354 protein-coding genes, 7 tRNA genes, 2 rRNA genes, 1 pseudogene and 1 riboswitch (2 of these 365 only partly in view) are annotated in these 414,774 nt (G+C 48.0%); of the genes and pseudogenes, 140 read left to right on the forward strand and 224 right to left on the reverse strand.

All coding sequences use genetic code 11. From position 1 onward, the window contains the following. Nucleotides 1-617: the 3' portion of an NAD(P)H-binding protein gene (locus ACG1BZ_RS15305; protein WP_413662572.1), read on the forward strand. 31 nt of this gene lie to the left of the window's left edge; the window shows 617 of its 648 coding nt (coding positions 32-648); the start codon falls outside the window, past its left edge; its stop codon occupies nt 615-617. Between the two features lie 109 nt (nt 618-726). On the opposite strand, the gene ACG1BZ_RS15310 is transcribed toward ACG1BZ_RS15305, so the two are convergent. Continuing rightward, the gene (locus ACG1BZ_RS15310) at nt 727-1,326 is read right to left on the reverse strand and encodes a CPBP family intramembrane glutamic endopeptidase (protein WP_413662573.1); all 600 of its coding nucleotides are present in this window, start codon (nt 1,324-1,326) and stop codon (nt 727-729) included. A 382-nt stretch (nt 1,327-1,708) separates the two neighbouring features. On the opposite strand from ACG1BZ_RS15310, the gene ACG1BZ_RS15315 reads away from it, so the two are divergent. Further along, nucleotides 1,709-2,293 (forward strand): exopolysaccharide biosynthesis protein, encoded by a 585-nt coding sequence (locus ACG1BZ_RS15315; protein WP_282932146.1) that lies wholly within the window; start codon nt 1,709-1,711, stop codon nt 2,291-2,293. Between the two features lie 56 nt (nt 2,294-2,349). Here ACG1BZ_RS15315 and ACG1BZ_RS15320 read toward each other — a convergent pair whose 3' ends face one another. Genes ACG1BZ_RS15320 through ACG1BZ_RS15330 form a run of 3 tightly spaced genes read right to left on the reverse strand, consistent with a single transcriptional unit; the run spans nt 2,350 to nt 4,821 of the window. Further along, a complete protein-coding gene (locus ACG1BZ_RS15320) occupies nt 2,350-2,961 on the reverse strand; it encodes a CPBP family intramembrane glutamic endopeptidase (RefSeq protein ID WP_413662574.1) in 612 nt (203 codons plus the stop codon). A gap of 19 nt (nt 2,962-2,980) precedes the next feature. After that, nucleotides 2,981-3,508 (reverse strand): GDYXXLXY domain-containing protein, encoded by a 528-nt coding sequence (locus ACG1BZ_RS15325; RefSeq protein ID WP_413662575.1) that lies wholly within the window; start codon nt 3,506-3,508, stop codon nt 2,981-2,983. After that, nucleotides 3,505-4,821, reverse strand: a complete 1,317-nt coding sequence (locus ACG1BZ_RS15330; protein ID WP_413662576.1) for a DUF2157 domain-containing protein — start codon at nt 4,819-4,821, stop codon at nt 3,505-3,507. The genes ACG1BZ_RS15325 and ACG1BZ_RS15330 overlap by 4 nt, the downstream gene beginning before the upstream one ends. 243 nt (nt 4,822-5,064) lie before the next feature. Between ACG1BZ_RS15330 and ahpC (ACG1BZ_RS15335) the strand changes: the two genes are divergently transcribed. Further along, on the forward strand, nt 5,065-5,631 hold the full coding sequence (gene ahpC / locus ACG1BZ_RS15335; RefSeq protein ID WP_413662577.1) for an alkyl hydroperoxide reductase subunit C: 567 nt from the start codon (nt 5,065-5,067) through the stop codon (nt 5,629-5,631). An 86-nt stretch (nt 5,632-5,717) separates the two neighbouring features. Here the strand turns inward: ahpC (ACG1BZ_RS15335) and ACG1BZ_RS15340 are convergent, their stop codons facing one another. Next, nucleotides 5,718-6,761, reverse strand: a complete 1,044-nt coding sequence (locus ACG1BZ_RS15340) for an MFS transporter (RefSeq protein WP_413665879.1) — start codon at nt 6,759-6,761, stop codon at nt 5,718-5,720. Between the two features lie 145 nt (nt 6,762-6,906). Next, nucleotides 6,907-10,191, reverse strand: coding sequence for an iron-containing alcohol dehydrogenase (locus ACG1BZ_RS15345; protein ID WP_413662578.1), 3,285 nt, complete (start codon nt 10,189-10,191; stop codon nt 6,907-6,909). A 461-nt stretch (nt 10,192-10,652) separates the two neighbouring features. Between ACG1BZ_RS15345 and ahpC (ACG1BZ_RS15350) the strand changes: the two genes are divergently transcribed. The 11 genes from ahpC (ACG1BZ_RS15350) to ACG1BZ_RS15400 all read left to right on the forward strand — a co-directional run bounded on the left by ahpC (ACG1BZ_RS15350) (nt 10,653) and on the right by ACG1BZ_RS15400 (nt 23,782). Next, on the forward strand, nt 10,653-11,219 hold the full coding sequence (gene ahpC, locus ACG1BZ_RS15350) for an alkyl hydroperoxide reductase subunit C (protein ID WP_413662579.1): 567 nt from the start codon (nt 10,653-10,655) through the stop codon (nt 11,217-11,219). A 76-nt stretch (nt 11,220-11,295) separates the two neighbouring features. Further along, nucleotides 11,296-12,846, forward strand: coding sequence for an alkyl hydroperoxide reductase subunit F (ahpF, locus tag ACG1BZ_RS15355; protein ID WP_413662580.1), 1,551 nt, complete (start codon nt 11,296-11,298; stop codon nt 12,844-12,846). 368 nt (nt 12,847-13,214) lie between these two features. Continuing rightward, on the forward strand, nt 13,215-13,880 hold the full coding sequence (locus ACG1BZ_RS15360; RefSeq protein WP_413662581.1) for a hypothetical protein: 666 nt from the start codon (nt 13,215-13,217) through the stop codon (nt 13,878-13,880). A 296-nt stretch (nt 13,881-14,176) separates the two neighbouring features. Then, nucleotides 14,177-15,154 (forward strand): right-handed parallel beta-helix repeat-containing protein, encoded by a 978-nt coding sequence (locus tag ACG1BZ_RS15365; protein WP_413662582.1) that lies wholly within the window; start codon nt 14,177-14,179, stop codon nt 15,152-15,154. 500 nt (nt 15,155-15,654) lie between these two features. Continuing rightward, nucleotides 15,655-16,608: a NosD domain-containing protein gene (locus ACG1BZ_RS15370; RefSeq protein WP_413662583.1), complete on the forward strand. Its 954-nt coding sequence runs from the start codon at nt 15,655-15,657 to the stop codon at nt 16,606-16,608. Between the two features lie 402 nt (nt 16,609-17,010). Then, the gene (locus tag ACG1BZ_RS15375; RefSeq protein ID WP_413662584.1) at nt 17,011-17,895 is read left to right on the forward strand and encodes a hypothetical protein; all 885 of its coding nucleotides are present in this window, start codon (nt 17,011-17,013) and stop codon (nt 17,893-17,895) included. A 350-nt stretch (nt 17,896-18,245) separates the two neighbouring features. Next, nucleotides 18,246-19,703, forward strand: coding sequence for an alpha/beta hydrolase family protein (locus ACG1BZ_RS15380; RefSeq protein WP_413662585.1), 1,458 nt, complete (start codon nt 18,246-18,248; stop codon nt 19,701-19,703). Between the two features lie 65 nt (nt 19,704-19,768). After that, nucleotides 19,769-20,875 carry a sensor histidine kinase gene (locus ACG1BZ_RS15385; protein WP_413662586.1) on the forward strand — a complete coding sequence of 369 codons (1,107 nt, stop codon included), beginning with the start codon at nt 19,769-19,771 and terminating at the stop codon, nt 20,873-20,875. A 3-nt stretch (nt 20,876-20,878) separates the two neighbouring features. Further along, the gene (locus ACG1BZ_RS15390) at nt 20,879-21,595 is read left to right on the forward strand and encodes a LytR/AlgR family response regulator transcription factor (RefSeq protein WP_413662587.1); all 717 of its coding nucleotides are present in this window, start codon (nt 20,879-20,881) and stop codon (nt 21,593-21,595) included. A gap of 282 nt (nt 21,596-21,877) precedes the next feature. Further along, nucleotides 21,878-22,381 (forward strand): ester cyclase, encoded by a 504-nt coding sequence (locus ACG1BZ_RS15395; protein ID WP_413662588.1) that lies wholly within the window; start codon nt 21,878-21,880, stop codon nt 22,379-22,381. A gap of 117 nt (nt 22,382-22,498) precedes the next feature. Continuing rightward, nucleotides 22,499-23,782 (forward strand): hypothetical protein, encoded by a 1,284-nt coding sequence (locus ACG1BZ_RS15400; protein ID WP_413662589.1) that lies wholly within the window; start codon nt 22,499-22,501, stop codon nt 23,780-23,782. A gap of 158 nt (nt 23,783-23,940) precedes the next feature. On the opposite strand, the gene ACG1BZ_RS15405 is transcribed toward ACG1BZ_RS15400, so the two are convergent. Further along, nucleotides 23,941-24,249, reverse strand: coding sequence for an SDR family NAD(P)-dependent oxidoreductase (locus tag ACG1BZ_RS15405; RefSeq protein WP_413662590.1), 309 nt, complete (start codon nt 24,247-24,249; stop codon nt 23,941-23,943). A gap of 341 nt (nt 24,250-24,590) precedes the next feature. Between ACG1BZ_RS15405 and ACG1BZ_RS15410 the strand changes: the two genes are divergently transcribed. Continuing rightward, the gene (locus ACG1BZ_RS15410) at nt 24,591-25,817 is read left to right on the forward strand and encodes a patatin-like phospholipase family protein (protein WP_413662591.1); all 1,227 of its coding nucleotides are present in this window, start codon (nt 24,591-24,593) and stop codon (nt 25,815-25,817) included. 84 nt (nt 25,818-25,901) lie between these two features. Here the strand turns inward: ACG1BZ_RS15410 and tnpA (ACG1BZ_RS15415) are convergent, their stop codons facing one another. The 3 genes from tnpA (ACG1BZ_RS15415) to ACG1BZ_RS15425 all read right to left on the reverse strand — a co-directional run bounded on the left by tnpA (ACG1BZ_RS15415) (nt 25,902) and on the right by ACG1BZ_RS15425 (nt 27,903). After that, the gene (gene tnpA / locus ACG1BZ_RS15415) at nt 25,902-26,336 is read right to left on the reverse strand and encodes an IS200/IS605 family transposase (protein WP_413662175.1); all 435 of its coding nucleotides are present in this window, start codon (nt 26,334-26,336) and stop codon (nt 25,902-25,904) included. A gap of 301 nt (nt 26,337-26,637) precedes the next feature. Next, nucleotides 26,638-26,949: a hypothetical protein gene (locus tag ACG1BZ_RS15420; protein ID WP_413662592.1), complete on the reverse strand. Its 312-nt coding sequence runs from the start codon at nt 26,947-26,949 to the stop codon at nt 26,638-26,640. 6 nt (nt 26,950-26,955) lie between these two features. Continuing rightward, nucleotides 26,956-27,903: an RHS repeat-associated core domain-containing protein gene (locus tag ACG1BZ_RS15425; RefSeq protein WP_413662593.1), complete on the reverse strand. Its 948-nt coding sequence runs from the start codon at nt 27,901-27,903 to the stop codon at nt 26,956-26,958. 73 nt (nt 27,904-27,976) lie between these two features. Here ACG1BZ_RS15425 and ACG1BZ_RS15430 point away from each other — a divergent pair, with 73 nt between their 5' ends. Further along, nucleotides 27,977-28,366, forward strand: a complete 390-nt coding sequence (locus tag ACG1BZ_RS15430) for a helix-turn-helix domain-containing protein (RefSeq protein ID WP_413662594.1) — start codon at nt 27,977-27,979, stop codon at nt 28,364-28,366. Between the two features lie 67 nt (nt 28,367-28,433). Here the strand turns inward: ACG1BZ_RS15430 and ACG1BZ_RS15435 are convergent, their stop codons facing one another. From ACG1BZ_RS15435 to ACG1BZ_RS15455, 5 genes are all read right to left on the reverse strand, one after another. Next, nucleotides 28,434-28,874 (reverse strand): hypothetical protein, encoded by a 441-nt coding sequence (locus ACG1BZ_RS15435; RefSeq protein WP_413662595.1) that lies wholly within the window; start codon nt 28,872-28,874, stop codon nt 28,434-28,436. Beyond that, nucleotides 28,871-29,422 carry a hypothetical protein gene (locus ACG1BZ_RS15440; RefSeq protein ID WP_413662596.1) on the reverse strand — a complete coding sequence of 184 codons (552 nt, stop codon included), beginning with the start codon at nt 29,420-29,422 and terminating at the stop codon, nt 28,871-28,873. The genes ACG1BZ_RS15435 and ACG1BZ_RS15440 overlap by 4 nt, the downstream gene beginning before the upstream one ends. A 64-nt stretch (nt 29,423-29,486) precedes the next feature. Continuing rightward, nucleotides 29,487-29,954 carry a hypothetical protein gene (locus ACG1BZ_RS15445; RefSeq protein ID WP_413662597.1) on the reverse strand — a complete coding sequence of 156 codons (468 nt, stop codon included), beginning with the start codon at nt 29,952-29,954 and terminating at the stop codon, nt 29,487-29,489. Beyond that, entirely contained in the window at nt 29,954-30,466 is a 513-nt protein-coding gene (locus tag ACG1BZ_RS15450) for a hypothetical protein (protein WP_413662598.1), read from the reverse strand. The genes ACG1BZ_RS15445 and ACG1BZ_RS15450 overlap by 1 nt, the downstream gene beginning before the upstream one ends. A 29-nt stretch (nt 30,467-30,495) precedes the next feature. Further along, complete coding sequence (locus ACG1BZ_RS15455; protein WP_413662599.1) at nt 30,496-31,008, reverse strand: RHS repeat-associated core domain-containing protein; 513 nt, start codon at nt 31,006-31,008, stop codon at nt 30,496-30,498. Between ACG1BZ_RS15455 and ACG1BZ_RS15460 the strand changes: the two genes are divergently transcribed. Further along, nucleotides 31,001-31,390, forward strand: coding sequence for a helix-turn-helix domain-containing protein (locus ACG1BZ_RS15460; RefSeq protein ID WP_413662600.1), 390 nt, complete (start codon nt 31,001-31,003; stop codon nt 31,388-31,390). The two genes, ACG1BZ_RS15455 and ACG1BZ_RS15460, sit on opposite strands and share 8 nt — an antisense overlap. A gap of 176 nt (nt 31,391-31,566) precedes the next feature. Here the strand turns inward: ACG1BZ_RS15460 and ACG1BZ_RS15465 are convergent, their stop codons facing one another. From ACG1BZ_RS15465 to ACG1BZ_RS15525, 13 genes are all read right to left on the reverse strand, one after another. Next, nucleotides 31,567-32,241: a hypothetical protein gene (locus tag ACG1BZ_RS15465; protein ID WP_413662601.1), complete on the reverse strand. Its 675-nt coding sequence runs from the start codon at nt 32,239-32,241 to the stop codon at nt 31,567-31,569. A gap of 104 nt (nt 32,242-32,345) precedes the next feature. Continuing rightward, nucleotides 32,346-32,816 carry a hypothetical protein gene (locus ACG1BZ_RS15470; RefSeq protein WP_413662602.1) on the reverse strand — a complete coding sequence of 157 codons (471 nt, stop codon included), beginning with the start codon at nt 32,814-32,816 and terminating at the stop codon, nt 32,346-32,348. Next, on the reverse strand, nt 32,813-33,241 hold the full coding sequence (locus ACG1BZ_RS15475; protein ID WP_413662603.1) for a hypothetical protein: 429 nt from the start codon (nt 33,239-33,241) through the stop codon (nt 32,813-32,815). The genes ACG1BZ_RS15470 and ACG1BZ_RS15475 overlap by 4 nt, the downstream gene beginning before the upstream one ends. Before the next feature lie 59 nt (nt 33,242-33,300). Next, nucleotides 33,301-33,735 carry an IS200/IS605 family transposase gene (gene tnpA, locus ACG1BZ_RS15480; protein WP_413662175.1) on the reverse strand — a complete coding sequence of 145 codons (435 nt, stop codon included), beginning with the start codon at nt 33,733-33,735 and terminating at the stop codon, nt 33,301-33,303. Nucleotides 33,736-33,963: 228 nt separating this feature from the next. After that, entirely contained in the window at nt 33,964-34,506 is a 543-nt protein-coding gene (locus tag ACG1BZ_RS15485; protein WP_413662604.1) for a hypothetical protein, read from the reverse strand. Nucleotides 34,507-34,863: 357 nt separating this feature from the next. Beyond that, nucleotides 34,864-35,352 carry a hypothetical protein gene (locus ACG1BZ_RS15490; protein ID WP_413662605.1) on the reverse strand — a complete coding sequence of 163 codons (489 nt, stop codon included), beginning with the start codon at nt 35,350-35,352 and terminating at the stop codon, nt 34,864-34,866. Between the two features lie 558 nt (nt 35,353-35,910). After that, nucleotides 35,911-36,537 carry a hypothetical protein gene (locus ACG1BZ_RS15495; RefSeq protein WP_413662606.1) on the reverse strand — a complete coding sequence of 209 codons (627 nt, stop codon included), beginning with the start codon at nt 36,535-36,537 and terminating at the stop codon, nt 35,911-35,913. A 174-nt stretch (nt 36,538-36,711) separates the two neighbouring features. Continuing rightward, nucleotides 36,712-37,125, reverse strand: coding sequence for a hypothetical protein (locus tag ACG1BZ_RS15500; RefSeq protein WP_413662607.1), 414 nt, complete (start codon nt 37,123-37,125; stop codon nt 36,712-36,714). Between the two features lie 526 nt (nt 37,126-37,651). Next, nucleotides 37,652-38,047, reverse strand: coding sequence for a DUF6210 family protein (locus ACG1BZ_RS15505; protein ID WP_413662608.1), 396 nt, complete (start codon nt 38,045-38,047; stop codon nt 37,652-37,654). 62 nt (nt 38,048-38,109) lie between these two features. Next, entirely contained in the window at nt 38,110-38,682 is a 573-nt protein-coding gene (locus ACG1BZ_RS15510; protein ID WP_413662609.1) for a DUF1308 domain-containing protein, read from the reverse strand. 62 nt (nt 38,683-38,744) lie between these two features. Then, nucleotides 38,745-39,116 (reverse strand): carboxypeptidase-like regulatory domain-containing protein, encoded by a 372-nt coding sequence (locus ACG1BZ_RS15515; protein ID WP_413662610.1) that lies wholly within the window; start codon nt 39,114-39,116, stop codon nt 38,745-38,747. Between the two features lie 396 nt (nt 39,117-39,512). Next, nucleotides 39,513-39,890: a hypothetical protein gene (locus tag ACG1BZ_RS15520; protein ID WP_413662611.1), complete on the reverse strand. Its 378-nt coding sequence runs from the start codon at nt 39,888-39,890 to the stop codon at nt 39,513-39,515. 519 nt (nt 39,891-40,409) lie between these two features. Further along, on the reverse strand, nt 40,410-48,965 hold the full coding sequence (locus tag ACG1BZ_RS15525; RefSeq protein ID WP_413662612.1) for an RHS repeat-associated core domain-containing protein: 8,556 nt from the start codon (nt 48,963-48,965) through the stop codon (nt 40,410-40,412). A 291-nt stretch (nt 48,966-49,256) separates the two neighbouring features. Here ACG1BZ_RS15525 and ACG1BZ_RS15530 point away from each other — a divergent pair, with 291 nt between their 5' ends. Further along, a complete protein-coding gene (locus tag ACG1BZ_RS15530; protein WP_413662613.1) occupies nt 49,257-50,207 on the forward strand; it encodes an IS630 family transposase in 951 nt (316 codons plus the stop codon). Nucleotides 50,208-50,355: 148 nt separating this feature from the next. On the opposite strand, the gene ACG1BZ_RS15535 is transcribed toward ACG1BZ_RS15530, so the two are convergent. From ACG1BZ_RS15535 to ACG1BZ_RS15545, 3 genes are all read right to left on the reverse strand, one after another. Next, nucleotides 50,356-52,095 (reverse strand): SulP family inorganic anion transporter, encoded by a 1,740-nt coding sequence (locus tag ACG1BZ_RS15535; RefSeq protein ID WP_413662614.1) that lies wholly within the window; start codon nt 52,093-52,095, stop codon nt 50,356-50,358. Nucleotides 52,096-52,186: 91 nt separating this feature from the next. Then, a complete protein-coding gene (locus tag ACG1BZ_RS15540; protein ID WP_413662615.1) occupies nt 52,187-52,600 on the reverse strand; it encodes a TIGR01244 family sulfur transferase in 414 nt (137 codons plus the stop codon). Between the two features lie 55 nt (nt 52,601-52,655). Beyond that, nucleotides 52,656-53,534, reverse strand: coding sequence for an MBL fold metallo-hydrolase (locus ACG1BZ_RS15545; protein ID WP_413662616.1), 879 nt, complete (start codon nt 53,532-53,534; stop codon nt 52,656-52,658). Nucleotides 53,535-53,626: 92 nt separating this feature from the next. Between ACG1BZ_RS15545 and ACG1BZ_RS15550 the strand changes: the two genes are divergently transcribed. The 16 genes from ACG1BZ_RS15550 (at nt 53,627) to ACG1BZ_RS15625 (ending at nt 68,404) form a co-directional block, all read left to right on the forward strand. Beyond that, the gene (locus tag ACG1BZ_RS15550; protein ID WP_282932131.1) at nt 53,627-53,941 is read left to right on the forward strand and encodes an ArsR/SmtB family transcription factor; all 315 of its coding nucleotides are present in this window, start codon (nt 53,627-53,629) and stop codon (nt 53,939-53,941) included. 4 nt (nt 53,942-53,945) lie between these two features. Further along, a complete protein-coding gene (locus ACG1BZ_RS15555) occupies nt 53,946-54,389 on the forward strand; it encodes a YeeE/YedE family protein (RefSeq protein ID WP_413662617.1) in 444 nt (147 codons plus the stop codon). Continuing rightward, the gene (locus ACG1BZ_RS15560; RefSeq protein WP_413662618.1) at nt 54,389-54,823 is read left to right on the forward strand and encodes a DUF6691 family protein; all 435 of its coding nucleotides are present in this window, start codon (nt 54,389-54,391) and stop codon (nt 54,821-54,823) included. Before ACG1BZ_RS15555 ends, ACG1BZ_RS15560 begins: the two co-directional genes overlap by 1 nt. 95 nt (nt 54,824-54,918) lie before the next feature. After that, on the forward strand, nt 54,919-56,649 hold the full coding sequence (locus ACG1BZ_RS15565; RefSeq protein ID WP_413662619.1) for a SulP family inorganic anion transporter: 1,731 nt from the start codon (nt 54,919-54,921) through the stop codon (nt 56,647-56,649). 57 nt (nt 56,650-56,706) lie between these two features. Next, on the forward strand, nt 56,707-58,935 hold the full coding sequence (locus tag ACG1BZ_RS15570; protein ID WP_413662620.1) for an ATP-dependent helicase: 2,229 nt from the start codon (nt 56,707-56,709) through the stop codon (nt 58,933-58,935). Nucleotides 58,936-58,995: 60 nt separating this feature from the next. Next, complete coding sequence (locus ACG1BZ_RS15575; protein ID WP_413662621.1) at nt 58,996-59,484, forward strand: DUF1993 family protein; 489 nt, start codon at nt 58,996-58,998, stop codon at nt 59,482-59,484. A gap of 250 nt (nt 59,485-59,734) precedes the next feature. Then, complete coding sequence (locus tag ACG1BZ_RS15580) at nt 59,735-60,376, forward strand: outer membrane beta-barrel protein (RefSeq protein WP_413662622.1); 642 nt, start codon at nt 59,735-59,737, stop codon at nt 60,374-60,376. Nucleotides 60,377-60,627: 251 nt separating this feature from the next. Then, a tRNA-Arg gene (locus tag ACG1BZ_RS15585) sits at nt 60,628-60,704 on the forward strand. 806 nt (nt 60,705-61,510) lie between these two features. After that, on the forward strand, nt 61,511-62,308 hold the full coding sequence (locus ACG1BZ_RS15590) for a potassium channel family protein (RefSeq protein ID WP_413662623.1): 798 nt from the start codon (nt 61,511-61,513) through the stop codon (nt 62,306-62,308). A 192-nt stretch (nt 62,309-62,500) separates the two neighbouring features. Further along, nucleotides 62,501-63,004, forward strand: a complete 504-nt coding sequence (locus ACG1BZ_RS15595) for a hypothetical protein (RefSeq protein WP_413662624.1) — start codon at nt 62,501-62,503, stop codon at nt 63,002-63,004. 190 nt (nt 63,005-63,194) lie between these two features. Beyond that, nucleotides 63,195-63,271 (forward strand) — tRNA-Arg (locus ACG1BZ_RS15600). Between the two features lie 119 nt (nt 63,272-63,390). After that, nucleotides 63,391-64,374 carry a right-handed parallel beta-helix repeat-containing protein gene (locus ACG1BZ_RS15605; protein ID WP_413662625.1) on the forward strand — a complete coding sequence of 328 codons (984 nt, stop codon included), beginning with the start codon at nt 63,391-63,393 and terminating at the stop codon, nt 64,372-64,374. Between the two features lie 157 nt (nt 64,375-64,531). Further along, on the forward strand, nt 64,532-64,846 hold the full coding sequence (locus tag ACG1BZ_RS15610; protein ID WP_413662626.1) for a hypothetical protein: 315 nt from the start codon (nt 64,532-64,534) through the stop codon (nt 64,844-64,846). Then, complete coding sequence (locus ACG1BZ_RS15615; RefSeq protein ID WP_413662627.1) at nt 64,846-65,388, forward strand: hypothetical protein; 543 nt, start codon at nt 64,846-64,848, stop codon at nt 65,386-65,388. Before ACG1BZ_RS15610 ends, ACG1BZ_RS15615 begins: the two co-directional genes overlap by 1 nt. Nucleotides 65,389-66,009: 621 nt before the next feature. Then, a complete protein-coding gene (locus ACG1BZ_RS15620; protein WP_413662628.1) occupies nt 66,010-67,170 on the forward strand; it encodes a patatin-like phospholipase family protein in 1,161 nt (386 codons plus the stop codon). 586 nt (nt 67,171-67,756) lie between these two features. After that, nucleotides 67,757-68,404 carry an MOSC domain-containing protein gene (locus tag ACG1BZ_RS15625; protein ID WP_413662629.1) on the forward strand — a complete coding sequence of 216 codons (648 nt, stop codon included), beginning with the start codon at nt 67,757-67,759 and terminating at the stop codon, nt 68,402-68,404. Between the two features lie 401 nt (nt 68,405-68,805). On the opposite strand, the gene ACG1BZ_RS15630 is transcribed toward ACG1BZ_RS15625, so the two are convergent. Continuing rightward, nucleotides 68,806-70,290: an APC family permease gene (locus ACG1BZ_RS15630; RefSeq protein WP_413662630.1), complete on the reverse strand. Its 1,485-nt coding sequence runs from the start codon at nt 70,288-70,290 to the stop codon at nt 68,806-68,808. Nucleotides 70,291-71,020: 730 nt separating this feature from the next. After that, nucleotides 71,021-71,728 (reverse strand): alpha/beta fold hydrolase, encoded by a 708-nt coding sequence (locus ACG1BZ_RS15635; protein ID WP_413662631.1) that lies wholly within the window; start codon nt 71,726-71,728, stop codon nt 71,021-71,023. 174 nt (nt 71,729-71,902) lie between these two features. On the opposite strand from ACG1BZ_RS15635, the gene ACG1BZ_RS15640 reads away from it, so the two are divergent. The 4 genes from ACG1BZ_RS15640 to ACG1BZ_RS15655 are packed head-to-tail and all read left to right on the forward strand — an operon-like array spanning nt 71,903 to nt 74,518. Next, on the forward strand, nt 71,903-72,988 hold the full coding sequence (locus tag ACG1BZ_RS15640) for an alkene reductase (RefSeq protein WP_413662632.1): 1,086 nt from the start codon (nt 71,903-71,905) through the stop codon (nt 72,986-72,988). A gap of 10 nt (nt 72,989-72,998) precedes the next feature. Further along, nucleotides 72,999-73,571: a TetR/AcrR family transcriptional regulator gene (locus ACG1BZ_RS15645; RefSeq protein ID WP_413662633.1), complete on the forward strand. Its 573-nt coding sequence runs from the start codon at nt 72,999-73,001 to the stop codon at nt 73,569-73,571. A gap of 26 nt (nt 73,572-73,597) precedes the next feature. Further along, a complete protein-coding gene (locus tag ACG1BZ_RS15650; RefSeq protein WP_413662634.1) occupies nt 73,598-73,900 on the forward strand; it encodes a YciI family protein in 303 nt (100 codons plus the stop codon). A 9-nt stretch (nt 73,901-73,909) separates the two neighbouring features. Continuing rightward, nucleotides 73,910-74,518 (forward strand): DNA-3-methyladenine glycosylase I, encoded by a 609-nt coding sequence (locus ACG1BZ_RS15655; protein ID WP_413662635.1) that lies wholly within the window; start codon nt 73,910-73,912, stop codon nt 74,516-74,518. A 108-nt stretch (nt 74,519-74,626) separates the two neighbouring features. On the opposite strand, the gene ACG1BZ_RS15660 is transcribed toward ACG1BZ_RS15655, so the two are convergent. Beyond that, complete coding sequence (locus ACG1BZ_RS15660; protein ID WP_413662636.1) at nt 74,627-75,523, reverse strand: LysR family transcriptional regulator; 897 nt, start codon at nt 75,521-75,523, stop codon at nt 74,627-74,629. 100 nt (nt 75,524-75,623) lie between these two features. On the opposite strand from ACG1BZ_RS15660, the gene ACG1BZ_RS15665 reads away from it, so the two are divergent. Beyond that, entirely contained in the window at nt 75,624-76,733 is a 1,110-nt protein-coding gene (locus ACG1BZ_RS15665) for an NADH:flavin oxidoreductase (RefSeq protein WP_413662637.1), read from the forward strand. Between the two features lie 127 nt (nt 76,734-76,860). Here the strand turns inward: ACG1BZ_RS15665 and ACG1BZ_RS15670 are convergent, their stop codons facing one another. Further along, the gene (locus ACG1BZ_RS15670) at nt 76,861-77,997 is read right to left on the reverse strand and encodes a serine hydrolase domain-containing protein (protein ID WP_413662638.1); all 1,137 of its coding nucleotides are present in this window, start codon (nt 77,995-77,997) and stop codon (nt 76,861-76,863) included. Between the two features lie 573 nt (nt 77,998-78,570). On the opposite strand from ACG1BZ_RS15670, the gene ACG1BZ_RS15675 reads away from it, so the two are divergent. From ACG1BZ_RS15675 to ACG1BZ_RS15685, 3 genes are all read left to right on the forward strand, one after another. Continuing rightward, nucleotides 78,571-80,148 carry a phytoene desaturase family protein gene (locus tag ACG1BZ_RS15675; protein ID WP_413662639.1) on the forward strand — a complete coding sequence of 526 codons (1,578 nt, stop codon included), beginning with the start codon at nt 78,571-78,573 and terminating at the stop codon, nt 80,146-80,148. Between the two features lie 771 nt (nt 80,149-80,919). Then, a complete protein-coding gene (locus tag ACG1BZ_RS15680) occupies nt 80,920-81,897 on the forward strand; it encodes a trypsin-like serine peptidase (RefSeq protein WP_413662640.1) in 978 nt (325 codons plus the stop codon). 104 nt (nt 81,898-82,001) lie between these two features. After that, on the forward strand, nt 82,002-82,223 hold the full coding sequence (locus tag ACG1BZ_RS15685; protein ID WP_413662641.1) for a hypothetical protein: 222 nt from the start codon (nt 82,002-82,004) through the stop codon (nt 82,221-82,223). A 105-nt stretch (nt 82,224-82,328) separates the two neighbouring features. On the opposite strand, the gene ACG1BZ_RS15690 is transcribed toward ACG1BZ_RS15685, so the two are convergent. Then, nucleotides 82,329-83,444 (reverse strand): manganese-dependent inorganic pyrophosphatase, encoded by a 1,116-nt coding sequence (locus tag ACG1BZ_RS15690; RefSeq protein ID WP_413662642.1) that lies wholly within the window; start codon nt 83,442-83,444, stop codon nt 82,329-82,331. 1,025 nt (nt 83,445-84,469) lie between these two features. Between ACG1BZ_RS15690 and ACG1BZ_RS15695 the strand changes: the two genes are divergently transcribed. Beyond that, complete coding sequence (locus ACG1BZ_RS15695; RefSeq protein ID WP_413662643.1) at nt 84,470-85,057, forward strand: hypothetical protein; 588 nt, start codon at nt 84,470-84,472, stop codon at nt 85,055-85,057. A 539-nt stretch (nt 85,058-85,596) separates the two neighbouring features. Here the strand turns inward: ACG1BZ_RS15695 and ACG1BZ_RS15700 are convergent. From ACG1BZ_RS15700 to ACG1BZ_RS15715, 4 genes are all read right to left on the reverse strand, one after another. Further along, on the reverse strand, nt 85,597-86,466 hold the full coding sequence (locus tag ACG1BZ_RS15700) for a hypothetical protein (RefSeq protein ID WP_413662644.1): 870 nt from the start codon (nt 86,464-86,466) through the stop codon (nt 85,597-85,599). 258 nt (nt 86,467-86,724) lie between these two features. Next, a complete protein-coding gene (locus tag ACG1BZ_RS15705) occupies nt 86,725-88,047 on the reverse strand; it encodes a phenylacetate--CoA ligase family protein (protein ID WP_413662645.1) in 1,323 nt (440 codons plus the stop codon). Nucleotides 88,048-88,066: 19 nt separating this feature from the next. Then, complete coding sequence (locus tag ACG1BZ_RS15710; RefSeq protein ID WP_413662646.1) at nt 88,067-88,924, reverse strand: TauD/TfdA dioxygenase family protein; 858 nt, start codon at nt 88,922-88,924, stop codon at nt 88,067-88,069. After that, nucleotides 88,921-90,342 (reverse strand): aromatic amino acid lyase, encoded by a 1,422-nt coding sequence (locus tag ACG1BZ_RS15715; protein WP_413662647.1) that lies wholly within the window; start codon nt 90,340-90,342, stop codon nt 88,921-88,923. The genes ACG1BZ_RS15710 and ACG1BZ_RS15715 overlap by 4 nt, the downstream gene beginning before the upstream one ends. A 175-nt stretch (nt 90,343-90,517) precedes the next feature. Here ACG1BZ_RS15715 and ACG1BZ_RS15720 point away from each other — a divergent pair, with 175 nt between their 5' ends. Next, on the forward strand, nt 90,518-91,381 hold the full coding sequence (locus tag ACG1BZ_RS15720; RefSeq protein WP_413662648.1) for a LysR family transcriptional regulator: 864 nt from the start codon (nt 90,518-90,520) through the stop codon (nt 91,379-91,381). A 685-nt stretch (nt 91,382-92,066) separates the two neighbouring features. Here ACG1BZ_RS15720 and ACG1BZ_RS15725 read toward each other — a convergent pair. The 8 genes from ACG1BZ_RS15725 to ACG1BZ_RS15760 form a co-directional block, all read right to left on the reverse strand. Continuing rightward, nucleotides 92,067-92,597: a DUF6882 domain-containing protein gene (locus ACG1BZ_RS15725; protein ID WP_413662649.1), complete on the reverse strand. Its 531-nt coding sequence runs from the start codon at nt 92,595-92,597 to the stop codon at nt 92,067-92,069. A gap of 975 nt (nt 92,598-93,572) precedes the next feature. Continuing rightward, entirely contained in the window at nt 93,573-94,064 is a 492-nt protein-coding gene (locus ACG1BZ_RS15730) for a hypothetical protein (RefSeq protein ID WP_413662650.1), read from the reverse strand. Between the two features lie 42 nt (nt 94,065-94,106). Continuing rightward, complete coding sequence (locus ACG1BZ_RS15735; protein WP_413662651.1) at nt 94,107-94,397, reverse strand: hypothetical protein; 291 nt, start codon at nt 94,395-94,397, stop codon at nt 94,107-94,109. A gap of 161 nt (nt 94,398-94,558) precedes the next feature. Further along, nucleotides 94,559-95,077: a hypothetical protein gene (locus tag ACG1BZ_RS15740; RefSeq protein ID WP_413662652.1), complete on the reverse strand. Its 519-nt coding sequence runs from the start codon at nt 95,075-95,077 to the stop codon at nt 94,559-94,561. Nucleotides 95,078-95,192: 115 nt separating this feature from the next. Then, entirely contained in the window at nt 95,193-95,600 is a 408-nt protein-coding gene (locus tag ACG1BZ_RS15745) for a hypothetical protein (RefSeq protein ID WP_413662653.1), read from the reverse strand. Between the two features lie 90 nt (nt 95,601-95,690). After that, nucleotides 95,691-96,005, reverse strand: a complete 315-nt coding sequence (locus ACG1BZ_RS15750) for a hypothetical protein (protein ID WP_413662654.1) — start codon at nt 96,003-96,005, stop codon at nt 95,691-95,693. Between the two features lie 1,215 nt (nt 96,006-97,220). Beyond that, on the reverse strand, nt 97,221-97,400 hold the full coding sequence (gene csrA / locus ACG1BZ_RS15755) for a carbon storage regulator CsrA (RefSeq protein WP_413662655.1): 180 nt from the start codon (nt 97,398-97,400) through the stop codon (nt 97,221-97,223). A gap of 1,357 nt (nt 97,401-98,757) precedes the next feature. Beyond that, nucleotides 98,758-99,381 carry a hypothetical protein gene (locus ACG1BZ_RS15760; protein WP_413662656.1) on the reverse strand — a complete coding sequence of 208 codons (624 nt, stop codon included), beginning with the start codon at nt 99,379-99,381 and terminating at the stop codon, nt 98,758-98,760. 217 nt (nt 99,382-99,598) lie between these two features. On the opposite strand from ACG1BZ_RS15760, the gene ACG1BZ_RS15765 reads away from it, so the two are divergent. The 6 genes from ACG1BZ_RS15765 to ACG1BZ_RS15790 all read left to right on the forward strand — a co-directional run bounded on the left by ACG1BZ_RS15765 (nt 99,599) and on the right by ACG1BZ_RS15790 (nt 106,931). Beyond that, nucleotides 99,599-99,733 (forward strand): hypothetical protein, encoded by a 135-nt coding sequence (locus ACG1BZ_RS15765; protein WP_413662657.1) that lies wholly within the window; start codon nt 99,599-99,601, stop codon nt 99,731-99,733. Between the two features lie 136 nt (nt 99,734-99,869). Continuing rightward, nucleotides 99,870-100,193, forward strand: coding sequence for a hypothetical protein (locus ACG1BZ_RS15770; protein ID WP_413662658.1), 324 nt, complete (start codon nt 99,870-99,872; stop codon nt 100,191-100,193). Nucleotides 100,194-100,385: 192 nt separating this feature from the next. Further along, nucleotides 100,386-101,378 (forward strand): transposase, encoded by a 993-nt coding sequence (locus tag ACG1BZ_RS15775; protein WP_413662659.1) that lies wholly within the window; start codon nt 100,386-100,388, stop codon nt 101,376-101,378. A 913-nt stretch (nt 101,379-102,291) separates the two neighbouring features. After that, nucleotides 102,292-103,272 (forward strand): LysR family transcriptional regulator, encoded by a 981-nt coding sequence (locus tag ACG1BZ_RS15780; protein ID WP_413662660.1) that lies wholly within the window; start codon nt 102,292-102,294, stop codon nt 103,270-103,272. Nucleotides 103,273-103,763: 491 nt separating this feature from the next. Further along, complete coding sequence (locus ACG1BZ_RS15785) at nt 103,764-104,006, forward strand: hypothetical protein (protein ID WP_413662661.1); 243 nt, start codon at nt 103,764-103,766, stop codon at nt 104,004-104,006. Nucleotides 104,007-106,775: 2,769 nt separating this feature from the next. Next, entirely contained in the window at nt 106,776-106,931 is a 156-nt protein-coding gene (locus ACG1BZ_RS15790; RefSeq protein ID WP_413662662.1) for a hypothetical protein, read from the forward strand. Nucleotides 106,932-107,228: 297 nt separating this feature from the next. Here the strand turns inward: ACG1BZ_RS15790 and ACG1BZ_RS15795 are convergent. The 11 genes from ACG1BZ_RS15795 to uvrB form a co-directional block, all read right to left on the reverse strand. After that, nucleotides 107,229-107,305, reverse strand: a tRNA-Pro gene (locus ACG1BZ_RS15795). Nucleotides 107,306-107,419: 114 nt separating this feature from the next. Then, nucleotides 107,420-107,788, reverse strand: a complete 369-nt coding sequence (locus ACG1BZ_RS15800) for a MerR family transcriptional regulator (protein WP_108733836.1) — start codon at nt 107,786-107,788, stop codon at nt 107,420-107,422. After that, nucleotides 107,769-108,074: an integration host factor subunit alpha gene (gene ihfA / locus ACG1BZ_RS15805; RefSeq protein ID WP_108733837.1), complete on the reverse strand. Its 306-nt coding sequence runs from the start codon at nt 108,072-108,074 to the stop codon at nt 107,769-107,771. Before ihfA ends, ACG1BZ_RS15800 begins: the two co-directional genes overlap by 20 nt. A gap of 129 nt (nt 108,075-108,203) precedes the next feature. Beyond that, the gene (pheT, locus tag ACG1BZ_RS15810; RefSeq protein WP_413662663.1) at nt 108,204-110,579 is read right to left on the reverse strand and encodes a phenylalanine--tRNA ligase subunit beta; all 2,376 of its coding nucleotides are present in this window, start codon (nt 110,577-110,579) and stop codon (nt 108,204-108,206) included. Between the two features lie 129 nt (nt 110,580-110,708). Continuing rightward, nucleotides 110,709-111,722: a phenylalanine--tRNA ligase subunit alpha gene (pheS, locus tag ACG1BZ_RS15815; protein ID WP_282932052.1), complete on the reverse strand. Its 1,014-nt coding sequence runs from the start codon at nt 111,720-111,722 to the stop codon at nt 110,709-110,711. Between the two features lie 193 nt (nt 111,723-111,915). After that, nucleotides 111,916-112,275, reverse strand: a complete 360-nt coding sequence (gene rplT / locus ACG1BZ_RS15820) for a 50S ribosomal protein L20 (RefSeq protein ID WP_108733840.1) — start codon at nt 112,273-112,275, stop codon at nt 111,916-111,918. Between the two features lie 36 nt (nt 112,276-112,311). Next, nucleotides 112,312-112,506, reverse strand: a complete 195-nt coding sequence (rpmI, locus tag ACG1BZ_RS15825; RefSeq protein WP_020413351.1) for a 50S ribosomal protein L35 — start codon at nt 112,504-112,506, stop codon at nt 112,312-112,314. A gap of 146 nt (nt 112,507-112,652) precedes the next feature. Then, nucleotides 112,653-113,192 (reverse strand): translation initiation factor IF-3, encoded by a 540-nt coding sequence (gene infC / locus ACG1BZ_RS15830; RefSeq protein WP_108733841.1) that lies wholly within the window; start codon nt 113,190-113,192, stop codon nt 112,653-112,655. A gap of 27 nt (nt 113,193-113,219) precedes the next feature. Further along, nucleotides 113,220-115,148, reverse strand: a complete 1,929-nt coding sequence (gene thrS, locus ACG1BZ_RS15835; protein ID WP_108733842.1) for a threonine--tRNA ligase — start codon at nt 115,146-115,148, stop codon at nt 113,220-113,222. 110 nt (nt 115,149-115,258) lie between these two features. After that, nucleotides 115,259-115,335: transfer RNA gene (locus ACG1BZ_RS15840), tRNA-Val, on the reverse strand. Between the two features lie 176 nt (nt 115,336-115,511). After that, nucleotides 115,512-117,521, reverse strand: a complete 2,010-nt coding sequence (gene uvrB, locus ACG1BZ_RS15845; protein ID WP_413662664.1) for an excinuclease ABC subunit UvrB — start codon at nt 117,519-117,521, stop codon at nt 115,512-115,514. Nucleotides 117,522-117,762: 241 nt separating this feature from the next. On the opposite strand from uvrB, the gene ACG1BZ_RS15850 reads away from it, so the two are divergent. Further along, a tRNA-Asn gene (locus tag ACG1BZ_RS15850) sits at nt 117,763-117,838 on the forward strand. Nucleotides 117,839-117,884: 46 nt separating this feature from the next. Then, nucleotides 117,885-117,960: transfer RNA gene (locus tag ACG1BZ_RS15855), tRNA-Asn, on the forward strand. A 121-nt stretch (nt 117,961-118,081) separates the two neighbouring features. Here the strand turns inward: ACG1BZ_RS15855 and ACG1BZ_RS15860 are convergent. The 13 genes from ACG1BZ_RS15860 to gyrA form a co-directional block, all read right to left on the reverse strand. Beyond that, entirely contained in the window at nt 118,082-120,034 is a 1,953-nt protein-coding gene (locus ACG1BZ_RS15860; RefSeq protein ID WP_413662665.1) for a polysaccharide biosynthesis protein, read from the reverse strand. Between the two features lie 53 nt (nt 120,035-120,087). Next, nucleotides 120,088-120,969, reverse strand: a complete 882-nt coding sequence (locus ACG1BZ_RS15865) for an MraY family glycosyltransferase (RefSeq protein ID WP_413665880.1) — start codon at nt 120,967-120,969, stop codon at nt 120,088-120,090. 356 nt (nt 120,970-121,325) lie between these two features. Beyond that, complete coding sequence (locus tag ACG1BZ_RS15870; RefSeq protein WP_413662666.1) at nt 121,326-121,634, reverse strand: ComEA family DNA-binding protein; 309 nt, start codon at nt 121,632-121,634, stop codon at nt 121,326-121,328. A gap of 141 nt (nt 121,635-121,775) precedes the next feature. Further along, on the reverse strand, nt 121,776-122,495 hold the full coding sequence (pyrF, locus tag ACG1BZ_RS15875; protein ID WP_413662667.1) for an orotidine-5'-phosphate decarboxylase: 720 nt from the start codon (nt 122,493-122,495) through the stop codon (nt 121,776-121,778). Between the two features lie 58 nt (nt 122,496-122,553). Beyond that, complete coding sequence (gene lapB, locus ACG1BZ_RS15880; RefSeq protein WP_413662668.1) at nt 122,554-123,747, reverse strand: lipopolysaccharide assembly protein LapB; 1,194 nt, start codon at nt 123,745-123,747, stop codon at nt 122,554-122,556. Nucleotide 123,748: 1 nt separating this feature from the next. Then, a complete protein-coding gene (locus ACG1BZ_RS15885) occupies nt 123,749-124,057 on the reverse strand; it encodes a lipopolysaccharide assembly protein LapA domain-containing protein (protein WP_413662669.1) in 309 nt (102 codons plus the stop codon). Nucleotides 124,058-124,150: 93 nt separating this feature from the next. Further along, a complete protein-coding gene (gene ihfB / locus ACG1BZ_RS15890) occupies nt 124,151-124,459 on the reverse strand; it encodes an integration host factor subunit beta (protein WP_282932044.1) in 309 nt (102 codons plus the stop codon). Between the two features lie 141 nt (nt 124,460-124,600). Then, on the reverse strand, nt 124,601-126,280 hold the full coding sequence (rpsA, locus tag ACG1BZ_RS15895) for a 30S ribosomal protein S1 (protein WP_413662670.1): 1,680 nt from the start codon (nt 126,278-126,280) through the stop codon (nt 124,601-124,603). 168 nt (nt 126,281-126,448) lie between these two features. Beyond that, a complete protein-coding gene (cmk, locus tag ACG1BZ_RS15900) occupies nt 126,449-127,138 on the reverse strand; it encodes a (d)CMP kinase (protein WP_413662671.1) in 690 nt (229 codons plus the stop codon). Between the two features lie 74 nt (nt 127,139-127,212). After that, nucleotides 127,213-129,444, reverse strand: a complete 2,232-nt coding sequence (locus ACG1BZ_RS15905; protein WP_413662672.1) for a bifunctional prephenate dehydrogenase/3-phosphoshikimate 1-carboxyvinyltransferase — start codon at nt 129,442-129,444, stop codon at nt 127,213-127,215. Then, nucleotides 129,444-130,547: a prephenate dehydratase gene (pheA, locus tag ACG1BZ_RS15910; RefSeq protein ID WP_282932042.1), complete on the reverse strand. Its 1,104-nt coding sequence runs from the start codon at nt 130,545-130,547 to the stop codon at nt 129,444-129,446. Before pheA ends, ACG1BZ_RS15905 begins: the two co-directional genes overlap by 1 nt. A 46-nt stretch (nt 130,548-130,593) precedes the next feature. Beyond that, nucleotides 130,594-131,673, reverse strand: a complete 1,080-nt coding sequence (serC, locus tag ACG1BZ_RS15915) for a 3-phosphoserine/phosphohydroxythreonine transaminase (protein WP_413662673.1) — start codon at nt 131,671-131,673, stop codon at nt 130,594-130,596. Between the two features lie 167 nt (nt 131,674-131,840). Then, nucleotides 131,841-134,402, reverse strand: a complete 2,562-nt coding sequence (gene gyrA / locus ACG1BZ_RS15920; RefSeq protein WP_108733855.1) for a DNA gyrase subunit A — start codon at nt 134,400-134,402, stop codon at nt 131,841-131,843. Between the two features lie 192 nt (nt 134,403-134,594). Here gyrA and ACG1BZ_RS15925 point away from each other — a divergent pair, with 192 nt between their 5' ends. The 4 genes from ACG1BZ_RS15925 (at nt 134,595) to ACG1BZ_RS15940 (ending at nt 138,171) form a co-directional block, all read left to right on the forward strand. Next, the gene (locus ACG1BZ_RS15925; protein WP_413662674.1) at nt 134,595-135,920 is read left to right on the forward strand and encodes a TRZ/ATZ family hydrolase; all 1,326 of its coding nucleotides are present in this window, start codon (nt 134,595-134,597) and stop codon (nt 135,918-135,920) included. A 66-nt stretch (nt 135,921-135,986) separates the two neighbouring features. Continuing rightward, nucleotides 135,987-136,688: a bifunctional 2-polyprenyl-6-hydroxyphenol methylase/3-demethylubiquinol 3-O-methyltransferase UbiG gene (gene ubiG / locus ACG1BZ_RS15930; protein WP_413662675.1), complete on the forward strand. Its 702-nt coding sequence runs from the start codon at nt 135,987-135,989 to the stop codon at nt 136,686-136,688. 12 nt (nt 136,689-136,700) lie between these two features. Beyond that, nucleotides 136,701-137,360 (forward strand): HAD family hydrolase, encoded by a 660-nt coding sequence (locus ACG1BZ_RS15935; protein ID WP_413662676.1) that lies wholly within the window; start codon nt 136,701-136,703, stop codon nt 137,358-137,360. Nucleotides 137,361-137,412: 52 nt separating this feature from the next. Continuing rightward, nucleotides 137,413-138,171 (forward strand): YciK family oxidoreductase, encoded by a 759-nt coding sequence (locus ACG1BZ_RS15940; protein WP_413662677.1) that lies wholly within the window; start codon nt 137,413-137,415, stop codon nt 138,169-138,171. Nucleotides 138,172-138,253: 82 nt separating this feature from the next. Here ACG1BZ_RS15940 and ACG1BZ_RS15945 read toward each other — a convergent pair whose 3' ends face one another. Further along, entirely contained in the window at nt 138,254-138,562 is a 309-nt protein-coding gene (locus ACG1BZ_RS15945; RefSeq protein WP_413662678.1) for a hypothetical protein, read from the reverse strand. Nucleotides 138,563-139,317: 755 nt separating this feature from the next. Between ACG1BZ_RS15945 and ACG1BZ_RS15950 the strand changes: the two genes are divergently transcribed. Both ACG1BZ_RS15950 and ACG1BZ_RS15955 read left to right on the forward strand, forming a co-directional pair. Next, a complete protein-coding gene (locus ACG1BZ_RS15950; protein ID WP_413662679.1) occupies nt 139,318-140,466 on the forward strand; it encodes an RNA polymerase sigma factor RpoD/SigA in 1,149 nt (382 codons plus the stop codon). A 99-nt stretch (nt 140,467-140,565) separates the two neighbouring features. Beyond that, entirely contained in the window at nt 140,566-141,150 is a 585-nt protein-coding gene (locus tag ACG1BZ_RS15955; protein WP_413662680.1) for an acyloxyacyl hydrolase, read from the forward strand. Between the two features lie 54 nt (nt 141,151-141,204). Here ACG1BZ_RS15955 and ACG1BZ_RS15960 read toward each other — a convergent pair whose 3' ends face one another. Further along, the gene (locus ACG1BZ_RS15960) at nt 141,205-142,302 is read right to left on the reverse strand and encodes a glycosyltransferase (protein ID WP_413662681.1); all 1,098 of its coding nucleotides are present in this window, start codon (nt 142,300-142,302) and stop codon (nt 141,205-141,207) included. Nucleotides 142,303-142,472: 170 nt separating this feature from the next. Between ACG1BZ_RS15960 and ACG1BZ_RS15965 the strand changes: the two genes are divergently transcribed. Beyond that, nucleotides 142,473-143,363, forward strand: a complete 891-nt coding sequence (locus ACG1BZ_RS15965; protein WP_413662682.1) for a TraB/GumN family protein — start codon at nt 142,473-142,475, stop codon at nt 143,361-143,363. 135 nt (nt 143,364-143,498) lie between these two features. After that, nucleotides 143,499-144,773, forward strand: a complete 1,275-nt coding sequence (locus ACG1BZ_RS15970; protein ID WP_413662683.1) for an OprO/OprP family phosphate-selective porin — start codon at nt 143,499-143,501, stop codon at nt 144,771-144,773. A gap of 53 nt (nt 144,774-144,826) precedes the next feature. Here the strand turns inward: ACG1BZ_RS15970 and ACG1BZ_RS15975 are convergent, their stop codons facing one another. Further along, nucleotides 144,827-148,384 carry an indolepyruvate ferredoxin oxidoreductase family protein gene (locus tag ACG1BZ_RS15975; RefSeq protein ID WP_413662684.1) on the reverse strand — a complete coding sequence of 1,186 codons (3,558 nt, stop codon included), beginning with the start codon at nt 148,382-148,384 and terminating at the stop codon, nt 144,827-144,829. A 277-nt stretch (nt 148,385-148,661) separates the two neighbouring features. Here ACG1BZ_RS15975 and ACG1BZ_RS15980 point away from each other — a divergent pair, with 277 nt between their 5' ends. Beyond that, a complete protein-coding gene (locus tag ACG1BZ_RS15980) occupies nt 148,662-149,132 on the forward strand; it encodes an Lrp/AsnC family transcriptional regulator (protein ID WP_020413378.1) in 471 nt (156 codons plus the stop codon). A 63-nt stretch (nt 149,133-149,195) separates the two neighbouring features. Here ACG1BZ_RS15980 and ACG1BZ_RS15985 read toward each other — a convergent pair whose 3' ends face one another. After that, nucleotides 149,196-149,711 (reverse strand): shikimate kinase, encoded by a 516-nt coding sequence (locus tag ACG1BZ_RS15985; protein WP_413662685.1) that lies wholly within the window; start codon nt 149,709-149,711, stop codon nt 149,196-149,198. A 19-nt stretch (nt 149,712-149,730) separates the two neighbouring features. Beyond that, entirely contained in the window at nt 149,731-150,453 is a 723-nt protein-coding gene (locus ACG1BZ_RS15990) for an acyltransferase (RefSeq protein ID WP_413662686.1), read from the reverse strand. A gap of 116 nt (nt 150,454-150,569) precedes the next feature. Here ACG1BZ_RS15990 and ACG1BZ_RS15995 point away from each other — a divergent pair, with 116 nt between their 5' ends. Continuing rightward, the gene (locus ACG1BZ_RS15995; protein WP_282932028.1) at nt 150,570-151,187 is read left to right on the forward strand and encodes a class I SAM-dependent methyltransferase; all 618 of its coding nucleotides are present in this window, start codon (nt 150,570-150,572) and stop codon (nt 151,185-151,187) included. On the opposite strand, the gene ACG1BZ_RS16000 is transcribed toward ACG1BZ_RS15995, so the two are convergent. The 8 genes from ACG1BZ_RS16000 to ACG1BZ_RS16035 form a co-directional block, all read right to left on the reverse strand. Next, entirely contained in the window at nt 151,116-152,228 is a 1,113-nt protein-coding gene (locus ACG1BZ_RS16000) for a prenyltransferase/squalene oxidase repeat-containing protein (RefSeq protein WP_413662687.1), read from the reverse strand. The two genes, ACG1BZ_RS15995 and ACG1BZ_RS16000, sit on opposite strands and share 72 nt — an antisense overlap. Then, complete coding sequence (locus ACG1BZ_RS16005) at nt 152,225-152,986, reverse strand: methyltransferase domain-containing protein (RefSeq protein WP_413662688.1); 762 nt, start codon at nt 152,984-152,986, stop codon at nt 152,225-152,227. Before ACG1BZ_RS16005 ends, ACG1BZ_RS16000 begins: the two co-directional genes overlap by 4 nt. Continuing rightward, on the reverse strand, nt 152,986-154,362 hold the full coding sequence (locus ACG1BZ_RS16010; RefSeq protein ID WP_413662689.1) for a glycosyltransferase family 4 protein: 1,377 nt from the start codon (nt 154,360-154,362) through the stop codon (nt 152,986-152,988). The genes ACG1BZ_RS16005 and ACG1BZ_RS16010 overlap by 1 nt, the downstream gene beginning before the upstream one ends. 462 nt (nt 154,363-154,824) lie before the next feature. Next, nucleotides 154,825-156,210 (reverse strand): glutamine synthetase family protein, encoded by a 1,386-nt coding sequence (locus tag ACG1BZ_RS16015; protein WP_413662690.1) that lies wholly within the window; start codon nt 156,208-156,210, stop codon nt 154,825-154,827. Nucleotides 156,211-156,326: 116 nt separating this feature from the next. Next, on the reverse strand, nt 156,327-157,676 hold the full coding sequence (locus ACG1BZ_RS16020; protein ID WP_282932024.1) for an aspartate aminotransferase family protein: 1,350 nt from the start codon (nt 157,674-157,676) through the stop codon (nt 156,327-156,329). A 211-nt stretch (nt 157,677-157,887) separates the two neighbouring features. Then, nucleotides 157,888-158,553, reverse strand: coding sequence for a GntR family transcriptional regulator (locus ACG1BZ_RS16025; protein ID WP_413662691.1), 666 nt, complete (start codon nt 158,551-158,553; stop codon nt 157,888-157,890). A 2-nt stretch (nt 158,554-158,555) separates the two neighbouring features. Continuing rightward, the gene (locus tag ACG1BZ_RS16030) at nt 158,556-159,659 is read right to left on the reverse strand and encodes a hypothetical protein (protein WP_413662692.1); all 1,104 of its coding nucleotides are present in this window, start codon (nt 159,657-159,659) and stop codon (nt 158,556-158,558) included. A 56-nt stretch (nt 159,660-159,715) separates the two neighbouring features. Continuing rightward, a complete protein-coding gene (locus ACG1BZ_RS16035) occupies nt 159,716-160,156 on the reverse strand; it encodes a VOC family protein (protein WP_413662693.1) in 441 nt (146 codons plus the stop codon). Between the two features lie 75 nt (nt 160,157-160,231). On the opposite strand from ACG1BZ_RS16035, the gene ACG1BZ_RS16040 reads away from it, so the two are divergent. Further along, nucleotides 160,232-161,398, forward strand: a complete 1,167-nt coding sequence (locus ACG1BZ_RS16040) for an aminotransferase class V-fold PLP-dependent enzyme (protein WP_413662694.1) — start codon at nt 160,232-160,234, stop codon at nt 161,396-161,398. Between the two features lie 161 nt (nt 161,399-161,559). Beyond that, nucleotides 161,560-162,294, forward strand: coding sequence for an SIMPL domain-containing protein (locus ACG1BZ_RS16045; RefSeq protein ID WP_413662695.1), 735 nt, complete (start codon nt 161,560-161,562; stop codon nt 162,292-162,294). 184 nt (nt 162,295-162,478) lie between these two features. On the opposite strand, the gene ACG1BZ_RS16050 is transcribed toward ACG1BZ_RS16045, so the two are convergent. Continuing rightward, nucleotides 162,479-163,843: an amidohydrolase family protein gene (locus ACG1BZ_RS16050; RefSeq protein ID WP_413662696.1), complete on the reverse strand. Its 1,365-nt coding sequence runs from the start codon at nt 163,841-163,843 to the stop codon at nt 162,479-162,481. Between the two features lie 90 nt (nt 163,844-163,933). On the opposite strand from ACG1BZ_RS16050, the gene ACG1BZ_RS16055 reads away from it, so the two are divergent. Next, entirely contained in the window at nt 163,934-164,545 is a 612-nt protein-coding gene (locus ACG1BZ_RS16055; protein WP_413662697.1) for a glutathione S-transferase family protein, read from the forward strand. Between the two features lie 42 nt (nt 164,546-164,587). On the opposite strand, the gene ACG1BZ_RS16060 is transcribed toward ACG1BZ_RS16055, so the two are convergent. Together ACG1BZ_RS16060 and ACG1BZ_RS16065 are read right to left on the reverse strand one after the other, a co-directional pair. Then, nucleotides 164,588-167,404: a M16 family metallopeptidase gene (locus ACG1BZ_RS16060; RefSeq protein WP_413662698.1), complete on the reverse strand. Its 2,817-nt coding sequence runs from the start codon at nt 167,402-167,404 to the stop codon at nt 164,588-164,590. A 218-nt stretch (nt 167,405-167,622) separates the two neighbouring features. Continuing rightward, entirely contained in the window at nt 167,623-168,711 is a 1,089-nt protein-coding gene (locus tag ACG1BZ_RS16065) for a Glu/Leu/Phe/Val dehydrogenase dimerization domain-containing protein (RefSeq protein WP_413662699.1), read from the reverse strand. Between the two features lie 519 nt (nt 168,712-169,230). Here ACG1BZ_RS16065 and ACG1BZ_RS16070 point away from each other — a divergent pair. Both ACG1BZ_RS16070 and ACG1BZ_RS16075 read left to right on the forward strand, forming a co-directional pair. Then, nucleotides 169,231-171,198: a VacB/RNase II family 3'-5' exoribonuclease gene (locus ACG1BZ_RS16070; RefSeq protein WP_413662700.1), complete on the forward strand. Its 1,968-nt coding sequence runs from the start codon at nt 169,231-169,233 to the stop codon at nt 171,196-171,198. 124 nt (nt 171,199-171,322) lie between these two features. Next, on the forward strand, nt 171,323-172,795 hold the full coding sequence (locus tag ACG1BZ_RS16075; RefSeq protein WP_413662701.1) for an aminoacyl-histidine dipeptidase: 1,473 nt from the start codon (nt 171,323-171,325) through the stop codon (nt 172,793-172,795). A 269-nt stretch (nt 172,796-173,064) separates the two neighbouring features. On the opposite strand, the gene ACG1BZ_RS16080 is transcribed toward ACG1BZ_RS16075, so the two are convergent. The 3 genes from ACG1BZ_RS16080 to ACG1BZ_RS16090 are packed head-to-tail and all read right to left on the reverse strand — an operon-like array spanning nt 173,065 to nt 175,902. Further along, nucleotides 173,065-173,964, reverse strand: coding sequence for a polysaccharide deacetylase family protein (locus ACG1BZ_RS16080; protein WP_413662702.1), 900 nt, complete (start codon nt 173,962-173,964; stop codon nt 173,065-173,067). Further along, nucleotides 173,964-174,836, reverse strand: coding sequence for a GNAT family N-acetyltransferase (locus ACG1BZ_RS16085; RefSeq protein ID WP_413662703.1), 873 nt, complete (start codon nt 174,834-174,836; stop codon nt 173,964-173,966). Before ACG1BZ_RS16085 ends, ACG1BZ_RS16080 begins: the two co-directional genes overlap by 1 nt. A 31-nt stretch (nt 174,837-174,867) precedes the next feature. Further along, a complete protein-coding gene (locus tag ACG1BZ_RS16090) occupies nt 174,868-175,902 on the reverse strand; it encodes a linear amide C-N hydrolase (RefSeq protein ID WP_413662704.1) in 1,035 nt (344 codons plus the stop codon). 404 nt (nt 175,903-176,306) lie between these two features. Between ACG1BZ_RS16090 and ACG1BZ_RS16095 the strand changes: the two genes are divergently transcribed. The 7 genes from ACG1BZ_RS16095 (at nt 176,307) to rdgC (ending at nt 184,312) form a co-directional block, all read left to right on the forward strand. Continuing rightward, on the forward strand, nt 176,307-176,705 hold the full coding sequence (locus ACG1BZ_RS16095) for a VOC family protein (protein WP_413662705.1): 399 nt from the start codon (nt 176,307-176,309) through the stop codon (nt 176,703-176,705). A gap of 434 nt (nt 176,706-177,139) precedes the next feature. Beyond that, nucleotides 177,140-178,234, forward strand: a complete 1,095-nt coding sequence (locus tag ACG1BZ_RS16100) for a hypothetical protein (RefSeq protein WP_413662706.1) — start codon at nt 177,140-177,142, stop codon at nt 178,232-178,234. 89 nt (nt 178,235-178,323) lie between these two features. Continuing rightward, nucleotides 178,324-178,845, forward strand: coding sequence for a hypothetical protein (locus tag ACG1BZ_RS16105; protein WP_413662707.1), 522 nt, complete (start codon nt 178,324-178,326; stop codon nt 178,843-178,845). Between the two features lie 10 nt (nt 178,846-178,855). Continuing rightward, on the forward strand, nt 178,856-179,194 hold the full coding sequence (locus tag ACG1BZ_RS16110) for a hypothetical protein (RefSeq protein ID WP_413662708.1): 339 nt from the start codon (nt 178,856-178,858) through the stop codon (nt 179,192-179,194). Nucleotides 179,195-179,477: 283 nt separating this feature from the next. After that, complete coding sequence (locus ACG1BZ_RS16115) at nt 179,478-181,835, forward strand: TonB-dependent receptor domain-containing protein (protein ID WP_413662709.1); 2,358 nt, start codon at nt 179,478-179,480, stop codon at nt 181,833-181,835. A gap of 172 nt (nt 181,836-182,007) precedes the next feature. Further along, the gene (locus tag ACG1BZ_RS16120; RefSeq protein WP_413662710.1) at nt 182,008-183,132 is read left to right on the forward strand and encodes an alkaline phosphatase family protein; all 1,125 of its coding nucleotides are present in this window, start codon (nt 182,008-182,010) and stop codon (nt 183,130-183,132) included. Between the two features lie 187 nt (nt 183,133-183,319). After that, the gene (gene rdgC, locus ACG1BZ_RS16125) at nt 183,320-184,312 is read left to right on the forward strand and encodes a recombination-associated protein RdgC (protein WP_413662711.1); all 993 of its coding nucleotides are present in this window, start codon (nt 183,320-183,322) and stop codon (nt 184,310-184,312) included. Nucleotides 184,313-184,372: 60 nt separating this feature from the next. On the opposite strand, the gene gndA is transcribed toward rdgC, so the two are convergent. From gndA to ACG1BZ_RS16140, 3 genes are all read right to left on the reverse strand, one after another. Further along, the gene (gndA, locus tag ACG1BZ_RS16130; RefSeq protein ID WP_413662712.1) at nt 184,373-185,893 is read right to left on the reverse strand and encodes an NADP-dependent phosphogluconate dehydrogenase; all 1,521 of its coding nucleotides are present in this window, start codon (nt 185,891-185,893) and stop codon (nt 184,373-184,375) included. Between the two features lie 1,273 nt (nt 185,894-187,166). Then, on the reverse strand, nt 187,167-190,154 hold the full coding sequence (locus tag ACG1BZ_RS16135; RefSeq protein WP_413662713.1) for a TonB-dependent receptor: 2,988 nt from the start codon (nt 190,152-190,154) through the stop codon (nt 187,167-187,169). Nucleotides 190,155-190,472: 318 nt separating this feature from the next. Next, a complete protein-coding gene (locus tag ACG1BZ_RS16140; protein WP_413662714.1) occupies nt 190,473-190,988 on the reverse strand; it encodes an RNA polymerase sigma factor in 516 nt (171 codons plus the stop codon). Between the two features lie 2,317 nt (nt 190,989-193,305). Between ACG1BZ_RS16140 and ACG1BZ_RS16145 the strand changes: the two genes are divergently transcribed. The 5 genes from ACG1BZ_RS16145 (at nt 193,306) to ACG1BZ_RS16165 (ending at nt 197,817) form a co-directional block, all read left to right on the forward strand. Beyond that, a complete protein-coding gene (locus tag ACG1BZ_RS16145) occupies nt 193,306-194,775 on the forward strand; it encodes an alpha/beta fold hydrolase (protein WP_413662715.1) in 1,470 nt (489 codons plus the stop codon). A 123-nt stretch (nt 194,776-194,898) separates the two neighbouring features. Continuing rightward, complete coding sequence (locus ACG1BZ_RS16150) at nt 194,899-195,993, forward strand: PaaI family thioesterase (protein WP_413662716.1); 1,095 nt, start codon at nt 194,899-194,901, stop codon at nt 195,991-195,993. A 134-nt stretch (nt 195,994-196,127) separates the two neighbouring features. Then, the gene (locus ACG1BZ_RS16155) at nt 196,128-196,661 is read left to right on the forward strand and encodes a DUF2058 domain-containing protein (protein ID WP_413662717.1); all 534 of its coding nucleotides are present in this window, start codon (nt 196,128-196,130) and stop codon (nt 196,659-196,661) included. Between the two features lie 8 nt (nt 196,662-196,669). Further along, nucleotides 196,670-197,230, forward strand: a complete 561-nt coding sequence (locus ACG1BZ_RS16160) for a DUF1415 domain-containing protein (RefSeq protein ID WP_413662718.1) — start codon at nt 196,670-196,672, stop codon at nt 197,228-197,230. After that, nucleotides 197,230-197,817, forward strand: coding sequence for a DUF99 family protein (locus ACG1BZ_RS16165; protein WP_413662719.1), 588 nt, complete (start codon nt 197,230-197,232; stop codon nt 197,815-197,817). The genes ACG1BZ_RS16160 and ACG1BZ_RS16165 overlap by 1 nt, the downstream gene beginning before the upstream one ends. 68 nt (nt 197,818-197,885) lie before the next feature. Here ACG1BZ_RS16165 and ACG1BZ_RS16170 read toward each other — a convergent pair whose 3' ends face one another. The 10 genes from ACG1BZ_RS16170 to ACG1BZ_RS16215 form a co-directional block, all read right to left on the reverse strand. Beyond that, nucleotides 197,886-198,755: an alpha/beta hydrolase gene (locus ACG1BZ_RS16170; RefSeq protein ID WP_413662720.1), complete on the reverse strand. Its 870-nt coding sequence runs from the start codon at nt 198,753-198,755 to the stop codon at nt 197,886-197,888. 129 nt (nt 198,756-198,884) lie between these two features. Then, on the reverse strand, nt 198,885-200,264 hold the full coding sequence (locus ACG1BZ_RS16175; RefSeq protein ID WP_413662721.1) for a peptidoglycan DD-metalloendopeptidase family protein: 1,380 nt from the start codon (nt 200,262-200,264) through the stop codon (nt 198,885-198,887). Between the two features lie 9 nt (nt 200,265-200,273). Then, complete coding sequence (locus ACG1BZ_RS16180; RefSeq protein ID WP_413662722.1) at nt 200,274-201,761, reverse strand: M23/M56 family metallopeptidase; 1,488 nt, start codon at nt 201,759-201,761, stop codon at nt 200,274-200,276. 3 nt (nt 201,762-201,764) lie between these two features. Next, nucleotides 201,765-202,163 (reverse strand): BlaI/MecI/CopY family transcriptional regulator, encoded by a 399-nt coding sequence (locus tag ACG1BZ_RS16185; RefSeq protein ID WP_413662723.1) that lies wholly within the window; start codon nt 202,161-202,163, stop codon nt 201,765-201,767. Between the two features lie 215 nt (nt 202,164-202,378). Further along, nucleotides 202,379-202,777 carry an MAPEG family protein gene (locus ACG1BZ_RS16190; protein WP_413662724.1) on the reverse strand — a complete coding sequence of 133 codons (399 nt, stop codon included), beginning with the start codon at nt 202,775-202,777 and terminating at the stop codon, nt 202,379-202,381. Between the two features lie 103 nt (nt 202,778-202,880). Further along, a complete protein-coding gene (locus tag ACG1BZ_RS16195) occupies nt 202,881-203,348 on the reverse strand; it encodes a hypothetical protein (protein ID WP_413662725.1) in 468 nt (155 codons plus the stop codon). Between the two features lie 167 nt (nt 203,349-203,515). Then, a complete protein-coding gene (locus ACG1BZ_RS16200; protein ID WP_413662726.1) occupies nt 203,516-204,001 on the reverse strand; it encodes a hotdog fold domain-containing protein in 486 nt (161 codons plus the stop codon). A 1,087-nt stretch (nt 204,002-205,088) separates the two neighbouring features. Beyond that, the gene (locus ACG1BZ_RS16205) at nt 205,089-206,060 is read right to left on the reverse strand and encodes a GlxA family transcriptional regulator (RefSeq protein ID WP_413662727.1); all 972 of its coding nucleotides are present in this window, start codon (nt 206,058-206,060) and stop codon (nt 205,089-205,091) included. Nucleotides 206,061-207,356: 1,296 nt separating this feature from the next. Further along, complete coding sequence (locus ACG1BZ_RS16210) at nt 207,357-211,349, reverse strand: DUF6531 domain-containing protein (protein WP_413662728.1); 3,993 nt, start codon at nt 211,347-211,349, stop codon at nt 207,357-207,359. An 857-nt stretch (nt 211,350-212,206) separates the two neighbouring features. After that, nucleotides 212,207-214,288 carry a neutral/alkaline non-lysosomal ceramidase N-terminal domain-containing protein gene (locus tag ACG1BZ_RS16215; protein ID WP_413662729.1) on the reverse strand — a complete coding sequence of 694 codons (2,082 nt, stop codon included), beginning with the start codon at nt 214,286-214,288 and terminating at the stop codon, nt 212,207-212,209. Nucleotides 214,289-215,045: 757 nt separating this feature from the next. Here ACG1BZ_RS16215 and ACG1BZ_RS16220 point away from each other — a divergent pair. Continuing rightward, nucleotides 215,046-218,069, forward strand: a complete 3,024-nt coding sequence (locus ACG1BZ_RS16220; RefSeq protein WP_413662730.1) for a cellulose binding domain-containing protein — start codon at nt 215,046-215,048, stop codon at nt 218,067-218,069. 105 nt (nt 218,070-218,174) lie between these two features. Here ACG1BZ_RS16220 and ACG1BZ_RS16225 read toward each other — a convergent pair whose 3' ends face one another. The 10 genes from ACG1BZ_RS16225 to cysM form a co-directional block, all read right to left on the reverse strand. Beyond that, entirely contained in the window at nt 218,175-219,305 is a 1,131-nt protein-coding gene (locus ACG1BZ_RS16225; protein WP_413662731.1) for a tRNA-queuosine alpha-mannosyltransferase domain-containing protein, read from the reverse strand. 66 nt (nt 219,306-219,371) lie between these two features. Then, nucleotides 219,372-220,253, reverse strand: coding sequence for an NAD(P)-dependent oxidoreductase (locus ACG1BZ_RS16230; protein WP_413662732.1), 882 nt, complete (start codon nt 220,251-220,253; stop codon nt 219,372-219,374). A 5-nt stretch (nt 220,254-220,258) separates the two neighbouring features. Beyond that, a complete protein-coding gene (locus ACG1BZ_RS16235; RefSeq protein WP_413662733.1) occupies nt 220,259-221,056 on the reverse strand; it encodes an undecaprenyl-diphosphate phosphatase in 798 nt (265 codons plus the stop codon). Between the two features lie 6 nt (nt 221,057-221,062). Further along, complete coding sequence (tsaB, locus tag ACG1BZ_RS16240; RefSeq protein ID WP_413662734.1) at nt 221,063-221,761, reverse strand: tRNA (adenosine(37)-N6)-threonylcarbamoyltransferase complex dimerization subunit type 1 TsaB; 699 nt, start codon at nt 221,759-221,761, stop codon at nt 221,063-221,065. Between the two features lie 159 nt (nt 221,762-221,920). After that, nucleotides 221,921-222,718: a hypothetical protein gene (locus ACG1BZ_RS16245; protein ID WP_413662735.1), complete on the reverse strand. Its 798-nt coding sequence runs from the start codon at nt 222,716-222,718 to the stop codon at nt 221,921-221,923. A 266-nt stretch (nt 222,719-222,984) separates the two neighbouring features. After that, nucleotides 222,985-223,983, reverse strand: coding sequence for a ferrochelatase (gene hemH, locus ACG1BZ_RS16250; RefSeq protein ID WP_413662736.1), 999 nt, complete (start codon nt 223,981-223,983; stop codon nt 222,985-222,987). A gap of 169 nt (nt 223,984-224,152) precedes the next feature. Beyond that, nucleotides 224,153-224,806 carry an adenylate kinase gene (gene adk, locus ACG1BZ_RS16255; protein WP_282931972.1) on the reverse strand — a complete coding sequence of 218 codons (654 nt, stop codon included), beginning with the start codon at nt 224,804-224,806 and terminating at the stop codon, nt 224,153-224,155. A gap of 176 nt (nt 224,807-224,982) precedes the next feature. Beyond that, nucleotides 224,983-225,810: a nucleoside triphosphate pyrophosphohydrolase gene (mazG, locus tag ACG1BZ_RS16260; RefSeq protein WP_413662737.1), complete on the reverse strand. Its 828-nt coding sequence runs from the start codon at nt 225,808-225,810 to the stop codon at nt 224,983-224,985. Nucleotides 225,811-225,829: 19 nt separating this feature from the next. Next, the gene (gene relA, locus ACG1BZ_RS16265; RefSeq protein WP_413662738.1) at nt 225,830-228,076 is read right to left on the reverse strand and encodes a GTP diphosphokinase; all 2,247 of its coding nucleotides are present in this window, start codon (nt 228,074-228,076) and stop codon (nt 225,830-225,832) included. Nucleotides 228,077-228,715: 639 nt separating this feature from the next. Continuing rightward, entirely contained in the window at nt 228,716-229,612 is an 897-nt protein-coding gene (cysM, locus tag ACG1BZ_RS16270; RefSeq protein ID WP_413662739.1) for a cysteine synthase CysM, read from the reverse strand. Between the two features lie 298 nt (nt 229,613-229,910). On the opposite strand from cysM, the gene ACG1BZ_RS16275 reads away from it, so the two are divergent. Beyond that, a complete protein-coding gene (locus ACG1BZ_RS16275) occupies nt 229,911-232,742 on the forward strand; it encodes a response regulator (RefSeq protein ID WP_413662740.1) in 2,832 nt (943 codons plus the stop codon). Here the strand turns inward: ACG1BZ_RS16275 and acpS are convergent. The 8 genes from acpS to ACG1BZ_RS16315 form a co-directional block, all read right to left on the reverse strand. After that, entirely contained in the window at nt 232,739-233,125 is a 387-nt protein-coding gene (gene acpS, locus ACG1BZ_RS16280) for a holo-ACP synthase (protein WP_413662741.1), read from the reverse strand. The two genes, ACG1BZ_RS16275 and acpS, sit on opposite strands and share 4 nt — an antisense overlap. Next, nucleotides 233,122-233,808: a DNA repair protein RecO gene (recO, locus tag ACG1BZ_RS16285; protein ID WP_413662742.1), complete on the reverse strand. Its 687-nt coding sequence runs from the start codon at nt 233,806-233,808 to the stop codon at nt 233,122-233,124. Before recO ends, acpS begins: the two co-directional genes overlap by 4 nt. A gap of 92 nt (nt 233,809-233,900) precedes the next feature. After that, nucleotides 233,901-234,800: a GTPase Era gene (era, locus tag ACG1BZ_RS16290; RefSeq protein WP_282931965.1), complete on the reverse strand. Its 900-nt coding sequence runs from the start codon at nt 234,798-234,800 to the stop codon at nt 233,901-233,903. A gap of 123 nt (nt 234,801-234,923) precedes the next feature. Further along, entirely contained in the window at nt 234,924-235,604 is a 681-nt protein-coding gene (gene rnc / locus ACG1BZ_RS16295; RefSeq protein ID WP_413662743.1) for a ribonuclease III, read from the reverse strand. Next, complete coding sequence (locus ACG1BZ_RS16300; RefSeq protein ID WP_413662744.1) at nt 235,597-236,037, reverse strand: DUF4845 domain-containing protein; 441 nt, start codon at nt 236,035-236,037, stop codon at nt 235,597-235,599. Before ACG1BZ_RS16300 ends, rnc begins: the two co-directional genes overlap by 8 nt. Before the next feature lie 53 nt (nt 236,038-236,090). After that, on the reverse strand, nt 236,091-236,858 hold the full coding sequence (gene lepB, locus ACG1BZ_RS16305; protein ID WP_413662745.1) for a signal peptidase I: 768 nt from the start codon (nt 236,856-236,858) through the stop codon (nt 236,091-236,093). A gap of 50 nt (nt 236,859-236,908) precedes the next feature. Then, entirely contained in the window at nt 236,909-238,714 is a 1,806-nt protein-coding gene (gene lepA, locus ACG1BZ_RS16310) for a translation elongation factor 4 (RefSeq protein WP_413662746.1), read from the reverse strand. Nucleotides 238,715-238,848: 134 nt separating this feature from the next. Then, the gene (locus tag ACG1BZ_RS16315) at nt 238,849-240,243 is read right to left on the reverse strand and encodes a Do family serine endopeptidase (RefSeq protein ID WP_413662747.1); all 1,395 of its coding nucleotides are present in this window, start codon (nt 240,241-240,243) and stop codon (nt 238,849-238,851) included. A gap of 171 nt (nt 240,244-240,414) precedes the next feature. Here ACG1BZ_RS16315 and mpaA point away from each other — a divergent pair, with 171 nt between their 5' ends. Beyond that, nucleotides 240,415-241,119, forward strand: coding sequence for a murein tripeptide amidase MpaA (gene mpaA / locus ACG1BZ_RS16320; RefSeq protein WP_413662748.1), 705 nt, complete (start codon nt 240,415-240,417; stop codon nt 241,117-241,119). Here mpaA and ycjG read toward each other — a convergent pair. From ycjG to rpoE, 5 genes are all read right to left on the reverse strand, one after another. Further along, on the reverse strand, nt 241,107-242,054 hold the full coding sequence (gene ycjG / locus ACG1BZ_RS16325) for an L-Ala-D/L-Glu epimerase (RefSeq protein WP_413662749.1): 948 nt from the start codon (nt 242,052-242,054) through the stop codon (nt 241,107-241,109). The two genes, mpaA and ycjG, sit on opposite strands and share 13 nt — an antisense overlap. 83 nt (nt 242,055-242,137) lie before the next feature. Continuing rightward, nucleotides 242,138-242,587, reverse strand: a complete 450-nt coding sequence (locus ACG1BZ_RS16330; RefSeq protein ID WP_413662750.1) for a SoxR reducing system RseC family protein — start codon at nt 242,585-242,587, stop codon at nt 242,138-242,140. A 12-nt stretch (nt 242,588-242,599) separates the two neighbouring features. Then, nucleotides 242,600-243,823, reverse strand: a complete 1,224-nt coding sequence (locus ACG1BZ_RS16335; RefSeq protein WP_413662751.1) for a MucB/RseB C-terminal domain-containing protein — start codon at nt 243,821-243,823, stop codon at nt 242,600-242,602. A gap of 1 nt (nt 243,824) precedes the next feature. After that, nucleotides 243,825-244,529, reverse strand: a complete 705-nt coding sequence (locus ACG1BZ_RS16340) for a sigma-E factor negative regulatory protein (protein ID WP_413662752.1) — start codon at nt 244,527-244,529, stop codon at nt 243,825-243,827. Between the two features lie 118 nt (nt 244,530-244,647). Beyond that, entirely contained in the window at nt 244,648-245,262 is a 615-nt protein-coding gene (gene rpoE / locus ACG1BZ_RS16345; RefSeq protein ID WP_282931954.1) for an RNA polymerase sigma factor RpoE, read from the reverse strand. A gap of 178 nt (nt 245,263-245,440) precedes the next feature. Here rpoE and nadB point away from each other — a divergent pair, with 178 nt between their 5' ends. Continuing rightward, the gene (gene nadB / locus ACG1BZ_RS16350) at nt 245,441-247,048 is read left to right on the forward strand and encodes an L-aspartate oxidase (RefSeq protein ID WP_413662753.1); all 1,608 of its coding nucleotides are present in this window, start codon (nt 245,441-245,443) and stop codon (nt 247,046-247,048) included. A gap of 46 nt (nt 247,049-247,094) precedes the next feature. On the opposite strand, the gene ACG1BZ_RS16355 is transcribed toward nadB, so the two are convergent. Further along, entirely contained in the window at nt 247,095-247,547 is a 453-nt protein-coding gene (locus ACG1BZ_RS16355) for a protein YgfX (RefSeq protein WP_413662754.1), read from the reverse strand. Then, nucleotides 247,522-247,767 carry a succinate dehydrogenase assembly factor 2 gene (locus ACG1BZ_RS16360; RefSeq protein WP_282931952.1) on the reverse strand — a complete coding sequence of 82 codons (246 nt, stop codon included), beginning with the start codon at nt 247,765-247,767 and terminating at the stop codon, nt 247,522-247,524. Before ACG1BZ_RS16360 ends, ACG1BZ_RS16355 begins: the two co-directional genes overlap by 26 nt. Nucleotides 247,768-247,879: 112 nt before the next feature. On the opposite strand from ACG1BZ_RS16360, the gene ACG1BZ_RS16365 reads away from it, so the two are divergent. The 3 genes from ACG1BZ_RS16365 to ACG1BZ_RS16375 all read left to right on the forward strand — a co-directional run bounded on the left by ACG1BZ_RS16365 (nt 247,880) and on the right by ACG1BZ_RS16375 (nt 250,405). Then, on the forward strand, nt 247,880-248,920 hold the full coding sequence (locus tag ACG1BZ_RS16365) for a YgfZ/GcvT domain-containing protein (RefSeq protein WP_413662755.1): 1,041 nt from the start codon (nt 247,880-247,882) through the stop codon (nt 248,918-248,920). 195 nt (nt 248,921-249,115) lie between these two features. Continuing rightward, on the forward strand, nt 249,116-249,667 hold the full coding sequence (locus ACG1BZ_RS16370) for a hypothetical protein (protein WP_413662756.1): 552 nt from the start codon (nt 249,116-249,118) through the stop codon (nt 249,665-249,667). 186 nt (nt 249,668-249,853) lie between these two features. After that, complete coding sequence (locus ACG1BZ_RS16375; protein ID WP_413662757.1) at nt 249,854-250,405, forward strand: hypothetical protein; 552 nt, start codon at nt 249,854-249,856, stop codon at nt 250,403-250,405. Nucleotides 250,406-250,458: 53 nt separating this feature from the next. On the opposite strand, the gene ACG1BZ_RS16380 is transcribed toward ACG1BZ_RS16375, so the two are convergent. The 12 genes from ACG1BZ_RS16380 to ACG1BZ_RS16435 form a co-directional block, all read right to left on the reverse strand. After that, nucleotides 250,459-250,698 (reverse strand): DUF1059 domain-containing protein, encoded by a 240-nt coding sequence (locus tag ACG1BZ_RS16380; RefSeq protein WP_413662758.1) that lies wholly within the window; start codon nt 250,696-250,698, stop codon nt 250,459-250,461. A 345-nt stretch (nt 250,699-251,043) separates the two neighbouring features. Next, nucleotides 251,044-253,656 carry a hypothetical protein gene (locus tag ACG1BZ_RS16385; RefSeq protein ID WP_413662759.1) on the reverse strand — a complete coding sequence of 871 codons (2,613 nt, stop codon included), beginning with the start codon at nt 253,654-253,656 and terminating at the stop codon, nt 251,044-251,046. Between the two features lie 852 nt (nt 253,657-254,508). Next, complete coding sequence (locus ACG1BZ_RS16390; RefSeq protein WP_413662760.1) at nt 254,509-254,868, reverse strand: hypothetical protein; 360 nt, start codon at nt 254,866-254,868, stop codon at nt 254,509-254,511. Between the two features lie 162 nt (nt 254,869-255,030). Beyond that, nucleotides 255,031-256,437 (reverse strand): HlyD family type I secretion periplasmic adaptor subunit, encoded by a 1,407-nt coding sequence (locus tag ACG1BZ_RS16395; protein ID WP_413662761.1) that lies wholly within the window; start codon nt 256,435-256,437, stop codon nt 255,031-255,033. After that, the gene (locus tag ACG1BZ_RS16400; protein ID WP_413662762.1) at nt 256,434-258,569 is read right to left on the reverse strand and encodes a type I secretion system permease/ATPase; all 2,136 of its coding nucleotides are present in this window, start codon (nt 258,567-258,569) and stop codon (nt 256,434-256,436) included. The genes ACG1BZ_RS16395 and ACG1BZ_RS16400 overlap by 4 nt, the downstream gene beginning before the upstream one ends. 1,043 nt (nt 258,570-259,612) lie before the next feature. After that, complete coding sequence (gene ung / locus ACG1BZ_RS16405) at nt 259,613-260,335, reverse strand: uracil-DNA glycosylase (protein ID WP_413662763.1); 723 nt, start codon at nt 260,333-260,335, stop codon at nt 259,613-259,615. A 2-nt stretch (nt 260,336-260,337) separates the two neighbouring features. Further along, nucleotides 260,338-260,928, reverse strand: coding sequence for a uracil-DNA glycosylase family protein (locus ACG1BZ_RS16410; protein WP_413662764.1), 591 nt, complete (start codon nt 260,926-260,928; stop codon nt 260,338-260,340). Between the two features lie 13 nt (nt 260,929-260,941). Then, entirely contained in the window at nt 260,942-261,877 is a 936-nt protein-coding gene (locus tag ACG1BZ_RS16415; RefSeq protein WP_413662765.1) for a hypothetical protein, read from the reverse strand. Nucleotides 261,878-261,941: 64 nt separating this feature from the next. After that, the gene (locus ACG1BZ_RS16420) at nt 261,942-262,880 is read right to left on the reverse strand and encodes a hypothetical protein (protein ID WP_413662766.1); all 939 of its coding nucleotides are present in this window, start codon (nt 262,878-262,880) and stop codon (nt 261,942-261,944) included. Between the two features lie 246 nt (nt 262,881-263,126). Then, nucleotides 263,127-264,071, reverse strand: a complete 945-nt coding sequence (locus ACG1BZ_RS16425) for an SdiA-regulated domain-containing protein (RefSeq protein ID WP_413662767.1) — start codon at nt 264,069-264,071, stop codon at nt 263,127-263,129. An 11-nt stretch (nt 264,072-264,082) separates the two neighbouring features. Continuing rightward, complete coding sequence (locus ACG1BZ_RS16430) at nt 264,083-264,565, reverse strand: YajQ family cyclic di-GMP-binding protein (protein WP_108733959.1); 483 nt, start codon at nt 264,563-264,565, stop codon at nt 264,083-264,085. 14 nt (nt 264,566-264,579) lie between these two features. Continuing rightward, the gene (locus tag ACG1BZ_RS16435) at nt 264,580-265,116 is read right to left on the reverse strand and encodes a YaeQ family protein (RefSeq protein ID WP_282931942.1); all 537 of its coding nucleotides are present in this window, start codon (nt 265,114-265,116) and stop codon (nt 264,580-264,582) included. An 86-nt stretch (nt 265,117-265,202) separates the two neighbouring features. Here ACG1BZ_RS16435 and ACG1BZ_RS16440 point away from each other — a divergent pair, with 86 nt between their 5' ends. The 6 genes from ACG1BZ_RS16440 to ACG1BZ_RS16465 all read left to right on the forward strand — a co-directional run bounded on the left by ACG1BZ_RS16440 (nt 265,203) and on the right by ACG1BZ_RS16465 (nt 271,002). Further along, nucleotides 265,203-265,817: a LemA family protein gene (locus ACG1BZ_RS16440; RefSeq protein ID WP_413662768.1), complete on the forward strand. Its 615-nt coding sequence runs from the start codon at nt 265,203-265,205 to the stop codon at nt 265,815-265,817. Between the two features lie 21 nt (nt 265,818-265,838). Further along, nucleotides 265,839-266,585, forward strand: coding sequence for a TPM domain-containing protein (locus ACG1BZ_RS16445; RefSeq protein WP_413662769.1), 747 nt, complete (start codon nt 265,839-265,841; stop codon nt 266,583-266,585). Beyond that, entirely contained in the window at nt 266,585-267,196 is a 612-nt protein-coding gene (locus tag ACG1BZ_RS16450) for a TPM domain-containing protein (RefSeq protein WP_413662770.1), read from the forward strand. The genes ACG1BZ_RS16445 and ACG1BZ_RS16450 overlap by 1 nt, the downstream gene beginning before the upstream one ends. A 151-nt stretch (nt 267,197-267,347) precedes the next feature. After that, a complete protein-coding gene (locus tag ACG1BZ_RS16455) occupies nt 267,348-267,833 on the forward strand; it encodes a hypothetical protein (protein WP_413662771.1) in 486 nt (161 codons plus the stop codon). Nucleotides 267,834-267,891: 58 nt separating this feature from the next. Beyond that, the gene (locus ACG1BZ_RS16460; RefSeq protein ID WP_413662772.1) at nt 267,892-269,676 is read left to right on the forward strand and encodes a hypothetical protein; all 1,785 of its coding nucleotides are present in this window, start codon (nt 267,892-267,894) and stop codon (nt 269,674-269,676) included. A 27-nt stretch (nt 269,677-269,703) separates the two neighbouring features. After that, nucleotides 269,704-271,002, forward strand: a complete 1,299-nt coding sequence (locus tag ACG1BZ_RS16465; protein ID WP_413662773.1) for a HupE/UreJ family protein — start codon at nt 269,704-269,706, stop codon at nt 271,000-271,002. Between the two features lie 171 nt (nt 271,003-271,173). Here the strand turns inward: ACG1BZ_RS16465 and ACG1BZ_RS16470 are convergent, their stop codons facing one another. Together ACG1BZ_RS16470 and ACG1BZ_RS16475 are read right to left on the reverse strand one after the other, a co-directional pair. Then, nucleotides 271,174-271,575 (reverse strand): GFA family protein, encoded by a 402-nt coding sequence (locus ACG1BZ_RS16470; protein ID WP_413662774.1) that lies wholly within the window; start codon nt 271,573-271,575, stop codon nt 271,174-271,176. 534 nt (nt 271,576-272,109) lie between these two features. After that, on the reverse strand, nt 272,110-272,958 hold the full coding sequence (locus tag ACG1BZ_RS16475) for a hypothetical protein (RefSeq protein ID WP_413662775.1): 849 nt from the start codon (nt 272,956-272,958) through the stop codon (nt 272,110-272,112). Between the two features lie 919 nt (nt 272,959-273,877). On the opposite strand from ACG1BZ_RS16475, the gene ACG1BZ_RS16480 reads away from it, so the two are divergent. From ACG1BZ_RS16480 to ACG1BZ_RS16490, 3 genes are read left to right on the forward strand one after another with little or no spacing between them, the layout of a single operon-like run. Beyond that, the gene (locus ACG1BZ_RS16480) at nt 273,878-275,287 is read left to right on the forward strand and encodes a S41 family peptidase (protein ID WP_413662776.1); all 1,410 of its coding nucleotides are present in this window, start codon (nt 273,878-273,880) and stop codon (nt 275,285-275,287) included. Nucleotides 275,288-275,296: 9 nt separating this feature from the next. Next, complete coding sequence (locus ACG1BZ_RS16485) at nt 275,297-275,980, forward strand: response regulator transcription factor (RefSeq protein ID WP_413662777.1); 684 nt, start codon at nt 275,297-275,299, stop codon at nt 275,978-275,980. After that, nucleotides 275,973-277,235 (forward strand): sensor histidine kinase, encoded by a 1,263-nt coding sequence (locus ACG1BZ_RS16490; RefSeq protein ID WP_413662778.1) that lies wholly within the window; start codon nt 275,973-275,975, stop codon nt 277,233-277,235. The genes ACG1BZ_RS16485 and ACG1BZ_RS16490 overlap by 8 nt, the downstream gene beginning before the upstream one ends. A gap of 403 nt (nt 277,236-277,638) precedes the next feature. Here ACG1BZ_RS16490 and ACG1BZ_RS16495 read toward each other — a convergent pair whose 3' ends face one another. From ACG1BZ_RS16495 to ACG1BZ_RS16510, 4 genes are all read right to left on the reverse strand, one after another. After that, nucleotides 277,639-277,902, reverse strand: a complete 264-nt coding sequence (locus tag ACG1BZ_RS16495) for an MOSC domain-containing protein (RefSeq protein ID WP_413665881.1) — start codon at nt 277,900-277,902, stop codon at nt 277,639-277,641. Between the two features lie 97 nt (nt 277,903-277,999). After that, nucleotides 278,000-278,572, reverse strand: a complete 573-nt coding sequence (locus tag ACG1BZ_RS16500; protein ID WP_413662779.1) for an NAD(P)H-dependent oxidoreductase — start codon at nt 278,570-278,572, stop codon at nt 278,000-278,002. A 36-nt stretch (nt 278,573-278,608) separates the two neighbouring features. Further along, nucleotides 278,609-278,986: a MerR family transcriptional regulator gene (locus ACG1BZ_RS16505; protein ID WP_413662780.1), complete on the reverse strand. Its 378-nt coding sequence runs from the start codon at nt 278,984-278,986 to the stop codon at nt 278,609-278,611. A 451-nt stretch (nt 278,987-279,437) separates the two neighbouring features. Next, the gene (locus ACG1BZ_RS16510) at nt 279,438-280,520 is read right to left on the reverse strand and encodes an NAD(P)/FAD-dependent oxidoreductase (RefSeq protein WP_413662781.1); all 1,083 of its coding nucleotides are present in this window, start codon (nt 280,518-280,520) and stop codon (nt 279,438-279,440) included. A 283-nt stretch (nt 280,521-280,803) separates the two neighbouring features. Between ACG1BZ_RS16510 and ACG1BZ_RS16515 the strand changes: the two genes are divergently transcribed. Continuing rightward, nucleotides 280,804-281,877 carry a LysR family transcriptional regulator gene (locus ACG1BZ_RS16515; RefSeq protein ID WP_413662782.1) on the forward strand — a complete coding sequence of 358 codons (1,074 nt, stop codon included), beginning with the start codon at nt 280,804-280,806 and terminating at the stop codon, nt 281,875-281,877. Nucleotides 281,878-282,376: 499 nt separating this feature from the next. Here ACG1BZ_RS16515 and ltrA read toward each other — a convergent pair whose 3' ends face one another. Next, the gene (ltrA, locus tag ACG1BZ_RS16520) at nt 282,377-283,675 is read right to left on the reverse strand and encodes a group II intron reverse transcriptase/maturase (RefSeq protein ID WP_413662121.1); all 1,299 of its coding nucleotides are present in this window, start codon (nt 283,673-283,675) and stop codon (nt 282,377-282,379) included. 722 nt (nt 283,676-284,397) lie between these two features. Between ltrA and csrA (ACG1BZ_RS16525) the strand changes: the two genes are divergently transcribed. After that, complete coding sequence (gene csrA / locus ACG1BZ_RS16525; protein ID WP_413662783.1) at nt 284,398-284,562, forward strand: carbon storage regulator CsrA; 165 nt, start codon at nt 284,398-284,400, stop codon at nt 284,560-284,562. 166 nt (nt 284,563-284,728) lie between these two features. Here the strand turns inward: csrA (ACG1BZ_RS16525) and ACG1BZ_RS16530 are convergent, their stop codons facing one another. From ACG1BZ_RS16530 to ACG1BZ_RS16620, 19 genes are all read right to left on the reverse strand, one after another. Further along, nucleotides 284,729-285,307, reverse strand: coding sequence for a dienelactone hydrolase family protein (locus tag ACG1BZ_RS16530; protein ID WP_413662784.1), 579 nt, complete (start codon nt 285,305-285,307; stop codon nt 284,729-284,731). 57 nt (nt 285,308-285,364) lie between these two features. Continuing rightward, nucleotides 285,365-285,802, reverse strand: a complete 438-nt coding sequence (locus ACG1BZ_RS16535; protein ID WP_413662785.1) for an N-acetyltransferase — start codon at nt 285,800-285,802, stop codon at nt 285,365-285,367. A 234-nt stretch (nt 285,803-286,036) separates the two neighbouring features. Next, a complete protein-coding gene (locus ACG1BZ_RS16540) occupies nt 286,037-286,657 on the reverse strand; it encodes a TrmH family RNA methyltransferase (RefSeq protein ID WP_413662786.1) in 621 nt (206 codons plus the stop codon). Nucleotides 286,658-286,725: 68 nt separating this feature from the next. Continuing rightward, complete coding sequence (locus tag ACG1BZ_RS16545) at nt 286,726-287,163, reverse strand: hypothetical protein (RefSeq protein ID WP_413662787.1); 438 nt, start codon at nt 287,161-287,163, stop codon at nt 286,726-286,728. A gap of 314 nt (nt 287,164-287,477) precedes the next feature. After that, a complete protein-coding gene (locus ACG1BZ_RS16550; RefSeq protein ID WP_413662788.1) occupies nt 287,478-287,666 on the reverse strand; it encodes a hypothetical protein in 189 nt (62 codons plus the stop codon). 90 nt (nt 287,667-287,756) lie between these two features. Beyond that, nucleotides 287,757-288,080, reverse strand: a complete 324-nt coding sequence (locus tag ACG1BZ_RS16555; protein ID WP_413662789.1) for a hypothetical protein — start codon at nt 288,078-288,080, stop codon at nt 287,757-287,759. Between the two features lie 56 nt (nt 288,081-288,136). Next, nucleotides 288,137-288,625 (reverse strand): hypothetical protein, encoded by a 489-nt coding sequence (locus tag ACG1BZ_RS16560; protein WP_413662790.1) that lies wholly within the window; start codon nt 288,623-288,625, stop codon nt 288,137-288,139. An 83-nt stretch (nt 288,626-288,708) separates the two neighbouring features. Then, nucleotides 288,709-289,047, reverse strand: coding sequence for a DUF6547 family protein (locus ACG1BZ_RS16565; protein WP_413662791.1), 339 nt, complete (start codon nt 289,045-289,047; stop codon nt 288,709-288,711). An 80-nt stretch (nt 289,048-289,127) separates the two neighbouring features. After that, a complete protein-coding gene (locus tag ACG1BZ_RS16570) occupies nt 289,128-289,472 on the reverse strand; it encodes a hypothetical protein (protein WP_413662792.1) in 345 nt (114 codons plus the stop codon). Nucleotides 289,473-289,775: 303 nt separating this feature from the next. Further along, complete coding sequence (locus ACG1BZ_RS16575; protein ID WP_413662793.1) at nt 289,776-290,666, reverse strand: hypothetical protein; 891 nt, start codon at nt 290,664-290,666, stop codon at nt 289,776-289,778. A 151-nt stretch (nt 290,667-290,817) separates the two neighbouring features. Then, nucleotides 290,818-292,302, reverse strand: a complete 1,485-nt coding sequence (gene lysS, locus ACG1BZ_RS16580; RefSeq protein ID WP_413662794.1) for a lysine--tRNA ligase — start codon at nt 292,300-292,302, stop codon at nt 290,818-290,820. 72 nt (nt 292,303-292,374) lie between these two features. Next, nucleotides 292,375-293,470, reverse strand: a protein-coding gene (gene prfB, locus ACG1BZ_RS16585) for a peptide chain release factor 2 (protein ID WP_413662795.1) whose coding sequence is annotated in 2 segments (ribosomal slippage) — nt 292,375-293,397 and nt 293,399-293,470 — 1,095 coding nt in all. Because the reading frame shifts where the segments join, the coding sequence is not laid out codon by codon here. A 103-nt stretch (nt 293,471-293,573) separates the two neighbouring features. Next, nucleotides 293,574-293,966 (reverse strand): MerR family transcriptional regulator, encoded by a 393-nt coding sequence (locus ACG1BZ_RS16590; RefSeq protein WP_413662796.1) that lies wholly within the window; start codon nt 293,964-293,966, stop codon nt 293,574-293,576. A 24-nt stretch (nt 293,967-293,990) separates the two neighbouring features. Continuing rightward, a complete protein-coding gene (locus tag ACG1BZ_RS16595) occupies nt 293,991-294,449 on the reverse strand; it encodes a hypothetical protein (protein WP_413662797.1) in 459 nt (152 codons plus the stop codon). Nucleotides 294,450-294,664: 215 nt separating this feature from the next. After that, on the reverse strand, nt 294,665-295,411 hold the full coding sequence (locus ACG1BZ_RS16600; RefSeq protein ID WP_413662798.1) for a hypothetical protein: 747 nt from the start codon (nt 295,409-295,411) through the stop codon (nt 294,665-294,667). Between the two features lie 127 nt (nt 295,412-295,538). Next, nucleotides 295,539-296,450, reverse strand: coding sequence for a DMT family transporter (locus tag ACG1BZ_RS16605; protein ID WP_413662799.1), 912 nt, complete (start codon nt 296,448-296,450; stop codon nt 295,539-295,541). A gap of 78 nt (nt 296,451-296,528) precedes the next feature. Beyond that, the gene (gene recJ / locus ACG1BZ_RS16610) at nt 296,529-298,256 is read right to left on the reverse strand and encodes a single-stranded-DNA-specific exonuclease RecJ (protein ID WP_413662800.1); all 1,728 of its coding nucleotides are present in this window, start codon (nt 298,254-298,256) and stop codon (nt 296,529-296,531) included. A gap of 60 nt (nt 298,257-298,316) precedes the next feature. Continuing rightward, nucleotides 298,317-299,717: a threonine synthase gene (thrC, locus tag ACG1BZ_RS16615; RefSeq protein WP_413662801.1), complete on the reverse strand. Its 1,401-nt coding sequence runs from the start codon at nt 299,715-299,717 to the stop codon at nt 298,317-298,319. 86 nt (nt 299,718-299,803) lie between these two features. Next, a complete protein-coding gene (locus ACG1BZ_RS16620) occupies nt 299,804-301,126 on the reverse strand; it encodes a homoserine dehydrogenase (protein WP_413665882.1) in 1,323 nt (440 codons plus the stop codon). A 404-nt stretch (nt 301,127-301,530) separates the two neighbouring features. Here ACG1BZ_RS16620 and ACG1BZ_RS16625 point away from each other — a divergent pair, with 404 nt between their 5' ends. From ACG1BZ_RS16625 to aspA, 3 genes are all read left to right on the forward strand, one after another. Beyond that, nucleotides 301,531-302,544 carry an asparaginase gene (locus ACG1BZ_RS16625; RefSeq protein ID WP_413662802.1) on the forward strand — a complete coding sequence of 338 codons (1,014 nt, stop codon included), beginning with the start codon at nt 301,531-301,533 and terminating at the stop codon, nt 302,542-302,544. A gap of 105 nt (nt 302,545-302,649) precedes the next feature. After that, entirely contained in the window at nt 302,650-303,465 is an 816-nt protein-coding gene (locus tag ACG1BZ_RS16630; RefSeq protein WP_413662803.1) for a helix-turn-helix domain-containing protein, read from the forward strand. A 106-nt stretch (nt 303,466-303,571) separates the two neighbouring features. Beyond that, on the forward strand, nt 303,572-305,038 hold the full coding sequence (gene aspA, locus ACG1BZ_RS16635) for an aspartate ammonia-lyase (RefSeq protein ID WP_413662804.1): 1,467 nt from the start codon (nt 303,572-303,574) through the stop codon (nt 305,036-305,038). Between the two features lie 52 nt (nt 305,039-305,090). Here aspA and ACG1BZ_RS16640 read toward each other — a convergent pair whose 3' ends face one another. From ACG1BZ_RS16640 to ffh, 6 genes are all read right to left on the reverse strand, one after another. Next, complete coding sequence (locus ACG1BZ_RS16640; RefSeq protein WP_413662805.1) at nt 305,091-305,840, reverse strand: DsbC family protein; 750 nt, start codon at nt 305,838-305,840, stop codon at nt 305,091-305,093. Between the two features lie 319 nt (nt 305,841-306,159). Next, nucleotides 306,160-306,510 carry a 50S ribosomal protein L19 gene (gene rplS / locus ACG1BZ_RS16645; RefSeq protein ID WP_353057051.1) on the reverse strand — a complete coding sequence of 117 codons (351 nt, stop codon included), beginning with the start codon at nt 306,508-306,510 and terminating at the stop codon, nt 306,160-306,162. Nucleotides 306,511-306,589: 79 nt separating this feature from the next. Continuing rightward, nucleotides 306,590-307,354: a tRNA (guanosine(37)-N1)-methyltransferase TrmD gene (gene trmD / locus ACG1BZ_RS16650; RefSeq protein ID WP_413662806.1), complete on the reverse strand. Its 765-nt coding sequence runs from the start codon at nt 307,352-307,354 to the stop codon at nt 306,590-306,592. Nucleotides 307,355-307,366: 12 nt separating this feature from the next. Continuing rightward, entirely contained in the window at nt 307,367-307,906 is a 540-nt protein-coding gene (rimM, locus tag ACG1BZ_RS16655) for a ribosome maturation factor RimM (protein WP_108735295.1), read from the reverse strand. 22 nt (nt 307,907-307,928) lie between these two features. Next, a complete protein-coding gene (rpsP, locus tag ACG1BZ_RS16660; protein WP_108733998.1) occupies nt 307,929-308,168 on the reverse strand; it encodes a 30S ribosomal protein S16 in 240 nt (79 codons plus the stop codon). A 155-nt stretch (nt 308,169-308,323) separates the two neighbouring features. After that, nucleotides 308,324-309,745 carry a signal recognition particle protein gene (ffh, locus tag ACG1BZ_RS16665; RefSeq protein WP_413662807.1) on the reverse strand — a complete coding sequence of 474 codons (1,422 nt, stop codon included), beginning with the start codon at nt 309,743-309,745 and terminating at the stop codon, nt 308,324-308,326. A 205-nt stretch (nt 309,746-309,950) separates the two neighbouring features. Here ffh and ACG1BZ_RS16670 point away from each other — a divergent pair, with 205 nt between their 5' ends. Beyond that, nucleotides 309,951-310,751, forward strand: coding sequence for an inner membrane protein YpjD (locus tag ACG1BZ_RS16670; RefSeq protein ID WP_413662808.1), 801 nt, complete (start codon nt 309,951-309,953; stop codon nt 310,749-310,751). Between the two features lie 79 nt (nt 310,752-310,830). After that, nucleotides 310,831-312,093: an HlyC/CorC family transporter gene (locus ACG1BZ_RS16675; protein WP_413662809.1), complete on the forward strand. Its 1,263-nt coding sequence runs from the start codon at nt 310,831-310,833 to the stop codon at nt 312,091-312,093. Between the two features lie 15 nt (nt 312,094-312,108). Here the strand turns inward: ACG1BZ_RS16675 and rnhB are convergent, their stop codons facing one another. The 16 genes and pseudogenes from rnhB to rpsB form a co-directional block, all read right to left on the reverse strand. Beyond that, nucleotides 312,109-312,726 (reverse strand): ribonuclease HII, encoded by a 618-nt coding sequence (gene rnhB, locus ACG1BZ_RS16680; protein WP_282933664.1) that lies wholly within the window; start codon nt 312,724-312,726, stop codon nt 312,109-312,111. Nucleotides 312,727-312,734: 8 nt separating this feature from the next. After that, entirely contained in the window at nt 312,735-313,904 is a 1,170-nt protein-coding gene (gene lpxB, locus ACG1BZ_RS16685) for a lipid-A-disaccharide synthase (protein WP_413662810.1), read from the reverse strand. A gap of 101 nt (nt 313,905-314,005) precedes the next feature. Beyond that, nucleotides 314,006-314,785: an acyl-ACP--UDP-N-acetylglucosamine O-acyltransferase gene (gene lpxA, locus ACG1BZ_RS16690; protein WP_413662811.1), complete on the reverse strand. Its 780-nt coding sequence runs from the start codon at nt 314,783-314,785 to the stop codon at nt 314,006-314,008. A gap of 106 nt (nt 314,786-314,891) precedes the next feature. Then, nucleotides 314,892-315,332 (reverse strand): 3-hydroxyacyl-ACP dehydratase FabZ, encoded by a 441-nt coding sequence (gene fabZ / locus ACG1BZ_RS16695; RefSeq protein WP_108734005.1) that lies wholly within the window; start codon nt 315,330-315,332, stop codon nt 314,892-314,894. A 78-nt stretch (nt 315,333-315,410) separates the two neighbouring features. Then, the gene (lpxD, locus tag ACG1BZ_RS16700; protein ID WP_413662812.1) at nt 315,411-316,472 is read right to left on the reverse strand and encodes a UDP-3-O-(3-hydroxymyristoyl)glucosamine N-acyltransferase; all 1,062 of its coding nucleotides are present in this window, start codon (nt 316,470-316,472) and stop codon (nt 315,411-315,413) included. Between the two features lie 14 nt (nt 316,473-316,486). Beyond that, nucleotides 316,487-317,002: an OmpH family outer membrane protein gene (locus ACG1BZ_RS16705; protein WP_413662813.1), complete on the reverse strand. Its 516-nt coding sequence runs from the start codon at nt 317,000-317,002 to the stop codon at nt 316,487-316,489. 68 nt (nt 317,003-317,070) lie between these two features. Beyond that, on the reverse strand, nt 317,071-319,623 hold the full coding sequence (gene bamA, locus ACG1BZ_RS16710) for an outer membrane protein assembly factor BamA (protein ID WP_413662814.1): 2,553 nt from the start codon (nt 319,621-319,623) through the stop codon (nt 317,071-317,073). 61 nt (nt 319,624-319,684) lie between these two features. Further along, a pseudogene (bamA, locus tag ACG1BZ_RS16715) lies at nt 319,685-320,962 on the reverse strand (outer membrane protein assembly factor BamA); the annotation flags it as partial. 111 nt (nt 320,963-321,073) lie between these two features. Next, entirely contained in the window at nt 321,074-322,429 is a 1,356-nt protein-coding gene (rseP, locus tag ACG1BZ_RS16720; RefSeq protein WP_282933671.1) for an RIP metalloprotease RseP, read from the reverse strand. Nucleotides 322,430-322,489: 60 nt separating this feature from the next. Beyond that, complete coding sequence (gene ispC, locus ACG1BZ_RS16725; protein WP_413662815.1) at nt 322,490-323,674, reverse strand: 1-deoxy-D-xylulose-5-phosphate reductoisomerase; 1,185 nt, start codon at nt 323,672-323,674, stop codon at nt 322,490-322,492. 109 nt (nt 323,675-323,783) lie between these two features. Further along, a complete protein-coding gene (locus ACG1BZ_RS16730; RefSeq protein ID WP_413662816.1) occupies nt 323,784-324,629 on the reverse strand; it encodes a phosphatidate cytidylyltransferase in 846 nt (281 codons plus the stop codon). 122 nt (nt 324,630-324,751) lie between these two features. Then, nucleotides 324,752-325,507 carry a polyprenyl diphosphate synthase gene (gene uppS, locus ACG1BZ_RS16735; protein WP_413662817.1) on the reverse strand — a complete coding sequence of 252 codons (756 nt, stop codon included), beginning with the start codon at nt 325,505-325,507 and terminating at the stop codon, nt 324,752-324,754. Next, a complete protein-coding gene (gene frr, locus ACG1BZ_RS16740; protein ID WP_282933674.1) occupies nt 325,507-326,064 on the reverse strand; it encodes a ribosome recycling factor in 558 nt (185 codons plus the stop codon). The genes uppS and frr overlap by 1 nt, the downstream gene beginning before the upstream one ends. After that, on the reverse strand, nt 326,061-326,798 hold the full coding sequence (pyrH, locus tag ACG1BZ_RS16745) for a UMP kinase (RefSeq protein ID WP_413662818.1): 738 nt from the start codon (nt 326,796-326,798) through the stop codon (nt 326,061-326,063). The genes frr and pyrH overlap by 4 nt, the downstream gene beginning before the upstream one ends. Before the next feature lie 162 nt (nt 326,799-326,960). Further along, nucleotides 326,961-327,824: a translation elongation factor Ts gene (gene tsf / locus ACG1BZ_RS16750; protein ID WP_282933676.1), complete on the reverse strand. Its 864-nt coding sequence runs from the start codon at nt 327,822-327,824 to the stop codon at nt 326,961-326,963. 113 nt (nt 327,825-327,937) lie between these two features. Continuing rightward, a complete protein-coding gene (gene rpsB / locus ACG1BZ_RS16755) occupies nt 327,938-328,684 on the reverse strand; it encodes a 30S ribosomal protein S2 (RefSeq protein ID WP_282933677.1) in 747 nt (248 codons plus the stop codon). 325 nt (nt 328,685-329,009) lie between these two features. Here rpsB and map point away from each other — a divergent pair, with 325 nt between their 5' ends. From map to dapE, 7 genes are all read left to right on the forward strand, one after another. Then, the gene (gene map, locus ACG1BZ_RS16760) at nt 329,010-329,780 is read left to right on the forward strand and encodes a type I methionyl aminopeptidase (RefSeq protein ID WP_282933678.1); all 771 of its coding nucleotides are present in this window, start codon (nt 329,010-329,012) and stop codon (nt 329,778-329,780) included. Between the two features lie 121 nt (nt 329,781-329,901). Continuing rightward, complete coding sequence (locus ACG1BZ_RS16765; protein WP_413662819.1) at nt 329,902-332,607, forward strand: [protein-PII] uridylyltransferase; 2,706 nt, start codon at nt 329,902-329,904, stop codon at nt 332,605-332,607. A gap of 31 nt (nt 332,608-332,638) precedes the next feature. After that, nucleotides 332,639-333,811, forward strand: a complete 1,173-nt coding sequence (gene dapC, locus ACG1BZ_RS16770; RefSeq protein WP_413662820.1) for a succinyldiaminopimelate transaminase — start codon at nt 332,639-332,641, stop codon at nt 333,809-333,811. 74 nt (nt 333,812-333,885) lie between these two features. Then, entirely contained in the window at nt 333,886-334,554 is a 669-nt protein-coding gene (gene nth / locus ACG1BZ_RS16775) for an endonuclease III (protein WP_413662821.1), read from the forward strand. A 2-nt stretch (nt 334,555-334,556) separates the two neighbouring features. Further along, nucleotides 334,557-334,901, forward strand: coding sequence for an ArsC family reductase (locus tag ACG1BZ_RS16780; protein ID WP_413662822.1), 345 nt, complete (start codon nt 334,557-334,559; stop codon nt 334,899-334,901). Nucleotides 334,902-334,922: 21 nt separating this feature from the next. Beyond that, a complete protein-coding gene (gene dapD, locus ACG1BZ_RS16785) occupies nt 334,923-335,954 on the forward strand; it encodes a 2,3,4,5-tetrahydropyridine-2,6-dicarboxylate N-succinyltransferase (RefSeq protein WP_413662823.1) in 1,032 nt (343 codons plus the stop codon). Nucleotides 335,955-336,048: 94 nt separating this feature from the next. Further along, entirely contained in the window at nt 336,049-337,182 is a 1,134-nt protein-coding gene (gene dapE, locus ACG1BZ_RS16790) for a succinyl-diaminopimelate desuccinylase (protein WP_413662824.1), read from the forward strand. A gap of 70 nt (nt 337,183-337,252) precedes the next feature. Here the strand turns inward: dapE and ACG1BZ_RS16795 are convergent, their stop codons facing one another. Beyond that, a complete protein-coding gene (locus tag ACG1BZ_RS16795; RefSeq protein WP_413662825.1) occupies nt 337,253-337,396 on the reverse strand; it encodes a hypothetical protein in 144 nt (47 codons plus the stop codon). Nucleotides 337,397-337,553: 157 nt separating this feature from the next. On the opposite strand from ACG1BZ_RS16795, the gene ACG1BZ_RS16800 reads away from it, so the two are divergent. The 5 genes from ACG1BZ_RS16800 (at nt 337,554) to ACG1BZ_RS16820 (ending at nt 345,917) form a co-directional block, all read left to right on the forward strand. Further along, the gene (locus ACG1BZ_RS16800) at nt 337,554-338,285 is read left to right on the forward strand and encodes a cupin domain-containing protein (protein ID WP_413662826.1); all 732 of its coding nucleotides are present in this window, start codon (nt 337,554-337,556) and stop codon (nt 338,283-338,285) included. Nucleotides 338,286-338,304: 19 nt separating this feature from the next. After that, nucleotides 338,305-339,171 carry an SDR family oxidoreductase gene (locus ACG1BZ_RS16805; protein ID WP_413662827.1) on the forward strand — a complete coding sequence of 289 codons (867 nt, stop codon included), beginning with the start codon at nt 338,305-338,307 and terminating at the stop codon, nt 339,169-339,171. A 463-nt stretch (nt 339,172-339,634) separates the two neighbouring features. Next, nucleotides 339,635-341,710 carry a S9 family peptidase gene (locus ACG1BZ_RS16810; protein ID WP_413662828.1) on the forward strand — a complete coding sequence of 692 codons (2,076 nt, stop codon included), beginning with the start codon at nt 339,635-339,637 and terminating at the stop codon, nt 341,708-341,710. A 168-nt stretch (nt 341,711-341,878) separates the two neighbouring features. After that, nucleotides 341,879-343,933: a prolyl oligopeptidase family serine peptidase gene (locus ACG1BZ_RS16815; protein ID WP_413662829.1), complete on the forward strand. Its 2,055-nt coding sequence runs from the start codon at nt 341,879-341,881 to the stop codon at nt 343,931-343,933. Nucleotides 343,934-344,234: 301 nt separating this feature from the next. Next, nucleotides 344,235-345,917: a histidine kinase gene (locus ACG1BZ_RS16820; protein WP_413662830.1), complete on the forward strand. Its 1,683-nt coding sequence runs from the start codon at nt 344,235-344,237 to the stop codon at nt 345,915-345,917. A gap of 303 nt (nt 345,918-346,220) precedes the next feature. On the opposite strand, the gene ACG1BZ_RS16825 is transcribed toward ACG1BZ_RS16820, so the two are convergent. The 4 genes from ACG1BZ_RS16825 to ACG1BZ_RS16840 form a co-directional block, all read right to left on the reverse strand. Beyond that, nucleotides 346,221-346,682, reverse strand: coding sequence for a Spy/CpxP family protein refolding chaperone (locus ACG1BZ_RS16825; RefSeq protein ID WP_413662831.1), 462 nt, complete (start codon nt 346,680-346,682; stop codon nt 346,221-346,223). Between the two features lie 266 nt (nt 346,683-346,948). Continuing rightward, entirely contained in the window at nt 346,949-347,317 is a 369-nt protein-coding gene (locus ACG1BZ_RS16830) for a hypothetical protein (protein ID WP_413662832.1), read from the reverse strand. Between the two features lie 6 nt (nt 347,318-347,323). Beyond that, nucleotides 347,324-347,866: a flavodoxin gene (locus ACG1BZ_RS16835; RefSeq protein WP_413662833.1), complete on the reverse strand. Its 543-nt coding sequence runs from the start codon at nt 347,864-347,866 to the stop codon at nt 347,324-347,326. 221 nt (nt 347,867-348,087) lie between these two features. After that, entirely contained in the window at nt 348,088-348,552 is a 465-nt protein-coding gene (locus tag ACG1BZ_RS16840; RefSeq protein WP_413662834.1) for a Spy/CpxP family protein refolding chaperone, read from the reverse strand. A gap of 168 nt (nt 348,553-348,720) precedes the next feature. Between ACG1BZ_RS16840 and ACG1BZ_RS16845 the strand changes: the two genes are divergently transcribed. The 3 genes from ACG1BZ_RS16845 (at nt 348,721) to ACG1BZ_RS16855 (ending at nt 351,578) form a co-directional block, all read left to right on the forward strand. Beyond that, nucleotides 348,721-349,425, forward strand: coding sequence for a response regulator (locus ACG1BZ_RS16845; RefSeq protein ID WP_413662835.1), 705 nt, complete (start codon nt 348,721-348,723; stop codon nt 349,423-349,425). A 10-nt stretch (nt 349,426-349,435) separates the two neighbouring features. Next, nucleotides 349,436-350,812, forward strand: a complete 1,377-nt coding sequence (locus ACG1BZ_RS16850) for an ATP-binding protein (protein WP_413662836.1) — start codon at nt 349,436-349,438, stop codon at nt 350,810-350,812. Nucleotides 350,813-350,900: 88 nt separating this feature from the next. Then, nucleotides 350,901-351,578 (forward strand): SRPBCC family protein, encoded by a 678-nt coding sequence (locus tag ACG1BZ_RS16855; protein WP_413662837.1) that lies wholly within the window; start codon nt 350,901-350,903, stop codon nt 351,576-351,578. 67 nt (nt 351,579-351,645) lie between these two features. Here ACG1BZ_RS16855 and rluB read toward each other — a convergent pair whose 3' ends face one another. The 6 genes from rluB to ACG1BZ_RS16885 form a co-directional block, all read right to left on the reverse strand. Further along, complete coding sequence (gene rluB, locus ACG1BZ_RS16860) at nt 351,646-352,512, reverse strand: 23S rRNA pseudouridine(2605) synthase RluB (protein WP_413662838.1); 867 nt, start codon at nt 352,510-352,512, stop codon at nt 351,646-351,648. Then, nucleotides 352,509-353,630, reverse strand: a complete 1,122-nt coding sequence (gene scpB / locus ACG1BZ_RS16865) for an SMC-Scp complex subunit ScpB (protein WP_413662839.1) — start codon at nt 353,628-353,630, stop codon at nt 352,509-352,511. Before scpB ends, rluB begins: the two co-directional genes overlap by 4 nt. Nucleotides 353,631-353,640: 10 nt before the next feature. Further along, complete coding sequence (locus ACG1BZ_RS16870; protein ID WP_413662840.1) at nt 353,641-354,663, reverse strand: segregation and condensation protein A; 1,023 nt, start codon at nt 354,661-354,663, stop codon at nt 353,641-353,643. 53 nt (nt 354,664-354,716) lie between these two features. Beyond that, nucleotides 354,717-355,340, reverse strand: coding sequence for an L-threonylcarbamoyladenylate synthase (locus ACG1BZ_RS16875; protein WP_282933701.1), 624 nt, complete (start codon nt 355,338-355,340; stop codon nt 354,717-354,719). Nucleotides 355,341-355,432: 92 nt separating this feature from the next. Further along, nucleotides 355,433-356,389: a PHP domain-containing protein gene (locus tag ACG1BZ_RS16880; protein WP_413662841.1), complete on the reverse strand. Its 957-nt coding sequence runs from the start codon at nt 356,387-356,389 to the stop codon at nt 355,433-355,435. A gap of 75 nt (nt 356,390-356,464) precedes the next feature. Continuing rightward, a complete protein-coding gene (locus ACG1BZ_RS16885; protein WP_413662842.1) occupies nt 356,465-356,608 on the reverse strand; it encodes a hypothetical protein in 144 nt (47 codons plus the stop codon). Here ACG1BZ_RS16885 and ACG1BZ_RS16890 point away from each other — a divergent pair. The 7 genes from ACG1BZ_RS16890 to rlmB all read left to right on the forward strand — a co-directional run bounded on the left by ACG1BZ_RS16890 (nt 356,586) and on the right by rlmB (nt 361,507). Next, on the forward strand, nt 356,586-357,305 hold the full coding sequence (locus ACG1BZ_RS16890; RefSeq protein WP_282933704.1) for a VC0807 family protein: 720 nt from the start codon (nt 356,586-356,588) through the stop codon (nt 357,303-357,305). The two genes, ACG1BZ_RS16885 and ACG1BZ_RS16890, sit on opposite strands and share 23 nt — an antisense overlap. Nucleotides 357,306-357,339: 34 nt before the next feature. Beyond that, nucleotides 357,340-357,639, forward strand: a complete 300-nt coding sequence (locus tag ACG1BZ_RS16895; protein WP_108734042.1) for a YciI family protein — start codon at nt 357,340-357,342, stop codon at nt 357,637-357,639. Nucleotides 357,640-357,669: 30 nt separating this feature from the next. Further along, a complete protein-coding gene (locus ACG1BZ_RS16900; RefSeq protein WP_413662843.1) occupies nt 357,670-358,350 on the forward strand; it encodes a TIGR04211 family SH3 domain-containing protein in 681 nt (226 codons plus the stop codon). Nucleotides 358,351-358,503: 153 nt separating this feature from the next. Next, on the forward strand, nt 358,504-359,097 hold the full coding sequence (locus ACG1BZ_RS16905; RefSeq protein WP_413662844.1) for a peptidylprolyl isomerase: 594 nt from the start codon (nt 358,504-358,506) through the stop codon (nt 359,095-359,097). Between the two features lie 3 nt (nt 359,098-359,100). Then, nucleotides 359,101-359,859, forward strand: a complete 759-nt coding sequence (locus ACG1BZ_RS16910; RefSeq protein ID WP_413662845.1) for a pyridoxine 5'-phosphate synthase — start codon at nt 359,101-359,103, stop codon at nt 359,857-359,859. Then, a complete protein-coding gene (locus ACG1BZ_RS16915) occupies nt 359,859-360,728 on the forward strand; it encodes a Rossmann-like and DUF2520 domain-containing protein (RefSeq protein WP_413662846.1) in 870 nt (289 codons plus the stop codon). Before ACG1BZ_RS16910 ends, ACG1BZ_RS16915 begins: the two co-directional genes overlap by 1 nt. After that, a complete protein-coding gene (rlmB, locus tag ACG1BZ_RS16920) occupies nt 360,725-361,507 on the forward strand; it encodes a 23S rRNA (guanosine(2251)-2'-O)-methyltransferase RlmB (RefSeq protein WP_413662847.1) in 783 nt (260 codons plus the stop codon). The genes ACG1BZ_RS16915 and rlmB overlap by 4 nt, the downstream gene beginning before the upstream one ends. Before the next feature lie 356 nt (nt 361,508-361,863). Here the strand turns inward: rlmB and guaA are convergent, their stop codons facing one another. Continuing rightward, nucleotides 361,864-363,441, reverse strand: a complete 1,578-nt coding sequence (gene guaA, locus ACG1BZ_RS16925) for a glutamine-hydrolyzing GMP synthase (RefSeq protein WP_413662848.1) — start codon at nt 363,439-363,441, stop codon at nt 361,864-361,866. Between the two features lie 100 nt (nt 363,442-363,541). Further along, the gene (gene guaB, locus ACG1BZ_RS16930) at nt 363,542-365,029 is read right to left on the reverse strand and encodes an IMP dehydrogenase (protein ID WP_282933710.1); all 1,488 of its coding nucleotides are present in this window, start codon (nt 365,027-365,029) and stop codon (nt 363,542-363,544) included. A gap of 174 nt (nt 365,030-365,203) precedes the next feature. Between guaB and xseA the strand changes: the two genes are divergently transcribed. Together xseA and ACG1BZ_RS16940 are read left to right on the forward strand one after the other, a co-directional pair. After that, nucleotides 365,204-366,556, forward strand: a complete 1,353-nt coding sequence (gene xseA, locus ACG1BZ_RS16935) for an exodeoxyribonuclease VII large subunit (RefSeq protein WP_413662849.1) — start codon at nt 365,204-365,206, stop codon at nt 366,554-366,556. Between the two features lie 73 nt (nt 366,557-366,629). After that, nucleotides 366,630-368,930, forward strand: a complete 2,301-nt coding sequence (locus ACG1BZ_RS16940) for a transporter substrate-binding domain-containing protein (protein ID WP_413662850.1) — start codon at nt 366,630-366,632, stop codon at nt 368,928-368,930. A gap of 14 nt (nt 368,931-368,944) precedes the next feature. Here the strand turns inward: ACG1BZ_RS16940 and ACG1BZ_RS16945 are convergent, their stop codons facing one another. The 3 genes from ACG1BZ_RS16945 to ftsH form a co-directional block, all read right to left on the reverse strand. Further along, nucleotides 368,945-369,922 carry an NAD(P)H-quinone oxidoreductase gene (locus ACG1BZ_RS16945; RefSeq protein WP_413662851.1) on the reverse strand — a complete coding sequence of 326 codons (978 nt, stop codon included), beginning with the start codon at nt 369,920-369,922 and terminating at the stop codon, nt 368,945-368,947. A gap of 203 nt (nt 369,923-370,125) precedes the next feature. Continuing rightward, nucleotides 370,126-372,405: a TonB-dependent receptor gene (locus tag ACG1BZ_RS16950; protein WP_413662852.1), complete on the reverse strand. Its 2,280-nt coding sequence runs from the start codon at nt 372,403-372,405 to the stop codon at nt 370,126-370,128. A 588-nt stretch (nt 372,406-372,993) separates the two neighbouring features. Then, a complete protein-coding gene (gene ftsH, locus ACG1BZ_RS16955) occupies nt 372,994-374,967 on the reverse strand; it encodes an ATP-dependent zinc metalloprotease FtsH (protein WP_413662853.1) in 1,974 nt (657 codons plus the stop codon). 366 nt (nt 374,968-375,333) lie between these two features. Between ftsH and ACG1BZ_RS16960 the strand changes: the two genes are divergently transcribed. Next, nucleotides 375,334-375,410 (forward strand) — tRNA-Arg (locus tag ACG1BZ_RS16960). A 445-nt stretch (nt 375,411-375,855) separates the two neighbouring features. Here the strand turns inward: ACG1BZ_RS16960 and ACG1BZ_RS16965 are convergent. The 4 genes from ACG1BZ_RS16965 to ACG1BZ_RS16980 form a co-directional block, all read right to left on the reverse strand. Beyond that, complete coding sequence (locus ACG1BZ_RS16965) at nt 375,856-376,638, reverse strand: sulfite exporter TauE/SafE family protein (protein WP_413662854.1); 783 nt, start codon at nt 376,636-376,638, stop codon at nt 375,856-375,858. Nucleotides 376,639-376,720: 82 nt separating this feature from the next. Beyond that, a complete protein-coding gene (locus tag ACG1BZ_RS16970; RefSeq protein WP_413662855.1) occupies nt 376,721-377,233 on the reverse strand; it encodes a flavin reductase family protein in 513 nt (170 codons plus the stop codon). A 25-nt stretch (nt 377,234-377,258) separates the two neighbouring features. Then, the gene (locus ACG1BZ_RS16975; RefSeq protein ID WP_413662856.1) at nt 377,259-378,287 is read right to left on the reverse strand and encodes a methionine synthase; all 1,029 of its coding nucleotides are present in this window, start codon (nt 378,285-378,287) and stop codon (nt 377,259-377,261) included. Between the two features lie 28 nt (nt 378,288-378,315). Continuing rightward, entirely contained in the window at nt 378,316-379,293 is a 978-nt protein-coding gene (locus tag ACG1BZ_RS16980; protein ID WP_413662857.1) for a DUF1852 domain-containing protein, read from the reverse strand. 152 nt (nt 379,294-379,445) lie between these two features. Here ACG1BZ_RS16980 and ACG1BZ_RS16985 point away from each other — a divergent pair, with 152 nt between their 5' ends. Then, nucleotides 379,446-380,348: a LysR family transcriptional regulator gene (locus tag ACG1BZ_RS16985; RefSeq protein WP_413662858.1), complete on the forward strand. Its 903-nt coding sequence runs from the start codon at nt 379,446-379,448 to the stop codon at nt 380,346-380,348. Nucleotides 380,349-380,527: 179 nt separating this feature from the next. Here the strand turns inward: ACG1BZ_RS16985 and ACG1BZ_RS16990 are convergent, their stop codons facing one another. After that, nucleotides 380,528-381,286 carry a substrate-binding periplasmic protein gene (locus ACG1BZ_RS16990; protein ID WP_413662859.1) on the reverse strand — a complete coding sequence of 253 codons (759 nt, stop codon included), beginning with the start codon at nt 381,284-381,286 and terminating at the stop codon, nt 380,528-380,530. Between the two features lie 184 nt (nt 381,287-381,470). Here ACG1BZ_RS16990 and ACG1BZ_RS16995 point away from each other — a divergent pair, with 184 nt between their 5' ends. The 8 genes from ACG1BZ_RS16995 (at nt 381,471) to ACG1BZ_RS17030 (ending at nt 387,893) form a co-directional block, all read left to right on the forward strand. After that, the gene (locus ACG1BZ_RS16995) at nt 381,471-381,893 is read left to right on the forward strand and encodes a DUF4440 domain-containing protein (RefSeq protein ID WP_413662860.1); all 423 of its coding nucleotides are present in this window, start codon (nt 381,471-381,473) and stop codon (nt 381,891-381,893) included. Beyond that, nucleotides 381,890-382,738 carry a zinc-dependent peptidase gene (locus tag ACG1BZ_RS17000; RefSeq protein WP_413662861.1) on the forward strand — a complete coding sequence of 283 codons (849 nt, stop codon included), beginning with the start codon at nt 381,890-381,892 and terminating at the stop codon, nt 382,736-382,738. The genes ACG1BZ_RS16995 and ACG1BZ_RS17000 overlap by 4 nt, the downstream gene beginning before the upstream one ends. Nucleotides 382,739-382,840: 102 nt before the next feature. After that, a complete protein-coding gene (locus tag ACG1BZ_RS17005; protein ID WP_413662862.1) occupies nt 382,841-383,569 on the forward strand; it encodes a hypothetical protein in 729 nt (242 codons plus the stop codon). Nucleotides 383,570-383,710: 141 nt separating this feature from the next. Next, entirely contained in the window at nt 383,711-384,196 is a 486-nt protein-coding gene (locus ACG1BZ_RS17010) for a DUF6892 domain-containing protein (RefSeq protein ID WP_413662863.1), read from the forward strand. 260 nt (nt 384,197-384,456) lie between these two features. Continuing rightward, entirely contained in the window at nt 384,457-384,786 is a 330-nt protein-coding gene (locus tag ACG1BZ_RS17015) for a YceK/YidQ family lipoprotein (protein ID WP_413662864.1), read from the forward strand. Nucleotides 384,787-385,311: 525 nt separating this feature from the next. Next, on the forward strand, nt 385,312-386,391 hold the full coding sequence (locus ACG1BZ_RS17020; protein WP_413662865.1) for a DUF1624 domain-containing protein: 1,080 nt from the start codon (nt 385,312-385,314) through the stop codon (nt 386,389-386,391). 88 nt (nt 386,392-386,479) lie between these two features. Continuing rightward, nucleotides 386,480-386,953 carry a hypothetical protein gene (locus ACG1BZ_RS17025; RefSeq protein WP_413662866.1) on the forward strand — a complete coding sequence of 158 codons (474 nt, stop codon included), beginning with the start codon at nt 386,480-386,482 and terminating at the stop codon, nt 386,951-386,953. 178 nt (nt 386,954-387,131) lie between these two features. Further along, nucleotides 387,132-387,893, forward strand: coding sequence for a hypothetical protein (locus ACG1BZ_RS17030; protein ID WP_413662867.1), 762 nt, complete (start codon nt 387,132-387,134; stop codon nt 387,891-387,893). Nucleotides 387,894-387,933: 40 nt separating this feature from the next. Here the strand turns inward: ACG1BZ_RS17030 and ACG1BZ_RS17035 are convergent, their stop codons facing one another. The 4 genes from ACG1BZ_RS17035 to ACG1BZ_RS17050 all read right to left on the reverse strand — a co-directional run bounded on the left by ACG1BZ_RS17035 (nt 387,934) and on the right by ACG1BZ_RS17050 (nt 396,613). Continuing rightward, the gene (locus ACG1BZ_RS17035) at nt 387,934-391,941 is read right to left on the reverse strand and encodes a translocation/assembly module TamB domain-containing protein (protein ID WP_413662868.1); all 4,008 of its coding nucleotides are present in this window, start codon (nt 391,939-391,941) and stop codon (nt 387,934-387,936) included. Then, nucleotides 391,941-393,740 (reverse strand): autotransporter assembly complex protein TamA, encoded by a 1,800-nt coding sequence (locus tag ACG1BZ_RS17040; protein ID WP_413662869.1) that lies wholly within the window; start codon nt 393,738-393,740, stop codon nt 391,941-391,943. Before ACG1BZ_RS17040 ends, ACG1BZ_RS17035 begins: the two co-directional genes overlap by 1 nt. Nucleotides 393,741-393,890: 150 nt before the next feature. Continuing rightward, a complete protein-coding gene (locus ACG1BZ_RS17045) occupies nt 393,891-394,265 on the reverse strand; it encodes a hypothetical protein (protein ID WP_108734070.1) in 375 nt (124 codons plus the stop codon). Between the two features lie 368 nt (nt 394,266-394,633). After that, a complete protein-coding gene (locus tag ACG1BZ_RS17050; RefSeq protein WP_413662870.1) occupies nt 394,634-396,613 on the reverse strand; it encodes an acetoacetate--CoA ligase in 1,980 nt (659 codons plus the stop codon). A gap of 166 nt (nt 396,614-396,779) precedes the next feature. On the opposite strand from ACG1BZ_RS17050, the gene ACG1BZ_RS17055 reads away from it, so the two are divergent. Beyond that, nucleotides 396,780-397,658, forward strand: coding sequence for a LysR substrate-binding domain-containing protein (locus tag ACG1BZ_RS17055; RefSeq protein WP_413662871.1), 879 nt, complete (start codon nt 396,780-396,782; stop codon nt 397,656-397,658). Between the two features lie 33 nt (nt 397,659-397,691). Here ACG1BZ_RS17055 and ACG1BZ_RS17060 read toward each other — a convergent pair whose 3' ends face one another. The 7 genes from ACG1BZ_RS17060 to thiC all read right to left on the reverse strand — a co-directional run bounded on the left by ACG1BZ_RS17060 (nt 397,692) and on the right by thiC (nt 404,825). Next, on the reverse strand, nt 397,692-398,165 hold the full coding sequence (locus tag ACG1BZ_RS17060) for a Dps family protein (protein WP_108734073.1): 474 nt from the start codon (nt 398,163-398,165) through the stop codon (nt 397,692-397,694). A 248-nt stretch (nt 398,166-398,413) separates the two neighbouring features. Then, nucleotides 398,414-399,163, reverse strand: a complete 750-nt coding sequence (locus ACG1BZ_RS17065) for a HesA/MoeB/ThiF family protein (protein WP_413662872.1) — start codon at nt 399,161-399,163, stop codon at nt 398,414-398,416. After that, on the reverse strand, nt 399,157-400,710 hold the full coding sequence (gene thiE / locus ACG1BZ_RS17070; protein WP_413662873.1) for a thiamine phosphate synthase: 1,554 nt from the start codon (nt 400,708-400,710) through the stop codon (nt 399,157-399,159). The genes ACG1BZ_RS17065 and thiE overlap by 7 nt, the downstream gene beginning before the upstream one ends. Nucleotides 400,711-400,717: 7 nt before the next feature. Further along, nucleotides 400,718-401,524 (reverse strand): thiazole synthase, encoded by an 807-nt coding sequence (locus ACG1BZ_RS17075; protein WP_108734076.1) that lies wholly within the window; start codon nt 401,522-401,524, stop codon nt 400,718-400,720. 2 nt (nt 401,525-401,526) lie between these two features. Further along, nucleotides 401,527-401,727: a sulfur carrier protein ThiS gene (thiS, locus tag ACG1BZ_RS17080; protein WP_108734077.1), complete on the reverse strand. Its 201-nt coding sequence runs from the start codon at nt 401,725-401,727 to the stop codon at nt 401,527-401,529. Further along, a complete protein-coding gene (gene thiO, locus ACG1BZ_RS17085) occupies nt 401,727-402,803 on the reverse strand; it encodes a glycine oxidase ThiO (RefSeq protein ID WP_413662874.1) in 1,077 nt (358 codons plus the stop codon). Before thiO ends, thiS begins: the two co-directional genes overlap by 1 nt. A gap of 111 nt (nt 402,804-402,914) precedes the next feature. Continuing rightward, on the reverse strand, nt 402,915-404,825 hold the full coding sequence (gene thiC, locus ACG1BZ_RS17090; RefSeq protein WP_413662875.1) for a phosphomethylpyrimidine synthase ThiC: 1,911 nt from the start codon (nt 404,823-404,825) through the stop codon (nt 402,915-402,917). Between the two features lie 85 nt (nt 404,826-404,910). Continuing rightward, nucleotides 404,911-405,009: riboswitch (TPP riboswitch) on the reverse strand. A gap of 262 nt (nt 405,010-405,271) precedes the next feature. Between thiC and ACG1BZ_RS17095 the strand changes: the two genes are divergently transcribed. Beyond that, nucleotides 405,272-406,198: an SGNH/GDSL hydrolase family protein gene (locus tag ACG1BZ_RS17095; RefSeq protein WP_413662876.1), complete on the forward strand. Its 927-nt coding sequence runs from the start codon at nt 405,272-405,274 to the stop codon at nt 406,196-406,198. Nucleotides 406,199-406,259: 61 nt separating this feature from the next. Here the strand turns inward: ACG1BZ_RS17095 and ACG1BZ_RS17100 are convergent, their stop codons facing one another. Then, nucleotides 406,260-407,804, reverse strand: a complete 1,545-nt coding sequence (locus ACG1BZ_RS17100) for a thioredoxin domain-containing protein (RefSeq protein ID WP_413662877.1) — start codon at nt 407,802-407,804, stop codon at nt 406,260-406,262. Between the two features lie 775 nt (nt 407,805-408,579). Here ACG1BZ_RS17100 and ACG1BZ_RS17105 point away from each other — a divergent pair. Together ACG1BZ_RS17105 and ACG1BZ_RS17110 are read left to right on the forward strand one after the other, a co-directional pair. Continuing rightward, nucleotides 408,580-409,722 (forward strand): SDR family oxidoreductase, encoded by a 1,143-nt coding sequence (locus ACG1BZ_RS17105; protein WP_413662878.1) that lies wholly within the window; start codon nt 408,580-408,582, stop codon nt 409,720-409,722. A gap of 26 nt (nt 409,723-409,748) precedes the next feature. Further along, nucleotides 409,749-410,864: a DUF3419 family protein gene (locus tag ACG1BZ_RS17110; RefSeq protein ID WP_413662879.1), complete on the forward strand. Its 1,116-nt coding sequence runs from the start codon at nt 409,749-409,751 to the stop codon at nt 410,862-410,864. A 906-nt stretch (nt 410,865-411,770) separates the two neighbouring features. Here ACG1BZ_RS17110 and rrf read toward each other — a convergent pair. Both rrf and ACG1BZ_RS17120 read right to left on the reverse strand, forming a co-directional pair. Then, nucleotides 411,771-411,886 (reverse strand): 5S ribosomal RNA (gene rrf, locus ACG1BZ_RS17115). A gap of 203 nt (nt 411,887-412,089) precedes the next feature. Then, nucleotides 412,090-414,774, reverse strand: a 23S ribosomal RNA gene (locus tag ACG1BZ_RS17120); it runs 197 nt beyond the window's last position.

A 414,774-nucleotide genomic window follows, 5' to 3' on the forward strand; every position in this document is an offset into this window, starting at 1 on the left:
CGGGCCTTATCGGTGGCCATCTCACAGAGCAACTGGCTGGTGAAGAAGTCTTTGATGAAGTACTTATCCTCACTCGACGCCCCAAAGCCACTGCAAGTCAAAAAATACATAATCATATTATCGATTTTGATCGGTTGGATGAGGCTGCACCTCTTTTTCAGGGAAATACTCTATTTTCCTGCCTGGGAACCACTCGGAAGCAAGCCGGCAGCCTGGCCGCACAGCACAAGGTTGACGTTGAATATCAATACCAAGCAGCCCAATTGGCAGCGGAGGCAGGAGTAAGCCATTACTTACTGGTTTCATCCAGCGGAGCCAATGCCAGTAGCGCCAGTGCTTACTTACGTATGAAGGGGGAGCTGGAAGAGAAAATCAAGAAACTTCCATTTAAGCGCATCAGTATACTGCAACCCTCCCTACTCCTCGGAGATCGTGCAAATGCCCGACCCGGTGAGAAAATCGGAGGCACCCTCCTACCGTTAATTTGTATGCTGCCGGGGCTGAGACGTTATAGACCCATTGAGGGGCGTGAAGTAGCCAAAAAAATGGTTTATTTAAGTCGACAAGAACGAACAGGGATTGAGACCCTGCGTTTGGATGAGCTATTCAATGCTTAAGGAGCCTCCGAGTAATTCTACAATGTCCCTGCGGGTCTGGGAGGCTCCTTAAACCCCAAAGGTTAAATTCGGGAGCTTAAAACAAGTAAATCGCTCCCGAAAATTGCGGTTATTCTTTTATCTTAATCCCTAACCAGTGCGGGTATTGAGTCAAAACAATAAGGACAATTGCATCGTAGACTGCGTGCCAAATTATTACTCCCAATAAACTTCCGGACACTTGGTAAACCACTCCTAAAACCACACCAATTCCCAAAGTCAGAAAGAAATTGGTCCACGATGAGAAATGAAGTAGCGCAAATGCAATTGCGGAAATTAGTAACCCCAACAATGGCGAACTAAGTTCTGACAACCAGGACTGTAAAAAACCCCGAAACAAAAGCTCTTCACAAATTCCGACTACAATAGAAATCAACAGCAGTTGAAAGAAAGACAATCGCGAAAATAGCGGAATCAGGGCGATCGATTGACGCCGCATTGACTTGCCAAGGGTCGTTTCTGAGCGAGTTAACGACAACATCACACCGTAGGTAGCCATAGCACCAATGATGCCAATTATTACTTGCAACCCTACACTTTCACCAATGATCACTACCTTGAGTGAAGTCAGATAAAAGCCCAGAAGGGCCAGCAACAAGCAAACAACCTGAGTGCCAATTAATAAAAGAAAAACTGGTGGATTCCCTTTTGTTTGGTCAACAGCATCCATTTGTGACCGTCCTTTTTATTAGTAGTTTATCGAGGTAGTCGAGTGGCTCAGTACCTAAATAGACTGCCTTAGGGTTCCGTTCCAACTAGAAACCACATCGAAATTCAATCAGCCGAAATAAGCAAACCCGCCATCGGCAATAATCTAACAGAAAATGATGACAGGCATAATCCTCCGCCAACAGCTTATCTCTATCCGTTTAGTTTGACGCCAGACAGCTTATCCCCTTTGAAAAACTGCCTGACTTTAGCCGAAAAGCCAGTCACAGTGCTATGCTCGACAATATCTCTGGAACCGGATAGCTCGTAGAGACTACCCGGTTTCCAGCCCTCTTATCAGTAGATTGTCTTGCAAAGAAACTACACAGCAACTAATTCCAACCATGACACAAGAAATCATAGGACTGGGCCAGCTGCTGAAGGATATTGAGGAGAAAAGTCAGGGGCAGGAGAAAATCTCCATCCAGCATGTTATTGAGGCTGTGGGGCTTCGATCCTTTGCCCCATTCCTTATCCTTATCGGGTTGATCCTGTTTTCCCCTCTGAGCGGTATTCCCGGAATGTCTACCGCGATGGGCGTATTGCTACTACTGTTTGCCCTACAACTGCTGATGAAGCGCAACTATATCTGGCTTCCACAGTGGTTAATCAACCGCTCCATATCAAGCGAGAAGCTGATGGATGCCCTGCACTGGATGGAAAAGCCCGCCCGATTTGCCGACCGCTGGATTCAGCCACGGATGGATTTTATCGTGCGCCGATATGGCACCTACGCTATTGCTGGAACCTGCATTTTTATTGCATTGACCCTGCCAATAATGGAAGTAATCCCCTTCTCTGCCTCAACTGCTGGTCTCGCTCTCACCATTTTTGGGCTATCGCTGGCAGCTCGAGACGGACTCTTAGCGCTTATTGCTTTTATCCTAACGGCCTCCCTGGTACTAGTGGTGATCGTTGCCGTGATCTAGGAGCCCGCGAGTAACTCCGTAATATCTCTGCAGGTCTCCAGACCAAAGCTGGCTACTTACCCTCGCTTTAAGACTTGATTTTTTAATCCGAGCAAATGGGGAAAGTGCACTATGGCGAAAATTGCCAAAAGGTCGTATACCGCATGCCAAACAATCGCCCCCACCAAGCCCCCGGACATTTGGTAGAAAATGCCTAAAATAAGCCCAATCATAAAGGTAAGGAAGAAGTACACCCAGGAAACACAGTGCAGTAATGCGAATATCAGTGATGCACCCAATAAACCGAGGAATGGCGTACTGAGCTGGGAGAGCCAAGACTGTAGAAAACCGCGAAACAACAGCTCCTCACAAACACCCGCAGCTAAAGCAACCCATACCATCTGTGGTGGGGACAACTTGGAAAATAGCGGAGTCAATTGAGTACAGTGGAGCCGCAGCATTTTCCCAAATAGCGTCTCAGAACGAGCCAATGTCAGTACTACCGCAAATGTGACAATAGCGCCTAACAATCCCAACAGCAGTTGCAGCCAAACCGTATCACCAATAAATGAAACTTCCATTGGCACAAGGTAGAGACCCAGAGCCGCAAGCAATAGACAGCCCAGTTGAATATCCATTAAAAAAAAGAAAACCGGCAGGCTGCGCCGTGCCGGACCAATCGCTTCCATTCCTGATTTTTCCCTTTGCCTATTGATTTCCTGAGCCTCTGACAACCTTCAAGCTCGCTCGCCCATCCGCAGAAATCATCAATTCAGCCACTCCTCCGTCCCACAGTTGTTTTTCCAGGTCCAGGGCTTTTTCCTTCGGAGCAAAGTAGGCTTCAATACCGTAGCGAATCCGGTAGCTATCTGATGAATTCCAAAAATTCTGGCCTGCTACCCGCCCTCGAACAAAGACTCCGCCCTGTGGTTTTTCAAGGCTGACAGAGGCGCGTTCATACAATCCGGATGGCCCTTTTTCTAAGCCCACATAAACCACCTCTCCCTGACGCAACCGTCCCTGCCCTTTAAACAAGGCTTTATCTAAAGTGGAAAAGGGGTAACTCAACTGGGCATAGTTACCCCGAAATAATGAGCGCGGGTCTACAGGAACAGTTTTCACTGAGACAGGCTGGCCCGTCCACAGCGGCATTTGAGCCTTAATATACATTCCTAACAGTATAAAAAACTGCACGCCAATGGCGGCAACCAGGCCAATCACAACTCTACGTTTCATCGCAAACTTCCCCCCGCCTGGTGATATTTCCAATACTTGGCTGCTGCCAGCAATAAAACTGCGAAGAGAATAAACAGGAGAGCAGCACCTATATAGTCGCCAATCAAGTCAATATAGCGCAGCAGAGCCGTCAACAGGACCGCCATAACTCCGAGGAAGAAGTAGTGTGAGATACCATCGTGAATACCCCTGAAGATCAACCAGATTCCACAGGCAATCAGGGCGAAGTTTGTAAAAATTTGTAACCAAACTGCGTAGTCACTGGAGCTGGCATTTGTTACGAACGCAAGTACTGCCGCAAAAACACCGCACAACCCCAGCCCGAATAGCAACCTCTGAGACAGCAGCGCCAACACTATCGACACAGCAGACATAGTCCCCACTACCGCCCACATAGAAGGTAGGTGACTCCAGGGGGCTTCTATCATCTCCTCCCAGGGATATTCAAAGCTAAAAATCAGTAAGCCAATTAAAGTAAACCGAAGGCACCAAATAGAGATTACTGCTGCGTAGTCCTTGGCTACCGCCGACGGGCGAGTTGCCAACCAATGGGCAAAGCAATACATCAGGATAAAGAGCGAGACTGCAACAGCAAGGTTCTCCGGATAAATATCCGCACTAAATTTCCCATCCTGCAAACGCCAAAATTCTGACAGGGAAAATTCCAGCCAAAAACCTAAGCCAAAGATAAAGGTCAGCAAGAGAATCACGCTCGCACGACCACTTAACAGGATATAGAGGGCCCCCAGCAAGAAAATTGGGAACAGGGCGGGGTAAAAGCCTAAACTCGACTCCAGGAAGAACCAAAGCAAAGCTAGGAGCAAGGACTGCTCTGCAATCCACGGGCTGCGGGTAATTAAAGCAAATGGCAAACTACCCAGTGCCCACCAGAAAATACCATCTGGCATATGCTCGCCCAAATGGTATACCTGCGCGATCAAGATAATCGCCGCACCAAAAAACAGGTTGCCCAACAAGAACAAGCCCTCTCCGGCTTTTCTGTCTCCAGATAGGTAAACCTTAAACGCCACTCCCTGGGTCACCAAGGTCAAAGTGATCAGTCCCCCCATTCGCAGCGCTCTGGGGATTTCCTCCCAATTGGCCCCAATCAGCGTAATCACCGCCAGCCCGATAAAGAGATAGGCCAGCCCGATCAAAATGCGATATCCAAGTGTTCTTTCTTGCGCCCGGTGGTAATCCACTTCATAGCGGGCACAGATCTGCTCAGCCTGAGCTTCACTGATCACACCGTCTTCAACCCAATCTCCAGCCTCGCGGGCCAGGTCATGCTTAAGCAACCGAATCAATCGCATAGATGCGCCTTGTGAAAAATTACCCATACCCGATGAATGGGTATTAATACTTTGGTCCCGAGTATCCCCGATGTAACCAGCGACCTCAAATTGGTACGGATTGCAGACTAAATTATCGCCAAGCTACCTAGATAGCAGAAAACTATCTCAGATATTTAAATTGTTAATTTCTATTATTGATGATCAGCCAATAGCATAAGCAGCATCAAAGTTAAGAGCCAGGCACCCAATAAGGAGCTAACCATGTCCCGCTATATCGAATCCGAACTCAAGCCGTTTAACGCCAAAGCCTACCAAAATGGCGAATTTCACGATGTAAGTGACTCTGACGTCAAAGGTAAATGGGCCGTATTCTTCTTTTACCCCGCCGACTTCACCTTTGTATGCCCCACTGAATTAGGCGATCTGGCAGACAACTATGAGGAGTTTAAGAAGCTGGGTGTAGAGATCTACTCAGTCTCCACAGACACTCACTTCACCCACAAGGCCTGGCACGATTCCTCTGACACCATCGGTAAGATCCAGTACCCGATGATCGGTGATCCTACCGGTACCATCACCCGCAACTTCGGTGTAATGATTGAGGAAGAAGGCATTGCCGACCGCGGTACTTTCGTAATCGACCCGGAAGGTCGTGTTCAAATTGTGGAAATTACTGCTGGCGGTATCGGCCGCGATGCCAGTGAGCTGCTGCGCAAGATCAAAGCTGCCCAGTACATCGCTGCTCACCCCGGTGAAGTTTGCCCAGCAAAATGGAAGGAAGGTGAGGAAACCCTGGCCCCCTCTCTTGATCTGGTAGGCAAAATTTAAGTCTTCCCAAGCCCTCACAGGATTGGAACTGGCCTTGCCCGCCCTTTTGGCGGGCATTGTCGTTAATCAAATATTGCTAATCCGTGTTAATGGCTTCTTTGCTTCGCAATAAGTGACAAAAGCAAGCAACATACAACTCCTCCCAAGAGGAACACAGGAACTACAAAGATTGCGGTTTGTATTCCATAACTTTCGTCTAACCATCCCACCAAAGCATGGGCCAGAATCAAGAAAATTCCCCCCATACCTAAGGAGAATGAAACTGTAAAAGGGGGATTCTTACTACAATCTGTCAACCATTCCATGGCATAAGGAAACAAGTAGGATAGTGTCAATCCACACACTGGGAACCATAGTGGGCTCACCCAGTAGCCCAGAGAAAATACGGCTGCTGTCGATAAAAAGGAGACTACCAACCAAAAAAAAGCACTTCCCTTCAGCAGGATAAAAGTGAAGGCCACTCTCCCTAAACAAAGCAATCCGAAAAAGATTGAAAGCAAAATATCCGCCTCAACGGCCCAGTGCCCTCCCCTAGCTTCAAGAAACAGCACCATCCTACTCGCCAATATATGTTCAGCTCCGTTGTAGGCAGAAACAATAAACCCACCACCAATTGCGATCCACCACTCTTTCGGTTCTTTATCTCGTTGGCTCGCCTCTTTAAAGGCGCCAGGGTTAAAAGAACTCCCATTTTTCCTTAGTTTTCCTTTTCTTCTTATTAATCCAGACAAGATAAAAAATAATATGCTTGCAGCTATCCCCCCAAACAAATAGAAACCGCCCTCCCACCCAAAGTGAAATTTATATAACAACCCAGGTAACAAAGGAGACAATATGGAGGCAACCCCATAGGTACTATGTAATCCACAATAACCTTGACGAGTTAAGTTTTCAGGCACAAAAAGGGGGATTGCCACATTAATCAAAACCATGCTCCCTCCGGCACCCAAACCAAAGAGGAAGCTGCCCAGAATAAGCAGGGTAAACGAGTACAAATATCCAGAAATACCTGAAAGTACCGACCCTACCCCCATAAACACTACGAATAATGCTAACCCAGAGATCACTCTGATTTTTTTCACCCAGAGAGCCCCTGACAAAGTCATAAGTAAGGCAGAAAAAGTGGACAGGAAGAAAAAGGTGGAGCCTTTTGTTGGGGAAACAGAAAAAAATCTAAAATTTTTGGATAAATTGGAGCTTTATAGACCTCCACAAAGCCCAGTAAAAATAGAGCCCCATAGCATGACAGCAATCCAAACCAATAGATGTTGCGTTTCACGCAGCCCTTCTTTTGATATATTGATCACACTCTTCAATCATTCGGATTGCTTGTATAGAGTCGGCAAGAGGAAGATCCGGTGATTCAATTAAGTTTTTCTCAATGCATAACTGAACAGCCTGTGCCTCATAATAAAGCCCTTCAGAATTTGGATAATTAAACCTGCCTCTTATTCTCGGTAATGGGAATTCGTACAACTTAGTCTCATTATCTGTCCTTCGATCACCAGTGATCCGCGTCACTGACACCCTAGTTGGACAATGTGCCGGGGCAAACACTTTTATCCGCCCTTCTGTGCCATAGATTTCCAACTCTTCCGCACCCTCAACCAGATGACTCCAGGAAACTACAGCTGTTGATCCACTATCGAAGTGCGCATAAATGAGTCCGGCGCCATCCTCCTGGAAACCGTAGTTATCCAGCACCCCAGAGAACTCCAGGTCTGATATCCCCCTACCCAATACCATCAGCGCCGTGTGGACAGGATACACACCGGCATCCATACCAGCTCCCACCTTCCATTTTGGAGACTGCAACCCTTCATCCTTACGCAGGTCAAAGCTCAAATCTGCACGAAGCTGGCTTACCTTACCTATATTTCCAAGACTAATAATATCTCTACAGTATTTAATAGCAGGGAAGAACCTCATCCACATCCCTTCCATGCAAAACAGCTGTTTTTTATTGGCAAGCTCTTTAATCCTTACAGCATCCTCAACTGTTAACGCCAGAGGTTTTTCAATAAGAACAGGCTTACCTGCCATTAATGCTAATTCAGCATGTTGTCGGTGTAACTCGGGGATAGTTGCAATATAGACAATGTCAATATCAGGATCAGAAACAAGTTCCAGGTAACTGCCATAAGCCCTACTTGCTCCATAACTATTCGCAAACTCTCTCGCTCTATTAAAATCCCTGGAAGCTACAGCAAACACTTCTGAGGAATCCAGGTAGTTGAGGACTAATGCAAAATCATTTGCTATTCTTCCACAGCCTATAAATCCCCAGCGCAGCCTTCCCAAAGGTAGTTTTTTAGCGCTTTGATGACTGGTCAAGTCTAATTGCTTAGGTAAATACTCCTCCTCTGCTATTTCATCAGGATCCAATATGAGCTCTGGATGACGAGTAAGCCTTTCTTGCAGGTCATACCAAGCGCTTTCCAGATAGTTCGCCTCTATCTTATTGACCCAAATACAGTTTCCTAGCGGGGCTGGGAGAGGCGCTCGCAAAGTACCGGAGCGATGAATCGAGATCTGTTTTATTGCCGTCTTGTATACATCCAGGCTCAGCCCTTTGACACTAGCTGCAAGTCCCAGCTGCACGTAAATTCCAAACAGTAACTCAATGTCTGCCTTGGATATCAATCCCATTTTTTCAGCTACCAGCGAAGTAAACAGGCAATCAATGCCCACAGCTTCACCATGCATCAACCTAAAAGCCTCATCACGCTCCAACCAGCGGGATAACGTATGTCCAAAGTCCATTGGTCTGGATAAGTTCTCTTCTTTTAAGTCTCCCGCAATACTATCCAGCATGGCATCAATACAATTTATCAGCAGTTTATAGGATGCATCTCCCGGCAGGCCATCAGGTTCTAAAAAACTATTTTCCAACAGAGTGGCACCCTGAGCTGACAAGGTATCGAGCACATCCTTATTGAATACCACTCCAACCTTAATCATTTCACCAATCGCACTTTTTAATACCCGCTGTGGATTAGTTTTCAAGAAAGAGGGATCAATAATGGTATGCAAGGGACAATGAAAAGCACCAATCCCATTCTTAATATTGTGGTTCACACTGACTTTAATGCCGATAGAGGAGTCAATCATTCCCATTAGAGTCGTTGGAATACGTATCCAAGGGGTATTGCGTCGCCACACCGCACTGACAAACCCAATCGTATCGGTTACCGCCCCTCCGCCCATAGCTAAGATTGGCTCCCTGTAGCGAAGAGGATTTACCTTCCATATCTCATCAATCATACTGATAAGACTATTAATATTTTTTGACGGTTCGCCACCCTTCATAACTATCGGGATGAACTCAACCCCCATGGACTCTTGCCACTCGGTAATACCCTTCCCATAGAGCTCCCATACCTTGTCGTCAACACAACAAATAATTCTGTTCTGCGGCGGCCTTAGGAGTTCTATAAGGAATTTATTACCAGGATTAAAGAGTCCATGGTGGTACCAGATTCTTTGGTTTGTTGGTGCCTGACAAATAGTATCTGAAATTTGTACGATAGAATGATGGCTTTCATCTTCTCTTAATTGAGCCTTAATAGAGGGCTCTATCGCTGCGGCCAATTCAAGAACACCACATGCATGAAGCAGTCGCGGCAGGCTCAAGTATTTCTCATCATCGCTATCTAGAATGGATTCAATAAACAGCCGCTTCAGATTGTAATAATCTCGCTCAAACAAGTAGCAATACCACATCCCTCCCTTTTCTTTTCTAGTAAGCTCAAGTGCCCGATCAAGCACATCTTCCATGGCCTGCCGAATAAAAACAGGGTCGCCTCGAAGGCCTTTTCGCATCGCTATGCAATTTTCTACGCCTTCACAACGGGTAGCCAGAAAAGAGAAGCTTACTCCTAGATTAGTTTTTAGCGTGAAAGACAGCTTTTTGAAGTCCTCGATATCACCGAAGCGCTTCTGCACGGTTTCATCTCGATTCACTACTACATCAGTAATGTTGTGAGGAGCAAGATTCCACTTTGCTATACAGAGTTCAAGTTCATGGCAACACTGGTTGAGCAGCATACCTTCGGAATTTTGCCTAAAGATGCTTTCCAGGTTGGCTTCCGGATGCGGGTTGTGATGAATGAATCCGACACTCCTGGACTTCAACTTCCATTGCTCGTTAAGCCTCTCGGCTCTATCCACGTAATTTGCGATATGCTTTTGATAGCCAACAACAACATTTACATTGTTTCTGTCGGCGATCCTTTCCATTTCACGCAGCTTTTCCAGCGAGTCTGCACCAGGTTTTTCTAGGTATATATTCCTATATCCTTTACTAATTACCGATTCAAAAACCCCCTTCGCGTGTGGAGTCCTCACCGAGATAACAACCAAATTTTTTAAGGAGGGATGCGCATCAGGTATTTGCTCCACCGAGGAACAAGTTTTGAAATCGCCATACTGAGCTTTTAGCCTTGCCATCTCATTTCGGAAAACCATCCCTTTTTTAGATGACTCGGCATCCCTGGAAAGCCAATACTCTTCAACAATCGCATCTACCACTACATTTCGCATATTCATTAGCTGAGACAAATGCAGCCATCCGATTGACTCCCCAGGCAGACCGACACCAACCACCGTGACATGCACCACATTCTGATTCATAGCGGCAACATTTAACCTCACATCCGCTGGCACTACCCAGATCGTCAGAACCGGGCTCGCACTTCTAACTTATTGCTAATGTGCGCTGATTTACGACTCAACTCTTTTTTGATGCCTGAGGGTATAGACCGCGATCAACACTTCTATATGTCGTCTTTGCGGCTCAATAGACATCAGGATGCGCCGATAAGGTTTCACCTAACGGCTGTCGCTTTGCCAAAGCCATTAAATAGCGGCTAAACACCCAATCAATCAAATAGCCAACAACGATTGCCAAAAGCTATCACACGCATTTACATTAATAATTTTTATCAAAGAGCATCGACCGATAGTATAGATCCCACTTCCAAACAACGACCAACAAGACAGTGATAAATAAGGAGCTATCCATGTCACGTTACATCGAATCCCAGCTGAAACCCTTTAGCGCCAAGGCTTATCAAAACGGCGACTTCTTCGATATCAGCGACGCCGACGTTAAAGGCAAGTGGGCCGTATTCTTCTTCTACCCCGCAGACTTCACCTTCGTCTGCCCCACTGAGCTGGGCGATCTGGCGGACAACTATGAAGAGTTCAAGAAGTTGGGCGTTGAGATCTACTCCGTATCTACCGATACCCACTTCACCCACAAAGCCTGGCACGACTCTTCCGACACCATCGGCAAAATCCAATACCCGATGATCGGCGACCCCACCGGCACCATCACCCGCAACTTCGGTGTGATGATCGAGGAAGAAGGCATCGCCGATCGCGGCACCTTTGTAATCGACCCCGAAGGCCGTATCCAAATTGTCGAGATCACTGCCGGCGGAATCGGCCGCGATGCCAGCGAGCTGTTGCGCAAGATCAAAGCTGCCCAGTACATCGCCGCTCACCCCGGTGAAGTCTGCCCGGCCAAGTGGAAAGAAGGCGAAGAGACCTTAGCCCCCTCCCTAGATCTGGTAGGAAAGATTTAACCCAAATACCTCTGACCCGGCCCATCAAAAGGTGGGCCACAACCCAGCCTTAAATTGTTAGAGAAAGGACACACCGATGTTGGACGCAAACCTGAAAAAACAACTGGACACTTACCTGCAGAATATCGTCAAGCCGATCGAGATTCGTGTGTCCACAGATAACAGTGAAAAATCCAAAGAGCTGGAAGCGCTGGTAGATGAAATCTCCGGACTCTCCAACAAAATTACTGCACAGCAGAGTCAAGCCAAGCGCACGCCGAGTATGGCCATTGCCCCTGCCGGAGAGGAACCCCGGGTTAGCTTTGCCGGTATTCCCCTGGGACATGAATTTACCTCACTCGTACTGGCACTATTGCAAGCGGGGGGCCATCCCTCAAAAGCAGACCCGGAGCTACTGGAGCAGGTACGAAACCTGAAGGGTGAATTCCACTTTGAAACCTATATCTCCCTCTCTTGCCAAAACTGCCCGGATGTCGTCCAAGCACTGAACCTGATGACAACCCTCAACCCAAACATCACCCACGAAATGATCGACGGTGGCCTGTTCCAGAAGGAAGTTGAAAAGCGCAATGTTATGGCTGTACCTGCGGTTTACCTCAATGGTGAACACTTCGGCCAAGGCAGGATGTCCCTCGAAGAGATTGTTGGAAAACTGGATACCGACGCAGCCGAGCGTAAAGCTGAAGAACTGAATGAAAAAGCACCCTACGATCTTTTAGTGGTAGGGGGTGGCCCAGCGGGCGCAGCAGCTGCTATTTATGCCGCTCGCAAAGGCATTCGCACTGGCATAGTGGCAGAACGCTTCGGCGGTCAGGTGATGGATACCGTAGGCATCGAGAACTTTATCTCTGTACCCTACACCGAAGGCCCCAAGCTCGCAGCCAGCCTTGAGCAACATGTTAAAGAGTATGGTGTTGATATCATTACCGATCAACGCGCAGCCAACTTGCGACGCAACGAAATGGTAGATATCAAACTACAAAGCGGTGCGACCCTATCCAGCCGCTCAGTAGTATTGGCTACCGGTGCCCGCTGGAGGGAACTGGGGGTTCCCGGCGAAGCCGAATACCGCACCAAGGGCGTAGCCTACTGCCCCCATTGCGACGGCCCCTTCTTTAAAGGTAAGCGTGTAGCCGTTATTGGCGGCGGCAACTCGGGCATCGAAGCAGCGATCGACCTCGCCGGAATCGTCGAGCACGTCACCGTGCTGGAGTTCGCGGACAAACTGCGTGCAGACGAGGTACTGGTGCGCAAGGCTCAGTTGATGGACAACATCGATATTATCGTCAATGCCCAAACCACCGAAGTCCTCGGCGATGGTAACAAAGTGAACGGCCTGGCCTATACCGATCGAGAGAGTGGTGAAAATAAGCAGGTCGAACTGGCTGGTGTTTTCGTACAGATTGGCCTGGTACCCAATACGGAATTCCTTAAGGAAACCGACGTAGTGATGAATCGCATGGGCGAAATTGTGATCGACGAGCGCGGCGCAACTTCAGTCCCTGGCGTTTACGCCGCCGGCGATGCGACTACTGTCCCTTACAAACAGATAGTGATCTCTATGGGTGCAGGTGCAACTGCAGCACTGGGCGCATTTGACTACTTGATTCGATCTTCGATTGACTAGCCCTTAAACGAACACAGGCCGGCACTTTGCCGACCTGTGCTTAAACAATTAAGTGCACAATAAACTTTCACTGGCCCCAATTTAAGATTTAGGATACTTCCAAAAGTAACTTAGTGTTTAAACACTGACTCTAACCCTCCCCATTAACTTCAGGATAGGCCCTCCAACACCTGAATTGCCCTATACTTTGATTTTCACCTACTTTTCAAAGGTATCCCGAGTATTTGGCGGCGACTAATCCCACTCATTAAAGAAAGCCACCTAAGTAAAGTAGGTAAAGCTGGCAGGTTAACTTCCATACAGATCATGTAGATGCCCAACTTAAATAGCTGTTACACCTTTCTAAAAGAGTCTTGAAGAATTAGGCGATGATTAACAGTTTCACCGTCATCTTTGGTTTTTCCGCATTCATCATCACTTTTTTTCTCATTCATAAATCTCTTCACATTGTTATTAAGAGCAGCTCAAAGGACAACATCGATAAAGCATGTCAGCTAATTTTGTACACTATTTTAGTCATATTTGGCGCTATCGCACTATATCAAGAATACGAAAGTATCGGCAAAATTGGCGCAACCAGATTTTTCCGACTTGCATTGCTTTATGGCGTATCAATGTATGCGTTTGAGATAATCTTCTTACAGATAAGTCGATTTAATCAAATACATCATATCTACTACATTATCCTTGGGATGATATTCATATACCAAGATTATTATCTTGCAATATTTCCTGCTATCTATTTTGTCGAGCTAACCGTTATTTTTGATCTAATCAGCTTTCTCACACGGAAAAGCAAAACTATAGGCTTTAAATTTTACGCTTTTTCGCTAATGGTTCACGGCTTTGTCTGGTCAATACCTTTATTTCTTTTTTACCTGATTCTTCAAGATGGATTCCCCAACGATACCTTTTTAGATTCCATTCTTCTCATTGCACTTTCTATAACCTTTCTTGCGTCAATCGGGCTCGCCAACAAAGCACCTACACTTATTACCAAGTTTGTTAAGTACCAAAGGGACAAATCTCCCTAGAAATAAAGAAAATTGTACTCGCATCAAACCGATCCGCTTCCAAAATTCTGGCCAGCACCTATATAAGACGCCCAACTTCGCATACAGAAACAGCAATGGAAGGTGTGATTTCACATGCCACTTTAGCCCCATATTTACAACAGAAACTAAACCTCTTCCTTTGATTTATATATATTATTAACAAACAGAAAACAAAGCCGATAAATTCGATAGAATATCAACCGGAATAACTCACTTATTCCCCCCCGAACATATGCCATCTATAAAAATTTAGTTTATCGACCTGGGAGTACCCCATGAAGAAGCCCAATTTAACGCTATTTCTCAGTCTATTATCTACCCTTGGATTACCTTTAGCCTCAAACAGTTTTGCTGTGAGCTGTGGCGACACGATTACTACCCAGGAATCCCTCACAGAAGATCTCTCTTGCGAAACCAATCCAGCCCTCACAATCGACGGCCCCGGTGGCGGGCTGAACTTAAATGGGTTTACTGTTACCTGTATAGAACCATTACATGAGGGCATATATCTAACAGGCCTAGCTGCAAGCCTGTTTAATGGTGTAATAGACAATTGCAATGACTCAATAGCACTTACGGAAGATGGTGTTCATTTTGTCAGTGATATTGAGATTAACAATCTTGTAGGTGTGGGCGTACGTATTGAAAGTAACAGTAATTTTGTTACCGGCATCGTGATACCTTTTAATGGTACGCAATATGCAATAGGCATAGAAACAGCTAATCCCGCAAGCCTCAATCAGATCACTGGAAATTTTCTAGAGTTCCCGGGATTTTCAGGAATATATATAGAGGGGCGAAGCAATACAGTCACCGGAAATGAAATTCTTAACCCTGGTGATTTTGGCATAGCTCTTGATTCCGATGGAGGGAGCAACTTAATCCTACTTAACACTATAATCAGTGACAGTAAAGCGAGAATACTCAACACCCTAAATGGCGATGGAGATGTGGGAATATCTGTAAGTTCAGATTCAAATCTCATTTCTCAAAATAGTATATCGAACAGCACCACTGGAATCAGAATCAACAATAGTGACAGCAATACCGTAAGCAGCAATGAAGCCGACAATAACATTGACTATGGCATAGTGATCGAGGGAACTAGCGCTGAATTCAATAACATTTTATCTAATACAGCCAATGACAATGGTATATTCGACCTTTACTCCCCTGATGATCCGAACTGCACATCTTCGAACAATTGGATTGGCAACATCTCTACAACCAACGATCCCAACTGTCTGGACTAAATATTCACTCGATTACATTCACACTCCCTAATGTACAAGCAATAGCTGAGTAGTATATCGCTGGCTGACAAATAGCATAAATAATCAGGGAGCCTCTGAATAGCTCCGTGATGCCTCTTGCCATGCAGAGCGGTCAACAATCAAGGCGTTGTTGCGTAGGGATGTCTAGACCTTTCAAGAAGTCGCAACGCGAAGTGTGAATCGCTTTGTATGTCAAGAGATAAAAACTTCAACCATCCTGCCTGTCTATACCTAAACAACCCCAACAATAAATAGCGCCCTAGAACAGACAAACATCCCACTTAAAGGCGTAGTAATAGATTCATTATTAGAAATAGCCCTTAAGCCCTCCTCTATCATTTAAATTAAGTATTATTAAAAATCATTAAAACAACTAAATATTGCAAGGGGAACACTGATATATCCTCACGAAATTCACCCAGACTAAAAAACTGCCTATCTAAGGTATCCGCAATAATTACTGACATGGTACAAACCCTATGAAAAAACTAACAATAGCCCTTTGTTACATCCTTTTAACAACCGCCGCAATATCAACCTCTATTAATAGCTATGCCGTTACCTGTGGAGGCAGTATCACTACAGCGGAGACGCTAACTGAAGATTTAAATTGCACTACAAATTTTGCATTCAGCATTGTGGGTCCATCAGGCAGCCTTAATATGAATGGCTTTACCGTTACATGCCCTCTCACAGCAAATAATGGTATAGTTCTTGGTGGGTTTTTTGCGAGAATATCCTCAGGGACTGTCGAAAACTGTAATAATAGCATTACATTAACAGGAGACGGCTCCCACCAGGTTGTAGATGTTGATATTGTTAACCCTACCTCTACTGCATTATTTGTTAGAAGCGATCACAACTTTATCTCCGGTGTTCAGATACAGTCGAACGTCCCTGACTCTAACTTTGGTATACGAATTGAAGACAATGATTTCAACCAGGTTTTCGGAAATACTGTTGATGGTATGGATAACGTTGGCGTGCAAATAGAGGGGTCTTCAAATAGTGTTTCTGGCAATATAATCACCAACACCTCTGACACTAATGGCTCTGGTGTTGGTATATCTATTGAACCCCCTGGCAGCTCCAACATAGTTACATCAAACATTATCGATCAGAGTGCAGGTGAAGGCATTTTAACATTTGAATCAGATTCAAACCTTATATCTCAAAATGTAGTAACAAACAGTCTAACCGGCATCGCAATTGATAATGCAGATAGCAATACAGTCACTATCAATAGCGTTAGCGATAATACGGATTACGGAATATATATTGAGGATGCAAATGCTAGTGGCAATAACATTTTATCCAACTCATCGCTAAACAATGGGAGTTTTGATCTTTACTCCCCCGATGATCCAAGCTGCACCGCCAATACTTGGTTAGGTAATACTTTTGTTACCAGCGACCCTTCATGCCTGAATTAAGCGAAAAGATTACTCAATCGAAGGTTTAGTTTGAAGACGATAATAAAGCTCCATATCGTCTTCTTACATAATTACCAACGCAACTTTAGGATTTACATTGAATTGGAATGCTACGCCTTTATCAACAGCACCACTATTTATTTATCAGTTGTTTAACAAAAATAAGTAAAACCTCCCATTAAACTAATGTCCCACTAAATCAGCACTTACCTCTCATAGCGTCTATCTAGGCCATCTATCAAACTCATACTTGTATCAACCCCATTCACAAGGAGTACGTGCCAGGTTGTCGGCCAAATTCCGATGATCAGGCTAGTGAACGGTGATTGATACGACCTCAACCTTGAAAATGCAATGGAAAACGACATTGGTCGTACAGTCTCATCACTAAAGGAGTTACTGATGAAGAATATTGCACCTCTAGCCGCCAGTATTGCCCTGGCAATCATTAGTCAGGGCGCTATCGCCGACACCAATACCGCTACGGTATACCAGGAAGGTCTTGGGAACACTGCGACAGCTGATCAAAGTGATCCAACCGCCACAAACAATACCATCGATCAAACTCAGATCGGTGATAACAACACCAGCTATGCGGAGCAATCCGCTAACAGTGATGGTGGCACGATTATTCATAATCAAACTGGCGATATGAATACAGCCGAGTCCTATCAGGATAACTCTGTAGGCGCCTATATCGAAATCAATCAGGGAGACAACAATCAATACGTCTTCACTCTCCAGTCATTTGTTGACGGTAGCACCATGTCCATTACCCAAGATGGAGATGGTCACAGTGCAACCTTAAATCAAACTAATAGTACCGATGATGTTATTGTGGTGACTCAAGCTGGAGTAAACCAAACCGCAGTTGTAACCCAGTCACTGACGTCAAACAGTGAAGTCTATGTAGATCAGCTCGGCGACTCCAACCTGGCGACCCACAATCAAGTCAATGGAGACTCCAACTACTCCTCCTCATATCAGGACGGTACTACCAACACCCTAAATGTGATTCAAACCAACGATGATCACGAGAGCAACCTCTGGCAAATTGGCGACAACAATGTGGCCATTCATAACCAGACGGGTTCAGATCACTACGCACTGACCGAGCAGCTTGGGACTTCCAACTTTGCCAATATTACGGCAACAGGTATTGGTTCTTCCGCTCAAACTTACCAAAATGGTGTGGGTAACGCCCAAACAACAACACAAATTGGCGATGCGCAATCTGCTTTTGCCAATCAAACCGGAAACGCAAACGTAGGTGTGATTCTACAGTAAACGCTTCATCTCGCAGTGCTGCCCATAAATGGGCAGCACCCATGGACTCATTGGCACCGAAAGACCATCTTCCAAAGAGTTATTTCCGAACTAACTCTTCCCTTACATCCACATACCTAGGAATAACCCAAGTTCTTTACCAACTTATATAGGCGATTTCGTGTTCGTCATAGATACAATCCGCACCGTTAGTTAGTCTCTCCGTCCCATCTATCAGGATAAGTCGCCTCTATCTGATAACGTACCCCCACGCCTAACTAGACAAAGGATAGCCAAGACTTCCTCGCCGTTCAGCAGCCCTATTCGCCACTTATCCTAATTTTTATCCAGAAGAAAAATATAGCTCTAAGATGGCAAGCATTCAGCAGGTGAACACAGAGAGAATAGTTATGCGATATATTCAAACTAGATATTCAAAGACCAACGCAAAGTTAAAGGCGCTCTTCGTAGCCGCCGGCCTGTTTTCTACTACAGCAAGTGCTAGTGGCATCGATGGGGAATGGAAGGCCACTATTCAAACAGAGAGTGACAAGGTGCTTCCGATTGTCCTCCATATTGATCAGGACAACGGCAAATGGACGGGGGTACTGGATAGCCCCTCACAAAAGACCTATGGAATAGAGATGTCATCACTGGAAGTTATCGGCAACAATATATCCTTCGAAATTGAGGACTTAGGACTCAGTTACGAGGGGGCGTACAACCCAGTAGTTGAACTTATGTTCGGTTCATTTACTCAAGGGAAGTCACTGTCTCTTAACTTCAGAAAGATAAATACTGTTCAGCCGGAGAATCGTCCACAGACACCAACAGGCCCCTACCCCTATACTATTGAAGAGGTAAGTTTTAAAAGTACAATCACAAATAATATAATCTCTGGGACACTAACCAAACCAAACTCAAGGATAAAAGCCACCGCGATCCTGATTAGTGGTTCGGGGCCGCAAGACCGGGATGAAACCGCATTTGGCCATAAAGCATTTGCGGTAATTGCCGACTATTTAACTCGGCAAGGGTACGCGGTATTGCGTTATGATGAACGAGGAATTGGTGACTCTACCGGGAGTTTCTCCACGGCAACTACCGAAGATTTTGCCAATGATACCAGTGCAATTGTGGATTATCTGAACAGTCGTAACGATCTCCCCAAAGGTAAAACGGGCTTGATTGGGCACAGCGAGGGGGGGATGATTGCCCCCATGGTAGCCAGCAATCGTGATGATATTGCGTTTACAATTCTTCTCGGCGGTCCAGGGGTTAAACTACAAGAGCTCTTTTTCGACCAGTGGCACAGGGATAGAAAGCACAGCGGTGTGACTGAGAAAAACCTACAAGAGTTACGCAAGCTTGATAAAATTATTTTTGAACAATTTGCTCATCTTCCCATTGGGGGAACTATCAGTGATGAGTTGCACCAATATCTCTATAAGACTGTTGAACTCGAAGGCTTGGAAGGAGGCAAACTGGAAGCTCAAGTTGAGGTACTTAAAAAACAGTATTCCACCCCTTGGTTTCGTTATGCATTGAGCTTCAACCCTGAGCCCTATTTAGAGGGTACAAAATGTCCTATTTTGGCTCTTAACGGCTCACTGGATTTTCAAGTTGATGCGGAAATGAACTTAGGCAATATAGAAAAGGTGTTGGGTAAATCCAATCATAAGGATTATGAAATTATTGAACTCGATAAAATGAATCATCTCTTTCAAACAGCCGAAACAGGTAGCTATGCTGAGTATGCGGAAATAGAGGAAACCTTTTCCCCTATTGCACTTGAGACGATGTCAATCTGGCTGAACGAGAGATTCTGATTTTATTTTCAACTAAACTCTGTGGCCCCAGAACAAGGGGCCACTTTATTAACATGTATTAATTTATGAAGTTACTGAAGTCCCCCGCACCTACGCCAAAATTCTTAGTGTACCATTTTGGCGGCTGGCTAATATTCGCCCTAGTGAACTCCATTTCTCGCGGGTTACTTACCGATGAAAATTTTGAGCAACTCGCCATACATGCACTCACCCTGATATTAACCTGCGGAGCTTTAACACTAATCATCAGAGAAATGATTTATCGCTTTGACCTCTTAGATAAAAACTGGAGGCAACAGTGGCCCTACTTCTTTCTATCCTCAATCTCACTCGCATTTACCTGTGCTTATATTTCAGTTATCTTTCTATTCTCATATTATAATTTAATGGGGTATGCCATTCCCGAATCAATTTGGCATAACGTACTTGGCAACTGGCTTATCATGACTATTTTATTGGTAAGCTGGACCCTAATTTATGTTACAGCAGTTAATCAAGACCGTTTACTCAAGGCTGAACAGGAAGCCATTCAACTTAACCTACAGCTCAATGAGGTTAAAATGGCAGCACTTATGGGGCAGCTTAACCCACATTTCCTTTTCAATGGACTAAACAATATCCGGGCCTTAATTCTCGAGGATGCTACTAAATCAAGAACGATGCTGACAAACCTCTCTGATCTACTGAGATATACATTGATGGCACATAAACAGAAAACCGTGCCACTCAGAGATGAGCTGGAAATTGTTTGTCAATATATCGACCTCCTCAAAATACAATATGAAGATCGTTTGACTTTCAAGTTGATAACTGATCCAGAATTGATGGGAGAACGAATCCCTCCTCTTATTATCCAACTGCTTACAGAAAATGCGATACGCCACGGAATTGAAAAGTCCAAGCATGGCGGTGAAGTAACCATCAAAGTATCCCACGAAGAGGAACACCTAGTCATCACGGTAGCTAACCCAGGGACCTTAGAACTAAACGCACCTATAGAAACAAAGCCCAGCAAAAAGAAAAATGAAAATACCGGATTGGGGCTAGCAAATATACAAAAACGATTGACTCTTCAATATGGCAACAACACATCCTTCCAGATAAAGCAACAAGGGCAGCAAGTTATTGCCCAATGCCATATTCCTACTTCATCTCTACAGTTGGCGGTATAATAAGTGAAAGCCATTATTATTGAAGATTCCAGACTCGCTCGCAATGAATTGAGAGAGCTGTTAAAGCCTCACAATAATATAAATTTAGTTGCAGAGGCAAAAGATTGTGAGCAGGCAGTTTCTCTGATTCTAAAAGAACAACCAGACTTACTTTTTTTAGACATTAATCTACCGGACGGGACTGGCTTCGATATACTAGAACAGCTTGAAGCTGCACCCCAGGTTATTTTCACAACGGCTTATGACGAATACGCCATACAAGCATTCGAAGTCAACGCATTAGACTACCTCCTCAAACCAATCAACCCGGAAAAATTAAAGCGAGCGCTTAACAAAACACTAAGTGATTCTCCTTTACAGGATGATAATCACTTATCGAACTACCTAGACACCAACAACAAGATCTTTATCAAGGACGGAGAGCGCTGCTGGCTAATAGAAATCGGAAATATCCGTTATTTTGAAAACTGTGGAAATCATGCCCAAGTATTCTTTGATAACAACAAGCCGTTTATTTATAAATCATTATCTAAAATTGAACAGCGTTTAAATCCTGAGGTTTTCTTTCGCGCCAACCGCCAGCAAATCATAAACTTGAATTTTATTCAGGATATTCAACCATGGGTCAATAGTGGGCTACTAATAACAATGACCGATGGAAAAGAAATAGAGGCTGCAAGACGCCCCGCTACTCGCTTACGGGAGATGCTAAGTTTGTAGGTCGGCCGTATAACCTGCTGCCAGGTACCATGCTGGCAGCAGCATCTCTATTACTCACCTCGTATAAATACTCTGCTGCTAATCTGAAACATCAACTTTAGCGGCGGAATTTTAATCCAGCAAAGTCTAAAGATGGACAGCTTGCCAAACTACCTGAATATCGATTCACCTTATTGAATATGTGTCCATAATAGGAGATGACACAATTCTTTACTCATTTTCAATGTCGTTTACAAGACGTCCTGAAACACACCCTAATTTATGTAGAAAGGAATCTATCAAATGTTCAAACGAGCTTCCTGTTTGGTTTTAACAGCCCTTTTATTCAGTATCACCAATTTGGTGGCGGCACAGCCAAATAATTTAGAAGAGAATAAAAAACTCGCAATGCAAGCTGTAGGGTTGTGGCTAAGCGGAAATAAGATAGATCCTAAGACAATTTTATCTCCTAACTATATAAACAACCTGGATTCTTCGACAACGGATAGCGCAGGCCCACAAAAGCGTAACCTCAAACAATTTGAAGAAGAGGTGGCTAAGTTTCACAAAGCTTTCAAAGACATCAAGGCGGTCAGTACCAAGCAAGTAGCTGAAGGAGATTTAGTCGCAACCCATGTTACAGTCAGCGCTAATCATGTCGGCTCGTTTATGGGGGAAACTCCAACCAAAAAAACAATCACCTGGGATGCCGTGGAATTCTCCAAGATTCAGGACGGCAAAATAGTCGAGACTTGGGTCACTTGGGACAAATATGGATTCCTAAAGCAGCTTGGTGCACTGAAGTAGTCAATTGCGGAGTAATACTATCCTTGACAGCAAGTCAGGATACATTCCCGAATACGGCACTCATGCTGCTCTGACCCCAAATAATCAAGATCGTCGATATTTTGATCGGTGTCTTTTATGAGTTTAGAAACTCCATCTCGAGAACTTGGCCCACAGGAGGCCTTATTTATAGAGATGACAAGACTCTCTTATGGTGGCTTACAATTTGTCTCCTTCATTAGAGTCTGTAAATCGTTAAGTGTTGACACTTTACGTACAGGATTAGAGTATCTACACAAACGCCACCCTCTTCTACGCGCTCGTATCCAAAGAGGGGAAAAACTTCGCTGGATTTGCGACGTTGACTTCAATGATATTCCATTAAATATATGCCAAGTTGATGATACTCTCAATTTAGAGGATGAGTTTAGAGATCACGGCATAAACTGCCTGGACAGTGAAAAATATGTATACAGTATAAAGCTCTACCTCAATAAAGAAGGTCTCGTAGAGTGGATTTCCGTCATCAATATACATGCGGCATTTGATGGCAGATCAGTAATGACTATATTTTCAGACTTAGACAAATTCCTGCAATCTAACGAAACACTTGAACAGGCCAAGTCACTACCTCTACAAGAGAGTATTGCGAGCCAGCTAGAGTCAGCTGGATACTTTGGAGAAAAGGGAGTTGAACATAAGAACACTGACGATTTCATCTGGCCGGTAGAAAAGCAAGCCGCTCCCAGTGAGCGCAAGTCCTGTGCAATTTCATATCTTATGTCGCCAGAAAGAACTAAAAAACTCGCTAATTGGGGCAAGAGTAACGGCATAAAAATTACTGCAATCTACTGTGCCATTGCATCTATTGCTGCACGAGCAGTACCTATTGACAAAAAATTAACAGAAGTAATTTTATCGATGGATGCCAGAGGGCTATGCTCCCCGAACATTCCCATAGGGCATATTGGAGCCTTTTCCGAAACCGCTAGCTTGAAGCTCCCCCCAAATATAGAATCTGCCAATGTTATTGATGTTGCCAAAATGCTACAAAAGCAAATCTTTTCGGTACTGCTCAAGCAGAGGCCTATGACAAAAAATCTCAGCTCAGACTATACGATGAGCGATATAACTCATATGGCTTCAGAGATAACAGCCCAACAAAAGTCCTTTCCAGCAGGGATTATTGTATCCAACGCAGGCAGCATACCTCTTTTAGCCGATGAAATGGAGTATTTTGAAATTCAGATGCCGATGATCACTCTAACTAACGGTATTAACCCATTAATGGCTGCTACCTTTACCACTTACCGTAATTCGGTCTTTGTTTTTGGGTATTGTGAACCATTGATTAGCAGACATAGTATTGATTTATTTGTTAATGAATATATGCGTATATTAAATGGCCTTATTTCGGAATAGCATTCCATGCAAGCAAACACTTTAAGCAAACAACCCTAAAATGGAAACCCTGAAAGCAGCCATTAAAAAATTAACTCTTATACAAATAAGCACCTCACAAACCCGCTAAAAATCAACTTGCTCTTTGAAGTGCCAAGCAATTATTTATATTAGCAAAGCTACTTAATCTGGAACATATTGCTCATCCCATAAGCTGAATAAATTTCTTGCATCGTCTCTTCTGTGGCCTTGTTAATTTTCCCAATGGTGGAATTTAATCCTGTACCATCAACAGTTGTTCCAAATGAATGCTTACCAGGCTGAACAATCAGAGGCTGAATGCCAAATTGAGCCAGCTCCACGCGGTAGTTTTCTCCGATTCCCTCTATTGCGTGCTTGGTAGTATTATATGAGCCAAGAAAAGGTAATACGAATTCCCCCAAAATACTTGATATCTGGACAATAGCTCCACTACCACGCTGTTTCATTTGCTGCGAGACCGCATGAATTAATTGTTACAATCCAAACACATTATTTTCAAAAACCAAGATACATAATCTAGCTGCATTACTTCCGCTAGATATCATTGCATATGCTATATCAATAGAAAGGCGGAGCTTACCAGCGTCGGATTTCGAGACAAGTCACCACCACTTAGAACAATTACACTTTCTACTTAAGCTCCGCGTAAACTCCTTACTATATTGCTTATAGATTTTGTTTTATTACCATTCAGTCTTTGAAGATATAAAATAATAGTTAATATACCCTTGGGAGTTTGTCTTTAAAAAGGCAAAACCCATAAGGAATAGATGGTTTTGGGTACAACATGGCAAGTAAGTTCAACGCCTCTTTCAAAAAGACTATTATTGCACTTGTGTATATTGCTGTTGGTTATGCTTTTTTCGCCTACGTTTATAACAATTTTTTTACGCAAACAACCACATTCCCCCGAGAGTCGGTCACGTATGATCTTACTCACAATACCGATTATCTCCAGCAAAAAGACACGATTAATATCCTCGTCGTAGCAGGCGGAGGAGTCAGAGGCTTAATTCCTCTACATGTACTGCAGTATATTGAAGACAAATTAGGGAAGCCCCTTGATCACGTGTTCGACGTTTTTTCAGGGGTTTCCACTGGAGCCATTATCGCAACAGGCCTCAATATTCCTGATGAAGCTATTCCCAGCAGAAACGGGCAAAAGCTATCCCATCTCGACTATCTGGTTGATATCTATGAGAACGAAGTAAATTACCTTTTCTCTCCCCCTTGGTATCACAAGTTCCTAACCGCAGGCGGTCTGTTTTCACCCTCTTACTTTGGCAGCCGATTACATGAGGTAATGGAAAAACATTATACTAAAGACCTTAATTTTACTGAACTTGAGAACTACGTAATCATTCCTTCTTTAAACTTAAAGGATGGAGAGATACATCTTTTCAAGAACAAAGGTGAGACGGTTAATTATCTCCCCACCGATCGGCTTTATCAATTAATGACAGCCGCAGTAAGTGCTGAAACTGCTTTTCCGCCTGTCGTATTCAATTATTTGGAAGATGAAGGTATCCAGTATTGCGAGCCTGAATCTGCAGAATCGGAAAACGAATCCCAATGTGTGTTTGCAGATGCAGCTATAGCTATGAACAACCCGGCCAGTATGATTCTTCGAGATGTTATCAACGAATTTCCCGATAAAAATTATTACATCCTGGTATTAGGTGCTGGAAGCCCTCGACTCCTTAGTTCAACAACAAACTACGACACGCTAAAAAACTGGGGACAAATAAACTGGTTTCGAGATGCATTAACAAATATGCAGCGCTCAATGGATACACACCAGCTCCATACACTGGAAATTGCAAAGTCTTTATCTGAAGAAGGGAGGATAGAATACGACTATCTAAATATCGAAATTCGAGAGCCTTTTATCGGCATATTTGAGCATAAGAAGCTCCCAAAGTTAAAGGACTATTCGGACCAACTAATCAAAGACAATCAGGCCCAAATCGATCTAATTGTCGATCATTTAAAAAGTGAAAGCATTAAAAAATAAAGCGAAAAATCTTGACAGAAAATTCCTAAATCAGCAACCACCCGCATAGCGGGTGGTATGGTGAAAGCCCCCAGAGGGGGCTTGTTACAATCCCGCCAATTGCATCTGCTCTTGCCGGCGTTCTTCAACCTCTTGATTCTTGATGTACTCTCGAATCATCTGCTCATCAAGCCCTACTGTACTCACGCAGTAGCCCCGAGCCCAAAAACGTCTTCCTGTGAAATTTCTCTGTACATGCTTGTACTTCCGAAATATCCGGATCGCAGATTTCCCTTTCAGAAACCCAACCGTATTGGAAACACTTAACCTGGGAGGAATCATTAACAACATATGAATGTGATCCCTCATTGCGTACCCCTCGACCAACTCAATGCCTTTTTGACGACACAAGTCTCGGAATATTGCTCCAATCTCACGTCTCAATGCCCCAACTAACGCTTTCTTTCGATACTTGGGCACAAATACCACATGGTACCTGCAATAATGTTTCACGTGAGCTTGGCACTGCCAATCTCGCATATGGCCTCCTTAAAGAACTTGCCGGTTCATGGAGGCCATATTTTTACTCTGCACGCCGGAACGGCAGAGCCTTGTCAAGTCTCACCGCCAGAGGCGGTGGTTTACCCATGTATTAATTACATTTATCCATGTCTCTGCCGCATCTGTTTGGGAGTCGAAGCCTCTCGATAACTCATTGTTATTCCATCCATTAATTAAATCTATATTAAAGGCTAATCGTTTTCCCTTAGAAAGCTCCGAGTAATTTGTTGTTGTTGAAATGCTTGGATCATTGTGACTTTCAGCACTCTGCCCAAAACCATTAAAAATCTGGCTCAACTCCCCTCAAGCTTGACTTAACATCAATAATTTTTCCACCCCTAAACCTACAACCTGTATACTTATCAGTTACGCCAAGATCTATCACTTGAATTAATAAAATCTCACCCTTTTCGAAAACCTCTACACTCGGGTATTTGTATGAAGAAATGTCAATTTTCTTAAAACACTTGAAAAGTGAAGATGCATATTCCCCTGAAACAGAAAATTTAGGAAAATCAATTAAACTCTCCATGTTATCAGCCAGAGAAAAGGCTGGCATGAGGAGGAATATAAAAACTGAAATTAATTTCATAAAGCATTATCCACAAGGCTGCATATTGTATAGATTAAATCCACCGCTCACTCGACATATCGACCCATAACTCCCCCCTGAAACCCTAAAAATATGTTTTGACTTAGATTCAATCATATACATAATATGGTGTTTTGAATTTCCTACGTCCGGATCCGAAAAACCAAAAAATGATCCCTTCCTTTGAGGGTGCGTATGATAGTGAGCCCCTCTTATTGCTTCTTCAGGTATTCGATCTAACATAAATGGGTTTCGACGAAGATGTATTAGCCCTCTCCCGCCAACTATAGGTTTTGTATATCCCCACCCATCTTTATCCTTAAAAATTGCTCCTCCAAGCTCAATATGAAGCTCGTGGGAAATATCTGCAATCGCACTTAAGATTGCAACAGCAGCTTTCTTTCTAGTTTTAAACCTAGCGGCCTTACTCAATACTTTCTCGTCGTATAAATTATTTATTCGAGTAGATGCTTCAAATCTATCTTTTTGTATAAGTGAAAACTCTTCATCAGTTAATTCCCCCTGTATTGCGGGGTAAACATTATTTTCTTTACTCTGCCCACTTACACCACCAGCAGAAGATACACCTGTATTCCCCCGACTAGCCAACCCCATCAAATCCGAGGTCACGCTCGCAGCTGCCGCACTTGATGCGCCTCCCAGAGCAGTCGAGCCCATCTGAACCGTATAACCATTTGAAGTCTGTGTAACTTTCGCTGTTCGGGTCAGCCGGCTGCCGGTCTGTTGATACTCAACCTCTACCGCTTGCGCCTCAATGCTTTCCTCTTCGTCAACCTCATCAGCCATCTCATAACCCGAAGGATCGGTCCCTGCCAGCGGGTTATTCATAATATAACTGCCGGGATTCAAGCTCTGGCTATTGCCAGGACTCTGGATCACCGGATCAACACTCAAGAAACGTCCTAGGTTATAATCATAGGCCCGTCCATTCATATGGATCAACTCCACATCGTCCAGATGCTCGTGATCCGTAAAGCCCCGGGTGAAGCTACCCCGGGAGTACAGTATGGGCACCACAATCTTTTGGTTGCTCACCATGGAATTTGTCAAACACCTAACCACCCTGCGTAAAGAGCGCGGTCTGACTCAGCAAGCCCTGGCCAACGCCATCGACTTGCACGTCAATCAGATTAAACGGTACGAGGCAGGGACAGCCCAGCCTACCCTGGACACCTTGGTCAGGCTCGCCAAGGAACTGCACACCACCCTTGATGACCTAGTGTTTGGTGAGGATCACCGCAGCCCGAGCGACGACCTGCGCTTGCAGTTCGAGGCGCTGAGCCAGTTTGATGAAGAGGAACGGAAGATCGCCAAGGCATTATTGGAAAGCTTGATTCTCAAGCACAATGCCCGGCGTGCCTTTGCGGATGATTTGAAGCCGACCGGAAGGCAATAAAAACAAAAGCCCAGCGCTTAGCTGGGCTTTGAGGCAATTCAGAACAATTGGGGCTGTCCCCATCGATTCATTTTAGGGCATTAATCATTTCCTCATATACATACCCAGCACTGTTATTCTCTAAATAAAAAATGAAGGCTTGAATAAAGCTATCGAGATACCTATCTAACTTACCGATATCGACCTCAAGCTCTTTCCACTCAAGGTCCATCCCAGCCTTACTAAACACATCAGACAAATAACTTGATTTACCGATAAAACACCGCTCTGGCTGGCACCGTCTATCATTTATAGTTATCAACAATGTTCCCGTTCTTTCCAACTCCCTAGACACTAAGCAAAATAACAAGTCATCCGTTATCACTATTATTTTTTTGCTAACACCGGAAGAAGTAAAATCTTGAAAAACTGAAAACTGCTCTGTGATACCTTCAGATTTAAAAACCCAAAAAAGGTTAGCAAATTTTTCATGCAGCAAGCTGCCAATCTCAGGAACATAGCTACTCATTTGAATTTTACTCTATACGTTGGATATTCTCTTATTGCAATCGCTTCCCTTTCTGCCAGATACCAAGGGCTAGTAGGAATACCCCCTCTCGCTGGGTGCGCACCAATATCATGAATTTCTAGGCCTGCATTCATAACCCCATATATCCACCCTTTGTTAAAGGTTACAGATATTCTTTCTTTAAATGCATCATCAAAACCCTGCATATAGGCCGACTCATATTTATATCTTTCCGATATTGAAAAGGAGATGCTATTTACAGCTCGAGCATAAGGTATAACCCTATCCTCTTGACCCTCGCCAATAACTGCCACTGGATTTTTATTCCTGAGATTTTTCGCTTGAGTTTCGGCGCGGGACATACTGGCACTATAGGCATCACTAAGGATATGATCCTCCTCAGTTAGCTCTCCATTTCCCATCTGGGTTGGAAATATCGCTGCTACTACTCCAGCGCCAACAGGAGTTCCAAAAAGCGCTTGGCCAATGCGCCCTAAAATTCCCCTAGCTGCTGCACCCGCTGCACTATCAGTCGCAGTTAGTGCCAAACCAGCAGAAGCAACCCCACCAATACTTGCTTGATTGGTTGCTCCTTTACCACTCTGCCCAAATTTAATTCAGTGAGGAGCATTTAGAACCATCGTATCTTTCAAATGCACCAAAACTTCTTTCTAAATCCTTATCAATCGTCAAACCAACAGGGATACAAATAACCTTTTGTGGCACTCCCCAATAAAGCACTTTCCAAGAGTTATCATCTAACTGCTGAACAGCAACAAAAATTTCTTTTTGTCCAGTAACACTTTCTAAATGACTTGCTGAAAGCTTAACTGTAACCTCGTCAGCAATTTTTGCCTTGCCCTTTACAAGGGCTACAGATTCAAGCACCACATTATACTGATTAGAAATTAGAATCGAAGATTCTCTTAACTCTCCAGAATCCTCTGATAACAGCGAAGCTGACTTTGGCACTCCCGTAATTACAAATACTTCGGGAGTGCTCTCAGCTGACAAGCAAAAAGCCGAATCGAACAACAGCAGAAAACTGACCAACAACGTAAATCTATTTCCATATTTCACTATTTGGCCCCTCTCAAGGTTCTCCAGCGCCCAGGCTCCTCTGTATCAACTCGCCGATATTTATACTTTTGAGATATTCGCCCAACTTCCCAAATTTTACTCCCTCTCGCTCCAATTACGAAGCTAGGTTTAGCATAGGCTTTAACAGAGCTGTGATCACCAGGCCCTGGTTTTTGCTCCAAGCCTAGGTAATGTACATGTGCGATCGCTGAAGCACCAGCTGTTCGGATTACCCCTCCTTGAGCCGGTAAGATACCAATATCCGTAACAACGACTTGTCCTTTAGAGTTTTGTGTCATCATCAGGAACTTTTCTCCTGTCACATTAATATTTGCTAATGCTGTTGCCTTAGAAACATTTCGAAGGAATTCAATATAAGCATCAGGGGATACAACGTCATCAACACTAGATGCTTGACGAGCATTAACTCTTGCTGCGGCCTTTTTAACTTCAGAATTGTTTTTAAACCCCTTATCCATAACGGGAGCAGTTTCCCAAATACCATCTTCCACAGCCTGCAGATACTCTTCTTGAGTATGATTCAAACCATAAGTATTTTTTCGGGCTCGTTACTCTGCCCACTTACACCACCAGCAGAAGATACACCTGTATTCCCCCGACTAGCCAACCCCATCAAATCCGAGGTCACGCTCGCAGCTGCCGCACTTGATGCGCCTCCCAGAGCAGTCGAGCCCATCTGAACCGTATAACCATTTGAAGTCTGTGTAACTTTCGCTGTTCGGGTCAGCCGGCTGCCGGTCTGTTGATACTCAACCTCTACCGCTTGCGCCTCAATGCTTTCCTCTTCATCAACCTCATCAGCCATCTCATAACCCGAAGGATCGGTCCCTGCCAGCGGGTTATTCATAATATAACTGTAGGGATTCAAGCTCTGGCTATTGCCAGGACTCTGGATCACCGGATCAACACTCAAGAAACGTCCAAGGTTATAATCATAGGCCCGTCCATTCATATGGATCAACTCCACATCGTCCAGATGCTCGTGATCCGTAAAGCCCCGGGTGAAGCTACCCCGGGAGTACAGTATGGGCACCACAATCTTTTGGTTGCTCACCATGGAATTTGTCAAACGCCTAACCACCCTGCGTAAAGAGCGCGGTCTGACTCAGCAAGCCCTGGCCAACGCCATCGACTTGCACGTCAATCAGATTAAACGGTACGAGGCAGGGACAGCCCAGCCTACCCTGGACACCTTGGTCAGGCTCGCCAAGGAACTGCACACCACCCTTGATGACCTAGTGTTTGGTGAGGATCACCGCAGCCCGAGCGACGACCTGCGCTTACAGTTCGAGGCGCTGAGCCAGTTTGATGAAGAGGAACGGAAGATCGCCAAGGCATTATTGGAAAGCTTGATTCTCAAGCACAATGCCCGGCGCGCCTTTGCGGATGATTTGAAGCCGACGGGAAGGCAGTAAAGAAGCTGGACCCCACCACCAAGCGACAGGTCATTCAGGTGATCGATACGTTTATCGAGAATGCCAAGCTGAAGAAACAGGCTTGATAGTCCATAACGATAAAGCCCCGACAGATTACTCTGCCGGGGCTTTATATGACCTAAGGTTCAAGGCTAAGCATTCCCCTCACCTCGCTATCATCGACTAGTTCTATAACTCACGCTCATCAGGATATATTTCTTGTCGTCTGTTACAGATACAAACGCTGTACCTCCCTGCAAGTCAAATACTATCCCATCGCCAAAAACTTGAGCATAGCTCCCCTTCGTCGGACTCATAATTGACGAAGATAATATTTCTTCCACATATACCTTTGACCAAGACTGTGAAAGATTTGAACCACAATTAGTTTCATCTCTCAATCCAGTAAGATAGGAGTCAAGCTGCTCTCTAAACGTTTTTGTTTTAATAAACCCTCTAAATTTAACCCCATCCTTTTCAGATATGTTAGATATTTCACTCGCAATAAGATCAAAATGGGAATTATCAAGGGGAGCAATCAGAATTTCTGTCGTGCTTTCTGAAAAATAAAGCTTCACCTTGTCGAATTTGGATTTTGCTAAGTCATCAACTGAGATCAATTGATTATCAAGTACCGGAACCAAAGAGGAGCGATATTTAACAGTCTTTAGGTTAGAGTAACGGCCAAATGAACCTTCAGGCTTAAGCCAATCGCCACCACCAATTGATTCAGAACTGAGCTCTGACAAAACCTTACACATCCTATTCAACTTGGCATCATCAGATGACCAACTCAGAGAGCACAGAGAAATCAAAGCTAGAACAAGAGCGCCTAAATATCTCTTTTTCATAACTTAGTTACTCCTGTCTCAACAACATCATAAACAGCTTCATAGACCTTTATTTTCCCCTCTGAAGTGTTTGTCCTATCATAAACAATATCTCGCATCTGCTGTTAAAGCTGTTTTCCAGGGTCAAACTTCCCTCCACCAGGGAAATATTTCCACTGTAAATCACCATATTGTTTTGCAACAGTTTTAAGATGTTTCGTTGCCCAAGAAGACCTTAACCCTCTCATTGCCTCTTGGGTCATTGCTCCCAGCTCCAAATTGTTAGATGGGTTATTTTCTAATAAGAAGCGGTAAGAGTCTATATTCTTCCTGTCTATGTACCCTATCGAAACAAGCACCGCAAGGAGAGGGGCATTATCTTTATGATCCTCATTTTTACGAATCCACTTACTTAGAAGCTTTGCGTCTCGAGCAAAATCATCATCTAGTTCGTTAGCCAAATTTGCCAAGCCTGCGACCTCACCAACACCAATCGAAAAGTTGGCTTTTTGAAAACCAGACTGATCTAGTGATGCATCACCACTCTGCCCAATCCATGAACACCTTAAACTATTGCTCTTCAGGTTCTCTTTCAATCTACGAAGTTTTTGATCGACTCTATAATTTCATAACATCTAATCCCTTCAAGCTTATAAGCTTTATCTGTACAGACAACCTCGGAAATTAAATTCTGCTCAATAGACAAAAGCCAACCAGGTGAATCAACATAAATTACATTTTTATCTTTATGAATTATCGAACTAGATTTTTTCAACCATAACCCATCTAATTGCTTCTCGAGCTTCACCAAGTAAATGGAAGGCCTCAATAAAATTTCCTTATGAGAAACGCAAAATTCATCCAAAAATGCATTAATCTTCACATTTTTAAGCTGCTCTCCGCCAGCTATCACTGTAGAAAAATACACCTCTTGCCCACACAGTAATGGTGACAGTGCTTCGTTAACCCAACTAGGAATAGAGCGATCCCCCTCAAATCTAAACTGTGAAATAGAATTCACCTTAATCAGCAACCACCCGCATAGCGGGTGGTATGGTGAAAGCCCCCAGAGGGGGCTTGTTACAATCCCGCCAATTGCATCTGCTCTTGCCGGCGTTCTTCAACCTCTTGATTCTTGATGTACTCTCGAATCATCTGCTCATCAAGCCCTACTGTACTCACGCAGTAGCCCCGAGCCCAAAAACGTCTTCCTGTGAAATTTCTCTGTACATGCTTGTACTTCCGAAATATCCGGATCGCAGATTTCCCTTTCAGAAACCCAACCGTATTGGAAACACTTAACCTGGGAGGAATCATTAACAACATATGAATGTGATCCCTCATTGCGTACCCCTCGACCAACTCAATGCCTTTTTGACGACACAAGTCTCGGAATATTGCTCCAATCTCACGTCTCAATGCCCCAACTAACGCTTTCTTTCGATACTTGGGCACAAATACCACATGGTACCTGCAATAATGTTTCACGTGAGCTTGGCACTGCCAATCTCGCATATGGCCTCCTTAAAGAACTTGCCGGTTCATGGACGCCATATTTTTACTCTGCACGCCGGAACGGCAGAGCCTTGTCAAGTCTCACCGCCAGAGGCGGTGGTTTACCCATGTATTAATTAATAATATTCGATCATCTGGAGATCTGGCACGCATTTCCTGCGAAAAAAACTAACTGAGACTAAGGATAAAAATGATATTAAATAAAAAATTTTCATTCTCTGCCTCGCCCTACTGATCTCTGCGCCTAACCCAAAGTTCAATATTACCTGCTTCATCACCAGTAAGTGTTCTCACAGTTATTCTCCCAGATCTTGCTTCCAATACTTTTATAATACCCGACGGGGTCCGTAAATAATTTGGCTTTTGATTGCTAATAATGTTGTGGTGATCTCCCGGACCGAGATTTTCATTCAACCTATTTTGAGTTCTATATGAACGACCTATATCTCTTCGTGAATATAAGGGATGGGTATGAGCAATTGCTATCATCGGGTCTGAGCTAGAGACATTTCCGTCGACCTGATCACCATCAGAGCTGAGCACTGTTGATATATATGGCTCTCCATCTGAATCTAGTCTATAAACCAGTAATTCCTCACCACTCCGATACGGCAAGCTGCGTAAATCATTTATAGCTTTTAAGTCAGCAATCCCATCAGAAACTACATCTTCACCAAAATATGCAACATGGTGGCCGTCTATTTCTGTCCAACCGTACCCACTCTTTTGTTTCGCCAGTGGAGTTCTTGAATTTTTCGCTCCGACAGACAAACTATCGCCACTCTGGCCAGAAGAGTTGTTCCGACGCGAACCCGTCGCTATCTCCGCTACAACCCCAATGCAATCAAAGAGTTAAAGAGCACTCGCACCAAGGCGAACACCAGATTATCAGGTCACAACCCCCAAGGCACTTCTTCGCTTGATTATCCGCGAGCTGCTGGAAGGCAGATTGTGAAGTATGAGGCCCGGCGCTAGACACGTACCGGATAATAATAAAAGCCCCGGCAGATTGCTCTACCGGGGCTTTCTTTCGGTTCAGTAAGATTACTATTTGAAGAAAGCCCAAGTCTTTCCTTTTTTCCGGTATATCTCTGTGCACCGGATATCCCGAGTGTGTTTCATATCTCCCTATCTGCGTGTATCTTGAATAGCACTCACAGAATTAATATACAAAACCGAGTTATATACATAGATATACCAATGAGTATATCTCGTTAGATAAAGCTGTTCACCACAAGAGACACTATCGGCAACTCCCTCAATAACTTCAAATTTTCCACTATTTATTAACTGCCGACTTATCGTCTCTGGCATCCCATCCGCAACTATCTCTAACTGCGGTCCACTGACAACCAAGTATTTTAGCTCACCTTTATCTATTGCATTATTCGCTTCTACAACAGGGTCTTTCAAAAGATATTTACGCAGTATCTCAGCTTCTTTACACGAAGAATTTTTGTCGTACGTCTTTGATTGAGACAAACTATACAACCTATCCATATCCTCATTTAAGTGAGAAATAAACTCTTTTTTATCAAATTGATTTACCACTTCGTCACTCTGAGCAAAAACAGAACTTAAGACCAAGATTACACTAAAAAAAATTTTATTAATCATTGTTTATTGCTTATATGCATTAGCTAGTCGCGATAAGTCACTTGCTTTAACGTGGCGACCTTCGCTGTAACTCATTATGGAATTTGTGGGGTTCGGCTGATGTCTGAACCCTAGGTAGTGCCCAAATTCATGTGCTGGGGTTGTCGGGTAGCGCCAAAACTTATCCTTTGAGTACCTAATCACAAATACACCATCAGGTGCACCAGTAGCTATGCCAGGCGGCCCCTGAAATCTCATTCCTTGAGTAACATAATATACGGCACCACCTTCTTTGAAATCTAGCTTCATTGTATATTGATGACCACTCTCATCCACCCTAGTAACATTCCACCCTTTAGATATCCGCTCCAAAGTTTCAACAAAAACTGATTCAGGCTCATTTGGATTCAAAAGGCTTACTGGGTCGACATTTAATTCGATTAGGGTACGATTTTCTTTTGTCTCAACCCGTATATGTTCCGCAACTATACTGTTCCACTCTACCTCATTGGAGATTTCAGGTGGCTCGGAAAATGTATCACCTTCAGAAGATTTACCACTCTACCCATTACCGTTTTATCAATCGTTTTTGACTACCACCATTGATGAAGCTATATCTACCAGCATTTTTTGTGCTTTGTTAAGCCACTTTGGGTTAATTTCTTTACTGTTGGTAATAAAATCAGCCTGCACTTGAATATAGATATTCTCAGTTAATGGGAATACGTAATCAGTAGAATTCAGGTTACCCGTAAGCTTATATGAGATCCATTTGGCACCGTTAATGGTTTCGTAGACACATTGAGATGGAAGGTCAACCCCCGAATTACTTATCCTTTCCATCAATAACATCTCTAAGTCTGCATCATTGAAGATGCTGCCTTCAAAACTTGATGGAACCTTCCTCACTCTCACCTTTATATTCAATGCCCCCTGAACCCCTTGTAATAGTCCGCCACTAAAATCCCAATACTTCTTAATGGCAGTTATTGATTGGGCACCAACATCCAGCCTTTCATCAGTCAAGTTTACAAACTGTAGCGATTCTGTGGTAGGAAAGTCTTTACTTTCATTTGGTGGCAGCTTGATATGAAAGCTCTGCCTTCCAATTTTTACATTGGATTCATTCCAATTAGAGCTTTCGGCCATCACGGCTCCGCTAACTAAAGTTAAATACGCCATAAATAATTTTAAAATATTGGACACTCTGATGCTCCTTTCACTATTTTCATATTTATCCTTAGTGTAAGGTAACGTATGCGGGCTATTTTGTGATCCACCATAAGCTACATTATCTAGTTGCCCTAGTGAACCAAGAATCCTTATTGGATTCAGCTTGTTTAATCCACCGATACTTGGCACTGGGTCGTAAGGGCGGTCTTAATAACCTAAGTTTGTAACGCCAGTGTTTCTCAATATCCCACTGGTTGGCCACCTATTATTACCACCTGAGTGGAAAGCAACTCTCAGGTTAGAAAGGTTACCACCGTTATATCTCACCGCTTCAGAGAAAATTATCCCGCCTTGACTGTGGGCGACCCAGCTAACCCCCTTACCCCTAGATTGGATATTGCCTAAGACAGCTGAAAACTGTTTAGCTACATCAGTTGTCCAGCCAATTTTATCTCTGAAAGATTCCCATCCGTCTGCGAGCAGATCTCCAGTCGGATTGTGAAACAGTGTAAATTCAGTCACCCCTTTACCAAAAGCGTGTTGAACATGAGCACCCATTAATTCTGTCGCATAATCAAGCTCGTTAAGCATCCCATTGATAGCAGCGTATTCAGTATCCACTTGGCTTACCTGTCCAGTGCGTTCCCAAGACTCACGCTCTGAGTTCCATTGAACATGATACAAGCCGGGAGCCTCCCCCATTGCACTACCACTCTGCCCAGAAGAGTTGTTCCGACGCGAACCCGCCGCTATTTTCGCTACAACCCCAATGCAATCAAAGACTTAAAGAGCACTCGCGCCAAGGCGAACCCCAGATTAACAGGTCACAACCCCCAAGGCACTTTTTCGCTTAACTTTGCCGCACCGCCGACGATACCGGCCGCTGCAAGCAGCTAAAGCGAAGGGGCGCTTGCCCCCCTCCTGGTTGCCAGCTAAAACGGCGGTGCGGATTCGCCGAAGCTGCTACGGCAGGTTGAACAGGTAGCCCTACTGCCCAAGGCCAAGCAGAAGTTTGTCAGTGAGATGCTAGAGACTGTGATTCAGCAGGCTAGTCACTGACACACTCCGCCAGATATGACAAAGCCCCGGCAGATTACTCTGCCGGGGCTTTGTGGGATAAAAATACAAGATGGGATCAAACCAACAGCTAATCGCTATTAGGCCAAGTCAAGATAGCATTAACGCTATTCACTCCAGAAAGAAGGTCGCTTAAGCCAGGGGTGATATTCACATACAACCACGACTCACATGATTTTCCGAGCACCTTTTTATCAAGACTAATAAACGATGTTTCAGCATGTTTCTTAAACTCTTCATCCACAACATCAGGGTCAATCTTATTGACATTGGAAAACAGCTTAGTTAAACAGCTCTCTAACGAACCATCCTCGCGATTAACAGGGCACAAAAACCCTTCAGCCTCCTCTGACAAGCAGGCAGTACCACCAACCTGATTAAAATAGACAACGCCAGTTTTTTCCAAAATTATCAGAGCGCAACCGGCCATATCCCATAGAGATACCCTCCTAGTTACATCGCCCATAGACTGTGACTCCTATTCTAAAATGATGCAGGAGGATGCAAAAACACATCAAGAGCAATCCCTTAAGATGCTGCCCCTCTTACAAATTTTGCATCTGATGAAAAAGTTGCAACTCGCAACGCATCCCCAGTTCCAAAGATAAGCTTATCCATTGCCCCAACACTTCTGGTTGTTTGCATAGACATTACTCGGGCAGATGGAAGGTTTGGAATGAGGGAGGTTTGAGACAAGACTGCTGCCGCAGCCAAAATCGTAGATTCATTTCCATCCCTGGCAACAGAAGAAACAAGCTCGCTAAAAGCCGCCTGAGTCACCAACATATGTTTATCGCCAATTGCAGCATAAATAGCTACGGCAACTTCAGCGTTTCCTGACGAAAGTGCCCTCAGTGTCCCTGTATCTAAATTGACAGCTCCTCTAGCGCTTCGAATTGCTTCAAGTGCTCCAGCCTCCTCTAGCACGCCCCCCGCATCTAATCTCCCTTGAAGAGGTCTTGTTCCATCACCCATCTGGGTTGGAAATATCGCTGCTACTACGTCAGCGCCAACAGGGGTTCCAAAAAGCGCTTGGCCAATGCGCCCTAAAATTCCCCTAGCTGCTGCACCCGCTGCACTATCAGTCGCAGTTAGTGCCAAACCAGCAGAAGCAACCCCACCAATACTTGCTTGATTGGTTTCTCCTTTACCACTCTGCCCAGTTAATCTAGTCGCTCTTCATCAACTTGTAGAGATAATTTGACTGTTTCTTCGTGATCTATGGTAACAGTTCTTCCAGAAACGACTACGTACTTTCTTGGATGCCATACCTCGACTAGATATTCTCCGCGACGTTCAACAGTAAATAAAAAACGACCCTTATTATCAGACACAGCTTTCTCAATCTCCTTGAAGGATGGATATGAAAGATCATTTTTTTTAGATAATGAAACTCTCAATCCGTTCAGCGGGCTCCCACTGGTTGAAGAAACCTGCCCTTCGATGACATATGATTTCGCATTTACCGAGGCACAGGACGCAATAAGCCATAAAGTAAAAAAGGATAATTCTATCTTAAGTACACAATTAATCATTGATCGCATTTCTAAAAATGCTATTCCTTAGATAACTCAAAATAGATATATAATCTTTCCCCTTTGTAGCTATTCGTCCCGACAGATGGAGTATTAAATTTATATTTCATCAATGTCTTCAGTGCGACTCGATCCATGACCTTTGCAGGATAAGATTCTTCTACCTGCCATTCACTAGCTCTTCCTGCGTCATTAACCTTGAAAGAAAGGACCGTGCAAGCACGCCGAAGGCTCCCCTTTAGTACATCATAATTAGGAACTATTGGTGGTGCATATTCGACAAACTTTTGAGTTTTAGCAAACTCGCTCTTTAACTGAGAGTACCTACATGGATCACTCAATACACAGCTACTTGATAGAAATAAAAAACACCAAAAAAATATTTTTATACAGTAATTATTCAATGATATCATTTTCTTTCCAATACGAGCGGCGTGCAGGTAAATCATAATATAATCTATACGGGTTTTCGAAGTTTCTTACTGTCCAAATCTCGCTACTACCATTAGCCCCTATGACATGGCCGATCTCATGAGAAAGAAGGCTTCCTAAAGTCGCACTACTATTGCCATCTCCATTGAGGTGATATTTCTTCATCACATTCAAATGACCTTTCACATCAGTGTGGTAATAGATAACATTTTCAACCACTTCAAAAATGTTATCCACTCCTAAGGTCAAAGCTAATTTTATCCTAGTGCCCGAAGTCCTAATTTTATCCCCAACTGGAGAATCCAATATCGACTGTAAAGCAGCTCTGGTTTCAGCAGGCATTGGGGAAGGAATCTCATTTGATAGAGAAATCTCTTTGCTATGCTCAAAATAAAGGTCGACTTCGTCAAGCTTTTGTGCATATGCTATTAGGTGTCATGCTTAGCGCTATTTTTTATGGATTGAAATGACCATTGAAAAATAACGAACACACAAGCAGAGCTAAACCCAACAAAATCCCAACTTAAATTGAAACTACTATGGGTAAAATTGTTCCTATATAAGATCACACAGCTTGCTGCCAAAATATAAACACAAGTATGGAATATAAATTTCTCAAACACCAACTCCCAAAATATTCTTTTAGAGCTGTAAGTAAACCACATGCCATATAAAAATATCGATATCAGAAGAGGCAATAAAATAACATAAAGGGTTTGGACTATTTTAGTTATCTCATCAGGACTCATTATTGGACTATCAAATAAAAACGCATGAATCTCCAAAGAAATTGGAACCACTGACCAAACAAAAAGTACCCCCAATATGATACTAATAAAAATCAAACGAAAATGATAAAACTTAGCGATAAGTATCATATGCAGGGAATCCAGCTGAATTAGGGATATAATTTGAAACTCGTGTTGCAGAGATAGTGTCGGGACTGGAGGTATACAATACTTGAGAGCCTGACATAACACGATACTGTCTAGTTATTTCTAATACCATTGGAGTTGTATTAGAAAGCCCCTGAAAATCAATAGCTTTAACACCTCCAAGCAGCCCGAAATACACTTGACCATGCCAATTTGATACATTAGCTGTGTATGTCGTAGTTTGCACTTGAAGAAATAAATTCTCCGTGGCGCCACTAGTAGCCGCTGTACCACCGGCACCACCTGATAAGGCTTTACTAAGCCCAAGCAATTGGCCACCTCGCATAACAGCAAGTCCCTTAAACGAACCCCAAATAAAATTTTCAACAATATCTAAGCTCTTCCACTCTGATACAGAAACTGTTAGAGAGTTTGGGTCAACGTAGGATACTGTTCCTCCTTTTCCAGGAAACGTAGCAACCCTGTACGGAGGTGAAGGTTTAATAAACCCCTTTTGTGCACCATCATCTGAACTAGTAACAGCACCTCCTTCAGGCCGAGACTGATTAGTAGTGGTATTCCCTGCATCGCCACTCTGCCCACTTACACCACCAGTAGAAGATACACCTGTATTCCCCCGACTAGCCAATCCCATCAAATCCGAGGTCACGCTCGCAGCCGCCGCACTTGAAGCACCCCCCAGTGCAGTCGAGCCCATCTGAACCGTATAACCATTTGAGGTCTGTGTAACTTTCGCTGTTCGGGTCAGCCGGCTGCCGGTCTGTTGATACTCAACCTCTACCGCTTGCGCCTCAATGCTTTCCTCTTCGTCAACCTCATCAGCCATCTCATAACCCGAAGGATCGGTCCCTGCCAGCGGGTTATTCATAATATAACTGTAGGGATTCAAGCTCTGGCTATTGCCAGGACTCTGGATCACCGGATCAACACTCAAGAAACGCCCAAGGTTATAATCATAGGCCCGTCCATTCATATGGATCAATGCCACATCGTCCAGATGCTCGTGATCCGTAAAGCCCCGGGTACTGTAGACACTTTCCAGGATCGCAGCATCTTTATCGAGGATATTGCCCTGTCGCGGCTTTCCAAAGGGATCGAAGCTGTGGCTTTCTTTTAGGTTGCCGGTTTCATCGCCCACGGCAACAGCGGAGCCCAGCCGATCACGATGGCTGAAGCCAATCTTGTGGATGATCTCACTACCTTTCTCAGTAGTAGTGAGTACGGCAATATCACCGATAAAGTGGCGGTACTGGGTTTCACCGCCTCCTGTAATTTTTTCGAACAGCTTGCCGATATACAGGGTGGTCTTGCCGCTGGTTTGATTTACCTGCTTGTAGCGCATCTGGTCAGCGCCGTAGTAGAAGTACAGGTTGGCGCCGTTGCGGTTGATGCGGGTGGGCTTGTTAAAGGCGTTGTACCAGATCTGCTGCGCACCATTTTCATGGGTGCGGTTGCCGTTCTGGTCGTAGCCGTAGGTCTTGGTGCCGCCGTTGATCAGGCTCACGCTCTTCACTGCACTGGGGCCGCCATTGCTGCCGCCGGTGTAGCTGTAGCTGCTGGCAAAGTCGTCTTTTTTCAGCAGGTTGCCGATAGCATCGTAGTCGTAATCGATACTGGGGCCATCGGTGCGGGTGCTGTAGTCCAGGCGGTTTAAGGCATCGTAGTAGTGATTCTCTACATTGAGTGCCGGAGTTTTTGAGGGCAGCTGCACTACCTGCTCGGACAAGTTGCCGAAGCTGTCGTAGCGGTAGGCAATACCCTGGTGGTTTTGTACCAAGTTATCAAAAGTAGTGCCGGCCATCTGCCCGGTTTCTGCATGGAAGCTGCGGCCGATGGTGTAATTGCCGGCGGCGACATTGGCAAACTCCCATTCGCCCCAGGCATCCATCTGGGTGATTTCCCGGTAAGTATAACCACTGGCGGCATTGCTGGTGCGGAATTGGTAGCCGGCATTGTTATAGCCGTATTGGAGGGTGAGCCCGGAGGGATAGCTGAGCCCTTTTAGGCGGCCATAGTTGCTGTCGAAGTGATTGACCGTCACAAAGTCTTCACCATCGATGGCAGTAGTGACTTTGTAGGGGCGGCTCAGGGCGTCGTAGCTATAGCTGCGCGCATAGTTGGCATCGCTGCGGCTCTCCTGCGCGGGCAGGCCTTTGCCGTTGGCGGCGCTGTCGTAAGTCCAGCTGGCTTCCTCGGTGCCGTTGACACTGCGGCTGTCCATGCGGCCGAGGCGGTCGTAGGTAAAGCTGGTGATATCCAGGTTGCCGTCTATCTCGGTTTCCACTTCACCAAAGCCGGTATAGGTAAACGATTTGGAACCCATATTGGGATCGTCCACCCATTCCTTCTGGCCAAGGGCGTTGTACTTGGCAGTGATGCGATTGCCGCTGGCATCCTGCAATACGATGGGATTGCCGGCACCGTCGTAGGCATAGCGGGTAGTGCCGCTTAGGGCATCAATGGTTTCAGTCAGTTGCTGCAGGCCGTTGTAGGTGCGACTCATCAGGCGGCCATTCACCTGAATACTGGTAGTAAATCCACTGGCCTGTTCGTGGGTGTAGGTCACATCCAGTTGTTGGCCGTTGGTCTGGTTTACCGTCTTGCGCAAGGCGCGTCCGAAGGTGTCGTAATCCGGGTAGCGAGTGCCATAACTTGTGCCGCTGCTGGCGTAGTGCGGTACCGATTCGAAGGTGGTCTGGCCCAGTGCGTTATAGGTAACGGTTCGTGCAATCCAGTCGCTACCGTCGAAGGCTTGAATTTCTGTACGGATTACACGGCCGAGCTGATCGTAATAGGTAATTCGTTCCGGCATACCAGCCTGCTGCTGGACGGTTTTAAATAACGCATCCGACGCACGACTACAGCCGGAATTACACCACTGTAAAGCGGTAAAGAGATCCGGTGCGGCCTTAAGTCCAAGTACAGAGGGCGCCGTCACCTTAATAGCACGGCCAAAGGCGTCGTAACTGTAACCAGTAGTCAAACCATTGGCATCAGTGACCGAATCCGGCTGACCGAACTTGGCATTGGTCTCGGTGGTGACCGTGTGACCCAGGGCATTTTTAACCGTTTTGGGGAAGTATCCATCGGCGCTAAAGGCGGTGGTCTCCACTACCCGGGTTTGCGCCTCCCCTTCTGCTGACGTGGTGACCTTGGTGAGCAGACCGTGACTGTTGTAAACGGTATCCACCTGAGTCCATTTACCATTAGACGGTGTGGTTTTTACCTGCTTGGGTTTACGGACGTTGCTATCCCACTGCAGGAAGTCCACCACTACGGATTGCTGCTCATCCGTATTTGCAGCGATAGAAACTCCATTGCGGCTTTGAATGGATTTTTTGGTGACTGTCTGCTTCGAAGGTTTATTGATCCACCAGTTGGTCTCATCCGCAGCCGTATACTGGGTATCCGTGGTGGATACGACAATATGAGAACTATTGGCTTCCTCATAGCGGTTTTCCGCTGATAGTACATTGCCCCAGGCATCAAAGCTGGTGGTTTGGTTCTGGGTGTACAAATGTGTACGGCTATTGCCAGATTTTTCTAGCGTGCGGTAAGTCGAACTCTGTTCTTTAGGGCCAACAAAATAGGGGTCATTGGCGGAGACGCTCCACGAATCCGTGAGGGCGTCCACCTCTACGGGGGATGAGTGGCCGCCCTTAGGCCAGAACTGCCATTCAAAACTGGACTCCTTAAAGGCATTGACGCTGCTGCTATCGGCAGTACGATCTCCCAGCGCCCATTGACGCTGCTTATGCAGTTTGCCCGACAGGGGGAATATCTGGTGGAAGTCAGACTGGGATTCTATATCCGCAGCCAGGTCTTCCTCAATAATGGTGTGGAAGCCCTGGAAACCACGGCCATTGTTGTTAAATACAGCCCCCTTGTAACGATACTGCTTTTTATTCAAGCCACCAACACCATTGGACTGACGATGCTCTGCCACCACATACATGCTGGAGGTAAACTCGAAGTGATCTTCCTGTACTGAGGATGGCAGGTTATCCAAGTAGCCACCGCGCTCATAGAAGGGTTTTGTACTGGAATGGTAGCGGTCATCACGGGAAGACAAGGGGCGATAGTGCCATTCATCCCTAAACCCAAGTCCGTTTTCTATAGAAGCCAGCATATCCAGTGGCTCATAGCGCTCAGAGCCCGTTGCAGCGCCTTTATTCCGATTGATATACAACCCCGCAGATTTTCCAGACATCGCACCCGTAACATTACGGATAGTGCAATCGGTCATCGTAGTTCTACAACCGTAAGCAAATACTAAGTCGCTAAGTCCGTTGCCAAAACCGTCTACTACCACCGTTTCCACAGCAGATCCCACCAATGGGGTATTCAGCATTTGCACTGAGAAGTTGCCGCTCGCATCCTCCACAAACTTCATAGCTTTATATTGGAAAACACTATCATCGAAGAATTCAGTATTCAGCGATGCCCAGGAAAAAGCCCCATCTGGCTGCTGGTCGACCGGGTCATACAACTCTGTGCCACAACGCTCCTCTTGGTCACCATCATCAATAATTGTATGACAGGCCTCAGCAAGATAATTTCCTGGCACCAAGATTTCAGCGCGTCCATCCGCATCATAATCGAACTGCCTAAAACTGTGAGAATAGCGGGGATATTGCAAGAATGTGATGTCCCCCTTAAACTCTCCAAGCGGTAATTGACGAGTTTCAATATCTGCCCCTGCCACAGGCTGCCAATCTGTAAAGGTGCCATCTCCCCTGTTCACAGCAACCATAAAAAGTGAGGATTGCCAGCTGAGCCAGTCAGTAAGTCCATCACCATTTACATCCATAAAGTAATGAAAGTGACTCTGCTGGAAGGGAGCATCGCCACCATTAGATAACAGCGCTTTTTGTTCAAAGGCCAAACTTCCTACAGAGCTCGGCTTGGCTAAAAAAACTATTTTGGGAGTTGGTTGATCTGTAGCGAGTTGACTTTCAGCATCAATATAAAGATCAACCTCAATAAAGTCCTCGGAGCCGTTTCCATCGACATCACCAATAAATTGCACTTCACTGGTTCTAAATTCACCTATCGGCGCGCCAGCATTGAAAGTTTCAAAATCGTAAACTCTGACAGGCGCGGTAGAAAATGGCCTGCTGACTTCTCCAGAATGTAAGTACAATTGCAAGTATCCCGAACCATCGAGGCTACCGCGCTCTACAATAACATCTGGCCAGTTATCTCCATTAAAATCCCCAAAACTGCGGATTAACTCTACATCGGTTAAATCGAAGGAGATATCTGTGCTCAGCCAAGACCTGTTGCCATTACTATTTTCATAACTGATTTGTAGTTTTCCAGAATTTATTTGCCACATATCAGTTTTGCCATCCCGATCGAAATCTGAAATCAGGCAATACATCCTATGAGTCAGTGGGTTACTGCTACAAAAATCACCCGCATACTCTTCAGAGCTTCTAAATACACCTTCAGCATCATGTCGCCAAAGTGGCCAATCAACAACACCATCTCCATCGACATCACCTCTTGAGTTTAAGGACAATACTCGATTTAAGTGCTGTAATTGTGGCGACAAACTACCACTACTATTCAAATACCCCACTTTTTCAAGGGTAAAAGTGGGAGAATTCTCATTCCAGCCTAAAGTGCTGGCGGGAAAGCACTCTCCACTTGAATTACACTCTTCAATTTTATTTAGCAGGCTGCGAGCAGAGGCATCACTTAGATGATAAGAAAAGTGATAACTTCTAATAACACTACTGGAAATACGGGTATCAATACTTATTAGACGCTGAGTTGAACGCGTAAGTCCACCTGCGAGATACATCGAAGATATATCAGGGCGAGCTTCATATTCAAAATGAACCCTTCTATCTCCCTGTGAATCCCCCTCCCCAGAGTAATAGATATCCGTTAATAGGTGCTCACCATGAGAAAAATTAGAATATTCATAGTGAATTGAATTAGAAATAATAGTACGGTCTTCTACCTTGGCTAAAGCCCAGCTGTAAATCTGGCTTTTACCACCGTGAGAGTGACGAGAATCTGAGGTTGAGCCGTAATAGGCTATCCGGCCATTCTTATACTCCACCTTAAAGTAAGTTGAAGCACCATTGATATCACCGGTTTGTGTAATTCTGGCAAAAGTATCTATCAACGACCGATAGGTAGCTCCAGACTGGCCATAAACTCCGGATACTGCGATTAAACGTTCACCATCCAAACACAGCTTATCACTATCTGAATCGTAATTTACAACCCCCTTTACCCCGTCAATTGCCAGAGATTCAGGGCACCTAGAAATTTTTGAGGTCGCATTAATAGACCACCCAACCCCAAGAAGGTTGTTGCCTGCTCGGCTGCTAAAGTTAACGCTCACACTTGGCTGTATTTCATTACGACCAGGTGGGAGTTGAATTGGAATATTGTATGACGCAGCTCCTCCGGAAACAGAGCCACTACCCTCCATTGTGCCAACCCCAGCATTATGAGTCTTGGGGCTTGCTTCAATATAGGCGCTATCAAGTGGTGTAATACCTTCAACCAAGCCTTGAGCCCATTCTGGATCACTTGGATTAGTACTGCCAATAACCTCTACTCCATTAGAAGTAGTCCAAGCTCCCTGACTATTTGCCAATGTTGCACGTACTCGATATTGATAAGTCCCGCCAAGAGAGACGGAAATAAATTGAGTAAGGTTCGACCCTTTGTAAATTGTTGCCCAGCTGCCAGACTCAAACCGCTCCTCAAGTTCATAGCTATCAGCACCATCAACTGCACTCCAGTCAATTGAAAAGCTATTACCAGAAACCTCTGAGGGAACCAAAAGCTGCTCTACACCACGAATAACAACAACGGTGGATGTTCTAAAGCCACTCAGCAAGCCACCCTTTATACCGGCTACCCGATATGAATATTCCCCAGTAAGTAAACCGGAGAGATCACAAGCTGTCCCAACGATCCTGCAAGTCTCTACCCAAGCACCATTTCCCTTGCTTTGCTCTAGTATATATTCATCAGCTCCAGGCACTTCTCCCCAGGAAATTTTCAATTTCCCCGCAGACTTATCTACCTCTGTGATAGTGATACTTGCGGGGATAATGGAGACCACAGCACTTGCAGAGGTTCTCCAAGCTCCAACACTTCCACCTAGCTTGGCTCGAACCCGGTACTTATAGCTACCCGAAGTACTTAATGTCAGCTCTCTTGAGGTTTCTTGTAAATTCGCGAGGGTCGACCAACTACCGCCATTAACCTGCTGTTGAAGCTCATAATCACTGGCTGCAGCTACTGCCGCCCACTCCACTGCGAATTTTCCATCATTATCTTCTGACGGCACAGTAATTGATTCAGGAGTTAGAATAACGACTTTACTACCCGAGTTGCGGTATTCACTATGTATGCCTTCAATAACAGTTGCTACTCGATATGCATAAGTAGCTGTTTGCAACCCTGATACGGTATGGGAGTTATCAGAACCTGTATCCAGACTCACCCAGCTACCGCCATTTTTTTGCTGCTCGAGAATATAGTTGTTAGCTCCGGAGACATTATCCCAGCTAATCGAGAAACTACCATCGGTATCAACTCCCGAGGGAAATGTTATGGATCCCGGCCGCACACTGACATAAAAGCCCCCGGAATATCGCCAGGCACTATACTTACCTGCAAGCTTTGCCCTTACGGCATATTGGTATTTTCCGGTAACTTTTCCAGAGAGGGTGATTTCTGTAGCACTCCCCGTGTATATTGTTTTATAACTATCGTTATTGAGCTTTTCTCGCAGCTCATACTCTTCAACACCACTAACAGATTGCCAGCTGATGCTATAGACTCCATTGTTATCGCTTGCAGGTGTTGCGATTGATGATGGCCGGAAAATAACAGTAACGGTCTTTATACCTGTCCAACTACCACAAGAAATTGCACTAGAAAATGCACTGTCATTACAAGCTCTGGCCCGATACTGGTAAATACCATTATCACGCCCACTGATGTTTACTGATTTACTTGATGAGTTGCTGACACGGGCCCAACCACCATTATTCTTTTTCTCTTGTAACTCGTACCTGTCTACAGAACCAGAAGCGTTGCTCCACGAAATTTGGTAGGAACCCTCTTGTACCGAGGTAGGTGCAGTAAAACCACCGGGCACACCCGGTGAAAGTAAAACTTCTGTAGTGGTGGTCCCCAGGGTAACAATTCCCGTAGAGGAGGAATCAGGCTGGCCTGGCTCCGGTAAAGGCTGAGGAAGCCCTCCATCGCCAATAGTGCTATGCGCAGCAATCGAGTATTTCCAAATTCCATCAGATCGACCCGAAACAGTTACGGAGGTTTGGGTCGGCCCTACCGGCCCTACTGACGTTGTTCCCAGAAATACACCATTCTTGTACTCTCGTACAACTGGATCCTCATGACCAAGCGGCAAAATCCAACTGACAGTAAATTGCCCATCCTTATCAATTGATGGCGATGTAACTGCATTTGCATTAACCGAAAAAAATGAAATGGCTAAAAGGACTCCCACTAGAAGCTTCATAACTCCGCCAAGACCCAATATAAATAAAATTATTTAATCGGCATTCTAAGGAAATATTCACTTGGAGCAACTTAAAATAAATAACGAACCATCTAAAAACCTGCCTATTGTGCATTTCATATATAAGCTAGATTTAAACTTTTGCAAGATATAAAGATGAGCCTAACCACAGAAATCAATTAAAATACATATCATCAGAAAACATGAATAACTGGTACAGATAAAACAATTAAGGAGATCAACTTACTAGCGGGGCAGAAATAATCAGTACACTCTGGTAATATAAACTGCATGAAATACGATGCAAGAAAACTTAGTACTGAGGAGCAGCACCTCATACGTAAAATTGCTGTTCAGCGAGTATTTGATGGAGAATCTGCGGCGGAGGTTAGTCGTAGCTTAGGGTTGGGGAGCAGAACTATTTTCCCATGGTTAAGGACTGCTCGGGAGAAAGGTATTGAAGCGCTATCTCCAAAAATTAGACCTGGACGCGGTAGAAAACTGTCAGCTATTGAAGGAGAGGAAGTCAAGAGATGGATTATTAGTAGCGATCCAAGGCAATATGGCTTTGACTTCGGGTTGCGGACACGTCAGCTCGTATCGGATTTGATTTTTGAGAGATTCAAGATTGAACTTAGCGTTTCTAGTGTCGGCACACTTCTATATCGACTGGGCCTGACGCCACAAAAGCCTCTACGAAGAGCTTACGAGAGAGATGAGAAGGTGGTGAATAAATGGGTAAAGGAAGTCTACCCAAAGATTAAATCTTATGCGAAAAAAACTGGGGCAGAAATATTTTGGCTGGACGAGGCTAGTATCAGATCAGACGATCCACTCCAAAGGACATGGGAAGAAAAAGGAAAAACTCCAGTGGTAAAAACGAGTGGTCAAAGACAGTCAATCAATGCGATCTCAGCTTTATCGAACAGAGGTGGCTTCTGGTATCATATTTATAGTGAAAAGTTCACGGCAGAAAAGTGCGTAGAATGCTTCAAAAATTTCCAGAGAAGTCAGAAAAGACCAGTGATTCTCATTGTTGATGGGCACCCAGTACACAAATCGAAAAAGGTATTGGAGTATGTCGGTTCACAGGATGGCAAGCTTGAAATGGTATTCTTACCGCCATATGCACCAGACCTAAATCCAGATGAGTTGGTCTGGAATCGTATGAGAAATATAGGGACCTCAAAGAAGCCGCTGAAAAAAGGTGAGACACTAATGAGTCGTGCAAATGCAGATTAGCAGAGTATCAAGAAAAATAGAAAACTTGTAAAATCATTTTTTCAAGAGTCGACTGTATTCTTTGCTGCTGTCTAGGTAGTAACCTCCATCCAAACATTTAAAACAATCCCAAAGAAGCTCGGATCAGATATTTTTTTAAAAAAAATATTTAGGTCGATTCAGCACTATCATTAACAATTGAAACCGAAGAAAAAGCTTGATACTGGGTCAAAAAAACCTGACCAGACAGCACCTGCAGAAAACTACTCCTCTCCAAACGATCCATCACCGGACCTTTAACTTCAGAAAGATGAAGTCGAACACCTCTATTAAGTAAGATACTGTTTATACTTTCCAGTACTTCCAAGGCACTCCAATCAATTTCATTAACGGCACTACACATCAATATAATATTCTTGACCTTGGAATTACCTGCTAGACGGGTATAAATACGCTCTTCCAATGTACTTATATTAGAGAACATCAGACGGCCATCTACTCTAAAAGTAAGAATCTCAGAAGCAGTTTTAACTGGGTGTCGATCTATATTGCGGAAATGCTCAGTGCCTTCGATTAATCCTACCTCTGCAATATGAGGCTTTGATGCGCGCCAAATAAATAATAATAGCGATGCACCCACTCCACAGAGCACGCCCGACTCAACGCCAAATAATAGAGTAACGAAGATTGTCACCGCTACAGCAAGAAAATCTGCCTTGGAAAATTGCCAAGTTTTGCGCAAGATAGAAAAATCTACCAGTGAAAGTACTGCAACAATAATAGTGGCAGCGAGAGTAGCTTTCGGAAGAAAATATAGTGGTGACGTTAGAAAAAGAGCCGTGAATCCAATGCCTATTGCGGCAAATAGGCTGGCAAACTGTGTTTGTGCTCCCGCGTCAGCATTTACAACTGAGCGTGAGAAGCCACCACTTACCGGAAATCCACCAGAAAAACCTGCCCCAACATTCGCAAACCCTAAAGCCACCAGTTCTTGGTTGGAATCAATTCTTTGTCTACGTTTTGCGGCTAAAGTCTTTGCCACGGATATCGATTCTACATAGCCGATGATAGCAATCATTAGCGCAGGTAACGCAAGTGTCTCAAATAGGGAAACCGACAGCTTTGGCAAGCTAAATTGAGGCAGCCCCGAAGGAACACTGCCAACAAGGGCTACTCCCCATGCTTCTAGGTTAAAAGTATATGAGAAGTACACGGTTATCAGCACTGCTACTGCGGGGGCTGACTTAGACAGAAGATTAGCGGTATCAGCTGTGATTCCTAATCTTTGCAATAGTTTTGCCGCACAAGCTCTAGATAGGTATAGAAATAGCACCACCCCCAAACCGACTAACAAGGCCAACTGATTATAGCCACCCAAGTTTTCGAACAAGCTAGGCAACAGCTCTAATATTGTATCTCCATGTACCGATAGCCCCAGCAATTGGGTAACCTGATTAAGTGCAATTAATAACGCAGAAGCAGTTATAAAGCCGGAGATTACCGGGTGTGATAAAAAGTTAGCGAGAAAACCTAACTTTAATATACCTAATACGATGAGAATTCCCCCGGACAAGAGCGCCAATACCGCTGCTGCAGTGAGGTAGTCTACCTCACCGCTCGCTGTTACCTTTCCAAGAGTAGCGGCGCTCATTAAGGAGATTACCGCTACAGGTCCTACGGATAGTGTTCGACTGCTGCCTAACAAGCCATAGACTAGCAGCGGAACAATACTCGCATAGAGGCCCACCTCAGGTGGCAATCCGGCAAGCAAAGCGTAAGCAAGGGACTGGGGAATAAGGAGCACGGTAACAATTGAGGCCGCCAGTAGGTCCTGGGTTAGCAGCTGCCGATTATAGGAGTGAATAGTAGCCAGAATGGGAAACCATCTGGTGAGATGCTGCATCGCCATGATCTGTTTTCCGCTCTGGCCTTACGGCCTGAGTTCTATCGCCTTAGAAGAAGGGTTTGAATTGCAGCACCGAAAGTGCTGCACTTTAGAGCTAGGGTTCAATCGATATCAGCACAGCGCCAATATCAAATCCTGCGGCCTGGGCCTGGGAATTGAGCTGCTTTTTATCTGCCCCCATCAGGATCTTGGCACCGGCCCATACCTGGCTGGAACGATTTCCCGTCCGGCAAAACGCGTGCACTTTGTCTCCGTCCTGCAAAACATCACGAAATGCCTCGCAGTGATTTCGCATCATATGTCCGCGAGTAAAAGGTATAGCCACAAATTTAATGCCCACCGCTAATGCGGCCTGCTCCATTTCCACATAGGAAGGGTGAGTCTCACTCTCACCTTCCGGGCAATTGCATACCACAACTTGCACCCCACTCTGAGCCAATGGGACCATACTTTCACAGGCTATATGCTCAGAAACGCTCACCTGTTCATCTAATTGTTTAATATTCATTGTCACCTCAGTTCTATGCATTCAACTGAATAAATATATCGATCAATAATTTCGTCTAAAGCTGATTAAGCGGTACTTTCAAATAAACCGTACCATTCGATTCTGCCGGGGGCATTTGCCCCGCACGAATATTCACCTGCACAGACGGTACTATCAGCCGCGGCACAGATAAAGTGGCATCGCGCTTGCGGCGCACCACGACAAAATCCTCCTCGGCAACCCCATCGCGCAAATGAATATTCTCCCTGCGTTGCTCTCCCACGCTGGTCTCACACTGATAGCCCCGCTTACCTTTAGGCGGGTAGTCGTGACACATAAACATGCGGGTTTGGTCGGGAAGGGACAAGATCTTACGCACTGAGCGATACAGCTCTGACGCATCGCCGCCGGGGAAGTCACATCGCGCACTGCCAACATCCGGCATAAATAAGGTATCGCCAACAAAAAGCGCATCGCCGATTAGCCAGGCCATATCTGCGGGGGTGTGGCCGGGACTGTAAATCACTTTCGCTGTCAGCTTACCGACCTGGAAAGTTTCACCATCCTTAAAGAGATGATCAAACTGACTACCATCTGCCAGGAATTCCCGCTCAAGGTTAAATACATCGCGGAAGATTTTCTGCACCTGGCAAATGTGTTCACCGATCCCGATACGTCCACCCAATTGCTGGCGTAAAAACGGTGCCGCTGATAAGTGGTCAGCATGGGCATGAGTCTCCAGTATCCACTCCAGAGTCAGGTCTTTCTCTTGAATAAATGACACCAGCTCCTCAGCACCTCGGCTACTGGTGCGACCCGAGGCTGAATCAAAATTCAGCACAGAGTCCACAATAGCAGCGGAACCCCCTTCCCTGTCGTACACCACATAGCTCCAGGTTTCTGTATCCCGATCCAGGAACGGCTGTACTCGGGCACAGTGTTCTTCATGAGCCATCTTCTGCTCTCCCGTATTCACTACACCAACAATATACAATGTGATATTATATAAAACAATATATTGTAATTGTGTAAATTGATTTAGTTCCTATGCCTGATACTGAACATCTCGATCTCAACAAAATGCGCGATTCCGCTGGCCAGGCGGCAGCGATGCTGCGCTCCCTGGCCAATCAGGACCGCTTGCTACTTCTATGTCAGCTCAGCCAGGAAGAGTTAAATGTAGGCGAATTGGAAGAGCGCCTGGGTATTCATCAGCCAAGCCTGTCCCAACAACTGGGGGTCCTCCGTCGCGAAGGCCTGGTCGAAACACGCCGCGAGGGAAAAAACGTCTTCTACCGGGTTGCAGACCCGCGAGTACTCGCCCTGCTGCAAACCCTTTACCAGCTCTACTGTGCGGAGTAATCCCATGACCATCGATTGGACCGCTTTCACCCCGGGCACTGCACTCGCCGGGGGGCTGCTGATTGGCCTCGCCAGTGCCGCTTTACTCGCCTTTAACGGTCGTATCGCAGGTATCTCCGGCATCATTGGCGGACTGCTTGACCAAATCCAGGGCTCCCTATGGCGCCTGGCCTTTATCGGGGGACTATTGATAAGCCCTCTTGCCTGGAAAATCTTTGCAACAGTGCCCGACATTGATATCCAGGCAGGTTATCCCACCTTAATTGCAGCGGGATTACTGGTGGGCCTGGGCACGCGGATGGCTTCCGGTTGTACCAGTGGCCATGGTGTTTGCGGCTTGTCCCGACTCTCCACTCGCTCGCTAACCGCCACCCTGATATTTATGGCCGCGGGCTTCGCAACCGTATTTCTAATGCGACACCTCCTGATCGGCCAGCTGGGGCAATGATGATGAAAACCAATATCAGCGCACTTTTGGCCGGGCTCACTTTCGGCCTGGGTTTATTGCTCTCCGGTATGGCCAACCCGGAGAAAGTCATCGGCTTCCTCGATTTAGCCGGCGCCTGGGACCCCTCTCTGGGACTGGTGATGTTTGGCGCTATCGTTGTGGGTCTGCCACTATTCCATTTCATCAGACGGCGGGGACAGTCTATCTGGAAGCAACCGCTTCACCTGCCGGCAAGTAACCAGGTTGATCGCCGATTGGTATTGGGCAGCCTTCTATTTGGCGCCGGCTGGGGACTGGCGGGTTTTTGCCCCGGACCGGCGATTGTCGCTACTGGGGCAGGACAACTTAAAGCGGTAATTTTTATGCTCGCCATGCTCACGGGTATGGGGATATTCCAACTCTTCGGAATCAAGCGCACTGCCGCAGTGGAGTAACTTGCGCCCAAGCACTACGGTGAGGCAGCCGCCGTCTATCTTGTTTGAGCAGTCCACACAATTGCGGCAGGAAGAGAGCAGAAACAAGCGTAAGGATGCGGCTACTCCACCTAATCCCTCCATGGCTTCGACGCTACCAGCCCAAGTGGCTGGTGGGAGATAGTGTTGCCGCCCTACTGGCCAGCATGATGCTGATCCCACAGGCCCTCGCCTATGCCGCACTTGCCGGCTTGCCCCCTTATCTAGGGCTCTACGCTGGGCTGCTCCCATTAGTAGGATACGCACTGTTTGGCTCCAGCTCAGTGCTGTCCGTCGGCCCGGTGGCCGTGCTCGCCCTGATGACCGCTTCAGCTCTCACCCCCACAGCCTCACCGGGAAGTCCCGAGTACATTTCCGGAGCCATATTATTAGCACTCTTGAGTGGAGCAATCCTGCTACTAATGGGGTTTCTTGGCCTCGGCAGCCTCGCCAACCTCTTGAGTCTTCCGGTTGTTGACGGTTTTGTCTCCGGCGCCGCGCTGCTGATTATTGCCGGGCAGATTGCCCCCTTGCTGGGAATATCAAGCAATGGGGATACGGTTCTCGAGATATTGATCAACACCTTTAACCACCTGCCCGAAACCGATCGGGAAGCAGCTCTGCTGGGGCTCATTGCACTGGCCAGCTTAATTGCCGCCCGTCTAGGTTTGCCCTTCCTGCTCAGGAAAATCGGGGTCGGCCCGGCACGATCCAAATTGCTTTCGCGGTTGGCGCCCATGCTTATCGTGGTGGTTGCCATTGTGCTCACCGCTATTTTTCACTGGGAGAAGGAATTACCTGTTGTGGGAGTTATTCCCGCTGGCCTACCGCAGCTAAGTATCCCCTCTATTAACCCGGGGCTGATTTACAAACTGCTTTTGCCCGCCCTGATTATTGCCCTGCTCGGTTTTGTCGAGAGCTTATCTATTGCTCACTCTATCGCCCAGCGACGCGGCGAGAAGCTCAACACTAATGCGGAACTGCGGGGGCTGGGCGCCTCCAACCTTCTCAGCGCATTTTCAGGAGGGTTTGCGGTAACCGGCAGCTTTGCACGGACAGCCGTTAATGATGAGAGTGGAGCAAAAACCCCCCTCAGCGGCGTGATAGCCGCAGTGCTAATCGCCCTGCTACTTCTGTATGCCACCAAAGTCTTTACCGAACTGCCAATCTGCGTGCTAGCTGCCACCATCATTGTTGCAGCCGCAAACCTGATCAACTTCCAGGGTATGGCCCACCACTGGCGCTACGACCGCACCGATGGACTGGCTATGGCCGGCACATTTCTCGGGGTAGTGTTTTTTGGCGTGGAGACCGGGATTGCCCTGGGCGTCGGGCTCTCATTCGCCACATTGATCTGGCGAGCCAGCCGGCCACATATCGCTGTTGTGGGGCGTGTACCGGGTACTGAGCAATTCCGCAATGTACTTCGCCATACGGTGAAAACCGACTCTGAGATTTTGTTCCTGCGTATTGATGAGAACCTGTTTTTTAGCAACATCAATGCGATTGAGGAGCGACTTTTTGTAGAGATAAAGCGACATCGCAATACCCGCCATATGGTGCTGATCTTATCGTCTGTTAACCGGATCGACAGCACAGCGATAGAGCGTCTGTTACAAGTAAACCGGGATTTACAGAATCGGAATGTCCAGCTGCATCTGGCTGAGGTAAAGGGGGCTGTACTGGATCGCCTGGGCCACTCCAAGTTACTGCAGGAATTGAGCGGCCGCGTGTTCCTCTCCCCCTACATCGCAGAGCTTGCTCTGCGCCACCATCAAATCTCCGATAGCGACAAACCATCCGAATAAGGTTGCGCGACTTGTAAGACAGCATCAAACACTGGCAAAATATCCAGTATTTGAGCAATGAGCGCGATGGGCGGAAACAACCTTACCTCTGAACAGCAGGCAATTGCAGATCATGCCGGTGGTCACGCCAAGATCATTGCCGTTGCCGGCTCTGGCAAAACCACTGCTCTGTTGCACTACATAAAGAACCGCCTTGATGCAGGTATCGCCCCCGAACGACTGCTGGTATTAATGTACAACCGCAGTGCTCGGGAGGACTTCGACCGCCGCTTACGGCAGCTGACTGAAGGCTCGACACCAGCGGTACATACCTTTCACAGTGTTGGATATCGTTTATACCAACGCATGATCGCCAATGATCATATCGCTGCTGCCAACCTATCCCCCCTGCCCCAATCCACAATCCAATTACAAATCTGGAAGGCCATTGAAGAGTGCGCGCCCACTCACGAACTCGAAGAGATTAGAGCACGGAAGCAATCTGAGATTGAGGCCGCTGAATTTTTTATTGACTACACCAAAACGATTCTGTCGGGAGATCTCAGCGCATTTCAGGAACTGAAGCTCGGCGATGAATACATGTATTTTCTGCAAGTATTTCGCACTTTTGAAGCTTGGCGCCGCAGCCAAAATGCGGTTACCTACGCCGATCTGATTTATGACCCAGCCATGCTGCTCAGCATGGATGAGGAGATGGCCGAGGAGTACGGTAGTTATTACGAAGATATCCTGGTGGATGAATACCAGGATATCAATGAGATACAGCACTTTTTATTGCGAGTTCTCTACGGAAAATCTGGCAACGTCATCGCGATTGGCGACCCAGACCAAACAATTTACGAATGGCGAGGCTCCAAACCGGATTTCCTGCTCACATTTTTCGATGGGGATTTTCCCCCCTCGAATATTTATCACCTGAGCCGCACTTTCCGTTACGGCCATCAGCTATCCCTGGCCGCCAACCACTTTATTGAGAACAATCGCGATCGCGCCGATATATTCTGTGTTTCAGCCAATGAAGATCAGCAAACAGAAATCGAGTTGGTAAAAACCGATAAGGAGGGGCGCTGGCTTGTAGAGCACCTGCGTCGATGTCAAAAGCAAGGTCAGTCACTCAGGGATGTCGCCGTACTGGTGCGGCTGTGGTCTATCGCCGCTCCTATTGAACTGGCACTGCTGGCCAATAATATTCCCTACCGTTCAGCAAGCCGCAACACCGTCCTTTCGCGCCGGGAGCTGCGCCCCTTATTTTGGAGTTTAAATATTGCCTCCGGTCGATTCACTGAACTTCCACCCAAGCGTCGCCAGCAGGGACTTTACGAATGGCTGACCTCTCCCCATGTGCGTATTCCGCGCAAAGTCCTGGAGCCCATCTGCTCCTCACTGGCAGCGCTGGACAAAGGCTGGGGCAAGAAGCTAATTGCCCTACTACCTGAAAACCTGAGCAAACCCCAGACCAAGCGTTTGCGCCAACGGGCAGACCTGCTTACCCAGATCGAGAGCTGGCGCGGTCACGCTGGAGAGCTACTGCGTCGTCATATCGGTGAACTGGAACTTCTCAGCGGAATCGCTGACGACGCCTTCACCCGCCAACAAGGGGAGGAAAGGCAGCAAACCATCCTCGCTTTCTGCAAATACCTGGACACACTGAAGCAGCCGCCCGCTGAAGCCCTGGCACATCTACAAGAGCTGCAACGCCAACACCGGGAGGGTGAACAAACTGAAGCGGATGCCATACAAATAACGACCATGCACCAGGCTAAAGGTTTGGAGTGGGAACAAGTGATTATCCCCACCCTCACCCAGCACAATATGCCCTATCAGCCCCAACGGGACTTCAGCACACCCGCGTCACTGGAGAGCGAACGCCGCTTGATGTACGTGGCGATGACCCGAGCCAAGTCAAAACTCTTCTTGTTGACCCCTGCAGAAGACTCCAAAAAGAATAATCCCGAGGCTTCGCAGCCTTCATTATTTATTAAAGAAATGCAGCTTCCTTTAAGTAAATTGATGGCAGACTCCCTAAAGGAGCGCCCGGAAAAAATCGACACTGATGTGCCGGTTTCACGCCAAGCGCTCCACTATTTAGAAGCTTGCGATTACAACCCCAGTATCAGCGCACCCAGGGCACTAATGCGAAAACCAGAACCCGGAGAGGGGTTGCGGCATCGAAAACTTGGCTATGGAAGGGTTTTGGGATGGGAGGACAAGCGTATCGAGGTTTTATTTAGCGATGGAAAAGCTCGACGGTTTGATTGGGAAATTTTGTCACAATACCTGATGTAGCAATACCTAGGAACGTGCGTACCAAAAAAATAATTCGCTCCGCTATTATCAGGTTACCTAATGCAAATATCTATCAAGAGCCTTCTTCATAATCATCTTTCCCAACTGCTTTCAATTGTGACCAAAATTCCGCAGGAAATATTTCACAAGCAACTGGCACCAGATATGTTCAGCTTAGCCGAGAATGCAAAAATTGCGGCCAATTTTTCTCTTCGTGGGTACTGCCCGCTCGTTGACCAAAAAACTGTGGCATTTGAAGAAGATGGCAGTACAAAGGAGGGTATTCTGAGAACCATCCAGAAAACACTAAGCTATTTAGATTCTTTACCCGAAGTAACCGATCTGGACAGCAGTAGAAGAATCAATGATAAAGCGGGTTTTACAACAGTGGATCTCCCACAACCACAATATATCCATCAATACATACTTCCAAACTTACTATTCCATATGAGTATGGTTTATGCAATCGCACGCCGCTATAGTGTACCCCTTAACAAAGGCGATTTTGATGGGTTCCACAGTTACCCAGCTGAATTTAGTTTTATATAAAAATCACCAAAACACTTCAGCGCCAAATTCTTCCAGCTCTTTATCATCAAAAATAATTCGCCAAATATACCCCCTCACGGTATTAACCAGAACATCACCACGAGCCGCAACTATTACTATAGTGCTAAAAATTCAGACTCAGAAAATTTCACCTCATTTAAAATAACTTGACCAAGTTCATAAAAAAAAATATAAACGCGATACAATTCGACATCTACACCAAACTTTTCATGGAATAGAAGTAACCGGTATGAAAATCTCTAAACTATTATTAGTCCCCTTAGCTCTAACAATCTCTAATGTCTCTATAGCCGAAGAGAACCCGTTCTATATCGGGTTTGGCCTAGGCTACCATGACCTCGATGGTCAGAAAGCCCGATCCGGCCACTACCTTGAGGGGCAGCGCTTCGGCGATCAAACAAATTCTTTAAATATTTATCTCGGATATAAATTTAACCCGTACTTCTCTGTAGAAGCTGGATACAGCAATTTTGGCAGCGCCCAGGATGAGTATCTCTCCCCCGTCACTTATTATGACGAGTGGAAAGAAGAGTACATAAACACCTACGTCGAGGATGACGAAACACTTGAAGTCAGCAGTTTTCAGTTGAGCGGTGTCGCTCACTACCCGGTTCTCGAAAAACTGACCTTGAGTGCGAATCTTGGTATTTCCTACACCAGGGTCGACAGTGAGTTCAGACCTGTATCCACTTGGTGGTCACTCATATCTCCAATTGAGAGGTACAGTGAAAAAGATGTGGATCTAACATACGGCCTTGGTGCTACCTATGACTTTACCGATAAGTTCTCAGGAAAGCTTCAGTGGAAGACAATCGATAACGACATTGTAGCCGTTAACGGGTTTGACCTATCACTGGAAGCCCGCTTCTAATCCACCTTACAAACAGGAGGGGCTACAGAGAAAGCAGCTGCAGCTCCCTTCGCTCACTAAAGTTAAAAACAATCAAATGCCTCTGGGCCACCTAGAGGTAGCCGGGAGCCAATCGGCAACCAAGAAAATCTCGGCTTGCACTAAATACCCCCAAAATGCCTAATCTTTAGCCAACATAATGATTTTTAAGGATTTTTTCATTCTTTAGGTTGACTTGCACCAGGGGCATCTATAATATCCGCATCCGTAACGCGCTCGTAGCTCAGCTGGATAGAGTACCTGGCTACGAACCAGGCGGTCGGAGGTTCGAATCCTCCCGAGCGCGCCATACAAACAAAGGGCTTATGCTTAACGGCGTAAGCCCTTTTTTGTTATAGCGCGGTAAAACCCGCATGCATATATCACCGCCAGCACTACCTTTATGCCTGAGTCGGCCCCACCACTATCAACTCCCCCAGAACTCCACCATAAGGCATCCGTCACCGGGCCGTAATACAAGAACTTCTAGGAAGTATTCCTCACCTTGAACCCATTGCTGGGAGCTAGTGATGGAATTGGCCGTTCACTGCCAGAAACATAAATTGCCAGTGATATAGATAAATTTATATAAGCAGGGGCTGAGCCAGCTCCTCTTTCCCAAGAAGAAAACCAGCGATTGGGCAAGCACTAGATTTTAACTGAGCTCCACCGGCAACAATTAAGTGGGTGAACCCCAGTCGACAAACTGTCAACGGAAAGCCATTATCAGGTGTAATAGAATTACGCATCAGTACTCTCTGCTGAAGAGCAATAATCATACCCCCTCGCGTACAGACCATTTTCGGTGTTAGATAAATTGAGGGGCGAGCTTCTCGATGATATAACCTACCTCCTCCACATCAACTCATGAATGCAAATGATGCTCTCAACATCACCACCAACCCATAAGCAATACACCTTATAGTATCGACTCAATAATTCACAACTTAGCTAACGTTACTATGCTAATAGAAACGTAAGATCAAAACAGTCACCATAATTCAGATTGACTGATTGCAAGCAGCCCTCTTTTACACTTGCTGGCGCGATCGTAATTATCCCAAAAGGAATGACGCAGGCATAAATTATATCGCTTATAGTTAATGAGCACAGAACATGACACGTTTCCTATCTTTTCTGACATGGAAAAAAATACTTGTCGGTTATTTTTCAGTAATCTTCATCTTTGCTGCCATATATAGTGAATGTGACTCCTGTATAAATGAAAAGCTCGATTTCACAAAAAGTATCTACTTCAGCATTGTAACAATTACAACTTTGGGCTACGGAGAAATTTACCCTGTCAATGAGCTCGGTTATCTACTAACCTCCATTGAAACACTGACGGGAATTGCAACATTTGGGCTACTATTGAATGAATTTACAAAATACCAATCAAACCGACAAGAAAAATTAAGACAAGAAAAAAGAGTCGAACAATTAAAAAATGCATACCACTATTTTCGAGTTCATATGGCCGACTTTTGTGCCGCGGCTATCAGCACTATAACCCACAAAGAACAAGCCCCAGCATCCTATGACATGATGGGTTTTAGAGAATATTTGGAGAACAACAATAATAGAAATGCAAATATCCTTAAGGAAGCCCTCCCTCGTAACTACAAGTTCAGGGCAATGATCATGACGGAATACAAAATATACGCACGACAAATAGAATTGGCTTGCTCAACGATAAATCTCCACGATACAAGGCTATTGGACTTCTTCTATACCCATATAAGCCAGTCTGTCCGACTTGAAGCTGTAAGTGAAGCATCAGAGACTTTATCGGAAACTCTATTCAATCTAATCAATGACATTATGGCAGGAATAGATGCAAATGGAGACAGGCGTGACCGAGACATATATATGGGTTATATCAATTCACTAGAGTCGCACGTTAGCCAAGGCTAACAAACCGCCAAGAGGTTAAGGACAAACTAGATCCGAGCCTTAAGATTTATCCCAACCATAAGCTGTCCTATTCGGGCAATACAATAATCCCACCTAAATAATAAATACTGCCGGAGATACTACCCCTAATCCCCAAAACTCCAATTCAAGTATTATTTATCAGTAGCAAGTAGCAATTTTTCTAGCTGTACTTTGATTAATGTCGGAGTATCTATACAGATTGAAAGCTCACTGGGTACCGTTCAAATTTTACAAATCGGGGATCAAAATGAGAGTGGAATATCTCACAGCTTAAGCATTTCTGATTTTGCCAGCTCTACACAATTTGGCACTGGAAATATATCCAGCCTTGGTCAGAGTGCAGGCGGTAATAATTTTGCTATTGGAGATCAAGTTGGTGAGCTAAATACCGTGTCAGCCAATCAATCCAACAGTTCCTTTAATCAATTAAATATAAGCCAGCAAGGCATGCAAAATTCACAAACACTGTTTCAGACAGGCTCACAAATTAGCTCATGGACCACCCAAAGCGGCATGGAGAACTCTGTAATGTCGAATCAAAGCGGAATGAACCACACTTTAACATCCCTTCAAAACGGGACTCTGAACAGCCTCACAGCTAGCCAAGGTGGAACCTCACAACTTGCCAATGTGACCCAGCTGGGAACAAGCAATAGCGGAACGATCAGTCAGTAGTCGCCGTAGAGCCTAAAAAGCCTCTTATAACCTCTAGAAAGCCCTACCCACGGCTCCTGAGCCAAATCCCTTTGTGAGAAAACAGAAACAGACAAACAGGTTTTACGGCCACCAAACACCAAAAAAGTGCTTCATATGAAAAAAATGCTTGACTCTACCTACACCAATCTATATTGTGCGCCTCCTCGACGCGCTCGTAGCTCAGCTGGATAGAGTACCTGGCTACGAACCAGGCGGTCGGAGGTTCGAATCCTCCCGAGCGCGCCATTTTCAAGGGGCTTACGTTTTTTGACGTAAGCCCCTTTTTTATTGCGACAACCTCAACACCAAAACACAGCTAGGCTTTGGATTATGGAAACAAGGAGAAGTTTTCAGGGGGTAGCGCCATGGATATCACGACTCTGAATGTACTTAAGCAGCTAGGTTTGTTAGCCGCAGTCTTTACCCTATCTACGGCCGCACTGGCCATTGAATGCGGCGACACTATATCTGAGCCCACCACTCTATCTCAGGACCTGAATTGCGAGTTGAGTATCGCCAATCCTGTAGCACTCACCATTGTAGGCCCATCAGGGAGCCTGAATATGGCGGAGTTTGAGCTTAGCTGCGTATCGCTGGACCCAACCCAAACAGATTTCTACGCAATAGACCTACAGGGCACCGCAGCATATCTCAGCAACGGCCAACTAACCAACTGCACCAATGGTGTCATCACCTCCAGCTCAGGCTTCCACTCCATCTCCAATATGGAAATAAATAGCGCTGTAAGAAATGCAATTTTGCTATTCGGCAACGGCAATACCATCACCAACGTCGATATTACAGGTCCTGCTACTTCAACCATCTCTGATGGTATTGAGGTTTTTGGCGATTACAACACCATTAGTCGCAGTACGGTACTAGGAGGCGGAGACGAAGGCATTGAAATCCTGGGAGACTATAACAATATCTCCTTTACTACCGTTTCTGGGTTTAGCGAGGACGGCTTCGAGATTGACGGCAACTTCACATTTGTATCTAACAGCATCATTGAGAATAACGGTGAAGCTGGAATCCTGATAAACGGTAATTTCAACAACATAGCAAGTAACAATGTGGCGGATAATGGGCAGGTGGGCATTAATCTAAGTGGCGGCTCAAGCAATTCGATTGCAAGCAACACGGTATCCAATAATGGGCTATCGATACTATCAAGCAATGGCGGTATTATCGTTACTGACTCGAATAGCTTAAACAACCGGATTACCGGGAATACCCTAAACGGCAATCAGCAATTTGACCTCGCAGATCCCTTTGACCCCGACTGCAATGAAAGAAATCTTTGGAGTGGAAACCAGTTCACTACTTCAGACCCCACATGCTTAGACTAACTACCCAAACTAGAGAAGTGGCTTGCGCTGCAAGGCCGGACACCTCCAGTCTCACGAAGGCTATATCCGGGGTTTAAACAGAAGCAAATAAGACTCAAGTACCAAAATTACTGTTCAAAGTTAAACCAAGTTGAATCAAGAGTCTCAATAGTTAAAAATGCATGAGGAGCTGTCAAAATCAGAAGTAAGGGACTACATGACTGATATCCTCAAAGATATACTTCAGTTCGTACAGAATGTGGGGCTTAAGAATGGCCTCTTTGTCATATTTTTCATCTTTGCGCATTACCTCCTCTTCTGGATGTACAGTGGGCGCCTGAAGGACCGACAAGTTGAAATTGACCGGCTTGCAGCAGATAATAAAGAATATAGGGACAGGTTTTTAAAGTTGATGGACAACGCCTTCTCTTATTCACCTCCCACTAGGAAAAACGCGCCCAAGAAGCCAATTAATGAAAAGGAGTTTGAGTAGTGCTCTATCTATTGCCGGCAATTGCTCTTGTCTTCATTTTCGCGAAAATATATCAGCTTCTGGAAGTAAAGAAGCATGATCAACACTTATTTGAGTTTTGTCAGCTACGGAGAGATACGATCGGCTATCTCTCCGATTCTTATACCGACCTATCAAGAAATGATTACATAGCCTTACGCAAGATCAATGATGCACTCAGCACCATCATTGCCGGATATAAAGAGCACAGAACGGTTGTGTTTAATCTCAGGTTATTTTCAGAGTATGTCAATCAGCTAAAAGCCTTTGAGAAAAAGGCCGAGAAGATATCAACTAGCAATCCAGATATACAAGAGTTACTAAACAGAGTTCATCAGTCTATATTTAATGCCTTTCTGGCATTTACCCCCTACCTAAAATCAGAACTCGCGTTCAATGTAGTGATGAAATTGATCTCTCTGGGAGTAAATGCCGGGGCCAATTCATTCAGGGCACATTTGCTAAGCCTTAAAGAAGCCAAAACCCTGCTCAATACATTTAAAAAGCATTCCTCCCCTTGCTGAGCCCCTCTTATTCAGCCACCGAGAGCTTTTCAGCTATTTGCATGGCAAGCGCTATCAAGGGCAAATTTGATACCAGCCAGTACGCCAAGCGCTGATATCAATTCTGCTGGGAGTCAGCCAATAAGGCTGGACTCTGTGGACACTCAAGATTCTATGCGTGAAAAGTAACTAAAGGCGGAATTTTCAGTCAAGCAAAAAGCACTGAAAAATTAATGGGTTAATACAGAAATACACTTATTTTTTGGAAAGTTTAATATCCCAAATTAGGACAGCACTCCATCCAGCATCAAACTATTGATATTTAACTAAATAGTCATCTTCAGCTCATATTAAACCATTCGGTCACCGTCAATATATCGATAATTTCGAAAAAATCGATATACGAAATAATCATTACCAGAAAACTGAAAATAAGACGCACAGATCTATAAATCGCACTTTTTTCTCACCGAAAGCCCTTAAAACCGAGAAAAAACTACGGACCGTTCAACCCATAAAAAGTAATATCATACGTTTTTTCCGCCCCCCTTCTTACCCGACAAAACCCGCTCTCTCCATTTAGTCAATATCAAAGATTCGGTGTCTATATCCTTGCGACGTAAATACCTTATAGGTGCAGAAATGGAACTCAGTTATATCCTTATTATATGTACAGTGATCATCGTGATTTTCACTGCCTGCGCCTATCTGTACAACTACATCCTTACAGCAAGCGCAACATTTTATCACTCACCAGTGCAAGAGGATGAGACTGCGATACGCAATCACCTCAATGATAAAGATACGATCAACATACTTGTCATTGACGGTGGCGGTATTCGTGGACTCATACCGCTATATGTCATTAAGCACTTGGAAAAAGCACTGGGGCAACCAGTTGACGAGCTTTTCGATGTGTTTAGTGGTGTCTCGACGGGCGCTGTCATTGTTACCGGGTTGAATGTCCGCTCATCTCACCTGGCTAAAAACTATGCCAATGTCGATTCAAAAACAGACTTGCTTATTAACTTATACAAGTCGAAAAGTAATTATCTGTTTTCAACCCCTTGGTATCATAAACTGCTTACGGCATCCGGTCTTTTTTCTCCAAAATATTTGGGTCGCCGCCTTCACAAAGTGATGGAGAAGCACTATACACCAGAGCTTAACTTCACCGATTTGAAAAATTATGTGATTATCCCCTCACTCAGTGTAAATACTGGTGAACTTCACCTCTTCAAAAACCGAGGAGGAGATACCAGTGAGCTTCCTACCAACAGCCTATATCAACTGGTCACAGCTGCAGTTAGTGGGGTTTCACTGTTTCCCCCAGTTGGCTTTATGGCTGACAGCAAAGAAGTGGGCCATAAATACTTTGCCGACGCAGGTATTTCTGCCAACAACCCTGCAAGTGTTGCACTCCTGGATATCATCAAAGAGTTCCCTCACAAGAACTACTATGTGCTGATTCTTGGGTCCGGCACCTCCCCGCTAACCAGTTCGCAGGTGAAATATAAAGACCTGAAAAACTGGGGCATACTACAGTGGGCACGAGATGCTATCTCAAGTGTTCAAAGATCAATGGATGAGCAGCAATTGCACGCCCTGGAAATTGCTTCATTACTCTCCAACAATGTAAAGATCAAATATGACTATCTCAATGTAGAGGTAACTGAACCCCATGTCGGTCTATTTGAATATGACAATATCGATTCACTCAAGATTCACTCAGATCGACTCATTAAAAACAATAAACAGAAAATACAACAGGTAATTGACCAATTGGCCACTGCCAGCGGATAAAAATCTCATCACGATGTAAGGCGGCAACTCAACAAAACGGTTGCCGCCTAATCTAAGGACAGTAGCATTCACTCTATCAGAAAATACACGCTTAGCACCCAACACCCTCTCACCCGCCTGCCAGCAAACCAACCAACAAATATTTTACTGATTTATCGCTAGTGACATTACTCTTCAGGAGCAAAATCAAACGGCGTTTAACCATGCCAAAGCTTCGCTATCTAATCACAATTCTAATTACACTGACTTCCTGCCTCTTTGTGAATGTAAGAGCTGGAGAACTTCATGATCGTGAGGCTCGAAATAGGTGTATAAAAACCTGTAAGAATAGCTACTATGACTGCATTAGAGATAATGAAAATCAAGACTGGTGCGTAGAGAAGAAGATCCACTGCGATAATATATGCTATGAGTACGAAGAAGATCGCTGGCGCTGGTATCGAGATAAATCTTCCAACCATTAACCAATAAACAGATATATGTAAGCCGTCCTATAGGACATCAAAGCAAAATAGGATAGCTGTGCATTAAACGTATATTTTGCTAAGATCCAGGTTCTGCATAAATTATCTACCAATAAGAAAATATGAAACTCCTCTCTATAAACGTATCCAAAAAAGTAGATTGCGAATACAAGGGTAAAACTGTAACAACGGGGATCTTCAAGAAGCCAGTCCAAGGAAAAGTTTTTGTTGGAAAGAATAATTTGGAAGGAGATGAGCAGGCAGACTTAAAAAATCATGGCGGCAAAGATATGGCCATATATGCGTTTTCTAATGACCACTACCCTTACTGGGAAGACCTGTTAGGCAGAAAGAGCCTCAAGTATGGCGCATTTGGTGAGAATTTAACGGTAGAAGGGCTTCGAGAACAAAATATCTTTGTTGGAGACCAATTCCGCATAGGCAGTTGTATCCTTGAGGTAAGTCAACCCAGAATACCCTGCTTTAAGCTAAGCATGGCCCTAGATAATGACGCTGCAGCCAAGATTCTCACTAATAGCTTTAATTGCGGTGTATATTTTAGGGTTGTTAAGGAGGGACATATTAAAGAAGGGGTTTCGATTTGTAAGATAGCTGAAGCTCCAAATTCAATCGACATACGATCTATGTTCAGAGCTTTTTTTGATAAGCAATTTCCCAATACCAAGCAAGTACTCCAGGCTGCAAGTCAGCTACAACCCTTGTCCAAAGAGTGGAGAGAGAAAGCTGTAAGGCGGCTCTCTAAGCTCTGACAATTGAGTAATTTATCACATCAGCCTACTAACTATATTCCCTCCGAAAGTGAGCCTCCAGGAGGGCTATGTAGTAAAAGTTAAAACCCGGCACTACCCCGGACTTAAATGTGTTAACCGTATTTTTTTGGAGAAAATTACTAACTTATTAAACAAACAAGAATTAATAGGCTTCCTCAAGTTGATATTACTGCGCGAGCTATGCTCGAACACCCCCTATTGTCATCTACCAATATATTTGCGGATAAAATGATAGCTATTATCAGGCATTCAATAACTTAAACTGACCCTGTCAGAATTGGCCTTGGCAAAAGGGTTCACTCATGTACTTGGATCCACCCAACACCCTGGAATCTTTTACTAATATCACAGACACCAACCATTTAAAACCATACATCAAGCTACAGCTTATTATATACCCTGCAAAACTTAACATAGGGCTTCGAAGATATTAACAAATAAAAAGCAACTGAAAAAACAATTACCGCCCAAGTATACTGAATAAAATATAAAATCCATAAATATATAATAAACGGCAGAACTAACACAGATAATTTCTTAACCCCAATACTGGCAATATGCAATGATGCATAAATACAGATAAGTACTGACAAAGAGGCGCACACCAACAAAAGGGATGATGAAGTTATGGTAATCATGAGCACCCCCAGTACAGCAAAAACAGCCGCCCCAAAGTATCTCGTACCAGGTTCAAGTGCTCCCATGCTAATGGGGGCAGCCATATATCCAACTATATGATAGCCAGATACGATCACCATAAGTGCTGCCCAACTATCAGCATGAGCAAGTACAACTGCTGCTATCAACCAATTAGTAAGCATCGAGCGCCTTGATAAATTATGTACAGGATCTAAAACAGCTAACCATCGCGGCATTTGCCCTACAGAGGCCATTGCAAATAGAATTCTTGACGAGGCCCCCAAATAAGTATATCCAGATGCCGAGGGACTTATCACACTGTCTGCGAGTAGTATCATTGCAAGAAAGTGCAAGCCAAGCAGTGTCGCCAAGTCCAAAAGCGGCGAGTCAAAATTAATCCCTTGCCAACCACCATTTTCCACCAGAAGATCGTTCGGCACTGAGGCCATAAAAGCATATTGTAATGCAAGATAAACAAGCGTCATTATTGTAATTGATAAAGTAACGGCCAAAGGAATATTACGCTTGGGATGTTTTATCTCACTGGCAAAGGCAACACTGATCTGAAAGCCATTAAACGAATATATTAGACCTGCCCCAATAACAGCGGAAAAAGCGCTTCCAAACCCAAACTCCTGATTAGAGTCAATTGAAAAATTTGACCCACTTGTATCACTACTAAATACAACTATAAGCAATACAACTATTGCAAAGGTGGGAGTAAATATCTTTAGAACAGTGACAACATTATTGATCTTGGCAAGAAACCGTATTCCATAATAGTTAATCAGCAAATATACAAAAAGAATACTTAACGCGAGAACCTTCCCCCACGGAGTCAAGGTATGATTGTCAATTAACAAAGAGGAATCTATAGCAGATGAGAGGTATTGAGTAGTTGCCTGCGCCTCGGTCGCAACAACCATTAATGTGCCAAACCAGTTAGCAAACGCAAATGGCATTCCAAAAATACTATTGTGCGACAATGCACTGGATTGAGCGAGGGCACCACGGACTGGGTAGAATGCAACGACACGGCTTAGGCACAAGCCAACCATCAAGACCAAAAGTGCTGCTAATATCCAAGCTCCAAAAGCCCAATTACCTGCATAGTTTGCCGTAAGCTGCGCACTAAACAACCAGCCCGAACCTATCATACAGGTGGCACTAAGCAGCGTAGCACTCAACAGAGAAACGCGTTTTTTTCCGCCTTTGGCACAACCCATATCGACCGTTTTCTAGAGTATTATGCAGGCGTCTTCTCTATTTAATCTGATAGCTCCTGCTACTAGTATCTTTAGTTTAGCCAGCCCAGTTCATTTCAACCAAAAACAGTAAGTTATCTCTTTCTACTTCAGGTATAAGTCAAAATTAAAAATGGAGATATTGTATAGAAGCCTTTAAAGGCCTTATAGAAATTTGACATGAGCATCAACTCGCCTTTCCAAAAGCTTAGGGCTGCCTGCCGGGAAGCACGTTCAACATATGCAGCAATGAAAGTTAACGCAACTATACAGAGGACTGAAGGAAATCCCAGCGGTTGCATCTTTCAACACCAAGGTATTCTTTCAAGATTGACGCCATACGCCCCCGCATCCGCCAGAATTTTTCTGGCACATAGTTAGTCGCAAAAGCTATAGAGGCCTTACATTCAGGAACAACTAAAAGGTAAGCCGTAGCCGCATCATCAGTCACGCCACTGTGATGTAGTACCAACCATGGCTTATCTTGCTCCCCTAGATTTATGCCACCCACCCGCAACCGAGGAAATGTTTTTTCTCTTTGATTTCTTCACTATGTAATTAGGCGTAGTCAACACAAAACTTGGATTCAATAGATCAATTATTTTTTATATCGACACGCACTTTAATTATACAGAGACATACTTGACCCATCTCTCATTGGAGCATCCATAAGGGGTGCCCCATATAAGTTGCTAAAGTAGCGCGGCTATCGCTATATCGAGGCTATCAAAATTTGGGTAAGTTCTTTGGGCATATCTAGCATCACATCATGACCACAGGGAAGGTTTATCGTCTCCCAACCAAGTTCTTTCTGAGCTCTCTCAAAGAACGGCCTACCAATTCCTGGTGCCCAGCCCGATGCATAGATGTACCGGTGCCGAGCAACTTGCTTCCATAAGCCCTGTAGTTGAATCGGTTGCTCAAATGATCCCAGTGGATGGTCGACACAGCGCCGATCCACCCACGCCTGATCTTGAATGTTAACCCCGAAATCTATTGCAGGACTTGGCGCTACGCGAAATCCATCACCCTGAGTTCTGGCAATATCCTGAAAACTCAACCCGACCTCTACAGGCAAAAGATCTAAGACGTTTTGCCCATCCTCTGGAACTAAGGCATCAAGATAGACAAGGGATCGTATATGCTGGTGAACCTTATCAGCCACACCGGTTATTACCACTCCACCATAACTGTGGCCACACAAGACAATATCCGTTAACTCTTCACATGCGATAACACCCAGAATGTCTTGTATATGCGTATCCAGGTTGATTGTGCCATCTAAAAGGTGCGCCCTTTCTCCGAGCCCCGTCAGAGTTGGGCTATAAACCTCATGGCCGTACCGCCTAAGAAACGCTGATACCCGCTTCCAACACCAGCCTCCCTGCCAAGCACCGTGTACCAGAACAAATGTTGCCATAAAGACTTAACCCCACGACCAGGCACTCCACCTGTATGAATTATCGCCACTTTTAGCTTCCACCCCCATCCCAAATGATAAACGGTTGACAGGTATAGGACGCCTGACCTAGCATTATTGATTCTAGGTCAAGCGTCCTAGACCCTGTAATGCTAGTTAAAGAGGAAGTACAGCATGGCAAATCTATTTCAATCCTTCGATTTATCAGGTCTTCGACTTACAAACCGCATGGTTATGGCGCCGATGACGCGAAATCGAGCGGACAAAAATGGAGTCGTAACACCCATGATGGTTACGCACTACCAACAGCGGGCAAGCGCTGGCCTAATTATCGCTGAATCATCTCCTATCTCTACGCAAGGTGTGGGATACCCTTACACGCCAGGTATATACACCGCTGATCAAGTTGATGGTTGGAGGAAGTTAACCCATGCAGTACATCAAGCTGGTGGGAAAATTTTTATACAGCTGCAACATTGCGGGCGCATTTCCCATCCCGACCTACAACCAGATAAAAAGGCTCCCGTGAGCGCATCTGCAATTAAACCAATTGGGCAAGCGGTTACCTACGAGGGGCATAAGGACTTTGCTCTTCCTCGTGCACTAAAAACTAGTGAGATTCCAAAAATCGTGGAGCAATTTGGCTTTGCTGCACAAATGGCTAAAGAGGCCGGCTTTGATGGAGTTGAAGTTCACGGCGCTAACGGGTATCTGATTGATCAATTTCTGCGTGACGGGACTAATCATCGCAACGACCTCTATGGTGGAAATATAGAGAATCGCATGCGTCTTTTAAACGAAATAATTGATTCCGTGATGGAAACTTGGCCTTCAAACCGTATAGGCGTGCGTCTAACACCAGAGAATAGTTTTAACTCAATGTCTGACTCTAACCCACAAGAAAATTTCGAGTATGTTTTAGAGCAGCTAAGTAACCGGAATATTGCCTACGTTCATATTCTGGAAGGCGATATGATGAAAAAAGAGAGAACCGTAAATTATCCAGCTTTACGCGAATGCTTTAAGGGTGTGTATATCGCGAATAATGGCTATAATCTCGAACTGGCCCAAAAATCCCTGAAAAGCAATAATGCCGATCTAATTGCATTTGGAACACCATTTTTAGCCAACCCTGATTTAGTTTACCGACTAAAACAAGGCATATCACTCAATCAAGCCGATCACTCAACTTTTTACGGTGGAGATGAAAAAGGCTACACTGACTACCCATTTGCCTCAACCCAAGTAGAAAATCAGTAAAGTAATCGATATGGAAAAACTAGACACCCGCGAGCGAATCATCGCAATAGCAGATGACTTATTTTATCAACAGGGTTTTGAGCATACCTCATTCAAGGATATCGCTAATCTTTTAAATATTTCTCGCGGAAACTTCTACCACCATTTCAAGACTAAAGATCAAATTCTATCTGGTGTCATAGAGAGAAGATTGCAAAAAACCCAAGCAATGCTTGAAGAATGGGAAGCACAAGGGAATACATCTGAGCAACGGTTAAAATGTTATATCCGTATTGTCATTACCAACTGGGATAAGATCAGAGATTTCGGCTGTCCCGTAGGTACTCTCTCCAATGAACTTGCCAAGTTGAACCATGTAGGGCGAGAGGATGCCAATAAAATTTTCAGTCTGTTTCGGGAGTGGCTAAAAACACAATTTACACAACTAAATCCCAATACTGATGCCGATAAACTAGCTCTACAGGTTCTCTCTTGGAGCCAGGGTGTTGCAACCTTAGCAAATGCTTTTCAGGACAAGGACTATGTTGAGTACGAAGTCAATAAAATGTGCTCTTGGGTTGACACATACAAGACGAAAGCTTAGCGCTATTTACAAGGAACTGTGAGTATATGTTTATTATTTTGTTAAAATTTTCAGAAAGAAAATCACAAGCAGCAAAATATATGACTGGCCATAAGGAGTGGTTACAGAAAGGCTTCGATGATGGAGTTTTTATACTGTCTGGAAGTATAAAACCTGGAATTGGTGGAGGTATCCTAGCATTTAACACCACTTATGAAGAATTGCTAATACGCATCGAACAAGACCCTTTCGTATCTGAAAAAGTGGTTAGTGCCGATGTCATAGAAATTGATTCATCCAAGGCTAGTCCGCAGCTTGAATTTTTATTAGACCCAGAGACAAACGGTTAGGTAATTAGTATGGCCGCGCAACTTATTCAAAGTCATGATGGTAAATACCGTTGCAACTGGTGCGCTTCTGCACCAGATTTCCTGGAGTACCATGACAGAGAATGGGGCTTTCCAGTTAGTGACGATTTTCGCCTATTTGAAAAGCTATGCCTGGAAGGTTTTCAGTCTGGTTTAAGCTGGCGTACAATTCTTGCCAAAAGAGAAAACTTTCGGGAAGCTTTTTATGGATTTAACTTTAATAAAGTAGCCCGTTTTACCAATACAAATGTGGAAAAACTGCTATCAAATGAGGGAATAGTCCGACACCGAGGTAAAATCGAAGCCGTTATTAATAATGCCAAATGTGCCAAGGAAATCGTAAAGAAAGAAGGATCTCTTGCATCATTTCTCTGGAGATACGAACCTAAAAAAGAGATGCTTGGCAAGCCTCAGTCCATGTCTACCTCAAATGAATCGATCATATTATCGAAAGATTTGAAAAAGTTAGGCTGGAAATTTGTAGGGCCTACAACTGTCTATGCCTTTATGCAAGCAATGGGATTAATTAATGACCATCTAGAGGGATGTGTCACGCGATCTAAGATAGAGAGTGCAAGAAATAAGTTTGTAAAACCCTAATGCTTAACTAGAACTAATCCGCACGATCATAGGTAATCTATAAAAGGGTAGAGCTTGATAGGGGATGCACCCAAGGTAAAAGATATTACCTCTGATACATCCCCAATCTTACTCACCAAGCTGCTCACATATAAAATTGTATAGTAATTTTAATCGATAGGAGGACATACGGTCCCCAGGCCTAAGAGAATAGAGGTTTAATTCAGCAGTTTGAAAGCTTGTCAAAATCGGGACTAATCGCCCCTCTCTAAGATCATCTTCAATGATAAAATGGGGAATCAGTGCAATGCCCTTCCCCTCTAACAAAGCACAATGGAGTAATTTACTGTTATTAGAAGTCAACCTAGGTTCCAGATAAATATCGAGCCATTTACCTTTATCTTTAAACTGCCACACGCTGGGTTTACCCGGTAGGGTATATACCAAACAGTGATGGTCACTTAACTCACGGGGGTGGCCTGGCTCCCCATATTGTTTAAGGTACTCAGGCGCCGCACAGGCAACTCGATGATAACTGGTAATTTTTCGGCATAACAAGGCGCTATCAGCTAGCTCATTAGTTAGCCGTAGCACAAGATCAAACTTCTCTTCTAGCACATTCACATAATGATCTCCCATTTGAATATCTAGAAGGATTTCCGGGTACCGATCCATAAACATATTCAAAATAGAACCGAACTTGGATAACCCCCAAGACATCGGGACGCCAATCCGTAACTTTCCTCTAGGGCTTTCATTGGATTCACACAAGTCATCCTCTAAAGCATCCCACTTGCTGAGCACTTCAAGTGCCCGCATGTAACACCGTTCCCCGGAGCTAGTCACCTGCATATGCCGAGTACTGCGGCGCAAAAGCGTGGTTCCCAGGCGAGATTCCAATCGCTCTACCGACTTAGAAACCCAAGCTGCAGACACACCCAAACGTTTTGCAGCGCTGGTAAAGCTTCCACACTCCACGACCGTACTGAAAACCCTCAAGCTCTCTAATTGATTAATTCCTGCCATATTCAATAAATAGTTGAAACTGTAATTACCTAATGTCTGATTTACACAACAATTCGTTAATTGTCAAAATATGAAAAATCTTAATGGGTAAGAAATATTTATGGCTATCAAATATCAAAATCTATTCAACACCGTTGAAATCGGTAACTTACGTATGCCCAACAGGCTCGCAGTCGCACCGATGACACGGGTCAGCGCCGGGCTGGATGGTCGCGTTGGTCCATTGATGGAGGAGTACTATGAGGGATTTGCCCATGGAGGGTTTGGGCTGATTATTACCGAGGGATTATATACTGACAGACTTTATAGTCAGGGTTACAAGTATCAACCTGGTATGACCTGCCACGATCATGCACAGAGCTGGAAGCCGATTATCACAAGGGTTCATAAGCAAGGAGCCCGGATATATGCCCAATTGATGCATGCCGGCGCCCTTTCGCAATATAACCCTTATGCCAATCAAAATGCTGGCCCCTCTATGGTTCGTCCCCAGGGAAGGCAAATGCCCTTCTACTATGGACAAGGCCCCTATCCCATGCCGGAAGCCATGACACAGCGAGATATTGCAATGGTTGTTGAGGGCTTCGCTCAGGCTGCCCGCCTGGCACAAATTGCCGGCTTTGACGGTGTTGAGATACACGGTGCCAATGGCTACCTGTTAGACCAATTTTTAACCACCTATACCAACAAACGAAAAGACTGTTATGGAGGAGTACTCACTAACCGTTTACGTATTTACAAGGAAACACTTGAATCAGTAAGGGCAGCGGTCGGAAAGGACTTTGTAGTGGGCGTTCGTTTCTCTCAGAAAAAAGTGAATGATACCAACTATATTTGGCCTGAAGGTGAAGCTGGAGCTGCCGAAGTTTTCGAGCTAATGAAGCAATGTGGTGCCGACTATATTCATACCACCGAACCAAAAATAGACACTCCCGCCTTTGAAAACAGTAACTCATTAGCATGTCTGGCAAGGAAATATAGTACTCTACCGGTTATTGCCAACGGCGGAATTACAGACCCAAAACTCGCAGCTCAGGTCCTAGAAAACAATGAAGCAGATATTATCTCGCTTGGTAAAACGGCCCTGGCCAATCAGGACTGGCCAAATACCATAAAACAAAATCGGACTCCAAAGAACTTTACTTTTGATATGCTTTCACCCCATGCGACACTGGAATGTGCTCGCGATTATTTTCGAAGAAACAGTTAAATAGTCACCTGAGGACGGCGGAGGAATTTAATTACCCTTCCCCTCCTTGTAGACCAGAAAATGGCTCTAAGCGAGTGAAGGGTAATCTTAAAATTAGCAACTTTAGCTTTCTGACACCTTAAATTAATTAGTTTTTATTATGGAAAATATCTAATGTTTTCAGAGATAGCTCTATCAAGTCAGCCGTTTGATCACTATCTACATTCTTGACAACGCTTATAGAGCGGGCATGATCAGGGCAAAGCATTAGCATGGTACTTCCGCCAACTCCTTCACCGCTCATCAATTTAATGTTTGGATGCTCCTCGATAACTCTAATCAGCTCCGCATCCTCCTCCGGATCATACCAATCGCTTAAACTGATAAAGTCAACAATCCAACCAATTCCGTAGCTTACTTCCTCACCACTTGTTAGAGTTCCTGGGCTAAAAAGCTCAGAAAGCGATTCATCACTCAGATAGCCACTATCAAGATGTGACATAGCAAACCTAACCAGGTCACTTGGTGTAGAGAGCATACCTCCGCCAGCATATTTATAGCTACTATTTACTTCTGGAGAGTTGATTAGACTTCCTCCCCAGTAAGAATAAGCTCTTTGCCTGTGGGGAATTATGGGAGAGTTTTCATCAAAAATACTATTTTTGAGGCTCAAAGGATCAAATACTTCCTCTTGAACTAACTTTTTAAATTCAGTTCCTGATGCAGATTCCATTGCGGCAGCGAGCAATGTCCAAGCATAGGTCGAGTAATTAGAGTCTGTCCCAGGATAGAAAAGTAAATCGTCACCCTTAAAAAGATCTAACGCATCTATTGTGGAACTATACTCCACATTGTAAAGAAATTCCCCCAAAGATTGGTAGTGGCGAATCCCTGAAGTATGATTTGTTATCTGTCTTAAGCTAATATCAGCGTGTGAATCAGGCCAAGCCTCTACCAGCGAAGAGACATAGGTGTCCAACTCAATAATCCCCTGTTCTTTCAACCTCATGAGAGCAGCTGCTGTGATAACTTTCGAAACACTGGCGATTCTCAATTTGGTTCTTCTAGTCATTGGAACATGAGATTCGAGGTCAGCAAAACCATAACCTCTTGCCCATCGAACATGCCCATTTTCCCCTACAGCCACGCTAATCCCAGGCACAGACTCCTCAGAAACCGCATTTATAAAAAGACTATCCAAGTCACTCGTATGCGCTACTGAATTTTCAGCGAGAAATACCGAACATAAAGAAAGTACAGTACTTAAACTTATACGTTTGTACATATTATTAAATCCTTTTAACCTTCACATACTAAATAAAGACATTTACTAATTGACTTTATCACTCAAACATAACCCAGACAATTAAAAAATAACCATCAACTGAACTACATCTCTTTCATAACTCAACTCAATTATTGATATATTGCAGGATTGATAAGAACATACATGAACAGTTTTGAATTTAAGGAACATTATTCTCCATCCGTATATAGGTAGTCGTTGGCGAAAATCAAAAGCACCAAATGACTGCAACCTGCGATATTGTCTTTATCTGATCAAGATTAGATAAACCTCAACATCTGGCGCCCTACCAATACTCAGAAGCATGTTGTATTTTAATTTACATCTAAATAACTTCAGCAGTTATTTTTTCTTCAGCTCTAGTTACTTTAGACTTACTTAAACCACATTATCTGGAGTTAGGGCATTTGAATTCCGCTTCCCCAATACCCTAAAACAGATAAGTAATGACTAAAGTTATCGCTCCAAAACTGAAACCCAAAAAACACTCTTTATCTTTTGATAGTTTTCTGTAAATATTCATACTAGTCCTTATCCATATAGAGAATAATAATGAAGGATTATGTGATTATTGGTGGTGGTCATAACGGCTTGGTCTGCGCTTGTTATTTAGCAAAAGCAGGGAAAAAAGTAACGATCCTTGAACGCCGATCTATAGTCGGAGGGGCAGCAGTAACTGAAGAGTTCTACCCGGGATTTAGAAATTCTGTAGCAAGCTACACAGTAAGTTTACTCAACCCGAAAATCATCGAAGATCTCAATCTCCGTGAACATGGCTTGGAAATCAAGTTACGGCCACAAGCTAACTTCTTTCCACTTTCAAATAGTGAAAGTCTCTCTTTCCATAAAAATATCTTGGATACACAAGCTGAGATTGCACGTTTCTCAGAAAAGGACGCAGCTACCTTACCTAACTTTTATGCCATGCTGGAAACCGTAGCAGATATTTTGCGCGAGGAATTACTCCGCTCTCCCCCTAATGTGGGCGGTGGCTTTGTGGATTTAGTTCGTGCTGGGGGCTTTGGCTTAAGAGCGAAAAAGTTGAGTATGTCATCTCGTCGCGATGCACTTGACCTGTTCACCAAGAGTGCTTCAAGTGTATTGGATGCCTGGTTTGAAAATGACCATGTCAAAGCTGCATTTGCTTTCGACTCTATAGTCGGAAATTATGCAGCTCCCAGCACTCCTGGCTCTGCCTACGTGCTGTTACACCATGTATTTGGCGAGGCTAACGGTGAGAAAGGCGCTTGGGGACATGCTATGGGCGGTATGGGCGCTATCACTCAAGCCATGCGAAAAGAAGCTGAGCGCCTTGGGGTCAATATTCGTACAGATGCGGAAGTCAAAGAAGTTCTGGTAGACCGTAGTCGTGCCAACGGCGTACGACTTAGCAGTGGAAAAACTATTACGGCTGACAAAGTAATCGCCAATGTCGGTCCCAAGCTGCTTTACTCCCGGATGATTGACGAACAACACCTAGAGCCAGAGTTCCGCCGCCGCGTACGTGGATTCAGGGTAGGTTCCGGTACTTTCCGTATGAATGTAGCACTGTCTGAACTCCCAGACTTCATCTGTAAGCCTGGAACTCACCTACAACAGCATCATCAATCTGGGATAGTCATTGGTCCAACAATGACCTACTTGGAGCAGGCCTTTGTCGATGCAACTCAATACGGCTGGTCAACACACCCCATTGTAGAAATATTGATCCCCTCCACCATCGATCCTACTCTTGCTCCAGAAGGCAAACATGTCGCCAGCCTATTTTGCCAGCAATTCGCTCCAGAACTTCCGCAAGGAAAAAGCTGGGACGACTATCGTGACCAAGCTGCAAAAACAATTATCGATACTGTCACAAACTATGCTCCCAATTTTCGTGATGCGGTAATCGCCCAACAAATTCACTCACCGCTAGATTTAGAGCGCAAATTTGGCCTCATGGGAGGTGATATATTCCATGGTGCCCTAGGACTGGACCAACTATGGAGTAATCGCCCCTTTATGGGCTTTGCAGATTACCGCACACCGATACAGGATCTGTATCTCTGTGGCTCGGGTAGCCACCCGGGAGGCGGAGTTACTGGAGTACCTGGGCATAATGCTGCTATGGAGATTCTCAGAGATAGATAAGAGTGGCCTGCAGTATGCGGGCCCTTTACCGCTTTACTACCAATTAGTCTTGATTCCAACTAGTAGCTCTAAAGAATCTGCTATTTTAAATAGTTGGAGTACCTATTTCGAACACTTCACAGATCCCTCTGGCGCTTCAAAATATATGAGTGCCAAACATTTATTTCCTTTGAGGATGATTGAATATCTAGTGCCCAGCGCCACAAAAACCTTTATTTTGATTATAGCCCTCTTCCATTTATAGCCATCAAGGTTCTTCACGACTTTAATGAGTATCTGTCGCCGCAGCTGATTTAGAAAATAGCACTTCTATAACAGTTTATTTATCTTGCTGATTCCTACACTTCCGAGCTCTATATCTCTTACATAAACACTTCCTATTTAAATAATAACCAAGATAATATGCAACCATAAGCTGAGCAAGTGATAATCTTCAGCTGCGAGAAACATTGGACAAATGACATAGACCTCACTATGAACCAATTAATTTAATGTTCGCATACTAAAAAATCTTAGCTTATCCACTCAATACTTTAACAAATATTAGCAACCACAAAACCCTCAACACCTAAAGCAATTAATATAATCTTTTAGGCAAATATTTTCTGCTTTCTCTCACATAAAAACTGGCGCCGGTTATTTTCTAATTAACTATCATCGAGTTGTAAACATGTACGGCGGTACTATATTATGCGCCCGCACATAAATTAAGTGCGAAAACAAAAATGGCTGTACCACTACTTAAAACCTATTAATTTAGAGGGATCAGATATGAACAGAAGTCATATTTTTCTTTCATTGGTAGTGCTCTCAGGGGCATCCCATGCAGCCCCCCTTTACAACTTTGTTGAGATAGACCAAACCGCAAGTTTTATAAGCGGTCATAATGTTGCAAAACAACCGGTAGTCAATGATGCCGCGGTAAGAAAAGAATATACGTTAATGGAACGCACCGCTTCTTTAAGTGCTGTTTCGGTTACTCCAGACGGTAGGCAATATACTGCAGAAGTAGATCAAGAATCCTTATCGCTATTGGAGCAAGCGATCGCAATTATTGAATCTCATGGTTTGGATTCAAGGATTTTTTCATCAAAAGGACAGGCGCCCACCATGTTTCGTGGTGAGGAACAACTGCTCCCCACAGTTGTAATTGGTACTGACGATAGAGTTCAAATTACTAATACCGTGCAAAATCCTCACTGGTACAATGGCCGCATTGATGTAGGCTGTACCGGTACATTGATTACCGCAAAGCATGTGCTAACGGCAGGACATTGTGTTTCTGATGGCTCCGGCAACTGGTATAGTTCTCTTGATTTTACAGTGGCTCAATCTGGTAATTATGAGCCCTGGGGGAGTGAATCCTGGACAAATGCTGTGACTACCAGTGCTTGGCATAATAATTCAGATACGAACTATGACTATGCAATTATTGTGTTAGCGGAACCACCACACAATGGATATTCCGGATGGGGTGTCTATTCTGGCGGCACTCATAGTGTTACTGGATACCCAGGAGATAAGCCATTTGCTACTATGTGGACAGATTCCGGTAGCACGTCTTCAAGTACATACAGAGTGTGTTACACATTAGATACAGCTGGCGGTCAGAGTGGCAGTGGGATTAAAGACACGTCCAATAGTGTTCGCGGAGTCCACACAACTGGATCATCCTCGCAAAACTGTGGAACGCGTATAACCAGCTCCGTCTATAACACTTTGCAGGATTGGATTGAGAATTACCCATAAAGTAAAATTACTTCACCCAAGCTTAGGATAAGGCGCCCTTGGGCGCCTTTTTTAGAATTATGAGAACGCTAATTTCTTTAATATTTTTTCTAAGTGCATGTGGAATGATGGCAGATGATGAACCCGAATGGCAGCGTATAATGGTGAGAGGCAGTCTAAATACACCTGATCCAGTTTTACAGGAAGTACAGCGTCTGGAAGAATTAGGAAAGGTAAAAGATGTGGTTATTCTTGAGTCCTATCCATTACAGATATGGTTTAGTTCCGATTTTGAGACAGCCGAGAAGCTGAAGTCCCTGTCAAATAAATATAGTTCATCTCGCTAGTTTTCTCTTTACCTGCGCGCGAATGATAATTTTTTATAGGAGGGATAGTAGTGAAGCCGCGCAACTGACACAGGCCCAGCCACTCTCATTTCCCTTATCTCCCTTTTACTTCTCTAGGACTCGTTGAATCGCAGGACCAATTTGGCGCTTCCGTGAGATCATCCCCTCAGCAACAACCATGTCATCGACTACATGATCTCCAAATGCCGAGATAACAACAGCCTTATCTTGGTCATCACTCCAAAGCATGTAAGATCGATTTTCACGAGTGTCAACGATTGCGAAGATCAAATGATCGATGCCTTTCTCTTTCTTTATCTCGCCCATAGCAGACTTCAGTTCGTATCTCCTATTAATCAACGGCTGGGCCATCAGCGTTTCAGCAACACCGATACCAACTTCTTTTCCCCCAAATTCAAAATCCTTATAGTCAAGTAAAATAATATCCCTGGCCGAAAAACCACCCAAATCAGATTTTGCCATCAACATACGCTCTGCGAATTTATCGATATCATCTATGCCAGCTCTCTTGGCCAGCATTTGAACATAAGCTCTGTCGTATTCAGTTGTGGTAGGTGATGTCAGGTTAACCGTATCCGAAAGAACTGCGGCCAACCCCATACAAGCCAGATATGTCGGCAATTCAATGTCAAACATGCGTGCATGGTCAGTCAAAATCGTGGCGGTCGATCCCCAGGGCCTTATCTCTATACTAATTACATTCGGAATATTAATTGGTGATCCACCAATCGCATGATGGTCGATTATTGCTACAATCGAGTCTGGGTCAATTCCACTTGGCAATTGTGTGCTTTGATTAAAATCAACTAAGCCAACAGTCTTTCCAGAGAAATCTTCGATTATTTTTGGCTCATCAGCACCACATTGATCAATTGCAAAACGAGTTTCAGGATTAACTTTACTGGGTGTCCCAGGCTTACCACCATAAATAAAGGCTGCTAGTAAGCTCCCGCTAACAGAATCAGTATCGGGGACTGTATGCCCGATCCAAACTAAATTCTGGCTGCTTTTTAACTCCTTCCTCAAGTAGTCAACAGTAGATAACTTATCGCCCTCCAGTTCTGAAGAACTGGATTCCTGCGCATTTGATGTGACACCCACAGCTAAGCTAAGTGAAAATATGACTCTCAAAAACTGATTGGGAAAACCCTTTGGTCCGTACTTACCTAATGTCGCCAGACATAAAATCAAAAATCTCATTGGCACCCTCCACAGTAATCTAGCGGCAGTGAAATAGAAACTTTGATAGATAGCCGGTGTTGCAACCAGCCATACCATTTCCTCACCCGGCTACATATTAAGTGGATCGTAAAATTATTAATCCTTTCTAAATAAACAGGTAGGCAGTTCGTAATATAGACAAGGTGCAAGTATTTAACGGACGGGCCAGCTATATGCCTGCTATACCGATGCAATTTGTCGCATGCGGCTACAACTAAGCATATTCCTTCGCAAGCTTTGCCTAATAATTCAACTCTACTTTTAACTAAATACGCGCTAAGGACATCAGTTACCTATGAATATAAAGTATAAGCCGTCAGTCCTATTGACAAAGGATCAGAATCTTGCTGAACGTTAGGTAATTATGCAAATAAATATAATTGACGAAAAACCTACCATGAAACGCCCAGACATCTCTTGATGCAACATCTCTGAATGACCTTCTGATCAGCAAAAGATTACATATCTCGCTAACGCGCCGCCTCTATCTAAAGTCATCTATTTTAAAAGGGCAAAAATACTCTTGTTTAAAATCTGACTTATTACTACCGAAGCTCAGAGTTGTTGCGCTCTCTCAGCACATTAAGACTTTCTCTTTCGGTGACTTTTGACTCATGTATAAGGTTCTACACCATGAATTGGGTACGCTTAAACTTATCATAACTTGGCTCTCCTTAACCCTCAGCATTGCGGATGAGACTTCAGTACCACTTCTCAAGTTTTCTCCTGCCCATCACTTTAAAACCAACATGCTCGCTTTCTTAAATGATCAAAATTTGAACACCATTGGTGCTGGTAGCTTGGACCTTAAAGTTTGAAACGAATGTGGAGCCGCTTACCGGTATTTCATGGCCCTAACAACCAAATCGGAGATGGATAGCCTTCATGATTTATACCTGTCCAGTGCTAATACCTCACTCAAATCTTTGGATGTCCTTAATAATTCTTTCTGAAAGGCGCTTAGTGTTATAATTTTCGTATTGTGATAATAACAAGGTGTAAAAATGGCAAAGTATATTTACCTCCCCGTAAACAGTGAAGAAATGCTAGAGTTTGCGGAGAATATGGCGAGCGCATGGAGTATTCCGAAGAATCATATTCTTGCCAACAAGGTGACATCCGGTATTGGTAAGTCTATGTACCGCTGGATAGATAAGTGTCTTAGTAGCCTCAAATCTGGTGATACTCTTTATATTGTTTCTCATGGTACTGGCGCTGGTGATGGTGAGCAAATTGGTGCTCAACGCAATAACGGTAAGAATAAACAAACCAAAGTTTTCGAGAGAGGCGTAGAGTCGTGGCAGGGTGGAGAATGGAAAACCTATACCCCGACACAACTAGCAGCTACTTTGGTTAAAGAAGGTTTGCCTGGTAGTTTTGTGGACTTGCATCTCTGTGCTTGCGGGTCAGGTTATGACGGTGAGAGGCTAAGACCCTGGGCACAGCGTTTGCGTGAGGCGATGGCCACTACCCATAAAAGCCTAGAGGTTACTGGGTACCTTGGTTGGTTTGACGCTACTGGCAGCTCTGTCAAGATTAAGGTTAATACCAAGTATTATGATTTGAATGAGCGTGCAGTGACCTTTTCTTAAGAGTTATCAGCTAAAGGTTACTGTAGACATCTGCAAGGGTGTTCAAAGCTCTGTATCAGCCTAACACCTATAGGCTTTTGTATTTCTCCAGGCGATCTGGAACGCGGATCGCCTGCTGCCATAGTGCTAGATTCTAATTTTGAGTTGGGCTCGTCCAGCATCCGAGACTTTTAGTTCATAGACGTAAAGGAGCCTCTGTAAACTATAGTCTTGGCGAAACACTTTCGGTCTTAGCAAGCTCCAAATCAATATATTTTGGGTGTACAGCAAAGGCGACTTTCGGCGCTTCCTCTCACTAATCTAGCCCTACTCCAAGCACTTCACGCCACAATCGCCTTATTTCCATCCAACAACAAAGTTTTCCAGAATCTGAGCACAAACTCCGATTATTTTACACTCCTTGATTCCAAATTAGAGTAAAGATTCAACAGAAGTGATTCTTGTCGCATAACTAACCTCTCCCTTCAGTCTTTGGCTGTTCTGAATCATCTCTGCATCTGTATTTAATAAAGAGCAGGAACTGCTTAATTAAATATCCTTTATAAAAAGTTTTCTGCCCAATAGTTATTACTTGAATATTTTACGTTATCAAGAATGTGTACAAGGGCCTTAGTAGTATTTTGAGGCAAATGTGAATCGCGATGGTAGATAAAGGCTTTGTATACCCATTTTTGATTACTTTGCCGTACACCAATCACTGTAGCTCTATTTCTTTCATAACCAAAGTAAGCGTAACCATATGAATTGTTATCATCTCCTCCTATAGATAATCTGCGTATTTTCAATTTTTTATCACTATTATTTGTTAACACAGAATTCTCTGCAACATCTCGCGTGCTAGAGGTTGGAGTTTGATACATTGACGTTCCTGCATCGAAAGCAACATGGCATACAGATTGATCAGTCATAGTGAATCGGCACCCGGAAAGCTCCATGGTTAAAAAGAAGTTGACATCCGGTAAAGACTCATAAACTCTGCGATTTGTATGCGTGACTTTATTAGCTTCGTAAGGAAGCCAGTACACCCCAATTCGGTATTCATCGCACTGGTCATCTTTTCCTTCTAAAGTAAATCTTTTTCCGTCATTTGTTGTTGCTTTAAAATATTTCACACCGGCTACTCGATAAGAGAACCCAGAGGTTGAGATACGAATATTTTTTATCTCACTGTTGTCTGTTTGTTTAGCTTCATTAACCCTATCCCAAAATACATCTCCAATATTGAAGAAATATCTTATTGCCTCTAGACCAGCCTTAGAATAACCTCCATATATCTCTAAGAAAGAGGAAATTCTGTCAAGATCATAACGTGTTATATGTTTTTCCCTATTTATCCCCAAGCGAAGCGCTGCATAGTCAAGTGTGCCCTCTGGGAGTTTAAGTTGGCTGCAAATCGCATCAAGTTTCATAATCATCCTTTTTAATTTAACTTATACTTCTTTCACAGTGACTTTTAATGCTTTTAAAATCTCCCATTTAATTCTACTCAAATATCATTCAGGGAAATGCTAACTTTTATATCTGCATAGTGGGACACGAATTCCTTTCACCTCCCAATAGGCCAGCTATAAAAATCTAGACATTAATACAACTCCCACAAGCACAATTAGTTAAACTAACAGGAGTCGCCATAACCACCTACAAGCCTCGCTCAGTAGTCGGAATACCTATCTGCGATCAATAATTTTTTTTACTTTACCAGATTTGTTACTTATTTCCCCAGGTTGCAAAATTTCTATAGTGATTCTTGAGGCCGCTTCGAGTCCAAGGAAAATCATACGAAGGGTTACATCTGAACTGGTGAGATTCTTATAACACTTTCGTGATAAATGATCTTTATCTCGATTATCGACAGATTCTCTCGCTTCAATTTCAAATGCCAAATGATCGTGTCCATCAACTTTTTCGATGATACAGTGGTAAAATGAGCTAAGACCCGTGACGGTAGTGATAGCTTTTTCTAGCGCAATTGGATAGACATTTCCACCATTGATTGTGAACATATTATCAATACGCCCCTTGATGGGGCCCAAATAGGTCCCGGGATGGCCGCATTCGCAAGGGCCTTTGTGCATCTCCACCAGATCATGAGTGTTATAGCGAATCAGTGGAAGGGCTTCACGTTGCAGAGCGGTTATAACTAATTCTCCAGTAGCTCCATCTTCACATGGTTCTCCTGTATCAGGGTCAATAACTTCTGCATGAAAGAAGTCTTCCCACACATGTAAATTATGATGTTGGCATTCACTTGCTATCAGCCCAAGCTCAGTGTTTGCATACATGTTAATCAGCCTGGCGTTGAATAGCATCTCATAGTGGCTCCGAAATTCTTCAGAGAATAGTTCACCCACCATAAATATATTGCGTATATTTAAGGACGCTAGAGATATATCCTTCTCCAGACAGTGGCGTTCGAGCCTAGGTAATAAGGAAGGAAGGCAGACCATATAATCCAGCTGATACCTTTGAAGGCTCTGGAGCTGATGGTCTACCCCAAGAAATGAATCTGCAGGAATAGTGAGGCCAAATATTTCTGCGGCAGCATGACAAATCATACCACTGGGCCAGGGACCATAAGTCATTGCGCACAAACACTTATGGGACGGCTCGACACCTGTAAATAGGAAACTGCGTGCTTGTGAGATTATTGCATTATTAATATCTTTGCGGGTATAAGGTACATGTTTGGGAGTACCAGTGCTACCCGATGTGTGGCAGTAGCGTATGATATCGTCAAAAGCCATACTCACTGTCGGCATAGGCTTTAAAAATATTTCTGAGCTTATAATCGGCAGTTGTTGTAAATCTTTATAGCTTTGAATTGCCTCTATATCAACTTTGTTTTGTTCAAGTAATTCACGATAGTAGTTAGACTTTGCAAAAGCCTCATTGAGCAGCCACCTGAGTTGATTATTTTTAAATGCCTGCTGTTCAGTTCTAGACTGACTATTTTGGTGCAAAAAATCTGCCAGTAGTTCACTATAGTTCATAAATACACTAGTAATCTATTTATAGATATTTAATTGGTCGTTCTGCAGAAAAATGCACACGGTGTAATTCCCGTCGTTGATTGTAGTCATTTACTGCATAGTGTAAGACTTGGTGATTATTCCAAAGCACTAGGGTGCCGGGACGCCATTGCACTCGGCAATTAAACTCAGGTTTTTCGATGTGTTTAAATAGATAATTTAGCAGCCCCGAACTTTCATCAAGTGTCATACCATCAAAATGCGAGGTGGTAGTCCGATTCAAGTAGAGAAAAGGCTTACCAGTTACAGGGTTTCTACAAACTGCCGGGTGTACTGCAGATTCCAGTGGCATTAATTTTAGTGCCCGCTCTATACCAGAGCTACTCTCACCTGAACTTTCCATTAACTTTGATAATGGTTGTTTCTTGAGCATTAGCTCTGTGGTATGTATCACATTGAGGGATTTAACTACTTGCTGCATTGCAGTTGAAAGGCTCTCGTAAGCAAGTGTTGAACTTGTAAAAAGGGTATCGCCTCCTCTGTTGGGAATATCAATACCATACAAAGCTATACCTTTTACCGGCTTCGAATAATATCCCTGATCATGATGCCAGATCCCACCAGTATTTTTCTTTTCACCGATCTCTTTGATAATTCTAGCAACTTGTGGGTACTCCTCAGAGTGACCTTGAAAAAAGAAATAATTTTTTTGAAGTTCTCCAAATAAGCTGCAGAAGTTGACAAATGCTTGTGTATCCAGGTCCATATCCCTGATAACCAATAGCTCATGCTCATGCCATAGGTTTTGCAATGTTAGTCCTGTACCTTGATCCACATCCGCTAGCTCTTTTGCTTGAATCTCAATACCGAAATTACCAGTTAAATAGTTAAAATTCATAAAATGCTCTCGATCTCGGTTGTTGTAAATTGTGACCAGTTCGACAATTTTAATGCTTCGGGTAAACCACCCGTTGAGCGCATCATTGCGGCTCTAGCTGAACAAAAAGTTGCTGCGCGAACAATTTCTTTTAACGTATCCAGCTGATCGTTAACATTGTTAAGAGCGGCCATTCCGCAGGGCACGAGGTCCTGATTATTACCTTCACATGAGAAACTCATCTGACGCACCGGTGTCGACCTGGCCTTTATTTCCTGGAACAAAGCCGACGTTAACTGGTGAATTCCTTTACAGTGATTGAAAGATTCAACACTTAAATTATCCGGCAAACCTCCGTTAAGGCGATGATCCATTAAAATCAATATTTGTCGATCAAGCATTTCAGATAGACGATGGATGATTTCCAGCATAAATTCAGCGGAAGCTGCCAGCCCAATCGCATAAAAGAGTCCGCCATGCCAGGGACCAGACTCAAGAATTAGGGGGTTGTCAGCGACGGCTAGAGCTTCGGAACGAATTTTAGCTTCGGAGTAATCCAATAAATCAAGGCAGTGCCCAAGTATCTGAGGAGCACAGCGAACAGAATAACGAGCTTGTAACAAAGTTTTCTTGCCTTCGGCAATCTTCGGCGATTTTAAATAGTCACGTCGTAGTTGTGTCAGTAGGTTACCTGCCCGAGCGTAGCTGGTGTGTACCTCCCCATAATGCAAACCTTCCGAGAAATGTTCATCTCCGGTGCCTATCGCCAGGGACATAAGCGCAACAGATTTAAAACAGTCCCTTAATACCTTTCTTAATTGATAATCATGTTCGATAGCCCATGAAGCCATCATGGCATTGGTATTTACCAGACCAATTACGTCGCGAGGGCCCTTTGGTCCATCCTCGAATAGAGGAGATATGGCATGGGCCATAGAAATTAAGTCACCACTGGCTCCCAAGCTACCTTTTCGGGGAACTCTGGGAAGAGTTTCACTGTTTGCCAGGTTAAGAAGTGCTTGATAAGTAGAAGGATGGATGCCAGATAAGCCATGGGCCGTTTTCCGAGCTTGTAGTTTCAACGCGCGCCTGACGACCGACTTCGGCAGAGGAGTACCGATACCAACTTGTAAATATTCCAATAGGTTGACTTGGGTATTTTTCCACTGATTTGGATCTAGGGCATTTCGCTCATTCTCACCATAGCTAGTGTGTAGGCCATAAATGGGGTTATCAGTATCATCGATCTGATCTTGAAGTAATGCATAGGAGCGTTTAACTCTGGAAATGTCTTTGTCACTCGCGAGAACTGGGTTGTGTAGATATCCCCACTCATACCAAGTCTGCAAAGGAAAAGTTAAAGCTAAACTAAAATTAGCTTCAGTGGATACTGCATTACTATTCGCTGCTACGGGATAGCTGAGAGATGGCGTAGACACTCTAACTCCAAAACTTTTTGAATAAATAGGGAGTAAAGAAATTAACATGAGTATAAAAACATGAAAAATAGAAGTCGGCGCTGGTTGCCATAGGCAATATCTATGGCAACCAAGAGTATGTCGATGTAGACTCGATAGCTGCTTTTAAATTAAGTCGCTAAATAAGTTAGGCTCTATGTTCCCACACGCTGATGAACTTAATTACTTTATTGAAGTTGCAAAAACAAAAAACATATCCAGGGCAGCAGAAAGATTGGGGATTAGGCAGCCGAGTCTGAGTGCTGCTATCAAGAGGCTAGAAAGACAGCTAGGTACTGAAATAATAATACGAGAAAAAACTGGTGTTCAGCTTTCACGTGCCGGTCTTAGGCTGTTAAAGAGCGCTCAGCAGCTATTAGATGATTGGGATGAGGTTAAGTATTCTGCTCTGCGAGAAAATAAAGAGGCCGTTGGCCATTTCACCATTGGATGTCATAGCTCGATTTCACTACATATGCTACCTGATAGCCTTCCTGCTTTTATCGCACAAAATCCAGGTATTGAATTGAGCTTCCAACATGCACTTTCTCGCGAAATTGTAGAGGCCGTGATCAGCTGGAAAATCGATATCGGTATTGTCGTAAATCCTGTATCTCATCCTGATTTAGTAATCAAGCACCTTTGTCACGATGTGGTTAGTTTTTGGCATAATCCTAAGAAAATTCAATCTAGAGACGTACTAATATATGATCCAGCACTGATGCAGACGAACTGGCTGTTGAAAACCATATCTGAAAGCAATAGATATAAACAATATATAAGGTCTTCAAGTCACGAGCTAATCACAAAAATGACATTAGAGGGGTTTGGGGTTGGTATTATTCCTGGTCGAGTTGCACAGACACATGGAAGAAATCAGCTCGAATGGGTAAGTAAAGACCAACCAGGCTTTAAAGATGAAATATGTCTGGTGTATCGGCGCGAGATAACTCATAGCATGGGTGCAAAGAAATTAATTGAAGAATTTAAACTTACCAACTATGAAAAAAATTTCTATTAGATACAATTAAAATAAAACTCAAAAACCACAAAATTATCAATAATATTTTGAGCTGCAGAGCACTACTGGTTAATATCTATGCAACTTAAGCAGCCTTTCAATTGTGAAAATATAAAGGGCTTTATCCATTTAATACAAGAATAGTTTACGCTCACGAGTGAGATATTCCCGAGATGATATTAATCATCCCAAGCCACAACCTCAGTCAAACATTAGCTCCGCAGCATAAATACCACAATCAATCTTGCCTTTTTTACTCAGCTAAACATTACACATTTGTAGATACCCATAAATTTTCAGAAGAGCTATAAAATCAAGTCTGTGGAAAGATAAAATTAGAAAAAACACTCTTCAAAAACCAAAACAACAAACTCTAAACAGTATCCAGTAATGGTATACCATACCCTAAACGCAAATTCGGGGCCTATCAGGCATGGTGAACTTCAATGAAGTTAATCGATCAGCAAAGATATTAGTTCTACATTATGCTAATCAGCTAAGTTATGAAAATGCTCATTACTCTTTTACAACACATAGCGCAGGTTCGAAGGCCACGACAAGCGAAGCTTGACGGGGTCCGCTGGAGGCCAAAGGCCAAAAAATTGTGCAAAATGTTCGGCTCTGCGTTAACCAAAAGCGGAGGCCGCTTTTGGCTGAAACTTTTACACCTGACAGCATCCGATTGTTAGGGCCGCTGCTTTCTTAGCTCAATTTCACCAAATGTCATATAAACAAGAGGTCCACCCGCATCAGCCCTGTAAGCTCCATTTGCTTCAGCCAAACGGCTGGCAACGGCTGAAAATTCCCATGCTTGATCTTCGGAAACATGGACCTTTCTTGAGGTAAAGAGCTTTACTCCGTGCTTTTCACCATACTCTTTAACTAAACGTGAATGTTGCTGAAGAGGTTTTAGCACTGAAGGGTGATCCCACCCCCATAGAAAGCTTCTATCTTTCGGATTGTAAGTACCTATTATTTGAACAGGAGCTACAGCGATCCGACCATCCTCAAGCGACCAAAATATAATGCCTTTGTCTTGGTCGACATTCCATGTTTTAGCAGAGCCCAGCCCCCATGTCTTATCGTAAGCATCAGCTTGAATTCTTAAACCTGCAATGCTCCCTTCAATAAACTTTTCGACCTCCACAGAGTAATCTCCAGCATGCGTGTTAATTGATATGAATAGTACAAATATAACTGATACTAAACTTTTCATAACTCTCTGATACTTGATTGCCTTAACGACTGGTTTTGGGGCTGAATTGGGCAGCGAAAAGGTTGTGATTGTCAAGCACAGAGCTAAGCAAGAACCCCAGAACTGAAAACCCAATAGTAAATTGGACCGCAGACAGCCCACCCTGCGACTGCAAATTTGAAAAAACTATCCCGCCTTGGCGACCCTATACTTGCAAGGCCCGTAAGCTCTTTCTCTTGAATTGGTTTTATAAGTCTGTAGGTTTTTACCAGCAGCCATCCAACCAGAAGTGGAAGTAATGTCAACAGAATGATAGTGCCTATTGTAAATAAAGCTTCAGGTGATGATTTTCTCATTTATCTTATCAACTATTTAGAGTATTGGGGTATATGTACCGAGGGCACGCCAGTGCGTCCGGTGCTTTTACTAGTTAGGCATAGTACCGAATCGTCCAGCAAAAGACGGCAGTAGCTACCATACCTACATAACATATGAAAACAGCATGCCCTATGACATGTATATAGCTGGACAAACTTGTCCGGCATGATTATGTGCAGCTTTGTCATCCATGATTTCTAGACTTCAACATAGATTCAAATAAAAGTATGAAAAAAGCGCCACTTATAACTGGTAAAATTATTCCGAAAATGAAAAAAATAGCAGCCCATAAGCGACCACCTGCCTTATAACGTCTATAGCCCTCTATAAACGGATACAATAGGAATCCTATCAGTACGCTATATATGATGAACTCCGGGATCCTCAGTAACGTTCCACCTCCTAACCTTTCCAGGCCGAGGAGGTAGATTACCGGATAAAGAAGACCGGCCAGTACAAAAATAACTAAAAGATAAAGCCACTTACTCAAAATTCATATCTCTCCGCTGAAGAATACTACGCTACATTTAGCCGCAACCAAAGCTGGGTGACTTTTTTGGTATTGGCATAGCGATCACAAAAGACCCTCTACTTTAGACAAAGTACTGTAACGCTTTGTTATGAGCTGCGATAGCACGGGATATACGAACCAATAAAATGAATGTAATTGGATTCACTTGTTACCTCAATTGGTGAGCCGGGTTTGATATCAATCAATACTGTATCGAAAGCCCGTTTACCATCAACTCCCTCTGCTCCCTTACATTCGATATATTTTGAGTCTCCTACAGACATCCTAATATAAATTCGATCTCCAATATCCGGAAAAACATGCCCGAACATACCATACTCTATTCTTAAGCTACCCAGGTTTACGTCCTTAAGTTTCTTCATCTCAGCAGCGGGCATCTTAATTTGTTCGTCGCCGACTCTAAGATTAAAAATTCTGACATTATCCGTATTTTCATCAAGCTCTATTTCGAGAAAAAACTCCTTATAAGGCTCAGGAAGAATGCCCTTCAATTTTAGCTCGTGAACGTGTAATAAATTTGTATCATAGCCAAAAGCTGAGACACACAAAAAATATGTTAATATTGCTAGTCGATTCATATCATAATCTCGTAATACAGATGCCTAAACTTGTTAAGTTTTTTATGACCAATGCAACCCAACTAAACTTAAAAATGTTTTATTAGTTACTGGCATACCTGATGAGGCCCCAACAACAACGCTGCCTAACCCACATTTTGGACAACAAGCTGTTTGCTCATTGTCAGTCCAGCGAACAATCTCACTTGGTGAAAAATTCTCCTCGTACATAAAACACCCACAAATTACACTTCGTAGAATTTCTTCCCGGTGATTTACTGCATGATCAGAGACTTGATATTGATCATACCCAAAATCCGAAGGCAAATATTGTTCAATACTTTGATATTTCATTCTGATGGATACTGGTCTTAACCTTAATGCCTTGCGAAAATGTCTTGCTCACCGGGACATACTGCAGGGAGCATTTTTGTGTGAAAATGGTGCACAGTGACAGATATAAAAATGAGCGTAGCAGTATGTGCCTGAATACAGTAACTTGTTAGTCTTTGGAACTAGAAGAAACATTCCCACTTACAGTTGAACTCTTTAGTTTTTATATTAAAGCTATATTCACAGCCCTCAGCTGTAAGATCGTTGACTCTTCCATACACAGTAGAACCCACTTGCTTTTCGATAGAAATACCATCTGCGGATACTCGATTACCTGACCAGACCATGTTAATTCCCTCGATAACAGCTAAACACAATCCATCTGTGGCAACAAAGCAATTTGTTTCGCCATTGTACGCGACTGCTTCAATCATATCCCAATCTGTTTTTGCCATTACTTTTCTAGAATCTGGATCTACAAGATAGCCTTGACCACCAGCAACAATTAAAAATAGGTGTTTATCTTGTAACGGGAGCACTAAATTTGTTGATTTGCAATCGCCTTGGCTAAAGACGCCAACCCATTCCAAGTATTCCGAATCCAAAAATTTAACCCAAAGAGTATTATTTCCTGACTCTATGAATGAATGCTCTTCAAATTCTCCAGACAATGGAGGTCTATCTAAAATACTTGCTTCCATTCCTTGAACTCATGTAGAGGCTAACTCGCCAATAAACTGTCCAGTGAGGCCCCTACAATAGTGACGGCCTCGTGCCGACCCAGTGGCGCTTACTGAGTCAGACTTCATTGGATTGTTAGGCAGGTTTAAACCAGCGTTCTGGTGCTCTTTTGTTTAGCAGATAGTATACCGCTAGAAAACATGAAGCTTCGCCGATCCCCGTATATAGTGAGTAAGCACCCAGAGGTGTGAGAATACTCATGCCGGCAACTACGATAGCCAAGATCAGGAAGGTACTTTTAGGATTCTCGGTCCTTTTTCTGATCATGCCAGAGACCCATAGCAAAATGGCACCCCATATAGGGATGAATATGTAATTAAAAGGGTCGAATATTCCTGTTTCAGAGCTAAGCACGTAGATAAACTCTTCAATCAAGAAGATTAGAAAGCTTAGGGCTATGAGGAGGTACACCATCTTGATACTTGTAGGAGTAGCTAGTTTCTCTAGCTCAATATCTGATTCAGGTGCTTTGTACGGATTCATGAATGATATACCTAACGTTCACATAACCGGCCAACGGCGCGGCAGTTTGTTGTGGTTCAGCCAGCTCTGCTGGCGAGATTGATGTACTTGTTAACTGTTGATTACTGGATAGATTGCATAGAAAAACAGCCCTATCCCTGTGACGGTAAGCGCTGAGGCAACGACTTTACGTTTAGTGCTAGATAATGTTATGCCCGGATAGTTGCGAATAATATCACCCGACAACCAAAACAATGGGAAAAGACAAGCTACCCACGCGGCTTGCCTTAATAAAGTTATCGTACCGTCTCGGCCGGGAATAACTATTCCATTTGATAGTGCTCCGACAACAAAGTAGGCCAACATCAAAAATAGAATTAGCCACAAAGCCAGTGCTTTCCCCCTAGGTTGTGCGACTTCGCTCATGACTACCCCAGACAGCTAACTGTTAATTCAAAAGAAGCTTCTTTATATCAGCCCGCTTTATATTTCTATGTCCCACCTCCCCTAAAAGCTAAAAAACCAATAAAATCAATAACTTATATTGATCCTGTGCAAGTGCGCAAGAATATATACAAAACAGCGTTTTTATAATTCTGTATTTTCTCTGCTTTACATCACCTTTGGAACCCTTAAAGAATCAATGAGTTACTGAGTTTCAACTAGAAGTAGGAGCAGCTTCTGCTGGCTTTTGTTATTGAAAGTACAACTGTACACTTTTCGATAAGCGCCAACCAATTTACATAGCCCAAAACTGATAATCTGAGGGTTATGGCTTGCTAGCCACTTGTGCCGTCTAAGCAACCCCATCACTGATATGTGTTTGCACGCGGTGTGCTCCATATCATCAGGCATAGCCTCCCATCCAAGCTGTAAATCTATGCTTCACTGTCTTGTAAACACAAGTCGATATACAGCACCTTCAGTCACCTCACTCCCCCAACCTTATTGATCTCCTGATTTTTTATCACCTGGCGTCAACAGTGCTTCCGTTACTACTACCTTGTAAGTAGCGATAACGAATCTAGGGGGCTGGTTATACAGGTTCGAAAAAGCGTGACGGATTGAAATCTAGCGATGTGGAGGGGCACTTTGCAGGGTCGGCGAGCTGCTTGAGACTCCATCCAAGAAAGGATAAGTTGCTAGGAGCAGAAAAACCAAAGCACAGATTCCATCAAAAGTGGAACCTCATCTGCTGGAGCTGGATTAATCACTGACTCAGCACACAAGAGCTAGGGAGCATTGTTGGGAATATTCCTCCTTCATCAAAAGGCTAGGCATCTTCACTTAGCGTAGGCTCTGTCTTTAGCCCAATCCTGAAGGCTGCTTGAAGCAGCTGGTGGGCTCGGCGACATTCATCTGGAGGATCTGTGTATAGCAAGCCAAGCATTAAGTACACCTCTTGTGGCGCTGGCAAGGCTTGCTTACCCTCTCTTCCTGTCGGATAAGAAGGTCTGCTTGTTAAACACCTCCAAGACATCAGCACGGCCACTCCGAGTTCGCTAGCTAGTCACCTTTGGCATCCAAAAGGCATTCGAATCAGAGCGCGTATATCGCCTACCGAACAGAGGCGCAATGATTCTTCTTGGAATCCCTCTTTCAATTATTGGGTGCCTCAAGTTGCCCTACCTTCAAGCATATTCAGGCCTTCACTTTCTGCTGCTTTTTGATCCGCAGATAGATTTCTTCACGGTGGATGGGGAGTGACTTAGGTGCGCTTATGCCTATCTTCACTTGATTGCCTTTCACCTCCAGCACTGTGACTGAGACATTTGCTCCAATCCTTAGAAGTTCACCTGTCCGTCGCTTTAAGATCAACATACTTATTTCCTTCGATGGTCAAAGTTTGGGCGCTTCCAGGGTGGGGAAGCTTGGGCTTAACGTTTGGAGGAAATGTGGGGTGGCGCTCGGGGGCGGTAGGCAGAGAAGAGGAAAAGGCGGGCGCTAGGCTTCCAGAGCTTGGGAACAGGCCCCAAGCCGCTGAATGTACTCCACTTTATTGAAGACGAGCGGGTTTCTAGCGTATTATCCATATAGCCATTTTGATACTTAGGTTATCAATTTGGTCAGCTGGCCCCGGGTGTTCCTAGCACCTTGGGTCAGCGCCTTTTACTTACTCTTATGTCACGCTACCGTTCTCCTTTGAAGGGATGGGTCTTTTAGAAAATTCTCGGCTCTCTCGAAGCCTTTAAAATTCTTCAGACTTCTGAAGCCTTTTTAATCGGCTCGCTCAATTACGACCAAAATACCAAAAATATCTATCGATTTTACGCAGCTTTGAGATTTAAACAAACTGAATAAATTCCAATAAGATTATTTTCGCGCCTATATTTTTTGTTGTTTTCGGTTGAGGAAATCTCAATCAACCATTGGAAAATTCAATTCACATTGAAATGCACTCCATGCTTTTCTTAAAAGATTAAAGAGCAACATTCTCAATCACATGGCCGACTAAAGGCTAAACCGGGGAATGTGAAAGTCCACTAATGATTTAATTGGCTCATTAGTTTTATACTCGTATCTGCACTCCCTTGTTAAATACTGGAAGAGCGGGATTCCATTGTAGGGATAAATACTGAGTTCAGCGTGGAGTTACCATCTTGCAAGTCACCTCTCCAAATCAGTGCTATTGCTTGGTTATTTTGAGTTAAAACCAACCGTACAAGTAGCCGCTGGTGAGGTCATTTAAAATTCCAGGCTTAGCTCTATCCTTACCAGTATTGCCAAGATATTGAAGACTCTGATTACACTTGTACTCAACAGCGCATTCGCACAGTCGTATCTAGTGAGCAACCCAAAGCTCTACTTTATTTATTGGTGGTGAGCGCTTTAAGGAAGCTATAGCACTCCCCTTTCAGTTGGAATACTATTTCGAGCCAGTGACTGGAGTGGCCGGTATTTAGATTCTTAAAAGCGAGGTAGTATTTACGGAATCACCCCTCCTATCCAAGAGACTTGATATCTCACCTCTCCAGTGGCTAGGTAGCAACCGAATCTTGAAAGCAGATTTAAAGTCTGTAGGTGACTGCCGGCAGCTTCCTCTCAGCGTTCCTTATAATCTGGCCTACCCCCAAAATCAGCCTTCCCCAAAACCTGAACGTCAATTTCTGGTACTCCACTTCCCCTGCCTCTATGTCAGAGATGGAGAGTCTGCAGAAAGCTTTTATGGCTATTTACATCAGAGCCACTGCCATCTGGGGCCATCAGGATAAAGCCTTAACCTTTGCCCTTGAATATGTGTACGGCCGGTATAAGTATCCTCGCTCCCATCGACAGTCTCTCTAACAACAGTACCGCGAAAACGTTGATACCATTTGCCTCTATAATTATGATCTTGAAAATTTTTTAAGCGCAACTTACAGGTTTTTGACGAAATCCCAAAATCCATTTCAGTTTCACTTAAGTCAACATTATTTTTTTCCAGTTCTTCTTTAAACTGCTCCATATAATCGCTAGTGGGCTGATAGTGGCCACTGAAATTATTAATATGCTCTATTATTCCACCTACCACCGAGATATGCCCAGCCGCAGCAACTGGTCGCCCCGAAAAAAATGCTGAATGGTGCTGAATGTCACCATTTTTGTTACCACAAAAGATACGCCCATTCTTATCCATAACGAATGCCCAAGATCCGCCAGGATTGGTATTAAGTCTCTCTCCGCGCCAAAACAGAAGCCCATCTTGTATCGTAACCTGATATTCTTCTCGTTCAGCTTCACTCATATAGGGCACAACAACTCCACTATAAGTATCTTTACTTAAACCGCTATCTTTTAGCATTCCAAGTTCTTTGTATGGCATGGCAGTTATCTCCTTTATAAATGCGCTTAATAGGTAGCCATCAATAATAGCTAGTCATATTGATAACTATTTCAAGAGTATTTCTATCTCCATTCGTAAGTTTGACTCCAATGTAAATCATTGCGCTTCTGGTTACATACGCAGGGCTTTTCTTTGTGGGAAAGATGCCCAACCCGAGAGAGATTATGAGCATCGGCGTCAGTGTATTGAGGGTAGAATGCAAAAGCTAGTCGCCATCTTTGCGCTCGATATTGAAGCCTATGCTGTAATAAGAAACCACTACTGTATTCTGCTCTATATCGACACAGAAGCCGCCAAAACTTGGTCCGATACCGAGATCCTTACTCCCTGATGAGGGCTTTTAAGAACTTCCGTACTAATTCAGCGCTATCTTCAAGGGAACACTCTCGATTCTAGCGAAATAGAAAAGCTCCATGAGCTTAAAGAGTGGCCATAATGAATGACTTGCCACTAGAGACCTATAAAGCATGATAAATTTCAATGAATATAATCAACCAGCAAAGACATTGGTTCTGTATTATGCGAAACAACTAAACTCTGAAATCGCTCGATCGGTTGTTTCTGGAAACTCCAATTTAGATAGTAAAGAGGAGGCAGAGTCTTTGGCTTACTTTTTCTGGAAAATGACGGATCAAGCGGTTGATGACGAAAAAGATTGCAAGATGATTGAGGGTATTTCAGATATTCAGTCTTGGCTAGAAAAAGCACTTCATATATTTAGAGGTTACTTCAAAAAGCAAGGCTATCAGCAAGAGTGGTCAGAGGGCTATGGCAAATACCATAGTGAGTAGAGTTTTATAACAAACTTCCGCCTAACTGCTATGAGGAGAGGTAGGGTCGCCACTTTTGGGAGGGGCATTCAGGTCTCAAGGGTATTTCTGGACACCCACCAAATAGAAAGTATAAACCGCCAGCCCTATTGACAAAAGGATGAAACCCTTCAGGATACTGTATATTCATACAATACAATACACGTGCCGCCGATGACTCTACCCCGAAGCACCCAGATATCTCTGGATTCAACACCTTATTATCACTGCGTTTCCCGCTGTGTACGCCGTGCATTTCTCTGTGGCAGAGATAGTAAATCCGGAAAAGATTACGAATATCGGCGCGAGTGGATTGAAAGCCGTATGTATAAATTGGCCGAGGTGTTTGCGTTAGATATTGCCGCCTATGCAGTAATGAGTAATCACTACCATATAGTGCTCTATATCGACAGAGAAGCTGCTAGCAAGTGGTCTCTCAAAGAGGTAATTACTCGCTGGCAAAAACTGTTCAAAGCTTCCAGCTTGGCTCAGCGCTATCTTCAGGGCGATACCCTCGATCACTGTGAGGTAACTAGGCTAAAAGAAGTCGATTCTCTATGGCGGGAGCGTCTAATGGATATCAGCTGGTTTATGCGCTGCTTAAACGAATCTATCGCTCGCCAGGCCAACGCTGAGGACAACTGTACAGGCCGCTTTTGGGAGGGCCGTTTTAAGTCCCAAGCCTTACTAGATGAAAGAGCCCTTGCTGCCTGCATGGCCTATGTAGACCTCAACCCGATCCGTGCCAATATTGCCAAGACCCCTGAAGACTCCGATTACACTTCGATTCAACAGCGTATTCGTGCCGCAGTCTCAGGCAAGCAGCCCAAAAGTCTACTTCCGTTTGTCGGCGGTGAGCGTTTGAGTATGCCGAAAGGGCTACCTTTTCAGCTGGATCACTATTTGGAGCTAGTAGACTGGAGTGGCCGACATTTAGATCCCAGAAAACGAGGCTGTATTGCCGAAAACACACCTCCCATCCTGGAGCGGCTTGGTATCTCACCCAAGCACTGGCTCTATCTCAACCGAAATTTTGAAAGTCGCTTTAAAGGCTTGGTAGGATCAGTGAAGGTGGTACAGCAAGCCTGTAGCCAGCTCAATAAACGCTGGGTACACGGTATTGGTGACTGCCGGCGCTTCCTCTCAGCTACCCCCCCACTAATCTAGCCCTACTCCAGACATTCGATAGCACGATTGCCGGTTTTATATCCAAAAATTGCGCTACCTACAGACTGAACACAACCCCCCCTGTATTCCACCCCCCTTACCCCTAAATCAGAGAGGAAGAACCACCAAAGCTGGTGCTTGCCATGTAACGGACACTTCTCCCCCAATCTTTGGGTGTCCTGGATTTGTCATCCCATTCGAGGGTACTGAGCATTTGAATTCGCGCTATATAAGCCAACTTCGATCTTGCTCACCATTCCCCCTCCCACCCATATTTGTAAATATCATCGCTGGTCATGAAATTTACATCTCCTTTTACTCTTAAACCAGAGAAAAATGCTTGTTATAGCGGATATTAATAGCATTATTTTTAATCCTTCAAACTATGGCCATCCTAGATCGTTGGGTACACGGCATAGGCGACTGCTGACGCCTCCTCTCAACCCCTGCTAGTCTGGCCCCGCTCTAACCTTTAAGTGTCCTAAATTTTTGAGGACAAAACCCTATCAAATTTGAGAAATATACTTAAAGAGATATTCGATTAGAATTGACCACAATATCCAATACCTCTCCTCAACACAAAAGCAACCTACTCAATATCATCACATTAATTCAGCATTTAACAGCCATGAACTTCACAAACTTGTATCCATTCTTAATAAATCAAAATTTTCGAATAAATCACCTCCATGCTAAACAACAAATACCTCTCATATCGACTCTTCAACTTGGCGCCTATATATGGCATCGTAAGCTAGTGTTAGCTAAGGACGGCCTCCAAATTCATGCAATCTATAAGCAAAAAAACTATACAAAGATATCAGTATTGAATCGGCAATTTTTATGCTTAATCGTTGCACAAGAAACCATATCGCACCGATTAAAGGGATATTTCATTAAACGGAATTTAAGAATGAAACGGAACCTCAGATCTATCGATCTCAATTTACTACCGGTATTCGAAGCCATAATGGAGCATGGTCAGCTGGGTAAAGCGGGGGAATGTATCGGTATGAGCCCACCGGCAATGAGTGCCGCACTTCAGCGATTGCGACATACTGTGGGCGATGAACTTTTTATTCGCAGGCGTATTGGCTTTTTGCCAACCCCAAGGGCTGAACGCTTACATGCAACGGTGAGTGAGGCACTCAGGCAAATACGTGAGGAGATTGAAGAGAAGGTTGATTTTGATCCCTTCGTAGAAAAGCGTAATTTTAATATTATCGGCGGCGACTATGCCGATATTATCTTTTTGGGGAGCCTGCTTAACCACCTGGAATCTATCTCTCCCAATATAACTGTTGAGATTTCTCCGCTTGAGGTTGGCGGCTTGGAATCCAAGATGAAACACGGTGCAGTAGATTTTGCACTCTATTATCAGCCCGTAGATTCCAAAGAATTACAGGCAGAGCATATTGCCTCTGATCGCCTGGTTGTTGTAACCAAAAATAATCACCCCAGGATCCGCAGAGAAATTAGTTTGGAGCAATTCAATGCCGAAAGGCATGTCACTCTACACCAGAATACCTCAGGTTTGACCCACCTCGAGAATCATGTGGGGGAGTGGGGAGATAACAGCTCGCAACGGGTTGGGGCTCAAGTAGACCAATTAGGTAGGAAAGTAGCGGTTCGAGTCTCTCATTTCCAAAATATGATTCCGGTCGTTTTGAATACCAACTACTTGTGCACTATGCCGGAGGGCATGGCACAGCAATTTGCCGCACATAACCCCATACAAATACTGCCCTTCCCTGTGCCAATTGCACCCCTGGAGATTTACCTTGTATGGCCCCGGATTTGCAATAGCGATATTGTGCACCGCTGGTTGCGGCAACAACTGAAGATTGCTAGCAACACAAGTAAAGAACCCATTAGCGCAGATCTCGCCAGCTAATCAATAGCTGATGCCAGCAAAGGTCCTCGCTAACTTATAAAATTTAAACCATTTTTGGAAAAGTAGCTACTAGAGATACCTCCTATCCTTTGAATACGTATGAGCCATATCATTACCCAGAACAATTTCTATTCATGCAGGACATTCTAAGTCAATGTTCTCAGCAACCCGACTCTTGACTCTCTTTATTTCAGCCAACTGGTAGCCGGTAGTTTCTAGCTACCACCCCTCCCTAGGCTGCCCTATATAAAACCGTTAACAAAGTTATGTCTGGACACCCAGCAAATAGGAAACTTGAGACGCCACACTCATTGACACAATATAGGGGATACAATAATAATACTGGATATTAAAACAGTTAAATCCCTATCTCATGGCCCAGCCTCGGCATTCGCAGATATCCCTCGATGCAACCCCTTACTATCACTGCGTCTCCCGTTGTGTGCGCAGAGCTTTTCTTTGTGGGAAAGATATCCAATCCGGGAGAGGTTATGAGCATCGGCGTCAGTAGATTGAGGGCAGAATGCAAAAGCTGGTCGGCATCTATGCGCTTGATATTGCTAAGGCTGGGCATTTCACCCAAACAGTGGCTTTATCTGAATTGCAACTTTGAAAGCCGCTTCAAGCGTCTAGTCGGCGCAACTGAAAAAGCCAAAGAAGTCTGTACCCCGCAACATAAACGCTGGGTGCATGGCCTGCATGACTGTGAAATCTATCTCTCTAGCAGCACCTAAAGCAATTACAAACCACTAATAATCGAGCTAACCATACCGCTATCGCCCCGCATGATCAAATTATAATCAACCAGGAAAATGTGCGACTAACTAATCTGATACCTACTTCTTGACTACCAGCAAGCCCAGAGAAGATGAAATACACGATTTGAAAGCAATTCTTTCAATTTATGGGTGTCCTGGATCGTACTGGTCCTGGAGCGCACGGGGTGTCCTAGATTGTTTTTGTTAGATGAACACTAGTATTCACCCTTAAATTTATCAAACTTGGACCCTTCGAGCTTTCCCCACGGATCCGTAGGCAATTGAATATCGACTCTGTCCACTCCCTTGCATGAATACTTTAGCTGCCGCAATTTCGTGTTTGTGTTCGTCGTTACTCCCAACACTCCCTTCTTGACCGCTCTTATCAGAAGGTGCTCCGCATTAAACCTTCCGGAAATCGCCCCATTAATCTCCTTCCAAGAGCCTGTGCTGTTTTCGACTGGGACGCATGCGGCACACAAGACAGTCTGTGCATACGTCTGCGTTATGCCAAGGCAAAAAAACGCCTCTGTGCGCGTACTCCATCTGTGATTTGCGTCGGCTGCGTATCCCACGTATGTATGGTTAGTTGTCGAATTGTGAATGATATATATACACCTGTTTGTTTTGGGCGCAGGGTTATGAGAAGGGGACGCGCATGCAGGCCCCATATTCCAACTACATTGTTGAAAGTCGAAACCGATCGATGCCATCTTTACTACTCCTTTTTGAAGAGTTGATTCTTGCCCGCCAACGCCTTACCTGTGTTTTTTACACATATTTGAGTCCTATTCAAAGCCTCAAACAGAGAAATAGTCATCCCCCAATCGCGGTATATAAAATTTAGCCACTTATAAGACTGAAACCATTTGAGCTTTACAGCATATCTAGAGCCTTATGAAGTAAGGCGTATATTGATTAGGTAATCCCCTCCCTATTTAGTTAGCTGATCTTGCCTGTAGTAGGTTGATGATGATGTCTGGGTGTCCTAAATCGTGCCCTCATTGCGCCATGAAATACACCCCCCCTATTATTCCTATCATTAAAAATGATGCTAAGGGAAAAATTCACACGAAGGTCATATTTTGAATTACCATTCCTTCAAATCACATCGTCAGTTTCAGAAAAGATTTGAGGACGAATAGTATCGACCACCTTTTGATATGGCCACGGCGACGCTATTATCCCACACTTATTTTGAAGCATCGCCTCTACCGCTCTTTTGAATTCATCCCACTTTTCCGAATAATTCCCTTTCTGATAACACCTCGAACAGAAATGTCCCACTAAATTTTTTTCGTCTACCCCTACTGCGACAACAACTATACAATCTGAAATTTCGTCTATTACAAAATACTCATTATCACCATTCATGGTAAAGGCTGTATATTCACACTAACCATCATTTATACCTGACATATTTTGGAACTATAAAGTTAGTATATTGATGCTTAACGACTAGCCAACGACCCCTGAGTTTTTAGCAGGGAATCGTCCCGCGCCTTGTTAGATTTTAGCCAAGTAGAACGGTAAATCATAACCAGCTTCTCCAGACTTTTTTGTCTCTACTTAAGCAGAGCCTATTAAACTGTTTGGGCGTTAAGTTGCGACTGAAAGGGATAGTAGATGCGATAAAATTCCTTACCATCAAATGAGACTTTCGACCGCAACCACCCGTGCTTGCGAGCAGAAACAATGCTTCGCAGTAACACAAAAAATACTAGACCATCATCTTCGTTTTAGAAAAAATTTCACAGACCTCTATAATTTTTTATTTCTATTCTGTATATATACATTTAAGACTCTGTATAATTCAAAAGCCATGCACTCCACTGCTGACAAAATCTAACACTCAATTAAATGAAGCGTCTTTATAATTTTGTATTTTTTCTTTTTTATATCACTCTTGAAATTCTTTAAGCATCAATGAGCTACTAAGTTTCATCCAGAAATAGAAGCAGCAACTGCTGATCTTTGTTATAGAGCGTACAGCTGTATATTTTTCACCCAACATCCATCTATCCACACAACAAAAACCAAGTGCCGTGACGGAGAATTGATAAAGATCTCGATTGCAAATTACGATCGCTAAGATACAGCGTTATGCAATACTATAATCTATTATTAGTTCCCGCCTTTAGATCCACAGCGTATCATTCTGTTAAATAAATAATTTTTACACCCCAAAAAACTCGTAAATACCCTAAAACTCCCCAACCTCTAACAAAAATATAGCTCACCCCAATTTATTGCGTCAATTTGGAATTTAATAACTATAACTTCCAAAAAACTGAACTTAGCACTAAGGCAAAAGCCCTAGGATAGAGCACTTGTACAGCAAGCCACACAAAAATCCCATACCTCCACTTCAACTCAGTGCCTAAATACCACCTCGCAAAATACTATTAATTGAGCAAAGCCTCCTAATTTCACACCATCAATAGGGAAGAACACCTAAAAATATCAACACTAAATCTACATCTTCTATATCTAATCGTTACACAAGAAACCATATCGCACCGACCAAAGGGAAATTCCAATAAAGCGAATTTAACAAACAGAGGAACCTCGGTTCTATTGAGCTCAACTTGCTAGCCGCCGGCAATAAGTGCTTGGCCTCAACAACTGCAACGCAGTGAAGACAACAAACTATTTATGCGCGGATATGGTGACTTTTTATTTTGCCGTCTCCACAGAGGGGCGCAATCTAAACAATATCGAGGGTGCCCATACTGATATCATTTTTTGGAGTACTTCAATAGTGAGAGACATATCACCCTGCACCAGAAGAAATTAGATATCGCACAACTGAATAACGCTGCAGAGGAGGATAACAACCCTAACAAAGTGGGAAGCCGAGTCGAGCAACTGGAGGAGAGCCATGCCGCTCGCTGTGAATAGCAACAAGCTGTGCACTATACCCAAGGACATAACACCGCAATCTAGCCCATACACCGCTATCCCGATTGGCACCAGGAGACTTGCCTAGCGCGCTCAAAAATCTGCGCTGCGATATTGTGCCGCTGGTGTCGCCCAAGATCCTTGATTATTGAAGACTCCCAGCAATACAACAGCTAAGTAACCCCAGAATAGGTGCGGGCCAGTAAGGAGACCCATCTATTAATTGACTTTATTTTGGACACAAAAAAAACCCGCTAAAAAGCGGGTTTCTTGGCCGTTGCAATGCAACTATATATATGGTCGGAGCGGCCGGATTTGAACCGACGACCACCACACCCCCAGTGTGGTGCGCTACCAGGCTGCGCTACGCTCCGATTTTGAAAAATCGCTCACTTCGCTAAGTGATTGATTTTTAAAGACATCGTGTCTCGATGTGGCGTGAATCATACCTGAGTGCGGCTGGATTGCAAGCCCAGGTTTATAGTTTTTTATAAATTATTTTTCCCCTCCAGCAGGGCCACCACGTCCTTTAGTTCTGCGATCACTTCGGGTAGTACTTGCTGTAGCTGTACCACCTCTGCCCGCTCGCTGCCGGTTTCGATCTGCTGGCGGGCTCCACCAATGGTATAGCCCTCTTCGTACAGGAGCGCACGGATCTGGCGGATCATGATGACATCTTGGTGCTGGTAGTAACGGCGGTTGCCGCGACGTTTGACGGGTTTCAGCTGGGGGAATTCCTGCTCCCAGTAACGCAGGACATGGGGTTTAACGGCGCACAGTTCACTCACTTCACCAATGGTGAAATAGCGCTTACCGGGGATTGCAGGCAGCTGAGCGTTATTGCTCGGTTCCAGCATGCTCTTCTACTCGTGTCTTGAGTTTTTGCCCGGGTTTAAAAGTGACTACCCTGCGGGCCGAGATGGGGATTTCCTCGCCGGTCTTGGGATTGCGACCGGGACGCTGGCTTTTATCGCGCAGGTCGAAATTGCCAAAGCCGGAGAGCTTGACCTGCTCGTTACTTTCCAACGCATTGCGGATCTCCTCGAAGAAATATTCGACGATCTCTTTCGCTTCGCGCTTGTTAAAGCCCAGCTCTTCGTACAGTTTCTCGGCGAGCCCGGCCTTGGTCAGTGCCTCTGTCATTGGATCCTACCAATTGATTCAGAGGCGTCGACTCCAGATCGGAAGCGGCCCAAACCGCGGCGGCTTTCAACCCGGTAGCAGACGCTCTCGGGGTGCAATTCAGCCTGCACCCGAGAGCATCATGCTCTACTAGCGCAGACTAGCGTTATATTTTTCTTCTAGTTTTCCGACCACCGCATCTACAGCGGCATTGATTTCGTCGTCATTAAGGGTGCGTGACGAATGCTGAAACGTCAACCCCAAAGCGACACTTTTTCTATTTAAATCAATACCTTTGCCCTGGTAGACATCAAATATCTTGAGGTCCGTCAAGGTTTCACCTGCAACTTCGACAGCAGTTTCCACCAGGCTGGCGGCAGGAACCTCTGCATCAATCAACAGGGCCAGATCGCGGCGCACTTCCGGGAACTTGGACAGCGGACGGAAAGCGGGGGTTTTGCCCTCGCCGATCGCTTCCAGGCTCAGTTCAAATACGAACGCGGGCTTGGACAGGTCCAACTTCTTCTGCAGCTGCGGGTGCAGGGCTCCGATAACCCCTACTTCGCGGTCGCCGCGCATAATCTTGGCGGTTTGGCCGGGGTGCAGCGCGGGGTGCTGGCCAGCAACAAAGCGGAACTCATCGGCTACACCGGTGCGAGCCAACAGAGCTTCTACATCGGCTTTCACGTCGAAGAAATCCACTGCGTCTTTGCTGCCAGTCCAGTTTTCTGCGTAACGGCTGCCGTAGGCGAGACCGGCAATCATTTGCTCCTGGTGCAATTCGGCACCCGGTACAAAGCGCAGGCCGGTTTCAAACAGGCGCACGCGGTTTTGCTGGCGATTCAGGTTGTACTGCAACGCTTTGCACAGGCCCGGCAATAAGGTGGTGCGCATAACCGCCAGCTCGGCGCTGATCGGGTTTTGCAGGGCCACCGGATCGGCTTCCGGATCAAACAGCGCGGCGCTGTCGCTATCGATAAAGCTGAAGGTAATCGCTTCGTAGTAACCGCGGCTCAGCAGGGTTTGCTCCAGGTTGTCCTGGGCAATGGTACTCTCCGGGCGCGGGGCGATTTCCAGTTCGGCAGTAAAGCTTTCACTGGGAATACGGTTGTAGCCGTATACACGGGCCAGCTCTTCCAGCAAGTCTGCTTCGATGGCGATATCGAAACGGAAGCTGGGGGCGAGGAAGGTCCAGCCTTCGTCGTTCTGGTCGATTTTTTCCAGGCCCAGGCGGGTGAGGATATCAACGATTTCGTCATCGGCCAGTTTGATACCCAGGCCTAACTCTACCTTGGCACGGCGCAGGGTAATGTGGCGCTCGGCGGGCATAATTTCGGTCAACTCGCGCACGTGTACCGGGCCGGGTTCACCGCCGACGATATCCAGCAGCAACTGGGTAGCGCGCTCTACCGCTTTCTCTTGCAGGTGGTAGTCCACGCCGCGTTCGAAACGGTGGGAGGAGTCGGTGTGGAGGCCATAAGAGCGAGCCTTGCCGGCAATGGCCAGCGGGCTAAAGAAGGCGCTCTCCAGGAAGATATGCTGTGTGCCTGCGGTCACGGAGGAATCCAGGCCACCCATAATGCCGGCCATCGCCAGAGGTTTTTCCTCATCGGCAATTACCAGGGTGCCCTCTTTCAGTTTGACTTCCTGGCCGTCCAGCAGGGTCAGCTCTTCACCGGCTTCCGCCATACGCACTTTGATGCCGCCGGAGAGTTTCTCCAGGTCGAAGGCGTGCATGGGTTGGCCCAGTTCCAGCAGAACGTAGTTGGTTACGTCCACTACCGGGTCGATACTGCGCAGGCCGCTGCGACGCAGGCGCTCTTGCATCCACAGAGGTGTTACCGCTTTGATATCGATATTGCGAATCACACGACCTACGTAGCGCGGGCAGGCGGCTTCGGCCAGCAGGGATACGGGCATGCTCTCGTCGATCTGCTGGGGTACCGGAGCAACTTCCGGGCCCTGAACGGCGCAGCGATTCAGTACACCCACTTCGCGAGCGATACCGGCAACACCGAGGCAGTCGGAACGGTTCGGGGTGAGATCCACTTCGATGGTCTCGTCGTCCAGCTGCAAGTATTCGCGCAGATCGGTACCGGTGGGTGCGTCTTCTGGCAGTTCCCAGATACCGTCATTGTCTTCGCCCAGTTCCAGTTCGGTCTGTGCGCAGAGCATACCGAAGCTCTCTACACCACGGAGCTTGGCTTTCTTGATTTTAAAATCGCCCGGCAGCTTGGCGCCTACCAGGGCAAAAGGAATTTTGATTCCGGTGCGCGCATTGGGAGCACCGCACACAACCTGCATTTCACCGTCGGGGTGCCCTGCCACTTTACACACGCGCAGCTTGTCCGCATCCGGGTGCTGTTCACAGGCGACAATCTCACCGACAACCACTCCGGAGAAATCGCCCGCAACTTTTTCTATACCGTCCACTTCCAGGCCGGCCATGGTGATTTGATCGGCCAGTTCCTGCGTGGTGAGTTCCGGGTTTACCCATTCCCGCAACCAGGAGTTGCTGATTTTCATAGTTGATCTCTTTCTGTATTCCGTCAGCGCAACTTGGTGCGCATTTCGCCTGGGGCTATTTCGCCTCCCAGGCCTCCACAATTCGACTGCTGTTGCGAAGGGCCATTGCCATTCGCGCTGCCACTTGGCTTAGAACTGTTTCAAGAAGCGCAGATCGTTATCGAAGAACAAGCGCAGGTCGTTTACGCCGTAGCGCAGCATGGCGAGGCGCTCGATACCGATACCGAAGGCAAAGCCGGAGTATTTTTCGCTGTCGATATCGCAGGCGGCGAAGACGTTCGGGTGCACCATGCCGCAGCCGAGAATTTCCAGCCAGCCGGTGCCGGAACATACGCGGCAGCCTTCACCGGAACAGGCGGTACACTGGATGTCCGCTTCTGCGGAGGGCTCGGTGAACGGGAAGTAAGACGGACGGAAACGCACCGGTACTTCCGCTTCGAAGAAGGCACGCAGGAATTGGTCGATGGTGCCTTTCAGGTGGGCGAAGCTGATGTTCTCGCCGATTACCAGGCCTTCTACCTGGTGGAACATGGGCGAGTGGGTGACATCGGAGTCGCAGCGGTATACGCGGCCCGGGCAGATAATGCGCAGCGGTGGAGATTTTTTCTCCATGGTGCGGATCTGCACTGAGGAGGTGTGGGTTCTCAGTACGGTAGTGGGGTCCACGTAGAAGGTGTCGTGCATCGCGCGCGCGGGGTGGTGCGCGGGAATATTCAACGCTTCGAAGTTGTAGTAGTCCTGTTCGACTTCCGGGCCGTTCTCAACAGAGAAGCCAATGCTCGCAAAGAATTCTTCCACGCGCTTTAAGGTGCGCGTAATGGGGTGGGCATTGCCCTGCTCTTCGCCGCGCCCCGGCAAAGTGACATCTATGGTCTCTTCGGCCAACTTCGCATTGATGGCGGCCTGCTCCAGCATAGTGCGGCGCGCGTTAATTTTTTCCTGAACCTGCTGCTTGGCTTCGTTGATCTTGGCACCCGCCGCCGGACGCTCCTCAGCCGACAGCTTGCCCAGGCCTTTCAGCAGCGCCGTCAGCTGGCCCTTTTTACCCAGGTAATCAACACGCACCTGATCCAGTGCGGCGAGGCCATCGGCCTTTTCCACCAGCTCCATAGCCTGCTCGGTGAGGGACTGCAAATCTTGCATCGAACTGTTCCCGTTTGAATCCAACTTCGATTAATTTTTTCTGCTTTGTTCGGCCGGTACTTTCTGTACCGGAGGGAATTTCCCCAGGCACCGCCACCGGTAAAAAATAGCGGAAACTCCATAAAAAAATAGGGAAGGGCCACTACAGCCCTTCCCTATTTTGAGTATTCAGTTTTACAACTGAAGTGACAGCTTACGCTGCCAGGGCTGCCTTAGCTTTTTCAACTACGGCAGCAAAAGCGACTTTATCGTAAACAGCCAGATCAGCCAGTACACGGCGATCCAGTGCGATGTCCGCTTTTTTCAGACCTGCGATCAGGCGGCTGTAGCTCAGGCCTTCAGCACGGGACTGGGCGTTAATACGAGTAATCCACAGAGCGCGGAAGTTACGCTTTTTAACGCGACGGTCACGGTATGCGTACTGACCAGCTTTAATTACTGCCTGCTTGGCAACGCGGAATACGCGTGAACGCGCACCGTAGTAACCTTTAGCCTGCTTCAGAATCTTCTTGTGACGACGACGCGCCTCTACACCACGTTTTACACGGGCCATACTTCTATCCTCTTAAACCTTTGCGATTTGGGCCAATTACTTGGCGCGCAGCATACGATCGACCAGTCCAGCATCAGACTTGTTCATAGTCTGGGTGCCACGCAGCTGACGCTTGCGCTTGGTGGTCATCTTGGTGAGGATGTGGCTCTTGTTAGCGTGCTTGTGCTTGTAGCCCGCAGCCGTCTTCTTGAAGCGCTTGGCAGCGCCACTGTGAGTCTTTGCTTTCGGCATTTTGTACTCCAAAGTTAATATTCGCCTGTAAAACAGGCACCTTTAGTAACTGCCGACAACCGAAGTTACCGGCACTGCGAGAGTGGGGAGGCAGCCGTCGCCCAACCACTTCTCAAAGGAGATCCCGGGAATGACTTCCCCAAACCTCACTTTTTCTTTTTGAGCGGAGCAATCACCATCAGCATTTGACGACCTTCCATTTTCGGTCGCTGCTCTACGGTGCCCAGCTCTTCAAGGTCCTTTTCGATGCGCTGCATCATTTCCATGCCCAGCTCTTGGTGAGCCATTTCGCGGCCACGGAAACGCAGGGATACTTTGGCCTTGTCACCCGCTTCCAGGAAGCGGGCCAGGTTGCGCAGCTTGATCTGATAGTCACCGACATCGGTGCCCGGGCGGAATTTCATTTCCTTGATCTGCTGCTGCTTCTGCTTCTTCTTGGCGGCATTCTTAGCTTTTTTAGCTTCGAATACGTGCTTGCCGTAGTCCATGATCTTACAGACTATCGGCGTGGAGTCCGAGGCAATTTCAACGAGATCCAAGCTAGCTTTCTGTGCAGCTTCCAGCGCTTCATCCAGGGAGACAATGCCTACCTGTTCGCCATCAGCGCCTATCAGGCGGATTTCTGACGCTTCAATCTGATCGTTTATGCGGGCCTTTTTGGACCGTCCCTTAGTGTCTCGTTTAATAGCTATGGTCTCCCAGTTGCCAAGTTGTTATGCATTATCTTCTGTCAAACGACCGCGACGATTCACGTCTTGCTCGAGGATCTCGAGGAATGACTCATACGTCATTGTACCAAGATCCTCACCGCTACGGGTACGTACTGCCACGGTTTGACTTTCTACTTCCTTATCGCCAATTACCAATAGATAAGGAACACGCTGAAGCGTGTGCTCGCGGATTTTAAAGCCGATCTTCTCGTTTCTCAAGTCAGCTGTGGCGCGGTATTGCAGCTCACCCAAACGATCTTGCAAATTGCGACAATATTCGGCCTGGCGATCGGTGATATTCATGATCGCCACCTGCTGCGGCGCGAGCCAGGTGGGGAACGCGCCTTCGTAGTGCTCAATCAGGATTCCGATAAAGCGCTCGAAGGAACCCAGGGCTGCGCGGTGCAGCATTACCGGGGACTGGCGCGAGCCATCTTCCGCTACAAACTGGGCATCCAGGCGGCCCGGCATGGAGAAGTCCACCTGAATAGTACCGCACTGCCATACACGGCCGAGACAGTCTTTCAGGGAGAATTCGATCTTCGGTCCGTAGAAGGCGCCTTCACCCGGCAGCTCTTCCCACGGCAGGCCAGCGGCATCCAGTGCGTCGGCCAGGGCTTTCTCAGCCTTATCCCAGCTCTCATCGGAACCTACGCGCTTCTCCGGGCGAGTGGAGAGACGGTAGATAACATCCTGGAAACCGAAATCCTTATAAACGGAGTGCAGCAGATCCATAAAGTCAGAAACTTCTGACTGGATCTGATCTTCGCTACAGAAGATATGGCCATCATCCTGTACAAAGCCGCGCACGCGCATCAGGCCGTGCAGGGAACCGGAGGGTTCGCTGCGGTGACAGGAGCCAAACTCCGCCAGACGCAACGGCAGGTCGCGGTAGCTGCGCAGGCCCTGATTGAATACCTGTACGTGACAAGGACAGTTCATCGGTTTAATGGCGAACTGACGCTCTTCACTGGTCAGGGTGAACATGTCATCGCCAAACTTATCGGCGTGACCGGATTTGCGCCACAGGCTGAAATCTACCAGCTGTGGAGTCTTGATTTCTTTGTAGCCGAATTCGCGCTGGCGGCGACGCATGTACTGCTCGATAGTGCTGTAAATGGTCCAGCCGTTCGGGTGCCAGAACACCATACCGGGCGCCTCTTCCTGGATATGGAAAAGGTCAAATTTCTTCGCCAGCTTGCGGTGATCGCGCTTTTCTGCCTCTTCGATACGACGCAGGTAAGCTTTCAATTCTTTTTTGTTGGCCCAGGCAGTGCCGTAAACACGGGTCAACATTTCATTGTTGGAATCGCCACGCCAGTAGGCACCGGCCACTTTGGTCAGTTTGAACGCTTTCAACCTGCCAGTGGAAGGTACGTGGGGACCGCGACACAAGTCTTCAAAGTCGCCCTGGCGGTAGAGAGAAATATCTTCATCACTGGGGATGCTGTCGATAATCTCAGCCTTGTACTCTTCGCCCATTTCGCGGAAATATTTCACCGCTTCTTTGCGCGGCATCAGGCGGCGGCTGACAGTGATGTCTTCTTTGGCCAGCACTTCCATACGCTCTTCGATCTTCTCGAGATCTTCTGGCGTAAACTGACGCTCGTAGGCAAAGTCGTAATAGAAGCCGTTTTCGATAACCGGGCCAATGGTGACCTGGGCTGTGGGGTACAGCTGTTTAACCGCTTGTGCCAGCAAGTGCGCTGTGGAGTGACGGATCACCTCCAAGCCTTCGGGCTGACGATCAGTAATAATTGCCAGATTTACGTCGGTATCAATAACGTAACTGGTATCGACTTCCTTGCCGTCTACAACGCCAGCAAGTGCGGCTTTTGCCAAACCTGGGCCGATATCAGCGGCTACATCGTGTACGGAAACCGGAGCAGAAAATTCTCGACGGGAACCATCGGGGAGAGTAACAACGGGCATTGTTTATCCTTTGTTCTCAGTGGCGATCCCTACCAAAGACCGCATGAAACTATCCATGAATTTTTTCATGGAACTCTTGATCGGGATGGGCAATCCATCCTTTTGAAAGGTGGTAGACCCGGGCGGATTTGAACCGCCGACCTCTGCCATGTCAAGGCAGCGCTCTAACCAACTGAGCTACGGGTCTAAAGCTCTACAGCGGGGGAACCCTGTGCTGTGAAGAGCGCGAACTTTAGCACCGCTTTTCAGTGTTTTCAACAACTTACTGAACTTTTGTGTGAATTTTTTTAAGAGCGACCAAGCACCAACAAGGCAGTGCGGGACTATCAAAATGTAGATCCAAGTCCCGCCCTTCAGCAAGGATTATTCCACACCTTTTAAGTGGGTAATCTCATCGCGCAATTTTGCTGCCGCTTCAAATTCCAGGTTCTTCGCATGCTGGTACATTTGCTCTTCCAGCTCGGCAATTCGGGCCCAGCGCTGCTTATCGGTAAGGGCCTCGACATCCACCTTGTACTCACCTTTACCCTCGGCAACTTTGCGGCGCCCTTTCTTGGGCACACCGGGGGCCACCGCCCCCTCCAGAATATCCGCCACACTCTTGCGAATACCCTTGGGGGTAATGCCGTGCTCCTCGTTAAAGGCCAGCTGCTTCTCGCGGCGGCGACGAGTCTCTTCGAGTGCTCGCTCCATAGAGCCGGTGACTTTGTCCGCGTAGAGAATCGCCCTCCCCTCCAGGTTTCGCGCAGCCCGCCCAATGGTCTGGATCAGCGAGCGATCGGAACGGAGGAAGCCCTCCTTATCTGCATCGAAAATTGCCACCAGGGCAACTTCTGGCATATCCAGGCCTTCTCGCAGCAAGTTAATGCCAACTAGCACGTCAAACTCACCGATACGCAGGTCCCGGATAATCTCCACCCTCTCGACAGTATCAATATCGGAGTGTAAGTAGCGGACACGAACACCACTTTCGGAGAGATATTCAGTCAGGTCTTCCGCCATCCGCTTGGTCAATACGGTAATCAGTACTCGCTGATCGGCATCCACACAACGGTGAATTTCAGACAGGGCATCATCTACCTGGGTCAATGCTGGGCGAACTTCGACTTCCGGGTCCACCAACCCTGTCGGGCGAACCACCTGCTCGACCACTTGCCCCGCATTCTCTTGCTCATAGGCCCCTGGGGTTGCGGACACAAAAACCGTCTGGGGTGCCAACCCCTCCCACTCTTCAAACTTGAGAGGACGATTGTCCAGGGCCGATGGCAGACGAAAGCCATACTCCACCAAAGTTTCCTTGCGCGACCGGTCTCCACGATACATACCGCCGATTTGCGGCACTGTCACGTGACTCTCATCGATAAATAACAGTGCATCATTGGGCAGGTAATCAAAAAGCGTGGGCGGCGGCTGACCAATACCGCGACCGGAGAGGTAGCGGGAATAGTTCTCTACGCCATTGCAGTAGCCAAGCTCCTGCATCATCTCCACATCGTAGCGGGTACGCTGATCTAGCCGCTGCGCTTCGACCAGCTTGTTGTTTCCACGCAGTTGCTCGAGGCGCCCTCGCAGCTCATCTTTGATTTCATCGATAGCACTGACGATGGTCTCTCGCGGCGTCACATAGTGACTCTTGGGGAAGATAGTGACCCGGGGCACCTTCCTGATCTGCTCTCCAGTGAGAGGGTCAAATATGGTGATCTCTTCGATCTCTTCATCAAAAAGAGACAGGCGCACCGCTTCCAAATCGGAGTCTGCCGGGTAGATATCGATAATATCGCCGCGCACCCGGTAAGTAGCGCGACGGAAATCTGCATCATTGCGGGTGTATTGCAGTTCAGCCAGGCGCCTGAGGATAGTGCGTTGGTCAACGAGATCGCCGCGATCCAGATGCAGGACCATCTTCAAATATTTGTCGGGGTCACCCAAACCGTAAATTGCCGAAACTGTGGCGACCACAACCACATCGCGCCGCTCAATAAGTGCCTTGGTGGCCGAGAGGCGCATCTGCTCGATATGCTCGTTTACGGATGCATCCTTTTCGATAAAGGTGTCCGAAGAGGGAACGTAAGCCTCCGGCTGGTAGTAGTCGTAGTAAGAGACAAAATACTCCACGGCATTCTTGGGGAAAAACTCTTTAAACTCCCCGTAGAGCTGAGCCGCCAGCGTTTTATTGTGAGCCATCACAATGGCCGGCCGCTGCAGGCGCTCAATAATATTCGCCATAGTGAAGGTCTTACCCGAACCGGTAACACCTAGCAGCGTTTGATGGCTCAAACCATCATCAATTCCTTCTGACAACTGCTCTATCGCCAGAGGCTGATCGCCCGCTGGCTGATACTTGGATTCCACCTTAAAAGGTCGCGACTCCATACACTTCCCCCAACCGCTTAATCATTCATGCAACACAGGATTGTAGGCTGTCGTCATACGACCCACAATTACAAGAGAATAGCGTCCTACCCTTCCCAACTCTGACCTGCGGCATTTTGCGCATGACCCCAAAAAATAATTTCCTGACAAATCAATTAGTTAAAGATGAAAAAAGGGGTTGACCTGTTCGGAAGTGCTCTATAATATACGCGCCATCTCAACGGCACAGCCGAAAAGATATTCCGCCTTAGCTCAGTTGGTAGAGCAAATGACTGTTAATCATTGGGTCGCTGGTTCGAGCCCAGCAGGCGGAGCCAAATTTCAAAGCGCAGCTTAATTTGCGCTCTATAAATTAGATTAAATTCCGCCTTAGCTCAGTTGGTAGAGCAAATGACTGTTAATCATTGGGTCGCTGGTTCGAGCCCAGCAGGCGGAGCCAAACAAAAGCCCGGATAGATTCCATCTATCCGGGCTTTTTCTTTTCTGCTCAAATATTTTTAATCTATATGGAGATTGTGAGATAGCGGCCAACCGTATTAGTTAGCCGCCCAAAATATACACTAGCGGGAGCCAACCTCCCCAGCTAAAGGCAACCTCTCCACAGTCGCCCCTCCACTCGCCTTACGTACCTGCCCCTGCCTCGACCAAACAACATCGACCAGCCCCTGCTTGGGTGAATAGCCTTTTACTGCCCGACATAGAATCCTGCGGACCTGCTCGCAATCATGAGAGCCGCACGCATCCCTGAGCTCTGAAACCAGAAGCTGCAAAGCCTCGCTATCCAGACGCTCCTCTTCGGCGCGCATAATCATTGGGTGGTCCGTGCCCAGCACGTTATCCCCCAACAACAATTCTTCGTACAACTTCTCCCCAGGACGCAACCCTGTGAGCTGAATCTCAATATCACCATCAGGGTTTTCTTCATCCCTTACCGTGTGCCCCATCAAACGAATCAAGCGCTCAGCCAGATCGTAGATGCGAACCGGTTCACCCATATCGAGAACAAATACATCCCCATTGCGCCCCATACTCCCAGCCTGCAATACCAGCTGAGCCGCCTCGGGAATCGTCATAAAGTAACGGGTTACTTTTGAGTGGGTCACAGTTACCGGACCGCCGGCATTGATCTGATCCGTGAACAAGGGAATTACCGAGCCGGAAGAGCCGATAACATTACCAAACCTAACCATGCACACACGCATCTTGTTGAAGCGGCGACCAAAATCCTGACAAATCAGCTCAGCAAATCTTTTAGTGGCCCCCATAACATTAGTTGGCCGGACAGCCTTATCAGTAGAGATAAGCACAAACTGCTCAACCCCACACTGCTCCGCAGCCTCAAGCACAGAGAGGGTGCCCAGAACATTATTGTCGGCACCAATAACAACGTTCTGCTCAACTAATGGCACATGCTTGTATGCGGCCGCATGGTAAATTGTATGCACGGAGAAGCCCTGAATAATTTCCGCCATACGCTCAGTGTTACGCACATCGCCAAGCAGCGCGGTTACTTCAAACTGGACCCCGTCATCCTGATGCTGCTGTCTCAACTCGCGCTCTATCTGATAGAGGGCATATTCAGAGGACTCGACAACAACCAGCCTGGCAGGCTTCCATTGCGATATCTGCCTGCACAACTCTGACCCAATAGACCCGCCAGCACCAGTGACCAAAACCACCTTGCCGCTGATGGAGCCAGAAACGAGCTCCTTCTGAGGCTCAACAGAAGCACGCCCCAGAATATTCTCATAAGTCTGCGAAACATCCTCTGCCCGTCCCACACCGTCAAGCAGCTCCTCCACTCCGGGAATCGCCTTTACCACCAGGCCTCGCTCTCTAAGCGCCTTGGTTATCTCTCTACGGCGCCGCCGGGGCACTCCCGGCATAGCCAAAATAACTTCTGCAATATCTTTACCTGCAACCACTTCAAGAATGTCTGCAGGGTTATACACAAGCAGCCCATCAATAAATGTCTTTTGTTTGGAGGCGTTATCATCAAAAAAAGCAACGGGCTTATATAGCTGCCCGTGGACCAACGCCTTATACATTTGCAGGCCCGCAGTACCAGCACCATAAATGGCCACCCGGGTTTTATGAATCTCAAGTGCTGCCTGATAGTAAAGGCGGACCAACCAGCGGGACCCACCCACGGCAATAAACGCAAAGCACCAGTAGATCACAGGGACAGAGCGAGGAACCCCTGCCGTAGTCAAGTATGAAAAAAGTGCCAACATCACTGCAGACAGGGTCACCCCCTGCAGAACCGCAATAATAGCTTTTTGCCCCATGTACCGGATAATTGTCCGGTACAAACCCAACCGAAGAAAAATAAAACTCGTAGCGACCAGTGTTAACGCCAGGCAGGCAAACATCCGCCACTCAAGAAATTGTGCGACGCCATTGAGACGGATAGCCATAGCAAGAAAAAAGGCCAAACTTAACATCAGCATATCAAACGCCAACATCAATACCGGCTTGTGGATTCTCTTTACGCTTCGCCAAACTCTTATCACATGACTCCCCGGAATCTACCTACAAACAAAAAACCATCCTCTGTAGAGGCTACTCAGACCTTCTGAAATACAGCAACTGCTAATACCACCGAAGAGCAGAGCGCCATCACACCCAACTGCACAACAAGTGCTTTTTTTACTCCGACTCGAATTGCATATCTTTGATAAAAGTGCTCACGATGAGCCTCCCACCAACGCTGACCACTCAACATTCGCTTTAATAACGTGCAAGTAGCATCCAGCCAAAAAGGTGCAAATATAATCACCGGCACCCAAAGCTCAAACGCCCCCCGCTGCCAACCATATAAACTGACAGCAACCACCGCCAAACCTATACCTGTTGAGCCGGCATCACCTAAAAAAATCTTCGCCGAAGGCCAATTGAAGATCAAAAAAACAGACGCGCATACAGCCAGTAGTGCACAGAGCCAAGCTAGCTCAGCATCTCCATTTAAAGCGCAAACCAACCCCAGAGAAGAAAAGCCGACGAGAGTCATTGACCCAGCCAAGCCATCCATCCCATCCATAAAGTTGTAAAGATTGACGGTCCAGGCTCCAGCCAAAACAAATATCGGGTAAAGCCACCAGTCCAACCTTTCCGGTAACGCAAATAACAGCAAGGCTACCGCCAGAAGATGGGCTGAAAAGCGAAAATGTATCGCCACACTCCTCAAGTCATCTAGCGCGGACACAGCTAACAGTAACGCGAATGCACTCAACACCAATGGAGACAAATCAAGCGGGCCAGCAACTACCGCGACCAAGCAACCAAGCAGGAAAGCCCACCCACCAGTACGAGGAACCGGCACCGAGTGCATAGAGCGATTATTTGGCATATCGAGCGCAAAATTGCGCATTCGCACAATAAACACCGATGTAGCACCATAGCTTGTCACCACAGCAAGCAATAGTGGGATTACCCACTCCCAAGCCACACTACTCAACTAACCAACCCCTTATCACTTTCACGCAAGCCAATCCCTCCAGCCACTCTTAACACAGACAAATATTTGCACCGCAATCAATTACAATTTCTATACACCCCTAAAGAAAAACCCTAGAGGTCGCCCAAGCAGAGAACATTCATGAATGATTAAAGGAAGATCGGAGCGGGGGGTAGAACACAATAAATTACGAGGTTTTGTGACTGATGCAATCCAAGCATTACATCTTACCGGGGAAAGCAGTTGAACGGCACCAAGGGGGCTCATCTATCGCGACTCTCTTGTCTATCAACTTAAAACCCCGACAGGAGGCCACTATGGACCTACCAGTCGGGACCCGTAAATCTTTAGAGCCGAATTATACCCCTGTTCTTATCCAGGGTTGTCGCACCTATACCTTTGATATTCAACAACTGCTCTACAGATGTGAACGGGCCGTGCTCTTCACGATACTCAACTATCAGTTGCGCTCGCGCCTCGCCAATGCCATCCAGCTTATCAGCAAGCTCAATGGCTGAAGCACTATTAACATTAACTGACAGCACAACTTCCTTGGCATCAACACTCTCTAGCTCCCCTGCATATGTAGAGGGGTTCAGAAAGAGCAAAACAGCTAGTGCAAAAACAACAGAAAACAATCGGTAGGTCAATTTCATGGTCAACTCCCAGTGAATTATCAGTTTCACTTTGGGACTACAATTACCTCCCCCAAGCAACACCATAATATCAACCGGCGACTCTCTGTCGGCTCAGGCCTAATTACACATCATTACAAGTTGCGAAGCAAGGCAACCACCCTAATCTGCCAGTTCAGCCAGTACTGACTTTAGGGCCGCTAGAGGTTCAGGAGCCGCAGTGATGGGGCGACCCACAACCAAGTAATCAGAACCTTGCGCCAAAGCTTCAGCGGGCGTCAAAGTGCGTCGCTGATCCCCAGCATCAGAACCTGCGGGGCGAATTCCCGGCGTCACCAGGGAGAAATCGGCTCCGCATTCACTGCGCAGCAGTTGGGCCTCCCGCGCGGAGCAGACTACACCGTCGAGACCGCAGGATTTAGCTTGAGAAGCCAGGTGCAACACCTGCTTTTCCAACGGAGTAGCCACACCAACCGCAGCCAGCTCCTCTGCAGTTGTGCTGGTAAGTACGGTAACCGCAATTAATAAAGGCTTATCTTCACCAAATTCCCGCAGGGCCTCGGCGGCAGCCGACATCATCCGCTCACCGCCACTTGCATGAACGTTAACCATCCATACCCCCAATTTCGCAGCAGCTTTAACGGCCTTCGCAACAGTATTGGGGATATCGTGAAATTTAAGATCCAGAAATACCTGGAAGCCCCGGTCAACCAGAGTTTTCACCAAGTCTGGACCAGCGGCAGTAAACAGCTCCTTACCAACCTTGACCCGACACAGCGACGGATCGAGCTGATCTGCCATTGCCAGTGCAGACTCAGCATTGTCGTAATCCAGAGCAACGATAACCGGAGAAGAAACTTTAGACTGCAAGAAAAACCTCATTTATTTCAAAAGCCGTCCCGACCAGGCCGTCAGCCCAATGTACAGGACAGTCATTACTTTACTCGCCCTCAATCCCCTTAACGGAGCGTACTGAATCCCAGTGCTTGCAGCTCGGACACAACCAGTGCAACTGATTGCCCGAAAACCCGCAATTGCTACACCGGTAGTGAGGGCGGCTCGCTATAAGCTGGTCGATTAATGTCTTGAGTAGGGAGAGATTCTCTCTCGCCCTACCCTCTGTACTATCTATATGCAGATCGAGAAAGCGTCCCAATCCCCTCAAAGACGGACGCAGCGCCAGCTGCTTCCCCATAAATGCAGCCGCTGCAGCCTCACTATCCTGCTGCTGAATACGCTCAGTCAGGGCAATCAATACGCTATTAGAGGGGTGCTCTTTCAAAAGGGATTCAAGATAGCGATCCAACCCCTTGCCATCCCCTAAATCCCCATAACAAGTAATCAACAACTCAAGGATTTCTGGAATATAGTCCGGACTCTGCTTGGGGATCCGCTGTAAAACCTTAATGGCCTCTCTCGGCTTGCCAAGCAGATATTCGAGGCGACCCCACAGCAAATTTGCCCGCACTGAGCTGCGCTCATAACTCAAGGCAGAATCGATATGCTTCCTCGCACTTAGGTAATCCTTTGCCGCTATTGACTCCTCTGCCAATTCGCAGCAAAAATGAGCCTGAACCGGGGCCCAGTCAGCCGAGAGGCGCTTGAACCGTCGACCATGCAACAGGTTTACAGCATGGATCGCTTTAGCCCATTCCCTTTCATCCCGGTAGACTTCAATCAGACGCTCCAGGCTAACAGCCTTTAACTCCTGAGAGGTCTCAACCAGCTCTTGTAGCAGACGTTCAGCTCTATCCAGCCAGCCAGCAGAAATATAGTCACAGGCAAGTTCAAGTTGAGCTTTGTTTTGACTAACCCTGGACAAGCTCGGGCGCCCGAGTAAATTTTGATGGACTCGAATCGCCTGATCGTACTCTCCTCTTCGGCGTAACAGACTTCCAAGAGCCAGGTGGGTGTCAAAAGTAGCCTGACTTACTTCCAGAGAGTCAATAAATTTATCGATGGTATCGTCGTGGCGCTCACTCAATAAATAATTTAAGCCCTGGGCGTAAGACCTCACCAGCGCATGCTCTTGCTCACTATAATCCGCCACTTTCTTTTTGGCGCTGCCTCGCCCCAGCACCCAGCCGATCGCGATTGCCGCAAGCAGGAAAAAGAAATAGGTAAAATCGAGCAAATCAGTCTCCAGAAGCCTTGCGGTGGGCGGTGTGTAATTCCCGCTCCATTTTCTTCAATTGCTTCTCGAGCGACCGCACTTGACGACGCTTGGCATAAACAGGCTGCAGACTAACGACAAAACCCAGCAATAACCCCAGCAACAAGAAACCAATCAACCAAAAGCCTACACTTCCCGCCGGCAGTTGATAGCCCACAATATTTGGCTTGATAGTCTCCGGATTGGCAACTGCGAAATAAATCCCCAAAGCGATGCAAAGCAGGGCGACGACCCCATAGACGATGCGTGTCAGCCAACGCAAAAATGACAAGGGAACCTCCACGTTCCACAAAAAACTTTATCGATTAACGACGAAGCTCACCCCGATTAATGGCAGTATTCACACTGCTGCCAGGGAGTCTAATCATACTTCGATACTCGCCTCATCGTGCATACTTCGATTCACTCTGTCGCGCAACTCTTTGCCAGGCTTGAAATGCGGGACATATTTCCCGGCGAGATCAACCGCGTCCCCAGTTTTGGGATTCCGGCCCGTACGCGGGGCTCGATAGTGAAGAGAAAAGCTACCAAAGCCGCGTATCTCTATACGCTCACCCTGGGACAGGGCATCTGACATGGTGTCGAGCACCACTTTTACCGCCAGCTCTACATCCTTAACTGGCAGCTGATCCAACCTCAACGCAATCCTTTCGATCAGTTCGGACTTGGTCATGCGCTCCGCAACCTTTGTAAGTCATTGATTATTCTGGAGTAGAGCACCAATCATCTAATAGAAAGCCGGACTGGGCAACCCCAGTCCGGCTTTCGGGTCGCTCCAAATGATCCATTTGGAGCTATGAACACTCAAAGACGATTAGTCTTTGTTATTCATTTGAGCCTTGATCAGGTCACCGATAGTAGCGGGCTGAACTTGTTCAGACTGCTTCTTGCTGTGATCCTTGATAGCTTGCTTCTCGTCGTCCTGGTCTTTGGCTTTGATAGACAGGCTGATCACGCGGTTCTTGCGATCCACGCTGGTGATCTTAGCTTCTACTTCTTCGCCTTCTTTCAGGACGTTGCGAGCATCTTCAACCTTGTCGCGGCTGATTTCAGAAGCGCGCAGCACGCCTTCTACTTCGTCCGCCAGGGTGATTACTGCTTGCTTAGCGTCAACTTCCTTAACAGTACCTACAACGATGCTGCCGCGATCGCTGGTGGTAACGTAGTCGGAGAACGGATCGGACTCCAACTGCTTGATACCCAGGGAGATACGCTCACGCTCGGAATCGATGCCCAGGATAACAGTCTCGATTTCGTCGCCTTTCTTGAACTTGCGAACAGCTTCTTCGCCAGCTTCGTTCCAGGAGATGTCGGACAGGTGAACCAGACCGTCGATGCTGCCGTCGAGACCAATGAAGATACCGAAGTCAGTGATGGACTTGATCTTACCGGAAATCTTGTCGCCCTTAGCGAATTTACGCGCGAAGGCATCCCACGGATTTTCCTGGCACTGCTTGATACCCAGGGAGATACGACGACGCTCTTCGTCGATATCCAGGATCATCACCTCTACCTCGTCGCCAACCTGGACAACTTTGGACGGGTGAATGTTCTTGTTGGTCCAATCCATTTCGGAAACGTGTACCAGACCTTCCACACCTTCTTCCAGCTCGGCAAAGCAGCCGTAGTCGGTCAGGTTGGTTACAACCGCCTTCACGCGGCTGTTCTCTGGGTAACGCTGCTTGATGGATACCCAAGGATCTTCGCCCAACTGCTTCAGGCCAAGGGATACACGGCTGCGCTCGCGGTCGAACTTCAGTACTTTTACTTCGATCTCGTCGCCAACGTTCACGATCTCGCTCGGGTGCTTGATGCGCTTCCAAGCCATATCGGTGATGTGCAGCAGGCCGTCGATACCGCCCAGGTCTACGAAAGCACCGTAGTCGGTCAGGTTCTTCACGATACCCTTGACGCTCATGCCTTCCTGCAGGCTTTCCAGCAGAGCTTCACGCTCTTCGGAGGTGGCAGCTTCCATAACGGCGCGGCGGGAAACAACTACGTTGTTGCGCTTGGAGTCCAGCTTGATAACTTTGAACTCGAGCTCTTTACCTTCCAGGTGCGCAGTGTCGCGAACCGGACGAACGTCAACCAGAGAGCCGGGCAGGAACGCACGGATATTGGCAACATCAACAGTAAAGCCACCTTTAACCTTACCGCTGATAACACCTTTAACCACTTCGTCAGCTGCGTGAGCTGCGTCGAGGATTTTCCAGGCTTCAGCGCGCTTGGCTTTTTCGCGGGACAGACGGGTTTCACCGAAACCGTCTTCTACAGCTTCCAGGGCAACCTGTACTTCGTCGCCCACCTGCAGCTCAACTTCACCTTTATCGTTGGCGAATTGTGCAGCAGGGATAACGCCTTCAGACTTCAGGCCCGCGTGAACGGTAACCCAGTCTTTATCTACGTCGATTACAACACCAGTAACAATTGCGCCCGGTGCCATTTCAACGCTTTTCAGGCTCTCTTCAAATAGATCAGCAAAGCTCTCGCTCATTACATTACCTATAGTGCTGGGTCCAGCCGTTGGTAACTGTTAAGTCTAGTCAACCGCCAGCCGCGACCCCAACCGCGCTGCCAGCACGCGGGTCGGATTACGATAACGGCCGGGCGATTCTGGCTGATCCCGGCCGCTGTCGTTAGAAAACTATTTACTGCCCGAACTTCAGGGTGAAATACGGTCCTGAACCAAATCGAGCACTTTTCGGAGGACTTCATCGATACCCACCCCCGTACTATCCAGCTCAACCGCATCCTCAGCGGGAGCCAGGGGGGAGGCTTTTCTGTTCATATCCTGTGCATCTCGGGCACGGATGTCCTCCAGCAGGTCGCGGAGGCTAACAGAAACCCCCTTCTCCTGCAACTGAGCGAAACGCCTGTTAGCGCGCTCCTCGGCGCTGGCGGTTAGGTAAACCTTGACCGGCGCGTCGGGAAACACGGTAGTGCCCATATCCCGACCATCGGCAACCAAGCCGGGGGCTTGACGGAAGTCCCGCTGGCGCTGCAGCAGCGCTGCCCGCACTCCGGGAATTGCCGCGACCTTGGAAGCGGCCATGCTTACCCGCTCCATACGGATATCTGCGGTGACGTCACTCTCTTCCAGCCACACCTGCAACTGACCAGCACTCACGGTAAAGCGCACATCGAGATCTTTCGCCAATTCGGTCAGCAACTTGTCATTGGAGAGGTCAACTTCCTTATTAAGTGCGGCCAAAGCTGCAGCCCGATAAAGGGCCCCGGAGTCCAACAAGGAAAATTTCAGGCGATCAGCCAAAAGCTTTGCAATGGTCCCCTTGCCCGAACCACTGGGACCATCAATGGTAACTACTGGTGGCAACCCGTTTGTATCACTCATATTATCTATACAACTCAACATCTCTGGCGGATGCGCTCAAACGAATCACAACCGCCCAAACCTGAATGTCCGTGTCACGCCAACTGCAACTTGAGACCCGCGCCCGTTGCCAGTTCGGCAAAGTTCGGGAATGAGGTCGCCACATTGGCGCAGTGAAGGATGCGGATTGTATCCTTTGCGCGCAGCGATGACACTGCAAACGCCATAGCAATACGGTGATCCCCCAAGCTATCGACGGTGCCTCCAGAAAATACCGCACCCTCTTTGCAGCCCTGGATCACGATACCGTCCGGTGTTGGCTCAGCTTTTACCCCAAGTGCAATCAAGCCATTTGCCATCGCCTGAATCCGGTCACTCTCTTTGACCCGCAACTCCTCCGCACCAGTCAGGACGGTCTCACCTTCTGCACAAGCTGCCGCAACAAACAATGCAGGAAACTCATCAATCGCCAGGGGTACCTGATCCTCAGGGATGCGAATTCCCTTCAAGGGCGCATAGCGAACACGAATATCCGCCACCGGCTCACCGCCCACTTCGCGCATATTCAGCAATTCGATATTGCCGCCCATTGCACGGAGGATATTGATAACCCCATCGCGGGTGGGATTGATCCCCACATGCTCCAGCACAACATCGGAACCGGGAGAGATAGCGGCAGCAACCATAAAGAATGCGGCTGAAGAAATATCGGCAGGCACATCGATGCGACAGGATTTCAGTGAGCCACCGCCCACCAACTTAGCCTGAGCACCATCCCGCTCCACCTTATAACCAAAGCCCTGCAACATGCGCTCGGTATGATCTCTAGTGGGCGCCGGCTCAACGGTAGACGTTTGACCCTCACTATAGAGCCCAGCCAGCAATACCGCTGATTTCACCTGGGCACTGGCCATCGGCAGCGGGTAATCGATCCCTTTCAACGCACTACTACCCTTAATCAAAAGCGGCGGACGACCTTCCGGGCCAGTCTCAATATTTGCACCCATCTCACGCAGGGGGTTAGCCACGCGATTCATCGGGCGCTTTGACAGGGACTCATCGCCAGTGAGTGTTACGTCGAAATCCTGCCCGGCAAGCAATCCAGCCAACAGGCGCATGGAGGTCCCGGAGTTACCGAGATATAGCGGTCCGGGCGGTGCCTGCAAGCCATTAAGACCCACGCCATGAATTACAACCCGACCGTTGTCCGGCCCCTCAATTACGACCCCCATATCGCGGAAAGCCTGCAGGGTTGCCAGTGCATCCTCACCCTCCAGAAAGCCCTCAACTTCTGTAACTCCCTCGGCCAGGGAGCCCAGCATAATTGAGCGGTGCGACATGGATTTGTCCCCCGGCACCCTGAGCTTGCCATTTACAGCCTCACCCGGCTGCACGATAAAAGTAATCTCTTGTTCTTGCATAGGTTCCGAATACGCTTGTTTTGCCAACATTTTGGTAAAGTGATCCCGTGCCGCTTTGGCGCGGGTAAAAACCCCCATCAGGGCAGCGCTATCACCGGAGGCAATAGCGTCGCGCAGGGAAGAAAGGTTGAGGCTGTATAGGTCGATAGCCTTTAAGATGGCATCCCGATTGGCGAGCATAATATCTCGCCACATCACCGGATCACTAGAAGCGATACGAGTAAAGTCACGGAAGCCTCCCGCCGCATAGCGGAAGATATTTTCGTTTTCCGCATCGTGGGCCAAAGTGTCCACAAGGCTAAAAGCGATGACATGGGGAAGATGGCTCGTAGCAGCCAGAACCTCGTCGTGCTCCTCCACTGACATTGTCAGGGGCTCTGCTCCCACGGCCTGCCATGCTCGCTCCACAAGCTGCAAATGAGCAGCCCCTGTATTCGCAAGCGGCGTCAGGATAATGCGGTGATCCCTATAGAGGTCATCTCTCACCGCGGTAACACCACTTTTTTCAGAACCAGCAATTGGGTGTCCTGGCACCAGAAAATCTGGAGCACTCCCCCACACTTTTTCTGCCGCTGCCACCACGCTACCTTTTACGCTGGCACCATCTGTCACGGTGACTCCCGCCGGCAGGTGTTCTTTCAGCTGCGCGAATACAGACTCAATCGCCAGTGTCGGCACAGCCACAAACACCAAATCGCCCGGCTCCAGCTGCGGCAATACCAGCTCGAGACTGGTGCTGGCCCGATCAACAATACCGAGCGCCCTGGCTTCATCGCAGACACTCTCTTCCAGAGCGACCCCGATAACCTCTCGGCAAGCCCTGGCAGCTTTCACTGCAAGGGCAAAACTCCCCCCAATTAAACCGATCCCAACAACCAGCAGTCGGCCAATTTGAGCTTGCGCCATCACAGCACTCCGCGAGGGTAGGAACCCAGCACTTTCAGATCTGAGGCACAGCCTCCAACCTCTTTTAGCGCCTCGGCAATTCCCTGGGTATCGCGGTGGCCGCTAAAATCGATAAAGAACACATAGGTCCAATTGCCAGACTGCGATGGCCGGGTCTCTACCCGGGTCAAATCGACACTGTAGCGACGAAACGGCTCCAGAAGATCGTGCAGAGCACCTGGCTCATTGCGCATTGATACCATCAATGAGGTCTTATCATCCCCACTCGCAGGCACTTGCTGGGTACCAATAATCAAGAAGCGGGTGGAATTATCCGGGCGATCTTCTATTTTCTCCGACAGCACCTTCAGTCCGTAGAGTTCCGCTGCCATATCGCCAGCTATCGCCGCAGCATTCCACTCACCCTTAACGCGCTTGGCCGCATCCGCATTGCTGGCAACTGCAACACGTTCCACATTGGGATAATGGGCATCAAGCCACTTGCGGCACTGCGCCAGGCTCTGCGCATGGGAATAAATACGAGTGATTGACTCTGGGCGCGTTACATCTGAGATCATCAAGTGATGATGGATACGCAGCTCCACCTCACCGCAGATACTCAGGTTGGAGTGCATAAAGTTGTCCAGGGTGTGGTTGATCACCCCTTCGGTAGAGTTTTCTACCGGCACAACACCGTAACTGACGGCACCTGCTTCTACTTCACGGAAAACTTCATCAATTGCCGCCAGCGGCCGGCTCTGGGCAGAGTTGCCGAAGTGCTTTAATGCCGCCTGCTGGGTAAAGGTACCCTCAGGGCCCAGGTAGGCCACTTTGACAGGCTCTTCCAAGGCCAGGCAGGCCGACATAATTTCGCGAAACAGTCGCGCCATTTCTTCATCAGTCAGCGGACCATTATTGCGCTCCATAGCCTTGCGCAGCACTTGTGCTTCACGCTCCGGCCGATAATAGAGAGCATCCTCGCCAGTAGCTTTCTTAACCTCTGCAACCTCCAGGGCGCAGCGAGCCCGCTCACTAATTAAGCGAGCAATCTCTCCATCAATACTGTCGATCTGGTTGCGCAGCTCCAGCAGTCGCTGGTCACCACTCACAGTTTCCTCTGCCATTCGTTTATCTACTTTCTCTAGAAATCATCAAGATTGAATTAACCACCTAAGCCTTGCGCACTTCAAAATCCGCCATAAATGCCACAAGCGCTTCCACTGCCTCCATGGGAACGGCGTTATATAGCGACGCGCGCATACCACCCACAGAGCGGTGCCCCTTTAAGCTCAACAAACCCGCTTCTTCTGACTCAATCAAAAACTGCTTATCCAGGCGGTCGTCAGCCAACACAAAGGGCACATTCATGCGGGAGCGACTTCCCTCCTCAACCGGACTGGAGAAAAAGTCACTGCTGTCGAGGAAGTCGTACAGCATTTTGGATTTAACATCGGCCTGCTTAGCCATCGCATCAACACCCCCCTGATCTTTCAACCACTGAAAGACAAGACCAGATAAGTACCAAGCGAAAGTAGGTGGCGTGTTATCCATAGAGCCCGCCTCTGCCGCCACCTTCCAACTCAAACTGCGAGGAATATTTTCCAGTGAGCGATCGAGTAAATCATCCCGAATCAAGGCTACAGCGATACCTGAGGGGCCAATGTTTTTCTGCGCGCCGGCATAGATAACGCCGAACTTTTCCACCTCAATCGGTTGAGACAAAATAGTTGAGGACATATCCGCCACTAGCGGGCACTCCACTTCCGGCACATAGCCAAACTCAACACCGCCAATCGTCTCGTTGGGGGTATAGTGGAAATAAGCCGCATCACCACTCGACTGCCAGCTGTCTGCCGCAGGTGCATAGCTGAAGTTGCGATCCTCACTGGATGCAACCACATTTACCTCACCATAGCGACGAGCCTCTTTGATCGCTTTGGCCGCCCAACTACCAGAGTGTATAAATTCAGCTTTGGATGAGCCGGCACCGAGAAGATTCCAGGGCACGGCACTGAATTGCCCAGTTGCCCCGCCCTGAAGAAACAACACTTTGTAGTTGCTCGGCACACTGAGCAGATCGCGGAGGTCCTGTTCGGCCCGCTCAGCTACCTCAACAAACTCTGGAGAGCGGTGGCTGACCTCCATTACAGAGCAACCGAGCCCTTGCCAATCGAGCAACTCCCTTTGCGCCCGCTCCAGTACGGGCTGCGGTAAAGCGGCAGGGCCTGCACAGAAATTAAACTTCCTCATGAGCTGATTTCCACAATACAAAAAAGGTTTCAAATACAACTAGATGTGTCTACGCACAAATTGCCATTCAGAGGGATAGATATCGCGCCTTTAGCGTTTTTCGTGGGAGCCAAAGGCAAGAAAGGCCGCGATAAACGCAGCCTTTCTTAGTGGTCTAGAGCGGTGGGTCACTCTTCCCCACCGTTTTCTTCACCGTCATCTTCGGTCTCTTCAATGCGACCGAGACCAACCAGCTTCTCGCCAGTCTTCAGGCGAATCACTCGCACCCCCTGCGTGTTGCGCCCAAGTACAGACACTTCATCAACACGGGTGCGCACCAGAGTGCCCTGGTCGGAGATCAACATCATCTCCTCACCTGGGTGCACCTGACAGGCCCCAACCAAGGCACCGTTACGTTCACTTTCCGCGATCGCAATAACACCCTGGGTACCGCGTCCCTTGGTGGGGAATTCGCTGATAGCTGTGCGCTTACCGTAACCATTCTCAGTAGCCATCATCACAGAGCCACCCTCTTCAGGGATAACCATAGCGATAACCTGCTGACCTTCCTGCATACGAATACCGCGAACACCACGGGAAACACGGCCCATTGAGCGCACATTGGACTCGGAGAAGCGCGCTGCCTTACCGGCGCTGGTAAACAGCGCTACATCGCGCTCACCATCGGTAATCGCAGTGGCTACCAGGCGATCGCCCTCCTCCAGCTCAATTGCACGCAAACCAACACTGCGGGGGCGGGCAAAAGCGGTGAGGGGGGTTTTCTTCACGGTGCCATTGGCAGTGGTGAAGAAGATAAAGTGATTTTCGTCGTACTCAGACACCGGCATCATGCTACTGATACGCTCGCCCTCTTCCAGGGGCAGCATATTAACCATTGGGCGACCACGGGAGGCTCGGCCAGCGGTAGGCACTTCGTAGACTTTCAACCAGTACACCTTGCCCTTATTGGAGAAGCACAAAAGGGTGTCATGGGAGTTAGCGATCAATAGATGCTCAACGAAGTCCTCGTCTTTTACCTGGGTCGCGGATTTACCCATACCGCCACGGCGCTGGGCCTGGTAATCGGTCAGAGGCTGGCTCTTGGCGTAACCACCGTGGGAGATAGTTACTACCTTGTCTTCCGGGGTAATCAGGTCTTCAACAGTCAGATCCTGGCGAGACGCAACGATATCGGTACGACGCTCATCGTTAAAGTCCTTTGACAGCTGCTCTAACTCTTCGCGGATCACTTCCATCAGACGCTCGAAGCTACCGAGGATATGCAGATATTCAGCAATCTGCTCCAGTCGATCCTGGTATTCTGCCAGCAGCTTATCGTGCTCCATACCCGTCAAGCGGTGCAGGCGCAATTCAAGAATTGCCTGAGCCTGGGCCGGGGACAAGTAGTAAGAATCGTCGCGCAAACCAAATTCTTGCGGCAGATCATCTGGACGGCAGGCATCAGCACCAGCCCGCTCCAGGAACTGCTGTACATTGCCCACAGGCCAGCCTTTAGCCAGCAACGCCTCGCGGGCATCTGCCGGTGTGGCGGAAGATTTGATCAGCTCGATTACCGGATCGATATTGGCGATGGCAATCGCCAGACCTTCCAGAATATGACCGCGCTCGCGGGCTTTGCGCAACAGGTAGACCGTACGGCGGGTAACGACTTCCTGGCGGTGGCGAATAAAGTGCTCGAGCAGCTCTTTGAGGTTCAATACCTTGGGCTGGCCATCGACCAGGGCCACCATATTGATACCGAAGACGCTTTCCAGCTGGGTCTGGGAATAGAGGTTATTCAGAACCACATCACCCAGCTCTCCCCGCTTAAGCTCAATCACTACGCGCAAGCCGTCTTTGTCGGACTCGTCGCGCAGCTCAGAGATACCCTCGATCTTTTTCTCTTTCACCAGCTCAGCAATACGCTCGATCAAGCGCGCCTTATTCAGCTGGAAGGGGATCTCAGTAATAATGATGGTTTCGCGATTGGTCTTGTCATCGCGGATCACATCTGCTTTGGCACGCACATAAATGCGCCCACGGCCAGTGCGGTAAGCAAGGAGAATACCGGCGCGGCCATTGATGATGGCGCCCGTGGGGAAGTCCGGCCCGGGGATGTACTCCATCAGGTCGTCGACGGTCAACTCGGAATTATTGATCAGAGCCAGGCAAGCCTTGATCACCTCACCCAGGTTATGGGGAGGAATATTGGTGGCCATACCTACCGCAATACCGGAGGAACCATTGACCAAGAGGTTCGGCACACGCGAAGGCAATACCTCCGGCATTTGCTCGGAGCCATCGTAGTTATCGACAAAATTAACAGTTTCTTTATCGAGGTCGGACAGCAGTTCGTGGGCCAACTTATCCATACGAATCTCGGTGTATCGCATGGCAGCTGGACTGTCACCATCGATAGAACCGAAGTTACCCTGGCCATCTACCAGGGTGTAACGCATAGAAAACGGCTGCGCCATACGTACAATAGTGTCGTAGACCGCAGTGTCTCCGTGCGGGTGATATTTACCGATTACATCACCAACGACACGCGCTGATTTCTTGTAAGGTTTATTCCAGTCGTTTTTAAGCTCGCTCATCGCGTAGAGCACGCGGCGGTGTACCGGCTTGAGGCCATCGCGTACATCCGGCAGTGCGCGCCCGACAATCACGCTCATGGCATAGTCGAGATAAGACTGCTTGAGTTCTTCTTCGATATTAATCGGAGAGATTTCTTTGGCTAATTCGCCCATGGCTTACGGCGTTCCTTTTATAGCGCGGGCGTACGTACTGTGCCCGGGATAAGCGGGCGATTCTACCATAGTTTGAGATGTTTGGAGCCGCAGGACTCGGAGATATCCAACTGCGGCACAAACCACAGTTGTCGCCCTCATTGACTGCGGCTACAGTAAAACACCCCCACAGCAGCCACCAGATAACTCCTCATGCAACAAGCTGTCGATACCCTGATCCACGCACGCTGGATCATACCCGTCGTACCCGAGAAAAAAGTGTACGAAAATTGTTCGCTCGCAATAGAAAAGGGCAAAATCTCTGCCCTGGTACCCACAGCTGAGGCCTCAATTCGTTTTAGGGCAACAAATGAGATCGACCTGGGGCAACACGCACTAATTCCAGGGTTAATTAATACTCACAACCATGCGCCCATGACGCTATTGCGCGGCTACGCTGATGACCGCCCCCTTAAAGAGTGGCTGGAGCAGCACATCTGGCCGACAGAGCAACGCTGGGTCGGTCCGCAATTTGTAGCTGACGGCAGCCGGCAAGCGATTGCCGAGATGCTGCGCTCTGGTACTACTACTTTTTCTGATCAGTACTTCTTCCCGGAAGCCGTCGCCATTGCTGCGCGGGAGAGCGGAATCAGGGCCCATATCGCCTTCCCCGTGCTGGATGCCCCAACCCCCTGGAGCCGCAATAGCGATGAGGCCTTGCACAAAGGATTGGCGTTACGCGATGATTACCGTGCGCACGATCGAATTGAGGTGGTATTTGCACCCCACGCCCCCTACACCGTGGGGGATAAAACACTGGAAAAAATTGCAGTCTGCTCTGCCGAAGCGCAGATCCCCATGCAAATGCACCTCCACGAGACCCACGCTGAAGTTGAAAGCGCCCTGAACGCTACTGGAGAGCGACCCACCGAGCGGCTATTCCGCCTTGGGTTGCTGGGACCGCAGACACTTTGTGTACATATGGTGGCCACCAACCAGCGAGATATTGAGCTAGTGAGTTCAAGTGGCGCCCATGTTTCTCACTGCCCATCATCCAACCTCAAGCTCGCCTCAGGCTTTTGCCCGACCTATGACATGCTGGAAGCCGGCATCAACGTTTCCCTGGGCACCGATGGCGCCGCGAGCAATAACACCCAAGACCTGTTCTCCGAAGCCAACACAGCCGCACTACTGGCAAAAGCTGTTAGCGGGAACGCAACAGCCCTACCCGCGCATCAGACACTGAGCATGGCGACCATCAACGGAGCCAAAGCACTGGGAATTGAAGATATAACCGGAAGCCTGGAGGTAGGTAAAAGCGCAGACATTGCTGCTATCAATCTCGGCGGTCTAGAACAGCAGCCTTTGCATGACCCAGTGTCCCAGTTGATTTATGCCAACGGAGGACACAATGTCAGCGATGTCTGGGTCGCCGGGCGACAACTTTTAAAGGAGCGCCAGCTACAAACCTTAAACGAAACTGAGGTTATCCAGCGGGCGCAAATATGGCGTGATAGAATCAGCGGAAATTTACGCTAGCTAACTGATTCCGGCCCAATCACTGAAAAATGCCGGTTACGAGCGACGGAGTTTGCAGAGAAGTTCATGAGCAATGTAGATCCCTCAGAAATCGCCAAATTTGAGCAACTTGCCAGCCGCTGGTGGGACAAGGAAGGCGAGTTCAAACCACTACACGAAATCAATCCACTGCGTGCAAATTACATTGACGGGTATGCTCCGGTTGCCGGTAAGAAGCTCCTCGATGTGGGCTGCGGTGGCGGTATCCTGGCTGAAGCCATGGCACAGAGGGGAGCCGATGTTACTGGTATCGATCTAGGGGAAGCCCCACTCAATGTCGCCAAACTCCACGCCCTCGAAAGTGGCGTCAGCGTCAACTATCGCAAAGTGGCAGTAGAGGAACTGGCAGAAGAAGCGCCCGAGAGCTTTGATATTGTTACCTGCCTGGAGATGCTTGAGCATGTACCAGACCCGTCCTCTGTCATTCGCGCCTGCGCGAAACTTGTAAAACCTGGCGGCAAGCTATTTTTCTCTACGATCAACCGCACCCCCAAAGGGTGGCTGTTTGCCGTAGTCGGAGCAGAATATGTCCTACGCTTACTGCCCAAGGGCACTCATGAATACAGTAAGTTTATCCGCCCCTCAGAAATGGGCGCCTGGCTGCGCGATGAGTCCCTGGAAGCGCACGATATAACCGGTATGACTTATAACCCGGTTACCCGAAGCTACAAATTGAACCCCCAGGATGTCGACGTCAATTATTTGATGTATGCCAGCAAACCAGAATAAGTGAACTGCAAAATGAAAGCCGTTTTATTTGACCTGGATGGTACCCTGCTTGATACAGCGCCAGATTTTATTGTTGTATTAAATCAACTGCGCCAACAGGAACAGTTACCTCCACTGCCTGACGAGACGATCCGGGGAACTGTATCCAATGGTTCCAGGGCGCTGGTGACATTGGGGTTTAACAAAGAAGAAGGTGACCCCGCCTTCCCAGGATTACTGCAAAGGTTGCTAGACCTCTACCTGGCACATCTTGCAGAGAAGACGACCACTTTCCCCGGTATCGACAACCTGCTCGACAACCTGGTTGAAAAAAACCTTCCCTGGGGGATTGTCACCAATAAACCGGAGGCCTACACCACTCCGCTGATGGAAGCCTTTACCCATCTACCGCCAGCCTCTGCAATTGTTTGCCCTGACCACGTCAGCAAATCCAAGCCGGACCCCGAGCCCCTATTTTTAGCCTGCAGCCAGATTGGTTGCGCGCCCGCTGAAGCAATTTATATCGGCGACCACAAGCGCGATATCATCGCCGGACAAAAGGCTGGTATGCCGACTATCGCTTGCGGGTATGGTTATATTGACTCTACAGACAACCCCGCCAATTGGGGGGCAGACCACCTGGTAAATTCCGCCAATGAAATTTGGCCCCTTCTAGAACAACACTATTTTTGAAACTTGAAGTAATACCGGGCACCCAAGCCCGGTGACAGTATCGGGATATTTCATGTCAGACTTTGTTGGCGACTATCAAGCGCCCTCCGACCTATTAAAGAGCAAAATTATTCTTATCACCGGTGCCGGAGATGGCATAGGTAAAACTGCAGCAAAGACTTTTGCCGCTCACGGGGCGACAGTAATTTTGCTAGGCCGTACAACCCCCAAGCTAGAAGCGGTCTATGACGAAATCGAGACTGCCGGCGGACCACAGCCGGCTATTTTCCCCATGGACCTGGGTGCGGCAAAAATAGAGGGTTTCGAGAGCCTCGCAGAAGCTATTCGCAACGAGTTTGGCCGCCTGGATGGACTCCTGCACAATGCCGGCCTACTCGGGCAACGCACCCCTATAGGCAATTACAATTTCAACACTTGGCAACAAGTAATGCAGGTGAATGTTAATGCAGCGTTTGGACTAACAAAGGCAATGCTGCCTCTGCTAGAGGAATCAGAAGCAGGCTCTGTTGTGTTTACAAGCTCCAGCGTTGGGGTTAAAGGGAGAGCCTATTGGGGGGCCTATTCAGTATCGAAGTTTGCCACTGAAGGACTGATGCAGGTACTCGCCGATGAACTGGAAGGGGTTTCCAATACCCGGGTCAACTCCCTAAACCCAGGGGCAACCCGTACAACAATGCGAGCAACTGCCTACCCAGCAGAAAACCCACAGTCGGTAACCTCTGCAGAAGATATTATGCCCACCTACCTCTATTTAATGGGTAGAGACAGTAACGGCGTAAGCGGGAAGCATTTTAGCGCCCAGAAGAAATAGAGACCCCGTCTCCTGGACAAGAATCCGGGCTTCGGTCTCGGGTACTTGTCCATGTAAGCCTTATTGGCATTGCACTTGATAGCTACTCACCGAAGCCCTTGTCATCACTGTCTTTTGAGTCCGCCCCCTCTCCAATTGGAGGCATATGCTCGGGAGCATCGGCAAATACATCGCCTTCAAACTCCATCATATTGGAGCCATCAAACAGCTCTATATCTTGAGCATCTCCCGAGTACTGGTTGTAGTCAACGGACTGATCATCCCGCTCACTAAGCGCGACCCCGACAGCATAAGCTGCAGATCGATCAGATACCGCAAGGCTTATCCCCTCGCAAGACACGTACCCAACCACAACAGCAAACAGTGCTGCAGGTGTTAGCAACCCCTTCATAGTTCCGCCCCTGGATAGTTTAGTTTTATAAAAAATCGCTCAATCGATAGAATTTTCTGCAACTTATTAAGTAGTCATACCCTCCAAACAACAACTACTAAAAACGACAATATTTCACAAACCGAACTCGAGCCCCATATTTTGTGGGCAATCAGCATGTATGGCTCTTCAAATTCTTTCATGCTGACAGCCAAAAAAGTGTGAACTCATCTGCATTTCTATTTGTTTGAGAAGATCTTGTGGGATAGAAGCTGACATGAAACGACTAACTTACTCTGGCAAGTTAACCCACCCGCGGAATAGCGGGCAAAAAATGACTTAGGAAAGAAAAAAAGAGTCCAACAACTAAAATGCCTAATTTCATCGGAATTAGAATTGTTTCAATCACCAAAGGCACTTATCAGAAGCCCCTATTCAAACTGGATAATAGCCGGTTCTGGCGCCAAAATGACAATGAAAGGATCTACTGGAAGGCTGGAATCTCGGTCGCCGCAGAAAAAGCAATGCTTGGCTAATTCTTTATGCCGCCAAAAGATAGTGGCCGAAAAGTAAGAGCAAGCGCGCCCAGTAAAAGCTAGTTTCTAGAGGCGCACATAAAACTCTCCCCCTTTTTCAGACCGGCAAAACCTTCGAGTCTCATTTTTCCCTTCTTAAGCTTACTGATACATCTATAGTAAGTAGAAATAGGCGTCAATCGACACCTTAATAGACTGATCAACAAGTTTCGTTCACACAGCCAACAAAGGTTTAAGCACTTGTCCCGAGAACATTTTTACTCAAGGGATGAAGAATGGCTGAAGGATACAGGCGAACCACTCTCTGACTCCTGCCAGGGTGCCAGCGAGCCCGACCCTCAAGTCGAGCGAGACCCTGACTCGGAAGAGATTCATGCCGCGGGTGATACCCTCTCCGAGAGCGGCACCACCCCAATGCAGAGCTATCTCAAGCATCTCTACAGGCTTGAGCTATTAACTCCGGAGGAAGAGCACAGTACCACCTGTCTATTGCGCGACCTGGAAGAAAAGCTCATTTCCAATCTTCAGGAAAGCGGCACCGAGTTGGTTCAGCTTCGCAGCGAAGGAGTGGAGCAGCGCGGAAGCACAGGCGCCTACGACCATGGACTTATAATTGCCCACACTGAAATCCTACTTGCCAGCAAGTTCCTGGATAGGCGCGGCCGCAGCAGGCTAACCGGACTCCTACAGCGCTTTCAACAACAGCGGAAAAAACTGATCCAATGTAATCTGCGCCTGGTTATTGCCATCGCAAAACGCTTTCGCAACCCATCAGTTCCCTTTATCGATTTAATTCAAGAAGGCAATGTTGGATTAATGAAAGCCATTGAGCGATTCAAACCACAAATGGGATACCGCTTTTCGACCTATGCCTACTGGTGGATTCAGCAAGAAATTCAATTGGCTTTAAGGCGCAATGAAGATCTTGTCCGACAACCAGCCAATGTCCAGGATGATTTAAGAGCGATTTACAGAGCCATTGGTGAAGTACGTGCTCAGGGGCAACCCGCATCCGATGACAATCTGGCCCGCCACACAGGACTAGATATTGAGAGAATCCAGAGCTTATTAAAACTCCCAGGACCAACAGGGTCCCTTGATGACCCAGTCGCAGACGACCAGAGCAGTACCCGACTGGACTATGCACCTGCTGATGAACTTTACAATACGGATGAGCTTGTAACCAACCAGGAGCTAGCTCAACGCCTCCGTGAAGCTGTTGCCCGCCTCCCCGCACGACAAAGGACAGTCCTCAACTTGCGGTATGGATTAATTTCTGACAAGGACTGCTCTTTTCGAGTTATTGGCGAGCAATTGGGGCTTAGCCAGGAGCGCGCGCGACAACTTCATTCTGACGCACTTCGACAACTGAAGCGGCAGTGGCGCTAGAAAAGGAGGAAGTCGATGGCAAGCCCCTCCTGAGAGCTTGCCATCGAACCCTTTCCCACTAGTCTTTAAAACAGTTCTATCAGTTAGTATTGCGAAGTTATGCGTAAGTTAGCGGTCTTCAACGAAAAATACTATGCCTTTAAATGCTGTACCTATTTTTTTGCCGGCGGACTACTTCTAGCCCAACCGACGCAAGCAGAATCCGAGCTCATTGCAAGCGCAGGTAAAGGGTTAGGAAATGAGTTAATGCAGTATCGCTCTATCTCAGCTTCAGAAATGGCTGGATTCAGCTACTCCTATCTACTGTCTTCATTTAGCCTTGGCGACAATTCACTTCAATGGTGGGGACAAGGCAGCTACTCCCATATGCGAATTGAACACCACAGCGAGAAACAGCAACAAAATATTCTCGAAATTAAACCTATTTTGCGCTGGTACCCCCGAGGTGAATTACGGGGTGGCTTTGCTGAAGCAGGCGCAGGAGCATCCTACTTAAGCCAAAAAAACTTTGGTGATATTGGATTGAGCACCAAACTAAATTTTGCCCTGCACTTTGCTTTCGGGTACCGTTTTTCCAGAGGCCACGTCCTTTCTTTAAGATACAGTCATTTTTCAAACGCCAGAACCAATACACCCAATCCCGGTTTTGATTTCGCCTCTTTGAACGGGCACCTTAACTTTTAGAAATTCAACCTTTTAATACTTTCCAGATTGTTAACGACTAAAATTGCTTTTAATTTAATTAAGTAAGCCCTGAAAAAAGTCTATGGTTTTTCCAGCCGAAGCTGCATAGCTAAACTCTTGAGGATTTAGATTATTTGGCTTGCTTACCAAATTCAAACTCGCTTCCATTAAAGATTTCAGATCACCTTTCTCCACCAGTCCTTCAGGAAAGTGTTTCTGTAAAACCTCCCCCGTACAACCTTCGGAATAAGCGACTACCGGGCGCCCCATCGCCAGCGCTTCCTTCGAATGTTTTGCGTTCCCATCTTTCTCGCTGGCGAGTTGAAAAACCAACTGAGAAGTTGCGTACAGCTCACGCATATCACGGCGTTCACCAAGGAATGTAACCTTACCACCAAGGTCCAAATCTTGTGCGAGCCCTTCAAGTTTTTTCAGATAACGCAAATTATCTTCAGCCAAAGCTCCTATAATCACTCCGTGAAAATCATCGCTTTGTGCCGCAGCCTGGGCCAACAGGTGTAAAAACTCCTCCTGGCCCCCACTTGCAGAGATCTCTCCCGGCATTAACCACCAGTTTTTCCCTTCCAGCTGGGGATAGCTATTCAAAAGCTTCAGTTGCCACTGGCTCGCTACCGGTTTTTCACGATCAAACTCGCGAATATTGATACCGTGATAAATAACCTCTATCGAGTCTTCTGTAATTTTGGGGGAGAACTTCTTCAGGTTCTCTGCAACCCCTCGGGAGCTTGCGATAATTCCATCTCCTGACAGCATACCTTTATTAAAATAACTGTCGGGGAAATCTTGATCCACGAGGGGCACCAGCTTAGGGCGACTTGTAGCTGACTCACTCTTTAAGGCGCGCCAAGCTAGAAAAGCCGTTGAGCGACCATAGGTATGGACAATATCCGGTTGCAACCTTGCGAGAATCTTACGCAGGCGGGATTTGTGCCGCAAAGACCAAATTGACTCACTGATTTTTGGAAAGCTAATAAAGTCACTACCGTGCAAACGAAACCGCGCCTCCAATGGTCCACCAGTAGAAATTACCAGGGACTCGTGGCCTTTTTTGACCAGTTCATTTGCAAACTCAAGCGCAAGAGTTGCTGTGATCCCAGGCTCTAGACTGGGCAAAAACTGTACAACTTTCAATTTGACTTCCGTGAAACAGACCAAAAGGTCTATTTTGACTTCCAATAAGATAATTTCCCAGTAAATCATCACTAATTTACAAGTCAGTGACTTGATGCCTAAAAGCCCCTCTGGTACCTGAAGGTGTTAGTGATAGTATTTGCAAAGGCAAATTACTCAGGGACCCGACAATGCTTCAGCGACAAATAAGTTACTTTCTCGCCTTTACACTGCTTCTACTAACAATAGGAGCTTCAGCCGCTGAGAGCGATAAAGGCATCTTCTGGAAAGCAACTAAAGATGATAAAACCGTTTACTTATTAGGCTCGGTTCACTTGGCAACTGAGGACTTTTACCCTCTTAGACCAAAAATTGAACAGGCCTACTCCAATAGTGATGCCATTGCCGTCGAGGCTGACATTCTCGCTGCAGAAGGCGACAGCCTGTTACAGCAGCGAATCATGATGGAGTCTATCTACCAAGGTGAACGAACTTTAAAAGACGAACTTCCACCCGCGATATACAGCCAACTGAAGTCGTGGATGCGAAAACGTAGTATGCCCGAGGCTATGTTTATCCGGCAGCGTCCCGCCATAGCCATGATCTCTATGAGTATGATTGAGATGCAGGCCCACGGCCTCAACCCAGAACTAGGCATTGATAGGCACTTTTTACAAAAAGCAAAAAAGGATGGGAAATCCGTTCTGGAGCTAGAAGGTGTCTTGCAACAATTCAAGATGTTAAATGACCTGGACAACCCTGCGCTCCTCTTCCAGCAAACCCTTGAGCAAATTGGGGATATTTCAACCTTTTTACCCAAACTTACCAGCGCATGGAAGCGAGGAGATGAAGAAGCTTTGAATCGCCTTATTATCCTCGACGGCCTAACTGAAAACCCTGAATATAAGCCGCTCTATGACACACTTTTTTTTAATCGCAATGAAAGGATGGCTGAGAAAATTGCCCTTAAGGGGCCAAACTACCAGTCTCTGTTTGTCATAGTCGGCGCTGGCCACTTGGTGGGCGAACGCAGTGTTATCGAGTTTCTAGGCGACACTGGTTACAAATTAGAACGCATTTAATCAACTGTCCAGTAACCCTCGGCGCAGATTTTCTGCGCCGTCCCATTCCCCCTCCCCGTCCAAAGTCTTTTCTATTGCTAAACTCGAATAGCACTTTTCCCGTGACCAATGACAACTCTCAACTAGAGGCGTCCGATGAAATGCTGGGGAGCATACTGTGCCATATCAATTCTTTTATTTAGCTTCCCGGCTATTGCTGATGAAGCCGAGACAAAAGGCGGACTGAAAATTGTCTCTGACGATGGGGATTTCTCCGCACAACTCGGCGGAAGGATTCACTTCGATACATACATTTTTGACAAAGACCTAGAAGATCCGGTCAATACAACCGACTTCCGTCGGGTTAGATTGACAATGAGGGGCAAAATCTGGGAGTGGGAATACAAACTTCAGAGAGACTTTGCCACCAGTGGAACCGCAGGGTTGCGTGACGTTTATTTAAGTACAAAGTTCTATACAGGAAAGTTGACTATTGGCAATTTCAAACCCAGTCGATCAATGAGTCAACTAACCAGCTCAAACGACCTCGTACTTATGGAGCGAGCACTTACCAGCTCTGCAGGTATTTACGACGGACGAGGCTACTTACAGGGGATCAAATGGGATAAACAATGGTGCTGCCATACCTTCGGTTTTACCCTGTTCAACTTGCGAAACCCCGGTGACCCACGCAATTCGGGGTTTGGCGCCGCAACTCGATTAACCTGGGCTCCAATCAGCGACTCCATATCAACCGTTCACCTCGGCGTATCCCGTAGTTACGAAAAAGCTAACCAAGATACACCTGATATTATTGCTGAGGTCGCCTATGCGGGCCGGCGGGGGCCAGAGCAACTTATAGCCATCTCACCTGGTGGATCAATTAATTTTTTTGGCGATTTTGGTGACGATGAATTTTTTCTCGGCGACGGTGGGGGGCGGGTCAATATTACCGGTTTCGAGCTGGCTGCAACCTACGGTCCCTTATTTGGTCAGGCGGAATACGCCTACGGGCACTTTTCAGGAAAAATATATCTCTCAGAATTGGTCTATGAAGAGTTTTTCGGTTTGCCTCCGAATTTTTTCTGTGATCCTATCACCGGGTGCTTTATTGGCGGACAGGATGTCCACTCCTGGTACATTTTGGGAAGCTGGGCAATTACCGGGCAGCACAAGCCATATGACGACAAGAAAGGGGTTTTTAAGTCAATTAAACCATCCCCCCCAGAAGGCGCATGGGAAGTTGCCGCAAGATACCAAACCATCGAAAATCGCGATTTCCACCAGCTTCGAGCAAGTAACCTTACGTTAGGGGTAAACTATTACTTCAACCCCAAAGTTCGGGTAATGATGAACATCACCCTAGGCGACAACGATTTTACTGGAGACAAAACCAACCAATTCGCCATACGACTACAAGGGGTTTGGTAGGGGATTATAAAGTGGCTCAAGACAGTCCTTGAGCCACTTTATCAAACGGGCAATTAACCTACTTGCTGTGCCTTAGCTGGGTCAAAAACCTCAACCTCAGCTGATAGTTTTATATCCCGAACCGGGTTTTCAAATCGATTTAATGCGATATTTCGCTGTTCTTTCGCTTTCTCAATATTGGCCTCCTTCACCGGGCCGTAGCCCCGGATGATATCCGGGTATTGAAGTAGCTCAACAGCAGCAGCGTGATTCTGCGAATTTAATTGGCCCAGAACTTTCTTAACCAATTCTTCATATTCGCTAATCAGTGCCCTCTCCATTTTTCGCTCAGCTGTATAGCCAAAAATATCAAGCGCCGATCCGCGCAAGAACTTCAGCTTCGCCAAAACACCAAATGCCTTGTACATCCAACCGCCAAATTTCATTTTGCGGGGACGCCCCAAGCCTTTATCGAAGCGCGCCAATAACGGGGGAGCCAAATTGAACTCCAGGGTAAAGTCACCACTGAAGTTCTCTTTTAGCGATTCGATAAAGCGGCTATCGGTGTATAGGCGGGCCACCTCGTACTCATCCTTATAGGCAAGCAACTTTGCATAATTGCGCGCAACCACCTCAGCCAACTGCACGTTCCCGGGCACTTTTAAGATCTCAGCAGATTTCACCGTATCGACCAAACTGCGGTAACGCTCGGCAAGGTCCGCATTTTGATAACCGGTGAGGTGCCCCACCCGGTGAGCCACGATCGCTTCAAGAGTTTGTGGTACTTCTACTGCAACTTTTTCGTGGGTTAACAGTTTGTCCAGAGCGTTGCGATTTTCTGCCGCCAACCGCCCTGCAGCAAATCCCTGCAGATTACCTTCCACAGCGACACCGTTTAAGCGGATCGCTTCCAGTAGGGAGGCTTCAGTTAGCGGAATCAACCCTTTCTGCCAGGCGTAGCCGAGCATAAAAATGTTGGCGGCGAGCGTATCACCCAGAGCTGCTTTGGTCAGGCGATGCGCTTCTACAGAGCTGAGCTCATTAACCGCGCCACTCACCGTATCCAATACCGCTTGCGGTGAATGGACATCCTCACGCCCGAGAACCGTTGCCGCCGTTGGGCTCAAGTGGGTATTCACTACCGCGCGACTGTGCGATTTATCCAGTTTAACCAAACAAGCTGCTACATTGCCGGCTGCAATCAGGTCGCAGGCCATTAGGGCATCGGCACGACCGTCGGAAATACGTACCGCCTGCAAAGCCTCGGGCGCAGCCGCAAAGCGAATATGGGAGTAAACCGCACCGCCCTTCTGAGCCAATCCGGTCTGATCAAGGGTACTGCACGCCTTGTCTTCGATATGTGCCGCCATCGCTAACAAGGCACCAATAGTCACCACACCCGTACCACCAACGCCGGTAACCAGGAAGTTATACGGCTGCTGTAAGCCCGGAAGCTGCGGCGAGGGCAACTTGGCCGCTTCAGTTCGCAAAACGTCGCCTACCCCGGCGCCCTTGGCAATATTGCCTCCTTTCACCGTGACAAATGAGGGGCAGAAGCCGTTAACGCAGGACATATCCTGGTTACAGCCGGTTTGGTTTACCCTGCGTTTGTCGCCCAGCGCCGTTTCCACTTTCTCAACAGCGATGCAGCTCGACTGCTGGACGCAGTCTCCACAGCCTTCACACACCAGCTCGTTGATAAAGGGGCGCCCCTCGGCTTTAGGCAGTAGCCCGCGCTTGCGCTTGCGGCGCAGTTCGGTGGCACAGGTCTGGTCGTAAATAATAACGGTACAACCTTCAACCTCACGCAGCTCATCCATTACAACGGGCAAGTAATCCCGGTGATGAATTTCAACTTCACTGGGGAAGGACAGCGCACCCTTGTATTTATCCGGGTTATCCATCACCAGGACAACTTTCTGAACCCCTTCTGCCAAAACTTGGCGACAGATCATATCCGGAGCCAACTCACCATCGTGGGGCTGGCCGCCTGTCATGGCGACCGCATCATTAAACAGGATCTTGTAAGTGATATTGACCTTGGCAGCCACGGAAGCACGAATAGCTAAAATACCGGAGTGGAAATAGGTACCATCACCCAGGTTTACAAAGACATGCTTTTCAGTTGTAAACGGCGCCTGCCCTACCCAGTTAACTCCTTCGGCACCCATTTGGGTGAAGGTATAAGTCTCCCTATCCAACCACTGAGCCATATAGTGACAACCAATACCTGCTAAGGCTCGGCTTCCTTCTGGCACCTTGGTGGAACGGTTGTGGGGGCAGCCGGCACAGAACATAGGCAAGCGAGACACGCTTGAGCCCGTCTGCTGGGAAATACGTTCAGCCAGGGCATTGAGGCGCATCAAGCGGTGCTTGCCGCCTTCATCCAACTTGTCCTCACCCAAAACAAAACCCAATACCTGGGCAATAATCGCTGGCGACAGCTCGCCATAAGCGGGCATCAGCGGCTGATCACTATCGTCCACTTTACCGAGAATACGCGGGAAATTTGGGTCCTTCACGTGGACGTTGTACAGCTCTTCTTTCAGCTGTACTTCCATCAAACTGCGTTTTTCCTCAAGCACCAGCAGCGTATCCAAGCCACGGGCAAACTCCTGGATACCCGGCACATCCAACGGGTAGGTCATACCCACTTTAAGGATTCGGATACCGAGCTGCTTGGCCTTCTGCTCATCGATACCCATGTCTTCGAAGGCCTGCATCAAGTCCAGATGGGCCTTACCGGTGGTTACGATACCGAGGCTCGCCTCAGGGTTTTCCAGTACAACCTTGTTGAGTTTATTGGCGCGGGCAAAAGCCAGCGCAGCAGGGCGCTTGTAACGCCACAGGCGCTCTTCCTGCTCGAGAGGGTTGTCCTGCTTGCGAATATTCAGGCCGCCCTCGGGACGCTCAATATCCGGGTAGTGGAATTTAACCCGCTCAGGGTCCACTTCCACGGTCGCAGAGCTATCCATATTTTCTGCCAGGGTGATCATTGCCACCCAGCAGCCGCTAAAGCGAGACAGCTCCAGCCCATAGTGACCATAATCCAACACTTCCTGCACGGTGGCGGGGTTAAGTACTGGAATATGCATATCTACAAAGGCAAACTCAGATTGCCCGGGATAGGAGGATGATTTACAGCCGTGGTCATCGCCGGCAACGATCAGTGCACCACCTTTGGGAGAGGAGCCAGCGGCGTTGGCATGGCGAAATGCATCGCAGGAGCGATCGACACCCGGTGTCTTGCCATACCAAATCCCGCAGACGCCATCCACTTCTGCGCCCTGGAACAAGCCCACCTGCTGGGAACCCCAAACTGCTGTAGCCGCCAACTCTTCATTGACGCCAGGCTGGAAACGGATGTTGTACTCTCCCAGCAGCTTTTTCGCCCTGGATAACTGCAGGTCGTAGCCACCCAAGGGCGACCCCCGATAACCGGAGATAAAAGTCGCGGTATTGAGGCCGCGATCCCGGTCCATTCGCATCTGGTCTATGGGTAAGCGCACAAGGGCCTGGATACCTGAAAGGAGCACACGGCCCTTGAGCATGGTGTAGCGGTCGTCCAATGAAACCTGTTTTTTTACTTGGGAATCCGCCGTACTTTGAGGACTGGTTACTTTTTCAGTCATACACCTACTTCCGGTTAATTATTCTTCTCGAAACCCGGTTCGAGTTATTAGTCATTATTCTTCCGAATAGTCCGTTTTCCGTGGTCAGATACGCCTGTTTTTATATTTGCCGCAAAGTCCCAGAGCGGCTAAGGGCACACTGCACCTATCCCGAAACGGTTTAGTCAGGTCATACTAGTTCGTTAAGCGCAATAGAGCATTGCTTTATTCACGCAAATATGCGTAAATTTGTGATAGAAGTTTCGATATAGATAATTTTTATAGGATAGGAGTCTTTATGAAGCGTTCGACAGACCTGGATGATTTTGACCGTAAGATTCTGCGAGCGCTGCAGGAGAACGCAGATTACTCCATGGCAGAGCTGGGCGATAAAGTCGGTCTTTCGCACACTCCCTGCTGGCGCAGAATCAAGCGATTGGAAGCCGAAGGTATTATCCGTGGCCGTGTTACCTTGCTGGATCCACGCAAATTGGATCTGGGTGTCACCGTATACTGCTACGTTACCATCCACAATCACGATGAGGAATCCCTGAACAACTTTGAATCAGCAGTTCAGGATGTCCAGGAGGTGGTAGAGTGCTATTCCACCAGCGGAGACAAAGACTATGTCCTGCGCGTGGTAGTGGATAGCGTGGAGCACTATGAGCAATTACTGAAGCGCTCCCTGGTACACCTGCCAAACGTGGCCTCAGTCAACTCCACCTTTGCCCTCAAGCAGGTGAAGTACACCACCCAGCTGCCACTTTAAGCCAAAAGTGTGAAAAGTAAAGCCCCTTGCTTTAACGCATGGGGCTTACTGAGAGAATTTCGGTTACTCTGCAAGCTCCCGCAGCGCATTAAGTAAATGATCAAGCGTTTCCTGCAGTGATTTACTGTCACAATCCACCGTTATTTCTGCATATTGCCGGTAAAGGGCCTGTCGCTCTTCAAATAAGTCCGCAAAAGACTGCCCGGGCGCCTTCGCAATGCCACGGCTTTCATAATTATGGATACGCCGACGCAATTCCTCCGCTGAACACTGAAGAAACACTACCACACCCTGACTGCGTAGATTCGCCATGCCCTCTTCGCTATAGACTGCGCTTCCTCCAGTGGCAATAACATCACTGGGGAGGGTGGCCTCAGCTAATACCTCCCCTTCAATGGCGCGGAGATTAAGATAGTCACTTTCAGCCATAATTTGCTGCAAAGTCTTGCCCTCTCTGGACTGGATCAGAACATCAGTATCTGTAAACCCCAGTGCCAGCTCCTTTGCCAACAACACCCCCAGCGTACTTTTACCGGCGCCGGGCATTCCAATCAGGACAATACTTTTTCTTTTTTTCATTTTATTAATACTTACACATTCAATCGCTACGGCGGGGAAAGAATACCGAGCGCAACCAACCCAATAAGGTGTTCCCACCCAACATCATCTTATCCAATTCATCCAGATTATGCGCTTGGCGAAAGGCATCGGCAAATAATGCCTCCCGGGTAATCATTCGCCGCTTGGGATTAATTGATTTAATGGGTTTTGCCGGATTACCGGCGACAACCGTATTTGCGGGGACATCCTTGGTGACGATACTGCCGGCTCCCACTACAGAATTATCACCGATAGTGACACCTTTGCAGATGGTTGCACTATCTCCAATCCAAACATTGTTACCCAGGCGCACCGGGGAGGTACAACGGAAGGGCCGCGTGCGATTGTAGAGCCCATGCCAATCAGAATCGGAAATATACACATTGGCTGCGATCATACAGGCGTCGCCAATCTCAATAGATTGAGCCGCAGAAATACGTACCCCTGGAGAGATCAATACGAAATCCCCAATAGTAATAAATGCCTCTCCCCCCTTGTGCCCAAAAGTGGTAAAGCGAATACACTTCTCGTTGTTGGAGATTAAGTGAGGATAATTTCCGAGCCGAACATTTCCGCCAAAAACATGGACAGAACCCGGGTCCATTACTTCCGGCTCAACCCCAACCGCATCGAATTGTGGCAGAAGGAAATACTCTGTTCGCCATTTTCGCCAACGCAGCTGCAGTCGCTTGAGCCAATAGGGCCTGTGATCCTTACGCATATTTTAATTTCTACTTATATTTTATGGGATTTACGGAGCCCTGAGTAAAAACCCAATTGCTTTTGTATTAGTGGCAGTTTAGTGTTTCGGCCACGAAAAATAGCAAGCGTTTACCCATGTCCCTAAATCTACCTATTGATATTCGAGCAATTAAAGGTTTCCTCGCCGCCCATGAAGGGGAAGCTCTCTACCACCTGGCAGCTGAAGCCAGCTCACTGGGTCCCTGTCTTGAAGTGGGCAGCTACTGCGGCAAATCATCAATTTACCTGGCCAGTGCCTGTAAGCTGACCGATAACGTCCTGTTCGCCGTGGACCACCATCGAGGTTCTGAAGAGCACCAGCCCGGAGAGGAGTATCACGATCCCGAACTGTTTGATGGCCAGGCCAATTTAATGGACAGTTTTCGCACTTTCCGCGCGAATATTCGCGCGGCTGAATTGGATGACTGGGTTGTTCCCGTCGTCGCCCCCTCCGCAACAGCTGCACGCTGCTGGAATACCCCTTTGGGTCTCGTATTTATTGACGGCGGCCACTCCCTGGAAGCGGCCATGACCGATTATCGCAGCTGGTCCCGCCATATCGTGCCCGGTGGCTACCTGGCGATCCACGACATTTTCCCGGACCCCGCCGATGGCGGCCAGGCGCCCTACGATATTTACAAACTAGCCCTGGCTTCCGCTCAATTCGAGCTCGTCGAAACTGTCGACACCCTGGGAATCCTGCGCCGCATTTAGGGGCAGGCGCACCGATGTAAACAGCTCGCTCGCTGGCGTTAATCCGGCGAGCGCATCGGCAGCCAGAAGCATGGCCCCTACAGTCCAGGTGGTTTTTTCCTCCGGCCAGATGGCCTCATCCCGGTAGACATAACCGGTCCAGTAGCCCCCATCTTTATCCTGCCAGCGGTGCAAGCCGCGATACAAAATTTCCGCCCGCGAACGCTGGCCAGCAGCGATTAGGGACATAGTGAGTTCGCAGGATTCAGCCACCGTCACCCAGGGCTCATCACTGACGCAACGACATCCCAAACCAGCCACGACAAACTCATCCCAGCGCTGCTGAAGACGCAACTGCGCTGCCTCACCAGAAAAGGCACCGGTTAATACGGGATAAAACCAATCCATTGAAAAGCGCGCCTTGCTTTCCCAGGTGCGATCAAAGCGCTCCGGTTTATTGCGCAGCGCATCGCCCAAAGCTTCCCGGGCAAGTATCCATTGAGGGCGAGCAACCCCTAGCTGGTGGGCAATATTAATTGCGCATTCCAGACTTTTATAAATGGAAGAACAACCGGTGATCAGGGCATCTTTCATAGGGGCGCCCTCTGAATCTACCGCCCAATGAATTTCGCCAAATTCCGTTTGCAAGCGCAATACAAACTCGATTGCACGCTCCACCATCGGCCAATAGCGCTGTAAAAACAGTGTGTCTCTACTAACCAGAAAGTACTGCCAAATTCCTGTTGCCACATAGGCAACAAAATTGGTTTCACGGCGCTCCCGGTTGTCTATATCGCCATCTTTATAAGCGGCCCACCAGCTGCCGTCTTCCAGCTGAATCTCAGCCAACCAGCAATAAGCGTTTTCAGCAGCACTGAACTCTCCGGCAATGGCGAGCCCCATAGCGGCCTCAACATGATCCCAGGGGTCGGCATAGCCCCCTTTAAACCAGGGAATTGAACCATCGGGGAGCTGCTGGGAGAGAATATAGGCGGCGCTATCCTGGATAAATCCTTCAGGGAAAAGACCAGAAGCTGTTGCCGGCACAGAAATTTTACTCATGCTTCAACTCCCTCAGGCAGGGAGAGGGCCGCATCCACTCGTTGTGTCGACCCGGCAGGTTTCACAAAATAGAGAGCGATACTTTTTCCCAACAGCGGGTTCAATAGTTTTTCGAGAACCCGGGTAAAGGCTGGTTTCTTCATCAGATCCCACACCAACAGGCGGTGATAGGCAGAGACCAAACGGGAATCGGGCTTGTCCCAAAACAAACACTTTAACCACCAGTAAGGTGCATGTAACGCATGGGCCTTATGCCGGGCAAAATAGTGGTGTCCCAGCCTTTCAATATCCTCTCGCAGCTCGCGCTCGCGGAATATTCGGATATGACCACCCTCAACCTGATGGTATTCATCGCTGAGTTTCCAGCACACCCACTCGGGAAAAAATGCCGGTACTGTCGCGGCAAAAATACCGGAGGGTTTTAATACCCGGTTAATCTCAGCCAGGACAGACTTGTAATCGGGGATATGCTCAAGTACCTCTGAGCAGATAACCACATCAAAACTCCCATCGGCAAATGGTAGTTGCAAGCCATTGGCAACTCCGAACTGCAAGCGACCTTTTGAGTGCTCGGGAGAGCGGAAAGGTTCCGCTCGCTCACTGGCAGTGCGCACATCATCAAAACACAGGTCAATGCCGTAAACATCGACATCATCGGTGATCATCAAGTGGATGGAATGGCGCCCTTCACCGCACCCCAAGTCGAGGACTTTTTGGCCAGGGCGAAGATTTAAGTGCTGGGGATCTACAGTAATCATTAAGCCGCCTCCGCACTGCGCATATTCGGAGTTTCTATTTCATGACTACTGGGTTGTTCCGCCAATGTATGTCCGAGAATTTCCCGGTAATATTTCACCAAACTCTCTGCAGCGATTTTCCAGGAAAATTTATTTTCAATGCGCTGGCGACCTTTCTCACTGAGTTCTTTTCGCAGCGCTTCGCTGGATAAAACCTGGCGCAGGGCATTGGCCAAAGCTTCGTGATTTCCTGCAGGGACCACGATTCCGGCATCCCCAACCACCTCAGGCAAGGCACCCCCGTCACTGGATACTACCGGAGCACCACATGCCATTGCCTCCCCGGCAGGTAAACCAAACCCCTCATAGAGCGATGGGCAAACTACCGCTGTAGCCTTGCGGTAATTATCGACCAGTTCTTCGTTAGAAATACCGGAGACAAACTGAACCCTATCCTGAAGATCCAGATCGTGAAGCAAGCGTTCCGTAGCGCCACCTTCGCGTAATTTGCCAACCACCAACAACTCTATGTTTTCATATTCCTGGCGCAGTTCCGCCAACGCCTGTAATAAAAAGCGCAGACCTTTGAGGGGCTGATCTGCCGATGCGGTGGTCATAATTCGCAGAGACAAGCGCTTATTTTCTGCCCCTGGGTTAAATAATTCGGTATCAATACCGTTGTAAATCAGGTGAATCTGCTCGGGAGCTACGCCAAACTGCTCGATAATATCCCGCTCAGATTGCTTGGAAACTGTCACGATATGGCGAAGCTTCCGCGATACCTTAATCTGCATATTCAAAAAATTATGCCAGCGACGTACCAGCAAACGAAAACGCCAATCGGGGGCGGCATCTAATGCCAGTTGACGATCCCGGGTAATGGGGTGATGAATTGTCGCGACAACAGGCAATCCATTTTTCTCGATATCCAGCAAGCCGTAACACAGTGATTGGTTATCGTGAACAATGTCGTATTGTTTGCCGTGCTTGCGCAGGTATTTATTTACCCGACGGCCAAAGGTATAAGGCTCAGCAAAACCGCCGGTAAGCTTACTCCACCATTCAAAAAAATCCGCCCACGAGAGCAGGTGGCGAGGTTTCAAGGCCCGCGCTGGACGCTCAACTTCATAGAGGTTCAACCCTGGCATTTTGATGAGTTTTACGCGCTCATCGAGTTCTGGGTAGGGCTGGCCAGAAATAACATCCACGGAGTGACCAGCATCAACCAGTGCTTTACTCAGGTAGCGCAGGTAGATGCCCTGACCACCACTGTGTGGATTGCTGCGATACCCCAAAAGGCATATTTTTAGTGGCTGCGTCTCGCCAGCCGTTGGACCGTCTGCACAATTTCCCAAGGCGGTCATAGTTTCCCCATCTGCAATATTCTTATACCCCATAACATTATCCGCTCTCGCACAGACATTCTGCGAATGCCAACGTCTAAGAGCCGACCGTCTGGGGTGTCTCGCTGGTAAAGCGGAAGAATACACTGGCGGAGAAATGACTGCTAGGCGGAAGCGGTCCACCCTCTTGGTATCCTGGCCCAAGGATGTGTGCTCGCAAGCCAAAATAGCAACAAAAGCCCAGCAACCGCACACCGTGTCATTCGATACACTCAAGCCATGGCGACTTTAAAAGAAGGGATTAATACGAACAGGAAGTGGAAATAAGTCAATCGAAAATAAAAAAATGCCCGCCAAAAGGCGGGCCAGATTTCTCGAACACACTTTCAGGAGGAGAGTTTCAAGCACATTACGCACTTAAATTTAGGTATAGCAGAGGAAATACCCCCACTGACTCTCCTGTCGTGAAAGCCGTTCACTAAAACGGCAATCGGCGCTAAAGCACACCGCCAATCTTTATACCCGATGCAGATAACTCTGGTATTCAACATCGGTAACGCGGGCAGCTATCTCTGCTTGCTCCTGTCTTTTCAACAGAGAGAACAATTCCACAAAGCGCGGATCAAGATACTCGCGCCACAAAGGGCTCTGCTCAAAGCGCTCCAGTGCACCACTCCAGGTATTGATCAGCTTCTCACTCTCCACCTGATAAGCATCGCCTTCCACAGGTGCAGGCGCTTCCATCTGGTTCTCAATGCCATGACACACACCAGTGAGAATCGCAGCTAACACCAGATAGGGGTTTACATCCGCCCCGGCAATGCGGTGCTCGATACGCCGTGCCACAGGATCACTGGCGGGCACACGCAAAGTTGTAGTGCGATTATCGTAGCCCCAGCAGAGATTCAGCGGTGCGTGAGAGCTCTCCTGGAAGCGGCGATAGGAATTGCTGTGAGGTGCGAAAAACGCCATCGCATCGTTGGCAGTCGCCAGCATTCCTGCTGCGGCATAACGCAGTAAATCGGAGCCAGTGTCAGAACCGTCATCAAAAACGTTCTTTCCATTGGCGTCGATCAAACTCATATGCACGTGCATTCCGTTACCCGCCTGATCCCCGAAAGGCTTGGCCATGGTACTCACGCGGAAGCCGTGACTGCGCGCCACCCCTTTTAACAAGCGCTTAAACAGTAATGTTTGGTCTGCTACTTTAACGGGATCGGCACTGTGCAACAGGTTGATTTCAAACTGTCCCGGCGCACACTCCGACAATACTGAATCTGCGGGAATACCCTGGGCCTCGCAAGCAGCTCGCACATCGGCAAAGAAGTGTCGCTGTGCATTGAGCTCGGACAGATCGTAAACGTCGGTGGAAGGCACCAGCTCGGCGTCGTTATCGCTAACCGGGCGCGGACGCGCCAGATGATCCACCTCATCGCGGAGCAGATAGAATTCCAGCTCGGTCGCACACACGGCGGTATAACCCAGTTTGCCGAGACGCTCTACCACGCGTTGCAACTGGCTGCGGGGATCGGCATAGAGAGAGGAGCCATCTGCCTCATGCAACTGCATATGCAGCTGGGCAGTGGACTCGCGATGCCAGGGCGCCAGGCTAATAGGCGAAACCGGCAGACAAACGCCGTCGCTGTCTCCACTGGCAAATACCAGCGGGCTGTCTTCGATATCCCGCCCCCAAATATCGAGACTGACCGCGCTACGCGGCATTTGCAGACTGCCCTTGAGCAATTTCTCCGCAGCTTCTGCCGGCAACCACTTCCCTCGCGGCACGCCATTGATATCGAACATAAAGCCTTCGATCCACTTTAGGTCCGAGTGCTCTGCCAGGAATTTTTGCGACTGCTCCAGCAGATCGGGCTGGGCAGTGAATTCTTTTTCTTGAGACATAAGGTGCCTGGGGTGATCCAATCTAAACGCAGAGACGACCCGCCATCCCTTTTCCATTCAAATCATGGAAAACGGAGTACCTGATCGCCTCTGCAACAGAGTATCTTGCCGCTATGTTACGCCAGTGCTTTAGCAGTGTCGTCCAGGGCGCGGTGCGCTTTTTCTACCAGCTCATCGACCTGTTCAGTGGTCATAATCAGCGGTGGTGCGATAACCATGGCATCGCCAACGGCGCGCATCACCAAACCGTGCTTGATACTCAGGTCACGACATACCGCACCAGCGGTGCAGTCATCATCAAAACGAGCGCGGCTGGCCTTATCTTTTACCAGCTCCAAGGCGCCGACCATACCCAAACTGCGGGTTTCGCCAACGATCGGATGCTCCGCCAGTTCAGCCCAGCGCTTGGACAGGTAGGGGCCGGTTACATCGCGGACATTCTCGATAATCTTCTCGTTGCGCAGAATATTGATAGTTGCCAGACCGGCCATACAGGCAGCCGGATGCGCGGAGTAGGTGTAACCGTGGGTAAACTCGCCACCTTTGGTTTTGATCACTTCAGCGACACGATCACTCACCATGGTACCGCCCAGGGGGAAGTAGCCATTGGTTACTGCTTTGGCGAAAGTCATCAGGTCGGGCTTCATGCCGTAATAGTCGGCACCGAACCACTCACCGGTACGACCGAAACCAAAAATCACTTCATCCATCACCAGCAGGATGTCGTACTGGTCCAGCACCTTCTTGACTTCCGGCCAGTAGGTTTCCGGCGGGATAATTACGCCGCCAGCACCCTGAATTGGCTCAGCGATAAACGCCGCAACATTATCCGGGCCCAGCTCCTGGATTTTCTCATCCAGGCTGCGAGCCGCTTGGATACCAAACTCCTCCGGAGACATATCGCCGCCCTCACCAAACCAGTAGGGCTGCTGTACGTACTCAATGTAGTCGAGCGGCTGGAATTGCTTGTGCATACCGCTCATACCACCCAGGCTGGCACCGGCAATGGTAGAGCCGTGATAGCCATTCTTACGGGAAATAACGATGCGCTTCTCCGGCTTTTCCTGGATATCCCAGAAACGGCGGATGAGGCGCAGGTTAGTATCATTTGCCTCGGAACCGGAACCCGTGAAGAACACATTGTTCATATGCGCCGGGGTCACTTCAGCCAGGGCGTCGGCGAGTTCAATCGAGGGCACCGTAGTGCACTGGAAGAAGCTGTTATAGAAAGGCAGGGTATTCAGCTGCTCGTAGATCGCATTGCTGATTTCTTTGCGGCTGTAGCCGAGGTTGCAACACCAGAGGCCTGACATGCCATCAAGCATTTTGTTGCCATCAATATCGGTGATGTAAGCGCCCTCGGCGCTGGTAATCACACGGGTCCCCTGCTGACCCAAATCATGGAAGTCAGTAAATGGGTGTAGCAGGTGCTCACGGTCGTGTTGCTGCAGCTCAGTCTTGTTCATATTTCTCTCCTGGCTTTCACAGGCCTTGCTCAGCGCCCACCAATCGGGCTCAAAAGGCCAAATCGTTACCACTAATTTGTGATCACATTCTAGTGGGGCCATCGACAGAAGCGCAAGGTCTATCTGCCCTTACCGAAAACATAAGGTCGAATCGCGCCAGTGCAAGGAGAAAAAAAGGGAACTAAATAGTCAACTGGGGAGGAAGGAGCCGCTACAGCAGCTCCTCTGCAGAGATAGAGCCGAGCCCCTCTTCAATATCCTGCTGAATGGCTTTGCGCACCTTCAACTCATCTTTACTGGCAATAGCTTCGAGCAGATCTTGATGCCGGTCTGGCAACTCTTGCACGCCAAAGCGCTGGAAAACCAAGTGCTGGAGGGGAGCTGTCTGTAGCCACAGGCTCTCGATCAGGGACAGGATGATATGGGGCTGCCCCAGGCGATAAAGGGTAAAGTGAAATTCCAGATTAGTGGTTACATAGCGCTCGATGTCTTTCTGAGCGAGAGCTTCTGTTACACGTGCATCCAGCTCCCGAAGTTGCGCCAATTCAGCATCCCCTACCAATGGCAGGGCCTGTTCAGCGGCCTGACACTCCAGGGCCACACGAGCGGCACAAATCTCTGCCAGTTTTTCCGGGGTCATTGTCGGCACCCTGACCCGGCGGGTATCTGACAGCTCCAGGGCCCGCTCCGAGGTCAGGCGACGCAACGCTTCGCGAACCGGCATTGGACTGCAATTAAGCTCCGAGGCCAAACCCCGAATAGTAATCGCCCTACCTGGCAAAAACTTTCCCCGCAGAATGGCATCCCGCACCTGAAAATAAACCCTCTCCTGAGTTGTGCGGTACTCTTCTTGGGGACTGTTAAATTCCTGCACCATACCTATGCTGCCCTGACCTGCTCCAACATATGAGGGACATCCTCCGCACCCACCTCAATTAAATGTTCAGCTGCCCGGCCACTTTGCCAAATTTCATAAAAATCATCTGCCACCCGGCGACTGAGATCAACCACCCGCCCCCAGTACTTCAAACGGTCTTCACGGTCGAGCTTGTAGAAATCATTGCGGTCTGGAATTTTGCCATAGGGCAAGGAGGCAACGAATTTGGGCGAAGGAGCCACAACCAGAGTGGATTGCATGGCATCTCCGCGAACCCGTCGCCAAGAGAGCCCTTTATCAAACCAGCCGGGCACCATATAGGGGAAAAAGTGCGGGTAGAGCACTAGGCCCTGGGGGTGGCGGAAGCGCAGATCAAAGTGGTAATCGGTGATACCGCCATCGCGATAATTACCCTGTGGAGCTCCCTCCGGTGTCTTCACCCCTGTCATTACCAAAGGGATACAGCCACTGGCCAGTACAGCAGCACAGGTATTCTGCTCAGTCAGCGGAATATTTTCGGTGCTCAGGTTCTGGAAGTGAATGCCTGCCGACTCTTGCGAATGAAAAACCACCCGCTCCCAAAAAGCGCTCAGGCTGTTGCGGGATACAGCATTTGCCAGTGCCGAGGCGAGTAATGCCGGCGCCAACAGTGCCTTGTTTTCACTGGCCAGTGGCCCCCTGCCCCTGACCGCCACAAAGTGGCTGTGCCAAATGGGATTTTCCACTACCTCGCGAGCACCTTCAGCACCCAACACTGCCTGTAGCATCTTGCGACCGCCGGCAGTAATCTCCTCAGGGGAAGGTTTGTCTGAATAGGTTTGGTAAATGTAGTGATGCTCTAATCGCTCAAGTGCTGACAGCGGCTCTGCCATTGCGTAACACATGTTGCGAAAACTACCGATAGATGATCCCAAGGTGACAATTGGTTCGCTCCGCCCGTTGAAGAACTCCCCCATCAATACCCGATCCAACTGGCTAATCACCAGCCACTTGGGACCGCCGGAAGCGCCGACCAGCGTCGAAAATTGCCTCTGGGACAATCCCTCTTCACGTATGCGCCGCGCAGCCGTCTCTCCGGCCAGTAGAATACAACTGGTATTTTTCACTCACTTTCTCTTTTTCTTGGCCGTCAGAATTTATCTCAGGTTTCAACTATCCCGGACTACCACTCACCCTGATTTTCCATAGACATCCAGGGCTCCTGTGGTGGGAGAGGCTCTCCACTTTGCAGCAACTCAATGGAAATCCCATCTGGGGAGCGAAGAAATGCCATATGGCCGTCTCTCGGGGGTCTATTGATAACCACTCCCTGATCCATCATACGCTGGCACACCCCGTAAATATCATTTACCCGATATGCCAGGTGTCCAAAATTCCGCCCGCCAGTGTAGCTTTCCGGGTCCCAATTGTAAGTGAGTTCCAATGTCGGGGCCTTATTCTCCCTGGCCGCTTCAAGATCCTCGGGGGCTGCGAGATACACTAGGGTGAAACGCCCTTTATCATAATCATTTCGATTAACGACCTGCAGGCCCAGCTTTTCACAGTAAAACGCCAGAGATTCATCCAGATTGGTTACGCGAACCATGGTATGTAAGTACTTCACCCTCTACTCCTTCTTGTTGCCAAGCTCTACAATCAGCCCATAACAAATAAATCGGCTTTTTAAAGCTAAACGCATATGTATAAAAAATTCTATCGCGAGTTCCTTCAGGCGCCCAGTGGCAGTCCCTCTTCCATGCTGCACATGGCTTGCCACTCCCACCACTACTGGCCCGATGTTACCCTTGATGCAGTGCAGCAGTACTGGCGCGATTCAGCACTTCTGGCCGATGAAAAATGGGGGCCAATTTTTGAGGAGAAGATACCCTCATGGCAAGCGGCGATCGCAAAATCCCTCAACCTACCCAGATCAGACTTGATCGCTATAGCCCCAAATACCCATGAACTAGTGTATCGGCTACTGAGTTCATTCGACCCCAGTAAACCATTGCGCATTCTCACTACAGACGGAGAGTTCTACAGTTTTACTCGCCAATTACAACGTCTGGAAGAGCTTCCCCAAGTAGAGGTAACGAGAGTTGCCAAAGAACCCTACGCCACCCTGGCAGAAAGATTTGAAACCGAACTACATAAAAATGAATACCATCTGGCCTATGCCAGCCTGGTATTTTTTGACTCCGGTGTGGTATTTCCCCGGCTGCTGGAGGTTGCAGCACAGAAACCGCACGACACACAATTCGTTATCGACGGATATCACGGTTTTTTTGCTCGCCCAATCGATCTTTCAACCGTTGTAGACAAGGTTTTCTTTACGGCAGGATCATATAAGTACCTAGGCGCCGGTGAAGGCCTGTGTTTTATGACAATTCCTGCGAACTGTACACTGCGCCCTGTAAATACCGGCTGGTTCGCAGAAATGGCTGAGCTGGAGAATCGCTCGGGAGAAGTCGGATATAGCGACAATTGGCTGCGCTTTGCCGGGGCGACCATGGACTATTCAACACTCTACAAAGCCCTGGCTATTTTCGATTTATTCCATCGCGAAGGCATTACCATCGAGAAAATACACAGCTATGTTCTCAATGCGCAAACCCGATTCCTGAATAGCATGGATAACTCAGACCATCCCATCTTGAATCGCAACAACTTGATTTGTCATGATCTGGAAGAAGGTCACGGCCACTTTTTCACATTTAACTGCTCACAACCAGAAATCTCACAGAGGGTTCAGGAAGAACTCAAGGCTCGAGCAGTTCTGTGTGATCGCCGACAACAGTTTCTCAGGCTAGGATTCGCCATCTATCACGATAAGGATGAAACTTACCAGCAGGTTTTTAACTCTTAAAGCTTCAGAGCTAAGAGGACAGAGTGATTTTTACCACCGCCGCTAGAGCATATTTCACACCTAAAAGGCACACCGGCTCAGCTGCGGTTCAGGATTCAATTTATAAAATAATGGCGCCATTTTCGTCGCAACAATTAGCACTCAATGGATAAGGAAGCGTTATGAAAGCAGTAAAAATTTCAGTAATTTCCCTTCTCGCCCTGCTCGCCACCGCCTGTGGTAACGAGCGGGCTCCAGAAGACCGGGGGACTATGGTATCCATCGCTGCACGGGGGGAGGCAAGTCAGGTTCCTGATATCGCAAAAATTTCTGTCGGAGTGGTAACCGAGTCAGAGGACAGCAAACAGGCAATGCGCGATAACGCCAATCAGATGGAGTCTTTAATGGCCGCCATCAAAAAATCGGGTATTAACAAGAAAGATATCCAAACCAGCGGCGTTAACCTTTCACCCCGGTATAGCATTAGGACTTCCCTCCCAGACCAAAGCGGGCAAACCAAACGGCCACATATTACTGGGTACTCCGCGCGTAATACTGTAAGTGTAAAGGTTCGCAAGCTGGAAGAGCTTGGTAAGCTTTTGGACAATCTCACTGCCGCTGGAGCCAACCAAATCTACGGACCGAGCTTCGAAATTGGTGAACCTGCTCCAGTTCAAGCCAAAGCTCGGGAAAAAGCCCTTGAAGACGCCCAGGAACGTGCAGAAATGTACGCCAAAGCGCTGGGTACAAAAGTGCGTCGCATTGTCAGTATTTCAGAAAATGGCAACGGCGGTATGCCACGCCCCATGATGTTCGCTGAAAAGGCCAGGATGGCAGACAGTGCTTCCACCCCCATTTCACCGGGAGAAACCACACTTACCGTCAATCTGGATCTGGTATACGAACTCGAGGACTAATACGGAGCAATAGCTACTCACATACGAAGGCAGGAAGGATACACGGCGCTTGGGGCCATTCGGAACTTGAATATATTCATATTGCATTTCGATTCTTCCCTGCTGCCCCGTAATAGCTAATGTCTTGTCAGCAGTGAAACAGCACCAACAGCCTTGCTGTTTCACTGCCGTTCTTCCCTACCGGCTAACCGCTAATATCTTGCTCAAGAAACACATCGTTTGGCAGCTCGCTGGATTCTTTGTAAATAACGCCTTCTTTCATTACAAACAGAACCCGTTGCATTTCCGAAATATCTTCCAGGGGATTTCCAGCCACAGCAATAATATCAGCTATCTTGCCCTCGCTAATGCTACCCAGCTCATCCTGTACTTGCAGTAGTTGGGCCGCGTTCCAAGTCGCTGAACGCAGTGCATCGGCCGGGCTCATTCCACCCTGCACCATCAATAAGAATTCACGGGCATTATCGCCATGACGGGTAACACCGGTATCGGTTCCAAATGCAATTTTTACTCCGCGCTTATGAGCGCGACTAAAAGTGTCCTGCATTAAAGGCCCCATTGTCGCAGCTTTCGGGCGCACCAGGTCCGGCAGGAAGCCTTCGATCGCCGATTTTTCTGTCACCCACTCGCCAGCCATTAGAGTCGGCACAAACCAGGTGTTGTTACGGCGCATCAGGTCCATCACTTCATTATCCATATAGGTGCCGTGTTCAATGGAGTCCACTCCAGCGCGAATTGCGCGAATCATTCCCTCCTTACCGTGGGCATGTACTGCAACTGTGAAACCATAGTCCTTAGCAGCCTCAACAATTGCCTCCAGCTCATCCTGCATAAATTGAGGGTTCTGGCCGCTCTTTGCCACACTCAAGACCCCACCAGTCGCGGTGATCTTGATCAGATCAGCGCCGTCCTTATAGCGCTGACGAATCGCTTTGCGCGCGCTGATAGGCCCATCAATAACACCATCCACCGGGCCAGGGTTCCCCATCAAGTCCTGCCTGAGCCCATTAGTGGGGTCAGCGTGCCCACCGGTAGTTGCGATTGTCTTTGCCGCCGTATAAATACGCGGACCTTCCACCAGGCCTTTGTTGATTGCATTACGTAAACTCACAGTCACATTGTCGTGATCACCAAGATTTCGAATCGTGGTAAATCCAGCCTGCAGAGTGCGATGAGCAGCATCCACGCCGCGCAAGGTAAAATCGGCAGTATTCCAACTGAATGACTCCATATAAGCACGCGGCCCAAACTCGTAAGTGAGATGGCTGTGCATATCCATCAAACCTGGCAATACCGTATATTCTCTCAAGTCGACCAAGCGCTCTCGATCGCGCTTGGCAAACCCTTTCTGCACGGACTCAACCCGTCCATCGACAATATGAATGGTGCGGTCTTCCAATAATTTTCCATTACTGCTATCAAATAATTTGCCAGCGTAAATTGCGATGCTCTCCGCCCCAGCCTGTAAACTAAAAAGCCCGGCAAATACCGACAAAGCCACGGCGGCTGCGCGGTTGACAAAGTAGCTTCGGTTGGTCTTTGTTGTCATTGTCGTCCCCAGTAGATCTCTTTTAGATTCTCAACGTCCTTTACCAAGATCGCACAATCTACGCAATTACCCAGGCGAGAGGAAGCCTCTATGAAAATCTATGAGTTCGCAGCAGCACCAAACTGTCGACGTGTTCGCATGTTTATGGCAGAAAAGGGGTTAGATGCAGAATATGTCGGAATAGATATTACAAAAGGGGAAAATCTTAGCTCAGAGTTTCGAAGCAAAGATATCAATAAAAAAGTACCCGTAATGGAGCTGGATGACGGCACTTACATTGCGGAATCAGTGGCCATTCAGCGTTATTTTGAGGAGCTACACCCAGAGCCACCACTCTTCGGCCGCACCCCCAAGGAAAAAGCACTGGTGGATATGTGGAATCGCCGTGCCGACTTTAACCTTATGTTTCCTGTCGGGATGTGTTTCCAGCACGTTTCCGGTTTCTTTAAGGACCGGATGAATGTTTACCCCGATTTTGGTGAGGATTCAGGCAAGCGGGCCCTGAAGTTTATGGATACCCTCGACAACCACTTTTCAGACCATGAATACCTGGTTGGTGACTATTTTTCAGTGGCCGATATCAGCATGGTTTGCGGACTGGATTTTGGCAAAGTGCAAAACCTTCGACCCGATCCGTCCAAGCACTCTCACCTAATCAGGTGGCGTGAACAACTTAAAGAGCGCCCCAGTTTTAAAGCTTAAACCCTATTTCCCCGCCCAAACAGGGCGGGGAAATAATTCCAATCAGTCCTTTGCAGGAAGCACCTCAACGGGGCCAATATCCAAGGCTTCAACCTCGCCTTTAATCTTACTCAGATCCCCAACAATCACCCAGGTGAATTGGTCTGGTGCAAGATACTCCTTCGCGGAGGCCTCCACTTTTTCCTTATTCAGTGCTGAAACCCGCTGTGGATATTCGGCAATATATTCCTCTGGAAGCCCCTTCTCCACCTGCCAATTAATACTGGAAAGCAATTGCCCTTTGGTCTGGAATCGAGCACTTTGTTTTAGGACTTCATCATTCTGGTAGTCCTCAAGCTCTTTTGCAGTAATAGGACGCTCTCCTAAGTATTCCTCATACTCTTTTACCAATTCCTTAATGGCTGGAGCTGTTTTATCAGTTTGCACAGGAGCAAAGAGGATATAGGGACGCTGCCCTTCTGTATCGAGGGAAACCGCGCGGGCACCATAGGACCAATGCTTGTTCTCACGAAGATTCATATTGACCCTGGACGTAAACTTTCCGGCAATAATATTTGTCATCGCATCAAAAGCTTCAGCTCCCTGCGGCTGCCAAGGCGGCATCAACAGACCTGCCATGATATAACTCTGTTGTGCGCCGGGGCGGTCAAGCAAATAAACTCGAGCCTTTTCCGGACGGGGCACCTTGGCAACTTCAATTTTGGGAAGCTCTGATTTAGGAGCAGTCCACTTTCCGAGCGTCTCATTTAGCAAAGGCTCAATTTCTTTTTCAGTAACATCCCCCACGATCGTCAGGGTTGCATTATCCGGACGCACCCAGGTCTTTTGGAAATTAACCAGATCCTCACGGGTTATGGACTTAATTCCCTCGGGAGTACCCGATCCCGTCAAGGGAGAGCCATAAGGGTGGTTTTCTCCAAATAGCAGCGGCGGCAGTTCACGCATAGCCAAGCCCTGAGGCTGGGCTTTTTCCTGGGCTATTGCATCCAGGCGATTGGACTTAACCCGCTCCAGGTCGGACTCGGGGAAACGAGGTTCAGTAACCACCTTCTCAAATAGCTCCAGCGATGGCTCCAGCTGCGTCTTAAGGGCACTCATGCTGATATTGTTATAATCAAGGCCGCTACCACCACCAATATTTACACCAAGCTCTTCTGAGCGAGAGCTAAATTCCAGGCTATCCAAATCACCCGCACCTTCATTCAGCATTTGCGCCGCAACTGAAGCCAGACCCGGCTTATTTTTATCTGCGGAGGCGCCACTACGAAATTGCAGATTCATCAGTACAACGGGAGTATCGTGGCGTTCGGCCAGAACAACCTTCAATCCATTTTTGAGAGTAAATTCTTTTTGTTTTGGCAGTTCCAGCTCTACATTTTTGTCTACCTCGGGGAGCTTGCTGCGGTCAGCACCCTCCGCCGCTGCCGTATACTTCTGCTTCGGCTCCATAATTAAGGTGTAGGAGTCCTCTTTCAGCCACTGCTCAGCCACTTCCTGAACTTCGAGAGCGGATACTTTTGCATAATCCTCCACGCCTTCTATCAAGGCTCCGGGATCGCCAAAATAAAACTCCGACTGGGCAAGGATGTCACTCTTACCACCAAAGCCACCGGTTTTTTCCAACCCCTTTACCAGCCCGGCAAACTCACTCTGTTTAACCCGGCGCAGCTCATCCGCGTTCACACCATTTTTTGCGAATTGCTTTAATTCTTTATTCAGTAAGTCTTCAACTTTTTCTACAGACTGCCCCGGTTTCACGTCGACGATAATCATCAACTGACCTGCAAGCTGACGGCCGTAATAAAAAGCGCTGACACTGGTGGCCACTTGCTCATCACGAACCAAACGGCGGTAAAGAAGAGAGTTTTTTCTATTGGCGAGAAGGGAAGTCATTAATTCCAGCGCGTCTTCCACTTCGCTACCCACTGCGGGCACATTCCAAACCTTGTAAATTCGCGTTTGAGGCACCTGGTCGTAAACCACCTCCCTCTTTTTCACTTGGGTGGGTAGTTCCCAATTCTTAATGCGCGGTTGCACCCCTGTGCTCGGGATATCACCAAAATATTTGCGCACCTTGGCCATCGCATCTTTGACCGTAACATCACCCGCAATTACCAAAACTGCATTAGCTGGCTGATAATGGTCCTCAAACCATTTTTTGACATCTTCAAGACTGGCGTTGTCCAGGTCCTCCATCGAGCCAATCGGCGTCCACGAATAGGGGTGTCCTTTGGGGAAGGTACTCTTGGCAATAATATCGAACGCTTTGCCATAAGGTGCATTCTCCCCCTGGCGCTTTTCATTCTTTACAACACCGCGCTGCTCATCCAAAACCTCCTGGGTAATTGCACCTTTAAAATGCCCCATTCGGTCGGACTCCATCCACAGCGCCATATCCAGGGCGCCTTTGGGCACAGTGACAAAATAATTGGTGCGGTCATTGCTGGTGGTGCCATTCATATCGGTGGCCCCAGAGCGCTGGAAGGGTTCGAAATATTCCCCTGGGAAGTTTTCGCTACCGTTAAACATCAAGTGCTCAAATAAATGAGCAAATCCGGTTTTACCTGGCGGCTCGTCCTTAGAGCCTACTTTGTACCAAAGATTGGTAGAAACAACGGGGGCTTTGTGGTCTTCATGCACAATCACCGTCAGGCCATTGGGCAATACTTCCTTATGGAAAGGAATCTCCAACTTGGGTGGCGGGACATACGCCTCTTTATCGGATGCAGCAGCCTTACTACTGGCTGCTGCTTCCTTATCCACCGAAAGCGCATGAGGCGTATCATCGGTAGACTTTCCGCAAGCGGTAAGGCCAGTAATAGCGATGGCAACGCTGATAAGTAGCGGACGCAAGTCCATATTGTCACTCCCTTTTAAAAAACCGCAATTTCAGGATGGCAAGTTTAGGCCAGCTTTCCTCCAGAGTGTCAGCAAAACCTTTTACCAACCGCAATTTAGCAAATATTCCAGGCAAAAAAATGGGCACCGAAGTGCCCAAATCAATACATCACAGAGAGAAGCGAGATGACAATCGCCCAAGGAATCAGGTCACCAGCTCTACTCCTGCGCTGAAAACATTACGCTGCCACAGTACCAGACTTGTCTTCGGCCTCGCCTACAACCGTATGGTGACCAAAGCGCTCCTCGGCAACCCGGTCCGCTACGTGAGCGGTGGTCTGGCCGGTTTCATCGGCACGCTCGAACACTTCTTTCATAGTGTTGCCAATCTCTTCGATATGAGCACGCACTTCTGCAGCGTCGTAATCGCCTTTCTGCTGGTAGTAAACATCGATAATACCGCCAGCATTAATGACATAGTCCGGTGCGTACAAAATACCTTTCTCGCGAAGCACTTCAGCATGGCGCTCTTCCGCCAACTGGTTGTTGGCCGCGCCAGCAATCGCCTGAACCTTCAAACGGCTGATGGTGTCATCGTTGAGAATTGCACCCATCGCACAGGGAGCAAACAGATCTACGTCCAGGTCAAAGATTTCGTCGGCAGTTACGGCTATGGCACCAAGCTCTGTAACCGCACGGTCGATATTGTCTTGGAAAATATCGGTGACAAACAGTTCCGCACCGGCATCCTTCAATAGTTTACCCAGGCGGAAACCGACGTTGCCCACGCCTTGAATAGAGACTTTTAAGCCGGTCAGGTCAGTCTTGCCCCAGCGGTGTTCTACCGCAGCTTTCAGGCCAACAAACACACCGTAAGCAGTCGAAGGGGAGGGATCACCACCATACTCGGAGCCCGCGAACAGGCCGGAGACAAACTCGGTTGTCTCACCGATAACACTCATATCCGCCACGCTCGTGCCAGAATCTTCAGCAGTGATATAACGGCCGCCCAAGGTATTAATAAATTCACCCATAGCGCGCAGTAACTCAGGAGTCTTTTCCTTGCGCGGGTCACCAATAATTACGGACTTGCCACCACCCAGCTTGAGGCCGGCCATTGCGGACTTGTAAGTCATACCCCGGGAAAGACGGAGAACATCATTCAGGGCCTCGCCATCGTCGGCGTAGGGCCACATACGGCAGCCACCCAGTGAGGGACCCAAATTCGTATTGTGTACCGCGATAATGGCCTTCAAGCCACTCTTTGCATCTTGGTAAAACGCCACTTGTTCGTGTTTATCGTAGGCGGAATGGGAAAAAATACTCATTAACTGTTCCTCTCCGGAAGGCCGGTTCTACAGCTGGGGAACAACCACAGCCCTTATCTGTTTTTATCTGGAATAAGATTATATCCAGCTCCCACAGACAAAGTTTGCATATTTTGCACACATGAGCATTAGAATAGCTAAAGCATCACACCAAAATATCATTTTTAGGATATTCGTTTGCCCCGGAATAACTTGGGCCGCCCAGTCATTAATCTAGGCGGCTAGCTCTACGCTCTTATTTCTCCATCAATTGGCATTGAATACCGGGCCCTCTCCTACCGCTGGCGGCTCTCTTATAAATTTCCTATAACTGCCCCTCAAGAGAACACGATTCCTGTATAAATCTACTGGCAAAGAACCACCTTTTGAAGCCTTCCTTAATATGTCTACTTTTTCAAAAATTTTTGAAAACCTCACAACACTGACAACTAAGATCATTTCCACCGCCTAAGCGCGTTACATCCTCTGCGTATGGTCTGGTAGAATCCGCGCCCAAATCGACCCATAGAGATAAACTCGATGCTGAATGCCGACGCTCTAAAACAACTTTCGCAACTGAAAACAGATATTCGCTCCAGTAAGGAGTTTGCCGAAGGCCGGGTTCGCGGCAGTAACGGCAAGTTTGGCTTCGTTGAGTTGGATGACGGGAGGGAAGCCTTCCTGCCTCCCAATGAAATGGAGCGTGTATTTCCCGGTGACCGGGTTCGAGTAAGTCTCTCAGAGGAGAACAAGGGTAAACTCGCGGCGGAGCTCGATGCATTGATCGACAGCCAGCTCGACTACCTTGTTGGCCAGTATGTACAGCGCGGCCAGGGCCACTTTATCCAGCCCACGCAAAATGGCCTGTCCCGCTGGATTTTTCTCCCTCCCAAGGCTCGCGGCAAGGCCCAGCCGGGAGAGTTTATTGCCTGCAAAGTAAACCGCCATCCATTTAAAGACGGCAGAGCCCAGGCCAAGGTGGAAACCGTTATCGGCAAGCCCGATATGCCCGGTATCGAACACGCCTATGTTGTCGCCCAATTCAAGCTGCCTGAGCAATTTGGTGCCGCTGCACAAAAGCAGGCGGACACAATTGCGGAGAAACTGACAACAGTTACCGGTGAGCGCACCGAACTTTCCGAGCTGGGCTTCGCAACTATCGATGCAGAAACCACTCGCGATATGGACGACGCTCTGGCCGTAAGCAGCCGTGACGGGGGCTGGACTCTGCACATTGCTATTGCAGACCCATCGTCGCTAATTGATGAGAACAGCCCCCTGGATAAAGAGGCGTTTAATCGGGCCCACAGCCAGTATTTACCGGGCGAAACCCTACCCATGCTGCCCCGCAACCTGTGTGAGAACCTGTTCTCCCTGGTTCCCGGCGAGCTGCGCCCCGCCCTGGTTATCCATATCGACATCGATAGCGATGGCACCATTGGTAATAGCCGCTATGAATTTGCCGCTATTCGCTCCCAGCACAAACTGAGCTATGAACAAGTCAGCCGCTTTATTGAGGGTGACGACTCCGCCGTGCCCCAGGAGCAACAGGACAGTCTGCGTAATTTGGCGGCGATCTACGAAGCGCGCGCCGCATACCGTGCCAGCCACTCACTGGCAATGGAAGATCGCCCGGACTATGAAATCCGCTTGAACGATCAGCGCAAGATCGAGCGTATCGAAAAGCAGGAACGCAATATCGCTCAGCGAATGATCGAGGAAGCCATGCTCGCTACCAATATCAGCATGGGTGGCAAACTCGCCGAGATTGAGCAGGGCTGCTTCTCTGTTCACTTGGGCTTCCGCGAAGAGCGCATGGGAGAAGTTCGCAGCCTGCTGAAAGAACTGCTGCCTGAGCATGCAGAGGCCGATCTGGGGCAACTGGAGCATTACCTTGCACTGGTTAAGCACCTGGAAAACCATGAAGAGCCGCAGATGAACAACCTGCTCGCCGTGCTCAAGCGTATGCTGCGCCCGGGCCAGCTCGATAATAAGGTAGGGGCTCACCTGGGACTGGGCCTCGAGGCCTACGCCACCGTCACCTCTCCAATACGCAAGTACAACGACCTGCACAACCACCGTGTTCTGCGCGCTGCTGCGCAGGGAGAGAAAGCCTCCCCCCTGGCCGATGATAAAATTGAATCCCTGCAGGAAAGCCTGATTCGCGGTCGTCAGGCCAACCGAGCCCTGGAGCAATGGCTCTACGCTCAATTTATCGAGAAGAAAGTTGGCCAGGAATTTACAGGGAAAATTACCCTGGTAAACGGCGCAGGCATCGGCGTGCGACTCGACGACTTTGGTATTGACGGCTTTGTGCGCATGAATGGCGATAAGAAGAATCTGCCCACCTTCGATGGCAAGCACCTGGTTCTTACGCACAATGAAAAACGCTTCCACCTAGAACAGGAAGTTTCAGTTAAAGTAGCGTCTGTCGATGTAGACAAACGACGCATCGCCTTTGAACTGAACGCTGAAAAAACTGAGGCTGCCGACGCGGCCCAGAAATAAATTCCTGCACATTTACCCAAGCCCGGCGCTCGCCGGGCTTTCCTGCCGGGGGCCAAAGCCCACCGCCTTTGATCGGCCAGCTAACTTATAGCTCCGGCACCAATAGAATAAATCGAGGCCACTCATGAGCAATATTGCTGAATTGAACCCAACTCCACTGTGGGCACACTTTTCCAAGCTCTGTGAAATTCCACGCCCATCCAAGCATGAAGACCGCGTAGTGGAGCATATCGTTAACTTCGCTAAAGCACGCGGCCTAGGCGTTCAGCTGGATGAAATCGGCAATATTGTTATCAAGAAGCCGGCCACTCCTGGTATGGAAAACCGCAAGACACTGGCCCTGCAGAGCCATGTGGATATGGTGCCGCAGAAGAATGCCGACACTGAGCACGACTTTCTCACTGACTCAATCAAACCCTACGTGGATGGAGACTGGGTAACTGCGGAAGGCACCACGCTCGGCGCAGATAATGGTATTGGTGTGGCCGCAATCCTGGCCCTGATGGAATCTACTGATATTCCCCACCCCGCCTTGGAAGCCCTTCTGACCATTGATGAAGAAGCGGGCATGACCGGCGCCAAGAATCTTAAGCCTGGCTATTTTGAAGCTGACCTGCTCCTCAATCTGGATACTGAAGATGAAGGCGAGCTGTATATCGGCTGTGCCGGTGGTGTCGACGTCAATGTCAGCCTTCCCTATACGCCAGAAGCGATCCTGCCCGGTGCCGAAGCGGTAAAACTCTCTGTTCGCGGCCTCCGTGGCGGACATTCTGGCCTGGATATCGACAAAGGCCGAGGCAATGCCAACAAGATCGCAAACCGCATTATCCACGCCGCTCTAACCCAGGTCCCCGAGCTGCGTATTGCCAGCCTGGATGGCGGTAGCCTGCGCAATGCGATTCCCCGCGAATCCTTCACAACTCTGGTCGTGCCTTCAGTAGCGGTCGATAAAGTACAGGAAATTGTAAAAAGCGAAAGCGCTCAAATTGCCCGTGAACTGGACAATGAAGCGGCACTGGACATCACCCTGGAAGCGACCGAAACGCCAGCCAACACCCTGGACGCAGATAGCCAGTTGACCCTTATTCGTGCAATCCGCTGCTGCCCCAATGGTGTTGAGCGAATGAGCACTGCGCTCGAAGGCATTGCTGAATCCTCCAACAACCTGGCCCGTGTTGTAACAATGGAGGCGAACGGTGAGCATCGAATAAAAATCCAATGTCTTGTGCGCAGCCTCTCTGACAGCGCCCGCGACCAACACGGCCTCAATGTCGCCGCCACCTTCCAGCTGGCAGGTGCAGAAACAACACTGGACAACGACTACCCTGGCTGGACACCAAATCCCGAATCACCGCTGCTGGCGATGATGAAGGATGTCTATAAAGAGATGACTGGCGAGGAAGCTGAAGTAAAAGTCATTCACGCCGGCCTGGAGTGCGGATTGCTGGCCAAACCCTACCCCAATTGGGATATGGTTTCCTTTGGCCCAACCATTCGCCGCGCTCACTCTCCTGAAGAGAAGGTACATATCCAGAGTGTCGCCAATTTCTGGGATTACTTTATTAAAGTGGTCCAGGCAATTCCCACTCGCGACTAACCGCCCAATCGGGCCTCGGCTTTCCCCGAGGCCCGACACCCTGCCTTTCCACTCCGCCCTCCAATTACTATCAATCACACTAAAAACTGCTTTCTAGCTATTGTTAGAGAGCCACTGGGCTATTTTAATATTTCTTAACTCCGCAGGTGGCCGGGGGAAGTTGCAAAAGCCTCAGAGCAGAAACGGCTGCTATAACAGAGGAAAACTTACGGGGATACAGAAGGCCTAAATTTTCCGCACACAAGCAATCTGGAAAGCTACCGCCCAAGTTATCTAGCGGTAGAGAAATTGGAGATCCAATGTTGCGCTACCTCGTTGCGGCGACAAAGCCAAATGGGTTCGAATCCCTGGATATATTTCAAGAAACGATAAACTCCAGCAGCCCTGGCAGGGTGGCCGCTGACTCGCCCATGTAGTCCAACACTCATCAACTTAGGACTCACGCTCCCTTCCCGCCAAAGCTGATCGAAAGCACCTTTTAGCAATAAAAAGAAATCATCGGCAGTCGTGCACCCACTGGGCAGCAGGTACTGAATATCGTTATTCACCAAGGTGTAGGGAATCACCACCAATGAATCTGATTTCTGTTCCCAGAATGGCAAATCATCACTGTAGGAATCTGACGTATACAGTAATCCATCAATTTCTCGTACCAATGATCTAGTATGGGAGCTTACCCGACCTGTATACCACCCAAACGGAGGCCTAGCGGTTAACTGCTCGATTATCTTAACAGTGAGCTGAATATCGTGTTTTTCTCGACCCTTAGGAGTATCTTTATAATCAATCCACCGGTATCCATGGCCAGCAATCTCATGTCCCGCTTCAACCAGGGCCAGCGCTAAAATCGGATTAAGCTCTAACGCCTGACCGGTAGCAAAAACTGTTAAAGGTACGTTGCAAGTATTAAAGATATCGAGAAGCCGCCAGACACCAGCGCGCGAACCATACTCATACATACTCTCTACACTGAAATCCCGCCCTCCAACCCGTGCGGGCCTGCCAGGAAGTTCATGCAGGTATGATTCAGATTGGGTATCGCCGTTTAGCTTGGTAGATTCTGACCCCTCCTCTAAATTCAAGACAAACTGAATTGCAATGCGGGCCTGATCAGGCCAGCGGGGATGAGGCGGACGCCCAGCGTAACCCTCCAGATTTCTCTTGTGCATCAACCCAGCTCAAATGTCGTTACACCAAAAATTCGATCCCGCGCAATATCAGGCATTGGCCCCAGGTACATCCTTGCGCACCCAAAAACTTCCTCCATTCCATAGTGCTTGGCCAGCGACATAGCCGCAGGATTATTTTCCGGCACATCCAGAAAGATAGGCCCATCATCTGCAAATGAGACCAGTCGCTTCAGCAACATATCTGCCACTTTATAGCTATTTGCAAACAGAGGACCTACTTTACATCCATTGCGGCAACGTCTGATTACACCATAGCCACAAAGACTCCCAAATTGGACATAGCCCAAACTCAGAGCCTCTGGCTGGGAAAGCCATGCTTTCAGAAATATCCGTCTACTTGCGGGAAAGCAGGTCCTGTCGTAAGCAATTATTTGATCGAAAGAAACTTCACTAAGCGGGATAATTTCATCAGGGCATTGAGCACTCACACCCTCAAAAGCAGAAAGCTCGACTCGATAACGGAGATTCCGATGGGAGAAGTTAAAACCGCCGCGGGCATAGTAATCCTGCATCGCAAATACCCCATCCATACCAATGCTTGCATCAGGCCTCAACCGGGTTTTTAAGCGGTCCCGTCGGATATACCAAAGTCTATTACCAAACCCATGACCTCTGAATTCAGGCCTAACGATAAAGAATCCCATAAAACCGAAATCATCACCGTACGCAGTAATTGCCCCTCCTCCGATCAAGTCACCCCGAACTTCCGCCGCAATGTAAGCTTCTGGATCTGTTTTCCAGAAAATTTCTGCATCGTGCAACCCCGGATTCCAGCCTTCAAGTGCAGCCCAGTCAACCAGTAAATCCACTTCTTTACGTGTCATCTCCCGAACAGTAAATGATTCATGCATTGACTTAGACTCTTCTCGTTATCGTATTTATTCAGCTACCTGGAGCGAGGAACTTAAAGGGTTCTGAAGCACTCAACTTAGATTCCACTTCCCCACCAGTATCCATTGGAGTATCTAATTTCATTGTCATTACTTTAGATCCCGGCTCAATAGAAACACTATCCATATCCAGCCAAATTACTGATGGATTAATAACAGAGTCGAAATAGTAGCGGCTACTTTTTTGATCAATAACCGACCGCCACAATGTTGAGGCTATATTGGGTTTATCGGGATCATCCATTCCCAGCGGCACGCTGACAGCACGAATTTGGGAGAATGCGGATGCTAATGCATCGCGATACTTTTTATATTCTGGTGATGTTTTTAAAGCATAACTCGCCCGTACAAATCTGTCCGCCGCACTAATTGTACCCGGTAGAAAGTTTTGGCCTCCAATTGAATTCCAATAGGAATTGATTGCCAGTTGCTGATCATAAGGAGGAGAATTAGTCATTACCGTAAACTGCTTACCGTGATGTATCTTTAGCACACCATCAAGATATTCAAAAATAGCGGAATCACCACTGGGGTCTGAAATTGCAATATGTGTACTTGCCGGTCTCCCATTGGGAAGATCTGCGCCAACCACAGTGAATGGATCACTCTTTAACCCCTTTACCGCAGCATCAACCGTTGCGTAGTTATCCAGGATGTATTGCAACCAGGCCCCAACAGAGATAGTCGGCTTATCCCTATCGGCAGCACTCCCATAATCTGCCTCAGCCAAGTATAAAAGGTTGCCTACGAGGCCCTTTTCATTGAGCCCATCAGTTGTAGCCGCATCGTAAATACTGATAACAATTGAGCCAAACTTCGATGTCCAAGTAATAGATTTTGGGCCCAAGCCACCATTGCGCTCCATCCCCTGCGGGAAAACCCAAAATGCCATAGCTGCATCGGTATCACTCCAGTCCATGCTACGGGCAGTAATATAGGTCTTATCGCCAGTTTCATAGAGTATTCGGGTACAAGCAATCGAAGACCTGGGCTCGAGTAGGCACAGTACTACAACAACAAAAACCATAACGGAGTTTATAGCTTTAGGAAAACATGAAATCCTTTTCACTTTGTCAACCATCCCTCAAAATCATTAATTAATATACTGAACGTTTACAGTCACTGTAATCGGCTATAAACAATAGAAAGTCCGGTTTCCATCTTAGATGGCCAACAATGGGGAGACTGTCTTTCATTCCAACACTTAGTAACCTTGGCGTAAAGGTCCAGAAACTGACACCGCTTTCGACATGTACAGTTCAAATATTTTGTAACTTCAGTAAACTTTTACAGCTTATCAGCTTCACGCTAAAAGCATTCATTTTGGTATAGGCTACTCAAATAAAAACTATTTGAAAAACTGTACACCTATTAATCAAAAAAATAATCCCTCTTATCGAAATAGCAATAAGGCCAATCACGGAGCCCCTAATGAACTCAATTGGCAGACTGGTAATCCTAGTCAACAACTATGAAGAAGCTATTGCCTTTTATCGTGACAAATTGGGGTTTGAAGTATTTATTGACACTCAAGCAGCACCGCATCGATTTGTTCATATTCGACTTCCGGCACAAAAAGATATGGGTATATGGTTACTTCAGGCAACTTCTGAAAGCCAGCAAAAGAAAGTGGGAGCACAAACTGCAGGGCAGCCTTGTGCCGTTATTTATACAGATAATTTTGATAGGGAGTATAAAAAACTTGCAAAAAATGGCGTTCACTTCAGCAAGCCACCCACTTCTGAAGGGGGTGCAGAGTTTGCCCACTTTGAAGATCTCTACGGCAACGAATTTATTTTAGTTGAACTACAAAAAGAAACCGTAGAGTAAATTTTAACCTGTCGCTTCTGATTCCTCCACAGAGTGCGGTGTAAGCAGCGACAGTTCTTTATCTTCGCTAGTCTCCCCCTTAACCGCGATGAAATAACTTCCGACAAATAATTTAAGAAAAGAACCACGAAGTGGCTTTTGCTCTCCCAATCAATAAATCTTTTTCTTTTCTATATTTACATCTCGTTTTGTATCACATATAAATCGAGTAACACTCAGTTGACATGCACCTATATCCAATGTTCTTCGGTTAGTATAGAGCTGGCCATCGCACAAAATTTCACCGCTGAGATACACCGCAGCTAGCTACTGGCTAGCGTACTTATATATGGAAATACTCACTTACTGAAACGATTTTCACACAGAAAAAACAAAGGCCGTAGCAAACCTTGGCAGAAGGTTATATCTCCAGAATAGAGCCAATTGGAATAACAATGAGAAGAAGCTTAATTATGCTGGTGCCCGGACTGACACGAGTCACCAGCACCGCCCAACTGTCAGAGTTCACCGAGGGAATGATCGCAGCCAGTGAGCGTATGCCTCTCACTCAGATTTCTGATCCTACCGTCCCTGCCGGCATCAACCGCCTGAGGGTCAACGATAAACAGGAGCTTGATCTGGTTGAAGCTTACTGGAACGACTTGGTTCCTAGCATTACCCAGCAGAGCCTGAAAGTCCGCTTAGCCCGAGGCTTCTCCCTAATCTGGTTCTGGCTGGCCAATCTCCATATTTGGAAAGGGGTGCTTAAACGAAAGTACCTGACATTTGGTTTAACGCTTTCAGCATTAGCCTTTATTGTTTGGTACATTGGTACCATCATTTTGTTTGTCGAAGCTGTCGAGCCCACCAGTGACAGCCCGTTTTATCCCGCAGTACAACAGCTCAAGCAAGGTGTTGAGTATATAGGGGGCTGGCGGATCTGGCTGATTGCTACTGCCATTGTTGCCGTTATGCCGGTTGCCTTACTAGTAGATATTTCTGACTTTTGTAAGCGCTATCTCACCAATGAGCCGGCGGCCAAGGGCAAGCCTGCAGTCCGCTTTGAGATTATCCGACGAGTCAGGGAACAGCTCGAAAGCAGTATTAAACTATACGACTACGATTCCGTAACTATTGTCGGACATAGTTTTGGCAGTGTTGTTACTGTAGACCTTTTTGCCGATCTTCCGCAAATCGGTAAACCAATCCGTATCCTAACAATGGGGTCCCTAATCGAAGTTCTGGGCAAGCAAGCTCCTTGGCTGCAGAATGAAGTAGAACAACTGTCACAAAGAAAAGATCTAATCGAGTGGATTGATATCAAATCTCACTCAGACTGGTTTGCCAGTGGTTCTGCGGTCCCAGCACGTCACCACTGTTATGAGAGAATTATCGGGTCTTACGGTACTTTTCCGGACAAACTGGCAGCTCGAGTTCACTCCCGATATTTCGATAATCAGGAGGCTGTTCGCTTACTGCTGACTTACTTTGAAAAGGAAAATGATCCCAGTATTTCGCCGACCTCGCATGAGATTTTGGAACCGGTATAAATGGGTACCCAGACGAAAAAATTGGAAAGAACTGTATATCTCTCAGCCACCCTTTAGGCGGCTGAAAAGAGCCGAATTGAACTATTAAAATGAAAATTAAAGGGGGAGTTGTCATGATAAGGCAGCCAATAGCAATCTTTGCAGTTTTAGCCTTTCTTACCATTCTAGTTAGCGGATGCTCACAAATGGCGCCGCGCTATGATGCCGCGCTATACTCAGATTTAACCACTGTCAATGTAGAGATAATGGAATTTTTCTCTTCAGTTTCCAGTGGAACTAACAAAGATTCTTACTCAAAAAGAGATGAGAGATACCATGCATTGATCGGCAAAGTAGATGCGCTGGCTATGCAATCGAAAACCCGCCCTGCGCCTGAAAGTAAACTACTCAAAAAGATTAACAACTATTTGGAATCTTCTGGCAGGAATATTAGCTTTGAGCGGGAACCCCCCAGTGTTGCGTCACTGGAGAAAATTTCAGAGAGTTTGAACATGATGCGCACGGTAGATGAAGATAAGGGCCTAAACGCAACCGCTGTTTCTCTATTCAAAAATGAAATTGTTGTTTCCATGGACCAAGCACTCACCTATGAGTCTTTTCTGAATCGCTGAGGAAATTACTATGTCTATTGACGTTAACCAACTCGTTGCCGATATCAAAGGGGCAGCTTCTGCGGTAATCAACAGTGATATTTCTGAACTCAGGGGATTTTCCGAGCGCCAGTTATCCGCAATGGCTCAGCAAACAAAAATGATTGCTAAAGCAATTGCATCTGATGAAATATCTGGCGACCTGCAAGATTACTTTCTCGACTCCCTGGAGGATATGGCCAAGAACTTCGCCAACACTTTACGTGGACTCCTGTTAGTCACCATTGAGAAAGTCTGGAATGCAGTTCTGGGAGTTCTTTGGGGAACAATTGAAGCTTGCACCGGCATTTCCTTGAAAGCTGCTATCTGATTTCTGTTTAAATTGGGCTGGGGTAACTCAGCCCTCCCCCCTACACTCAATCAAGATTACTCACCGGATCACCCCCACTACTAAGGACACTATTCAGTCAGTCTGAAACAGCTCATGTTTCTGGCTCTCAGGATTTATTGAGCATTCACCAACGGGTAAAAAGAGTTTAACCCCCCTGTAAAGAATTATTCATCAAGACGCGTCAATGTACGCGCGCAAATAACCCAAGCCACTAACCAGGCTGGTTAACACTTGCTGAATCACTACAAACTGGGGTATCCCGATGAATACTAAAAAGACCTACCTGGCAGCCGCCATTTCAGTGGCCACAATAATGAGTGCCAGTCCCGTGACCGCTGAAGACCTCAGCAACGCACAAATTGAAGAAGTAATGGTTCTGGGCTCCGGTAGCACTTTTAACAGCAGCGAAGTATCTGAGGCAATGCGCAAGCAACAGTCCTCTATCACCAGCGTTAATGCATTGATCGATAACCTCCCCGGTGTCTCAGTCAATGAAGGAGATACTTACGGCTTTGACGACTGGTCAACCAATATCAGTATTCGCGGATTTACTAACAGCTTAGATGAACAGCAAATTGGCACCACCATCGATGGTATTCCCAATGGCGGTTCGAATTACGGTGGAGGCTCAAAAGCAAACCGCTTTGTTGATCCGGGTAATATCGGTTCAATAGAAGTATCACAGGGTACTTCAGATATCGCTTCACGTTCCCACGAAGCCCTGGGAGGCACTATTGATTATCGCACTGATGATCCTTTGGACACACAGCGCAGTCGAATAGAACTGTCCACAGGCGAATTTGATGCACAGAGAGTATATTTTCGCTATGACACTGGTATTTTTGCCGGGAACAGCAAAGCCTGGATCTCATACTCTAACCAGGAAGCGACCGACTGGATTACTGAAACTGCTGAGAATGAACGAGAGCACATCGCGGCAAAACTAGTGACCAGCTTGGAAGCTGGTACCATCAAGGCCTACCTATCTTACGACGATATCCACGAAGATAACTATCAACGAGTCTATTCGGACGCCCAATTTAAAGAGTACCCTGAAAACGATTTCCTTACCGGCAACTGGTCCGGTATTCCTTATATCGATCAACTTTATCGCCGTGGCTGGTCTACCTTGCGTGAGAACCTGCTGGCCTACACCCAGTTCGATTTTGACCTGACAGATTCATTCAATCTACAGGCCGGACTCTATTACCACAGCAACGAAGGCCGCGGGGACTGGGTGCCCCCTTACCTGGTTGATATTACAGATGACAGTGAACAGGGCGAGTCCGAGTTCCTCGGCGGCTCAACTGCCTACGGCGGTAGCCAGTCGGGCATCATTTATTTTGTTGATGCCAATGGCAATGCCCTTACTTACGATGAAACATGTACAGCGTCAGTCACCAATATCTATGGCGATTCAGGACCAGCCTACAATCCAGATTGCTATGCAGAGGGCGCCATACCCGCGATGTCTTATCGGCACACTCATTATGAGAAAGAGCGTGCCGGACTGACTCTAGACTTTACATATGCTACCACCATCGCCGGGTTAGACAATGAGCTGCGAGGCGGCCTCTGGTATGAAGACTCCACCCGTGACGAACACCGCGATTGGCACAAAATCATTGATGCAACTCAAGGTGCCAGTTTCAATTCAACACCCTATTGGGTGCAATACGACCGCAGTTACCCCTCCACCAGCACAAAGTGGTATTTACAGAACTCCCTGACCATCGACACTCTCACTTTGACACTGGGCGCCAAGCAGTTCTTTGTCGATGTTGAAAGGGAAGATCTGTTTCAGGAGTCTTCCGATGCAAGTGTTGACTCTGATTCAGATATCCTGCTCTCCGCCGGTTTGATTTGGGAAACACCCCTGGAAGGTGCAGAGCTGTTCACAGGCTACGCTGAAAACTTTAAGGCGATTGGAGACAGCGTATTAGAGCGGCCCGATTCAGATCTCGACAATATCGAACCGGAAACCTCAGAGACCACAGAGCTAGGGCTTCGCTATACCGCCGATAATTTCTCGGCAACTGCCACCTATTTTCAAAATGATTTTGAAAACCGGATCATTTTCCTGGATAACAATACTTCCGCAGGTAATAACTATTTGATAGGTACCAATGGGACCTATTTTAATGCCGGCGGAATCGAATCTGATGGTCTGGAACTTTTCCTGGACTACGATTTATCAGAAACTCTAAATCTCTATACATCCTATACCCTGCTGGACACTACCTATATTGGCTCAGGAAACTCAGCAGTAGATGAAACTCAAGGAATAACACCAGGGAATGACGTAGTCGGAATAGCTGATCAACTCTATGTGATTGGCCTGGATTGGAATTCTGAAATATTTTACGGTGGCATCTCCAGTAAGTTTACCGGAGATCGCTTTGTCGACTTAGACAATAGCTGGACAGCTGACTCCTATGTAGTTGTCGATGCCTACCTGGGCATGAATCTGGGAGAATTTAGCCCTGCACTACGGGGAGCCAACCTGAATTTAGTGATAAATAATTTACTGGATGAGGATTACTTAGGAACTGTCGTTTCTGGCGGTGCCTGGATAGGTGCTCCACGGACAGCCTCACTCTCTGCAACTATTGATTTCTAAGATTTTTTTGGCAGCCACACAATCGGCTGGAAATGCTAGCCGATTGTGCGTATGTTTAGTCAAGCAGTAGATTCAAAAATAAAGTGCAATAAATAATAAATATAGTCGAAAAATAATTTTGATTATTTGCGACAAATATAAATAATCCAAAAATATGCAAAGAGCTCTTTCAATGAACAAATTGACTACAGCAATCCTGCCCCTGTTTCTTTCTACTCAATCCCTTGCCGCAGACAACCTCGTATTAGTTACTATCGACGGCTTGCGCTGGCAGGAAGTGTTCTCCGGTTATGACCCTGAACTTCTCAACCACACAGAGTTCACTGAAAATAAACAAGACCTTATCAATCACTTTCACGGCGATTCACTCATCGAAAAACGTCAAAAATTATTGCCTTTTATCTGGCAAACAGTGGCTAAAGAAGGGGTTTTAATTGGCAATCGCGACAAGGGGTCTAAAGCACAAGTTACCAATAGCTGGTGGTTTTCCTATCCCGGTTACAATGAGATTTTAACCGGCTCCGCCGACCCCAAAATCAATAGTAACGACCCAACTCCCAATGCCAATACTACCTTTCTCGAGTGGCTAAACAGCAAATCTGAGTACAAAGGCCAAATCGCTGCATTCGGTAGCTGGGGGGTATTCTCCTCGATACTTAATCGTGATCGCAGTGGTATTTACATTAACGCGGGGCTGGAAGCTGCCGATTGGCCAAAATTGAGCCAAAGAGCAGGGTTTCTCAATGATTTGCAGGGGCAACTGCCGGTTTTCTGGGAAAACGTGCGGCCCGATGCATTTACCTATGGATTTGCAAAAGAGTACTTAATTAGCAAAAAGCCCAAGGTAATGTACATTGCCCTAGGTGAAACTGACGATTTTGCCCACGATGAGGAATATCACCAGTATCTCCACTCCGCACATCGGAGCGACATGATACTCGCCAAACTCTGGCAGACACTGCAATCTCTTGATCAATACCGAGACAATACCAACCTACTCATTACTGTTGACCACGGGCGTGGCAACACCGCTGAATCCTGGCCCCACCACGCCAGTGGCCCTGCACTGACCCAATACTTCGGTAAAGAAGACCCCCCCCACAAAGCGGGTATACCCGGCTCCAATGAAATCTGGATTGCCGCACTGGGCCCAGACATTAAGGCCTTGGGAGAAGTATCCAGGGGAGAAGCTATTTTTCAGGATCAGATAGCCGCAACCGCACTACAACTGCTCGGCCATAAGTCAGAAGAGTTCTCGCAGGATAGTGGCAAAGCAATAGACAGTATTCTCAAATAAACCTTTGTTCAGCCAGGCCTGACAAGTTCGGCTGAACAAATTTTCACCGCCTTGGACCAGTAATATTCTGGAGCTTGATAACAACTTAAAGAACCCATCAATTAAGTGTTAACAGGCTCTAGCTGCCCCGCCCCGGTTTCCGCATAATGCAGGCCGCACTCGCAACTGAAAACAGATGGCCTGATGTATGTGGTTTAAAAACCTCCGTATTTATCGTTTGACGAAAGAATTTTCCCTGGATGCTGAAAAATTGAACGAATTGCTGGAGCCCCATGCATTTGTTCCCTGTGGCAGTCAGGACAGCACTCGCTATGGGTGGGTGCCTCCACTAGGGCGCCACGGCAGCCAGTTGGTGCACGCAACGAATGGCTACCTAATGGTCTGTGCTAAGAAGCAAGAAAAAGTGATTCCTGCTGCGGTAGTCAATGAGAAAGTTGAAGAGCTGGCACAAGCTATTTCTGAAAAAGAAGCCAGGCAGGTAGGTCGCAAGGAGCGGCAAAACCTTAAAGACGAGATTCTCCTTGAAATGCGCCCCAAGGCATTCGCTCGCTCCCGTCTGCAATATGCCTATATTGCACCTCAGGATGGTTGGGTAGTGGTTGACGCCTCTTCTGCCTCCGCCGCCGAGGAACTGCTGGAGAACCTCCGCGAGGCTATCAGTAGCCTTGCCGTGGTACCACTCTCCGCTAAGAACCTGCCTCAGCAAACGATGACCCACTGGCTCAGTGCCCCTGAAGCCCCCCTTCAATTCGATTTTGGCCACGAATGTGAGTTGCGCGATCCCAAAGACAGCGGCAGTGTTATCCGCTGTAAAAACCAGGACCTCTGTGCCGAGGAAATTCACAATCATTTGGTGGCCGGGCTACAAGTGCACAAGCTGGGGCTGACTTGGCGCGGGGGCGTTGAATTCCTGGTAGATGATCAGCTATCCCTTAAGCGTATCAAGTTCAGTGACGAGCTTCTGGATAAAGCCGATAGTGCCGATGCAGAAAGTGCAGCCCAGCGATTTGATGCAGATTTTGCGGTGATGACTCTGGAGATCTCAGCCCTGATCAAGGACTTGCTCTCCGCCTTCGGTGGCGTAAACACCGAGTCGGCTAGCGTTGAGGAACTGGTGGCCAAAGCCAGCCGCCAAGAGGCGGAGGCCCTGGCCAAAGAGGTAGAAGAGGTCGTTCTTTAGGGAACTCACATAGTGATGCGTACCTGAAAGGCACGTATCACCTGCCCCCTACCCCATCAATCAGATCTCAACCATTGGGCGGCCAGGTTCGGTCCACTGGACGTGGTACTTGCGCTGCTCAGGCTGGTCCACACGCGCAAAGGTATGGGCTCCAAAGAAATCACGCTGTCCTTGTAGCAGGTTCGCCGGCAGCGACTCGGTGCGGAAGGCATCGTAGTAATTGAGCGCCGATGACAGGGCCGGCACCGGAATACCATTCAGAGTGGCGCTCGCCACCGCTTGGCGCCAGTTGGCCTGGTGATCGGCAATCTGCTGGGTGAAGAAATCATCCAGTAGCAAGTTGGAAAGCTTGGAATCTCGATCGTAAGCATCACTAATAGATTGCAGGAACACTGCTCGAATGATGCAGCCTGCACGCCAAATTCTGGCAATTTCAGAGAAGTTCAACTGCCATCCCTGCTCCCGCGCAGCCAGCTTCATCAAATCGAAGCCCTGGGCGTAAACACAGATTTTTGCGCAGTAGAGAGCGTCGTGTAGCTGTGCAATCACCTCTTCCCGCTGCTCTGAAGCCACTGGTGTCAACTCAGGCCCTTGCAGCTTCTTCGCTGCGCGGGTGCGCAATACCTTCCGGGTAGATAATGAACGGGCGTAAACCGCTTCGGCAATACTCGGAGCCGGACAGCCCACTTCCAGACTGCTCATGGCTGTCCAGAGACCAGTACCTTTTTGCCCTGCTCGGTCGAGGATAACATCTACCAGCGGTTGTTCTGTCACGGAGTCCAAGGTAGAGAGCACTTCCGCACTGATATTGATCAGATAGCTGTTCAGCGGGCCTCGATTCCACTCGCGGAATACCTCTGCAATTTCCTCTGGGGCCATACCCAGCGCCGTGCGCATCACATGGTAGGCCTCACAGATCATCTGCATATCGGCATATTCAATACCGTTATGCACCATCTTCACATAGTGGCCTGAGCCTATCGGGCCGATATAAGCCGCACAGGGCTCACCTTCGCGAACCGGATTGCCAGGCTCAAAGCGTTCAATCGGCTGGCCGCTGGCTTTATCCACTTTGGCGGCAATAGCATGCCAAACTGGCTCAATACGACTCCAGGCATAACGGTCGCCGCTGGGCATCAGGGATGGCCCAAAACGAGCACCCACTTCGCCACCGGATACTGCGGTGGTGAAGAAGATCAATTTGCCTTCATACCGTTTAGCCCGCTCCACAGAGTCGGTCCACAGGCTATTACCAGTATCAACAACGATATCGTCAGCCTTTAAGCCCGCATCGAGTAACTTGCTGCATACATCATCAACGGGGTCTCCAGCCGGAACCGAGAGAATAATCAAGTGCGGGGCTTTAACCTTCGCCAACAGCTCTGTGTAAGAGTTGCAGGCTTCAACACGCGCAGGCTGATCTCCACGCTCTTTCTTGTCCTGCTCCAGCAGCGCATTCAGCCGGTTGTGATCCAAATCAAAGGCACAGACCCTATAGCCATTGTCGGCCAGGTTCAGGATCAGGTTCTTACCCATCACACCGGCGCCGATAAAGCCAATATCGCACTGTGAATCAGACATCAAGTTCTCCATATAAAGACAGGGGGCTTTCAAGGGCGCGGAGTATAGCAATATGAATCTGGAGCAGGGAGAGCAAAAACCAAACAAAATTGCCTTGAGGGCAGCAAATACAGCCTACAAGGTGTAGAAGCCGATAGCAGGTGGTCCGCTATGGGCAAATACTCCCGACCTGGCGCGCTTTATCTTTTGGTGCCAACCGGCAATTCAATTGCCTCGACACCAGAGCTCCATAAGTTATTTCAAGTCTCTGACGCTTTACAAAAAAACTTATAACGAACTGTAAGAGTAAGGACATATCCGCTCAATACTCTAATTGGGGAAATCGCTTCCGATGAGACTGAGCTTCCTCACAATAACGCAACCGGTTTCCCATGCACCGTAAGTGGCACTATCTTTACTAACCCACAATTCTCCATCACAACTACTTAATCTGCCTATAAATCCATTTTATCGATTAAATTGAATTTTTAACTAAATCAAGGCAAGTGAATTTTAATAAAGCGAAACCCATATTCTTTGGAAATTTGACTGAGAGGGATGACCTTGGACACCCTACTTAACTGAGCTTACTAACAAATGAAAGCCAACAATAAAATAAACCATAAAATACAATCAATCCATTATTTGGCCTTCCAGGATTTATCGTCGATACCTCGATACTGGAATTTCAACATTCGCTTCACTACAGCAAAGCGCAAAATAAAAGCTCTCAACCTTACTGAAAGCAAGAAGTAAACGATGAAAATAAATTGATTTTTTCAGCAAGATGGAACCTCACGATTTATCCTATAAGTGCATGAGCAATACCATGCTCATTAAAAATAGACCTATTAAGACGACAGCCGGTGAATATGCTGGAGACCTCATAAGATCATTGAATCAGTCAATGGAAAAACTACCTTCAACAGCGCCAAAACTCCCAGCACAGGTTCAGACAGCTAGAGGGAAATTAATAGTGTAATTTCAACAAGCTCTCATTTCACCTATACAGCCTCTAAGTCTATCCCGCCTTAATTAATAGCCCTAGATGCTAACAACACTAGCATTACGGAAACAGTTAACTTATATACCTGCCAACAATAATCAATGACTATTTTTGTAACCAAAAACTCATATGCAGTACGAAAACTGGCAGCGCCCCTAAAGCCAAGACCACTAGACTTCAGAAGACATCTATAAAAATGCAAAAAAAGGTTGGCAAGAAATCCTCTCACCAACCTACATATTCATTCAATCAAATCTAAACAATGAATCACAGATTTCACCGGATTAATCAAAACCCTTTACTAACACTTAAGCCAACAATACGAGGCTCTAATGTAAACACATTAGTAGTAAGACCTGAATCATCACTATTAGTGAACATATCAGTGATAGGCGCATCATCAAAAATATTCTTCACGTAGAGCTGCATATATAGATCAGAGTCAGGATTGCTGAGGCTAACTGAAGCATTGAGATTACTCCAAGCCTTCAAACGATCATACTCAGTATTATATACACGAGCATAACTTTCCGACTGACGGTAGTAATCTGCTCGTAGAGTTAAATCCCAATTCTCAATAGGAATCGTATGTTCCACTCCGAAATTAACGGTGAAACGTGGTGCGTTGGGTAACTCATTTCCACTTAAATCAGCAGCAAAACCACGCCCCCCATTAGGTGCATCGGTTAGCGGGTTGTAGGAATCAACTCCATAATTGATATCATGGCGCAATGCATCCGAGACTTCGATTTCTGGAGAGAATGAACCATACTGGGCGGAACCCGCACAAAGCGACCAAATAGCGAAAATATTAGGCGCTGCCATAACCGTTTCAACTAAATCCACAGGTGCAATACAGTTAGACGGCACCTGGATGCTAGGACGAACCAGTACCCAATCTTCATTGCCCTGAGTACGATCCATCACGTCAACAGATTCCTCTCCGTCTGCAATTCGGGTTTTTAGGTACCCTAAATTCATATCTATTCGTGTTGCATCTGTAAGCTGCCAAGCCAGCTCAAGCTCAAGCCCCATAGTTTCCGCATCAAAATTCTCATTGAGAGAAATTCTGTCAACAATTTGAGAGACTTGATAGTCGGTATAATCGTAGTAAAAGGCACTAGCATTAAGCGATAAGCTACCATCGAAAAGAATGTTCTTACTGCCAAACTCAATTGCGTTGACAAACTCCGGCTCAAAAGAATCTTCCAGGGGCTGAAACTGTACTATTGCTGGATCAACCTCGGCTCGGGGAGGGTTAGTACCACCACCTTTATAGCCGTGCGCAAAGGACATATAGAGCATAGTTTCATCCGTAAAGGGCAGATCCGTTCTCCAGTCCAAAACTGCACGCCCGGTGTACTCCTTCCAGTTCTGAGTAGCCGGATCACCTTCCGGATAGCCTCGATGGACAAGCCCCCCGGAGACTTCACCGGAGGAGACTTCCCCCGTTACCGGATCATAAAAAGTACCTAACAACAGCTGACTGGGTACTGGAGTAGAGCGCTTGCGATCATTTGTATAGCGAAGGCCGGTAGTTAGCTTTACATCATCATTAATTTGCCAATAAGTTTCACCAAATAATGCCCAAGAATTAACTTCCACCAAATTTCGGCTCAAGAAATAGTTATGTCCTTCCTCATCAATGTTTTCTATCGAATTAGGGTCAACATAAATACAATCTGAACCAACATTTACTTCTGGATCAGTACAGTTTTGAAATACTAAGTTGAAATTTTCATCGCGGTCGGCATTATATAGATATTGCGCCACCATACTAAATATATTATTGAATACAAAATAGTCATCTTGGGTTTTAAAGTCTAAATAGTTTGTGCCCACTGAAAAATTCCAAGGGCCATCGAAAGATGTCTGCAATCGGAATTCCTGGCTCCACTGTTTATTATCTGATCGACTAATATCAACCGCCAACAGTCCTTCAGAGGGTCCCAACTGTGGATCAGTAAAAACTCCCCCCGGTGTAGGTTCTAAATTACCCCCATCATTAAAGATGGGATCTGAAACATAACGATTATAATCTTGGGATGAATAGTAATCGTCCTTAGCATAAGTCGACTGAGAGTAAAATGTAAGAGAGTCTGTCAGGCCCCATTCGAAGTTCAGTTGCACTAAGTCATTCTCTGCGCGAAATACCGGATCATAACTGGTTTCAATTTTACGAAGATCACGTGACTGCGTTGAATTCGCATAAGGGTCAGTAAACCAGTCAATAACCTGGCCATAGCTCGTGACAATTAACCCGGTAGCCAAAACGCTCGCAAAACCCTGAGCATTGGGTACGCTGTAAGCGTCATCACTATAAATCGAGCTAGGCAGACAACCCTGACTAAAAAACACTGGCGTAAAGCCTGTTAGTTCAGTATCACCAATATGTGTTCGGCCTGGATCTTTTGTACAAAGTTGCTTGCCCGTGCGCGAGCGCCGATCATCTTCTTCAAAGTGCTGCCATATTAAATTGGCACTAAAGGATTCACTGGGTTCCCACTCAAAAATTGCACGAGTAGAATATAGATCGCGGTCATTAACATCGTTACCGGTATAAGTGTTGTAATCAAAACCATCACGCTTAGTCATGGCCCCGGAGAAACGCAACGCCATGGTCTCCCCCAATGGCATATTAAACATTCCGCTGGCGCGCTTGGTATTATAACTGCCCACCTCCGCCTTGATCTCAGAGGCAAACTCATCTCCAGGCATAATTGGCAACATATTAACTACGCCAGCTGTCGCGTTGCGGCCATAAAGTGTACCTTGGGGGCCACGCAAGACTTCAACCCGTTGCACATCAAAGAATTCTTGCTCAAATAATCGATTGCGAATTAAAGGAGTATTGTTGAAGCTCACAGCAACCGCCGGGTCCGAAGCAGCAGAAACAGCTTTAGTGCCTATACCGCGAATAGAGAAGTTATAGGTGCTGAAGTTGGATTTAGAAAAATTGGCATTTGGGACAGCTCGTAGCAACTCTTCCCCCCGCTCAATTTTAAGGTCATCCATACTGTCACCACTGAGTGCAGATACTGCAATGGGCACATCTTGAATACTCTCTTCAATCTTCTGCGCAGTAACCGTGATCTCCTCAATCACCTGTCTTGGGTGTTTACCTTCTTCACTCTCCTGGGCACTAGAAATGGTAGGAACAACTGCAAATGCCAAAGAGGCAACAATGGAGCTGTACCAGGGAGTAATTTGGCATGAATGTCCAGATTGATAAATCGCTTGTGCAATCAATGTTTTCTTTTTGACAGGTTTCATCATCACACTACGTCTCTCTTTATTGTCGGTATTATTGGGTTATTGACCTGATATAAACCTATTTCAGGCTCAACAACATTTAAGACGCGAGAGCTAAAAGAAAGGGGGGATAAAAAATAAACTTGATTTTTGGGGAGCTAAAGCAGAATTATTAACTAAATATTTAGGAAGCTGCAACAGTTAGAACTAAAAAGCCAAACCTCTGGCGTAGCGCTAGCAGAATCACTCACCAAAAAATTTCTAGTTGAGCTTGTTGTCCCGTTAGACATCTACTCGAAAAAAGGTCACAACCTACAGCACAATATGACCTATTTTGCGCCATCAAGGAGCTTCCTCTGCCACCTGCCTAACCTTGGTCAAAGCACGCTGTATTAACTCTTTAACCGAATCCTTAGAGATTCCCATTTGCTCCGCAATTGCTTGATAAGTCATTCCCTCAAAGCGATGATAGCGAAAAGCTGTACCAGCTCTTGGCGGCAATCCTAAAATAGCTTCCAGAACTCGGGTATAAGCCTGTATTCCCATCACCGTCCGTTCCGGACTAATCATGTAAGGGATATCGACTTTGTGATCAATAGAGTCATGTAACCCTCCACACCTAGACTTTTGACGCCTACCATGACTAATCAAAAGATTTCTTGCCATGGCATAAATGTAAATTCTTGGGTTTTCGATTTGCCCTCCATACTTTTTGATACGAATATATAACTGAATAAAAACCTCCTGAACTAGATCATCAACATCAGATAGATTAACTCGGGAAGAAAAGTAACGTTTCAAATCCAATCCATACTCACCAACCCACTGCGTCACATCATCCTGATATAAGTTTTCCATTTTTCTAGTAAACCATCTCGTGTGACCGACCGGTTTCCCTGAGCTTCTGGAAAATTTTGCAATACTTAGTACAAATTACAGAGGCTCTCTAGAGACAATGAACAAAACAAACCATCGATCAATTATTTTTTGGTCAAATTATTTTTGTAGTACAAAACCAGCCTTCTTTTCAAAATCGAGTATCAACTAGCTAAACCGATATAAGTCTTTAGTTTTACTAAAGTTAACTTCCCCTAAAAACACAGAGAGTAGACAAAAAACATACGATAAACGACCACCTCCAGTGACTGGAAAAAAGTAACGCCTAAATTACAAGCATAGAGAGGTATTACTATGAACTTCAGCGCCTAAAGGCTAATCAAATCGTAGACTATTAACCTTCAAAAGGAGGGAAAATAAAAGAGGGGAAAATGGAACAAGTACTTGGATAATTGTAGATATGAAAAAGTTACATTACGAAATATAAAAATAGAATTACTTACTTCTTCCGTTTTTGTAGTAGTAAAGTAGATTTTTACACTTCCACAGAAACATTGAGAGCTTCATACTCTTTATCTTATTACAAAAAAAATTGCTATCTTTTGAATAAATCTTATGCGAACAGTTTTCAAGATGAATCATTTCTATATGCTAGAGTACTTTCCTGACTTTTTGTTCACGCCGGCATAGTCGCAACTGGGAAAGAAAATGACACTTTCGTTTATAGAGCCTGTCAAGCCACTATACAAAAAGTACAAGCGTTTTATCCGTGCTAAAGCCCTGAGAGGGCCCTAAGCAACCTTGTTTTGCACTCTCAGCCTTTGTTCAGCCCCTTCACTTTCATTGAACGCAGACATCTCACCGTTCCAAATTCCTCGAAGCAGCAGCCTGGAGTTAAAGATCCTATCAGTACTAGGTCCTATTCACTTTACGTTAAGTTACCTAAGAGTTACGAAAGTACCCTCGACTAACGATATCCTTTAGTGCTTATGACAGATGCAGACTCAGCCTTTCAGGCCACTTCAGGTACAACTCAAGTGCCGATGGATTTTGGCAAACTGCAGGAAGTCATTTTAGTTGGACTATCTTACTCAAAAGGGTCAAAAATCATGCCAGCCGTCTTCGGGACTTTACCCCCATCAGCGATAAAAACTGGAAATATTTAACTGGCAAGGCCTATGCGCATGCCACTTTTATTCATGACGTCATTTTGCCCCTCCTAGCAAGATCACATAGCCTATCTGACATCGGACACACCTTTATAGCGCACTCTCTAGGCGGGCTGTTTGGCACATATATGTTGCTTACCAGGCTAAGCGGCTTTGATGACTATATCCTCAGCAGGATATCGGTGTGGCACGATCGTGCAAGAATCTTTAATATGAAAGCTACTTTCAGCTCTAATTACCGAAAGGTGTTTATTGGATTTGGTGCTATAGAAACTCCAGAAAAAAGCCAAATTCGCAACGACATGGTAAGGGGAGCGAGGCAGCCCCAAAGAAAATTAATCATTGAAGAAGGCTAGAGATAAGCCCCCGACTGCTCATTATTCCAGAAGCAAATCATGGCACTTCATTTCCAACTACTGCCATTTAGGACTTGGCTTGCTATACAGAACGAGAATGTAAGAGCAATAAAAATATGAGCTACTAGATGACAGTTTTATCAATACAAAGGTCTTTTATATCAACGATATACAACCACTAAAATTTATAAAAATCTCATAGGTGTGATGAACAAACCAAAGATAAAAAGGCTATCCTTATTGTTATAGCTGGCATTTTTTCATTGACACTATAGCCTCACTTTACCAAAGCTATTATCTAGGGATGATAAACTTCAAATCGCCATACGATCCTCTCTCAGACACCCTGCTTCAGGTAAAATATCTACATCAGAGGCGCCCCATGAATCTGAGCATAATGATTTTATATAACAACCCATAATACCTGAACACTTGCCACCCCAGGCGTAGAACCATTTTTTAGTTATTTTAGAGCAAGAGCTTAATTGCTATATAGTGAATTTAAGGAAAGCTAGCTTTCATAGAGTAGCAATATTGCCTATCATTGATTATAACCTTGCACGGACCCTATAAGCCCATTAGTACTGGGGTTTAAACATCCACCTACTATTTTCCGGACTTCTGTCTGACAGCCTAATTAAATCGAAACCCCTAGTGAGAGGTTAATAGCTTATATTACCGATATTCACGGGGTATCTATATCGAGAAAAGCCCCATGAGCTCTCGAATAAACTATTTATCCACTTGAAAATAAGAGCCCAATCTAAAACAATAACATTCGCCTAAGTTCGACAATAAGGAAGTATCGAAACAATGAAAAATAATGCCAAAAAAGCACATCTTTTCGCTCCGCTAATAATAATGCTATCACTGAGCCCTGTCAGCGGATCAGCAAAGTCCATTAACAATGAAAAACCGCACACCTTTACTACATGGAGCAAACAAACTGCAGAGGGCTATCAAGGCTTTATTGAGGTACCAGAAGATCGCACTAAGAAAGATAGCCGTAATATCACCCTCCAATATGTAAGGTTTCCTGCAACAGGAAAGAAAGTGGGCCCACCAATAATCTACCTGGCAGGCGGCCCTGGTGGCTCAGGAATTACGGCCGTTAACTATCGCTTTGATATGTTTATGGCGTTGCGACAATTTGGTGATGTTATCGCATTAGATCAACGTGGTAGCGGCCGCTCCAATGACCTTCCCAATTGTGAATCCAAGCAAATTGTACCTTCCCTTGAACCAATCACCGATACCCAGTATATCAACTACCACCGCAAAGCCCTAAAAGAGTGCTTACATTTTTGGGAGCTTACTGGTGTAAACCTAAATGCCTATAATACTCTCGAAAATGCCCGAGATCTTGATGCCATACGGAGCCATTTGGGTGCAGAGAAAATAGTATTGTGGGGAACATCTTATGGAAGCCATCTCTCTTTGGCAGCGGTAAAGGAGATCGAAGGTTCTATTGATAAGCTAATTTTATCCAGTGCAGAGGGTTTGGACCAAACCATCAAGCTGCCCGCCCGAACAGATTACTATCTAAACCGTCTACAACAGGCAGTCAATCAGCAACCCGCAGCAAAAAAAGCCTATCCAGATATTAAAGCACTTATAAGCCGAGTCCATAAAAAACTTGAGTCACAACCATTGAAAATTAAAATCCCTCAACGGGATGGCAGGGAAGTCGAATCCCTCCTACAGCGTAGGGATATGCAACAACTAGCCTCGGCATTCATTGCGGACCCTAAAAGTGTCAGCCATCTACTCAGGTTTTATCGCGATTTGGACCAAGGAGCTACATTAAGTTTCGACAAGGTGCCCAGACGTTACTTCCCCGATGAATTTCTGCAACCAGGCATACCCATATCCCTGCGCCCGATGCCTACGGCGATGGATATAGCCTCTGGAATTGATATGAAGCGTAAAGCACAGGTTGTTGAGCAGGCACAAAAATCTCTACTGAAAGACTACCTAAATTTCTCTCTGCACTACGATAATTTGGCACCAGAGTTAGACCTTGGGGATAAATTTCGAGAAAAGCCAGTCAGCAATATTCCGGTATTACTATTTAGCGGGACCTTGGACGGAAGAACTTATCTGGAAGGTCAATATGAAGCCATTTCAGGGTTCAAAAACGCCACTAAAGTAACAGTCGAAAATGCAGGGCATAATTTATTAATGGCTTCTCCTGAAGTCCAGGATGCGATAAATCTATTTATGGAGGGGCAGCCTATCCCGAATACCCATATCGTAGCCAAACTACCCAACTTAGCTCCATAACCAGTATCCGCCGATCGATAGCTGCGCTGTTAGGGTAAAAGACTCTTCCGCAGCTTTCTCCCTTTCTCGCATCCAACAAACCCTCACATTACCCTTGTCCTAGAAGCAACTGGAGGCTGGGGGATGACCAATATCACCGACGAAGTCCATCGTGGTGCCATCTGTGACCTCAGGGCGTTGCAGCAACCTGGTCTCGACACCTTTAAACGTTACATTCGCGGCAGCTTACCCGGGCCCCCTTTTTGGCGACTAACGGGTATGACTCCCACCGAGGCCGGCCTTGGTAAGGCCACCTATTCTATGCCTATTACGCCGTGGCTAGCTGATGGGACCGGGATCTATTGGGGGGGTATCTATGCGATGTTTGCAGACGCCCCCTTGGCCTCCGCAATATGGACAACCTTGCCAGCTGGTAAAGTCTTGAGCACATCAGAATTAAATATGTGCTTTATTCGACCCATCACTAGCAGTACACAAAATATTGTTGGTAGAGCTACGACCGTTCATTCAGGCAACCAGGTGGGGCTCTCAAGTATTCAGATTAACGATCAGGAGGGGAGAACCCTCGCTTTCGGTAGCACTCGCTGCCTTATTGCCGACTTTCCAGTCAACCCAGATCAGGAGCTTCCAATTCCCGACCTAGGACCAACAGATACACCTGACCCTTATCTTCGCCCTCCTCCAAAAACGTTCTTTTGCGACATGGCACACTTACCGGAGCAAGTCCCTATCGAACTGCAGAGAACCACGATTAGTGAGGGGCGAACTCACCCTATCTGGATGCTCACAGGTTACCGCGCAATAGAGGTTGAAAATGGTCGCTGTATCTCGACTATGCCCTCCTCTCCCTGGTTCTCCAATGGGACCCTTTCTATATATGGTGGACTTTTGGCATGGGCCGCAGATTTCACCATGGGAGGCGCGGTCTACTCCACACTGCCTGCAGGATCTATATTCGCTACTCTGGACATGCATATCCGCTTTGCTCGCCCAGCCAAGCTCAACAGTGGCGACTTGATTCTGGAGGCGCAGGTACTCCACCGCGGCCGGCAGCTGAGAGTATCCTCTTGCAACATTGATACTCCCAGTGGCAAGCGGGTGGCTATTGCTACTGGCTCAGCCCTGGTAATTCCAGGGGGCGCTCAAATGCTGAGTGACGGCAAGGAACCCGATGAAATCATCGCAACTGCTACCTCCGGTAAGCCTTGGACACCATAAAAATCTTTAGCGGTAGTTGGACCATCTTCAGGTAAAATACCCTCACAAACTATCAACCCATATGGTTGGTGAAAATTTGATCAGGCATACCTGTAAAGGCTGCCGAAACTTTAGACTTTCACGGGGAAGAGACTATGGCCTCATTGCAAGACCAACTACTCCAAGCAGGACTTGTCGATAAAAAGAAAGCCAAACAAATCAGCAAAGATAAACGGAAGCAACAGAAAGTTGCGAAGAAGTCTTCACAACCCCAGATTGATGAAACAAAGCTAGCAGCACAAAAGGCTCAAGCAGAGAAAGCCGCTCGTGATCGCGCCCTCAATGCTGAGCGCGATGCGGCTGCACAGCAGAAAGCTATTGCCGCGCAAATCAAGCAATTGGTGGAAAAAAATCGCCAACCTTATTCTGGTGAAATTACTTATAACTTCACTTTCGACAAAAAAATCAAAACCATCTATGTCAGCGAAGAATTAAGGGATCACTTGATTGCGGGGCGCCTGATGATTGTTGTCCAGGGAGAACAATTTGAGTTGGTTCCACGGGTTATTGCCGAGAAAATTGCGGAGCGCAATAGCGATATCGTAATCAGGCCTGCTGAAAGTTCAGCAGTGGTAGATGAAGATGATCCCTATGCAGACTTTCAGATCCCCGATGATCTTATGTGGTAAGCAGTCAAATGGAAAAAGCTGTTACTCAGGCGGTAGAACAATGGCTTACTGATGTGGTTGTCGGTCTCAACCTCTGCCCTTTCGCACGCAAACCTCTGCGTGCAGGGCAAATTCGACTCAAGGTGAGTCCTGCCACAGGAGACGAGGCGCTACTCAGTGATCTATTGTCGGAATTACGTCGGCTCGATACCACTTCGGAATCTGAATTGCTTACCACCTTATTGATTATCCCTAATCACCTAGGGAAATTCAGCGACTACAACCAGTTCCTGGATTTAGCAGAGTGGTTACTGGAACGCAACGACTATGTAGGAACCTATCAATTAGCCAGCTTCCACCCAGATTATCAATTTGCTGGCACTGCAGCCGCCGATGCGGAAAACCTAACTAATCGCGCACCCTATCCTATCTTACACCTGCTGAGAGAAGAGAACCTGGAAAAAATGATTGATCTATATCCAGATCCAGAGAGTATTCCAGAAAATAATATCCGTCGTATGGAATCATTAAGCCATGAGGAAAAACTAAAGTTATTTCCCTACTTATTTCTTCAGGGCAACAAGAAATAATGAAGCCTCTGGCAGAATTATTACGATTAAGGAAGCAGATCCGAGTTATCGGTTTTGATGACGCCCCTTTTGAAAAACGAAGGGGCGCGCCGGTAAAAGTAAGCGGTATTATCTGCACCAAAACTCGCTTTGAGGGAATGCTTTGGGGGCAGGTAAGCAAAGATGGGATGGAAGCTACAGAAACTCTTGCCACACTGCTGAAAGAAAGTAAATTCTACAGCCAGGTAAATGTCGTATTGACCGATGGAGTAGCAGTGGGTGGTTTCAATATTATTGATCTGCCCAAGCTGGCCGATATCTTACAGCGCCCTTGTATCGCGTTAATGCGAAAACCACCAGACATTCAAGCCATTGATAAAGCGCTGCAAAATTTTCCTGACTATCTACTGCGTAAAGAGACCCTGATGAAAGCTGGGAGTATCCATAACTACAATAACTTCCATTTTCAAGTGCAGGGATGTGAACCGGGGATTGCCGCCCAGGTGTTAGAGCAAACCACTGACACTGGGTATGTCCCTGAAGCTCTACGTTTAGCCCATATGATTGGCGCGGCAGTAATGACCGGACAAAGTGGCAAACGCGCATAATTCCAATAGCACAACAGATCTACCATTTGTCGCGGGCAGCTATAGCTCTTCTTTTACCGCGAGAATTATTATATTGCCCACAAATCCTGATATACCCACCTTAAACCTTTTGCCAACCCCACCGGGAAAGTGGAATAGTGGTCCGTACCGCTCACCACCTCTCCACTAAGCTTTAATCCACGATAATTACGCGACTGTAATTTAGCAAGAAATCTCTTATGCCCATCTACCATATCATTACGCATGTGGCTCTTTTGTATTGTCTCCAAAGCGCCAGTGGCAATATAGACGTTTACAGGCAGTGTGTTGTTATGGCTTGCATATTTATTCTCCAAATCAAAGATCATTTCATCCTTAAACCAAAGAGAAGGACTTGTCAGGATATAAGTGGAAAACAACTGTGGATTGGTAAGTAATACCCAAGCACCAAAAGATCCACCCAATGAATGACCTGAAAGAATCCTACGTGTGGGATCCCCCCTAAAACTCCCCTCAATAAAGGGCATTACTTCTTTTTCAATAAACTGTAAGTACTTACTGGCTCCACCAGTTGTATAACGCTTCCACCCACTATCGACTACGGGCGTGAGATCTCGAACTCGACTATACTGCCCGTTTTCTCCGTGAGCGAATGAAATAGCAACTACGATGGCTTTATCCATATCCTTAAAGTGTGTAACACCCGAGGCAACCTTAAATGTATGAGGCCCATCATTAAGGTAAATTATCGGGTAGGTCTTATTTTTATTGTCATCGTTCGAGTAACCTGATGGTAACTTCACATATAAGTCGTATTTGCGTTTGAGAATATCAGAGTCAACTGTGTATATTTTAGATCCACTTAACTCAAAAGATTCAGAAACCTTGGTAATGAGGGGCTCTGCAATTAGTGAATTAGACAGCACCAGAATGGCTATCAGCAGAATAGCTCTAATCATATTTAACCTAGTTTAATTTTATACTCAATATTGCTTTAAGAAAAAATTCGCTACCAACAAAATGTAATTCAGTTAAACCCTGAATATAATAAGGTGAGAGAGAAATAAAAAAGATAAAGAAAAGCTTAATTATGAATCAAACTGATTTGGTTGAGCGTACTTTATCAATTCATCTTGAATCTTTTGAACCTGTTGAGAAAATTGATTTAAAGAATCTCCTACCAGCCCCTTACTAATAGGGAGGTCAAGCCTTAATGGATCAACAGCCGTACCATTTTTATGAATCTCATAGTGCAAGTGACGCCCCTGCACACGACCTGTAGCGCCAAGGTAACCGATTACCTGCCCCTGTTTTACTCTTCCCCCTTTACTAATTCCTTTCGCGTACCCCTTAAGGTGCGCATAAATAGTCTTTATCCCGGAGCCATGGCGAATACGAATATAGTTGCCGAAACTACCAAAATAAGAAGCTCGCTCAATAATACCATCACCTGCAGCCAATATCGGCGTGCCCAAAGGGGCTCCAAAGTCCAAACCTTTATGTACTCGGGTATACCCTAGGACTGGGTGCTTGCGACGCCCAAAATAAGATGACAACCTTGCATTCTCTAACGGAGTACGCATTAGAAACCCTCTAGAGCCTTGGCCATCAGGGTAAAAATAATCCACCCCCTGAGGTCCCTCAGTAGAAAACCGATATAAACTTATCTTTTCTCCACTAAGAATAAGCTCAGCAAATAAAATTCTATTTAGTTTTTCCTTTCCAGTTTGGCTATTGAACAAGGTATCATAGAAAACAGAGAATTGATCACCTGCTCGAATCTGCCGTTGAAAATCTACGGAATAACTAAATATTTCATTTAGTTTTGTGAGTACAGAATTAGATAGGCCAGACTCTTTTCCACTTTGGTATAAACTGCCCGAAATTTCACCTTTAACATAGTATTTCCTGGCATCGACAGGAGATTCAAATTGATTAGCTCTATAATTGTCTCCATGTCTAACCAACTCCAAACTCTCTGCAAAGCCAACAACCAAGGTAAGCTTATTAAGCTTTCCAGTGGTATCTATTGTTAAGTTAAATTCCTTACCAACTGGTAGGATACTGACATTGACATGTTCCGACAAAGCCTGAATTATTTTATACGCTTCTGCACGATCGACTCCACTATCCACCAATAGTGATAAAACCCCTTGGTTTTTAGCTAGTTGAACTTTTTTTGTGCGCTCTAGATATTCTTCCTCAACTCTATATGGAGGGGCCACCTCCCTACGCTGCATCCCTTCATCTTGATGTACCAAGGATAGATCATTGAGTAGGGGCAATGTAAAAGATAAATCATATTGTACCGATTTAACATTGGAATGGTTTTCCAATAACGGCCCTGCTATCGCCAGTGATTGAATCGATAAAAGAACCAGCAACAAAGCCATCCTCCAGATATCGATCAGAAAGAAAATAGTTAATCGCCTCACAGGTAACCCTACTTTTCTTAAGTAATAAATCACACTCCCCCCTTACTTCGCAAGCAAAGTGTCTGGGTTGATTCGCTTGCCTTCTTTGATAAGTTCAAAGTGAAGATGTGGCCCTGTTACACGCCCTGATATACCCACAGTTCCTATCGCCTGGCCGGCACGTACTGACTGCCCTGCCTCAACCTCCCGCTCATTTAAATGGGAGTACAGAGTTTTCGTATTATTACCATGATCAATAATTATGATTTTCCCATAATTTTTATGCTTATAATCATCAGTAGAGACTATTACAACACCACTTTCAGCTGAAACCACCGGAGTACCAATCGGTGCCGCAAAGTCAGTACCTTCATGGGGTTTTTTGCGAATTTTACTGAAATCACCAAAAGGGCTACTAATACGGGCACTCTCAACCGGGACTGTCAATTTGGTAATCTCCACTGAAGCCATTGTTAATCCCGGTTTTAACAGTAGCCCTCCGAGTATTAAAATGGTTGAAAAACTGCAGAACAACATAGCGCGTAAATAGACACCTAATTCGCCATTATTAGCCCCCGCCCTTGAGGCTTCCATAATATTCAAAAGTCTGCGTCGGAAAAAAGGAGCCTGACTCGTACCACCAGAGAAAGAGAAAGCTACAACCCAGTCACTTGTTCTTTGTGAAGAGTTCCGTCGAAGAGTGTCAATCATTGCTTGTGCATAAACACGGTGCAATTCTCGCTTACATGACTTTAGAACTTCGCGATCGCACCCCAACTCTATCGCCCAACTGAATCGAGACTTCATCCAACCTAAGAAGGGATTGAACCATAGGATGCAAGTAAATATATGCACAATCAGAATCAACAAGGGGTCAAGCCTTTTCAAGTGCATAATTTCATGCTCAATGATTAGATGACGCTCCGTTTCATTCATTGATAAAATATAGGAGGGAAGCACCAATTTACGACTGAATAGCTGCATCACAAATGGTGTAATCGTTGAGTGTGTTATAAACACCTGAGTCTTACTTCCGATTAGAAAATCACTTTGAGATGAAGTAAAAAACTGGTCAAATTTAACAACAGAAAGCTTATTATTTGCTATTAAACGCAATTTCTTGCCATAGAAAAACTGACTCACTACCACTTTAGATAAGGTAAAAAACACCCCGGACAGATATATAAGCAACCAAAGAAAAGCCAGTAATTCAACAGAACTCAAAGAGGTCGATACATACTCATGCAGAACTATGTTAATTGGTGGTATAGAGGTAACCTCATAAGCTGGCGGTAATTCAAAATTCAGATCCGGAGCAATACCCAACGTTAACTGGTCGCTCAATTGCGCAAGAAAAAATGGGGAACCGGCAGCAACCATTGCACACAACCAGAAACTTCGCCAATGGTATATCGCATTAAAGCTGTCTTTATTTCTAGCTGTTGCCAGCCAAATAACAATAAAAACCAACCCCGCCCACAATATTGAGAAGAAAGAAGTAGCTAGAAAATCCAGTGCAAATGGTAGAACTGTAGAGACTATCTCGGCCATAGCCTATTCACCATCCTTGCTGACCGGCTCAGAGTCAGGCCAGGAATCGAGTACTGCCTGAAGCTCCTCGATATCTTTATCACTCATTAACTTACTGCCGGCAAACATCGACACAGGAAAGGGACCATCAAGCTCTAATACTCTTTCAGCGAAATCTTTTGCATATGACGCCAGAGTTTCCACCTTCTCAATCGCAGGGCTATAAACATGGATTCCATGGATCTCAGATTGAGCCACAAACGACTTATCCCGCATCCGATCTAGTGTCTTTCGAGTAGAGGAGTATGACCAACCCAATTCAGGTCCCACCCGATCATGTAACTCTCTGGCACTCAGCGGTTCTTGCCTCCAAAGGGCTTTCAACAGCGCAAGTTCTGATGGGGACGGTTTTACCTTTTTCATTTTATCTTCCCGTGTGACAGTCAGGGCTAGTGTGCGACAAGCGTCGCACTCGGTCAACCACCCTGTAGGGAAACTTGTTAGGTTGTTTTTTATACAGCCAGGATCGTAAACAGTTTTTGCCGGCTGGCAAAAAGTTAAAAGCTATCGATAGACCAATCGATTTTGATCAGTTTAAGCACCAACCAATATAAGGTTTGAAAGCGCTTGCAACCAACTCAAAACCTCAGGGCTTGCTGCACCAGCGCCAAGCAAAGCCCCAATCCAAAGATATAAGTGCCTACGGCACCCAAGAAGCGCATTGGGTTAGGCTTTGCCATAGTGGAGGGAAATAAGATGCCTGCAACAAAAAGAAATCGACAGGCGGTCAGCAGAATAACAAACCACCAAACCCAGGTAGAAGACTGCCCTAAGCTCACTAAGTAAATAAGTACCATCAAAAGGGGAGCATATTCTGCTGTATTTGCATGGGCCCTTACCCATTTGTGTAGGGTATTATCGGGGTCGAAAGAATGCCCAACTAAAACCTCATACTTACCCCGCCCAACAGTAACCAAGGCGCCGAGCAAAAGGGATAATGCCGCTAAGAGCCCAATACACAAATAGTAAACATTCATAGAAATCTCCATTTCCTATGTTATTTGTACAGGGAGGGCATTTTAAGCCTCGCCTCCCCGCCCAAATTGTTCACACTATATAAGCATCGTTTTCAGCTACATTTTAAAGAATCACAGCAGTATCTCTGGAGCCTGTCGCGAACAATGCAACCAGAGAAAACTGTGAAAAACCTTGATCAGTAGATAGATACTCTTTACACCAAAACCTAAGTTCATCCGACCATTTAACCAAAGCCTGCTGCCTCTTCGGCTCAGCATCATATTGGGAAGCCAGTCCAGCAAAGTGACAGTGCACAACTACTTTAGAGTCATTGCTTCGGCTATCATCAACTACAGATACCGTCATAGAAGCAGATACAGACTCCCAACTAATCAGGAAGTACAGAGAAGTATCACTTACATTTTCATCAAGCTTGGAAATTGCGAGCTGTAATACTTCGGAAAGGTCCTGATAAATATCATCATTCGCCAAGGCAGTACTTTCCGATCGGTGTAACTCATGCTCCGTAGCAGTTTTATTTTCACCACCAAAGAGGCATGTCGACTTTTCTATCTGCCAAGCCAATCTCATAAACCCTCCAAATACATCAAGACTGAACAAAGAAATATTCTACGAGATTTATGAGTAGAGCACACTTCATCCCCTCCCAGCCTGCATACTCTTCTCCATATTCAAGCTCAAAGTAAGGCAATTCCCCTTGAAAATACACCAAGAGTTGACCTCAAATGACAACTCTACTACTTCGCGTTGGGGCGCTCTGATACACGCATGGTAATATCGGCATGAAATACTTCCTCTCCATTAGTATCAATAACGCTCACAGGCATAACAACATCGCCAGCCTCAATGGTTTTAAACCCTGGATACTCACAAACGGCTCGTAGATTAGTCTTCGCCATCTTTAAGTACTTGACTTCCATCCCTACTGGTATCCAGCGAAAGCGTCGATCCAAAGACACATCCAAACAAACACCGCCAGCTAATTCAGCGGCGTTACACATAGCGATAGCATGTACAGTACCGATATGATTTGTCACGCTCCAACGCTTATTCAGTAAAACCTCCACTTTACCCGGTGATAATTCCAGGAAACGCGGCTTGATTGAACGAAAATACGGTGCCTTAAGTGCCACTAATTTAGACACCAGCCAGCGGCCCAATGCCGAGCCGCCAAGTCGCCCCCACAGATTAAGTACCGGGCTTTTAGAAGATTGATAGTCCATCTTACCTCTCCATCCTATACATCGAACCGCCACTCTATATGGGCGGTCTTAAGCTATTTAGGCCACTATATATCAACTTCCGGTAGTCCAGGGTAATCAGATCTATCAGCTTTATTGACATAGGCTATTCCAAGCGCAGAAATGCCCAAGAGGAGATTTGGTTCATAAGCGAGTGCAACTAATAAGGCTAGAGCTAATAATTTGTATCCCTTAAAAGCATATCCATTAATAGGTAAAGTAAGTATATCTGCAAGCTGAGAGGCATACTAAATGGCAATCGCTACTGCACACCTTGAAAGATTGTTTTTGATGTCCAAAAAATTCTCTCAGGCAATCTTTTATAGAAAAGCTTAGACTGAGTAGCTAATTATATGTCAATTAATACTGAAGATTAGATGTCGGAAATTGTCAGGCCAGAAATCTTAGATTAAATTCTAACTATACTTCTCGCTGCAGCACCTGCTTTTCCCATTTCTAAGGCATCTAACTTTCAATATATCCACCATAATTAAGGGTACATTATAAATTTTTCAGAAATTTAATATTGCGAAGGGTATGATCGCGACTCCCACAACGCACCAATAATATTAGATTCCCAGAATATCTACACCACTAAAGGGCTTCCGTTCATGGGTCTAATTTTATTTAGCCGCAAATCTATCACTATTTTTTCACCACACCTATATATATCGGGATATGATTTTATGCTATATCACTTACCAATTGCTACCGGCCTGGTCCTAATAGAGACCGAGAAGCTCGCAGTCTACCGGTGAAAATTGGAGCTTCTAGTTAACACAACAAATTAATTCCTATTCATGGGAGCGACTCAATCAACCCTAGCAAGGTTATATAATGGAGAGAATCAAGCTGTGTAAATTATCGAGTAAGAATAAAAAGCCAGCTAAAAGATTTTTTCCCAGATGTAAATCTAGTGGAGGCATCTACAAAAGGAAAGACAAGCAAGAATTAGGTAAGAAGAACAAAAATCTCTAACAGAAAATGTTATTTATATTTACATCAAGGATAAAAATATCTTTTATGAAAATGAGACAGCCCTACCGAATAGACTGTCCCATAAATTATCTCACGACAACTTTCGACGGTATTCCCTCGGCAACATACCCTTATTTCGGCGAAATGCCCTTCTAAGCTGCTCTTGAGACTTAAAACCACAGATAGTAGCTATACGCTCCTGAGTTAACGCTTGAGTTGCTAAAAGCTGGCAAACCTTTTCAATGCGAATTTTCTCAACGAATCGACCTGGAGTTACTCCCATATCCCGAGTAAAGCAGCGAGCAAAGTTTCTCGGGCTCATAGATGTCTTTTCCGCGAGACTATTAACGCATAAAGTTTTATCCAAATTACTATGAATCCATTGCACCAGCTCTAAAAAACGATCACTCTTTAACTGGCTCATAAGATAAGTGCTACTCTGTTTATGATCTCCATCTCTCTTGAGATATAAGACCATTAATTGAGCAACAGCTAAAGCAATACCCCGACCAAAATCATCCTCTACCATTGCCAAAGCCATATCAACCCCCGCACTAACACCTGCAGAAGTATATATATGATCATCTTTGACAAATACGGATTCTGAATCGACATCCACTTCTGGGAATCTCTTCAGCTGATCAATATATCTCCAATGGGTAGTGGCACGCCGACCATTTAGCAAACCTACTTTTGCGAGAATCAGAGCTCCATTGCCAATAGAGCCTATACGCTTAACTAAACCAGACTGAAGAGAAAGCCATCTACTCAAACATTCACTGATATTCAAATCATCAGCAGCATTAAGATTACCGCTCACAAGGAGAGTATGAATTCCTCTTGAATCAGTAAAACATCTATCTGAGCATATCCTTAAACCTGATGAGATTTCCTTGGTATCTCCATCTTCGGCTAAGAATTCAACCTCATACTGATCATCACAACTAAAGCCCCTATCCTTTAGCTGCTGATTTGCCAGCGAAAACACTTCTGCGGGCCCCATTACATCTAATGAGTGTGCCCCAGGGTAAAATACGATAGATACTTTCTTTTTACAGTTCATTTTAAATTGCAGAATAAGCGTAAAACTATATACCAAACTCAAAAATCACTGTGCGGATTACTAACTTATTAAAAGAAACTTCAGGAATACTATCTTGGGTAGCCCAACCACCTCAGAGGAAGGTGAAAAAACGCCATAGCGGAAGCTGAATAAAACCTAAATAAAATCCAGATTAACTGGAAACACTACTAATAAGTTAATTCTTCACTTGATCTGAGTAATATACCAGGTGGCTACTACCCAATAGTGAGAATTGATCACACGATGATTCTTACCCCAATTAGAGACTACAGGCAAACACACTATCCATCAGCCATACTCTCATCATCCATATACATAAAAATGCTATTTAATAAGGCACCTTCAGAACCAATATCACAAACTGTTAATCCTGTATAATTAAGCAATCCTGACCCTAAGGTACCAGCTTTTTCTATTCTGTAAAGTAATAACGATATTTTTTTTCGGAATATATAGTCGTATATGAAACAGCCCTGCATCCTGCCAAATAAACTTTGATTGCGGCCAATAATATCAACAAAGAAACACTACCCAGCCACATCAACAGAAGAGCCACTTCAAAGACCTAACGCCATTAAAGGAAAAAGATAATCATTCCTAATAAAAGGAGCTGTAAATATCTAAAGTCCTATTCATCTCAGCTAACATGAATTGATTCAAGGCAAGAAACAAAAGAAACTCACATTTATCGCCTAAAGCCTTCGCTCTATCGTATAACGACCTAAAAGCCCGCAAGAAGTGCACCGCCGTACCACTTACTTATTCGCTCATATGAGCATCAAAATATTGATGATCTCATAGAAATTTAAATAATTTATCGACTCAAATAACCTCAGGCTTAGTAAGCTCTCTAACATATTGTTACAGTCGGTTGAGTGCTGAGCCCCATAGCTGGGACTTTCGAGGGTTATTAAATATAGATAGGCTTCAGGCTACGCATGGTAATCTGCTACTTCCAGGGCGGATAAGCAATGACTACCGACAACCTTGGCAGGATAGCCAAGACTTTAGAAAGTGAGTTTTCATTATTTATGGAAAATAACACACTAAAGCTATTGCCCTTTATGTTGCCGAAAGCCCTATCTAGCAATTTAACCCGCATAGACTTATATAAGCTAAAAAGGACAGCAACTTGTCTTCATGTAAAGAAGCACTGAATATGATTTATCTCAAAATGCAATACTGCTGTAAAAACTTACGCAAATTAACGTATTCAAGCTTTCGAGTTAACCCCCTATATCACAGACGACTTATAAGCCTTTACGAAATAATACTTCATTTACTTTGATCGTCACTCTTAAGCTGTTGAATAAGCGTATCACCAGACCAAAAGAATCTGACACAACCATCATAATTTTCCTTTCTTACACATCGCCCCAAGGGGTCGTATTGATACCGAATCACATCCTGAAATTTCTCTACACCTTTTTCTACTTTTAGATTTTCTATTTTTATCAACTTGTGCTGACAATTATAATGGTATCGAATCCTCTGTGCCCCCTCCCCTCCAACTTCTTCAACACGACCTGTAGAAGAGGTATAACCACGGGATATATTGCCATTATCAACGACTCTATTCTCAATAACTTCTTTGCCAGGAATCTGACTATCAAGCTTACTCGTCGAGTTAAGCTTACCTAGGAGACTATCAGCGGGGTCATAAATTAAGAAGGCAAGAAACTGATCTGAATCACTCTTACAAAAGTTATGAACATTAAAGATATTTTTATTAACCTTGCCGGAATGATTAACTCTGGCAAGTGAACAGTTACTATTCGGCAATAAATTCAAAATATTTGTAACTGTATCAATTGGCCTTTCAAACTTACTGACAATAAAGCCTTGCACATAAACCTGAGGATCATAATTGTCCAGAGGTTTCAACCCTTCGGTTGTTTTTATCAACAAAGAATTGAAATTTCCATTTACTGAGGAGAAGGGTGAATTCTCAGATTCCACAGAATGATCAAAGATAAATTTAACATCTTCTTTTCTGGATAGTGAAGTTGCCGTAAGATTACCTAAAATATCATACTTATAACTGAGCTTACTATCATCTTGCCATTCCGCTACAATACGACCACTAGTATCATATTCCCACTTCAGACTACAGTAATTATTTTTAGCTTCGATCAGTTGCCCTAGACAATTATATCTAAAGCTATTAACGCCCTCTAGCGTAGTTTCTTTTATTAACTGGCCCAGCAAATCACGTTCAAAGTAGATATCGGTACCAATGCCTGATTGAGAAGCAATTACTTCCGTAGAATTTACTAAGTGGCCAGCGACATTATATGCATAGTGGGTAACACGACCATAGAAATCCTCCTCTTCTATTAATCGGTTATTGAGATCATATTTCAGCCGATAACACTCACCCTTTTCATTTATAAGGCAAATTAAATTGCCCTCTCCATCATAATGATATTCTAATTGACTGCCACTGGAACTAGTCTTGCTCTTTATTTGATGGAGTGCGTTATAAGAATAACGCATATAATTCCCATCCTTATCTAATATTTCTGAAACTAATCCATGCTGGTTAAATCTGCACTGAATATCTGTATCTTTTTGAGCAACCTTAACATTGATCCGACCCTGATCCTCATTCTTGCAAGAAGCCTCTTTCGTCTCAGCAGGCGTTAACAATTCCGTGCGACTATCAACATCATATCTACAATCAATAGATCGTCCGAAGGGGCAACTTATTCTTAATAGCTTATTGCTGCTTCCCCACAGATAACTCGTAACATTACCTAATGAGTCACTAATAGAATTAATCATACCTGCTGAGGTATAGTCATATTTCACTTGGTTGCCGAGCGGGTCTTCAGCTAGCACCAGCTGTCTTTTTTTGTTGTAACTATACTGCCAACTGCTATCTGATGGATCAGTATACTTTGTGGCGAGACCTTCATTGTTATATTCAATTTGATAATTATTACCGGCCACATCTATCTTCTCGGTCAAGCGACCCTGATTGTCATATCGGAATAACTCCTCACGTATAGTCCCATCAGTACTGGGTAGCCGTACTTTTGTAACGTGACCTAGATCGCTGTATTCATACCACGTTTCTCCACCTTCAGCATCTTGATGGAACGTGAGTAATCCGCGATTATTGAAGTGAAAACGTTGCCGCCCGCCTCTCGTGTCACACATCGTTGCTCCGTGACCACTTTCCTCCCAGATAAATTGATAACTGTAAGCAGCTTTTTCGTCAATAGGGTCCCCCCACTGCCGTATACAATGCGCTGAACTACCCTCAGCATCCCACTGAAAATAGAAACTATAACCAGTTTTTAAAGTTCTTTGTTTAATAAGGCCTTTGTGATAAACATACTTTTCATTATTGCCAACACTGTCTACAGCTTCAGTCAGATTATTTTCACTATCAAAGACATATTGAGCTACTACTTCAGAACTTCCCGAATTATTTTCTTTTGTCAAAGTATTTATAAGGTGACTTTCAGGAGATTCATCAAGCGAGCTAATGTATAAAATTTCACCGGAACTACTCTCGACCGATCTTAAATACTCCCCTGAGTAGTTGAATAAATAAAAGTTATCGTTATCATCCCGAATCTCAGCGAGCTTTAACGCACCAGTTTCACCAGTAGCTTTAAAATGTCTTTGTACTCCATTGGAAATTCCATATGTCGTAATGATCCAATGCTCATCGTTTACTCGCGTGAGAGTTAATCTCTCATAAATATTATGACTGCGCGAGCTATTTCCGGGAGCTGGCAAGCTAATTATTCTACCTTCAGAATCAAAGAAGAGTATGGGTTTGCCTGGACGCCAAACCAAGCGCTCGCTAAATGTATGAGTCCAACCACAACCCAATCCGAAATTTCTTGAATTACTACTGCGATAGGTACGAGTTACCGATAAGGGTAGTGCCCCCTCCAATACCAAATCTTCTAAAGTAAACTGAACCTCTCCAGTTTTTAGATTTACAGACCTAGTTACTTCACCAGTAACATTATCGCTCTGACATATATCGGAGTTAAAATTTTCACCTACTTCGCTAATGTGGTTATCAGTATCATATGAATAATCCCTAACACAATTTATCTTATAAAATTCAGACTTTACATCATGGGGCACTGTGAAAGCTTGTTCACTCCCCCTTTTATTTTCTCGCAGCTCGTTACCCACTTTGACTTGCACTAAATTTCGACTATTTTTTCGGGGTGCAGCTATTTTGGGGGTTTTCTTTCCGGATACAGCAGTGCTTTTGCCTACTGTCGGATATCCTGAATTTTTAGCAAGTATTTTCCTTTGCTTTTTTGTCCTGGCAAAATCAAACATTAAATCGCCAATATTACGGAAAGCAATCACTAAGCGCTTATTCTTAATTAAGGATGTTATAGCTACATCTCCCTCAGTCAATGCCGCAAGTGCTATAGTCAAAATGATCTCAAAAGTACCACTTGCAGTTAAGTTTGTGTGCTGCAAGCTATGTTGTGTTTTGATGTAGTCCTGGGCAAAATGAAAAACTGCTCCCCGAAGAGTTGGGTCACTATAAATAACCTCGGCTATGTTGAAACTCAAGCGGAGCTGCTTTTTTGAAACAGAACTGGGATTAAAGCCTAGTACATCAATCACACCTCGATACAGGGAGGTTACACATTCATCAGCTTCTTCTTCTGGAGTTTCTTCATATAAGACATAATTGATTGCTGCAGAGCTAAACTCAAATGATTGACGTGCTGGACTTACTATCTTCTCAACATCAACAGCACTCTTTGACCAAATCGATAAGCGCCACACAGAGCTGTCAGTTTCTTTTACTTTCTTTTTTGCAGTTGTTACACGCTTCACCCAACTCCAATCAGTTTGCTGGCTAATAAAAGCCTTATCTGCAACTTCCTGCGTAATAATTTTCTGCAAGCCCATACGAATCTTAGCAACCAACTCTGTTTGTAGATCCCCCAATGCCGAATATGGCAATGGGGCTTCTTCAATAATCAGTTGATTCTGAGCCAATGCCCGATAAATGGCTTTATCCCGCTCATTAAGATAGCCAGGCACATTACTTAATCGCGATTGAGATGGGGGACGCTCTTGCTCAGGGTCTATATCTGGCGCAAAGGTTGTGTATAAGCCAAGGTACTGGTCATACACTAACTGAAGAGTGTTAGTATCGAACATCCTCAATAATTCAGCAGCATCAATCTTTCTAGAGGGACCCGTCTGGCATATCCATCCAGGCCGCACCGCATAACGAGAGCCCTGAGAGTTTTCGATATAGAGCTGTATCAAAAGTTAAATCCTATCAACCGCTGACCGACTATTTTGCGGTCATCAAAAAACGAATCCATTCAAAGCACCTAAACTAGGTGCTCAACTTCGACATAATCATTTCTACTGGGACGATTTTTCTTTCAAAGGACAAAGAAATATATTTCAGCCTTCTTACATCGGTTTTAAAAAATCGGCTGAACCAAGAACAGTTTCTACGTCCAAAATTTTGACAATGAGTGTGAAGTTTAGTAGTCCGTGTTTCAAAGCCGGGAACACTAAGCTCTCGATTCACATTCAAGTCTTCACTATCACAAGCAAAATACTAAAAGTCACAATAGCAACATCAAAAGCTATACCAATAGGAAAACCATAATTCATCCACATCTAAAGACTTTTCAAATGATCTAAACGAAATAGTTATAATCCCTATCTAATAGCTACTAAGCCAATCCTCCAAGATACCTAACATACCACCATCTTTCGGAGTAACTAGAAATTAGGTGAAAGCTAACTTAATTTGTATTGTTGCGATAGGAAAAAGCGATTACAGGAGAGTACACTGCATATAGTGCAATTAAATTTGACTAGGGTCAAAGAAAGAAAATAACAGTCAAGCGATATATGACAGCATATTCTGACAAAAAAGCACCATTTAGCGACATTAAATATAGTTTAAAGTTATGGATGGCAAACTAATCTCAAAGAGAGCACTTGAGTCCCATTAAATTGTCAGCGTAAATTATAGTATTCACTCAAATAATATAATACAAAATTGATAACGATTCAGCAGTCGAATATTTATATATAAAGGTACGTCTGTTATGGGTATAGACATAATAGATCGGCTGGATTATCCAACCGATCCGTAATGAGCACTAATTGCTAACAGTAAAACTACTCGACTTACCTGAATAGCTGGAAATCTTCCCAGTCCAACCACTCTTCCAGTTACCAAAGTGCTTTATTCGGTAAGTGCCTGATGGTGTATCCTCTCCGATGATCCACTGTCCTTCAGCAAAAGAACAGGCCATACAATCAATAGCTGTATCTCGCGTCCAAATAAAGCGTGTATCCAAATCATCATCGGTAAGATAAGTTTCCCAACTACCACTAACTTTACGCTGTACCTCAATGAACGTACTCTCAGTCTTCAGGTCATTACGGGGATGGCCAGAACGGAAAGTGACAGATACAGTATCGCCAGCACTGTAGCTGGTACCTACATCATCCCAGACTTGACCAAAAGTCTCCCACAGGCGTTTATCATCATAAACAACCCCAATTACATTAATGATTTGGTCATCAGATAGATCTTCCGGAGTGGGCCCTGCAGTAATATCTACGCCATTGACCATAGCATATGTCATCTCGGTATAAATCTGTCTATAGGCAGCAAGGGTATTAGGGCCGTATATGGTGTGTGCTCCCTCATAGTGCTGCCTATCAAACTCTTCAGGGGTAGTTATGTAACCGGAATACGCATTTGCCAAACCGGCAATCACCACAGTGTTTACACCGCTTCCTTCAAAAGCTGACAAGACTTCAGCCTCAAGACGTCGGCCTGCCATAGTCGTCATTTCACCCGGCGCGGCGACCAAAGCAAGTGAGCCTATGCGAAACATTTGGAAAGGTAGGTAAGGGGTATAAAGTGCTTGGCCTATTACCTCACGCTCTACAAATGTAGGTTTGGGGTACTGGCAGGGATCATCCTGAGTATCCTCATATACTGCAGCTGCAGAGAATGCACTCATCAGGCCAAAAAGTGGATAACCATTAATAGCCGATTCGAATAGTCCCACATCTCTATCCCAATCCACCCCCTCATTTTCAACAGACATTCCTTCAAAAATACCATCAATATTGCTGGGGCCATCCCAGGTTGATCCTGCAGTAAATGACCAGCCGACAGCACCTTCACAAATATCTATTTGCCCCTCACCGGTAAATTCACCTGCTACGGTATAGCCAGGGAAATAGATATGTTGATGTCGATAATCTAATCCACCTTCAAGTTTCACAGTAGCTGATTGGTAAAGAGACTGAGCTTTTGCAACCTGCTTTTCAGCAGATAAAAGTAAACTTTCATATTCAGAATTTTCGCATCCATCCCTAGGGCCACAAATATTCGGAGACGCATCACCTAAATTGCTATTGGCAAATGCCGCAGTAAATTGACTTGCAGCACCCTGCTCGGCAGCCCAAGACTCCAGCAACTGACTCGCCGCCCCCTTATTATCTCCGCTAAGTTGCCGCTGCCCTGTCCCTAACGAGACATTGTGTACTGCAAACCAATTAATAACTCCCAGTGCTTTGTTGTTGGCATCAACCAACTTGAGTTGGGTCATGGTTTTATTGGTATCGTATTGATAGTCGCTTGCATCAGTATTTTCTGAATAAGGGTCTGGGTTTCGATTAATACTGGTATCGAGCAAGATCCCCTGCTCAATAAAGATATCACCTGGAGTTAGTCCACTGTCCGCTTCAACGATTGACTGAAAAATACCATCAACAATAGCGTCATAGTTATCTTCCGCATACCCGAGAGCACTCATATTCAACATGACATAATGATCATACCCCCCAGGACCTACATGGGTATGTGTAGCAGTCAGCATTACATTCTTTTCTGTGTACTTACTATCACCATAGAGATTTTTCAATTTATCTACGACACCCTGCTTCACGCCCTGCGGAATACCTTGCAAATCTGCTGATACGAATACCAAACGCTCATTTTCAGAGCTATCAGAAATTATGAATGCGCGAGACCATAAACGGGTATGAATTCCCTTAGTTGTCTGCCCCGTTTCTCCATATCCTACCATTCCAACATCTGCTGCCGGGCCAGTTATATCATACTTACCAACACCAACACGCCAGTCAGATGCTTTAACAGTAGAAGAAGCTCCAATAAATACTATTAAAGCAATGACGTAACCATTAATTATTTTTTTCATTTTTTCTCCAGAATCTATACACGCAGGAGTACATTCGCCAGTTCACAGAAGTGAAGGCGTATCCTTTTCGTTGAAAGTTGATACCTGAATAAGCCACTTCCGATCAACTCGAACGCGACTCTCTAGATAGTTAGCCAATGTAATCTTGGCTTTTATTATCTCATCCTGAAAAGCGGCTTTATTATTTTAAAAATACTCATAGTAGCCATAACCTCCCTGCTGTCAGCACACTAAAACTGAGAGTACAGCTCTAGTACGCATGTTCAGAATACCCTAACTGGCTGTATTTGGTAGCACCCGCAGAGTAATTGCCCGCCATAAATCCGTTAATTTAGAGTCGAAAGTAAAATAATATTAAATATACGAAGATTTTCTGAACTACAGCAAACCTAAATTTTTACAATTCAAGCAAGTACAATCTAAAAATGAGTGTAAAGAAAGGATAGATTAGGGGATTTGAATTACATTTAGAGAGGAAATGTTAAACACTTTCGCCATTCAAAATTAGCACTCAATCAGTTTCCAATTATATTCCATAGATTGACCACTTGTTCACAAAAATAATTAAATTAACAATTAATTAGGCAAACACCTGTACTTAACATTCAAAGTTCTCTTGACGTGAAATAAGGTGGAAGTTGAATAACATTAATAATCGGTCCTTTTAGCATTTGACGCCCCTGACTATAAATATGTGAACTTTATGTAGCTATCAATATCCGACTACTCTGCAGTAATCCATATAGATACATATATAATGCACGCTAAACTTCTCCCCCTCTCAGTTTTTACCATATTGACCTTCTTATCCCTACCATCCCTGGCCGGTCAAAAGTGCGATGTACAAATGACGATACAGAGCGAATGGGAAGACGGATATATGGCTTCAGTGGTTGTACGTAATACAGGTACCGAGCCAATAAGTGATTGGGAACTTTCATGGCAATGGCCCTCAGACCAAGAAGTCACACATATATGGAATGCTACCTCAGCCCAGGATGAAAACCTGATCTCTGTAGTTGGAAAACAAGGCTATATAAAAGTACCCATTGGCCAAGCCCAATCTTTTGGTTTTAATATTCGCTACTCGGGTGGTGAACAGAAGCCTGCTCATATTAACGCTAGTTGCAACAACACCATCAATAAACCAGATCCGCCCCCACCTTCACGAGACCTGTTAGACCCCCTTTCACAATACAATTTTATTTTAGGCACTCAAACGATAAACCCCAGGTATACATTTACAGATAAGGGATCACTTGTTGAAAGTGCTGAAGCCATTTACTCAATGGGCTCTAACTTACTCAAGATAGCCCTTTCTCCGAGCCTATATAGCGAGCTAAGTCACTCTGGACTCGACTATCAATTCAAGCGAATGCTGGAAGAAATACCAGAATTTCAGCAAGTCTTGGAAATGGATTTCTCCATCTACATGTTTTGGGTCGAGGACTCCGGTTCCTGGATGGATAACAAAGGAATGAGTGAAGAAGAGCTAAAGTGGCAATATGACAAAATTTATTCGTTGGCTGAATATTTACTAACTGAATATAACGGCTCCGGTAAGACATTCATGATTGGGCATTGGGAAGGCGATTGGAACCTGGTTCAAAAAACTGATGGTACTAGAGATGACAGTCAGGAAACTATCCCTCCTAAGCGTTTACAAGGTCTAATTGACTGGATCAATATTCGACAAAAAGCCATTGACGATGCCAAAGCAAATATCACCCACTCTGACGTTAACTTATATCACTATATTGAGGTCAATAGGGTTGAATCTGCAATGCAGGGCAAAGAACGGATAACCAATGCCGTACTTCCCCATACTAATGTAGATTTGGTATCTTATTCAGCTTACGATCTCACTACCAAAGAAAAGCATTCAGATTTTGCCACTCTACATAGTGAGTTAACTTCAGCTCTAGAATTTATCAACTCAAATCTTCCCAAAAAATCTGGGCTGCCATTTGAAAAGCGGGTTTTCATTGGCGAATATGGTTACGGAGAGTCCTGGTTTAAGGATTGGGGAGCCCGCTCTGGCGAAGCCCAGGATATGCTATCACGCAATGTAATAAAAACGGCACTCCAGTGGGGTGCTCCATTTATTTTGTACTGGCAAATGTATGACAATGAGTATGATAGCTGGATCAATGAATTCGCTGGCTACTGGCTGATTGACAAGGATGGTAATAAAAAGGAGATTTATAAGACTCACCAAGAGTACTATAAGGACGCGAGAGCATTCTTAGATAACTATTATATGGAAAACTCCTCCCTTCCGTCAGAAAGTGAATTTCGAACCTATGCCTTAAAATGGTTTGAATCATCGAAAACCCCACCACAACAGCCCAAACCTGACACCCCCCCTACTATACCGGAAGAACCCGGTGAACCTTCAGGCCAGTGTAATGTGGAATATGCAGTGCAAAACGATTGGGGAAGTGGCTTTATGGCAAATGTGGTTATTTATAATAAAGGAAAGACTTCTCTCGATAAATGGCAGCTACAGTGGAACTGGCAAGGTAACCAATCAATCACAAACTTCTGGAATGCACAAGTCGCAGAAAGTAACGGGACTATAACTGTTACTAGTGAATCATCTATTCCCGCAGGAGAGGCACGAGCTTTTGGGTTTAATGCAAATTACTCTGGAGAAAACACCCCACCAATTATAATTGGCAACTGCACGGGTAGACTCACAACAGAACCTTCACAACCTAGTCAGCCCCCCAATCAGCCCAATGAACATTCAGATAGTAGCAGTATTAAGCTATGGTTTATTGGTGATTCGATTACTTACGGCATGACAACACTCCCTTATAATTCAAACGGATTTCGTAGCCAGATCTGGAACTATCTTACCAAAGCAGCCGATGGCAACTCAATCTTTCCTATAGATCAAGAATCTACCAGTGAGCAGCTAATTCTAAAATACAATGGAAAACAACTAGAAACGATTGGCACTATCACTGGACCAACAGGCCCTGACGATATGTCTCAACAGACCAAGAATTACTGGCACTCTGGGATACCTGGAGCTACAACCAGCGATTTACTTTGCTACCTTGATCCGATAGGCCATCAAATCACCCCGGGCTACAATTTCACCAACTGCCTCAATTCCATCAAGAACTTCAATCAATTTCTCATCGAAATGTGCAGGGAGAACGAAACTAGTACAGGCTGGCTCACTAATCAAGCCTGCAATTTAATGCGGGATATAACCTCTGAGGATAGCGTTGTCATACCTATACAGCTCGGCACTAACGACATCACCTTCCTTAGCATGAATAATGCGATTGATTGTAGCCTTCCCATACAAGAAAATAGTGAATCCGCCCAGAAGCTAAATATGGTCGTTAGTAAGATAATATCATCACCCAATAATATTCAAGGCATATCAATAATAGATAGAATACAAAATTACTTTGAGAGCATAGATATTCCAACTGAGAAAATTGCATTCGTAATTTCAACTATCCCTCGTCGAAGTGATTTAGATGGACAAGATCCGAAAAATTACTGTACGGACTTTTATAATCAAAAAATCAGGAAGTCACTATCAGCGGCCTCCAATACCAAAAATATTTTCTTAGCAGACCAAGGAAATATTGTCCCAACTGGAGACCCGGTACACCCAACAACTGAGGGCCACAAGATTATGGCTTGCAACTTACTTTATGGTAAAAATCTTGGCCATTCAGATATTCCTTCTTGTATTCTTCCCAGTAACATCCCAGATAAAGGGCTATTGAAAGCAATAGATCATGTATCCAATTAGCTAGGATTTCGCTTAACGGGCCCTGATTAGAAATTTTCAGGGCGCTGCTTTTACTCACCAATAACTTTGGGAGCCTTTATAGACCCGACTTCTATAGTAGCCGGCCTAACTCTGAACCAGATTTAAGAACTGCTTCCTATATTCTGCCCAAATCACTTTCCCTGAGAAATTACTTAAATCAACTTTTTTTAATTTTGAACCCGATAGAATTGACAAAAACATTGATTCCAGCTTTTTTACTGCATCATTACAGTCTGAATAACAGAAGTTTTCGGGATAGAACTCTGGGTAGCACTGTTCATCTGGCACCAGTGGAGTCGCACCAAGAATAGCTGCTTCCATCACCGCCAGCCCTTGGAATTCATGGTAAGCCGTAGAAAGGAATATATGGCTATGTCGCAGTACTTGACGATAGTCTTTAGCGCTTTCGAGATACCCGAGCACCAATAAATGGTCGGCAAACTCTTCTTGTATTTGAGTAAACTCAGCAGGGCTATTACGAAATGACTGCCCCATTAGATTAACAAGAAACTTAACATTTCTGGCTTTCAAGCCCCGAAGGATATCCAGCAATCGGTCCGCGCCTTTGTCATATTCCCAACGGGCCGCCCAACTGATAATCAAAGTATCTTGACCTATCTCGCCCCCATAAATGCTCTCTGCGCAGGAGCTCCAGGAAAAGGCCTCTTCAGTTTTCGCACTATCAAAAACGATGTCTTCTATTGGCACAGGAAGAACTCGCGACTTTTCCTCAATCTCCTCACAAATTCCGGGAGGAACACAATCAGGAAAGCGCTTGAGTAATTTCTTTACTCCTCCTAACAAGGTACTGCGGTTGTATTCAGAGTTGAACAAGACCAGATCACCGGACAAGGCCGTATAAATATTCAACAACTGGGGTTCTACCGATCGAAACGCATCAGAGCTCACTGGGTAAGCAAATTGATTCTCATGAAAATATACAACTGTAGGCACCCTAACGATTTCAGGAACTAAACTGCGCAAGGCACTTAGATCGGTCATTGAGGTTGTAACAATAAGGTCCCAACGCTGCTTCAATATTTGCGCAGTTTCCCCTCGGCCCCAGGAAAGGCTATTACCGCGAATTCGCCAGCTAAAGTATCGCGGTGGTAAGGTTAGTACGGTCCATTGCCAATCAGAAAATGCCGCTACCAGCCCTTTACGCCAACGCTTGTGACTGTCCGCATCATAAGCGGAGAGTAATAAAACTTTCATTAAATAGTAACAAGAAGAAGCGGCACCGGGATCAAGCTTAACCCCGGTAGCTATTGATTGGAGGGATTAATCGAAAGAGCGCACATTCATTAATCGTGCAAACAAGCTGGAAGTATCCCAACGAGCTCCACCAATAGCTTGTACCTCACTATAAAACTGGTCTACCAGGGCAGTTACGGGCAGTAAAGCTCCGTTATGTTGTGCCTCTTGAAGGACTATAGCCAAATCCTTACGCATCCAGTCCACAGCAAAACCGTGGTCATACTCGCCAGCTAACATAGTTTTTGAGCGGTTTTCCATTTGCCAGCTCTGTGCCGCCCCCTTGGATATCACATTGACAACCTGCTCTCCATCGAGGCCAGCTGCCTTGGCAAAATGTAAACCTTCAGCAAGCCCCTGAACGACACCCGCGATACAAATTTGATTGACCATTTTACACAGCTGGCCGCTACCTACTGGCCCCATCAGGTTGCTCGCCCGCGCATAACAGTCGATAAGAGGTTGCACTTTATCAAAGTCTGCCTTATCTCCCCCAAACATAACCGTTAAAGCACCATTCTCAGCGCCGGCCTGGCCTCCAGAGACAGGGGCATCCAGAAAACCGATTCCCTTTTCGCCAGCTGCAACTGCCAATTCCCGAGCAACATCGGCAGAGGCTGTTGTATGATCTACAAACAAAGCCCCGTCATCCATACTCGTGAATGCCCCCTGCTCTCCTGTCACCACTTGGCGGAGATCGTTGTCATTGCCTACACAGGCAAAAACAACCTCCGCGCCCTTTGCGGCTTCAGCGGGCGTTGCAAAGCTCTCTCCATCATATTCTTGTAGCCATTGATCCGCACGGCTAACAGTGCGATTGTAAATTCGCACCATGTGGCCAGCATTAGAAAGATGCCCCGCCATGGGATATCCCATCACCCCCAAGCCAATAAATGCAACTGTTGCCATTTCCTCTACCCCCATACCATCCAAATAAGTATTACACCGAGAACCAAGCGATAAATCGCGAATGGAGCCATCCCAATGCGGCTAATAAATTGAAGGAAAAAATGAATACACAAATAAGCACTAATACAAGATAAAACGGTACCAAGCAGCAAGTCATTCCATGGAACACTTTCCAGCGCAAGTAATTCAATCGTTAACAAAATAGCGCTGAGGGCAATAACAGGAATAGACATCAGGAACGAAAAGCGCGCTGCAGCCTCTCTCTTCATGCCAAGCATCAAACCAGCAGTCATTGTGATACCAGAGCGGGAGGTGCCAGGGATCAGGGCCAACACCTGTGATAAGCCAATCAGAAGTGCTTTTTTCCAATTTAACTGGGCTAGAGATTCGACCCTGCGCCCCTTTGCATCAGCCCACCAGAGTAAAATACCAAAACCAATAGTCGTAGCAGCGATAACACCGGCTGAACGCAGGTGAGTTTCTATGAACCCTTTGAATACCAGGCCTATCAGTCCCACAGGTATAGTAGCGAGAACAATTAACCAGGCCAGCCGCCCCTCATCGGTAAATTGTTTATTCGTAAATCCTCCTAGACCATCCCTAATCAGCACCCAAATATCTTTGCGGAAATAGAAAACTACTGCCAGTAAAGAGCCAAAATGAACAGCAACATCGAAGGCCAGCCCCTGGTCCTGCCAACCCAATACCTCAGAAGGTAAGATCAAGTGCGCGGAACTGGAGATGGGCAGAAACTCTGTCAGCCCCTGTATCAGGGCCAAAATTACAATCTGAAATGTTTCCATATGTTATTAAGATCGGATTTTTTGTCTTTTCTTCCAAGTCACTTCATTGCGCAAATAAACAGGCTCAAGCTCTTCAGCGGTCACTGTATGACCCTGCTCCCATAGTGGTACTGCCAGCTGCGCTATATCCCGAGCATGAATGAGGCTGGCTTGATCAACGGCAGCCAATGACGCCCCTTCAAAAGCCTCATAATGTAATCCCGGGCCCGCCCCATAGATCGGAGTACAAATCTCCGATTTCTCTAAAGACAGCAGAACCTCCTCCGGGTTCTGTACCGCCTCCGGGATCAAGCTATCGCAGGGAGAGTCACTGGAGTAAACCCCCCAATATACTTGTTGCATACGAGCATCCAGCATTGCCACGACGGGTGACTTTCCCCAGTCCGGGTGCGATCGCCGAGCTCCAAGTGCTAGGGCTGCGAGGCTGGAAACCGGAACCACCGGTAGATCTGCAGCATAAGCCAACCCCTGCACACTACTAATTGCTATACGGAGACCAGTAAATGACCCCGGCCCGCGGCTGACAGCAAGAGCATCCAGGCCTGCCAGCTTTATGCCGGCTTCTGCGAGAACGTCATCCACCATTGGCAAAAGGCGACGGGTGTGATCGCGTTCTGCCTGTACAAAACGCTCAATCAGCTGGCCATCAGATATGAGAGCAACAGAACAGGCGCCCGAAGTTGTATCCAGGGCAAGTATTTTCACAGCGTTCTTAATCCCGGTCATAAAAAGGGAGGGAATTGTGGCACGGGAGCGGAGGGGAGTCATGCCCAATATCGCAACCCGCAACTAAAAAACCCCGGACTAACCGGGGTTTATGAGGAGCCTGCCAAAGTTCACATCGTTGAGCCCATATTTATGACCCTAGGCGGCCTTTTTCGGTGGCCGGCCTCGACGGGCAGCACCAGCCTTCGGTGGACGGCCGCGACGGGCTGGAGCCTTCTTAGCAGCTGCTGTCGCAGTCGCTTTCTTGGGTCGTCCGACTCTTTTTGCTGGCTTAGCTGCTGAAGCTGCCTTCTTTGGACGACCGGCTTTTTTCGCCGTCGCTGTGGCGGCCTTCTTGGGGCGTCCAGGCTTTTTCGCTGCTGTGGCCTTGACTGCAGGTTTCTTCTTGGCCTTTTGAGTTTCGGCTTTTAATTTGGCTTTAGCCTTCTTCTCTAACTCTTTAACTTTAGCGGCAGCTTTCTTTGCAGCTGCTTTAACCTTAGCTTCAGCCTTCTTCTCAGCAGCCTTCAATTTCTTGGCATGAGCCTTTTCTTTGGTTTTTACCCAGCGTGTTTCAAATGCCTTGAGTGCGGCAGCTAACTCTTTATCTGCTTTGCTGGAGAGGCTCTTAGAGAGACTTTCCACCTTTTCTTTTGCAGCAGCTTCAGCCATATGTACGGCATCCATAGCCTTAGCTTTGGCAAGATCCATCTTTGCCGCTGCCAGCTTGGCGCGCAAATCCTTTGCCTTACTATTGGCACTGGCCAGCGAAGTTTTCGCTGTTGCCGCATTACTTTTCTGCGCTCGAGCCTTAGCCTTAGCAACACGGTCCATTTGCGCATCCAGCGATTTAGTCGCTGAATCTACCGCCTTCTGCGCTTTCACGACCGCTGGCGACGCTGCGGTCGCACTAGTTGCTCGTTTCGCGCGTGTACCTTTTTTTACTACTCTTGCCATCCCTTGTCTCCTCACTGAAAGAAGAAGTACATCCAAAAGTGTGCCGGCAGCATTGCCTTTTAGCTATCGAATAAAAACTGGAATCGGCCGTTTTTATTACTTATGCAGAGCGCCGCACCGCCTATTTCGATACAACTTTATCAAAGTTAATAAAAATACCCGGCATTGCAAGTAAAAAAGCGAAAAATGAGAAACTTTTTATAAAAAAAGTATATTTTTCTTATCAATTTTCACTTTTGGGTCCCGTTTTAGCACTTTGGTAGAAATTATTTTGTCCCATTGAGCTTAGTTTGCACAATTTCCGCAAGCGCCTCTATATGATCCTCACGCAAATTTAATGCAGGAATATATCGGTAGTCACTGCCCCCAGCATCAATAAAATTAGCGCGATTCTCTACCGAAATTTCTTCCAATGTTTCCAGGCAATCCGCAGAAAAAGCCGGGCAAATTACATCGACACTACTAACTCCTGTTTTACCCCATTCAATAAGGGTCTTATCGGTGTATGGCTGTAGCCACTCTGCCTTACCAAAGCGCGATTGAAATGTGACTTGCCACTTATCCTCACTGATTTCTAGTTCATCCGCTAATAACCGTGCGGTTTCCATGCAATGGCGATAATAGGGGTCCCCCTTATCAACATTGGCTTTTGGGATACCGTGAAATGAAAGTAACAATTTTTCCGCTGGCCCTGCTTTTTCCCAGTGTTCTTTTACTGAATTGGCCAGGGATTTTATGTAGAGCGGATTTTGGTAATAATCTCGAATCAGAGAAATATCCGGAATATCGCGACTATTGCGAAAAATTTGCGCCACCTGATCATAAATTGCTGCAGTTGTGGTAGCCGAATATTGGGGATATAGGGGAAGCACTATAAAAGACTCGAAACCTTTCTCGCGCAGAGTTTCTATGGTGTTGTCGAGGCGGGGCTCACCATAAGTCATGGCATATTCAACAGCGACATCGCAACCTTTTGCTTTTAAACGCTGCTGCAACAGCTCTGCTTGCTTCTGCGTATAGTAGAGAAGCGGCGATCCTTCCACTTTTGTTTCATCTGCACTGCTATTCCATATTTCCGCATAGGCAGGGGCAATACGTTGTGGACGAAAAGGCAGTACCAAGCAGTTCAATATGGTCAGCCAGATTGGCCGCGGTATCTCGACAACCCTCGGATCTGAAAGGAATTCCCGCAAAAAACTTCTTACTGCTGTAGGTTTAGGCTCAGCTGGAGTACCTAAATTCATCAAAATTATTGCCGTAGACATAAACCGCCCCGTTAGAAATCTTATCCTTTCAAGAAATCCTGCCAGTTATCGGGCAGGGAAGAGCGCATACTGCCAGGCCAATACCGCCGTGATCAACTCGCTCTATATCACTTCTGGAGATACAAAAAAGCCCCCAAGTGGGGGCTTTTAAAAAATGTTAGCGATGATCTCAGCTGAGAGCTTCCAACACTTTCTCGCGAATCTCATCCATACCGCCAACACCCATTACCTTGCTGTACTTGGGAGCCGCTTCAGGAGAGCGCGCTTCCAGCTCGCGATAGAAGCCTACCAGCGGTGCCGTCTGCTCGTGATAAACCGCCAAACGGTTGCGAACAGTTTCTTCAGTATCATCTGTTCGCTGGATCAGTGCCTCGCCAGTCACATCATCGACACCCTCAGCCTTGGGCGGGTTGTATACGATGTGATAGACGCGACCAGAGTTTTCATGAACCCGGCGGCCCGAGAGACGCTTTACGATTTCTTCATCGTCAACAGCGATCTCCAGAACATGATCGATATGTACATCGGCTTCCAGAAGGGCTTCAGCCTGGGGAATAGTGCGAGGGAAACCATCGAACAGGAACCCTTTAGCGCAGTCTTCCTGGGCAATGCGCTCTTTAACTAACGCAATGATCAGGTCGTCAGAAACCAATTTTCCCGCGTCCATAACATCCTTGGCCTGTAGGCCAAGAGGGGTACCCGCCTTCACCGCAGCGCGAAGCATATCGCCGGTGGAGATCTGCGGAATGCCGAACTTCTCTGTTATGAATTGAGCCTGAGTGCCCTTGCCGGCTCCCGGCGCGCCCAAGAGAATAATTCGCATGTTCAGTAAGCCTCCAATACTATCGACGAACCAAAAGCCGCCGCGCTAAAAGAGCGCTACCTTACACTCACACCTCAGATTGGGCAAGATTGCTACCGATACCCCCACAATCCATACAAACCACAGAGCACTATAAGGGGCTTAAAGTTCCGCTCTATGTAAGCCTGTTAAGATCCCTAGCTATCAGCACCGGGCTCCCGCTGAACTTTGGCCTTGTCCCAAAGTCTGTCCAGTTCCTCCAGCGTTGCCTCTGATACTTGCCTACCTTCACTGTGTAAACTGGACTCAACATAACCAAAACGCCGCTCAAATTTCCTGCTACACCCCCGCAAAGCTGCCTCAGGATCAACCTTCAGGTGGCGGGATGCATTCACACAAGAGAAAAGCAGATCCCCCAGCTCCTCCTTTGCATGCTCCGTATCCCCATTTGTCACGGCCTCCCGCAACTCTGCAACCTCTTCCTCAATCTTATCGAGGACACCATCAATATTGGGCCAGTCAAAACCGACACGGGAGGCGCGCTTCTGCAATTTGGCTGCACGCGTCAAAGCCGGCAGCCCCACAGCTACTCCTGCCAGGGTTCCTGCATCCCCTTTGGCAGTGCGTTCGGCCTCTTTAATCGCCTCCCAATTCCTCTTTATTTCAGCTTCATCAAGAGCTTCGGCAGAGCGGTCGCCGTAGAGGGTTCCACTTGGAAAGACATGGGGATGCCTGCGCACTAGTTTGCGTACCAAAGTGTCAACAATCTGGGGGAAATCAAAGTAGTCTTTCTCACGCCCTAACTGGGCATAAAAAATGACTTGGAAGAGTAGATCTCCGAGTTCTTCGTGCAAGTGCTCAAAGTCTTCCTGCTCAATAGCCTCTGCTACCTCATAGGCCTCTTCAATCGTAGAGGGGACAATACTGGCAAAGTCCTGTTTCAGGTCCCAAGGGCAACCGCCCTCAGGGCTGCGAAGCTGAGCCATCAAGTGGAGGAGGTCCTCCACAGAGTAATTCTTTTCCACGTTATTCCTTACTCAACGTTCAGCGCAGAATTCGCCGCTTTGCCGCTGCCACATTGGGCAGTTGATTGATCCGATGTAAAACTTGGCTCAACTCTTCAAAGTTGTGGATCTCAGCAGTCACGATCATTTCTACCGTATGCTTGTTCTTATTAGAGCGGGTTTGCATAGCGGTAATATTAATTTTCTGACTGTCCAGCATCACCGTGACATCTCGCAACAGGCCCTGGCGATCGTAGGCTTCGATCATAATTTCAACGGCGTAAAGTTCGCGGGGTTTTTCCGCCCAACTTACCTGGAGTACCCTTTCAGACTCCTCAACCTGCATACGCAACATATTTGCGCAGTCTTTACGATGTATTGAAACCCCGCGCCCAAGGGTGATATATCCCATAATTTCATCGCCTGGAACGGGGTTACAACAGCCGGCAATGTGGGTGAGCAAATTACCCACTCCGTCGATATAAACATCTGCCTTGCCTTCTCCCCGGGCAACTGGAGCCGTCAGCGATGGTACCCGAGGCACATTGTCGACCTTCACCATTCGCTGGGCTGCGTTGAGAACCTGACCCACGCCTATATCACCGGCACCCACTGCCGCATAGAGGTCCTCTAGGGAATGCATGTTGAGCTTGGCTGCCAACTTATCGAAATCGAAATCACTCAGCGCCAGCTGCTTAAATTCCCGGTCGAGAATACTGCGGCCATCGGCGATATTCTGATCCCGAGCCTGCTGCTTAAACCAGTGAATAATCTTGGCTCGGGCACGGGAGGTAGTGATATAGGCCATGCCCGAAGAGAGCCAATCGCGACTCGGCGCTTCGAGTTTTCCTGTGAGGATTTCAACCTGATTGGCTGTCTCCAACCGGTGGTTGAGCGGCACGATTCGGCCATCTACTTTAGCCCCACGACAACGGTGACCAATTTCTGTATGGATCTTGTATGCAAAATCTAATGGTGTTGCACCCCGAGGCAGGTCTACAACATGACCGCCGGGGGTAAATACATAAATACGTGAATCTGCCTCACTGGAGCGCAAATCATCTTGTAGTGGGTTACCTCCCACCTCTTCATGCCAGTCGAGCACCTGGCGCAACCAGGATATTTTTTGCTCGTAGCTATCTTTACTCTCGCTCTTAAGATCAGTGCCCTTGTAACGCCAGTGAGCACAAACACCGTATTCCGCCTCTTCATGCATAGCAAAAGTTCGGATCTGAACCTCGAGCACCTTTCGCTCCGGGCCAATTACAGCCGTGTGCAGAGAGCGATAACCGTTTTCTTTGGGGGAGGCGATATAATCATCGAATTCATTCGGTATGTTGCGCCAGAGGTTGTGCACTATACCCAGAACCGCATAGCAATCCCTTACTGTTGGGACAAGAATACGCACTGCGCGAATATCATAAACCTGGGAGAAGCCGATATTTTTCCGGCGCATTTTCCGCCAGATACTATAGATATGCTTTGCTCGCCCGTAGACATCACCTTCAATATGGGCGCGCTCGAGTTCAGAGCGCAATAGCTCCAATACCTCGTCGATATACTGCTGCCGAGCCAGTCTTTTCTCATCCAGCAAGCGAGCAATCTGCTTGTAATCTTCCGGCTCAAGATAACGAAAAGATAGATCTTCTAATTCCCATTTGATATGACCAATTCCCAGGCGGTGGGCAAGGGGTGCATAAATATCGGCCACTTCACGAGCAACTCTCTGGCGTTTAGCCGGCTCTGAGTTTTTTGCAGCACGAATGGCACAGGTACGTTCAGCGAGTTTGATCAAAGCGACTCGCACGTCGTCGACCAATGCTACCAGCATACGACGGATATTCTCTGAATGTTCCTCTACCGCACCACTCGGGCTTTCTTCTCCGGTATCTGCGCTGCGACTGCGAATCGCAGCCATACGCAAAACACCACGAATCAACTTGGCAACTCGCTCACCAAATTCTTTTTCCACAGCTTGCAGTGGCAGGCGTTTTTCACGTACGGCACGGTACAGCACCGCCGCGACAAGTGCTTCTGAGTCTATTTGTAAGTCGGCGAGAATCTCAGCCATCTCAAGGCCTGTGGCAAAACTGCTAGCGCCCTCAGCCCAGATATTTTCCGCCTCAATTGCGCGCTGTTCTGCTTCGGCACTCACCTCAGCTGCGCGCCGCAAAGTTACTATCGCAGAACCATCCAGGCCCGCGAGCTTCTGTACATGGCGCAACCAGGATTCAAGGTCGAGTTCACCTTCTCCACCAAAGGAATGATGCTTTCTTACTTGAACCATCTTTTAACAAGAGTCATTTGTGTTATTGGCATAATTTTGTCGTTACCTGGCTTAGCAGCACATTTACTCAGTGCTCATGCTGGATTAAGCGCTTCTCTATCATAGGTTTGAACTCACCAAAGTCCATGATTTTCTGTATACATTTCAATAAGCTGCGCGAAATTCAGCAGTTTTTCGTACCAATTTGAGTGGGAGGGTATAAGTCTTGTCCAGCTTGTTGACCTTTTAACCAACAGTAAACCTGCAAAACCAATGCCTATAGAAAACTAAAATTGTGATATTGGGGAATATCGAGAGAAGTGAACAGGTTGCATTTGTTACTTAAAAGTGAATTTCTCCACCTCTACATGAACACAAAACAAGGCTTTACCGAACTTTACAAACTATCAGTTTTTTTGTATTTACCGGCTTAGTTATTGCTTTTTTAACTGGCAATGCACATATAGCAGGAGGATTAGAGGCTCCCCCCAAAAAAAGGGGCAAAAGAGATGATTGTAAATTGATTGGCGAATCACTTTACAAAGCTGCGAATCTCACAAAGTTTTTGCTAGTAGATATCAGGCACAATGCTGGAGTTAAAGCACTTTATTTCCAGCATTGATCAATAAAATAAGATAAATTAGAGAATAAAAGTAAGAGCTATTTTGGGGAGGCAAAAAGTCCTGAAGATAAATAACGATCTCCACGATCACAGACAATTGCAACAATCGTCGCATTTTCTAGCTGCGCAGACAGCCTTAAAGCACCGGCTACCGCCCCTCCAGAGGAAACGCCACAAAAAATACCCTCTTCTTTCGCCAGCCTGCGAGTCATATCCTCAGCTTCTCGCTGGTCCATATCCATGACCATATCCACTTGTTCAGGAACAAAAATCTTAGGTAAGTATGCCTCCGGCCAACGGCGAATCCCCGGAATACTGGAGCCTTCAGTTGGCTGCAATCCAACGATTTGAATATCGGGATTTTGCTCCTTCAAGTAACGCCCGCATCCCATAATGGTACCGGTTGTACCCATTGAAGAGACAAAGTGAGTCACCGTTCCAGAGGTCTGCTGCCAAATCTCCGGACCGGTTCCCTCATAGTGAGCCAGGGGATTATCGCTATTGGCAAACTGGTTCAGTACCAATCCTTTCTTATCCTCTTGCATTTGCAAAGCTAAGTCCCGCGCCCCCTCCATACCTTCTTCAGCGCTAACCAATATCAACTCAGCGCCATAAGCTGTCATTGAAGCCTTGCGCTCCTCGGTAGCACTGTCGGGCATAATCAATATCATTTGATAGCCCTTAATCGCTGCAGCCATTGCCAAGGCAATTCCCGTATTACCGCTGGTCGCTTCAATCAGGGTATCTCCCGGAGAAATATATCCTGCAGCTTCCGCATGGTTGATCATTGAAAGTGCCGGGCGGTCTTTTACCGAACCCGCAGGGTTATTGCCTTCCAGCTTGAGCAAAACAGTATTACTGGTATCACCTGGCAGGCGCTGTAGTTTAACCAGCGGGGTATTGCCTACGCAGTCAGCAATTGTTGGATAATCCATAATGCAATAAATTCCAGAAAAATCTCGCGGGGTTCAAGTGTACAGCAAGCGGTACTATGCACTAAATACCGTCTACTTTGGTCTACTCCCTACCCAGGTTATTAAGGGAGTTATACCTGAAGCGGTATTATTCAGATGGCTATGCCGCGCTATCTAATCTTGGCACCGTGAATCTTTGAGCCTCTAAAACGCGCATATTGTGACAAAAAAGAAGCGTTTTCTGATAAGTGAATGAGTGCGCTCAGATGTACATAACGGTAAAATGAGGGAAAAATAATCGTACAAGGCCCCTCTTAACATGGCCCCAGGCAACCCTATTCTCTCAATCGAGGAACCAGAGCAACCTCGATCCTTACGAACCCTGGTATTTCGCCTTACTGTAGCACCCGCACTAATCCTGTCCTTGCTCCTCGCTCTCGTTTTCACCCTGCAGCAAATGCACGATCGTCGCCAATTGCTATTAAGCCACGGTCGAGCCAGCGCCGAACAGCTAGCTGAACTAATTGAGATGAGCGGGGGCCATCCAGCTGAACTTAGAATGGAATGGCTGCGTAAAAGTTTGCTGGCGCTTATGCTGGAAAAAGATATGGTCAGATCTGTTCATGTCTACTCCACCGAACCCAGCCCCAAGCTAGCTCTCAACCCCAGCACCGGACTCAGCTTGCTGGCCAGTGTCGGGCCGCGTCCACGTACCCCCATTAGCAGAGACACCCTTAACAAGCGCGAACCCTTTATTTTTGAAGATGATGAGACCCTTCAGGTTTTACAGCCATTGAAAGGCGATATCACCACCTGCTGGATAAGTATTGAGCTACATCGCCCCTATTTCCTGGTGGGAACTTACCAAGTTTTACTCGTAGGCTTGGTGGGGTTGATTCTCTGTACCCTAGCCGCGCTGGCTTGGTCGGTCATCATGTCTGAGCGCTTTGCTCACAGCCTGATTAGAATGGGACATACTCTGGAGGCGATTGGCAGAGGTGAGTTTGATCGACGCACCCATGAAACGGAGAATCGAGAACTCGCTCAACTGGGAAACCAAATTAACGAGATGGCTGAAAACCTGTCCAGTTACCAACAGGAATACAAAGCCAACTTGCTCCAGTCTATGGATGACCTGCGCCAATCCCTGGACAGTATGGAAGAACAAAATATTGAGCTGGACTTAGCACGTAAAAGGGCGCAGGAAGCAAGCAGGATTAAATCGACGTTCCTAGCCAATACCAGTCACGAGATTCGCACACCTTTAAATGGAATTATCGGTTTTACCAACCTGTTGTTAAAAACTGGAATTGATGAGCTACAGCAGGATTACCTGCAAACCATTTTACGCTCATCGGAAAACCTGTTGACTACCATCAACGACATCCTGGACTTTTCCCGCATTGAGTCCGGCAACCTGGTCCTTGACCATATCCCTATGGACCTTGGCTTACTACTTGAAGAGACCCTGCAAATACTGGCCCCAAACGCCTATGAGCACCATCTGGAACTGGTGCCTTTGATCGATTCTCAACTCCCTCCCACTTTAATCGGAGACCCATTACGAATTAAGCAAATACTTACAAACTTGGTGGGTAACGCGGTGCGCAGCTCGGCAAATGGCAATATCCCCGTGCGCTTGTCAGTACATAGCGTTAATAACTCAGAACTTGTACTCCGTATTTCGGTTACCGGCCTGGGTAACCGTATTGACGAGGCTGGTCGCCGTGAAATTGAGAACATCCTCACCAGCAAGTCCCCACAGCTCACCCAACAAATCAGCGCAAATGGTTTAGGGATGTCTATAGCCCGCAGCCTAGTTGAGAGGATGAGCGGCTGCACAGGTATTGAAGAAACAGCCAATGACGGCAGCACCTGTTGGGTGCAAATTTCCCTCCAGGCTGAACGCAATCGAGGCATGTATCCGCGTATTCAATATCCTGGCTGCCGAATTTTACTTGCAGACCCCAACCCAGTTACACGGACCCAGGTAGCCCAGCTACTCAGCCAATGGCAAGTGGAGCCCATAGAACTCGGCGATACCGATACTCTGCAACCGGCAATCGAGCAAATGTGGCGGCACGATGCCCTACCGGATGCGGTTATTATCGATACAGCTACTGCCAAAGGTGATTTTGATAATTTCAGTAGCAAAGTGCAGTCGCTGGTTGATACCTATCAGTGCCGCGTGATCGTACTGGGCCCACCCGCTGAATTGCGTCGCTGCTACGACCAACTGCGCACCCGCACTCTCACTTTCCTTAGCAAACCCGTCACCCGAGACAATTTGCTGCGATCCCTGAAACGAGCAGTACCACAGCAGGGGCAACAACGGGTTAGTGGCGGGGTACAGGCGCTACCGTGGCCCGCACCACCGCGTGTGCTGGCAGTGGATGACCACGCGGCAAACCGCCGACTGGTCGGCGAACTTCTGCGAGCACAAGATGTAGAAGTCGTTATTGCAGCAAGCGGCGAAGAAGCTCTACAGCTTTGGCAGCAGGGAGCTTTCGACCTAGTATTTATGGATATTCAAATGCCCGAGATGGATGGTATCGAAGCTACACGCCTGATTCGTGAGCAGGAGACCGGCCGCCGTACTCCAATCATTGCCCTTACCGCCCACGCCGGCGCCGAAGAAAAAGCACGCCTGCTGTCTGCGGGACTGGACGACTACTTAAGCAAGCCTGTTAGCGAGGCCCAGCTCTCCCATATGATCAAGCGCTGGCTTAAGATCATCACTCCCCAGGCCGCAGAAAAAGTGAAGATTGAAGAGATGCGCCTGGTAGACATTGGCGAATGCCTGACCCTCGCCAACGGGGATGCCAAGCTGGCCAGGGACATGCTGCGCATGTTGATTGACGGTCTCAGTTCAGATGAGAGAGAGCTGGAAAGGTTGTACAACCTTGGGGATTACAAGGGCATGTTCGAACTCACTCATCGCATGCACGGTGGCTGCTGCTATTGCGGAGTTTCACGTTTGAGAGAATCAACTTGCGTGTTACAAGAGGCATTGCGCACTATCCAAGGCTCCGATGCCCAAGCCTTTGACCAGCGCAAACTCAATGCTGTTCTCAGGGAGATCCGGGCCCTGCGCGAGTGGGCTTCTGAACAAGACTTGGATGCGCTCTTTGGCCTGGAGGTAGTTGCCTAGCAGGATTCAAATACGACAAATGCCAGGGCCGAGTCTTTTTCATCAGACAGGCTGAGGTGGATTCTGTCCACACCAAGTTTTTCGGCCCTCTCCTCAGCTGCGCCCGCCAGTACCACCTGCGGTGCAGCGCCCTTGCGGCGACGGACATCGATGTCTTGCCAGGAAACCCCTTCACCAATCCCTGTGCCCAAGGCCTTGGCTACAGCCTCCTTCGCCGCAAATCGCTTGCACAGATATGCAGCGCGGATGGGCTCAGCCATAGCATAAAAGTCCTTCCTTTCCGCACTGCTAAGAACACGCTCAACAAAGCGATCACCAAAGCGCTGCCACGCCACCTCAATACGGTCGTAGTTACAAATATCGGTGCCAATACTAACAATCATTTTTTTCCGTAAACCTGTCGAAAAAGCTCTCTGCTCTGCAAAGGCTTATCCCCCAATACTTTCCTCAACAATAAACGTGTAAGACGCTTTGCAGGTGCTAAAGCCTCACCTGACCAGCCACCCCCATTCATAGCGCTGTCCATCCCCAATAGTTCGGCACCCGAAAAAAAATACTCTCCCAGACTCTCATCTTTGGAGCGGTGAACAGGAATTAAACCCCACTCATCATCCAGGCGATAAACCCCATCTTCACTTACAGGGTCTCCTTGCGGGCCGCTAATATTGAGGGACGGGCAGGTACCGAGCTCCAAGAGCAGTTGTAACTCAAAGCGACGAAGCGGACCTTCCAGTTCAGCGTTGGAGAGTCCCTCCAGCTGAGACAGAGATTCCAGCAGGCTCTGATAAGCTGCAAACAGCGTGTAATGCGCCTCGCCCTCGGGAAGGAGCCTTACCATCAGTTCATTGGCATAAAGGCCCGCATAAACCGCTCGGCTCTTGAGCCATAGTGGTACACCAACATTTTCGACTGGACCGAGCGTTTTAAGTGAACCCGCTCCCATCAATGTGACAAGCAACGGGGTGAAGGGCTGCAACGCTTGTTGGCGGCGCTGCTTGTCACGGCGGGCCCCTCGGGCGACACAGCCCAGCCGGCCGTAATCGGGAGTGAAAAGCTCCAGGATCAAACTGGAGTCTTTATAGGGCCGCGAATGGAGGATATATGCGGGTTGAGGCGGTTGAGGCGTTTTCATAGGTCCAGGGGAAATTGCCCTGATGATTACTCGTCTCTGTAACCGAGACTGCGCAGAGCCCGCTCATCATCAGACCAGCCAGATTTCACCTTCACCCACAAATTGAGCATTATCTTGCTATCAAACAAGCGCTCCATATCTTCTCTAGCCTGGCTGCCAATCTGTTTGATTCGCTCGCCCTTATTTCCAATGATGATACGTTTTTGGCCCGCCCGCTCAACCAAAATAGCAGCGCTGATATGCAAGACCTTACCCTCTTGGGCAAACTCCTCTACCTCCACAGTAACTTGGTAGGGAACCTCGGCACCCAATTGACGCATAATTTTTTCGCGAACAATTTCTGCTGCGAGAAAGCGCGAGCTGCGGTCGGTCACTTGATCTTCGGGGAAGAAATGCTGCCCCTCAGGCAAATGCTTCAGAATAACCTCTTCCAAAGTATCCAGATTTACGTTACGCAAGGCTGATATGGGAACAATTTCAGCTTTCGGGTGCTCCTCAGCCAGGGCTTGCAACTGGGGCAGCAGATCAGCTTTATCCTCGAGCTGATCCACCTTGTTCACGGCGATAATTAATGGGCATTTAATACCGCGCAGCTTATCTGCCACCAACTGGTCTGCCTCACTCCAACGAGTGCGCTCTACAACAAACACCACTACATCCACGTCCCGCGCAGCGCTGGCGGCAGCTCGGTTCATATAGCGGTTAATCGCTTTTTCTTGATCGGAGTGCAACCCCGGAGTATCGACAAAAATAATCTGGTTTGGACCTTCGGTTTTAATACCGAGCATATTGTGGCGGGTGGTCTGCGGCTTGCGCGAAGTAATCGCGAGTTTCTGCCCCAGCAGGTGGTTCAACAGTGTGGATTTTCCCACATTGGGGCGGCCGACAATCGCGACATAGCCACAGCGAGAAGGTTGTTCGCTCAAGAAATTTCTCCGAAAGAGTTGGAGGTCTCCGGGAATCCCCGGAGCCAGAAGCGCCCCCAGTGATACAGGAGGCTGTCATTACGATGCGGGAAATGGATCCGGCGCGTCGTTTCTATTGTAAGGTTAGTCCTGCCCGGTGAGGAGCTTATAAGCTTCCACCGCCGCAGTCTTTTCAGCATTACGGCGACTGCTGGCTTCGCCTTTTACGGGCTGCGTAAGGCCACTGACACGGCACTCCACTACAAAATGCTGTGCGTGTTCAGCGCCAGAAACATCTACGACTTTATATTCCGGCAGAGGTTTTTTACGCGCCTGCAGCCACTCCTGCAAGCGGGTTTTGGGATCCTTCACGGTCTCTAGTGATAGGCCCTGCAAGCGCAATGCAAACCACTCAAGTACCCGGGAGCGCGCAGCCTCCAAACCGGCATCCAGATAGATGGCCCCAATAAGAGCCTCTACGGCATCGGCCAGAATCGATGCCCGACGAAAGCCGCCACTTTTCATTTCACCTTCACCGAGGCGCAGGCAATCACCAATTTCCAGCTCCCGCGCAAGTTTTGCCAGGGTTTCACCGCTAACCAATTGTGCCCTCAAGCGACTCAACTGCCCCTCGCGCCCGTTGGGGAACTGCTCGTAAAGTGCCGCGCCGATAGTGAACCCGAGTATCGAGTCGCCGAGAAACTCCAGGCGCTCATTATTACGACTCCCATGGGATCGGTGAGTAAGAGCCAACTCAAGCAGCTCGGCCTGATCAAAATCATGGCCGAGGCGCTTGCAAAGGCGTTCCAATAAAAGATCAGTCACGTTTGCGGAATTGCTCCAGATCGATCAGCGCATCACAGCAAAGCTCCGGCTTCGCAGTGTCGAGCTGTTTATTAAACTTCATCACAACATCTACGTTGTATATCAGCGGCTGGCGCAGTTCGTAATTGATGCTCACAACAGAACCCTTTGCACCACGAACTACCTGCACAGATTTAGTAGGCTCTCCGCGCACATTGTTTACCAGGAAAAAACGGTTCAGCTCTTTTTTAATCTGACCCGTGGTCATATCTTCCAGGTTTGGGTTTTGACCGAGGGTTTTTAGCCCTTCGTTAACGTAACGAGCATCTACGTAGGCCGGTGCCATCTTGGACACACAGGTCAAAGCAAATCCCAACATCGCGATAATCAGCAGCCAACCCCAGTAGCTCATACCGCGCTGCTGCTGCAGTGAAAGGTTGAGTTTACTACCCATAACTATGCCCTCTATCCTTTATAAATAACCGGGCTAACGCCCGGCTGGTTTCTTTATTGGATTGAGCCTACACGCTTAAAGCTGGGCAAACTGAGCAACTTGTCCCAGTGCATCCAAATGGCGAAAGCTTTGCCGACGATATCCTTCTCTGGGACAAAGCCCCACTCCCGGCTATCGAGGCTGTTATCGCGGTTATCGCCCATCATAAAATAATGCCCTTCCGGCACTACACCACTAAAGTTACTGTACTGCCGGGGGCGGACACTTTTCTGCATCTCGTGGCGATAGCCATCGAGATCTTCCCACATGACTTCTGTTTGCGGGTTACTCGGCGGGATGGCCCGGATCAATTCTTGGCGAGCCATCTCACCGTTGACATAGAGCACATTGTTCTTCAGCTCTATCTTGTCACCGGGTAACCCAATCACCCGTTTGATGTAGTAAGTATCGTTATTGTGGGGTGGAAAGAACACCATGACATCGCCGCGCTTGGGCTCACCCACATCCATTACCTTGGTTCGGGACACTGGCAAGCGCACACCGTAGGCATACTTGTTGACCAGAATAAAGTCCCCAACTTCCAATGTTGGAATCATTGAACCTGAAGGAATCTGGAAGGGCTCGACAATAAAAGAGCGCAGAACAAATACGATCGCCAGAATCGGGAAGAAAGACTTCGCGTACTCGACAACGATCGGATCTTCTTGCTGGTCCCCGACATTCTTCTTGCGTTGACGGGCGAAAAACAGACTGTCAACTAACCAGATTCCGCCACTAATCACAACCAACCACAGCAGAATCAGAGGTAAATTTATATCCATTACTTTTCTCTACTATCCCTTATTTTTCGTCGTGGCGCAGGGCCGAAGCCCTACTGATCCACCTTCAGTACCGCCAGGAATGCCTCCTGCGGCACTTCAACACGGCCCAACTGCTTCATTCTGCGCTTACCCGCTTTCTGCTTCTCCAGCAGCTTCTTCTTACGAGTAACATCACCACCGTAACATTTGGCCGTCACGTTTTTGCGCAGCGCCTTCACCGTGGTTCTCGAAACCACCTGACCACCAATAGCCGCCTGGATCGCCACATCAAACATCTGACGGGGAATCAGCTCTTTCATCTTTTCCGCCATTGCGCGGCCTTTCTGCTGCGCATTATCGCGGTGGACAATCAGCGCCAGAGCATCCACCCGGTCACCATTAATCAGGATATCCAGTCGCACCAACTTGGCCGCTTCAAAGCGGACAAAGCTGTAATCCAAAGAGGCAAAGCCGCGGCTTACGGATTTGAGACGGTCGAAGAAGTCCATAACCACTTCGCTCATCGGCAGCTCATAGCGCAGGGACACTTGTGAACCTACGTATTGCATGTCCTTTTGAATACCGCGTTTTTCCACACACAAAGTGATGACGTTGCCCAAATACTCCTGAGGTACAAGAATATTCACCTCGGCAATCGGCTCCCTCATCTCTTCGATGGAGCCTACATCGGGTAAGCGCGATGGATTATCTACCATCACTATCTCACCGTCTGACTGCTCAACTTCATAAACCACGGTCGGCGCTGTGGTAATCAGATCCAGGTCGTATTCCCGCTCCAGACGCTCCTGGATAATTTCCATATGCAGCATGCCGAGGAAGCCACAACGGAAACCAAAGCCCAAGGCATCGGATGTTTCTGGTTCGTAGAACAGGGAGGCATCGTTCAGCGACAGCTTCTCCAGCGCATCCCGGAAAGCCTCATAATCGTCTGAACTAACCGGGAACAAGCCTGCATAAACCTGGGGCTTAACCTTCTGGAAGCCCGGCAGCATATCAATATCATCGGCGCCCTTAGCATGGGTCAACGTATCGCCCACAGGAGCGCCATGAATATCCTTGATACCTGCCACCACAAAGCCCACTTCACCTGCGCGAAGTACACCGGTTTCGTGGCGCTTGGGTGTAAAGATTCCCACGCTGTCCACAACATGGGCACGACCGATAGATTTGGTGACAATCTTTTCTTTGGTTTTCAGGGTGCCCTGTACAACACGCACCAAGGAAACAACGCCCAGGTAACTGTCAAACCATGAGTCGATAATCAGCGCCTGTAGAGGAGCATCGACATCGCCTTCAGGCGGTGGTACCAAGCGCACCAGATCTTCCAGTACATCCTCAACACCGAGGCCAGACTTAGCGCTGCAACGAGTCGCTTCGGCGGCATCGATACCGATAATATCTTCAATTTCTTCGGCAACCTTTTCAGGGTCTGCCTGGGGCAAGTCCATCTTGTTCAAGACAGGGATAACTTCCAACCCCTGTTCAATGGCTGTATAGCAGTTGGCAACCGACTGGGCCTCAACGCCCTGGGCGGCATCTACCACCAGTAGCGCGCCTTCACAAGCTGCCAGAGAACGGGACACTTCATAGGAGAAATCCACGTGTCCGGGGGTATCAATAAAGTTCAGCTGATAGGTCTTACCATCGCGCGCTTCATAGTCGAGCGTCACACTCTGCGCCTTGATGGTAATCCCACGCTCGCGCTCGAGCTCCATGCTGTCCAGCACCTGTTCAGCCATCTCCCGATCGGAGAGGCCACCACAGTCCTGGATAAAGCGGTCAGCCAGGGTAGATTTCCCGTGGTCGATATGGGCAATAATGGAGAAATTGCGGATATGAGAGAGATCTGTGGCCACTGCGGAATAAAAACCCTTGCAAAATCAAATGATTAGCTGGCTATAGTGCCAACTGTGTGGCGCAAGTCTAACAGAACTCATGGACAGAGGTGAGAGCTAGGTGGCCCAATGGGCCACCAATCGCTGGAAAGCGGCTAGCTTTCGATCTTAATTGTACGGAAAGTGGACTGCCCGGCCCGGAAGAAGCGAATCGGCAATAGCTCATCCTCCGGCAGATCCTTGACGACAGTTTTGTAGTCACTAATGTCGCCAACTTCTTCAAAACCAAGTTGCGCGATGATATCGCCACTGCGCAAACCTGCTTTGGCACCGGGCTTGCCTGGAATCACTTGTTTCACCAGCACCCCAGTTTCCACATTCCAGCGCTGCTTCAGGATATCGGGAATTTCCTCAACCACGACACCCAGGCGCCCACCCACTCCAGAGCTGGGATTGGCTGCCACTTGCCTCGCTTCATCTTCAGAACCCGGCAGGGTGCCGACAGTAACACTCAGACGCTCGGGTTTACGATTGCGGATCAACTCCACCTGGGCCTGTGTACCCGGTCGAATCTGCCCTACAACGTGCGGCAGGTCGCCAAAAACCCCTATCTTCTGACCATGGAATCGCAAAATGATATCACCGGGCATAATTCCCGCTTGAGCTGCGGGCGACCCAGGACTCACCTGATCGATCAGGGCGCCGGCGGGCTTACCAAGGCCCATGGCTTCCGCCATATTGCGGTCGACATTACTGATTCCTACTCCGAGCCATCCTCGATCCACCCGCCCTTTTTCCTTTAACTGGGCAACCACATCCTGGGCAAGGCTTGCGGGAATAGCGAAAGAGAGTCCGATAGAACCGCCACTGCGGGTATAGATCTGAGAGTTGATACCCACTACTTCGCCATCCAGGTTAAACAGCGGGCCTCCGGAATTTCCGGGGTTAATTGCGACATCTGTCTGGATAAAAGGAACGTAATTCTCGCGGCTCTCATTGGGGATACTGCGCCCCATCGCACTGACGATCCCGGCGCTTGCGGAGTAGTCCAAGCCGAAGGGAGAGCCAATAGCGACAACCCATTCTCCCACCTGCAGTTCTTCGGAATCCCCCCAGCGTACTGACGACAGGTCTTCCGCGTCGATCTTTAACAGGGCCAGGTCGGAGCGCACATCCTTGCCAATAACCTGCGCCTCGTACTCGCGACGATCAGTCAATGTAACGGTTACCTGGTCTGCACCATCGACCACGTGATTATTGGTTACGATATAACCGTCTTCAGAGATGATAAAGCCGGACCCCATACTCGCTACCGGGCGCTGCTGGCGCTGGCGCGGCTCGAAAAGGTGGCGGAAGATATCGGGAATTTCCTGTTGAAGCTGCGGCTGACTACTGCGACTAGTGCGGTTGCGATCAACCGTGTTGATTTTGACGACTGCCGGAGAGTTATCTTCGATTAACTCCGTAAGTTCGGGTAGTCCACGGGCACTGGCAGCCCCGGAAACCAACAGACAAAGAACCAGTAGATATTGTGTACAACGTTTAACCATAGGTTTGTTACCCCTAGTGATCCCTTCTAATATGAAACCATTGGATTTTCGAGTCCTTTCAAGGGCGAGCCTTGGCTTGTCCAGCCCCTTAGGGACTCTCAGTAACGACTTAGTGGCGATCTAGTCACCAAAGTTCTACAACAGACTGTAAAACTGTGTAAAGAGTTAACGATGTCCGAAATGCGCCCGCGCCCAGAACGCGGTCAGTTTCACCTGCCCACCGAGCTCTACGGCCAAAGTGTTTTGGGCGCCCCCCTACTCTATTTTCCCGCGCAAACCGGCACCCACCACGGCCTCATAATGGCCGGCACCCACGGAGATGAAGTCGCCGCAGTCGTCGCTCTATCCTGCGCGTTGCGGGCCCTCGCCACCAATTCATTGAGACATCACGTAATCCTCGCTGTCAATCCGGATGGCTGCCAGCTGGGCACCAGGGCCAACGCACGCGGCGTGGATCTCAACCGCAACTTTGCCACTGCAAATTGGGATGGCAGTGGCAATGTCTACCGGTGGAACAGTGCTGCGGAAAAACGCGATGTTCGGTTAAGTACAGGTGATAGCGCCGCCTCTGAACCCGAGACCTCTGCACTTTGCCAGCTGTTTGCAAAGCTGGGACCGACCTGGACCGTTTCCATTCACGAGCCCCTTGCCTGTGTCGAGGACCCCAGCAACAGCCCTCTGGGCATGCAGCTTGCCAGTGATTTCAAGCTGCCTCTGGTTGGAGATGTGGGTTACCAGACCCCAGGATCATTCGGCACCTGGTGCGCAGAACAAACACTGCCCTGCATTACCCTTGAATTCCCCCCAATATCAGCTGATGCGGCAAGTGAAGACTATCTGCAAGCGCTAATCGATCTGCTGACTTACGACCAATAAACTCTACCCGCCTTGAAAAGCAGAGGGGGCTCCACATCGCTGGCCAGCCAGGTGGGCCCATCCAGGTCCAGAAAGCTCGCTCGACTTCCCAAGGGCCAGGCTGCTCGGATAGCCCGAGAGGTACAAAGCATACATCCCAACATAATTTCCAGGCCGAGATCAGTCGCTTCATCTGCCAGTGCCAGGGCCTCGGTAATCCCGCCAGTTTTGTCCAACTTGATATTGACCATCTCATAGCGTTTGAGCAACTTCGGCAGATCTTCCCGAGTATGGCAACTCTCGTCCGCACAAATCGTCAGCGGGTGCTCAAAGCTCTCCAAAAATTCATCTTCACTCGCAGGAAGTGGCTGCTCAAGCATCGCCACCCCCAGCTCACTTAAATCATGACATCTCTGTAACAAGGTCTCTTTTCGCCATGCCTCATTGGCATCAATCACCAACCTGGCATCCGGTGCTGCAGAGCGTACTGCCGACACCCTTTCTTGCACATGTTGGTCATCAAGTTTCAACTTGAGAACATCAGCTCCCGCCGTCACAGCAATTTTCGCAGCACTTGCCATTGCCTCGGGACTATCAACAACTAATGTCTGTACGGTAGGGAGAAAATCCGGAGCCGGATGTAGACGCCTCGCTTTTTTAGCCTCCCAATCTGCCAGCGCACAATCCAATGCATTTCGCGCCGCTCCGGCAGGCATACGCAGCTGTAATTGCTCTCGGGTCAACCCATCACTCACCTCTTTGAGCATTGGCTGCAGCTGGTGCAAAACAGAGGCAGCACTTTCTCCATAGCGAGCATAAGGCGTGCACTCACCGACGCCAGAGACTTCACCATCACTAAGCTCCACCACCACAACTTGAGCCTCAGTGCGCGCGCCACGAGAGATGACAAATGCAGTACGTAGAGGCCAGCGCTCATCAAAACAGCGAGCCCTCATTGGCAGAGCCTCCAGGCAATAAAAGGAACTCTCAGTTTAGGCCAGGGAGACGAGGGCTAGCTGGCGAAGGCGGAGGCGACGGACTATTTCTTTTGGGAGGGCTCAATCTGCAGAAGTACAGGGGTGTAGGTGGGGTTTTGCGACTGGGACCTACTGTACCAGCGAACTCCCAAAGCACCGAAGACCAGACCGATCAAGGCCCCAATTACAGCACCGGCTTCAGCGAAGAGCGAATCCCCAATCAGTGCAACTAGCACCAGGGACATCAAGGGGACGAGGTAAACCAGCAAGGCACTACTGGTCAGGGCATTCTCGGTAATACCAATTACCGCCACATCATTGAGGTGGATTTTATCTGCGGAAAAACCGTTGAGAGCTACTTTAACGCGGGTCGAAGAAGAAAACAGATCGCCCAGCAATCCGGTCCCACAGCTGGACTTGGTAGAACAGCCATTACAGGCGCTACTCTGGGTGGTCTCCACCCAGATAGCATCGGACTCTATGGCCACCACCCGACCACGCTCTTGAAGCACCTATATGCTCACTTAGCTCTTTGCGGTAATTGAGCTGGCAACACGGCGCGCTGTAGTTTCGGGGATTTCACCCACCACTGTTACAGTGTAAGCAACACCTTCAATTTCCAAGCGGTCCATATAGGCTGTTGTGGCTCCGCGGATTGCGCGGCCTTTAAAACCCTCAAGTTCTGGACCGAGGCGCTGGACAAATACAGAGAACACTCCCAGCCCGTCGCTAAACACCATCATATCGCCATCAGATAAGGGCTTGACGGACACTACCCTGAAACCGTCGGGCAACCAGCCCACCTGCCAGCGGCTCTGTGAAGCCGTACACTCATTCCGATTGTCGATGCGCCGGGCATTATTCGAGACCGCCTGTAGTGCGGCATCCTCTACAGGGGAGAGATCCAGTTGTACAAACTGGTAACGCTCCAGTACGCGGCCCTGAGTGCTAACCAGCATGGTCTTCAACGGCAGCCCAGTCTGTTTATCGAGACTCACTACCAAGCCCAGGCGATAGCGATCCCTCGGTCGCGCCTCAATCACAACAGCATCGCGATCCGCGATTCGCTCCTCACCCCGCAAGATAAATTGGTAGGCGCGCTGAGCCTGTTGTTGGCCCGCCGAGCTCCATGCTGTAGCACGATTTCTTGGCGAAGCACTGACATCGCAATTTCCGGCACTGCCGTGGCTGATCAACTCTCTAGGCTCACCACTGAGGTAGCGCACGCGCTCTACCTGCTCACCTTCTCGAACCGCGTGAACAACCTGCAAAGTCTCCAGGAGGCCCGCATGCTCAAAGGTCACCAGACCACTGTATTCAAGCTCAGTTACTGCCTTTGCCAACTTGGCTAGCCAATGCTCAACCTCGTTATTACTCACCACACCCGGGCTTACCATGCCGCTCTGCGCTGCAGGGTTGAGGTTAACTACGCCAGATGTCACCGCCTCTTGCGCCGGCACGCCGCCAACAGCACTTTCTGGAGTTGCAGTTGCTGGAACGGCCGGTACCGCAGCGGGACCTTCCACCTCTCCCGAGCCCCCGTCCGTCATAGCAACTTCCACAACAGCCGGGGCTGCTGCGGGAGCAGTACTCATATCGAGATTGATAGTGGTGGGGGCACTGGGTTCGACCCCAGTGTCAACCTGGGCAAATGACATGGGTGCCAATAACGAGGAGGCCAACAGTAGACCGTTGGCCTTGAGAATCCCACTGAGGATTCGGCGCCCCCTGGTTTCGACTTTCGTCACACTACATTCCAACTTGTTCGCCGTAAGTGGCGCGAGCAAAAGGCACCATGCCCTGACTGCCCACATGAGCGGCTTGTTCTGAGTGCTGAATCATTACGCGATTCAGGTGGCGCATCAACTCGGGGGTTGGTGCCTGCTGTATTACAGCCTGCCCCACAACACCTGTGCGCTGCTCGGGTACAAAGCGGGGAGCCGCAGTGCTCACAGAGCGCGTAGAGGGAGCGGGCACATAAAAACCGGAAGGCTGCGGAGCAGACTGAACCACTGGTTGGGCTTCACGCTCAACCGATGCTACTGGCTGGCTCCCCCCCTGGATGGTGTTCTGCGGAGAATCTGTCATTTGCTGCACACCCAAAATGGCAGCAAAAGCCACCGTCGCAGCAACAGCACCACGGGACAGCGGACGCCACCAGCGATTGTTGACCAAATTTCCAGTAACCGCAGATCCCCCATTGCCGTTTTGCGACAGAGGCTCTTCCTCATCGATGGCGGCAGAAATACTCGCTGCAAGGCCGATGTCGACCGGCGCGACCTGTTCGCGGCGCATAACACTCGCCGCAAGTTGGTAACGCGACCAGCGCTCACCGAACTCTTCAGAGGCCGCGCTGGCCTTCAGAAGCCGTTGCAGCTCCAGTTCGCTGACTTCGCCATCCATGAGCGCCGAGAGCGACTCGTTAAGACGTTCCTGATGATTCCCGTGGGACATAGGGGTTAACCCTCTTGTGCAATCATTTATTCGGTGCCCACAAGCACCATATTTGGTTACATGTTATGACCGGAGTCTGAGCGGTTGGTTTCCCCGACTGGGAAAATTTTCCGCAATTTTAACCCCTGTCACCCAGTGTTTCCGGCTCGCCGGCCATCACGGCCTGGACTGTCCGGTCTATCGCCTCCCGTGCGCGAAATATTCTAGAGCGCACAGTTCCCACCGGGCATCCCATAACCTCGGCGATTTCCTCGTAGCTCAGTCCCTCAAGCTCTCTCAGCGTTACCGCTGAGCGCAGATCCTCTGGCAGTGCGCGAATAGCGCGATGCACCGCCGCTTCCAGCTGGTCGCGAAACATCTGACTTTCAGGTGTCTCGTTGTCACGCAGCAGGTCAGCACCCGAGTAAAACTCAGCATCTTCCAGCTCAACATCGGAAGATGGCGGCCGACGACTGCGGGAAACCAGGTGATTCTTGGCGGTATTGATCGCAATCCGATACATCCAGGTGTAAAAAGCACTCTCGCCGCGAAAATTGGCAAGAGCACGATAAGCCTTAATAAAAGCTTCTTGGGTTACATCCTGTACTTCACTGTGGTCCTTAATGAACCGACTCACTACAGCAACAATTTTGTGCTGGTACTTGAGTACAAGAAGGTCAAAAGCGCGTTTGTCCCCTTTTTGTACCCGTTCTACCAGCTCACGGTCACTCGTTGACGCCTGATGCGCTGTCATCCCCAACTCCCATATCCAGCCACACTGCGGGCGCCACAAAATTTGACTGCGGGGCCACCGGCGCAGGCGTTTCTTTTACTGTGTTGATGACAATGACAATAGGACATAAGTTCCACGTCAAATCGACGAATAATCAGGAGGCGCTATACTACGCGACCCTTAAACATAATTGAAATCTATGAATGCCCAGGCAAACTACGACGTTCTCGTAATTGGAAGCGGTGCAGCAGGCCTTACACTGGCCCTGCATCTCGCCTCCCAGTATCGCGTGGCCCTGCTCTCCAAACAGAGATTGCAAGATGGCTCCACCTGGTTCGCCCAGGGAGGCATCGCTGCAGTGCTGGATGAGATGGATTCGGTTGAGTCGCATATTGCAGACACATTAGACGCGGGTGCAGGACTCTGCCACCCCGCTTCAGTGCGCTTTACCGTAGAGGAGAGCACTGCTGCGATCAGCTGGTTAATCGATCAAGGGGTGGACTTCACCCGCGAGGAGCAGGGCTACCACCTCACTAAAGAGGGGGGGCACAGTCACAGGCGCATTATTCATAGCGCCGATGCCACCGGCCAAGCGGTACACAGCACCCTGATCACCAAGGTGCTAAACAGCCCCAATATCGACTGTTTCGAACACCATGTTGCCATCGATCTAATCCGCCAGCCAGATCCAGATAAAGGCCGATTTCGCTGTGCCGGCGCCTATGTACTCAACAAGAGCAACGATGAGGTCGAGCTGATCCAGGCTAAAGCCGTCGTCCTGGCCACCGGAGGGGCCAGCAAGGCCTACCTTTATACCAGTAACCCGGACGGTGCCAGCGGCGATGGAATCGCAATGGCTTGGCGCGCCGGGTGCCGCGTGGCCAATATGGAGTTCAATCAATTTCACCCCACTTGCCTTTACCATCCCAAGGCCAAAGCCCTGCTGGTAACAGAGGCTTTACGCGGTGAAGGCGCTGTACTCAAGCTTCCCGACGGCAGCCGGTTTATGGACCGCTTCGACAAGCGAGGAGAGTTGGCGCCACGGGATATCGTCGCCCGCGCTATCGACCACGAAATGAAGCGGCTGGGGGCAGATTGCCTCTATCTGGACATTTCCCACAAAGATCCTCAGTTTGTCCGCGATCACTTCCCAACGGTTTATAACAATTGCCTTCGATATGGCATTGATATCACCCGAGAGCCTATTCCAGTGGTGCCTGCAGCTCACTATACCTGTGGCGGCATTATGGTCGATCGCCATGGGCGTACAGATCTGGACCAGCTCTACGCCATTGGCGAAACGACATTTACCGGCTTACACGGCGCCAACCGCCTTGCCAGTAACTCGCTGTTAGAGTGTCTGGTTTACGCTCGCTCAGCAGCCCTGCATATCGATGAGCACCTGGGTATGGTACAGGCGCCCCGCCCATCTCCTGACTGGGATGCATCGCGAGTCACCGATTCCGATGAAGATGTAGTGATTTCCCATAACTGGGATGAGCTGCGCCGGTTTATGTGGGACTACGTAGGCATTGTGCGCACCCGCAAGCGACTCTTGCGCGCACAACACCGAGTAACGTTGCTGCAGAAAGAAATTCGCGAGTTCTACGCCAATTACCGCATCAGCAGCGACCTGGTTGAACTGCGCAATCTCTCCCTGGTATCGGAATTGATTATTCGTTCGGCCCTGGATCGCCGCGAGAGCCGGGGGCTGCACTACTCCCTCGACTACCCCCAACTGCGTGAACTTGCTATGGACACGATTTTGGTGCCAGAGAACTTTGCCGGCCAACGCCAATTTATTTAACCGACCAATTTTTAGCCAACTGGGCCCGCCACGGCAACCCAGCTAACTAGCGGGAATAGCGCAGTGCCACTTGTAGCCTGCGCCAATCCTGCGGCGCCAGCATATCCTTGGCCAACACCAAACGGAGCCGGCGCCCAGCCCTGTCCCGACCATTTATCACCACCAACCAAGACCACAACACCAGCTCATTTACAAACTGGAATTCGCGACGATCTGCGCCATCAGGGTGCCAAAACCACCTTCGCTCACGGGTCGATAAATGGCCGCTCACAGTTTTCACCCGGCGCCACTCTATCCCGGCGTAAACCATAACAAAAAGGCTCGCCAGCCCTGATAACACTAAAGGCAGGTTACACAACCAGACCAGTAAGATCGCCAGGAAGGTGATCAGCAAAAGGAGCAAATGCAAAAGAAAGGAAGGCGCAACGACGCAACTTAAGCGGGCGCTGCGCTCATAAAGCGGGGGTGTCGAGCTATTCCTGGAGTCCGGTGTTGTCACGGATGATTTGCACTATACGCTTCAAGTCCGGGTCAGCCGGGTCTTCTCGACGCAAGAACCAGGCGAACAGATCCTGATCCTGCTCATCAAGCAGGCGGATATAGCGCTGCTGATCCTCTGGCTCCAGGGTCTCGTAAACATTATCCAGAAACGGCAGCAAAACCAGATCCAATTCCAACATGCCACGGCGACTGGCCCAAAACAGGCGGTTGCGATCCATACTTCTTTCCAACCAGATAAAAAGCGCAGTATACCCCCTGCCCCACCAAACTTGAAAAGGGCGCGAAGGACCCCCAAATTATGCCCCGAATACAAATGCAGGTGGCAGGATTATGGATCAGCAACAGTGGCAGGATTTTCTCAGCAACGAGGGCGCCATTTGGGAGGGCGGCAAAGCTCATTTCCCTCTCACCAGTCGCGAGGACCCTCAGAGTTTGCACCTGCTGGACCTGGGCCCAATCGGAGCTATTTCCATTACCGGACCCGACAGCCAGAAGTTCTTACAGGGGCAGCTCACCTGTGACTTGATCAACCTTCCCGATGAACACAGCGCCCTGGGAGCTCACTGCAACCCCAAGGGGCGTATGATCAGTGCTTTTAGTGCACTGAAACTTTCGCAAAGTGAATTCATCTTCCGGTTGCCAAAGGATTTGGCCCCCATCGCCCAGCAAGCGCTGGCCAAGTACGCCGTCTTTTTCAAGACAGAGCTGCACGACATCAGTGATGAAACCCACTGGTTAGGCCTGCAGGGGCGCGATGTGGCAGAACGCACCTCCAAACTGCTGGGCTTCGAGCAACCCTCTGTCGGCGAGGTGAAGCTATTTGACTTCGAAGGGGAGCGCTGCGTTGCCCAATGTATTACCGACCTGCAACTAGCCATCCTGGTACCCACCAGCAAGGTCCAGCAACTGTGGCAAAAGCTATCACCAGAGTGTGAAGCTACCGGCTATGACTGCTGGCAAATGCGTCAAATTGAAGCCGGTATCCCCCAGGTGGACGCCGCCACGACAGAGATGTTTATCCCGCAGATGACCAACCTGCACCTGCTCGGTGGCGTGAGTTTTAAAAAAGGCTGCTATACCGGCCAGGAAGTAATTGCCCGTATGCAATTCCGCGGCGCCGCCAAACGTCGCCTTTACCGGGCCAGCTGCGCTTCAGGGGATCTCCCTGAATCGGGCATGGAGATCTTTGGAGATGGAAAGCAAAGTATTGGCAATCTGGTGGAAGCCTGCCATAGCAAAGAAGGCATTCAGCTACTCGCCGTACTCACCATCGCCAAAGTGGCCGCAGGTGAAACCTTACACTTGAAAGATGGCCGCACTTTGGATATCGAGGAACTTCCCTACGATGCAGACGCCGATCCGCTAGCCTAAACCGGAAAAGTACTTTTAATCAAAAAGGCGGCTTTTTAGTCGCCTTTTTTGTTTATGATTTAACAACCAGAAAAAACCTCTGGAAAGTAAAAAGGTTTGCACCACTCAAAACGCAGCTTACTACCGCTACTATATTTATGGATATTTCCCTGGGCTTCAAAATTTCAGCTAAATAAAGCAGTGAGGGAGGCAATATTGAAGGAGTTAGACCAACTAATTGTCGTTCTTGAATGCTGTATTATTCTGGCAGGCTTTGCTGCAATAGTTGGCACGCTCCAACCCAGAAAAGGCAGAAATCTTGGCAAAGGAAGAATTGTATCCCTCGCGATGATTATTTATATCAGTTTGATCAACGCATTACTGGCTGCCTTCACCCTGACTCTATCCAATTTTGATCTCGCTGATCGCACCCTGTGGTCAGTAAGCAGTTTTGCCATGAGTGTGGCTACGTCGTTTTCTATCGGCTATCTATGGATAAAGAAACGACTCAAATCTGTTTCAATTGTTGCCAAGGTTACCTATTTCCTTCTTTTCGGCATTGCCGGCTCAGTAGTTATTATCAATATCATGAATGCGCTAGGGATCGTTTTCAACAGGGAGTATGGGCCGTATTTTTTATCCTTTGTTTGCAACCTATTTGTCGTCGGTTATGCATTTTCAAGACTGCTTATGCGCCCATTATGGGTAGCTATTAAAGAAAATGAACTAGGCCGAACCGACAAGGAGAAAACGGCGGCGTCCGGCTAATTTTCAGCTAAAAGTGTGGCGCCAACCATTGGACACCGACACCTAACAACAATTATTAACCATATAGCAAGCGGGTTAAAATAAAGCTAATTGTGAGACGGGAAACAACTTACCAGCTCTCCATTTCACTCATATACTGTTATCAACTTTCCTATTTAACCTTTCTGCTTGGGACAATAGCGGAAGATGGAAAAACTGTCGGTACAAATCGATCAATTGCTTGTCATTATTGAAATATCCATAGTGCTGGCAGGATTTGCGGCAATGGTTGCCACATTTCAATCAAGGAGAATAGAGAGTATCTCTAGGGGTCATGTGGTGTCCCTGGCCATGATTGTCTATATCAGCCTATTCAGCGCACTGCTCGCCGCCTTTTCTTTGGCACTTTTGAACTTCCGTATCGATGCTGGCTATGTTTGGTCTACAAGCAGCTCCTTGATGGGAATAGCCACCACAGGCTTTATTGTCTATCTGTGGAAAAAAAGACACTTTAAATTTGTGTCTATTGTAATGAAAGTTACCTACTATGGGCTTTTCAGTATCGCTTCATCGGTAGTTATCGTCAGCACCCTCAACGCTACTGGCATATTTTTCGAAAGAGAGTTTGGCCCTTATTTTTTAGCCTATATCTGTAACTTGTTTTTTGTCGGCTTTGCGTTTGCCCGGTTGTTAATGCGACCTCTTTGGAAGGCCGTTGAAACCAAAAAGAGGCACCCTGTGAAGGGTCGCCAATCTTAAATAGATAGGATTATTAGGCCAAATCAATCTCCACCCATAAAATACTAATTTTTCTATTTACAATCCGGGAGAGCTGAAAATTCCGCCTTCTTTGACTCATACCACTTCTGCATTGATTCTGGATCTTTCATCAAATCCTGCATTTTTTTCATAGCTTGCAAGTGCTGTACATCATTTTTTCGATACATCTCGATTCCGTGCATCTTGCTAAGCTCCGCCACCTCTTCAAAGTTATCCCCACGAAACTGCACATCGCAGGCGCCTCCTAACTCCTTGCAGGTCATCATTTTCATAGCAATTCCACCTTAGATTTCACAAGTGATACTTTATCTGACAGATAAATAACTTCAAAAGAGCTCCAAATAGATAATAGCTCTGATGGCGTTTCAAACCTCTAAAGCCCCCGCCACAAAACAATGCCTAAGCAGATAACTAACACATACAGCCACTGACAATTGACAGACAAATAGTTGTTATACGCCTTTAGGTGATGGACATTTAAGGAGCATCATTGAAAGCAATCACCAGGCACCAAACAGCTAGGGGAAAGGATTATTATATATCTATCACAGCCATCAAACTCCACCAACCCGAGATAGAAGTAGAAAAGGCGACCGCAAGGGCCGCCAATTTTAGAGTCAAGCTGCCTGGAAGCTACTGGCAATAACCATTTCTACGTCCTCCCGAGGACCGCTAGCAAACTGAGATTCACCCATAGGTTCACCCCCGAAAGCAGCCATCGCACTGACCAAACTATCCGCCATATCCACTTGAAGCGCTGAGTTAGTAGTCAGAACAGAGCTTTCACTAACTCCAACCTCAAACCCATCATATTCAACTATCTCTTCCTGACCTGGCTCAGCCAAAGCACTAGCAATAAAGTTACTGCTAGCAGTAGTGTCCGAAGTTGGAAGTGCCTCAAGAAGCCCGGGGATGTTTGCGGCCGGTATTGCATAGCCACCATCATTGGGCTGAACAAAACTGATTGCGTTATCTCCACCCAAGAAGTGCCCTTGAACCCGCAGCTGCTGATTTAGATCCGCATCGACAAGAATAACGAGATCATCACCATCCTGATGGAAGCTGAGCTGGTCTCTGCCAATTCCGTCAGTGAGCAGAATCCAATCCGTTCCGCCGCCCGTATTATCGATGGTATCGATACCGCCATTTGAACCATAATAATAATGATCATCGCCAAGGCCTCCGACCAGCAAATCATTACCATCCTCACCGGATAGAATATCATCGCCGTCTCCACCGTAAAGCGCATCATTGCCGGAATTACTGTTGGTGCCGTTACCCCCGACTAGGAAATCATTGTCAGCGCCACCGAGCAGTTCATCATCGCCAGACATACCGAACAGAGTATCATCCCCCTCAAGGCCTTTTATTTGGTCGTTGCCAGAGGTCCCTGCCAACTGCTCACCGCTACTTGTGCCCTCAACAACACTGTCGAAATCCTCTTCAGGCTCTTCACCGTTATCTGTACCTGGGAGGGATTCGAGCAAACCAGAAATTGTCGCTGCTGCAATAGCGAAATCGCCATCATCCGGCTGCACATAGCTAATTGCTTTGTCACCACCTTCAAAATGTCCGAGAACCCGAATCTGCTGTTCCAAATCAGAGTCGACCAGAATAATTAAGTCATTGCCATCTTGATGGAAGCTGAGCTGCTCCCTAGCAATACCATCAGTAAGGAGAATCCAGTCGGTACCGCCGCCGGTATTATCAATCGTATCCACCCCACCATTAGCACCGTAGTAGTATTGATCGTTACCCAGGCCACCAATCAGCAAGTCATCGCCATCCTCACCAGACAAGATGTCATCGCCATCCTCACCATGCAGGGTGTCGTTGCCGGATCCGCTATTTCCGCCATTTCCGCCGCTCAGATAATCATTATCTGCGCCGCCCAGTAGCTCATCATCACCGGACATACCAAATAACACATCATCGCCGGCAAGGCCTTGCAGCTGATCATTACCAGATGTCCCTACCAGTTGCTCACCTGCATCTGTACCTTCTACTACCGTGTCAAAGTCATCTTCCGGGCCTTCCTCGCCACCATTATCGGAACCGGGCAGTGACTCCAGTAAAGCAGGGATCTCGGTCGCCGCAATCGCATAACCACCATCGTTCGGCTGAACGTAACTAATGGCTTGGTCTCCCCCCTGAAAATGATTCAGCACACGAATTTGTTGGTTCAAATCAGAGTCAACCAGGATAACTAAATCATCACCATCCTGATGGAAGCTGAGCTGATCTCTGGAAATACCATCATTGAGTATGATCCAGTCAGTACCACCACCCGTGTTGTCGATAGCGTCCACACCATCATTAGCGCCGTAGTAGTAATGATCGTCTCCAACACCACCGACAAGCAGGTCATTACCATCCTCACCGGATAGAATGTCATTGCCCTCTTCGCCGTAAAGGGTATCATCGCCAGAGTTACTATTCATACCATTTCCCCCTATAAGGAAATCGTTACCTTCTCCGCCGAGTAACTCATCGTCGCCGGCCATACCAAATAAAGTATCATTGCCCTCAAGACCACTGACTTGATCATTACCTGATGTACCCGCCAGCTGCTCATCATTTGACGTACCTTCGATAACCGCATCAAAGTCACTACTACCCGCAGCAACAATCTGGTTAATTTCACTCTCAGTGAATGCGAACTCCTGATTTAATGGGTCATCTCCATTGGGCTGGATATAATCAATCGCATAATCACCGCCCAAGAAGTGGTTCACTACACGGACAGACTGCTCTGCATCCTCGTCAACCAAAATCACTAGGTCATCACCGTCGCGCTGGAAACTTAAGTGATCTCGCCCAACCCCACCATTAAAGAAGAGCCATTCTTCACCGCCGCCGGTATTATCGATTACATCCTGGCCATCGCCGGGGTAATAGATATAGCGATCATCCCCTTCACCGCCAATGAGGGTATCCGCTCCCTCTTGACCTATCAGGGTATCATTGCCCCCATATCCCATTAAAACATCATCTCCTTGCCCACCACCAAGGGTGTCATCAGCCTCAGATCCAGAAATAGTTTCTTCCGCCCCCACTTCACTTAAGGCAAACTGACTGGATTGGTTATTAGCATCATTAAACACAGAACTTCCACCATTACCAATAAGGGCATTCAAATTACCCCCAACCTGATCGGACACAGAATCTATTTCTAATGTAGCGCTAACTTTTAAAGCAAGCTCTGATTTTTCAAAAGAACTTTCGATCATTTTTTATCATTCCTTAATAATTTAAATCGTTTATAGAAAGCTACTCTCCTTACCCACGCTATCAAAACAAAAGTAAGCGAGAGGCTTTCCAAAAGGCATAAGAAAGGCCTGCCCAACGTTCAGAAGCGACACGTAGACACCAAGCATATCTTTATCACCCTTTTGAATTACCTTGTATTCAGGCTAATTGACCTTTAGACCTCCACCATAAAACACTCCTCTTTTTCAATTAAAAACCGATCTTTATTAGCGATATATTGCTCACATAAAAGATTCACAACCCTAAAAACAAAAATATGAAACCCAGAACCAATGAAGACATTAGCCAAACACACGCCACCCAAAAGGAAATGATGAATTAAAATATTTACCGAACTTAAACATTGAAATTCAAGATCACAACACAAAAAGATAAACGATAAGAAACCGTATAGCTTGTTTATCCATGCAACAGAATTCAATCAAACTGAAAGGCCAATTTGAAATATGAATCAGCCCCCTTTTAACCCCAAACAAATCATAAGTCGCTTATCAATATTTTCTATGCCTTAGCCCAAGAGGAAAGTCAACTGGACAACAGCTTCCACCAGCTGTAAAAATAATTACAGATATAAATGACCAACATAGCTTGTCGATATTTATATTCCCTCAAACTTCCACCTAAAACTACTTGGCAGCTTTTATATATTTAACCGTTGCCAATGATGGCAACCCTCACCAGAATGAACTCACCACCCCACAACCAAACAAAATGATAAAATTAAATTGGCAACAGCAATAAATATATACTTAAGACAGAGAAAACACTCTTTTGCTCATAGACCTTCTGGAGCGACTCTTACAATACTTTAACTAATCCTTCACATTAACTACAGTTTGCATGAATTTAGCAGAAGCTTCAGCTCCACCCTCACACGAAGTAGAATTTACATGACCAACCTCTGGAAAAGTCTGACCAATTCTTGCATATAAACTAAACTCTCCAAGAATTTTTCTATCGGATACCCTTACAATTTTTAGGTTATGATGCATAAGCCTTGGAGCTCCACCCTTTATCTCATTGTGACTTGTATCAACATAGAAAAAATCATCATCCTTAACATGCTCCACATATGTAATCTTAATTGAGTCGCCATATCTTAATTTAGATGCAGGAATATCAATTCGGGATATATTCACAACCTCACAAACCTTATCGGTTTTTTTATGCACGGAAGACGAACCTGAAAACCCCAAAAACATTTATTCAATTCAGACCCAAGCACCCCCCAGAAAAATAAATTCGACAGGAGTGAAAATAAAAACCAACACCAAGGAGGATACGATGCTTAACCCTCATAAACTATCACCCTTAAAACAAAAGCAAATATGCAATCACCTCTCAACAAAACTACTATCAAAAGACTCCCGAACAGGCTTAGTAAAGTATTCATAAATATTTCTTCTGCCCGTTTTCACCTCAGCCACAACATGCATACCCGCACGCAAGAAGAGGGATGCATCATTAGACTGTTTTAATTCTTGAGCATCCAATTCGATATCACAAAGATAACGATATCCCCGCTCTTCATCCATTACTGCGTCCTTTGAGATATTGGCAACGACTCCAGATACAGTGCCATACTTGGTAAAATTATATGTAGATACTTTCACCGTTACCGGATGCCCCTCTTCGACAAAACCAATATCTTTATTCAATATCCATGCCTGAACCTGTAAGTTACTGCCCCTAGGTACTATCTGCATCAGGGCTTGCGCAGATTCTAGAACCGCATCCTTCGTATGAATAGTAAGTTCTTGTACAGTTCCAGCTATGGGCGCTCGAATTACTTGCTGATCCCTGCGCAACCTGGCTTTTTCCAGCTCCTTGGTTTGTGCCGCGATATTGCGCTCTAACTCCTCTTGCTGCGAGTAACTCTGGTAAAGAGCGTTACTAAGTAAAGCGGAAGCTTGCAAATTAAGTTCTTCTAGCTGGGATTGATATTGTCCTATTCTTTCCCTTTCAAGCGCCAACTCTTCTTCTGCATCAATACGCTGCTGCTCCAATTCCAGGTATCGATCACGAGCCACCATTTGTCGGTCAAGTAACTGGCGTAGGGAGTCAGTGCGCTCAGTTAGAATAGGCAGTTTCTTTTCAGCCTTTCTGACCAAGGTACGCGACATCCTGAGCTCTTGTTGCTTTGATGTGATCTGCTGGTCAATTAACCTAACCTCAGCAAGGTGATCAGAGAGGTATCCCCTCAATAGAGTTCGCTGAAAATGAAACTGCTCCTCTACCCCCGTCGCTGCTAACTGCGCCTTTAGCAAAATTAAGGCTTCATCTATTGTGCTCGCTCGCCCGTCCCGCAACGCGGGTAAAAGTGCACTGAACACCCGCTCCCTTTCCAGGCGAGCGCGGGAGACAGTTAATTCATTCTCCAATCTATCCTGATCCGCAGCTGCATTAGTAGCATCCAATGTGATTAACGGATCTCCAGCATCTACTTGACTCCCCTCTTCCACATGAATCTCGCGGACTACCGATAGCTCTTTTGCTTGAATCGTTTTCACCTTTCCATCGGGAATCAAATTGCCCTCAGCCACGGCGACGATATCAATCTTGCCAAAAATAGCCCAAAGAATGGCTATCGTAAAAAACAGGCAAATGGTGTTAATAAGCCACAATCCCAATGGATTTGGTGGCGATCGCTCCACCTCCAGTGCAGCGGGCACAAACTCCAGCACCGAGTCACGCCGGTTTATCCAGCGATTAAAATTCAACGGGGATAGAAAACGCTTCATACCACCTCCCGCAAATTAGACTGCATGGCATTAAGGCGGGCGAAATGCCCTTTTTTCTGTATTAACTGCTTGGGGCTGCCCTGCTCTACAACCCTTCCCTTCTCCATAACAACAATACGATTTGCATCCCTTACTGCGGATAGGCGATGGGCAATAATCAGCACTGTGCGACCCCGGCAAATCTGGCGCATATTCGCCTGCACTATAGCCTCTGATTCATAGTCCAAAGCGCTGGTCGCCTCATCAAAGATCAGTATCCTCGGGTCCGCCATCAGCGCCCGCGCTATGGCAATTCGCTGCTTTTGACCACCGGACAGGGAGCTGCCCTGCTCTCCTACCACCGTATCGAATCCCTCCGGCAGCTCAAGAATAAAATCGTAAGCACCAGCCTGCTTTGCGACAGCCACCACTTTTTCCATAGGGGCACCGGGGTCTGCCAGCGCAATATTATCCCGAACCGTTCGATTGAGCAGGAAGCTCTCCTGCAATACCACCCCCACTTTTTGCCTCAACCATGCCGGGTCCACCAACGCCAGATCAACACCATCCACAAGAACGCGACCCCCTTCAGGCACATAAAGACGCTGAACTAACTTGGTTAAAGTACTTTTCCCTGAACCGGACTTACCGACAATACCTACAACCTCCCCGGGTCTTATGGATAACTGGATACCATCAATAACCAGCGGGCGTTCAGGGCCATAGCGGAATTTCACATGCTCAAAGCGTATCTCACCTCGAATTGTCGGTAGAGTAGTTCGGTTGGGATCATGCCCTGCCTCTGTTGGAGAATTGAGAATATCCCCCAGTCGCTTAATAGAGATGCCCGCTTGCTGGAAGTCCTGCCACAGCTGTACTAATTTCAAAATTGGCTGACTAACCCGACCTGCAATCATATTGAAAGCGATTAACATACCTACACTCAGATCACCAGAGATCACCAAGTGAGCACCCACCCACAAAACTCCCACCGTAACTAATTTATTAATCAAACTGGCACATTGACTAGCGACATTACCTAGATTCAAAGCCCTAAATGAAGCATTGACATAGCCGGCCAACTGCTCCTCCCAACGCCGCTGCATTTGCGGCTCAACCGCCATACTTTTTAAGGTTTCAACCCCATTACAAGCTTCAACAAGAAAAGATTGATTCTCTGCGCCCAACTTAAATTTTTCTTGTAATCGACTCCTCAAAATTGGAGTGATGACGATTGACAACAATACATATAGCGGCAGAGAGCCCAGCACGATCCACGTTAGTGTTGGGCTGTAGAGAAACATTACGGCAAAAAAGACCAATGTAAAAAACAGATCGACACAAAGTGTCAATGCTGATCCAGTGATAAACTGGCGAATGGAATCCAACTCTCTCACTCGGGCTACCGTATCCCCTACTCGACGGCTCTGAAAGTAAGCAATTGGTAGACGCAGTAGGTGACTAAAAAGGCGAGCCCCTAACACCACATCTATCCGATTAGAAGTATGACTAAATAGATAGGTTCTCAACCCATTTAAAATCACGTCGAACACGCAGACCATTAGGAAACCAAACGCTAGCACATCGAGAGTGGTTAATCCTTGGTGAACAAGCACCTTATCTACAATAACCTGAAAAAATAACGGGGTAATCAGCGCAAACAACTGAATAAAAAAGGAAGCAAGCAATACCTGCCCTAGCAATCTCTTATACTTAAGAATTGAAGGTATAAACCACGAAATATCAAACCTTCGCTCTACAGACGACAAAATTCCTTTCTTACGAAACAAAAAAACCGATAATAACCCAGACTCTCCAATCGGTAGCTCTTCAACCGGCAGCACAACTGGACTTTTTTGCCCAGCCTTTTGTAACAGTACCTTACCATCCCGAATGCCCGCCAGAATCGTGCAGGCTCCAGTAGAATCGAGCAATATTGCGGGCAACGGCAGACTTTCTAGCTTTGCACGTGAGCACCGCTGTTTTTTTGCTTTAAGTCCGAGAAAGGCAGCGGCCCTTAAAACTTCGTGAGCGGCCAGATTCTCCAGCGGAAACTCTCGATAAAGTTTTTCAGGGTTAGCCGCGAGCTGATGAAATCTTGCAATAACAGAAAGACTAGAGAGACAACTTTCCCTGTCGATTACAATTTCCATATTTACTCTCCAATACAACGTTCCTGTTTACCCATCCTGAAAATGGGAAGAGCGAGAGTAGGAGAAAATGTGGGCCCAGTAAACAGAAAGAAAACTGAAATTGATAGCAAAGCGTACCAACTGGTTAAATATACAGTATTTTTGTGACAAAGACCTCAATACAAGCTACCGCAAAAACAAACTGAAATTTAGTTTACTATCCAACAAGCACTCACAAAGACCTCTACGATGCAGCTTATTGCAGAACAAAAGTCAACCAAAAAACTAAAAACACAAAATTCAGTAGAAAAAACGGAATGCATATTTAATCGCCAAAAAATCCTCGCCCAATATGGGATGACACTCCCCCAAGGTAGAGAAATAATTTTAAATACGCGGAGATAATAAACTCTCTTTCTGCAATAATTTATGCACCCATATATCGCCTCAACTATCGCATTTACTTAGCGCCAAAAGCTGTATATAAATACAGCAGGTTAATTGTGGAAGGTGTTCGTGATAACGTATGATAAAATACAGCCCAAAAAGAGGCTCGCTTGCCATCACTTAAAGAGTATGTAAGTTAAGACCTGCACTTCAATACACTCAAATAAGACAGGTCAGACACTGTTCATTTATCAAACAACACCACGCCTTAGCAATTGATTCCTTGCGGGCTGTTCATTTGCCAGGTAATAAAGATTTCTTGTATGAAGTTGTTGGACTCGCTGGGCATCTTCAGTAACGGAGACTGGCGTATGGAGTCGATGGGGGTGGGCAGGACCACTAATATGAGCTATTGATCTTCATTAAATTAGATAGCATTCATCTCTGTGGAGAGTATATTGAGGGTAGATCTGGACAAGGAACCGAAAGTCAAACACCCTTGCTGGCGGTAGTTAAAACCATTAAAGAACGACTCCCAAGCTCTCGACTACCCAAGATAGTATGGACTGTATCTTTGACCTAAAATAAAAAAACCTCCACGACGACCGCACAGCGATCTTTAGCGCTGGCTGTGGCGATGCAGAGGCCTCCTGGACAAAAGGTATGTACCGAAAATTCTAAAGTTCTACCGCAATCCGCTTCAATTGACCCGCCTCTGGCAAAGCCCACTCAATAGGCTTTTCTCCACGCTGTTGCAACCAGTGATTTGCCTGGGAAAAAGGACGGGTTCCAAAGAAACCCCGGTGCGCAGATAGAGGAGAGGGATGTGGAGCACGCAACACTAAATGCTTATTGCGGTCGATAAAGCCTCCCTTCTTTTGGGCATAGCTCCCCCAAAGAACAAAGACTAACCCTTCACGCTGTTCCGCTAGCTTGTGAATCGCCGCATCCGTAAATTGCTCCCAACCCTGCCCTTGGTGGGCGCCGGCCTTGCTGTCCTCAACAGTAAGGGTGGCATTTAGCAAAAGCACGCCCTGCTCTGCCCATGGTTGCAGGCAACCGTGGTGTGCCGGAGGAATACCCATATCGGAGTGCAACTCTTTAAAAATATTTTGCAGCGATGGGGGAATGCGTACTCCGGGCATCACAGAAAAGCACAGGCCATGGGCTTGGCCAACGCCATGGTATGGGTCCTGACCCAGGATAACGACTTTTACCTGATCAAAAGGTGTGGAGTTAAAGGCATTAAAGATCTGGCCACCGGCTGGGTAGATCTTCTTGCCGGCAGCCTTCTCCCCCTTTAAAAACTGACGCAATTGGGCCATATAGGGTTGGTCAAACTCCCCGCCCAAAACATCGTACCAAGAGGGGTGGATCTTTATTTTGTCCGGAACCGGCATTCTTAAACCTTCAATATCTTTTTAACATAGTGTTGTAAGTCGGGCACAACTTCCTCCTCAAACCAGGGCCTGCGACGCAACCACAGGGTATTGCGCGGACTGGGATGCGGCAAGGGAAAGTATCCCGCTGGCAGAGCATCGCGGTAATGGCGAACATTCTCGGTAATACTGCCATACCAGTGCGGGAGGTAATGGCGCTGGGCGTATTGTCCCACCAACAGCGACAGTTGCAAGTTGGGTAGTTGTGCCATTAGGCGCTGGTGCCAGGTGGCGGCACACTCTGGTCGCGGCGGCAGGTCACCGCCCTTGCCGCGCCCAGGGTAACAGAAGCCCATGGGAATAATGGCAATCTGGGATTCGTCGTAAAAGGTGTCCCGCTCAATCGCCAGCCAATCTCGCAGGCGATCTCCTGAGGGGTCATTCCAGGGGATACTGGTCGAGTGGACCTTGGTGCCCGGGGCTTGGCCGACGATCAGTAAGCGTGCAGATACTGCGGCCCTCAAAACTGGGTTCGGCCCCAGAGGAAGCTGTTCTTCACAGAGGCGACAAGCCCGTATTTCCTCTAGCAGTGCCGGTAACTTCTCAACTACCACCTATTTTACGCCCCTATTGTTTACCGTCGGGGAAAGCCAAATGTAACAACCGCGCGCGGCGATCCTGGGGATCACGGGCACGACTGATATTATTGTTATTGAAAACCACAAATACCCCCTGGTTATTTACAGCAACCCCAGACCCCATTCCCCCCAACCGAGACACTTCATAGGCGTGCTCCGGGGATTCTTCAATCTCACGGTAAACCAAGCACCATTCAGCTTGCAAGCTCGGCAGAGTTCTTCTGCATACCGCATATGCGTTGCTTTCAAGAGTAAAAAGAGCGCCGTCATGATAATCAAGTCCTCTCAGGTTCTCCGGGTGGTCTCCAAAATCCAGCCCCACTACAGAAGGCAAAGAGAAAACTTGAAACTCTCCTTTATTTCCCACCTTTAACAATCCCCTGGGTTCCCGCTCTAAAGCTACCCACAAGTCATCGCCAACCTCAACTATTCCCTCCCCGCCATTGTTGAATCCCAGCGAATAACCCAGGTGTTCTATTGCTGATGACCACTTGTTATTAATCCAGCGTGAACTCCCATCTGTGTCCACTTCTGCTATTCGATTGTGACGTTCACTCAATAAAAATGTACCGTCGTCTCTACAACATATTCCACCAAAACGCATTGCGGATTTAGGCCGCAATAAATCCATAACAAAGTGAGAAACATTATCAGCTACTCCCCTTTTGGGCGGAGGCAGGCCGCTAACTTTCAGGTATTTTTCTAATGTCGCACTCTGACCGTGCAAATTGATTCTATATATTTTTTCCGATTCTTTAGGAGATATCGTTATTAATTGGCCACAAAAACTCAAACCAGATAGACCTACACCCGAGCTATTATCTATCCAGTAATCAGCAATATCTTTGGCCAAAAAAATCTCAGCAGCCATTCCCACGGATGCTAAAAATATGAAATTAATTGCGAGGAAAACTGTCTTGATCATTATATTCCCCATTAAACACAACCCAACTATTCGAACCCCAATAATAGAAAGTCTCTATTGGTATTTAGTCAGATTGATCTGGTAGAGCTAGATGTAATAAGAGTGCTCTGCGATCCTGTGGGTCGTGAATACGACTGATATTATCATTGTCAAACACAATAAAAACGCCCCGCTCTCCAATAGCCAAACCATCTCCCTTGCCACCGGTCCGCGATACCTCGTAGCCGAGTTCAGAGGAGTTTTCATGTTCCCAGTAATCCAGACACCACTCAGCTTTCAAGCTGGGTAATTCCCTGCGGCAAACTGCATAGGCATTAGGTTCCAGGGTCCACAAAGCCCCATCATAGTAATAGAGGCCTGCCATATTTTCCGACTCATCACGAAAATCCAGCCCTTTTACTGGCGGCGGTGTAAAAATCTGTACACTTCCCTTGGGGCCGAGTTTTACCAGGGCACGGGGATCCCGCTCTATAGCCATCCAAAAGTCATCGCCCACCTTCTGTAGCCCTACACCGGAGAGGTTGTACCCGTGCATATAACCTTGGGCTTTAGCCGTAGCCGACCACATATTTTCTAACCAATGCCCCTTTCCCTCCATATTTATTTCGGCTATGCGGTTGTAACGTTCACTCAACAAATAGAATTTATCATCGGCACAGGTGATGGCTTCAAAATCCATCGCTGCAGCTGGGCGAGTAAGTTCCAGTAGAAAATACCATAAATTAGTAGGCCTATCTTTTTTCGGAACCCGGAGCCCAGCCAGCTTGATATAAGGCTCCAAGGTTGCACTCCTATCTCCCAATACTATCTGGTAGATCTCCCTGGATTGCTTATCCGACACCGTAACCATTTTTCCATCGCAAAAACTCAATCCAGATATGCTTAACCCGGCACTATCATCCACCCAGTAATGAGCTATTTTTTTGGCGGGAATAATTTCAGCTGCCAGCCCCATGGATGACAAGAGCGCACATACGATAGTTAAAAAAATACGCTTAATCACGATCCTTCCAATTTATCGCCAAAGTGATTTAAGAACCGGGAGATTCCCTGCGGCCAACAGACACTACCAAGCTGTAAGGTCCCAATAGCTATTGGTACACAGCATAGTTACCCCAATTGCTCTAAACAATTTTAGCGCTAGTGACTAGAAGATATTTTAAAAATGGAGGGACTTGTTGAACGGGAAAGAACTAAAGGGATGGGATTAGCGCCGACTCCCGGAAAGTACGGCGCCAGACAGAGTCAATTATTGCAGCCTACTGACCTCATCTGGCATTGCCAGATGCAACAGCAGCGCGCGCTTGTCGTCAGGCGCCTGGGCACGGCCAACATTATTGTTGTCGAGGATAACGAAAATACCCTGCTCCCCGACTGCCAGCCCCTCGCCCTTTCCATAGCGGGTTTCTTCATAAACCCGCTCGGGAGATTCTTCAAGGGCGCGATAGTCCAGGCACCACTCGGCTTCCAGGCTAGGAAGTGCCCTGCGGCACACGGCGTGGGCGTTGCGCTCCAAGGTAAAGAGTGCGCCGTCGTGGTAATCCAATCCCGCCAAGTCCTCTGAACGGCCAGCAAAGTCCAGGCCATCTACTTGAGGCAGGGTCAGTGTGCTGGCCTCACCATCTGCATTTAGCCTCAACAAACCACGGGGTTCGCGCTCCATGGCTACCCAGAAAGTATCGTCGGCTTTCACCAATCCCTCGCTGGAAGCATTGGTCTTCTGTAGAAACCCCTGGGACCTGGCTAATGCCGACCAGCTATGCTCCTGCCAGCGTGCATTTCCCTCGATATCTACGATGGCAATACGGTTGTAATGCTCACTGACCAGATAGACCTGGCCATCGCTACAGGTAACACCTTCAAAGTCCAGATCTTCTGCCGGGCGGAACAACTCCTTGAAGCCTTCCCAAGCACTGACAGGCTCATCCTGCTCCGGTATCCCAAGGCCGTTTAAGCGAAGATGTGATACCAGGTCGGCACTGCCATCGCGAAATTCAAGCGTGTAGATCTCTTCAGAATTCTTATCGGAGACTGCCAGCAGATTTCCAGAACAGAAACTTAAGCCGGAAATATCCAGGCCTGCACTACTGTCAACCCAATAGCTGGCCAGCAACCTAGCTGGGGTAATTTCTGCGGCTATCGCCAGTGGCGACAACAGCACGGATAGAACACTGAAGAGAGTACGCTTGATCACTGCAAAACCAATTAATCGCGGAAGTTATTAAACTGCAATGGCTGTTCCAGCTCTTTACCGCGCAACAAGGCGATCACCTGCTGCAAGTCATCGCGCTTCTTGCCAGTAACACGCACCTGCTCACCCTGAATGGCAGCCTGCACCTTGAGCTTTTCATCTTTGATCAGCTTAACAATCTTTTTTGACAGTTCTTTGTCAAGGCCATTTTTCAGGGTCACATCCAATTTGACCTGCTTGCCGGATTGCTCTTTATCACCTACATCCATCGCCAGTGGATCGATATCGCATTTGATCAGTGCGCCGCGCAGCATATCCACCATCTGGTCTACCTGCATGTCCACTTCAGCGCGAACTACCAGGGAGAACTCACTCATCTCCACTTCCGCATCCACACCTTTAAAGTCGAAGCGGTTGGTAATAGTGCGATTCACCTGATCCACAGCGTTGGTGAGTTGGTGCTTATCCACTTCAGATACAATGTCAAAAGAAGGCATTAAGTTGTCTGCTCCTATTTCCAGGTTTCCGGAGTAATCTCCGCGTTGTTGTCACTATCAGCGAGCCAGATATGACCATCCTGAATGGTTGCACTCAGGTCCATATTACGCTCAGCCATAGCCGCCAATTGCTCAGTGGCATCAGCGGCTAAATGGTAGACGGTAAGGTTATCAAAGCGCTCCAATTGGCTGGCCTGTTTCTGCCACCAGATTGGTGCTGCACGGCGCCCGTAACTGTATACGATAACGCGCTTCGAGCGGTTGCAGGCTTTGCGAATTCGTTCCTCAGTGGGCAGCCCCACTTCGATCCAGAGATCGATTTCACCGCTCAGGTTTTTTTGCCAGAGATCCGCTTCCTCATCGGAGGACAATCCCCGGGTAAACTCCAGCGTTTCCGCCGCATTGTGAGCAAAAGCCAGTAGGCGCACCATCATACGCTCATCTGTTTCCGAAGGATGTCGCGCCAAAGTGAGCGGATGTTCGGCGTAATAATCCCTGTCCATATCGGATATCTGGACTTTGGCCTTAAATATTGTTGCTTTTAACGCCATTTTGGCTCCATGGTGATGCCTTCTCCAGCGCCGGGAGTCAGGCGGACTATTCTTGATGGGTTCACGTGAGAATAAGGATATTCCGCATGACCTCTGCGCTCCCCAGCGGCTGGCCCTTTTGGCAGAGCTCACTGCTACTGCTGCTGGCAACCACCCTCAGCGGCTGTGGTGTCAACAATATCCCAACCTATGACGAGCAGGTTAAAGCCACCTGGGCCCAGGTTCAAAACCAATACCAGCGCCGTGCCGATCTGGTTCCCAATCTGGTGCAAACCGTAAAAGCTTACGCATCCCACGAACGGGAAACCCTACAAGCCGTCACTGAGGCCAGGGCCAAAGTCAGCTCTCTCCAGGTTGACGGCAACCTTCTCAATGACCCAGCCAAGCTGCAACAGTTCGAAGCAGCACAAGGCCAGTTAACCAGCGCGCTATCCCGCCTTATGTTGGTGGTAGAGCGATACCCCGACCTCAAAGCCAACCAGAACTTCCTCACACTGCAATCTCAGTTAGAGGGCACCGAAAACCGCATCAGTGTCGCGCGCCGGGATTATATCCAGGCTGTAGAGCGCTACAACCGCGAGATTCGCACTTTTCCAGGAAGAATCTGGCATGCTGTGCTCTACAGGGATATGCCGCTTCGAGAAACTTTCGAAGCCACCAGTGAAGATGCCGATAAGGCACCTGAAGTCAACTTCCAATAGACAGGCGCCATCGACCCCAAAATGAACCGCCCCAGTCTTGCCATAACCATCCTGATCGCTCTGGTCTGTGCCTTAACAGCCTGGGCCGATGTGCAGTTTCCAGCGCTGTCCGGCCGAGTGGTAGATCAGGGAGAGTTGTTAAAGGCCGATGAGAGATACCAACTTACTGAATTGATACAGCAGTATGAGCGCGACAGTGATAATCAGCTGGTTGTCGCCACCATCCCCGAGCTTCAGGGCATCACTATAGAGGAGTATGCCAACCAACTGGCACGCAAGTGGAAGCTAGGAAAAAAAGACAAAGACAATGGAGTGCTTTTCCTGATTGCGCCCAATGATAGAAAGGTCCGTATCGAAGTAGGCTACGGCCTGGAAGGAGCCCTAACCGATGCACTGGCGGCAAATATTATCCAAACCAAAGTACTGCCAGAGTTTCGCAATGGCGATTTTAGCAGCGGAATCAATGCAGGGGTTCGATCAATTATCGCCGCGACGAAAAATGAATATGTCGCTGAACCCGTAGAAACCAAAGAGGGGCGTCGAATTGCTGTACTGGTAGGCCTGTTCCTTCTGCTGGTCATGCTACACCTCTTCGGCAGTGCCGTACTGGGTTCACCTGCACAGAGCCGCGTTTTTAAGCGGGGGCGCTACGGCGGCTACTATGGTGGAGGTGGATTTGGCGGAGGTCTATCCGGCGGCAGCTCTGGGGGCGGGTTTAGCGGGGGCGGCGGAGGTTTTGGCGGAGGGGGCGCATCGGGAGGATGGTAATGCTCACCAATACTTATCAACGCCAGGTAGCAGAGGCAATCAAGGAAGTAGAGTCCCGCACCGACGCTGAAGTCATGGCTGTGGTCGCCAAGGAAGCCGACAGCTACCTTTATATCTCTACCCTATGGGCCGCATTCCTAACACTGTTAGTCTCCCCCCTGATCGAATTCCTGCCGTTCTGGATCAACCTCCAACAGGCGGTGACGCTTCAGTGGATTTTATTTATTGTCCTGGCAGTAATATTCCGCTGGCGCCCCATCACCATGCGCCTGGTACCAAAGAAAATAAAATTCTGGCGAGCTTCAAATTTAGCCCGCAGGCAATTTCTGGAGCAGGATTTACACGCAACCAAGGACCGACTCGGGCTACTGATATTTGTTTCAGAAGCCGAACACTATGTAGAAATACTGGCCGACAAAGGCATTGCCCAACACATCACCAATGACAACTGGCAGAGAGTAGTGGAAAATTTTGTGCAACAAATCAAGCGGGGAAAAGCTGGAGAGGCATTACTGGCATGTATTGAGCAATGCGGAGATCTACTTCACGAAGCGATACCCACCAGCACCATTAAAGATGAACTGCCGAATCATCTAGTCGTCATCAATTAAATCCCCGTATCCCCCAAAACTGGCAACACCAACTTATTCAAGTTTCAAAACGAAACTCCACGCCATACCAACCTACCCTCATATTGTGACTTGAATCATCAACTAAGCTGCCTAAAGGCATAAAACCCATAAGTAAACTCTGTACAAGAAGATGATTCCGACTAAAACCCTATTGCAGCTTTTCAGTATTACTCTTCTGTTACTGGTATCTGGATTCAGTGCCGCTCTCTGGTCTCAAGAACTACAAAAGAAAAATACGACTTCGACAATCGGGGACGGTAACTTCCCGGGCACTCGTATAGCCTCCCCTCGCCCAAAGCAAGCCACGACCCGCTTCCTGCCAGCATTGGGTAACAGTGATAAATTAACATTTCATGTCGAGCATCAGTGTAGCAACCACATTAGCGATCTCGACGCTCTCAGGGTGGAATGGGCCATCAGTAACCGGCAAGTGAATTTTCCGACTTGGGACCCCAGCAGTACCAAGCCGGAGTCCGAAAAGTTACCAGCTGCCCCCACTGAGGTTGTATTCGTACCTACTATTTATGGCGGAAAAGTAATTTATACAAAGCTGATTGGGAAAATCTATATGGAAGTCAATATAGCCTTCGGTATTGATCTTGAAGTACCAGACTAAATTAACCCCCCTTCAAAAACGAATAATGTGCAACTGATCAACTCTGCTCAAGCAACACATGACTCCCAAAGCGAAATTTTATTTATCATTCAACAAAATACTTATCAGCCTGGCCCTGATATTATTCAACAGTACATTATCAACAACCAGCAAGGCTGATTTTATCAGTTTAAGTGGCGCTGAGACCGCCAACAATATTGCGGAGATCGATATACAAAAAAATATCCTAAACATTAGATTCGAGATATCAGCAAGCGATGCCAAACTATTTTGGCCAGGAATTGGTGATACACCAGACATTTATCGACTGGCACAATCGGCAAAAACCCAACAATCTTTCGACTTTCAAGTACTCTCTGGAAATAAGAGCATTAAGCCCAAACTCATCTCAATTCGAGTAGCCCAGAGAAAACCTAGAATTTCCCCTTTTGCTGGGAAAACCGATCCCCGCACCGGCATAAAAATGCCGGATTTCCCGGCAGATAAAAAGATTCTTTTAACTCAGCTGAAATATCCAATCGGTGGACTTTCAGTCCTGCAACTAAAACCACCCATCGGTAGTGATAAGCAGGCATCCGTGACAATTGGCTTTACCAGTCGCCACGGGCAAACACCTATCAGCGGCTTTCACTACCTATCCCAACCTGAACCACTCATTATCGACTGGAAAGACCCATGGAATACACATTTTAAGAACACCAATATTAGTCGGCGTAATCGCTACCCTCTAATGTCTTTCCTCTACGTAGAGCCCCGCCAGATACGCCATGAGATACTCGTGCGCACCAAGGACTTACTGGAGTGGACTAATCACCCTTTCGATGCCTGGCAACTATTAACACCAGAAAGTAAGGCCTTCCTGCACCACACAGTACGCAGCTATCTAAATAATAAAAATCCAACTTCTATTGATCAGTCGCCCTCACAGCCGAATAGCATTGAGACTGTTTTTCTTCGCGCAAATAATAGCGGGTACTCACAGATTTCAGAGAATGACACTATTGAAATGGGCTCAGTGATGATTGGCTACCGGGAAAAATTTTCCATCGATGCACTGCCCCGGAGTGTTACCGTAGACTGGAATCTATTCACCGATACGATCAACTCCGTTCCCACCCTAATTCAGGACCCCGCAGGCCCATTTCCCACCCATGTAATTCCCTCATTTCCTGATATTCAGTGGCACAACTACCTATACGATTACCGACCTCCAAATAGCGATCCACTTGTAATAGAAACCCCTAGCCTGGCGGTCCCTATGGCTATCCTATTTTCATTTCTTATTATTACGATAATTGTATTGACGCTATCCACAAAACACTCACTTATAGGCCGCAAGGGTTCAACTATTCTCTATACCGCCATAATAATCTCAGCTGTCGCTTTGTACCTCAATCTTCCAGAAGAATACCGGGTAAACCTCCCAGGAACCGCTAAAAAACGGGACTTGGGCCAAGTAACAGAACAGCTACTGTTAAAAGTTGCAGCCGCATTTAAAGAGCCTCTACCGATCAATCTGGAATTAAAGCTAAAAAACCTGATTACCAAGGAAGGATTCGAAAGTACCTATTCAAATCTGGCACAAATTTATCGCCCCCAAACAACGAGTGGTGGCTTGGGATCAATCAGTGCTATTACAAATCTTAAAGTCGAGTACTCCAGCCAAATTAACCTGAATGGCAACAAAGGATTCCGGTTGATTACAAGTTGGCAGGCGGTAGTAGAGGACCGAAGCTGGGGACAGTTTGAACAAAGACCGCAAGAGACCCGGGCCAATATCGCAATTATCCAGTCTGATAACCACTGGAAAATCGCTGGATTTACTCCCCTATCCGTGCGGTAAGAATAAAATAGAGAAATAGTTAGGGCTATGAAAAACAGCACATACAAGTTCCCCGCAATATTTGTTCTATACCTCCTTATGTCCAGCCTCAGCGGGCAAGCACAAGCGCACTTTCTTCTTAACTTCAATGTACGGATTTTCCATATAGAGCACACAGCCAGTGGTGCCAACCTATATATGAGAGTGCCTATGCCCTATTTACTGGCAGATAAAACAAAAAAGGGTCGCGACCCCTATACTGGCAAACTCCCACAACCCGCGCCCTATACCAAAAACTCATTGGATCAAGGCGGCTTGGTCCATTATGTGGATTTTCAGCAGCTGGAGCTAGCGCCTCTAGGACTCGGTAATATTGCAGAGAGCGCCACTTTTCTCCGCAATACTGACATGCAAATAAAAGGCGATGTAAAAGCCGTGCGCTTGTATCGGATAGGAAGTGAACCGGACTTTGCAACGCTGGAGGAGGCACAGCAGGCATTTTTAAAGCAATATTTACCTGAAGATACCAATCAAAGGTTGTATGTGGGTGACACCTTGGTTGATATTCAGATCTTCTACCCTCTGGAAGCTCCCCTTGGAGAATACCAACTATCCAGCTCTCTTAACCCCGGCCTCCCCAACCAGGAAGATACCGCCAACCTGGTACTGGATTACAACCCAGGTAAGACCCAGGTATTTCGCTCACGCGGTCTTATGCAAAAGCCACTACTGATTACCCACTCCTCAATAGACGCTGTGAAGACTTTTCTGGCGGAGGGCATCGCCCATATCCTGAAGGGGTTGGACCACGTGTTGTTTGTACTCTGCCTAAGCCTCGGTGCACTCAGCCTACCGCTACTCTTATGGCGCGCTACCGGCTTTACCATCGGTCACAGTATCACCCTCTCAGCCGGATTCTTTGGCTTTGTCCCCACAGTCAGCTGGTTCGTACCTATGGTAGAAACCGGTATCGCCCTATCCATAATCTATATGGCCTGGATATCACTACACAGGGAAGACACTAAGATAACAGGTAGCGAAAGCACAATTTTTATCGGCACCTGTATGCTCGGCCTGCTCCATGGCCTGGGTTTTTCATTTGTATTATATAAAATACTCCAAGTTGACTCCCCGAATATCTGGCAAAGCCTCTTGTCCTTCAACCTGGGAATAGAAGCCGGGCAAATACTCATAATTCTTGCCATATGGCCCCTTGCCTATTTAGCCAGGCTGTGGAAAAAGGAATGGGAAATCCGGATACGTTATTCTGTTGCTGGACTCTGCAGCGCAATTGCTTTTATTTGGACATTAGATAGAGGATATGAACTTGTTTCGGCAATCTTCTGAACAGGAGAATGAGTTTTCTCTCTGGCTATTACACTCGAGATAATACACCTAAAAATGTCTTGTATTCTCAAGCTCCAGAGGCAAAACTCACTCCAAAATTAACCTCCCTGTCACTACACACGTAATATTGAATAAAAATACAAAGTGCAATAAATCAGGACGTTAAATAATTTAAGATCCAAACCCCTTGGGATGCTGCTTCCCGGCGTCACCTATTACTTCCCAAGAAGCCTTTGAGTCAACCCATAAATGATGAACCACTTTTAGGTTTTCGTTACCATCCACCAAGCTTCCTGCAGGAATGTAAGTATTTAAAGAATCATTCTCTCCGGGCAGAGTCGAACCGCAAGTAGCGCAAAAATTTGTATGCCAATCATGCCCAGGCTTAGACCAATACTTAAGGTTCTCCTTACCTTTAACCCAACTAAACTTCTCGGTAGGCACGATAGCTACAGTAATAGCGCCACTCCCTGTGGAGCGACGGCAGATTGAGCAGTGGCACATATATAAATCTGTGAGGGATTCTTGTATCTCATAAGCTATCTCTCCACAATTGCATTCACCTTTAGTCAAAAAGACACTCCTTTTTTAATAATATAAAGATACAAAGCCCACATATCTGAGACATCTATATCACCTTGTATAGATTTTAACCGATCATAGAGTCCCAAAAGAGCATCTACTCGCACTGAACAATCTCCCCAGCTAATTTTAAGTCCGGCAATAGCTATATGTTCTACAACAAATGTCTCAGGCTGAACTTCCGCTCCAAAGAGATAAAAGGTTATCAGAAAGAACTGGCTTTTGTGGTGCGCATATCTATTTGCACAAACCTTTATCTAACCTGATTTCTCTCATCATTGATTCAAGTTTTCGGTAGCAAGTGGCTAATAGAGGCTGAGTTGAGCAATATATAAAAGTGAGCACCCGCACACTTAGTGTGGTGCTCACTTTCTCACTTGGTGAAAGGATTCTATACAACTTAACAGGTTACTGCGGGATCAACCGGGGCTTCATGTATCGTGAAGACCGGAAATATCATTAAAGAATTTAAATTTAGCAACATGATGATAGATACAGAGAACTAGGCGTAGCTTAGTGTAAATTTTATTTAGGCCTAAGGGCCTCAATAAACTCCGCATCTACCCACATAATTTCAAAATTCGGTGGAGTACAACGCCGACAGTAGAAAAGGTATTTCCCATCGGGCGTTACATATCCACCACCATCTTCCCCTTCTGTATTGATATTATCACCGAAGTTAATAGCCGCGCCCCATGAGCCATCTTGTTGGCGAAAACTGATGTACATATCGCTATCACCATATCCACCCTCTCTTTCACTATCCCAGATAATGTAGGACTCATCAGGAGCAATAAACGGATGAGCAGTCCACTTGCCTGTATTTATCTGCTCTCCAAAAGGTTTTGGCGCTTCACGCTTACCATCTAACAGACGCGAATATCGAAGAATGCCATCTCCATTTGAACCTACTTCATCAAATACAAACGTTCCTTTTGCAGAAGCCGTAAGGCGCATGATACGAAAGTCTTCAAATAGTGGCCCCAGGCTTTTAGGTTCTGACCAACCATTGTCAGTGCGCTCTCTATATCGATTTCTAGAATACATTATTTGACCATCAGGTGAGATAGAGCCACCCCAGGCCACCTCCGATTCATACCAGCGATTACCCTCAAGCTTGAATACAACTTTCGAAGACTCGCCACTTTGGTGATATCTTCTTGTAACGTAGTACTCCTGCATATCAGGCGTGAAGTAGCCACCCCAATCCCGATACTCTTTCGAGGGATTAGGAGCGAATAACTTTGGAGTTAACCCAGGAGGTTTCTGTCCAAGATAGGGCCCTTCAAGAGCTGTCTGTGTATCCTGACTATAACTGTTAACACCCAGGGCTAGCAGTGAGAGTAGAGCAATTGAAATACAAAGGTGCCTCATGACATATCCTTGCTTAAACATGAAGTAATAAGCAACCAATGTATCTATTCAGGCTTTATAACACCTGACGTCCATATGAATTTTGTCTGATTCTTGTGAGAAGAGGTGTGATCCGCAGACTATTTGTATGAAATATACACAAAAGCGACTCTATAGCGAAGGTTCAGACCTCCCTTTTGCCCTCCATATATACTGACCTTGCGGCTCATTTTGTATTGCCAATCCACACCGAGCCCCCAATTACAGAGAGAGTTATCGGGAAACAACGATCTTAAACCTATAGAAATACACCCTCAGATATTCACCTATTCGCTGTAAGTAAATCCACAAGTCTGCCCAAAAGAAATAAATGATAGTGGAAACTGTGAAACAACGAGTACTATTTTCTAATCTCAACCATATGATCAATTTTTATTCTGCGGGATTAAGAATGAGCGATACTTTAGTCCCAATGGCTGCTGCATTTTCTACCAGATAGACATCAATCTGGTAGAAAGTGCAGCTCAATTAGATACATTGCCTGAAATACACTTACTTAGATCTCTACCTATTGAAGTGAGAGCGCTTTCCTTGGTGGGAGGCTTGGTAAGTGATGTCTAGAGGTTGGATTGGGAGAAAGAACCCTGGGCGTTAGGTTCCTAGAGCTAGACAAGCTATTGAATTTACAACATTTAATCAGCTCCGGTGTCAATACTCTATTTGCTGGGTTTCCAGAACTGCTCCTGGGGTTGTAACTTACCCAAATAACAGAGATGCAATGCCAAACAAACTACCTGCCTTTAGCTGACGCAAGTTGAACTGGGTGTTTAACTAGGCCTGTTGAGTTAATGGAATAGCTTCTAGCTTTGCTATTACGTAGCTTGACAGAATCTTCACAACCCCATTGTTAAGCTGCTCATTTCAAACTTGAGTTTTCGAAATGAAAAGGTTATATCAAATTTGTTTTTTTCTGGTAAGTTCAGTATTGGTTATTGCTTGTAGATCATCACATCTAGAGATTTTTCCTGAGTTAACAGACAGCTCTTTGTTGGAAAAAAAATTAACTGTTGCTGAAATGCGAGAAGATGTGGAGGCATTCTACTTGGGGGCTTTAGAAAGACATCCGGCACTAGATCATTATACCGATTTGCAGGAGCTGGAAGAAGCGGTGAGAGACTTACAGCTACAAATCTCTGATTCTATGAATCGACTCCATTTCTATCGAGTTGTAGGGCAACTGGCGCACAAGTTTAATGATGGTCATTCTTTTCTGATATGGCCTTATCAGGAGTATGAAAAACTTATAGCCAGTGGCAAAAAGCCCTTCCCATTGGCTGTTACTTTAACTCCTGATGGTAGTATCGTAACAAAGAATACGTATATAAATGGTAGGCAATCAGTGCCGGCAGGGGCAAGAATTACAGGAATTAATGGTCAAAGTATTCAAACCTTGATGGATCATATGCAGAAGTTTGCAGGTGGGGAGTCTCGCTTTCTAAGAGAGCAAATTATTACTAAACGGTTTGGTGTAATGTTATGGGCTGTCTTTGGGTTTATTGACGATTTTGAATTGAAGTGGCAGGAGCCTGTGAGCCGATCCAATCATACTACCCAGTTACTTTCCAAACAAAACTGGCACCTTCAAGATGAAATTATCAATGGCAGGCAGGACTTCTATTTTAAAGTCATATCAGATGACACTGCTTATCTTCATATAGGCAGCTTTGATGTAGGATTGGACTGGTTTAGCGAGTTTATCGATCAAGCTTTTACTGATATAAAAAATAGAAAAATTACATGCTTGATTATCGATTTGCGCGAAAACTTAGGGGGTAATACTGATAGTGCCACCTATTTATTAAGCTATATTGCCCACAAAGAGTTTCGTATGATTTCTTATATGACAGAAAAATTGAATCAACAAAATCGAGGGCTTTTTAACTATAAGGGAAAAGCTGGAGAATTGATTCAATACGACTGGGATGAATGGCACCGCCCCATAGATAATAATAACTTATTTGAAGGAGAAGTTTATATACTGATTAGCCCGGTTACTTATTCTGCTGCTATCGTATTTTCTAGTGCGGCTCAAGATCATCGATTTGCTACATTGATTGGTCAGAAAACGGAAGGCTACTCTAACCAAACTGCGCAAGGTAACTTGTTTAATTTGCCACATTCACAATTGAGGGCATATATCACTACACGCAAACTGGTAAGGCCCAATGGGGACGATAAAGTTAGCGGTGTAATACCAGATATCCCAGTAACTCCGGATGCAGAAGCTATCGCTGCCGGATATGACTTGGCCATCAACAAAGTGTTATCTTTACGAAATAGTGCTGACTAAGAGGTAATCATGAGCCTGACAGCTTTATTAATTGAAGACAATACAGACATCGCTCGCCAGGTGTGCGACTTTTTAGAGCAACAACTGTTCCAGGTAGACTATGCCAGTAGTGGCAAGATGGGGTATAGCCTGTTTCAACAACATCAATATGATGTAGTATTGCTGGACTTAATGTTGCCTGATATTGATGGTATTAAGTTATGCCGACAGATCAAAACTAATTATGAAGTGAATACCCCGGTGTTGATGCTCACCGCTAGAGATAGTATTTATGACAAAGGGATTGGTTTTGAAGCTGGTGCTGATGATTATCTAACCAAGCCATTTTCATTGGAAGAGGTGGCTATGCGGTGTAAGGCCTTATATCGTCGACATAACCTTTATCGATCTCAAATCCTTAATATTGGAGAATTGTGTATTGATATACGCCAGCATAAAGCTACCCGCCGAGGGCAGACTCTAAAGCTCAGTCGTACAGACTTCAAACTACTATTGTTACTCGCCAAGGCGTTCCCTCAAGCTATGACCCGCTCTGAACTATTAAGTAGAATTTGGGGAGACAATTTTCCTGATAGTGATGTATTACGATCACATATCTATATATTGAGAAGTATATTGGATAAGCCTTTTTCATATAACATGCTAAAAAATATTCATGGGGTTGGATATAAATTAGATGTGCCATATGAATAACCCAGCTCAGTGGCCAAAGAAAGGCATACAGCAGCGCACCTTGTATTTAATTGCAATTTACTCAATTTTTTTGGGTTTGCTTTATAGTCTTGTAATAGTGGCTTATGCTTGGGTAGTAGAAGATAATATTTTTAATAGATTAGTCAATAATGAGGCCGTATATCTCAAGGAAGTCTATAAATCATCTGGAGAAATTACAACTCCAAGATTGCAGTTTATTCAGTTGTATGGAAGTAGAAGTGCTTTGCCAGGCAATATTCCTGTTTTGCTAGAGCAAGATCCAGAAAGAGTTGAATTTGTATTAGATCGAGGCCCAACTCTCCATATCAAACCAGTAATTCTGGGGGAGCTGGAAATGGTATTAGTTGCAGACATTTCCGCTTACGAAGTTAGTACTGATTTTCTACCAGAAGTAACGATATGGCTATCATTGATGCTTGTGTTACTCGTAGTTTTAGGTTTATTGCTGGCCTTCTGGGTATCAAGTTATACTTTAAAGCCTCTACAATCTCTTGCTTATGCAATCTCAAGAAGTAAGCAGCAGCCCATTTCGCCGGGCTTCGCCAGGGCTTACCCTAAAGATGAAATAGGTTATTTGGCAAAGACTTTTGAAGATACCTTATTGTATAAACAAGTCATCTTAAAGCGTGAGTCCGACTTTACTCGGGACATTAGTCATGAACTCAGAACTCCATTGAGTGTATTACGTAATATTATTAGCAAGGTAGCTGGTACTGGCAGAATATCTTTAATGGAGATTGAGAGGCTACAAAAATCTTCATCAGAGATGCAAAGAACTATATCAACTCTGCTGGCTCTGGCAAGGCAGGAGTCACTGGAACGCCAGGAGGTAAGCTTATTGTTTGTACTTGAAAAATCGATATTAAATCATGTACAAGCAAGCCCTGATAGCCTTTTAACTTTTGAACTTCAGGTTTCTGCTGAAGAAAAGGTGCGAGCTAATGAAAATTTGTTGCTGCACCTTTTTACTAACCTCATAGAAAATGCAGATCATTACGCCAGCGACCATAAATTGAGCATTAAATTTTCACAAGGAAATTTACATTTTTCGAATAATATTGATGAGATTCAGCAGAAGTTGATAAAAGATCCTTTTACTGAAAGTGCAAAAAACAAACATAGTTCCGGCTTGGGGCAAGGGCTGTACTTAGTAAAGCGTATTTGTGAAATGTGTTCTTGGCAAGCACGGTATCAATGCGCTCAAAGCAGATTTGAAATAATTATCAGAACTTAAATTAATGGCCACTCCACTCTCTCAAGTTGGATGCCCCAAGGTAGCAGTGGCTCATAACCCTCAACGGATTGACAGTGAGGAATCTGCTCAAGCAACTTGACGTAATACATTTAGGGGGCAAGGCTGTGCATCTTGGCAGTGCGAATCAATCTGAAGTGCAGGCATAATGCTTTAGCGCCATTGACCAAAGATACAAACAGGAAGGTCTTACGAGCCATCACAAAACTGCTTATCTAATCAATCCTCTTCAGGCGTCTTTCCACTTTTTCTCGCCACTCTTGGGAGAGGGGCCGCAATCGATGGACGGCCTCAAGTACTTGTTTGCTAAAAGCATACCCCTTATCAAATAAGGCTCTAAACATGGCATTTACACTGACAGAACCAGGTGCCTCAGCAACTTTACTTAGTTTTTTTCTTGTCCTATATAACCTTCCTCAAGCACCCTAAAATACACACCAGTGTTAAAGTAATCTTTAAATAATTTAACGGTATTATTATTATCTAAAGCCATATTGAGTTTAAAACATGGAATTCTTGGCTGACTTACCTCGAGGAGACAATCGCCTATGCTAAATTGGTCGCCGATAAAGACTTCATCTTCGATAAGCCCAGAGACTGTAAAATTTTCCCCGAAAGTTCCATAGGGTAAATGGCTTTTATACAGGATTTGTTGCCAATAATCATAACTATTGAAGTTAAGGTATCGTCAAGTGTATTGGTTGTCGTTAGGAAGTCATAACTAACATAGATTGATTTGTTCTAGGCTAAATACAGCTAGCACCAAGTGCTTTAACAGTTTTCAACCAGGAGTCCTGTTGATTCTTATCAGACATAATCATTGAACCAAATAAACTAACCTCTGCTTTCGAGAAGCCGCAGTATTGAAGAGTAAATCGATCAAGCTGCTCTAATACTGGCTTTGCTTGTTCTTCTAAATATTCTGTAGGGGCATCCATTGTCAAAATTATTCTTGATGTTTTGCCTTTAAGAAGTTGTATCGGTTCTGCACTACCACTCTCAAATTTAAAGGTAATTCCGGGAAGAAAAGATCGATCAATCAAGCCTTTTAGCTTTCCTGGCAATCCGCCCCACCAAATAGGCGACACCACAACAATATGCTGTGCCCATTTAAGAGCCTCTTGAAATTCAGATAGACAATCCTCCAATACTTGATAATCATCGTACCCAAACTCTAAATTCGAATTGAAGTCCATTTCCGACAGGTTATATCGCCGAACATTAGCCTGTCTCTTTGCTTCAGACTCATAGACATCGCTCAACTGCTTAACAAAACTGTTCTTCTTTGGATTGCCATTTAAAAGTAGGATATTTTTCATCTCGTCATACTATTGCTTAAAGACATGATGAAAAGTCTACCGTCTCCCCTTAAGGGGAGGGTCAAGGCTTTTATGACAGGAATCTATAGACGCAATACATTGATCAACCTTCTCAGCTTTATTAGAAAGTGATTCCAATTCAGCCTCAATTTTTCTTTTTACTTTCTTCAGAAAAACGCTGATTCGAGCCCAATCAACCTCTCCATTATGGTACCGAATAACATCCTTCAACTCAGCCAAAGTCACCCCAAGTACTTTGGCTTCTGAGATCAAAGTAAGAATTTCAACATCTTCTGCCGTATAGACTCTATATCTGCCCTGCCTTTTAGGAACGGCAATAAGGCCTTTTTCCTCATAAAATCTTATCGCTTTTACAGTGAGATTCGTTCTTCTTGACACCTCTCCTATAAACATACAGACCTCCTACCTATGCTCAATTTCCCGTTGAGATTACAGCCTATGAAAAATATTCATCACATGAAAGGAGCCTTCTATGAGTTTGGGACCTTCGCAGCTCTTACGGGTACCTAGTAGAACCCCATAAGAGCCGGGACTCACTTCTTACATTCTCATGCTTTCGGCATAAACATTACGTTGAAGAACGTAAATACGCAATACCGCAAATTAAGAAGAAAAGGCCCTCTAATTTCCTGTAATAAATTCAGACGGGGAACCTAACTACATAAATAAACTACTACTAATGGCAGTAACACCTCTATGCCGCCTCATACGCATCTGGCAAGTATTGCTAGTATCTGGACTACCTCTTACTTGATTTTCAATGGTCAGTGAGAATGTCTATTCAGAGGAACCTTAGAGACTGGTAGATTTTAATTAGAGGCACTCTACTGTATACCAAAAAGCTCTAGCTAAGTAAGTCTGGAGTTGTACCGCTCGCTTTAAGCATGTGGCCTATCCCCATGTCTTTTTGTTTCAGGTTAACAAATAGCTTTGAAGTAAAAACACCAAAGGGCATTTGAGCTACACCAGTCTCTGTACCGGTCGGCGTAACAATGGCATAACTAGGTGTTTTATAAGGCTTAACCTTTTTACCTTTGGCTTGATTAATGATAACGCTCGCTAAGATGCCTCCTTGAACGTTTGCTATATAGCCGTGCTTATTTTTATCCAGAGTAGAGCAATCACCTATCGCATAAAGGTTAGAATAACCCCTAACCCGCATATATTCGTCCACTTTAATTAATCCCATCTTATCTAACACACCGGGTAATTCTGTTTTTAGAAACTCCGTATTTGGCGACATACCTACACATTCATAAACCAGGTCTGCCTTGAAGGTTTCTTGAGTATTCATAGAACGGTAAATTGCACCTTCCTTAACTAGCCGGGTATTGAGGTGTACGCTAACGCCTTTAGCCGTAAGCTGCTCTAGCGCCTTGTTCTGAGCTTTAGGCTTAAGATGGCCAAGTAGTACATCTTTAGAATGCACCAAAGTCACGGTTTTATTGGGAAAAGCGCTGCTAATTTCCCCAGCCAGCTCCACGCCAACGGTACCGCCTCCTACAATCAAAACTGACTGAGATTTCGCCAGTATTTTTTGCTCATTCCGCATTTCTTGCTCACGCTCGGAAATCGTATAAGCTGATGTGGATTTAGCTATCGGCAAGGTTGGGTAGCGACTGCCTGTCGCGATAACTGCCTGTTTAAAGTGGATCTCTAATCCATTTGATGACTTTGCTATCCGGTCATCCATGGAAACCACATCTGCTTGAACAAAATCGCTCTGAATAAAGTCACGATAATATTTACGTGGATTAGCAGTCAGTAAGTTAGGCGCTATCGCATTACGTAATGTGGCAAAGGTCACTTCAAAATGGTCCTTTCGGTCAACCAATACCACCTGCATACCCTGCTTAGCTAACTTTTGGGCCACAGAAACACCAGCAAAGCCTCCGCCAACGATTAACACGTCTGTCCGTTTGATCATAACTCACCTCAATATCGTTCAACTGTTCGGATAAAGCGCGGCCGTTCGCAATGCCTCACGAACAGGTCACTTCTTGATAGGGAGATAAGGTTAAAGTTAGACTTAGACTAATGATATTAACTATAATCTAAGTTCTTGTTAGCTTTTACCTAACAAGTTGATTTAGCTGATATCGGGTGATGATACCGCGCAGGCATGAAGTAAAAAGGTGCACGCAGACTCCCAGCTTCTGCTGGTAGAAGAAAAACAAATAGCTGGTTTACGTAAAAGCTGCTCATTCAAAATGATCAGCGGTGTTGATGCTGTCCAGTTTGCAGGCACTGGCAAATGGTATCGAGTGCAGATTACTCATGTTGTCAGCACAACAGAAAAGATGCTTCATAAAAGAAAGCCAGTTAATGGCTATTTTCAGTTTGAGATCCTCAAATATGCTGCATCAGAAACTTACCTATATTTTCTCTTAACTCACGCCACTATGACTTTGGAACAATTACGATATTTTAAGGCGATAGTTGAAGGGGGCTCGCTAAAAGCTGCTGCCCAGACACTTCACCGAACACAGCCCACTATAAGCGCCGCCATCAAGAAATTAGAGGCGGACCTCAATCTACAGCTATTTGATCGGGACCAATACAGGAGCACACTCACAGCTGACGGCAAAGCCCTGTATGAACAATCCAAATATGTACTAGCTGAAGCCCACTCGTTTGAGAGCTTAGCTAAACAGCTAGTCGCAGGAGAAGAACTGGAAGTAGGTATTGCGTTTACTTCCGCCATACCAGTCGGCCCAATACTCAGCGCAATCCGTCAGTGCAAAATTGAGTACCCAAAAACACGCTTGGAGGTCTATTCCGAAAATGGCCTCGGGCCACTGGACTTATTGAAGGGAGGCCAGGTTTCCATAGCTATTATTCCGTGGACTGAAACTTACGACCAGCTTGAATCCATTCATCTAATGAATATGAAATTCATTTCTGTGATCGCTGGCGACTCTCCCCTACTTACCCAATACGATGAAGTCCCAAGGCAGATTATGCTACGCCATCCCCAGGTGATCATCAGTGGTAGGAAGTCATCCACTAAAACCTACGGGGTGCTTGAAGGGGGCGATCAATGGAGAGTCAACGATTTTCCGACTAAAAAAGAAATTATTCTTCAAGGTATGGGTTGGGGTACGCTACCAGAACATATGATAGAAGCGGAGCTTGAACAGGGCTTATTATCTCCCATTGCAGTGGAAGGGATCCCAAAACCGCAAGAACTGGAAGTGCGGGTGGCAAGACAAGCTTCTAATCCAATGGGCCCCGTAGCAAGTTACCTTTGGCAATTATTCCTAAACCTTCAGGGTTTTCATTAGAAAACACTTACGATATTTCTACCAAAATTTTTCAGATTCTTTATGTTTAATACATAGATTCTAAGAGTTTGAAGCTGGCCTACCAGGTGTTTGTATTTTACGAGAGAAACTCTTTGGTTGAGCTTCATCACACTAGCGCATAGGCAAATAAAAGGCGCTTAAATTATCCTGTTAGAAACAATTAAGTTTGTTTCCATATCAAAGATGCGTAAAATCGATAGATCTCTATTAGTATTTTGTTATTTTTAGTTGGGCTTGATTCGGCTCTCTCCTAAAGAGAAGTACCAGAATTTCCTAAACGATCTATTCCTTCAAGAGGAGAACGGTAGCGAGATATAAGAATAAGTAAAAGGCGCTGACCCAAGGTGCTACCAACACCCAGGGCCAGCTAACCAAATTGATACCTTCATTATCAAAAGTCGAGTAGACCAAAGGAACTTCCCCTTCGACCTCTCACAGAACCGTACGTGAACCTCTCAATTCATACGGCTCTTCGTATTCAGCACATTTTCAATCTTCCCATTCTCCAGTGTGCAAACAAGCCGCGCATTTGTTGACGAACCTTTCCAATAAAGGCCCAACTCTTGAAACAGCTTCGCTTCAGATGCTTAAACTTCTTCCTAGCCCAACGCATCAGCGTTTGATCAAGATACTTCTGTAACCGATAAACACCATATCTCCGCCCAAAGTGACCATAATAGTTCAGCCAACCCTGTATTGCGGGATTAAGTACCTTTGCCATTTCAGATAGTGATCGATCCACCCAGTTAATCACACGCCACTGCCTAACCTTATCCTTGATCCTCTTGAAAGCTTTAGGGCTCATTGAAGGACTAAATGCGGTGAAGATCTGTCCTTGGCGATTCCTTGCTTTTCTGGGACCAAATCGAAACCCCAGAAAGTCAAAGTGGATCACTGGGTGGGAGTCTTTACGATTACTATTCTTGCAATAGACCTTGCGCGTTTTCTCTGGATGAGCCTCAAGCCCGCAGGTAGCCAGGCGTGCTTTTAGAGCCGCCAGTAAGCGATCCGCCTCACGAGGATTACGACAATGGTAAACAGCATCATCCGCGTAACGCTCAAAAGGAATATCTCTGTGCGTTCTCACCATCCAGGCGTCCAGCGTGTAGTGCAAAAACAAGTTTGCCAGTAGCGGGCTGATTACACCCCCTTGTGGAGTACCTTGTGTTCGCTCTTCAAGCTGTCCGTCCCGATGTTGTACTGGAGCCGTTAACCAGCGCTGTACATAGAGTCTGACCCACCGATGATTATTATGTTTATCTAATGCCCTCAGCAGAAGTTCGTGATTAATATTGTCAAAGAAACCTTTGATATCTAAATCAACTACCCAGATTCTATCCCAGCATCGTTGTCGAGCTCGACGCACTGCGTCTATAGCAGATTTGCCTGGCCGATAGCCGTAGGAGTCAGGGTGAAATACCTTCTCCAATTCTGGCTCCAGCAGTTGCTTAGCCACCATTTGTGCAATGCGATCTTCGATTGTGGGGATACCCAGTGGTCGCAGGCTGCCATCGAGTTTCGGAATATCCACTCGTTTGACGGCTGATGGAAAATAGCTGCCAGATGACATCCGATTCCATAGCTTGTAAAGGTTTTTGACGAGACTCGACTCGTATTGCTCTATCGTTATCTCATCAATCCCCGCTCCGCCGCCATTAGCCTTGATCTGCTTCCACGCTTCCCAAACCGCTCGCTTGGGAATATTGAATGGCTTTGCGCTAATCGTTAATTCCTCCCCATCTGGGTTGATTACACGGTTAGTCGCCGAATACGACAACCCCTTCGCTCCACGTCCATTACAGCCGCTTCTCCACTACTACGGGTTGTTCCGCCCCTGTGACCAGTCTTGGTACTCAACGTCTTGTAGGGCCTCTACTTGACGCTCTTCCTTAACACCTGGACGACAGGTTCTCCTGTTCCACCCAAAAGCCTGCTGTGTGTTCACGCCACCTCTATGCCGGATGCCACTCGGTCGGTAAACAGGTAACCTCCAAGCTTATCCCCGCACTTAGCCAGTGCACGGGTTTTGACATCATCTTGGTAATACGCTTTCGACACCTCATCAGTGGTTCATTTGCATTCGTCTCTACACAACATACCTGACGTATCTCGTACGCCTTTTCCTCAATCGCTTCTAACCAAAGCTCTTTACTCCGATCACCTTGAGGCGGTTTGTTACCACTTCCTGCAAAGCGATAACGGAGGGCCGACCTCCATCTCCTGGATAGCACGTATTTTTTTATTTATAAAAAAATAAATAAAAAAAAAAATACTCAGGACGCACTGGCTATATGCATCATACGCTAGATACCCGCTCGTCTTCAATAAAGTGGTGTACATTCAGCAGCTTGAGGAGTGTCCCCAAGCCCTGGGAGCGTTGCGCTCGCCTTTTCTTCTTCTATGCTTATCGCTCTCGTGCTCCCCCTCTTCTAGCCGCTTCTTTCAATACTCACCCAAGAGAACGCCCTTTCTTGTAGCTTGTATCAATAGGAAACGAATATGTTGATGTTGAAACGCCGAATAGGTGAAAGCCTACGAATCGGCACCAAAGTTTCGGTTAAGGTATTAGAGGTTAAAGGCAATCAAGTGAAGATGGGGATACATGCCCCCAGATCCGTACCTGTTCATCGAGAAGAAATATATAGGCGCATCCAAAAGGAATAGATGGTGAAGTGTCGAAGCCGTTGAGAAGCAAATGTTCGGTCTTCCCAGCGGCTTTCCAGTTAGTCTATGACCTTTAGAAAGGCCTCGGTTAGCTAAATACTTGCACAAACTAACCAACAACAACTGTCTCTATGTGATATTTTTCAAACTCCAATACGAACTGCACTCAACTGAAACCTTTACAGATGGGGTCATTGAAGGGCGTATTACATACTATCTGCTTGTATTTAGCATAAGATTCTGCATTATAATTTCTGGAATGGGGATTCATAAAGCCATGAAGGTAAGTGGAATGATGAACCTCCACTTGCTCTTTCTGCTTCAACGTCTGCATGACCTCTGATACAGAAAAGTGAGGCTCCATCGCCGGGAATATCAAGCGCGTAGGAAATATAGGATCAATTTTGACGTAATGGCGAACTTGTGAACTATAAAATAAAATTGCCCCTGAAACATTACTCAAAGCTTGATGATCAGATAATCTCCATATGGCCGATGCACCAATACTAAAACCTACTAAACTCACATGACCAAATGATGCGCTGATTCGTTCTGATAATTTTTCAACGTATTTATCGAGCCCAACCTTTGATGTAAAGTGTGAATACGCCTCAACTTCACAATCGAAATTCATCAATTCTGAATTATACGGATCAACTATCTCTACACTACCAGGAAGATCAGCTGCAAATCGCTCTAACGCTTTTGTACGACCAAAAATATCTGAAACCAAAATCCAAGCCATAGTTTATTTTTTCATATAACAAGAAAGAAACGATACACCGACCAGTTATAGTTTAATCTATACATATTTATCGAGTTCGATACAGTATGTCGTAAAACATCGACCCAACAGCTCAGTTTTATGTACTGTTTTGGATATTCTTTTCAAAGCTCTGTATTCTGGCCTACTGTCAAGCAAATGACACACTATTTCTTTATGCCCCAACTCCTTAGCCCAACCGATCATTGTTTTGAATACTGAGAGCCCAAAACCCCAAAACTGTTGAGATATGACAACAGCCATCTCAAAGCCGCTATCGTCAGGTTGAATACCACACCACCCAGCTAATACTCCACCGATGTAAATTAGTCGAACACGGCACCCAGGCAGGGAGTCTACTTCTAACTTAAACTTGAGCCACTCATTAATACTCTGGACATCAAAGTATTCATGTTTAATTAAGTGCTCCCTAAGTGAATCCTCATTGAGTACAGCTAACAGCTTATCTCGCTTCACTTGGGTTAGCTCCTTAAACTCGACTCTATTCATATTAAAGTAATTTTGACCTTCTCGTTTTGGGGTGGCTTTAAAGACGAAATAATTTTTGCCTGCTTTGTAAGTTACCCAAGAGTAATTGCGACCGAAAGGTAGGTGCCTATTCAATAAGGAAAGTTTCTTTATCCATTTGAGGAAAAGAATGCAGCCACCGTGTAAAAAACACAAAAATAGGAAATCAACTTCATCACTTTATTAGTCGCTACGGTTTGCTCTCTTGTACTTTTCCTGGTATTCGCGGCGCTGCTTAGTAACTTCATACAATACAATTCCAGAAGTTGTTCCGAGGTTCAGGCTTTCAATCATTCCAAACATTGGAATGGATACGCAGAAAGCGCTATTTTCTACTGCAAGATCACTTATACCTCTAGATTCGTTACCAAACCAAACAGCCAGCTTTGGCTGAGTGTAATCTGCCTCATGCAATATAAAGTTATCTTTTCCTTTTACATGGGGAGAGGTGACAATCGAGATAAATCTGTTTTTCGCCAAATGATCCAGGCATTCCTCGGTACTATCAAAACGCTTTACGAAGCTCCATTTGATCGCAGAGACAGACGGCTTCGAGAGTGATTTCCTTTCTCTCATTTCCTGCCAGTCATCGGGTATTAGATTGCGAGGATCAACAATATACGTTTTTTCAACGCCTAATGCATTGACGTTTCTAATGACCGCTCCAATGTTCTTCATATCCATCGGGCACTCGAGAACAGCTATCAGATTTTTACAGCGATAAGGCTTAATTTCATCAGCTCTTTTTCGGGCACCATTTTTATCAATTTCCATATTCTCGAAGACCTTAGATAATTTGTTCATTCATAGCCCTACACTCAAATGCATATTCACGCACCGCTCGTAGTGTATCCTAATATTTTCATCTGGCGTTATTTCCAGCTTGAATCAAGGTATAAACGAGCAATAACCAACCCCTTTTCGTACGGACTTAGATTAGCAATCTTGATTCGGTATTTATCGCACCCAAGAGTATGCTTATAGTACGAGCCCAATAAAATGTCATTTGTTTTGTTACCTGCTCTTGCTTCATTGTAGAATTTCAAGCTATCTCCGATACCACTATCTCCTATATATTTCCCCTTATTCGCGAAAAAAACTGTTTGGTAAACAAAGTCTCCAGCCATATTCATTAACGAAACTTCCAATCCTGCTTTTTCATTAGCCCAATACCTTGGCTCCTCTGAATACCAATAAACCTTAAATTGAAACCCTACGTTCTCTGAGCACATATTCATAAATTCATATTCTTGCCCCTCTTCGCTCATATCAAAACTATCAAATCTGACATTATGGTATGTGGCAGGCATGAACATTAGCCAGCTTGTATCCTTCGTATAGATTCCATCTCCTTTAAACGTACAAGACGCTACAATGAATGACACAAATATAACTTGAAGCCAAGAGATTCTAAATATACTCAACTTTACTCCCTTAAACATAACACCTTAATAACCGTAAACTAGATCGCAGAAAAACGTAATATAAGCCATCCTGCACCAAAGACGTATAAATCATTGTTTTTTTAAAATAGCACACCGACATAGCTACTATAAAGAAAGCAACAACGGGCAGCTTGGTTTAACTTGGAAAAAATCGGCACTCTCTATCTCAGCCTCTAATTTCAATAGTTTTTCTGTATGCCAATATCTTTTAGGAGCATTTCATCTGCGAATATCACAATCCTGTTACTCCACTCATTAGGACCAAGCTCTTCTACTGAATCATAAAGATCAATCAGCTCTCTAGATTCTTGTTCGAGGAGGCTTTTAGCAACCCCTGAGATAAAATCATATAGATCGATAATACCCATAAGATGCTTAGCAACCTAAAATGTTTGACCGAAGGCGTTTTCTGCTGGAGGTGCCGGCCCATCTATTTTGAGGGCGACATAACTTCAATGTTATGATCCACTATTTGGAATACTCGCTATTTGGATATAAATTGCCTTAGGTTTGCTCTTAAATACCTCGGAAACGACTTCTTTTGTTATAACTTCAAGGTTCTTCACAGTTTCCCCGCGCACGTCATTAACATCTAAAACAACAGTAACTTGAGTTAATACTCCATTGTTAATACTAAATCCGAGCTGTGAGTCCCAGCCGTATTTTTCTTTAATGGCAGCTTGGGCAAGCTTCTGTTTTTCAAACATGCCTTTCATATCATCGACAGCATCACAGGCAACTAACAGAATTATTGCCAGAGCCAAAAACAGCATTCTAATCATTAAATTCTCCACTCGCTTCAAACTTACAACCCCAATAACAGGCCATAAATCTTTTACTATGCACTATCGCAGCTATCAGAAATTTTCTCCATTTTTCCGTAACCGACTTCACCAAAACTTCTCAAAGAAGCTGTTGATTCTTTTTTAATATTACTAACCATCCTGCTCCATTGGATATCAGCCTTCTTTGAACTTATAAAAACAATACCCCACGTCTGACTTTCAACCCAAGCTCCGCCATCATAGATTATATTCATTAGCAAATTTCCAGATTTTTCCAGCACTTCATATTCCTGATAAAACTTCTGGAACGGCCCACCTTCTTTCAGCTTAATGTATAATTCGGGAATCTCTCCACAGTTTAATACTACTACCTGATAAAAGGGTTCACCCGTATCATTTGGAAGAACTGTAGTAGAAAATCTTTCAATGTAACCTGACCATGTGCCGGACGCCCTTTCTGTCTCAGATAACTTATCTGGCTTTGCAACAAAAGTTGTACATGAAATCAATATTAAAGAAATAAATACTAAAAAATACTTCATAACCACCTTAAAACTTTAACGCTTGCATTTGCAGCGGCTGCTATAAAGCGTAAGGTGCCGCTGCTTTTTTGTTATGACTAGACTTACTCTGGCCATTTATCACCCTCCGAACGGGCAATAAAATCGTAGTTTAACTCAGTACCAAAGGGCTCAGATGGTAATTCCGAGCCTTGGTAAGTAACTGAGCACTCCTGGTTTAAAAATGCCAAAAGATCATGTATCCCAGCCTCTTTAGCTTCTTGTACAATTTTAGCAATTTCATTTCGCTGGACTTCAGATAACGATGAAAGCACCTCGTTGCGGTACTCGTTTTCTTTAGTATCCGGGTAGATACCCAGCGCCACCCACTTAGAAGTGGCTGATTCTTTTAAAGAAACCACTTTCTCAATAAATTCTTTGTATTTTCCTAACCCTTTATTCATGAATTAACTAGCCATTACGTCCGCGGCACATGCGAGCTTATAGTAAAGGAAAAGTCGAAGCGGAAAAGCCATCGCTGCACCTACGCTTGCAATGCACTATTACCTTGTCGCTCAAAGTCATATTTTAGCCCCTGCGGCAAGGTGTAGTACCCACTCTCATTAATTGAAACATACATTGTTTTGCCTGCAACTTTTGGCTCCCAACCTGAACTCAATGCAAATTCGACAGCCTCTCTTACAGACTTTGGTGACAGAGTAAAGTACCAACTACTAGCATCTATATACAATAGAGATTTGGTGTTTCTAGCGAGATGTACTCGAATATGGAATTCCTTGTATGGATACAAAAAAAGATTCTCTTGATTAGCTACCCAGAAATAAATGCTATTTCCAATATGTAATTTTCGTTTGATTTTATTTGTCATGATTGTGCATTTTATTTATATGTTAGCCCTCAAACCACTATTATCTTGACTACTATTTCAAATGTAAATCAACTGCTCACATTTACCTTTCACTATCATTTCAATTAGATGTACATAAACGAGACCATCGAACCAAATAAAAAGTATGATCAATATAACCACCATCAAATGTCGCAGATAGATAACCAACTCTTTGATTTTAAGATTATTACTCTAAAAATCTTAGCCTCTTCATAAATAACGGTCACTAAGAAGATCATTGAGCGACCCCACACGCTTTAATCAAAAATAGAACTCGCTCAACTACCACCGCCAAGTCGCCGCTATATACGGCCCATGTTGAGTAATATCATAAGCAAAACGCCCATCAGAGAGTCGATCGGAATAATCAATACTGTAATACTGATACCCAAGACGCAGTGAGGTTGTCTTCCAGGCGCGCCAGTCGAATCCGGCTAGTAGATTCCACTGTAAGTCATCACCCCCAGCGCCAAAGCCTCCCAGTTCCGTGCGTACAGCAATGGTTAGGCATTCAGTAATTCCGATTGCACCTCGCGCAGATAGCGTAGGTTCCCACCAACTCTGTTTGCCTCCAAGGCGATTCCTGAATTCGGGTCTGGGGCCTATATTAATTCCCGCTCGTGCTTTCACTTCCTGCTTTAATCGGTTCCAGCGCAAACCCGCTCCCACATCTACAAAGTACTTTCGCCCACTATTAGCCAGGTTCCCTTCTAAAATCCGGTAACCGGCTAGGGCATTTATCCAGCCCTGGCGAGCATCCACCTCAACATCAATATCTACATCGATATCCAGCTGTGGGTTTCGCGGCGGGGTTATGGTTGCCCCCTTGTCCAATCTGAGGTGCACATAGTAGAGATCCGCCACTACCCCAAAGCGCCCTTTCCAGGCTTCCAGGCGCACAGAAAATGCAGCGTTGAGGAGCTCCAGGGTTTTACTTAAATCCAGGTCTATATCGACACTGGTGTCAGCGACAGTGGAAGTCCCTTTAGTGCGAAGCGGGAGGAAAAGATAGGGAGTGGCGAGGAAGCGCCAGTCATCGGGATCTTTGGAAGTTAGGCTGGCAGCCGGTGCAGGCTCCGAACTTTGCGCAGCGGCGGTACAGGAGATAAAGCTACAGAGCGTCAGCGCCAATATTTGCCTTGCGCTTTTCTCTTTCGCCTGTCCCTGTTTCATAGCAGCAACCGCTCCAAATCATTCGAGGCCCGATAGAGCACCAATGAATAAGGATAGATAGAGCTGAGGGAAGTTTCAGAGTGAGGAAATCTGCGGCATAGGGGGAGGAAATACTGCCGGGCAGGTAAAACTACCCGGCAGTGAGAAGCGATTAGTCGTTCGCTTCAGGGCGCATATGCGGGAACAGCAGTACGTCGCGAATCGACGGAGAGTTGGTAAACAGCATTACCAGACGGTCGATACCGATGCCCTCACCAGCGGTGGGCGGCAGGCCGTATTCCAGCGCGCGGATATAGTCGGCGTCGTAGTGCATGGCTTCGTCGTCACCGGCATCTTTCTCCGCAACCTGGGCTTTGAAGCGTTCAGCCTGATCTTCCGCGTCGTTCAACTCGGAGAAACCATTGGCAATCTCGCGGCCGCCAACGAAGAATTCAAAGCGGTCGGTAACAAACGGGTTGTCATCGTTACGGCGAGCCAACGGAGACACTTCGGTTGGGTACTCAGTGATAAAGGTCGGCTGGTCGAGACGGTGCTCCACAGTCTTCTCGAAGATCTCGATCTGTACCTTACCCAGGCCCCAGCTATCTTTCAGCGGGATTTCCAGCTTCTCGGCTACCGCGCGGGCGGATTCGATATTGTCGATATCGGCCGCAGTCAGTTCCGGGTTGTAGTGCAGGATGGAGTCGAACACAGACAAACGCGCGAACGGCTTGGAGAAGTCGTAGCTGCTGTCCTGGTATTCCACAGTGGTGGAGCCCAGTACCTCTTCACAGATACCGCGCAGCATCTTCTCGGTGAGGTCCATCAGGTCGTTGTAGTCCGCGTACGCCTGGTAGAACTCAAGCATGGTGAATTCGGGGTTGTGGCGCGTAGATAGGCCCTCGTTGCGGAAGTTGCGGTTGATTTCGTAAACCCGCTCAAAACCACCCACGACCAGACGCTTCAGGTACAGCTCCGGGGCAATACGCAGGTACATATCGATATCCAGCGCATTGTGGTGGGTAACGAACGGACGCGCGCTGGCACCGCCGGGAATAACTTGCAGCATGGGCGTTTCCACTTCCATGAACTGCTGGCCGTTGAGGAAGTCGCGGATGTACTCGATCACTTTGGAGCGCACGCGGAACACTTCACGGGCTTCCGGCGTGGCGATCAAGTCCACGTAGCGCTGGCGATAACGCATTTCCTGATCGGCGATGCCGTGGAATTTTTCCGGCAGCGGGCGCAGCGCTTTGGTCAGCAGGCTGTACTCTTCACAGTTGACGTAGAGGTCGCCCTTGCCGGATTTGTGCAGGGTGCCTTTTACGCCGACGATATCGCCGATATCCCAGGCACCGAAGCGCTCTTTAATATCTTTCTGTGCCGCTTTATCGGCGTATAGCTGGATGCGGTCAGATACATCCTGGATCACCATAAAAGGTCCGCGTTTAGCCAGGATTCGCCCTGCTACGCACGCCCGTTTACCCAGTTCTTCCAGCTCCTCTTTCTGTTTATCGCCGAACTCAGCTTGCAGGTCGGCAGCGAGGTTCTCGCGGCGAAAACTGTTGGGGAAAGCATTGCCCTTCTCGCGCAGAGCGGAAAGCTTGGTGCGGCGCTCGGCGATCAGTTTGTTTTCGTCTTGCTGGATATCAGTCATGGTGATCTATCAGTTTTGTGATTGATATTGCCCCTCATCGACGAGGGGCGCGGTGAGAGTGGAGACTTTTAATCAGAGGCCGGCTTTGAGGCTGGCTTCGATAAATTGGTCCAGGTCTCCGTCCAGTACTGCCTGGCAGTTGCTGGTCTGGACATTGGTGCGCAGGTCCTTGATTCGCTGGTCGTCCAACACGTAGGAGCGGATCTGGCTGCCCCAACCGATGTCGGCCTTGCTGTCTTCCATGGCCTGCTTCTCTGCATTGCGCTTGAGCATTTCCTGCTCGTACATTTTTGCGCGCAGCATTTTCCAGGCTTTATCGCGGTTCTGGTGCTGGGAGCGCTCGCTCTGGCACTGCACGACGATACCGGATTCTGTATGGGTCAAACGCACCGCAGAATCGGTTTTGTTCACGTGCTGACCACCGGCGCCGGACGCACGATAGGTGTCCTCACGCACCTGGGATTTGTCGATTTCAATCTCGATATTGTCATCGATTTCCGGTGACACAAATACCGAGCTGAAAGAAGTGTGACGGCGGTTGCCGGAATCAAACGGCGATTTGCGCACCAGGCGGTGTACACCGGTTTCTGTGCGCAGCCATCCGAACGCGTGGTCGCCGGCGAAATGCACAGTGGCACTTTTGATACCGGCCACTTCCCCCGCGGAAACCTCTTCCAGGGTGGTCTTGAAGCCGTGGGCTTCACCCCAGCGCAGGTACATACGCAGGATCATTTCCGCCCAGTCCTGGGCCTCGGTACCACCGGAGCCGGCCTGGATATCCAGGTAGGCGTTGTTCTCGTCATTCTCGCCAGAGAACATACGGCGAAATTCCAGAATCCCCAGCTGCTGCTGGAGGCCTTCGATCTCAGTGGAGACCTCCCCTACGGAGTCCTCATCATTTTCCTCGACTGCCATTTCCAGCAGCTCGCGGCAATCGGCGATGCCGGAGTCGAGGTTTTCGATGGTATTAACCACCGTTTCCAGGGAGGAGCGCTCGCGCCCCAGTTCCTGTGCGCGGCTGGGGTCGTCCCAAACGCTCGGCTCAGCCAGCTCCAGCTCTACTTCGGTAAGGCGTTCTTTCTTGCTGGCGTAGTCAAAGATACCCCCTAAGAACGTCGGTGCGCTCTTCGAGGTCTTTTAATTGATTGATGAGGGGATTGATTTCCATGAACTTTCGGTGTCCGGACAAAATAAAAAGCGGCGCGCATTCTACCGCAGCGCGCGGGGGTCCTTCCAGTCAGATAGGGGCTGATATGGCGCTAAATCCTCTACTAGGCGGTCTGCCCCGACAGCTTTTCCAGGATTGCGCAGTCTGGGGACTCATTGCCGGCGCAGCTGTCGGCAAAGGCCCGCAAGGTTGCACGCATCCCCAGCAGGGTCTGCAACTGCTCTTCGAGCTGAGTAAGCTTGTAATTTACCAGGTCTTTGGTCTCGCGGCTGTGGCGCTCCGGGTTATCCCTCAACCCCAATAGCGCCCGGACCTCCTCAGTGGTAAAGCCACAGGCCCGCGCGCGGCGCACGAAGCAGAGGGTTTCGACATCGGCAGTGGAGTAATCCCGATAGCCATTAGCGGAGCGGCCGGGCACCACCAGGCCAATATTTTCGTAGTGCCGCAGGGCTTTTGCACTGAGGCCCGAATTCTCTGCGGCCTGGGAAATGTTCACGATTACCCCACTTAAGGTTTCAACTCAGGCACTGTTGTCCCGACAGGCAGCAAACTGATACTGCACTTTCTCGGCGGGGCTATATCCCAGCTCAATTGAGGCATCCAGGGCATCCATACCGACCAGGTGCATCAGGATATCTCCTGTTGGTGCGCCACATACGGCGGGGAACATCCTGTCGGTGCGGACTCCACAGCGGGACTCCTGCACCTTCACCCCATTGTCACTTAACTTGGCCTGACTCTGCTGAAGGGTCATGCCACCCCCTTCGCACTGCTTGCTGCCACTGCCGCGGTAAATCCACACCATTTCCCCTGGCCTCATGGTAGCCTCAGGAGGCGAGGGGGCGACTTCGGGCTCCACCGCACCGGGTGTATTCTCAACCTCGTTCTCCATCGCTTTCTCCTCTTTCGACTGGCCGCAAGCCGCTGTTGTGACGGCGAATATCAGTACCAACAGTAAAGACAAAGGCTTCATTAGCATTGAGCTTTTCTCCATAAAGCGATATTTATCGGAATCAAGATAGCGCCAGCGAGGCTCCAACTGGCAATATCAGGATACCGGAAATACAATTATTTTGCGCCCGTTGCTGCTGGAGAAGTGAGAATAACGCAGTATTTTAGAAATGATAATTTGATTGAATAGGTTGATTACAGGCTCCGCTGGCGGGAAACAGAGGCCACTTTACGGATTCGCTATTACCAGATTGCAATATTTAAGCTGTTCTGCTTGATGTAGTAATCCATAATAAACTTGCCGTAGGACTCAGCATTGATCAATGCCTGCTCTGTAGTCAGGCCGCCCTCCCGATAAGCTCCTGTATTTTTTACAGTATATCCCTTTTCACCAAAATCAGCTGTGCTAGCGTACTTGTGGCTGGCTTCATGTAAAAACAAAACAGCATTTACGTAGTCGCAGTTTCTCATAATAGAAGCAACCTTCATGTGCACATCGCCTTTATTTACAGGTCTCCATGCCGGATTACCATCTTTTTTTGTGAAGTGATGGATAGCATGATTCCTGTGCTTCTTGGGAGTATTAATATTTCGACTCGTCACATATCCATTGACTGTAGGATGACCCTTAAGCCCCCTAAAGACCTTTACGACAGTTCTATTAGTGTTAAGACCAGCAACCATCATCTTAATCACAAGAGCAATTTTCCAGCAGTGATCTTCTTGTAATTCATAAATTTTAAAGTAACGCTCAGCGCTGTATTTTCCCTCCGGATCAGAGAGCACATGTCCACCGGTGAAGCGGTCATGAACATAGTTCAATGCTTGCAAGGCTAGCGGAATCGCATTGTTTAACTTAGTCGTAACCTGGCCATCAAAATTCATATTACAGGGTAAATTATGAAATATTGAACCATAGCTATAGCGTACATGAACTTGCGCACCATTCGTTTCGGCTAGGCCAGTTTGACCAAAATAAAGTTTGGGCATAAGACTCCCCCCCCTTATAAGGTGCGATCGTACCAATTTATAATTGTAAGCGCGCAAAAATACGCGCAGTGTGTGGAAAACTCAAATAAAAAGCGCCAACCCGGGCTATTTCCCGGGCCGAAAGATATTAGTGGTGAGTACCGCTGTGGTTGCCGTAATGGCTGACCAGCATCCCCGCCAGCATCAAACCACAACCAATTAACTCCGTGGTATTGAGCATTTCATTGAGGAATAGCCAGCCCGCCGCCAGGGCAAAAACTGCCTCCAGGCTCATAATTACGGTAGCGTGAGAAGGCGCAGCATAGCGTTGGGCCAGGAGCTGGAAAGTAAACGCCAGTGCCGTGGAGAAAATCATCATATAGGCGATAGGCCAAGCCGCATCGATCGCCGATTGCAGTGTCGCCTCTTCGGTAAATAACGAGGCTACGGCGGACAAAAAGCCACACACCAGGAACTGGATACAGGCCAGCCGCAGGGCATCGTAGCGTTTTACCAATCGATCCGCCGTCAACACCTGAATGGCAAAAACAAAGGCGCTGGCAAATACCATTAAGTCGCCCACCAGCTGGGATTCTTCACTGAAGTCCGCCAACCAATAGAGACCGAACAAAGCGAGACCAATTCCCATCCAGGTCCAGCGATTGGTTTTATGCCCCAGGGACAAACCGATTACCGGCACCAGAAGCAAATAGAAACCGGTAATAAATCCGGCGCGGCCGGCAGTGGTATACAGCAAACTCACCTGCTGCAATGCTGCACCGAGGAACAACCAAAAACCCAACAGTGCACCACCTGGAAGGCAGGCGCGCCAAGTGTGATTCACTGATTGCCCATCAGCCTCACCGGGCTGGGCATCGCGACGGGAGGACAACCAGTAAACGATGGGGATCAAAATTAAACCGCCAAGAATAAAACGCCATGCGTTAAATGCCAGCGGCTCAATATCCGCCATGGCAATTTTTTGCGGTACAAAGGCAACGCCCCAGAAAAGAGCGGCTAATAACAACAGGACTTCGGCCTGGACTTGTTTACGCTTCACTACTTTTAACTTCCAAACAACTTGGGAGCTGTTGGGAAAAACTCCGTGTTTTCCCAACAGCCAAATACAAAGTGCGCCCTATACCGCTTCTAATAGGCTCACCATTAATTGCAAGGATTCCCGCCCGCGAAATTCATTAACATCGAGCTTAAAAGCCAAGCGCACTCTTTCCGTGGGCTGCGGCCACTGCTCGGTGTCCACATTAAAAGCAATAGCATCCAGCGCTAATTGCGGCGCCTGAGGCGGCGCCACCACCATTTTTAAATGGCGCTCGCCGACAATGCGCTGTTGCAGCAACAGGAATTCACCGTCGAATACCGGCTCTGGAAACGCCTGTCCCCAGGGCGCACAGGCGCGCAACATGGCTGCCGTGTGCAAAGTGTAATCTCCAGATTCCAACTCACCATCAGAGTCGATAACCGCGTGCAGCTGGTTTTCATTCAGGCGGTTGCGCACCACCTGCTCAAAAGCCTTGCGGAAAGCCTCCAGGTTTTCCAGGGGTAAGCTCAACCCCGCCGCCATGGCGTGGCCACCGAACTTGCTGATCAGGTCCGGATGAGAGGCGGCTACGTCACTCAGGGCATCGCGAATATGCAGCCCGGGAATCGAACGCGCAGAGCCCTTCACCAGGCCGTTATCACCCTCAGCAAATGCGATCACCGGGCGGTGGAATTTCTCTTTGATGCGGCTGGCCAAAATACCTACAACACCTTGATGCCAGTTGGCATCGTACAGACATAAACTCCAGGGAATTTCGCCCTCCAGGCGCAACTCATCCAGGGCCTCCATTGCCTCCCGCTGCATCCCCTGCTCGATCGCTTTGCGATCCCGGTTCAGGGCGTCCAGCTCGCCGGCCAGCTCCCGCGCTTCACTGGGATCGCGGGTAAGCAGGCAGCGGATACCGGTGCCGATATCGTCGAGACGGCCAGCCGCATTAATTCGCGGCCCCAAAATAAAACCAATATCTGTGGTGGAGAGCCTGCGCTGGTCGCGCCCGGCAACCTCCATCAGGGCGGCAATTCCGGGCCGGCAGCGGCCGGCGCGGATACGGGCAATGCCCTGGTGAACCAGAATCCGGTTGTTATGATCCAGTGGGACCAGGTCGGCCACAGTACCCAAGGCGACCAAATCCAGGTATTCAGCCATATTGGGCGGGGCGATACTGCTCTGCTCAAACCACCCACTCTGCTGTAGGGCCGTGCGCAAACGGCTGAGCAGATAAAAGATCACCCCCACTCCAGCGAGATTCTTGCTGGGAAAGTCACAGTCCGGCTGGTTCGGGTTTACGATGGCATCCGCCTGCGGCAGCTCACTGCCGGGCAGGTGGTGATCCGTCACAATCACTTTCATACCAGCGGCTTTTGCCGCTGCCACGCCCTCGATACTGCTTATACCGTTATCTACGGTGATCAGCAGATCGGGCTGATAATCTTTGGCTACCTCGACAATTTCTGGAGTGAGGCCATAACCGAAGTCAAAGCGATTCGGCACCAGGTACTCCACTCCCGGCGCGCCCATTGCACCCAGGGCCAACACCCCCAAGGTGCTACTGGTGGCTCCATCCGCATCGAAGTCCCCCACGATAAGGATTTTCTTTTGCCCGTGGATAGCATCCACCAGCAAGGCAACGGCAGCCTCCAGCCCTCGCATACTCTGCGGGCTCTGTAATTGAGAGAGGCTGTGATCCAGCGCTTCTTCGCTGACAATCCCCCGCCCCAATAGGACACGCTGCAATATTTTTGGTGTTTCAGAAGCAAAACGGCCAGTAGACAAATCCACTGGCCGCCGCTGAATTTTTGTACTCAATGTGTTTCTCAGCAAACAAATAGCTAATCGGCTGCCGCTTATTTCACGACAGTGCGCCGATTAACTGCCTTCTGACAGCATCGTCGCCATATAGTCATGTACTTGGGACAAGTTATTGGGCAATACCTTGAAGCGCTCCTCCCGCTGCCAGAGATCCTGCATATGACTCGGCAAGGGAATCTCCTTTTCTGGCAGAGCTTGGGCCACGGCATCGGGGAATTTTGCCGGGTGTGCGGTAGATAAGCAAACCATGGGTTGCTCAGCGGGGCAATGGACCTGACGAGCGGCTTCTACACCAATAGCTGTATGAGGGTCGAGCAAGTACTCGCTAGAGGCAAAGGTCTCACCAATCACCTCAACCGTGCGCTTGTCATCCACCCGACAGGAGGAGAAAACCTCTCTCGCTTTGCCCAGGGCAGATTCACTCAAGTGCATGGGCTGGCTGCGATCCGCGAGCAATTCGGCAACCGTCGCACCATCGCGACCGTAGAGGTCAAACAGCAATCGCTCAAAGTTGCTCGACACCATAATATCCATACTGGGAGATAAGCTATGCACCAGTGGTTTGGGAGTGTGGTCATTGCCGCTGATGCAGCGATGCAGAATATCGTTGGCATTGGTCGCAATTACCAATTGGTCGATAGGCAATCCCATCTGCCTCGCCAGGTAACCGGCAAAAATATCGCCAAAATTACCGGTGGGTACGGAGAAATTAACTGTTTTATCTGGTGCTCCCAGGCGCAGGGCGGCATAAAAGTAATAGACGATCTGCGCCATAATCCGCGCCCAGTTAATGGAATTAACCGCTACCAGGCGGCGTCCATCGGGCAGGAATGATTGATCGGCAAAACTCGCTTTCACCATATTCTGGCAATCGTCGAAATTACCTTCGAGAGCGATATTAAATACGTTGTCCGACTGCACTGTGGTCATCTGGCGTCGCTGGACTTCAGATACACGGTTATGGGGGTGCAGAATAAAAATATCGATATTGTCGCAGTGGCGGCAACCTTCGATCGCAGCCGAACCGGTATCCCCAGAAGTTGCTCCCATAACCACCACTCTTTCACCGCGCTTTTTCAGCAGGTGATCAAAGAGCTGGCCGAGGAACTGCAAGGCAAAATCTTTGAATGCCAGGGTGGGCCCGTGAAACAACTCGAGCACCCACTCATTGGTGTCCGTCTGCACCAGCGGGGCAATAGCCTTGTGGCGGAAGTGCTTGTAGGAGCGTCCGATAATACCGCTCAGCTCTTCATCACTGAGATCATCCCCCACAAACGGCTGGATAATGCGAAAGGCCAGCTGCTCGTAATCAAGCCCCGCCATAGAGGCAATTTCCTCGCGAGAAAACTTCGGCAAATTCTCGGGAACATAGAGGCCTCCATCGCTGGCAAGGCCTGTTAGTACGGTATCGGCGAAGGAGAGAGACGGCGCGCTGCCGCGTGTGCTGACAAATTTCACAGTATTTCTTGGCTCTTATCGCTGGCTGGGGAGTTAATTGATTGGAGCACCGAGCCCGGGGTTATGTCACTCGGCGCCCGCGGGGTTTATCCGAGGCTCTCGACACGAATCCTGACGACTTCACCTTCGACCGTTTCCAAAGCCTCTATTTGTGCAACCGCTTGGCGGAGGCTGGCTTCATCAGCTCGACTGGTCAAAATCACCACCGGGACAAGTGCTTCACCTTCAACCGGTTCGTGCTGGATCAGAGCCTCGATGCTGATGCCCTGATCACTGCAAATGGTGGCCACCTGAGACATAACACCGGGCTTGTCGTGGGCGGCGATACGCAGGTAATAACTGGTAATAACATCTTCTTCCGGCAGAACCTGGGTTCCCCCTTGGCTCGCAAGGGCGACACCCGCTGCCGGCACTCTGTGCTCCGGCTTGGCCTCAAGAGTGCGGGCCACATCAACAAGATCGGCGATCACTGCCGATGCCGTGGCTTCATCGCCCGCACCAGCGCCGTAATACAGGGTTGGTCCCACAGCATCGCCGCTGACCAGCACCGCATTCATAACGCCGTTTACGTTGGCGATCAGGCGGCGCTGGGGGATTAAAGTCGGGTGCACCCGCAACTCCACGCCCTTGTCAGTGCGACGCGCAATCCCCAGATGCTTGATACGGTATCCCAGCTCATCGGCGTAGCGAATATCTTCACTACAGATCCGGCTGATGCCTTCGGTGTACACCTTGTCAAAAGCGAGCGGCATAGCAAATGCCAGGGAAGCCATAATCACCAGCTTGTGAGCAGCATCGATACCTTCCACATCAAAAGTGGGGTCCGCTTCCGCATATCCTAAAGCTTGGGCCTGGGCCAGAGCTTCATCGAAACTGCGCCCTTTTTCCCGCATCTCAGTGAGGATGTAATTGCCGGTGCCATTAATAATTCCGGCGAGCCACTGCACCTGGTTGCCCACCAATCCTTCGCGCAGGGATTTAATAATAGGAATACCGCCAGCTACCGCCGCCTCATAGGCAATGGTGACATTGTGCTTTGCGGCCAGCTCAAACAGCTCATTGCCGTGTTCGGCAATCAACGCCTTGTTAGCGGTGACAACATGCTTGCCATTTTCAATCGCTGTGCGCACCAGCTCCTTGGCTACCGTAGTACCACCGATAAGCTCCACCAAAATATCCACGTTGGGATTATTGGCGACATCGAAAATTTCCCGGGTAACGTTTATCTGGCTGGTATCACAGTGTGCGTTATCGCGGCGCGCACCTATTTGCTCAATGACCAGGGCGCGACCGCAACGGGCTGCAATTTCCCGCCCATTGCGCGCCAATACATTCACCGTTCCACTGCCGACAGTACCCAGACCACAGATACCGATCCGCACGGCACGGGGTGCCTTTTTTACAACCACCTGAGCCTCCGCCTCCGCAGTCTCTTCCACTGTTGCGCTCACAATGTTCCTCCGCGCAACTATAGGGGCACCGAACCAGACCGGGATCTACCCCCGATTACATAGAAAGTGCCACCACAGGAAGCCGCGCAATAAATGCAAATAAAATTGACAAAAGATCATCAACCTTACCGAGCGGAACGTAAAAAAGTCAATATAATTGCGCCATAAAGGCACCGCTTCCGGCTAGAGTAGAGTCGAAACTTTTGTCACCCAAAATCACCTCTTGAAACCAACAGCGTCCTCAGTAGATGCTATAGAGGCATCTACTAGCATCAGGTAACAGCAACCTGCGAAATTGCATCCACCGCGCCTTTGCACAAAATAGGGGCGTACTGAATCCGGACTCAGATAGTGGTCGAGTAATGAAGAAAACCCTAATCCTTTATACAGGCGGAACCCTGGGAATGCGCCGAAGCGAATCGGGCTATGTGCCTGACGCCGACCTGGAAGGCGCTCTGGGCCGCCTCTTACAAGATGTTATCGGCCAGCTTCCACAATACGATTTCCAGGCACTCGACCCACTGCTGGATAGCGCCAATATGCGACCAAAGGACTGGTATCACATTGCCAGCCTGATACGCGACAACTATAGCCAGTACTCAGGCTTTTTGGTGTTGCACGGCACCGACACCATGGCCTACACCGCCTCAGCACTGTCCTTTGCCCTGCAAGGCATAGAAAAGCCCGTGGTCGTCACCGGTTCCCAGATTCCCTTGCGGGAGATGCGTAGCGACGCCTATAACAACTTAATTGCGGCGCTATTATTAAGCGGGTCCGACGATATCAGGGAGGTCTGCCTCTACTTCAACGGCAAACTTCTACGCGGCAACCGTGCAGTAAAGGTCAGCTCTGGCTCACTGGATGCTTTTAGCAGCCCCAATTATCCCTGCCTCGGGGAAGTGGGTATCCAGGTCAATATCGACCACAACGCCCTGCTGGTGCCCACCGGTGAACCGCAGTTTCAGATTCCCGCCGATGCCAATGGCGGGGTGATTTTACTGAAACTATTCCCCGGTATATCTCCCTCACTGATTGAAAAAATTTTAGAGAGCCGCCCCAAGGGCCTGATTATTGAAACATACGGCACCGGCAATGCACCGACTAACGACAGCGCATTTACCGAGCAGCTTGAGAAGGCCTCAAAGCTCGGCACTATTTGTGTAGCAGTGTCCCAGTGTTTGGAGCACCAGGTGGATCTGGGTAAATACGCTGCGGGCTCCGCACTGCTTGATGCAGGTGTTATAGGTGGTCTGGATATGACCAGCGAAGCCTGTTTTGTAAAACTCAACCACCTGTTGGCAATGGGCTATTCCGATATGGAAATTAAAACCCTTTTACAGCGCCCGCTGTGCGGTGAGTGCAACCACCCCAACTGATAGAAACTGGAACTATTGGCGAAGCCATATGGCTTCGCCTTTAAAAAAGGACCGAGCGAGTAACAGGGATTGAAGGGATAACCTCTATCCAGAAGCAAAATACCGATGAGCAACGATTTTTCGCAAAACCTCCGCCTTCTGTGCAGCTTCTACCCATCCATAGCCGAGGTGTGCCGGCGAATTGGGGTGAATCGTGCCCAGTTCAATAAATATCTCAACGGTAACACTCAACCCTCCCAATATACCCTGGGAAAGATATGTCATTTTTTTGGCGTAGAGCCCCATGAAATCGTGATGCCCCACGAGCAATTCAGCCAAATTGTTCGCGTGCGCAGCGCACCCGTCTCCGACAGCCTCCCCGCCAGGCCCTACAATCGCGATATTGATATTCTGATGCGGGAGTCCCAGGGGCGGGCTGATAAATATTTAGGCTTCTATTTCGAGTACCACTACTCCATGACCTTCTCCGACCATATTATTCGCAGCCTGCTGCATATTGAGTCGGATGGTGATGGATATTATTTTCAGCGCTTCGAACGAATGCGCTACCCAGACAGGGATGAGTGGTATAAATCCCGCTATAAAGGCATGCTGCTCTTTCTTGCCGATCGTATTTTTTTGGTTGGCTATGAATCACTGACTCACAATGAAATCGCACAAACTATTTTATACCCTACCTATAAAAGCCGAGTCAGCTATTTATCCGGATTAAAACTGGGAGCATCCGCCAGTGACAGGCGTGAGCCAGTCTGCACAAAAGTAGTTCTCGAATCTCTCGGTCGCAACATCAGCATTAAAAACGCACTGAAATTATGTGGTGTTTTTGGTCCTGAGTCCGAAGAGATCAACAAAAACATCCGCGAGAATATTCGCGCAACCTCTACAGAGGGGCCGCAGAGTTTCTTTGCGACACCACTCTAAAAATACTTCCCAATTAATTACTAAATTACCCCAACACGAGGCTTGCGGGAGGTGGGGATATTACCCCACCCCACACAGGCCCATACGATGAAGAGAAGAGAAACTGATGACCAACGATTTCCACACCCTCAAACCAATGCCGGTTTTTAGTGCAGGAGCAGAAACCCGCTTGGAGAAAGACTTATTGGGTGAGCGCGAAGTACCTGCAGATGTCTATTTTGGTATTCAAACTTTGCGCGCTTTGGAAAATTTCCAGATTACCGGAATTACCCTGAATCACTTCCCCAATCTGGTAAAAGCACTGGCGATGGTTAAAAAAGCTGCCTCCAGCGCCAATGGACAGCTCGGCTACCTCGAACCCAAACTGCAAGATGCCATTGCCACCGCCTGTGACGAGATTATCGATGGCAAACTGCACGATCAATTTTTGGTAGATATGATTCAGGGCGGCGCCGGCACTTCTACCAATATGAATGCCAATGAGGTGATTGCCAACCGCGCGCTAGAATTACTCGGTCACAACAAAGCCGAGTACAAAAAAGTACACCCCAACAACCATGTAAACCTGTCGCAATCTACCAATGATGTTTATCCAACCTCGATAAACCTGGCCATTCTGCTCAGCTACAGCGATCTGGTTCAGTCCATGGAGAGCTTGTGCGTTGAGTTCGACAAGAAGGCCAAAGAGTTTGCCTCAGTAATTAAAATGGGGCGCACCCAGCTGCAAGATGCGGTACCTATGACCCTGGGCCAGGAGTTTGCCGCCTTCGCCGCCACTGTGCGCGAAGATGTCGACAGAGTTAAGGAGCTGGTCGCCCTATTCAAAGAGATCAATATGGGTGGTACCGCGATCGGCACCGGCATTAATACCGACCCGGAATATCGCCAGCTGGTTGTTAACGCGCTGTCAGAAATTTCCGGCATCGATTTTATCTGCGCAGAAAACCTGGTGGAAGCCACCTCCGACATGGGCGCCTTCGTGATGTTCTCCGGCGTCATGAAACGCATCGCCGTTAAGATCTCGAAAATTTGCAGCGATTTACGCCTGATTTCCAGCGGCCCTCGCGCTGGCCTAAATGAAATTAACCTGCCGCCGATGCAACCCGGCTCATCCATTATGCCCGGCAAGGTCAACCCGGTTATTCCCGAAGTGGTTAACCAGGTTGCCTACCAGGTGATCGGCAACGACCTCACGATTACCCTGGCTGCTGAATCCGGTCAGTTGCAGCTCAATGTAATGGAGCCAGTGATCGCCTTTAACCTGCTACAGTCCATGCGCCTGATGACCCAAGCCATGACCACGCTTGCGGATCGCTGTGTAAGCGGCATCACTGCCAACGAAGAGCACTGCCTGCAACTGGTTGAGAACAGCATCGGCCTGATTACTGCGGTAAACCCGTTTATTGGCTATGAAAATGCCACCCGCATCGCCAAGCAGGCGCTAATTACCGGTGCCAGTGTGAAACAGCTAATCCTTGATGAGGGGTTACTGAGTGAGGAGGAACTGAACGATATCCTCGCGCCGGAGAATATGACCCAGCCGAGAAAAGTAGAAATTAAAAATCCTGCTTAAAAACAAAAACCGGCGGCCTCTCGGCTGCCGGTTTTTTAGCTATCAGCCGGGCTTAAATTCCCAGCTCTTTAAGCAGGCGATCCGGTGGTAAGTAACCGGGAACAACCCGACCATCTTCCATCACGATAGTCGGCGTACCGCGCACATCGATAGCCTCGTTGCCCAACTTGTATTGAGCTGCCACCGGGTTTGTCTTACAGACATCCAAAGGCACGTTTTCACGGTTTTTAAGTGCAGTCAGCGTCTTGTTGCTATCTTCCGCACACCATGCAGTTGCCAGTTTGCGATATCCCAAGGAGTTAAGACCACCGCGCGGGAACGCCAGGTAGCGCACTTCGATACCTCGCTTGTTCAACTCGGGCACATCCTGGTGCAGCTTGCGGCAGTAACCGCAGTCCACATCGGTAAATACATAAACGCTTGCCTTGGTTTCACCTTTTGGGGAGAAGACAATCATATCTTCTGTATCAAGGGCGCCCATAACCGCAGCGCGGCGCGTCGCTCTACGCTGCTCGGAAAGGTTGGCAACACCGCCAGCCTTCACCTGGTAGAGATCGCCGTAAACAAAGTGATTGCCATCAGCAGAGACGAACAGGGTCGTGTTGCCGTCATCGACATCCACTTCGTAAAGCCCTTCAATTGGACTCTCCCGTACCTCTCCATAGGTTGCTTTGGGATTACTCGCCTCAAGGCGTGTCTTGATGGTTTTTACAACGTTGGTATCGACTTCTGCCATCGCTGCAGAGCCCACCAGACTGAGTAGCGCGCCAGCGATTGCCAGCGGCTTCTTGATAAGCGTCATTACCAATTGCTCCTTAAATTCTCATTGGGCTTCGACTTAATCATCGGCCTTCAGTTCCAGCCAGTATGGCAGCTCTTTGCCGCTGCGAACCTAATTGGCACGTTTTAACATATCCAGTCACCTTGGACTACGCAAAACACCGCAAGACGTGAGCGCTTTAGCGAAATTGACTGTATCCCCGCGCCAGGGCAAGCCCGTGTCCATTTATGTCAGTTAAGGCAAGCAGACCCAATCAGGGGCACCAAATATGCTGCTCGTAACCCACATACAAAAAAGGCCGAAGCGTACGCTTCGGCCTTTTTCTGCGATCAAGGAGAGCTTAGTTGAGCTTCTCTTTGATACGTGCAGCTTTACCAGTCAGGCTGCGGAGGTAGTACAGCTTGGCCTGACGCACGTCACCGCGACGCTTAACCTTGAGGCTGTCAACCATCGGGCTGTGAGTCTGGAAAGTACGCTCAACGCCAACACCGTGGGAAATTTTACGCACGGTGAAGGAGGAGTTCAGACCACGGTTGCGCTTACCGATAACCACGCCTTCGAACGCCTGCAGACGCTCACGGTTGCCCTCTTTTACTTTTACCTGAACGATTACAGTGTCGCCCGGTGCGAAGGGAGGTACTTCGCTCTTCAGCTGTTCCTGCTCCAGCTGCTGGATAATTTTGTTAGTCATTTGGATCGCTCCCAAATACAGATTGTGTAGCTTCTCAGCTAGTTCACCGAACTACTCGCGCCTCCCGGCGAATTCGGCCTCAATTTTCTTCGAGCTTCTGTTCCCGCTGGATCTCATCCAGCAACAACTTCTGCTCATCGCTCAGCTCCAACCCTTGCAATAAGTCCGGGCGTCGCTGTTGCGTGCGCGCCAATGCCTGCTTCAGGCGCCAGCGGCGTATTCTTTCATGGTTGCCGGAAAGCAAAACTTCCGGTACCGCTACTCCCCGATATTGTTCCGGTCGGGTGTAGTGTGGGCAGTCCAGCAGGCCAGAGGAGAAAGAGTCCTCAACCGCCGATTGGTTGTGTCCAAGTGCGCCGGGAATCAAGCGGGTAATAGCATCCACCATCACCATAGCAGCCAGTTCGCCACCGCTGAGGACATAGTCACCAATGGACCACTCCTCGTCGATCATAGATTCGACGATACGCTCATCCACACCTTCGTAGCGCCCCGCCAACAACACCAGGTTGCCAGCTGCAGACAGCTGCTCCACTCCACCCTGATCGAGCTGTCGACCCTGGGGAGACATGTAGATACTGCGTACAGATTCACCATCTTCACCAGCCCAAGCTCGAGCAGCCTCGAGAGCCTGGTAAAGGGGCTCAGCTAACATCACCATTCCCGGTCCGCCGCCGTAAGGGCGATCGTCCACAGTCCGGTGCCTGTCACTGGTAAAGTCCCGAGGATTCCAACAGCGAACTTCTAAAAGGCCATCTTTCACAGCCCGTCCACTGACGCCATACTCGGTCAATGCGGCAAACATCTCCGGAAAAATGCTTACCAGAGCGATTCGTTTTGTCATCGCTCCTACGCCTTAAAAAGCCGGGTCCCAGTCGACGGTTATTACACCGACTTCCAGGTCAATATTGGTAATAAACTGATCAGGTAGATAGGGAATCAAGCGCTCGCGCTTATCCGCTCCACCGCGCACCACCATTACATCGTTGGCGCCAGTTTCCATCATGCGAGCGACGGTACCAAAGTCGTGATCTTCGCCATCGAAATGGCTGACAACCTTTAACCCCTCGAGCTGGTGCCAGTAATACTCACCATGCTCAAGCTCGGGCATCAGTTCACGAGCTACAGCAATATCGCGCTGGCAAAGTCGAGCCGCCAAATCGCGGTCATCAATGCCTTTCACATGTACAATCAAGCCCTTGCCGTGACGCTTACCAGCGTCAATTTCGAGAGCTTCCCAACCTTTCGGCCCCTGCAAGCGCCAATTAGGGAACTGCAGGATGTTGTCCATCGGCTCGGTATAGGAGTGAACCTTGACCCAGCCGCGCACACCATAAACGGTAGTAACGCGCCCAACCGTGACCAACTCTTCGGAAGGTTTTCCGTTATCTGTCACAGGAGCACCACTTACGCGCAAATTAAGCAGATTCTTTCAGAAGCTTGCCGACGCGGTCAGAAACCTGCGCGCCACGACCCAGCCAGAAATCAACACGCTCGCGATCAACACGCAGACGCTCTTCCTGACCACGGGCAACCGGGTTGAAGAAACCAACACGCTCAATAAAACGACCGTCGCGAGATTTGCGGCTGTCGGTAACGGTCAGATGATAAAACGGGCGCTTTTTAGCACCACCACGGGCCAAACGAATGGTTACCATGTAACTTTCCTATAGGTTCAACACTAGGCAACCGCACTAAGCAGTCACCACAACAACTTTGTACCGGCAGTAGGGCCGGCAGAAAGGCGGCGTATTCTAATGTACCACCCCAGATTTGTATAGGGTCGCCAAGCCGCCCGGAGAACCGCGGTTCTCTACTTCTTTTTGAGGCCCGGTGGCAGGCCTCCGGGCATACCGCCCATACCGCCCATACCGCCAGGCATACCACCGCCCATACCGGGCAGGCCGCCGAGGCCGCGCATCATTTTACCCATGCCGCCGCCTTTGAGCTTCTTCATCATCTTGCCCATCTGCTTGTGCTGCTTGAGCAGGCGATTCAAGTCCTGCAGCTGGGTGCCTGAACCGGCAACGATGCGGCGCTTGCGCGAACCGTTAAGAAGGTCAGGATTGCGGCGTTCGGCCGGCGTCATGGAGGAAATCAGGGCATCCATACGCTTAAATTCTTTACCCATATCGGCCTGTTGCGCAGCCTGCGCTACACCGCCCATGCCGGGCATTTTCTCCAACAGGGAGCCAAAGCCACCCATGTTTTGCATTTGCTGCAGCTGATCGCGCAGGTCTTCCAGGTCAAAGCCTTTACCCTTCTGGACCTTCTTAACCAGCTTTTCGGCTTTCTCTTTATCAATCTTCTGCTCTGCTTCTTCAATCAGAGACAGAATGTCACCCATACCCAGGATACGGGAGGCGATACGATCCGGGTGGAAGGTTTCCAGAGCGTCGGTCTTTTCACCAACACCGATAAACTTGATTGGCTTACCGGTGACGTGACGCACGGAGAGAGCGGCACCACCGCGGGCATCGCCATCGGCCTTGGTGAGAATCACACCGGTCAGCGGCAGCGCATCATTAAAGGCACTTGCGGTATTTACCGCATCCTGACCGATCATTGCGTCGATCACGAACAGGGTTTCCGCCGGGTCCAACTCACTGTGCAGCTCACGGATTTCATCCATCAACTCGGAGTCCACATGCAGTCGACCAGCAGTATCCACAATCAGCACATCGGCAAATTGTTTGCGGGCAGCGTCCACAGCACCCTTGGCAATATCCAGCGGTTTCTGCTCAGCTGTAGAGGGGTAAAACTGTGCCCCCACTTCACCGGCCAAGGTCTCCAGCTGTTTAATAGCGGCAGGGCGGTAGACGTCCGCACTCACCACCATGACTTTTTTCTTTTCACGCTCCTGCAGGTATTTGGCCAGCTTGGCCACACTGGTGGTTTTACCAGCACCCTGGAGGCCCGCCATCAGGATTACCGCCGGAGGTTGCACGGCGAGGTTGAGAGGCTCTGCAGCCGCACCCATCACCTTAACCAGCTCATCCTGAACAATCTTGACGAACTGCTGACCCGGGTTGAGAGCCTTGCTAACCTTCTGTCCTACCGCAGCGGTGCGCACTTGCTGAACAAATGCCTTAACCACTGGCAGAGCGACATCCGCCTCCAACAGCGCCTTGCGCACTTCGCGCAAAGTATCGCGGATATTGTCATCCGTAAGGCGCGCTTTACCGGTAACTTTCTTTAAGGCCGCCGATAAGCGGTCACTCAGGTTATCGAACATAAATTCGTCTCGATCTCTCCGTTTACGGACTCAACCCCAGTGCGGAGGGGCGCGAAATTAGGGGGGAGCAAACTGCAACTCCCTCTCTGAGGCGCGGCAGTATAGCCCAGGTCTCGCCACAGCCGAAATATCGCAAGTCTTCCTTGTTTCAACTGGCTATGACACACTCCTGCCCTAACGCAATAATGAAGACACGGATTTACCCATGGCGGCTTTCGCCCACTGGACAGCTATCGCTCTCTACCTGGCCACAACCATAGTTGCAGGTGCGGCTCTGGCCCAAAAACAACAGCCGAATTCCAAATTGCTTCTCAGCCTTTTGGCGGGTGCACTTGTCACCCACGGAATATCCCTGGGACACGTTCTCTTTTCACCCGAAGGCTATCGCTTCGACCTGCTGGCAATGCTCTCGCTGATTTCCTGGGTAGTTAACTTTCTATTATTGATCCTGGCCGTTGGCCGGCCACTTACTCTACTTATTCTTATTTTCGCACCAGTGGGAGCCGCCACTGAATTTGCTGCATCCCATATTTGGGGCACCGTAACGCCACATCAACAGATCTCTGCCGGCATTGCGGTACATGCTCTACTGTCTATTTCTGCCTATTCGTTGCTGACCCTGGCTACCCTTCAGGCGATCTATCTCTATTACCTTAACCAGCAACTGCACAACCACAGGCCGGTAGGCGCCACCCGTCTTCTGCCACCATTGCAGAGCATGGAGTCACTGCTGTTTGGCCTGATCACTTTCGGGCAACTACTGCTCACCGCCTCCCTGCTGACCGGTTTCGTCTTTGTTGGCAATTTGTTTGAAGAGGGGCCAATACACAAAACCATCCTCTCTATGGTCGCCTGGGTTCTCTACACCATACTCCTATGGGGACACTGGAGGTTGGGCTGGAGAGGCAATACCGCTGTGCGTTGGACCTTAAGCGCTTTCGCCGCCCTACTACTTGCCTATTTTGGTAGTAAGCTGGTTATGGAAGTCATTCTCCAGCGCGGGTAATCGAATATACGACTGCAAAGCTTGCGGAGGTCGGCAATATGTTCCAATATCTCCGCTTGGAAATAAAAAGAGTTCTCCCTTGAACGAGATGCCCACGGGCCTGCTATTCGGTTTGCTGGCCCTATTGATACTGATATCCGCCTTCTTCTCCAGCTCCGAAACCAGCATGATGGCGCTTAACCGCTATCGTCTGCGGCACCAAGCCAAAAGCGGGCACCGCGGGGCAAAGCGCGCCACCGAGCTACTCGCACGCCCGGACAAGCTGATCGGCTCAATTCTAATCGGCAACAATCTCGTTAACGTTCTTGTATCCGTAATCGCCGGCTCGGTATTCGCGCAAATTTACGGAGAAATACTCACCACCATAGTCTTAACTCTTGCCCTACTGATTTTTGCTGAGGTCACACCAAAGACTATTGCCGCTCTACACCCGGAAAAAATTGCTTTCCCCGCCTCATTTATTTTGCGCCCGCTGCAGTGGTTGCTCACTCCCCTGGTGCTGTTGATTGGTGGCATATCCAACGGCCTGGCGCGTATGCTGGGAGTCGAAACAAAAGCGAATAGCGAAGCGGAACACTTGGCCCCCGAAGAACTCCGAACCGTTGTATTCGAATCAGGCGCCCTGCTTCCCAGCAAGCACAAAGGCATGTTGCTCAACGTGCTGGACCTGGACCAGGCAACCGTTGAAGACATCATGATTCCGCGCAATGAAGTCATGGGCGTTGACCTGGAAAACAGCGCCGAAGAGATCCTGCAGCAGCTAGCGGAAAGCTCCTACACTCGCCTCCCGGTATATCGCGGTGATATCAATCGAGTAGTAGGCATACTTCACCTGCGAAAAGCGGCGCAAATACTGCGGGACGGGCCGGAAAATTTAACGGCAGAGCGGCTCAATTCATTCACTGATGAGCCTTACTTCGTACCCGAGGCAACACCACTTCCCACATTGCTGATGAACTTCCAGAAAACCAAGCGCCGCATGGGGCTGGTAGTTGATGAGTACGGAGAGGTAATGGGCATCGTTACCCTGGAAGATCTGCTGGAGGAAATTGTCGGCGACTTCACCGCAAGTCCAGTACCCAGCGATGACGAGGAGATAGTCGCCATAGAGGATGGCTGGTACATGATCGAGGGCGGCACTTCTATTCGCGATATTAATCGCACCCTAGGCTGGGAACTGCCCACTGACGGGCCAAAAACTTTTAACGGCCTGGCAATGGAACACCTGGAGAGCATCCCCGACGGCAATATCAGCCTGTACATCCTCAATTACCTGGTGGAAATTGAGGAGGTCTCAGACAAGATGATTACCCGGGCCAGAATCAAGCGAATCGATAAATAACGCTACAACCGTTAATCACTCAACCTCTTCTAGCAAGCGCCTTACCGGTGCAAAGCTGGTGCGGTGTATTGGAGTGGGACCCTGTAACTGTAAAGCTTCCATATGCGCCTTGGTGGGATACCCTTTATGACCTGCAAGGCCGTAACCGGGATATTCAGAATCCAGCACCACCATTTCCCTATCACGGGTCACCTTAGCCAAAATAGATGCCGCCCCAATTGCAGCGACACGGCCATCGCCCTTTACAACGGTATCGCAAGGGTAATCCCAGTTCGGTTTTTTATTGCCATCCACCAACACAAATTCAGGCTGCACGGATAGCTGTGCAACTGCACGATGCATCGCCAGTAAACTTGCCTGCAAAATATTTAGCTGGTCAATTTCCTCAACTGTTGCACGAGCTATGGAGTAACTGAGTGCTCGCTCACAAATCTCATCAAATAACTGCTCGCGCTTTTTTTCAGTCAGCTTTTTGGAGTCGGCAAGCCCGGCAATTGGCTTGTTAGGATCAAGAATCACAGCTGCGGCAACTACATCACCAGCTAAGGGGCCGCGCCCAACCTCATCGACACCTGCAATCAAATCACCCTTGAAAGGGCAAACATAGGGGGGCAATTCTGTTTTACTACTCATAACTTATACTACTCGGCAGATTCAGGCTTAGCTTCCAGCAGCCCCACCACGGCATCAGCAGCCCGCTCAGAAGCATTGCGTCTCAACTGTTGATGCATTTCGAAAAACTCGCGCTCTAAATGATCCCCAAGAAGCGGATCTTCAAAATACTGCATCACCGCCGCACCAAGATTCTCCGGAATAGCATCATTCTGCAAAATTTCCGGCACCAGTTCTTTTTGGGCTAGTAAATTTGGTAGCGAAACCCATGGGGTATGCAACATCCGCGAGACGATCATAGACGTCAACCTGCCCAGCTTGTAGGTAACGACCATGGGCTTTTTAAGCAGCATTGTCTCTAGAGTTGCTGTACCCGATGCAATAAGCACACAGTCTGCCGCAGAAACGGCCCGCCTCGATTGCCCCTCAAGTAAAGTAATAGGGAGTTCTGGGTAATCTTTTAGCTGCTCTTGAATCTCTTCCATACGCTGCTTGTTGGCAGCGGGAATAACAAATTTAATATCCGAGTGGCGCTGGTGGCACCATCGGGCCGTCTGCAGAAACAACGGCCCCAACATGCGAACCTCACCTCCACGACTGCCAGGCAAAAGGGCAATTACCCGGTCGTCTTTCTCAAAGCCCAATGCTTTGCGTTCGCCGGCGACATCCACTTGCAGGGGAATTTCATCAGCCAAAGGGTGGCCAACAAAGGTCACCGGTACTTGGTTATCTCGGTAGAAATTCGCTTCAAATGGTAGCAGGGTCAACATGTGGTCGACAGCCCGCGCAATCTTTTTAATTCGACCCTGCCGCCAGGCCCAAACCGAAGGACTGACATAATGGACGGTGGGGATACCCTCAGCCTTGAGTGCAGCCTCAAGAGTCAATGTAAAGTCCGGGGAATCTATACCAATAAATAGATCGGGAGGGTTATCAGTAAAGTGACGACGGAGAGATCTGCGGATTTTCAACAGTTCCGGAAGGCGCTTCAAAGGCTCTACCAGCCCCATTACCGACAGCCGCTCCATAGGAAATAAACTTTTAGCACCCAGTTCCAGCATGCGCGGCCCGGCAATTCCCTCAAACTCTACATTGGGAAGCCGAGTTTTTAATGCGGCCATTAAACCAGAACCGAGGATATCTCCTGACGCCTCACCGACAACGATACCAATTCGTATCGGCTTATTTTTTTCTGACACGCCTAAATCCCTCCTCTTGGGGAGCTGTTTACGTTGGAATTAAATGGGAGTTGCATAAAGTGCAATCGGAGCTGCACGAAACAGCTCCAAAGAGAAGTGAATTAGCGAACAATGCCGCGAGTGGAAGACTGCAAAGACTCTATCCACGGCTGAATAACTGGAGATTCTTCGCGCAACTCCATCAAGGCCTGCAGCGCCTCTTGCATAGTAAGACCGCGACGATAAACGGTCTTGTAAGCTTTATTGATCAGGGCAATATCTTCTCTAGAAAAGCCCCGTCTGCGCAGCCCTTCTGAGTTAATGGTCTTTGCTTCGGCAGGGTTTCCGGCAACCATAACATAAGCAGGAACGTCTTTACCGATAGCAGCGCCCATTCCCAGGAAAGCATGCTCTCCCACAGTACAGTTCTGGTGAACCAAACTATAACCACTCAGAATCGCCCAGTCCTTAACAACAACATGACCGGCCAAACCACAGTTATTCACCATAATAGTGTGATTGCCAACAACACTATCGTGGCCAATATGGGCATAGGCCATGATCAGGTTTTCGTCACCAATAGTGGTCTCACCTCGGTCCTGAACGGTACCACGGTGGATCGTAACCCCCTCGCGAATCACGTTATTGTCGCCAATAACGAGTGTCGTCTCCTCACCACGATACTTTTTGTCCGGGGTATCCTGCCCTACGGAAGCAAACTGGTAGATTCGGTTGTTCTTCCCCAGTTTGGTCGGCCCACTAAGCACCACATGAGAGGCAATATCACAGCCATCACCTATCTCTACGCCGGCTCCAACAATGGTGTAAGCACCAATACTCACCCCGGAACCAATTACTGCCGTAGAGTCGACAATAGCTGTAGGGTGGATACTTGTCTGCATTCTGGGATCTACTCCTCGGCATTAATCGTACTGGGTAACCTGTACCCTTAAAAACAAAGGCTACCCGGAAAATCCTGAATCTAACTCTCCAGCGAGCTTTACAGAATTACTGAACCTTTTTGACGGCACATAGGATATCAACAGAAGCTGCCAGCTCGCCATCAACACTGGCTTTACAAGCGAATTTCCAGATATTTCTGCGAACAGATACCGCTTCAGACTCGAGCTCAAGACGATCACCTGGGATCACCTGACGCTTAAAGCGCGCCTTATCAACCCCACCGAACAGATACAGATATCCATCTTCCGGTTTTTTGCCAAACGTTTTAAAGCCGAGGATTCCCGAGACCTGAGCCAGGGCTTCAACAATCATCACTCCCGGGAAAATAGGCATTTCCGGAAAGTGGCCATTAAAAACTTCTTCATTTCCAGAAATGTTTTTATAGCCTTTTATATACTTCCCTTCTTCGAGTTCTACTACACGATCCACCAACAAAAAAGGATAACGGTGCGGCAGATACTCGCGAATTTCACGTACATCCATCATTCCAAATGCCCCCAGAAACCACTTCGGGGCGTAAAACGCCCCGAAAACAACAAAGCCAAATTAATTAATAACTAAAGTTCAATCGTCTGTCCCACTCTTTTGGGACAGTGCCTGAACCTGTTTTTCCAAATCTTTCAATCTGCGCGCCATTTGATCCAACTGACCAAAACGCACAGCATTACGACGCCAGGTAGAACTATCGGCAAAGGATAGCGCTCCAGAGTAGCTACCAGTATCCTTTATCGACTTAGTAACAAACGTGTTACCCGACACCTGACTGCCATCTGCAATCGTTATGTGCCCGTTAATACGGCTACAGCCACCGAGAAGACAATGCTTCCCTATCTCAGCACTACCGGCAATTACGGCACACCCGGCTATGGCCGTGTAGTCACCAATCTTCACATTGTGCGCGATTTGGACCAGATTGTCGATCTTGACTCCTCGCCCAATCACCGTATCACCCAAAGCTCCACGGTCTATACAGGTATTGGCTCCAATTTCCACGTCTTCGCCAATTTGCACTCCACCAAGCTGGTGTATTTTCACCCAGCTGCCTTTATTAGGCGCAAACCCAAAGCCATCGGCTCCAATAACCGTCTGGCTGTGAATAATACCGTGTGCACCGATAGAGCAGTTATGATGAAAAACAACGCCGGTATACAGGCGTGTTCCTGCACCGACCAAACTGCCCTCGCCAACATAGCAGTTAGCACCAACAATCGCTCCAGGCTCCAATTTTGCGTAGGCCTCGACCACAGAGCCGGGCCCCACACTGACACCAGCACCAATCTCTGCCGTGGGGTGAACCACTGCAGAGGGGTGAATACCAATAGGTGCTTCAGGAGTTGTATCGAACAGGGCTGTTGCTCGAGCAAAGGCCAAGTAGGGGTCCGCAACACATAAAGCCGTTACCGGGCACTCTTCAACAAACTCTTCCGATACCAGCACTGCGGCAGCTTTGGTCGTTTTCAGAAAGCGTCGATAATTAGGGCTTGCGAGGAAAGCCAAGTGCTCTGCACCGGCATCCTGCAGTGTATTTAAACCCTGAACTTTTTGATTGGAATCTGAACCGGGCGCCAACCGCAAGTCGGCCCCCAGCTCTTGCGCCAACTGGGCAAGAGAAAAGCTATCTTTCATAGAAGACTATCGACTTACTTGGCTGCGTTCATACGCTTAACAACAGCCTCTGTCAGGTCGACGCTGGGACTTACATAGTAGGCAGTATTGGAATCCAGCACTACGTCAAGCTTCTGCTCTTTAATCAGTGCGTCCAGGGCATCCCTGGCCTTTGGTCCCATAGAAGCCTGGATCTCTTGACCCACTTGAGCTTCCATTGCACGCAATTTTTTCACCGTTGTCTCAAAATCTGAGCGCTGGAAATTCATCTTGCGCTGGTACTCAGTCTTCTGCTCATCGGACCAGGTCACACTGTTTTTCTTGGCATCTTCAGCCATTTTTTGCAGCTCAGAACGAATTGACTCGGCACTGCTCTGCAGCTTCGAATATTCAGAGCTGGTCTTCAAGGAGTTAACCTTGGTTTTAGCTGCATCTGTGCTCATGATCGCAGCTTGTAGGTTAAGTACCGCAACCTTGGTTTGCGCCAGCGCTGCGCCGGACAAGGTCATACCTGCAAGTAATACTGCAACAATTTTTACATTCTTAAGCACGTCGGTCTCTCCAATAGATTTTATTTTAATTGCGCTGATATACGCCTAATTCATTTTATCTGACAAATTTAGAAGCTGTTACCCAGGGTGAACTGGAATACTTCCACATCGTCATCATCATTTTTCTTAAGAGCTTTCGCCAAGCTGAATGTCAGCGGGCCAAAACCGGTAATCCAGGTCAAGCCTATCCCCGCAGAGACATTCATCTTACCAAAGTCCACATCGTAACAGTTGATTTGGGTATCACCACAGCTGGTATCGAATACATTACCCGCATCTACAAAGAAAGCAGATTGAAGCGATCGCTGATCCTTGACAAATGGCAATGGGAAAATAACTTCTGCACTGCCTTCAATCAGGATATTACCGCCAAAGGGATCAGCGTTACTATAGCTATCAATCTCCAAGTTACCCTCACTGTCAACTTCGTAGCAGTATTGTGTATACTCTTCGCCATTTGTTGCACACGGCAAGCGTGTATAGAATTCTGCCGGTGTAGACCTGGGCCCTAAAGTATTGCGCTCAAAGCCTCGTACAGACCCAAAACCGCCAGCATAAAAATTCTTAAAGAACGGCAGCTCATCAAGGTCCCCGAAACCGTCACCATAACCCAAACGAGTACGTAAACGCAGAGTCAAACTCTTCGTTAGCGGACGGAAATATTGCCCAGTGTACACAAGCTTGTAGTACTCCAAATCACTACCCGGCACAGTAAACTCAGCAGAAAAATTTTGCGATGCTCCACGGGTTGCCAAAACACCTCGATTGAGCGTAGATCGAGCATATGAAGCAGTTAAACTCAGATTATTAAATGCATCACCATAGCGATCGATAAACCCATCAGCCGAAGTATTAAACTGGCTTGTATCTATTGTCATCGCTAGATCTTCAGCTACCCCATCATTTAATGCTTCTACTATCTCGACCGCCTCTGCCTCAGTAATACCATCCAGAGAAGTATCATCGAAGAGGCGTGGGCTGGACTGAATTTCCTGGACTGAGCTACTCGAAGCAGAAAGCTCCAAGTGGTTGAAATTAACATTCAGTCCGAGGCGGGAAATTTCCGACATCGGGTAACCAAAACTAACTCCACCACCATAAGTCGTGGTGTTGTAGTCAGAGAGGTTGACCTCGGAGTAATCATTCTCTGTGTAGAAGACATTAAAGCCACGGCTCACACCATCCGGTGTGAAGTAAGGGTCAAGGTAAGAGAAGTTCACAGACGTCTGGTAGGTCGAGGCATTCATCCCAATACCTACGGATTTACCGGTGCCTAACCAGTTATTTTCCTGGATATTGGCCCCCAGTACCAAGCCACTGCTCTGGGCCCAGCCAATTGTGCCGCCGATAGATCCTGAAGGCTGTTCTTCAACCGTGTATTCAACATCAATTTGATCGGATGTACCCGGCACCTCTGAGGTTTCCACCTCAACTTCCTTGAAATAGCCCAGGCGTTCAAGGCGGACTTTAGACTGCTCTATACGGGCAGAGGAAGCAGAAGCTGACTCCATCTGGCGCATCTCGCGACGCAAAACCTCATCTGTAGTGCGAGTATTACCTCGGAAATTAATTCGGCGAACATAAGCCCGCTTGCCGGGATTAATAAAGAAGGTGATTTTTACCGTTTTCTCTTCTTTATTGGGCTCGGGGATGCCATTAACCTCAGCAAAGGTATAGCCCTCATTCCCCAGGCGCTTGGTAATATAATCCGAGGTTGTTGTCATACGAACCTGGGAGAAGGTCTGCCCTTCCCGCACCAGCAGCAAGCGCTTAACTTCTTCCTCTGGGACTACAGGATCACCCGCCAGGTCCACTTCACTAATGGTGTAAACATCGCCTTCATAAACATTGACGGTGATAAATACACTCTCTTTATCGGGACTCAGGGAAACCTGGGTAGAGTCAATTTTAAAATCCAGATACCCACGATCCAGGTAATAGGATTCGAGACGCTCCAGGTCGCCGGTCAATTTCTCCCGGGAATACTTGTCATCACTGCGCAGCCACGACAACCACCCGGTGGTTTGCAGTTCGAAAATCTCTCCAAGCTCTTCATCGGAGAACGCCTTATTGCCGACAATATTGATGTGCTTAATCGCAGCTACTGAGCCTTCATCAACAATTACGCGAAGCTCAACCTGGTTGCGCGGCAACTCTTTTACTTCAGTTTTAACACTGGCGTCATAGCGTCCCTGGCCAACATATTGACGCTGCAGCTCCTGGGCCAACCCCTCAAGGGTTGCGCGCTTGAAGATCTGCCCCTCTGAAAGGCCATTCTCTTGCATGCCTTTCAACAAGTCTTCTGTTGCAATCGCCTTGTTGCCCGTAATCTCGATCTTGGAAATTGCAGGTCGCTCGCGCACAGTAATGACCAGGACACCATTTTCCTGGCCGATTTGAATATCCTCAAAGTAACCTGTGCGAAACAGTGCCCGAGTGGCACTCTGGATTTCCAAAGTCTCCACCTCATCCCCTACTCGCACAGGGAGAGCTGAGAATACGGTACCGGCAGAGACGCGCTGCAGCCCTTCCACACGGATGTCATCAACTACAAATGACTGTGCTAAAGCACTGAGAGGCAGTGCCAGGCTAAGAGAAGCCGCTTTCAGGAAATGTTTCATCTACTAATTCCAGGTGTTTTTATTCGCAATCCAGGAGTTACAACGCAAACTAGCGCCCCGCTCCCCCAGAATCAGAGGGTTGCCCCTCTACCATGTAATCAACATCGGGCCGGTCTGAGGTGCCGGACACCTTAGTTGTTTCAACTTTCACTACCTTCAAGTATCCAAGGCGCTCAAGACGCACTTTGGATTGTTCTATACGCGCAGAGGAAGCCAAAGCTGACTCCATCTGGCGCAGTTCACGCCGCAAGACTTCATCTGCGGTGCGAGTGTTCCCGCGAAAACTAATACGTCGCACATAAGTGCGCTTTCCCGGATCAATAAAGAAGGTAATTTTTACTGTACTCTCTTCTTCATTGGCCTCAGGAATACCATTCACTTCGGCAAAAGCGTAACCTTTGTTGCCCAAGCGTTTAGCAATATAGTCTGAAGTGGTTGTCACCCTCGCTTGGGAAAACCGCTGACCTTCTCGCACCAATAGCAGGCGGTTGATTTCCTCCTCCGCTACTATCGGGTTTCCAGCAATTTCCACCTCACTAACCGTGTAAACACCACCCTCAACCACGTTAATAGTAATGAATACACTCTTCTTGTCCGGCCCTAGAGATACCTGAGCCGAATCAATCTGGAAACCAAGATATCCACGATCCAGGTAATAGAGCTTTAAGCGCTCCAAATCACCAGTGAGTTTCTCACTAGAATACTTATCATCGCTGCGCAACCAAGAGAGCCAGCCAGTAGTTTTAAGCTCAAAAATCTCTTCCAGCTCTTTATCAGAAAAGGCTCGATTTCCTACGATATTAATATGTTTTATCGCAGCAACAGCCCCTTCATCGACAGCAACCCGCAGCTCAACCTGGTTGCGCGGCAGCTCCTTGAGCTCCGCTTTAACACTGGCGCCATATCGACCCTGCGCCACGTACTGGCGTTCAAACTCCTGGGTCAACCCCCTGAGGGTCGAACGCTTTAGGATCTGGCCTTCGGCGAGACCGTATTCCTTCATCGCCTTCAGTAGATCCTCAGTGGCAATCGCCTTGTTCCCGGATATATCTATCTTTGATATAGCCGGCCGTTCTCTCACGGTAATAACAAGAACGCTGTTTTCGTGGCCAATCTGAATATCTTCAAAAAAACCAGTGCGGAACAATACTCGGGTTGCATCCTGAATCTCGCCAGGCTCAACTTCGTCGCCTACCCGAATCGGAAGCGCTGAAAAAACTGTACCTGCAGAAACCCGCTGTAACCCGTCTACTCGGATATCGCTGAGAACGAACGACTGTGCCAAAGCGCTGAGAGGCAGCACCAGGCCCAGAAAGATCGCTTTCAGCAAATACTTCATACCGCTTCCGAGTCGCTTTTACTCACAACAAACTCGTGCCAAGACAAAACGTCTCACACGTATAAAAATCTCACTCACATTATCAGCCCGGAAAAAAGCCTATCCTGGGCACTACAAACGTAAAATATCGTTGTACAGAGCCAGCCCCATAATGCAGAGCACCAGGGCCATGCCCACCTGTAAACCAATCACCTGCACCCTCTCTGACACAGGGGACCCCTTGATCGCCTCAATACCGTAGTAAAGGAGGTGACCACCATCGAGTACCGGGATAGGCAACAGATTGAGTACACCAAGGCTAATACTGAGCAACGCCAGCAATGACAGGAAAGACTGCCATCCCGCTTCCGCGGAAGTACCCGCCACTTTAGCAATGGTAATGGGGCCACTCAAGTTTTTGGTCGAAAGTTGACCAAATAATAGTTTCTTCAAGCTATTCAGGGTAAAGACTGTTTTATCCCAGGTCTCCTGCAAGCCCTTTACTAAAGCGCCGCCCACCCCATAGTGGTAAATCCGTACTCGATCATCCGGCCAAGTCTCTGATACCGGCTGCACTCCGACCTGCCCTATGGTTTCACCGCTGTCCAGCTTGATCTCCGCAGGTGTTACAGACACCGTCAGCGGTTCGCCTCCACGCTCGACAGTGATATCCATTGGAACACCAGCGCGGGCTCTCACATAATCGGTCCAGCTTTGAAAAGATGAAAAGTCACGGCCATCGGTCGAGACAATCTTGTCTCCAGCCTTGAGTCCAGCTGAGGCTGCCGGGCTCCCCTCCACCACATTATGAAGAGTCATACTCACCGGTGGAGTCCACAGCTGCAGACCAATCTCCCCGAGCGGATCGGGAACTTCACGGCCGGCAAGCCAGCGATTGATATCCGCCACCATATGGTATTCGAGGTTGGAATCCGGATAGCGCACAGAGAATTCTATGGTGCCACTATCACCCAGGCGGTTTGCCAGGCGCCAATTGAGGGCCTGCCAAGTAGGGGTAGCCTCACCATCAACAGCAACAATTTCCTGCCCGGACTCAAGGCCTGCCGACGCAGCAATACTCCCGGGCTCAACGGATTTCACAATAGGAACCGGGCCCGCTGTTCCACCGAGGAACACAGCCCAGAAAAAGACTACCGCCAAAAGAAAGTTAGCGGCAGGACCGGCAGCGGCAATCGCCATCCTCGCCCATACGCTCTTGCGGTTAAACGCCTGATCCAGCTCTTCAGCCGCTACAGGCCCCTCGCGCTCATCGAGCATTTTTACGTAACCGCCGAGGGGGATAGCGGAAATAGTGAATTCGGTACCGTGGCGATCATAGCGGGAGATCAACCGGCGGCCGAACCCCACAGAAAAGCGCAGCACCTTAACACCACACAGACGTGCTACAAGAAAGTGCCCAAACTCGTGGAAAGATACCAGTACACCGAGAGCCACCAAGGCCCAGATTACCGTCTGAATTAGATCCATACTCAGCTACAACTTCTTGTCATACGCAATTTAGCGGCCATTATACGCCGGGCAATGTGTTTAGAGGGCGGCAAGCGCCTGCTTGGCCAGTTCTCGCGCATTGAAATCAATGGCTTCGACTGCCTCGAGTCCCGACAGTTCAACAACGGGAGCCCTATTCATCACTTTTTCTATCACCAATGCAATATCAGTAAATGCTAGACGCCCCTTCAGGAAGGCTTCTACTGCAATTTCATTCGCTGCATTTAAGACTGTTGGAGCACTTTTTCCCTCATTAACAGCCTCTCGCGCCAAACGCAGACAAGGAAAACGATTAAAATCCGGGGCCTCAAAATCCAGCCTGCCTTGCGCAACCAGATCCAATGCTGGCACCCCTGCATCAATGCGCTGGGGAAAAGCCAGGGCATGGGCGATAGGCGTGCGCATATCCGGATTACCCATCTGTGCCAGTAAAGAGCCATCCCGGTACTGTACCATCGAGTGAATAATACTCTGGGGGTGCACGACTATCTCAATCTGCTCAGGGCGCGCATTAAACAAATAGCACGCTTCTATAAATTCGAGCCCTTTATTCATCATTGTGGCGGAGTCAACAGAGATCTTCCGGCCCATCGACCAATTAGGGTGTGCACAAGCTTCATCCGGCGTCACCGCCCCCAACTCATTCGCAGGCCGTGTGCGAAATGGCCCGCCCGAACCCGTAAGCAGTATTTTTTCCACGCCCGCAGCTTCGAGATCCCCACAGGGGAATGGCAAACATTGAAAGATTGCATTGTGCTCACTATCAATCGGCAACAGTTGCGCACCACTCTTATTCAAGGCCCTCTGAAATATTGGGCCCGCCATAACAAGCGCTTCCTTGTTCGCCAGCAACACTTTCTTGCCCGCGTCTACTGCCGCCAAGGTTGGGCGCAATCCCGCAGCTCCTACGATCGCCGCCATGACTGTATCGACCTGAGTATCGGAGGCAACACGACACAAGCCCTCCACCCCACTTAGGACTTCCGTATCCACTTCATCGCCAAGCAGCACTCGCAACTCTTCAGCTCGCACCTCATCGACAACAGCAGCATATTGAGGCTTAAACCGCCGACACTGCTGAGCAAGGTCGGCAACCCTTTCACGGGCGGTAAGGGCAAAAACAGAATATTTTTCCGGGTGTCGCGCCAACACGTCCAGGGTGCTCACGCCGATCGAACCAGTGGAGCCGAGAACGGTAATTTGTTGCGGGGGAATTACTTGCATAGGCCCTTTTCGTACCTCTGATAGCAATATTGCTGCCACCAAACAATTGCACGCCCAGCATTAAGCTGGGCGCTAGCGAATAAAACACAAAACTGGAGCGAAAACGCCTCTACAAGTATTTCGGCAGCTCGCTCGCTAGTGCGGCCATCGTAAACACTGGAAGAGCCGCGGAAAGGCTATCTATCCGATCGAGGATGCCACCGTGCCCCGGTAACATATGACTACTGTCCTTAATCCCTCTGTGCCTCTTAAACATGCTCTCCACCAGGTCCCCAATAACTGAAGCCAGTGCAGTAACCAAGACACCAAAAGTGAACAAGACAGTATTTTTTAGTGGAAGCTCAAATAGGTAGGAAGTTACGAGAGCCAAAATCAAGCAAGCACCCAGGCCACCGAAAAAGCCCTCCCAGGACTTGCCCGGACTAACTTCTCTAGCCAGCTTCCGCTTACCAAACTTGCGGCCGACAAAATAAGCACCGACATCCGCCGCTGCAACGATCGCCACCACATAAAGAACCAGCCAGGCGCCGTGATCCAAGCCCCGCAAAACTACCAGTGACAACCAGGTTGGAACTAACACAACAAGGCCTATCAGGCCGCGTACCCACCGGTTGCCCCACAGAGCAGCACTGGACGGGTAGCTCTGCACCCACAAGAAAGCGAGCGCCCACCAACCACAGGCCACGGCCAGAATCTGGCGGCCGCGATCGATATCGGGATCATCAAAATTCATTGAAAAGACGTATTGAGCCGTGACCATTAGGGTTAATCCCAATGCGGCCAAAAAAACGAAGCGCAAGGCTCGATTCAAATTCGAGAGGTTGGCCCACTCCCAGCCCGCCAGCAAGATAACCGCCACAAATATCAGTGAAAACCACTGCATTGGAAGTAAAAACAATACCCCCATAAACAGTGCCAATAGCACCAAAGCAGTAATTATTCTTTGTTTTAGCACCGCAAACCCCTTTGTTAGTAACTTGACCACTCTGTCTGGATACTCTGTACAGATCAAGAGCGTGTCGGCAAAGATTTCCAACCAATTTGTATCGCAAGCCTGGCGCCGCAGACTTGCCCGGATCACGCCTGAGCGATCGCGTCATCCCCCTCGGCGCGACCGCCGAAGCGGCGATCACGTAACTCATATTCTGCGATAGCCTTATCCAGCTCGGCTTCGTCAAAGTCGGGCCAAAGCGTATCAGTAAAATAGAATTCACTGTAAGCGGCCTGCCAGAGGATAAAGTTGCTAATACGCTGCTCACCGCTGGAGCGGATCAAAAGGTCTACCGGCGGCAGGTCTTGAAGCTGTATGTATTTGCCAAGCCCATCCTCAGTAATCGACTCTGGGGAGCGCGTGCCATCGGCAACCTCTTGAGCCAATCTACGGGCCGCCTGGGCAATATCCCAGCGCCCGCCGTAATCAGCAGCAATTATCAGGTCGCCCTCAGTCCCTGCGCGGGTGATATCTTCCGCTTCGGCTATAGCGCGCTGCAAGCGCGGAGAGAATCGGTCCCGTCGACCAATAACTCTCAGGCGAACCCCCTCCTCCCGCATCCGCCGGGCCTCTTTGCGCAAATAGGAATTAAACAGGCTCATCAGCAGCTCGACCTCCTTCGGAGGGCGCTGCCAATTCTCGCTGGAGAAGGCGAACAGAGTAAGCGCTTTAACACCGCGAGTTTTACAAGCTGAAAGCAGGTCGCGGATACGCTCGACACCGGCCTTGTGGCCGGCTGAAGGGGAAAGGCCCTTGCGGGCAGCCCAGCGCCCATTGCCATCCATAATAATGGCGATGTGACGTGGGCCGGGAGCATGTAGCTCGGTACCACCGATGCTCATTAAATTTCCATCAGGTCTTTTTCTTTCGCTGCCAGTGCTTTGTCCACATCAGCGACAAACTGATCGGTAATTTTCTGAATGTCGTCACTTGCGCGACGCTCATCGTCCTCAGAAATTTCCTTATCCTTGACCAGTGACTTCACATCTGCCAGCGCATCGCGACGAATATTGCGAATGGAAACCCGCGCGGTCTCTGCCTCACTTTTTGCCTGACGAGTGAAGTTCTTGCGGGTCTCTTCGGTCAGCATAGGCATTGGAATACGGATAACCGCACCAGCTGTGCTGGGGTTGAGGCCCAAATCGGACTTCATAATGGCCTTTTCGATATCCGGGACCAGGTTTTTCTCCCAGGGAGTTACGGAGAGAGTGCGCGCATCCTCAACAGTAACATTGGCAACCTGAGATAACGGAGTATCAGAACCGTAATAGGAGACGTGGATGCCATCGAGAATACTCGGGTGTGCACGGCCGGTACGAATCTTGTTGAAATTTCCAGCCAGGGCATCAAGTGCCTTACCCATACGAGCTTTCGCGTCTGTTTTTATATCTTCAATCACGATTTCACTTCCTCTTCAATTAAGGTGCCTTCCTCGCCGCCAACCACAATATTCAACAATGCACCGGTTTTATCCATGCGGAATACACGTACAGGCATATTGTGCTCGCGGCACAGGCAGATAGCGGTCAAATCCATCACGCCGAGCTTCTTGTCGAGAACCTCATCGTAAGTCAATTGGTCATAGCGAGTTGCTGTTGGGTCGAGCTTGGGATCAGCAGAGTAGACGCCGTCGACCTTAGTGGCCTTCAAAACCAATTCGGCTTCAATTTCAATACCGCGCAGGCAAGCTGCGGAATCAGTGGTAAAGAAAGGGTTGCCGGTACCGGCGGCAAAAATCAGAACTTCGCCACGCTCCAGGTAGCGAATAGCCGCGCGGCGATCGTAGTGATCGACAATACCGCTCATTTGAATCGAGGACATCACTCTCGAGGAGATGTCAGATCTTTCCAGGGCATCGCGCAGTGCCAGGGCGTTCATTACCGTGGCCAGCATTCCCATGTGATCACCGGTCACACGGTCGAGACCTGCAGCGCTCAGCGCAGCCCCACGGAACAGGTTGCCGCCGCCAACAACCAAACCCACCTGGACCCCGATACCAACCAGCTGCCCAATCTCCAGGGCCATTTTGTCCAGCACCTTGGGACTGATACCGAAACCCTGATCACCCATCAGCTCTTCGCCGCTGAGCTTTAACAAAATTCTCTTATACTTGCGGTCTTTAATACCGGGCATTCGTTAGTCCCCTTCAATGTACCTGTTAGTGGCCAGGCCTTGCCGCTGAACATTACAACAATTTCAGTCATTTACACAGAGGGGTGCTCCGCTGCAGGTAAGAAACCCCAGCGGAAGCACCCCACTGCGATTGAGTGCCCGAGGGCACCCAATAATATGCGATTAAGAAGAGGACTTAACCTGGGCCGCAACTTCCGCTGCGAAATCCACCTCTTCCTTCTCGATACCTTCACCCACTTCGTAGCGAACAAAGGAAACCACATCGGCACCGGCATCTTTAACCAGCTTGCCAATGCTTACGTCCGGGTTCTTAACGAAAGGCTGCTCTACCAAGCTGTTCTCTTTCAGGAACTTCTTGATACGACCGCCCATCATTTTCTCTACGATTTCAGCCGGCTTGCCTTCCATATCCGGCTGAGCCTTGATGATGTCCTTTTCTTTTTCCAGGACGTCAGCAGGCATATCTTCCGGCTTGTTCACCTGCGGGTTAACCGCAGTCACGTGCATGGCAACATCTTTAGCCAGCTCGATCTCTCCACCGCTCAGAGCTACCAGGGCAGCGATGCGGTTGTTGGAGTGAACGTAAGCACCTACAACTGGAGCTTCAACCAGCTCGATACGACGCACGCCGATGTTCTCACCGATTTTCTGAACCAGTGCTTCACGAGCAGTTTCCAGCTCGCCTTCCATCAGGGCAGCTACGTCTTGCTGGCGATCGGCAAATGCCTTCTCTACAACCTTGGCAACAAACGCCTGGAAGTTTTCATCGCGAGCAACGAAGTCAGTCTCGGAGTTCACTTCAACCAGTACACCGTAGCTGCCATCTTCTGCAACTTTAGCGGCAACAACACCGTCAGCAGCGGTGCGGCCAGCTTTCTTAGCGGCCTTCAGGCCGGAGGCTTTGCGCAGGTCTTCAATCGCCTTTTCGATGTCGCCATCAGCAGCCGTCAGAGCTTTCTTACACTCCATCATCGGCAGGCCGGTGCGCTCGCGCAGTTCTTTTACCATAGACGCGGTAATCGCCATGATTCAATCCTCGGGGTTCTGTCACTAAAAATTAGAAAAAAGGGGCCGTAATTCGGGCCCCTTTTTGAGTTCGCAGTGTAAAACGACTGTGTTACACCACTTAGCCCTGCAAATTACTCTGCAGCGGCTTCGTCATCGTTAGCTTCGACGTACTCGTCCTTCGCAACGGTGTTACCAGCTTCTGCAGCGCCGGCAAGTACTGCGTCGGCTACAGCTGTGGTGTACAGCTTGATTGCGCGGATAGCGTCGTCGTTACCGGGGATCACGTAATCAACACCAGCGGGATCGCTGTTGGTGTCGACAACACCGATTACGGGGATACCCAGCTTGTTAGCTTCCTGGATAGCGATGCGCTCGTGCTCAACGTCGATTACGAAGATCGCGTCAGGCAGGCCACCCATATCCTTGATACCACCGATGGAGCGCTCAAGCTTATCCATGGCACGGGTACGCATCAGAGCTTCTTTCTTGGTCAGCTTCTCGAAAGTACCGTCCTGAGACTGGGCTTCCAGCTCACGGAAACGCTTGATGGAAGCGCGGATGGTTTTGTAGTTGGTGAGCATACCACCCAGCCAGCGGTTGCTGACGTAAGGCTGGCCACAACGCTCTGCCTGCTCTTTGATAGACTTCTGTGCAGCACGCTTGGTGCCAACAAACATAATCTTTTTCTTTTGAGCAGTCATGCCCTTGATGATCTGCAGGGCTTCATTGAAAGCCGGTACAGTGTGCTCAAGGTTGATGATGTGAATCTTGTTGCGGGCACCAAAGATGAATTGACCCATCTTCGGGTTCCAGTAGCGGGTCTGGTGACCAAAGTGAACACCAGCCTGCAGCATATCGCGCATACTTACTTGCGGCATAATAAACCTCTATATATACGGGTTAGTCCTCCACGTATCCCATGCGTCAACCCCTTTCAGGGCACCCAGACACATGTGTCGATGCGTGTGCGGCTTTTACTTGCCCAGGGAGTATCCCCAGGCGGCGCGCTTTATACCACAAGTGCACCCCATAGTGAAGAATTGGCACCGATTTCGCGCAAATGATCACGCCTCAATGCTGTTGGCGGGACGCCTGAGCCATCCTTGCGCCAATAGCGGCAAAATGTGTCCTACAGCCAGCAATCCGCTACAATAGCCCGCCTCTTGGGCGCTACCCGCCCCAACCCAGAAACAAAGGATACGCATGACCTCAGCCATTAAGACCCCAGAACAAATCGCCAAGATGCGCACCGCAGGCCGCCTCGCCGCAGAGGTGCTGGAAATGATTGGCGAGTATGTCGTTCCAGGAGTCACTACCGAAGAACTGGATCGACGCTGCCACGAACACATCGTGAAGGTACAGAAAGCGATCCCGGCCTGCCTCGGTTATCGCGGCTTCCCAAAGTCTATATGCACTTCCGTCAACGAAGTGGTGTGTCACGGTATCCCCTCCGAGAGCAAAATTCTCAAGAAGGGCGACATCATTAATATCGATGTGACCGTTATCAAAGATGGCTGGTACGGTGACACCAGCAAGATGTTCTTTGCCGGCAAGCCCGCCGCCCACGCTGAACGCCTGGTACAAATCACCCAGGAGTGCATGTACAAAGCCATCGAAATTGTCCGCCCCGGCACTACCCTTGGCGATATTGGCCACGTCATCCAGCAGCACGCTGAGAAAAACTATTACTCAGTGGTACGCGACTTCTGCGGACACGGCATCGGCGACGTCTTCCATGAAGACCCACAAATTCTTCACTACGGTCAGCCCGGAACTGGTGAAGTGCTCAAAGAGGGCATGACCTTCACCATTGAACCCATGATTAACGCAGGCAAAGCGGCCACGCGCGTGCTGGGAGATGGCTGGACTGCGGTAACCAAGGACCGCCGTCTCTCCGCACAATGGGAACACACCATGGCAGTCACTAGCGACGGCGTAGAAGTACTCACAGCGCGCAGCGAGGAGAACTTCTAAAGCCGTACCGACGGTGCCGCGAGGAATAAATGCATTACTCCCGGCACCACAGTGTGTTTCTCCGCAAACCGAACCCAAGCCGCCCCCACCTGCGGCAGCCCAAGAGCAAAACGGACTTCCCATGCAGCCGGTCAGCCCTCCCTACTTTGAACGCCCCCTGTTTTTCTTTGATCAGTCCCGTTTTCGCAGGGATTTAAGCTCCGGCGACAAACCCACTCTGGAGATATTTAAAGATGCTGTCGGCGCAGCCGAACGGCAAATGGCAGAGCGCTTTCGCGAGGGAGAGGACGTTGTCACACTGGTACACGAGCGCGCCCTGTTTGTGGACTGCCTTCTGCATTACGCCTGGCACCAGTTCGAGTGGAGAGACGGTATCGGGCTTCTCGCTGTGGGCGGCTACGGGCGCGGAGAGCTACACCCCCACTCCGATATCGATTTACTCATCCTCTCCAGCGATCACCCAACCCCGGATACCATCGACAACATAGAGCGCCTGGTGGCCTTTTTATGGGACCTGGGCTTGGATATCGGCCATTCTGTACGAAATATCGAGGAGTGCCTGGAGTTAGCCGCGAAGGACATCACCGTGGCCACCAACCTCACCGAATCCCGCACAGTTGTCGGCGACAGTACTGTTGGCGAGCAGCTAACTGCGCAAATGGAACACAAAAGGCTCTGGCCCACCGAAGAATTCTTCAAGGCCAAGCTCGCCGAACAGAAAAAGCGGCACAGCAACCAGCAGGCTGCTGAATATATTCTCGAGCCCAATATTAAGAACTCTCCCGGGGGCCTGCGGGATATCCAGACAATTGCCTGGGTTGCCAAATATTTTTTCCAAGTGCGCACCCTGAAGCAACTGCAAGGCAAGGCATTTTTTACCGAGGAAGAGTTCGCCATATTACAGTCCGGGGAAACCTTCCTCTGGCGTGTGCGCTACGGCTTGCACCTGCTCGCCGGCCGCGCGGAAGAGCGACTGCTGTTTGACTACCAAAGAGAACTGGCGAAGCAATTCGGTTATGTGGATAGCGACACCCAGCTCGCCGTTGAGCAGTTTATGCACAACTACTACCGCATCGTGATGGCACTGCAGGAATTGAACGATGTACTTCTCCAATATCTCGGCGAAGCCATCCTTCAGCGCAAAGGCAGCCAGCTGGTCATTCCGCTAAATGAGCGATTCCAGCTGCGCGACGGCAATATTGAGGTTACCCACGCCCAGGTATTTAACCAGGAGCCCTCGGCCCTGCTCGAGATCTTCGTGCTGATGGCCAACAACCCGGATATTAGCGGGGTACGGGCCTCCACCATCCGCCTGATTCGCGAGCACCGACACCTGATCGACGACGAGTTCCGCGCAGATCCGAAAAATACCCAGTTGTTTATGCAGCTGCTTCACTCACCCAGGGGATTGTCGACCCAGCTATCCCGAATGACCCGCTACCGCATTCTCGGGCGATACCTACCAGAATTTGGGCAGGTAACCGGGCAAATGCAGCACGACTTATTCCATATCTACACCGTGGATGCCCACACCTTGCAAGTTGTGCGCAATATGCGCAGCTTCCGGAGCCCCGAGGCGCGGGAAAAATTCCCGATTGCAGCGGAGATTCTCGAGCGTATGCGCCAACCGGAACTGCTGTATATCGCCGGCCTCTACCACGATATCGCCAAAGGGCGCGGTGGCGACCACTCCAAGCTGGGCGTTGTGGATGCGGCGGAATTCTGCCAGCGCCACCACCTGCCCGCCCGCGACCGGCGCCTGGTTTGCTGGCTTGTAGAAAAGCATCTATTGATGAGCCAGGTTTCTCAGAAGCAGGACATCAGTGATCCCGAAGTCGTACACGCTTTCGCCCGTGAAATGGGTGACCGCGAACATCTGGACTACCTGTACGCCCTCACAGTCGCAGATATCAATGCCACCAACCCGGAACTCTGGAACAGCTGGCGGGCCAGCTTGATGCGCCAGCTCTACCAAGCCACCCGGCACGCCCTGCGCCGAGGCCTGGAAAACCCCATCGACCGGGAAGAAATTATCGAGGAAACCCGCTGCCAGGCAATGGAAAAACTGGACGCTATGGGACTTCCGCAAGCCTCGGTGGAAAATATCTGGGCACAAATGGGGGATGACTATTTTGTTCGCGAGACCGCTGACAATATCACCTGGCACACTTCAGCCATCCACGAACTGCACAGCAGCCCCGACGCCAGCCAAAAAGACACCCTGGTTTTAACGCGAAACTCAGGGCCTGGCGAGCACGACGGCGCTACCCAGGTTTTTGTCTACACACCTGATAGAGCCAACGTATTTGCCGCAGCGGTTACCGGGCTGGATATGCTCAACCTGAACGTTCACGATGCGCGCCTGTACAATTCTGCCTCTGGTTATACGCTGGATACCTTTTACGTGCTGGATGAAGCGGGCCAACCGCTACTGGACGAACCCCAGCGCCTAGCTCAGATTCGCGACACACTACAGCAGGAATTGGCCCTGGTTGAGGACTACTCAAAGATCATTCAGCGACGTACGCCCCGCCGCCTTAAAATGTTTGAATTGAAGAGTCAGGCTCATCTCTCCACCGAGCCCGGCGATCATTACAGCACCCTGGAAATTACCAGTGCCGACAGACCCGGCTTGCTGGCCCGCATCGCGCGAATTTTTATTTCCCACGATCTGCGCCTGCACAATGCAAAAATTTCGACACTCGGCGAACGAGTCGAAGATATTTTTCACATTACCGACGCCGAGGGATCACCACTTACCGACATCGAGGCCAACGGCGCACTGGAAAAAGCCATTTGCCTGGAACTGAACAACCAAGACGCCTAACCGAAAAAACGCCCGAGGCCCGCTCACGACCATGAACCCAAATCTGGAACAGCTGCAGCCCTATCCATTTACCAAGCTGCAAGCCCTGAAAGAGGGCCTCCAAGCGGCGGACAAGCCGCATATTGCACTGTCCATCGGTGAGCCCAAGCATGCGCCACCAGAGTTTGTCAGTGCAGAGCTTGTTCGGCACCTAGACAAGCTTGCCGCCTACCCACTGACCAAGGGAATAGAGCCCCTGCGGCAGGCGATCGCCGATTGGCTGAGCCAGCGCTTTCAGCTATCCAATGTGAGCGCAGATAGCCAGGTGCTGCCGGTGAACGGGACCCGGGAAGCACTTTTTGCATTCGCCCAGGCGACCGTTTCCGCAGGCAGCAAAGTCCTGATGCCCAATCCCTTCTACCAGATCTATGAGGGCGCGGCCCTTCTCGCCGGGGCGCAGCCGCACTTTATTAACTGTGTGGCAGAAAACCAATTCAAACCAGATTTCACCTCGGTGCCGGAATCGGTTTGGCAGCAATGCGAGTTGCTTTACCTCTGCTCTCCCGGCAACCCCACCGGCGCTCTTCTCGAAGCTGAAGATTTTAAACAGCTGATAGAGAAGGCAGACCGCTACGATTTCACCATCGCCTCCGATGAATGTTATTCGGAGCTGTATTTTGACGAGTCATCACCGCCGGTAGGACTATTACAGGCCTGCGAGGAAATGGGACGAATAGACTTTCGCCGCTGTGTAGTATTCCACAGCCTATCAAAGCGCTCGAACTTACCCGGGCTTCGCTCGGGCTTCGTCGCCGGTGATGCCGATCTACTGCAAAAGTTTTTGCTCTATCGAACTTACCACGGCTGCGCCATGCCGCTGCCCAATCAATATGCTTCGATCGCAGCCTGGCAGGATGAGGAACACGTCCGCCAGAATCGCTCGCTTTACAGTGAAAAGTTTTCTTCAGTTCTCGAAATTCTCGACGGCTGCCTCGAGGTACAACAGCCACAGGCAAGCTTTTACCTATGGCCCAAGGTCGGGGATGGTGAGCGTTTTGCCAGGGAACTCTATGAGGCGCAAAATATCACGGTACTTCCCGGTGCATTTCTCGCCCGCGATAGCATCGGTTTGAACCCCGGTCGCGAGTATGTGCGTCTGGCACTGGTAGCGACACTGCAAGAGTGCATCGACGCAGCGCACCGCATAAAGGCATTTTGCAGGTAAGGCCAACTCACTTTTCAAGAACAACTGACAACTCGAGCACATACAGGAACTCCACGCCCAGGCATATCTTAACAATGGCAGTAAAAAATCTACTCAAGCAAGAGCGCGTTACTTATATTTTGCAGCGCCTGGAGGAACTCTACCCGGAAACTCCCGTTCCTCTCGATCACAAAGACTCCTATACCCTGTTGGTTGCGGTACTCCTATCCGCGCAATGCACCGATGAGCGTGTCAACCAGATAACCCCTGCGCTCTGGCAGCTGGCAGACAACCCCAGGGATATGGCGCAGGTCCCGGTAGAGGAGATCCAAAAAGTCATTCGCCCCTGTGGCCTCTCACCGCAAAAATCCAAAGCCATCAGCAAGCTCTCGCAGATCCTGATCAACGAATACCACGGCGAAGTGCCCGAGAATATGGCCGCGCTGGAGACCCTACCCGGGGTCGGACACAAGACGGCGAGCGTGGTTATGTCACAGGCTTTTGGGCACCCGGCGTTTCCCGTCGATACTCACATTCACAGATTGGCCCAACGCTGGGGCCTGACGAATGGCAAAAATGTCACCCAGACGGAAAAAGACCTGAAGCGGCTGTTCCCAAGAGACAAGTGGAATAAATTGCACCTGCAGATTATTTTCTACGGTCGCGAGTTCTGCTCTGCGCGGGGCTGCGACGGCACCGTCTGTGAAATCTGCACAACCTGCTACCCCAACCGTAAAAACCCCAAGAAAACCAAAAAGGCGTAACCGTGATTACTCTGTACGGCATTAAAAACTGTGACACCGTAAAAAAAGCCCGCAAATGGCTGGAGAAAAATGGAGTCGATTATCGCTTTCACGATTTTCGCGTAGACGGCATGGAAGATGTCCCCCTACAAGCTTGGCTGGATAAATTTGGCTGGCAAGAGGTCCTGAACCGCCGCTCAACCAGCTGGCGTGAACTGAGCGATGCACAGAAAAACGAAATGGATAATACACTCGCCTTAGATCTGGCCAGTGCGACCCCTACCTTAATCAAACGCCCGGTCACCACCACCTCAAAGATAACCCTTTTCGGTTTTAAAGAGGCGACCTTCGAACAACTGCAAAGCTAGTCGAATTAGGAGATAACCACCATGAGCAATATTTACAGCATCGGTTTTGGTGTCGGCACCTGTAACAGCAAGGGCGACTGGCTCGAAGTTTATTACCCCAACCCCCTGTTTAAGCCCAGCGCAGAAATCGCTAACGCAGTTACTGAAACTCTGGGCCTGGCAGAGGGAAATCACAGTCTGCCTCTGGACTCCACCCAGCTACAGAAATTAGCCGATGCTCTCCACAGTGCAGGCGCTGCTGACCAGGCCGAAATCCTGCAGCAATTCGCCAATTCTCAAAGACCACTCGCAGTAGTTATTTTGGCTACTGACGAAGCCCCGCAGTCCGTGCCAGAGGCCTACCTAAAGCTACATCTTCTCTCCCACCGCCTGGTAAAACCCCACGAGATCAAACTCGACGGTATTTTTGGCAAGCTGGTTAATGTCGCTTGGACCAACCAGGGAGCCATTGATCTCGAGGAATTACCGCAGCGACAACTGGATGCAAGACTCAAAGGTGAGTACCTGGATGTCTCCTGCGTGGATAAATTCCCCAAAATGACCAACTACGTAGTACCGGCTGGGGTTCGTATCGCACACACCGCTCGAGTGCGCCTGGGCGCATACCTTGGGGAAGGCACCACAATCATGCACGAGGGCTTTGTTAACTTTAATGCTGGCACCGAAGGGCCCGGCATGATTGAAGGCCGTATTTCCGCCGGGGTATTTGTCGGCGCCGGTTCCGATCTCGGTGGCAGCAGCTCCACCATGGGCACGCTTTCCGGCGGCGGAAATATCGTTATCTCGGTAGGCGATAACTGCCTGCTCGGCGCTAATGCCGGAATCGGCATTCCCCTTGGCGACCGCTGCACTGTCGAGGCTGGGCTCTACATTACCGCTGGAACCAAAATCGCCCTGCTGGATGACAGCGGCAAGCTGGTAGAGCACATCAAGGCCAGAGACCTGGCTGGAAAATCCGATTTACTTTTCCGCCGCAACTCCACTAATGGTGCAGTGGAATGTCTCACCAACAAGAGTGCTATCGAGCTAAATGAAGCTCTACACAGCAATTAAAATTGCACGGTGCGGAACTTCAGTTCCGCACTGCTGCATCCCACCCCTCTAGCCGCCTCTTTGCGGCCCATCTCCCTATACAAGGAAAGCCCAAGTGACTCCCACCCTCCAACTCGCTTTCGACCTGATTCGCCGCCGCTCTGTCACCCCCGAAGATGCTGGGTGTATGGACCTTATGATCCAGCGCCTGGAAAAAATAGGATTCCAGGTAACAAAATTGCGCAGAGGTGACACCGATAATTTTTGGGCAGTACGCGATGGCTCTAGTGAAGGCTCCCTGCTCGCCTTTGCCGGACACACCGATGTCGTACCCACAGGCCCAGAAGAAAACTGGAGCTGCCCCCCGTTCGAGCCTGAAATTCGCGACGGTTTTCTATATGGCCGCGGTGCGGCGGACATGAAGGGTTCCCTGGCAGCCATGGTGGTTGCCTGTGAGGAGTTCATTGCGGCACACCCAGACCACATTGGTCGCATAGCATTTCTGATCACCAGCGACGAAGAGGGCCCCGCAACAAACGGCACCGTTAAGGTTGTCGAGTGGCTCGAGGAGCAGAGAGAAAAGATTGACTGCTGTATCGTCGGCGAGCCATCCAGTAGTGAACGGGTTGGCGATATTATAAAAAATGGGCGCAGGGGTTCACTCGGCCTGGAACTAAAAGTTCTCGGCACCCAAGGCCATGTAGCCTACCCTCACTTGGCCGAGAATCCGATTCATACCCTGGCCCCCGCTCTCGCTGAACTCGCTGCCGAAGAGTGGGACCAGGGGAATGAATTCTTCCCCGCAACCAGCTTCCAGGTTTCCAATATCAATGGCGGTACCGGCGCAACCAATGTTATTCCCGGCGAAGTGGATTTACTCTGCAACTGGCGTTTTTCCACTGAATTAACCGCCGAAGACCTTGAGACTCGGGCCCGCGCAATCCTGGGTAAGCACAACCTCAAGTACGAGGCGAATTTTAAATTATCCGGATTGCCTTTTCTCACTGCCGCAGGCCCACTGGTTCAGGCAACTCAGCAGGCAATTCTCACCATCACTGGGGAAAAAGCGGAGCTATCGACCGCCGGCGGCACTTCCGATGGCCGCTTTATTGCCCCTACCGGAGCCCAGGTCGTAGAACTGGGACCAGTAAATGCCACTATCCATAAAGTGGACGAAAGGGTTGAGGCCGACCACCTGGATATCCTCAAAGATATTTATCGGGAAGTCTTAAAAGAGTTACTCACTTAAATTAATCCGACTCAACCTAGAGGCTCATAAGGGCGAAAGCTCAAAGTATTCTTTTGAGAGGCCCCGGCTTTCATGGCTGGGGCAGTAAAACTCCAGTAGGTTTATCTTGCCAAAAACTGGCTACCTCTTGAATATTACTATTCAGCGTATTTGCCAACTCTGCCAATACAACATCCCATTGCTCCAGACCGTGCAGGGTGGCTCGGGCCGACACAATTTATCGAGAGCAACATCTATCGCCAAGTTGGATTAGACTACTAAATGAGTTGCGGCAGAGATACTTAGTGAATCGCGCCGACGACCACCAACCGCTCACTGATTCTCGAGTCGCGCGGCTCCTGCCACCAACTCGAGTCCTCGAGAAAGACGCCATGAAAAGCGTAATCAAGTTGGACCCGCACAACCCAAGTGGCGAAGGCCTTGAGTCCTGGGCTGTCATCCCTCCCTCTTTTCTTACAGGCCCGACACCTATCCAGCGAGGGTATAAAGCCTTTGAGCGCAACGGCCTCTGCACTGGGACCTGGGATTGCTCTGGCGGAAGCAGCACAGGGCTCAATCCCTATCCACTCTTTGAGTTCATGCTTCTGATCGAGGGCCACGTCGGCATTATCGACGAAACAGGACACAAAGAAGTTATCTCTGCTGGAGAGCCGTTTTTCCTCCCGCAAGGCCTTAATTGCGCATGGGACATGCCGGTATACTACCGCAAGTACTTTATCAATTTATTCAATGATGAGTATCCTGCAGAGACTGATCCGTCTAAGCTGAGAGTCGTGCGCCCGCTTCCAAATATTTCAGAAGACGACTGCAGAGAGACCAGTCTCAGCGCTCTAGAGCCACACCAAGCCCGACATCTGGCATACGAGTCTGGTGATGGCAGGATCCAGGTCGGCACAATAATATCCGGCCCTTGTCATTGCGATATCACAGATTTCAGTCGGAGCGAGCTGATATGTATGCTGGAGGGGTCGGTACGGGTCACAACATCAAACGGCGAGGAGACCTTCCACGCCGGTGATAGCTTCTTCATACCATTGAATGCCCCGGTAGGGTGGCACGCCGACAAACCTTTTCGCGCATTCTTTTGCGCAGTCTGGCCCTGAGTATCAATGGATCACATCGATGACTGTCCTCATCTTTGGCGGCTCAGGAAACGTCGGCCGGGCCCTCATTCCGATCTTATATGCGAGTGGAGCAAAGATCCGGGTCGCCACACGATCGACTGCCTATGCCGCAAGTCTCCCCGATGATATTGATACAGTCATTGCCGATATGGACGACCCTTCCACCCTGAGGTCAGCATTTAAGGGAGTTGAGAGTGTCTTTCTTCTCATCGCAAATAGTCCCAAGGAGACTCATCAAGGCCTCTCCACACTGGCGATCGCCGCTGAATCACCCCCCAGGCACATCGTTTATCTATCGAGCGATCTTGCAGTTCGCGCACCGATGATTCCCCATGCGGGTGGAAAATTCGCCATTGAAACAGCGCTGCGAGCAAGTGGGATCGCGCACACGATACTACGGCCCACCTACTTCGCTCAGAATGATCTTATTCAGAAGGATGTAATCACTGCAGGTGCTTATGCAACGCCGTTGGGGCCCCACCCGGTTGCACGTATTGATATCCGTGATGTTGCGCTCGCAGCAGCGTCAGCACTCTTAGACATAAGGGCGAAGAACGAAGTATTTCTTTTGTCGAGTTTGGATGCCCCTAACGGCAATGAAACCGCCGCACTCTGGTCTATAGCACTAGGTCACGCCGTCATCTACCCTGACCTAACGCCGGAAGAATTTGCCAACAGCATCGAAACCATGGTGCCTCCGTGGCTGAATTTCGATCTTCTGGTCATGCATCGCTGGTTCAAAACAAACGGCCACCCAATCCATCAGGAAGATCTCGAGGCTCAAGCCGCACTTTTGCCGCAGGGTCCGCGAAGCTATCGAAGTTTCGTAGAGGAAACGGCCAACACATGGCAGAGTGAAACCTAAAGCCACCAAGTACCGTAGCTCACCTCCTTTTCAATACAGCCGCTATTATCGTAGTGGTAGGTCACCCTTTGTTCCGTTAGCCCAATACACACCCAGGTCCCATTAGAACCGTGCCCACCAGAATTGTGGTTACCGAATTAGAACCCGAAAAACTACTATTCACACAGTGTGACGAAATGGTTGGGATCGACCAGTTTGATACTCTCAAAGATATTTATCGGAAAGTATTAACATAGCTACTATTTCGATTAATCTGGCTTATTTTACAGGCTCAAAAAAGACGAAAGCACCAAGTTTAATTTTGATCTACCCCGGCTTTCCTTTTTGAGAAAGTAAAACTCCAAAAGGTTTATCCGCCAAATAAACTGACTATCCCTTCAATACTACACTTCAGCGTATTTATCCCCTCTGTTGACACCCCTTCGGTATGCTGTATCTAACAATAAAAAGGAGCTCACGGACCATGGATAGGTTTATAAAGTTTATTGCTGCGGCAGTTATTGCAAGCCCGGCATTTTCCACCCACGCAAATACAAATGAACATTCACCCAATTTTAGCTACGAGGATATTTTCGACCTGGAGTACGCCAGCGACCCACAGTTTGGCACTAACGATAAAAATATTTATTACGTGCGCAACTCCCTGAACAAAATGGCAGATACCACAAGGGCAAACCTCTGGTATATCAGCGATGATGGCAAAGATCATCGCCCCCTAACCTCGGGAGATTTTCACGACCACTCGCCACATCTATCTCCAGATGGAAAAACCATTGCCTTTATCAGCGACAGGAGTGGAAAGCCCCAGATACATTTGTTGTGGCTAGACAATGGTAAAAGTGAGCAAATTTCCCATCTACCCAAAGCCCCATCAAATATCCAGTGGTCCCACGATGGTCAGCATATAGCCTTCACCATGTTCGTGCCCGAGAACAAACCGCTGCCAGTGGAGCTTCCCACACCACCAGAAGGGGGCGAGTGGGAGGAAACACCTCAGTTTATCGACAAGAGCTTGTATCGCATTGAGGGCCAGGGATACTTAGAGCAGGGTAATTCACAGGTTTTCATGATTTCCCATGAAGGAGGCACTCCCCGTCAGCTCACCAGTGGGGACTACGAGCACAACAGCCAGCTCAGCTGGGGCAAAAATAATAAGGCCATTTACTTTTCAGCAAATCGCCACCCAAATCATGAAATTGAACTGCTGGATTCAGAAATTTACAAGGTAAATATCAACGATGGAAATATTGAGCAAGTAACCGAGAGATTTGGCCCCGATTTTCAACCTCAAATCTCACCCGACGGAAGAAAGCTGGCATATTTAGGCTATGAAGATCAGCGGTTTTCCTACCACCAAAACACTTTGCGAGTGATCGACCTCGCTAGTGGAAAAAACCAGCTAATAAAAACTGCCAGCGATCGTAGCGTTTCCGATTTTCAGTGGCTCGCTGACAGTAAGCGTATTGCTTACAGCTATGACGATCATGGCTCAACCAAAATTGCCATTAAGAAAATTGGCGGAAAGGAAACCTTGATAGCGGATGACGCTGGTGGACTGACACTAGGCGCGCCCTATAGTTTTTCAGATTTTGCTGTCTCCAAACTTGGAAACGTAGTTTATACCCGAACCACACCTCAAATTCCCGCAGAACTTGCAATTTCTCGTGGCGGTAAGATAAAAACTCTCACGGCGATCAACAGTGATTTGATACCTCTACGCAATATGGCCCATGTGGAAGAGATCAACTATAAATCCAGCTTCGATGGTCGCAATATCCAGGGCTGGATCGCCTACCCCCCAAATTTCGACCCGCAAAATAAATACCCCCTGTTACTTGAGATTCACGGTGGCCCACTATCTAACTACGGCCCGCGCTTTTCTGCCGAAATGCAGCTATTTGCCGCCGCAGGCTATGTCGTGCTCTACACTAACCCTCGCGGCTCTACCAGCTACGGCAATGAGTTTGCCAACCTGATCCATCACAACTTCCCGAGCCAGGATTACGATGACCTAATGGCGGGTGTCGATGCAGTTATCGCCCAAGGCTATATCGATGAAGATCAATTATTTGTCACAGGTGGAAGCGCCGGCGGCACACTGACAGCCTGGATTATTGGTAAAACTGAACGATTCAGGGCTGCGGTAGTTGTCGCACCGGTAATCAATTGGGAGAGCTTTGTTCTAACTGCCGATTACTCCAAAATATTTACTCGCTACTGGTTTTCCGGGATGCCTTGGGAGGCCCCCGAGGAGTATCGACGCCGCTCTCCACTCACATATATTGGCAATGTCACTACACCGACCATGCTATTGACTGGAGAAAACGATTATCGCACCCCGATATCTGAGACCGAACAGTTTTACCAAGCACTCAAGTTAAATGATGTAGAGGCGGCTATGGTGCGCCTTCCAAACACATCCCATAACTTTTCTGATAGACCCAGCAAGAGAATCTCTAAAGTAGCCTCGACCCTTTACTGGTTTGATCAACACAAACCCGATAGAGAAAATGAAAGCGAGGACTTGGCAACCAACTAATTCAAAATTTTACAGGCATATTCGGCCAAATAATGGAGTAGCAGGTCAGCCACCCTGCTGCTCCATCACGGGTTATCCCATCGAGCACACCAGTCAACGAATCACTCCCTTTACCCCCCTTCCTCAGGTATCCTCTAGGAAACAAAAAGGAGGAGCCTAAAGATCATCATGAACCGGCTAATAAAAATTGTCGCAGCGATGTTTATCGCCAGCCCTGCGCTCGCTGATAACCAACTACCTAATTTTAGTTACGAGGATGTATTTAACCTCGAATACGCGAGTAGCCCTCAGTTCAGCAGTGACGGGAAAAGTATTTATTACGTCCGCAACTCAATGAACAAAATGAAAGACGGCAAGCGCGCGAACCTTTGGCGTATCGGTACCGATGGCAAAGATCACCGCCCTCTGACCTCTGGAGACTACTCCGATTACTCCCCACAGCTATCCCCAGACGGGAAGACCATCGCTTTTATCAGCACCCGCAGTGGCAGCCCACAGATCCACCTGCTGTGGTTAGATAATGGCCAGGATCTGCAGATTACTCACCTGCCAAAATCCCCCTCAAATATCCAGTGGTCACGGGATGGAAAGCAAATAGCTTTCACTATGTTCGTACCGGAAAGCAAACCTCTGCCAGTACAGCTCCCCAGTGCCCCGGAAGGCGCAGAGTGGGCTAAGCCACCACAGTTTATCGACAGCAGCATTTATCGTTCAGATGGCATGGGCTATTTAAAGCAGGGACATGTACAGGTTTTTGTGATTCCTCGAGAGGGCGGTACTCCTCGCCAGCTTACCGAAGGTGAGTACGATCACCACAGCAGTCTCGCCTGGAGTAAAAATAATAGTGCAATTTACTTCTCAGCCAATCGTCATCCCGATCACGAAATCGAGCTGATGAACTCGGAAATTTACAAGGTGAGCCTAAAAAACGGCAGTATCGAGCAGATTACCGAACGTTATGGTCCCGACCATCACCCGCAGATGTCTCCTGATGGTTCAAAGCTGGCCTATTTAGGCTTTGTAGATCAGAAGCTAGGATACCAGCAACATACTCTGCACATCCTGGATATCAATAGCGGGAAGTCCCGTAAAATAAAAACAGCCAAGGATCGCAGCATCTCCAATTTCCACTGGCTGGACGATAGCAAGCGAATTGCCTATAGCTACGACGATCACGGCTCCACCAAAATAGCCATCAAGAAAATTGGTTCCGGCGAAACCCTGATGGCCAGCGACGCTGGAGGTCTGTCGCTGGGACGCCCTTACTCCGGTGCCAATTTTGCAGTCTCCAAACGCGGGGATATCGCATACACACAAACAACCCCTCAGAGTCCCGCCGAACTGGCTCTAGCGCGCAACGGCAAAACCCAGGCACTCACCCAGCTCAATGGCGACCTGATGCCTCTGCGCGAGATGGCAAACATTGAGGAGATCAACTACAAATCGAGCTTTGACGGCCGAAATGTTCAGGGCTGGGTCGCTTACCCACCCAATTTCGATCCCGAGAAGAAATATCCCCTTCTATTGGAAATTCACGGTGGCCCTTTCTCTAATTACGGCCCCAGATTTGCCGCCGAAGTCCAGTTATTTGCCGCTGCTGGGTACGTTGTTCTATACACTAACCCCCGAGGCTCCACCAGCTACGGCCATGAATTTGCCAACTTAATTCACCATAACTACCCGAGCCAGGATTACGACGACCTGATCTCTGGCGTCGATGCTGTAATTTCTCAAGGTTATATTGATGAAGAGCAGTTGTTTGTTACTGGTGGCAGTGGCGGAGGCACATTGACAGCCTGGATCATTGGTAAAACTGACCGTTTTAGGGCCGCTGTTGTTGCCAAGCCTGTTATCAACTGGGAAAGCTTTGTCTTAACTGCCGATTATTCCAGGTTCTTTACCAACTATTGGTTCTCAGGGATGCCCTGGGAGAAACCTGAGGAATACCGCCGCCGCTCACCGCTCACCTATGTCGGAAACGTTACCACTCCCACCATGCTCTTAACCGGGGAAGAGGACTACCGCACACCGATGTCAGAAACAGAACAGTTTTATCAAGCACTAAAACTTAATGACGTTGACGCTGCCATGGTTCGCATACCAGGGGCATCCCACAGTATCGCTGCCAGGCCAAGTCAGTTAGTTGCAAAAGTTGCATCGATTTTATATTGGTTTGACCAGCACAAGCCTGATAGGGAAAGCGAAGATCTAGCAAGAAATTAACTATCGGCACTAGTTAATTTTAGCTAATCGTCTAGGCGGGCCTTCAAAGCCCGCTCTTTTTCACATTTGCCTCCTACTTCCTACCTAACGCATAATTAGCTTTAAAGTTACCTGACAAACTCCCTACATCTAAACCGGCCAAACCCCTAATCTTAATTTACCCTAAAACTCCACAATCAATATGATAAAACCCTTTTTCGCTGCTTTCGCAATAGTTTTACCTTTGCTCATCGCATGTAGCAGGAGTGAAACTAATATTGAATCGACAAACTCTATACCTAATCAACCTCAAAATGTTAATTTGAGTTTTAAGTCAATTAAACTCTTCGAGTTCAACTGGGATCATGTTGAAGGAGCGATCTACTACCGACTTCAAGAGAATCCTGATGGAGCTTCAGGGTTTAGTCAGATTGGAAGTGATATCCAGTACGAGGCAGGAAGTTATATCTTAGAAGTGCCGTTGCACTCCAGAGTAAACGCTCAGTATATCTTACAGGCCTGCAATAACCACGGGTGTTCCAACTCAGATATTCTTGCTGTTAATGACCCTCTTATTGATAGTATTGGTTACTTAAAATCAAGCGACTCTACCGAGGGTGAATATTTTGGAGGATCAATAGCTCTTAGTGGCGATGGCAATACTCTCGCTGTCGGAGCGCCAGGTGAATTACTCCGAACTGAAAATTCCAACCCTCCCGGAACAGTTTATATCTTTACGCGCAACAACCTTAACTGGACTGAACAGGCTTCGCTCCAAGCCAGTAATGCTGATAAGGGAGATTATTTTGGCCATTCTATTAGCTTAAGTAATGACGGCAATAAACTCGCAATTGGTGCTCATCGTGAAAATAGTAGTGCCACCGGAATCAATGGTGATCAAGGTAATAGTAGCTTTAACTCATTCGGATTTGGTGCCGTATATTTATTTAGCCGCACAAGCAACACTTGGACCCAGCAAGTTTATATAAAGCCCAGCAACAGTGATCTTGACGATGCATTTGGTTACTCCGTCAGCCTTAGTGGCGATGGCAAAACTCTTGCAGTCGGCGCTCGCGGTGAAGATAGTAGTAGTTCAGGCATAAATGGCGACCAAACTAGCAATGACCACTCTAAATCTGGCGCTGTATATATTTTCAATTACAACAAGAGCAACTGGAAGCAACAAGCCTATATAAAAGCTGGTAACACAGGGCCAAACAGCCAATTTGGAAGAAGTGTAAGCCTTAGCAATGACGGAAACACCCTAGCAGTTAGCGCCCCCTTTGAAAGTAGCGGAGCTAAGGGTATAAATAGTTTTCTACCCAGTTATAGCGCAGCCAGCTCTGGCGCCGTATATATATTCACCCGACCCGAAACCACCTGGACCCAACAATCTCATATTAAAGCCAGCAACAGTGATAAATACGATTTGTTTGGCTCTGCCATTCACCTGAGCAGCGATGCCTCTACTCTCGCAGTAGGGGCTATTGGTGAGCGTAGCTTTGCTACAGGTATTAATGGAAACCAGGAAAACAATGATGCCCTTGACTACACTGGAGCAGTATACATATTTGTACAAACAAATGCTGATTGGGTCCAGCAATCCTACCTCAAAGCCCACAATACCGAACTCAACTATGCAAACGGAGGCGACATATTTGGTTTCTCCGTTAGCCTCAGCGAAAATGGGGACACTCTTGCAGTCGGAGCTCTCGGCGAAGACAGCCATGCCAGTGGTATTAATGGTGATGAGCAAGATAATAATGCCCAGGACTCTGGAGCAATTTATATATATACACGTTCAAATACTACCTGGAGCAAAGGAGCTTATATCAAGTCAAGTACAACGGAAAAAAATGATGAATTCAGCCATTCTGTAAGTCTCAGCGCAGATGGAAATACACTTGTAGTGGGCGCCCCTGGTGAAGATAGCAATGCCACTGGTATTGGTGGCGATAAGAAAAACAACGGTAACCCTAATTCAGGTGCTGTATTTATCTACTAATTTGTAGTTATTAAAGATTGATCCGAAAGGATTTCATCATTAGCTGGTTTAGATCCAATGAAATTTTGAATCTTGCTATCACAGGCTTAAACTACAACTCTCTCGGTCAAGAGTAATCCATGCATCCGCGCGGTGTATTTCTGACGGAGAAGGTTGTAGTTTAATTCCTTAGTCATTGATTTAAAGAGCGGCTCTAATTCAAAGCCGCGTTATGAACTACGACCAGCTGCTGTAGATGCAGCTGGACCTGCTACACCTCAAACTACCTGGTGCAACATTAAAGCAGTTAAACTATGCCCACTCTTAACTGTGATCGCGATATGCCTTCCACTTCTTCATATGACGATCCTTTTTTTCAGCCTTCAGGGTTTCCAGCTTGGCGAGCTGCTCATCTGTTAATACAGATTCAAATTGAGTGCGCATCTGGTTGCGGCTCTGCATTTTAGCGACTTCCAGTTTGCCAATCTTGGCCCCCAGGCTTGCCAGTGTCTGCTGATCGGCACCGGAACGTATTGCTTCACGCAACTCTTCATACGCTTTGTGCATTTCTTCGCGCTTAGCTATTTTTCCTTCACGGTTGGACTCGCGAAGCTCCTTCAGTTGATCCTTTTGAGCTTCCGTCAGGTCCAGCTCTTTAGCAATTTTTTCTGGTCCATGGCCGCGACCTTCCATACGTCCTTTACCATCACATGCCATACCAACGGCTGGTACTGCTACAACGCCAGCCAAAGCCAAACTACCTACTACAGTTTTCCAGTTTTTCATCGTTCAACCCTCTCGTTTGCATTCAGTAAGTACATAGTAAGTGGGCGCCGTGTAAACGGGGGATAACTGTGGTAAACCTTTGTTAAGAACTCACAACAAGCGCTTTTTATAATAAATACAGTTTACAAAATGCACCGACTGTAAAAAAATTTTCAAATTAATGGTTGTGAAGGGAAATAAAAGAGAGGGATAGAATTTAAGTTAGAAATTTAATCCGGAAGTTATACAGGCCTGACTAGTATAACTTCCACAAGATCAAAATCGTTTTAATGGAGAGCGGCTGAGGAGGGATTTTGTTTCGTATCCACATCTTCCAGTGAGTGAGTCAGAACAAAGTAATAAACAACCTGTTCGCGCCCCTGGACTTCTGCTATCAGGTCAAAGTTGTACTCTCCCCGCTCCCCGGGAGAAATACGCACAGCGGCTATATGTTCAGGCTCAATAAACAGCTCGGCGACGGGTCGTTTACCGCGCATTACCTGAACCAACTTGGTACGGGCATCTTCAGCGGTGAAGCGCCAGTGGTAGTCATCATCATCGTATACTACCGAATCACTACTTCCGGCCCTGACGATGCAATTTGTATGCTCTGCCAGCCAGGGCCAAAACTCGCTGAACAACAGGGAGCTTTTCATAGCGAATCAGTCATCCAACTCAAGAACATCACTATCAAGCGCAAGCTCTTCAGCTATTTGCCGACACCAGCGATTCAGCCGCTCTGTGGTCATCTCTTCCTGCTGGTCTTCATCAATAGCCAGGCCGACAAACTTTGCTTCACCTTCGACTTCAGCTTTTGAGGCTTCATACTCGTAGCCTTCAGTGGACCAGTGACCGACTATAGTGGCTCCTTTTTCCACAATAACATCGTGGAGCATGCCCATCGCATCCAAGAAATAGTCGCCGTACCCAAATTGGTCTCCCAGGCCAAATAAAGCGACGGTCTTTCCGCTAAAATCGATTTCCTGCACATCCTCCCAGAACTCTTCCCAGTCAGATTGAATCTGACCAAAGTCCCAGGTAGGGATTCCAAAGATAAGATACTGATAATTAGCAATATCCAACTGGGTGACATCGGCAATATCAAACAGGTCTACATTGTCTTCGCCAAGGCGGGCGCGGATGCGCAAAGCTACAGACTCGGTATTACCCTCATCACTGCCATAGAACAAGCCGATTTTACTCACAGTCAACCCTCTCCGCCCAGTCCGGGCCGCTACATACTAAATTACAAGGCGGCGTATTCTCCCAGCAATAACCAGGCTCAGCAAGTTACCTATCTGATCAGGTTTCGGCAGGCATAAAGAAAAATGCCCCCGGGGCAGCGGGGGCTAAGGGTTATGAACCTGCTGGGCCTTGGGGAAGGGTGCACCCAGCGGATCGCACAAGGAGTCTTTGGTTGGGGGGCCTAGGACTCTGAATCCTGGCTTGCAGAGCTTTCATCGCGCCGTTTCATTTGGCGCGCTTTGCGCTCACTCTTTAGCTGCTCTAGCTTGGCCTTCTGCTCATCAGTCAGAATGGCCTTAAACTGTTCTTTCATTTCGTTGCGGTTCTGCATCTCCAGAAGCTTTAGCTTGCCTAGCTCTTCGCCCAATTGATCCAGTGTCGCCTGGTCAGCGCCCGACTCAATCGCCGCATTTAATTCCTTGCGCAGCTCGATCATTTGCTCGCGCTGTGCCATTCTCGCCTCTCGGTTGCTCTCCCGGTTGGCCTTTAACTGTGCCTGCTGGCCTTCGGTCAACTCAAGCTGGCGGACCATATATTCAAATCCGCGCCCCTGACCACCTTCACCACCGCCGAAAGCAAGTGCCGCAGGGGCAACCAGAACACCTATCAAGGCCAAGCTTCCCATTGCTTGTTTCCAGTGTTTCATTCCTACTTCCTCATGTTCGCGTTCAGTGACTACATAGTAAGCCCAGCTTGTGTAAACGGGGGAAAACGCCGGTAAACATTTGTTAAGAACGGTAAAAAGCCCTATCGCCAGCGGTAACCAGCGCCAGCGCTTTGCATATAATGGCCACACAGAAACTGAGAGAACGCCATGAGCCGCATCCTTTTAATCGACGATGACACCGAACTCACCGACTTGCTAAGGGAGTACCTTACCGGAGAGGGTTTTCAAGTAACCGCAGCCAATGATGGTGGCCGGGGACTAGAACTCGCTCAGAGCGAGAGCTTTGACGCTCTGGTTCTGGACGTCATGCTGCCCGTTCACAATGGCTTTGAAGTACTGCGCAAACTTAGGGAGGAGGCTTCAGCAGCAAGCCGCTCCCTACCGGTTTTGATGCTTACTGCAAAAGGGGACACTGTGGATCGTATCGTCGGCCTGGAAATGGGTGCCGACGACTACCTGCCCAAACCCTGCAATCCCAGGGAATTGGCGGCCCGACTGCGCGCAGTACTCCGCCGCGGACGAGTCGAAGCTGAAGAGAGCGACGACACTCTTAGCAGCGGCCAGATTCGACTACTGCCTGCAGAGCATCAGGGTTATTGGAACGACCAGGCTTTGGCTCTGACCGGCGCAGAGTTCGCCGTGCTCAAGGTACTGGTTCAGCATGCCGGCGAAGTGGTTGGCAAAGAGGTTCTCACTGAAAGTGCCCTTGGCCGTAAGCTGATGCCCTACGACCGCTCCATTGATGTCCATGTCAGTAACATTCGCAAGAAGCTCGCGGATAAAGGTGCCAGCCGCGACCTAATTATCAATATCCGAGGTGCCGGATACATGCTCACCCAGAGCAAGCAGTAGGTTTTCCACGATGCGCAGTCTCTTCTGGAAAATGTTCTTTGGGGCCTGGATCACCGCCATGGTGATGGTTGTAGCCGCCATTTACATTACCCACTTCGGTGAATTCGGCGATCCCCGACAAGAGGAACGCTGGGAGGGCCCCGCCCTATTTCGCGAGGTCATGCGAAATATGCGAATCGCCCGCCGTCACGGTCCCGAACAATTCCAGCACTGGCTCGAGAAAGCCCCCAAAAAAGTCAAACGGCGGGTTTATGCGGTTGATCAACAAGGCAACGACATCCTCGGTCGCGAAGTGCCATCAAATATGGGCTCGTTGATCGACAGTCTTGATTACCGCAATCGCGAAGCTCACAAACTGGTAAATAACAAGCCCACTGTAGGCTTCTTTCTACCACTGCGCACCGGAGACCCCCTGCGTATCGTCGTCGTTGCTGGGGATAGCAAGGAAGGCCTATTGCTGCGCTTCCTGTGGCGCAACTTTTGGCCGATGTTACTGCTTTCCATGATCGCCTCGGGCCTAGCCTGCTACTGGTTGGCCCGCTACCTGAGCCGCCCTCTTGAACAGTTGCGCGCCGCCACCAAGCGCGTGGCTGCCGGCGAACTGGACTACCGCGTGACTCCATCCCTGAAGTCTCGGAATGATGAACTGACTGACCTGGCCCTGGACTTCGATTCTATGACTGCCCAGCTTCAGGAGTCGATGTCCGAGCAGCGTCGCCTGATCAAGGATGTCTCTCACGAACTGCGCTCGCCATTAGCGCGCCTGCAAGTGGCATTGGCCATCGCCCGCCAAAAGCAAATTAACGGGCTCGATACAGAACTGGATAAAATCGGCAAGGCAGCGGATTACCTGGAAGATATTATTGCCGACGTGCTATCACTTCCTATTAGCAGCCAGGAGCAGCGCCCCCTGGATGACGTAGTGGAAGTAAATGCCCTGATAAGCGCCCTGGCGGAAGACCTCCACAGCGAAGCTGCTGACAAAGACCTATCCTTTGAAATTCGTTCCGAAGGGGAAGAGCTCCTTGTCGCAACCCGGGGCAGCTCCCTGACCGCTGCCCTGGAGAACATCCTGCGCAACGCAATCAAGTACAGTCCCGAGCACGGCCGGGTCAAGGTGTCGATTAAAGAATCCTCAGAATCCTGCACTATCTCAGTCATTGACTCAGGTTCCGGCGTGGCAGATGAGGAATTGGAGGCTATTTTCCGCCCCTTCTATCGCACAGATAGTGCACGCACCCGGGAAAGTGGTGGCTTTGGACTGGGACTCGCTATCGCCCAGCGCACCATCCTACATCACCAGGGAAGCATCAGCGCCAAAAACAGTCGGGATGCGGGCCTGTGTGTTGAGATTAAGCTCCCCCTGCTACATATTGCCGACGATTAAGCATCGCAGCAGCTAATATAAGCATCTCTACCGCCAGAGTTTTCTGGCGGTTGCTTCCTTGCACCCGCAAATAGCAAAGGAACCCGCTATGCGCTGGATTATTTATATTCTTATTGCCTTGGTAATTCTCGTGCTCGCGGGATATTTATTCCCACGCGAAGTCACTGTTCATCGCAGCGTATTTATCAACAAACCGCCACAAGTGGTTTTCCCCTACGTTAATAATTTCCACAAATTCAACGAGTGGTCCCCATGGCGCCATATCGACCCCTCGGTACTCTATGAGTACAGCGGTCCCCTGGAAGGCGTCGGCGCCAAAATGAGTTGGCGCGGCGAAAACTCCAAAGCCGGAAGCGGTAGTCAAACTATCTTCGCCAGCAAGCGAGATTCTGTAGTCGCCACCAAGCTGGATTTTGGTGATGGCAGCCAGGCCACGGCAGAATTCCAGCTGGAACCAAAGGATGGCGGCACCCTTCTTACCTGGAACTTCCACAGCGATACCGGCGGTGGTCCCAGAGAACGCTGGATGGGCTTGGCAGTGAAAAAAATGGTGGGAGAGTCTTATGAACAAGGGTTGGAAAAACTTAAAAACCTGGTTGAAACAGCACCGGAAAATAGCACCTCCGACGGAACCTCCACCGATTCAGTTTCAGATATTCCATCCGATGTAGATGATGCAATGGGTGATGGCCCTCAGGGTGTCCCCAGTGAACTGCGAGACCAGAATGAAGAGGAAGCAGGAGAAACACCGGAAAACCAGCAGTAACACTCAGCAATTAAGAGTAGCGATTACTGAAATACAAAAAAGCCCGCAATTTGCGGGCTTTTTCTGTTTAAACCGACTTCGGTCGATTGCGTCGCGCGGCTGGCGCCGGTGACTTGCGCAACTTCCTGCGCTGGCGCTCCAGGTTTTGTTTCTCACCCTGGGTCAATGGGCGCTGGCCCAGTTTCGGCATTCCCGCCGTTACGCAGAGGTCATCGATCTCGCGGGGCTCCATCTCAATCCACTGCCCGACGCGCACATGGGAGGGAATAAAGACGCTGCCGTAGCGCACACGCTTCAAGCGGCTAACTCTAACTCCCTGGGACTCCCACAGACGACGCACCTCGCGGTTGCGGCCCTCCATCACTACGCAGTAGAACCAGCGGTTTTTACCTTCACCACCACTCTCTACGATGTCGGTAAAGCGCGCCGACCCATCATCCAACAACACGCCCTTGAGCAGACGCCGCCTCATTTCCTCATCCACATCACCCTGGATTCGAACCAAGTATTCGCGGTCGATTACCGAGGAGGGATGCATTAATTTATTGGCCAGCTCTCCGCTATTGGTAAACAGCAGCAAACCACTGGTATTGAAATCCAGGCGCCCAACAGAAATCCAGCGGCCGGTTTTCAGTCTCGGCAGGCGATCGTAGACCGTCGGGCGGCCTTCCGGGTCGTGGCGGGAGCATATTTCTCCAACCGGTTTGTTGTAGAGTATTACCCGGCAGCGATTCTGCTCTGCCGAAGGCAGCCGGCTACCATCAAACTCGATAAGATCCGCGTCAGTTACGCGCTCGCCAAGCTCCGCCACTTTTCCATTTACGGTTACGCGGCCCGCATCAATTGCGCGCTCCATTTCACGGCGCGAACCGAGGCCGGTGCGCGCTAATACTTTCTGTAATTTCTCGCCTGCTGGCGGGGTACCATCACTCATGGGGTGGTGCTTTCCACTTGTACTACTTCTTTGGAATCTTCATCGACATCAGCATTTGCCTCCACCGACTCCTCGGCGACCTCTTCAGCTGTGTCGTCTTCGGCAAACATACTGCTGGGTGGTAACGTTGCCGTTAGAGAGTTCTCGCTCTCTTCTTCTGCTTGCAGCGATTCAGCGCTGCTTCCCTCATCACTGTGAAGTTCACTCTCTTCACTTAGATCAACATTTACATCCAACTCCGAATTACCTTCAGAGTCTTCCTGCTCCATTTCCCACTGGATCTCTGCTGCCGCAGTTTCCACTGGGTCTTCCTCTGCATCCGTCTCGGCGGGCGCTACTTCGCGGTCTACTTCGGACTCGGACTCGGCGCCTGATGCTTCAGCAGCAACTTCCTCAGCCAAAGCTTCTACCAGGGCATCGTCTATATCTTCATGTTCGGCCGCAGTGGCTTCAGTAGAGGGTTCTGCCTCGGAGCCTCGCTCTGACTCAGAGTCTTCCGAAGCACTATTGTCCACCTCGGACTCCCCCTCCTCGGGAACCGGCTCTGGAGGCAAACCTTCCTGTTCCAGAATCTGGTTCAGACTCTCGATATCGCGGATCTCCGCCAGAGTCGGCAAATCATCCAGGGTGCTCAAATTAAAATAATCGAGAAACTCCCGGGTTGTTGCGTAGAGAGACGGCTTACCGGGCACATCCCGCTGCCCCACAACTTTAATCCAACCGCGCTCCAGCAGGGTTTTAACAATATGCGAGCTCACCGCAACGCCGCGGATATCCTCGATATCACCACGGGTTACCGGCTGTCGATAAGCGATAATGGCGAGGGTCTCCAAGGTTGCACGGGAATACCGTTGCGCCTTTTCCTCCCACAGCCGATTCACCCATGGAGCCAGGTCTTCCGGCACTTGAAAACGCCAACCACTCGCGACTTTCTTCAGTTCAAACCCTCGGTCAGCACAACTCTGGGCGATTTCTTCAAGCACATCTCTCAGGGTAGTCTTGGAGGGTTGCTCTTCCTCGTCCAGCAAAGACAACAGTTTTTCTTCACTGAGAGGCTGGCCCGCGGCCAACAGGGCGCCTTCGACGATTTTGCGCAGTAATTCGGGGGCGATTGTCATCTTCTATTTTCTAACTCGAATACATTTCCGACGCTTTATCCAAGGCCTCTACAGCGTCCTCTGGATCTTCAACCTCTTCGAGAATCTGGTCCTCAGGCTCGCTGTCAGCACCGTCTTCGCTTTCACTGCTGTGGGTAGCAGCGCGAGCGCGCACGTGGATCGGGCCAAAAGCTTCATTCTGCACCAGCTCCACCAGTGACTCTTTTACCAGCTCCATCACTGCCAGGAAGGTCACTACGACACCGAGGCGACCCTCCTCAACGGTAAACAGGCTTACAAAGGGCACAAACTGGCCGTGGCGGATCTTATCCAGCACCTGGGTCATACGCTCGCGGGTGGACAACTTCTCCCGCTCAACCTGGTGGCTCTCAAACATATCCGCACGCCGCAGCACATCAGCCAGGGCGACCAGGACTTCTTTCAAGTCAATTTCAGGGTCGGGGCGTGTGATACTGCGATCGGGAGCCTCTGCATTGGCCTGATGGACATCCCGGCCAACACGGGGGATTTCATCGAGATCCTCAGCCGCAGTTTTGAAACGCTCATACTCCTGCAAACGGCGAATCAGAGCCGCCCGGGGGTCCTCGCCTTCTTCCTCCTCCGCTTCAGGCGGTCGCGGCAACAACATCCGCGACTTTATTTCCGCCAACATAGCGGCCATTACCAGATACTCGGCGGCCAAGTCAAAGCGAATTGCCGTCATCATCTCCACATACGCCATATATTGATGGGTAATGTCGGAGACGTTGATCTCGAGAATATCCAGGTTTTGGCGGCGAATCAGGTATAGCAGGAGATCCAGAGGCCCCTCGAAAGCCTCCAGAACAACTTCCAAAGCATCTGGTGGAATAAAGAGATCCTGCGGGAGGTCGTTAAAGATTTCGCCCTGCACCAAAGCCAGGGGGGAATCCTCATCCGAGTCCTGGCCCTGCGATTCTGCATCGCCAGCCTGGGCAGGAGCTTCATCATCGCTCGCCGCAACCTCGGCCAGCACTTGCTCCTCGACCTCTGCTAGTAACTCATCACTGGACACCCTGCCCCACCCTCAATCGTGCAAACGCGCGATTATACACGGCGCCGCAGCTTTCAGCCGAGTATTTCGTCAGTTGCCCCACATCCCTGACGAATCAGTTGGGGCTCATCACCCGTCAGGTCGATCACGGTGGTGGGCTCCAACCCGCAGAAACCGCCATCGATAACCAACTCCACCTGGTGCTCCAGGGTATCGCGGATATCGTAAGGTTCGGTTAGGGGTTGTTCTTCGCCGGGCATAATCAGGCTACAGCTCATCAACGGCTCACCCAATTCTTCAATCAGGGCCAGGGCGATGGGATTATCCGGCACGCGAATACCGATGGTCTTGCGCTTCGGATGAATTAACCTGCGCGGCACTTCGGCGGTCGCCGGCATAATAAAGGTATAGGAACCCGGCGTATGATTCTTTAACAGCCTAAACATCTGGTTGTCGACCTTGGCATAGGTCGCCAGCTCCGATAGGTCTCGGCACATCAATGTGAAGTTGTGCTGCTTGTCCAGCTGGCGCACTCCTCGAATGCGCTCAACCGCCAGCTTCTCTCCCAGTCGACAGCCTATGGCGTAAGCTGAATCGGTGGGAAAAACAATAACGCCCCCTTGGGCGACGATCTCTGCTGCCTGAGTGATCAGGCGGCCTTGAGGATTATCCGGATGAATCTGAAAAAACTGCGCCACAAAGCCCCCCAAAAGCCTTACCGATTGAAAATACCTCACTGCCATCCACCAGGCTTAAAGCCGGACGATGGCCCCCAATTCACAAGCCAGAATTAGGGCAGCGAAACGTGACCCCGCTGTTCCCGGTGCAGAGTGTGCCACAGATTCCACACCGGCTCGACGTCTGCGGGCAACCTGACACAACCCAATTCACGCCAGGGCTGCTCCGGCTGGTGAAAATCACTGCCAAGAGAGCAGTATGGCATCGATTTGCCCGCCGCTTCCGCGGCCGAGAGTAACAATTTTTTTAACTCTCGGGTCTGTGTCGGGTTTTGCCGACCGCACAGCAGCTCCACCGCATCCCCATTTTTTTCAAGAAAAGCTCCCAGCAGTCGCAATAACTGGGTGCGGGTCAATCCGTACTTAAGCGGGTGGGCCAATACCGCACAACCGCCGGCACTGTGAATAGTAGCGATGGTCTCACCCAACTGGGGCCACTCAACTTTCACATCTCCTACTTTGCCAGCCCCCAGGTAACGCTTAAACGCCTTACCGGTATCATCTATATGCCCAGCTTCCACCAGCCATCGTGCAAAATGGGGTCTACCCAGTACCGAGTCGCCCGCCAGGGCGCGCCCACCCTCCAAGGCACCGCTAAAGCCACGCTTTTCCAGCTTTTCCGCGATACGCTCTGCCCGCTCCTCGCGCAACTGCTCACGCAGCTGAATGGCTTCTTGCAGAGGCCCCGATTCGGGATTGATGTTCAGACCTACAATATGTACGGGTCTACGCCCCCAAAGACTGGAGAACTCAATCCCCGCCACCACATCTACGCCCAAACAGTCACCTTCCTGTTGAGCCTCAGGCACACCATCCACCGTATCGTGGTCGGTCAGGGCGAGCATCGTCACACCTTGGGATTTCGCTCTCGACACCAGCTGCGCAGGACTTAAAATACCGTCAGACGCGGTACTGTGGCAGTGCAGATCTACCAGGTCTGTATTCAAATCGGCTGAAAGGGTCTTCAACAACAGGCTCTCACTCAGTTCGACGATGAAAAAGATCGCCATATCCGTCTTTTCAGGAACAATCGCCCTATTGCGCTGTCTATGCGGCACTCGGCGTTTTCAGGGATAAGGCCCGAACTAGCAGTCACTCACAGGTGACTCGCCAGGGCCGAAGTCTGACAGTAGTTTTGTCAGCGGGGAAATTGAACGGGCAATCAGCCCTGTCAGTTTCCAGCGGGCATTATCACCGGAATTGAGTATGACCGAAACGAATTCGACCACGACATCTCCCGAGAAGCCTAAAAAGGAAGGGTTTCTCAGCAATATTGCCTTCAATGTCATTATTCCGACATTGATACTGACCAAGCTTTCCGGGGATGACTGGTTGGGCCCAACCTGGGCATTGATAGTGGCCCTGGCCTTCCCGCTGGGCTATGGCCTTCGCGACCTGCTGCGCCTGGGCAAGGTCAATTTCTTCTCAGCCCTCGGGTTTATTGGCATCCTGCTCACTGGCGGCATCAGCTTGCTCAAGCTGGACCCGCAGTATATTGCGATTAAGGAAGCTGCAATCCCTGGCCTACTGGGTGTTGCCACGGCACTATCCGTTTACACCCGCTGGCCGCTGGTCAAAACCCTGCTGTACAACGATCAAATTCTGAATACGACAAAGATCGCCGAGTCATTACAGGCCAATGGTAACCAGCCAGCCTTCGACCGCACTTTGCGCCAGACTTCATGGATCGTTGCCGGGTCATTCTTTTTCTCCTCGGCGCTGAATTACATTCTCGCCAAAATGATCGTCACCAGCCCGCCGGGCACAGAGGCCTACAACACCGAGCTGGGCGAAATGACCGCCTATGGATATCTGGTTATTGCGATCCCATCAACCCTGATTCTGATGGGAGCTCTCTTTTTCCTGTTCTCCCGTATCGGCAAGCTGACCGGGTTGAAGCTGGAAGAAGTGATGGTCGCGCAATAACACCTTAAAAAAACTAACAAGAGCATTCAAAACAATGTGGTACGCAATCATCAGTGAAGATGTTAGCGATAGTCTCCCTTTACGCAAAAAAGCCCGCGCCGGTCATTTGGCCCGACTCAACCTTCTCAAAGATGAAGGTCGTCTCCTGGCTGCCGGCCCAAACCCCAGCATCGACAGCGAAGAGCCCGGTGAAGCCGGCTTTACCGGCAGTCTGGTAATTGCTGAGTTCCCCTCTTTGGAGGAGGCCAAAGCCTGGGCTGACAGTGACCCCTATATCGAAGCAGGCGTCTATGCATCGGTTACAGTCAAGCCCTACAAGCTTGTACTGCCCTGATAAAAACTCTAACTAACAAGCTGCATCACAATGAAGAAATTACTGTCCAGTGTACTCGCTGTAGCGCTGTTGAACTCAGCGCCAGCGGTACTTGCAGCGGAGACCCGCTATATTACCGACCAACTTCACGTGCCCATGCGCTCCGGCAAAGGCAATGAATTCCGGATTCTGCACCGCGGCCTGGCCAGCGGTACCGAACTGGCCCTGCTCGAAGATGCCGCCTCGGACGGCTGGGCAAAAGTGCGCACCCCCAACGGCACTGAGGGCTGGATCAGACGCCAATACCTTGTCAGTGAGCCCGTGGCAAAACTAAAGCTGGCAACCGCAGAAGCCAACCTGGCCCGCTTTGAAAAAATGGAAGGTAATCTGGGGGGAGAAGTTCGCCGGCTGGAGACAGAAAACGGCGAACTGAATAGCGCCCTGACCTCTGCCCAGCAGCAGAGCCAGGAATTGGCCGCCGAACTCAAGAGCCTGAAGTCCCTTTCTGCCGACGCAATTTCGCTCAACGATCGCCATCAAAAGCTTCTGCATCAGTACGAGTTGCTGAAACAGGAAAAAAGCATGGCGGAAGCGGAAATTCAGCGCCTGTCCGGTAGCGATGCCCGCAAATGGCAATTGTATGGTGCCCTATCCGTTGCATTAGGCGCTATTCTGGCGATGATTGCTCCCCATGTGCGCCCGCGCAAACGCAATTCCGAGTGGGCCAACTGATTCCCTCGCTACAACCAAAATCGCTTACTATACGACTGCGGGAATGCTGAGAAGCACCCCGCAGGCAGCGATACCCAAATATTTATCCTTTCTCTTTATCCATACGCTGACACAGTAGCAAACCGATTGACCCCGGACATTCAAAGGACACGGATGATGCGTAAGTTACTCACTTTTCTTTTTTGTACTCTGTTCAGTCTTCCAATATTTGCTCAAAACCCTCAGGTGGAGCTTAAGACCGACTTGGGCATTATTCGCGTCGAGCTGTTCCCCAAGAAAGCTCCTGTCACAGTAGAGAATTTCCTCACCTATACCGATAGCGGCTTCTACGATGGCATTATTTTTCACCGCGTTGTGCCAGGATTTGTCGTCCAGGCTGGAGGCTTCACTTTCGACTTCCAGAAGAAAGAAACTCGCGACGCTATCGCCAATGAATCAGCTAACGGACTGCAAAACCTGCGCGGCACTCTCTCCATGGCACGGACCAACAATCCCGATAGCGCCACGTCTCAGTTTTTTATAAACCTGGTCGATAACACCCGCCTGAATGCCAGCGAGAACAAGCCTGGCTACGCGGTTTTTGGCAAGGTTATCGAGGGTATGGATATCGTAGAAAAAATCGAACGGGAGCCCCGCGGCCTCTATCGCCAACACCCAGAGGCCCCCAACATTCCAATCCGCATACTTTCAGCAAAACGAGTTACCTCCAGCAACAACAGTGTCGCTGAACACAGCAAGGGAGAATAAGCAGTGATAGCTCTCAGTGTAAACCTCAATAAAATCGCCTTAATTCGCAATTCCCGCGAAGGCAACTTTCCCGATGTGGTCGCCCACGGGCGCACTTGCCTCGACGCCGGAGCCCAGGGTCTGACCGTACACCCCCGTCCAGACCAACGACATATTCGCCCCGGCGACGTGCGCGACCTGACAGAACTCTGCGCCAGCCGCAAGAACATAGAGTTCAACGTTGAAGGCAACCCCTTCGCCGCTCCCCTGGGGGACTACCCCGGCCTAATACCACTGGTTTTGGAAACCAAACCGGACCAGTGCACTTTGGTTCCCGACACCAATGATCAGCTCACGTCTGATCACGGCTTTGACCTCAAGCAAGATGGCGATCGATTAGTTCCGATAATTGATCAACTTAGAAATGCCGGAATACGTGTCAGCCTGTTTATGGATCCAGACCTGGACCAGATCAGCCTGGCCAAACAGGTCGGCGCTGACCGTATTGAGCTCTACACAGGCCCCTACGCCGAAGCCGTAACCAAACAGAGCCCAGAGCTGGAAACAATTTTCTCTGCCCACTGTGCCGCCGCCGAGCACGCACATCAGCTGGGGCTGGGAATTAATGCCGGCCATGACCTCAACCTGGTTAACCTACCGCGCTATCGCACATTACCGGGCTTGCAGGAAGTTTCCATTGGCCACGCCTTTACTGTCGATGCTATCGGCATGGGCCTGGAGAATGCCGTTAACGCCTACGTCGACTGCCTCGCTGGTAGCTGATGCAAAGCCTCAATATTATTGGCGCAGGTCGCCTTGGTAAAACCCTGGGGCGGCTGTGGCAGGAGAGCGGTGTATTTGGGGTGCAGTCAATTTATAACCGCAGTCTCGAGAGTGGACAAAATGCCTGTCGATTTATCGGTGCAGGCAATGCTGTCGATTCCCTCTCAGCAATGCCGTCAGCAGACCTATGGCTGATTGGTTGTATCGATAGTGAAATCGCTATATTTGCGCAGAGGCTTGCCGATAGCGGGCTGGTCGATGAGCGCACTATTATATTCCACTGCAGTGGCGCTCTCAGCTCTAAAGAACTAGCCCCCTTGGGACCCGCCCTGGTTGCCAGTGCCCACCCGGTCCACAGTTTTGCCGAACCGGAAACCTCGCTGCAAACATTTGCCAAAACCAGCGTCGCTGTCGAAGGGGATAGTCATGCGGTAGAGGTTATTTCTGCGGCTTTTGCAGCCATTGGCTGTGAAACACTGGCTATTGATCCCCTTAACAAGTCTCTGTACCACGCTGGGTCAGTGATCGCCTCCAACTACCTCACCACCCTAATGGACCTGAGTTTACAGAGCTTTGCAGCCGCCGGCATAGAGCGGGACAGCGCTCTTCGCCTGCTGGCGCCGATTGTTTCACAGACTCTGCAAAACAATTTGACGCTGGGACCAGAGAGGTCGCTGACAGGTCCCATTGCCAGGGGGGATGTGGAAACCGTTGGCGCCCAGGTGGAAAGCCTAGCTTCAGTAGATAGCCAACTGGCACTTTGCTATCGCCATCTGGGCCTCGCCTGTGTAGAGTTGGCGCGGCGCGGCTCGCTCTCACCTGAGAGCGCAGCCAGATTGATCGAACTGCTGAGTGAGCCAACGCGGTGAAAGACTCCTCCGAATACCTGGAAAAAAAAGCCTTCTTCGATAGCCTCCTGACAATTTATGGGCGCAAGCCTGTGCTCGAGGCTCTCGAGGATTTATCTGTACCCGTCCATAAATTACATCTGGCCAGCAGCAACCGGCGCGACCAGCTAATCCAGCGAATGGAAACCCTGGCCGAAGAGCGTCAGATTGAAATTGCTTACTGGGATCGCAAGGGCCTGTCCCGGATTTCGAAGAATTCCCGTCAGGACCAAGGTGTAGCCCTCGACCTGGCCCTGCCGCACTACGGCAGAGCGGAGGACTTTTTACAGAAGGTTGCAGCCCCAGAGCACAAAAACACCTATGAACTTCTGGCCCTGGATGGCATAACCAACCCTCAAAACCTGGGCATGATTATTCGCTCAGCCTGTGCCGGCGGCATTGATGGAGTCATCCTGCCAAAGAAAGGCTGTGCACAGATAGACCCCCTCGTTATCAAAGCCAGCACAGGCACCCTGTTTAAAACCCGGGTTTTGCGCTGTGACAAATTGGCAGCCACCCTGGGGGAGTTCCGCGAAGCGGGGGCTCAGGTTTGCGGGCTGTCATCCCACGCCCGGACGACCCTGAAAGAGGTCTCCAGTAACGTCTCCACAATTTTTGTGCTGGGCAATGAAACCCACGGTGTTAGCGATGCCGTCGCAGCTCAGTGCAATGAACTGGTGCGTATCCCCATGCAAAACGATGTGGAAAGCTTGAATGTGGCGGTCACGGCCGCACTAATTAGCTTCCGTCGAGAAATCTAACTCCGCCCCTGTGGGAGGTGCCCGCCTCCCACTCCCTCAACTTATCCCACGAGTTCAATCCCAATCTAACCAGGATTATCCACTACCCACAGATTCTGTGGATATCTCTGTGACTAACTTAGAGTAGTAGGCCGCAAAGGCCCGCCATTTGGTCTTTGTGACAATATGAAGAAAAAATAAACAACCCGGGAAACGCTCAAAAAATCAACGAGTTAGAGAAAACTTAGCTAAGCGTTTAGCGACAATCCGTACCAATTAAAGATCGAATAGAGAGAAGGGGCCGCTGTGGAAAATGAGACGCGAAGCCCAAAACAAAAAAAGAAAGGGGTGCTAAGCACCCCCTCTCGATTCTGCAGTTACTCCCACTCAATTGTCGCGGGAGGCTTGCTGGAAACGTCGTAGACCACACGAGAGATCTGCTCTATCTCATTGATAATACGGTTGGAGACCTTCTCAATCAGCTCATAGGGGAGATGCGCCCAGCGCGCTGTCATAAAGTCCACAGTCTCTACCGCGCGAAGAGCAACCACGTATTCATATCGACGGCCATCACCGACAACACCCACAGATTTTACCGGAAGGAATACGGCAAAGGCCTGGCTGGTTTTGTGATACCAATCGGCGTTGTGCAGCTCCTCGATAAAGATCGCATCCGCCTCTCTCAGAATATCGGCATATTCCCGCTTTACCTCACCGAGAATCCGCACGCCCAGACCCGGCCCCGGGAAGGGGTGACGGTAAACCATGTCGTAAGGCAGGCCCAGCTCCAGACCGATCTTACGAACCTCGTCTTTGAACAGTTCACGCAGGGGCTCTACCAGCTCAAACTGCATATCCTCCGGTAAGCCGCCCACATTGTGGTGAGACTTAATCACATGTGCCTTGCCGGTTTTTGCGGCGGCAGACTCAATAACGTCTGGGTAAATAGTGCCCTGAGCCAGGAATTTCACGTCCTGTAACTTGGAAGCTTCGCGATCAAAAATTTCAATAAAGGTATTACCAATGATTTTGCGCTTGGCCTCAGGGTCTTTTTCACCTTGGAGGCGCCCAAGGAAATCCTCTTCCGCATCAGAACGGATAACGCGGACGCCCATATTGTCGGCGAACATCTGCATTACCTGGTCGCCTTCGTTTTTACGCAGGAGACCATTATCTACAAATACGCAGGTCAGCTGATCGCCAATAGCCTTGTGCAGCAAAGCGGCTACCACAGAGCTGTCGACACCACCGGATAAACCGAGCAGCACCTTGCCCTCGCCCACCTGATCGCGGACTTTAGCAATAGAGTCTTCAATAATGTTCGCGGGAGTCCAGAGTTTCTCACACCCGCAAATATCAATCACAAAGTGCTCATAAATACGCATGCCTTGCAGGGTATGAGTCACTTCCGGGTGGAACTGTACACCGAAGAAATTCTTCTCAGCGTTGTACATACCGGCAATTGGGCAGGAATCGGTGGAAGCCAGCAGCTCAAAGCCCTCTGGCATCGCCACTACCTTGTCGCCGTGGCTCATCCAAACATCCAGTAGGGAACTGCCATCACCAGCGATATGATCTTTGATATCGCTCAACAGGTTGGATTGGCCTTCAACTTTTACCTGGGCATAGCCAAATTCGCGAATATCGCTGCCCTGTACGGTGCCTCCAAGCTGATGAGCCATGGTCTGCATGCCATAGCAAATGCCCAGTACCGGCACGCCCAGGTTATAAACCGCTTCCGGCGCGCGCGGGGAGCCCTCTTCCGGTACCGACTCGGGGCCGCCGGCGAGAATAATGCCCTTGGGCTGATACTCACGAATTTCCTCTTCGGTCATATCGAAAGCGCGAATTTCAGAAAATACGCCCAGCTCGCGGACACGGCGGGCAATCAATTGTGTGTACTGGGACCCGAAGTCGAGAATGAGTATTCGGCTGGAATGGATATCTTGGCTCATGACTTACTCGATAACTGGATTAAATAACGGCAAACGGACCTTAAAGGTCCGTTTGCTGCTTGTTCCGTCTAAATTTTTTCACCTGGAGAAGGTCGAAGGCTTAGCGTCGGCCCACCGGGTAGTTGGGGGCTTCTTTGGTAATTTGAACGTCGTGGACATGGGACTCACCCATACCCGCTGCCGTGACCCGTACAAACTCAGGACGAGTGCGCATGGTCTCAATATCGACACTGCCGGTGTAACCCATGGCTGAACGCAAACCACCCATCATCTGGTGAACAATGGCTGACAGCGGGCCTTTATAAGGCACTCGACCTTCGATACCTTCCGGTACCAGTTTTTCAGCGCCCTTGCTCGCATCCTGGAAATAGCGATCGGAAGAACCCTGGGTGCGAGACATAGCACCGAGAGAGCCCATCCCACGATAGGACTTGTAAGTGCGGCCCTGATAGAGCTCAACTTCGCCCGGCGCCTCTTCGGTACCGGCGAACATGGAACCCATCATGACAGATGAGGCGCCGGCAACAATTGCCTTGGAGATATCGCCGGAGTAACGGATACCACCGTCGGCGATCATGGGCACACCAAATTCTTTAAGGGCTGTGGCAACCTCTGCAATTGCCGTCACCTGGGGTACGCCGATACCCGTTACGATACGGGTGGTGCAGATAGAACCGGGGCCAATACCCACTTTAACCGCATCCGCACCGGCCTCAACCAGTGCACGCGCTGCGTCAGCCGTAGCGATGTTGCCACCGATCACATCCACCTGGGGGTGCATTTCCTTAATGCGGCGCACGCGCTCAATCACGTTGCGGGAGTGGCCGTGGGCGGTATCTACTACCAGCACATCAACGCCGGCTTCTACCAATGCGGCTACGCGATCATCGGTGTCCGGGCTGGTGCCCACAGACGCGCCCACACGCAGGCGACCGTCAGAATCCTTACAGGAGTTCGGGTACTGCTCTGCTTTGTTAAAGTCTTTAACAGTGATCAGGCCGCGCAACTCAAAGTTGTCGTTAACCACCAGTACCTTTTCGATACGGTGCTTATGCAGCAGTTCGCGTACTTCGTCGGGGCTCGCATCTTCGTGGGCCGTCACCAGACGCTCTTTCGGCGTCATGATGCTGGCGACACTGACGTCGAGATCAGTTAAGAAGCGAACGTCGCGGCTGGTAACGATACCTACCAAATCGCCACGATCCATTACCGGTACACCGGAAATATTGTGGTGACTGGTCAGCGCGATCAACTCGCGCACAGTGGCATCGGACTCAATAGTAATAGGGTCTTTTACAACACCGGCTTCAAACTTCTTCACCGCGCGAACGGCAAGAGCTTGCTCTTCTATCGACATACTCTTGTGAATAATGCCGATACCCCCTTCCTGGGCCAACGCAATGGCCAGGCGAGCTTCCGTCACTGTATCCATAGCAGCGGACACAATGGGGATGTTCAGGGTAATGTTGCGGGAGAGTTGGGTTTTTAAACTCACATCCTTGGCCGTGACCTCGGAATATCCGGGCACAAGTAGGACGTCGTCAAAAGTGAGGGCTTCGCGCGCGATGCGCAGATTGGATTCAGACATTGTTGACACTCAAACCTCGAATAGGCGGGATTGGGTATCGGCGCGATTATACCTCTACGAGCCCAAAGCGCAAACATCAATTTGCAGAAAAACGGATTTGTACAGTAAAGCTCTTTACCTATAAGGGCGATACTGCAATATTGCTCCGCCCAATACGCCCGACGAGATTCACCGATGCAGACAATTCCCCCTAGTCAAAATGCAAAGCGCAGCGTGCTGTCGGTCAGTGACCTGAATCGGGAAGTTAAACATCTTCTGGAAAGCAGTGTACCCCTTCTATGGATCAGTGGAGAGGTTTCCAATTTTTCCATACCCAGCTCCGGGCACTGGTATTTTAGCCTTAAAGATGCGCGGGCCCAGGTGCGCTGCGCCATGTTTCGCGGTCGCAATCGCAGTGTCGCCTTTCGGCCGCAAAATGGTCGCGAGGTTTTAATCCGGGCCAGGGTGAGCCTGTACGAAGGGCGCGGAGAATTTCAGTTAATCGTTGAGCATATGGAGGAGGCCGGCTTTGGCGCCCTGATGCGCCAGCTGGAACAGCTCAAAGCAAAACTGAATGCTGAGGGCCTGTTCGAAACAAGCAGAAAACGCTCTCTTCCGTTTTTGCCAACCAATATCGGCATTGTCACTTCGCCGACAGGCGCGGCAATACGGGATATGATTCACGTATTGGGCAGGAGACACCCTTCTGCACAAATTGAAATCTGGCCCGTAGCCGTTCAAGGTCAGGGTGCCGCTCAGCAAATCGCGGCAGCGATTGAAAAAGCGGGCCGCAGTGGTCGCCACGATTTATTAATTGTCGGTCGCGGCGGAGGCTCCCTGGAAGACCTGTGGTCTTTTAATGAAGAAATTGTCGCCCGCGCACTGGCCGCAAGCCCTATTCCCACTATTTCTGCAGTCGGCCACGAAACCGATACGACTATTGCAGATTTAGCCGCAGACCTGCGCGCCCCCACCCCCTCTGCCGCGGCGGAAATAGCCAGCGCCAATGCTGCAGAAATTTCACAACGGCTTGAGCACATCCAGCGCAGATTGAACCGCGCCATGGTCAACCAACTGAAACATTTATCTCAACAGGTTCAATTGCGACGCAACCGTTTGCGCCACCCCAAGGAGCAGCTCCTCAACCAGGCCCAACGACTGGATCATTTGGAGATGCGCCTGGTAGCAGCTTGCCAACAGCAAATCCAAAGTCGCAAATCCCAATTGGATTCCGCCTCCAGAGCTTTTGCCCACAACCTACCGACACGCCGACTCGACAATAGTCGAAAGCAGTTAATTCAACTCAAGGGAAACCTGGAGCGTGCGATGCAACTGATATTACAGCGCGGCAGTGACAAACTATCCCACGGAGCCCAATTACTACAAAACATCAGTCCCCTGGCAGTATTGCAGCGAGGCTACGCCATTGTTCTGGATTCAGAAAATCGCGCAATTCGCGATAGTTCAGAACTGGATACCGACCAGCAAGTCCATATTAAGCTGGCCAAAGGGAACTTCACTGCAGAAGTTAAAACCATCGAAAACTGATTTCTTTAACAATTAAAGAGCGCAAATTAAGCGACACTATAATGGTTGAGGTATAGTGCCTTCGGAGCAATATATGGATAGTGAATCTACTGCTATCCACCTCAACCAGTGGACCTTGATACTACTTTCAGTACTACTGCTTGCCCTTGCGGCCTGCACGGAACCAGATCGTGATTCTGGAGTAGCTGAATCAGTCACCATGTCAGCTGCCGAAGCGCAGGATGCCGACAAGCGATCAGGGCAACTGCCTGAAGTAACCCCCGCTAAAGAACAGCAAGTCAACTACATCGAAACCGGTGACCTTAGGGACATAAGAAAACACGGCACAATTCGGTTCGTTAATTTAACCGGTGCTTCCGAAGACCTGTTACCTCGTGACGATGTGGTGAGTCTCCGTCACTTCGAACTTGCCAACAAACTGGCCAAACAGTTAAAGCTGGAACCCAAGTGGATAAAAGCTGAAACGCCCGATGATGCAGTGCAAATGCTGATCGATGGCCAGGCAGATGTAATCGCCTATAACCTGACTGTCACTGACGCCCGTGAAGAAATTATTGACTTCACGGTTCCTCTTCGCCATTCGCGGTTAGTACTCGTCACCGGTCCTGAAGGTCCAGATATTTCAGATGCGAGCAAATTAAAGGATCTGGAATTTATTATCCCTGCCGGCTCCTCTATTAAAGAAACTGCAGAGCAACTTGTTGCCGAAAATCCAAACTCAAACCTAACTATTCGAGAAATTGATATTAACGGTAACCGAGATACCCTGCTGGATATCATCAATGGCCAGAAGAACCGGGTTGCTATTTTGGAGGATTTTTCAGCCCAGGATTTGCGCAATTACCGCGATGACATGCGGATTGGTGCAGATGTATCTGAAGTGCAAAATATTGCCTGGGGCGTACGCAAAGACTCCAAACGCCTACATACCACTCTCGATAATTTTTTGACCCGCAACCTGGTTAAGTCCCAGGAAGAACGTATTACCGATTGGAAGGGTATTAAAAAATCGGGGGTAATCAGGCTACTCACTTACAATGGGCCGACAACCTATTTCTTATGGAAAGGTGTATTAATGGGGTTTGACTACGACCTGGCCCAGGCTTTTGCCAATAAGCACAAACTCCAACTCCAGGTTATTGTTGTCCCCTACGAAGAAGACCTTGCCGACTGGTTAAGGGCTGGTCGCGGTGACTTTGCCGGGGCTGAACTCAATATTACCAGTGCCCGTGAAGACCAGGGCATGGTATTCACCAAGCCCTATGTCGAATCCACAGACCAGATCGTCAGTGGTAAAGGCAGCCCCCCTATTACCCAGATTCAGGATCTTAATGGCCGTAAATTAACTCTACGCGCCTATTCATCATTTATTGAAACCGCTGAAACACTGAAAGAAGCAGGTATCGATGTCGATATCCGTGTGGCGCCGCCAGATATTTCCCAGTCACAAATCTTCTCATTAATCGCCGACGGGCTGGTAGATGCGACCATATCCCACTCCGGTCGAGCCAAGATTGAGGCATCCGTTCAGCCACAACTGGTACTCGGAACCCTGATCGGTGACCCGCGTCCACAGGGCTGGATGGTATTAAGACAAAATTGGCACCTGCTACAGAACTTGAATAAGTTTTTGAAAAATTACAGAAAAACGAGCCAATATCAAAAACAATACCAGGCTTATTTTGAGCCGAACAAACGATTTACCCAGCGAGTAAGTTCCCGGGTAATACCGGGAGAAAACCTCTCTCCTTACGATGAGCTGGTGAAGGAATCCGCCTTTAAATACGATTTTGATTGGCGCATGATCGTCGCGCAAATGTGGCAGGAGAGCAATTTCAACCCTAAAGCCGTATCTCCAGTTGGCGCGCAGGGATTGATGCAGGTAATGCCTGCCACAGCCGAGGAAATGGGATTTCCTCCGCCGCTGTTCGAACCTGAAAGAGGTATTAAAGCGGGGGTAAAATATATGGATTGGGTGCGAGATCGCTTTAATCCCGCTTTGCCAACCGTAAATAAACTCTGGTTTACTCTCGCTTCCTACAATGCAGGATACGGCCACTTACTCGATGCCCAACGGCTGGCTAAAGAATTGGGACTGGATCCCAATGTGTGGTTCGACAATGTGGAAGTCGCCATGCTGAAACTGGCCCAGCCCCAGTACTTTAAACGGGCTAGATACGGCTATGTGAGAGGCTCCGAGCCGGTGCAGTATGTACGCAATATCAGCAATCTATACAAAGCCTATGTGGAAATGATGAGCGATGATGTGACAGTCCGCCCTCCTCTACAGCGCCTGCCTGGCAAAATCTATTGTGAACCCGGGGATGTGCCTGAGGGCGTTATCCAGCGGATGCCCACTTACTCCTCGCCCTAGGCAGCCACAAGTCCTTACAAGGTTAAAACGATTTTCCCGGTGATAGTACCGGACTCCAGTAATTTATGGGCCTCAACCGCCTGATGCAGAGGAAACTCAGCGGCTAGTTGCGGCCGCACTTTACCCGCTTCAATTAGCGGCCAAACCTTTTCTTCCAGCGACTTCGCAATACCGGCTTTAACTTCTGGCGAGCGTGCCCTCAAAGTTGAGCCGGTCAATGTAAGTCGTTTCAACATCACCGGCATCATATTTACTTCTACTTTAGCGCCAGCCAGGTAGGCAATATTCACGATTCTGCCGTCGTTAGCGGCCACACGAATATTGCTATTGATATAGCTACCGCCCACCATATCCAAGATAACATCAGCTCCGTGATCATCAGTCATCTCGCGCACAACGGAGACAAAATCTTCATCCCGATAGTTAATCGCCTTCTCCGCTCCCAACGCCACACAGGCTGCGCATTTATCTTCTGTTCCCGCAGTAGTGAAAACCCGGGCTCCCAATTGATGGGCCAGCTGGATCGCCGTGGTACCAATGCCAGAGGAACCACCATGGATTAAAATCACCTCGCCCGGTTTTAAACCGGCGCGGTCAAATACATTAGTCCATACGGTGAAAAAAGTTTCCGGCAATGCAGCTGCCTCAATAAGACTAAGGCCTGCGGGGACCGGGAGGCATTGTCCCTCTGGAGCTACTGCAAACTCTGCGTAGCCTCCACCATTGGTCAGGGCACAAACTTTATCCCCCACCTGCCAGCGCACAACTTTTTCCCCGACTTCAACAACCTCACCAGCCACTTCCAATCCCAATACCGGCGATGCTCCAGGAGGTGCCGGATAATGCCCTTGGCGCTGCACAATATCAGGGCGATTAACCCCAGCTGCGGCTACACGGATAAGGACTTCGTCTGCACCTGGAGCAGGCTTATCCATCTCCTGCAATTGCATGACTTCAGGCCCACCAAATGTAGGCAGATCAATAAACCGCATATTTTTCCCCTTTATAGGTTCACTTTTATTGCCACGCTAACAAAACAAGAGTATCAAAAATCATCAAGCAGTTTTTATTCAACACGCAACCCAAAAAAAACGGCCAGCTCCATCACAACTTTTAATTGTGAAAAGGAACTGGCCGTTTCGAAGTCTGCTGGCTTAAAAATAACTTTCTCTAAGCAGCAAATTCTCAGCCGAGATTAGAGTTCGTAAATAAACTCAACCCCCATAACACGACCTTTATTTAGCGGGGTAAAGCTGGCACCGATACCACCAAGGTTAACTGGTAGCTGCGTATCATTACCCTCAGTAACTTCATCAAGCATATTTTTACCGAATACAGAAACTGTATATTGGCCGCTATCCGCAGTATAACCGATACTAAAGTCCACCATTTCTACTTCAGACAGCATACCCTTGTTATCATCCGTATAAGGTGCTTCATCGCGATGATTGTAGTTAATGCGGGAGGTGATTGTTCCGTAGGAACCTAGAGAAAAATCGTGCACTAACCCTATACCATAAGTCCATGGCGCCAGGCGTGGGATCTCAAGACCCAGGTCTTCATCATCCACAAAGCCGTCACCATTCAGGTCACCGAGTACCTTATCGTAATCGCCATCTACATAGCCCACGTTGAAGGTAAGCAGCAGGTTTTCACTGAGCGCAGCCATGGTCTCCAATTCAGCACCACGAATTGTCGCATCTGCGGTGTTGCGGATAACCTGTACCACCCCAGCCTCAGGGGAGGAGAAATTCTCCTCCCGCTGCATATTGTCAATACTATTGTGGAACACCGCCATATTGGTGCGCAGTCGGCCATCAAGCCAGTCTACCTTGGCACCAATTTCGAAGCTGCTCTGCTCTTCCTGATCTGTTGCCTCGGGCTTGAAGTTCCAACTTGTATTGCGGAAGTTGTAGCCACCACTGCGGAAGCCTTTGGTCCAGAAAGTGTAGAGCTGAGTTTCATCGGAAACCGTCCACTGCAGGCCCAGTTTGGGAGTGAACGCACTCCAACTTTCACTATCATCAAGATCGTAGTTAGAGCAACCACTTAGGGTGCAGTAGTTCAGCGGGATAGAGGCAATCTTTGCGTCTTTTTCCTCACTCGAGTAGCGTCCACCCAGGGTCAACACCCAGGCCTCGTTCAGGTCGATATCAGCCTGGGTAAATAATCCATAAGTGCTGTGATCCTGCACACCACCACCGGTCCAATCGATAATGCCGCCCTCACCATCGGCCAGCAAACGATTTTCCAGGTAGGTCACATCCTGAGAGAACCAATAGACACCGGCAGTGATGGCCGTGCGACCGAAACGGCCGGCATAGCGCAACTCGTTACTCAACTGGCTCTGATCTACGCTTGAGTCCGCATGGAAACCGACAAAAGGCAGGGAATCAATATCCCCCAAACCCCGCGCCTCATATTCACGCCAAGCCAGGATATTTGTGATGGTGCCATCACCGAATTCAACGTCTTTATTGAACTCAGTAATGATCTGGGACCACTCGTCTTTTTGATAACCCTCTTCGTCCTGGGCTACTTCAAAAGAATCTTCACTATTGTCCCAATCAGGAATACCGTATGCCTCAGCAATCTGGGTTGCGCTGGGGAACTGATAGCTCCCATCTCCTAGTGGTATCTCATAACTTGCATAACCCCGATTTTGCGCAACCACCCCATCGGAATCCATGCGGCCGTGCTCCATCCGCACAAGCAGTTCTGCCGTTTCATTGAGTTGAACACTAAAGCTTGGGCGAATAAACCAGCTGTCAGAGGCACCGGCATTATCATTGCCGGTGGCAACATTTTCGAACCAGCCACGGTCATCGTTGTAGTAAACGGTCAGACGGCCGTTAACATCGTCAGAGATGGCACCATTAATTGAACCCGCAGTCACCACATCCAGATTATCCGTTGTGGACACCTTGACGCGAGCAGAGAATTCATCAGTTGGGCGCGCTGTTTTAACTACGACAGCACCACCGGTAACATTACGACCAAAGAGCAGGCCCTGCGGACCACGGAGAACTTCGATACCCTCCAGGTCAAACACATCGGTAACAACACCCGCATTCACACCGAGGTACATACCATCGACAAAGACCCCTACTGTGGGATCAATTGATGGAATAGAGCTATTCACTCCAAGACCGCGCACAGTGAAGTTTGCCGTATTTTTTACGGTACCCACATCCTCCAGCTGGACGTTGGGCATTTTGAAAGAAAGGCTTTGTAAATCCCTAGTTTGCAGAGCCTCCAGTTGGTCACCGGAATAGGCGGTTGCCGCTACCGGAACATCCTGAAGTAATTCTGCGTCTGCACGCTTACGGGCTGTTACCTGCACTTCTTCCATAAGGGTGCCGACTGCTCCCTCTGCGGCATAACTGGGGCTAATACCACTGGCTAACCAAAGAGTTGCTACGGAACAGGCGGAAAGCAGAGCAGAGTGCTGCTTGGGTTTTGACGGACTTCCCATGTTTTCTCTCCATTGTTTTATTTTTTTTATGTACAACAACGGACTTATCGCAATCGGTACTGCCTGGCTCCACCGCTCTACCTCTATAAAGAGGCTCCGACTAAGTGAAGCTCCGATTCAAGACCGCGCTGATAAAGAGGCACAGATTTCGTAGTGAATCTGTGACATGGACAGGTTACAGGCTCACAACCGTGTGTGGAAGTCTATTTAACGTAAATGTCTGTAAAAATAACTCAATTAGTCTGGAAAGTTCTTTCAACTTGAAGAAAAAAATTAAAGGGAATGGAAAAAATAAAATTATGCACTGTTTAAGGGCGATACCTTAAGTTGCCCTTTTACTTAGAAAATTGATTATTTTCAAAAAAGCCAATGACAATATGTATCTAAACCACCCAAAAAACACAAAACTTTTTGTCTATTTTAAATTGATGCGCTCTCAGCTCTTTTAGATTAGCCTGAAAGTGCCCTTCGATATTTCAGGTTACCGGCAATTCAAAACTAATAAACTCAATTAACCTGGTACATTCAAATACATTAAATTTGACCAATGGGTCCGCCTGAAAAATAAATTTCCATTAAAGCCAGGAGCTATTTCGGCGCAATAGATGTGTCATCACCACCCGCAGCCACATGGGAAAGTATTTCATTTATTTCCGCTGCATCGAGGGTTTCTTTTTCCAAAAGAGCCCCAGCCAATGCATCCAATTTCTTGCGATTTTTTGTCAGCAACTGATCTACTTTCATCTCAATACCGCTGATCAAAGCAATAATTTCGTCATCAATAATCTCTGAGGTGTGTTCGCTGAAGTCCTTCTGCTGGGCCATCTCGCGCCCCAGGAATATATGCTCCTCTCCCCGGCGGAAAGCAACGGGGCCTAATTTTTCACTCATCCCCCAATGCGTCACCATGTGACGGGCCAGTCGCGTCGCCTGCTTTAAATCTGCCTCAGCACCAGTGCTCACCTCCTTGAACACCACCCGCTCAGCAACCCTCCCCCCAAGCATTACGCCGATACGATCGCGGAGATAACTGACCTGCATACTGTGATGTTCTTCCGTGGGAATCTGCTCGGTAGCGCCGAGACTGTGCCCCCTGGGGATAATAGTTGCCTTCTCCAAAGGATCTGCATTGGGCAATAGCGTTGCTACCAACGCGTGTCCCGCTTCGTGATAGGCGATAATCCGCTTGTCCTCCTCACTGATAACCATTTCGCGCTCGCCACCGAGAACCACTTTATCCCTCGCCCTCAACAAACAATCCATATCCACTGCGGACTTATCTTCTCGCCCCGCCAACAGTGCAGCCTCATTAATCAGGTTTTCCAGATCCGCGCCGGCAAAACCTGCAGTAAGAGCCGCGAGCCGCTCTAGATCCACCTTGCCGTGCAATGGGACATCGCGGGAATGAATCTCAAGAATTTCCTTGCGTGCGGCCTTGTCTGGAAGGTCCAGAGTAATTTTTCGGTCAAAGCGCCCCGGTCTTAGCAGCGCCGCATCGAGAACATCGGGCCTGTTGGTCGCCGCAACCACCACCACCGCCTCCTGGGGGTCAAAGCCGTCCATTTCCCCAAGGATCTGATTGAGCGTCTGCTCCCGCTCATCGTGTCCACCACCAACACCCGTTCCCCGCGCCCGGCCGACGGAGTCAATCTCATCGATAAAGATAATTGAAGGAGCATCTTTCTTGGCTTCGGCAAACATATCCCGCACACGGGAAGCGCCCACCCCTACAAACATCTCAATAAATTCAGAGCCACTAATACTGAAAAATGGCGCTTCACTCTCACCGGCCAGCGCTTTCGCCATCAGGGTTTTGCCCGTACCGGGAGGCCCCATTAGCAAAATGCCCCGGGGGATCTTCGCTCCGAGCTTGCGATAGTGCTCCGGGTTCTTGAGGTACCCCGCCACTTCTTGCAGGTCCTTCTTCGCATTTGCCAACCCGGCCACATCATCGAAAGTCACTTGGGACTCACTGCGCTCAAACCGCTTTGCTGGTGATCGAGCAAAACCGAAGGGACTGCCGGGAGCCCCACTGGCCATCTTTTCCTGCATTCGCCGCCCCATCCAAACCAGGAGCCCAATAATCAGCATCCAGGGCAGAAGCAGAATCAACATCCGCTGCATAAAGCCCCCTCCCGGGGACTCTGCCTGGATTTCCACTTTCTCCTTTTCCAGCAGGGGCAGCAGTTCGGGGTCTTGAACGGAAGGTAGAATGGTTGTGAAGTGCTCAGGCTGTGGAGCCTTTTTTTCTTTCTCGCCAGTGTTTGACTCCGACAGCTTGCCCGCCTCCGGCTTAAAAGTGCCGCTTACTCTATCCCCCTCGATAACCACGCTGGCAACTTTGCCTTCGGCGACCTCTTTCTTAAAGTCACTGTAAGCTAACTCAGTCCGCTTGCCAGAAAGCTGTCCGTTAGTGCAGTACTGTACAGTCAGTATTAAAAGGAAAATCCACAGGAAGTACTGAAGCCAATTCAGCGGCCCTTGCGGAACCGGCTTTCCCGATGGCGGTGAAGGAGACTCCCCCTGCGGCAGCTTTCGCTCTTGGTCCTGCTCGTCCGCCATATATTCTCACTATATCTCTGGAGAAGCCTGCCGCCGGAAGATAGGCCGGACCTGGCAATGGGCAATGGAAAAGGTGCGAATCATCGGAATCCCGGTAGAGTAATGAGTATAGTTCGCCGCCAATCACACCGAGGAATTTAATGCCTCGCCCCCGGATAACTGGCGCACCCGGCACTCAAGGCAGTATTTTTCAAAGTAAGGCTTGCAAATTGAGGGAAGGCACGGCAGAATTCGCGCCCTGTCGAGACTGGTCGACCGCTCCCAGAGGGGCCCAGAAACTCGATAAGTTGCGGATTTTTAAGGATTTTTTCCAAAAAGAGGTTGACGGCAACGAATCAACTCTCTATAGTTCGCACCCATAACGACGCGCTCGTAGCTCAGCTGGATAGAGTACCTGGCTACGAACCAGGCGGTCGGAGGTTCGAATCCTCCCGAGCGCGCCATACAAAGAAAAGGGCTTACGTCTCACGACGTAAGCCCTTTTTTGTTGTAGAGCAGCTAATGCCAAACTGCTCTTTACACAATTTACTCTTCGCGGCCTCGCCCACCCCAGCAATCCCTATTCACTTTAAGCAATCACAAACAGCTTGAATGACCCAGCAGGGTTAGAAACAATCTCTTTCATTCGTTCCATACAGCGGATAGATATACGCACATCAGTCAGCGGGAGCAATTGCACCAACTGTGCAACCTCCAGATACGCTAATCCATTTTCATCTCGCTAGGGTCCTGTGCTCGACTAGAGATTTCGACACACAAAAGAAAGTTAGGAGTTAATACTCTTCACTTGGGCCCGATCGCACCTGGAAAAGGATTGAAGCCCCCTTCCACTTTTGCAGCTGCGCCTATACCGAGATAACAATCGATAGACTGCAATTCACTGATGCCTCAGAGTAGAAAACTCCCACCCACGCAGAGCAACAGCAGGGCAAACAACCGCTTTAGCAATTGCGGAGATAACTTGTGAGTCAGACGCGCCCCAAAACGGGCGAAGAACATGCTGGTGATGGCGATACCGACCATGGCTGGCAGGTAGATAAAACCAAAACTCCACTGCGGCAGTTCAGGTTGCTGCCAACCAATAACCATAAAACTCAGAGCGCCGACAGCAGCAATCGGCAAACCACAGGCTGAGGAAGTTGCCACTGCTTGCTGCATCGGCACGCTGCGCCAAGTCAGAAAGGGAACAGTTAGTGTGCCACCGCCGATGCCAAAGATGGCAGAGGCCCAGCCTGTTACCCCGCCGGCCGCTGTCAGCCCCAGCTTGCCGGGAACAGCGCGACTGGCCTTGGGCTTAAGCTCCAGTGCCATTTGAATGGCAATGGTGATAGCAAATACACCAATAATCTTTTGTAGCATCGGCCCCTGGATAGCTGCCGCAGTAAAGGAGCCGAGACTTGCACCGAGAAGAATACCCAGGCTCATCCAGGCAAACGTCGGCCATAGCACCGCGCCTTTGCGCTGATGCTCCAGAACCGAGTTAATCGAAGTAAACACAATAGTCGCTAGCGAAGTGCCCACAGCCAGGTGGGTCAGCACATGCGGATCGATACCCTGGGCAGTAAAACTAAATACCAGCACGGGTACGATGATGATGCCACCACCAACGCCAAACAAACCGGCCAGCACCCCAGCCACAGCTCCTAGCAGCAGATAGAGTAGAAATTCCATAAATTCCTCGAATTAATTAATGCGGGTTTCTTCTGGAGGCAGGCGATGGGGCCGCATGCCCGCAACCCGTTGCTCACATGTATTACCCGGCTGGGGGCACCGCAGTAAGGTTGCGATATTGACCTTTGAAATACAGCAGTGGCTGCCTTGCAGCAGCTTTTTGTAGGTTTAACGCCTTCACCTCACCAATCACAATCAGGTGATCTCCCGCAGCGTGTTCAGCATGAATTTCACAGTCAAGCCAGTGTAGGCTGCCGGCGATAATGGGATTCCCCAGCGGCGATTCCTGCCATTCAACTTCGCTCCATTTGTCCGCGCCTTGACGAGCAAACTGGTTGGAAATCTTGACCTGATCATCCGACAGGATATTGACTGAAAATCGGCCTGCCTGGCGAATTTTGGGGTAGCTGTACGAACTCGACATAACGCTGAATGACACTAATGGCGGGCTCGTCGATACGCTATAAAACGACTGGCAGGTAAAGCCTATCGGCTCATCCTCACGGCGCGATGCGATCACGGTAATACCGGAAGCGTAATGCCCCAGTGCCTCGCGAAAGCGCAACGGTTCTATGGCTGTACTGGAAAGTGACATGGGAGCACCTAAATATTGTAGACAGCTAAACCGAGAGCTCTCTTCGAACAATTTCTGCACCTGCACTTAACGCATTGAGCTTACCGTTCGCAACCTTACGGGATAGAGGCGCCATACCACAGTTCGTACAGGGATAGAGATCCTTAGCATCCACATACTTGAGTGCTTTTCGCAAGGTATCGGCGACTTCCTCCGGTGCTTCAATCGTGTTGCTTGCCACATCAATAGCGCCCACCATCACTTTTTTACCACGAATAAGCTCAAGGAGATCCATTGGAACATGGGAGTTGTGGCATTCAAGCGAAATCAGATCGATATTGGATTTTTGCAGTTTTGGAAATGCTTCTTCATATTGCCTCCACTCTGAACCCAGAGTTTTCTTCCAGTCTGTATTGGCTTTGATACCATAGCCATAGCAAATATGTACGGCAGTTTGGCATTTCAACCCCTCAATGGCTTTTTCTAAAGTGGCAATCCCCCAGTCATTTACCTCATCAAAAAACACATTAAATGCAGGCTCATCAAATTGAATAATATCAACACCAGCAGCCTCTAGCTCACGTGCTTCCCGATTGAGGATTTTGGCAAATTCCCAAGCGAGCTTTTCGCGGCTTTTGTAGTGGCTATCGTAGAGAGTATCAATCATTGTCATGGGGCCAGGTAATGCCCACTTGATAGCTTGACTGGTTTGCTGGCGTAAAAACTTGGCATCTTGAACAAATACTGGTTGTTGCCTAGATACTTCGCCAACAACTGTCGGCACGCTCGCATCATAGCGATTGCGGATTTTAACGGTTTCCCGCTTCTCGAAGTCAACGCCGTTGAGGTGCTCAATAAATGTAGTTACAAAATGTTGGCGGGTCTGCTCCCCGTCACTAACGATATCGATACCGGCTTGTTGTTGCTCTTGTAATGTCAGGCGCAAGGCATCCTGCTTACCCTCTTGTAATTGATCGCCCTGTAATTTCCAGGGGGACCAAAGTTTTTCGGACTCTGCGAGCCAGGATGGTTTAGGCAAGCTTCCAGCGCTTGAAGTTGGCAATAGGCGATTCATGAAAAATAATCTTATCTATATTTGTTAATTAAAGCGCGTAATTAGCGGCCCACTGATCAAGGATACTTCTGTATGGCTTGATAAATTGTTCTTCAGTAAACTTTCCTTGCTTTATAGCCAGCTGGCTACGCTCTTCCCGGTCATAAATTATTTTAGTCAGTGAATAATCCTGGTGCTTCAAGCTGGGCTGATAGCAGGTCCCCGCTACAGAGTTTGCATTATATATTTCAGGTCGATATATCTTTTGAAAGGTTTCCATCGTGCTGATAGTGCCTATAAGCTCAAGATTCGTATAATCACCAAGCAAATCACCTTGGAAGTAAAAAGCCAAAGGGGCAACACTATCCGGCGGCATAAAATAGCGAACCTGCAAACCCATTTTCTCGAAATACTCATCAGTTAAAGAGTATTCGTCCTGCCGATACTCAACACCCAGCACGGGGTGCTGATTTTCAGTTCGATGATAAGTCTTACTGCTCGATACACTCAGACAAATAACAGGGGGCTTGCTGAAGTTATCCTTGTAGGCACTTGAATTCAGGAACGATTGAAAAATTTTCCCGTGAAGATCACCATAACCTTCAGGAAGGCTAAACTTGTCTTGCTTCTTGTTATGCTCCAACAACAACACGCTGAAATCATAATCCCGCACATATGAAGAAAAGTTGTTTCCTACTATGCCCTCAATCCGTTGATTGTTTTTATGATCAACAATATTCGTCTTCAATACTTCAATGGTAGGAAAGGCTTCTCCGTTGCCTTCAATATCAATATCAACGGAAATAATATCCAGCTCTACGGAGTAACGATCTGCACTAGGGTTGTCCCAATGCGCCAGGGCATTGAAACGACGATCAATCATTCTCAAGGTATTGAGCAAATTGTCCCGACGGCTCTCCCCTCTCGCCAAGTTCGCAAAATTGGTGGTGATCCGCGTGCTATCCGCTGGACGATAGTTTTCATCAAAGCGTAAGTTCTTGATGCTGAATGCAAACTCTTTATTCATTGCGGCCTGGTATCCTAATTCCTAAGACAAAAACTGAGTTCGTGGCTTGGTGATTGACATTGCCAGGCAGGATAAGCCTCTTTATAAATGAACAAAAATGGTATATTTTCAACCATCCATTAATTTTACTCATGGTTTACCCGGGTAAAGCTATGCTAGAGCGCGCGCACTTAACAATAATCCAGGCCGTAGACCATCACGGTTCGCTAACCGCTGCAGCCAAGCACCTTTGCCTAACCCAGTCGGCGCTGAGTCACACGGTACGCAAGCTGGAACAGAACCTCGGGGCCCCTATCTGGTTGCGTGAGGGCCGCAGCTTGCGCTTGACCCAGACCGGTGAGTATCTGCTTGGATTGGCCAATCGAGTCCTGCCACAACTGGAACACGCTGAGAGCAAGCTAAAGCAAATGGCTCAAGGTGAGCGCGGTACCCTGCGTATCGGTATGGAATGCCATCCCTGCTATCAGTGGTTACTGAAAGTAGTGTCGCCATTTCTGGAAGATTGGCCGGACGTGGATGTGGATGTTAAGCAGAAATTCCAGTTTGGGGGTCTCGGCGCTTTACTGGGTTACGAGATCGACCTGCTAGTTACCCCTGACCCTTTCTATAAAGCCGGACTGCGCTTCGATCCCGTATTTGACTACGAGCAGGTGCTGGTAGTCCCTCGAGATCACCCGATGGCAAAGCGAAAGTACCTGACAGCAGAAGACCTGCGGGATCAGGTGTTGTTAACTTACCCCGTGCCACCGGACCGACTGGATATCTATACCCAGTTTCTCAACCCTGCGGGCGTGGTGCCACTGCGCCACAAGACCAGTGAAACTACCGATATCATGCTACAGATGGTGGCCAGCGGCCGAGGGGTCGCGGCCCTGCCGCGCTGGCTTGCAGAGGAGTACTCTACCAAGCTGGCACTATCGGTGGTGCGCCTCGGGCGACAAGGTATTGCCAAACAGATTTTCTTAGGAACTCGTGAAGACGACAGCGAAGTTGAATACCTGAGTGCTTTTATCAAACTGGCCAGAGGTTATGAGCACTCAGAAACTGGGACCTAAGACCGATAAGATTTATCGATAGCCCCGCAAGAATTCATTAAGCAGCAAGTTTCTATTTGCCGACAACGAACTAGATGCAGTAGGTCCGACCCCGCCCCACTACACCAAACAAGAAAGGCCTAAATCACAAGATCCAGGCCCCTTCTTTCTCGATTAATTGTTCCGCAGTTTCAGGCTATCTACTTACAAATATCCTGCTTTTGCACCACATCGTATTTCTGCAATAGGGCTTTGTAGCGGCCACTGCTGCACAGCTCTGCCAGTCCGCGATTAAAGTCATCTCTCACTTTTTCATCGCGGAAACCGACTCGAAAGTCTGTCATCATCGGGAATATCTGGAATAGGTCAACCTGAGCCATGGTATGACCCATTTTATTGCTGTAGTACTTAAATAGCTCCATATCCACCACGGCGACCGCATCTGGCATTTTCCAGAATTGGGCAACCAAGTCACGAGCTGTTGGCGCCTGCATAACATTCTGTTTCTGGGTGCCATTGGGCCCAAACATTTTTTCAAATTCGGGCCCAAGATCCATAGGAGCTCCCTGCCAAGTGATCACTTTCTTGCCCGCGAGATCTGCAACACTGCCAATCTTCATTTCTGCACTGGCTTTAGCAATGGCGTAGTTGGCAAAGCTGATCATATTGTTCGAGTAAAATAGGCCATCATTCTTCTTGAGTACATTCACCGCTGCCTGAACCATACCCTGCTCAAGTGCCGGGGCCGTCTCCGCAAACCCCATCTGTACGAACTCCAACTTATAGCCAGGGAGAGCTTGCCGAACGATATCTATTTCCAAACCACTGGTCGCACCGTCAATCACATAGGGTGGTGCATCCCCGGCGATCGCCACTTTTAACGGAGTTTCACCGGACTGGGCCAGCACCTGGGTACAGACTCCAAACATCAAGACAAGAAGGGCCAATAGCGAACGCATAAGCTTCTCCACAGTGACAGGAAAATCACTCAGACGCTCTAAGTGTTGGCAGACATCCCCCATTTATCAAGCTTCGCTTCCGCATAACTCTATCCATCCGAAACCTTGAATTCGGCAGTAAACTCCCCATTCTAAAACCAGGCAAATAGTAATTTGTCGCAACTGGGGCATACCGGGTAAAACAGTGATACATGAGATTGCCGATATTCTGATTGAGAATGAAACAAAGCTGCATCAATTCGAGATACGCAAAGACCCTGAAGTCATTAGCAAGCTGCTAAGCCCTAATTTTATAGAGGTAGGGAAATCCGGGCGGACCTTTGATTTCAAGGCAATAGTGCGATCAATGCAACAGGAGGAAAATACGGGCTGGGAAATTCACAGCCAAAACTATGAATGCATTCCTCTCTCTGACACAGTCATTATGCTGTTGTATAAATCTGCACGGCGAGGCCAGCAAGGGGAGTACAAGGGGTTTTGTAAGCGATCATCTATTTGGGTTAGAAGTAAAGGGCAGTGGCAAATGAAATTTCACCAGGGGACTCCCTGCCAAGAATTTAAGCTGGAAGATAATATCTCACGCAAACAACCGGCGTTTAAGCTGTGAGTGCTTTTATCGCAATTATCCTGCTAGCCCTGGCGATATGGCTGGTTCCCCACTTCTACCGACAGTGGCGCATTTTTTACCTCCGCTCACAACCCTTAACACGGGAACAGCTACAACTCATTAGAGAAAATCTTCCTCTCTATCACTACCTTAACTCCAATCAGCAGCAAGAGTTATGCAGTAATATCGCCCTATTTCTCCACGGCAAAGAGTTTGTCGGTTGCGAGGGGCTTCAAGTCAATGAACGCATGAAGGTGGCCATCGCTGCCCATGCCTGCCTACTCCTATTGGGCCGCAAGAATGAATGCTACCCCAACCTTTACAGCCTATTGCTCTACCCGGACACCTATGTCGCTCACGAAACCCGTCGGGAAGGCTATATAGAAACAGCCAGGCACAGTGCCCGTGAAGGGGAGGCACATTATCGTGGACCCGTAGTCCTCTCCTGGGGTGACCTGGAGAAAGATTTACAATCGCCTGAACGGGGCCACAATGTCGCCCTGCACGAGTTCGCCCACAAAGTCGATGAAGAGGATGGTTACTTTGATGGTCGCCCTCTATTTGAAAGCAGTGATGAAGGAGCCACCTGGGCTGAGGTTATGAGCCGGGAATTCCACCGCCTGAGACAAAGGGCCGAATTCGGTGAGTTTCCTGGTGATACGCCCTCCGTGCTCGATTTATACGGCGCCCAGTCTCCCGCTGAATTCTTTGCTGTAGCAACAGAAAGTTTCTATACGATCCCAACGGCTATGCACGCCTTACACCCGGAGCTCTATAAGGAGTTAAGTCATTTCTATAGAATTGATCCCGCCGAACTAATACGCGGAAAAAGTACCGTGGCCTGACAAATACGCTACCAGTTCGGTTTCTGTCCTCCTGCTATGCTTATTTCGTGCACCAGCGGAGTTGGAATAGTGGCCAATACGCATTGTTTAAGATTCGCTCTTGTGGGACTGGTTGTTCTTTTGGCCATGACTCAACCGGCCACAGCAGATATCGCCACAAACCAACAGGATGCAAAGGCTCTGATAGAGCGCCTTGAAAAACTGTATCTCAAGGGCCCTACTCCTGTCTTTGTTCTACAGCTGGAAAAAAATACTCTACCGGACGCTAAGTTACAGGCTTTTGCAATGGAGCAACGCCTTATTAACTTATCGGACTTGAGAAGTAATGCACTATCTCTGCATCGTTTTGGTGGCTTACCGGGACATAGTACGAGAGCATTTTTTACTCGAATTACGACAGCAGAAATTCAAGCTAATACCCTGTTACCTAACCTGATTCAAGCATTGGGTATCTCACCCGAGCAGATCGCCCAATACCAACCACTCGCAGGTGCCCAAGCCTATCCAGCCTATACTACCTGGCTAGCCAACTACGCTACACCCGCCGAAATTGCCGCTGCCCTGTTAATCAACTTTCAGAGTTTTGGCAAAAATGCTGAGCGCGTTGCAAAAGCTCTCAAACAAAATAAACGCTTTACCAATGAACAGCTCAGTTTCTTAATGACTTTTAGCCAACTTCCAGAAGGGTTTAGGGAACAGGCTATCGATATAATTGCAAGAGGACTAGCTTCAGGTGTTCGAGAAAATGATATTGCCATTCGCGTGCGGTTAATCCAAGCCTATGAACGGGAGTTTTGGCGAGCATTTGAAACAAGCAACATTCGCAATTAGTACGATAACTCAAATTCTCTAACTTATCGGCATTACTTAACCGCCAAAGATATACCTAAAATTCTTGATTGACCTAGTAAAAACTACTTTTATTCTCTCAAGCCGAAAGAACTTCCCCTATTACGAAATATATTGTAGACAATGAAAAAAATGGATCTCACAATACTTATATGGAAAGTAAAGGTAGACTTAAAAATGAGTGAATATGCGGAATTCAAGGATGAAAACTTCAGGTTATTAGTCCTAGATAAGTTAATGTACCATTATAAGGTAATACAGCCTGAATTCGATATTTTTCAGTTTGCCGATAGTTACACCAAAAGAAATATAGATATAGAAGAAGAAGGGTACGAGCCTATCCCCGAAGCTCTCGACCACTTCCGGTCCATTCCAATTAAGAAAGAATGGCTAAACGATATAACTGACCTTCATCAGGATGGGGGTGGCCATATCTGGTTACAAATCATTCCCTTCTGGTGTGGAACTACTGACGACTTTGATATCCATTCCACCGAAGACACAAACCTCCTACCAAACCTGAAAAAGCTCATACTTTTCTACAATGAAGAAAATCCAGAAATTTTAGAAGATTTCAAAAGAAAAGGCATAGAGGCCAAATGGGTATAACTCTAAAAAATTACTATCAGGCAAAAAATATTTAAATTCTAACCAATATCGTATATCAGTCCGCCCTTTACTTGAAACTAATGTTCTGAGTTTGAGATACCGCCAAGCAGCGACAAAGTAAACCTCAGATGTGAAAATTTTGACTTTCCTCACTTCCAATTGAGTACAGATATTACTTATAGTACACGCAAAATCTGGAACTAATTTAGAAAACACTACTCTATAGCCCCGCAAAAGATCACATCAGCAAGGATTAGTTTGTGAAACGTATTATTTCTTTAGTATCAGCCTCTCTAGTTTGTGTATCATGTGCCACAGTGAAGACAGTTAACCCTAAGAATAATCAGGTAGATATCACTCATAGAGGCCACAAAAGCTATTGCGAAAGTATTCCAAGAGTTTATAGCGGAACCTCTTACTCCTTTTGCTTGCTAAATAGCGAACCCAGTCAGACTGTAAATACTGGATCAACTATCAACCGTGTTCCACTGGTAGCTATAGATGCTGTTTTTTCTGTAGCCGCTGATACCGTTGTTTTGCCGTATACCGTAGTGACTCAGGCGAAGCATGGTAATATCGAAGTAAACTGATATGCTCCACCTGTAGATTAACAATTTTAAAGTAGTTATTAATAAGCCCAACTGAAAAGTCTCTCTTTTAACCACAGAAAAATATTTTTATTGGGAACAGGCCGCGATCACTGATTTTGTCTTACTTTCAAATCCATGATCCGGCCTCTAGCTGCCCCTAGGCTAAAAGCAAAACTAAACAAATTAAATAATATTGATTATTGGGTGGACAAAATTTCTTGGACTTGCCAGAACCAAAATGCCTGCACTATCGTCCCTCCACCTACATATCACACAATTAAAAAGCAATTGGTTGCCTGAAGAATATATGTACAATATGAAAGGCAGACAGCTCCCACCTGCCTCCAAACAACAACAAACAAAGACCAAGAGACATCATTTATAGCTCTCTTTAACTGTCTTATGTTCCAACCTCAAAGTAACAAGAACCCTTAGAGAGAAAACGCTATAGAACTCACTAACTTTGGAGATAACAAATTGCGATATCCAGCAATAGACATCACTAGAGGTATATTAGTAATTATTATGGCCCTCGATCATACTCGAGATTATTGGACTTCGACTCAGTTTGACCCATTGGACCTATCCCAATCCTCCATCGCTTTGTTTTTAACTCGTTGGATCACGCATATATGTGCCCCTGGATTTATATTTCTTACAGGATTGAGTGCCTACTTTCACGGTAAAAAACTTAACTCCAAGCCGGAGTTGGCAAAATTCTTAATACTTCGAGGGTTAGTACTAGTTATCCTCGAACTAACCTTGGTAAACCTCTCTTGGCAGTTTGCTTATAATTACGCTTTTGTACAGGTAATCTGGGCCCTGGGCGTATCCATGATCATACTGGCGGGCTTAATCTATTTGCCAATGATATGGACCACCATCGTTTGCCTGGCCGTAATATCCTTACATGGATACCTGAATGATGACTTCATGCGCCAGCTATTAGGTGGCTATGAATGGCTTTGGATTCTTGCGCATGTACGCACTAGTTTTAGACTTTTCGAGTTCAACACCGGTATTTTTGCTGCTTACAATATTATTCCCCTCTTTGCTCTTATGTACCTTGGCTATGTATTTGGGCCTCTTTACGAGATGGCAAACAAGCAACGAGTGCGTCTACTAATAACAACAGCAACTGCGCTATCGATTATATTTATTGCAGTTAGACTAATAGGCTTTGGCGACCCCAATGATTGGAATTCACAGCAGGGGCTTCCGGGCTTTATCAACACCGCCAAATACCCAATGTCGTTCAGCTATATCCTTATGACAATGAGTATAGTTTTCTTGATCATGGCTATCGTTGAAAATCGGCAAAACCGAATACTGGATGTATTGCTCCTCTTTGGGCAGGCCTCATTGTTCTTCTATTTACTCCATGTCCCAGTGATCAATCTGTCCGCACATCTATGGAGCTACTTAGAGTTTGGAGTAGCAACCAATTTCTTCAACGGCCCCAAAGTATGGCCTGAGGGCTACACACCTAACTTACTGAGAACCTATACTTACTGGATTGCTCTGATAGCGATACTTTACTATCCCTGCAAGAAATATCTTCAAAAGAAAAAAGAAAGTGGATCGGTGATATACTCCTACGTATAACTCTCGGCACAACTTTATTTCGCATATTAAAAATTCTGCTCTGGGGTGAGCAAAGCCCCAGAGTTACCTCCCAATCAGGACGATATAGATGTTGCAAAAAATAGACCAATGGATTGATCAAATACTGATAGACTTCAAAGAAGAGAGACAATCTTGCGCAAGGTTCACAGAGAAGTTTTCAGGGTATTATACGGAAGAATTTCTTAGCAAAAGCTACTTTGTAGTGGTTGATAATATTCCAAAACCGAGGTTTCCCGAGCTCTACCAGGCTGGCCTGGGTGACTTTGTCGACATGGAAGTAGCCGGTATCACTTACAAAGATACCTACTTTGTCAAAACACCTTTTGCTGCGGACATTTCCCTCCATTTCCATGAGTTAGTCCATGTCCACCAATGGTCTCTCTTGGGAGCAGAGTCATTTATCAAACGTTATATCAGTGAAATTCAGACCTACGGCTACAACGGTGCACCTCTGGAAAAAATGGCCTACAGCCTGCAAGATAGATTTATGGACAATTGCACTCCAACAGATGTTTTAAGTTACATTCAGAATCATTTGTAAGTACTCAATGATCATTGGACTTCATCTATAAAAAGGTTACCTTCTGGATAAGTGAAAGTGACCTTTGTGCTACCAGCCAAAATTGATCTTATTGACAGGCTAAACATTTCTACTAAAGCCTGATCATCAAGACACAAACTATAATTTATTAAGTTTTATAGTTTGCAAGCTCCACACCATGCTACAAGCAACCCGACTCTTCCTGATTTTTGCTGCCCTATCCACCTTAAATCTGGCATCAGCAACAACATGTAAGCCCATATTCAATCACCAAGATGACAAAGTGGCCAAAAACAATCGCTGCACCAAAATCAGCTTTCAACCAAGTAATACGGAAGGATCTGCTGTTATTATTATGGATGAGGACACCAAAGGCTCCTGCGCTTATACATCTGCGGTTCTATGCGGGAATACCGAGATTAGAATGAAAGATATTTCTGCAATTGACTTTAAGGTTGACGTGCCTCCAGGTAAGTGCGGCGCTAAAGAGTGGATTGCCGTTTATATGTTTCCCTGGTGTGAACAACCCGGTGGATGTTGGGCCGGGGGGCAGCGGGAAGTCGATTTTGTAGAAACAACAGGCTCCAATGATCCGGGAGGTTTCGCTTCCAATTGGGGAGGGCTTCCCAAACAGGCGGCGTGGACAAGCCAAACAGGTCCCCTACAGGTGAAGAGTGGTGCCCTACAGCATATAACTTTTACATCCAGGAAAATCATATCGGGTGAAGCTAGTGGAACCTATCAATGGGATATAAGAGTGTGTGAAGCATCTGCGTCTAAGTGCGATGATTCAAATCAGCTTTGGCATGCCTACCGGGAAAAGGGGCCTGCAATTTTTGATGAATCCATGATGATCGTGATCGACAACTGGGGCGTCAACAATCCACCCCAGCCAGGTTGCACGTTAAAAATAACGGATATGCTAATCACCAAATATTAACGATGCTTCTTACAACGATAGGGGGTTAGTGGCGAAAACCCTAATAATCTTTTTTCCACTGTAACTCTACACTACCGGAACCGCTGTCACCGTCATCGGCACTTTTAAACTCCAGGTTGAGGTTATCCCGAAGTTCTATTTGCATCTCCGCCTGCCATGGACTGAGAGGATCGGTACTTCTCTGTAATTCCACATAAATTCGATTGGTAATATATTTGCCCAAGCTCAATGCGTACTCATCACCTTCGTCTCCCTCCTCCTGCTCAATATTGAGTGTATCCAGGTGCAACAGCTCGCGTGTCTTGGCGATAGGATCCAATACCGCTCGACCCGACTGCAAACTGCGTACGACACTAACTAAACGAACAGCTTGTAAAGGTGAAATATCTGATAATGACTTCCCAAAAAGCAACTGCGCCAGAATTTCATCCTGAGAGGCCGAGGGGTCAGAGGTAAATGTAATATCCAAGTCCGCAGCAGTGCCTGATATCTGCGCGGTTATTTCTCCATCGCTATATTCATAGACACCTTCAACCAGGATAGCGACCTCATTATTCTCGAAGCGAATTTCTCCATCTTCCAGATCAAATTTCTTGCCGAATAAATCAAAGCTGCCGCGAACAATTGTTAATTCGCCGGAGGCTTTTGGCTTATCTGCGGTGCCTCGAATATCCACCACGCCGCGCAATTGAGAATTTAAGCCAAGTCCGCGCACATAGGATTGTTGGTCCAAAACAATCTCTACATCCAATCCAATTTTGCTAAACAAGGGAGAAGATCGCTGCACCTGTGGGCCATCGACCTGAACTTCCACCACCTGGATTTCCGGAACACTGCTGCCAATCCATTGCTCAATCTGTACGGCCAGCGGCTTCAAAGTGAATCGCCCGGTAATTTCTGCATCCTGGGTTGAGCCCGACAAACGGGCATCACCGGATATTGCACCGCGTACTCCCGGAGAGTTCAGCAAGTGGGCCCGACTGAGGCTTAATACGATGTCAAAACTGGGCGAGCTATCCGGAGGTAAAAAGACCGCCCCTCCCAGGTTTATCCGCCCACCATCACCATCGGTAGCGCTTCCTCGTACAATCCGCCACTCCTCAGGAGACAGCTGCGCGTAGAAGTTAATATCCGCAATGCGAGTATGGCTCGGTCGGTGCTCATAACGACCATTACTCAATTCGATATCACCGGTTAATAGAGGACGCTGCCAATTTCCGGTACCGTCAACATTGAAACTGAGCAAGCCGCGCATACGGTGGACACGGGGATCAATATATTCCGCAATCACTGACAAATCGGCCGTACCGCGCCCCTGCAATTGAAAGGGCACATTTCGCAGGCCACCAGTTTGATTATTATCAGCAAATAATTGTTCGAAGATCGGCGCAATCAATACACTTACTTGGCTATTTACTGCGTTGCTACCGCCGTGTTGGGCAATCAGGGATGCATCCAGCTCTCCATTCTCTGTCTGCCAATCCAATACTATCGAAAGCGGTTGAACCTGGATTCCGCGCTGCCCTCGCCCCAGGGCTTCTCCAGTAGCGCGCAATTCCCCTTGGAATTCAGGCTGCTTGGGGCTTCCACCAATACTGGCATAAAGGCTGACATCACCATTACCCGCCCTACCGCTGGAAAAACTATTCGCCAGATCCGATAGATCACCCTGGCCGCGCAACTCTAAATCCAGTCGCTCTGCATTCAAGCTACCCAGTATCGATAATTGATTGCGACCCGCCCAGAGCAACTCGATACCATCAGTTACCAGACTCCTGTCCGCATAGTCCAAAGTACCCTGTAAATGCCAGGGCTCCAGATGAAATTCTCCCTGGGAAATCAGGTTGGCTTTAATCTGCGGGTTTGAAATAGCCCCATCAATCCTGCCATCCAAGCTCAACTCCCCTTCAAGGGAGTTAGGGAGAGAGAGACCGACGAGATCTACCAGGAACAGCGGTAGATTGCGCGCACCCATATCAATTTGTAATCGGTCTTGTCTAGGTTCGATGGAGCCATCGGCCTGCAGCAATGCCACCCCCACCCGACCCAACTGCTGGGCATCTTCAGCGAGGGCTGTCAGACGGCTCTGGCTCTGTAGGGGCTCAGGCTCCCCTTTATCAAAACCTGAGGCAATCACGGGGGACTGAGGGCCTCTGCTCGAGGATGAACCAAACTGGTTGCCATTGCCGTTGGTAAATAACTCCAATCGCAAGTCACTGACCTCTATTAGGTCCATATCGCCACTGGCTTCCCCTTTTAAGTTAAAGGGGTAATCCTGCGCGACACCATTGGAATCCAGTAAAATACTTACCTGGGGATTACTCCACTCTCCCAGGACTGTTACTTCGGAAGATCCCCCTAGGCTTACCCCTTCTGCCTCGGTAACTCCAAGGTCATCGCGCAAACTGATATTTTTGCCATCGATCTGCCCGTGTAAATCCAACTGCTTCTGTTCAATATCAAGCTGACCGATCACTTCCAGATTGAGCTTCTCTCCGGTAAATACCAATTCATCAATAGTCAGCGCGTGCAGGTTTCCACTTATCGCCGCCGTCAACTCACCCTGTAAGTCGTGGTAAGTACTCACTGCACTCAAAGACAAATTGAGGTTTGGGTTTTTCCATGAGCCGATGGCCTCCACACGCAACTGGTGCAAGGTACCGGATAAAGCAGTGGGGATATCTACCCTATCAGCCTGGGGTAGCGAAGCTGCAAGCCGGCGAATTTCTTCAACACCCAACTCATCAATCTCTCCCACCAAATCCAGTGCTTTCAAATTCGTATCTACACTACCGAGCACTTCGATCCGTGCACCGGCAAAGTGCAAAGACAAGGCTTGCAAGTCAATCACACCTGCCTGGGTATCGACCCGGCCTTCCAATTGCAGGGGCTGCTGCCGATAGCTGCTTTCCACTTGTAAGCTGCCATTAATATTCGGCTGTTGCAGGGAGCCCTGCACCGAAAAATCTGCGCTGAGCCAACCACTGTCCAGGATATCCTGCCAAGGGCGGGAAAGTGTTAGCGGGATTTGATTGAGGTTAACTGTCCCATTGACACCGTCCGCGCTAATGTTGCCTTTAATCGTACTGCGCCGCTCATCCACTCGCAGCCAAATCCCCGTTGAAGATAAGCGCCAGGGATTAATATCGGCTTCGATTCTTCCTGTCAGATCCAGTTGATGTTCTGCTAGAGGAGCTGCGATCGAATTAATATCCAGCAGCAGTTTTTCGCCCTGTTTGCGTAGGGATAATTCACCGCGAGCATCCAATACCTGATTTTCCGGCAGATGCAGCTGTCGACTGACAAACCCCTGGCCCACCTCACTGGTAGAGAAATCGATTACAAAGCGCTCGCCCTGCATCCGGCCATTTACAGTGAGATTAAACTCGGAACCATTCAGCTCACTCACTTCGATAAATAGCTGCGCCGGTTTACCCTGCCAGCGGTATTGGGCGTTAGCCTGAATAGCAACAGGGGGAATCCCCTTCAACCGGCTGTCCACCAATTGCAGGCGAGCTATATCCAGCTGCGCCAAGCGAAACCCGGGAACTAGCAACTCCCAAGTAGTCGATGGCTGCTCCTCACTGACAACTTCAACCTCCTCTTCGCCGGAATCTGCCAGCGCAGAGAGAAGTTCATTGAGGATATTCAGGTTGAGCAGTAAATCTTTGGCCCCCACTCGCTCGATATCGATGGGATTTCGGGACAAGCTGTTGAGATTAACTTCCAGGTCCTGGGCTTCGGCAAGCGTATTAGCTCGATAGTCAATTCTCAGTCGCTCGAAAAACCAAAATCCTAATTTTTCACTGCGAATTCCCTCTGCCTCAATTTCGAGGTCGTCCACCAATTGCTCGGCAGCGTAAAAAGCCCCACGAGTAAGGCCGACGCGCCCCGGTTCCGTGCTGAGGAAATAGATAGCGGACATCAGGAGGAACAGACAAATGCCTGTTACCAGGGAACCCCCAGCACCCAGAGAGCGCCAGAGCCCACGCAGGAAAGCACCCACCCAGTGGGCAACGCCCAGCGCAAACAGGCCCAACCAGCGCATCAGAATGCCTGCCCCAAGCTCACATACACCTGATAGCGATCATCGATGCCCTCACGGCGATCGAGGGGAAAGGCGATGTCCATGCGGATAGGGGCAAAGGAGGTGATATAGCGCACGCCAAAACCCGTTCCCCAAAACAGGTCGGAAAACTTGGGCGCTGCGTCCTCATAGGCATTGCCGCCATCGAGAAAAATCACACCGCCCCAGGTATCCGTAAAACGAAAACGGCCCTCAAAAGAAATCTCACTAAGTCCCCGACCACCGATAGCATCGGAGAGGGTTTCCTCACCCTCATCATTAATCTCAATAAGTCGCGGACCCAACTCCTGGTAACCATAACCCCGCACGGAGCCACCACCACCGGCATAAAAGCGCTCATCCGCAGGCAGCTCAAGGTTCGACTCCCCTGTAATTGCCCCGGCTTTCAACCTTATTGCCAAGGTGGGCTTATAACGCCAGTCATCGGCTGTTTTATACGCAGTGAGCTGTAGGGTATTTTTAATAAAGGTGGTGTTGGTATTTCTAAGATCGATATAGGGTTTTACTTCCAACGCAGAAGTGGCGCCACGGCGGGCATCCAGAGGTTTGTCTGTCGTGTTTAATTTAAAGCCCAGGGGGAAAGCTAACAGTGTGTAGTTTTCATCGGGATCATCTGCTTCAACTGCCCCTTCCACCTTCTCGTCCACTTCACTGAATTTCAGCTCGGCGCCACCACTCAGCGTGCGATGCTTACTGATTTTTCTCGATACCAGTGCACTGAATGTCAGGGACTCTGAACGGTAGGAATCAACATCCTCTCCTTCCAAAGCAATACTGGCGGTCAAGCGTTGCTTGTCATGGAAGAAACGGGGAATAGTGAGCTTGCCTTCCAGGGTTTGCTTTACCTTGTTCAGCTTACTTTCGACTTCAATTTTTTCCCCACGATGGAAAACATTGCGATGTTCCCAGGCTGCTGAAATACCGGCTCCCTCATCGGAGGTGTACCCCACCCCCAAGGTTATGGTGCGGTGATTGCGCTCCTGAATAACAAAAGTAACATCCACCAACCCATCGTAGGGTTCAGAAACTTCAGTATTTACATTGGCAATTAAGTTGGTGCGCAGCAGACGCAACTGCGCAGCATCCAGTTTACTGCGGCTGAAGCAATCCCCGGATTTAATCTTGACCTTATCCAACAGGTAGTCCTCTTCGATAGAGGTGACTCCTTCAATGCGGACTTGGCCAACATGGACTTCGGGACTGGGGGCCACCCGATATTCCAGTCTCGCAGCAGCTTCCCGGTGAATCACCGTTGCCTGGTAGCTGACATCCACATTCAACAGACAGGCATTTTCATTGAGGTACTTGGTAATTTTTTCTACGCCCTCAAGTACCTTGCTGGCAATCAGGGGATCTCCAACATGGATAGGCAAACCACTAAAGCCTGCCCGCAAACCGGCCGGCATAATAATATCCAGGCTCTTGATATGGTACTGGGGGCCGGGAGTGACACTATAGAAAATTTGGTTGCCAGAAACAGACTCATACACAGTGGCATCATAATATCCCTGCGCACGCAGTAATTTTTCCAGGTTACCCCGCTCATAGTGCGCAATATCTGCCGGATCTTCGTAGTTTTCCAGCGCACTACTGTTCTTGCGCAACTCGTTGAGTTCGGAGGTCAATTTTTCCTGCAGCTGGGGATCGCCCTGCACCAGCAGGGTAAAACCCGGCAAGCGATCAAAAAATGGGATGGCTGCTGCCAGCTGCATTGGCAGCGCTAGAAGGGCAACAAGTAGGGAGACAAAGAGAATTCGCAAGATCTTTATCCAATGTCAGTAGCGGCTACTCCGCAAAAAATCCGGGTATCCGTTCCCTCCGTAGGCTGGAATATCCAGCTGATGACAACAGCTGGGATAATTAAATCGACTTATTGAGCAGCCAATAAGCCGATTCGGCGTTTGGGACTTCTATGGCTGTGTGCCTTGGCTGGGCATTAAGGGATTACAATCCTGGATAATCACCCGCCCTTCCAGAATATTTCCTTTGGAATACTCCGTGAAAATACACTGGTTAGTTTTGGGGTTATAATTCTCGATCCACAAATTATCTTCCTTCCAGGTGGCGCCGATATGGCGGTACCCATCGGGCACAGAGATACGCATGACCCCGCCAAAGCGCTTCACGAAAACCTGCTCATAGTGAAAGTAGTAGGCAAGCCAGCCGCCAACAAAGAAAACCGCAGCCACGATTGCGCCGATCTTAAGGCTGCCCAGGCGACTGCCGATAAAAAGAGAAGCAATAACCAGGGCAATCACCGCTGCCCAGTACAAATAAGTAACCATGACTGTTTTTCTACCGTGAATTATTGGTGTTTATAAAGTGAAGGGTAGCGCAGAACCGCAGCAAACTAAATGGCGCCGGGTTACGCTCCCTTACTCCTAAGGAGCCTCTGAATAACTCCGTAATGCCTCTGCGGGCCTTGAAGGTTGCAGATGTTAGGCGCAGCTCGCCGCGAATGGCCGTAGCCCTTTGCAAGAGCTGCAACGCAGCAGCTGTGGCCTTCAAGGCCCGCCCTTCGGGGCATGCAGAGCGATCCACACTCCGCGTTGCGACCTCTTGAAAGGTCTAGACATTCCTGCGAAGCCGCGCCTTGATTGTGAACCGCTCTGCATGCCAGAGGTATCACGGAGTTGTTCAGAGGCTCCCTAACTTACTCCTCTGCCAACTCCGGCAGCTTTTCAAATAGCGATAAGGCTTCAGGGTTGGCCAGGGCCTCTTTATTTTTAACCGGTTTACCCTCCACCACATTGCGCACAGCCAGTTCCACAATCTTACCGCTGATAGTTTTAGGAATATCCGCCACCTGGATCACCTTCGCCGGTACATGGCGAGGCGTGGTATTGGCGCGAATCGTGGAGCGGATTTTCTGGGTCAGATCCTCGTCCAGTACAACACCCTCTCGCAAAACCACAAACAGCACTACCCGTACATCGTCGTGCCAGGGCTGGCCGATACAGATACTATCTAGCACCTCCTCGACTTTCTCCACCTGGCGGTAAATCTCTGCGGTTCCGATACGCACACCGCCGGGATTAAGTACTGCATCGGAGCGGCCATAGATCACAACACCACCGTGTGCCGTAATCTCGGCATAGTCCCCATGCGCCCACACACCAGGCCAATTTTCAAAGTAAGCACCGCGGTACTTGGCTCCATCTGGATCGTTCCAGAAACCAATCGGCATACAGGGGAAGGATTTGGAGCAAACCAGCTCCCCTTTCTCTTCAACCACTGCACTGCCTGTATCATTCCAGACTTCCACCGCCATACCCAAGCCGCGACACTGCAACTCTCCGGCATATACCGGTAGAGTTGGGTTGCCAAGGGCAAAGCAAGACACAATATCGGTGCCACCGGAAATAGAGGATAAGCAGAGATCTGCTTTTATATCTCTGTAGACATAGCGAAAGCCTTCGTGGGCCAGCGGAGAGCCTGTGGAGAGCACCGCACGCAATTTCTCCAGTTTGTGGGTCTCCCGGGGTTTGCAGCCACTCTTCTCCAGCGCAGCAATATATTTGGCACTGGTGCCAAACAGACTGATTCCCTCTTCATCGGTCATATCCCATAGACTTTGGGATGAAGGGTAGAAAGGTGAGCCATCAAACAGCACCAGAGTCGCCCCACAAGCCAAGCCACTCACCAGCCAGTTCCACATCATCCAGCCACAGGTGGTGAAGTAGAAAAGTGTATCCTCACGCCGCAGATCGCCATGCAAGCGATGCTCCTTCAGGTGCTGGAGTAAAGTGCCCCCCACTCCGTGGACGATGCACTTGGGTACACCAGTAGTACCTGAGGAGTACATGATGTACAGGGGGTGATTAAATTCGGTTTGTACAAAGGAGAGTTCTTGAGCGGGCGCCGCAGCTTCAAAAGCTTGCAGTAGTACCGCCTTACCCAGCGGCTCTGCCGCTAGTACCTGAGCAGTTTCCTCTTCTGAGCGAGCAACCGGCACCACTACCAAAGTTTCTATGGATTCGATTCGCTGCATGATCTCGCGCAGACGCGGCAGTGAATCAATAACCTTGCCGTTATAGAAGTATCCTTCACAGGCAAATAGCACTTTCGGCTGCACCTGGCCAAAGCGGTCAAATACTCCATTGATACCAAAGTCTGGTGAGCAGGAGGTCCAGATAGCACCGAGGCTGGTGGTGGCCAACATGGCCACTACGGTATCGATCACATTGGGCATAAACCCCGCTACCCGATCTCCCTCAACAACGCCCTGGGCAACGAGGGCCGCTGACAGGCGCTCCACCCGATCGTACAGCTCCTTGTAGCTCAGCTCGCGGCGGCTACCGTTCTCCAGGCGCTCGACCAGGGCAGCCTTGTCATCGCGATAACGCAGCAGGTTCTCAGCAAAGTTCAGGCGTGCCTGTGGAAACCACTGCGTACCGGGCATGGAATCGTTACTGAGTGTCTCATCACCCTTATCTGCAGCGATAACTCCGGTGTAATCCCACAACTCCCGCCAAAAAGCTTCGCGATTATCTACTGACCACTGATATAAGGCCGCGTAATCATTGAGATCCAGCTGGTATTGCTGGTTGACCCTGCGACGAAATTCATCCATCTGGGTGGCGGCAATAGCCTCTGCGCTGGGTTGCCAGAGCGGTTGGGAGTTGTCCTTCATTTCAACAGACCTTGTGGCTCATTATTGTGTTTTCGAATCGCCCTCTCGGGCACAAGGGGAGCAATCATGCCCTGCCCCACCACTTAAAACTATTTTAATCTTTTTTAGATTTGTTAAATAAAAGTTAACATAGCTAAATCTATCAATTCCCCAGGAACCTGCCGCTGTGAGTGCCACGATCAAACAACTACGCGCCTTTGTCACAGTGGCCCGCAGCCGCAGCCTGGCCCAGGCCAGCGCTCAGTTGCACACTTCCCAGCCAGCCCTGTCCATTGCCATCCGCAATTTGGAGGATGCGACTGGCGGCCCGCTTTTCAGTCGAGAAGCCCGCCAACTCACTCTCACCCCGGAGGGCGAGGAATTCCTCTCCCGCGCCGAACAACTATTGCTCAACTGGGATCAATCCCTGGATGCGGTACAGCAGGCCTTTCGCCTGGAGCGAGGGCAGTTGCGCCTAGCAGTAATTCCCGCCTATGCGCTCAACCAACTCCCCCAATTATTAGCCAATTTTCACCGCCAACACCCACAAATCAATATCCTGCTGGAAGATGTGGTGATGGAGCGAGTAACCCAAGCGGTACAAGATGGCCGGGCAGAGCTGGGCATCAGTTTTCGCCCCGGGGATTTAGGCGGGCTTGAGTTTGTGCCCCTACACAGGGATCGTTTTATCGCAGTCATGCCACCCCAGCACCCCCTCAGCGAAAAAGGAAAAGTGCGCTGGAGTGACCTGGCCAGTTTTCCTTTTATAGCTATGAACCGCGGCTCAGCGGTGAGGCGCTGGACCGATGAGGCCTTCGGGCAAAGTGGCAAAGGCGTTCACTATATCTGCGAAGCTAATCAACTAAGCACAATCAGCCAGTTAGTACGTGCGGGAATGGGGATTAGTGCAGTACCGAGCTTGTGTGAAACACAGGTTCGGGAATATGGGCTGGAATCCCTGCCGCTATCGGCACCAGTAGTGAGCCAGGAGGTGGGGATATTATTAAAGAGCCGAGGCACCTTGTCGGCACCAGCAACCGCGTTTTTATCCGCGATTACTGGTTGAGGTCTATAAAAGTGCCTCTACTTATTTGAGCGACTAGTGACTGCTGGTTGCGCGCAGCATCCAAGCCGTTTTCTCGTGAACTCTCATACGATCAGATACCAGGGCAACTGTGGATTCATCTTCTCCCGCCTGGGCATCTTTTAAAACTTCACGACAGGTTTTGATCACTTGCTCATGCCCTTTAGTGAGAATTTTTACCATTTCTTCCGCCGGTGGTACCTCAACAACTTCTTTGATGGAGCTGAGTTGGGCAAAAGCCTGGTAAGTACCGGGAGCGGAAACCCCGAGGGTACGAATGCGTTCGGCAATATCATCCACTGCAGTGGCCAGCTCGGTGTAATGCTCTTCAAACATCAGATGTAATTCGCGGAACAGAGGCCCAGTAACATTCCAGTGGAAGTTGTGGGTTTGCAGGTAAAGGGTGTAGCTATCTGCCAACAAATGTTTCAAGCCGGCAGCAATCTTTTCCCGATCCTTTTCACTGATACCAATATCGATTTTTTTCATAATACAAATCCCTCTTCCAAAAACTGTTGTCACCGAAATGGTTATAAGGCCATTTTGGTACCTTTATTCACTTCTCACAAGCTATCGAGCCAATAGCTTATTTATATAGACAAGTAAGATTTATAAGGTGCAAAAATGGCGTGAATTTTAACCCGGCTATTGAAAGAAAATTTTGCGACAAGACATTGCCAATAAGGGACTCTCCAAATAAAACTATTTATCGAGCCTCCTGCTGGTAACACAAGAAATCAGGCACTACAAACTGGGCAATTACTATGGCTCGGCAGCTGCAAAGTTTGCAGAGCTAAGGTTTCCGTCTCGATTAAGTGCAATTTATTCAAGCTTGATACCGGCAAACCCATCAGGTATTTCATGGCCTCCAGAGCCTGCATGCTACCAACCACACCCAGCGCCGGACCGATCACACCTGCTGTAGAGCAGTTCTGGACTTCAGCCTGCTCCTGGGGCGGAAACAGGCAGGCATAACAGGGGCCGTTTCCTTCAGAAAAATCAAAACTAATCAGCTGGCCGGAAAACCCCTGCACCGATGCCATTACTACCGGACACCCTGCCTGATAACAAACCCGGTTGATCGTATGGCGGATTTCCAGGTTATCGGTGCAGTCCAACACCAGATCCACCTGTTTTACCTGCTCACGCAGCCAGGATTCATTCGCCATTTGGCTGTGGGGGTGAATGCGAATAGTTGGATTGGCTGCAGCCAATTGTTGTGCAGCCACCATCGCTTTGGATTTTCCCTGGTGATTGGTTTTGTACAAAACCTGGCGCTGTAAATTGGAGAGATCGATATGATCACCATCCACCAGGTGCAACTCTCCAATACCGGCTGCGGCCAGATACATCGCTGCCGGGCTGCCGAGCCCACCTAAGCCAACAATCAGAATTCGCGCAGAAGACAGTTTTTTCTGCCCCTCTTCACCCACCTGGGGCAACATTATCTGGCGACTGTAACGCTGTAATTCCTTACTACTTAACATGGCTCTACTTCCGCACGCTTACCTTTCAACAGGACATTAAAATCGGCAACCGCCTGCTTGTAATCTTCAGCTTTAGTAATAGCGCTGACCACGGCGATACTGCCAACGCCGCTAGCGATAACCTCACCGGCCCGCTGCATATTAATACCACCAATTGCCACGAGTGGATAATCGGGCAATAGAGCTGCCATTCGCGCAAGTTTCTGCACGCCCTGCAACTGATCCGACATATCCTTGGTGTTGGTCGCATAAATTGCACCAATGGCCAAGTAGCTGGGGCGATAACGGTAGGCCAACAGTAATTCGTAGAAGCCGTGGGTACTGATACCCAGCTTCAATCCTGCCGCTTGAATTGCCCTCAGATCAGCAGACTGCAAATCCTCCTGGCCCAAATGCACGCCGTAGGCGCCGCACTCAATCGCCAACTGCCAGTAATCATTGATAAACAGGCGCAGGTTATACGTCCTGCCAATAGCCACTGCCCGCTCAATCTGTGCGCGCAGGTCCCCACCCGGATTCTTTATTCGCAGCTGTAAAGTACGCACCCCCAGCTCAGCCAGGCGCTGCAACCACTCCACTGTATCCACAACCGGATATAAACCCAATGCTTGCGAGTCTGTTTGGGCAAACCCTTGAACAAGAGGCTGGGCTGCACCAAAGCCATAATCCAGCGCACGCTCTTCTCCCGGCACCAAAATTTCCGGGAAGTCGATTAAATCCAGGGGCCAGCCACAGTGGCCTACAGGTCCAGCACCAGCACCGATATGTGCATTATTTCCCCCGCGCAAGCCCCGCTGTACATAGGCTTTACCCACAACGCAGGCATCTCGCAACGGGTAGCCCAAAGCGCGGCAAGCGGCAATAGCGGAGGACAGGGTACAGCCAGTGCCGTGTGTGCCAGTACTGGACACTTCCCGGCCAATAAACCAGTCGGTCTTTTCACCATCCCACAGTAAGTCGGCAACTTCTCCCACACGCAATTGCGTATGGCCGCCAGTAACTAAAATTGTGGTACCGCCGTGGGCGTGCAACTGACGCGCAGCCCGCACAATAGATTCCGCACCCGCGACACTGACCCCGGTAAGCCATTCCAATTCATGTAAATTGGGAGTGACCAGATCACACTGTGGCATCAACTGAGCCAACACCGTTGCGGTAATACTTCCTTCGGTGAGCCCGGCTCCATTGGTAGCAACAGCAACCGGGTCGTAAATAACCGGAACCGGCTGCACCGCTTGCAGCTGGCGCAGGAAATCTGCCACCGCAACAACTTGTTCAGCATTCGCTAGCAGACCGATTTTAATTGCGGCAGGAAATAGATCCCGCTGTAAAGCCTGTAACTGAGAACCCAAGACCTCTAGGGAAACTGCATTAATTGCAGTAACTTCCACCGTATTCTGTGCAGTATTGGCCGTGATAGCACTGCAACCATGGCAACCGAGGTCGGCAAAAGTCAGCAGGTCCGCCTGAATACCGGCGCCACCGCCGGAGTCACTGCCGGCAATGGTCCAGACAATTGGCTTTTTCAATTGGAGTTGATCGCGCATAAAAATACTAATCCTGCAATATGCTCTCTGCCTGCTGCCAGAAAGGCATATCCAGGGTGGGGGTGCTGGGGCTGGCAGTTTGACGCCTGAGCATCAAGCCGGCATTAAAGGCGGCGCGCCCGGATTCCACAGCCAGTTTAAAAGCATTAGCCATCAGTACCGGATCCTGGGCTTTTGCAATCGCGGTATTCAATAACACCGCATCAAAGCCCATCTCCAGTGCTTCTGCCGCCTGTGATGGCGCACCGATTCCGGCGTCAATAATAAGCGGTACATCACTCAAACGCTCGCGCAGTGTTTGCAGGTTATATTTATTGAGCAGTCCCTGCCCGGTACCGATGGGAGCCCCCCAGGGCATTAATACCTCGCAACCCACATCCAAAAGTTTTCGACACAGAACCAGGTCATCTGTGCAATAAGGCAAAACCTTGAAGCCTAACTGAATTAATTCCCGCGCAGCTTCTACCAGACCAAAGGGGTCTGGCTGCAAATTGTAATCATCACCAATCACTTCCAGCTTGAGCCAATCGGTCTGGAAAATTTCCTGGGACATTTTTGCCAGCTCCACCGCTTCTCGCGGCGATTTACAACCGGCGGTATTGGGCAACAACTGACAACCGGACTCGCGAATATAATCCCAAAATCGATTGTCCTGCTGCTGTGCCGGATTTTGCCGGCGAAGAGACAAAGTAATAATTTCCGAAGCTGAGGCTTGCACGGATTCGCGCATAATCGCTGGGGAGGGATACAGGGCGGTGCCCACCAAAAGCCGGCTGTTAAATGTTTTTCCGTAAAGTGTTAATAGATCGCTCACCTTTACCCCCCCACTACCGGAGCAACAATATCCAGGCTATCGCCGTTATTTATCTGTGTATTGCTATATTCCGTACGGGGAATAAATCCACCGTTGATCGCAACGGCAAACGTTTCTCCGCGATAGCCGAGCTGCTGTAAAAGCGCAGAGAGTTTTAGCGGGGATTCAAGGCTTTGTGTTTCCCCATTAATTAGTACCTGCATCAAACCACCTGTAACAGTTGTTGTGCCACTTGATTCTCCACTTGCTCCACTACTGCCGGCGCTAAAAGATAACCGTGACGGTAAAGGCCGTTCACCCTAATCAGCCCATCCTCGCTGTGGATATAAGGCATATTATCCATAGTGGCGGGGCGACAATTTACGCGGGTCTCTACAATACGAGCCTCGGCAAAAGCCGGGTTGAGGGAGTAAAGCGCGGAAGACAACTCCATGCTGGAGCGCACGGAAATGGGCGACTGGTCTTCGCTCTCAATTTCCGTAGCACCAATTACTGTGCGTCCATCGCTGCGTGGTACAGCGTAGAGCTTATAGCGCGGGTGGAGCAGGCGCACTGGACGCTGCAAAACCACTTCCCGGGATTCCACCACCATCACCTCACCACGGACACCGCGTAAGCCTTCAATCTGCCCCTTGGCACCGAGACCACGGCAGTCGATCACGCAATCAAATTGTTCGCGCTCCGAGTTCACAGAGATATACCCGGCTTCGCAATTTACCTTGCTGTGCTCTCGCAGAGTGACTGCACCTCGGTGCAATACGCTAAGTAACGCAGGCAATAAGCGGTGATTATTGATATCCGCCTCACCTCGTAAGTAAAGCCCCTGTTCAAAGCCGTGTAAGGAGGGCTCTAATTTCGCTAAAGTATTGCTATCGAGTGGCTCCACCTGCTCCCTGGCAGATTCACCCAACTTACCCTGTAACTCCCGCAGGAATTGCAGCAGCTCACTTTTATCCTTGCCGTGAGCAACCAGTACTGAGCCCGCCCTGCGGTATTCCACGTCCTGCCCGCTCTGCTCCTCCAGCTGCCGGGCCCACTCAGACCAAATCTCAAGGCTTTTCAGCCCCAGGTTGTAAACTTGTTTATCGCTGTGCACCAATTCGGATAGTGGTGAGATCATTCCCGCTGCCGTCCAGCAGGCTCCCCCGACTGGTGCCGACAGATCACCCGCTTCAAACAGGGTAATATCCAGTTCCCGTTGGCAGAGCCGCCAGGCGAGCAAGCGACCTAACAGGCCGCCACCGGCAATAGCTACTTTGGCTTTGGTTTCGCTTGTCACAGACCACCTATCTTCGCAAATCCAAATCGACACCCAGCGATATGCGCTATGCACTCGCCGTACTTTTGCTATCCGATTCTTGGGGGAGAGGACTCTCCCCCAAAATACTCATTAGCCCTTGTGATAAATCTCGCTACCCATGTCCTTAAATTTAATCGACATTTCCTCCATGCCCTGTGCCGCTTCCTGCTTGGCCGCATAATCGCGCACATCCTGGGTAATTTTCATGGAGCAGAATTTCGGGCCGCACATGGAGCAGAAGTGAGCTACCTTGCCGGATTCCTTTGGCAAGGTTTCATCGTGATAGGTGCGTGCCCGCTCCGGGTCCAAACCGAGATTGAACTGGTCTTCCCAACGGAATTCAAAGCGGGCTTTTGACAGGGCGTCATCGCGCTTCTGTGCCCGCGGATGCCCTTTGGCCAAGTCTGCGGCATGAGCCGCAATCTTATAGGCCATAAGGCCCTCTTTAACATCCTCTTTATTGGGTAGGCCCAGGTGCTCTTTGGGGGTCACATAGCAGAGCATGGCGCAACCGTAAGTGCCGATAAGTGCAGCGCCGATGCCGGAAGTAATGTGGTCGTAGCCGGGAGCAATATCCGTGGTCAATGGACCTAGAGTGTAGAAAGGTGCGCCGTGGCAGTGCTTCAGCTGCTCATCCATATTTTCTTTGATCTTATGGATAGCCACATGACCGGGGCCTTCGATCATCGTCTGAACATCGTGCTTCCAGGCAATTTCAGTCAGCTCGCCAAGCGTGTGCAGCTCGCCAAACTGGGCTTCATCGTTAGCATCCGCAATTGAGCCCGGACGCAGGCCATCACCGAGACTAAAGCTCACATCGTAAGCCTTCATAATCTCGCAGATTTCCTCGAAGTGGGTGTAGAGGAAATTCTCTTGGTGATGGGCGAGACACCATTTGGCCATAATGGAACCACCGCGAGAGACAATCCCAGTCATACGTTTCGCAGTGAGCGGCACATAGCGCAAAAGCACGCCAGCATGAATAGTGAAGTAATCCACCCCCTGCTCCGCCTGCTCAATCAAGGTGTCGCGGAACACATCCCAGTTAAGATCTTCAGCAATTCCGTTTACTTTCTCCAGCGCCTGGTAAATCGGCACAGTACCGATGGGCACTGGCGAGTTTCGCAGAATCCACTCGCGGGTTTCGTGGATATTGGCACCGGTAGACAGATCCATCACCGTGTCCGCGCCCCACTTGGTAGACCAAACCAGTTTCTCCACTTCCTCTTCAATGGAGGAAGTCACAGCCGAGTTACCAATATTTGCATTCACCTTGCACAGGAAGTTGCGCCCGATAATCATCGGCTCCACTTCCGGGTGATTAATATTCGCCGGGATAATTGCCCGCCCTTCTGCAACTTCCCGGCGCACAAATTCCGGCGTGATTTGCTCGGGGATGTAAATACCATCACGTGCCTTCTGGTATTCACTTTCACTCATTTCCGCTGCCAACTTGGCTCGCCCCATATTTTCGCGCACTGCGATAAATTCCATCTCTGGGGTAATAATGCCGCGGCGGGCATAGTGCATCTGAGATACATTCTGTCCCGGTTTGGCCCGGCGAGGGCTGGGAAGGTTTTCAAAGCGGATATGATCCAGCCCCTGGTCCGCCATACGCTTCTGGCTGTAGGCCGCTTGGCGAGAGTCCAGCAGTTCAGTATCTCTGCGGGCCTCTATCCAGCCCTGGCGCAATTTGGGCAACCCTTCCCGTACGTCCACTTTAAAATTGGGCTCGGAATAGGGGCCCGAAGTGTCGTAAATGGTGAGGGGCTCATTGGGTTCAAACACCGGATTCTCTGCATCCCCCCCTACCAAACTATCTCCCAAACAGATCTGACGAGCACCAACCTGAATGTCGGGAGTTTCACCGGGCAAATACACCTTGCTCGAGTTGGGGAAAGATTGAACCGTGAGATTTTCAAGAAATTCTTTAGCGGAATCGCGACTGGCAGCGCGGGAGGACTTTCCGGCTTTACCGGATTGTTCAATGATCTCAGACATGCGTAACCTTAAAACTTGGAAATTTAAAGGTCGCAGCATCCAGGGCACATACAAAGAGAAAAGACGCCAAACTGTAACAAAACAGGCGACTTCAGATCTTGTTCCCTACGCGGGGGTTACCCCGATCAGGTTCAACGGATCTCGCAACAGCGATCTCAGCCCACAGGCACTCCGACAAGTAGAGCGCAGTATAGTGGAAGCGTCCGAAGAAAAACAGATGGCATAAAACTGTGCCAGAAAAACTAAAGCTTTGAAACGCCAATAAAGTAATCAATGCTCTCGGCGACAAAACTCCAACAGACTTCAATTTATTGATAACTGACCAAAGGGTCTCAAGCATTCATCACTCACAATATCTGAGTGCGTCCTACACTCCTTCTCGTTTACCGGAGCAGTGAATAAAACGATAACAACTTACGGCGAAAGTCGGTGTGGGAGAAAATACAATGTTGAATAAATATGGAGTTCTAGTAACGCTCTGTTTGAGCATCTTGTCGATACAGCCAGCAATGGCAGCCCCCTCCAAGTCTGTTGCTGCGGGTGACAGTATTACCATGGCATTCGGTGCAGACTGTACCCGCAATAAGTATTTCTGGGACCTGTTTTGTCTTCTCGGCGGGGACCAACCCGAGCATTCCTGGTTTGACGGCGACGACAATTCAGTGGAGAGTGTTCACGATAAATATAAAGTTAACTACCCCAATATGGCTGCCAATAAAAGTGCAGCGGAATCCGGTGCTGAGATGCGTAGTGGAGGCGACAATTTCTCCACTCAAGCCGATCGGATTCTATCTCAAAGTAATTTACCTGATCATGTCGAGGTAGTATTGGGCGGTAATGACATCTGTAACCGGGGTTGCGTCGATCCAGCCAACTGTAACGATCCACTTTACACCGATAGCGAGTGGCGCTCGGCAGTTCAAGCTGGTCTGGACAAATTAGTCGATGGTCTCCCTAACGGCTCAACGATAGTACTCGGCTCAGTACCACGAGTACACGATCTCCGGGCAGCGGGTCTGGATAAGCAAAGCGGTAATTCCCGCGTAGATTGCGAGAGTGTCTGGTCGACTTTCGGAATCTGCCGAATTGCAACAAATGGCGGCTCGATGAATGGAGAGAGCTTTGCTACTCGTTATAACGGAATAGCCACAGCCCAACAACGTTATAACGAAATCCTTGTTGAGGAAGCAGAAAGTTACAACGGTATGAATGGGGTAGAAGTTGTTGCTGAATATACCGGTGAGGATCAGTTAAATGCCGGGACTTTTCAGTTTAATAAAGATGATATTGATGGTGGAGACTGTTTCCACCCAAGCATTCAAGGACAAAATATTGTCGCTGACCTACTGTGGCAAGGAAATCCGGATAAATAAGTAACTTTTACTGCTCGGTAAATTCAGGGCCCGCAATAAAGTACCGCGGGCCCTAATCAATTCACTTACCTAAATCCTCATCAAAGTAACCACTCTCTTCAACCACATACTGCAATCTATGCGGCAAACCCTTTCTCATAAAGGCAACATCAATTACTTTTCCACTGGTAAGAGCACTCCAAAGCTCATTCTGACCACTGTGGACCCAACTGTCATTGACCCTCAACAGCACATCGTTTTCCTCGAATCCAAGTGCAGTAAAGAACTCATTGTTGGCCACCCCCTCCAAGCGCATCAAATGGTGGCCCTCAACTTCCAGCTCCGCCTCAATAAATTTAGCCTCCAAGAATTCTCGTTGTTCGAGTTGCTTCGCCAACCACTCTTGCCCAAGAGTCAACACAGCAGCCGGCTCGATTAGCTTTTTACCCTTTTCTCCCTGAGGCTGTTCAATACGTTTGCGCAGCTCCTCATCGTGCTGATGGGACAAAGTTAAAGGGATAATATTACCCTCTTCACCTTGCAATAGCAGGCGCTCCAGGGATCCCTGATTATCAATAACGGCATAGTGCCCTTTCAAACTCTTCAGAACGACATCTTTAAGAACAGACTGCCCCAGTGAAAAACTCTGTGCCTTCTGCCCATTTACTTCTATTAAAGCTTTGGACTTACTTTCTATACTCGATTCACTAACTCCTACCAGGGCAAGAGGTAGATCCGTAACAGGTAAATGATTCTCAGTATCTTTTTGTTGTTTCCATGTATATTTCTTCTTAGGATCTATATCAAGCCTGATTAGTTCTTTTTCTATCCAGTAAGAATATTGCTCAAATGATCGCGCGCCCTTTAGATACAAACCGTTTATAAAAACAACCGGCACATTTGTAAGGCCAAGCTCTAAAGCAATTTTCTGATCCCCCAGAACAACTTCTTTATAATTCATATCTCCAATACAGGCTTTAAATTGCTTGTTATCGATCAGTAAACTGCTTGCGGTCTGGGAGTAAGACTTCTCACCAAGGTTTGGAGTTTTTGCGTATAAGGCGTCGTGATATTCCCAAAAAATATTGTGCTCACCAGCGCACTTAGCTGAAACAGCAGCTTTGATACCTTCCCGATGAAACTTAAGGGGAAAATCAAAATTTACCTGGCGAACCCAACCAGAATAGTCACTCAACATACGCCTCAAGGTTGGCTGAAAGGATTTACAGTGGGGAGATTGAAAGGAGCAGAACACTGCAATTGTTATAGGCGCTTCGGGATTTCCTCGAGCGGCACGCCCGCCATAATCAAGATCTATTCGTGGTGGCTCTGGAACGGGAAGCATAACTTCTATTTCTTGACCATCTTTTGCTGTTTTGGCAATTTTTTCATGCAGTTTGTTGAGCCGTAATTTATGCTCCATTTCAGCAATATCATACAGCACAAGCTGGAGTTCCTTATCCAAGGCCTCTACGCTGACCTCCTGGCCACCAATCCGTGCAGCTATATGTTGCTGATCAAGTACTTTAGTTCCCACTGTTATTTCCGCATCCTTTGAACACCCCCCCATTAGGCTCAAAATACCCAACGCCATTAACTTTGCTATAACATTCCTTAGTCGCTTCACTGGTAATTCTCCTTTTACCGGTTTTGACCAATCTTACTCGCCAATTCTCATTTCAACCGCTTACAGCGAGCTTTATTCAGAACGTGTTCAAAAAATGAGAACCAGGCAAGCTTTTTGGCATCTAAGCTAACGTCTCTCCAGTAGAGGAAATATCCAACAAACTAACCCTGAGTAATTTCGAGAGCCTATTCGATCCTTGGATCACTGTCCCCCATATGAAATCACTTTTAAAACTACATGGGAAAATCTTGGAACCAAAACAGCCAATAGATCATATCGAAGTATCTAATAAAAGCTATAGCCAAAAGTATCGATTGCAGGAAACTCCAAATCGTCTATTAGAAGACGCTTTAGCGGAAGAATAAATTCAAGTCTCCAACAATGATGCCGGATCCGTTTATGACGGGGACAGTAAAAATAGAGAATCTACAGTCAATCTACGGCCAAATACTCAGATGTACTACAATTACTCAATGGTACTCTACTGAAAATCCATAGCTTGAGTTATTGGTACAACTTTCGCAATGGACGACATCACCATGATGCGACTACCACTTATTACCATCGTTTGACTTCACAGCGAGCCTATAGACCTTGTTAAATAGATGGATAGCTTAGTTGTGTTAATCATAAGCACCCTCAAGATACACCCGACACCAGACCAACTTTTTATATTCCACAGTAAAAAAGTAAAAGTGACTCTCAAGGAGAGTAATGCTTTTGGGCTAAAGAAACACACATCTAATTCACCACTATGACTGGTTCGTATGGATCAATGAAAGAAAACCAGCATACCTTTAAAAAATTATCAGAAATACAAGGCCTGAAAAGAATACAACTGGTTGTTGGTGGTCTTGGCTTTATAGGCCAGTACTTAACATGGGGACTATTACGAAAAGGTTTTAATGTAGTTTTAATTGCGCGAAATGATATTCATGATCGACTCGAACAACTAAAACAAAGAAATAGTTTTGTCAATCCTACTTACAAACTTTCGAAAAATGATTTCGACCGACTTATAATCATTTCAGGAGACTTGAACAGGCCAAAGCTCAGCTTAAGTTCTACGTCTTACAGACAACTACGCTCTCTACACATTGGTTCAATTTGGAATTGTGCAGCTGACATGCGCTATAGCTATAGCAACCTGCAACAAAGCATTAATACAAATATTAACGGTGTGGAACGATTAATAGAGGTTGCTGTAGCAGCAAAATGTCGGTTCAACCAAATATCAACCAGTTTTATTGCCGGTAAAGATCATGCCAGCGGAGTGACTGTAAAGGAAAAACTCTATCAACCTAAAGAATTTTTTAATGCCTATGATTACACCAAAAATGCAGCAGAGAATTTAATCGCAGAGTCCAAAAACCTGGAATACACCATCTATAGGCCAACTATTGTCCTAGGAGACTCGGTGACTGGCTACACAAACTCTCAGTCCGGTTACTATGAATATGTAAAACTGCTAAATAGACTAAAAGAACAGAATGTACAGACCCCCATTCACCTAAAATATCTTCCAAACTGCCTTATCAATGTCATTCCGGTTGACACTTGCTGTGATGCAATATTAAAGATTTCAAACAACCATAAACTCACAAAAAACCAATACTTTAATATTGCCGACTCTAACCCAATGACAATCGACGAATTCGTTAAGTTTAACCGCGATTACTTTGAGCTAGATTTAAGGCAAATTCAAGACAGCCACGTATTGTTAAGTAGCCTACCAGAAAAAGAAAGGCGGATACTTAAGATTATTAATAGAATGCAAAATGGACCATTTTTAAACAGCGACTTCAGGTTTTGCAGCGCAAATAGCCAAAGAGTCTTAGGTCACCCTGTTCAGAATCAATGGCGTAATAGCAAAAGTTATCTGACCAAAGTAGTGGACTATTTTTTAAATCAAACGTAACTAAATTCAGCCCGATCAGGTATGCCATGAACAAACCTAGTGACATATCACTTTCCCATTATGCAAACAGAATCAGTTACTCAGGGCCAAATGAAGATTCAAGATCAGAGCTTAAGGCTCTAAATATCAATGAAAATGATAGTATTTTATGTGTTACTGGCGGTGGAGATCGCGTCTTAAGCCTTCTACTGGGTAATCCCAAAAAAATAACCGCCATTGACTTGAATCACAGCCAAAACTATCTCTTGGAACTAAAAAAAATTGCCATCCAGAAATTAAATTATGAGGAATTTTTAAGGTTCTCAGGAATACTCCCATGCAAAAAGAGATTAAACACCTATGACAACATAAAACCCTCTTTATCAAAAAAGGCGGAATTATTTTGGTCAAACAACATAAATATTATTGAAAAAGGGTTTATTTATGAAGGCGCTTTCGAAAAGCACTTCAAGTTAATCAGTATGATAATTAAAGTTATTCGACCCAGCAAAATAAAAACTCTAACCCACCTAAAAAGCATTGAAGAGCAGCGTGAGTTTGTTAAAAACAAATGGAATACCCCAACCTGGAAAAAATTTTTGCATTTCCTTACCAACAAATATTTCTTCAGAACTTTCCTTAAAGATCCTGGGTTCTATGAACACATCCCACAAGAAGTGTCAATCTCTGAGTATTTATTAGGCAGAATGGACCACTCTCTAATGAACCACCTGGTTCTTGACAATTTCTTTATGACATTCCTGCTAACTGGAAAATACAATCCCGAACATGGAATGCCTTTATATTTGGAAAAAAATAACTACCCAGTAATTAAGGGGGCACTAGATAAAACAGCCATAGAAATAGTAACCTCACCGATAGAACAATATTTATACAAATGTAAAAATAAAATTGATAAATTCTCCATTTCTGACGTCTCAGCTTATCTTGATGAAGAGAGCTTTGTTTCCCTACTAAACGCAATATACTCAGCAGCTAGCGAAAACAGCATCCTCTGCATGCGCCATTTTATTACCAAAAGAACAATTCCTGACTCTATAAAAAATAAATTTTCTTTTAACCCAGTTCTTGAGGAAGAGCTCAATAATAGCGATATATCGTTTGTTTATAGTTTTAATGTTGGAGTGAAAAGAGGACACTAAATTACCTCACCAATGTACAGCTGTTACAGCAATTTAAATGACAGCTACCTTTAGGAATTCCTAATAGAAGACTTACAACGCTGCTAGCCAGCTAAGCTAGCGTACAGCGCAGGCACTAAAAAGGGCTACCCTTTAGACTGCCCGTTTTCGAATTAGAAGCCTGATAAACCACTATACCGGTTTAGACCACCACAGGCGCGGTTCACCTCCAATCCAGCGGGTAGGGCTGTCCCACACTACCCTATGGGCGCCTCCGGTGTTCCAAGCTGGCACGGCTCCGGGATCGCGCACGACTCACATGGCAGCGCAGGTGCTGCCCGGTAGTAAAAGTATTTCACCCTATCCAAACAACAGGGAAACTTGCAGGGGTTTTGTTTTACGCGGGTTTCCACAGTCTGGAGTTACTAACAGAAAGTCTGGATAGAGTTGTGCATAACTTTAATAAACGGGCTACAGGCCCCGTGGTTACAGGGGATTACTGCAGAGACTAAAAAATCACCGATATTTTTACCGGCTAAATTTAATTTTTGACGGGAGTGGTATGGGTACTTTTCTGGTTTTTGCGCGAGTTATTTTGTTGGATTATTTTTTGAGTGAGTGTAAAGGCGTTTGGAGAGAAGATCGGTAAAGACCTATTTTTATAGGCTTTTTAGGAGAGCGTCTGTTTAAGGTGCTCAGGTAGTTTTAGGTTTTTTTTAATTACTGACTGACTTTTTAAATAGAAAGTTGAGCATTAAAATTTTTCAGAGCTATTTTTATTTTTTCTATTTAATTTCGACTAAGTACTTTCTGCTTTCTCTCTCTTCCTTCCCTTTCTTATTTTTTTCTTTTGTTTTTTGCTTCTTTAAAGTATTTTCAGCCATAAAAAAAGGGCCACCCTATTGGGTGGCCCTTTTCGGATTAGAAGCCTGACGATGACCTACTCTCACATGGGGAAGCCCCACACTACCATCGGCGATGTTGCGTTTCACTTCTGAGTTCGGCAAGGGATCAGGTGGTTCCACAACTCTATTGTCGTCAGGCAAACTGGCTTGGGTTGGCGTTGGTCTTATAAGCAATGTGCTTGGCCTGCCGTGTTATCGCTGTTTGCCTCGGTCATATTGTTGACCGGCGATAACCCCAAATAAGTCGGTAAAACAATCTGTAGTAATACACCGCAAGCGATCGTATGTCTCTAACTCACAATCCGCTAGCTTAGCTAGTCGTTAGTAACCATCTCTGTTGTATGGTCAAGCCGCACGGGCAATTAGTACTGGTTAGCTCAACGCCTCACAACGCTTCCACACCCAGCCTATCAACGTGGTAGTCTTCCACGGCCCTTCAGGAGGCTCAAGGCCTCAGGGAGATCTTATCTTGAAGGAGGCTTCCCGCTTAGATGCTTTCAGCGGTTATCCCGTCCGAACATAGCTACCCGGCAATGCCACTGGCGTGACAACCGGAACACCAGAGGTTCGTTCACTCCGGTCCTCTCGTACTAGGAGCAACTCTTCTCAAATCTCCAACGCCCACGGCAGATAGGGACCGAACTGTCTCACGACGTTCTAAACCCAGCTCGCGTACCACTTTAAATGGCGAACAGCCATACCCTTGGGACCGGCTTCAGCCCCAGGATGTGATGAGCCGACATCGAGGTGCCAAACACCGCCGTCGATGTGAACTCTTGGGCGGTATCAGCCTGTTATCCCCGGAGTACCTTTTATCCGTTGAGCGATGGCCCTTCCATACAGAACCACCGGATCACTATGACCTACTTTCGTACCTGCTCGACATGTCTGTCTCGCAGTCAAGCGCACTTATACCATTATGCTCATTGCATGATTTCCGACCATGCTGAGTGCACCTTCGTACTCCTCCGTTACTCTTTGGGAGGAGACCGCCCCAGTCAAACTACCCACCATACACTGTCCTCGATCCGGATAACGGACCAGAGTTAGAACCTCAAACATACCAGGGTGGTATTTCAAGGACGGCTCCACAACAACTAGCGTCGCTGCTTCAAAGCCTCCCACCTATCCTACACAAATAGGCTCAAAGTTCAGTGCAAAGCTGTAGTAAAGGTTCACGGGGTCTTTCCGTCTAGCCGCGGGTACACTGCATCTTAACAGCGATTTCAATTTCACTGAGTCTCTGGTGGAGACAGCGTGGCCATCGTTACGCCATTCGTGCAGGTCGGAACTTACCCGACAAGGAATTTCGCTACCTTAGGACCGTTATAGTTACGGCCGCCGTTTACCGGGGCTTCGATCAAGAGCTTCGCCGAAGCTAACCCCATCAATTAACCTTCCGGCACCGGGCAGGCGTCACACCCTATACGTCCTCTTACGAGTTTGCAGAGTGCTATGTTTTTAATAAACAGTCGCAGCCACCTGGTCACTTCGACCGGCCTCAGCTTAGGGAGCAAGTCCCATCACCAAAACCGGCGTACCTTCTCCCGAAGTTACGGTACCATTTTGCCTAGTTCCTTCACCAGAGTTCTCTCAAGCGCCTTGGTATTCTCTACCTGACCACCTGTGTCGGTTTAGAGTACGATTCACTATTACCTGAAGCTTAGAAGTTTTTCCTGGAAGCAGGGCATCAACCACTTCACCCACTAAGTGGGCTTCGTCATCAGTTCTCAGCCTTAGGGACCCGGATTTGCCTAAGTCCCCAGCCTACAACCTTAAACATGGACAACCAATCGCCATGCCGGCCTAGCCTTCTCCGTCACTCCGTCGCAGTAATAGCGAGTACAGGAATATTAACCTGTTTCCCATCGACTACGGCTTTCGCCCTCGCCTTAGGGGTCGACTAACCCTGTCCCGATTAGCGTTGGACAGGAACCCTTGGTCTTCCGGCGGGGAGGTTTTTCACCTCCCTTATCGTTACTCATGTCAGCATTCGCACTTGTGATACCTCCAGCAGACCTCCCGATCCACCTTCAACGGCTTACACAACGCTCCTCTACCATGCTCCTAAGAGCATCCGCAGCTTCGGTTATCAGTTTGAGCCCCGGTATATCTTCCGCGCAGGCCGACTCGACTAGTGAGCTATTACGCTTTCTTTAAAGGATGGCTGCTTCTAAGCCAACCTCCTAGCTGTCTGGGCCTTCCCACATCGTTTCCCACTTAACTGATATTTGGGACCTTAGCTGGCGGTCTGGGTTGTTTCCCTTTCCACGACGGACGTTAGCACCCGCCGTGTGTCTCCCGCGATTGCACTCCTCGGTATTCGGAGTTTGCATGGGGTTGGTAAGTCGGGATGACCCCCTAGCCCAAACAGTGCTCTACCCCCGAGGGTGAGACGCGAGGCGCTACCTAAATAGCTTTCGAGGAGAACCAGCTATCTCCCGGCTTGATTAGCCTTTCACTCCGATCCACAGGTCATCCCCTAATTTTTCAACATTAGTGGGTTCGGTCCTCCAGTTGATGTTACTCAACCTTCAACCTGCCCATGGATAGATCGCCGGGTTTCGGGTCTATTGCCTGCAACTAAACGCCCTATTAAGACTCGATTTCTCTACGGCTCCCCTAAGCGGTTAACCTTGCTACAGACAATAAGTCGCTGACCCATTATACAAAAGGTACGCAGTCACCCCGAAGGGCTCCTACTGCTTGTACGTATACGGTTTCAGGTTCTATTTCACTCCCCTCTCCGGGGTTCTTTTCGCCTTTCCCTCACGGTACTGGTTCACTATCGGTCAGCTGGGAGTATTTAGCCTTGGAGGATGGTCCCCCCATATTCAGTCAAGATAACACGTGTCCCGACCTACTCGATTTCACTCTAAATGCCTTTTCGTGTACGGGGCTATCACCCTGTATCGCGGTACTTTCCAGAACCTTCCACTAAAACATAAAGAGCTTAAGGGCTAATCCCCGTTCGCTCGCCGCTACTAAGGGAATCTCGGTTGATTTCTTTTCCTCCGGGTACTTAG

It is taken from the genome of Microbulbifer sp. CNSA002 (genome assembly GCF_047324085.1).
In the GTDB taxonomy this organism is placed as follows: domain Bacteria; phylum Pseudomonadota; class Gammaproteobacteria; order Pseudomonadales; family Cellvibrionaceae; genus Microbulbifer.

What these genes read in the sequence shown, in the direction of transcription:
- ACG1BZ_RS15310 (WP_413662573.1), bottom strand. Translation starts at nt 1,326, where the DNA reads ATGGATGCTGTTGACCAAACAAAAGGGAATCCACCAGTTTTTCTTTTA.
- ACG1BZ_RS15315 (WP_282932146.1), top strand. Translation starts at nt 1,709, where the DNA reads ATGACACAAGAAATCATAGGACTGGGCCAGCTGCTGAAGGATATTGAG.
- ACG1BZ_RS15320 (WP_413662574.1), bottom strand. Translation starts at nt 2,961, where the DNA reads ATGGAAGCGATTGGTCCGGCACGGCGCAGCCTGCCGGTTTTCTTTTTT.
- ACG1BZ_RS15325 (WP_413662575.1), bottom strand. Translation starts at nt 3,508, where the DNA reads ATGAAACGTAGAGTTGTGATTGGCCTGGTTGCCGCCATTGGCGTGCAG.
- ACG1BZ_RS15330 (WP_413662576.1), bottom strand. Translation starts at nt 4,821, where the DNA reads ATGCGATTGATTCGGTTGCTTAAGCATGACCTGGCCCGCGAGGCTGGA.
- ahpC (WP_413662577.1), top strand. Translation starts at nt 5,065, where the DNA reads ATGTCCCGCTATATCGAATCCGAACTCAAGCCGTTTAACGCCAAAGCC.
- ahpC (WP_413662579.1), top strand. Translation starts at nt 10,653, where the DNA reads ATGTCACGTTACATCGAATCCCAGCTGAAACCCTTTAGCGCCAAGGCT.
- ahpF (WP_413662580.1), top strand. Translation starts at nt 11,296, where the DNA reads ATGTTGGACGCAAACCTGAAAAAACAACTGGACACTTACCTGCAGAAT.
- ACG1BZ_RS15360 (WP_413662581.1), top strand. Translation starts at nt 13,215, where the DNA reads ATGATTAACAGTTTCACCGTCATCTTTGGTTTTTCCGCATTCATCATC.
- ACG1BZ_RS15365 (WP_413662582.1), top strand. Translation starts at nt 14,177, where the DNA reads ATGAAGAAGCCCAATTTAACGCTATTTCTCAGTCTATTATCTACCCTT.
- ACG1BZ_RS15370 (WP_413662583.1), top strand. Translation starts at nt 15,655, where the DNA reads ATGAAAAAACTAACAATAGCCCTTTGTTACATCCTTTTAACAACCGCC.
- ACG1BZ_RS15375 (WP_413662584.1), top strand. Translation starts at nt 17,011, where the DNA reads ATGAAGAATATTGCACCTCTAGCCGCCAGTATTGCCCTGGCAATCATT.
- ACG1BZ_RS15380 (WP_413662585.1), top strand. Translation starts at nt 18,246, where the DNA reads ATGGCAAGCATTCAGCAGGTGAACACAGAGAGAATAGTTATGCGATAT.
- ACG1BZ_RS15385 (WP_413662586.1), top strand. Translation starts at nt 19,769, where the DNA reads ATGAAGTTACTGAAGTCCCCCGCACCTACGCCAAAATTCTTAGTGTAC.
- ACG1BZ_RS15395 (WP_413662588.1), top strand. Translation starts at nt 21,878, where the DNA reads ATGTTCAAACGAGCTTCCTGTTTGGTTTTAACAGCCCTTTTATTCAGT.
- ACG1BZ_RS15400 (WP_413662589.1), top strand. Translation starts at nt 22,499, where the DNA reads ATGAGTTTAGAAACTCCATCTCGAGAACTTGGCCCACAGGAGGCCTTA.
- ACG1BZ_RS15405 (WP_413662590.1), bottom strand. Translation starts at nt 24,249, where the DNA reads ATGAAACAGCGTGGTAGTGGAGCTATTGTCCAGATATCAAGTATTTTG.
- ACG1BZ_RS15410 (WP_413662591.1), top strand. Translation starts at nt 24,591, where the DNA reads ATGGCAAGTAAGTTCAACGCCTCTTTCAAAAAGACTATTATTGCACTT.
- tnpA (WP_413662175.1), bottom strand. Translation starts at nt 26,336, where the DNA reads ATGCGAGATTGGCAGTGCCAAGCTCACGTGAAACATTATTGCAGGTAC.
- ACG1BZ_RS15420 (WP_413662592.1), bottom strand. Translation starts at nt 26,949, where the DNA reads ATGAAATTAATTTCAGTTTTTATATTCCTCCTCATGCCAGCCTTTTCT.
- ACG1BZ_RS15425 (WP_413662593.1), bottom strand. Translation starts at nt 27,903, where the DNA reads ATGAATGGACGGGCCTATGATTATAACCTAGGACGTTTCTTGAGTGTT.
- ACG1BZ_RS15430 (WP_413662594.1), top strand. Translation starts at nt 27,977, where the DNA reads ATGGGCACCACAATCTTTTGGTTGCTCACCATGGAATTTGTCAAACAC.
- ACG1BZ_RS15435 (WP_413662595.1), bottom strand. Translation starts at nt 28,874, where the DNA reads ATGAGTAGCTATGTTCCTGAGATTGGCAGCTTGCTGCATGAAAAATTT.
- ACG1BZ_RS15460 (WP_413662600.1), top strand. Translation starts at nt 31,001, where the DNA reads ATGGGCACCACAATCTTTTGGTTGCTCACCATGGAATTTGTCAAACGC.
- ACG1BZ_RS15465 (WP_413662601.1), bottom strand. Translation starts at nt 32,241, where the DNA reads ATGAAAAAGAGATATTTAGGCGCTCTTGTTCTAGCTTTGATTTCTCTG.
- tnpA (WP_413662175.1), bottom strand. Translation starts at nt 33,735, where the DNA reads ATGCGAGATTGGCAGTGCCAAGCTCACGTGAAACATTATTGCAGGTAC.
- ACG1BZ_RS15490 (WP_413662605.1), bottom strand. Translation starts at nt 35,352, where the DNA reads ATGATTAATAAAATTTTTTTTAGTGTAATCTTGGTCTTAAGTTCTGTT.
- ACG1BZ_RS15505 (WP_413662608.1), bottom strand. Translation starts at nt 38,047, where the DNA reads ATGGGCGATGTAACTAGGAGGGTATCTCTATGGGATATGGCCGGTTGC.
- ACG1BZ_RS15515 (WP_413662610.1), bottom strand. Translation starts at nt 39,116, where the DNA reads ATGATTAATTGTGTACTTAAGATAGAATTATCCTTTTTTACTTTATGG.
- ACG1BZ_RS15520 (WP_413662611.1), bottom strand. Translation starts at nt 39,890, where the DNA reads ATGCCTGCTGAAACCAGAGCTGCTTTACAGTCGATATTGGATTCTCCA.
- ACG1BZ_RS15525 (WP_413662612.1), bottom strand. Translation starts at nt 48,965, where the DNA reads ATGAAGCTTCTAGTGGGAGTCCTTTTAGCCATTTCATTTTTTTCGGTT.
- ACG1BZ_RS15530 (WP_413662613.1), top strand. Translation starts at nt 49,257, where the DNA reads ATGAAATACGATGCAAGAAAACTTAGTACTGAGGAGCAGCACCTCATA.
- ACG1BZ_RS15535 (WP_413662614.1), bottom strand. Translation starts at nt 52,095, where the DNA reads ATGGCGATGCAGCATCTCACCAGATGGTTTCCCATTCTGGCTACTATT.
- ACG1BZ_RS15540 (WP_413662615.1), bottom strand. Translation starts at nt 52,600, where the DNA reads ATGAATATTAAACAATTAGATGAACAGGTGAGCGTTTCTGAGCATATA.
- ACG1BZ_RS15545 (WP_413662616.1), bottom strand. Translation starts at nt 53,534, where the DNA reads ATGGCTCATGAAGAACACTGTGCCCGAGTACAGCCGTTCCTGGATCGG.
- ACG1BZ_RS15550 (WP_282932131.1), top strand. Translation starts at nt 53,627, where the DNA reads ATGCCTGATACTGAACATCTCGATCTCAACAAAATGCGCGATTCCGCT.
- ACG1BZ_RS15555 (WP_413662617.1), top strand. Translation starts at nt 53,946, where the DNA reads ATGACCATCGATTGGACCGCTTTCACCCCGGGCACTGCACTCGCCGGG.
- ACG1BZ_RS15560 (WP_413662618.1), top strand. Translation starts at nt 54,389, where the DNA reads ATGATGAAAACCAATATCAGCGCACTTTTGGCCGGGCTCACTTTCGGC.
- ACG1BZ_RS15565 (WP_413662619.1), top strand. Translation starts at nt 54,919, where the DNA reads ATGCGGCTACTCCACCTAATCCCTCCATGGCTTCGACGCTACCAGCCC.
- ACG1BZ_RS15570 (WP_413662620.1), top strand. Translation starts at nt 56,707, where the DNA reads ATGAGCGCGATGGGCGGAAACAACCTTACCTCTGAACAGCAGGCAATT.
- ACG1BZ_RS15575 (WP_413662621.1), top strand. Translation starts at nt 58,996, where the DNA reads ATGCAAATATCTATCAAGAGCCTTCTTCATAATCATCTTTCCCAACTG.
- ACG1BZ_RS15580 (WP_413662622.1), top strand. Translation starts at nt 59,735, where the DNA reads ATGAAAATCTCTAAACTATTATTAGTCCCCTTAGCTCTAACAATCTCT.
- ACG1BZ_RS15590 (WP_413662623.1), top strand. Translation starts at nt 61,511, where the DNA reads ATGACACGTTTCCTATCTTTTCTGACATGGAAAAAAATACTTGTCGGT.
- ACG1BZ_RS15605 (WP_413662625.1), top strand. Translation starts at nt 63,391, where the DNA reads ATGGATATCACGACTCTGAATGTACTTAAGCAGCTAGGTTTGTTAGCC.
- ACG1BZ_RS15610 (WP_413662626.1), top strand. Translation starts at nt 64,532, where the DNA reads ATGCATGAGGAGCTGTCAAAATCAGAAGTAAGGGACTACATGACTGAT.
- ACG1BZ_RS15620 (WP_413662628.1), top strand. Translation starts at nt 66,010, where the DNA reads ATGGAACTCAGTTATATCCTTATTATATGTACAGTGATCATCGTGATT.
- ACG1BZ_RS15625 (WP_413662629.1), top strand. Translation starts at nt 67,757, where the DNA reads ATGAAACTCCTCTCTATAAACGTATCCAAAAAAGTAGATTGCGAATAC.
- ACG1BZ_RS15630 (WP_413662630.1), bottom strand. Translation starts at nt 70,290, where the DNA reads ATGGGTTGTGCCAAAGGCGGAAAAAAACGCGTTTCTCTGTTGAGTGCT.
- ACG1BZ_RS15635 (WP_413662631.1), bottom strand. Translation starts at nt 71,728, where the DNA reads ATGGCAACATTTGTTCTGGTACACGGTGCTTGGCAGGGAGGCTGGTGT.
- ACG1BZ_RS15640 (WP_413662632.1), top strand. Translation starts at nt 71,903, where the DNA reads ATGGCAAATCTATTTCAATCCTTCGATTTATCAGGTCTTCGACTTACA.
- ACG1BZ_RS15645 (WP_413662633.1), top strand. Translation starts at nt 72,999, where the DNA reads ATGGAAAAACTAGACACCCGCGAGCGAATCATCGCAATAGCAGATGAC.
- ACG1BZ_RS15650 (WP_413662634.1), top strand. Translation starts at nt 73,598, where the DNA reads ATGTTTATTATTTTGTTAAAATTTTCAGAAAGAAAATCACAAGCAGCA.
- ACG1BZ_RS15655 (WP_413662635.1), top strand. Translation starts at nt 73,910, where the DNA reads ATGGCCGCGCAACTTATTCAAAGTCATGATGGTAAATACCGTTGCAAC.
- ACG1BZ_RS15660 (WP_413662636.1), bottom strand. Translation starts at nt 75,523, where the DNA reads ATGGCAGGAATTAATCAATTAGAGAGCTTGAGGGTTTTCAGTACGGTC.
- ACG1BZ_RS15665 (WP_413662637.1), top strand. Translation starts at nt 75,624, where the DNA reads ATGGCTATCAAATATCAAAATCTATTCAACACCGTTGAAATCGGTAAC.
- ACG1BZ_RS15670 (WP_413662638.1), bottom strand. Translation starts at nt 77,997, where the DNA reads ATGTACAAACGTATAAGTTTAAGTACTGTACTTTCTTTATGTTCGGTA.
- ACG1BZ_RS15675 (WP_413662639.1), top strand. Translation starts at nt 78,571, where the DNA reads ATGAAGGATTATGTGATTATTGGTGGTGGTCATAACGGCTTGGTCTGC.
- ACG1BZ_RS15680 (WP_413662640.1), top strand. Translation starts at nt 80,920, where the DNA reads ATGAACAGAAGTCATATTTTTCTTTCATTGGTAGTGCTCTCAGGGGCA.
- ACG1BZ_RS15685 (WP_413662641.1), top strand. Translation starts at nt 82,002, where the DNA reads ATGATGGCAGATGATGAACCCGAATGGCAGCGTATAATGGTGAGAGGC.
- ACG1BZ_RS15690 (WP_413662642.1), bottom strand. Translation starts at nt 83,444, where the DNA reads ATGAGATTTTTGATTTTATGTCTGGCGACATTAGGTAAGTACGGACCA.
- ACG1BZ_RS15695 (WP_413662643.1), top strand. Translation starts at nt 84,470, where the DNA reads ATGGCAAAGTATATTTACCTCCCCGTAAACAGTGAAGAAATGCTAGAG.
- ACG1BZ_RS15700 (WP_413662644.1), bottom strand. Translation starts at nt 86,466, where the DNA reads ATGAAACTTGATGCGATTTGCAGCCAACTTAAACTCCCAGAGGGCACA.
- ACG1BZ_RS15705 (WP_413662645.1), bottom strand. Translation starts at nt 88,047, where the DNA reads ATGAACTATAGTGAACTACTGGCAGATTTTTTGCACCAAAATAGTCAG.
- ACG1BZ_RS15710 (WP_413662646.1), bottom strand. Translation starts at nt 88,924, where the DNA reads ATGAATTTTAACTATTTAACTGGTAATTTCGGTATTGAGATTCAAGCA.
- ACG1BZ_RS15720 (WP_413662648.1), top strand. Translation starts at nt 90,518, where the DNA reads ATGTTCCCACACGCTGATGAACTTAATTACTTTATTGAAGTTGCAAAA.
- ACG1BZ_RS15725 (WP_413662649.1), bottom strand. Translation starts at nt 92,597, where the DNA reads ATGAAAAGTTTAGTATCAGTTATATTTGTACTATTCATATCAATTAAC.
- ACG1BZ_RS15730 (WP_413662650.1), bottom strand. Translation starts at nt 94,064, where the DNA reads ATGAATCGACTAGCAATATTAACATATTTTTTGTGTGTCTCAGCTTTT.
- ACG1BZ_RS15735 (WP_413662651.1), bottom strand. Translation starts at nt 94,397, where the DNA reads ATGAAATATCAAAGTATTGAACAATATTTGCCTTCGGATTTTGGGTAT.
- ACG1BZ_RS15740 (WP_413662652.1), bottom strand. Translation starts at nt 95,077, where the DNA reads ATGGAAGCAAGTATTTTAGATAGACCTCCATTGTCTGGAGAATTTGAA.
- ACG1BZ_RS15745 (WP_413662653.1), bottom strand. Translation starts at nt 95,600, where the DNA reads ATGAATCCGTACAAAGCACCTGAATCAGATATTGAGCTAGAGAAACTA.
- ACG1BZ_RS15750 (WP_413662654.1), bottom strand. Translation starts at nt 96,005, where the DNA reads ATGAGCGAAGTCGCACAACCTAGGGGGAAAGCACTGGCTTTGTGGCTA.
- csrA (WP_413662655.1), bottom strand. Translation starts at nt 97,400, where the DNA reads ATGTTGATCTTAAAGCGACGGACAGGTGAACTTCTAAGGATTGGAGCA.
- ACG1BZ_RS15760 (WP_413662656.1), bottom strand. Translation starts at nt 99,381, where the DNA reads ATGCCATACAAAGAACTTGGAATGCTAAAAGATAGCGGTTTAAGTAAA.
- ACG1BZ_RS15765 (WP_413662657.1), top strand. Translation starts at nt 99,599, where the DNA reads ATGCAAAAGCTAGTCGCCATCTTTGCGCTCGATATTGAAGCCTATGCT.
- ACG1BZ_RS15770 (WP_413662658.1), top strand. Translation starts at nt 99,870, where the DNA reads ATGATAAATTTCAATGAATATAATCAACCAGCAAAGACATTGGTTCTG.
- ACG1BZ_RS15775 (WP_413662659.1), top strand. Translation starts at nt 100,386, where the DNA reads ATGACTCTACCCCGAAGCACCCAGATATCTCTGGATTCAACACCTTAT.
- ACG1BZ_RS15780 (WP_413662660.1), top strand. Translation starts at nt 102,292, where the DNA reads ATGAAACGGAACCTCAGATCTATCGATCTCAATTTACTACCGGTATTC.
- ACG1BZ_RS15785 (WP_413662661.1), top strand. Translation starts at nt 103,764, where the DNA reads ATGAGCATCGGCGTCAGTAGATTGAGGGCAGAATGCAAAAGCTGGTCG.
- ACG1BZ_RS15800 (WP_108733836.1), bottom strand. Translation starts at nt 107,788, where the DNA reads ATGCTGGAACCGAGCAATAACGCTCAGCTGCCTGCAATCCCCGGTAAG.
- ihfA (WP_108733837.1), bottom strand. Translation starts at nt 108,074, where the DNA reads ATGACAGAGGCACTGACCAAGGCCGGGCTCGCCGAGAAACTGTACGAA.
- pheT (WP_413662663.1), bottom strand. Translation starts at nt 110,579, where the DNA reads ATGAAAATCAGCAACTCCTGGTTGCGGGAATGGGTAAACCCGGAACTC.
- pheS (WP_282932052.1), bottom strand. Translation starts at nt 111,722, where the DNA reads ATGCAAGATTTGCAGTCCCTCACCGAGCAGGCTATGGAGCTGGTGGAA.
- rplT (WP_108733840.1), bottom strand. Translation starts at nt 112,275, where the DNA reads ATGGCCCGTGTAAAACGTGGTGTAGAGGCGCGTCGTCGTCACAAGAAG.
- rpmI (WP_020413351.1), bottom strand. Translation starts at nt 112,506, where the DNA reads ATGCCGAAAGCAAAGACTCACAGTGGCGCTGCCAAGCGCTTCAAGAAG.
- thrS (WP_108733842.1), bottom strand. Translation starts at nt 115,148, where the DNA reads ATGCCCGTTGTTACTCTCCCCGATGGTTCCCGTCGAGAATTTTCTGCT.
- uvrB (WP_413662664.1), bottom strand. Translation starts at nt 117,521, where the DNA reads ATGGAGTCGCGACCTTTTAAGGTGGAATCCAAGTATCAGCCAGCGGGC.
- ACG1BZ_RS15870 (WP_413662666.1), bottom strand. Translation starts at nt 121,634, where the DNA reads ATGAAATTGACCTACCGATTGTTTTCTGTTGTTTTTGCACTAGCTGTT.
- pyrF (WP_413662667.1), bottom strand. Translation starts at nt 122,495, where the DNA reads ATGAGGTTTTTCTTGCAGTCTAAAGTTTCTTCTCCGGTTATCGTTGCT.
- ihfB (WP_282932044.1), bottom strand. Translation starts at nt 124,459, where the DNA reads ATGACCAAGTCCGAACTGATCGAAAGGATTGCGTTGAGGTTGGATCAG.
- rpsA (WP_413662670.1), bottom strand. Translation starts at nt 126,280, where the DNA reads ATGAGCGAGAGCTTTGCTGATCTATTTGAAGAGAGCCTGAAAAGCGTT.
- cmk (WP_413662671.1), bottom strand. Translation starts at nt 127,138, where the DNA reads ATGAGTGATACAAACGGGTTGCCACCAGTAGTTACCATTGATGGTCCC.
- ACG1BZ_RS15905 (WP_413662672.1), bottom strand. Translation starts at nt 129,444, where the DNA reads ATGGCGCAAGCTCAAATTGGCCGACTGCTGGTTGTTGGGATCGGTTTA.
- pheA (WP_282932042.1), bottom strand. Translation starts at nt 130,547, where the DNA reads ATGGCAGAGGAAACTGTGAGTGGTGACCAGCGACTGCTGGAGCTGCGC.
- serC (WP_413662673.1), bottom strand. Translation starts at nt 131,673, where the DNA reads ATGAGGAAGTTTAATTTCTGTGCAGGCCCTGCCGCTTTACCGCAGCCC.
- gyrA (WP_108733855.1), bottom strand. Translation starts at nt 134,402, where the DNA reads ATGGGCGAATTAGCCAAAGAAATCTCTCCGATTAATATCGAAGAAGAA.
- ACG1BZ_RS15925 (WP_413662674.1), top strand. Translation starts at nt 134,595, where the DNA reads ATGCAACAAGCTGTCGATACCCTGATCCACGCACGCTGGATCATACCC.
- ubiG (WP_413662675.1), top strand. Translation starts at nt 135,987, where the DNA reads ATGAGCAATGTAGATCCCTCAGAAATCGCCAAATTTGAGCAACTTGCC.
- ACG1BZ_RS15935 (WP_413662676.1), top strand. Translation starts at nt 136,701, where the DNA reads ATGAAAGCCGTTTTATTTGACCTGGATGGTACCCTGCTTGATACAGCG.
- ACG1BZ_RS15940 (WP_413662677.1), top strand. Translation starts at nt 137,413, where the DNA reads ATGTCAGACTTTGTTGGCGACTATCAAGCGCCCTCCGACCTATTAAAG.
- ACG1BZ_RS15945 (WP_413662678.1), bottom strand. Translation starts at nt 138,562, where the DNA reads ATGAAGGGGTTGCTAACACCTGCAGCACTGTTTGCTGTTGTGGTTGGG.
- ACG1BZ_RS15955 (WP_413662680.1), top strand. Translation starts at nt 140,566, where the DNA reads ATGCGTAAGTTAGCGGTCTTCAACGAAAAATACTATGCCTTTAAATGC.
- ACG1BZ_RS15965 (WP_413662682.1), top strand. Translation starts at nt 142,473, where the DNA reads ATGCTTCAGCGACAAATAAGTTACTTTCTCGCCTTTACACTGCTTCTA.
- ACG1BZ_RS15970 (WP_413662683.1), top strand. Translation starts at nt 143,499, where the DNA reads ATGAAATGCTGGGGAGCATACTGTGCCATATCAATTCTTTTATTTAGC.
- ACG1BZ_RS15975 (WP_413662684.1), bottom strand. Translation starts at nt 148,384, where the DNA reads ATGACTGAAAAAGTAACCAGTCCTCAAAGTACGGCGGATTCCCAAGTA.
- ACG1BZ_RS15980 (WP_020413378.1), top strand. Translation starts at nt 148,662, where the DNA reads ATGAAGCGTTCGACAGACCTGGATGATTTTGACCGTAAGATTCTGCGA.
- ACG1BZ_RS15985 (WP_413662685.1), bottom strand. Translation starts at nt 149,711, where the DNA reads ATGAAAAAAAGAAAAAGTATTGTCCTGATTGGAATGCCCGGCGCCGGT.
- ACG1BZ_RS15990 (WP_413662686.1), bottom strand. Translation starts at nt 150,453, where the DNA reads ATGCGTAAGGATCACAGGCCCTATTGGCTCAAGCGACTGCAGCTGCGT.
- ACG1BZ_RS15995 (WP_282932028.1), top strand. Translation starts at nt 150,570, where the DNA reads ATGTCCCTAAATCTACCTATTGATATTCGAGCAATTAAAGGTTTCCTC.
- ACG1BZ_RS16000 (WP_413662687.1), bottom strand. Translation starts at nt 152,228, where the DNA reads ATGAGTAAAATTTCTGTGCCGGCAACAGCTTCTGGTCTTTTCCCTGAA.
- ACG1BZ_RS16005 (WP_413662688.1), bottom strand. Translation starts at nt 152,986, where the DNA reads ATGATTACTGTAGATCCCCAGCACTTAAATCTTCGCCCTGGCCAAAAA.
- ACG1BZ_RS16010 (WP_413662689.1), bottom strand. Translation starts at nt 154,362, where the DNA reads ATGGGGTATAAGAATATTGCAGATGGGGAAACTATGACCGCCTTGGGA.
- ACG1BZ_RS16015 (WP_413662690.1), bottom strand. Translation starts at nt 156,210, where the DNA reads ATGTCTCAAGAAAAAGAATTCACTGCCCAGCCCGATCTGCTGGAGCAG.
- ACG1BZ_RS16020 (WP_282932024.1), bottom strand. Translation starts at nt 157,676, where the DNA reads ATGAACAAGACTGAGCTGCAGCAACACGACCGTGAGCACCTGCTACAC.
- ACG1BZ_RS16025 (WP_413662691.1), bottom strand. Translation starts at nt 158,553, where the DNA reads ATGGTGCAGGAATTTAACAGTCCCCAAGAAGAGTACCGCACAACTCAG.
- ACG1BZ_RS16040 (WP_413662694.1), top strand. Translation starts at nt 160,232, where the DNA reads ATGTATAAAAAATTCTATCGCGAGTTCCTTCAGGCGCCCAGTGGCAGT.
- ACG1BZ_RS16045 (WP_413662695.1), top strand. Translation starts at nt 161,560, where the DNA reads ATGAAAGCAGTAAAAATTTCAGTAATTTCCCTTCTCGCCCTGCTCGCC.
- ACG1BZ_RS16050 (WP_413662696.1), bottom strand. Translation starts at nt 163,843, where the DNA reads ATGACAACAAAGACCAACCGAAGCTACTTTGTCAACCGCGCAGCCGCC.
- ACG1BZ_RS16055 (WP_413662697.1), top strand. Translation starts at nt 163,934, where the DNA reads ATGAAAATCTATGAGTTCGCAGCAGCACCAAACTGTCGACGTGTTCGC.
- ACG1BZ_RS16060 (WP_413662698.1), bottom strand. Translation starts at nt 167,404, where the DNA reads ATGGACTTGCGTCCGCTACTTATCAGCGTTGCCATCGCTATTACTGGC.
- ACG1BZ_RS16065 (WP_413662699.1), bottom strand. Translation starts at nt 168,711, where the DNA reads ATGAGTATTTTTTCCCATTCCGCCTACGATAAACACGAACAAGTGGCG.
- ACG1BZ_RS16070 (WP_413662700.1), top strand. Translation starts at nt 169,231, where the DNA reads ATGCTGAATGCCGACGCTCTAAAACAACTTTCGCAACTGAAAACAGAT.
- ACG1BZ_RS16075 (WP_413662701.1), top strand. Translation starts at nt 171,323, where the DNA reads ATGAGCAATATTGCTGAATTGAACCCAACTCCACTGTGGGCACACTTT.
- ACG1BZ_RS16080 (WP_413662702.1), bottom strand. Translation starts at nt 173,964, where the DNA reads ATGCACAAGAGAAATCTGGAGGGTTACGCTGGGCGTCCGCCTCATCCC.
- ACG1BZ_RS16085 (WP_413662703.1), bottom strand. Translation starts at nt 174,836, where the DNA reads ATGCATGAATCATTTACTGTTCGGGAGATGACACGTAAAGAAGTGGAT.
- ACG1BZ_RS16090 (WP_413662704.1), bottom strand. Translation starts at nt 175,902, where the DNA reads ATGGTTTTTGTTGTTGTAGTACTGTGCCTACTCGAGCCCAGGTCTTCG.
- ACG1BZ_RS16095 (WP_413662705.1), top strand. Translation starts at nt 176,307, where the DNA reads ATGAACTCAATTGGCAGACTGGTAATCCTAGTCAACAACTATGAAGAA.
- ACG1BZ_RS16100 (WP_413662706.1), top strand. Translation starts at nt 177,140, where the DNA reads ATGAGAAGAAGCTTAATTATGCTGGTGCCCGGACTGACACGAGTCACC.
- ACG1BZ_RS16105 (WP_413662707.1), top strand. Translation starts at nt 178,324, where the DNA reads ATGAAAATTAAAGGGGGAGTTGTCATGATAAGGCAGCCAATAGCAATC.
- ACG1BZ_RS16110 (WP_413662708.1), top strand. Translation starts at nt 178,856, where the DNA reads ATGTCTATTGACGTTAACCAACTCGTTGCCGATATCAAAGGGGCAGCT.
- ACG1BZ_RS16115 (WP_413662709.1), top strand. Translation starts at nt 179,478, where the DNA reads ATGAATACTAAAAAGACCTACCTGGCAGCCGCCATTTCAGTGGCCACA.
- ACG1BZ_RS16120 (WP_413662710.1), top strand. Translation starts at nt 182,008, where the DNA reads ATGAACAAATTGACTACAGCAATCCTGCCCCTGTTTCTTTCTACTCAA.
- rdgC (WP_413662711.1), top strand. Translation starts at nt 183,320, where the DNA reads ATGTGGTTTAAAAACCTCCGTATTTATCGTTTGACGAAAGAATTTTCC.
- gndA (WP_413662712.1), bottom strand. Translation starts at nt 185,893, where the DNA reads ATGTCTGATTCACAGTGCGATATTGGCTTTATCGGCGCCGGTGTGATG.
- ACG1BZ_RS16135 (WP_413662713.1), bottom strand. Translation starts at nt 190,154, where the DNA reads ATGATGAAACCTGTCAAAAAGAAAACATTGATTGCACAAGCGATTTAT.
- ACG1BZ_RS16140 (WP_413662714.1), bottom strand. Translation starts at nt 190,988, where the DNA reads ATGGAAAACTTATATCAGGATGATGTGACGCAGTGGGTTGGTGAGTAT.
- ACG1BZ_RS16145 (WP_413662715.1), top strand. Translation starts at nt 193,306, where the DNA reads ATGAAAAATAATGCCAAAAAAGCACATCTTTTCGCTCCGCTAATAATA.
- ACG1BZ_RS16150 (WP_413662716.1), top strand. Translation starts at nt 194,899, where the DNA reads ATGACCAATATCACCGACGAAGTCCATCGTGGTGCCATCTGTGACCTC.
- ACG1BZ_RS16155 (WP_413662717.1), top strand. Translation starts at nt 196,128, where the DNA reads ATGGCCTCATTGCAAGACCAACTACTCCAAGCAGGACTTGTCGATAAA.
- ACG1BZ_RS16160 (WP_413662718.1), top strand. Translation starts at nt 196,670, where the DNA reads ATGGAAAAAGCTGTTACTCAGGCGGTAGAACAATGGCTTACTGATGTG.
- ACG1BZ_RS16165 (WP_413662719.1), top strand. Translation starts at nt 197,230, where the DNA reads ATGAAGCCTCTGGCAGAATTATTACGATTAAGGAAGCAGATCCGAGTT.
- ACG1BZ_RS16170 (WP_413662720.1), bottom strand. Translation starts at nt 198,755, where the DNA reads ATGATTAGAGCTATTCTGCTGATAGCCATTCTGGTGCTGTCTAATTCA.
- ACG1BZ_RS16180 (WP_413662722.1), bottom strand. Translation starts at nt 201,761, where the DNA reads ATGGCCGAGATAGTCTCTACAGTTCTACCATTTGCACTGGATTTTCTA.
- ACG1BZ_RS16185 (WP_413662723.1), bottom strand. Translation starts at nt 202,163, where the DNA reads ATGAAAAAGGTAAAACCGTCCCCATCAGAACTTGCGCTGTTGAAAGCC.
- ACG1BZ_RS16190 (WP_413662724.1), bottom strand. Translation starts at nt 202,777, where the DNA reads ATGAATGTTTACTATTTGTGTATTGGGCTCTTAGCGGCATTATCCCTT.
- ACG1BZ_RS16195 (WP_413662725.1), bottom strand. Translation starts at nt 203,348, where the DNA reads ATGAGATTGGCTTGGCAGATAGAAAAGTCGACATGCCTCTTTGGTGGT.
- ACG1BZ_RS16200 (WP_413662726.1), bottom strand. Translation starts at nt 204,001, where the DNA reads ATGGACTATCAATCTTCTAAAAGCCCGGTACTTAATCTGTGGGGGCGA.
- ACG1BZ_RS16205 (WP_413662727.1), bottom strand. Translation starts at nt 206,060, where the DNA reads ATGAACTGTAAAAAGAAAGTATCTATCGTATTTTACCCTGGGGCACAC.
- ACG1BZ_RS16215 (WP_413662729.1), bottom strand. Translation starts at nt 214,288, where the DNA reads ATGAAAAAAATAATTAATGGTTACGTCATTGCTTTAATAGTATTTATT.
- ACG1BZ_RS16220 (WP_413662730.1), top strand. Translation starts at nt 215,046, where the DNA reads ATGCACGCTAAACTTCTCCCCCTCTCAGTTTTTACCATATTGACCTTC.
- ACG1BZ_RS16225 (WP_413662731.1), bottom strand. Translation starts at nt 219,305, where the DNA reads ATGAAAGTTTTATTACTCTCCGCTTATGATGCGGACAGTCACAAGCGT.
- ACG1BZ_RS16230 (WP_413662732.1), bottom strand. Translation starts at nt 220,253, where the DNA reads ATGGCAACAGTTGCATTTATTGGCTTGGGGGTGATGGGATATCCCATG.
- ACG1BZ_RS16235 (WP_413662733.1), bottom strand. Translation starts at nt 221,056, where the DNA reads ATGGAAACATTTCAGATTGTAATTTTGGCCCTGATACAGGGGCTGACA.
- ACG1BZ_RS16245 (WP_413662735.1), bottom strand. Translation starts at nt 222,718, where the DNA reads ATGGCAAGAGTAGTAAAAAAAGGTACACGCGCGAAACGAGCAACTAGT.
- hemH (WP_413662736.1), bottom strand. Translation starts at nt 223,983, where the DNA reads ATGTCTACGGCAATAATTTTGATGAATTTAGGTACTCCAGCTGAGCCT.
- adk (WP_282931972.1), bottom strand. Translation starts at nt 224,806, where the DNA reads ATGCGAATTATTCTCTTGGGCGCGCCGGGAGCCGGCAAGGGCACTCAG.
- relA (WP_413662738.1), bottom strand. Translation starts at nt 228,076, where the DNA reads ATGGTTCAAGTAAGAAAGCATCATTCCTTTGGTGGAGAAGGTGAACTC.
- cysM (WP_413662739.1), bottom strand. Translation starts at nt 229,612, where the DNA reads ATGGATTATCCAACAATTGCTGACTGCGTAGGCAATACCCCGCTGGTT.
- ACG1BZ_RS16275 (WP_413662740.1), top strand. Translation starts at nt 229,911, where the DNA reads ATGGCCCCAGGCAACCCTATTCTCTCAATCGAGGAACCAGAGCAACCT.
- acpS (WP_413662741.1), bottom strand. Translation starts at nt 233,125, where the DNA reads ATGATTGTTAGTATTGGCACCGATATTTGTAACTACGACCGTATTGAG.
- ACG1BZ_RS16300 (WP_413662744.1), bottom strand. Translation starts at nt 236,037, where the DNA reads ATGGGTAGTAAACTCAACCTTTCACTGCAGCAGCAGCGCGGTATGAGC.
- lepB (WP_413662745.1), bottom strand. Translation starts at nt 236,858, where the DNA reads ATGGATATAAATTTACCTCTGATTCTGCTGTGGTTGGTTGTGATTAGT.
- ACG1BZ_RS16315 (WP_413662747.1), bottom strand. Translation starts at nt 240,243, where the DNA reads ATGGTTAAACGTTGTACACAATATCTACTGGTTCTTTGTCTGTTGGTT.
- mpaA (WP_413662748.1), top strand. Translation starts at nt 240,415, where the DNA reads ATGTCCGAAATGCGCCCGCGCCCAGAACGCGGTCAGTTTCACCTGCCC.
- ycjG (WP_413662749.1), bottom strand. Translation starts at nt 242,054, where the DNA reads ATGAGGGCTCGCTGTTTTGATGAGCGCTGGCCTCTACGTACTGCATTT.
- ACG1BZ_RS16340 (WP_413662752.1), bottom strand. Translation starts at nt 244,529, where the DNA reads ATGTCCCACGGGAATCATCAGGAACGTCTTAACGAGTCGCTCTCGGCG.
- rpoE (WP_282931954.1), bottom strand. Translation starts at nt 245,262, where the DNA reads ATGACAGCGCATCAGGCGTCAACGAGTGACCGTGAGCTGGTAGAACGG.
- nadB (WP_413662753.1), top strand. Translation starts at nt 245,441, where the DNA reads ATGAATGCCCAGGCAAACTACGACGTTCTCGTAATTGGAAGCGGTGCA.
- ACG1BZ_RS16360 (WP_282931952.1), bottom strand. Translation starts at nt 247,767, where the DNA reads ATGGATCGCAACCGCCTGTTTTGGGCCAGTCGCCGTGGCATGTTGGAA.
- ACG1BZ_RS16365 (WP_413662755.1), top strand. Translation starts at nt 247,880, where the DNA reads ATGGATCAGCAACAGTGGCAGGATTTTCTCAGCAACGAGGGCGCCATT.
- ACG1BZ_RS16375 (WP_413662757.1), top strand. Translation starts at nt 249,854, where the DNA reads ATGGAAAAACTGTCGGTACAAATCGATCAATTGCTTGTCATTATTGAA.
- ACG1BZ_RS16380 (WP_413662758.1), bottom strand. Translation starts at nt 250,698, where the DNA reads ATGAAAATGATGACCTGCAAGGAGTTAGGAGGCGCCTGCGATGTGCAG.
- ACG1BZ_RS16385 (WP_413662759.1), bottom strand. Translation starts at nt 253,656, where the DNA reads ATGATCGAAAGTTCTTTTGAAAAATCAGAGCTTGCTTTAAAAGTTAGC.
- ACG1BZ_RS16395 (WP_413662761.1), bottom strand. Translation starts at nt 256,437, where the DNA reads ATGAAGCGTTTTCTATCCCCGTTGAATTTTAATCGCTGGATAAACCGG.
- ACG1BZ_RS16400 (WP_413662762.1), bottom strand. Translation starts at nt 258,569, where the DNA reads ATGGAAATTGTAATCGACAGGGAAAGTTGTCTCTCTAGTCTTTCTGTT.
- ung (WP_413662763.1), bottom strand. Translation starts at nt 260,335, where the DNA reads ATGCCGGTTCCGGACAAAATAAAGATCCACCCCTCTTGGTACGATGTT.
- ACG1BZ_RS16415 (WP_413662765.1), bottom strand. Translation starts at nt 261,877, where the DNA reads ATGATCAAGACAGTTTTCCTCGCAATTAATTTCATATTTTTAGCATCC.
- ACG1BZ_RS16430 (WP_108733959.1), bottom strand. Translation starts at nt 264,565, where the DNA reads ATGCCTTCTTTTGACATTGTATCTGAAGTGGATAAGCACCAACTCACC.
- ACG1BZ_RS16435 (WP_282931942.1), bottom strand. Translation starts at nt 265,116, where the DNA reads ATGGCGTTAAAAGCAACAATATTTAAGGCCAAAGTCCAGATATCCGAT.
- ACG1BZ_RS16440 (WP_413662768.1), top strand. Translation starts at nt 265,203, where the DNA reads ATGACCTCTGCGCTCCCCAGCGGCTGGCCCTTTTGGCAGAGCTCACTG.
- ACG1BZ_RS16445 (WP_413662769.1), top strand. Translation starts at nt 265,839, where the DNA reads ATGAACCGCCCCAGTCTTGCCATAACCATCCTGATCGCTCTGGTCTGT.
- ACG1BZ_RS16450 (WP_413662770.1), top strand. Translation starts at nt 266,585, where the DNA reads ATGCTCACCAATACTTATCAACGCCAGGTAGCAGAGGCAATCAAGGAA.
- ACG1BZ_RS16455 (WP_413662771.1), top strand. Translation starts at nt 267,348, where the DNA reads ATGATTCCGACTAAAACCCTATTGCAGCTTTTCAGTATTACTCTTCTG.
- ACG1BZ_RS16460 (WP_413662772.1), top strand. Translation starts at nt 267,892, where the DNA reads ATGACTCCCAAAGCGAAATTTTATTTATCATTCAACAAAATACTTATC.
- ACG1BZ_RS16465 (WP_413662773.1), top strand. Translation starts at nt 269,704, where the DNA reads ATGAAAAACAGCACATACAAGTTCCCCGCAATATTTGTTCTATACCTC.
- ACG1BZ_RS16475 (WP_413662775.1), bottom strand. Translation starts at nt 272,958, where the DNA reads ATGAGGCACCTTTGTATTTCAATTGCTCTACTCTCACTGCTAGCCCTG.
- ACG1BZ_RS16480 (WP_413662776.1), top strand. Translation starts at nt 273,878, where the DNA reads ATGAAAAGGTTATATCAAATTTGTTTTTTTCTGGTAAGTTCAGTATTG.
- ACG1BZ_RS16485 (WP_413662777.1), top strand. Translation starts at nt 275,297, where the DNA reads ATGAGCCTGACAGCTTTATTAATTGAAGACAATACAGACATCGCTCGC.
- ACG1BZ_RS16490 (WP_413662778.1), top strand. Translation starts at nt 275,973, where the DNA reads ATGAATAACCCAGCTCAGTGGCCAAAGAAAGGCATACAGCAGCGCACC.
- ACG1BZ_RS16500 (WP_413662779.1), bottom strand. Translation starts at nt 278,572, where the DNA reads ATGAAAAATATCCTACTTTTAAATGGCAATCCAAAGAAGAACAGTTTT.
- ACG1BZ_RS16505 (WP_413662780.1), bottom strand. Translation starts at nt 278,986, where the DNA reads ATGTTTATAGGAGAGGTGTCAAGAAGAACGAATCTCACTGTAAAAGCG.
- ACG1BZ_RS16510 (WP_413662781.1), bottom strand. Translation starts at nt 280,520, where the DNA reads ATGATCAAACGGACAGACGTGTTAATCGTTGGCGGAGGCTTTGCTGGT.
- ACG1BZ_RS16515 (WP_413662782.1), top strand. Translation starts at nt 280,804, where the DNA reads ATGATCAGCGGTGTTGATGCTGTCCAGTTTGCAGGCACTGGCAAATGG.
- csrA (WP_413662783.1), top strand. Translation starts at nt 284,398, where the DNA reads ATGTTGATGTTGAAACGCCGAATAGGTGAAAGCCTACGAATCGGCACC.
- ACG1BZ_RS16530 (WP_413662784.1), bottom strand. Translation starts at nt 285,307, where the DNA reads ATGGCTTGGATTTTGGTTTCAGATATTTTTGGTCGTACAAAAGCGTTA.
- ACG1BZ_RS16540 (WP_413662786.1), bottom strand. Translation starts at nt 286,657, where the DNA reads ATGAACAAATTATCTAAGGTCTTCGAGAATATGGAAATTGATAAAAAT.
- ACG1BZ_RS16545 (WP_413662787.1), bottom strand. Translation starts at nt 287,163, where the DNA reads ATGCCTGCCACATACCATAATGTCAGATTTGATAGTTTTGATATGAGC.
- ACG1BZ_RS16550 (WP_413662788.1), bottom strand. Translation starts at nt 287,666, where the DNA reads ATGGGTATTATCGATCTATATGATTTTATCTCAGGGGTTGCTAAAAGC.
- ACG1BZ_RS16555 (WP_413662789.1), bottom strand. Translation starts at nt 288,080, where the DNA reads ATGATTAGAATGCTGTTTTTGGCTCTGGCAATAATTCTGTTAGTTGCC.
- ACG1BZ_RS16560 (WP_413662790.1), bottom strand. Translation starts at nt 288,625, where the DNA reads ATGAAGTATTTTTTAGTATTTATTTCTTTAATATTGATTTCATGTACA.
- ACG1BZ_RS16565 (WP_413662791.1), bottom strand. Translation starts at nt 289,047, where the DNA reads ATGAATAAAGGGTTAGGAAAATACAAAGAATTTATTGAGAAAGTGGTT.
- ACG1BZ_RS16570 (WP_413662792.1), bottom strand. Translation starts at nt 289,472, where the DNA reads ATGACAAATAAAATCAAACGAAAATTACATATTGGAAATAGCATTTAT.
- ACG1BZ_RS16575 (WP_413662793.1), bottom strand. Translation starts at nt 290,666, where the DNA reads ATGAAACAGGGACAGGCGAAAGAGAAAAGCGCAAGGCAAATATTGGCG.
- lysS (WP_413662794.1), bottom strand. Translation starts at nt 292,302, where the DNA reads ATGACTGATATCCAGCAAGACGAAAACAAACTGATCGCCGAGCGCCGC.
- ACG1BZ_RS16595 (WP_413662797.1), bottom strand. Translation starts at nt 294,449, where the DNA reads ATGCTAATGAAGCCTTTGTCTTTACTGTTGGTACTGATATTCGCCGTC.
- ACG1BZ_RS16600 (WP_413662798.1), bottom strand. Translation starts at nt 295,411, where the DNA reads ATGCCCAAACTTTATTTTGGTCAAACTGGCCTAGCCGAAACGAATGGT.
- ACG1BZ_RS16625 (WP_413662802.1), top strand. Translation starts at nt 301,531, where the DNA reads ATGAAGAAAACCCTAATCCTTTATACAGGCGGAACCCTGGGAATGCGC.
- ACG1BZ_RS16630 (WP_413662803.1), top strand. Translation starts at nt 302,650, where the DNA reads ATGAGCAACGATTTTTCGCAAAACCTCCGCCTTCTGTGCAGCTTCTAC.
- aspA (WP_413662804.1), top strand. Translation starts at nt 303,572, where the DNA reads ATGACCAACGATTTCCACACCCTCAAACCAATGCCGGTTTTTAGTGCA.
- ACG1BZ_RS16640 (WP_413662805.1), bottom strand. Translation starts at nt 305,840, where the DNA reads ATGACGCTTATCAAGAAGCCGCTGGCAATCGCTGGCGCGCTACTCAGT.
- rplS (WP_353057051.1), bottom strand. Translation starts at nt 306,510, where the DNA reads ATGACTAACAAAATTATCCAGCAGCTGGAGCAGGAACAGCTGAAGAGC.
- trmD (WP_413662806.1), bottom strand. Translation starts at nt 307,354, where the DNA reads ATGACAAAACGAATCGCTCTGGTAAGCATTTTTCCGGAGATGTTTGCC.
- rpsP (WP_108733998.1), bottom strand. Translation starts at nt 308,168, where the DNA reads ATGGTAACCATTCGTTTGGCCCGTGGTGGTGCTAAAAAGCGCCCGTTT.
- ffh (WP_413662807.1), bottom strand. Translation starts at nt 309,745, where the DNA reads ATGTTCGATAACCTGAGTGACCGCTTATCGGCGGCCTTAAAGAAAGTT.
- ACG1BZ_RS16670 (WP_413662808.1), top strand. Translation starts at nt 309,951, where the DNA reads ATGGCGGCTTTCGCCCACTGGACAGCTATCGCTCTCTACCTGGCCACA.
- rnhB (WP_282933664.1), bottom strand. Translation starts at nt 312,726, where the DNA reads ATGAGTAGTAAAACAGAATTGCCCCCCTATGTTTGCCCTTTCAAGGGT.
- lpxA (WP_413662811.1), bottom strand. Translation starts at nt 314,785, where the DNA reads ATGCAGACAAGTATCCACCCTACAGCTATTGTCGACTCTACGGCAGTA.
- fabZ (WP_108734005.1), bottom strand. Translation starts at nt 315,332, where the DNA reads ATGATGGATGTACGTGAAATTCGCGAGTATCTGCCGCACCGTTATCCT.
- lpxD (WP_413662812.1), bottom strand. Translation starts at nt 316,472, where the DNA reads ATGAAAGATAGCTTTTCTCTTGCCCAGTTGGCGCAAGAGCTGGGGGCC.
- bamA (WP_413662814.1), bottom strand. Translation starts at nt 319,623, where the DNA reads ATGAAACATTTCCTGAAAGCGGCTTCTCTTAGCCTGGCACTGCCTCTC.
- rseP (WP_282933671.1), bottom strand. Translation starts at nt 322,429, where the DNA reads ATGGATCTAATTCAGACGGTAATCTGGGCCTTGGTGGCTCTCGGTGTA.
- ispC (WP_413662815.1), bottom strand. Translation starts at nt 323,674, where the DNA reads ATGCAAGTAATTCCCCCGCAACAAATTACCGTTCTCGGCTCCACTGGT.
- uppS (WP_413662817.1), bottom strand. Translation starts at nt 325,507, where the DNA reads ATGAGCATCGGTGGTACCGAGCTACATGCTCCCGGCCCACGTCACATC.
- pyrH (WP_413662818.1), bottom strand. Translation starts at nt 326,798, where the DNA reads ATGCCCGGTATTAAAGACCGCAAGTATAAGAGAATTTTGTTAAAGCTC.
- tsf (WP_282933676.1), bottom strand. Translation starts at nt 327,824, where the DNA reads ATGGCGATTACCGCGTCTATGGTAAAAGAACTGCGCGAGCGCACCGGC.
- rpsB (WP_282933677.1), bottom strand. Translation starts at nt 328,684, where the DNA reads ATGCCGCAAGTAAGTATGCGCGATATGCTGCAGGCTGGTGTTCACTTT.
- map (WP_282933678.1), top strand. Translation starts at nt 329,010, where the DNA reads ATGACCTCAGCCATTAAGACCCCAGAACAAATCGCCAAGATGCGCACC.
- ACG1BZ_RS16765 (WP_413662819.1), top strand. Translation starts at nt 329,902, where the DNA reads ATGCAGCCGGTCAGCCCTCCCTACTTTGAACGCCCCCTGTTTTTCTTT.
- dapC (WP_413662820.1), top strand. Translation starts at nt 332,639, where the DNA reads ATGAACCCAAATCTGGAACAGCTGCAGCCCTATCCATTTACCAAGCTG.
- nth (WP_413662821.1), top strand. Translation starts at nt 333,886, where the DNA reads ATGGCAGTAAAAAATCTACTCAAGCAAGAGCGCGTTACTTATATTTTG.
- dapD (WP_413662823.1), top strand. Translation starts at nt 334,923, where the DNA reads ATGAGCAATATTTACAGCATCGGTTTTGGTGTCGGCACCTGTAACAGC.
- ACG1BZ_RS16800 (WP_413662826.1), top strand. Translation starts at nt 337,554, where the DNA reads ATGAAAAGCGTAATCAAGTTGGACCCGCACAACCCAAGTGGCGAAGGC.
- ACG1BZ_RS16805 (WP_413662827.1), top strand. Translation starts at nt 338,305, where the DNA reads ATGACTGTCCTCATCTTTGGCGGCTCAGGAAACGTCGGCCGGGCCCTC.
- ACG1BZ_RS16810 (WP_413662828.1), top strand. Translation starts at nt 339,635, where the DNA reads ATGGATAGGTTTATAAAGTTTATTGCTGCGGCAGTTATTGCAAGCCCG.
- ACG1BZ_RS16815 (WP_413662829.1), top strand. Translation starts at nt 341,879, where the DNA reads ATGAACCGGCTAATAAAAATTGTCGCAGCGATGTTTATCGCCAGCCCT.
- ACG1BZ_RS16825 (WP_413662831.1), bottom strand. Translation starts at nt 346,682, where the DNA reads ATGAAAAACTGGAAAACTGTAGTAGGTAGTTTGGCTTTGGCTGGCGTT.
- ACG1BZ_RS16830 (WP_413662832.1), bottom strand. Translation starts at nt 347,317, where the DNA reads ATGAAAAGCTCCCTGTTGTTCAGCGAGTTTTGGCCCTGGCTGGCAGAG.
- ACG1BZ_RS16840 (WP_413662834.1), bottom strand. Translation starts at nt 348,552, where the DNA reads ATGAAACACTGGAAACAAGCAATGGGAAGCTTGGCCTTGATAGGTGTT.
- ACG1BZ_RS16845 (WP_413662835.1), top strand. Translation starts at nt 348,721, where the DNA reads ATGAGCCGCATCCTTTTAATCGACGATGACACCGAACTCACCGACTTG.
- ACG1BZ_RS16850 (WP_413662836.1), top strand. Translation starts at nt 349,436, where the DNA reads ATGCGCAGTCTCTTCTGGAAAATGTTCTTTGGGGCCTGGATCACCGCC.
- ACG1BZ_RS16855 (WP_413662837.1), top strand. Translation starts at nt 350,901, where the DNA reads ATGCGCTGGATTATTTATATTCTTATTGCCTTGGTAATTCTCGTGCTC.
- rluB (WP_413662838.1), bottom strand. Translation starts at nt 352,512, where the DNA reads ATGAGTGATGGTACCCCGCCAGCAGGCGAGAAATTACAGAAAGTATTA.
- scpB (WP_413662839.1), bottom strand. Translation starts at nt 353,630, where the DNA reads ATGACAATCGCCCCCGAATTACTGCGCAAAATCGTCGAAGGCGCCCTG.
- ACG1BZ_RS16880 (WP_413662841.1), bottom strand. Translation starts at nt 356,389, where the DNA reads ATGGCGATCTTTTTCATCGTCGAACTGAGTGAGAGCCTGTTGTTGAAG.
- ACG1BZ_RS16890 (WP_282933704.1), top strand. Translation starts at nt 356,586, where the DNA reads ATGACCGAAACGAATTCGACCACGACATCTCCCGAGAAGCCTAAAAAG.
- ACG1BZ_RS16895 (WP_108734042.1), top strand. Translation starts at nt 357,340, where the DNA reads ATGTGGTACGCAATCATCAGTGAAGATGTTAGCGATAGTCTCCCTTTA.
- ACG1BZ_RS16900 (WP_413662843.1), top strand. Translation starts at nt 357,670, where the DNA reads ATGAAGAAATTACTGTCCAGTGTACTCGCTGTAGCGCTGTTGAACTCA.
- ACG1BZ_RS16905 (WP_413662844.1), top strand. Translation starts at nt 358,504, where the DNA reads ATGATGCGTAAGTTACTCACTTTTCTTTTTTGTACTCTGTTCAGTCTT.
- ACG1BZ_RS16915 (WP_413662846.1), top strand. Translation starts at nt 359,859, where the DNA reads ATGCAAAGCCTCAATATTATTGGCGCAGGTCGCCTTGGTAAAACCCTG.
- guaA (WP_413662848.1), bottom strand. Translation starts at nt 363,441, where the DNA reads ATGAGCCAAGATATCCATTCCAGCCGAATACTCATTCTCGACTTCGGG.
- guaB (WP_282933710.1), bottom strand. Translation starts at nt 365,029, where the DNA reads ATGTCTGAATCCAATCTGCGCATCGCGCGCGAAGCCCTCACTTTTGAC.
- xseA (WP_413662849.1), top strand. Translation starts at nt 365,204, where the DNA reads ATGCAGACAATTCCCCCTAGTCAAAATGCAAAGCGCAGCGTGCTGTCG.
- ACG1BZ_RS16940 (WP_413662850.1), top strand. Translation starts at nt 366,630, where the DNA reads ATGGATAGTGAATCTACTGCTATCCACCTCAACCAGTGGACCTTGATA.
- ACG1BZ_RS16945 (WP_413662851.1), bottom strand. Translation starts at nt 369,922, where the DNA reads ATGCGGTTTATTGATCTGCCTACATTTGGTGGGCCTGAAGTCATGCAA.
- ACG1BZ_RS16950 (WP_413662852.1), bottom strand. Translation starts at nt 372,405, where the DNA reads ATGGGAAGTCCGTCAAAACCCAAGCAGCACTCTGCTCTGCTTTCCGCC.
- ftsH (WP_413662853.1), bottom strand. Translation starts at nt 374,967, where the DNA reads ATGGCGGACGAGCAGGACCAAGAGCGAAAGCTGCCGCAGGGGGAGTCT.
- ACG1BZ_RS16965 (WP_413662854.1), bottom strand. Translation starts at nt 376,638, where the DNA reads ATGGAATTTCTACTCTATCTGCTGCTAGGAGCTGTGGCTGGGGTGCTG.
- ACG1BZ_RS16970 (WP_413662855.1), bottom strand. Translation starts at nt 377,233, where the DNA reads ATGTCACTTTCCAGTACAGCCATAGAACCGTTGCGCTTTCGCGAGGCA.
- ACG1BZ_RS16975 (WP_413662856.1), bottom strand. Translation starts at nt 378,287, where the DNA reads ATGAATCGCCTATTGCCAACTTCAAGCGCTGGAAGCTTGCCTAAACCA.
- ACG1BZ_RS16980 (WP_413662857.1), bottom strand. Translation starts at nt 379,293, where the DNA reads ATGAATAAAGAGTTTGCATTCAGCATCAAGAACTTACGCTTTGATGAA.
- ACG1BZ_RS16985 (WP_413662858.1), top strand. Translation starts at nt 379,446, where the DNA reads ATGCTAGAGCGCGCGCACTTAACAATAATCCAGGCCGTAGACCATCAC.
- ACG1BZ_RS16990 (WP_413662859.1), bottom strand. Translation starts at nt 381,286, where the DNA reads ATGCGTTCGCTATTGGCCCTTCTTGTCTTGATGTTTGGAGTCTGTACC.
- ACG1BZ_RS17010 (WP_413662863.1), top strand. Translation starts at nt 383,711, where the DNA reads ATGAAAAAAATGGATCTCACAATACTTATATGGAAAGTAAAGGTAGAC.
- ACG1BZ_RS17020 (WP_413662865.1), top strand. Translation starts at nt 385,312, where the DNA reads ATGGCCCTCGATCATACTCGAGATTATTGGACTTCGACTCAGTTTGAC.
- ACG1BZ_RS17025 (WP_413662866.1), top strand. Translation starts at nt 386,480, where the DNA reads ATGTTGCAAAAAATAGACCAATGGATTGATCAAATACTGATAGACTTC.
- ACG1BZ_RS17030 (WP_413662867.1), top strand. Translation starts at nt 387,132, where the DNA reads ATGCTACAAGCAACCCGACTCTTCCTGATTTTTGCTGCCCTATCCACC.
- ACG1BZ_RS17035 (WP_413662868.1), bottom strand. Translation starts at nt 391,941, where the DNA reads ATGCGCTGGTTGGGCCTGTTTGCGCTGGGCGTTGCCCACTGGGTGGGT.
- ACG1BZ_RS17045 (WP_108734070.1), bottom strand. Translation starts at nt 394,265, where the DNA reads ATGGTTACTTATTTGTACTGGGCAGCGGTGATTGCCCTGGTTATTGCT.
- ACG1BZ_RS17050 (WP_413662870.1), bottom strand. Translation starts at nt 396,613, where the DNA reads ATGAAGGACAACTCCCAACCGCTCTGGCAACCCAGCGCAGAGGCTATT.
- ACG1BZ_RS17060 (WP_108734073.1), bottom strand. Translation starts at nt 398,165, where the DNA reads ATGAAAAAAATCGATATTGGTATCAGTGAAAAGGATCGGGAAAAGATT.
- ACG1BZ_RS17065 (WP_413662872.1), bottom strand. Translation starts at nt 399,163, where the DNA reads ATGTTAAGTAGTAAGGAATTACAGCGTTACAGTCGCCAGATAATGTTG.
- thiE (WP_413662873.1), bottom strand. Translation starts at nt 400,710, where the DNA reads ATGCGCGATCAACTCCAATTGAAAAAGCCAATTGTCTGGACCATTGCC.
- thiS (WP_108734077.1), bottom strand. Translation starts at nt 401,727, where the DNA reads ATGCAGGTACTAATTAATGGGGAAACACAAAGCCTTGAATCCCCGCTA.
- thiC (WP_413662875.1), bottom strand. Translation starts at nt 404,825, where the DNA reads ATGTCTGAGATCATTGAACAATCCGGTAAAGCCGGAAAGTCCTCCCGC.
- ACG1BZ_RS17095 (WP_413662876.1), top strand. Translation starts at nt 405,272, where the DNA reads ATGTTGAATAAATATGGAGTTCTAGTAACGCTCTGTTTGAGCATCTTG.
- ACG1BZ_RS17105 (WP_413662878.1), top strand. Translation starts at nt 408,580, where the DNA reads ATGAAAGAAAACCAGCATACCTTTAAAAAATTATCAGAAATACAAGGC.
- ACG1BZ_RS17110 (WP_413662879.1), top strand. Translation starts at nt 409,749, where the DNA reads ATGAACAAACCTAGTGACATATCACTTTCCCATTATGCAAACAGAATC.